The sequence below is a fragment of the Sphingomonas sp. RB1R13 genome (assembly GCF_036663775.1).
Lineage (GTDB): Bacteria > Pseudomonadota > Alphaproteobacteria > Sphingomonadales > Sphingomonadaceae > Sphingomicrobium.
Genome location: NZ_JAXOJM010000003.1, coordinates 170,931 through 628,580, shown reverse-complemented (window position 1 = coordinate 628,580; position 457,650 = coordinate 170,931). Strand labels below are relative to the sequence as shown.

The following is a 457,650-nucleotide window of genomic DNA, read 5'->3' as shown; positions in this document are numbered from 1 at the left end:
GCAGCCGAGCAGGGTCGCTGCCGCCATCGCATTGCCAAGCTGATCAGGCTGTCATGGCTGTCGCCGGACCTCGCCACGGCAATCGTCGAGGGACGCCAGCCTCGCGGGCTGACCGCCCGTCGGCTGTTGGACGGCGAACTGCCGATCCAGTGGAGTGCTCAGGAGGTACTGGCAAAGGTCCGTTAGGCGCCCAATTCCGGTCGTTGCTGCTCCGCACCCGAGGGCCTGAAAGCGGACGTCGAATGAGCTAGCTCAGCCTGAATATCTTCTCGCCAGCTCGGCTGGCACCTCCACTGCGGTATAGCGAACCCCTACATGCTCGAACGCCCAAACAAGATTTCCTTTCGGAAACCCTTCAATTGGGCAAAAGGAGGAATGCAGGTCTTCATCCCCCGCAGGCTTCATTACGCCGTCGATAGCGAGATCCGAGATGTCGGGCACGAACTGCTTCTCGATCTGCCGGGTAATTTCATTCTGCTCGGCGAAGCGGGCGGGGGCAAGACGCGGCTAACCGAATGGCTAGGGGACGCCGAGGCCTTTACGCGCTGTACCGCTCGTCAGCTCATCAATGGTGTTCCGCAGCACTTACTCGGCAACGACGGGGTGCTCGTAATCGATGCGCTCGATGAAGTTGCCGCAAAGGCCGAGGGGGATGCCGTCGATCTCGTCCTGCGCGCACTTCGTGATCTCAACTATCCGCGCTTCATTCTGTCGTGCCGATCGTCCGAATGGCACGCGGCGACGATGCGCGAGGCGATCCGCGAGCAATATGGCGAAGCGCCCGTCGAGACCGAGCTCGCGCCACTGACCGATGACGATGCGCGTGCATTTCTTTCAGCTTATCTCAAAGACGCGAATCGCGCCGCAGAAGTCATCTGGCACTTTCGGCAGCGTGGGCTGGCCGAATGGCTGGGAAACCCGCAGACGCTCGGGATGCTCGGCGACCTCGCGCGTGACGAGTCGATGCCCGAGACGGCGTCGGCGCTCTTCGCGCGCTATGTCGACCTTGCTTGGTTTGAGCACAGCGACCGGCGTCCTGACCTGCCGCTGCAGAAACTTGGCAAGGAGGCGGTACTCGACGCACTCGGCATGGGCTTCGCCGCTCTGATCCTGACAGGCTCGGCGACGCTGTCCAACGCGCCACGCCACAAGGTAAATCCGGGCGATCTGCCCCGAGCCGAGGTTACGATGCTGTCGGGAGGCGAGCATCTCGAGGCCGCGCTCGCGAGTCGCCTGTGCATCGGCCCCGCCGGTCGCCGGACGTTTCAGCACAAGCGCATCGGCGAATATCTCGGCGCACGTTGGCTCGCGAAGCGGGCCGACACACCGCCGAAGCAGGCGCGCTTGCTCGCGATGCTGCGATCGAACGGCATCGTGCCCGCGAACCTGCGCGGCCTTCACGCCTGGCTCGCGACCGACCCCCGCTTGGCGAGTGACGTAATCCGGATCGACCCGGCAGGTGTGATCGAGTATGGCGACGCCGACGATCTGCCGGAAGGGCAGGGACGCGTACTGCTCGAGGCGCTTAGCGCGCTAGTCGAACGCAATCCTATGTTCAACGCCGGATGGAGTCCGCGCGCGGGATCGCTGGTCAAGGGCGCATTGCTCGACGACTCCTGGCGTATCTTAACCCAACGCACCGAAGTTGATGGAGGCTGGCGATACCCGTTCGCACTGCGCGTTGTGATAGCGCGACAGCTTAGCGGTCCGCAGGTCGTGAAGCAGCGTTGTGGCGATCTGCGCGACATGCTCCTCAATGAGGATCAGGAATTTGCGATCCGCGCCGCAGCGGGGAAAGCGCTCGCGGTTCACGGCGGTCTGAACGACTGGGCCGCACTTCTCGAGATATTGCGCCTTCAAGCCACGGAAGATGCCTGCCGCCTAGCGGTCGACCTGCTCGACGACGTCGCGTTCGAGAGGATCAGCGACCGCCAGGTCGTCGAGCTGGTTCTAGCTTATGATGGCATCACCATTAGCGCGCTGCCGAGAGAAACCGACGAACGCCGCACGGTAGGCACGCTCTCTTACATTGAGCATAAGCTCCCCGACGAGCGACTCGATGGGGTGCTCGACGAGTTTGCGGCTTATCTCGAACCCTATGCCGATAATCACTCGATGATGATCGACGCGTTCGACCTTAAAACGCTGGTCGGCGGACTGATCGTTCGTCGGCTTGCGCTCACCGACCAACGCCCGCTCGCCAATCCCGCGGCTCTGTGGCATTGGCTGCGGCCGTTTCAAGGCGATCGCGGCTATTCGCGGTTGAAGCGTGACGAGGTCGCAGAGTGGCTCAAGGGGCATGATGCCGAGCGGCGGGCGATCCAACGTTATGTCCTATTCGAGTTGCAAAGCGACAAGGACTTAGGGCGGCGTCAGTGGCAATTGCTCGAGCCGCTGCCCGGGGCGGCGCTCGACTCGAGTGACTTGGCCACACTCCTCGACGGTCTGGACGCGTCCGACGACCGCTGGCGCGACTTGCTAACGATGATTCACCACGACGGTGCCAAAGGTGCGGAGGCGCGCGCAGCAGCCAAGCGCTTCGTCGCCAACCGCCCAGACATGCTGCGTTGGATTGACGATCTCGCAACGCCGCAGCCGCGAGAGTGGGAACTGCGAGATCGCGAACGACAACTGAAGCGCAAGGCGAAGGATGCTGTTCGAGACGCTGAACACCGCGCCTCCTTTCTTGCCAATCGCGACAAACTTCTGACCGGGGATATCGGCAACCAGCCAGCGCAGGCCTATCTCGGCCAATTCAGCGACTTGTCGAAGGACGGACCGCCGCATGAGCGGATCGGCCTTTGGCTCGGCAACGACTTGCAGGCCGACGCGCTTGCCGGGTTCGAGGCGTTTCTAACTCGCGAGCCGCCTTCGCTGACCGCAGGGCAGATCGCCGACAGCTGGGCGGAAAGCCGATATTGGCCACTTGCTTGGGTGTTGGTCGCCGCACTGATGGAGCGGATGCGGACAGGCAAGGGGTTCGACGACCTCCCCGACGAACGGTTGATCGCGGCGATGCTGCAAATCGAACACGGGCTGGCCCGGTCTGAGGAAGCGAAGGCGCTCGGTGACGCGCTTGAGGCCGAACTCAAGGATCGCGACGCTTACGAGGCCTACGCTAGGCTCCTGATCGAGCCGCATCTGCGCGAGCGGCGCGCGCACATATCAGGGCTGTACGGCTTGATGCGCGAGAAGGCGCACGTCGGCCTCGCGGCAAAACTTGCAGCCGAGTGGCTGGGCAACTTCTCACAGATGACGGCCGACGTTGAGGAAGAGTTGATCGACTGCCTGGTTCGTGCACACGACAAGGACAGGCTTCGCACCGCCGCGGCGGAAAGAATGGGCGACGAAAGTCGTGACGAGCGCAGCCGCCAAAACTGGCAGGCGGTCGCGCTTTGGACCGACTTTGAGCGCGCCAGTGGGTTGCTCGACGGAGTTATAGGGCGCGATCCAAACCTAATCTGGTCCATTCGCAATCGCCTCGGCGGCCAACGGCACCGCGATGAAGCCCCCGTCGCGCTGCCGCCGCAGCTGGCGGCTTGGATCGTCCGCGCTTCCCGTGCGGCATGGCCCAACCGCCATCATCCAAGTGGCGTGCGCAGCGGCGATCAGAATGCTTGGGACGCCAGCGAGTATGTAACGCGCCTCATCGGTCATCTCGGCGACGACCCGAGTGACGAAGCCACGGCTCTCGTCACGGAACTGCGCGATGCGGCAAACGATGGCTATACTGATTGCCTCCGCCGTGTCGCGACCGAACAGGAAGCAAAGCGCGCCGAGCTGGCCTACACGCCGCCGACCATTGCCGACATCGCCAACGCCCTCGCCGGTGCGCCGCCCGCAACCTGCGCCACGCTGCAGGCCGATGTGTTGGCTGCGCTCGAGCGAGTGCAGGCGCGCGTGCGCAGTGACCCGACTGACTGCTGGCGCGGCTTCTACCGCGACGACCGAGTCACGCCTAAGGGTGAGGAGGACTGTTCCGACCACCTCGCGAATTTGCTCGCCCTCGAAGCACCGGGCATCAGGTTCGATCCTGAGGTGCATGTCGGAAGCGATCGCGAGGTCGATATCGCGTGCTCCGTTGGCAATCTGCGCATGCCGATTGAGGCTAAGGGACAGTGGAACGCCGACCTGTGGACCGCCGCCGACTGGCAGCTCCGCGGGCAGCAAGCGGTCGACCATCTGGCCGCAGGCCACGGCATTTACCTCGTTTACTGGTTCGGAGCTCAAAAAGGCCGAAAAAGGCTCCAGAAGCCGCCTGCGGGTGTCGAAAGTCCCGAAACCCCCGAAGCGCTCCGGATCGCGCTTGGCGAGGCCCTAACTGCCCCCGACCAGCAAAACCTCCGCATGTTTGTCCTCGATCTGACCCGCTGATGCTCGATGAGTCCGACCTGCGCTTGATTGAGGCGCATCATGGCATACGGCGGCTCGATGCCATCACGCTGACGGACTTTAACCCGGACCAGACCATGGCGGCCGACCACGCTGCTTCGTTCGACCTCGATATGATGTGGCATAGGGGCCGTTTCGCGCGGAGCCTGCTGGCACCGAGTGGGCCCGCAAGCGATGTTTGGCGTGCTGAAAACACCGACGAACTGCTGCCGCTTCGCCCCGATTTGCCTAAACACTCGCCGCTGGCGAGCGATCCCTGGCAATGGTTCGCGCTCCAGAATGGACGCGAGGAGACAGCGATCTTTCAGCAGAGCCGCCTTCGGCGCGATGCTTTCGATCGCCTCCGTCAGACGGGCGAGCAGCGCGATGTCATCTTCCGCCTCGCGCCTTGGTCGCCGCCGGTGAATCATCGCCTTGGCCAGGCTTTGTCTACCTCACGGATTCAGGGGTCTTGCATCATCTCCTCGGTTTTCCGGAGGCCGAGCTCCGCGACTGGGATCGGCGGTCGCTGCGGTATCGAGACGCGTTGTGGGATCGCCGGCGCGATCTGAGCTGGGAGGGTTTCGCCATCAGTTGTCTCACGCGCGCTGCAGGCGTCCGGGCACGCGCATCGTATTGGACCGCACCCGATGGCGAAATTGATCTGATCCTCGACTGGCCCCAGACTCGCGAAAGCTGGGCCATCGAGATCACGCTGGGCCGAAACAAGAAAATGAAAAGCTATTTCGAGCATGGGTGCGGCGAGGTGCAGGCGACACGCGCGATCCTACTCCACAATGCGAGAGTGGGCGCTCCGAAGATCAAGTGGGATCGGGGCATGGCACGCAACGTCGAGATCATGACGCTCGAGGATGCGATAATCGCTGTCGATGCCGGGCCGTAATTAATTGTCCTCGCACCAGATCGTTTGACGTTGCCTGCTTTGATAGGACACCTCAGCCTGTTCCTTGATTGCGAGACAATGGAAATTGCCCGCGCCCTGACCTAGTTCGTTGGCACCAACGGAATCGCCGAAAGAACTTGAAATGGCGAAGGCGTTGCAGATCAAAAGTGAGTACAAGACTGCCGTCCTTGTCGCGATGTCTCCGGACCTCATTCGCTGGTTGACCAGGTAGGCCTACGACGAGACCACGGACTGGCGCGGCATTCGACCGACTGCACCGCGACCGTTGGTCCGTCCCTTTCTAGTGTTGGACGAGCGCGCCCAACAGCGGCTTGGCGGTCATTGGAAGCAATAGAGGATAGAGACCAGAGCGGCGAATTAGGCGTTAGCCGATGCAATGCTCGAAACTGCAATCCGCTCCGGGTGAACTAGGGCAGCTTATCGCTAGATCTCGCCTGAAAGCTGCCCGTCCGCCTTCGGCCCACGTACAGCCGTTACTGCGGGGGTGTTGGGCTCAGGCGATCGGCGAACGCGGTCGTCCACGCCAATCGCCCTAGCGACGTCCGTATTTTAGCTTCGCTCGCGCACCGCCGCAAACTCGACCGCCGGCCATTCCTTGACCAGCCGGTCGAACTCCCATGCGTTGCGCATCAGCAGCACTGGCGCGCCGTCCTGGTCCGTTGCTGACTGCGCTTGATGCGCATCGATCAGGCGCTTCAACAATCCAGCGTCCGCGGAGCGCACCCAGCGCGCCACCTCGAACGGCGCGGCCTCGAATTCCACCGCCGCGCCATACTCCTGCTCCATTCGCGTCGTCAGCACGTCGAGTTGCAGCTCGCCGATGACGCCCACGATCCACGCGCCGCCAGTAGCGGGCTTGAACAGCCGGATTATCCCTTCCTCGGCAAGGTCAGACAAACCGCGCCGCATCTGCTTGACCTTCATGGGGTCACCCAAGCGAATTCGGCGGAGGATCTCAGGCGCGAAGTCGGGCAGCCCGGTGAACGTTACGTCGCCTTTTTCCGTCAGCGAGTCGCCGACGCGCAACGTCCCGTGGTTCGGAATACCGACGATGTCACCGGCGACCGCACCCTCAGTCAGTTCACGATCGCGTGCGAAGAAAGTGATCGGATTATGGATCGTCATCGTTTTGCCGATCCTGCTGTTCGTGACCTTCATGCCGCGCAGCAGCTTACCCGAGCAGATTCGAACGAAGGCTACGCGATCGCGGTGGTTGGGGTCCATGTTGGCTTGAACCTTGAAAACGAAGCCCGTCAGCCGCGTCTCGTTTGGCTCCACCGGCGCCGGGCGGGCGGGTTGCGGCTGTGGCGGTGGTCCGTGTTCGGAAAGACCGTCGAGTAGCTGCTCGATCCCGAAACTCTTCAGCGCGCTTCCGAAGAAAACGGGAGTGAGGTCGCCGTGGCGAAAGGCCGTCAGGTCGAACGCAGGATAGGCCGCAAGCGCAAGTCCTCCATTCTCGTCGAGGCTTTTCGCCGCATCGCGCGGAATGACATCGGCGATTGCAGGGTCATCCGGGCCGGAGCAACTGATTGTCTGGCCGGTGGCGAGGCCGTCCGACCTGTCAGCAACTAACAGCTCGTTCGTGCCCAAATCGTAGAGGCCGTGGAACAGGCCGCCGATCCCGGTTGGCCAGTTTTGTGGGCTGACATCGAGTTGGAGCTTGTCCGCGATTTCATCAAGCAGGGCAAAGGGGCTCAAACCTTCGCGGTCCACCTTGTTGATGAAGGTGATGATGGGCACGTTGCGCAGTCGGCAAACTTCGAAGAGCTTGCGGGTCTGAGCCTCGATGCCCTTCGCCGCGTCAATTACCATGATCGCGCAATCGACTGCTGTGAGCGTTCTGTAAGTGTCTTCTGAAAAGTCCTGGTGACCCGGTGTGTCGAGCAGGTTGAACAGAATTGGCCCGCGCTGGAAGGTCATGACCGAGCTGGTGACCGAAATGCCTCTCTGCTGCTCGATCTTCATCCAGTCCGAGCGCGCACGGCGACGGTCCCCTCGTGCCCGAACCTCGCCGGCCTCGTGGATGGCGCCGGCGGCCTGGAGCAGGCCTTCGGTTAGCGTGGTCTTGCCAGCGTCCGGATGCGAGATGATCGCGAAGGTGCGCCGCTCAAGCTCGCTATAGTTGAGCGTGGCGCCACGGTCGGTCACTGATCCAGTCAAGCCGCCGGAGCGGCGTCCGTCTGTGCTCGTCTCGGAATCCATCGTAATCCTCGGTGTGGCAAGCGTGAGCTTAGAGCACTCGCCGCATTTTGAGGAAAGAAATCGGGCTAGATTTAAGAGTGCCGAGACGAATGGTCGAAAGTCGTGTTGTGGTCCACACAACCCACTGACCGCTTGAGGCCCATTTCACGTCGTTCAGCGGTTAAACTGCCACGACCGCTTTCGAGCAGCGCACAGAATGTCTTTGAAGTTCGCTCTTGAAGCGGTTTGGGCCGACTGCCTTGGGCACTCGTCACCAGTGAGGTCAACGGCTCGAAATGGTACGAAGGTATCGCCGGACGGCTCCAGTGACGAGCCTGCACAAGCCACTCATTTCAACTAATTCGCTGCTTCCAAAGAAAGCTTGTGTGGTCGGCCATTTTCGCCGTTGAAGGATTGATAGTTGATGAAATATTCGCGTCGCGGCCAAGACTTGATAAAACGCCAGCGAGTGTTGCCTGGGGTTTATCCGCAAGATCTTCATAGAAGATTCGTAGAGGTTCAAAACCACGCTGATCGAAAAACGAAGACCAATTTTCGTCGTCGGTTATAAGCCTGTCCCGCGACCGGTTGATTTGGACCGCATTAAAAAACGGCGCGTGGGGAGGCGTGGTTCGCTCACGCTCCGATCCATCGGTGGCGACATGCCAAAGTCCTGTCTGTTCGGCTCGTACCAGAGAGACAGCCTGAGCGTCCTTGTCTCGCCGAGACAGATGGATGAAAAGTGTCGGCCCAAACGCTAGTTCTAAGAGGGTCGCGACATCAGCTGTTTTACCGAAAGCTGCATTGAGCCGTTTCTCGGTATCGCTGACGGCCTGCCACATAAGCCGGAGGCCGAAAATGCCGGTTCCGGCCAAGCCCGCCCTTTTCATCGCCGCCAAATATGCCAAATTGAACGTCGGATCAAAATCCGTGGTCGGGTCGTCGACACCCCACAAGCCAGCCCAATAACTTATATCTTGAGATCGAAAATATGAGTTCGGTCGCCCCGCGATGCCGCTTGCCGTCAGTAAGTCACACAAGAGCGTGCTGCCAGAACGCGGGGTCGCGCAGATAATGTAGGCCGAAAAGGACATTTACGACCTTCCTCTTTTGGGGGAGGCTGAGTCAACATCGAAAAATCGCAATTGGTTGTCAGTAAACCAGCGCACCACGGCAAAGTTGCCATGTTAATTGAAGCTGCTCAACCTCCACTTACTCTCACGGCCGCCGCAGTATTAGATTCGATGGAACACAATATTTTCGTTCGGCTTCTGTCCCCCACCTCAATGATTGTCACGCGGAATTCCGTGGGTCTGCGCAATGCGCTGATACCGATCCGAGCCTTCAAGAATTGCGCCCCCCTCGCGGACCCGCTCGGCCAGGACAAGGTGGTGGCGGTTGCACGGCGACAGGTCCGAGCCGGTCTGGGCGATTCCAATGATTGGCCGACCCGATTGCAGCTCCTCGAGACTGAGACCAAAATTAAGGTAGCGCTCCAGATAGAGCGCAGTCATGACAATATTGTCCGGATTACCGAACCGGGCGCGGCTGCGCAGCTTGTTGTCGGTAACGTGACTTCTCCTTTGCCTACCTGCGCAAAGCGATCGAACATCTTGTGTACCCGACGGTCACTCGCACTACATCTTCAATCAACAGTGGTCCGCCCTAGGGGCGTCGATGCCGTCAATCCATATCCTCCACCTGGGAAGGCTAACAGAGCCAAAAGTTAGGCGGGACAAAGTGGTAAAGGCATTCATTGAACCAATGTTCATTGAGCCATTTCTGGAACGATCAATTTCGGCGCGCCGGCGATGCGCTTGATTAGCGCGGCTTCAGCCTGACGGTAGGGCGTGCCATCTCTGTGCAGTACGTCGTGAAACCAAAGCATTGGCTCTTCCATGGTGTACGGCCTCTTCCAACTATCCCATGGCAGACGCGTCTGGGTCTTCCCATCGACGAATCCCCAGTTGTAGACCCCGACCCCGGCGCGTTTTGCAATCGGAAGGATCCCATCAAACGTCGATCCCGCGCCGCGTGCCATATACTCGGTGGCAATGATTGGTCGACCATAGCCGCGCAGCTGGACGATGCGCGTTGCGAAACTTTCCGGCCAGCCATACTCGTGAAAAGTGATCAAGTCTGACTGCGATAGTTGAGTTGACTGAATGACGCTAAGCTTGGCCGACGGAGTCCAGTTGTCACCACCTGCGATCCCACTTGTTATTGGCTGCGTTGGATTGGCAGATCTCGCCCAGTCGAACACGCTCGGCAACAGCGCGGCGACGAGAGCTTCCTTGTTGCTTGCTTGGCCCGGATAAGTGTCGGCGAGGCAGTCTGGCTCGTTCCATACGTCCCAGGCCAAGATGCGGTTGTCGCGAGCAAAGCGGTGGACAACGCCCTTGATATAGCCCTCGAGCCGCGAACCCTGAGCCGGGTCGGCGAGCGCTTCTGGTCCGGGGGACTGGACCCAGCCAGAGTTATGCACGCCCGGAATGGGTGGATGCTGCGGCCCAAGCCGCGGGTTAGGATCCCAACAACTGTCAAAAAGTACAAACATTGGCCGGATATGATGGCGCGCCGCAATCACCAAGAAACGGTCGATTCTGTCAGCGAATCCCTCCTGGTCCTGATGCCACAACTGATCGTGCAGGAACACGCGCATGGTATTCATGCCGAGGTCTTCTGCCCAGCCAAGTTCGCGATCAATCGTAGTGGGAGCAAAGCTGTCGGCCTGCCACATCTCGAGCTGATTAATTGCGTTGGCAGGAATATAGTTCGATCCAATCAACCACGGCTGCGCGGCGTACCAGCGGTCGGCCTCGCCCGTGCTCCACTTCGTCCTTGCAGTCGCTGGAGAGGAGCATAATGCCGTCAGCGCGAGCGTAATGATCAGCAGATGGCGGCGTAAAACGTTCACCTTAAGCGCAAGCACTGTCAAATGAACGTCACGCAAGGGTCGTGTGTCATCCCGCAAACCTCATCCGGTATTCTTGACCGCAATTAGATACACTGCAATGGCAAAAAGACAAACGGACATCGCCTTCGGCAATGGTTCGGCCAAAAGAACCCGCTCGCGGTTGCTGCGAGTCTAATTTCTGTATGGGGCGGGTGCAATAATGGTAGCTCGCCGCAACAACCATTTCGCGCCAACATCCTTACCGGCCGGTTGTCGATATTGAGGGTTGTTAACTGAAAACTCATCGGCGTCGCCGGGGAATGCGCTATTCGAGCTGCAGACGAGAGACGTCATGTTTGACGGACGGCAAACTGCTTCATTCCACTTTGTCGAAGTCGGGCCATACAAGTCGCCGTCTCTTCCTTTATATAGCTCGGTTAGCAATTTAAACGGCCGGAGATGCGCGTCCTGTTACAGGTGTAAGGGACGTGCAAGGGCCACCGCGAGTCTGGATTACTGTTGCGTAGGAATAATCTTCCCGCAGTGGCAGACCTTGCAGCGTTCGCGCATGGCGCCGGTTCACGTTGTCGTGGGACAGGCCGACATCGAGCGGCCGTTGGGGCCCGACGCTCGGATGCTGGGTCAGCGCTTGGAGCGGCTCAATAACGAGCCAGCGCGTTTTCACCCGCGAACATGCAACGAGCAAAAGCGGAATTAGCTCATTGCGGCGCCGCCCTGGCCAGATCGAGCGCGACGTCGACAATCATATCTTCCTGTCCCCCGACCATTCGCCTGCGGCCAAGTTCGACCAGGATCGCGCGAGCGTCGACGCCATAGTCGATGCTGGCTTTTTCGGCGTGTCGGAGGAAGCTGGAGTAGACCCCGGCATAGCCCAGCGTGAGCGTCTCGCGGTCGACCCGGACCGGGCGGTCCTGGAGAGGGCGGACGAGGTCTTCGGCGGCGTCCATCAGCGCGTACAGGTCGCAGCCATGCTTCCATCCCTTGCGCTCCGCCGCGGCGATGAACACTTCGAGCGGGGCGTTGCCCGCGCCCGCGCCCATGCCGGCAAGGCTGGCATCGATGCGTATCGCGCCGCACTGCACGCCGACGATCGAGTTGGCGACGCCGAGGCTGAGATTGTGATGGGCGTGAATCCCGCGTTGGGTTTCAGGCTTGAGGACGCGGTCATACGCTTCGCAGCGAGCGCGGTAATCGTCCATGTCCATCGCTCCGCCTGAATCGGTGACGTAGACGCAGTGCGCGCCGTAACCCTCCATCTGCTTGGCCTGCTGGGCCAACGCGTCAGGCTCGGACATATGGCTCATCATCAGGAACCCCGAGACGTCCATGCCGAGGTTCCGCGCCGCTTCGATATGCTGCTTTGCGACATCGGCTTCGGTACAATGCGTCGCGACGCGGACCGAACGGACGCCGAGGTTGAAGGCGTACTTGAGCTCCTCGATCGTGCCGATCCCGGGGATCAGCAACGTCGTCAGAACGCTGTGCTCGAGCACATCGGCAACCGCCTCGAGCCATTCCCAGTCAGTGTGTTTACCGAAGCCATAATTGAACGACGAGCCGTTCAAGCCGTCTCCATGCGCGACCTCGATCGCGTCGACCTTGGCATCATCGAGCGCCTTGGCGATCGCGCGGACATGATCGATGCCATATTGATGGCGGATCGCGTGCATCCCGTCACGCAGCGTGACGTCTTGAATGTAGAGCTTGGTCTTGGTTGGATCAAAGCCCATCACGCGGCCTCCTTCTGCATCAGGCGCGCGGCGATCTTCTCTGCGGTCTTGAGCGCCGCTGAGGTCATAATGTCGAGGTTGCCAGCATAGGCGGGGAGGTAATGCCCCGCGCCCTCAACTTCGAGATATACGCTGGTCTTGATCCCCTCAAAGCTCCCCAGCCCCGGGATCACGACCGGGTTGTTCGACCCAAACCGCTCGAATTGGACCTTCTGCTTCAAGCGATAGCCCGGGACATAGGCGTTGACCTTGGCGACCATCGCCACGATCGCCGCTTCGATCTCTGCCTCGTCGGCGCCTGAGGACAAGGTGAACACCGTGTCCCGCATCAGCATCGGCGGTTCAGCAGGATTAAGAACAATGATCGCCTTGCCCTTGGCCGCGCCGCCGACTTCCTCGATACCACGCGAGGTCGTCTCGGTGAACTCGTCGATATTGGCGCGCGTGCCGGGGCCGGCGCTCTTGGACGCGATCGAAGCGACGATCTCGGCATAATGGACGGTCGCCACCGACGACACGGCGGCAACGATGGGGATGGTCGCCTGGCCGCCACAGGTCACCATATTGACGTTGGTAGCGTTAAGATGATCGTCGCCGTTGACGACGGGAATGACATAGGGTCCGATTGCCGCCGGAGTGAGGTCGATCATGACTTTGCCCGCGCCAGTGACGACCGCGCTGTGATGCTTGTGCGCTCCTGCCGAGGTTGCGTCGAACACGACCCCGATCTGGTGCCAGACGGCTAACTCCTGAAGGCCCTCGATGCCCTCGGCGGTGATCACGACACCAAGCCGCTTGGCTCGCTTCAAGCCGTCACTCTCCGGATCGATACCAACGAACGCGCCCATCTCAAGCAATTCCGAGTGGCGCATGATCTTGATCATCAGGTCGGTGCCGATGTTGCCCGAGCCAATGATGGCTGCCTTGATCTTGCCGCTCATGCTGATTCCCCTTGATAAGTTAAGCAGAGCGAACCGAGCGCGCCGAACTTCGCCTCGATCCAGACGCCGGGATCAGCGACACTACAGGACCGAATGTGCTGGTCAGGATGTTGAAGCCTCCGCGCATGGGCCTGAGCCATTGGCGGCAAGTGGGCGGACGAGCATCCGCGATTTCGAGCGGACAACCGATGAATGCCGCGCTGGCTCCGAAAGACACGATCGCGCCATTGACGGTAAACGCCAACCAGCGCATCTAAAAGTCGAGACCGGCGCGCTTGTACCGTTGGCTCGAGCAACAGAAGGGCAATGGGTCGAGATCGACCGCATTGTTGGCGATGGTGATCTTCCAATCGGCGATGTGGATGTCGATATTCGGGTTGCCCCGCAAATCGGGTACCAGCCGGGCAAACTTCTTGGGCTATAGGGCGTTCGCGACCGCCAGTAAGGTCGCTGTGAGCGAACATCCGTCGTAACGGGCTCCGGCGTGATGGAGCAAATCCCGCGGCGGAGTAACCGGCGCGCTCGAAGAGGGCTTCCCGCAAGCGAAGCGTGAGGTACGTCAACGGATCGTCCGCAGTCATGGCTCGAACCTTCTGCACATGGTGCCACCCTTTGCCGTCAGCAATCCGGCCGCCGCGACATCGTGGCTGGTAGACAAGCGCGCGCCCGACTCAAATCGTAGAGAGCTACTCGCCCGATAGAGAGCGGAGCACAGTTTCGGGTTAGGAATGGGAACCTATTGCCGAGATGGCCCGGCGGATCAATCGACTTCCGGAGCGGATTGTTTCGCAACACCGATTTGATTAATCATGCTTGTATCACCCAACTTCTTTTTCGGTCGGGCTCTTAGACCCAAAATTTACGATTCGGCGGAGGCATAAGATGATTCACAAGTTCGGCAAGAATACGGCGCTGCTGGTGATCGATGCGCAGAAGGGTATCAACGATCTGCAGCATTGGGGCGGCGCCAACGGGCGGCGAAACAATCCAGGCGCGGAGGCGAAAATTCAGGCATTACTGGATGGCTTTCGCAGCAGTGAAGCGACAGTTGCCTTCACTGTGCATGATTCCCGGCAGAAAGTTTCGCCGCTCAAGCTGGGTACCCCTGGAGGCGAATTTCTCGAAGGCATTTCCCCCTGCTCAGGTGAGTTAGTCATCCGCAAAGACGTCAATAGCGGCTTCGTCGGGACGAACCTAGAAATTGAGTTGCGCCGCCGATCGATCAGCCGGGTCGTTACGGTCGGATACTTCACCAACTTCTGTGTCGAAAGTTCGGTCCGCATGGCGGCCAATATGGGCTATGACAGCTATTTGGTACCCGACGCTTGCGCAACTTCGAACCGGATTGGTTTCGACGGGATCGATTATGACCCGGACGTCGTCCACAATTTGGCGGTGGCCAGTCTCAATGGTGAATTTGCAACGGCGCTGTCAGTGGATGATACGCTCCATTTACGGCACCGAGATTCGCAGGAGCTTTCACGCAGGCAGGCGAATGAATAAAACCTGCTCATTCGATCCCGGTCAGATATTGCTCCAACCACATCACGCTTCGGGCAGCAAAGTCGATTGCTGCTGGAATTGCGTGCACCCCATGGCCTTCCTCCGGATACCTGACGACGACCGCATCCACCCTGTTTTCCAGAAGCGCGTTCTGGAACTGGACGGCTTCTTCCGCGGGCGTGCATCGGTCGAGATCGCCACCAACCAGAAGGGTCGGTGTCCTGCTTAGATGGGCTTGAAGAATCGGGCTGCGCGAATAATATTTGCCAGCGAGATTCGTATAATGATCCTGCAAGAATAGGGACTGGAACTGGGGGATGTTGCAGAGCAAGTGCTGGCTGACGTGGTTCGTCGCAGGCCCAACGGCGATAGCCGCTGCGAAGCGAGTGTCCTGCGTCGGCAGCCAGCAGCTCATGAACCCGCCATAACTGAGACCCGTGATCGCGAGACGGGACGGATCGGCGATACCGGCGCCGACGAGATGATCGATCCCTGACAGCAGATCCGCGGTATCCGCACCACCCACGTCGCCGACCACATGCGCCGCGAAGAGCTGGCCACGCCCTGAACTACCCCTGGGATTTGGGAGAAACAGCGCGTATCCCCGCGTTAGGAGCATGAGGTTGAGCGGTGCCCGCCCCAGCCAGTAAGGGCGCCAATGGATGACGGGACCCGCATGGACGCAAAGGAGGGTTGGGTATGGTGGCGGGCTTCGTGGCCGAATCAGCCATCCCTCGATCTGCATGCCGTCGGACGTGTGCCACCGGACCGCTTCCGCAATGCCGCTATCCGCAAACAGTTCCGGTTCCGGCCGGTGGAACGGCGCCATCTCGCACAGGCCGCCTTTCACCGTGGCGATTTGCGGCCTTTGGAAAAAGCTTTCGCTGACGAATGCAAAGTCTTCAGCCCGTTCGAGGCCAAGGACAATGGCATATCTTCCTGATGTCGAGATATAAAGACTTTTCCACAATTCTTCAGCCGTGCCCTTCGCGATCGTGATGCTGAGGACCACGGTTTCAAGTCCGCGATGCCCTGCAACCATGAGGACTTGATCGGATCTCCATTCGACGTGCGTTACGTCGACATTCTGCGTGTCGAGCAGCCGGCAGCTGCCATCGCGCAAGTCATAAAGACGCAGATCTCCAGCGACGAATCCTCGATCGCTCGAGATTGCCTCGAGAAATGCGATCGTCTGTCCGCACGGCGAGGCCCGAGGCAAGCCAAGCTGAGCATCCGGAATGTAGAGGCATTTGCCATCACCCGTGGCAAGGTCGATCAGCACCATTTCGGCCGCGTACCACGCCCCTTCCTGTGGATCGTGAGATGCAATAGCGACAAGCTTGGTTTCGCCGCACCAGCTGGCTTCCCAAATGTTCTGAGATTCGGACGAAACGCATGTCAGTTGGTCGGTGTCGAAGTCGAAGACCCAGATTTTCCTCCACGGCGCCTCTGATGACGAGCCAAGGATACGCGGCATCCAGCTGGGCTGGTCGCTCACGGCTACGGCAATAGAATGCGCGCCCTGGCCACTCGACAGTTCGGCCCCATATCCGGCGACGCCGAGCAAAATCCGTCGCCCCGTGGGTGACCATTCCAGATATTCGACCCACCCCTCGACAACCGGGCCGGGGGTTGTTTCGTGCGTTCGCGGGTCGAGGAAGTAGAGCTGGAAATCGGACGGCCGGGCGCGATCGGAAAGAAAGGCGATCGCGCTGCCATCTGGGGATAATCGCGCAAAGTGGTCTGAGTGCGGGCCTGAGGTGAGTGTCGTGATCAATCCCGACGGCAGATCAAATTCGCAGATTCGGGTTGCGCTGCAACCTTCGAAATCGCTCACCATTGCTCCGGTAAACAGCAGCCGAGATTTTTCGGACGACAGCTGGATATCGGTAACGTCGCTGACAAAATTCGAACCAGGCCGATATATCTGCGCGAACATATCGCTTGCTTCGTGGAACAGCGCCGAGTCTCGAATGTCTTGTTGCATATGACAGTACCCGCAAATTTACAGTGTTGCCGTTGAAACAGGCTGCTCAGCCGCGCCTGAACTTTCGCGCAGCCAGCCGAACCGGCGTCAGGCGGGCGGCAAATCCGCCTGCCTCGGCGAGTGACATAACGAAAACTTGGCCAGCTCTCAGCCTGGCTGTGACCCGTCTGGCCGCACGAGTCGACCCGGCATCGGCATAGCCATCGAGTGTCCAGCCCTGACCGCGCAACATTTCAAGCCGGACGGAAAGAGTACGGGCTGAACCATTAGTAATCGCGCCGAGCCACCATTGGGCGCCCTTGCGCCGAGCGACTACGATATACTGCCCGACGTCGCCGCCGAGCACGCGCGTTTCATCCCAAGTCGATGGCGTCTGCGCCACGAAGCCGAACTCCCGGGCCCCTACATAATTGGCGGGTGTATCAGAAACCATCGAGAGCTCGTTTTCCTCGACGATATAGGTCGCAAGTGCGTGCGCCCGCGTGCCCATGACTTGCGGCGCGCGGTTGCGGTTGCGGAATGCGGCCGGCGAAACGGAGTCGAAGCCGCCAGCGTGGATATCCATCGGTCCGGCCAGCATGCGGGTGAACGGCGTCGTCGCTTCATGATGTGGGGTGCTGCCCGGGTTATCGTCGAACTTGTCATATTCGGTGCCGCGTACCGCCTCGTGCGCAAGGACGTTGGGCCACGTCCGATTGGCCCCGGTCGGCTTGGAGGCGCCATGATAAACGACGGTCAGGTGGTGGCTGGCTGCCTTGGCCGCGACTTCGTCATAAAAGGCAACCATTTCCTGATCGTCGCGGTCCATGAAGTCGACCATCAATCCCTTGATCCCCCAACGCTGCCATTGGCTCAGGGCGACATCGAGCTGGGCTTTCAGCGGCACCCAGTGACACCACAACCGCAGTCCGACGCCTCTCCGCCTGGCTCGGGCAAGGACTTCGTCTAGATCGATCTCGCGCCGCGCACGCGTGATGTCTTGTGGCTTACCTCCGGGTTCGATTGGTCCTTCATACCAGGCCTGGCCCTGAAACCCATCGAGCGTGTGAAATGGAATGCCGTGGTCGGCGTCGAAATCGATATAGGCGTTCATTGTCGCGGTGTTGAGCCCAGGCGTAAATCCTTGGGCTGGCCAGAAATAATCGTTCCACCACGGGAAGCTGGTCTTGCCGGTCTCGACCCATCTCCAGTCGCGGTGGTCGGGCGGCGGATTGAGCAAAGTGACCAGGTTGGACTCGATCAGCCGGCCCGGAGTATCGCCGAGCATGACTACGCGCCACGGCGACCGATGGCGCCCGGCGCCTCCGATCACCGCGACACCGGACCGGTCGACGCGCGGCGACAGGCGCGAAGAAAGGCCGGGCTGCCCATCCCGGCGGACGAGGTAGAGACCGGACCAGTCGTGCAACGCTGCCTCGGTAATTCCCGCCCATGTTCCGGCGCGCTGCATTAGTAGCGGAAGGGTAAGGAGAGATCCGTCGGGCGCCGCCTGGTCGAGCGCACCACTGCGATAATATTCCTCATAAGAAGAAGTGAAACTCGTCACCGGCATGACCCAGACACGGGTGGACGGCGGGACACCAAAGCCGGCGAGCTCGTCGGCTATTGCAAATGTTTCTTTCGCATCAAACTCCCAACGGTAGGCGACACCGTCGTCATAGGCCCGGATCACCAGCCGGAGCGGATGGGCCCGATTAGCCAAGGTCAGCTTGGCCTCGCGATAGCGGTCGCGCGCCGTACTCGCCTTGCCCAGCAGGCCGGTCACCATTCCGTCGTGAGAGCGCCGCTTGATGTCCGCCAACCGCAGCGTCGGATCGGCGTCGCTAGCAAATCGCAAGCCGATTGGCGCAGGATCCAGAACCGTCTTCCCGCGCCACGACACCGACCATTGCGGAACGCCCGTCGGCGACAAGGCGATGGCGACCACCGCCCTACCGTTGGGCGAACGCAGAATGACGTCGGCCCGGGCCTGCGAGCACGCGCACAAAGCGGCGAGGATCATCATCACGGGCCCGCGTGCAGAGAGGCGCATGAGGATGGTCGTCCTTTCGATGCCGAAAGATGTCGCGGTCTTGCCTGGCGAAGCGCCGGAGGCCATTTGTCGAAATGAAGCCGACCGCGTCAAGTCCGGAAGATTATCATATGAGAAAACGCGTCTGTCTACTGATCCTGACCAGCGCGTGGTTCTGCGCCTTCCCCGGGCGGACGCTGGCGAAAGCGGCGGGCAACAGTCCTGCTGCGCGGGCAGCGGCGATCGTGGCCAGAATGACCCACGCCGAAAAATTGAGTTATGTTCATGGCTACTTCCCGCCCTATCAAAAGCCATTGCCGACTTGGATGGCAAATGCCGCGGGGCACGTTCCGGGGATACCGCGGCTCGGCGTTCCGGCGCTGCGCGAGAGCGACGCGAGCCTTGGGGTGGCCAACAACGTCGAACAGCGCCCCGGCGACACCGCGACTGCACTCCCAAGTACGCTTGCCCTCGCTGCGAGCTTCGATCCGGGCCTGGCGCGCGCGGCAGGAGCGATGATCGGCAGCGAAGCGCGAGCCAAAACTTTCAATGTGCTGCTTGGCGGCGGAGTCAATTTGACGCGGGATGCCTGGGGCGGACGCAACTTCGAATATTTCGGCGAGGACCCGCTGCTCAGCGGAGTCATGGCGGGCGCAGCCGTCACTGGGGTGCAATCCAATCACATCATCTCGACCGTCAAACATTTTGCGCTGAACGCTCAGGAAACCGGGCGCGATGTGCTCGATGCGCGGCTCGATCGCGACGCCATGCACGAAAGCGACCTGCTCGCATTCCGTATTGCTATCGAGGAAGGGCGTCCGGGGTCGGTGATGTGTGCCTATAACAAAATCAATGGGACATATGCGTGCGAAAATAGCTGGTTGCTTGAGGATGTGCTGAGAACCGAATGGCGTTACCCGGGTTTCGTGATGTCCGACTGGGGCGCGGTGCATTCGACCAATCAAGCGGTGCTGGCCGGCCTTGAACAAGAATCGGGGCAGGAGCTGGATGCACAAATCTATTTCGGTGAACCACTCGCGGCTGCGGTCGTGGGTGATCGCGCCATTCGGCAGCGGCTTGATGAAATGGTCACTCGAATTGTGACCGCCGTAATTTCGAGCGGGCTGTACGACGACCCTGTTCCACTGATTACCCAGCCGATCGACGTGCCCGCCCATGCCGATGTTGCGCAGCGGGTCGCGGAGGCTGGGATGGTGCTGCTCAAGAATGAACGTGGAGTGCTTCCGCTCGCTGGCGCCGCGAGGCACGTCGTGCTTATCGGCGGACGTGCCGATATCGGGGTGCTGTCAGGTGGCGGGTCGTCGCAGGTCCGCTCCGTTGGCGGTATCCCGGTCGAACTGCCGCTGACCGAGGGCGCGGCGATGTCTTTCGCGCGGGTCAGCTGGCACGCTTCCTCGCCGCTTCGGGCACTGCAAGCGGCGGCACCGAGCGTCAGGTTCACCTTTCTCGATGGACGCGATCCAGCGGCTGCCGCGGCGGCGGCGCGCAAAGCCGATGTTGCGATTGTCTTCGCCACGCAATGGCGGACCGAAGCGCAGGATGTCCCTTCACTGTTGCTTCCCGACAAGCAAGACGCGCTGATTGAGGCAGTTGCTGCGGCGAATCCCAATAGCGTCGTCGTGCTTGAAACGGGCGGAGCGGTGCTGATGCCTTGGCTGCACCGGGTCGCGGGGGTGGTCGAAGCCTGGTATCCGGGCCAGCGTGGCGGCGAGGCGCTTGCCAGACTGTTGCTTGGGCAGATCGACTTCAGCGGCCACCTTCCACTAACCTTTCCAAGTAGTGTCGACCAATTGCCGCGCGCGATGCCGGCCGACCCGAAGCAGCCGATAGTCTATCGCGAAGGGGCTAATGTCGGATATCGTTGGTTTGCGGAGCAGGGTATGACACCGCTGTTCGCCTTTGGTTATGGGCTGAGCTACGGGCGCGTGGCGTATCGCCAGGTCCACTTCACCGGCGGAGCTCGTCCGAGAGTCGGCATGACGGTCCGTAACCTTGGTGAACAGGCGACGATTGCCCTCCCGCAGCTCTATCTCATTGGGCCGGAACGGGCGCCGCCTCGCCTTGTCGGTTGGATGCGCACTAAGCTTAGCCCACATGAAGAACGCAGGATCACCGTCATGGCCGATCGTCGCCTCATCCCGCGACGCCACGGGGGGCGTTGGACGGTAATGCCGGGATCCTATCGTTTGATTGTCGGCAATGATGCTGACGACGCGTTCGCGAGCCTGAATGTACGATTGGCCAATAGCAACAACGCAAAACGCTGATATTGCAGCAAAAATTGAAGCACCGGACAAAAACGAGCATCTATCTGCGCGTTCTTGCAAATTACGCAGTCTCCAGTTACGCTCTCGACTGTCGTCGAAATCGAATCAGGAAGCGGCCCTATGTCTCGTCAAAAGTTGGTGTTGATCGGAGCCGGCAGCACCGTTTTCACCCAGCGATTAGTGGCGGACATCATCTTGGCTGGCGAGGCGGACCGATGGGAGCTGGCACTGGTCGATATTGACCCGGTCACGCTAAACGCGGTCGAGAAGTTGGTCGCGAAAATGATGCAGGCGAAAGGCGCCGACATCCCGGTTACGGCCGCGACCGATCGGCGCACGGTTCTGGCAGGAGCAAACTATGTCGTGACCACGATCGCGGTCGGTGGCCGCATGGGGTGGCAGCGCGATATCGAAATCCCGCGCGCCTATGGTATTTTCCAGCCCGTCGGGGACACGGCGCTGCCGGGCGGCATTTCCCGCGCGATGCGAATGATTCCCCAGATGATCGCCATCGCCCGCGACGTCGCCGAACTTTGCCCGGACGCGGTTTTCTTTAACTATTCCAATCCGATGACTGCGATTTGCCGGGCCATTCGGAAGGAAACGGGAATTCCGGTCATCGGGCTTTGCCACGGCGTGCACCACGTCGAAGGCGTAATCGCGCGCTTCCTTGGAGTCGAAGAAGGATCGATCGCGTCGTTCGGAATCGGCCTCAATCACCTGACGTTCCTCACTCGCTTGTCCCACAATGGCGTCGATGCCCGCGCCATGGTTCACGCCAAGCTCCTCGAGCAGAAGGCCGGCCTTTCGGAAGAAATCGCCGAAAAGGGCGTGTGGACGAACATCGTCGAAGGTCGCGCGCCGCGTTACGCCGATGACCCCTTCTCATGGGAAATGTTCGAGAAGTTTTCGGTTTTTCCATGCGCGATGGATCGCCATGCCGTCGAGTTTTATCCTGAGCGCTTCCCGGGCGGAGACTATTTTGGGCAAAAGCTCGGCCGCCAGGCATTCCCAATCGACGAGCGGATCGCGCTTGGCGACCAATGGTTCGATGAAATGCTGGCAATCGCCCATTCCAACGAGCCCCTGCCGCCGGTTTATTACGAGAATGTACCAGGCGAAAGTGAGCAGTTGCTGGAGATCATCCATTCCCTTCAGCGCGACGAGCGCAAGCTTTTCTCCGTAAACTTACCCAATCAGGGCCAGGCGCCGTATCTTTCGCGGAACGCGATCCTCGAATGCAACGCGGTTGCGGTTGGCGGCGGCTTCGCGGCGGTGATGGCCGACGACCTTCCGTCCGAGCTAATCGCGAAGCTCCAGTTGAAAATCGACTCCATCGAGATCACCGTGGATGCGGCGCTGACGGGCAGTCGGGAATTGATGCTCGAGGCCTTGTTGGCTGATGGGGCGATTAGCGACCCGGACACGGCGCGTTCGCTTCGTGACGACCTGATCGATGCGCATCGCGCGCATTTGCCTCAGTTTGCTTGAAGCAGAAACCATGTTGTTCGTGCACCCGGATTTTGATCACCAGATCGACCTGCCGGGCGCGGGGCTATGCTCCCGGCCCGTGGACATTGATCGCACCCATACCGGCTTCTCTGAATTGGCGTCGTTAAGAATCTATTCGTTCGCCGAGGGCGTCGTGATCGATGGCCAAGCTGAGGAGGATGAAGTTTTTATCGTCCTGCTTCGCGGTCGGGCCGACGTCACCGTGTCGGTCGATGGGCGTCCTTCTGACAGCTTCCAGCTGCAGCGCGGCGGCGGATCGCGTGCGATTTATATGCCACCACACTCCTCTTACCAATTATCCGCGATCAGTGAATGCGACATCGCGTACGCCCGAGCGATGCCGACCGGGGACAAGATGCCGCCGGTCCTCGGCTTCACTCCTGGCGCGGATCGGCTGGACATCATTGGTCATGCACTGGGGATGGAGCTGGTGCTGGCGACGGTCGCGGCGGGTCACCAATCCGTCTCTCTTAATGCCGCACCATCGCCCGAGCGCTTCATTCACGTCCGTTCGGACGGAGCTGTGACTGCAACCATTGCGGGCGAGGCAATGGGCAATTGGGACTCGGTCGCACTCAGCGCGGGCGAAAGCGCCTTGCTAACGGTTCACACCGGAACAGCCGATGTTCTAACTATCTGCGCGACGCAGTGCGATCGCGTTCATCAAAGGCCGCAATAAATACGAAAATAACCGCGGTCCGGAAAGAAAAAGGGGGAATATTATGCCAGCTAAGACCTCACGCGCGCTGCTGCTCGCAAGCGTCGCACTATATTCGACCGGTGCTTTCGCGCAGTCGATCGACCAAGCCGCTCCCGCCGCTCAGGCTGCTACCGTGCCGGCACCCGAAGCTTCTGTTGGCGATACCGCTTTAGCCTCGGACATCGTCGTCACCGGAACGCGCATCAAGCGCCCCGATTTTGAGGCACCTAACCCCATTGTGTCGTTCAACTCTGCGAACATTCAGCAATCGGGCAACACGAATATCACCAATTTCCTACAGCGCGTGCCGGCCCTGACCGCATCTCGCGACAGCACCCAGACCTCGGGTGGGAACGGCACCTATGGCAGCTTCGGCCAGACTGGGCTCAACGAACTGAACCTGCGCAACCTTGGTACCAATCGCACGCTCGTGCTCGTCAACGGGCGGAGGCATGTCGCCGGCGAGGCTAACTCCGCTGCAGTGGATATCAACAGCATCCCGACCGACCTCATCGATAGGGTCGATGTGTTGACGGGAGCAGTTTCGGCAATTTACGGAGCCGACGGCGTGACAGGGGTAGTCAACTTTATTCTGAAGCGCGATTTTCAAGGGATCGTTGCACGATCGCAGTTTGGCATTTCGAAATATGGCGATGCCGACAATCGTTTCGTGTCGCTCGCTGTTGGCCATAATTTCGCCGATGGCCATGGCAACGTCACCCTGGCATATGAATATAACGCCGACAGCGCCGTGGCCAACGATGACAGGCCATATCTAAGGCAAAGCCGCCGCAAATTCCTCATCCCCAACGACGCCTACAATGGTGACCCCAGTGTACCGCAAAATATCCTGGTCGGGGACCTGCGATACGGCGGTGAGTCGCCGCTCGGCGCGGTGTTCGTGGGTAATCAGACCTTCGATGGCTTGGGTCGCCCTTATGATCCGGGCACGCCCGCCGCTTATTATTTCACTGGTGGCGTAGGCACCGAAGTCGCCGGTTTCTATCAGGCGGACATTTTCCCAAAGATCGAACGGCACGCTGTCAACCTGTTGGGTCATTATGACTTCTCCGACGCCTTCAAGTTGTCGATTGAGTCAAAATATGTCCGGGGCCGCACCGCCAGCGCCGGACAGATTACCGGCACCTACGGCTATCCCATCTCGATCGACAACCCGTTCGTGCCGACGTCGATCCGCGACGCCGCCATAGCAGCCGGCGCGACCGCAGATGGAGTCTTCACCCCAGCTCCAATCATCGTCAGTCGCGACAATCTCGACTACGGGCGCCCCGGTGAACGAGATTTGCGGCAAACGTATCGCGGCGTAGTCGACGCTTCCGGTCGCATCTCGGATCACGCGACTTGGGATGCTTATTACGAATATGGCCGCACCGACGTCCGCATCACAAAGAGCGGGGATCGGCTAGCGAAGCAATATTCAGACGCGCTCGACGCGGTGCGCAATCCCGTTACTGGCCAGATCATTTGCAATCCCGCGAATAACCCTGGCGCTGGATGTATTCCGGTCAGTCTGTTCGGACCGGGCCCGATCACTGCCAACCAACTCGCCTATTTCGTGCGCGACAATCGCAGTAGTGCGCGCATCACGCAACAGGTCGCGAGCGCAAGCGTCAGCGGAGATTTCGGGCAGTTCTTCAAATTGCCTGGTGGACCGGTCAAATTCGCCTTCGGTGGCGAGTATCGGAAGGAGGCTAGCCGTTTCGATCCGAGCGACGATCTAGCCAATGCCCGCTTTTTCCAATTTGATGAGCCTAGCCTGGTGCAGGCCTCGAGGGGGAAATTTGATGTCAAAGAAATCTTTGGAGAGATCGATCTTCCGATCCTAAAGGATGTACCGTTCGCGAACGTCCTGTCAGTCGGTGCCGCCGGTCGATATTCTCATTATTCGACGATCGGCAATGCTAAGACCTGGCAATTCAACGGGATCTGGTCGCCGATCCGCGACATCACGTTCCGCGGCAGCTACGGCCGGGCGGTGCGTGCGCCCAATATTGGTGAACTGTTCCAGCCGACTTCTTCGGTATCGAACTTCTTCACCGACCCGTGCACGCCCGATCAGATCATTAACGGTACCCAATATCGCCGGGCAAATTGCACGACGACGCTCGGCGCCGTTGGAGCCGTCAGTTCTCCAGCGTTGCAAACCAGCCAATTCGTTCTGGGGACCGCCGCCGGGAATCGTAACCTTAAGCCGGAGGTGGCGCGCACCTGGACGGTCGGCGTCTTGCTACGCCCGGGTTTCCTCAGCGGCCTCAATGTTTCGATCGATTGGTATGATATCAATCTGAAGAATGCGATTACGACAATTGACGCCGGAACCTTGGCTAATCTGTGCGTTGATCAACCGACCGTCCCCAACCAGTTCTGCAACCAGTTCACGCGCGCGCAGGGCACTGGCATCATTAACGCCTTCTCGGTCGGGCCCCTCAACGTGGCAAAATTTCACACCTCGGGTCTAGATCTCAACATCGATTATTTGATCAGGACTGCGCGCATTGGCACGCTCGATCTGCGCTTGGTTGGCGGTTATCTCCACCGACTGGAACAAGTCGGCATTCCCGGCGCACCGGTCACCAACAATGTCGATCAATCCGGATCGCCGCAATGGACGGCAAATTTCTCGCCCACGTGGTCAGTAGGGCGGTTGTCGGTCAGCTACAATCTGCGGTGGCACGACGCGACCCGCGTTTATGACCGCAATACGACTACGGCGAGCCCGAACATCGCTGCTCCGCAGTATCTTCATTACTCTGCATTGTGGCAACATGACGCGCAAATCAAATATCAGGTTGAAAAACAAGTCGGTGTCTACGTCGGTGTCAATAACATTACCAATCAAAAGCCGGATGTATATTCCTACTTCACCAATGTCCCGATTTCACCGCTCGGCCGTTACTATTATGTCGGCGCGCGTTTCAATTTGAACAAATGACCGAGACACGATGGCTCGCACACTGATCGTAACCGGAGGATCGAGGGGGATTGGTGCGGCGTGCGCCCGACTTGGGGCGCGGGCCGGCTGGTCAGTGTGCCTTAGCTATCGGGCGAACGAAGCGGCCGCCGCAGCCGTCGTGCACGAAATCGAGCAGGCTGGTGGCCGAGCACTAGCAATCGCGAGCGACGTATCGTCCGAGCTGAATGTCACCGACTTGTTCGATCGGGCGGAGAAGGCTTTCGGCGAGGTCACCGGCCTGATCAACAACGCCGGGATTCTGGCAAGCGCATCGACACTAGCGAATATCGAGCTCTCCCGCTGGACTGCCACTCTCGCGACCAATCTGACGGGAACTTTTTTGTGCGCCCGCGAAGCGGTTCGCCGGATGGCTGTGTCAGCAGGTGGCGCAGGTGGATCGATCGTAAATGTCTCGTCGATGGCGGCCGTGCTAGGAGCGCCCAGCGAGTTTATTGATTATGCAGCATCCAAAGGCGCTATCGACGCCCTGACGATCGGACTAGCAAAAGAAGTGGCCGCCGACGGCATCAGGGTGAACGGCGTACGTCCGGGCTTGATAGACACCGGCATTCACGAAAGCAGCGGCGATCCGTCCCGGGCAAAACGGCTGGCACCGACCGTGCCGATGCAGCGGACGGGAACCACGGAAGAGGTCGCGCGGACTATTCTCTGGCTGCTGTCGGATGACGCTTCTTATTGTACTGGCGTAACAATTAATGTCAGCGGTGGGCGCTAGCCGTCTCAACTACTGAGTTCAGAAAATTGCTTGACGCTTTCGTTGGGCCAAAAGGATCGACCAAGCATGTCCGTAGTTTCGTCCCCGTTTTCGATAGAGACGCTGATCGACATCATGGTCGCGGACCCGGATCGCCTCAAGACCAACAAGCACGCGGAAACGGGGGTGCCCATGTTCCTCGTGGGGGAAGATGTGGCGGGTTCGGTCGGCAACGCTGAGGCGGAGAAAAGCAAGCCGAGCTTGCTTGGCGGACATTTGGCGCAGCTTGCCGGTGCGTTCGCCATGCGCAAGCCGGTCCTTGAGTTGGACGATGTCGCCAAGTTGCTGGAAGTGCTCGCCGATCGGTATTTTGTGGCACCAGAGTCGGCTGATCCACTAGAGTCATCGAAGAATATAGCGGAACTTTTGCTGCCTGCGGCCGCTCCGCCAGTCCTCGGGGATCTAGTAGCCGGGATGGCGGACTCGCGCGCGATTCGACTGGTCAATTTTCATGCTACACCGCGCTATCGAGAAGCAGAATTCCGACGCCAGATCGCAGAATATTCGCAGACCTTCGTCCCAATTACGCCGGAAAACTTTAAGGATGCAGTGGATGGTCGTTGGAAGCATGCGCGACCCGGTCTGATGCCGGCACTGTTTGAAGGCTATCGCGACAATTTCGATGTGCTCCTGCCAATCCTCGAGGAGTATGGCTTCACCGGCTGGCTCTTCTTGCCGTCCGGTTTCCTGACCGTGCCGCCGGATGAACAGCGGAGTTACGCCGCGAGTCATGAGCTGCATCTACCCGAAATCGACGAATATCCTGGCGAAAGAATCGCCCTGACTTGGGACGAGGCCCGCGAGATTGCCCGCCGGGGGCACGCCTTCGCCTGCCACACGCGCACTCATAACGCGGTCACGCCGGAGACACCTCGGGCGGTGCTGCATGAAGAAATCGTCGCTTCGAAGGCCGAGATGGAGGCCGAACTTGGGGCTGTCGTTGAGATTTTTTGCTGGTTGGAAGGTGCCGCAATCGGCGTGAATGCGGAAGCCGACGCAATGCTGCGCAATGCCGGATACCAGTATTTGTTTTCGAACTTCAAGATCCAGAAGCTGCAATGAACAGGCCATCGCGACCGGGCGCGAGATAGTTGATGACTGCGGGTGCGGCCGCTATCGGCAAAGGTTTTCGAGTGCCACGCCCCAATCGCGGTCGGAAGGAAGTTGGAACGCAATGATCAAAGCTGAGCGTCACGATTTGATCCTGGTTGAACTTGCGAAGCGGGGAGCGGTCGGCGTCCAGGACCTAGCCGGTTTTCTGGACGTCTCTCCGGCCACGATCCGCCGCGACATTGCGGAGCTCGACGCCAGCAATATGTTGCTGCGCACCCACGGCGGCGCGGCCTTGTGCGATCGTCGCCGTGAGATTCCCTATGATGCAAAGATCATGGCCTATCTGCCCGAAAAGCGGCGAATTGGCACTTATGCGGCGTCGTTGCTCGAGCGGGACATGACGATCGGCTGCGGCGGCGGAACGACGGTCATGCAGATGATCACTTCGATCAAGCGGATGCCGCTGCGCGTTCTCACGACCGCAGTGAACGTCGCCTTCGAACTTGTCGATGCAGAGGATATCACTGTGTTCCTGACGGGCGGCATGATGCGACAACGGACTACGGAAATGGTCGGGCACATCTGCGAGCAGACGATCCGCGACTTCAACCTTGACGTTGTCATCATCGGTGCGGACGGGATCCACCGCGACCATGGGTATACGACCTATGACAGCGACGAGGCCTACACCAACCGGGTCTTGATCGGCCGGGCGCGGGAAGTCTGGGTTTTGGCGGATCATTCAAAACTGGATCAGACTTGTCCGGCAGTCATCGACGGAATCGGAGCGGCTGATTTGTTGATCACGGACGATGCCGCACCGAAGGATTTCGTGGCGGCAATGACCGAACGCGGCGTCCGCGTCATAACCGTCTGATTCTACTCAGAGCTACTCCGCCGAGCAATGAAGGCGCGAACCTGCTCGGCATTCCTGACGCCACTGGTTCCCCCGACCGCCGTGACTGTCAACGCGCCGCACGCGTTGCCAAAAGCGAGCCGGTCCGCGACCGCGTCGCCCTGAAGCATTGCGGCAAGATAGCCAGCGTTGAACGAGTCACCTGCGCCGGTGGTGTCGATGGGATTCGCACGGAAGCCCGCATGATCGTGGCGCGCGGCGGCATCGCCGTGCACGGCGCCCTGCGCACCGCGTTTTAGAACGACCGCGCCGACACCAAGGTCGATCAGGCGCGCGATACCCAGATCGATATCGTCCGTTTCCGTTAGCCGCTCAAATTCCGGCGCATTGGGAAAGAGATAATCCGTGTTGGCAAGCGCGTGGCGAAGATCGTCCGCCAACCACTGCTCCTGCGGGTCCCAACCGGTATCGAGCGAAGTCGAAATGCCGAGCGCCCGCGCTGTCCTGAACAGCGGCCCGATGGCGGACCGAAGCCCGTCCTGAAGAAAAAAGGACCCGACATGCACGTGCCGGGCCTGACGCAAACGATGGGCATCGACCACATCGGCAGGATTCAGGATCATCGTTCCCTTGCAGGTCAGGATCATCCGATCGGCGGGATATGGCAGGCAGACGCTCAGCCCCGTTGCGAGCGTCGCATGCGTTCGGACCAGCGCGACATCGACATCCTCCGCCTTAAGCGCCGCGCGGCAGTATCTCCCATATTCATCGTCGCCAACATAGGCACTCATGGCGGTCGCAAGGCCCAGTCGCTGCATCAGAAGACAGGCGATGGCTGTGGAGCTGCCCAGCGTCAGGACGTAAGCGCGAAACTCCTGCTCCGTACCCAGGCACGGCCCCTCGACTTGAAGGCCTGCAAGGATCAGATCTGGGTTCAGTTCCCCAATGGCGAGGACGTCAACCGTCGGTAGGTTCAAGGATCACGACCCTGTTAAGATTTTGCGGAGCGTCGGGATCTTTGCCCTTCCGCAAGGCAGTCTCGAATGCCACGATTTGTGCCGGCAGCAAGCTGAGCACGCTTGCCTGTCCGTCGTCCAGCCCAGCGCCGGACGCGACGACCAAATCGGCAGTATCGCGATATTCGTCGGCGTTCGGACCGACAACCAGCACAGTCGCCTGCAACGAGCTCGTGTCGCGCGCGAGTGAACGGCCGAGCCTGGTGTTGGTCAGGGAAAACAACGTCAGCAACGTATCGCCGTTTGCGTTCGCCATTGGTCCATGGCGATATTCCAGCGAATGATAAGCCTCGCTCGTTGAGATCGACATCTCCTGAACCTTGAGGCTGGCTTCGAGCGCAATCGGATAGTTCGCGCCCGAGCCCAGGTAGACAAACCGATCGAACGAGTGACGGCGTGCCAATTCCCGAAGCGGCTCCGTTTGGGCAGCAAGCAACGCTCGCCCGGCCGACGGCAGGGTTCGCAGCGCGGCCCGATCGTCGTTCGACCCGAATTCATATTGCAGCGCCAGCAGCATCGAAGTGAATGAGCGCAACATGATTAGGCCATCCTCATGGCCTTCGCCAATAAGGAATGGCCGGTCGGCCATTCGTAACAGTGAAGAATCGGCACAGCAGCTGACCCCAACGATGACCGTATCGGCGCCCTGCAGCGCCTTGATCGCCAGGATTAGCTCACTTGACTCGCCCGAACGCGAGATTGCGATGACCAACCGCCTGCGGCCGGGCCTGCGTTTGACCTGATGCGGGTCAAGCACGACTTCGCACGACGGCACCGCACGGACTGAAATGTCATTCCGACGGCCAACCCAGTCGGCGACGGCCAGCGCCAAATAGTAGGACGTGCCCGATCCGAACAGCAGTAGTTCGTCGAACCCGTCGAGCGCGAATGACGGAACGTCCCGGCGCGAAGCAAGGCGCTTGAGCAATTGCTCCCAGGCATCGGGCTGCGACACAAGTTCGCTCCAGCTAGTCTGGCCGTTCATTGCATGGTTCCCGATGTGAAGGCGGATGGGTTAATGGCGTCTGCGGGGAGACGTCCGTCGAGGACAGCGATTGCATTCCCGACCGCACGGACGGCTGCATTGGATTTGGCCGAGCGCGTAAGACCAGCCTGATGCGGGGTGAGGACGACATTGGGCAAGTCGAAAAAGTGGCTAGAGTGCAACGGTTCGACCGCGAACACATCGAGGCCGGCACCAGCGATGCGCTTGCCGGCAAGGGCTTCGAAAAGGGCATCTTCGTCGATCAATTCGCCCCGCGCGATGTTGATAAGGTAGGCGTGCGGCCGCATCAGTGAGAGTTCACGTTCCCCGATCATGTGACGCGTTTCGTCGGACAACGACGCATAAAGGCTGACGACATCGCCGCGCGCCAACGCCTCGTCCTTGCTGACATATTCAATGTCGAATTCCTCTCCGAACGAGCGATCGGGGGTTCGGGTGTGGACGAGTATTTTCATCCCGAATGCCGCTGCCCGGCGCACGGCGGCCTTGCCGATCATGCCCAATCCGAGAACGGAGAGAGTCGCGCCAAACAAGTCGAGGCTCGATTGCGTATCGGCAGCCCAGCGACCAGCACGGATAGAGCGATCCCCGGTCAGGATCTGGCGCGTGACGGCGAGCATCAAACCGATCGAGAACTCGGCGCATTGCTCGGAATTGACGCCCTTGACGTTGGTGACGGTAATGCCGCGCAGCGTCGCTTCCGCCAGATCAACATTGTCGGAGCCAGACGTATGGAGCGCGATCACCTTGACCCGCGACGCCAGCGAAAGCGCGTTGGCGTCTGTGTTCATTACTCGGCCCATGATAATCGCGTCGGCGCGAGATAGATCGCCGAGGCGTCCTGCGACGATTTCGCGAAAATTAATCAGATCGTCGATATATTCGACGGCGTGCCCGCACTCCGTGAGCGCTGCGACGGCTTCCGGAAGATCGCGCAAGCTGTCGGATATCACGAGAATTCTCTTTTTGAGCACAGTGTGGGACGCCCCCGTCACAAAAGGTAAGAATAGCTAAGCCTGGATCCGCTGCCCGCGATCATCGAAATACAGCTGCTTGTCGAGCATCGGCCTAAGACGAATTGGATCGCCGGGCTTCAGGGCTAGGCGCTCTTTCGTCACAATCGTGATAGTCATGCCGGCAAGCTCCGCCATCGCCAGTGTTTCCGCTCCGGTCGGTTCCAGCGCGACGACGCGCGCGGCGATGCCGTCGCTGCCATCACCAACGACTTCGATATGATCAGGGCGAACACCGACGGTGACTGCGTCGCCTGCCTTCGCGGGCAGTGCGGGGTCGACCGGCAGGGTAGATCCGTTGGCCATTTCAATCGCATGACCGCAATAACTTCCGGTGATAAGGTTCATCGCGGGCGACCCGATGAAGGTCGCCACGAAGGTATTAACCGGTCGATCGTAAAGCTCGAGCGGCGCGCCCACTTGTTCGATGCAACCGTCGCGCAAGACAACAATTTTATCGGCCATCGTCATCGCCTCGACCTGGTCGTGCGTGACATAAATCGAGGTCGCACCAAGCCGCCGATGCAACTGGCGCAGCTCAGCACGGACCTGGACGCGCAGGGTGGCATCAAGGTTAGACAGCGGCTCATCGAACAGAAACACGGCGGGATCACGCACGATAGCGCGGCCGGTGGCGACGCGCTGGCGTTGACCGCCAGAAAGTTGCCTTGGATAGCGATCGAGCAGGGACGTCAGGTTGAGTGAAGTGGCGGCCTCGCCAACCCGTTGTTGTATCTCCGCTTTCTTAAGTCCGCGTAATTTCAAGGCGAAACCGAGATTCTGCGCGACTGTCATGTGCGGGTAGAGTGCGTAGCTCTGGAATACCATCGCGATGTCGCGGTACTTGGGCGGCACGTCGTTAACGATCCGCCCGTCGATTGCGATCTCCCCCGAGGACACGGTCTCAAGCCCGGCAATCATGCGCAACAATGTCGATTTGCCGCTACCCGACGGGCCGACCAACGCGACGAACTCGCCGTGCGCGATTTCGAACGACACATTCTTCAGGATGACCGCGCTGTCGAATGATTTGCCAAGGTCGCGAAGACTAACCGATGCCATCGCCTAGACCCCAACCGCATCGAGCGCATGCAACCCGCAAGCGTCTGCGTATGGCGCCAGGGCTAACTTGACATGCGCACGACATATTGCAGATGCCGTTGCCGCAATGCCTCTTGTCGCAACGGCGCGCGCATGTTGCGGAAGAAACTGGCTAACCAGCGGCATAGGCAGCACGCTTGAGTCAACAAACTCGAACAGGGCAGCAACCGCACTCTCTACCGACGGCACGGTCCAATAATAGCGCACGCGGTCCGATAAACTATATTGGCGCAGATAAGATTGCCGCTCGGCGTCGCCGTCATAATGGCTCGCCCAATGCGCGGGATCGTCCATCATCGCGGCTTCCAGCGCCGAGCTCACACTGTAGCGAGCATCCCAGCCCGGCATCTCGCGCGCGATATGCTCCAACGCAAAGATCGCTTCGCGCAGCGCGAAAGTTGCCGCCGGGCCTACCTTCAAAATAGCGAAATGCATCTGCACCAGCGCGTCATAAGCATCCGGCGTCTGATAATCGGTCGAATGAGCCTCATAAACCATGTTCTCGAAGGCCAAAACGGCCGCCGAAAGGTCGGACGCCTCATTCGGAGCGAAAAGTTTAACTTCCTCGTTGCCGAAATCGAGTCCGGGCTGCACGACGATCGCCACCACGCGGGCCAATGCGTCGGTCAGGCCGTTCTGAATGAATGCCCGTTCGTGCGCACGCCAGGTCTCGAGCACGCTCGCTGACGTGGTCGGAACGATTTCGTGTCCCTCGCCCATCCCGCCTGGTGCCGGAACTTCGGTGCCGACTATATAGATTGGTTTCGAGGCGCCTTCCGCAGTGGTATCCTCGGCTGCTCGGGCAAGCCGTGCCGCGCGCTCGGCAATTACGGAATCGCTGAGTGAAGGTTCATCGTCGGCGCAGGCCATCGAACAATCGAGATGCAGCTTGCCGTACCCGGCGCTGGCATAGGCCTCCACCATCATGACAGCTTTTGCCATTGCGGCTTCGGCCGGGAGCTTGCGCCATGGTTGGGGGCCGAGGTGGTCGCCGCCGAGGACGAGATAATCTTCGGGCAAACCAACCTCGCGGGCAACCGATCGCACCGATTTTGCGAACTCGGCGGGAATCATGCCAGTATAGCCGCCCTCCTGATTGACTTGGTTGCAGGTCGATTCAATGATCGCCACCTGATGCCGGTCGCGGGCAAGCTCAAGCGCGGCGCGAATGACTTGCGGATGGGCGCTACAGACCGAGTAGACTCCTTTACGGCCCCCGGCGCGATTACGCTCGAACACCTTGTGCAGAGGCGAATGGATTGCGAGTGCGCCAATGTCCGACATGGCGACGATTTAGAACGGAATTATCATGCGCGCAAGAACGCGCACTATCATGTTCGAATTTGCAAACTCGATCTGCCCGGCATCGCATGGGCCGGTCAGCCCTTCACACTCCCAGCCGTAAGGCCCCGCACATAATAGCGCTGCAGCAACAGGAACACGAACATGATCGGCAGCACCGACACAAATACCGCCGCCTGTTGCAAGGACAAAGTCGACTGATTGATAAACGACCCGCGCATTAAGTAGATGCCGACAGGGATGGTTTGAAGCTCGGGCGCGCTGCGTGTCACCGTCATCGTCCAGATTGCCTCGTTCCAATGGTAGATGAAGACGAAGATGCCCAGGGTCGCAAGACCCGGCTTCACGAGCGGCAAGACGACGGTCGCAAAAATGCGAAACTCTCCCGCGCCGTCAATGCGCGCCGCGTCGATGATCTCGTCCGGCACCGTCATGAAACACTGCCGCATAAGAAATATGCCGTACCATGTTACCGAAAACGGGATGATCATGGCAGAGTAGGAGTTCAAAAGGCCGGAACCGCCTTGGCCAAACAGATCATTCCCCCCGGCGAGCGGCACAAACCGCAAGAGGAAGAACATTGGGATGATCAGGAGAAAGAAGGGAAACATTTGTGCGCCGAGCACCGCACTCAACATCGTCTTCGAGCCGAAAAAACGATACTTGGCAAGCGCGTAGCCGGCCATCGTACTCGTGACCATCTGGATCGCGGTGATTGTGACCGTCACAATTACGCTGTTGGCGAACCAACTCATCATCGGAATTTCGGTGAAGACGCGCATGAAATTATGCCACTGGGGGTCGTGGGGCCAATAAACCATGGGTAGGGCAAGCCGCTCTGCCGGTGTGCGCAAAGCACCGAGAAACATGTCGAAAAATGGGAAAATCATCACGACCGCGCCAAAGCAAAGCGCAATGTATTTCAACACTGGCAGGACGCCGCTGAAGAGGGGAATTTTTTGTCGGCCCTGGTCAACGTTACGAGGCGATGGCGGCTCGGTCACTCAGTGAGCCTCCACGCCGCCGCGCCGAAGCAGGCGCAGTTGAATCAGGCTGATGACCAGAATGATCCCAAACAATATATAGGCCGCGGCAGAAGCGCGCCCGAGGCGGAGGTCGGTAAATGCCATGTTGTACATGTAGAGCCCCGTCACGGTGGTTGATCGCGCCGGGCCGCCGTCGGCCAGAATCATCATCAGTACAAATGAGCTTAGCGCACTGATGAGACTGGTGATAAGCACGAACAGGATCGTCGGCCGTAACAGCGGAATCGTAACGTGCCAGAAAAGCTGTAGCGGACCCGCCCCATCGAGCTTGGCGGCTTCGTAATAGCTTTCGTCGATCTCGCCCAGACCGGACAGGAATACCAGAATGTTTTGCCCAACCGACATCCACGAAGCGACCATAATCACCGAGAACATTGAGATGGAGGGGTTCGTTAGCCAGTTTGGACCCGGGAGGCCAAAAAGGTCCAGTGTACGGTTTAGCAGACCCGACGTATCGTTGAGAATGTACCACCAAATGTAAGCGACGGCGACAATGTTGGTAATCATCGGCAGCCAGTAAACCGTCCGCCAGAATGATTGGTATCGGCTCTGGCTGATCATCGCGGCCGCGATCAATGCCGCTGGCACGCCAATGATGACCGAACCGGCAGCGAAGTAGAGCGTGTTCCAGATCGAGGTGAAGAAGAACCGGTCACGTCCGATCAGATAAGCATAATTATCAAGACCGACCCAGTTCGGGCTGCTCACGCCATCCCAGTCCGTCAGACTGATATAAGCCGCGAAGGTCAGCGGACCCAGGAACATCAGTACGCCAAACAAAATGACCGGCGCCATGAATAGATAGGGCGCATTGCGCTTGGACGAGAGCACGTCGAACATCCGGAGCCTTCCACCCGACGCTGGCTGGATCACGGCTGTTCACGCAGGATGGCAGTGATGTCGCTATCTGCCGCAGACAGGGCCGCCGCCGGGGTCATCCGCCCGGCCCAGGCGAGTTCGATATAATATTTAAGAAGCCGGTCCACTTCCGATGCATGCCAGATGTTTGGCTGGCTGACAGCCCCGGGCGAACGGAGGGCGGCGATATATTGCTGGCTGAACGGATCGGAGATGGTGCTGCGCATGGCGGCAAGATCGGACCTGTTTCCGGTGAGATCGCCCATCTGGGCAAGCATTGCGCCGGTGCACGACAGGCCACCGTGCCCCCGCGGGCTGTCGAGCCAGCGCAGCAGGTCCCAGGATTGTCGTCTGACCTGGCTCGCCCGATCGACGCCCCAGAAGAATGAGTAGATCATTGTTCCGCCGGGTCCGTCGGTTGGGATCGGCGCCACCCCGACCGTTTGTTCGAAGCGCGAGCCGAGCGAATAGCGCAGCGTATCCTTCATCCAATTGGCCATGATCGTCATACCGACGCCGCCGCCGGGGAAGTCGGCTGCCAAGACCGAACCGCTGCTGATGCCGCGCCGAAACAGTTCCGCTTGCTTGCTCAGGATAGCGACAGCAGCTGCAGAGCGAAGGTTCGAGTGGCGCCCGTCGGCGGTAAATGGTGCGACGCCGGCGGCATACATTTCGGAGTAGAAGGTATGCGTTACACTGGCCCCCACCAATTCGAAGGCGTAGCCTCCGACGAGGCTGTTGCCCTGACGGTTTTTTCGGGTGATCGCGGCACCGATTTTCAACCGGTCGGCAAGGGTCTTGGGTGGGGCCAGGAAGCCGGCGGCGGCCAGCAGCTTCTTGTTGTAAACCAGTTGATAGACACTGACGCTGGTTGGCACGCCCCACAGACGGTGTTTCATGGTTGCCGCGTTGACTGTTGCAGGCGTGTAGTTTGTTCTGACGAAACGATCGATGTCCGCGGGCGGAACGTCAAGTGCGCCGGTCGCAATCAGCTGAGGCGCCCAGATCGAATAAAGATTATAGATGTCGACCGGTGAGCGCCCGGCGCGCGAGATCAGCACTGTCTGCAAAAAATCCTCGTAGGATACCTGCTGATGAACGATGCGGATACCGGGATGCTGCGCTTCATATTGACGAAAGCAGGTAAGCATCGGGGCGATCTGCTGGGAATTATAGTGGGTCGCAATTTTGATGACCGTAACCGGCCGGGACAGTGCTTGGCCGGCAATTAATGATGTTGCGGCAAGACCAGCCAAAAAGCGAAACCCGACCCTCATTTACAGTGCCATCTTCTTTCTCGTCGCAGAATATCGGCTGCTGAAGCAGCTTTATGAGCTAGGGTCCGATCAACATGCATCTTGATCGCGTTGACGCGCCTGTCAACCGCGAAGGAATAGTTGGCATCGCCGAGGTGATTGCGGGCAAGGCCGCCCGCTCACAGGGCGGCGATTGGCAAGGTTTTGTGTCTTTTCATGATAGTTGCAATGCGTCCTTGGCTAATCAATCGCGCAATGCCGGGACGGCAGCAGTCATGACCGGATAGCTTCTGCACGCGTTACCGCAAGGGTATGAGCTTACCTGCCCGATGGCCACTCGCAGGTCGAAAGCCTGACGCCCGCCTCCATTCGTATCGGCAGAGATTTAGATGTCGGAAACCGGCTGATCAGCCGCATTCACAACTCTCGGCGAAGGCGGTTCAACAAAAAAATCGGAGGCCTCGCGCGCAAACCGGTCGCTTCCACGACCGCCGTCGTTCTTCTGTTGTCCCTACTTAATCACTGATCTCGCCCAAAGCGGAAAGCAACAAATCGACTTCTTCGGCGGTGTTGTAGTGGCACAATCCGACGCGAACGAGGCCGCCCTGATCAGCTAATCCGAGGTGGGCAATGGTCTCCACGGCATAGGGGGAGGGTTCGCTTATGTGGTTCCGCCATTTGAAGCGGTCGTCCTGCTAGCGGCCCAATCATTGCCTTTCGTTTTCGATTGACGGTACATCTGCACTTTAAAATCAGGGCGGCTAATGTCGCCAGGGCTTCCGAATTGCAGCCACTTTCGTTTGGCGCACTCAACGATGCATGGCGTTTGTAATGCGCGTTAATTATCAACCATCAGCACGAAGTCTTGCTTGTTGGTTCCCTCGTACCCCGCGCTCGTGAAAGGGAAGCCAGATCGAAGGTAAATCAGTCGCCCGAGCCGGCCGCGTCGCGCGCTAGGCCGCACATTCACGACAGCTCCAATTCCGCTCGCGCTCGCGGTGCATCGTCCCGGCGCTGTAATTAGGCTCAGCTTCGCGGTAGTGCAGGACGTCTAAGTAGAAGTTATCGACCGGGGGTAACTTATGTCGGCCGGGCCGCTGCTGTCCAGTGCGGCAACACTTGGGCGATAGTTGTTGACTGCCTCTACTACGAGTGGGTCTCCTAAAGCGACCGTGCAGCCAAACGAAGAGCGGTGGGGTCGGCCTAGCGCAGTGCCAGTGCGACGATCGTCAGTGTTATATTGCGAGCGGTGCTAGTTACGAACTGACTGCCGTCCGAGATAAAGAGATTGGGCAGTTCGTACGCTTCGCCGAACGGATCGACGACACCGTCGGGCGGATCGCGGCTCACTTTCGCGATGCCTATGTTGTGCGTTGCCGAGGGCGTCGCTTGTTGTCGAAGGTATAGCGCCCACCCAGGAAAGCAGTGAGCTTATCGGTAAAGTGATAATTGAGCTGGCCGTACAGCGCTGCCGACTTGGTCCGCACCTCGATATCCTTGCGAAAATAGAGGACTGAAAATTGAAATCGCCGACGGTTGATCAGCGGCGCCCTGCCAAGCGCGGTCACCGCCACGGGTACGTCCTCAACCGTTCCTTGCGGCGCTGCGCACAACCACCATGTCGCTCTGGTCGGTGGTATCGATCCTTTGGCCGGCACCGCTTGCCGGCAGCCGGGGCTACCGTCTGCGCGAACACCGATGTCGACGACCCCAAGGCCATCAGCACTGCCTAGCCCGGTGCGCTCGTCGTCATCATTATCATCGTCGTCGTTCCCCCGTCGTTAATCTCAGTCGCGCGCGTTTGGGCTGATCAGCGCCAGCATGCGTTTGGTGTCGTTGTACGGCCGCACCTCGGTGACCTTGCCGCCCCGGACGGTGAAGCAGGCCGCGTAGCGATTTGCGTAGGCCTCGCCACCGACGAAGCGTCCCGCGGCATGATGTTCGAGCACCGCAGTCTCGTCGTCGCCGATCATGCTGGTCAGGCCACTTGGAAGTCCGCCTCAAGGTCGAATGCACCGAACAGATTAGCTGTAATCCGCCGCATCGCCTCACGCGGCGACCACACTGCGCCGCCCTCGGCGACATAAAACATCGACGGCTGGAACACCCACTGCGCGTCGTCGGCCGCCCACGCTTCCGCGCCTGCAAGGTCGCCGTCCCAGAACGCCCGCATGAACTGATGCGCAACCTCGGTCGAGTACGGCGTCATGGCCAAAACACGAACTGATCACGGAGCATGTGAAGCTTTGGCAATCCAAATGACATGCTGACCTTCAATGAGCCGACTCGTCTGCCCGAAGGTTGCATAGGTTTCTCTGAAGCGGCCGTTCGTTCAAGTGTGGACGGGAGGCAAACACATGCGCTCAAATATGCCATTCAAATAACTTGGGGCCTAGCCTTGATGTGCTTTCGGGTAACCAGCACGCCCAAAACGGTCGATCTGGTCGTTGATGACCCGTGAAATTTGCGGCCAAGGGAGACGTCGCCCAGCCAGCGGTCGCAACGATCAGATTCAGTACAGATGTTCTGGCGCCCCTCACCGGACGGTGTCATTTACCCTGCAAGCCCATCGAGAATTTGCACGTCGAACCGGCTGACCCCGGTGCGTAAGGGGATCGCTTCTTTTTGGTAGCGCTCGCTGTACCAGAAGTCCTCGGCACGCGCGCGCGACGGCCAGCGCGAAATAGCGAGGACGGCTTCGTCCCACTTGCCCGCCAAGACGCGGGTCGTCCCGCCGAGCGAGAAGAGAACATAATAAGCGCCCCGTTCGCGCAGCATTGGCAGAATGATATCGCGATACTGGTCGAGGCGTTGCTCGTCGTGGCCGGTTCCTTCGATCAGCATATAGGCTCGCGCGACGCCGTCATCGGGTACGTGGACCGTAGCGATGGTAGGGACGTCATGACCCGGCCAGCCTTCCCAGGCGAGGCCGTCGGCGGCTAGCGCAACCAAACCAGCGGGCGGCGTCGGGGCGTCATTCCAGAACTGATCGAGATCGGACGCCACCGCAAACCGGGCGAGGACCAGAGCCTCATGGGCACCCCCCTCCTCCAGCGGCTTTACCGCTTCCGCCGTGCCGGAGGCGAGCACCGTCCCGCGCGCGGTGGCGATCGCCTTGCTCCACGCATCAACCGTGGCGGCATCAGTCGAGGCGGGAAGCTTCAAGATCAAGAAGGCAGGTAAGTCGGACATGGCTTTGCTCCTCTCGAAAAGCGGTCTCACAAGGATACCGGTCCGTCAATAGGTTCACATAAGTGAACGTCAACAACACTCTCGTGTACATTAATTGATGTAATCGAGTGCTGCTGGAGGTCGGTCTGGCATTGAAACCTGGGGCGGTGCGATTAGGTCGCCGGGATCCAGACGACGGTGTGTTTAATACATTTGGCGAGACTCTACGTGCCTGCCATGCCTCAGGAGGCGTCTTGGGCGTCTTCCATTGGCGGTAACAGTGCGCGCATCGTTTCGCGGATTGCTTCCGAAGCCTGGTGAATACGGTAATTCAGACCAGCGACACCGACGATCAGTATTTCTTTGTTCGACGCCGCGCGGATCGGCATTGCGATTGCACCGGTATCCGGCAGGACGATGTCGTACGCGCTGCTGTACCCGTCGGTGCGCGCTGAAGCGATCGCCTTTTGTAGTTCGTCCCACTTGCCACTTTCGCGTGCGTGCCCCTGCTTGACCCAGCGATCGAACAGGCTGCGTGTCACCGTATCAGGCTGCGTGGCAAGAAACATTGTACCGATTGCGGTGCCGATCGTTGGAAAGGAAACTCCTTCCTCGACCTGGAGCGCGATCGGATGCGTGCCGATAAGTGCATATATGCACCGCATGTTGAGATCGACAGGGATCGTTAGAGTGACGGTCTCGCCGGTGCGGTCGCGCAAGGCCAACAGCAGGGGGAGTAAGGTTTCCGAGCCGAGCAACGCGGTCGGCACCCAGTCGCCGAGCCGGGTCAGCTTGAGGGTGGGAAACAGCCCGCCGTCGCCGCGGCTGCTGCTGAGGTAACCTTGAGTGATCAGGCTCTTGAGCAGAACGCTAAGGCTCGACTTGGGATAGCCCAGGGTCGTTGCGATCTGGGTCGCGTTGAGCGGCTCGCGCCGCTCCGCGAAGAGTTCGAGGATCTCCAGGGCACGCGCTGCGGACTTTACCAGATTGTCTGCCATCGCTGCCCTCTACCGCCCGAAAGCTCCGCTGTCAGGTGTGGATTTCTGCAATGGGGGTGCCGACCGGATAATTCTCGCCGATCTGGCCGATCGTGACAATCCGGCCGGCGAACGGGCTCGCGACCTCGGTCGAAGTCTTTTCGGTCTCGACCGCGTAGATCGGCTGGCCGACGGAGACCGTGTCTTCGCTTGCGACGAGCCATTCGACGAGTGTGCCCGATTGCATCGAGACCGCCAGCTTAGGCAGCTTGAGTGTCATCTTGGACATCAGCGGACGTTCAGCAACTGTTCGACCTTGGCGACGAGGCCGGCGGCATTCGGAAAGTGCATCGCTTCAAGGTTCTGCGCGAAGGGTACAGGGGTGTAGCGTGCGCCGAGGCGGAGAACCGGGGCCTTGAGCACGCCCCAGGCTTCCTCCTGGATGCGCGCGGCCAGTTCGGCGCCAAACCCACCAAATTCGACCGCCGACTGGATGATCGCTACTCGGCCAGTGCGGCGGACCGACGCCATCACTGTCACCATGTCGAGCGGGACGATCGAGCGCAGGTCGACGACCTCGGCCTCGATCCCTCGTTCGGCCAGCGTCGCGGCGGCTGCGAGCGCTTCCTGCATCGCCCAGCTCCATGCGATGATCGTGACGTCCTTACCGGACCGGGCAATTGCCGCCTTGCCGATGGGCACGCGATAGTCGCCTTCGGGGACCATGCCGGGGACGAAGAAGCAACGCATCGCCTCGATAAAGATGCATGGGTCAGGGTCGTTGATGCACGACAGCAGCAGTCCCTTGGCGTCGGCGGCGTTGCTTGGCGCGACGACCTTAAGGCCGGGGATGTGCGCGAACCAGGCTTCAAGACTCTGGCTGTGCTGGGCGCCGAAACTGCCGACATTGCTGGCGGTCAGCATTCGCAGCGTGATCGGGACCGAGGTGCGACCGCCCGACATATAGCGTAGCTTGGCAGCGTGGTTAGCGATCTGGTCCATGCAGACCATCGCGAAATCGATGATCATGATCTCGGCGACGGGCTTCAGGCCGACGAGGCTTGCGCCGATCGCCGCGCCGACGATCGCCTGTTCGGAGATGGGGGTGCCGCGGACACGCTCCCGGCCATGCTTGGTCGACAGGCCGTAGGTTGCCTTGACGATTCCCCCGGCGGGGTCCTCGATGTCTTCGCCGAGCAGGATAACGCTGGGGTCGCCAGTGAGCGCGATGTCGAGCGCTTCGGTAATCGCCTGGCCGAAGGTCATCTTGTGGCCGGCGGCGTCGGGGAGGGGTTGCTCGGGAATGGCTGCGGGGCTCGGCGCGTCGGGCAGTTCGGCGGGGTTCGCGAGGACGTCGACGGTGAGTTCGCTCGCGTCGGGCTGCGGCGAACTCCTGGCGAAAGCCTGCGCGTCGTCGACTTCGGCGGTGGCGGCGACGTCGATCTGATCGAGCGCTTCGGCGGCGGCGATTCCCTCGTCGATCAGGTGTTGACGGTAGATTTTGACTGGATTGAGCGCGCGCGCCGCGGCAAGCCCGGCGGCATCCATATGGCCTTCGTCCGAGCCGAACGAGTGGCCCTGCAGGCGGGTCGCGACGCATTCAAGCAGGGTCGGGCCTTCGCCGCTGCGGGCGCGCGCGATAGCCCGCGCAGCGGCTTCGTACACGGCGTAGGGGTCGGTGCCATCGACAGTCTCGCCAACCATGCCATAGGATGCAGCGCGGCCGGCGATGGTCGGACTCGCAGTCGAATTCGCGTAGCTGGTGTATTCGGCGTAGAGATTGTTCTGGCAGACAAACACGACCGGCAGCTTCCACAGCGCGGCGATGTTGAGCGCTTCATGGACCGCACCGATGTTGGCAGCGCCGTCGCCAAAGCTGCAAGTGACGACATTTCCGCTGTCCAGTAGTTGCTCGCCGAGCGCGATACCCGCAGCGATGGGCGCGCCGGCACCGACGATACCGGTCGTTACCATCAAGCCGCTGTCGGGGTCGCACAAGTGCATCGGGCCGCCCTTGCCCTTCGACGTGCCTGTCGAGCGGCCATAGATTTCGGCGACGATCTCGCGGATCGGAGTGCCCTTGGCGACGATGTCGTGGATGCAGCGGTAAGTGATGACCGATTTATCGGTCGGCGTCAGAAGCGGTGCGATCGCGGCAGGGATCGCCTCCTGCCCGCCGCAGGGGTAATATTGGCACTGGAGTTCGCCCGCTGAGAGCCCCTGCTGGATGCACTGATCGGTCGCGGCGATCCGCGCCATCGTCCGGTATATTTCGATGGCAGTGGTGGCGTCCACTTTACTTGGCATGTCGGTCACTCGGCAGGATGAAAATGAAATCAGTGCGCGGCGGCGAAGGTGTCGAGCGCGGCATTGAAGGCGGCTGGGTCTTCCCAGAAGACGCTATGTCCGCCTCCGTCGAGTTCGACCAATACGGAATGCGGGATGCGTTCCGCCATCCAGCGGCCGACTTCGCCCGGCATCACCGGGTTGTTCTTGCGGCCATAGAGCAGGAGCGTCGGGAGGGAGATCGAGGGAAGGTCGGCGCGGAAATCCTGTTTGACCATATCGTCGATAAGGTCTGCGACGATTGCGGTCGGCGACAAGAACATCTGGCCCTTCATTTCGGCCAGTGTCGCGGGATCTAGCGGCTCGGCGAAGGCGGCGTGGAGGAAGCCGTCGAGGACGGAGCGATCGGCGCGGACGCTGTCGCCATAGCCATTGGCTGCTTCTTCCGGAAAATCGCCGAAGGTCGGGTGGGGCCAATCGGGCGCGGACATCAGGCGAGGGGTCATCTCGCACAGGCACAGCGCGCGCAGCCGCGCGCTCCCCGCCGACTTCAGATAGTCGAGCATGACCAGTCCACCGAATGCGACCCCGGCCAGCAGCACGTCGTGGAGATCAAGCGCGGCAAAGAATTCCTCGAGATCGGCCGCGTTCCGCGCGATATTATGGCCGCCGATCGGCTTGCCCGAGAGACCTTGACCGCGCAGGTCGACCATGATCACGCGGTTGTTCGCCGCCAGCGCGTCGATATTGTGCTGCCAAAAATAGCCCGACGGAAATTGCAGTCCTTGGAGTAGCACGAGCGGTCGCCCCTGGCCGCGCTCCTCGTACCACAGCGGGGTACCATCCGAGAGGAAGTGGAACGCCATCAGAAGGAGACCGCCGCGCTCAGGCCGTAGGTGCGCGGCGCGGCGACATATGCCTGGCCGACGAGTTGCGGGTTGAAGGCGCCTGATTCAAGCACTTCGCTAAAATAGGTCTTGTCGAAGACGTTATTGACGAAGCCCGACAGGCTGTAGCGGCCGCCGCCCGAGGTCCACGTCACTCGGCCATTCACCACGGTGTACCCCTTCTGAGAAATCAGCGGGCGGTTAAACTGCGTAAAATAGGTCTTCGACTGATAGCGCGCATCGCCGCGCAGCGTGATGCCGCCATCGCCGACCGGGATGGTATAGGAGGCAGTGCCCGTCAACGACCATTTGGGCGCGCGCGGAAAGGTGTTGCCCTTGAGGTCGATCGGGTTGGCGGCAGTGCAGCCGGGGCTCGTCGGCGCGGTCGGATTGCTCGGATCGCCGGTACAGAACTTGTCATATTTCGCAATCAGATACGCCAGCGTTGCGCCAAGCTCGAGCTCGCGGCTCGGACGGGCGGAGAACTCGACCTCGGCACCCTTCAGCGTCGCCTTTGCGGCGTTGGTTAGGACTGACTGGAGGTTGACGATCTGGCCGACCTGGATGTCCTTGTATTTGGAATAAAAGATGTTGGCGTTGAGGGTCACCTTGCGATCGGCGAACTGGGTCTTCACGCCAGCCTCGTAAGTCCACACCTTTTCGGGCGCGAAGCCTGGCTGGATCGCGAGCAGGTTGAACCCGCCCGACTTGAAGCCACGGGTCGCCGAGGCATAGAGGTGAATGTCCCGCGCGGCGCGATAGTCGACGACCAGCCGCGGAGTGAAGGCATTGAACTTCGCATGCAGATCGGGATTGGCGACGAACGGCGCCCCAAAATTAATCTCGTAACGATATTTCGCCGAGCGCTTCTCGTGGCTGTATCGGGCGCCCACGGTAATTTTGAGAGCATCAGTCGGCTTCCAGCGAAGCTCGCCGAAGCCGGCAATCGCGCTCGTCCGCGCGGTCCCGTCGATGGTGATGTAAAATGGCAGGTTGAACCCGAAAGTGAAAGGTAGGGCAATGAAACTCGTCCCGGTTTCCTTGAAGTAAAAGGCTCCGAGCAGATATTCGAACGCGCCGCCGCCGCCGTTGAGCTGCAGCTCCTCGCTGAACTGGCGGCTTTTGTCCTGCTGAAGATAGTTGACGTAGAACACGTCGGAACCGTCGCCGTCGTCGAGATAATTGAACTTGGTGCGACGGTAGCCGGTGATCGATGATAGCGCCGCGCTTCCGAGATCATAGCTCATGTGCAGGGATGCGCCGAACTGCTGCGTCTTGAATACGTCGTCGTTGGTGCCGACACTGCGCCCTGAGCCGGGGATCTGAAGCTCGATCCCCTGGTTCACGCTGCGCAGAAACTCGGGCGTGAAGGCCGACGCGCCGCCGCCGAAATCGGCAGTTGGCAGGGCGCCTGGGCGGTTGAGATATTTGTAGGCGGGTAGGTTGGACTCATCTTCGATCATCTCGACCATGGCGCGCGCCTTGAACGGGCCGCCATCTTCGAACGCGAGCTGGGCGCGGCCGGCCAGGACATCCTTGCTGTCGAATGACTTGAACCCGCGCGCTCGGGCATCGGCATTCGTATTCTTGGTGAAGCCATCGCGAAAGTTGCCGAGGCCTGCGGCGCGAAACGAGAAGCCGCCGCCGAAGGGAACGTTGATTATGCCCTCGATGCGGCGGCCGCTGTAGTTGCTGACCTCAACCGCCACGCGGCCTTCAATGCGATTGACCGGGGCATTGGGAATAACGTTGATCACGCCGCCGGTGGCGTTGCGGCCATAGAGGGTCCCTTGCGGCCCGCGCAGCACCTCGACCCGGGCAATGTCGAAAAGGTCGAACAGGCCTGCGGCAGCGCGCGCGACATAGACGCCGTCGCTGTGGACCGCGACGCCGGGATCGCCGGCGATGGTGTAATTCTCGTTGCCTACGCCGCGAATGCTGACCTTGCCGACGACCGATCGCTGGACAATCAGCCCGGGGGTTAGCGTCGCCAGCCGCTCGGTGTCCTGAATGCCCGCCTTGACCAGCGTCTGGCCGGTCAGCGCGGTGATCGAGATCGGCACGGTTTGGATCGACTCGCTGCGGCGCTGCGCCGTGACGACGATATCATCGTTGCTCGTGGCGCCCGGAGCGGCGGTCACCGGGGCCTGCGTCGCCGTGGCTGATTCGGCGGGAGGGGCCGTCTGGGCAGATGCTAACGAAGGCATGGCCATGGCGAGAATGGCCACCGACGACGCGAGTGAAACGATGCTTCCCTGTTTCATTGCCAGTTCTTCCCCAAGCAGCACGGCCCTTTTGGATCCGCCACACGCTTGTGATCCTTCGATCCGTAATTGTCAAACGATGTTCGCACTTGTGGATTACAAGTCCAGACTTGTGAACTAAGCTATCAGCTGTTAGGCTGCGATCGAGCGAGTTGGAGCGGCATATGGTCAGGGCGATCGACATTGTAGTGAATCTGTTCGGTCCCGACGAAGTCGTGGCGGGCCAGACTGGCTTCGACGCGGCGTTCATGGACCAGGTACGGCTGCCGCAGGCTATGCGCGGCGGGGTTTGCGCCGATGATTATGTGCGACTGATGGATGACGCCGGGATCGAGCATTCGCTACTCATCGCGGTACGCGCGGGCGATCCCGACTGGAAGGGCTCTTTCGAGATTCCCTATGACACGGTGGCGCGCTGGTGCGACCGCCATCCAACGCGATTTTCGGGGCTGGCGGGGACCGATCCAACCCGCGGCATGGCGCAGCTCGCCGACCTCGAGCGAGCGGCCGCGCTCGGCTTTGTCGGGGCCCACGCCTACCCCCACTGGTATCGCCTGCCGCCCGACGCCCCGCGCTGGTACCCGATCTACGCCAAATGCTGCGAGCTCGACCTGCCGTTCATGCTTCAGGTCGGGCAGAATCTGATCTATCAGAAGGACGTCCGCCTACCGTCGGTGGCAAGGCCTATTCTGCTCGACCAGGTGGCGATCGATTTCCCCGAGCTGACCCTGATCGGCATCCACGTCGGGACGCCGTGGGCCGACGAGATGATCGCCATGGCGTGGAAGCATGCGCGCGTGTTCATCTGCATCGACGCTTATGCGCCCAAGCATCTCCCCGCGAACCTCGTCCATTACATGAACAGCTATGGCAGCGATAAAGTGCTGTTTGGGACCGACTGGCCGGTAATCGACCCGCGCCGCGCGGTCGCGGAAATGGAGCAGCATGCGCTGCGTCCGGCGGCGCACGAGCAGGTCATGCGCGGCAATGCGCTGGCGGCATTCCCGAAGATGGCGGAGCGCATGGGTGTCCGCTGATAGGCCGATGACGATCGGGCGCGGGATCCGCTGCGCCGCCGCCAGGGTCGGCGCCAAGCCGGCGATCGTCGCCGATGGCGAGACGCTCGACTATCGCCGGCTGGTCGAGCGGATGGCGCGGGTGGCAAATCTGGGGATCGGACATCTTGGCCTCGTCCCCGGCGACCGCGTCGCACTGATCGCGCCCAATTGCCTGCCCTATGTCGAGATCGTTGCTGGCCTGTCGGATATAGGCGTCATCGTCGCCACGTTGAGCTCCCGCCTCACGCGCGCCGAGCTCGATGCGATCCTCGCAGATTGCACGCCCCGCGCGATCTTCGTCCACCCGCGTTCGCTAGACGCCTTGGATCCCGCCCGCGATGTGCCAATCATCGTGCTCGACGAGCGGTACGAAGTGCTGCTTGCGCGCGCCAGCGACCGGGCGAGCGATATTGCCGTGGCCGAGACCGACCCGTTCGCGCTCGCCTACACGTCGGGCACGACCGGGCGGCCCAAGGGCGTGCTGCTGCCCCACCGCAGCCGCTCGATCACCTTCATGGCGATGGCCGCTGAATATCGCTGCTTCGGCGCCGACGATCATTTCCTCGCGCTGGCACCGATGTGCCATGGCGCGGGCTTCGTGTTCGCCTGCGCCGCGCTGTTTTTCGGTGGGACGACCTCATTGTTCCCGGCGAATGATCCGATCGCCATGCTCGACCGCATCGGGCAGCGCGACATCAGCGGCGTGTTCATGGTGCCGACGCAATTCGCCCGCCTGTTCGACCTGCCCCAGGCCGAGCTCGACCGCCGCCGCGATCACCACCTGACCTCGATCATCTCCAACGCCGCCGCCCTGCCGTTCGCAATGAAAGAGCGTGCGATCGCCCAGTTTGGCCCGGGGCTTCTTCATGAAACCTATGGCTCGACCGAAGGCGGGATCGTCACCAATATCCGGCCGACCGAACAATTGTCGCACCCGGGCAGTGTTGGACGGCCTTTCCCGGGCGTCGAGATCGACCTGCGCGATGATCATGGGCGAAGCTGCGGGCCTGAAGAAGCGGGCGAACTGTTCAGCCGTTCCCCCGCCTCGTTCAGCGGATATTGGCAGCTACCCGAGGAAACTGCCGAGGCTGTACACGACGGCTGGGTCACCGTTGGCGATATCGCCCGCAGGGATGGTGACGGATTCATCGCGATCATCGACCGCAAGAAAGACATGGTCGTGACCGGCGGGCTAAACGTCTATCCCCGCGAGATCGAGAATGTCATCGCTAGTCTCGCTTCGGTCCAGGATGTCGCGGTAGTCGGGCGGAACGACGCGCAGTGGGGGGAGGCGCTGCACGTGTTCGTCGTGACCCGCGCCGGCACGTCGCTCGATGCTGAGGCGATCACGCGCAAGTGCCGGGCGGAGCTTGCCGGGTTCAAGGTGCCGCGCGGCGTCACCTTCCTCGACGAATTGCCGCGCAATGCTTCGGGCAAGGTGTTGAAGACGAGTCTGCGCTCAATGGCTAATGAACTCGGCCATGCCCCACTTTGATTTCGTGTCGCAGGCAATCGTAGAAATCGTCGAATTCTCAGCACCGCGACGAGCTTCAGAACGAGCGAGAGGTTTTTTTCGACCGCGCAGAAAGATGCGCTGATTCGGGGGATGGTGGAAGCGGGGGCGCGCGGAAGCTGCGACCAGGACGAGCGGGAAGCGCGCTTTGCCGAGCGGTTGGCCGATCCGCTCAAGCAATGAAAACTGTCCCTTCGCGGGACAGGTCATGTCCCATAATCGCATCCTTGGACTTGGGCTCGATGACGGTGTTGGCGAACGGCGTCGCGGTGTAGCCGACGTAGCAGAGGCGATTGAACAGCTGCAGAAACTCGCGAATCTGGCCGTTGATGCGCGAAACTTCGTCCTTACGGTCGCTGATGCGGCGAGCGTTCGCTGTGTCGATGACGCGGTTTTCTTTCCTGCAGCTTTCATATTACGGTCATCAAGCGAGTGCGAGGTGCACCGATCCAACTGATTTGGTCATTTTCCAAGCCGCCGATGCAACGCCGCTTGGGACGCCTTATATGGTTGTCATGACCGAGCTGATTGTCTGGCATGATGGTGGTTGCCCGCTGTGCAGGCGCGAGATTGCGTTGATGCGGCGGCTCGACCGGCGCGGGGCAATCGAGTTCGTCGATGTGACGAGCGCGCCGGCCTCGGCCTGCCCAATCGACCCGGCTGAGTTGCTGGCCCGCTTCCACGCGAGCGAAGACGGGCGCTTGCTGTCGGGCGCGGCGGCGTTTGCGGCCATGTGGCGCGCAATTCCGTTGCTCCGGCCGCTGGGGTTGGCAGCACGGTCGCCGTGGTTGCTGGCAGCGCTCGAGCGTGTTTACCTACGGTTTCTGCAGGTGCGCCCCAGGCTGCAACGCATATTCGCCGAGCGACACGCCGCATGAGGCCAAGACCCGACCCGGTTGCCCCGGGCCAGCGCAGCGTGTGGGACTTTCCGCGACCGGCCATCGCCGAGCGCTGCGTTGCGCATCTCCGCATCGAACATCGCGGATATCCAATCGCCGACACGCGCCTGAGCGTTGCCACGTTCGAGACCAGTCACCCGCCAAGCTATTATATCCCGCCCGACGCCATCACGCCGGGCGTGCTGCGCGCTGCTGGCGGGAGTTCCTTTTGCGAGTGGAAGGGATCGGCAAGCTATTGGGACGTCGTGATCGACGGCATCGTCCTGCCGCACGTCGGCTGGAGCTATCGCGACCCCTCCCCGCCCTTCGCGATGCTGCGCGATCACGTCGCTTTTTACGCCGCGCCGTTCGACCATTGCCTGATCGATGGCGAGACGGTCGTCCCACAGCCCGGCTCGTTTTACGGCGGCTGGATCACCAGTGATCTTGCCGGTCCGTTCAAGGGCATTCCCGGGAGCATGGGTTGGTGAACGACGATAACTCAGAGCCGCGTCAGCGCGCAGTGCCGAGCGGGCGTGCTGCGCGCTTTGGCCAGTTCGGGCGACTGGCGGCCGGTGTCGGCGGCGGCATGATTGCCGAGGGCGCGCGGCGACTGGCTGCAGGCGAACGGCCACGGATGACCGACCTGCTGCTTACCCCGGGGAATGTCGGCCGCCTTGCCGATCGCCTGTCGCACCTGCGCGGCGCGGCGATGAAGCTGGGCCAGATGATCTCGATGGACGCGGGTGACTTTCTGCCGCCCGAGCTCGCCCAAGTCCTGGCGGGGCTTCGCGACAACGCTCACCACATGCCCCCGCAGCAGCTGCAACAGGTGCTTGCGGCGCAATGGGGCAAGGATTGGCGGACGCGGTTTCAGCGGTTCGAGCCACGCCCGATCGCCGCCGCCTCGATCGGCCAGGTCCACCGCGCGACGACCCGCGACGGCCGCCTCCTGGCGATCAAGGTGCAATATCCGGGCGTGCGGGCGAGCATCGACGCCGATGTCGACAATGTCGCAACACTGCTGCGCGTATCGGGACTGCTGCCCAGAGAACTCGATGTCGCGCCGCTGCTCGCCGAGGCCAAGCGACAGCTTGCCGAGGAAGCGGATTACGATCGCGAAGGCGCGCAAATGGCGTTGTTCGGGCGTCTGCTCGCCGATGATCCCGCGCTGCTCGTGCCGCAGCTCGACGAGGAATTCACGACGGCAAACGTGCTCGCAATGAGCTTCGTCGAAGGCCAGCCGATCGAATCGCTCGTGACCGCCCAGCAAGCCACGCGCGACGCGGTCGTGACGACGCTGATCAGGCTGGTGCTTCGCGAATTGTTCGAGTTCGGAGTGATGCAGACCGATCCCAACTTCGCGAATTACCGTTTCCAGCCCGACACCGGGAAACTGGTGTTGCTCGATTTCGGCGCTGCGCGTTCAGTGGCGCGGGAAACCGCGCTGGCGTATCGCCAGTTGCTGCAGGCCGGGATCGATGCGGATCCTGTGGCCGTCCGCTCAGCGGCCGTAACGGCGGGCTTCGTCGGACAGGGCGCGGTCGACGGCTATGGCGACAGGATCAACCGAATAATCGACATGGTCATTACCGAAATGCATCGCCCGGGACCGTTCGACTTCAGCGATCGGCGCTTTGTCGGCACGCTGCGCGACGAGGGAACCGCGATCGCGAGCGACAAGGCTGCGTGGCACATTCCCCCGACCGACCTTCTGTTCGTCCAACGCAAGATCAGCGGCACCGCATTGCTTGCGGCGAGGCTCAAAGCCCGTATCGACGTGCTCGGGCTGATCCGTGACGCCCTTGGCCAGCCGGTAGAGCCGATTGCCGCTTCTATTTAGGCAGTTGAGCGGTGCGACCCGTTCAGCCTAAATTGTACGCAGGGTCGTCATTAGGGACGGGGAGCGGTCATTCGCATTCGACCTTCACTTCCCATAGGGATAGCGTTGGTGTTACAATGCGACATCCAGCGGTGAACGCCAAACTGGGTCTTAGGGAGCGCCAACTTCAGTATGACAGATGCGACGGATAGGACACCCAACTGACATGGTGCCGGGAGTTCATGCCCTGATCGCTCACGATCGTCATATCCGGCTGGTGGCCGATAGCCCGGTTCCGTCGGTGATCAGCGATCCAAGGTTGCCAGACAATCCGATCGTCGCATGCAATTCCGCATTTTGCGACCTGACCGGCTATTCGACCGAAGAAGTAATTGGACGCAATTGCCGCTTCTTGTCAGGGCCGGGCACCGAGCCGTGGCTTACCGAGGAAATTCGTCGAGGCGTTCGCGAGCATCGGCCGGTGCTCGTAGAGATCCTTAACTACAAGCGGAGCGGACAGCCGTTTCGCAATGCTGTTTTGGTCGCGCCGATTTACGACGAGCATGATGCGCTTTTATATTTCCTCGGTTCGCAGGTCGAAATCGACCGCGATGCGGCGTCCCCGTCGAGCATGAGACGAATTCGAGCGGCCGAAATGATCAAATCGCTTTCGCCGCGCCAAGGTCAAATACTCAAACTCGTTGCCAACGGCCTGCTCAACAAGCAGATCGCAGCCGAGCTCGATCTTGCCGAAACGACCGTCAAGATGCACCGCGCCATCCTCATCAATCGGCTGGGGCTGCATACGAGCGCAGACCTTATTCGCCTCGCCGTTGAAGCGGGTCTGTAACCACCGCTACCTGAGCCATCGCGTAGCCGAAACCGAGGGTATTGCTACCCTCGGTCGCAGCGTTGCTTATTCAGGCCTTGGGCAACAGCACCGTGTCGATGACGTGAATGACGCCATTTGAACATTCAATGTCGGCAGTGACCACCTTGGCGGCGTCAACGGTCACGCCGTTGGTGCCATCAACATGCACCGTCGTGCCGCCCGCGGTAGCGGGATCCATGACTTGGCCGGCAACGTCCGCCGCCATAACCTTGCCCGGGAGGACGTGAAGCAGCAGGATCGCGGTAAGCTGCGCCTTGTTCTCGGGCTTGACGAGTTCATCGACCGTGCCCGCCGGAAGCGCAGCAAAAGCGTCGTCAGACGGGGCGAAGACGGTGAACGGGCCCCCGCTCTTCAGCGTGTCGACAAGGCCCGCTGCCGTCACGGCGGCGACCAATGTGGTGAACGAACCTGCGGCAACGGCCGTATCGACGATGTCGTGTGCGGGAGTGGTCATCATTTTTCCTTGCGTGAAGCGGGGTTTTTGAAGCCCAGACCGCCCTCAATCCTAGGAGATTTCCGGAAATTGCAGGAGGTTCAGTGCTTGCATCGCCTAATCTCACTTGCCCGCAAGGCGCTCAATACGAGCTTTAGGCCACCTTGCGCTCGAAGAGCCGAAGCAGCACCGCGCAGCACACGCGCTCAACGTTGGCGCTTACAGGCAGGCCATTACACGATCCGACGCTTTTCAAGCTTTCGAGCAAGCGTTCGGCGGTGCATCCCAAGTCGTCGTGCCGTTTCGGATAGGTTGAAGCCGGTGTCGGCAAGCACCTCGTTGATCCGTTCCCATTCGATCGTCTTGATCGACGTCTGCCGTGCGCCGATCGGTACCTGTGCATCGCCATCAACTTTACCGAAAGCGCGTTCGATGTCGTCGGTATTGGCGGGCTTGGCGAGGTAGGAGGTCGCGCCGAGCTTGATCGCCTGGACCGCTGTGACGATGCTCGCATAACCGGTCAGGACGATAATGATCATGTCTTTGCGGTGGGTATGAAGCGTCTCGACGCAAGAAAGACCCGATGAATGGGCGAGTTTTAGATCGACAACCGCAAAGTCCGGCGTCCGCGTCAGCAACAGAGCCTCGAGGGCGGATGGACCGGAAGCGACGATGACGTCGTAATCGCGGCGCTCGAACGAGCGTTGGAGCGTCCGAGCAAAAGCGTCGTCGTCTTCCACGATTAACAACAAGGGCTTAGCGGTCATCGTCGAAGGTGCTCCTCAATCGAATGGCGACCAGCGGCAGGCAAATCATCACTTCCGCTCCGGCCCCATCGATATTGCGAGCAGTGAGCGATCCTCCAAGCTTGCGCGCGACATTGCTGACCAGGAACAATCCCAATCCTCGGCCCAGCTCGCCTTTGCTGCTGTTATAAGGCTTGCCGACGTTGGCGAGTTGTTCATTGGCAAATCCTGGGCCTTGGTCGCTCACCGTTAGCACGACCATGTCGTCCACGCGCGACAGCATGATGGAGATCGCCGCGGCCGACGCTTCCGCTGCATTGTCGAGCAGGCTGAACACCGCCTGCTGTAGCACGACGTCCGATGCGATCGGTACGTCCTCGCCGAAGCGGTCATCATAGTTGACCGCATGGAAATCGCGCGCCTGCGACCAGTCGGCAACAACTCGATCAAACAGCGCCCGGACCGTTGTCGCCGCCGCCTCCTCGCCGCGCGGATCTCCCGATGACATCAGAATACCGGTCACGATTGCCTTGCAGCGCTGGATCTCGGCCTGCATATCTTCGACATCACGACGGAGGTCGGGGTCTCTTGCGATGGCATCGATATGGCGCCAGTCGCCGAGGATGACCGACAGCGATGACAAGGGCGTGCCCAGCTCATGCGCCGCGCCCGAAGCGAGCATGCCGATCCGCACAATATGTTCCTCCTCGATCGCTTGTCGCTGGATCGCGGCAAGGCGGCGATCTTGGGTGCGCAGATTCACGTTGATCCGGGACACGAACAGAACCAGCAGAACTGCGACCAGTGCAAAACATACCCACATTCCCTGCACATGAAGCGCGAACAGGGTACGTTCGATGGTCGATGGCAGGACAATTGGACGGAAGAACTCGGTCAGCAGTGCAAATGAAAGACTAGTCGCGCCGACCAGCATCCAGCTCGACCAGCGATCAAGTAGAATTGATCCCAGCACGACCTGAAGCAGGAAGAGCGAGACGAACGGGTTGGTTGCCCCACCACTAAGATATAGTTGGGCAGACAGTGCAGCGACGTCGAGCAGCAAGCCGCCGAACAGCGCTCCGTTCGTGATCGGCGCCTTGGATCGTAACCGCACCAGGCTGACAGTGTTGAGCAGCACTAGTGCCGACAGGACCCCCAGCATCGCCATCATCGGCAAACGAATCTGGAGCACTGCCTGGGTCAGCAGAATCGTGGCGAGTTGCCCGGCAACCGCAAGCCAGCGCAGCTGCACCAGCTGGAGCATGTTATCGTGGCCCGCGTTTTCGATGGTCGCGATCGTCGGTCGGACCTGCAGGCTGTTGGTCATTGCCCTGCGTCAGCGCCGCGGCGGCCGACCACAATCCACATGATGAGGCCACCGACTGTCATGGCCGCGAGTATGTACCAAGTGATCGCATAGGCTAGATGATTATTATTGAAGCGCACCACGGTCAGTCCGCCGATTGGTACGCCTGGCGCCTCGGCGCCGGCGTCCGCATCAATGAAATAGGAGGCGGTCTTTCCTAGCCCGCGCCGGGCCGAGATGGCGGCAACGTCGCGCGAGTACCAGCGATCCGCAGCTGGGTCGTTATTCCGCAGAAAGCCGCCGCCGGGTTCGCTCCGCCGCAGCAGGCCAGTAACGCTGATCAATCCCGATGGGGCGGTCGATGCGGCTCGCGTCGCGACATAGCCGCGGTTGATCAGGATCAGGCGTCGATCGTCGATTCTCAAAGGAGTGATAACCCACCACCCAGGACCGCGTATCGTCGATGCCTGGACAAAGGTATCGCGACCGGGCTCGAAGACACCCGTGGCGCGAACCCGGCGGTACGTATCATCAAGACCAGCGGTGACGGGCGCCGGAACGGGCCGCGTGGCGAGCCGAGCATCGACCTGAGCGATCAGGGCACGCTTCCACGCCAGGCGTTGAACCTGCCAAGTACCGAGCGCAAGAAATGCCAGGGTCACAACGATCCCCGCCATCACGATTCCGGCAAGCTTCGCCGGACCACGAGCGTTCATCGCCCCGCCGATCCCATGTTTATTCCCGGCATCCTATTCGCATTCATATGATACATCACCCACATAGAGCCGCTCAGCGCTATTTTCACCGGCACCACCGTGAACAGTAGCGCCATGATTGACCAGCCGCCCTCTGCCCGGCAATTCAAATGCAGGAAATAGATTATGAGGACGACCATCTGGACTGCGGCGGACGCCACGATGCGGGTCGTTCCTATGTTGCTTGCAATGTTGCCAGCGCACGTCGTCGCCGCCTTCGTCGGGGTCAGTCGTGTTGCGGCGAAGAAGCATTACGTCGGCGATGTCCTCGTCGGCGCCGCGATCGGGGAGGCGTCGGGATGGCTCCTCTCGTCACCGCGCGATGCGCGCGTTCGCTGGCTGCCGTGGGGAAGTGTCCACGGGGGCGGCGCAAGCGTTGCGATGCGTTTCTAATTTTCCGAGACCCGGCATGAAGTTCCTTATCCCGATCCTTGGCGACCAGCTGTCGCACCATCTCGCCTCGCTGCGCGACGTCGGTCGCGCCGACGCCGTGTTGCTGTTGATGGAGGTAGCCGACGAGACGCGCTACGTTCGGCATCACAAGCGCAAGATCACATTGATCTTATCCGCCATGCGTCACTTCGCCCGCGAATTGCGCGACGCAGGCTGGACGGTCGATTATATCGCATTGGACGATTCGGCGAACAGCGGCAGCTTCAGCGGAGAAGTCGCCCGAGCCGTTGAACGGCATCGACCCGAGCAGATCCGCATTGTCGAGCCGGGCGAATGGCGGGTGAAGGCGGCGATCGACGGCTGGGCGGCGCAGTGCGCTGTTCCCGTCGACGTCATCGCCGACGATCGATTCGTCTGCGGCATTCTGGAATTCCAGACCTGGGCCCAGTCGCGGGGCGAATTGATGATGGAATATTTCTACCGCGAGATGCGCCGCAAGACCGGGCTGCTGATGACCGCCGACGGCAAGCCCGAGGGAGGGCAGTGGAACCTCGACAAGGAGAATCGCGCACCGCCCAAGCGCGGGCTCAACTATCCCGAGCCACTCCACTTTGTGCCGGACGAGATAACTGCCGAGGTTCTGGCGCTGGTCGCTGAGCGCTTTGCCGGCCATTTTGGGCGGTTGGAGAAATTCGGACTGCCAGTCACCGCGGCAGAGGCGAGGCAGGCGCTATGCCATTTTATCGCGACCGCGCTGCCCGACTTTGGCACTTACCAGGATGCCATGGTTACGGGGCAGGACTGGCTTTACCACAGCTGGCTGAGCCCGGCGCTCAACATTGGCCTGCTGACTCCGCTCGAGGTCGCGCAGGCGGCGGCGGATGCCTATGTGGCGGGTGATGTGCCGCTCAATGCGGCCGAGGGTTTCATCCGCCAAGTGATTGGCTGGCGCGAATATGTGCGGGGCTATTATTGGCTCGAAATGCCCGAGGTTGCCGATGCCAATGCGCTCGGCGCGACTCGGCCGTTGCCCGAATTTTACTGGACCGGCGACACCGACATGCTGTGCATGGCAGAGGCCATCCGCAATACGCGCGACAACGCCTATGCGCATCATATCCAGCGGCTGATGGTCCTCGGCAATTTTGCGATGCTTGCAGGGGTGCGACCGCAGGACGTCGCCGACTGGTTCCTAGTGGTCTATGCCGACGCCTATGAGTGGGTCGAATTGCCCAACGTGATCGGCATGAGCCAGCACGCCGATGGCGGACGGCTCGCGACCAAGCCCTATGCCGGGGGCGGCGCCTACATCAACCGCATGTCCGACCATTGTAAAAGCTGTCGTTACGACGTGAAACAGAAGGTTGGTCCCGATGCTTGCCCGTTCAACGCGCTCTACTGGGATTTCTTGGCGCGGCACGAAAAGCGCTTCCGCCGGAATCGTCGGATGATGCAGATGTACGCCAATTGGGATCGGATGGATCCTGCGGTGCGTGATGGCTATCGCGCAAGCGCTGCGGCATTTCTCGAAACGCTTGAGCCGGCTGCCGAGGGCTGGGCGCGCTGAAGCGAGTTTCACGGTCGCCAGTAACGCCAGCGGCTGCTGCGATGGCTACATCCTAAAGACCGTATGGGAGGCTCGACCCGCGCGGTTCAGAAGGAGGGCGCCGCACGGGGGTGGGGGTCTATCCCTCCTACTCGCTTTCACCAACGTGCGGCAACCGAGCCGATAGAGTTGCCCAGACGCCGAAAACTTCCGGCCGATTGCAGCCAACCGGCCATGATCGCGCGGCGCTTTTGGGCCGCAAGCAAGGAAGCCAAGATGCAGCAACTTACCGCCGACCAGTTCTCACTGGTCTATAATGCCTTCTCTTTCACCCTGGCAGCGATGTCTGCGGCCACGTTATTCCTGTGGATCAGCCGTTCGCAGGTCAGTCACGCCTACAAGACTGCAATCACCATCTCTGGGCTCGTGACGGCTATCGCTGCTTACCATTATTACCGTATTTTCGAGAGTTGGAATGCCGCCTATTCCGTCAAGGATGGTATTGTAACGGCAACCGGGATCGGCTTCGTTGACGCCTATCGCTATGTCGACTGGCTATTGACGGTCCCGCTGCTGCTGATCGAACTCGTGCTGGTCATGCGTCTGACCAAGAGCGAGACGATGTCGCGTGCAACGAAGCTTGGCTTTGCCGCTGCGTTGATGATTATCCTCGGCTACCCGGGTGAGGTCGCGACGAACAATGCAACGCGCGCACTTTGGGGCACGTTGTCGGCGATACCTTTCACTTATATCATGTGGTCGCTGTTCGGCGGGTTGAGTAAGTCGATCGATAGCCAGCCTGACAATGTTCGTGGGCTCGTCAAGCAGGCGCGATTGCTGACTTTCGCCTCGTGGGGCTTTTACCCGATCGTTTACATGATCCCATACACGTCGTTAGCAGGATCGACGACCGAGGTGGCGGTGCAGCTTGGCTACACATTGGCCGACATCATCGCAAAGGCGGGAGTGGGAATCCTCATCTACAATATCGCTGTGCGTAAGTCGGAAGCCGAGGCCGACGGGATGAAGGTATCCTACGCCGCATGATTGCCATTCCGGGCCTTGCCATGCGCCCGGATCGTGGCGCGCCGGTCGGCGGGAGACACCCGCCGGCCGGCGTTGCCGTGCCATCAGGCGAGGATCGGATCGGCATTATTCACATCGGCGTAACGGGAGTGGCATTGGCTGTCGCTGGTGGGGGTGTGAATTTAGGGAGTAACGCGGCCACAACGCTGTGCTGCATCGCAATTTTATTGCTGGGATTACCGCATGGCGCACTCGATTTGGTCGCGTTGCTCAACGCCCGGTCGCCAGCGCGCGCAGTCGCCGTTTACCTCGCATTGGCCGGAGTAATGGCTACGCTGTGGTGGGCGGCGCCTGGCGTGGCGCTGTTAGTATTTTTTGCCATCTCAGTCGGCCATTTCGGCGAAGACTGGCCGGGACCCGGCGTGGTCGCGCATGGCGGTGCCCTCGCCCTGCTTGCCGCGCCGTTGCTGTTCCACCGAAGCGAGATCGACACGCTGTTTGCGATTATCGTCGGACCAAGGGCAATTCTGCCCTTGGCGGACTCGTTGCTACTAATCGCGCCGGTGGCGATTGCTGCGGGCCTGACAGGCTGCGCCCTGTTGTGGAGCGCGGGGCACCGGATACTTGCCGCGTCAAGCGCGGCTTCGCTTGTAGGGATGATTATGCTCCCTCCGCTCGCCGGGTTCGCGCTGAGCTTTGGCTTGCTCCACTCCCCACGCCATTTCGTGCGCGGACTGGCAGAAATTGGAGGGCGGAAATGGCAATTGCCAGTCGCCGCGGCGAGCGCAGCGGCGATATTACCGGGGATAGTTGTCGGTCTGATAGGACCCCCGGACCTGCTGTATGCCGGTGTCATTCGCAGTACCTTTGTCATATTGTCCGTGCTGACCGTACCCCACATGATGATGCCAAAAATGTCTCGCGTAATGCCAATTTTCCGCCGTGTGCAGGGAAATTCCGGTCATTTAATCGGTTAGTGCATTCTCGATCGGAGCAGGAATATCGCCCGCCTACTCAAGTGGCCGGCGAAGGCGAATTACCTTGTCGACGCTGATCGGATGCAGACCCCGATTTCACGCCAGCCCCTCCGGGCGCGACCCTATTTCCGATGCAACTGCTGCCGGAGTTCAGCTATTTCCCACAGATCGTTGCGGCTGAAGGGAAGGAGCTTTTTCACCGTTCGTAACGTCGCGTGATCCAAATCACGCTCGAGCGCCGCCAGTCGGTGGAGCCGCTCGTGATCGGCAGTGGCCTCGCGGTCGAGCCGCGCGCCATTCGTTCGCTCGATCATCCGGCTTTCCGCGCTGAGGATAGTCTGGCCAAGAATGCGCCAGTATTCGAGGATCATTGCGACGAGCGCCGGGTCGTTCGGGCGCGTTTCAACAAATTCACGCAATCGCCGTCCGCTGTCGCTCTCCGGCCAAGTTCCAGCCTCCAGCGCCGGCTGGTCGGCAAGATGCTCCTCGCGCTCGATCTTCAGCAGCGTGCAGGCCTCGCGCGCGCCAAAACTGAAGATGGCGATCATCGCGACTGGCACCAGCACCATCGACAATGCCATCGCAATTAGCGGTTGGCTGGGAAACTGGTTGAACCCCGTGTGCAGCACTCCGGCAAGTAGGTAACCGGGCACAAATGCGAGCGGGTGGAGCCGCCACTCGCCAGCGCGGATCAGCAAGTCATGCTCGCTAAACTGGTGCGACAGCGACGCCATGATCGCGACTGTGCCGCCATGCATAATCGCCGTTCCCGCACCGCGGACGAGCCAGACGCCCGGACTGAGGTAAGGCACGTGCGTCAGGTAGATGATGTTCTCCACGAGCGCGAAGCCGGCACCGATGGCCAGCCCTGATAGCGCGGCGTCGATCTTGAACCCGACGCGATTCGTGACGAACAGGGTAACGACCATGAACCCCTTGAGCCCTTCTTCGATCCACGGCGCGACAAAGCGGCTGTACGTCGAAAAGCCGAGCGGCAGAGCGTCCAGCATCCTGCCGCTGAGCGGATAGGATAATCCCGCCGCAATTCCCCCAAGCAAGATCAAGGCGGCGATCGCACGCGCGCTGAGCAAGTGGAAGATGTCGAGCCATGAAAAGGCGACGAGCAGAATCAGCACCGGCGTAAGCGCCAGCAGATAGTTGATGATCGTTGCCGTCGTCACACTACAAGGCCTTACAGGATTTTAAGTGAGGCGAGCCACTCCGTTTTGCGGAAGTGCCCTTGTGCGAAGCCGTTTGCCGCGCCAACCGACAATGTCATCGGAAGACGCAAGGCGATCGTCATGTTGAAATCGAGCTGTCCGCCGACGGTCCCATATGTCGGCGAGCGACCGTCGCTGCGCTGTGTAGCGAGAACGCCAGCGAACAGGGCCGGTCGAACCGAGCTCAAATAGAAACTCGGCGTGCCCAATCCGGCGAACCGCACCGGCGGCAGGTTCCATTCTCCGATTGCCTTGGCGAAACGGCGTGCTGCGATCTCGTCGATGCCGAAACCGGGGAAGGACTCCAGTTCGCGGTATCGTTTGACCGCGCGATCATCGACATAATTGTTGCGAAACGAGCCGAAATAGAAACTGCCGAGCGGGTCGTTGCGGGGTCCTCCTGCATAGCCGGCATGGGCATAAATCCACAGCGACGAATTGTGCAATAGCAGCGGACGTCCGAACGAGACGCCTGCCTCGACTTTGGGGAAAAGCTCAGAATTGCCATAGTCCGCACTCGCGATCAGCTCCGCGCCGACCCCGCGTTCGTGATCGATCGAACCGAGCGACCGGGTTTCATTCTTGTAGCGCGCACCACCCTGGACCGCGAGCAGCTTGCTCGGCGAGCGGATATTCTGCGCGCCGGGAAGGGCCTCGAGGCCGACATAGCCGGCGACGTCGGCGAACAGGTCGAGCGTGCGCGGCGGATCGTAGATCCGGGTCTTGCGCCAGCCGACTGAGAGTGAATCGCCTTTGCGGCTCCGTTCGATCGGCCCGAACAGGTCGTAGAAGGACGTCAGATTGTGCCAGTAGCGAAGGCGCCAGTTGAGCGTTTGATAGTCGATCTCGGCGTGCAGGCGCTCCGACGCCGATCCTTTGCCGAACGGTGACACGCTGAAGTCGGCATTGAGCTGCTTGAACTGGAGCGGGTCTTCGATCGTGAAGTGATAGCCTATCGCCGGCTTGCCCTTGTAGCCGACCACCATCGGATACATCGCATCGAGCCGGCGCTCCTTCTCAGGGTAATATTTTCCGCGCTGCGTGATGAGTTCGTCGAGCGGCACCTTCGCGGGCGAACCGACCCCATAACTTTTCACTTCCGGGCGTGTCCGCGCGACTTCGGCGCCGAGGAAGGTTATCGTCCCCAGGTCATCGAGCGGCCTCGGCTGAATTCGCGATGGCGTGAAGCCGTCGCCCGCATAGTCGTAGACAATCAGCGAACCGTCGGCCTGAGGGATGGGCCGGAAAAAGCCCGTCGATGCGTTGGACATGGCCGCGAACTTCTGTGTGTCGAGATCGAGGCGATAGATGTTGGAGACGCCGGTGTAGTAGGCGCTGCCGTAAAGCGCCTTGCTATCCGGCGCGAAGACGAAGCTTTCGGGTGTCGACGGCGGCAGTTTGAGTTCCGCGATTGTCTGGGGTTCATTGCCCGACATCAGCTGTTCGATCGACCAGACGCGAACCGACTGATCGCCGTTCGACAGGCCGAGCGACGCCGACAGTTTCGTCCCGTCTGGCGAAATATCGAGATCGAACGGCGTCTGGTTATAGTCGAATGTATGAACCTGATTGAAGCCGGCGTAAGGCGGCGGGATCCTGACAATCGTCGAGAAGCCATTCTGGTGGCGGATCCCCCAGATCGACTTGTCCTTGGGATTGACGGCGATATCGCCGATCCGCGCGTCGTGCAGCAGCACCTTGCGTTTGCCCGTGTCGATCTCGATCGAAAGAATGTCGCGATAGGCGTAGTTGTCCTCGGTGTAGAAGGCCGTGCGACGATCAGCATCGTAAGCGAGCGACGTGACGCTGTAGAGCATCGATCCTTTGATGTTCGCCAGCTTTGAAGTCTTGCCGGTGTCGAGCGACAGGAGCCCGACATACGGCAATACGCCGGGATAACGGAATGCGCCGATCAGGCTGTTGGTCTTTGGATCGTAGAAGGACCGGGAAACCGACCCCAGCCCACGATTGCTGAGATGCTTGACCGGCGTGAAAGGGTAGCGCGCCAGCTCAGCCAGATTGGCGGCCTGGAATTTCCGCTCCCATGCGATCCAGTCGCTCCACACATGATCGAGCGGGGCCTTGAACACGCGCTTGAACTGGGTCGCGTAATAGCCCGCACTGTCGGCATCGCGCCGCAGCCATTGGGTAACCTTGTCCGGCCCATGGACGAGCGCGAGATAGGAGAAGAAGCGCGTCCCGTAGAGATAGTCGTTCACTCCGACCTGGAAATCGTTGGTGATGCCCTTCGATTCCAAGGCCAGCGGCGAGTAGATCGGCGTATTGTCGCGGACCTTCGCGCGGAACGCCATTTCGTCGTAAGCACCTTGGCCGCGCCCGAGACCGCCCGCCATCCATGTCTCCATGAACACGGCGCTGCCTTCCAGATACCAGCGCGGGGTGTTGACGCGCGGGGTCGCGAGATAATTATAGAGGATTGTCTCGGGGTGCGCTTCGACCGGCATCGGTTTGCCGTGAAAGAAGCGGCGCCATCGCGCATCGTGCGCGTTCCACACGTCCATTGTTGCGACGTGGGTGAACTCGTGGTTGCTCAGCGTGAAGAATCGTTCGCCCGGACTGAACGTCTCGTAATCCATCCCGAGCGGCGCGACGTCCAGCAGGACGGCATTGTTCGGCGAGGAACGTGCTGCCGCGTTGCCATAGTCGGAGAAGTCCTTGAGCAGGACGGTCGGCTTGTCCCACGGTTTCCACCCAAACATCTTCTCGTGGAAGCGCAGCGCGTTCACGGTCGCCCGGCCGACATACGGCGTCAGATAGGTTTGTGCGGGATCGAAGTAGAGCAGCGTGAAGTCGTTCGTACGCATCAGCGACAGGTCGATCTGCGGCAGGTCGTTCGCTGATTTAAGCCGAGTGGGGGGCGGATCCGCGACCGTGTCTGGTATCGAGGGTCCGGGCAAAGGTGCAGGGGCGGGCGTTGGCGCGCTTTGCCCCCATGCCGGTCCACTCGTCAGGACCAGTACCGCAAGAAGGGGAGCGAGCGACGACCGCGGGCGTTGCGGCCGGTGCCAACACATCTTTCTTACTGGGCGCTCACGATCGCGTTGGCAAAGGACGGGCTTCGGGCAGCGGCCGCAAACGACGGGTTCGAGATAAGCGACGAGAATGCCGGCATTCGGGCGAGTTGCGAGAAGGCCGCTGCATTCTTCGCGAAGGTGGCCAGGGCCTGCGGTTGCTGCGCCAGTTGCACAAACGCCTGCGGGCTCGATTGCATCATCGCAAAGGCCTGCGCGTTGGCGGAGATCGCATTGGCGACGCGCGCGTCGCTGGCCATCGCGGCCGACGCGCGGAGCTGGCTGGTAAATGCATCGGCGCTTTTTGCCATCGAGGCTAGCGCCTGAACATTCGCCGCAGCGGATCTGAACCCGGCCGCGTTCTGCACCATTGCGTTCATCGCCTGTGCGTTGGTTGCGACACGCATTGCCGATGCATCTTTCGCAAACGCGCTGAACGCCGCGGATTGACGAGCGAAGCTGGCGAACGCCTGTAAATCAGCCGCCATGCTGGCCATCGCAGCGCTGTCCTTTGCCATCGACTGGAAGGATGCGGCGGCGGACTTCATCTGCGGCATGCTGGCCTGCGCCGCCGCCTGCTGGAACGCGGCGCCGCTCTTCGCGAAGACGGCAAAGGCGGCCGAGTCCCGCGCCATTGCATTCATCGCTGCCGGATAGCGCGCCATCGAGGAATAGAAGGCCGCGTGTGACGCCATCTCGGCGAAGGCCTGAGGGTTTGCCGCCAACGCCGCGAACGCCTGCGAGTTTGCCGACATCGCACTTGCGACGCGCGCGTCACTCGCCGTCGCCTGCGCGTTGACGTGGGCAGCGGTGGAGGCCCGAAGCTGACTTGCGAAAGCGCCGGCATTTCTTGCCATCGACGCGAGCGCCTCGGGGTTGGTGGCGGCCACCTTGAACGTTGCAGCGCTACGCAGCATCGCGTCCATCGCCTGCGCACTCATCGCGACATTCATCGCGGCCACATTCTTGGAAAAAGCGCCGAACGCGACTGACTTTGCGGCAAGACCAGTGAAGGCCTGCGAGTCGGCGGTCATTCGCGACATCGCCGCACTATCCTTCGCCAACGCCTGGAACGAGGCGGCCGCCGACTTCATCTGCGGCATGCTGGCCTGTGCGGCTGCTTGCTGGAACGAAGCACTGCTCTTGGCAAACTGGGCGAACGCGGCGGCATTTTGCGCCATCGCGGCCATCGCCTGAGGATAGCGCGACAGCGCGGAATAGAAGGCCGCGTGTGACGCCATCTCGGCAAACACTTGCGAGTTTGCCGCCATGACCGCGAACGATTGCGAATTGGCCGCCATGGACGAGAACATCTGCGCCTGCGCCGCCGACGACGTCCGCGCGTCAGCGGCCGCGGCCTGAGCATGCATCGCAAGCAACTGGAAGGCGTTGGCATTCTTGGCGAGCACCTCGAATGCCTTCGGGTTTGCCGCCATGATTGCCATCGCCTGGCTGTTCTGGGCCAGGGCCGCAAAGCCGGGCTCGGAGGCAAGTGCCCGGAAGCTCGGATTATGCGCCATGACCTCAAACGCGTCGGTTTGCATGAGTTGCGGGATGGACGTGTCGCCCAGCGTCACGTCGGCAGCGCCGACCTGCGGCGCGATATAGCGCTGAGCCGGGGCAACCGTGCCTGCGGTCGGTCCAGTGAGGGGGTAAAGTCGCGCCACACCGAACGCGCCAGTTGCCACGATCAACGCGATCCCGGCGGTCGCCGCAATCTTCCTGCCTGAAATCCGTGCGGAGTCGCTGTCGCTGTCGAAACCCGAACCGGCCAATGTTGCGTCTGTCATGAGATTACCCCCAGGATAGGGCATTGCTCCGCCTACGGAACGATTATGTCAATACTTTGTTAATTTTCGCGTTAATGTAGGACGAAGTTTCGCTCACTTTAAAAGGCGCATGTCCGCACTTCATTCATGCCACAGTCGACGAACTATCGGACGTGAAGCCGGGCGAGCGCAATCCCTGCAAGGTTCTGGCTGCGCTTCACATGGCGGATACGGAACAGGGCAGCCGGGGGGCATAGCGCCGTGAACCGTAGCCGGTGCTCGACAGCCATGCCCCTGCATCTCGCCACGCCGTTCGCCTGCTGAACGACAGCAAGTGAGTCGCCCAGAAATAGTGGATTTGCGATCCCAAGCCGGGCAGCGATTTCCGTTGCGCCGATCAGCGCCAACCATTCTGCGTCCAAACTGGTCCCGGGGCCGAGCTCGCGCTGGATGTAGCTGTGTCCCCTGACGACTACGGCGGTTTCCATGCCTATTGGCCGGGGGCGGCAACCTCCGTCGAAATAGATTTTCACGCGGGGCGGCATTGCCATTCCCCGGGGGCAAGTCCGTCGAGTGCCCACTCCCCGATTTCCCAACGAACCAGCCGCAGCGTCGGGTGACCGACGGCCGCCGTCATCCGGCGCACCTGGCGATTGCGGCCTTCGCGGATCGTCAGCCGGATCCAGCAGTCGAATATGGTCTTGCGCACCCGGATCGGCGGATCACGCGGCCACAACATCGGGTCCGGGATCAGGTCGACGGCGGCGGGAAGTGTCGGGCCATCGTTCAATTGCACGCCGGTCCGCAGCGCATCCAGCGCGGACCCGGTGACGTCGCCTTCGACTTGCACAAGATAGGTCTTGGGCATCTTGTGCATGGGGTCGGCAATCCGTGCCTGAAGCCCTCCGTTGTCGGTCAGCAGCAACAGTCCCTCGCTGTCGAGGTCGAGCCGACCGGCCGGATAGACCTTCGGGACGTCGATGAAATCCGACAGAGTCTTTCGGCTCGAGCCGCCGGTGCCACGATCGGTGAACTGGCTCAGCACGTTGAACGGCTTGTTGAACAGGATAAGTGTCACGCGGCGATGTGCCCGGCAACACTGTAGGCCACCGCCTCGGCGACCTTAATGCCGTCGACCGCAGCCGACAATATACCCCCGGCATAGCCCGCGCCTTCGCCGGCGGGGAACAGGCCGGCAGTGTTGAGACTCTGGAAATCGTCGCCGCGGGTAAAGCGCACCGGAGAGGAAGTCCGTGTTTCCACTCCGGTCATGACGACGTCGGGATGGTCGTAACCGGCGATCTGGCGGCCGAATACCGGTATCGCCTCGCGCATCGCCTCAACGGCATAATTAGGCAGGCACGACGAAAGGTCGGTCGGGGTCACGCCGGGACGATAGGAAGGGACAATGCTGCCGAGTTCAGTGGATGCGCGGGCCGCAAGGAAGTCGCCGACGCGCTGTGCGGGAGCCTTGTAGCTCGAACCGCCAGCGACATAGGCGAGCGATTCCCAGTGGCGCTGGAAGGCGATTCCCGCAAGCGGATGCCCGGGATAGTCGCGCGCCGGATCGATCCCGACGACGAAACCCGAATTGGCGTTGCGCTCGTTGCGCGAATATTGGCTCATGCCGTTGGTGGCGACGCGCCCCTCTTCGGACGTCGCCGCAACCACCGTTCCGCCCGGGCACATGCAGAAGCTGTAGACCGTCCGCCCGTTCCGGCAGTGGTGCGAGATATGATATTCGGCAGCACCGAGGATCGGGTTGCCCGCGTCGATCCCGAAGCGTGAACGGTCGATCCATGATTGCGGATGCTCGATCCGCACCCCGATCGAAAAGGGCTTGGCCTCCACGAAGACCCCTGCCGCGTGGAGCATTTCGAACGTGTCGCGAGCGCTGTGCCCGACCGCCAGCACGACATTCTCGGCTTCCAGGTAACCCCCGTCGTGGAGGTGAAGCCCGCGCATTTGGCGCCCCCCATCGGGCCCGGTCGAAATATCGATCCCGTCGACGCGCGTGCCAAAGCGATATTCCCCGCCCAGTTCCTCGATCGTCGCGCGCAGGCTTTCGACCATCGTCACCAGTCGGAAGGTGCCGATATGCGGATGCGCCTCGGTCAATATCTCGGGCGGCGCTCCGGCCTTGACGAATTCGGTCAGTACCTTGCGATCGAGGTGGCGATTATCCTTGATCCGGCTGTAGAGCTTGCCGTCGGAAAATGTCCCTGCGCCGCCCTCGCCAAACTGGACGTTCGATTCTGGGTCGAGTACGCCGCGCCGCCACAGCCCCCACGTGTCCTTGGTCCGCTCGCGCACCACCTTGCCGCGGTCGAGAATGATCGGGCGATACCCCATCTGCGCCAGGATCAGCCCGGCAAACAGCCCGCAGGGGCCGGCGCCAATCACCACCGGCCGCTTCGCGTCGGCTGGCGCCTGGGCGACGAATTTATAGCTGGTGTTCGGTGTCAACTGGATGTTGCGATCCTTGCGGAAGCGGGCGAGCAAGGCGCCCTCGTCCTTCACGTTCACATCGATCGAATAGACCAGCACGATATTGCGATTGTCACGCGCGTCATGTGCCCGCCGCGCGACGACGTGGCGCACCAGTTTGCGCGGGCTGATGCGCAGCCGCTTGCAGATTGCGGCAGGCAGCGCCTCGGGCGGATGGTGCAGCGGCAGCGTCAATTCGGTCAGGCGAAGCATTCGGCAGCCTCTAGCCCGCGGTCACGGGTTCGCCAATCATGGCAGGTCGAGGAGCTGCCGACGTTGAAATCGCGCTAATTGTCCCCAAACAGGACCGGGTGAGTTCTTCGGCCTTGCGCGGAGCCGAACATGGTATATTTTTGTTAACCGAGATAAGCCCCTGGCGGTGAGTCGCGTTGGGAATGCTTGCGCTCGTCAGCCATGGGAGCTGATGAAAAAAACCTAAATTGTACAATAGTTTGCTCGATTGTACCTGTTTTTGGCGTGATGTATTCGAAACCGGGGGACTGGCTTGTCGGGGCGCGACATCTTTATTTCTTACAGTCGCGAGGATCGAACCGCCGCGCGTCATTTCGCCGAATGCTTCGAATCTGAAGGGTTCAGCGTGTGGTGGGACGCTGCGCTTCACTCGGGCGAGACCTTCGATGAGGTGATCGAGGCAGAACTGCGCGCGGCGCGCGCGGTCGTCGTATTGTGGTCACCGCGCTCGGTCGCCTCGCGCTGGGTCCGGGCCGAGGCGACGATGGCCGATCGCCGCAACAAGCTGGCGCCGGCGATCATCGAGCCATGCGACCGCCCGATCATTTTCGAACTGACCCACACCGCTGACCTGTCGAACTGGACCGGCGATCGCTCCGACGATCCCTGGCCCTCCTTCGTGAAGGACCTTCATCGTATTGTTGATCGCGGCAAACGCGCCGAAGCCGCCTCCCTCGCTGCGGTTGCGACTGGCGAATCAAGTCCGGTTGCCGAGCCCGCACGGATCGGCCGGTTTGTCGCGCCCGTCGTCGAAAAAAAGTCCGACTACCTGTCGAAGGGCAAGGTCGACGACCTGATGCTGGCATTGTCCAGCCTGCGCGAATCAATCGGTCAGCCGGTCGAGCGGCACGAAACGCCCGTCGCCGATGCCGAAAAGACTCAGTTTTACACGGGCGCTAGTGACTTCGATCTGTTCGGAGCCGATGAATTTCACTGTCTTGAAATGACCGTCGACGACAAGCTGGAGCAACGCTACGTCGTTAGCCCGCTCGGTCTGAAGATCGGACGCACTGCCCCGGCCGACATTGTCCTCGCCGATTCGCGCGTGTCGCGCACCCACTGCTTGGTCGAGCTGGCCGACGATCGTTTGCGTGTGTCGGACCTGAATTCGACCAATGGCACCTATGTCGATGGCGAGCGGGTCAATGGCGAGGCATTCCTGGCCATCGGGTCGATCCTCAAGGTCGGCAATATCTCGTTGACCCACGAACTGCGGACACGCGCCGACGTCTGACGCCGAGCAGCGGGTCGATCATCGACTCGCGGCGGTCTGTTTGACGAGATATTGCAGATAGGCGCGGGTTTGCTTGGCTTGCCCGATCATCCGGTCGGCATCGCGATCGGATCGGACCCCGCGCGATGAATCCCGCAGGCTATTGAGATAACGATCATAACCCCGCGCCAGCTGTACATTCTCCGGCGTACCCTTGCGGATGACCTGGGCGGCCATCGCGCGGCCGTCATCGACGATGGACTGCAATTGCCTGATTTTCGCGGCGGACCCAGCTGGGGTCGGCGCGACCGTGGCGACGGGCGCGACCGGCACCACCACGGGCGCGATTGTGGTCACTGCTGTTCGCTGTGCCTTTGCCGCCGCCGCTGCCTTCGCGGCTTTCGCAAGTTCGACGTCGGCGCGATCGTTTACCGCCTGACGATGAGCAGCCGATCCTAGAGCTGCAGCAAACGCTTGCGACTGGACAAGGGCATCGCGTGCTGCGGCAAGCGCTTGGCCCGGATCGGTCGCGGCTGCCGCTGCCTTGGCCGCCAACCGGACGCCGTCCAGCGCCGCCTGGACTTCACTTGCATTGCCGTTGGTGAGGCGCCGTGCCTTGGTCTCGCTGTCGCTGAGCAGGGCATTGGCGAATTCGACGTCGGTCGAAAAGGCAAGTTGCTTCATGCCCTCCGCCGCGCTCTTTGCTTCCGCAGCCTTGGTTGGGTCGCCAGACAGCGCACGGAGCGCCGCAAATTGCTTGCCCAGTTCGTCTCCGGCGGCGGCCAGGCGATCGACTGCGGCGCCCGGTGCACCGGCCGTCCGGGCATCGTTGGCGAGCGAATTCGTGGTCGCGGCGAGAGTTTCGACCGTCGCGGACGTCGAAGGACCGGACGCGCTGGCATTCCCGGCCGAGCTCGCGATTGCGCCACTATCGGGGCCTTTCCCCGACCCGCCACTCATGAATGCCCAGCCACCGGCTGCCGCCACGACCAGCGCAGCAATCCCGCCTCCGATCAGCAACGGCGAGCGGCGCTTGGCCGCCGGTGGACTCGCGGGCACTTTCGGCTTCTCGCGTCCCCGGTAAAGCGGCTCTTGCTCCGCGTCCTTCACAGCGAGGGGGACAACGGGCGCAACGGTTGGTTCGGGCGAAGTGGTGCCCTTGGGCTGCTTCGACGCAGCGATGACCTTGGCCAGCTTGGCCTTGTTCGACGCATTGGTGTCGTGTCCGGCGCGCTTGAATTCGACTTCACTGGGGTGATCGGGGACTTGGGTCTCGATCTTTTCGCCCGGCTCGAAATTCACCTCGGGCGGTGCGACCGGGGTGATCGCCTCGGCCATCTTGTCGTAACTGACGATGCGGGTGGCATCATCGTCAATCTCGACGATCGTCGAAGCCTTGCGTTTCTTGGGATCGCTATCGAACTGCTCGAGCCATGCGGCGATCGACCGCGGCCGATCATCGGGTCGGATGGTCATCGCCGAATCGATCGCGGCAAGAAAGCGCGGACTATAGCCCGGCCAGTGACCCTCGGCGAGCGGCCGTCCCTGCTCACCATGAAGACGCTCGAGAACCTCGGGTGGCTTTTCGCCGGCAACGCACTCGTACAGCACGACGCCCAAGGCATAAATATCGGTCCACGGCCCTTGCGGGTAGGTTTTCACATATTGTTCGATCGCCGCGTAGGGCGGGGTATGGAACGTCACCGAGGTGCTCGTCGCCTCGGCCGCCTCGAAGCGCGCCGATCCAAAGTCGATCAGCACCGGCCGGCCATCGGGATTGATCAGGATGTTGGGCGGCTTGATGTCGCGGTGGAGAACGCCGACGCGGTGGGCCCGGTCGAGCCCCTCGGCAATCGGCCTGATCATGTCGAGCAGGCTGCGCTCGTTGAATCGGGTGCCTTGCTTCAACAGGCGCGAAAGCGAATTGCCGTCCTCGAAATCCATTACCATGTAGGCGGTGCCGTGCACCTCGAACAGGCTGCGCACGTTGACGATGTTGGGATGGCGCGTCGGGGTAGACAGGTTCCACAGCAGCTTGGCTTCTTCGACGAACTTCTTGAGGCCTAGCGCGTGGACTTCCTCGGCATCGGAATCGATCGGGACGACGGTATCCTCGGCGTCGCGTTCGCTGATCGAACTGGGGAAATATTCCTTGATTGCGACCAGCTCGTCGAAATAAATCCCGCGTCCGCGATAGACGATCCCGAATCCGCCGACACCCAGCACATCTTCGAGTCGCCACTCGCGAAGGACGGTTCCTGGCGGTAAAGCCTTGTTACTATAGGCTTTGCTCATCGCCGTTTTCCCCCCAGCGCGATACAAAAAGTAAATCGCGTTTAGCTATACTTATCGCTACGCTGGCTGTCCAACCGGAGGGCCGGGGCCGAACGGGGCGCGCAGGTCAAATGGAGGCGGGGGGTAAAGCCATGGGTTTCGAATGCGTCAGTCGAACCGATGTCGGCCTTCGTCGCAAGATCAACGAGGATGCCGTCCTCGTGCGCACTCCGCGTGGTCTGTGGGTGGTCGCTGACGGGATGGGCGGGCATGAAGCCGGCGAAGTCGCCAGCGCGATGGTCACCGAAGCACTGTCGCTCCTCCACCCCGTCGAGAATCTGGAGAATTTCGTCGAGCAGGCGGTGGTTGCGCTTGGCGAGGTCAATCATCGATTGATCGAATTGGCACGAACCGACACCGGCGGGCGAACGATTGGCAGCACGGTGGTCGGGCTCGCCATTCGCGGCCGCGAGTATCGCTGCTTCTGGGCAGGCGACAGCCGCGCCTATCGCGTGCGCTCGGGTCATATCGTGCAGATCAGCCGCGATCACAGTCTGGTCCAGGACCTCGTCGAAGCGGGAATGCTCAACGCTGACGAAGCCCAGCACCATCCTCAGGCCAATGTCATCACGCGCGCGGTCGGCGTGACCGAGCGGCTTAAGATCGACACAGCCGGCGGTGACGTCCGGCCCGGCGACCTGTTCCTGATCGCCAGCGACGGGCTGACCCGGGTGGTCGAGGACGCCGAGCTGGCGGCCGAACTGTCTAGTGGACCACCCGCCGAGGTGGCCGACCGCCTGATCGCCACGGTTCTTGCTCGCGGCGCCCCCGACAATGTGTCGCTGATCATCATCTTGGTCAGTTGAGCCCGCCCGACGCATGAGCGAAGCCTCCGCCCCCGCGATCGCGCTCGACGCCGATCCGCGTCCGCGCCAGCCGCTTGGCCTGCTCGTCGCCTATGCGCTGGCCTGGGCTGGGGGGTGCATCGCCTACACGCCTTTCCTGACCGTCCTCCTGCCCCAGCGGCTGACGGTGCTCGCCGGTAATGGCGACGTCCGCTGGCTCGGGCTCATCGCCACCGTTGGCGCGATTGCCGCCAGCCTCGGCAATATCTTTTGGGGCTGGCTCAGCGACCGGCTCGGCCACCGCCTGCGGCTTTCGGCAGTGGGGCTCGTCGCCTTCGCCGCCACTACCGTGCTGGTCGCCCGCGCGGAAACGCCGCTCCACCTCGTCGCCGCGGTTGCGCTGTGGCAGGTCGCGCTCAACCTGTTGCTCGCCCCGCTCGCCGCTTATGCCGCCGACCGCGTGCCCAATGCGCAAAAGGGACTGCTTGGCGGGCTGCTCGCGGTCGGTCCGGGGATCGCCGCAACCTCGCTGGTGGGGATCGCGCTCCTCCCTGACCGGCTCGATGCCCAGCTCGCGCTGATCGTCGCCATAACCGCCGCCGCCACCGCGCCGCTATTCCTGATGCGCCGACGCGGCGCCCCCGCCAGGCTCGACGCGCCGCATATCCCCTCGACCCCGAAATCGCGCGCGACGCTGATCCAGCTGTGGCTCGCGCGGCTGGCGGTGCAGGTCGCCGAAGGGCTGCTGTTCCTGTTCCTTTACTATGCGCTTCGCCGCCTGACCGGGGGGCAGCTCAGCCTTGGTCGCTATGCGCTGACCGCCGCCGCCGGGCAGCTGGTCGCCATCCCCGTCGCACTCGCCGTCGGGCGCTGGTCTGACCGCAGCGGGCGACGGCGCGGGCCGCTGCTTGCAATGATCGCGCTGATCGCGCTGGGCCTCGCGACGATGGCCGCGGCGGGTAACTGGACGGTGGCGGTGATTGGCTATGCGCTGTTCCTGATCGGGTCGAACAGCTTCCTCTCGCTCCACTCGACCTTCGCGATGCAGCAACTCGTCAACCCGCGCCACCATGGCCGCGACCTTGGCCTGTTCAACCTCACCAACACGCTGCCCGCGCTGGTCACCCCGCTGCTTGCGGTCAGCGTGATCGGGGCGATCGGCTATTCGGGGCTGCTCGCATGCCTGGCAGCGGTGATGATCGTCCCGGCGCTGCTCGTCGCCCGCCTCGACCTTGCCTGAGCGGGGCTGCTAGGGTCGGAATTGCTAGAGACGGGCACGACGGGGGAGAGACGAGTGGCGCGGACACGGGCGGCAGACTATCCCGAGCGGCGCGAAGCGATTGTCGAGCGCGCCGCCGAGCTGTTCGCCTCGCGCGGCTTCAACGGCGCCAGCATGGCCGACCTCGCGGCTGCGTGTGACACCTCCAAGTCCCTGCTCTACCATTATTATCCATCGAAGGAGGACCTCCTGTACGCGGTCATGCTGGGCCATATCGACCAGCTCGTCGGCGATGTTGCAGCGGTGGGCACGGGTGACGCGAAGACTCGCCTCGGGCGCATCCTCCACGCCTTCATGGGCCATTATGTCGGCGCCGCGAGCCGCCAGAAGGTGCTGCTCAACGACCTCGCTCACCTGCCCGACGAAAAGCGCGCCAGCATCATCGCCAAACAGCGTGAGATCATTGCGGCGGTCCAGTCGCTGCTGGTCGAACTCGACCCTGCGCTTGTCGCCGATCACACCGCAGCGCGTGTGCGCACGATGCTGCTGTTCGGAATGATCAACTGGACGCACACCTGGTATGATCCGGCAGGGCCGGTGTCCGCTGACGAGATCGCTGATCAGGCCTTGGCCCTGATCTCCTCCTAACCGTCGAAATCCAGCTCGACCTCGTCGGTCAGCGGCACGGCCTGGCAGGTCAGGATGAACCCGTCGGCCAGTTCCTCCGCGCTCAACCCGTAATTGGCTTTCATCGTCACCTTGCCGCTGATCAGCCGCGCGCGGCAGGTCGCGCACACCCCGGCCTTGCACGCGAACGGCGCCGGCATTCCCGCCGCGCGGGCATTGTCGAGGATGCTGCCCTTGTCGGCGTCAAAGACAATCGACCGCGTCCGCCCCTCGAGCGTCAATCGCACCCGCCGCCCCTCGGCGGCCTGCTCGACGACGCGATTGGCCGCCGCTTCGGCCCCCGTCACCCGCCCGGCCGTAAAGCGCTCGATCAGGATCCGTGCCCGGGCCACGCCAGCCTCCAGCAACCCCGCCTCGACCGCGTCCATCATCGGCCCCGGCCCACAGATGAACGCAGCGTCGATCGCCGTGGGATCGACCAGCGCGCCAAGCACCTGCGCAATCTTGGCCACATCCAGCCGCCCGTTGAACAGGTCGACATCCTCCTCCTCATCTTCAAGGAAGTGGTAGATCTGCAATCGCCCCATGTAGCGGTTCTTGAGCGCGGCAATCTCTTCCAAAAACATGATCGAGGCTGACGAGCGGTTGCCATAGAGCAGCACGAAATCGCTCAGTGGCTCTGCGACCAGCGCAGCCTTCATCAGCGACAGGATCGGGGTAACTCCGGACCCGCCGGCGAACCCGGCATAAGTCGCCCGCCGCCCCGCATCGAACGTCCAGGTGAAGCTGCCATGCGGGGGCATGACGTCGATCATGTCGCCCGGCTTGAGGCTGGCATTGGCCCAGGTCGAAAAAACACCCCCCGCAATCTGCTTGATCGCGACCCGCACTTCGCCGTCGTGCGGGGCGACGCACAGTGAGTAGTTGCGGCGGATATCCTCGCCGTCGATCTCGGTGCGGAGCGTAAGATGCTGGCCGGGCCTGAAGGCAAAGGCGCCGCGCAACTCGTCGGGCACGTCGAACCGCAGCGAAATCGCATCGTCGATCTCGCGCCGTACCTCGGCGATCCTGAGCTGGTGGAAAGCGGCGGACATCCAGCCTCCTAGTGACACTTGAAGCGGTCAAACGGTTCGAGGCAATCGGTACAGCGCCACAGCGCCTTGCACGGGGTCGACCCGAACCGACTGACCTCCACCGTCGCGATCGATCCGCATTGCGGACAGGTAACGACGTCGCTCCCGCGCGGCGACGGCGGGGCGATGCCGTAAGCGAGCAGCTTCGCGCGGCCGGCCTCGCTGATCCAGTCGGTCGTCCACGGCGGCGACAGCACGGTCTCGACCTGCACCCCGCGAAACCCCGCCTCGTCGAGCGCGGCCCGGACCGATTGCTCGATCACCAGCGTAGCGGGGCAGCCGGTGTAGGTCGGGGTGATCAGCACTGCTGGCGGATCGCGCCGCACCCCTCGGACAATGCCCAGCTCGATCACCGACACCACCGGGATCTCGGGGTCGGGAACGGTCGCGAGCGTGGCCATGATCGCCGCTTCCGCGCGCTCGTCGAGGATCACCACACCGCATCGGGATAGGAGCGCGGCAGGTACTGCATCGTCGCCAGCAAATGCCCGAGATGCTCGCTATGGTGGCCCACTCGCCCGCCGCGGATGGCATAGGGCAGGGGCGGGATCTCCATCCCGGCTTCGGCAAAAGTCTTCGCGAGCGCCGCGTCGAACGCCGGGCGCAATGCCGTCCGATCGACCGCTATCCCTTGCGCCACCAGTCCGCGTTCAATCTCGTCCATCGCGAACAATTCGTCGACGAAGCGCCAGTGCCAGTCGAACCCGGCAATCATCCGGGCGCGGCTCTCCTCGGTCCCGTCGCCCAGCCGAACGACCCAGTCGGCCGACAGCTCGGCATGATAAGTCACTTCCTTGACCGCTTTCGCTGCAATCTCGGCAATCCGCGCATCGCTCGACCGGGTCAGCGCCTCGAACAGCAGCAGGCTGTAGGTCGAGAACAGAAATTGCCGCGCCATCGTCTGCGCAAAATCGCCGTTGGGCTGCTCGACCAATAGACAGTTGCGAAACGCCAGCACGTCGCGGTGGAACGCCAGCCGGTCGCCGTCGCGGCCCTTGCCCTCGACCTCTCCCGCAGTGTTGAGGAACAGCGTCGCCTGCCCGATCAGGTCGAGCCCGATGTTGGCGAGGCTCAGGTCGACCTCGACCGAAGGCGCATGGCCGCACCATTCGGCCAGCCGCTGCGCCAGGACCAGACTGTCGTCGCCTAGCCGCAGCAGATAATCGACATGCGCTTCGTTGCGCGACGCGGCGTGCATGTCCCCGATCGCGCCATCGTGGGAGGCCCGTTCGGCGGCGCGAATATCGTCGGGCTGGATCGTCGGAAGCGACGGCATCACATATGCTTCAATTCGTCGGGCAGGTCATAGAAGGTCGGGTGGCGATAGACTTTGTCCGCCGCGGGCTCGAACAGGGAGGCGCTGTCGCCCGGGTCGGATGCGACAATATCGGTCGACCGCACGACCCACATGCTGATCCCCTCCTCGCGCCGGGTATAGGCGTCGCGCGCATGACGAATCGCAAGCTCGGCGTCGGGGGCGTGGACCGACCCGACGTGGCGATGGCTAAGTCCGCCCCGCGCGCGAAGGAACACCTCCCACAAGGGCCAGTCCTTGCTCATTACGCCGCCTGCTTCTTCGCCACGCGCTTGGCCTCGTGCGCGTCGGCCGCCTCGCGCACCCAGGCGCCGTCGTCCCACGCCTTGCGCCGGGCGAGCAGCCGTTCCTTGGCCACCGCGCCTTCGCCGCGCACCACAGCGTAAAATTCGTCCCACTCGATCGCGCCGAAATCATACCCCGACTTTGCCTCGTTCCACTTGAGGTCCGCGTCGGGCAGCGTCAGCCCGATCAGCTCGGCCTGCGGCACCGTCGCATCGACGAATTTCTGACGCAGCGCGTCATTGGTGTCGCGCTTGATCCGCCAGCGCATCGACCGCTCGGTGTTGGGACTATTGTCATCGGGCGGGCCGAACATCATCAGGCTCGGCCACCACCAGCGGTTGAGCGCGTCCTGTGCCATCGCCCGCTGCTCGGCTGTCCCCGCCATCATCGCCATCATGATCTCGTAACCCTGGCGCTGGTGGAAGCTTTCCTCCTTGCACACCCGCACCATCGCGCGGGCATAGGGGCCATAGCTGGTGCGCTGCAGCGGCACCTGGTTCATGATCGCCGCGCCATCGACCAGCCAGCCGATCGCACCGATATCCGCCCAGGTCAGCGTCGGGTAATTGAAGATGGTCGAATATTTGGCCTTCCCCGAATGAAGCGCCTCGATCATTTCCTGCCGCGACGTGCCAAGCGTCTCGGCCGCGCAATAGAGATAAAGCCCATGCCCGGCCTCGTCCTGGATCTTGGCGAACAGGATGGCCTTGCGCCGAAGCGAGGGTGCCCGGCTCAGCCAATTACCCTCGGGCAGCATGCCGACGATTTCGGAATGAGCATGCTGCGAAATCTGCCGCACCAGCGTCTTGCGATACGCCTCGGGCATCCAGTCCTTGGGCTCGATGAACTCGTCTGCCGCAACCCGCGCCTCGAACGCTTCGACCAGCGCGGGGTCCTCGCGCTCGATCGGGGTGGGAGCAGTCTTGCCAAGCTCGGTCGTGTACATCGTGCCTTCTCCAGCCGCCGCGATACAATTAACCGACCGATCGGTCAATGAATCAGCTAAACACGTTCAATCACCATCGCGATCCCTTGCCCGACCCCGATGCACATCGTGCACAGCGCCAGCCTGCCCCCACTCCGCACCAATTCCTCGGTTGCCGTCAGCACCAGCCGGGCGCCCGACATCCCCAGTGGATGACCAAGTGCAATCGCGCCGCCATTGGGGTTCACATGCGCCGCGTCGTCGGGCAGCCCCAGCGCGCGGAGCACCGCCAGCCCCTGCGCCGCAAACGCCTCGTTGAGCTCCACGACATCGATCTGCCCGATGGTCAGCCCGAGCCGCTCGAGCAGTTTCTGCGACGCCGGCGCCGGCCCGATCCCCATGATCCGCGGCGGCACCCCGGCAACCGCCGTCCCCAATATCCGTGCGCGCGGGGTCAGCTCGTGGCGCGCCGCCGCCGCCTCGCTCGCCACGATCATCGCCGCCGCGCCGTCGTTGACCCCCGACGCATTGCCCGCTGTCACCGTCCCGTCGGGCCGAACGATCGGCTTCAGCTTCGCCAGCGCCTCGACACTCGTCTCGCGCGGATGTTCGTCGCGTGACACCATGATCGCATCGTCCTTGCGCTGCGCCACCGACACCGGGACAATCTCGGCTTCGAACCGCCCGTTCGCCTGCGCCGCACTCGCCCGCCGCTGGCTCTCCGCCGCGAACCGGTCCTGGTCCTCGCGGCTCACCCCAAACTCTTTGGCGACATTTTCGGCCGTCTCGGGCATCGAATCGACGCCATATTGAGCCTTCATCAACTTGTTGACGAACCGCCACCCGATGGTCGTATCAAACACCGCATTGGCCCGGGCAAAGGCGCTCTCGGCCTTGGGCATGACGAACGGCGCGCGGCTCATGCTTTCAACTCCGCCGGCGATGATCAGCGCAGCTTCACCCGCCTTGATCGCCCGCGCGGCGATCCCGACCGCGTCCATTCCCGATCCGCACAGCCGGTTGATCGTCGCCCCCGGCACCTCGACCCCCAGCCCGGCGAGCAGCCCCGCCATCCGCGCGACGTTGCGATTATCCTCCCCCGCCTGGTTGGCGCAGCCGAGGATCAAATCGTCGACCAGGGCCCAGTCGAGCCCCGGGTTGCGCGCCTTCAAAGCCGCCAGCGGCACTGCCGCAAGATCGTCGGGCCGCACCATCGCCAAGGACCCGCCATAGCGCCCGATCGGGGTCCGCACGGCATCGCAGATAAAGGCATCGGTCATCGCGGGATCCTCGTCCGTTTAGGCTTGCCATCGCGTAGCGGCGGCCTTGCTGCTTGCCAATAATTCGCCGACCGGGCAGTCAGATAATGACCGATGGAGTGACAATGGCCTACGAGACGATCCTGTTCGGCATCGATGATGGCGTTGCCCGGCTAACCCTCAACCGCCCCGACCGGCTGAACAGTTTCACCGCCGCGATGCATGGCGAGGTCGCCGAGGCGATGACGGTGGTCGAAAACGACCCGGCAATCCGCGCGCTGCTTCTCACCGGCGCCGGACGCGGCTTTTGCGCCGGGCAGGACCTTGCCGATCGCGCCGTCACCCCGGGCGATGCCCCGGTCGATCTGGGCGAGTCGGTCGATCTTTACTGGTCCCCGCTCATCCGCCGCCTCGCGACCCTGCCCAAGCCAATTGTCTGCGCGGTCAACGGGGTCGCCGCCGGGGCCGGGGCCAATATCGCGCTGGCGTGCGACATCGTCATCGCCGCGCGCTCGGCGAAATTCATCCAGTCGTTCGCCAACATCGGGCTGATCCCGGACTCGGGCGGAACGTGGATCCTCCCCCGCCTCGTCGGGCAGGCTCGGGCACTCGGCCTTGCACTGACCGGCGAGCCGCTCCCCGCCGAGAAGGCCGAAGCCTGGGGCCTGATCTGGAAATGCGTCGATGATGACGCACTGGAGGCCGAAGCCCTCGCCCTTGCGGCCAAATTCGCTGCCGGCCCGACGCGGGGCCTCGTCGCGACCAAGTCGCTGATCCGCGGATCGAGCCTCCACAACCTCGACGACGAGCTCGACCGCGAGCGTGACATGATGCGCGAGCTGGGCTTTTCCGACGATTATCGCGAAGGCGTCGCCGCCTTCCTCGCCAAGCGCGCACCGACCTTCACCGGTCGTTGAAGGACCTGATTTCATGACCCTGATGCTCAAGAATTACGCCGCCGACAGCTGGATCGGATCGACCGGCAATACCGCCGCGATCCGCTCCGCCCTGACTGGCGCCGACATCGCCCGCACCGGCAGCGACGGGCTCGATTTCGCGGCGATGATCGACCATGCCCGGACGGTCGGCGGCCCGGCTCTCCGCGCCATGACCTTCCACCAGCGCGCGCATATGCTCAAAGCCCTCGCCACCGCGATCATGGCGCGCAAGGAGGAATTATACGCTCTCTCGGCCTCGACTGGCGCGACCCGCAAGGACGGCTGGATCGATATTGAGGGCGGCGCGGGGACGCTGTTCACCATGTCGTCGAAGGGCCGCCGCGAGCTGCCCGACGATGTCGTGCTGGTCGACGGCGACGTCGAGGGAATCGGCCGCGCCGGGACCTTCATCGGCCAGCATATCTATACTTCGCTCCAGGGGGTCGCGGTCCACATCAACGCCTTCAACTTCCCCGTGTGGGGAATGCTCGAAAAGCTCGGGCCTACCCTGCTCGCCGGGGTCCCGGCGATCGTCAAGCCGGGCACCGCCACCGCCCATGTGACCGAGGCGGCGGTACGGATCATGGTCGAGAGCGGCGTTCTCCCGCCGGGCGCGCTTCAGCTGATTGTCGGCTCGGTCGGCGACCTGCTCGACCATCTGACCTGCCAGGACGTCGTCTCCTTCACCGGCTCGGCGGCGACCGCGATGAAACTCCAGGCGCATCTCGTCATTGCCCGCGAAAGCGTGCGCTTCATCGCTGAACGCGACAGCCTCAACGCCACCGTGCTTGGCCCCGACGCTGGCCCCGGCACCCCCGAGTTCGACCTGTTCATCGCCGAAGTCGTCCAGGAAATGACCACCAAGGCGGGGCAGAAATGCACCGCTATCCGCCGAGCCTTCGTCCCCGCTGCATGGCTCGACGCCGCCGAGGATGCGCTCAAGGCCCGCCTCGCCAAGGTTGTCGTCGGCGATCCTTCGGTCGACGGCGTGACGATGGGCGCGCTCGCCGGGCAGGGCCAGCTTGCCGACGTCCGCGCCCAGGCCCGCAAGATCGGCAGCCAGGCCCGTCTCGTGTTCGGCGACTATGATCATGTCGAACCGCGCGGAGTCGCCGCAGGGCAGGGGGCATTCATCACCCCACTGCTGTTCCGCGCCGATGACCCGTGGACCTCGGCCCTCGTCCATGACGTGGAGGCGTTCGGCCCGGTCGCCACCCTCATGCCCTATCGCGACCTTGCCGACGCCATTGCGCTCGCCAATCGCGGGCTCGGCAGCCTCGTCGTGTCGATCTTCACCCATGACCCCGCCGTCGCCCGCGACTTCGTTATCGGGGTCGGCGCGTGGCACGGGCGGATCGTCCTGATCGACCGCGACAGTGCCGCTGAATCAACCGGCCACGGCTCGCCGCTGCCGATGCTGATCCACGGCGGCCCCGGCCGCGCCGGTGGCGGCGAGGAAATGGGCGGCGTGCGCGGGGTCAAGCACTACATGCAGCGCACCGCGCTTCAGGGCAGCCCGCGGATCCTCAGCTCGGTCGTCAACCGCTGGCTCCCCGGCGCCCCGCGTCACCACGACGGCCCGCACCCCTTCCGCTTGCGCTTCGACGAGCTCGCCATCGGCCACTGCTTCGACAGCAAGTCGCGCACCGTCACGCTCGAAGATATCGAGCATTTCGCCGACTTTACCGGCGACACTTTCTACGCGCACATGGATGAGGACGCAGCGGCGGCGAACCCCTTTTTCCCCGGACGCGTCGCGCACGGCTATCTCATCCTGTCCTTCGCCGCGGGCCTGTTCGTCGACCCGGCTCCCGGCCCCGTCCTCGCCAACACCGGGCTCGACTCCCTGCGCTTCGTGAAGCCCCTCGTTCCCGGCGAAAGCATGAAGGTGGCACTGACCGTCAAGGCCAAGACCAGGCGTAACGATGACTATGGCGAGGTCCGCTGGGCGGTCGTCGTGACCGATGGCGGAGACGCCACATTGGCCACGTACGAATTGCTCACGATGGTCGCTTTTTGAGACCATCTTCAAGGCGCGCGCGGATCATGCTATGAAACCCCAGCGGGGGCGCGGGGCGACGTGAAGAAAATCATTCCATTCCTGATAGTTGCAACCATTTCCGGGCCAGTTTCTGCGACCGATTTCGGGATCCGCCAGCTCGGCCCGTCAAGGCCTCGCGCGGCACGTTCGATACCGTCTCCGACCGTGTCGCCTTCTCCCTTCCGCCAAGGCCCGGTCGACGTCCATTCGGCGTCGCTCCTCGGCGCGCGTTTCGGTCGCATCACCAGCATCCTGCGCTCGTCGGCGCATAACCGCGCGGTCGGGGGAGTCGCCAACAGCTACCACCTCCACGGCCGCGCGATCGACATCGCCCGCCGCCCCGGGGTGACCCACCGCCAGATCGACGCCGCGCTCCGCGCCGCCGGCTTCCACCTGCTCGAATCGCTCGACGAGGGCGATCACAGCCACTTCGCCTTCGGGTCCGGCGCCGGCTCACGGCTCCGCGCCCCCGTGACCATCGCCCAGGTTCAAGAGCTGACCCGCTGGGGAATAGTCTACGCGCCGCGCTAGGCTGCCTTGCGCGAAGGGAACGCACCCGCCGCCTGCGCATTAACCAATTGACAATCGCTCTGGCCTCATAGCCGGTACAGGCGCGGCATTTGGCAAGGACGGCAGGTTGATTGCTCCCCGGTTTCAGCAACATTTGCATGCCCGCTCGGCGGTGCTGCTCGCCACGCTTGAAAGCCGGTTCGACCGAATCATGGGCTGCTGGCTGCTTCTTGCCGGGCTGGCCTGTGCTCTCCGCCTCAAATCGACTCCGCTGCTGACGCATCCTACCCTCTCGCTGGTTACTCCCTATCTGCTGCTGATTGTCGCCCCGGTCGTCTCGGCGTTGCTCGCGCTGCGCTGGTTCCGCGACGGCGACACCATGGCCCGCCCGATGACCGCGCCCGGCGGCTGGCTTGGCTGGACGCCGCTGTCGATCGGCGATGCGCGCCGCCATCCACTTTATGGGACGACCGGCTTGATGGTCTCGCTGCTCATCGGCATGCTCCTCAACGTCCCCGTCCGCGCTGCCGAATATCTCGCCTCCAGCCCGCCGATCCCCGAGCTTGCGCCCAGCTGGCTGGCGACCCTCCATGTCATGATGAGCTTCGACGTTGTCCTGTTCACCAGCCTCTATGCGATCGCCTTCGTCGCCGGCCTTCGTCGCGCTCCGCTGTTCCCGGTGCTGCTGATGACCATCTGGGCGCTCGACCTGATCATGCAGGTCGCGATCGCCACCGCCGTCGGGACCACCCCCGGGCTGCCGCCCGCCGTGGCCGCCGCGCTCCACGGGCTGCTCGACGGGAATGCCAAGAAGGTGCTGATCAGCATTGCCATCTGGCTCCCCTACCTGATCCTGTCGACGCGGGTGAATGTGACCTTCCGTCACCGAGTCGCCCTCTAACGCCACCGCTGCTGCAGCATAAATGCCCCGAATCGCATGGCATAAAGGCAACGCTTGACGCGCGGAGTCCCGGATCGGAACGCCGCTTCCCATCACAAGTTAAGAAAAATTCGCTGCATTTGCAACGTCTTGCATTGCACTGCGCAACTGACATTGGCCTACGCCGGACAATTGGTTGACAGCGGATTAACTAAAGCAGATCAAATAATAAGCTAAGCGGCTCGGGAGCTTGCTGGGCGAAGACTGCGTAAATGCCGCTGTTCGGCCCTTTGTTTTCGCACTTGAAATCTCGACACCGCGATGCGCGAAAAATCTCGCACCGGGGGCGGCGCGAGCACAACAAAGGGACGATGACATGACGACTTTTTTCAAACTCCTGAAGGATGACTCCGGCGCGGCTGCGGCCGAATATGCGCTGATCCTGGCGATCGTCGGATCGGCGCTCGCCGTCGCGGCCTACACGCTTGGCAATACGATTTCGGCCGCGATGAACAAGGCCGGAAGCCGCATCACGACTTGTCAGTCTGGCTCTTGCTAATGGGAGTGGGCCGCCTTCGGGCGGCCCGCTCGCCAGCGAAGTTACACTGAGTTGGGCTCCTTAATCGCCCATTGCGTGGACTTAAAGCGCAGGCAGTTGGGGCACTACAGAGGGACATCGACATGAAAACTTTTTTCAAACTATTGACGGATGATTCCGGCGCTGCTGCGGCCGAATATGCGTTGATCCTGGCAATCGTCGGCTCGGCGCTTGCCGTTGCTGCCTATACGCTCGGCAACACCATCTCGACCGCCATGAATACGGCGGGAAGCCGCATCACGACCTGCCAGTCGGGCAGCTGCTAATCGGACTGGGTCGCCTTCGGGCGGCCCACTTCGCTTGAACAGGTTACGTTAAAGTCGCGTGGGGGATGGCAATGCTAAAGCGTCAGACGATGATCGCACTCGGCGTCGCAGTCCTGCTTGGCCTGGTCGCGGTATATCTCGCCAACGCTTTCCTGTTGGGGACCGAGCGCCGAGCCGAACTGACGGGCAGCACCCGCGTCGCGGTCGCCGCTGTTCCGCTAACCTATGGCGTCGACGTCACGCCCGACAAGGTCCGCTTTGTCGACTTCCCCAACAGCAGCATTCCGCCGGGAAGCTTCACCACGCTGGCTGCGCTCTTGCCTGATGGCAAGCATCGCGCCGCGCTGGTCCCCATCCAGGTCAACGAACCGATCCTGGCCACGAAAATATCTGGCGAGGGCAAGGGTGCCTCGATCGCCGCGCTGCTGCCCGACGGCAAGCGTGCTGCGGCGGTGCGCATCAACGACGTCTCGGGCGTCGCCGGCTTCATCCAGCCCAATGACTCGGTCGACGTGCTGATCACACGGCGCGCCGTCGGCACTAATGTCGGCGACCAGCGGCTGACCGATGTCCTGCTCCAGAATGCGCGGGTCATCGCGATTGACCAGGACAGCAAGGGCGAAGAGGCCAAGGCGACCGTCGCCAAGACCGCTACGCTCGAAGTCACCCCGCTCGACGCGCAGAAGCTGGCGCTGGGTCAGGACGTCGGCACGCTCAGCCTGGTTTTGCGCAAGCCCGGCGATGACCAGAACAGTGCGACGGTCGAAACCGTCAGCCTGGCCGACCTGCGCTATAATCGTTTCGGCAGCATGGCTGTGGCAAGCGCGGCCACGCCGGGCGCAGTACCCGTGCGGGTCGCGGCGCCGGTGCGGATCGTCCGTCGGACGGTCGTTCGCCAGGTCGCCGCGCGGCCGGCGCCGCAACGCCAGACCGACAATATTGAAATCGTCCGCGGTACCAAGGGCGACAGTTATGAGGTGGGACGCAATGGCTATTGATCGGCTGACCGGCGTATTGCTCGCCGCCCTTGCCAGCGTTGCGCTGCCGCTGCCCGCCGCCGCGCAGGTCGCCTCGGTCAACGTCGCCGACGGGGTCAGCGCAGGCTCGCTCGAAGTGCCCGTCAACAAAAGCCAGGTGCTTCGCGTCGACCGGCCGTTCGCCAAGGCGCTGGTCGGCAATCCCGACATCGCCGACGTGCTGCCGCTGACCAACCGCTCGCTCTATGTGCTGGGCAAGAAGAATGGCACCACCAGCCTTACCCTCTATGACCGTTCGAGCAGCCTCATCGCGGTGATGGACGTCGTCGTCGGGCCCGACGTCACCACGCTCAAGCGCCAGCTGTCGGAGATGATCCCCGGCGACCAGATCGGCGCGCACATCTCCAATGATTCGATTGTCCTCGACGGCATCGTCTCGAGCGGCCCCGCCGCCGATCGCGCGGTCCAGTTGGCCGAAACCTATGCCCCGGGCAAGGTCGTCAACATGATGTCGGTGGGCGCCGCACAGCAGGTCATGCTCGAAGTCCGCTTCTCCGAAGTGAAGCGCTCGGCGCTGGCGCAGATTGGGCTGGGCCTCGGCGTGCAGCGAGGAACGAGCCTGACCGGCGTGAGCGGCGGCGGCGCCAGTCTTTCCCAGAACGCCGACACCGGGCTTAACGAACTGAAACTCGGCGCGATCACCGGTGGCTTCGGGATCATCAGCCGCGCCTTCCGCGCATTCGGCGCCAATTTTAACGCCACCCTCGATGCGATGGAGCGCAAGGGCGCGATCACCACGCTTGCCGAACCCACGCTCGTCGCGCTGTCGGGCGAGACCGCAAGCTTCCTTGCGGGTGGCGAGTTTCCCGTGCCCGTGCTCCAGAATGGCGGCGGAGGAGGCACCGGTGGCAATGGCGGCGCCTTCACTGTTGAGTATAAACCGTTCGGGGTCAGCCTTGCCTTCACCCCCACGGTGCTGGCCGACGGTGTCATCAACATGGTTGTTGCGCCCGAGGTCAGCTCGATCGACCCGACCGCGTCGATTGTCATCAACAACCTCACCATCCCCGGGCTCCAGACCCGCCGCGCCAAGACCACGCTCGAGCTTCGCGATGGGGAAAGCTTCGCGCTGGCCGGGCTCATCCGCAAGGATTTCCAGGACACGGTGCGCCAGATTCCCCTGCTCGGTTCGCTGCCGATCATCGGCGCGTTGTTCCGCTCGACCGGGTTCCAGCATGAAGAGACCGAGCTGGTCATCATCGTCACCCCGCACCTCGTCCGCCCGGTTCGCGCCGGGGCGTTGAAGCTGCCGACCGATCGCGTGACTCCGCCCAACCAGGCCGACCTGCTGCTGCTCGGCCGGACCGACACCGGCGTGCCGGCAGGCGGCGCCTTCTTCGACCGGTCTGCGCCGCCACCACCCCCGCCACCGGGCCGCCCGGTTTCGGCGCTTCCGGGCAAGAACGACCTCGCCGCGACCCCGCCCGCAGCGCCCGCTGGCCCGATCGGCTTTGAAAAGGATTATGGCCATGTCCTGTAAGGTCATCGGAATCGCACTTGCCGCGCTGCTGCTGGCCGGGTGCAATACCACCCACAGCGTAATCGGCAGCGAGGACAAGCGCTTTGGCGAGGCGGTCAAATATGACCTCGCGATCCAGACCATTAATCCCGATCCGGTCTATGCCGCCGACGGTGCCCAGCCCGGTGACAGCGGGGCACAGGCCGCCGCCGCAACCAAGCGCTATCGCACCGACGCGGTGAAGAAGATCGAGGAAATCAAGACCAGCAACAGCACCAACGGCAGTGGCAGTTCTTCAAAGTAAGAATGGGAGTGACATGGGACGCTCGGTCCGCACCTTGTTCAACGACCAACATGGCGCGATTGCGCCGACGGTCGCCCTGGCCCTTGTCGGGCTGATCGCAGTCGGCGGGCTTGCCTTCGATTATGCGCGGCTGGGGACGATGGATACCGAACTTCAGCAGGCCGCCGACCAGGCCGCGCTTGCCGCCGCGACGCAGCTTGATGGCAAGAGTGGGGCCATCACTCGCGCTGACGCAGCCGCAAGAAACCTCGTCGTCAATCGTACTTCATTCGCCAATGATGCAGGGACCGCGACCGTTGGCGGCCTGACGATGACCTATTACGACAGCTATGATCAGTCGGCCGACAGCTTCGGGACGGTCACTACCGACCCGCTCAAGGCCAAGGTCGTCAAGGTCGAGGTCGGCGGGCGCACGGCCAAATATGCAATGACCCCGATTATCGGATTGATCACCGGCCAGACCGTCGTGGCGCAGGCCGTGGCCAGCGTCGGCAACGCAATCTGCAAGACTCCGCCAGTGATGCTGTGCAATCCCGTGGAGCCGAGCAGCAATACGAACAAGGAACTCGCCTTCGCCCCCACGCCGGGCACCGGGCTGCGGCTGATTACTGGCGATGCGACCGTCCCCGGCAATTTCGGCTGGCTTGAGTCGGGGCTTGCCTCGGGCGCGACGGCATTGGCCTCGGCGCTCGGCTACAACAGTCCGCCGGGCGACTGCCTGCCTGAAACCGGAGTCACGACCAAGCCTGGGATGACCTCGTCGGTGCTGAGCGCGTACAACACGCGGTTCGACGTTTACGACAATGGCAACAGCACATGCCCCAGCCAGTATGGCGGCATCTGCTCACCCGCGATCAACACGCGCAAGGACCTGGTGTGCGATCCGAACTCAGGCAAGACCGGATGCAAGAACGACGCCTTCAAATGGCCTGACACCAGCTATTATCACCTGCCGGTTATCGCGGGCACCGTGACGCAGCAGGCGTTACCGATTGATGGCACGCAGGACCCCAAGACGATGGGCTATCCCCACGACTATTGCCATGCTTGGCCAATCAGTCAGCAAAAGTGCACCGGGAACAAGGTCGCGGGTGATGGCAATTGGGATCGCGATGCCTATTTCCGCGTCAATTATAAGCTGACTAACGCCCAATGGACGGCGTTACCGGGGATGCCGGCAACGCCGTCGCGCTTTGACGTTTACAAGTGGGAACTGACACACGGCAGCAACGCCAGCGGCGGCACGAATTACGGCATTACCGTGCCCCAGATCGTCAACGCCAGCACTGCAGCCTTCTCCTACCCCGCCAACGGCCGCCCCGGGGTCGCCGAATCGACCTCGCAGGGTGACCGCCGCAAGATCAGCGTCGCGGTGGTCAATTGCTACGCGCTCAATGTGAAGGGCAGCGCCAGCGGCGTACCGGTGACAACGTGGATGGACGTCTTCCTGACCGAGCCGGCGATCGACCGCACTGAGAAAGGTGGCGGAAAGGCACAGTACACCGACCAGAAGGACATTTATGTCGAGATGATCAAGGCGACCACTGCCTCGAGCGCTGTCGCTGGTGCAGTCGTCCGCCGCGACAAGCCGTTCCTGATCCGATGATCGCTCGCCTCCTCGTCCGCCTGATCCGTGATCGCAGTGCCGCTGCCGCCGCCGAAATGGCGATGGTCATGCCGCTGCTGGTCGTGCTGGCGATGGGGACGTTCGAGCTCGGCAATTATTTTAAGGACGAGCATATCCTCATCAAGGGCGTGCGCGACGGCGCCCGCTATGCCGCGCGCCAGGGCTTTACTTCCTATGTCGGTTGCGGCGCCACTGCGGCCGACGTGCCTACCGCGCTTCGCGACGATACCAAGCTGATTGTCCGCAAGGGCACGCTGAGCAGCACCGACGCCGATCTCCTGCCGAGCTGGGGCAATGCCGCGACGACTTTCACCGTTCAGATGAGCTGCTCGACCGCCGCCGGGGGAACCACGCTCAGCGGCATTTACTCGGGCAATGCAACCGGGTCGACCGGGGTTGCGCCGATGGTCAGGGTGACCGCCAGCCTGCCCTATCGCTCGGTGCTCGGCAGCTATGGCTTCACCGGCAAGGGCTTTTCCCTTGTCGCGACCGAACAGGCCGCGGTGACCGGGGTATGATTTTCGTCCTGCCCATCTTCCGCCGTCTTGCCCGCGATCGTCGCGGGGGCAGCGCTGCCGAATATGCCATGGTCCTACCCCTGCTGCTCGTTTTCATTTTCGCGGTGATCGACGGCGGCCGCTTTATGTGGCGCTACAATCGCGCCGAAAAGGCGACCCAGGCCGGCGCACGAGTGGCGGCGGTGACCCAGATCATTCCTAGCGGGCTGGCGGCAAGTTGGGTTGGAGTAACCGTCAACGGCACGATCCTCACCCAAGGCGACATCATCCCTGCTTCGGCGATCGGGACCATCATATGCAAAAAGCCCGCAGGAACGCTCATTTGTGACTGTCAAAGTGTCGTTGCGGGGGTCACTTGCCTTCCGATCAACACTACGGGCTGGGATGCGATCGTAAGCAGGGTTAAATTGATGGAACCCGCTGCAACCGACGCCAACATCCTGGTCGAATATCGCGACTCGGGGCTCGGCTATGCCGGCGACCCCTCGGGCCTCGACATTGCCCCGCTAGTCACGGTCAAGCTCAAGGATTTGACCTTCCAGCCCGCATCGTTGCTCATCTTCGGAAAGATCAACTACGATATGCCCGTTTTCGCCACCACGCTGACCGCCGAGGACAGCGTGGGGACCCATTCGAATTAGGTGCCCGACATGACCGCGTTCACGCCCGCCCAGTCCCCCGCCTCCAGCTGGCGCCCCGATCGCCGCGAGGCGTCGGTGATGTTGTTCCTGAGCGGCGCAAGCGGGGATGCCGGGGCGCTGATCGGGGCGCAGGCGGCGGGCTATGGCATCGAACTGGTCGTCCGCCCGGCCACCGATCCGATTGCGCGGACCGAGCTTGCCGGGGCCGCCGCTGCCGTCATCCAGGTCGATCCCGACAATCCCGCGTCGCTTGGCCGCTTCACCGCGCTCGCCGGGTCGAGCGAGGTCCCGCTGATCGCGGCCGCTTATGAGCCGCCGCTGGCGCTGGTCCGCGCGCTGCTTCGGGCCGGGGCGCACGATGTATTGCCGCTGCCGCTCGACATTGCCGAGCTCGAGGCGTCGCTCAAGCCCTTGCGCGAAAAGACCGTCGCCGTTCCCGTTGCGGCTCCGCTCCGCCCGACGCGCATCGTCACTGTCATCAAGAGCGTCGGCGGGGTCGGCGCCACTGCGCTCGCCACCCAGATCGCGATCCGCTTCGCCCGGTCCGAAGCCGCCGCCGGGCGCGAAGCCTGCCTGGTCGATTGCGATGTCCAGTTCGGCGACGCCGCGTTCAAGCTCGGGCTTGCCCCGCGGCTGACCCTGTCCGACCTGTTCGACGCCGGCACGCGGCTCGACGGCGCGCTGCTCCGCTCGGTTGCGACCTCGCACGACAGCGGGCTGTTCCTGATTGCCGCCCCCGCCGACCTTCAGCCAATCGAATCGACCGTTGCCGACCCGCTGCTCGACATCGTCGCCGCCGCGGCGCGCGAGTTCGGCACGGTAATCGTCGAGCTGCCGACCAACTGGACCAACTGGACACTCTCGCTCCTCGCCGCATCGGATCTCGTCCTGCTCGTCACCGACCTCAGCGTTGGCAGCCTCCATCGCGCCCGCCGCCAGCTCGACCTGATCGCGGCGCAAAACCTCGACGGGCTCGACCTCCGCATCCTCGTCAACCGCTTCGACAAGGCCGCGCTGCGCACGCTTGGCGCCGACAATGTCCGCGACGTCCTTGGCCGCGACATCGCCTTCACCGTGTCGAGCGACCCCGAACTAATGCGCGCCGCGACCGACCGCGGCGTGCCGATCGACGAGATCAAGCGGCGCAGCACGCTGGGCAAGGAGCTCGACCGGCTCGACCTCGCGCTTGCCGATATCCTCCGGCTGGAGCGCTGACCATGTGGCAAGTCCGCAAGCCCGCCCCGGCGCCCACGCCGGCCGTCGATCCCGAAACCGCGATCCAGCTTTCGGCACGTTCGCTCGAGGAGCAGCGCAAGCTCACCGTCGGTGACGCTGGCGCCTTCGCGTCGCGCGACCATCGCACCGATCTCAAGGTCGCGCTTCACCAGCGGCTGCTCGACCTCATCAACCTGTCTGCGCTCGACCAGATGTCGCGCGAGCAGATTGAGGAGGAAACCGGCGACATCATTCACGAGGAGCTGGCCAAGCAAAGCCACGCGCTCAACACCGTCGAGCGCAAGCAACTCGTCGCCGACGTCCTCGACGAACTGCTCGGCCTCGGCCCGCTCGAACCGTTGCTCAAGGACCCGACGATCACCGACATCCTCGTCAACGGCCCGTTTTCGGTGTTCGTCGAGCGCTACGGCATCCTCGAGCCCAGCGCGGTCCGCTTCAAGGATGAGCGTCACTTGCTGCGGATCATCCAGAAGATCGTCTCGGCGGTCGGCCGCCGGGTCGACGAAAGCTCGCCGATGGTCGATGCGCGCCTGGCCGATGGCAGCCGCATCAATGCCGTCGTCCCGCCGCTGTCGCTCGACGGCTCCTTGCTCTCGATCCGCAAGTTCGCCCGGATCCCCATTTCGATGGAGCGGCTGACCGAAATCGGCAGCGTGCCCGCGCAAATGGCGCAAGTCCTCCGCGCGGTCGTGGCATCGCAACGCAACGTGCTCATTTCAGGCGGCACCGGCTCGGGCAAGACGACCCTGCTCAACGCCATGTCGGCGTTCATCGACCCGCGCGAGCGGATCGTCACGATCGAGGATTCGGCTGAGCTTCAGCTCCAGCAGAAACATGTTGCCCGGCTCGAAACCCGCCCCGCTAATATCGAGGGCAAGGGCGAGATCACCCAGCGTGAGCTGGTCAAGAATGCGCTGCGCATGCGCCCTGACCGGATCATCGTCGGCGAAGTGCGCGCCGGCGAGGCATTCGACATGCTCCAGGCGATGAATACCGGCCACGAAGGGTCGATGACCACGGTCCATGCCAATAATCCGCGCGATGCCATGTCGCGCATCGAACAGATGATCGGGATGAGCGGGATCGACATCCCCGCCCGCTCGGCGCGCGGCCAAATCGCCTCGGCGATCCACGTCGTGGTCCAGGTCAGCCGCCTGTCCGATGGCCGCCGAAAGCTGACCAGCCTGTCCGAAATCACCGGCATGGAGGGCGACGTCATCACCATGCAGGAGATTTTTCGCTTCAAGCAGACCGGGATCGGCGCCAACCATGAAGTGCTCGGCCGGTTCGAGGCGTGCGGCATCCGACCGCGCTTCGCCGACCAGGTCGGCACCCACGGCATCGATCTGCCCCCCGAGCTGTTCCGGCCCGACGCAAGGTTCGACGCATGAATCCGACCTGGGTAAAAGCCGTGTTCCTGGTCTGCGTGTTCGGCGCGGTGTTGCTCGGGGTCGAGGCACTCGTGTCGTACTTCGCCTCCCGCCGGACCGACAGCCGCGCGATCAATGCGCGGCTCAGGATGATCGACAATGGGCGATCGCGCGGCGAGACCCGCACCATCCTGCGCCGCGGCGCGGGAAGTTTCGCCGCTTCCCTGCCGCCGTCGATGGCCGGGATCGGCGGGAGGCTCGAACGGCTGGTGATCGCCACCCAGATGACCATTGCCCCGGCGCGGGTGCTGCTGATCCTGACCCTCGTCCCGGTCGTGCTGTTCCTCGCCCTTTTGCTGCTGATGGTTGGCAAGGGGATCGCGATCAGCCCTGGCCGGCTGCTGCTGGTGGTGACCATGTCGGCACTCATCGGCGGGTTCGTCCCGCTGATGTACCTCCAGACCAAGGCCAACCGCGTCCGCCGCCGGATGCAGGAGCAATTCCCCGTTGCGCTGGACGTGTTCGTCCGCGGACTTCGCGCCGGGCATCCGGTTGCCTCGGCGCTGGACCTGCTGACGGTTGAGATGAGCGACCCGATTGGCAGCGAGTTCGGTCTCGTCGTCGACGAGGTCACTTATGGCGCCGACCTTCGCGACGCGATCGCCTCGATGGCCGATCGCTGGGGGATGGAGGACATGCGGATGTTCGTCGTCAGCCTGGCGGTTCAGGGTGAGACCGGGGGCAACCTTGCCGAAATTCTCGAGAATCTGTCCAAGGTCATCCGCGAGCGCGCGTCGATGATGATGAAGGTCCGCGCGCTGTCGAGCGAGGGGCGGATGTCGGCGATCATGCTGACCGCGCTTCCGATCCTCGTCCTGGTCTCCCTGTTCATCCTCAACCCGTCATTCTACCTCGACGTCGCCGGGGATCCCGCCTTCACGCTCGGCTTTGGCGCGCTGATCATTCTTTACCTCATCGGCTTCTTCACCATCCGCAAGATGGTCGATCTCAAGGTATGACCGCATGACTGAACTCATTGCCCAGAATTTGCTGCTCAAGCTGGTCCTGCTTGCCGGGCTGTTCGCGCTGGTCATGGCGGCTACCTATCTTGTCGCGAGTGCGATCGGCACGCGCCAGGCCATGCGCCAGCGGCTCATCGGTGATGCCGACCCGGTCTCGCTGCGCAGCGACCTTCCCGATGCGTTGCGCACGCGCGATACCGAGGGCGCGTGGATCAAGATGGTCAACGCGGTCGAGCGCGCCGGGCTGTCGCTGGTTGATACCAAGGATCAGATCCTTCGCACAAAGCTGATCGCGGCGGGCTACAAGGCGCCCCATGCGCCGCGGGTCTATACGCTGATCCGCCTGATGCTGGTGATCGGCCTGCCGCTCGCGCTGTTCGCATGGATTTCGCTCAGCGGCTCCTCGCCAAGCATCATCCGCCTTTATTTTACGCTGATCATCGCCGCCGCGGCGGGGCTGTACATTCCCGCGCTGTTCATAAGTGCCAAGGCCGGGCGCCGCCAGGAAACAATGATCAACAGCTTCCCCGATGCGCTCGACCTCATGCTGGTGTGCGTCGAGGCGGGGCTGGGGATCGAGGCTGCCTTTGCCCGCGTCGGCCAGGAAATGACGGCCTCGCACCCGCTGCTCGCCGAACAGCTTGGGCTGGTGGTGCTCGAACTTCGCGCCGGGCGCAGCCGCGAGGACGCGCTTCGGCGAATGGCGGACCGCTCGGGCGCGGACGAGATCCGCGCTTTTGCGACACTGCTCATCCAGTCGACGAAGCTGGGTTCCTCGATCGCCCAGACGTTGCGCGTCTATGCTACCGAAATGCGCGAGCGGCGGCGGATGCGCGCCGAGGAAAAGGCCCACCGCCTGCCGGTCCTCCTGTCGATTCCGCTGGTCGCCTGCATGTTGCCGGTGATGATCGGCGTGCTCATGCTCCCGGCCGCGATCCGGGTCGTGCGCACCATCGTCCCCGCGCTCAGAGGAGGCTGACATGAAGCGTCCCTTTTCCACATTATCACTAGTTGCTTTTGCAACTATATCTTCCTCCTGCGCAACCCGGAATCAGGTCGCGATTCGGCCGCTCGGCACCGTGTCCGTCCGTGTCGCCTCGACCTCGGTTTTCGAGGCTGAGGGCAGGGCTCATCTGGCGCTCGGCGACGCCGGCCTCGCGCTCGAATCCTTCCGCCGCGCAGTCACCCAGCAGCCCGACAATGTCGCGGCGCTCAGGGGCATTGCGGCGGCCTATGAAATGATGGGTCGACCCGACCTGTCGCGCCCGATGTTCGAGCGCGCGCTGTCGCTGGCTCCGCGCGACACCGTCACCTTGACGGCGCTCGCTAGCTCGATGACCGACGACGGCCAGCTTGCCCAGGCCGCCGAGGTCCGCCGCGAAATTGCCAGCGCCGGCGATCGTCCCGCGCCCGCTCCGGTGCTGACGATCGCGCTCCCCGCCGCCACCCCGGTCGAGGCGCCCGCGCCGCCACCTGCAGGCCCACGTCTCGAGCGCCTCTCGCTCGGCGAGGTCGCGCTGGTGACGACCGCCTCGGTCGCCCGCTTCGTCCCCATCCCGTCCGTTGCGCCCCGCACCGCTTCGCTACGTCCCATCCCCCAGCCGAGCATCCGCCTGCTCAACGCCGCCCGTCGCCAGGGCCTTGCAGCGGCGACCCGCGACTGGCTTGCGGAGCGCGGCTGGCGGCGGATCGCGATCGGCGACGCCCCGCGTCCCGTCGCCGTCAGCCACTTGCTCTACCCCGTCGGCAGCGAGCGCCTCGCGCGCCGCCTCGCCGCCCAGTTCGGCATTGCCGCCCGTCCGGGCCCCGTCAGCCAAGCCGCGATCCTCGTTATCCTCGGCCAAAATAGCACGCCCGGCCGGTCCCGGACGCTCCGCAGCTGATGCTGTTGCTGGCTGCGATGCTCGCCATCGCCACTCCTACCCAGCCCAACTCGTCTTCGCCTAACTCGTCCCCTCTCGACGAAGCGGCCCGCGCAATCATTGCCGGTCGTCTCGACCAGGCGCGCTTGATGATCGACGTTGCCCCGTCAGGCCCCCGCACTGACCGCCTGCGGGCCGACCTTGCCTTTGCCGCGCGTGACGACCGGGAGGCGCTTCGCCGCTACGCCAACCTCGCCGCCGCCGCGCCGAGCGACCTGAAGCTCGCCGAGCGGGCCGGGATCGCCGCCCTTCGCGCCAACGACACGGAGCGTGCCGCCGCCTATCTCGCCATCGCCACCGCCGGCCCCGCTGCTTCATGGCAATCGTGGAACGGACTGGCGGTGCTCGCCGATCGCCGCGCCGACTGGTCCGCCGCCGACGCCGCCTACGCGCGCGCTGCGGCGCTTGCGCCCGACGAGCCCGGGATCGCCAATAATCGAGGATGGTCGCTGCTCCTGCGCGGCGACTGGGCCGGGGCCGAGCCACTGCTCGCCGCCGCTGCTGCCCGCTCCCCCACCGACGCGCGCATCGCCAATAATCTCCAGGTCGCGCGCGCCGCCATTGCTGCTGCGCTTCCGGCCCGAAGCCCCGGCGAGGACGACCGGCATTGGGCCGCGCGGCTCAATGACGCCGGGGTCGCCGCGCTCCTCCGCCACGACCGCCCTCGCGCCATTGCCGCTTTCTCGCAGGCGATTGCGGCGCGGGACGACTGGTATCAACGCGCCGCCAACAATCTCACCGCGACCACTATAGCGCCATGAGCCTCGTCCAGATTGCGCCCGTCTGGCTGCTGCTGCTCCTTGCCCTGGTCCTCGCCGCCGCCGCGATCCAGGACGCGGCGATGATGCGCATCGCCAATCTCCTGTCGCTGGCCGTCCTGCTCCTCGGGGTCGCCGCGATGGCCCTCCATGGATTCGCCTGGCCGATGTGGCAAAATGGTGCACTGTTCCTCGGCCTGCTCCTCCTCGGAACCGCTGCCTTTGCTACCGGCAATCTTGGCGGGGGCGACGTCAAGCTGCTCGCCGCGCTCGGCCTGTGGTTTGGACTCCGCGACGCCGTGCTGCTGGTCATCGCCGTGACCATTGCGGGCGGATTGCTTGCGCTCGTCATGATCATCGGGCGACGCCTGATAGCCCGCGTGCGCAAACGCCCCTCCAAGCGCGGGATGATCCCCTACGGCATCGCCATTGTCGCCGGCGCCGCTTTCGTCATGGGCGGGCAATATCGCGCACGGGCCGCGCTGACCGACCCACTCCACAATCTGCCCAGCTTCGGTCGTCCTAGCGCAGCGTCGCCAGCCGATAGCCAACCCCCGGCTCGTTGACGAACAGGCGTGGGTCGGCCGGGTCCTGCTCCAGCTTCTTGCGCAATGAGCGGATCGCGACCCGCAGATATTCGACGTCGGACGAATGCGCCGGCCCCCACACGGTGCGCAGCAAACTCTGGTGCGTGACCACCCGGTCGGCGTTGCGGGCAAGCTCGACCACTAGTGCGAATTCGCGCGGGGTCAGTGGCACCGCCGCGCCGTCAAGCGTCACCTGATGGCGGCCAAGGTCGATCCGCACTGCGCCGGCTTCGACGACTTCGCTCTGCCGCCCGCTGCGATGGCGAAAGGCGACCCGCAATCGAGCAAGCAATTCGGCTGTGTCGAACGGCTTGGTCAGATAATCGTCGGCGCCAAGGTCGAGCGCTATGACCTTTTCCTGCGCATCGTCGCGCGCGGTCAGGACGATCACCGCGCGGTCGGCGGCCTTTAGCAAGGGGATCAGCTCGATCCCGTCACGGTCGGGCAGGCCAAGGTCGAGCAACACCACTTCGCACCCCGCGCGCCGCGCCATCGCCAGCCCGGTCGCGGCATTTTCCGCCTCGTCGACCGCCAGCCCGTCACGCTCGGCGGCACCGCGCACCAGCCGCCGGATTGCGGCTTCGTCGTCGATAATCAGCACCGGCGCGGTCATGACGCCTCGTCGGTGATCATCGCTCCCGGCCAGGCGATGACGAACGATGCGCCGTGCCCCGGCTCATTATGCGCCGAGACGGTAAGCCCCATGACATCGGCAAAGCCCTTGACGTTGGCAAGGCCGAGCCCGCTGCCGCCGGTGCGGTCACTCCCCTCGACCCGGGTGAATCGGTCGAACAGGCGCGCCGGATCGCCCTCGGGCAATCCAGGGCCTTCGTCGACAATCGCCAGTTCGAGCCCCTTTGCGCTGCGCGTGCCGCGGATCGTGATTGTGCGGTCGGCGGGACTGAACTTTGCGGCATTCCCGATCAGGTTGATCAGCATGTGATGGAGCATCCGCGGGTCGGCGCTGACCAGCGGCAGCGACGGCGGCACGTCGATCTCCACCCCGCGCTGGCCGATCTCGATGCGCAAGTCGCGCACCGCCGAGGCAACCGCGTCGGTCAGGTCGGTCGCCTCCATCTGCGGCATCAGTGCGCCATCCTGCATCCGCGTCATTTCGACCAGATTATCAAAGAACCGATTGAGCCGCCGCGCCTCTATCCCCAGCGTCGTCAGGGTGGGGGACGGTGGCGACGACGCCGCCAGCGCATCGGCCGCCGCCACGACCGACGTCAGCGGGGTCTTGAGGTCATGCCCGATCGAGGCGAGCAAATTGGTGCGCAGGTCGTCGCGCTGGCGAAGCGCCGAGATCTCGCGCGTGTCGGCTTCCAGCTTGATCCGCTCATAGGCCAGCGCGGCCTGCCCCTTGATCGTCGCGAACAGCAATTGACGATCTCCCGGCACCGGAGTGCGCCCGTCGCGTCGTGCCACACCGAGCACTGCCAGCACGCCGAGCGAGGTTGCCAGCGGATGAAACTGCCAGTCACTCGCGGTCAGCGTCTTGGTGTCCTTGCCCGCCGACTCGCCGCGCTCGAACGACCAGTCGGCCGAAGCGAGGTCGATCGGGCTCAGCGTGACATGCTCGGGAACCCCCGCGACAGTCGTGATCTGGCCATCCTTGTCGCGTGCCAGCAGCATCGTCGATACGTCGAGCAGCCGGGCGATGTCCTCGGTCACCGCGCCCGCCGTCCCTTCGCGGTCGGACAGGCCGGCGAGCCGCTGGCCGAACGCGGCGATCGCTGCATTCTCGCCCGCCGCGCGCGCGCCGACGACGGCTCGTCGTCGCAACCCTCCGGCGAGCTGGGCGACGACCGTCCCGACCCCGACCAGCACGACGAAGGTCACGACATTCTGCGGATCCTCGATGGTGAAGGTGTAAAGCGGCGGCAGGAAGAAGAAATTATAGGCGAGCGCAGAGGCCACCGCCGCGACCATCGCCGAGCGCATGCCGAGGAAGGCGGCCGCGACGACCACCGGGACGAGATAGATTTGGTCGACCGCGTTGATCCCGACGATCGGCTCGATGATCCACGCGAACCCCGTCGTTGCGGCGACCGCGACCAGCGCGAACAGGATGTTTCGCAGCGGTGGCCCCGCAGTCGCGTTGCGCTTCTCCGCGATCGGCGCAATGCCTTCGACCGGGACGACATGGACCGTTACGCCGTGAAGTTCGCGCACCAGCTGGTCGACGACCGACCGATGGCGCAGCGCGAACCACCAGCTGCGCTGCTGCTTGGCGATGACCAAGAGGGTCGCCCGTGTCTCGGTCAAGTGATCGCGAAGTCCCGACACGACATCCTCGGCGGGAACGGTGACGACGCTTGCGCCGAGCGACCCCGCCAGCCGTAGTGCCTCGCCGATCCGCGCGCGCGCCTTCTCGCCCAGCGTCAGCGTTCGCGGCGTTTCGATGCACACCGCGCTCCAGCTGGTGCGAAGCCCATCGGCCAGACGCTTGGCGGTACGGATCAAATTCTCCGCCCCCGGTTGATCGCCGACCGCCACCACGATCCGCTCGACCGCCGCGAAATTGCCGATCTCGCCCGACGCGCGCAACTGGTCGAGCATCTGCCGGTCGACCGTCTGTGCCGCGCGCCGCAATGCCAGCTCGCGCAGCGCCGACAGGTTCGATCGCGAGAAGAAATTGTTGAGCGCCCGGGTCGCTTCCTGGGGGACATAGACCTTGCCCTGCTTCAGCCGGTCGATCAGCTCGTCGGGAGGAAGGTCGACAATTTCGAGCTCGGCATCGTCGAGCAGGAAATCGGGCACCGTCTCGCGCACCCGCACCTTGGTGAAGCTGGCGACGACGTCATTGAGGCTCTCGACATGCTGGATATTGAGCGTGGTAAACACGTCGATCCCGGCGTCGCGCAGCTCCTCGACATCCTGCCACCTTTTGGGATGGCGCGACCCGGGTGCGTTGGTGTGGGCATATTCATCGATCAGCGCGAGCCTGGGCCGCCGCTCGAGCATCGCGTCGATATCGAACTCGTCGAGGCTGTGCCCGCCATGCTCGACCCCGCGCCGGGGGAGCAGTTCGAACGGCGCGATCAGCGCCTCGGTGTCGGCCCGCCCGTGGGTTTCGACCACGCCGAGCACGACATCGGTCCCGCGTGCGAGCAGGTCCGCCCCCTCGCGCAACATTTCCACTGTCTTGCCGACCCCTGGCGCCGCTCCGAGCAGGATCTTCAACCGCCCGCGCCCCTCGCGCGAGGCCTGCGTCAAAAACGCTTCAGGCGAGGGGCGGCGGTCGTCGTTCACCTGGCCTTGGTAGCGGACATCGCATCAAGCTGTCGATTGAGGGCCAGCACATTCACCCGCGGCTCGCCGATGAAGCCGATCAGCTTGCCCGCCTCGGTCTTGTCGATCAGGTCGTTGACCCTGGCCACCGAGATCCCGCGCGCCCGGGCGATACGCGGTGCCTGCGCGAGCGCATTGTCGGGATTGATGTCGGGATCGAGCCCCGATGCCGATGTCGTCACCATGTCGGCCGGGACGGTGGCGATGCCTGCCTTGTGCGCCGCCGCGACATCCTTGGCGATGCGGTCGTGAAGGTCCTTCGATCCCGGCGACAAGTTGCTGCCGCTGGATGCCGAGGCGTCATAGCCGTCCTTGCCCGCCGCCGACGGGCGACTGTGGAAATAGCCTGGCTTGGCAAAGCTTTGCCCGATCAGCTCGGACCCGATTACCGTGCCCGCGTCGTCGACGATCAGGCTGCCATTGGCCTGGTTCGGCATCACCGCCTGGCCGACGCCGGTGACGGCAAGCGGATAGGCGATCCCGCACAACAGGGTAAAACCAATTGTCATGACGATCGAGGGGCGGATGGCCGAGGCGATGTCGCTCATCTGGTGATCCTTTAGAAGCGGGTCGAAATGCCGGCATAGACCTGCACATCGGGGGTCGCGCGGTTGAGGCCGATGTTGGTCCCGGCGTCGAGCTGGAGCGTCGGGCCGGCGAGATAGGCGAGCGCGAAGTCGGCCGAATATTGGCGAACATGCCCCGCCGGATCTTGGTTCTGCGCGGTCCACAGCTCGGCAGAGGCGGTCAGCTTCGACGACAAGGTCTTGCTGACGTTGAGTGCCCCAACGAACTGGGCATGATGGCCATGCCCGTCGCCATCGAGCAAGGCGTCGATTTCGGGCGTCACCGTCAGCGAGAAGCCGTCGGGCAGGCTGAACACCCCCGTGCCGACGACCCCGCCTTCGACCTTGCGGTTGCCGATGCCGAGCTTGGCCGTGGGGATCTTCACATAGGGAATGACCGCGAACTGCGCCTTGGCGTCGCTCGGGGTCAGGCGCTGCTTCACCCGCAGATAGAGGTCGCCGACGCCGCTGATCCTGCTCTCGCCGGTCGCATCGCGTGTGGTGATTGTCTCATAGGGCGTGATTGCGGCTTCGACGTCGGTCGAGCTGGTCAGGCCATATTTGAGCATCGGGCTGGAATAGAGAGTGACGTCGGTCCGGACGCCGCTGTCGCTGTTGCGGGTCCAGTTGACGATGTCGCTTTCGAACTGGACCATGCCCTTGGGCACGGTGCAGGCCGACGTCGCCTTGGTCGGACGGTCGGTGCACAGCGCAGGTGCGCTCGGTGCGGCGGCGGGCGCCGGCGCGGCATTCTGGGCAAAGGCTGCAGCCGGCACGAACAACGCAGTGGCGGCGAGAAGGGACAACTTGATCATCTTGTCTCTCTGAAAGGGTGGGCTAGGCGAGGTGAAGAGCGGTAACGACGAGATCGATCAGCTTGATCCCGATGAACGGCGCGATGATCCCCCCGACGCCGTAAAAGGCCAGGTTGCGGGTAAGCAGCTTGGCCGCCGCCGCCGGGCGATATTTGACCCCCTTGAGCGCCAGCGGGACGAGTACCGGGATAATCAGGGCGTTGAAAATGATCGCCGACAGGATTGCGCTCTGCGGACTGCCGAGATGCATCAGGTTGAGCGCGCCAAGCGAGGGATAGAGCACAACGAAGATCGCCGGCAGGATCGCGAAATATTTGGCGACGTCGTTGGCGATTGAAAAAGTCGTCAAGGCGCCCCGGGTCATAAGGAGCTGCTTGCCGAGTCCGACGATTTCGATCAACTTGGTCGGGTCGCTGTCGAGGTCGACCATGTTGCCCGCCTCGCGCGCCGCCTGCGTTCCGGTGTTCATCGCCACCCCGACGTCGGACTGGGCAAGGGCGGGGGCGTCATTGGTGCCATCGCCGCACATCGCGACCAGACGGCCGCCCTGCTGTTCCTTGCGGATCAGCTCCAACTTGTCCTCTGGCGTTGCCTCGGCGAGGAAATCATCGACCCCGCTTTCGGCCGCGATGCTGGCGGCGGTCAGCGGATTGTCGCCAGTGATCATGACGGTGCGGATGCCCATCCGGCGCAGCTCGCCGAACCGCTCGCGGATCCCCGCCTTGACGATATCCTTCAGCTGCACGACCCCGAGCAGGCGCGTGTTGTCGGCGACCGCCAGCGGGGTGCCGCCCTGGCGCGCGATCCCGTCGGAAATGATACGCAGCTCGTCGGCGCCGTCGACATCGCCGATCCGCTTGAGGATCGCGTCGACCGCGCCCTTGACCAGTTCGCGCTCGCCGATCTTGAGGCCCGACACGCGGGTTTGCGAGGTAAAGGCGATCGGCTCGGAACCCTCGGGCATTCCCTCACCGTCGCCGGCCAGCACGACGATCGAACGACCCTCGGGGGTTTCATCGGCCAAGCTCGCCAGCCGCGCCGAAGCCGACATTTCCTGAAGGGACACACCTTTTAGCGGATAGAAGGCCGTCGCTTGGCGGTCACCGATGGTGATCGTGCCGGTCTTGTCGAGCAGCAGCACGTCGATATCGCCCGCCGCCTCGACTGCGCGACCCGACTTCGCCAGCACGTTGAAGCGCACGAGCCGGTCCATCCCGGCGATGCCGATCGCCGACAGCAACGCCGAAATCGTCGTCGGGATCAGCGTCACGAACAGCGCCACCAGCACCGGGACCTGGATCCCGCCACCGGCATAGCTGGCGAACGCCGGAAGCGTGCCCACCGCGATCAGGAAAATCAGCGTCAGCCCTGCGAGCAGGATCGTCAGCGCAACTTCGTTGGGGGTCTTCTGGCGGCTCGCGCCTTCGACCAGCGCGATCATCCGGTCGAGGAAGCCTTCGCCGGGCGCCGCGGTGATCTTGACTTCGATCCAGTCGGCAATGACCCGCGTGCCGGCGGTCACGGCCGACCGGTCGCCGCCGCCTTCGCGGATGACGGGCGCACTTTCGCCGGTGATCGCGGCTTCGTTGACGAACGCCACGCCTTTCACGACTTCACCATCGGCCGGAATCAGCTCGTTGGTGTCGACCCGGACCACGTCGCCCAGTTTCAGCGTCGCGGCATCGACGATCCTGCCGTCGAGCAGCTTGGCCTTGAGGTCGGCCTTGGTCGCGCGCAGTGATGCGGCTTGCGCCTTGCCACGGCCCTCGGCGAGCGCCTCGGCAAAATTGCCGAACAGCACCGTGAGCCACAGCCAGAAGACCAGCTGTCCCTGGAAGCCGGCATTGCCGACGCCGCCGATCACCCCCTTGACCCACAACAGGGTCGACAGCGCCGCGACGATGCCCGTCACGAACATCACCGGATTTCTGTAGAGCGTGCGCGGATCTAGCTTGAGGAAACTGTCGCGGATCGCCGGAACGACCAGCTCGCGCGTGAACATCGACGACGGTGCAGCCACGGTACGTGCCTTTTAAAGCAGGGTGCCGGCCGAGACCGCGAACTGATCCGCGATCGGTCCAAGGGCCAGGCTGGGCAGGAAAGTGAGACCGCCGACGATGAGGATGATCGACACGAGCAGGCCGACCCACAGTAGTCCAGTGGTCGGAAACGAGCCCGGACCTTCTGGGATGCGTCTCTTCGCAGCGAGCCCTCCGGAGATCGCAAGTGCTGGAATAATAACGCCAAACCGCCCCACAAACATGGCGAGTGTCATCATCGTATTGTAGAACAACGTATTCCCCGTAAGCCCCCCGAACGCCGAACCATTGTTGGCGACGGTGCTGGAGAAGGCGTAGAGGATCTCGCTGAAGCCGTGCGGTCCCTTGGCCAGCGGGCCGGCCAGCCCGGCGGCGGTGACGCTGGCGATCGCGGTCAGACCGAGGATGAACAGCGGCAGGATCGCAATCGCGATCACGCTCAGCTTCATTTCGCGCGATTCAATCTTCTTGCCGACATATTCAGGCGTGCGGCCGACCATCAATCCGGCGATGAACACCGCCAGGATGCAATAGAGCAGCATGCCATAAAGGCCCGCGCCGACCCCGCCGATAATGATCTCGCCAAGCTGCATGTTGAACATGGTGACGAGCCCGGCGAGCGGCATGAAACTGTCGTGCATCCCGATCACCGCGCCGCACGATGCCGCCGTGGTGATGACCGCGAACAGCGAGGTGGCGGCAATGCCAAAGCGGACTTCCTTGCCCTCCATATTGCCACCGGCGACGCCCAGCGCATGGTGGATCGGATTGCCCGCTGCCTCAGCCCAATAGGTCACAGATACGCCGATCAGGAACAGCGTGACCATTGCGGCGAGGATCGCCCAGCCCTGGCGCTCGCGCCCGACCGCCTTGCCGAAGCACAGCGTCAGCCCGGCGCCGATGACGAAGATCGTCACCATCTGCAGGATATTGGCGAGCGCAGTTGGATTTTCGAACGGGTGCGCCGAATTGGCGTTGAAGAAGCCGCCGCCGTTCGTGCCCAGCATCTTGATCGCCAGCTGCGACGCGACCGGGCCGACGGCGAGCGTCTGCTTGGCCCCTTCCAGCGTGGTCGCATCGATGTAGGCGCCAAGCGTCTGCGGCACCCCCATCGCGATATAGGCGATGGCGAGCAGGAACGAGATCGGAAGCAGGATGTAGATCGTCACCCGGGTGATATCGACCCAGAAATTGCCGATCGTCTTGACCGAAGACCGCGCAAATCCGCGGATCAGTGCAAACGCCACTGCAATCCCGGTCGCTGCCGACAGGAAATTGTGGACCGTCAGCCCCGCCATCTGGGTGAAATAGGACATCGTCGATTCACCGGCATAATTTTGCCAGTTGGTGTTGGTGACGAAGGAGACTGCGGTGTTGAACGCGAGCCAGGTCTCGACCGCAGAAAAGCCTTGGGGGTTCCAGGGCAGCACACCCTGAAGCTTGAGGATCGCGAACAGGCTCACGATTCCGAAGATGTTGAAGATCATTACCGCCCAGGCGTAACCGACCCAGCTTTGCTCAGCCTTGGGGTTGACCCCTGAGAGGCGGTAAAAGCCGTTCTCGATCCGCGCGAGCGGCAGCGGCTTGTCGCCGTACATCGCGAACAGCGCCGCGCCCATCGGCTTGGCGAGCGCGACGAACAGCGCAATGAAAACGAGGATCAGGATCCAGCCGGCGACGGTCATGCCAGCCCCCTCAGAAGCGCTCGGGCCGAGCGAGCACGGCCGTGAGGTAAACGAGGACAGTCAGCGCCACGACGGCGCCGGCGGCAAGGTCGAAATTCATCAAACGGGCTCCCGATAAGCCTGTTCGAATGAACTCATGCGCGTAAAATCGCGACAGCTGTGCCGGGGCGGGGGCGTAAAATAGCCGTAAAACTATCCGCTATCCTGCACCCGCCGCACTAACCTTTTTTTCCGGGGCCCGTACGCCGGTGATCCAGATCAGGTCGAGGGTCATTATCGGGCTCGCATATCCTTGGCAAAGACCTTCGCGAAATGAATATCGTCAATGGGCGCGTATCGATGCGCTGGCGCCCAGCGCGTCGTCAGCGGCTGGCCAACCGCGCCTGCTGGAGCAGCGGGGCAAGGCTCGTCGCCCATTCGACCTGGTGCTCGGCCGTCGCCAATAAATCCTGCCTGATCTCGATTTCGACATAAGCCCGTCCAGCCTCGAACGCGTGTCGCGGCACGGTGTAGTCGATAATGTCCATCGCATAAGGCTCGTTGTCACCGACCGTCAGCCCCGGCTCTCGCTCTAGCAGCCCCAGCAGGGCGATCGAAAACCGCTCGTCACCGCCGCCATGCAATATGCCGATCTCCCATGGCCGGTCGATCCCGCGCATCGACGGGGTGAAGCTGTGCAGCGACACCAGCACCGTTTCCACCCCGGCGGCGTCGCGGCGCGCGATTTCTGCCCCGATCGCGGCCTGGTAGGGCGCGTGGATCGCAGCGACTCGCGCCGCCCGGTCGGCTTCGCCAAGCCCCCTATTGGCCGGAATTACGGTCCCGTCGCTGACTTCGGGCGTGGCATCGGCCTGATCCGGATCGCGATTGCAGTCGATGACCAGCCGCGAATAGGTCTGGCGGATGAATGTTGCGTCGATCGTTTCGGCCAGCCGTTCGCCAAGCCCGGCGACCCCGATATCCCACCCGATATGCCGGGAAAGCTCGTTCGCACTCAACCCGAGCGATCCCATCCGTGAAGGAATCGCATTGCCGGCATGATCCCCGATCAGCAGGAACGGCGAAGGCCCTTGCGGGTTGATGATCTGAACCGGCGACGGATCATCGGCTGTAAGCAGCATTTGGCTGGACTGGCTGTTCATGCGACGGATGCGCGATGCCCTTTCTGACTTTGTCCCACGTGACCCGCTACACCTATCGCCAACCGGTGTCGTTTGGCGAGCATCGCATCATGGTCCGCCCGCGCGAAAGCTATGACCAGCACCTGATTGAGGCCGAGTTGAAGATCGACCCGCCGCCGTCGGAGCTTCGGTGGCTCCAGGACGTGTTCGGCAATTCGGTGGCGATCGCGACCTTCACCAAGCGCGCCAGAACGCTGACGATCGACAGCACGATCATGCTCGCGCACAGCCCGGCGGCGGTCCAGGACGTCGATATCGAGGATTATGCCCGCGACTATCCGTTTACCTACGCCTCTGAGGAAATGCCCGACCTGCTCCGCTCGATCGAGCGCCAGCATCTCGATCCGCTGCGCCAGATCGACAGCTGGGCACAGCGCTTCCTCAACCCCAACGGCAAGACCGATACGCTGGCCCTGCTGTCGGACATGACTGCGACCATCAAGCGCGACTTCACCTATGTCTCGCGCCCCGAAAAGGGCACGCAAACCCCGATCGAGACGCTGACCATGCGCCGCGGGACCTGCCGCGACTATGCCATGCTGATGATCGAGGCGGCGCGGGCGCTCGGCTTCGCGGCGCGGTTCGTGTCGGGCTATGTTTATAGCCCAACCGCGAGCGACGACCATGTCGGTGGTGGCAACACTCACGCCTGGGTGCGGGTTTATCTTCCCGGATCGGGCTGGGTCGAATTCGACCCGACCAACGGCATCATCGGCAATCGCGGGCTGATCCGCGTCGCGATTGCGCGCGATATCTACCAGGCAGTCCCGATATCGGGGACGTGGAGCGGATTTCCGGGAAGTTTCATCGACATGAGCGTTGATGTGAACATCTCGGTCGATGAGCGCGTTTCCCACGCTCATTCGACGCCGCGTGCGGTTGGGGAAAGTAAGTGACGATGCTGATCAAGGCCGGATACGATATCCGCTACGAAACCGAACTGCCGACCCCGATGATGGCCATGCTCAGCATCCATCCGTCGCGCAACCACGACCTCGTGACCCCGCACCGCATCGTGACCACGCCTGAAGTCGCGATGTATGATTATCTCGACGCCTTCGGGAACACCTGCACCCGGCTGACCGTCCCGCCGGGCGGCCTGACGCTGAGCTGTGACTTCACTGTCCACGACAGCGGCCTGCCCGATCCGCAGTCCCCCAGCGCGGTCCAGCACGTCGTCGAGGAGCTTCCCGATGATGTCCTCGTCTACCTGCTCGGCAGCCGCTACTGCGAGACCGATCGCCTGTCGGACACTGCGTGGTCGCGCTTTGGCCATCTCACCGGCGGGTGGCAGCGGGTCCAGGCGATCGTCGACTTCGTCCACGACCATATCGAGTTTGGCTATCATTTCGCGCGGCCGACCAAAACCGCCTGGGACGCGCACCAAGAGCAGGAGGGGGTATGTCGCGATTTCGCCCACCTCGCAGTCACCCTGTGCCGCTGCATGAACATTCCGGCGCGCTATTGCACCGGCTATCTGGGTGACATCGGCATCCCGCCGGTCGACGCGCCGATGGATTTCTCGGCCTGGTTCGACGTCTATCTCGGCGGCGCGTGGCACACGTTTGACGCCCGCCACAACATGCCACGGATTGGCCGTGTCCTGATGGCGCGCGGGCGCGACGCCGCCGATACCGCGCTGACCACCACCTTCGGCCCGGCGGTCCTCACCGGTTTCGCCGTTCACACCGACGAGGTCGAAACGGATGGCTGACGTTCTTAGCCGCGACCTGCTTCTCGATGCCTCGACGCTGCCCTTCGCCGCGCCCGATTTCGCCCGCATCACCCCCGATCAATATCTCCCGGCGTTCGAGACGGGGATAGCCGAGGCCGCCGCCGACATTGCCGCGATCGTCGACAATCATGCCCCCGCGACCTTCGCCAACACCATCGAGGCGCTTGAGCGTGCAGGGGCGCGCCTGTCGCGCGCGCGGCGCATCTTCTGGACGGTCGCCTCGGCCCAGTCGGGCCCCGAAATTCAGGCAATTGAGCCCGCCGTTTCGCAAATGCTTACCCGCCACGGGACCGGCGTCGCCCACGACCCGCGGCTGTTCGCCCGAGTCGGTGCGCTGTGGGCGGCGCGTGACATGCTCGGGCTGGACGAGGCTCAGCGCCGCCTGCTCGACGACAGTTATCGCGGATTCGTTGATGGCGGCGCAGCACTGAACGGAACGGACAAGGCCCGCTTTGCTGCCATTTCCGAGGAGCTTGCTGGCCTTTCGACCGAATTCGGCCAGAACGTCCTCGCCGCGGCCGCCGACTGGGAGCTGCTGCTCGACGCCGCCGATCTCGATGGCCTCCCCGAGACGATGCGCGCTGCCGCTGCTAGACGCGCCGAGGCGCGCGGCCATCCGGCACGCTTCCTCGTCACCCTCGACCGCGGCGATGCCGAAGGGATGCTGACCTTCTCGACCCGCCGCGACCTGCGTGAGTCGATGTGGCGCGCCTTCACCGGCCGCGGCAACGGCGGGGCGCACGACAATCGCCCGTTGGTCGATCGCATCCTCGCGCTGCGCCATGAGAAAGCGGCGCTGCTCGGCTATGCCAGCTATGCCGACTATGCGCTGGTCGACAGCATGGCCAAGACCCCCGACGCGGCGATGGGCCTGCTGATGCGGGTGTGGCACCCGGCGCTGGTTCAGGCTGCCGCCGAACAGGCCGAGCTTGCGGCACTCGCCGCCGCCGACGGCATCACCGACTTTGCCCCGTGGGACTGGCGATATTATGCGGAGCAGGTCCGCGTCGCCCGCTATGCCCTCGATGGCGGCGAAGTCCGCCGCCACCTGACCCTCGACCGGGTGCGCAGCGCCGCTTTCGCCACCGCCGGGCGCCTCTACGGCCTCAAGTTCGATGTTCGCACCGACCTCGCCGGCTGGCACCCCGACGTCCAGTCATGGGCCGTGAGCGAGGCCGACGACTCCCCTCTCGGGCTGCTCTACACCGATTATTTCGCGCGCTCCCAAAAGCATGGCGGGGCGTGGATGGGCTCGCTTCGGGTGCAGGAGAAGCTCGACGGTGCGGTCGCGCCGATCGTCTATCTCGTCGCCAATTTCGCCAAATCGCCCGGCGGCGCAGATGCCGGCCTTTCGATCGACGAGGCGCGCACCCTGTTCCACGAATTCGGCCACGCCCTCCACGCGCTCTGCTCGAACGTTACTTACCCCAGCCAGGCAGGCACTGCCGTCGCTCGCGATTTCGTCGAATTTCCGAGCAAATATATGGAGCATTGGATCGTCGCGCCCGAGACGCTCGGCTCGCTCGGCCTGCCCCAGTCGCTGATCACCGCGATCGGCCACGCCGATGATTTCGGCCAGGGCTTCTCGACGATCGAGTTTCTCGCCTCGGCGATCGTCGACCTGACGCTCCACCGCGATCCCGCCGCCGCGACCGACGCTGCCGGGCACGCCGCCAAGACCCTCGCCGACCTCGGCATGCCCGGCGCCATTGCCCCGCGCCATGGCCTGACCCACTTCACCCATGTCTTCGACGGTGGCTATGCCGGCAGCTATTACAGCTATCTATGGTCCGAAGTGCTCGACGCTGATGCCTTCGCCGCCTTCACCGAGGCTGGCGATATCTTCGATCCCGCGCTGGCTCAGCGCTTCCGCCGCGAAGTCCTCGCGCCGGGCAACAGCCGCGACCCGATGATCTCGTTCGAAGCCTTCCGCGGCCGCGCCCCGCGGGAGGGCGCGCTGCTCCGCGACCGCCGTCTGGCTTAGCTTTTAGGTTCGATTGCCCCCAGCCGGTCAGTGTCGGCGTAGACATCGAACCGGGTCAGCGTCGTCGACCCGAAGGTATTGGTCAGTGCGACATCGGTCGCGTCGCGCCCGCGCGCCATCAGGATACGACCCCGACGCGGATAATTGTGCCGCGCGTCGAAAGTGAACCAGCGCCCGTCGAGATAGGCCTCGAACCACGCCGAGAAATCCATCTCGCCGACCAGATTGGGCAGGTCCATGTCACCCATGTAGCCGGTGCAGTAACGTGCCGGCACGTTCATCGCGCGGCACAAGGTCACCGCCAGATGGGCATAGTCGCGGCATACCCCGACCCGCTCCTCATGCGCGTCCCACGCAGTCTTGTCGGGCCGAGCGGTCATATAATCGAAGGTGATGCGTTCGTGCGCATAGGTGACGATCGCCTGGACCAGCGCCCAGCCCGACAGGCCGCCGAAATTCGCCCACGCCAGATCGGACATCTTGTCGGTCTCGCAATAGCGGCTACCGAGCAGGAATATCAGCGCGTCGTCGGGGAGATCCTCGATCGGCACCTGGCGCGCGTCGGGCACGACCTCGTCGGGGGTAAACGGGTCCTCGATCACGAAGCCGCTCGAAATGACGATCCCGCCCGCGGGGATGATCAGTCGCGTGCACATGTTACCGAAGGAATCGACATAGTCGTACATCGGTACGTCGGGGGTTGTCATGATCCGGTGCGCCGTGCGCAGGTCGCGATTACGCGACGGGTGGACGCTGAGGTTGGCGAGCGTCGGGACCGGGCGATCGGTGGCAAAGCCGATATCGAAGCCAGCGCGAATCAACATGGGAGACGACCTTCATGGAGGGAGGAGTGACTGCTGTCTCCTCCGTGAAGTCCGTACAGACGATCGTTTGAAGCGACGCTGTTTGCTTAGCACAGACGCCCGCGCCTTCATATATGCGCGCCCTGCGCCATAATGCGCCGGTTGCGCGACAGCGCGGTTCGCGTCATCGGTTATTCCGATGTTGCTTCGTCACCTTCGCTATTTCACCGCGCTTGCCCGAGAGCGTCATTTTGCACGCGCGGCGGCGGCCTGCAATATTTCGCAGCCGACGCTGTCCGGGGCCCTCGCCTCGCTCGAGGCCGAACTCGGCACGCGGCTGGTGGTGCGCGGACGGCGCTTCCTCGACCTCACGCCCGAAGGGCGACTGGTGCTCGACGGTGCGCTGCAGCTGCTGCGCGACGAGGATATCCTTCGCCAGGGCCTGCAAGGACTTCGCGGCGGACTGACCGGGGTGCTGCGGCTGGGTGTGATCCCTGCGGCGATGCCCGTCGTCGGGATGCTCGTCGAACCTTTTTGCGCGTCACATCCCGCCGCGAGTGTCGAGATAAGATCGATGTCGTCGAAGGCAATCGAGCATGACCTCAACAATTTCGAGCTCGATGCCGGACTGACCTATCTCGACAATGAGCCGCTCACCGGCGTGCGGCGGATCCCGCTGTTTCTCGAACATTATCTGTTTGCGACCGCAACAACCAACCCGCTGGCCGACCGTAGCCAGATCAGCTGGCGCGAGGCGGCCGGGCAGCGCCTGTGCCTGCTAAGCGACGACATGCAGAACCGGCGGATCCTCAATGGCGTGTTCGCGCTCCAGCAAGCGGATATTCGCCCTGACGTGGTCAGTAACAGCTTCCTTGCTATCCTGTCGCAACTGCGCACCGGTGGCTGGTCGAGCATCGTCCCCCACAGCTTCGCGCATCTTTTTGGCGAGCAGCGCGACGTGGCGCTGATCCCGCTGGTCGAACCGCTGCACCTTCAGTCGATCGGGCTTGTCACCAGCGACCGTGAGCCGGCGCCCCCCATGGCCCGCGCTCTGGAAAGCTGCGCACGGTCGGTCGATTTCTCCGTCATCACGGCCGCCGTTGATCGGATAAACCTATCATGATCGTCGAAACTCTTATTTGATCGCTTCAGGCGCCGGGTGAAGATTGCGCCCCAAGCACGCCCGACCGAGGCGTTATCAGGAGAGTGTCATGGCGAAAGTCGTTTGTGTCCTTTACGACGACCCGATCACCGGGTTCCCGACTAGCTATGCGCGCGACGACTTGCCCGGTCTGACCGAATATCCCGGTGGGCAGACCCATCCCACGCCCAAGGCGATCGACTTCACACCCGGGCATCTGCTTGGCTCGGTGTCGGGCGAGCTTGGGCTTCGCAAATATCTTGAAGACGCCGGGCATACCTTGGTCGTGACTTCTGACAAGGACGGCCCCGACAGCGTGCTGGAGCGCGAACTGGTCGATGCCGACGTCATCATTTCGCAGCCGTTCTGGCCCGCTTATTTGACAGCCGAGCGGATCGCGAAGGCGAAGAATCTAAAGCTCGCGCTGACCGCCGGGATCGGATCGGATCACGTCGACCTGCAGGCTGCGATCGATCGCAACATCACCGTTGCTGAAGTGACTTACTGCAATTCGATCAGCGTCGCCGAGCATGTCGTGATGATGATCCTCGGCCTGGTCCGCAACTATATCCCGTCGCACGATTGGGTCACCAAGGGCGGCTGGAACATCGCCGATTGCGTCGCGCGATCGTATGACGTCGAAGGCATGCACGTCGGCACCGTCGCGGCCGGCCGGATCGGGCTCGCGGTGCTTCGCCGGTTGAAGCCGTTCGACATGCACCTTCATTATAACGACCGCCATCGCCTGCCCGCCGAGGTCGAGCAGGAGCTTGGCCTGACTTGGCATGCGAACCGCGAGGAAATGTATGCAGCATGCGACGTCGTGACGCTCAACTGCCCGCTCCACCCGGAGACCGAGCATATGATCAACGACGATACACTCAAGAGTTTCAAGCGGGGCGCCTATCTGGTCAACACGGCGCGCGGCAAATTGTGCGACCGCGATGCGATCGTTCGCGCGGTCGAAAGCGGCCAATTGGCGGGCTATGCCGGCGACGTCTGGTTCCCGCAGCCGGCGCCCAACGACCATCCGTGGCGGACGATGCCCTATGAGGGCATGACCCCGCATATTTCGGGCACCTCGCTGTCGGCGCAGGCGCGCTATGCGGCGGGGACGCGCGAGATCCTCGAATGCTTTTTCGAAGGGCGACCAATCCGCGACGAATATCTGATCGTTCAGGGCGGCGGCCTCGCTGGCACTGGCGCGCATTCGTATAGTGCGGGTGATTCCACCGGAGGGTCGGAGGAAGCGGCCAACTACCACAAAGCATGAAGCGGTTGCTTGGACCGGGGTTCGGGCTAGCGCCCGTGCCCCGCCCGCTCGCCGTGCTTCTCGCCGGCCTTGCCGCAGCGGCAATGATCTATGCCCTGCTCCTGCTCCAGTCGGCGAGCCATCTGGCGTGGATCATCCCCTCGTTCGGGGCGAGCTGCGCGCTGGTGTTCGGCGTCCCTGACAGTCCGTTCGCGCGTCCCGCGAGCGTGATCGGCGGGCATCTGGTCTCGTCGCTGGTCGGACTCGCAGCGATGGCGACGATTGGTCACGGGCCATTGGCAATGGCGGTCGGGGTCGGCGGCGCGATCGCGGCGATGATGGTGACCCGAACGATGCATCCGCCGGCCGGGGGTGATCCGCTGATCGTCATTGCCACCGCCGCAGCGCCGACCTTTCTGCTGACCCCGGTGCTCGTCGGAACCATCGCCATCTCGCTGGCGGGCTTCGCTTTTCGGCAACTCCGCACCCGGCGCCCCGGCTGACCGATCGCCATTCGGTGTAGGCCGTTATGACCAAAGCGACTGCGGTCATGCCGAAACTGTTTTCGCGATGCTTTTTCTTTCGCGGTAAGCCATGCGGGTGGACATGATCACGCGCACCCCTTCCGCACTTCCCCCAGGCCAGCCGACGCCCGAGCGCGTCGCCATTCTCGAATCGATCGAAGCGCGGCTGCGCTGGTTGTCGTCGTGGACGATCCACAACGCGAACCATCTTCGTGATTCCCGCGATGGACTGAAGGTCGGTGGGCACCAGGCCAGTTGCGCCTCGATCACGGCGATTATGACTGCCCTCTATTTTGGCGCGCTCCGACCCAACGACAAGGTCGCGGTCAAGCCGCATGCCGGGCCGGTGCTTCACGCGATCCATTACATGCTTGGCCAGCAGAGCCTCGACGCGCTCCAACGATATCGCGGGCTGGGCGGGGCGCAAAGTTATCCGTCGCGGACCAAGGATGTGATCCCGGTCGATTTTTCGACGGGGTCGGTCGGATTGGGCGTTGCAGTGACGGCCTTTGCCAGCCTGATCCAGGACTATCTCATCGCACATGGCGAAATGGCAGAGGCCGACGCTGGACGGATGATCGCGTTGATGGGCGATGCCGAGCTCGACGAGGGCAATATCTACGAATGCCTGATCGAATGTTTCAAGCATGACATTCGCAATTGCTGGTGGATCGTCGACTATAACCGCCAAAGCCTCGACAGTACGACCGCCGACCGCATGTTCCGCCGTTTCGACGATATTTTCGAGACGTGCGGATGGCGGGTCGAGACGTTGAAGCAGGGCAAGCTGCAGCGCGCGACCTTTGCCAAGCCGGGCGGGACGGCGATCGGCGAGTGGATCGACAATTGCCCCAATGCCGAGTTTGCCGCGCTGACCTATCAGGGCGGGGCGGCGTGGCGCGAGCGGTTGACGCGCGACCTGGCCGGGGAGCCCAAGTCGCTGAAACTCATCGCCGCGCACGACGACGCCGCGCTGGCGCAACTGATGACCAATCTTGGCGGGCATTGCATCGAGACGTTGCTCGAGGCGTTCGCGCGCTGCGATGACGACACGCCGACGCTGTTCATCGCCTACACGATCAAGGGCTATGGCCTGCCGTTTGCGGGACACAAGGATAATCATTCGGGGCTGATGAACCCCGGCCAGATCGAGAGCCTGCGCGATGCGATGGGGATATCGGCGGGGGACGAGTGGGCGCCCTATGGCGGAATGGGCGACAATGCCGCCGCCGCCGCGCGGGCGGTGGTCGAGGACTGTTCGCTGGCGAAGGCGACACGCTTGGACACGGTCAAGCGAGTGCCGGTTCCGGAGGAGATTCCGGTGCCCGACGGGGCTGAGCAGGCGACCCAGGCGGCGTTCGGTCGAATCCTGCTCGATCTGGCGAAATCGGGCCATCCGCTAGCCGATCGGATCGTCACGACGTCCCCTGATGTGACGGTTTCGACCAATTTGGGTGCGTTCGTGAACCAGCGCGGGCTGTTCCGGCGCCAGGAACTGAAGGACATCTTCGCTGCTGCCAAGATCCCGACCGCGCAGAAGTGGGCCGCGCATGGGGCAGGCCAGCATATCGAACTGGGGATCGCCGAGAACAACCTGTTCCTGATGCTTGCCGCGCTGGGACTTTCGGGGCCGCTGTTCGGGACGCGGCTGATCCCGATCGGCACGGTCTATGACCCGTTCATCGCGCGCGGGTTGGATGCGCTGAACTATGCCTGTTACCAGGATGCGCGCTTCCTGCTCGTCGCGACGCCCTCGGGGCTGACGCTCGGGCCAGAGGGCGGCGCGCACCAGTCGATCAATTCGCCGTTGATCGGGATCGGCCAGCCCGGACTGACCTATTATGAGCCGGCGTTCGTCGACGAGCTGGCGCTGATCATGCACTGGTCGTTCGATCATCTGCAGGCCGACGATGGCGGGTCGGTCTATCTGCGGCTGACGACCCGGTCGATCGCGCAGGTCGAGCGGGCCGACGATGGCTGGAAGGCGCCGGCGCTAAAGGGCGGTTACTGGCTGCGGGCGCCGTCGGGAGCGGCGGACCTGGCGATTGCCTTTACCGGCGCGGTGACGCCCGAGGTGCTCGCCGCCGCTGATCAACTGGCCGAGGATGCGCCCGGATTGGGGCTGCTGATGGTGACCTCGCCCGACCTGCTCCACCGCGACTGGTCGGCCGCCCAGGCGGCGCGCTGGACCGGCAAGCCGCGCGAGAAATGCCATGCCGAGCAGCTGCTCGATGCGCTTGCGCCGGGTGCCAGCCTGGTCACGATCATCGATGGGGCGCCGTCGACCCTGTCGTGGCTCGGCGGGGTAACCGGGATGAGGGTCAGTCCGCTGGGGACCGACCGCTTCGGCCAGACGGGGGACCTGCCCGACCTGTTCGACCTTTACCGGCTCGATGCCAAGGCGATCGTCGACGCGGTCGCGCAAGTCATCCTCGACCGCGCATGAACGACGACATCATCCTTGCGATCGACCAGGGGACGACCTCGACGCGGGCGATGAGCTTTGGCCAAGACGGAGTGCCGCGCCATTCGATCCGTCGTGAATTTGTGCAGCATTATCCTCAGGCCGGCTGGGTCGAGCACGACCCCGAGGATATCTGGCGCGACACGCTGGCAACGCTGACCGAGACGGCGGCGGCCGATGGCGGGCGGGTCGCGGCGATCGGGATTACCAACCAGCGCGAGACGCTGGTGGTGTGGGACCGCGCGACGGGCGAGCCGGTGTACAAGGCGATCGTGTGGCAGGACCGGCGCGGGGCGGCGCTGTGCGCGCGGCTGAAGGCCGAGGGATGCGAGCCGTTGGTGCGCGCGCGGACGGGGCTGCTGCTCGACCCCTATTTCACCGCGACCAAGCTGAAATGGATCCTCGACGAGGTGTCGGGGGTGCGGGCGCGGGCCGAGCGCGGGGAGCTCGCAGCGGGAACGATCGACAGCTTCCTGTTGTGGCGGCTAACGGGCGGCAAGGTCCATGCGACCGATGCCAGCAATGCATCGCGGACGATGCTGTTCGATATCCATCGCGGGGTGTGGGACGAGGAATTGATGCGGCTGTTCATGGTGCCAGCAAACCTTCTCCCCGAGGTGCGCGACAATGCCGCCGAGTTTGGCGAGACGAATGTGCTTGGCCGCCCGACCCTGATCGGCGGGATGGCGGGGGACCAGCAGGCCGCCGCGATCGGCCAGGCCTGTTTTGCGCGCGGGGACGTCAAGTCGACCTATGGCACCGGCTGTTTCCTGCTGCTCAACACCGGCGATCACGCGGTGGCGAGCGAGCATGGGCTGCTGACGACGATCGCCTATCGCTTGAGTGGGCGGACGACCTATGCGCTGGAGGGATCGATCTTCGTTGCGGGGGCGGCGATCAAGTGGCTGCGCGACGGGATCGGAATTATCACCCATGCCGCCGATACGCATGACCTGGCGACGCGGCTCGACGATAATCACGGGGTCTACATGGTCCCGGCGTTCGTCGGGCTGGGGGCGCCGCACTGGGACCCGGCGGCACGGGCGACGATCAGCGGGCTGACCTTCGACGCGACCGGGGCGCACCTCGCGCGGGCGGCACTCGAGTCGGTGGCGTATCAGACCAAGGATCTCATCGCGGCCATGAGTGCGGACGGCGCGCGCGATTTGCGGCAGGTGCGGGTCGATGGCGGGATGGCGGCCAACGACTGGTTCTGCCAGTTCCTGGCCGACATGCTCGACAGCGAAGTGGCGCGGCCGGCCAATATCGAGACGACGGCGGCAGGGGCGGCGTTTCTGGCGGGGATGACGGCCGGCATGTGGCGCGGTCCCGACGACATTGCCGCGACGTGGCGGGCGGACCGGACGTTCGTGCCGCAAATGACGGCGGACAAGCGCGCGGCGCTCAATGCTGGCTGGCAGGATGCTGTGCGGCGAACGCTGTCGGTATGAGCTGGCAACACGACCTGCTCGTCATCGGCGGCGGGATCAACGGGACCGGGATCGCGCGTGACGCCGCCGGGCGCGGGCTCAAGGTGCTGCTGGTCGAGCGTGACGACCTAGCCTCGCATACCTCGTCATCGAGCACCAAGCTGATCCATGGCGGGCTGCGCTACCTCGAGATGTACGAGTTCCGGCTGGTCCGCGAGTCGCTCGCCGAGCGCGAGAAATTGCTCGACATCGCGCCACATCTGATCCGCCCGATGCGCTTTGTCATGCCGCTGGCCAAGGGGATGCGCCCGGCGTGGCTGATCCGGCTGGGGCTGCTGCTTTATGACCGGATCGGCGGGCGGTCGCGACTGCCGCGGTCGTTCGGCGTGCGGCTGGCAGGGACCAAGTGGGGCGCTGGGCTGAAGCCGATCGAGCGCGGGTTCGTCTATTCGGACGGGTGGGTCGACGATGCGCGGCTGGTCGTGCTCAACGCACTCGATGCAAAGGAGCGGGGGGCGACGATCCGTACCCGCACGGCGTTCCTCGGTGCACGGCGCGAGGCCGATCACTGGGCGGTGCGGCTTGGCGATGGATCGGTCGTGACCGCGCGCGCAATCGTCAACACCGCCGGGCCATGGGTCGGGCAAGTGCTGGAGGAGATGCCCGAGGCGCGCGCCGAAAAGCCGCCGCGGCTGGTCAAGGGCAGCCACATCGTCGTGCCGCGAATGTTCGCTGGCGACCACGCCTATATCCTCCAGAATGAGGACAAGCGGATCGTCTTCGCCATCCCCTACGAAGGCGAATTCACGCTGATCGGGACGACCGACAAGCCGTTCACGGGCGATCCGTCATGCCCGGTGATCGACGCGGACGAGACCGAGTATCTGTGCGCTAGCGTCAATCGCTATTTCGCGACACCGATCGCGCCGGGGGACGTCGTGTCGAGCTATTCGGGGGTGCGGCCGCTGTTCGACGATGGTGCCGACGAAGCAGCCGAGGTCACGCGCGACTATGTCCTCAGGCTGGGGACTGATCAGGCGCCGCAACTTCTGTCGAGCTTTGGCGGCAAGATCACCACCTATCGCAAGCTGGCCGAACATGCGCTGGAACAGCTGGCGCCGTTTTTGCCGGCGATGGGGCCGGAATGGACGGCGGGGGTGGCGCTTCCGGGGGGCGATATCGGCGTTGGGATCGAGGAGTTTGTCGCGGGGGTCATGGCGCGGTGGCCGTTCCTGCCGGGCGACACCGCCGAGCGGATGGCGCGCAGCTATGGCACGCGGATCGCGGCGGTGATGGGGCAGGCGAAAGGCCTGGCCGACCTCGGCGAGGCGCTCGGCGCGGGGCTGTTCGGGCGCGAGGTCGATTATCTGGTCGCCGAGGAATGGGCGGTGAGCGCGACGGACATCCTTGCCCGCCGGACCAAGCTGGGGATCCACGGCGGTGACGCGCTTGCCCGGCGGGTCGGGGACTATCTGGCGGCGAAAGCGGCGGGCTAGCGGCGGCGGTCGTCGGACTGGAGCACGCTATGCTTGTCGGCGCGGCGGCGGCCGAGCAGCGCCCCGCCTTCGAGCCGGACGCACAGCGCAACATAATAATCCTCGAGGAAGTCGCGGTCTTGGCCATCGTTGGCGATTGCGGCCTTGTCGCGGATCATGGCGGCGACGGTGCCGACGGCGTCGTCCTTGCCGTTGCGAAGCACTTCCTCCAGCGTCTGGAGCTCAAACTCGCCGTAGAGCAGGAGCGCAGCGTCGCTGAACTGGCGGCGATGGCGCTCGACCGGGCTGGCGACGTCGCGGGCCAGGCGCATGCCGATCGCCTGGACGACCCATGTCCCGGCGACGAGGTCACCGACCCTGAGCCGGTCGCGGTTGAACAAGGGGAACAGCAGAAAGATGCCGCTCCAGCCAAGCGCGAAGATCGTCAGGAAGGCGTCGGCCGCGCCTTCTGCGGCCTGCGCGGCGAGGAAGGAGAGGGGAAGGAACACCTCGATCTCGCGCATCGCGTTGCGGGCGATGACCGCGCCGCCGGTTAGCCGCGCCCCGTCGCGCGCCACCACGCGCAGCCCCATCAGCCGCTTGCCCGGGGTGGCGCCGCGCCCGCCCATCTCGAACAACATGAACCAGCCGTTGCGAAGGACGAAAAAGCCGATCAGCCAGATGATCGCGGCGGCCTGTATCCCGCTCTCCCGGGCGAGCCAGAAGAGGAGGATGGTGACGACGACCAGCGCCACGACGATCAGCATTCCGTCGATCATGAAGGCGGCGGCGCGGGTGCCGGCCGAGCCGAGTTCGAGCTGCAGGTCGACGCCTTCGGGGGTGACGAAGCTGCGGCGCATGCGCGGCGCGGCGCGGGGGCGGGCGGCGGGATCGGACCGGCGGGCGGGGGTGCTCAGCGCCATGTCGAACCGCGGCGGGGCAGGTAAAAATAGGCGAGCCAGCCGACCAGCATGACGCTGCCGATCAGGATGCGGTTGCCGTCGCCGAGCACGGTCTGCCGGCCGATCCCCTCCAGCAGCCCGGCAATGGCGAGCATCAGCACGGTGCCGGCCATGGCGATGGCGGCGGGGCGGCCGACCCGGACCAGCGCGTCGCTGCGGGTGTCGCGGCCAGGGAAGGCGATGGCGGTGCCGATCCGCATTCCGGCCGCTCCGGCCAGGCAGATGGCGAACATCTCGGTCGTGCCGTGGATCATCAGCCAGGCGGCGAAATTGGCGCCTAGGCCCTTGCCCGCGAACACCGCCACCATCGCCCCGAGCATGAGTCCATTGTAGATGATCAGCAGGACCGTCGGGACGGCGAAGGCAAAGCCCAGCGCGAAGGCGAAGATCGCGATCTGGCTGTTGTGGGTGAAGAGATAGGTGGCGAAAAAGGCGAGCATGTCGTGCTGCCGGTCATAGAGGGTCGAGCGGAGGAAACCGGCGGTGGCGGTCGGATCGCGGCCCGAGGAGAGGGCTTCGGGGATGATCCCGAAGAACCAGCTGGGGTCGCTGCGGACAAGGAGATAGGCGACGATCGCGGCGGCGACGGTCAGCGCGACGCAGACGAGGGTCTCGCGCCAGATCGACTGGACGGCTTCGGGCCAGCCCGAGCGGAAGAAGGTGGCGAGCTGGCGGCGGGCCGAGGTGGGGACGCCGTAGATCTGGAAATAGGCGCGGGTCGAGAGTTGCTCGAGATAGGCGATCAGGCCGCGGTCGAGCGAGGTGTCGCGGGCGACCGAGAGCGAAGACAAGGTGGCGCGATAGAGCAGGGGGAGGGCGAGCAGATCGTCGTCGGTCAGCGCCCCGATCGAGCGCTTCTCGATCCGCGTGACGAGCGCGTCGAGGCGGCTCCACTCGGCCTCGTGCGCGGCGCGGAAGCGGGTCGCGTTGACCATCACGGCGGGGGACGAGGCGACACGCGCGGACACGGTCAAAGCAGGTTCCTCCGCTTGAGGTCGACATAGCCGGCAATCAGCCGTTCGCCGATCATTTCCTGTTCTGCCTCAATGACATGGACCCCAAGGTGCTGGAGCCTGGTGATGACCACACGGCGGTCCTTGAGGAGGGCGGCGGCGGTCACCGAACGGACCAGGTCGCCGACCTCCCCCGGCGAGCGGTTGGCGATGGTCTCGAGCTCCTCGTCCTTTAGCACGACGACGACCAGGAGATGGGTCTGGACGACGCGGCGGGCGGCGCGGACGAGGAAGTCGGCCGAGCTTGCGTCGGTGAATTCGGTGAACAGCACGATCATCGAACGGCGGGTGAGGCGGGTCGCGAGCGCGGTCAGGGCGAAAGTATAATTGGTTTCATCGCCGCTATAGTCGATCGCGGCGGCGAGGCGCTGGAGTTCGGGAAAGGCGGCGGCGCCCGAGACCAGCCCGCCGGCGATGCGTGGGCGACTGTCGAAGGCATGGAGCGCGACGCGGTCGCCGACCTTGAGGGCGAGCCAGCCGGTGAGGAGGGCGGCGGCGACCGCGCGATCGAGCCGGGGGAGGCCGCCGACGGGTTCGGACATCTGCCGTCCGCTGTCGACCGCAAACACGATCTGGCTGTTGCGTTCGGCGCGATATTCCTTGGCGTGAAGCTTGTGATGGCGGGCGGACTGTTTCCAGTCGATCGCGCGGCGGTCCATCCCCGAGCGATATTCAACCAGCGCATCGAGGTCCGATCCGTCGCCGCGATTTAGCTGGGCGATGAGGCCCTGCATGCCGTGCCGCTGAAGCAGCTGGGCACCCTTTTCAAGCACCGGGCGGATATCGGGGAGGATCGGGAAATGGCCACCGACGGGCGACGCGCGGCCCTTCCACGCGAGCCGCAGCGGGCCACGCCAGCGCGCCCAGGCGGTATCGACCAGCGCGGTTCCGCGGCGGGCCATGGTCATCGGCACGGCGATCGTGCCACGCCCGTCGACGAGCGGGATCCACGCGCGGCCGTCGTCTTCGAGCGCGAGCAGGGCATTGGTGCCGAGCGCGATTTCGGCCCGGGCCGGGGGGCGGGCAGTGAAGCGGGCGCTGACCAGTGCATCGCGAGTCTCGCCGACGAAGGCGCTGGGGGGGAGTGCGACCGCGACCGTTCCGCCGCTGCCGGCGAGGACCGCGTCGACCACGAACAGCAGCAGCACCGCGACCGGCCAGGCGAGCCCGACGAACCAGTCGTCGCTGCGCATCGCCGAGACGAGCAGCGTGACGGGGACCCCCGCGCCTGCGATCAGCACCGCCAATCGCGTCGGATAGATCAACGCGGCGCCTCGATCGTCTCGATGATGTCGCGCACGACATCCTCGACAGCGCGGCCGTTGATTTCGGCGGCGGGGGCGAGGATCAGGCGGTGGCGGAGGAGCGCGGGGGCGAGCGCCTTGACGTCGTCGGGGATGACGAAGTCGCGGCCTTCGATGGCGGCGCGGGCGCGTACGGCCCCGGCGAGCATGGCGCCGGCGCGGGGCGAGGCGCCGCTTTCGAGGTCGGCAACGTCGCGCGTGCCGCGGACCAGCGCCGCGATATAGTCGATCACTTCGTCGACGAGGCGGACGGTGGCGACGGCGGCAACGGCCTCGCCGATGGTCGCGGCGTCGGTGCAGCGTTCGACGCCCCACGCGACGGGGTCCATCACCGATCGGCCAGCGCCGTGCGAGGCGATGATCCGGCGCTCTTCCTCGGCGCTGGGATAATCGACCATCTGCTTGAACAGGAAACGGTCGAGCTGGGCTTCGGGCAGGGGGAACACGCCTTGCTGCTCGATCGGGTTCTGGGTGGCGATGACCATGAAGCGTTCGCCGAGCGCGAGGCTTTCGCCGTCGATCGTGACGGTGCGTTCCTGCATCGCCTCCAGCAGCGCGGCCTGGGTCTTGGGCGGGGTGCGGTTAATCTCGTCGGCGAGCAGTAATTCGGTGAAGATCGCGCCGCGCGTCAGGGTGAAGCTGGACGTCTGGAAGTTGAACAGGTTGGAGCCAATGATGTCCCCGGGCATCAGGTCGGGGGTGAACTGGATACGACCGAAGTCGAGCCCGACAGCATGAGCGAAGGCCCGCGCGAGGAGGGTCTTGGCGGTGCCCGGCGGCCCTTCGAGCAGGATGTGGCCGCGCGCCAGCAGCGCAACGAGCAACAGGTCGACCGTCGCCTCCTGCCCGACGACGGCCTTGCCGACCTCGGCGCGGATTGCGCGCGCCAGTGTTTGTACGTCGTCGAGCGTCACGCGCCTGTCTCCCTGGGCCAGCTATGCAATGCCCGGGCGGCGGCCAGCAGCGCCTCGGGTCGGTGGGGCTCGCCGGTGGTTGCGGCGAGGGTCGAGAAGGGGTTTTTGGGGTCGATCCGGTCGAGATAGGTATCGATCGCGCCGTCGCGAAGACGTGGCGGCACGCGGAAGGTGGCGATCGCGCGGTCGCGAAGCATGGCGGCATAGCGCGGCCCGAAGGCGGCCTCGCGCCCGGCTTTGCGGGCTAGCGCGGCGGCATTGTCGATCAGCGCCGCCTTGCCGAAGGCGAGGGCGCGCGTCCGGCGGCGGACCGGCCCGAAGCGGTTGAGCGCCTGTACTGAGACGAGGATCAGCGCGGCGAGCATCGCCAGCGTGGTCGCGAGGAACGGCGGATCGAAGGCGAGGCGGAGCGGGCTTGGCGAATGGCCGAAGCCGTTAAGAGTGACGTCGAACAAAATGGCGTCGGCATCGGTCGAGTTGAGATAGTCGAGCAGGGCCAGCGCGGCCTTCGCCTGATTGGGATCGGCCATCGCGCGGTTCGAGAGGAGGTCGGGGTCGGCAAGGATGAACAGCGGGACGGTCGCGTTGAGCCGACCAAGGACGATGTGGCCCTGGGCATCGGTAATCAGCGGGATCATCTGAGGGGCGCTGACCGTCTGGAGGATGACGGGGGCGGCGAACTGGACCCCGGTGGCGGCGGGAGCGAGAGTGGTGAGCGGGCCGCTGGCGCGCTGGCGATCAACCTTCATCGGCCAGTTGGGAGCGAGGATGCCCTGCGGCTCGGCCGGGGGGAGCAGCCCCTTGGCGGTGACCCACCCGCGATGGTCGGGATCGGGACTGGTCTGCCATTTGGGCAGGATGATGAGCGTGGGGCGAGTGGCGCGGGCGGTGAGCGCCTTGTTGAGGTTGACCGCGGCTTTTTCGGGCGCGAGGACGGCGAGATCCTCGCTGTCGAGCTGGCGTTCGTTGCGGATGATCAGCGGATTGCGATCCGTCGCCTCGGCCAGCGCGACCAGCCCGCTATAACCGGTGGCGGCGTTGGACAAAGCGTGGGCACCGCCATTCCTGCCCGAGCGAAGGTCGGGGGCATAGGCGCCCAGCACGAGCATCGCGGCGAAGGAGATCAGCCCGACGACGAGAATGATCAGCATCGAGCGCTGGGTGAAGGGCGAGGCGGCATCATGATCGCGCGGGGTGATGGCGAGGTCGCTCATCCGCGCCACGCCTGGGGCAGGACGAAGTCGGCATAGGCGGCGCGGGCGCTTGCCCATTCGCCGAGTGCTACGGGGCGGCCGCCGAACAGGCTTCGTTCGACCAGCGCGGATATGTCGGCGAACAGGGTGCGCGCCGGGGGCGGGATGACGCTGGCGACGGTCAGTTCGCGCGACGTGATCGCGGGGCGGACGAGTTGGGGCCGTCGGCGAGCGATGTCTTCGACCGAGCGGACGAGCAGGTGATGCGCCGCTTCGGCATAGCGGCCGTCGGCGGCGAGGGCGTCGGCCTGCGCGAGCCATTCGCGTGCCGGGGCGGCGTCGGGGACCCATTCGTCGGGGTCTGCGACCGGCGTGCCGAGGCGCGTGCGGCGGAAATTCGGCCAGCGCCACTGGCCATGGTGGATGCGCTGCCATGCCATCCAGCCAAAGCCCGCGACCACGACCGCCAGCACCGTCCACAACAGGATCTGGGCAAAGGGACCGGTGGGGAACAGGCCGAAGAATTTGGCCAGGGCGCGGCCGATCGGCGCGAAGAATTGGTTGAGGGCGTCGATCAGGTGACGCACCCATTCGGGCGCCTTGGGGTCGGGCGGAGTGGCGGGAAGCGAGAATTGCACCGACGCGTCGCTGCGAAGCGCACGATGCGCCGCCGCGAACCGTTCCGCCTGGCCGACCTTGTCCTGAATAGTGCCCCCGGTACGCAAACGCTGGCGTGCGGTTAAAGTGAACGGAAGCTCGTTCGCACGCAATGGCTTAATTTTTACTGGACAGGATGGTGGGCATGCCTAGGTTTTACTTGGGTAGAAGCGTTGATGGGGGAATATGGAATGGCGAGCATCGCAATGGACGTGCCGGACCGGCAGGTTTCGATCGGGCGGGTATTTGGTCGGGCGTTCGGGACGATCGGCAGCAATCCGGTGACGACGCTGGGCGTCGCCTTCCTGTTCAGCGCGCTACCGTCGACGCTGGTCAACCTGGCGATCCGGCAAGTGCGCGGGACCGACTTGAGCCAGATGAGCGTGGCCACAAACCTGGCGCTGACCATGATCAGTGCGGTGCTCGGCATCGCCTTTTACGCGATTGTGCAGGGGGCTTTGGTGCGGTCGACGGTCGAACATGAGGAAGGGCGGCATCCGGGGCTGGGCGAATCGATCATGGCCGGGCTGGTCGTCGCCATCCCGCTGATCTTGATGGCGATCATCAGCGGCATCGCGATGATGTTCGGGATATTGTTGCTCGTCGTCCCGGGGGTCATCCTGTACCTGATGTGGTCGGTGTCGGCACCGGCGCTGGTCGACGAGCGACTGAGCATCATGGGCGCGCTGGGACGAAGCCGTTACCTGACGCGCGGTTATCGCTGGCGGATCTTCGGGATGGTGCTGGTCCTGGTGGTGCTGAGCTGGCTGGCGATGGCGCTCATGACGACCCTGGTGGTCGCTGGGGGAAGCTTTTCGCTTCAGGCGATGGCCAAGGCGCAGCAGGATCCGTCGATCATGGCGATCGCCGTCCTGCTGATCATGCAGACTTTGATTTCGGTCGTGTCGGGCGTGAGCCATGCGTCGCTGTTCGTCGAACTGCGCAACGCCAAGGACGGCCCGTCGGACGCGGCGCTGGCCGACGTATTCCGCTAGGGACGGCTGGCCGCGTCGAGGAGCCGGGGAAGGCTCAGGCCGCGAAGGCGCGTCGCAAGGCCCGAAGACCATCTTCGTTGGCGCGAACCGCGACGCTTGCCCCGGCCGCCACGGTGAAGCCGTGGAACGCGCCGGGATAGACGATCAGCTCGACCGCTACCCCGGCCCGCGACAGGCGCGCGGTGTAGGCGAGGCATTCGTCGACGAACAGGTCGAGCGCGCCGACCCCGATGAAGGCAGGCGGCAGGCCGGTGAGCGATGTCGCACGCGCCGGATGGGCATAGGGGTCGTCCTGGCCGCCGAGCGCGGCGCGGCACCAGGCGCTGTTGTCGCGAGTCCAGACGAATTCGCCGGTCGAGGGGTTGTCGGGCAGGCGGTCGTCGAGGCGCGGCTGGTCGAGATGCTGGAAGGCGATGGCATATTCGCCGCGATCGCGCGCGAGGAGGGCGAGGCCGGCGGCCATCGATCCTCCAGCGCTGGTCCCGCTGACCGCGACCCGGGCGGGGTCGATGCCAAGCGCGGCGGCCTCTGCATTGAGCCAGGCAAGCGCAGCATAGGCGTCGTCCATCGGGCCGGGCGCGGGGGTTTCGGGGGCGAGGCGATAGTCGACCGAAAGGATGAGGCAGCCCAGTTCGTGTGACCAGCGATGGAGCATGGGGGCGTCCATTTCGGGCACACCCAGGACATGGCCGCCGCCGTGGAAGTGGAGGATCGCGGGGGCGCTGGTGGCGATCTCGACCGGGCGGACTAGCAGGCAACGGACCGTGCGATCGCCGTCGCCCGAGGGGATGTGGATGTCGCTCGAGACGACCGGCAGGTCGGGCAGCGGGACCGCCGCGAGCATCGCCGCAATCGAGGCGCGGATCGCAGGCAGGCTTTCGTCGCTGAGCATCATCGCCGGAAAATTGTCGGCCATCGCAAGCAGTTCGGGATCGACCAGGTGGCGGGTGGTCATGCGCTGCGCTTGCGATCGTCGAGCCCGAGCCCTCGGCCGATGATTTCCTTCATGATTTCCGACGTCCCCGCGAAGATGCGGCTGATCCGCGCGTCCTGGTACATCCGGCAGATGCGATATTCCTCCATATAGCCGGCGCCGCCGTGGAGCTGGACGCAGGCATCCATCACGCGGCCCTCTAGCTCGCTGGTCAGCAGCTTGGCCGCCGACGCATCTTCAGGGGTGAGGTCGCCTGCCATCAGCAGCAGCACCGACTGGTCGACATAGCATTGCAGTGCGTCGAGCTCGGCCTTCATGCCCGCCAGGACGAAGCGGTTGTGCTGGAAGGTCCCGATCGGCTGGCCGAATGCTGTGCGCTCCTTCACATAGTCCAGGGTCAGGTCGAACGCGGTCTGGGCCGAGGTGATGAAGCCGATCGCCGCGACCAGCCGCTCCTGCGCGAGGAAGCGGGCGAGGTAGCGGAAGCCCATTGTCGGTTCGCCCAGCACATTGGCCTTGGGGACCTTCACGTCGTTGAAGAACAGCTCGGCGGTGTCCTGCGATTTCAGCCCCATCTTGTCGAGCTTTCGCCCGCGCTCGAAACCCTCCATCCCGCGCTCGACGAGGAACAGGCCGAGGCCGTGGCGCGAGGCGGGGTCGGTCCGCGCGGCGACGATCACGACGTCGGCGAGAATGCCGTTCGAGATATAGGTCTTGGCGCCGTTGAGCAGCCAGTGGTCGCCATGGTCCTCGGCATGGCTTTTCATGCCGGCGAGGTCGCTGCCGGTGGAGGGTTCGGTCATCGCCACCGCAAGGATTTTCGTCCCCGCGACGATGCCGGGCATCAGCCGGTCCTTCTGCTCGTCATTGCCGAGCGTGGCGATGTAGGGCGCGACCAGGTCAGAGTGGAGGTTGATGTAGAAGCCGACGTCGCCTTCGCGCACATTCTCCTCGATGATGATCTGCTCGAAGCGGAAATCTTCGATTGCGGCGCCGCCATATTTCTCGTCGGCCCAGGTGCACAAAAGGCCCGCCGCGCCGGCCTTGGCATAGGCTTCGCGGTCGACCATCCCGGCTTTGCGCCAGCGCTCGCCATGGGGCGCGATCTCGGTGCGCATGAAGTGGCGCACCGAATCGCGGAACTGCTCGTGCTCGGGCTCGAAGATGACGCGGCGCAAAGGTGATCCTTCAGGCAAAAGAGCGGCCCGATGCCGCCCGCTCGCGCAACCATGGCGAAGGAGTGACGCGTTCGCCATGGATTTTGCGCAACGGCGGCGCTGTCCTATCGGCTATGATAGTGGAGGCAGCTCGCCCGTTGCGGTCTCATGACCTCCACGCAAGGCGCAAAGTCCAGAAGGATCTGACATGACGAGTGTGCCGCGCGGACCCCTGGCGGGGATCAGGATCGTCGAGATTGACGCGATCGGGCCCGTGCCGCTGGCGGCGATGGTCATGGCCGACATGGGGGCCGACATCGTCCGCATCGCTCGCCGGGCACCCACGGGCGCGCAGGTGTGGAACGACGTCGGCGGGGCGGTGCTGTATCGCAGTCGCAGTCATGTCGCGCTCGACCTCAAGCTGCCCGCCGAGCGCGATGCGCTGCTCGACCTGATCGATCGCGCCGACGGGCTGATCGAAGGATTTCGCCCGGGGGTGATGGAACGGCTCGGGCTTGGTCCCGATGTCGTCCTTGCCCGCAATCCGAGGCTGGTGTTCGGGCGGATGACCGGGTGGGGGCAGGCGGGGCCGATGGCGATGCGCGCCGGGCACGACATCAACTATCTCTCGCTGACGGGGGCGCTCCACGCGATCGGCGACCCGGGGGCACCGCCGACGGTGCCGCTCAACCTGGTTGGCGATTATGGCGGGGGGACGATGTTCCTTGTCGCCGGGATGCTCGCGGGTTTCCTGTCGGCGCAGCGCACGGGGGAGGGCCAGGTCGTCGACGCCGCGATCACCGATGGGGTCGGGACAATGCTCAGCCTGTTCTACGCGTGGCTGCCGACGGGCCACTGGGCCGACGAACGCGCGAGCAATTTGCTCGACGGGGGGGCGCCCTTTTACCGCTGCTACACCTGCGCCGATGGCCGCCATGTCGCCGTCGGCTGCCTCGAGCCGCAGTTTTTCGCGGAGATGATCGCCGGGCTGGGACTGGAGGAGCGCGGCCTGGTGCAGGCTGATCGCGCAGGATGGCCCGCGATGGAGGCGGAACTGGCTGCCGTCTTTGCCACGCGCCCGCGCGACGAATGGGCGCAAATGTTTGCCGCGACCGATGCCTGCGTGACTCCGGTCCTGTCGCTCCGTGAAGCGGTCAACCACCGCCAAGCAACCGAGCGATCGAGTTTCACTGTCCGCGATGGAATCGCGCAGGCCGCTCCCGCACCGCGCTTCTCCGCCACGCCCGCGGTGATTGGCAGCGATGGAGAAACCGGGCTTTCCGCCGTTATCGACCGCTGGGCCCGCTGAAGCGGGTCGGGCGGCGGCGGCGGCAATGCCGGGACCAACCTCGCCTTCGCGACCGGTTCGGCGGTGTACAGACCATCGACATGTCGCGCCGCCAGGCCGTGTTCGTCAGCGCGATCGGTACCAGCCCTGCCGCCGCCCGCCGATGATCCGTACCCGGTTCGACAAGAGCGCATGGACCGGCGGGCTGGACCTCGTCATCGGCGATGTTGGCAATGTGTCGGTCGATCTTGGTCATCGCGGCGAGTTCGGCAAGTCGGTGACCAGCCATGACGCCCATTTCACTTTCAAGGCGAAATTCTAGCAGCGGGAAAAGTGTCGATGCCGTGCGGAACCGCCAGATGCGCTCGACCCGCTGGCGGTTCCCCGTTCGCCCGGCGTTTTTGGGTCCGCCCGGCGTTTTAGCCAGCGCCGCAAGCCGCGGCGGGCTATCACGTTGACCTAAATCGCAAACATACCATGCCGGCAGGGAACCGTGCTTGGATTGCGAAGTTAGATCGTCGGGGGATTCTCGATGATTTCCAATCCAGCGCTGTCGGCAGAAACTGTGTTCACACCAAACCGCAAATGCATTTTAGTCGTTGAGGACGAACTGCTTATCCGGTTGGCGCTGAGTGATGGGCTGCGCGAGGCTGGTTATCAGGTGGTTGAAGCTTGCTGTGGAGACGAGGCGATAGAAGCACTGGATTCAGTGGCCCCGGACCTGATTATCAGTGACGTACGAATGCCTGGTGAACTCGATGGCATCGCCCTGCTTGGAATTGTTCGGCGAAGATTTCCGGCGCTGCCCGTCATTATCGTTTCAGGGCATTTACGCCCTGCGGCGGCATTGGCCGACGGCGCCACGCAGTTTCTGGCCAAGCCCTATGCGTTGGACGCGATCCTGCAAGCGGTTGAGACCGAGATTGGAAAGTTGACATGACCCCCGGAGAGAAGACGGAGCCCATTGCATCATCCGTGCTCGTCGTAGACGGGGACATTGTCTCCCGGCATGTCCTTGCCGACTACCTTCGTCATTGTGGATATGCTGTGGTGGAAGCGGCGACGATCGACGAGGCCTTTATCGCGTTGAAAGAGCCCTCGCTCTCGATCGACGTTATCCTGTGTCACATTTCTGCGCTTGGCTCCCAGACCTGCTTTGGGCTGGCGAATTGGGTGCGAGCGAATCGTCCGGAACTGGAAGTGAAGCTCGCTGCGGGCGACGAGACCGCCGCGCAGACGGCTGCCGAACTGTGTGAAAATGGCCCGCACCTTGCCCGTCCGTATGAACCAGCAGCCGTCACTGATTATATCAAGACGCTAAGAGCAAGCCGATTGAAGTAATTGCCAACGAAGGGCAGACGATGGTTTCGCAAAGGGCATCTGCCATCACTTGGTATCAGGAACACCTGCAAGTGGCGATCAAGGCGGCACGCGTTGCCGTCTGGGCGTGGCAGGTCGACTCCGACGCATTCGCGATGGACAAACACGCCTTCGAACTATGGGGAGTCCCTTGGTCGGACAAAGTGACGTTCGAGCAACTGTCTGCGCGCATCCATCCGATCGACCGCGATCGAGTCCGAGCGGCTTTTAACGCGACGCGATCCGTCGACGGCTTGTATGAGATCGATTTTCGCATCTGTCTCGGGGATGAGGTGAGGTGGATTGCGGCCCGTGGGCAGGGTGCCGACGGAGGCATTGTGGGAAGGATGATGTCGGGAATCTTCCTCGACGTCACGAGCCGCAAGCAAGCCGAGGAAGGCAGCGAGCTGCTTGCCGGAGAAATGAGTCATCGAGTCAAAAATCTTTTGGCGATAGCGGCGGGACTAACCCAGATTACCGCGCGTTCGGCGAAGTCTGTTGAGGAAATGGCGTCAGCGCTAACGAAGCGGCTGACCGCCCTCGGCCGTGCCCACGACTTGGTTCGCCCGCTGCCCGGCGAACAGGGGAAAGCTGCCCTGTTAGGCGATCTCCTCTCCATCCTGCTTGCGCCCTATGACGAAACCGCAGCTTTTTCGGGACGTATCCGTGTGTCGGTTGCGCGGATGGGCATCGGCGAGCGAACCGCCACTGCGCTTGCAATGGTAGTCCATGAACTGGCGACCAATTCAGTCAAATATGGCTCGCTGTCCTGCGAAACTGGCTTTCTCGACGTAACGAGCAAGATCGAGGGTAACAACATTTCCGTTATCTGGGCGGAGACGGGCGGACCGGCCATTGCCGGATCACCAGTGTTGAAGGGTTTCGGTAGCCAATTGATCGCACGCAGCGTGTCTGGACAGCTCGGCGGCAAGCTCACCTACGACTGGCAGACGAACGGTCTCGTCGTGACGGCTCGGATGCGTTTGGATCGACTCTCCAAATAGCGCTGGCTCGCCTGACCTGACTGAAGTCCGACCCCATCAGCGCTTTCACATTAACTCGTGTAGCTCGTCAGGCGCTATCGGCAGCAGCCAAGCGACGTCGAGGCCGGTTTCCAAGATAGAGCGCCCGGCGTCCGAGCACTATCGGCGGATCATCTGCACTTCCAATTGCATGTCCGCAGATTAATGCTATATGTTGCGCAACATGTTGGGCATATGATGACTGCGGAGGATTTTAATGCGTTTTATATCACTGCTAGCCTTCCTGTCGGGGTCGCTCATACTGTCTGCCTCGAACGCGCAAGCGGTCGAAAAGCCTGCCTCACATGAACACGTCAAGGTGGTCGTCGGCTCCTTGATAACCACCCTGTCGAAGAACTATGTTTTTCATGACAAGGCGAACGACATCGCCGCGTTCGTTCGGGACAAGGCCGAACTGGGCGGATACGACACACTCGCAACCGACCAAGACTTAGCCCGGGTTCTGACCGACGACCTGATCAAGGCGAGTGGAGATCTCCATTTTTCCGTGGGCTTCGATCCGACCTGGGTGGCCCAATATCGCCGAAAAGATCTGCCCGGACAGGCATCAACCGAACGGCTGCGGCTATATGACGAGGGCACGAAAACCAATTTCGGGTTTGACGGCGTTAGACGGCTGGAAGGAAATGTCGGTTACCTTAACCTCGCCTACTTTGCCGACCCCTCGATCGCTTACGACACTGCTGCGGCCGCGATGCGCATGCTGGAAAACAGCGACGCCCTGATTATTGACCTGCGCTACAACAACGGCGGTTACCTGGAGATGGCGCAGTTTATCGCAAGCTACTTTTTTCCCGCTGATAAGGACAAACTGCTGTTCGATTATTACTATTATGACGACGGCAAGCGCGTGGATCGCGGACAGTGGGTGCTTCCCGGATTGCCCGGGAAAAGGATGGTCGACAAACCGCTCTACATTCTGACGGGATCGACCTCATTCTCGGCTGCGGAATGGTTTACCTATACGATGAAAAAACTGGGAAGAGCCAAGGTCATTGGCGCGCGAACCTCCGGCGGGGCGCATCCGGTCGATCGAAAGCCGATAGACGCCAATTTATACCTTCAAGTCCCTATCGGTCAGATCCGAGACCCGGTTGATCGAGGAGACTTCGAGGGGGTTGGCGTGCTGCCTGATGTCGACGTGCCGTCGATCAATGCTTTGGGCATCGCTCACAGGATAGCGATGGAGGGTCTGGCCGAAAACAACCCCGCCAAGCAGGAAGAACTCAAGTGGAATTTGCCCTCGATCGTGGCGAAGAGCGACCCAATCACTCTCAGTCCGACCATGATAAAGGCCGCCGTCGGAAAGTATGAGGGGCGAATGATAGGGCTCGATCATGGAAACCTCTTTTATATGTGGCGTGAGCGGTTTCGCTTGGCGCTGATGCCAATTTCTCCCGGCCTCTTTGAAATCGAAGGCGTCTCGGATTTTCGCTATCGCCTGGTTTCGAAAGCAGGCAGAACCACCGGCCTGGAACGCGTGAATCGCGATGGGTCCACCCACCTATACAAGCGGCTGTGATGAAACATATTTCGAAAACAATTGTGCTTGACGATCCCGTCTTTCTCGGCCGCTCGGTGGAACGTCTGAGTACGTTGATTGAAGAGCAATCAGCTGTTGTGCTGCGTTCGTACGATGTCACGATCCCGGTGAAGTCTTGCTCCCTGGTTGCCGTACTGGAAGCGCGGGGAGCCGCCACCGCGGCGGAGCTCGCCAAGAACCTGGATGTTTCGCATCAACTTGTGCTGCAGAAAATACCCAAGCTTTTGAAGTTGGGGTTGATCAAAAGCGAGCAGGACCAAGAGGACGGTAGAAAGAGAACATTTTCTTTGACCGCAGAGGGGGTAAGCCAGATCAAGCAGTTTCGACGCAGCCGCACAGCGATCCGTGCGGCCTACGTCGAATTGTTCGCCGAAGTCGGAGACCTGTTCGATTTGACCTCGCGAACGGAGGTCGCCCTGCGGCAACGGTCGATCGGAGAGCGAGCGGGCGTCATCAAAACTAAACAAAACCACCCATGATGTAACTTTTGAAGCCGCACTTCGATCGTCGAAGGTCGGTCTGACGCCTACCTTCGTCGCGCCTCGACCGCTGCGAGTGAGCGGGTAGGCCGCATCTGAACTCGTCCGCCTCGAACCAGACATTCAAGGATTGGGCAAGCGAGACGACCGACGTCCCTAACCAGCTGTCCGAGGCTGCGCTGGCTCATGCGATCGCAAACAAGGCCGAGGCCGCTTAAGGCCCAGGACGGAAGCGACAGCTTCACGCCCGCTCAGCCGGAATTGCGTCCATTAGCAATGCTGTGAAGGGGACGTTTGGTGTCGGGGAAGTCACCGGACGCCCATAACAATACGCCGGGTCGGGCTATGCCTTGCTTTCGCCGACGAAACGCCATCTAGTCATTGCGGGGCGGGTCGCGATCAGGCGAGGAGTAGGCGCGTGCCCGTTGCCGACCACAGTAAAGCATTCCTCGCAGGTGGCGGCGAGATGGGCGCGATGATGCGCGCGCACGATTGGTCGACGTCGTCGGCAGGGCCGCCGGAGGGCTGGCCGCAGTCGCTGCGCTCGGCAGTGGGGCTAATGCTGGCCAACAAGCACATCATGTTCGTCGCCTGGGGGCCGGACCTCGCCTTCCTCTACAACGACGCTTACCGCCCGGTTTTCGGACAGAAGCACCCATGGGCACTGGGACGACCGTTCCGGGAAGTCTGGTCGGAGGTCTGGGACGAAGTCGAGCCACTGGTGAAAGCCGCGCTTGGCGGCGAGGCGACCTGGTCGGAGAATCTGTACCTTGTGCTGGAGCGCAACGGTTACCCCGAGGACTGCTGGTTCACTTTCTCCTATTCGCCCGTGCGCGACGAGGAGGGCGTGATCGTCGGCCTGTTCTGCGCCGCGTCGGAAACGACCGACGTGGTACTGGCCGAGAAGCGCCAGGCGTTTCGCCTTCAGCTTGAGGAGCGCCTGCGCGACCTCGCCGACCCGAAGGAGGTCATGGCCGCGACGGTCGAGACGCTCGGCCGCTATCTAGGCGTCAGCCGCGTCGGCTACGGCGAGATGCAGGCGGACGACCAGACGATCGTCTATGAAACGGACTATGTGGACGGTGTCGAGCATCTGATCGGCGCTTTCCCGATCAACAGTTTCGGCCCCGGCAACATCGTCGACCTGCGGCGCGGGCTCACGACGACCTATCCCGACCTCGAAGCCGACCCGCGCACAGCTGGCGAAGGCTTCCCGGCGATCGAGGCGCGGGCGGCCATGGCGGTGCCGCTGGTGCGCGACGGCACGCTGCGCGCCGTGCTTTACCTAAACCACCGCGAGATTCGCGATTGGCCAGCGGACGAGGTGAGGCTCGTCGAGGAAGTCGCCGCCCGGACATGGTCCGCCGTCGAGCATGCCCGCGCCGAGGCGGCGCTGCATGAAAGCGAAAGCCACTTTCGGGCGCTCGTCAATGCCACAGCCAATGTCGTCTATCGCATGTCCGCGGACTGGCGCGAGATGCGTCACCTCGACGGCCTTGGCTTCATCGCGGACACCGAAGCGCCGACGATCAACTGGGTCGAAACCTACATCCCGGCCGACGAGCGGCCTCGCGTCCGCGAAGCGATCGAGCAAGCGATCGCGGCCAAGGGCGTCTTCGAACTGGAACACCGGGTGCTGCGCGTGGACGGTACGGTCGGCTGGACCTTTTCGCGCGCCATCCCGCTGCTCGACGATGCCGGCGAGATCGTCGAGTGGTTCGGAGCGGCCAGCGACGTGACGGAGCGAGTCGAGGCGGACCAAAGCTTCACGCGCCTGTTCGAGGCGTCACCGGCGCCGTTTCTGGTGGTTGCGCCCGACGCGCCGCTTTTCACCATCACCGAGGTTAACGACGCCTATCTTGCAGCGACCATGCGGACGCGCGAGGGGGTGGTCGGGCGCGGCATCTTCGAGGCCTTCCCCGACAACCCGGACGACTTAGCCGCCTCGGGGGTGAGCCGTTTGCGCGCCTCGCTTGTACATGTGCTCGCCACTCGTAAACCGGACGTATTGCCGGGCTTGAAATACGACGTCGCACAGCCAGACGGCACGTTCGAAGAGCGATGGTGGAGTCCGATCAACTCCCCGGTTCTGGACGAAAACGGCCAGGTAGAAGCCATCATCCACAATGCCAACGACGTAACCGAGAACCGCCGCGCCGAAACGGCGCTCAACGAAAGCGAGTCGCGGCAGGCGTTTCTGCTGCGCTTGAGCGATGCGCTGCGGGCGGAGCCAAGTGCCGACGCCATGGCGAACCGGGCGCTCCGGTTGCTCTTCGAGCAGATGCGGCTCGATCGCTGCTACATTGGGATCTATCGGCTGGCGGAGGACATCGGCGAGTTTACCCAGCAGGTCCACACCGACCGATTGTCCCCGTTGCCCGCGCAGGTGCCCCTGTCCGGGTTTCCCGAGGGGCTTCGGATCGTGTCCGATCGGACATTGGTCATCGACGATGTCATGAAGATGGAGGGCCTTTCGGACGGCGAGCGGGCCAGTTTCGCCGATCTCGGCCTGGGTGCCGTGATCAACGCGACGGTGCGCAAAGGCGAAAACATTCCGCTTTGGGCGATGATAGCCGGCTCTACCTGCGCCCGAGTTTGGACACCAAGCGAAGTCGCCCTTGTTGAAGAGGTTGCCGAACGCACTTGGGCGTCTCTAGAGCGCGCCCGCACCGAAGCGGCGCTGCGCGAGAGCGAGGCGCGGCTTCGCGAGATGAACGAAACGCTCGAAGGGCGCGTCGCCGAAGGCACCGTCGAGCGGAACCGGGTGTGGAACACGTCGCGCGGCCTGCTCATGATCGCAAATCTCGACGGCGTCTTCCGAGCCGTCAATCCGGCCTGGACCCAGACCCTGGGTTACACCGAGGCGGAGACGATCGGTCGCAGCTATCACGATTTCATCGTTCCGGACGACGTCGAACCGACAGTCGAGACGACAGCGGTGGCGGCTTCCGGGATTGACGTTGACGGATTCGAGAACCGCTATCGACACAAGGACGGCTCGATCCGCCGCCTTTCTTGGAACACGTCGGTCGAGGGAAGTCTGATCTACGCATTCGGTCGGGACGTCACCGACGAAAGGGCGCGCGAGGCGGAGATACAGGCGCTGGCGGAGCAATTGCGTCAGTCGCAAAAGATGGAGGCGATGGGCAGCCTCACCGGCGGCGTCGCGCACGATTTCAACAACCTACTGACGCCGATCGTCGGCTCGCTCGACATGTTGCAGCGCAAGGGCCTTGGCAACGAGCGCGAGCAGCGCCTGATTGCGGGTGCGGTCCAATCGGCCGACCGCGCCAAGACTCTGGTCCAGCGCCTGCTTGCGTTCGCCCGGCGGCAGCCCTTGCAAACGACCAGCGTCGACCTCACGCCTCTTGTGAAAGGGATGGCCGATCTCGTCTCAAGCACGACCGGGCCGCAGATCAAGGTCGTCGTCGATGCGCCCGAGGGTTTGCCACCTGCAAAAGCCGATTTGAACCAGCTCGAGATGGCCATCCTCAACCTCGCGGTGAACGCGCGCGACGCCATGCCGGACGGCGGCACGGTGCGCATTTCGGTCCTTGCTGAGACGGTCGGACGCCAGCACCGGGCCAATCTTGTGCCCGGGCGATATCTGCAGCTGTCCGTTGCCGACACGGGCACCGGCATGAACGAAGACACGCTCAGGCGCGCCATCGAGCCCTTCTTCTCGACAAAGGGGATCGGCAAGGGAACGGGGCTTGGGCTGTCGATGGTGCATGGCCTCGCTTCACAACTCGGCGGCGCGGTTACGATCCAGAGTACGCCTGGAGTAGGGACCAATGTCGAGCTCTGGCTCCCGCAAAGTACCGAGCCGCTTGCCGAGATCCGGCCCGTCATCCCCTCGGCTACGGTCGCACGGGGTTTCGGAACGGCGTTGCTCGTCGATGACGAGGATCTCGTGCGCCTCAGCACGGCCGACATGCTGATCGACCTCGGCTACGCCGTCGTCGAGGCGGCATCGGCAGAAGAAGCACTCCAGCTCGTCGATCGCGGGCTGCAGCCGGACGTGCTCATCACCGATCACCTGATGCCGGGCATGACCGGAACGGAGCTCGCCCGGATGCTGCAGGGCAGCCGGCCGGGAACCAAGGTGCTGATCGTGTCCGGCTATGCGGATGCCGACGGCGTTGCACCCGACTTGCCCCGTCTGACAAAGCCATTCCGGAGCGTCGATTTGGCGGAGAGACTTGCGGCTCTAGGCTGAGGCATGCTGGTCTTCTCGAAAACAGCGCTATGGCGAAGAATGCGCCCAAATTGACGACATTCAAGCGGTTCGTCGCCAATTCCGGAAGCAGTCGTTCGTTCAGGTTTGAGATGAGGGCGGGAACGCGCCCAATGTCCGTCGGCTGGCCCATCGGACTGGGCTTAAAACGGTCGTTCATTCTCCTCAATTTCCAGCGAGCCGTGGTGTAGCTCGAGCGCTAAATCCGCCGGCTGGCGATGACCGGACCACCTTTACCGGCTTGCAGGATCAACGCACCTCGAAGTCCGGCCGGTGATCGTGGCAGATTGAAGCGAGCGGCGGACCCGTTCCATTGCCCAAGCGCAATCAACTGGCGGACGATGTTGCGGTGGGGAATCGTGCGGCCGCCATTCTCTCCTGCTCCAATTGGAACGGCGATCGTGCGAGGATCATAGCGGACCAGCCATAATGTACCGCTGCCTCGCATCGCCCTGATCAGGACCACTTTCCCATTACTCAGGATTTCCGGGCCCGTGGTGCCGCGATCGAGCCGGGCGATCGCGGCATCGACTTCCTCCTTGCGGTTACCGACCACGGCTCCGCGCCCATTGATTATTACTTCGGGAGTTGAGATGCTGAATTGCCGGTTCGCGCCGGCGTAATCTGCCTGTCGCTTGGTGAAGGCCGGGTCGCCGAACGTGTCTTTCCAACCGAGGCGATCCCAATAAGTCACGGCAAAACTAAGCGCGAGGACATCGGGCCGGTTCGCGAGCGCATTGACGACGACGTCAGCCGGAGGGCACGAGGAGCAGCCCTGGCTCTGATAAAGCTCGACCACGGTCGGGTGGGCCGGGTCAGCGGCAACGGCCATGGTCGTCCACAGCGCGGCGCCGATCACCAATATCAATTTACGCATCATGCTTCTCCCCAATTGCCACGATCAGTCCGTCCGACAACCATTGTGCGAGGAGGCGGCCAGCAGTGAGTGCAGGATCCTGGCCCCCTGCGTCGACCAGCCAAGCGCAAAGCGATCCAAAATCCAGCCCGTTTGCGACATGATGCAACGCACGCGCCTCGGCGTCGTCGGCCGTCCTGAAATGCGGCGCTTCGCCCTTCCGCCAGACCAGCAGCTCGCTACCATTTGAGAGCATCTCGACAGGTGGCGGAGTCGTGCGAGCAGTGATGGCTGACCAGATTGCCGGGGCGTTCGTAGTCAGGGGCAGTATTTTCAAGAAGGGGCACAAGTATATTTGCGCCCGATCCCAATCGACATTTGCGAGTTCACTTGCCGCGACGGGCACGGCGTCTGCGGCGACGAATGCGGTTCCGAGCGCGAGTTCGAGCCTTGCGATCTCGGCTACCTCGGGATCCCCCGGATAGAGTCGCGCGAGCGTGGGAGGAAATGCGTCAGGGTAATGATCTAGCGACCAACTGCTCGGCGGCTCTTGGGCGACGTGCTCGACGATCGCCGCGCGGAACGCGCCGTCGCCGAGCCAGGCGCGAGTGACCGCAAAGCTCTCGTCGAGGCAGGCAATAATCCGACCCCGGAAATTGTTCTGATAGACGGCAAGTCCAGCGTGCGTTTCCAACGGGAACCGAACCATTGATGGCATGTCGCCGAGATGGAGCCACGCACGAAAATCCTGTTGTAGGGCGAGCAGGGTCATGCCGCCCCGCGCAGCGACTGGGCGGCAAGGCTACGGGCCATGTCCAGCTCGCCGAGTAGATCGGCAATCGGCGGAATGTCATCGTCGCGCTCAATCATCGTCGAGATGGGCCCGAGGCGGCCGATTAGATGCGCGTAAAGGTCCCAGACGGATGCGCAAACCGGCTGGTCATGCGTATCGATCAGCAACGCCTCCCCTTGGCTGTGGCCAGCCAGGTGAACCTGCCGGACGTGGTGGGCCGGCACGCCGTCGAGATAAGCGAGCGCGCAAAATCCGTGATTGCTGGCGCTGACGAAGACATTGTTGACGTCGAGCAGTAGGCCGCAGCCGCTTTTGGCGCAAAGGCGATCGAGAAATTCCCACTCGGTCATCGTCGAATGGCCGAACGCGATGTAACTTGACGGGTTTTCGATCAGCATCATCCGCCCAATTGTATTCTGCGCGCGGCCGACATTGGCGGCGACGATGTCCAGCGTTTCTTCGTCGTAGGGCAATGGCAACAGATCGTGCGAGTTGAACCCGTCGATACCGGTCCAGCACAGATGGTCGGATACGAATAGGGGATCGATCTCGTCGACCAGCGCCCGCAGGCGGAGGAGATAGGCATGATCGACCGGCTTGGCCGAGCCGACCGACATCGAAACGCCGTGAAGGGCTACGGGATAATGCTCGCGGACCTCCCGCAGGATTCGTCGCGGCTGGCCCCCGTCGACCATGAAATTCTCGGAAATCACCTCGACGAAATCGACATCAATCTGGCCCTCGATGAAGTCAGGATAGTGCGGCTTGCGCATGCCGAGGCCGAAACCGCCGAACGCGGGAAGGTGCATGGACGCGATCCTTGCGAGAGGGTGGCCCCGGTCTCGCTGACCGAGGCCGCGCCAGTTACATTTCGGTCAGGCTGCCGCCAGCCGCAGCGCACTGTTGTTTGCTCATCGTCTTGAAGCCGTGGCCCTTGCACTCGTTCATGCCCTTGCAGCTGTTGTGCGCGGTCTTGCAATCAGAGGTGCCCTTGCAGCTGTTGACGCCGAAGCAATGGACCTGCGCGACCTGGCCTTTGGCGAAAGCAGGCGCGGCAGGCGTCATGGCCGCGAGTGCGAACAGGGCGGCGGAGGCGGCGACGCTGATGCCGGATTTGGCAGTGATCATAAAACATACTCCCCAACGGGTTGCCGGAAATGGCACCTCCAGTTCGTGCCGGGGAGGCGACCAGTTACATCACCAGCGCAATAATCTCGGTCCGACCAGCGCTCCGACCGATGCGGCAAGCAAGATACCGAGCGAATACCAGGTTAGGACGAAGATCGCCGACACCTCTGGACAGTGCAGGCAGTAGACGGTCGCGGAAAAGGCACCCGCCGCAAGCCCCGCAGCGGCACCCGCGGCGCGCAGGCGGGTCGGGGCGAGGCGGCGGAATGACCAGAGTAAGCCGATGAAGATCGGCACGGCGAGCATCAGCACCAGCCACGGGCATTTGGTCCAGGTCTGGCCAAGCCACATTGCAAGCCACTCGGAGCGGGGCGTGCGGATCAACTCGCCGATCCCGGCGATTGCAAGCGCGACCACCGGCACAGCAATCAGCCACAGGCGCCGCAAGCTCCCCGGATTGGGCCGGGCGAGCCGGGCGGTCACTGTAATCGCGACCGCGGCGAGCGAAATTGTGTAGCCCCACTTCATCCAGAAGGTCGCACCATGCATTGCCAGCCACAGATCGGGACGAAATCCGAGCGTCGCTATGATGACCAACGTCGAGGCCAAGGCCCCGACAATAACGCCACTCGCAAGACGCCAGCCGACGGCGTCGCGTCCGACCGGCCGGACATCTGCACTAAGCGATGCAATAAGGTCGTCAGTGTTCATTTAGCCTGTCCTGAGATGCGTGCCGCGAGGGTCTTGAGACCGCGGTGGACGGAGACCTTGATATCGGATTCCCCAATTCCCGCAGCGATCGCCGCTTCCGCCACGCTGGCCCCGTCGATCTTCGTGGCGCGGATCGCCTGCGCTTGCTTAGCAGGCAATGTTTGAAGCAGTTCCTCGACGTCGAGCCTGGCATTCGACGAAGCCTCGAATCCCTCGGCAACGAGGATGTCTTCAAGTCCTTCGATCGGGACTGTCCGTCGCAATCGGCGAAACTGGTCGATCATCTTGTAGCGCGCGATTGAGAACAGCCACGCGGTGAAGGCGCGGTCGCGGTCGAAGGTGGCGCGGCGGACGTGAACGGCAATCAAGGTTTCCTGCACAAGGTCTTCGATATCGTCATCTCCGCCCGACATCATTCGGCGACGATAGAAAGCGCGCAGCAGCGGAACGAGGGCGCCAAGCAGGCACGCATGAGCACGAGCATCGCCATCGAGCCCGCCGATCATCCATGTCCGCAACTGGCATTCGTCTGCTCGCATTCGCGCTCCCTGCTACAGGTTCGGCCCGGTCGGCTGGATCGTTACACGAGGCGGCATCAGGCGGCGAAAAACTTTCTGCAGCTCATTTCGTAACCAAGAGACGGTGGGCCCCGAACTGGCTGGCATGACCGGCTATCGCCCTCCGGTCAGCGCGAGGCCCGGTTCACCTCCTGGCTGGGCCTCGCGACCAGGGCATCTGATTTCGAAGGAATTCATCATGCGCACCGTCGCCAGTATCGCCGCTACCCTTGCCCTCGCTTCGCTCGCCACCGCGGCAAGCGCGGCCAGTCCGGCTAAGGCACCCATGGAGAAATGCTATGGCGTGAGCCTGGCAGGCAAGAATGATTGCAAGGCCGGGGCCGGGACCAGCTGCGCGGGGTCTTCGCACGCGAATTATCAAGGGGATTCCTGGAAATACGTCAAGGCAGGCACCTGCACCTCGATCAAGACCCCCAAAGGCTTTGGTTCGGTCAGCCCCCGGGCATGACCGCTACGCCGGGGCGCCGACCTGGGCGTCCCGGCGACCAGCAAGGGATTTCGACATGATCAACCAAGTCTACGGCCGAATTTGCGAAGGCCTCGAACGAGCTATCCCCAACGCCGCCTTGCTGTTGACGGCGCGACTCAGCATCGCCGCCATTTTCTTCCTATCCGGCCGGACCAAGGTGCAAGGTCTCCTGACCATTACCGACGGGACCAACGAATTGTTTCGCACGGACTATGCGCTTCCGGTGATCCCACCCGAGGTCGCCGCGCACGCCGCCACTTATGCGGAGCATTTCTTCCCGATCCTGCTCGTCCTCGGGTTGTTCACTCGCCCGGCCGCTTTGGCACTGCTCGGAATGACCGCAGTGATCCAGATTTTCGTTTATCCGGACGCTTGGCCAACCCATTTGTCGTGGGCCGGCCTGTTGCTGCCACTCATCGCGCGAGGCGGCGGCGTCTGGTCGCTGGACACACTGGTGAGCAGGGATCGCAAGCTCGTTTATTTGTCGCCAGCGAGCGGATCCTAAGAGTGTTCGCGGTCGTAGCGAATGATGGCCGCCGATTGACAGGTTTCCGGGCTGCCCGCAGGTTATCTCGGTGTAGTTTCTTTCGATGCTGTTCGTCTTGATCAGCGTCTTCGTAGGCCTGCCAATGCCTCAGTCGGCTCAGGCGCTCGGCGTCCCCATGGCCCAGACCCATCTTGCCGCGACGTCTGGCAGCGACCGCTCTAAGTGTCGGCAGCGACCGGAAGTGGGTGGGAAGCGGACATTGCCTTTCTTCGCTTTACAGGTCGGGTTATCGTTTGCAGTCAGCAGCACGCGCTTTGAAAAGGATGATCGCCATTAAGGTAGGAGGTCCGTAGATTAGGGATGCCCACGCATCTAGGATCGGGTTCGAAAGCTGAACGAAAGGAAGTCTACTGAAAGGCTCGTCAGCGTTCGCGAACCACAAGAGCAGCGACGGTACGCTTATCATGATCCAAGTCACGCCGAGACAACCAAACGCTGGTTCTTGGAATTTCCCCATCCGTTTTCAGTGGGCCTGAATCTCAGTGGCTGCAACTAGGTCGATGGTCGACGATTCGCTGCTGGCTTCACCGTGTTCTAGCTCGAACGTCTGAAACTGGGGCAAAAGCCGACGGCCTGCTACTGGCGATCGCGCCCGTCACGCCTAGCGGATCATTCTGGCTGGAAACCGGACATTACCCGACTAGCTCCGCCACTCTTTCAGACGGGCCTCCACATAATTGGGGATCTGGTTTGCTAGGCCGAGGTTTTCCTGACGAATGGAGAAGCCAAAGGTCCGCCCATCTCGGTAGACTGTGAGGAGACAATTATACGTCTCACGCCCGTTTATATCCGGGGAACTTTGGCAAGAGGGAACTCGCCAGTCGGGCGGCAAATGCTCCACGCCGGAATGGGGTATGAGATAGAATAGGTCATTGCCCTGACCCGCCGTCCCCTTCTCGCCGACCATCCAGTAGACCCTATCCCAGCTGCGCATCGGGTCGGGCCTCACTTCGCTATTCTTACCGAGTTCCTCCGCTACCTTGGTCATGTCCGTTAGCCGGTCGCCGGGAAACTCTCTCGCTTCCTTTCCGCCAAGCACATTCACGACTATGTCTGCTTCAACCTGGTCCGAATAGCCGTGGAACCACCGACTGTAGCCATGAACGCCTTGAGCGAGTTGATTGGCGGGAAAAAGTAGCCAGATGGACTGGTCAGGCTCCTTGTCGAAGCCCTTCACTCCCGCCAACCATGGCAAGCTAAAGTTCCGCATGAACTCATACTTGTGCGGCACCCCGTAGGAAATGCCGTTTATCTTGTACTGGGTGGATCTGGATCCGAGGTACGACTCAGCGGCGAGTGCCGCGACTATGGCCGCACCGCTTGCTAGGATGATCTGGAGCCGAGTCACAATGCGAGTATCCGCAATTCTGCCAATGTCCGCAATTGGGTCGGTGGTCGGTAGGCCGCTTCTAGCGTCCGCAGTTCCAGAGAGTTAGGGCGCCAAAATCGCTCTCTAAAAGTCTGTACTTGGCCCGGGAAGTGGCGCTTTCCGGGAATCCCTTCCAAGTAACAAATCAAGTCTTTACAATAGGTTGACTGGTGGCGGAGGAACGCGTCAGAGCCGAACGCGTCTTTAAAAAACTTGAAAGCTTGCTCTCCATTCTTGGCAGCACTTTCCCTCAATGTCAGCTACGCGCCCACCATGCGACGTTAGGGCATGCCCGAGCGGCCCCTGAAAGCAGTCGTCGAGTTTTAGTATGTACTCGCGATTTGACCTGAAAGCTTGCCGTAAGGATAAAAAGGACCCCGACTTAATCACTCCCAAACCTTCCGAGCCCGCCGTGCAAGGTAGGCATCATCGCAGAGATAAGCTGACCGCCCAATCCGACGAGTCCCAGAGGGGTGGCCAGTGCTGAAGCCCATTGTGGTATGCTCTGACCTCGGATCACGTCCGCGAGGAGTGCCTCACTGACCATGGTCAGCGTGAACGCTATCGCGGCGATCGACAGCAGTTGCCCAAGGGTGAAAAATCGATCGCTGGTAATACGGCGCGCTACGAACGCGCTGGCAATCACCAAGATCGGAATCTCCAGCAGGACGGCAGCAGTTTCCCCGAGCCGAGGCGCTACCACGAGGGCGCGACCGACCCCCATTGCGAAGGCAAAGGCGAAGATGATCAGGAAGTAGACAAGCCCCGTGAGGATGACGACGATTGGCCTCGGCCGGAAAAGCTGGTCGGTCATTGGGCGCGCGTCATAGCGCACCTTGGGCGCGTTGAGCCGAGAAAGCTAATGGGGTCAAACGGTGGACATCTCCCGCAAACGTCGCTTCGGAGTTTGAAAAAGTCTAGGTGGACGATCGCACGTTCGAGAGTGACGTCTAAGCGCCCAGAGTCCGCTGCTTACGTCGATCCCGAAAGTCGGAATTCAATCATCGTTCGAACGGCATCTTTCATGGTCCTACAATTGACTTGTCCACAACCGATCAGTAGTGACTTGGCATGACCATGGATACCTCATCGCTCAACTCACCGGCCGAGACGATGCTTGAAGGCCTCGGTCGCATAAAAGTTCCTAAGTCGAGCGACGTTCTCGCCGAACGCTTGAAGCAGGAGATCCTCAGTGACGGATATGCATTGGGTGCCGCGCTGCCGACCGAGCGTGAATTGGTTTCGACGACAGGACTGAGCCGTGGATCGGTGCGCGAAGCTCTGCGCATTCTAGAAGCTCAAGGCCTCGTGAACACGCGCGCCGGAAGATACGGCGGTACTACCGTGTCGCAACCGACCACAGTGCAGCTTGCCAGCCACGTCAACCTTTACGCCAAGGGTCGCAGCCTTCCGCTCAACGCGCTCGTAGAGGTAAGGTTGGCACTGGAACCAATGGTAGCCGAACTGGCAGCCGAGCGCCGCACTGAGGAGGATTTGGCGACCCTCCGTGCTATCTCGGACCGGATCGCCTGGGCCTCCGAAAACGACCTGACCGCGTTTCTTGAGGAAAACGTCAACTGGCACGACGCCCTTGCTGCTGCCAGCCATAATGATCTTCTGCACGCGCTTGCAACATCGGTCAGTGGTCTCATGTTCGAGGCATCGCAGATTGAAGAGTTCGCCTCGACCGAAGTGCGCGAACGGGTCCGCCACGCGCATGCGCGCATCCTCGAAGCGATCGAGGCGGGCGATGCCGAACTGGCGCGCAGCCGCGTCGAGCGCGACGTTCAGGCCTATGCCGCGATCTTGGCAGCGACGCTGGCTGCCACGACTGCCGCAACTGCGGCTAAAGACTGAGGTTGCTCTAGTTCGGGGACACGACTGTCGGATGAATAGGGCGTCGCTGAGGACCGAGGTGCATTGGGGCCGCGCGGTAACTTGTTATAGCGAACGAGCGACAACGCTTGCCCAACGCATGGCCGCAATCGTAGCTGAACAACCTGGGGCGATCGCGGTAGTCGAGGGGATCGAGCGCCTAACCTACGCCGAACTTTACTCTCAAGCGGGCTCGCTGGCAGCAATGCTGGCAGTGAGCGGTGTCGGCGCTGGCGACCGGGTTGCGGTGATGCTTGTCAACGGGGTCGATGCCATCAGGGCAGTCGTCGCGATCCTGCGGCTCGGGGCGGTGCTTGTTGCCATCGGCGCCCGCTCGCGCGCGCCGGAACTGGATTATATCTGTGCCGACTGCACGCCGTCGGCGATCATCTATGAGCCCGAGTTTACCGAGGTCATCGGCGGTGCGCCCGCCGTTCCCTCGGCGCGGTTCGACGTGACGGCGGCCGCGTGGCGAACGGCAATCGCGCGGGGCGACGTGCCCCCGACCATAGCGTCTGTCGATGAGGAGGATATGTTTGCGATCCTCTACACCTCGGGCACGACCGGTCAGCCCAAAGGCGCGATGCTGACACATTTGGGCGCAATCCATTCGTGCCTGCACTGGCGTGACGCGTTCGGACTTGGCGACGACGAGCGCACGCTGGTGTGTGTCCCATGGTCGCATGTCAGCGGTCTGTGCGGCGTCGTCATGCCGTTCCTTTACCTCGGCGGTACATTGGTCATGCTGCCCAACTTCAAGCGCCGCGCGGCACTTGAGCTCGCTGCGCGCGAACGGATCACGCACGCGCTGATGGTCCCGGCGATGTACGGGTTGTGCCTGCTCGAGGCCGACCTGGCCAACTTCGATCTCAAATGCTGGCGGATCGCGGCCTATGGCGGCGCGCCGATGCCCGAGCCGACAATCACGCGCTTCGCCGGTGCTTTTCCGTGGCTCGCCATGTGCAATGCCTATGGGGCAACTGAGACGACCTCGCCCGCAACGATCATGCCGCCGGGCGAAGGGACCGAGCGACTGGCCAGCATTGGCCGGGTGGTGAGGTGCGGCGACATCCGCGTCATGGACGATCACGGCCGCGAAGTGCCAGTCGGCACCGATGGCGAGCTGTGGATTGCCGGCCCGATGGTTGTGCCCGGCTATTGGCGCAACCCAGAAGCGACCGCGGCGGCGTTCGTCGGCGGCTATTGGAAGTCGGGGGATATCGGCAGCATCGACGCCGAGGGCTATGTTCGCATCGCCGACCGCAAGAAGGACATGATCATCCGCGGCGGCTTCAAAGTCTATCCGGCCGAGGTTGAAAGCGTGCTCGCGGGCCTCGACGGGGTGATCGAAGCGGCGGTGGTCGGGCGCAATGACGACATGCTGGGCGAGGCCGTCGTCGCGTTCGTGACGGCCGAGGACGGTCGACTGACAGCGGATTGCGTGCACGCGTGGTGCGAGGAGCGGCTGTCCGATTATAAAGTGCCCAGAGATATTGTGATCGAAGCCGACGCGCTGCCGCGCAACGCCAATGGCAAGATCCAGAAAGCCGACCTGCGCGAGCGGGCGACGGCGCTGTTCGGGATCACCGCGTGACCAACGGCGCCATTCTCCCACGCACTCCCGTGCTCGTCGGCGTCGGCGTCGCCTGGCGCCGCGAGGACGACTGGACGCAGGCGCTGGAGCCAATCGACTTGATGCTCGAGGCCGTTCGTTCCGCAGGCGCCGATTCCGGTGCTCCCACGTTGCTGGCCGAAGTTGGGACGATCGCCGTGCCGCGCGGACGGTGGCGCTATCGCAATCCGTCGGGCGAGATCGCGCGCGCGATCGGCGCAACCGGGGCCACGACTATCGTGTCGAGTGTCGGCGTGTTGCAACAGGCGCTGGTTGCCGACGCCTGTCAGGCGATCATGGACGGCCGGGTCGACAGCGCGCTTGTTGCCGGGGCGGACGCTGGCTACCGGCTGCTGCGCGCGAAGATGGGCGGCATGCGCGCCCAGGAGCGGGATCAGGACGACGAGCCGGACGTGCGGCTGGAGCCAAAGGCCGAACTGCGCCACCCGGCCGAAGTCGCTGCCGGCCTGACCATGCCGGTCGGACTTTATGCGCTGATGGACAGCGCTCGGCGGGCGGCAGCCGGGCTTTCGGTCGGTGATCATCGCGATCGGCTGGCGGCGCGCTATGGCCGCTTCTCCGAGATTGCGGCGGCAAATTTTGACAGCTGGACGCGCGCGCCGCTCGATGCAGCGACGATCCGTGACGACGGCCCGCGCAACCCGATGCAGGCATTCCCCTACACACGCGCGCATTGTTCAACGTGGAACGTCGACCAGGCGGCGGCGCTGCTATTCTGTTCGGCCGAGCGCGCGGCGGCGCTTGGCATCGATCGGTCGCGGTGGATATTCCCGGTGGCGAGTGCCGAATCGAACCACATGGTCCCGCTGTCGGCACGGGCCGATCTGGTACGCTCCCCCGGCGCCGATGCGACCGCGCGTACGGTGCTCGACATCGGCGGCGTCGCGGCAGCCGACATCGACCTGATCGAACTTTACAGCTGTTTTCCGGTCGCAGTCGACGCTTTTGCAGATGCGCTCGACCTGCCCCCCGATCGCGACCTGACCATCACCGGGTCGATGGCCTTCGCGGGCGGTCCGTATAATAATTATTTTTTCCAGGCCACGGCACGTGCGGCCGCCTTGCTGCGACAGGGCGCCGGGCGGACGGCGCTGCTTTCGTGCGTGTCCGGCATCCTCACGAAGCAAGCGTTTGCGCTGTGGTCGACCGATCCACCAGACAAGGGCTTCGTCCGGCGCGATGTCACCACCAAAGTCGCCGCGTCCACAGGCGAATTGACGGTCGTCGAAAATTATACCGGCGGTGGCCAGATCGTGGGCTGCACCGTCTTGCACGCACGCGGCGAAACGCCCCGGGCGATCGCGTTGATCGACACCGACGGCGGTGCGCGCGCCCTCGCCGTGTCAGACGCGGCCGAGACCATCGCCGGGATGGAACGAGACGAGTGGGTCGGACGCACGGTGCGCGTGATGGCCGGCGTGCTGGCGGCATGAGCGCGCGCCCGGAACGCGCCGACGACGTTTGCGCGCTGCCCCTGGTGCGGCGGATGGCCGCGCTGTTCGACCGCGACCCCGCCGACTTTGCCGAGGGAGGGCCGCTGCCGCGTGGCTGGCATGTCGCGCTGTTCAATGTGCCGACACGGCAATCGGACCTGCGCGCCGACGGGGCCGCGCACCTGGGATTTACGCTGCCCGACCTCGGCCTGCCGCGCCTGATGATAGGCGGGCGGAAAATCGACTTCATCGGCGACATCCCGATCGGCGCGCGCGTCAACCGGACCAGCCGAGCGGGCTCCGTCACGCACAAGACCGGAAAGTCCGGGCGTTTCGCGTTGGTCGATGTCGAACACCAGATCCGCGTCGACGGTCGCGATCAGCCGGTGGTAATCGAGACCAACAGCTATGTGCTCCGTGAAGCCGTCATCGGTTCGCCGGTGGTCCCGCCACCTTCGGCGGCCGCGGTGATCCCGCCGGCAGAGGTCGTGCGCACCTTCGTCCCCGACGAGACGACGTTGTTTCGCTATTCGGCCATCACCGACAATCCGCATCGGATCCACTACGACCTCGCCTATGCACGGTCGGAGGGTTACCCGGCGCTGGTCGTGAACGGGACCGTACCGACGATGTTCTTGCTCGAGATGCTGCGCACGTATGCCGGGAGCGAACCGACAGGCTGGCGCAGCCGCAACCTGGCGCCGATCCTGTGCGGGGCGCCGCTGACGTTGACGCTGGCGCGCGCGGGCGACGAATGGTCACTGCGCGCGCATGGACCGGCGGGCGAAGTCGCGCTGGACGCGAGGGCGTGGACATGAGCGACGCGACGACATCGCAGACGCCCGCTCTGTGGCCCGGCGCCCTGGAAGAGGCACGGGAACTGATCGGGGTCGAGCTGCGCCGCACCGGCCAGCAGTGGAACCGCGAAGCCTCGCCCGATGCGGTTCGCCACTTCTGCTGGGGGATCGGCGACGACAATCCGCTCTACACCGACCCGGACTATGGGGCGGCGTCTCCCTATGGATCGGCGCTGGCGCCCGGCTGTTTCCTCTACACGATCGACACGACGGTCGTCGCGCCCAAGCTGCGCGGAATCCAGTGGTTGTATGGCGGGACCGACTTCGAATGGTATGAACCGATCCGCCACCGCGACGCCTTCACGGTCAGCGCAAAGCTGCTCAATGCGGTCGAAAAGGCAGGCGGCAAGGCGGCGAAGTTCATCATCCAGACCGGCGAAACACGCTACACCAACCAGCACGGCCAGCTGGTATGCGTAGCGAACGGCCATACCGCCCGGACCGCACGTTCGAAGGCGAGCGGTGGGCTAAGCTATGCGCCACGCGAACCGCACCGCTATTCGCCCGAGGAACTGCAAGCGATCGGTCACGCGATCGAGACCGAAGAATTGCGCGGCGCCACCCCTCGCTGCTGGGAAGAGGTGGAGGTGGGCACCGCGATCCAGCCGATGCTCAAAGGACCGCTCAACATCACCGACATGATCTGTTGGTATTCGGGCGGCGGTCATAGCTATCAGTCGCACCGCCGCGCGGTGATGCACCGCAAACGCCACCCCGCCGATGCCTTCGTCAATCCTGCGACCGGCGCACAGGACAGCGCGGCGCGTGGCCACACCGAAAGCAAGATGGCGCGCGAAGTGGGCATGCCCGGCGGCTACGACGTCGGCCCGCAGCGCATTTCGTGGATGGGGCAGCAAATGACCAACTGGATGGGCGACGAAGGATTCCTGCGCCGCCTGAGTGTCTCGGTGCGGCGGCCCAATATCTTCGGCGACGTGTCATGGTGCCGCGCCGATATCGTCGACAAGCGCGTCGATGACGGGGCGCATGTCGTCGATCTGGCGTTGCGGGTGGAGAACCAGCTTGGCGAGGTCACGGCGAACGGCACGGCGACCGTTGCACTGCCGTCGCGGACACGCTTCGCTTAAGAGCTGCAGCTTATGACGGCATGCTGACGCAGCAGCCTTGCTGACACACGTTTCCGCCATTCAGATAGTAGCGTCGTCCAATCAGATCATCGGTGTCTGCGTGCTGCGAATCGCTGACTTGCAGTAATTCGCAGCACGACAGCTCGACTAATTCTTGACGCTCAACGTGATACCGTACGTCGCAGGTTGTCCGGTGAACCGCACGGTCGTGTCGAGATAATGCGCTGCGTTGGTGACATAATATTTGTTGAACACGTTCTTGCCCCACACCATCACCTTGTAGCGACGGTCATTGAATTCAAACCCCGCGCGGGCATCCACGACCGAATAGGCGGGGATCACAAACGGCAAGTCGATGTACGATGCATGTCGATCATTGGGCAGGTTTCGGAACTGGATGCTGCGCCCATTGAGCGTCGAGACCGACGACGATTGTCCGCGCAGGTCCGCACCGACGAAAAAGTCTCTGCCCTCGCCAACGTCATGACGGTAATCCGCGCTCAGGCTGTACGACCACTTCGGCGTGAAGGGCAGTTCGCTTCCGGTGAAATCGCACTGTGCCGGAACAGCGGTTGTGCCGCAGCTTCTGCCGTAAGCACTCGGACCGATGAAATGCGTCCCGTTCTTGGTGCGCACTTTCGAGTCAAGGTAGGTCACTGACCCACCCAGCGTGAGCCCTCGGGTCGGGCGTACGGTCACTTCGGCCTCGGCGCCCAGCACCTTGGACTTGGGCACGTTCACAAGGATGTCGAGGACGTCGAAGATCGGATCGACGGTCTTTCCGCGAATTTGCTTGTTGTTGTAGTCATAATAGAAAGCCGCGCCGTTGAGTTGCACCTTGCGGTCGGCCAGCGATAGTTTGAACCCTGCCTCGTATGACGTTACCGATTCCTGCGTCACCGGGAAATACGCCTTGTAGTCCGCGCTGGCGAGGGTCGGGAAACTGCCCGCCTTATATCCTCGCGAGATATTCGCGTAGAACAGAGCGGTGTCGCTCGGCTTGTAGTCCAGGCCGGCGCGCCAAGAGAAATTATGTTCCGACAGCGTGCTCTTGATACGTTCACCCGGCACGCCTTGAGCATTGAGCACGTAGCAGCCGTCAACGCCAATTGGCGTAAACGGATTGCCGGAGAAGCCGCCGATGATGTTGAAGAGTACGGACACCAGACCGTCGCCATTGCCCTTTGAGCACAGCTCTGCGCGATTGCGGGACTTGGTGTAGCGCCCGCCTAATTTCAGGGTCAGAGCGCGGGCAATATCATATTCGCCGTTGGCGAAGACAGCGTAGTTGCGAATCTTCTGCAGGACTTCGCTGCCGGTCGTATTGATAAAGAGCGTGCCAGGAGCAGACGAAGATCCGTTGGCAAATGTCAGGGACTGATCTTCAAAGGTTCGGCTATTTTCATAGTTTGCGCCGACGACCCAACGGAATGGACCCTTGCCAGTGTTGGCTAGGCGCAGTTCCTGATTAAACGACTTTATGTTGGCCAGCCCGTCGCCGATATTGGCCACTGCCTGCGCCGTGCCGTCCTTGTCGCTGTAGAGATGCTGATTGAAATGCAGATACGACGTAATCGAGGTGAGCGTCGCCACGTCGCCGACATCGAGGTCTGCGCGCAACGCCCCCTGGATGAACTTACGGTTGCTTCGCGGACGTAGCGACGCAGTGGTCTTCGGGACCACACTGAAGTCACCATTGGCAATGTCGTTGAACACGAAATAATTCGCTGTTGTGGTCCAATCGGCGGCTCGCGGATCCAGCGGTGCAAATGGGGCAGCGCTTACGCCGGGCTGTACGGCAGCGGGGTTCTGCGCGCGGACGGCGATCAATTGCGCCGCCTGCGGTTCGCTCTTGTCCTGCCAGGCGGTCACGGTGCCGCGAAGCCGGAGCGCACTGCTCGGCTGGGCCGTCAGCGTCAGCCGCCCGGCCAGATATTTTTGCTTTCCGTTGCGGTCACCGGGGCGGGTCAGGCTGTACTGCCAACCGTCGCTGTCGGCCGCGCTGACGGCCAGGCGGAACCCGGCGTTCGGGCTTAGCGGGCCACTGACGAAGGCGTTGCCGCTACGATAGTTGAACCGACCGTAGCTTGCGTCCGCTCCATAGCGGAAGGTCTTCGTCGGCTTGGCCGCAATATAGTTGATGGCGCCGCCGGTCGCGTTCTGGCCAAATAGGGTGCCCTGCGGCCCTTTTAGCGCCTCGACCCGGTCGAGATCGAACGCCGCCCGCAACGTAAGCACGGGAAATGGCAAGGGAACTTCATCGGTGTAGACGCTCACCGACGGATAGACCCCGAGGCTCTCCTCGTTGAAGCCGATGCCACGCAGCGTGTAAATCGGAGTGTTGGTGCCGCTTTCGGCATATTTCAGGCCAGGAACCGCTGCGGCGATATCCTGGACCGATGTGATACGCCGGGTGGCCAACATCTCGGCGCCGATCGCGGTCACCGACAGACCCACCTTGTTGAGCGACTCTTCGCGCTTGTTGGCGGTCACGACGATTTCGACGACGTCTGGGTTACTTGAAGAAGGCTTTGCCGCCTGTGCAGCAGACGGAGTCTGCGCCGCGGTTTGCGCCTGCGCTACGGACGCCAGTCCGACGGCCAGCGCCATCATCCCCGTTCCATAAGCTACGCCTCGGACAGCAGTCATGGCCTTATCCCCTCAATTATTCTTATCAGATCCATTCTGCCCAAAAAAACCGCATTGTCAATTGTAGGACCGTAGAACCCAAGCTTATTGCTATCCTACGGTAGGACCATTGACACAAATGGACGTCACACCTTATGCTTTTCGAAAGATTATTTGCTAGGAGAGCTCCTATGGCGCACGCCCGTTCAAGCGAAGTCGATGCGGTGATTATCGGTGCGGGATTTTCTGGACTCTACATGCTGCACCGGCTGCGCGAGCAGGGCTTCACCACCCGCCTGATCGAGGCCGCCGCCGGCGTTGGCGGGACGTGGTTTTGGAATCGCTACCCCGGTGCGCGATGCGACTCCGAAAGCCATTATTATTGTTATTCCTTCTCCGAAGAAATTCGAAAAGGTTGGAAATGGAGCTGCCGCTATCCGGCACAGCCTGAGATTCTCGGCTATCTCAATTTCGTGGCCGACCAGCTCGACCTCAAAAAGGACATTGATTTCAGCACGCGCATGTTGGCCGGCAATTACGACGAAGAGACGCAGAAGTGGCTCGTCGATACCGATAAAGGTGAGACGGTACGGGCCCGCTTTCTGATTACCGGCGTGGGAAATACGTCGACACCGGCCAAACCGGCCATACCGGGGATCGAAAGCTTTGCCGGCAAGGTCTACCACACCGCGCTGTGGCCAGCCGAAAAGATCGATTTCACGGGGCAACGCGTAGGCCTGATCGGCACCGGGTCGAGCGGAATTCAGAGTACGCCGATGATCGCCGAGCAAGCCGATCAACTCACCGTCTTTCAGCGCACCGCAAATTACAGCGTTCCCGCCCGCAACTATAATTTGACTGAAGACATGCGGCGTGAGCGAGAAGAGAATTACGACGAAATGCGACGGATGGTGCTCGCGTCGCCGATCGGCATGCCGTTCGAGATACCTCAAAAATCGGCGCTCGAAGTCTCAGATGAGGAGCGAAAGGCCACGCTCGACAAGCTGTGGGAGCTTGGCAGCTTCCGGTTCATGTTCGCCAGCTACAAGGACATCGTCCTCGACCTCAAAGCGAACGCAACCGTAGCGGGTTATATCGAGGCGAAGATTCGCGCCACCGTCAACGATCCGGCGAAGGCTGATATCCTGTGCGAGTTCAACCATCCGGTCGGAACCAAGCGACCGCCGATCGACACTAATTATTACGAGACCTTCAACCGCAATAATGTTTCCATTGTGAGCGTCCGGACGAACCCGATCAAGGAGGCGCGGGCCGATGGCCTGGTGATGACGAACGGCGATCATCACCGGCTCGACGCCATTGTGTTCGCAACCGGCTTCGACACCGTTACGGGTACGCTGATCAAGCTCAACCTGCGCGGCAAGGGTGGCCTGTCGCTGGCGGAAAAATGGACCGATGGGCCGCGTGCCTATCTCGGCCTCTGCTCGGCGGGTTTCCCCAACTTGTTCATGATCACGGGACCAGGAACTCCCGGGATTCTGACCAACTTTCCAGGCTGCATCGAGCAGAATGTAGATTGGATCACAGACGTGATGGTTCGCATGCGCGACACCGGCGCGGTGGAGATCGAGGCTTTGGTGGATGCCGAATCGCAATGGGTGGAAGACATCGTCAAGGTCGCGGATACGACGCTGCTGACCAAGGTCGATTCATGGTATATGAACTCGAACCTTCCCGGAAAGCCACGCGTCTTCACCGCTTATTTCAGCGGAATGCAGACCTATGCCGGGGTCTGCGCGGATGTCGCCCGAAGCGGGTATGCGGGGTTCGATATTCGCAGCCATGAAATGGCGGAAGCCGCTGCGTGAGTTGATTGAGGCGTGCTCGGCGTTAACCGATCACGCCTTCAGCGGTCAGACGGTCGAAGACTTCCGCAGATAGGCCCAGCATGCCGCGCAAGACGCGCTCGTTATGCTCCCCGACGACCGGGCCACGGCTGCCCGTCGCGATCGGATGCCCGCCGATATTCCAGGGCGCCCTAAACAGTATCTCGGAGCCCAGGCCGGGCAGGGTGACCGTATCGGACAAGCCCCGCGCCCCGAATTGACGACTGTTCCACAGCCCGTCGATATCGTTGACGGGTGAAGCGGGCACCCCCGCTGTGCGGAGCCGAGTGACGAGCGCATCGCGGTCCTGAGTCGAGGTCCATGCCGCCAGTCCCGCATCCAGCGCTTCGCGCCCGGCGATGCGGCCATCGAGGCTGGAATTTTGAGCATCGCCTGCCCATGGCTGATCGCCGACAACACGCGAGAGCGCAAACCAGTCGTCATCGTCGCGCACGGCGATCGACAACCAGTTATCGTCGCCTGCCGTCGGATAAATTCCGTGCGGGGCCATCGCCGGATGCGCGTTGCCCAAGGCTGCAGGCTGCTGCCCTTCGACCTGTGCTTCCAGAGCATAAGGTGCGAGTGTGGCAAACAGCGCTTCGGTCTGCGACAGGTCGATGTAGCACCCCCGCCCGCAAGTTTCGCGGCGCGCAAGGGCAGCAAACAAGGCGACCAGTCCGTGCGCGGCGGCGTTGGGATCGCCGATTGCGAAGTTGAGCGCGCCGGTCGGCAATTCGCCGCGATATCCGACCAACGATTCAAGACCCGCGAAACTTGACATGGTCGGCGCATAGGTTCGCATGTCGGCGAGCGGCCCGAATTGCCCAGCACCCGACATCGCCAGCATGACCAGACCCGGGTTGATGGCACTCAGCGCATCATAGCCGATGCCCGACCGCTCGACCGAACCTGCTGACATGTTTTCGAGCACGACGTCGCAGGATTTTGCCAGCTGTTTCAACAAATCGACGCCCGCCGGCTCCTTGAGGTTGAGCGTGATCCCGAGCTTGCCCTTGTTAATCTGATGGAACATCGGCGACATGTCGATCGTGTCGCCCTCGACCCGCTGGCCGTTGCGGATGATGACGCCCGACAGTCGCGAATTGTCGGGCCGAGCGCGATGCTCGACCTTGATGACTTCGGCCCCCAACTGGGCAAGGATGCTGCCCACTTGCGGCGCGGCCCACACCCATCCCAGATCGAGGACGCGCAGGCCGGCAAGCGGGCTAGTGCCCGTCGCGCGCGGCCCGCCTGCCTGAGAGAGAAGCGTCCCCGCCATATTCGGGGTCTGCTTCTCGCCGCGCATTTCCGCGACCCGAAACGGCAATCCCGGGCCGACCAGTTCGCCAGACGTCCACGGTCGCAAGAACCCGCGTTCGGCGAATTGCGGCGTCGCGATCACGTCTCCCAAGTCACGGAGGGGCGCGATCGTCAGCCGGAAACGATCGGCGATGTCTTCGATCTCGGCCTTCGTCCGCGCGGCGAGCCATGGCATGATGAGCGCATCGACTTCTTCGGGATATTGCTGCCCCATTGCGCGCAGCTTCTGGTAGCGTGGCTCCTGCGACCATTCGGGCGAACCCATCGCTTCGATGAAGCGCTGCCATTCGGGGCGTGTCCGACCCGACAGGCAGACCGCGCCATCGGCGCAGGGCAGGATGACGAAAGGGTAGGCCCCGCCCGAATCGGCAGCACGGCGCCCCGCGCGTTTCCAGCTCATCCCATGATGGATATAAAAGCGGCAGTTGACCCCGACGTAATGCGCCAGCACGTCCGCCAACGCGATATCGACGACACGACCACTGGCCGGCGCTGCCCCGGCCAGCCGCGCCGCGAGGCAAGCCGCGGCCAGATGCGCGCCAGCCTGACATTCGAGGACGCCGGGCGGGATGGTGAGTGGAGCCCGACCTTGCTCGCCCAGCGCCCAGGCGACACCCGCCTCGGCCTGTGCATCGATCGCGGCGGCCGGTACGTCGGCCAGCGGGCCAATCAGGCCAAATACCGTCGTCGCGCCAAACACTGTGTCGGGCTGAGCGGACGCTAGGTCACCAATTGACCGGCCGGTCAGCGTCGCCAGACGAGCGGGATCGTCGGTGATCACAAGGTCGGCGGACGCGATTGCGTCGGACGCCGCCGCGATCGGCGTCGCACCTTTCTCGGCCGCATAATAGGCCATCGCCAGCGCGATCGGCTCGGCTGTGTCGTTTCTTGCCGTTGGCGCGGTTCCGATTCGGGTCACTTCGGCGCCCATCTGCTGAAGCAGCCAGCCGCAATAGGCTCCCGCGATCGTCCCGCTGACCTCCACCACCCGCAGCGGCGTTCCTGTCGTGCCACTCATTGGGCAGGCTCCACTGCATGTTCGGCAATTGCGGCGCCTTCGCGCAACATTGTCGTGATCGTGGCTCGATCGAAGCCGCATTCCTGCAATATGTCGGTCGTATGCTCACCCAAGCGCGGCGCGGGCCGCGTAAGGTTGACGGGCTGACCGTCGGCAATCCACGGAAGCCGGACGTGCGGCACTCCGTCGAGATCGGCGAACGTCCCACGTTCAGTGGTCGCATCGGCCACAACCGCTTCTTCCAGCCCGGCGACCGGGGTGACTGGCACTCCCGCGGCGCGTAGTCGACCAACCCACACGGCAACGTCTTCACGCGCCAGCGCAGCGGTCATGCAGACCGTCAGTGCGCTGTTGTTTCGGCTGCGATCGGCAACGGTCAGGAAGCGCGAATCGTCGACCAGTTCGGAGAGGCCGAGCACCCCGGCGACGCGCTCCCACAATCGCTGGTTAGGCGCGGCGATCATCAGGTCGCCATCACCCGCAGGATAGACTTCGTAGGGCGCAGCGATAGGGTTGCCCGAACCGGCGCGCTTGGGCCGCTGCCCGGTCATCCGCGCCGTTGTTGCCTGATAGGCAACCAAGCTGAACGCAGTGTCGATAAGCGCGGTCTCCATCGCGCGGACGGGTTGGCCGCGGTGCTTGGCCAGCATCGCCGCAACCACGCCCATTGCCACCCACTGGCCGCTGCCCAGATCGACAACCGAGGGCGCACAGCGCACCGGTGGCGCGCCATCATGGCCGTTCATCCGCATAATACCGGTAAATGCCTGCACCAGCGGATCGTAACCGGGCAGATCGCGCCCGACGGGCCCCGCCCCGAACGCGTTAAGCGCGTAATAAAGAATGTCGGGGTTCACTGCGCGCACTGCATCCTCGCCGATGCCGATTCGCTCGGCGACGCCCGGACGCATGCTCTGAAGCAGGACGTCGGAACGAGCCGCGATCGCCAACGCTGCCTTGCGTCCGGCATCGGTCCGAAGGTCGAGACCGATACCGCGCTTGCCCGCATTCATATGACGGTGAACGACGCTCGCGCCATCGATGTCGGGCGCCCAGGCGCGCGCATCGTCACCCGTAGGCGCCTCGACCTTGATGACATCGGCACCAAGTTGAGCAAGGATCATGGTGGCATATGGGCCTGCCATGTTCGTCGAGAAATCGACGATGCGGATTCCGGCCAGGGGGGCGAAGGGAGCGCTAAGGGCAACGTCGGAAGCGCTTGGTTTTGTCACGTTCGCCCCCTAGTAACTGTGGAAGTCCTAATGTAGGACCATAGAAACTGGTGGTCAAGCACGACCGCAGGAAAGGCGATGCCAGTGCCAGCGAGCGAAGTCGAAATTGCCGCCACGTCGCGGGCATCCCTCTGGACGTTCGCAGACGTTTGGGAAGCGATCGCTGCTGCTGTTCCCGACCGGACCGCGCTGCGCCACGGCGACCGGCACGTCAACTGGGGCGATTTCGACCGTCGGGCAAACGGGATCGCAGCCGCGCTGCTTGCAGCCGGGCTGACGACGCAGGACAAGGTTGCGCTGTATCTCCACAATGCCCCCGCCTACCTCGAAAGCACGTTTGCGGCGCTCAAGGCGCGGTTGGTCCCGGTCAACACCAATTATCGCTACACCGGCGACGAACTCGTCCAACTGTGGACCAACGCCGACACCGCCGCCGTCGTTTTCCATGGGACGTTCGCAAGCCAGGCAGAAGCGGTGCGTGAGCGATGCCCCCGGGTGAAACTGTGGCTGTTCGTCGATGACGGTGAAGCTCCCTGCCCCGCTTGGGCTGCTCCTTATGAACTGGCGGCGCAAGGACCAGCCGCGACAGGCATCCCTCCTGCGGCGCGCAGTGGAGACGACCAGATCCTGATCTATACCGGCGGCACCACGGGCCTGCCGCGCGGGGTGATGTGGCGTCAGCACGATCTGTTCCTGGCGTCGAACACGACCGGCGATCCCGAGGCCGCCGATTATGACCACGTCCGCGGCCGACTTCGCGATACGACGGCGCCGGTCGGCCTTCCTGCCGCGCCGTTGATGCACGGCACTGGATTTGTCTTCGCCGCGACAATTCTCAATCGTGGCGGGACCGTCGTGACACTGCCCGGCATGTCGTTCGATGTCGCGCAGTTGCTCGACACCGTAACGCGCGATGCGGTGACCGACGTATGCATCGTCGGCGACGCATTCGGTCGCCCGATGGTCGATGCACTCGACGCGGAGCCGGCACGCTGGGACCTCTCGAAACTTCGCGTTATATCCTCATCGGGCATGGCCTGGAGCGCGTCGATCAAGGAGCGACTGCTGCTTCATGCCCCTGATGCCTTACTGATCGATTTCCTCAATTCGAGCGAAGCGAGTGGCATGGGTCGAGCGCTGACCTCTGCAAAAAAAGCCGCGGGGGGCGCACGCTTCCAGCTTGGCAAGAACGCCTGTGTCATCGACGAGTCGGGCCGGCGGATCGCCAAGGGCAGCGGCGAGGCTGGCAGGGTGGCGGTGCGCGGCCATCTTCCGCTTGGATATTACAAGGATCCCGAAAAAACGGCGGCAACCTTTCCGGTAATCGATGGCATACGCTATTCGGTGCCCGGCGACCTGGCGACAATCGGTGACGATGGTACGATCACGCTGCTCGGTCGCGGATCGACCTGCATCAACACCGGCGGCGAGAAGGTTTTTCCCGAGGAAGTCGAGGAGGCGATCAAGTCGCACGATGGCATCACCGATGCACTGGTAATCGGCCTTCCGCACGTCCGCTTTGGCCAGATGGTTGCGGCCGCCGTCGAGTGGGCAGACGGCGCGACTGTAGATGAAGGCAGGCTGCTCGATCACCTGCGCGCGCGGCTGGCCGGACACAAGATCCCGCGCGTCGTCATGGCGGTCGACTCGCTGGGCCGTGGTCCCAACGGCAAGGCCGATCGCCCGGGCATGACGGCGCGGCTCATCGCATGGCATGATGCGCGCGCAACGGAGAAGACCACATGACCGACGCCGAGCCGCATGTCCTTTACGAAAAGCGCGACGGCATCGCTTACGTGACACTCAACCGACCCGACAAGCGCAATGCCTTTTCGCCCGAAATGCTCGTTCGATTGTGCGACATCTGGAAGGACGCAGCCGAGGATCGCGAGGTCCGGGTCGCACTCGTGACGGGCGCGGGCGATCAGGCATTCTCGTCCGGCGGTGACTTGGGCACCACCATCCCGTTGATGATGCGGACGCGCGAGCCCGTGGGAGAATGGGAAGTGCGGTTCGCCGCCGATCGCAAACAGCTCTATCGTGCGATCCTGCGTGGCGCGGACTTCTTCAAGCCGGTCGTGGTGGCGATCAACGGACACGCGCTGGCGGGGGGCGCCGAGTTCGTCCTTGCGACCGACATCCGCGTCATGTCGAGCGACGCAACCATCGGCGTGACCGAAGTCAGGCGCGGGCTGATCGCGGGGGGCGGATCGCTGGTCCGGCTGGCGCGGCAAGTACCTTGGGCGATGGCGATGGAACTGGCCCTGGTCGGCGAGCCCGTCAGCGCACAGGCGGCGCTGGCGATGGGCTTGGTCAACCGCGTCGTGGCATCCGACCAGGTGATGGCCGCCGCCGAAGAACTCGCCCGCAAGATCAGCCTGGGCGCGCCGGTCGCGCTCGCCAAGTCGAAGGAGGCGATGGTCCGCTCCAATGGCCTGTCCTTCGATGAAGCCTTCGCCATCGAGGCGCAATGCACCAAGGACAATGCCGCGACAGACGACGCCAAAGAAGGCCCGCGCGCCTTCATGCAAAAGCGCCCGCCGGTGTTCACCGGACGCTGACCCAAGAAGACCAGAGAGAGGGAACGAACAATGCGAGGCGTAGTCTTCACCGGCGACAGCAAACTGGAACTGATCGAGTTCCCCGATCCTACCCCCGGACCGCGCGATGTTGTGCTGGAGATCAAGGCATCGGGCATGTGCGGAAGCGACCTGAAGCTTTACCGCCCCCCCGCAGGCGCGGCATTCAAGGCGCTTGGACTGGTCGACAGCGGCGAGCCGGTGATCGCGGGGCATGAGCCGTGCGGCGTAGTCGCGGCGGTCGGCAAGGATGTCGACCCGCGCACCGTGCGCGTCGGCGATCGCGTCACGCTGCACCATTATCAAGGTTGCTGGACGTGCCCGCAGTGTCGCACCGGCTGGACGCAGATGTGCGATCGGACCGCGATGGTCTATGGCGTCACCGGCCATGGCGGCCACGCACCCTATATGCGCGCGGCAGTCGAAACAGTTGTCGCCTTGCCGGAAGAATTATCGTTTTCGACCGGTGCGGCGATCTCCTGTGGTACCGGCACTGCCTATGGCGCGCTGCTGCGCCTGAACGTGTCAGCTCGCGATACGGTAGCGATCTTCGGCCAGGGACCGGTGGGATTGTCGGCGACGCAGCTTGCCGCCGCGATGGGGGCGCGGGTGATCGCGGTCGACGTCAGCGCCGAACGCGCAGCTGCCGCGAAGGACTTTGGGGCCGCTCATGTCATCGACGCCAGTACCGGAGACCCGGTCGAGGCAATCATGGCGCTGACCAACGGCAAGGGTGCACCCAAGGCGCTCGATACCTCGGGTGCTTCGGCGGGCCGCTCGGCGGCGGTGCGCTGCGCTTCGGCATGGGGAAAGGTCTGTTTCGTCGGCGAGGGCGGCGACGTCACCCTCAACGTCAGTCCCGAAATCATCCGCAAGCAGCTGACCATCTTCGGGTCCTGGACAATCAACGGTGCCGCCCAGGCCGACTGCGTCCGCTTCATCGCCGACCACGGACTCGAGGTCGACAAGCTCTTCACCGATCGCTGGACGCTCGATCAGGCGGAGGAGGCGTACAAGGCGTTTGACAAGCAGGCGGCGGGGAAAGGGGTCTTTCTAAACTGACGATGTGACGCGCGGCGGCAGTGCAGTTTCACCACGCCGCGCCCATCTCACGCCAGATTCATCCAGACCGTCTTGCTGTAGAGATACTCCTCGACATGCCGCTGGCCGCCTTTGACGCCGTATCCGCTCATTCCCAGTCCCTCGGATTGCACCGTGGACTCGGTCGTGCCGTAGCAATTGACCCACATCATGCCTGCGCGGACGTCACGGGCAACGCGGTGGGCGGTGCCGACGTCGCGGGTCCAGACTGCGCCACCCAAGCCATATTGCGTATCATTGCCTAGCCGAATGGCTTCTTCCTCGGTGTCAAACGCGATGACCGAGGCGACGGGGCCGAAAATCTCCTCGCGCGCGGTGCGCATGTCGTTGGTCATCCCCGACAAGACGGTCGGCGGCACGAAAAAGCCCTCGGCCAGATCGCCGCCGAGCCGTTCGCCACCCGACGCGACCGTTGCCCCTTCGGCGCGGGCGATGTCAAAATAGTTGGTGACGGTGCTTAACTGTCTGCTCGAGACCAGCGGACCGAGTTGGGTTGCCGGGTCGAGGCTGTCGCCGACCTTGATCGTCTTGCTGAACGCCGCGAGGCGCTCGACGAATTCGTCGTAGATCGGCCGCTGGACGAAGACTCGCGTACCCGCATAGCAAATCTGGCCGCTATTGTTGAAACAGCCCATCCCCGCGCCGGGCACCGCGCGCTCTAGATCGGCATCGGCAAAGATGATGTCGGGTGACTTGCCGCCAAGTTCGACCGCGACCCGCTTCATATTGCCCGCCGACGCTTCGATGATCCGGCGGCCCGTTGCGGTGGATCCGGTGAAGGCGATCTTGTCGACATCGGGGTGCGCCGCGAGCCGCGCGCCAGCGGTCGATCCCCTGCCGGTCACGATGTTGACGACGCCGTCGGGCAGGCCCGCCTCCTGCATGATCTCGGCAAAGCGCAGCACGCCCAACGAGGCGTCCTCGGCAGGCTTGAGCACCAGCGTGCAGCCCGTCGCAAGCGTCGGGCAGACGCTCCACAATTGCGAGATCAGCGGCCCGTTCCACGGGATGATACCGCCAACGACCCCAAGCGGTGCCCGCAGCGTGTAGCTGAACATGTCACCGGGGAAGCTGTTGTGCGGTGTCGTGCCCGCCAGCGCCACGGCTTGCCCGGCGTAGAAGCGCAGGGCCTGGACGATCCAGCGCTTGTAGGTGCTCGTCCGTGCAATCGGTGCGCCCATGTCGAGCGTTTCGAGGACGCACAGATCGTCGAAGCGGCGCTCGAGCGTATCCGCGATGTTCAGCATCAGTGCCTGCCGGTCGAACGGCTTGAACCTTCCCCATGGCCCCTCGAACGCGGTGCGTGCGGCAGCAACCGCACGGTCAACATCCTCCGCCTCGCCCTCGGCCAGTTGTGCGATGACCTTGCCGGTCGCCGGGTTCACGCTGTCGAATGTCTCGCCCGACAAGGCGTCGACCCAATGGCCGCCGATCAGCATCCGTTTTGGCTTGCCGTCGAGGAAAGGGTGCGCGCGTTCGATCATGCGAAGACCATCTCCGCCTTGACCGGTTCGTTCGCCTTGGTGATTTCTGCTCCCACCTGCACGTGGCAAGACGGACAGGCGAAACGGCGAAGTACAATCGGCTCATCGACAAAATGGGCTGGATCGACATTGGACGGAATCGTCGTCGCCGGCGACTCGTTCATTAGCGCGGCTGTCTTGTAATCGCCGCCATAGCCGCAATAGCGATGCCCGCACTTGTCGCAGGCGAGAACGCGTTCCCCGTCCTGATCGACCGCCGCGATATAGGCGTGAATGCGTCGTGATGGCTCGCCCGTTGCCGGGATTGCCGGCGAGTCGTCGTTGACGCCCGACGCGTGCCACGATGCACGTTCACCATGCAGCTTGTTACGCAGTGCTTCGGTTGCGGGCTCATCGACGGTTCCGTCGGAGGCCAGCGCCACGCCGTAGATCGATGTCGCGGCATCGACTGACGTGTAGCCAAGGTCGACATCCCGCGCGACGCGAACCGGCTCGCGCAACAGTGGGTCGCCATAGCCACCGCCACCGCCGGTCCGAATCTCCATCACGTCGCCCGCATCGAGCGCGGCTCCGTTCGATTTCGCGCGCAGCGGCTCGGTCCGCTCGGCCTTCAGATCGTAGATACTGCCCGGGACGATCCGGTTGCGCGCCTTCTCGGGCAAATCGGTGTCATAGCTCACCAGATAATGCCCGGCGGGCGCGGGCAGGCCGCCGAACAGGCCGCCGCAGTTCTGCGCCGAGATGCACTGACCGCCGGAGTTTGTAACGACGGTCATCGATGCCGACCGGTAGGGCGTGATCGCCGAGCGCATGCCGTTGCCGCCGCGCCACTCGCCCGGGCCGCCGCCATCAGCGTCTTCCTTGCGATAGAGGAACAGCAGCGGATACCATTGCTCGATCAGTTCGACGTTGAGCACCATCGACAGCGGGCTGAACGTCGGGCCGCTGGAATCGACGCCATCGCCGAACGACCGCGCGCCCGATCCGCAGCCGAACGAATCCAGAATCGCCTGGCCGAAATACTTGCCGCGATCGTCATAGCCGATCAGGACGGGCAGCATGAAATCGCCGCACGGCGCGACCAAGTCAGGGCGAAGCGTGTCGTCGCAGGCCATCATCCGTGACAGGATCGACTGCACCGCGTTCATCATCGGAATGGTCTGGAGGATACCGCCGCTGACCGCTGTTGGATAATCGCAGCACATCAGCAGACCGGGCGTCAGGTCGTAATCGATCTGCCGCTCGCATCCGCCATAGGCGAACAATTGCGAATAGAGCATCGAGACCGAGATGATGCCGGTGATCGAACCAGAGAAGGATGTGAACGGAATGCCGTTGGTACCCGGCGTCTGCGCGTCGGTTCCGGCATTGTTGATCGTGATGCGGTCACCCTTTTTGGTGACGGTGAGTTGCGTGCGCTGCGTCGTGCGCTGGCCTGGCAGCGCTTCGTCGAGGTAGCGGATTTCGGTCCACGTCCCGTCGGGCACCTTGAGCAGAGTCTGGCGGAAACTCTCCTGCGCTTGATCGAGCATTCGGCGCATGGCCGCCTTCACGGTGTCAGCCCCGTAACGCTTGGCAAGTCCGATGATCTGGTCGCGCGCAAGCACGACGCCCGCGATCTGCGCGCGCAGGTCAAGTGCCACAAGATCGGGCATCCGCGACTGGCGCAGGTACAAAGCCTCCATCTCAGGCTTGATCTCGTCCTTCTCGACCATCTTGAACGGCGTCAGCACGACCGGATCGGAATAAACATCCTCGGCATTCTGCGGCCAGCCGCCGGGGACGATCCCACCAAGATCATACTGGTGTCCGGCATTCGCGACCCAACCGAACAGCTGCCCGTCGACGAAGATGGGTGCCGCGAACATCACATCCATCTGGTGGCAAGCGGCGATCCACGGGTCGTTGCAACACCAGATGTCGCCCTCGGCAATCCCAGGCTTGGCGCTGTGTGTTTCGAGAATGTAGCGAATGCCCAACGGCGCGCCCGCATTGAGGAACTGCACATAGGGCGCGTTGACCACAACTTCCGCGTCCTCGGTCAGGATCGACATGTTGAAGTCGAGCGATGCCAGCAGCGGCGATCCTGAAATGCGCGTGATCGTGTCACCATGCGCGAGGTTGATCGTCCACAGCTTCTGTCGCAGCACCTCGAACGTGACGGGATCGAGATCATCGCTGTAGGTCTTGTGGAGCCGCAGGTCAGGCGAGATCCGGTCCGTCCAGTCGGGCTTGGGCCGGTAGCTGTGCGTCCGCCCGTTCCAGTCGATCTGCGCTGCTTGTTCGCTAGGCATGTTCTGTCCTCTCAGGCGCTGGCACGGAGATCAATGACAACACTGCCGGTCGGGTCGATACCCGCCTCGCAGCCGTGTGGTACGACAACCGTCGTGTCCGGATATTCGATAATGGCCGGGCCCGCTGTCTTGAACCCGACGCGAAGCTGCGCACCATCATACACGGCTGTCGACTCGGCCTTGCCCCCACGCCCGTACCAGATAACGTCACGGGGTTTCTTTGCGGCGTCGCTTGCGACGTCACCGCCCTGCGGCCCGAGTTCGCCAACGCGCAGGTCGGACAGCTTGGCCGTCCCATGAACTTGCAGACTGGTGAGGCCGAACCCGACTCCGGCAAACCCGCTGCCTTTGCCGTACAGCCGTTCATATTCGGCTTCAAACGTCGCGACCAATCGCTCGACTGACGCCGCATCATAAACGCCACCTTCGGCTGACACCGCGACCTGGTTGATCTGTAGCTGGTAGCGCAGTTCGCCAAATCGGTGGAACTCGATCGCGTCGGCAGGGACACCCTGCTTCGCGAGCTTTTCGGCCACGCGCGCCTCGAGCACCGGCCAGCGCTTGTTGATCTCGTCCGGGTCAAACGGGCTGGACAGGCTCATCGCCGTCTGTTCGGTGACCAGCGCTTCGGAGGCCGAAATACCGAAGGCGGACCATCCTGCGGCCAGATCGCCCATCGGGATCACGACCGAGCGTGCACCGAGCTCGCGGGCAATCGATGCCCCATGCAGTCCTCCGCCACCGCCAAAGCCGTAGAGCGCAAAATCGCGCGGATCATGGCCCTGTTGCGTCAGCGTCAGCCAGATCGCATCGGCCATCTGGCTGTCGATGATCTGGAGCGCCGCAGCTGCGGTCTGTTTGCCATCGAGCCCCAACGGCGCACCGACGCGGGCCAGCGCAGCCTCGGCGGCGGCGGTGTCGAGCGTGATCTTGCCACCGAAGAAATAGGTCGGATCGAAAAAGCCAAGCACGACTGCCGCGTCGGTGATCGTGGGCTCCGACCCTCCGCGACCAAAGCAGACCGGGCCGGGCCGGGCGCCGGCGCTGTGTGGGCCGACCTTAAGCACCGCGCCTTCGGAGCGGATAATGCTGCCACCACCCGCGCCGACCGAACGGACGTCAAGCGTGGGCACGAAATATTCGTACTGGCCGTAGCTTGCGGTCGGACGACGCACCGGCGTGCCGTCATAAATCGTCCCGATATCCAGCGTCGTGCCACCAACGTCGGCGGTGATGACGTTGCGCCCGCCGCCGACTTCGGCTGCCTTGGCAAGGCTGGCGGCGCCGATCAATCCAGCAACCGGTCCCGAGCCGACGGTGAGCACCGGCACTTCGCGCGCATGATCGGCATCGATCAAACCCCCGGTGCACGACATGATTTGCAACGACTGCGTATAGCCATGCTTCTTGAGGTCGATCTCGAGGGCATCGAGGTAGAACCGCATCGGCGGCCCGATCAACGCATTGACGATCGTCGCGATCGTGCGCTCATATTCGCCGACGCGCGGGCTGACTTCGGACGAAATCGACACGAACATGTCGGGCGCGATTTCGCGCACCAGCTCGCGCAATCGCTTTTCATGAGTGTCGTTGACCGACGACCACAGCAGCGAAATAGCGACCGCCTCAACACCCTGATCGATGATCCGCCGGATCGACTCGCGCGCAGTGTCCTCATTCAGCGCGGTGAAGACCCTGCCGTCGAAAGTGATGCGCTCGTCTATCCCTTCGCACAGCAACTTGGGCACCAGCGGCACGGGCTTTTTCTGCTTGGCAACATGCGCAATCTCGATCGCCGGCTGATACTTCAACCGGTTGCCGGCCTTCATGATGAAGATGGTATCGGTGTGGCCGCGGCTAGCGAGCAGGCCAACGCGCGCGGTCTTGTGTTCGACGAGCGCGTTCGTGCCGACGGTGCAGCCGTGATAGACCTGCGCACTGGCCAGCATGTCTTCGACTGCGACCCCATGCATCTCGGCCGCGGCGCGGAGCGATCCGATGAACCCGGTCTGGAAGTCAGGCGGCGTCGATGATGATTTGCCGATCTTTACAACCGGTGCGCCGCCGTCGCCGGGGACCTTGAGCGCGACGCAATCGGTGAAAGTACCCCCTATGTCGACGCCTACGATGAATCGCACGGTGCATCCTCTCCAAATAAGCGTCGTGGACGTATGGTCCTACAATTGAACTTTGACTTCGTGGGCTATAGCTGTTTAGCTGTCAAGCCAGACCAGCCGAAATTAGAATAGGACTTCGGCGGATGCCCGACGACTGCTTCACTCGGCAATGCGCCATGCCATTTGGGCGAATACGGCATGCGCAGCAAAGGACTTATTTCCGATCCAAATCAACCCAAGTGCGCTTGCCTCGGTGCTTCCGCCGCACGGACTGACCCTCGTCTCGGGCTGCTCTGCGGAAAGCATTGCGCTTGCTGACGCAGTAGCGGGAGCCGGTGCGGCGTTGGGCCCGATGACCTTCTGCCAGATTGTCGTCGGCGGCCTCAATCGGCGTCGCTGGTCGGCTGGTCCGGATAGCCGGTTATTGACGTTGTTCCTGACCCCCGAATTGTGTGCCGAACCTGATGGGGTCGAGTTTTTGCCGGTCTGCTATCAGGACGCACTGGCTGAGCTGAGTCGTCGGCGGCCCGCCGCTGCCTTGTTCATGTGTGCCCCGCCGGACGCTACCGGCCACTGTAGCTTTGGAACCGAGGTCTCGTTCATCGCAGATTTGTGGAAGCAGATTCCGGTTCGCATTGCGCACATCAATCCAGCGATGCCGCGCACGCGGGGTGATGCCGGAATCCCATTTGGTCAAATCACCGCGTGGTTCGAGTTGGCGCAGCCGCTTCTTACACGTCCGGCGCCTTTGCCAAATCCGACGGCCAAGGCGATCGCTACCCATGTCGCGCCGTTTATTCGCGACGGTGACACGCTGCAAACGGGATTAGGGAAGATACCCGACGCGATTTGCGGTGCGCTGGCTACTCGCAAGCAACTGAAGGTCCACACTGGACTGCTCGGCGATGCCCTGATGACACTGATTGCGAGTGGGGCAGTCTGTAAAGCCGTCGCGGGGACCGCGATCGGAACGCAAGCGCTTTACGACCAACTGGATCATCCGGCGCTCGAATTCTGGCCGGTATCGGTTACGCATAATCCACGCAGACTTGCGGCCCTTGATCGTCTTGTAACGATCAATTCGGCGATTGAGGTGGATCTGTTCGGCCAAGCTTATGCAGAAATGACTGAGGAAGGATTCATGTCTGGCCCTGGCGGAGCGTCGGATTTTGCGCGCGGCGCGCGCGGGGGCGGCGGTATCCGTATAGTCGCCCTTCCAGCGACTTCCCACGGGAGAAGTCGCGTTGTTCCGGTTGGTCAGGGCCGCGGACCAGTTTCCTTATCGCGGTTCGACATCGATGTGGTCGTCACCGAATATGGAGCGGCTGACCTGCGCGGTTTGGATTACGCCACGCGCGCTGCGAGACTCATTGCAATTGCGTGCCCGTCAAACCGCGATTGGCTCACCAACGCATGGGCAAAATACACGGCAACCGCACGATGAGCATTCCCCGATTAGGCGATTAAAGCGATCGGTGCGCCGTCGGGTACAACGACCGATCCGCAGATGAACGATCCCGCATCCTTCGCCAGCGTGATGACCGGGCCAATCAGTTCGTAGATCCGGCCACGACGGCGCTCCGGAATCTTCGCAATTATCTCCTGTGCTGCGGGAATGTCGAAAATGTGTCGTTCACTTCCGTCTTGACCCATTCGCGTGCCAGCATCGAACCGGATGCCATGCTACACACGCCGTCTGCGAATAAATTCGGCACTGAAGCAAGCTACTTTTCGTGCAGCGGAACGCTCCTCGATAACCTTCGCATAACTTCCCAAAACCGTCATTGTCGTAACTTCTTCGGTCACGCGTTCACGCCAATGAATGTCTTTTTCTGAGCGAGAAGTCTTTCTCCATTCCACCGTCAACCCAGTCCCGCAGGACGTCCATATATTCGAACGGGCCGCCGCCATAATTGCTTAGCCAGATCGAATCGCGCTCATCCTTTCCCTCGTTATTGTAATAGCCCGGGGTGCATTCGTTCAGAAACGTGGTGTCCTTCATCGTTTTGTCTTTAAGCACCGCCATCCAACGCAGTTCGGCGTCGGGGGTGACGTCAAACGCTTCGACGCCCTTGTCGAGGCATTGCCTGACGACAGTCGCGAAATGCTCCGCCTGCCGCCGGTTCATGAAGGTGATGCTCCACGTGATGCCGGCCTGCTTGAGCCCGCTGATAACGCCCATGTTCGGGAAATTGTGGGTGAAGATGCCATGCAGCGTCTTGCGTCCGCCCTTCCAGTAATCGCCGAGCGAAATCCCGCCGACCCCGTGCATGTCGAACCCCGCCGTGCGGTCGGGCGGGGAGGCGACCTCGAAGCCCGATCCATAGATGATGCAGTCAACCTCATACTCCTGGCCATCGAAGACGATTCCCGTTTCGGTGATCCGGTCGAGGCCACGGCCGCGCGTGTCGATCAACTTCACGTTGGGCCGGTTGTACGTCTCGAAATAATTGTCGACGAACAACGGGCGTTTGCACATCCAGTTGAAGTAAGGCTTGAGCGACTCGGCGGTCTCCGGATCCTTCACGATGCGTGCGATACGCTCCCGCATCTCTTCCATTTTCTCATAGTCGGCGGTCTGGCGGCGCTCCATCATGTCTTCAAGGGTCTCAACGCCCGGCGCATTCATGGCCGCAGTCATCTTGCCCCAGTTGCGGGTCCAGCCGTCCTTGATCAGATCCTCTGTCTGCGGAATGGAATTGACGAAGCCCTCGAAATTGAGCGCTCGCTTTTCCCACCAGCCGGGCTGGAGCTTGTTCCACCAGTCCGGATCGGTCGGCTCATTCTCGCGATCGTCGACGGCAGCGGGGGTGCGCTGGACGACGTAGAGTTGCTTGCACGCTTCGCCGAGATAAGGGATCGCCTGCACCGCGCTCGCGCCCGTGCCGATGATCGCGACACGCTTGTCGGCAAGCCCCGTAAGGCCACCGGTACTGCCGCCCTTGGTATAGTCATAGTCCCAGCGCGAGGTGTGGAAGCTGTGACCCTTGAAGGAGGCGGCGCCGGGAATCCCGGGAAGCTTCGGCCGGCTGAGAATGCCACTTGCCATGCACAGGAAGCGAGCTCGGATTTCATCGCCGCGGTCAGTTTTGACGATCCAACGGCTGGTTTTTTCGTCCCAGTCAGCTCCGCTGACGCCAGTCTGGAGGTACGTTTTGTCGATGATCCCGGTCCGCTGCGCAATCCGCCGCGCGTGGTCGAGGATTTCGGGCGCACGAGCATAGCGTTCAGTCGGCATCTCGCCATGATCTTCGATCAGCGGCAGGTAGGTGAAGGCGTCGACATCGCAGCGACACCCGGGATATCGATTCCAGTACCAGGTGCCGCCGACGTCGCTGCCCTTTTCGATAATCCGGATGTCGCTGATTCCTTCCTTCAGCAGGCTTGCCGCCGCCAGCAGTCCGGAAAAGCCGCCGCCGACAATGGCGACATCGATGTCTTCGCTGACCGGGTCGCGCTCAAGCCTTTCCCCGGCGTACGGATCTTCGACATTGCCGATGAAGGGGTGATCGACCTCAACATATTGCGCGATGCCTTCAGGCCGCAATCGCTTGTCGCGTTCGGCCAGATATTTCGCGTGCAGCGCATCGCTGTCGATCTTTATCTGCTGGGTGTCACTCATGTCACTCTCCGCCATGATGGTGTTGAACGGTATCGGGGGAAGGTTCGGAGATCACGCCCTCGGCAAAAAGCCGCTCGATTTCATCGGCCGACATTCCCAGTTCGTTGGCTATTTCGCGGCTGTGCTGTCCAAGTCGGGGTGGTCTGCGGTGGAGTTCGAGCCGCTCGCCCGCAGCGCGCAAGGGCGTTGCGACGGTCTGGAAATCGCCATCGTGAAGAACCATGCCCGACGCCTCAGTGTGGGGATGCGCGGAAAGCTCGCCGAGCGAGTGGACCGGCGACGCCGGGATGTTGCGTTCGCCAAGGTCGGCAAGCCATTGTGAGCGTGTTCGCTCGCGGAGCAAATCGGCAACCAGCGCAACCACTGTCTCGCGGTTAGTCACGCGCTTCGCTCCCGTTGCAAAGCGCGGATCGGACGCGAGCTCTGGTCGTCTTACGAGGTCGCAAAAGCTGCGCCAGAAACCGTCATTGGCGATGCCCAGGATGATCGGGCGATCGGCGGTATCGAACGCCTGGTAGGGACAAAGGGATTCGTGGCCCGATCCGGGGCGAACGGGTTCGACGCCGCGCTGCCAGTAGCTCTGGAGAAAATAGCCGAGGAAGCCGACCGCCGAGTCGAACAGCGAAGCCTCGATCTTGACCCCGACCCCGGTTTGGTCGCGTTGTATCAGCCCTGCCAGAATGCCGATTACGGCGTGATATCCGGTAGCTTGATCGATCGGCGAAAACGGACTGCGCGCGGGCGGGCCGCCCGGTTCCCCGGTAAGGGACAACATGCCCGTGAACGCCTGAGCAATTAGGTCATAGCCCTTTTCGCCTTCCATCGGGCCCTTAGTCCCGTAGCCGGAAATGCTGGCGTAGACGAGCCGCGGGTTGACCGCGCGCATCACTTCCCAGCCGATCCCAAGGCGGTCGGCGACGCCGGGGCCGAAGCTTTCGACGACTACGTCACTTTTGCTGGCGAGGCGCCGGCACAATGCCAGCCCCTCTGGGCGTTTGAGGTCCACGACAAGGGCGCGCTTGTTGCGGTTGACGGCGACGAAAATAGTTCCCACGCCGTTTTCGTGCGGTGGCCATTCTCGTGTGTCGTCACCAGCCGGCGGTTCAACCTTGATAACGTCAGCGCCAAGATCAGCGAGGTATTGGGTGCAAAGCGGACCGGCGAGAATCTTCGAAAAGTCAAGCACCCGAACATTCGCGAGTGGCTTGAACGCTCCGCTGTCTGCTTGATGCCCGACCAATTTACTCTCTCCATTCACAGTGGATCTCTATGGTCCAACAATTGGCGTTGGTGACAATAGCGATTGGAAGAGATATGGCAACCGGTGATTGACAAATTTAGAGCCGGATTTCGTTGACGCAATCCGTAAATCTAGGGGGTAAGCATACCTGCCGGGCGCCGGGGAAGTCGCAATTTGGGTTATGTGACAATCGCAGCAGCCCCTCAGGCGTTGGTGCCGCGACAAAGCCTTTAATCCGCTACCTTACCCCTAGAGATAGTAATTTGGAGAACTGCTCGTATCGGTCCGTACGATTCATCAATATTCACCTCGACCTCGGCTCAGTCTTTATTTGGGGCTAACACTCGGACTTGCAGAACTTCGTGTGGTCCGCGCCAATGCGCGACCTCGCCGCGTAAGTCGGACTTTCGGACGTGGGGCTGAAGAAGATCTTCAATTCGCACGGAATGGCGGCCCCGCCGTAAGTTTACGGGAACAAGGTCCTTGTCGGGAAGCCGATGCCGAGTTGTCCAAGGGTCGCGGCACGCGGATCCGGCGAGCGAGGACGCGTCGGCCTCGGCCGCCGCTTCGCCGGTGTCCTAGCCGCTGCCGACTCGCTGCCCTCATCGGGCCCGTTCGCATCGGCCGCGGTACCCGAAGACCTCGGAGAGCTGCACAACCGCGAGCACAGGGCGATCGGCAAGGTCACAGTCCCTCGGACACTCTATCGCGTCTACCACGAGCTATCCCGCTTGCTCGCGCACTTGCTCCGGCAGGCCGAGGATTTGCGCGCTGCTGGACGGGGTCTGCGGCGCGGTCAAGGACGGCGCGCTGGCGGTCCATCGGGCCGATTTCGCGGCGTGGGAGGCCTGGGCGTCGGCTGAGGGTGACCGGTTCAACCCGGTGCTGTCGGGCCAGATCATGGCGCACTTGCTGCAACCTTCCGTCGAATGAAAGTTAGCTTCAAACCGGGTTTCATAACACCCCTCTTCCGACGGGATCCGTCCGCTTGGTCGACGTGACGTGGCCGCTAACTGCCGGTCGGCTGTGTAACGCCTAATCTGCTAGACACCGTGTCGATTGCCATTGCCTACGAAACAGGGAGCGGCATTAGTACTAGTCCTTGCTGCTTGCCTGAGTCAGCCGATCCCGGCTGTGGTCGTTAAAAGGGTGCGTATCACGCGATCAGCGCCCCTGCCTTTTCACGGAAGGCAAAGAAGCCACGTCTTGCTTCGGGCCATGCCGCGCTGTCCCATGCCCGGCGCACCTGCACGAGCGAGATGCCGTCACCAGCCAACTCTTCAGCCAACTTCTCAAATGCCGTGCGCCCCGGACCAACTGGAGCGTGGGCAGTGACGATGGTGCGGACTTTATGGCGCTGTGCCCACTGGCGAATGGCAGGGGCAGTCAGACCCGGAACTTCTTCGCTTGGTGCCGCGAAATGGAAGGCGGCGCGAGCGCGTGCATCGGCCATTGCTCCGCGCATGAATGCTTGCACGGCACTGGCGCGGTCATTCACTACCGTGGCGCTCACTATCGCAGTCACCGTCGCCGCGCCCAGTGGCAGACTTTCAGGATGGAGGTCATCTTCTCCAAGCATAAGTCCAACCGAGCCGACAGGCGTCGGAGTTGCCGCCGGCAAGTCCTGCGGCGGGTTGGCCGGCTCGATCAGCGCCTTTGCCGTCGTTGCAAGGCCAGCAGCGACAAACCGCCCCTCCGTGAACCGGACGATATTATGAGCCGTGGCGAGGTAGGTCTTGCCCGTCGTTTGCAGTCCAGCCACCCAGCGCCAGGACAGCGTATTTGATGCCGAATCACCGTCGTAGAGCTGACGGTAGAAGAGCTCGGCTCCTAGCTGCCAAGGCAACCTAAGGGTAAAAATCCAGATGCTGGCAAACCACATCCGCGCGTGATTGTGCAGATAGCCATAATCAGCGAGCTCATGAACCCACGCATCGAAGCAGTCGATCCCGGTGCTGCCCGAGAGCGCTTGGGCATAGGCCACGCGCCATCCGCCAGTCTGAACGTGCAAGGCTGCAACTTCGTCCACATAGCGGTCCCAGATCACCGGGCGAAGTTCGAGCCAGCCCTTCCAATAAGTACGCCAAAGCACTTCCTGCAAAAATTTCTCGGCAGCCTTGGCCGAATGCTCGCTCAGAACCGCTTCGACAACCTCGGCTTCCGTGATCAACCGATATCTCAGGTAAGGCGACAGCAACGAGACATTGCTTCGATCCAGCGGGCCGTGATCGAAGTTTCGCGTTTCGGCGTAGCGCAATCCCGCGTTGGGCACGAAAGCAGTCAGAGCGGCAAGGCCAGCGGCGCGAGAGGGAATGAAGGTCATTGCCGATCTCGTACCGGCGAGTCGTCCGGAGCGGAAGGATCCTGATTGTTCCGGATATCCGTCTGACTAGTTTCTCGCACGTCGTGCGGGTTGGCATCACCCCGATTGAACCGACCACAAATTTGCCGTGGCGGTTTTCAGCGCCACTCGGCAATTTGTTACGGACTCGGTCTTTCGTGCGAGCAACGGCGCGTGTATTCGGCGACCATGAGAATCGTCCTCGGATTGATTGCGGTCGCAAGCCTTGTCATTGCAACACCGGCTTCCGCTCTATCCCATCATGGCTGGGACCAGTCTGGATCAATTGCGCGCGATGGGCTGGTCGCCGTCGCTTTCGGGTTACCTCTTTTGCATGGCGATTGGCGTGGAGTGGAGCAGACCAGTTTCTCAGTTGGGGGCGCATTTATTGTAACCGAAGGCCTCAAGCATCTGGTTCCCGAGAGGCGCCCCGACGGCAGCGACGATCGTAGTTTTCCCTCTGGTCACACTTCGGTAAGCTTCGCGGCAGCTGCGACGCTGGAGAAGCGATACGGTTGGCAGGTTGGATTGCCGGCGCATGTCGTCGCCGCCTTCGTCGGGGTCAGTCGTGTGGCGGCCAGGAAGCATTTCGTCGGCGATGTCCTTGTCGGCGCCGCGATCGGGGAGGCGTCGGGATGGCTTCTCTCGTCACCGCGCGACGCGCGCGTTCGCTGGCTGCCGTGGGGAAGTGCCCATGGTGGTGGCGCGAGCCTTGCAATGCGTTTCTAATCTCTTTCGCGAGCGTTCGAGGGTGAATTCAAAAACGTCGGTTAAGATTGCCGAAGAGCTTTGGCTCAACGAAGGACCGGGTTCAAAAAATTGATGATCTGCATTAACGGCTGAGATTGAGTTGGTAGCCGTTCGGCAGCTTTCGCGTTGCCTGGCTCTCAAGCGGACAATCGGTTCCCGACCCAATTCCTGACCAGCACCTTAGCGTTTCCACCTTGGCTACTCATGGCCGAGGAGAAAGAACATGGGCTCCTCGGAATTTGATCCCGCAATTCAGGGCCGACCAGCATGGAATGCCGGCAAGGCGGTCGGCACGAAGCGGCCTGTAACGCAGAAGCAAATTTGGGCGATCCGGTTTTTCCTGGACCGCGAAGGTCGCTTGCGTGACCGCGCGCTGTTCGATCTGGCGATCGACAGCAAGCTTCGCGGCTGCGATCTGGTAAAGATTCTTACAGGTGATCTCGTCTCGGGTTCAGACATAAGGACACGGGCCATTGTCGTGCAACAGAAGACAGGTCGACCGGTTCAGTTTGAGCTAACGGCTGAAGTCCGCGCAAGCTTGCTGTCGTGGTTGAATCGGCGTGGCGGGACAACGAGCGACTTTGTATTTTCAAGCCGGATCGATCATGCGAACCACCTGAGCACCCGGCAGTACGCGCGGCTGCTAGACGAATGGGTGACCTCAATCGGATTGCGTCGTGCCGAGTACGGAACGCACTCACTCCGGCGAACGAAGGCAGCCATGATCTACCGGGCGACAGGCAATATCAGGGCGATACAGATTTTGCTTGGCCATACCAAGATCGAGAACACCGTCCGATACCTTGGCGTCAATATCGAGGACGCTTTGCTCCTCGCCGAACGAACTGAAATCTAACCTTGGAGCGGTCGCCTCCAAAGGGCAACCGCTTTCAAAATGATTTCGCCACCCTCGAGCGTCCGAGATTGGTGGGAAGCGGACATTCGGCCGCGAACAATGATTGGCCACATTTGATGCTTTGCAGACAGGCCGGAACACGGCGACTATCGCCAGCTCCCGGCCTTCGCCGCGGCTTCCTGCACGGCATCGAACGGCTCGCCGACACGCTCCTTTTCAATGAGATCGACCAGGCGCTGGTCAGGTCCAGCGGCCATGCGATAGTCGCCCTCGCCCGACGTATCGGCGAAGGCGCCCCTCACGTGCCAGGCGCCGTCTTCGCGGCACGCGAGCCCTGACGAGGCCTTGAGGCTGTAACTGCGGCAGATCGTGCCGCCTTTGTTGCGGAAGGTCAGGCCGATGCGGACGTTGCCCGCTGGCGCGCTGGCAAGCTGCGTGTCGAGCGCCGCGGCGACCGTCCCGCTAGCAAGCGTCGGGTCGGGCCGCGCCACGTCGCCGCGCTCGACAAAGACGCCCGCCGTTACCAGCCCGACCACAAGGGTCGCGGCCAACGCCGACCAATTGCGGCGAGCTGGCACCACGCTGCGCCGCTTCGCCTTGGCGGCGCCGAAGTCGATCACCGTCGCGCTCGGCCGCGGTGCCTCGGCGATCGGGTCGAACGCCGTCTTTAGCCTGGCGCCGAACGCGCGATGCTGCTCGGCCCTGGCGCTGAGCGCGGGGTCATCCGCGACGATCGCCGCGACGCGCGCCGCCTCTGGCTCGCCAAGTTCGCCGTCGATCCAGGCGAAAAAAATGTCGTCGTCGATCATCGCCCTATCCTTCCCCAAGCATTGCCATCAACGCGGTCCGCCCGCGCACCAGTCGGCTCGACACGGTACCGATCGGCAGGTCGAGCAATTCGGCCGCCTCGCGATAGCCGAAGCCTTCGATCAGGATCAGCGCGACCGCTTCGCGCTGCTCGTCGGGCAGCTGCTCCATCGCGCGCATGATCCGGGCAAGGTCGATCGCGGCGTCTGCTGCGTCGCGCGGGTCGTGGCCGATGCGCTCGCCCTCCTCGCTGGGCGCCTCGACCTTGGCTGCGCGTTGTCGCTGCCGGGCCAAGTCGATCCACAGGTTGCGCATGATCCGGTACAGCCAGGAGTCGAGCTTCGTCCCCGGCTGCCATTGGGCACGGGCCTTCAATGCGCGCTCCATCGTCAACTGGGTGAGGTCGTCGGCATCGGCCGCGTTGCGCGCCAGGCCATGCGCAAAGCGCCGCAATCGCGGCAGGCATTGCGTCAGGCCCTGGTCGAAGTCGAAGCTGGCTTGAAGATTCATTGCACCTCATGCGGGATGAAACGACAGGCGGCGCTCGTTTCATCCGTGGTTCGCTTATATTCGTTTAAGAGAAGGTCCAATCATGTCCAAGCCCCGCCTCCTCTTTACCGCTACCCTGTTTGCTGCGCTGTCGGCGGGCAGCGCGATGGCGCAATTACTTCCCTCGGTCGGCCAGACGCTTGGCGGGATTGGCGGTCGCCTGCCCGTGCTCGGCCCCGTCCTCGGCGGTCCTCAAGGGCAGCCACCGGTGACAAGCGCCACGCCGGGCGTCATCCGCACGCTCGATACGCTCTCCATTCCAAATGTCGCTTCGCTCGATCCGATGACGCTGCTCGATATCCGCCGACTGCGCCTGAGCGAATTGGTCCGGCACAACCGGCAAACGCTCGACCGCGACGGCGAAGGCAATCCAGTCCGCCGTGGCGAGCTCGTCGCGGTCGACGCCGACGATGGTGCGATCGCCGCCGCCCGCGCCGCCGGCTTCGCCGTGCTGCGCGATGCCCGCTCGGGCGAACTGGGCCTGCGCATGACGATCTTCTCCACTCCGCGCGGCGGCAGTGCGCGCGACGCGCTCAAAGGCCTGCGTCGCGCAGCGCCGGGGATCGAGGCCGACTATAATCATCTGTTCGAACCCGCTGGCGGGGCGCTTGCCCCTGCCGCCGGCGTTGCGCTGGCGGGGGGCAGCGCCGACGGTGCGCGGATCGCGATGATCGACGGCGCGGTTGCCAGCCATCCTTCGCTCGCGGCGGCCCAGATCGAGCAGAAGGGATTTGCCGGTATCCCCGCTCCGACGGGCCACGGCACCGCGGTCGCCTCGCTGCTTGTCGGGAACCAGGGCGCCTTTCGTGGCGCAGCGCGGGGCGCCTCCTTGCTCGTCGCCGATGTCTACGGCGGCGACCGCGCCGCCGGGTCGGCCGACGCCGTGGTGCGCGCCTTGTCGTGGGTCGTCTCGAAACGCCCTCAAGTGATCAACATCAGTCTTGTCGGTCCCGACAACCGTCTGCTCGCCGCTGCCATCGCTGCGGTCCGTCGGCGCGGCATTGCGGTGGTCGCCGCAGTCGGCAATGACGGCCCCGCCGCCCCGCCCCAGTATCCCGCTTCTTATCCCGGCGTCATCGCCGTTACCGGGGTCGATGCCGGCGACCGCGCGCTGGTCGAGGCGGGCAAGGCCATGCATCTCGATTTCGCCGCCCCCGGCGCCGATCTCGCCGCCGCCCTCCCGGGGCACGGCTATGCCAAAGTGCGCGGGACAAGCTTCGCCGCCCCGCTAGTCGCGGCCCGCTTGGCGATGGCCGGGTCGCTCGACCGACTCGCGTCCGAAGCGCTGCCCGGAAAGGGCCGGATCGGCCGCGGCATCGTCTGCCGCACCTGCCGCATCGATCCCCGCCTCGTCGGCGCGAAATAGAAAATTGCGCGCGCCGGGATGAACCCCGGGTCGGCCGTCGTTCTCAAAGCACGGAGGCTAGATCGGCCTCAACACACGAGGGAGTTTTCTATGACATATTCTCGCCTTATCCTCGCCGCGCTGCTCGCCGGCACTGTTGCCGTCCCTGCCCAGGCGCAGCTGCTCGGCGGCGGCGGCAATCTGGCCGGCGGCCTCACGGGTGGCCTGTCGGGCACCGTCGGCGGTGTCATCAGCGGCGCCGGCTCGCTCGCTGGGTCGGGCAACGGCAACCTTGGCGGCAGCCTCGGCGGCGCGCTCGGCAATGGCGGCGGCCTTGGCGCGATCAGCAACAGCGTGTCGGGCAGCGTGACCAAGTCGGTCAGCGCCACCGCCAGCCGCTCGTTCGACACGGGCAATGGCTCGACCAGCGGCGATGTCGGTCTTGCCGGCACCGTCTCGGGTGCGGCCAGCGCGGTCAGCTCGGCGAGCGGGCTCGGCCAGTCGGCCGGCCTCGCGGGGACGGGCTCGGGCAGCGCCTCGGCTAGCAAGAATGCGACCTTCGGAGTCCAGGCCCTTGGCACCAACGAGCTCGGCGCGATCGCCGGCGAGGCGGCGGGTAGCGCGCGCGGCGCGGTTTCCGGTGCGGCCCAGCAAACCGCCGGCGCGGCCGGACAAGCCAACGGCGCTGCCTCGGGCCTAACCTCGGGCTCGCTCAACCCCGGCGGCATGAGCAACGCTAGCGGTTCGGGCAGAGCCCAGGGGTCGGGTAGCGCCAGCGCTTCGGCCAGCGCCAATGGCTCGGGTGGCGCTGACGCCTCGACCAGCTTCTGATTGCACGCATCGAAGTCCAGTGACCTGTCGCGACCGTTCCCACGGCGCGGCAGGTGATTGTGGTTGGCGGGGTTGCTCAAAAACGCGCAAGCTTTTGGAATTGCACAAGCGATCCGGGAACGTTGGCAGTTGGGCGCGGAGCTGAAGTAGTGCCCTGTCCGCTATTGGGGCGACAGCCGACTGGCAGTTAATGGCGTCCGCCCTCGTCACCGAGAGCGGCACAAACCGAAAAATTTGCTGTCATTTGCAGCTGACAGACTTTCGCGCAGAACAGTCGGATCTTCTAGCGAACGCCAATTGGGTCCGGGTTCCCGTCTGGGTCTCCTGCCACGCTGCCATTCTGATGAATTGTTACTTGGGCAGGTGCCGGGGGCGGCGGCCCGAGTAGTAGCAGAATACCAGCTAAATGAGGGGCTGCCATCGAAGTGCCTGACAGCGTGGCGTAGGTGCCGCCCCTGTATGTAGAGCGAATGTTTACGCCGGGCTCGCCGTAGCCCACGACCGTGCCATAATTCGAAAAGCTTGCCCATGCATCGCCTGAGGCGAAGGCGGAAACAGTGTAGACATTTCCTCCACTGGCGCGCCCTGGGCTGTAGTTAGCGGCGTTGGCGAAATTATTGCCAGCAGCAATTGTTACGTAGACGCCCTTCGCGCCGAGGTTCTTAACGGCCGCATCCATCGTGGGACTGACAGCGTCGGCAATCAGACTGAGATTGGCAACATCTCCGGCGATAGCGTGATTGAATACATAGTCGATGGCAGCAATGACCCCCGAGTCAGGTCCCGTTCCGGTTCCGTCGAGAACCCGGACCGGAACGACCCGCGCGCCTGCCGCAACCCCTACAACACCAATAGTGTTGTTTCTGGCACCAATGATTCCGGCAACATGTGTCCCGTGGCCGTATGTGTCGTTCAGGCTTGTGACCCCGGACAGGAAGCTAGCGCCATCGGCCGCGTCGACATTGAGGTCTGGATGGGTGAGGTCAATCCCGCTGTCGATGATCCAGGCTCTGGCGGTAGATGCGCTCGCGTTCCCCGCGCCGCCAACACGAGTAACACCCCATGGAATGGTCTGCGTCGAACCGCCCCCTCCGCCTCCGGGGCGCCCGAAGAACAACGCCGCCCGAGTGATCCCGTCGTGCTCGCAGGCGCTAACATTCGGGTTATGCGACTTTAGGCGAGCAGTTGCGCTCCTCCCGCCGGGCGACGCAGGAAGCCGGACGGCGAAACCTTTAACGGCCCATTTGTAGGTGTGAAGGACTTGCCCGAGCTCAGGACCTACTGCCTTGGCCGTTTCCTGCTCAACGCTGCTGCGTGAGACCTTCGAGCTGAAACTGCAGATGTAGTCATTTGCATTCGCAATCGGCGCTGCTCGGGATTCAGCGGTTGCGCCCGCGCTGTCTTGCGCCATTGCAGGCCCAGCTAGGCACAGCCCCACTAATCCGAGTGACAGCTTGTGAAGCTCTCTCATCTCAGCCCCCTGAAATTGCCGAGTCGTTAATATATCATAAAAGAAGCCGCTTCACTACATTGAGGTACAAGAAGCTGCGTCTGCTAACGGGTCGGTACTGGACCGACCGCTTCCGGCGCTCGTCAATCAGCAACGGACGGCTGGAACTGGGTGGTAAACGGACGTTAGCTATTGAGCGACACGCGAAACTCCGGAACGTCGAACTGATAGTGGTTGGCCGTGCGAAGTGGCGCTGGGCCTGTCGCTCGCCCGTTGCGTAGCGTTCGACGTTTGTAGCGGGGGAGGGAAATGGTGAAGCGGGTGAAGTTCGCGCACGTCGTCTACATGACGCGGCGCTTCGATGAAATGATTGCCTGGTACCGCAGTGCTTGCTTGAACTCCAACTTACGTATCGAGCACTCGAAGACGACTACGCCGTTGCAGGCAGCGCCGTAGCTATGTTCGCGAAACCAATAGTCCAGCGCCAACCGATTGCCATCAAGAAGCTGCGGTCGGCCGACGCCAATTATCTCCCCGTGGCGATTGCGCCAGCTTACCACGTCGCGACCGCCCCACCTGCTTTCGGGCTTCGCGCACATTGAGGCGCGGGTAGGCTTCGATGTGCGACATCACCGGTTGGCTTGCCGTCGTGATCATCAAATCGCCTGCCGCCGCCCCAAGGATCGAAAGGCCGATAAGGCCTCTTTTTGGAAGTCGAGCATGAATTTAGCACGAAAATGCTGAAAAGCCAGTCAGGCCAAATAGACTCTGTCTGATGTGAAACGAAGCCGGGACAGGCTAACGAGGCGTCTATAGAGGCACCCAGGCATTTCCGAAGTAAGTGAAATCCCTAGCTATTCTGAGATGAACCAGGCGGTCAATCTTGGACGTGGTGGCGGAGGAAGTAGTCATCAGTGAATTAGTCTCCAAGCGCCGTTCCGTGTACTAGTCTGGAAAACTCGCGCAGTGCCGTCGTGGGGCCCTTGAGCATTACGCTTTCCAGGCTGCTGCGATGATCTAGCGGAAACGATGTGGCCGACGCGATGAGATCATGGTGGCATGCTGCATTTCAAACAGGCGGCTCGCCAACCGGCGAACACGGCGGTCATAAATGTAGGACAGGTTAGCGACGCTGTGCTTATGCGCAACGAAGTCGTTGTTGTGTCTGCCCATCGCGTTGCGGACGATGTCCCGCACGCCTTCGGAGCGACTGCGGTAGCCCGTCGCCTCAAGAAACCAATCAGGTGCCCCGGCTAAGTATGCCTCCAGTATAAATGCGCCTGAAAGCCGCCAGCCTCCAACCGGCCCAATGCCCGCCATGCTGGATCGAGATCAACACAGTCACGATCGAGGCAGGAATATCGAGGAGACTATGTCCAGTCTCGCTAGAATCTTGAGCGGGTGACGCTAGACGGTGCTCTCCGGAGCCCGTCTCGACTGCCGTCTCGACTGCACCCCGGCGCATCATTATCGCGAGATGCGACCGAACGATGCGCTAGCCCTGACCCGCTGCAACGGGATGCGCGTCCACGACGCAGCGCTCGCCGCCGGATTTTCGTCACAGCCGGTCTTTTCGCGCTCCTGCAAGCAGCATTTCGGACTGTCCCCGCGCGGCCTTTTGCAGCGCGGGCCGCTAGCCTGATTTGGACGCCGCCTTGACTGGCCAGGCGATCTGCTCCTCCAGCCAGGGATACGTCGCGACAAGCGGCGGGAAGGTAATCGTCGCGAGGTGCCGGGTCGAAAGCTCGGCAATCCGCTGCGGGATATCGCCAAGCTCGCCGGACCGCGCAACCACTTGCACATTGCGCGCAAAACGCCCGCGCGGCATCGGCTCGAGCCGTAGTCCGCCGAGCAATTCGGGTTCAGCGGCAAGGCACACCGGCGACGTGATCGTCCAGCCGAACCCCGAGGCCACCATCGCGATCTGCTGATGCGCCGAATCGACTTCGACACAGTGCGGCAGTCGAAGCTTCATGCGGACGATCTGCCGCTCGATCTGCTGCCCCATTCCCGACAGACGGGTGAAACGAATGAAGGGCAGGGCGGGCGGCACATCGGTCAGGTCAACCGGCCCGTCATAATTGCCGGGAAGAGCAAGCACGAAGCTTTCCTCGAATACCGGGTGCAACTCGACATTGTCGCGATGCTCGAGGTTGAAGCTTCCCGTCACGAGCATGTCGATATCGCGCGCCAGAAACTCGCCATGATGTTCCTGCGAAATGCCCGAGCGGATGCTCCAGCGATCGGCGCGCGTGCCCAGGACATTGAGGATCGGCGAGCTGAGCTGATTGGCAAGGCTGAACGACATTGCGACGGTAATGCTCGCAATCGGCATGTTAGCGCCTTCGCGGACTTCGTCATAGACCGACCGGGCCATCGCGGTCAGGCGCCGCCCGCGCTCGAACAGCGACTTGCCACTTGCCGTCAGGCCGAGCGGACGCATCGTTCGGTCGAACAGCGGGGTGCCGATGCCGGCCTCGAGCTTGGCGATCGTCTGGGACACCGCCGACTGGGTGATCTGCATATGGGCCGCGCATTGCGACATGCCGCCAAGCTCGACCGTCATGATGAACGCGTCGAGCGCATGGAGGTCGAATTCGGGCGGCAGGTTCAAGATATCACGTCATCCCAGAGCAGGGGCGAGGCTAATGGCATTACGCGATGCCTTCAATGGCAACGTGCCGCCACGCCGGGCTCAGCGTTGCGACGTTTCCCAGTCCGGCGCCACAAAATAGGGTGCGTTCGACGGCGGTAGCAGTGGCCGGTCGAGGATATGATCGGCGCCCTTCTCGCCGATCATGATCGTCGGCGCGTTCAAGTTGCCGGTCGTCACTGACGGCATCACCGAAGAATCGACGACCCGCAGCCGCTCGACCCCGATCACCCTCAGCTCGGGATCAACCACCGCGAAGGGGTCGTCGCGCGCGCCCATCTTGCAGCTGCACGAGGGGTGATAGGCACTTTCGACCTTGGCCGCGATGAAGGCGTCGATGTCCTCGTCACTCACGACGTCGGCCCCCGGCGCAAGCTCGCGCCCGCGAAATGGCGCGAAGGGGGCCTGCGCGAAAATCTCGCGGGTCAGCCGAACGCAAGAGCGCATTTCGGTCCAGTCGTCGGGATGGCTCATGTAGTTGAAGCGGATCACCGGCTTGTCATGCGGGTCAGCCGAACGAAGCGTCACGCTGCCGCGGCTTTTCGAGCGCATCGGCCCGACATGCGCCTGGAAGCCATGTTCCTTCGCCATGCTGTTGCCGTCGTAGCTGACCGCGAGCGGGAAGAAATGATACTGGATGTTGGGATAGCGGATGCCCGCGCGGCTTCGGATAAAACCGCAGCTTTCGAAATGGTTGGTCGCGCCAAGCCCATCGCGCCGGAGCAGCCACCGCGCACCGATCATGCCCTTGGCGAGCAGGTTCATCGCCGGATAGAGCGAGACAGGCTGGGTACAGGCCATCTGGAAATAAAATTCGAGATGATCCTGCAGGTTGGCACCAACCCCCGGCCGATCGCTCACGACCGCAATGCCATGCGCCTTAAGCTCGGCCGCAGGACCGATACCCGACAGTTTGAGCAGCTGGGGCGAGTTGATCGGTCCCCCGGAGAGGATCACTTCACGGTTCGCGCGGACGCGGTGGAGCGTTCCTCCGCGCTCATACTCGACTCCCACCGCGACCCCGCCTTCGATCACTATCCGAGTTGCAAGGGCGTGGGTCAGGACTGTCACTTTCGACCGCTTCATCGCCGGGCGCAGATAGGCCTTGGCCGCGCTGCACCGCGCGCCATCGCGGACGGTCATGTCCATCCGCCCGAAGCCTTCCTGCTGCGCGCCGTTGACGTCGCCGGTGACCGGATAGCCGGCCTGCTCGGCCGCATCGATCCACGTCTGGTAGAGCGGGTTGGTCAGCGGGCCGTAGGTCGTGTCAAGCGGCCCGTCGTCGCCGCGATATTCATTGCCGCCTTCGGCGCGCCGCTCTGCCCGCTTGAAATAAGGCAGCACGCTGGCATAGCTCCAGCCCCGCGCGCCCTCGTCCTGCCAGCGTTCGAAATCGAGCGGGTTGCCGCGGATATAGACCAGGCCGTTGATCGACGAGGAGCCGCCAAGCCCCTTGCCGCGCGGCGTGTGCAGCCGCCGTCCGCCAAGATGCGGCTCGGGCTCGCTTTCATAATGCCAATTATACTTCTTGGTGTTCATCGGGATCGCCAGCGCGCTAGGCATCTGTATAAACACCGAGCGGTCCGATCCGCCAAATTCGAGCACCAGCACGCTGTTCGTGCCGTCGGCGCTCAGCCGGTCTGCCAGCACGCATCCCGCCGAACCGGCGCCGACGATGACATAATCGAATTGGGCCTCGTCTGACCGGGCGGCGTCAGTAGGGTGCATCGATCGGCCCCGTCGCGACATAGACGCTCTTCAGGCTGGTATAATGTTCGATCGCTGCCTGGCCGTTTTCCCGCCCGAGACCCGACTGCTTGTTGCCCCCGAACGGCAACTCGATCGGGGTGATGTTATAGGTGTTGATCCAGCAAGTTCCGGCGGCAAGCGCGGCAATCACCCGGTGCGCGCGGGTCAGGTCGTTGGTGAAGATCCCCGCCGCCAGCCCGAACACCGTATCGTTGGCGCGCGCCACCACCTCGTCCTCCTCGTCGAAATCGAGCACCGCCATGACCGGCCCGAAAATTTCCTCGCGGACGATGCGCATGTCGTCGCGGCAGGCGGTGAAGATTGTCGGTTCGACGAAGTTGCCGCCCGCCATCGCGCCTTCGCTGCGCTGCTTGCCCCCGGTCAGCAGGGTCGCGCCCTCGGCCTCGCCAAGTGCGATATAGCCCATGACCTTGGCCGTGTGCGCCGCCGAGATCAGCGCCCCGACATGCGTCGCCGGATCGAGCGGATCGCCGACGATCATCGCGTCAGTCCTGGTCTTCAGTCGGCGAAGGAAATCGTCGCGCACCGAGCGATGGACGAACACCCGCGTGCCATTTGTGCAAACCTCGCCCGCCGAATAGAAATTAGCGAGCAATGCGCCCGATACCGCCTCGTCGAGATCGGCGTCGGCAAAGACGATTAGCGCCGACTTGCCGCCAAGCTCGAGGGTCACCTGCTTGAGCGTTCCGGCGGCGTCCACCATCACCTTCTTGCCCGTCCCCACCTCGCCGGTGAGCGAGATTTTGGCGATACCCGCATGAAGGCTTAGCAGCCGACCCGTGTCGGCGCGTCCCTGCACGACCTGGAACAACCCCGCGGGAAGCCCCGCCTCAAGGTAGATATTCTCAAGCTCGATCGCGGTCAGCGGGGTCAATTCTGCGGGCTTGAAGATCATCGCATTGCCGCAGGCCAGCGCCGGAGCCGATTTCCAGCAGGCGATCTGCAGCGGGTAGTTCCAGGCGCCGATGCCGGCGACGACCCCCAGCGGCTCACGCCGCGTGTAACCGAAGGCCCCCGGCCCGAAATCGATATGCTCGCCCGCGATCGTCCGCGCCAGGCCGGCATAATATTCGATGCAGTCGGCACCCGACACGACATCGACCGCGCTCGTCTCTTGAATGGGCTTGCCGGTGTCCTTGGTCTCGAGCCGCGCCAGTTCATCGTTGCGCTCGATCAGCAGCGCCGCCGCCTTGTGCAGGATACGCCCGCGTTCGACCCCGGGGCGGGCCGCCCAGTCGCGCTGGGCCGCCTTCGCCCGCTCGACCGCCGCATCGATTTGCTCAGGTCCGTCGATGGGCAGGGTGGCAAGCACGTCCCCGCTTGCGGGATTGATCGTGTCAAAGCTCGTTTCGATCATCATGCTCGTCGTTATCGGGAGAATGCGACGGGTGTGGACGCGCCGCAGCCTTAGGGTCAAGCAGGTGTGCAATGCCAACCCTTCAGTTAAGCATTAGCGGACTATATCATTATTTTATTTAATAATGAGAATGTCGGCGATGACAGGAAATTTAGCCTGCCTTACGATCCGGTGACGAGACGAATTTCGCGTCGGGTCAAGGGTCAGCCACGGCTTGTCGCTGAACCCCGATTGCTGCATATTTTTTGCGGATCTGTTGCAACAACGGTCTTCTGGGGGGTCAATCATGATGTCATCGGCTGGATTCAGCAATTTGCCTGGGCGTCATTCCCGTCTCGCCGTTCTTGTCGGCCTCATGACCAGCGTCATGCCCGCCGGCGCCAGCGCCCAGACGGCGGCAACAAAGGGCACCAGCGCCGACCCCACCGACATCGTCGTGACCGCCCAGCGCCGCGAACAACGCCTTCAAGACGTCGGGATCGCGGTAACGGTGGTCAGCGGCAAGCAACTTCAAAACCTCAACATCACCAACGCGACCGATATCGTCCGTGCCATCCCCAACCTCAAGTTCAACGCCTATTCCTCATCGCAGGTCGTGTTCAACATCCGCGGCGTTTCGCAGAACGATTATGGCGATCAGCAGGAGCCCCCGGTCGCGGTCTATCAGGACGATAGTTACGCAAGCTCGATCAACACCGCGAGCTTCCCGATCTTCGACCTTGCCCGAACCGAAGCCTTGCGCGGGCCGCAGGGCACGCTGTTTGGGCGCAACGCCACTGGCGGCGCCGTCCAGTTCATCTCGAACCAGCCCACCGACAGCTTCGGCGGCTATGTCTCCGGAACCTATGGCCGCTATAACCAGACCATCCTCGAGGGCGCGCTGTCGGGCCCGGTGTCCGACCAGCTCAGAGTTCGGGTCTCGGGAATCTACGATCATGACGACGGCTACATCAAGAACATCACTCCGGGTCAGCCCGATCGTGGCGCGAACAACCATTGGGCGTTGCGCGGCATTGCCCAATGGAACCCGTCGAGCGACTTCAAGGCGCGGCTGACGGTCCGCTATGCCAAGGCTAACAAGGAGCGGCAGGCGGGCATCTACACGCTTGCACCGGCCTGCCCCAATGCGCAGTTCCAAGGCGAATTCCTGCCCGCGAACCAGGTCTGCGACTATTGGTCGGGCTACAACAACGGCACGCCCGGATCGGTCGCGAATGGCTACACCAACCCCTCGATCACCCCGTCACAGGGCGGCGATCCGTGGAAGACCGCGGGGACGAACCCGGCCTATGTGAATCGTTCGCAATTCGCAGCGACGCTCCGGCTGGAGGCGAAGCTCGGGGCGGTCGATCTCGTCTCGATCAGCGATTATCAGCACCTCTCGAAATATTACATCGAAGGCGGCGATGGCGATCCCGAACTTCCCTATCAGCCGGGAGTCGCGCTTGCGCCCTACACCACTGGTCCATGCGCAGCGCCCGCCCAGTCGATCACCTGCTACGCGTCGGGCACAATCTTTTCGCAAACCGCTCACACCAATCAATATACGCAGGAGCTTCGCGGCTCGACCACGTTCGGCAGGAATTATCTCGTCGTCGGGGCGTTCGGGCTGATCATCGACGGCAAGTATAAGGCGAAATACGCCACCCCGTTTGACCAGTATGACCCCGACGTCGCCTTCACCCAGCGCACCAAAAGCTTCGCCTTTTTCGCGCAGGACGAATTTAAGATCAGCGACCAGCTGAAACTGATTGGAGGCCTGCGCTACTGGCATGATCACAAGATTGGGGACTATCACGCGGTCGAGTCGATCTCGGGCCTGACGGTCAACTTCGGTCGCCGCGGGATCAACTTCATCGATCCGTCGGGCACCGCCGATCCGGCGCTGATCACCGTGACTTCGGCGGCGGCCACGCCAAGCTATCGCGGGCTCACCGCGCGCGCCGAAATCGACTGGAAACCGTCGCCCGGCACCCTGCTCTACGCAAGCTACAACCGCGGCAGCAAGTCGGGCGGATTCACCTTCTCGACCGGAACGCCCTATCCGACGCAGATCACCGACACGCTCAACAATATCCCCTACCGCCCCGAAACGCTCAACGATTATGAGGTCGGGCTAAAGACGAAGATCGGCAGTGTCACCCAGTTGAATATGGCAGCCTTTTATTACGACTATAAAAATTATCAGGCCTATGTGCAGGTGTTCGCGACGCAGGTTGTCCGCAATCTTCCGGCAACGATCAAGGGGATTGAGGCCGACTTGACGACTCGTCCGCTGCGCGGCCTGATGGTCCAGCTCAGCGGCGCGCTGCAGGACAGCAAGGTCCACAATGTCCTGCTGCCCGACGGAGCGACGATCCAGACCCACAACCTGCCCCAGGCGCCGAAATTCTCGGGCAGTGCCTTGGCGCGCTACGAATTCGATCTCGGCGGCGGGCGCGCCTCGCTTCAGGCCGATGCACTGTACCAAGGCAAGAGTTGCTTCACCGTCCTGTGCGCACTGGTCGAGCGCGAGGCCGCCTATCATGTCGAGAACGCCCGCATCGGTTTCACCCCGGCGGGCGGAAAGATCGACCTCGCGGCGTTCGTCAACAATGTCTTCGAGCGCGCCTATCGCAGCTATGCCTTCGACGGGTCGCTGTTCTGGGGGGATTCGCTTGGCGTCTATGCCAAGCCGCGCACCTGGGGCGTGTCGGCCAAAGTCCGCTTCGGCGGCGAATGAGCAAGCCCGCGCCGCACGCCCTTCAGCGACAGCTGACCTGGGTCGATGCGTTCTGGGCGTCGAGCGGGGTTCCTGCTGGCGTCCTGCTGACGATGGGCGGGATCGCCACCGTCATCGGCCAGCCGTCGTGGGTGATCTGGATCGTCTCGATCCTGATGGGGTTCGTCCAGTCGTTCGTCTACGCCGAGATCGCTGGCCTCTACCCGCATAAGTCGGGCGGCGCGTCGGTCTATGGCGCCGCCGCCTGGCTGCCATACAGCAAGTTCATCGCGCCGGTGTCGGTGTGGTGCAACTGGCTGGCCTGGTCCCCGGTGCTTGCGCTCGGCACCAGCCTGGGTGCGGGTTATGTGATGACCAGCCTGTTCGCGCCCGGCGCCGCGATCAATCTGTGGACCGTCAACCTGCTTGACCTCGGCTTCATCCGCGACGGGCTCCACCTGCGAGTCAACATGGTGTCGATCATTGCCGCCGGCTTCCTGCTGCTGACCTTCGCGCTTCAACATCATGGCGCGGCGCGCGCGGCGGCAGCACAGAAAATCATCGGCATCGTCTGCCTGGCGCCGTTGATCCTGGTCGGGCTGGTGCCGCTGATCACTGGCGACCTGCCGTCGAACCATCTCTTTCCCTTGCTCCCGATGGTGCGCGACGCGGCCGGCCATATCGCCTTCGGCAGCTGGAACGCGGCCGGGCTGACGCTTCTAGCCGGCGCAATGTTCGGAGCGGGCTGGTCAACCTACGGGTTCGAGACCGCGGTCTGTTACACCCGCGAATTCAAGGATCCTAAGCGTGACACGTTCAAGGCGATTCTCGCCGCCGGGTTGCTGTGCATCGTCATCTTCACGCTGGTCCCGCTCGCCTTTCAGGCATCGCTCGGGCTCGATGCCTTGCTCGATCCCAAAATCTACGATGGCTCGGGGGTAGCGCTGGCGCTGGCGCGGATCGTCAATGGCGGGGTGGTGGTCACCAATATCTTCGTCGCGACTTTGATTCTGTCGCTGCTGCTGATCGTGATGACCTCGATGATGGGGTCTTCGCGAACGCTCTACCAGGCCTCGGTCGATGGCTGGTTCCCGCGCTATCTGTCGCGCGTAAATCGCCACGGCGCGCCGACCGCTGCGATGTGGACCGACCTCGTCTTCAATCTGGTGCTGCTGCTGGCATCGGACTATTTCGCGGTACTGATGATATCCAACGTCTGCTACTTCATCTTCAACTTCCTCAACCTCCAGTCGGGCTGGATTCACCGCATCGATCGCGGTGACTGGGATCGACCTTATCGCTGCCCAACCTGGCTGCTGGCCCTTGCCGCAGGGTTCGGTTTTCTCAACATCGTCTTCATGGGCGCGGGCGCGGATGTGTGGGGCGAGGGCACTTTGCGTAACGGCCTAATGGCCGCCGCGCTGATCGTCCCGGTGTTCGTGTTTCGTCACTATGTACAAGATGGCGGGCGCTTTCCGACCACTCAAGGCGAGAGCGGGTATGAAGGCTATGAACGCGTGGTCGAGCCGCGCGCGGGAATAAAACCGTATCTGGCGCTGGCGCTGTTCACGGGGATGATCATCGTAACGTCATTCTACGCGGTCCTCCCGCACGTTACGTGACATTTTTCAGACTTATTGAACTCTAGAATTAGAGATTACGATACTGGCCGATTAAATTGCTCCGTTTCCCGCCGATCAATAGAGCGTCTTCAAGGTTACTGGGACGAATGACATGAGGCAGTCGGCACGAGCGGTAGTCATTGGTGGCGGCGTCGTCGGCATCAGTACGCTCTATCACCTTGCCCGGATGGGCTGGACCGACGTCGTCCTGATCGAGCGCAAGGAACTGACGTCAGGGTCGACGTGGCATGCGGCGGGCCTGCTGCCGCTGTTCAACCTGAGCTATGCGGTCGGCCAGCTTCATAAATATTCGGTCGATTTCTACCCCACACTCGAGGCCGAGACCGAGCTCAAGGTCGGGTTCTCGAACGTGTCGAACATCCGCCTGGCGCGAACCCCTGACCGGATGGACGAATTCCATTATTATGCCGGGGTCGCAAAGACGATCGGGGTCGAGGTCAATTTCCTCACTCCCGACCAGCTCGGCGAGATCTGGCCGCTGTGCAACACCGACGGGATCCTCGGCGCGATCCAGCACCCGGCCGACGGCTATATCCAGCCCGCTGACCTCAGCCAGGCGCTGGCCCGCGGCGCCCGCCAGCGCGGCGCCGAGATTTGCCGCAACACTGCGGTGACCGGGATCAGCCGCAAGCCCAACGGCGAGTGGCTCGTGAGCACCGACCAGGGCGAGATCAGCTGCGAGCATGTCATCTCGGCGACCGGCAACTTCGCCCGCCAGACCGGAGCGATGGTCGGGCTCGACATCCCCGTGATCCCGGTTGAGCATCAATATATCGTCACCGAACAGCATCCCGCGATCATGGAGCGGCGCGCCAAGGGCTTGCCCGAGATGGGTGTGCTGCGCGAGTCGGACTCAAGCTGGTACATGCGTGAGGAAGCCGGCGGGCTGCTGCTCGGGCCGTACGAGATCGGCGCGCCCGCCTGCTATGTCGACGGACCCTCGGCCAACAGCGAATATGAACTATTCCCCGACGCGCTGGAGCGACTCGAGCCCTATATCATGACCGCAATCGACCGCGTCCCGGCGTTCGGCGAAGTCGGCATCAAGCGCGTCTATAATGGCGCGATCGCCTACACTCCCGACGGCAGCCCGATCGTCGGTCCGGCGTGGGGCCACAAGAATTTCTGGCTCAACGAAGGCCATAGTTTCGGAGTTACCGCCGCCGGCGGTGCAGGCTGGCAGCTGGCCCACTGGATCGTCGAGGGCGAGCCGACGATCGACATGATGGGCGTCGATCCGCGCCGCTTTGGCGACTATGCCGGGCGCGGCTATCTCATCGAGAAGAATGAGGAGGCCTATGCCAAGGTCTTCACGGTCCATTATCCCGATGAGGAGCGCGAGGCCGCACGCGGGCTCAAGCGCTCGCCCTGCTATGACCGGATGAAGGCCAAGGGCGCAGTGTTCGGGACGGTGTATGGCTGGGAGCGCCCGAACTGGTTCGCGCCCGAGGACTATGCGCTGGGCGAGGCCGATTTGGCGCGGCCCGACGTTCTGCTCAATCACAACCACCCTGATGTCACAGGCGAGCCGGTGCGCGAAAAATGGTCGTTCCGCCGATCCAATTATTTCGAACATGTCGGCAACGAGTGCCGCAACGTGACCGACAATGCTGGGCTGCTCGACATGACGGCCTTTGCAAAGTGCCGCATTTCAGGATCCGGGGCCGAAGCGTGGCTCGACGGGCTGTTGACAAATGCAGTGCCCAAGAAGGTCGGGCGGGTCACACTGTCCTACCTGCTCACTAGCCGCGGCGGCGTGCGCAGCGAATTCACCGTCTACAAGGAAGCACCCGAAAGCTATTATCTGGTTTCGGCGGGGGCTTATGAACGGCACGACCATGACTATCTCCGCAAGGCGATGCCGCGCGACGGATCGGTCGAATTCGAGCGGCTGACGACCTCGATGGGGGTGCTGGTTCTTGCCGGGCCGAAATCGCGCAAGATATTGGCCAAGCTTACCGACGCCGACTTGGCTTCGGCCGCCTTCCCATGGCTGACGGGCAAGTCGATCAGCCTGGGGATTGCCAAGGTCGAGGCGCTGCGGGTCAATTTCGTCGGCGAGCTGGGGTGGGAGATCCATCACCCGATCGAGACGCAGAATTACATTTTCGACAAATTGTTCGAAGCGGGCGCCGAGCATGGGCTGAAGCCGTTCGGGATCAAGGCGATGGATTCGATGCGGCTGGAGAAGGGCTACAAGCTCATCCCGCGCGAACTTTCGATCGAATATTCGGCTTATGAAAGCGGGCTCGACCGGTTCATTGGTGCGAAGAAGGAGGATTTCTACGGCCGCGATGCGCTGATCGCGGCGCATGCGGACGGCGACCGGTGGAAACTCGTCACGATGGAAGTCGATGGCGTGACCGACGCCGATGCGCGCGGTTCAGAAGCCATCTACCAAGGCAGCCAGCTGGTCGGGCGGGCAACGTCCGGGGGCTATGGCTGGCGGACGGGCAAGTCGCTGGTGATCGCGATGGTCCCGCCGGCGCTGGCCGACCTCGGCGCCCGGTTCGAAATTTCGATCCTCGGCACTAATCATTCGGCGACAATCATCGCCGACTCGCCGTTCGACCCGGCCAATGATCGGTTGCGCGGATGAGCGGGGAATATGGCGAGATCGGCGCGCTGCTTGGGCAGGACCGCAAGGGGTATAGCCTGCCGCAGAAGCTCTACGTCGGCGAGCAGGCGTTTGCGTTCGACACGCAGGTCATGCTCCCGAGCGTCTGGCTCTATGCCTGCACCGTTGCGCATATTAAGAAGCCGGGCGACTGGTTTTTGTTCGAGATGGCCGACAATTCGGTGATCGTTCTTCGCGGCCGCGACGGCGCGGTGCGGGCCTTCTTCAACAGCTGCCAGCATCGCGGCGCGCGCATCTGCGAGGCGCAGCGCGGCTCGTCGCCGAAACTGATCTGCCCCTATCACCAATGGACCTACAACCTCGACGGGTCGCTGCTCGGAGCGCGCAACATGGGGCCCGAGTTCGACAAGTCGACGATCAACCTGACGCCGGTCGCGGTCGAAAATATCGGCGGACTGATCTTTATCTGCCTGACCGACACGCCCCCGCCGATCGACCGGGTCAAGGCCGATATCGCCGCGCAGATCGCGGTGTACGACCTTGAGCATTGCAAGATCGCGGTTCAGGACGACCTGATCGAAGATGCTAACTGGAAGCTGGTGATGGAGAATAATCGCGAATGCTATCATTGCGATGCGAACCATCCCGAACTCATCTCGTGCCTCGGTAACAGCGGCTTCGGCAAGGGGTTGCCGGAGGATGGCAATGCCGAGGCTTCAGCCGAGGCGCACCTCCTGGCCAAGCGCGGGGAATGGGCGGCGCTTGGCATCGATCATGACCTTGTCGAATTCCCCGATGGCTGGTGGCACCGCATTGCTCGCCTGCCGCTGGTCGACGGCGCGGTGTCGCAGACGATGGATGGCAAGGTCGCCTCAACGAAGCTGATCGGACCGTTCGAGACGCCCGAAACATCAAGCCTGTCGATTTGGACCCAGCCCAACAGCTGGCACCATTTCTGCTGCGACCATGTCGTGACCTTCTCGCTGACCCCGCTGGCGGCGGACAAGACGCTGCTGCGGACAAGCTGGCTGGTCCATGAGGATGCCATCGAGGGGGTCGATTATGATCCCGCCAACCTGTCGGCGGTGTGGCGCGCGACCAATGGCCAGGACGGCTATCTGGCGGCGCTCAACCACCGCGGGATCCGGACTGACGGATATCGCCAGGGACCATATGCGCCCGAAGAGAAGCTGGTCGAGAATTTCAAGGAATTCTATGTGGCGCAAAGCCGGGCTGCACTCGACGGGGTGGCGACGTGACGGAGCTGCCCGACGAGGGCACATTGGTTGTCCGGGCGCGTGCCGAATGGACGCCTGACCAGCTACCGGGCGTTTCGACGCAATCGTTGATTGACGATCCGCGGGGCTATCGGACGGTGTTGATGAAGATCGAACCCTCCCCCTTTGGGGTGCTTCACGCGCATGACGAGATCGAACAGATTTACGTCATTAAGGGAGATTTTTTCGACGACGAAAAGAGCTACGGTCCCGGCGACTTCATTGTTCGCGCACCTGGCGCACTTCACCGTACGGGTAGCAAGAACGGAGCGATCACGCTGCTGATTTACGCGCCACCGGCAGCGCCGCGCACATGACCCGCTTCAATTTCGTCAACCTATTCGCCAAGTCGCTCAACGCGCACAAGGACTGGCCCGAGCAGTGGCCCGATGCAGCGCCCAAACCGGCCTATGACGCGATCATCGTCGGCGGTGGCGGCCATGGCCTCGCGGCGGCCTATTACCTCGCGAAGAAATACGGCATCCGCAATGTGGCGGTGCTCGAGAAAGGCTGGATCGGGGGCGGCAACACCGGCCGCAACACGACAATCATCCGCTCCAACTATCTCTATGATGAGAGCGCCTTTCTTTACGATCATGCGGTCAAGCTGTGGGACGGGCTGAGCAAGGAACTCAATTACAACGTCATGTATTCCAAGCGCGGCGTGATGATGCTCGCGCACAATGTCCATGACGTGCAGAGCTTCAAGCGGCACATTCATGCCAATCGGCTCAACGGGGTCGATAATGAGTGGCTGAGCGCCGAGGAAGCCAAGGCCTATTGTCCGCCGCTGAGCATCGATCCGGGTGCGCGCCATCCGGTGCTCGGCGCGGCGCTGCAACGGCGCGGCGGGACGGCGCGCCATGACAGCGTGGCGTGGGGCTATGCCCGCGCGGCGGCGGCGCTGGGCGTCGACATCATCCAGAATTGCGCGGTGACCGCGATACATCGCGGTGCCGACGGTGCAGTGACCGGGGTAGACACGACTCGCGGGCCGATCAGGTCCAAGCGGATCGGCGTGTCGGCGGCGGGCAATTCGTCGGTGCTGATGGCGATGGCGGGGCTCAGCTTCCCGCTCGAAAGCTATCCGTTGCAGGCGCTGGTGTCCGAACCGGTCAAGCCGATCTTTCCGTGCGTCGTGATGTCGAACACGGTCCACGCCTATATGAGTCAGTCGGACAAGGGCGAGTTGGTGATCGGGGCAGGAACCGACCAATATGTAAGCTACTCGCAGCGCGGCGCGCTCCACATCATCGAGCATACGCTGGCTGCGATCAACGAGATTTTCCCGATCTTCAGCCGGATGCGGATGCTGCGGACGTGGGGCGGGATTGTCGACGTCACCCCCGATCGCTCGCCGATCATCGGCAAGACGCCGGTGCCGGGACTATACGTTAATTGCGGCTGGGGGACCGGCGGGTTCAAGGCCACACCGGGCGCGGGCGACCTCCTCGCGCACACCATGGCCAAGGACGAGCCGCACTCGATCAACGCGGCCTATCATCTCGATCGCTTCCGCAACGGGCGTCTGATCGACGAAGCGGCGGCAGCAGCGGTGGCGCATTGAGATGATCCTGATCCATTGCCCTTATTGTGACGAAGCGCGTCCCGAGATCGAATTCGCCAGCGGCGGCGAAGCGCATATCGCGCGGCCCGAGGATCCCTCGGGGCATGACGACGCGCAGTGGGAGACTTTCCTGTTCGTCCGCTCCAACCCGCGCGGGCGGCATCATGAGCGGTGGCGCCATGTCCACGGCTGTGGGCGCTTCTTCAACGCGATCCGCGACACGGTGACCGACAAGTTCGAGTGCAGCTACAAGGCCGGGGAGCCGCGGCGATGAGTGGCTATCGGATTGAAGGATCAGGCCGCATCGATCGCGCCCGCGCGGTCAGCTTCACTTTTGACAACAAGAGTTACACCGGCGTTGCGGGCGACACGCTGGCGTCGGCATTGCTTGCCAACGGAGTCATGCTGTTCGGGCGCTCGTTCAAATATCACCGGCCGCGCGGACTGGTCGGGGCGGGGTCGGAGGAGCCCAACGCGCTGGTTTCGGTCGATCGCGGTCCCGGGCGGCGCACGCCGAACCTGCTTGCGACCCAGGTCGAGATCTATGATGGGCTGACTGCGACCAGCCAGAATCGCTGGCCGAGCTTGGCGTTTGACGTGGGGTCGCTGACCAACCGGCTGGGTTTTCTGTTCCCGGCGGGCTTCTACAACAAGACCTTCATGTGGCCGCGCAGCTTCTGGGAGACTCTCTACGAGCCGGCGATCCGGCGAATGGCGGGACTTGGCGAGCCGCCGCGCGAGGTCGATCCCGACCATTATGCCGCGACCTACGGGCATTGCGAGCTGTTGGTTGTCGGTGCAGGCCCGGCCGGGATTGACGCAGCGCTCGGTGCAGCGAACAGCGACCAGCGCGTGATTTTGATCGACGAGCAGGCGGAGATAGGCGGCGGCGCCCTCTCCGATCCGGCCCAGTGGAATTGGCTCCAGCAGAGCGTCGCGACGCTTCGTGCGGCGCCCAATGTGCGGATCTTGAGCCGCACTACCGCCTTTGGCTATTATCACGACAATTTCATCGGCGCGGTCGAGCGGCTGACTGATCATGCGGCGAACGATGGCACTGGCCCGCGCGAGCAATTGTGGCGAATCCGCGCGGGCCGGGTGGTGCTTGCCCAAGGCGCGATCGAGCGGCCGCTGGTGTTTGCCGGAAATGATACGCCCGGAGTCATGCTGGCGAGCGCGGCGCAGACATGGCTTCATCGCTACGGGGTTGGGGTCGGCCGTACGCTGCTGGTGATGGCCAGTCACGACAGCGGCTGGCAGGTCGCGTTCGACCATGCCGAAGCCGGGGTAAAGGTCGCAGCAGTGGTCGATATCCGGGCGAGTGTCGCCGACGCGTTGCTGGCCAAGGCGGCAACGCTCGGCATCCCGGTGATGCTGTCGTCGGCGGTTACCGAGGTTGCCGGCGGCAAGGCGGTCAGCGGTGCGCAAGTCACGGTATTCGACTCGTCGGGAACAGCAGAGGCGAGCCGGGCGATCACGTGCGATGCACTGCTGATGGCGGGCGGCTGGACCCCCAGCATTCACTTATGGTCACACAGCAAGGGCACGATCAAATGGCGCGATGACCTTGGCGCCTATGTGCCCGACGTCGCCAACGAACAGTGCATCAGTGTCGGCGCCTGCGCGGGCGAGATGACCAATGGCAGCGGAGTCAACGTTGCCGCGCTGCCGACGCGCAAGGACCCAGCGCGGATCAAGGCGTTCGTCGATTACCAGAACGACGTTTGCGCGCGCGACATCAGGTTGGCGGTGCGCGAGGGCTTCCGCTCGATCGAACATGTCAAGCGCTACACCACCACCGGAATGGCGACCGACCAGGGAAAGACGTCGAACATCAACGGCATGGGCATCGCGTCGCAGATGATGGCGAAGCCGGCCAATGCGATGGGCCTGACGACCTTCCGCCCGCCTTATACGCCGCAAACCTTCGGGGCGATCGCCGGGCATCACAGGGGCGCGCTGTTCCAGCCGACCCGCAAGACCAGCATCGATTCCTGGGCGACCGAGCAGGGCGCGGTGTTCGAGAATGTTGCGCAGTGGCGCCGCGCGCGCTATTTCCCGCTCGGCGGCGAGGACATGGCGCAAGCCACCCGCCGCGAATGCCGCGCGACGCGCGCCTCGGTCGGGATCTTCGACGCCTCGACGCTTGGAAAGATCGAGGTCGTTGGGCCCGACGCCGCCGAATTCCTCAACCGGATGTACACCAACCCGTGGAAGGCGCTCGAGCCGGGGCGGTGCCGCTATGGCCTGCTGCTGAAGGAAGACGGATTCATCATGGACGACGGGGTCAGCGCGCGGCTGGCGTCCGATCGTTTTCACCTGACGACGACCACCGGCGGCGCGGCACGGGTACTCAACATGATGGAGGATTATCTTCAAACCGAATGGCCCGACCTAAAAGTGTGGCTGACGAGCACGAGCGAGCAATGGGCGGTGATCGCGCTCAACGGTCCCCAGGCGCGGGCGGTGCTCAAGGGGCTGACTGAGGATGTCGACCTGTCGGCCGCGGCCTTCCCGCACATGGCCTATCGCGAGGGGCGGATCTGCGGCGTTCCGGCGCGCATGTTCCGGGTCAGCTTCACCGGCGAGCTGGGCTATGAAGTCAACGTACCCTCGGCCTATGGGCGCGGGGTTTGGGAAGCGATCATGGCGGCGGGGGCAGCGTACGGCATCACTCCCTATGGCACCGAGACAATGCACATCCTGCGCGCCGAGAAGGGCTATATCATCGTCGGGCAGGACACCGACGGGACGGTCACTCCGTTCGATGCCGGGCTCGACTGGGCGGTGGGCAAGAAGAAGCCCGATTTCGTCGGCAAGCGCTCGCTTGCCCGACCCGACCTGATGGCCAAAGGGCGCAAGCAGCTCGTCGGGCTGCTGACCGAAGATCCCAACGAAGTCCTCGAGGAAGGCGCGCAGATCGTGCTCGATCCGAACCAGTCGATCCCGATGAAAATGGTCGGTCATGTCACCTCAAGCTACTGGAGCGAGGCGCTAGGCCGCTCGATCGCGATGGCGGTCATCGCCGGAGGCAAAGAGCGGATGGGCGAGACGATCCATGTCCCGATGCCCGGCAAGACCATTCGCGCGGTAATCGGCGGCACCACATTCTACGATCCCGAAGGAGCGCGGCTCAATGTCTGAGGCGATCGGGCGGATCGAGCCGGTGACGGACAAGGCATTTGCCGGCGACGGCGTGACTATGGCGCTGGCACCGGCGGCAGCGCGCTTCAGCTTGCGCGGGGCGGCGAGCGATCTTGCCGGCGTGACTCCAGTTCCGCTGCCGACGCGGATCGGCGATGTCGGCGAGCAGGGCGGGGCGCTTGCGGTGATGCTTGGCCCCGACGAATGGTTGCTGATCGGCGCGGTCAGCGGCGATAGCGCCGGGCCGCCGGTCGGAATCGTCGATGTCAGTGATCGCCAGGTCGGGTTCGACGTCGGCGGGCCCCATGCGGCCGAGTTGCTGATGTCGGGCTGTCCGCTCGACCTTGAGCGGCTGGCGGTCGGGCGGGGCACCCGGACGATCTATGAGGCGGTCGAAATCATCGTCATCAAGCGCACCCCGAACGCGTTCCGGGTTGAGGTGTGGCGCAGCTTTGCGCCGTGGCTGTGGGAGGCACTCGTTCAGGCTGCCCGCAACCAAAATCCAACAACGACATAGGGGCGACGAATGAGTGGCAGGGGCAAGTTCGTACTGCTGATTGCATGTGAGGATTTGAGGGGCATTGTCGCTGCGGTCGCCAATTCGATCGCCAGTCAGGACTGCAATATCATCGAAAATTCGCAGTTCGGCGACGGCACTACTGGACGCTTCTTTATGCGCGTGGCGATCGACGGGCCCGAGGGGCTGACTGCCGAACGATTCACCGCTGCCTTCATCCCCGTCGCGACGGCCTTCCGGCTCGACTGGCAGATTCACGACTTGCGCAAGAAGCTGCGCGCGATGATCCTGGTCAGCCAGGGCGGGCATTGCCTCAACGACCTGCTCTACCGCGCCTCGACGGGCCACTTGCCGATGGACATCACCAGCATCGTCTCGAACCATACGACCTGGCAACGACGAGCCGAACATGAGGGGCTCGCCTTTCATCACCTGCCCATCACCGCCGAAACGAAGCTCGCGCAGGAAGCGAAACTGATGGCGTTGGTCGTCGAGCAGCGGGTCGATGTCATCATCCTCGCCCGCTACATGCAGGTGCTTAGCGATGAACTGTGCCGCAAGCTCGACGGGCGCGTGATCAATATCCACCACAGCTTCTTGCCCGGCTTCAAGGGCGCCAAGCCCTATCATCGCGCTTATGAGCGGGGTGTGAAGATGGTCGGGGCAACCGCGCATTACGTCACCCCTGACCTCGACGAGGGCCCGATTATCACGCAGGACGTGTCGATCGTCGATCATGCCGACACGGTCGACGACCTGATCGCGCAGGGCCAGGATACCGAGAGCCGGGTGCTGGCGCGTGCGGTCAAGCTCCACCTCGAGCACCGGGTCATGCTGAGCGGCAGCCGCACGGTGGTGTTTAAGTAGGTGCGCGTCGAACAACCCCTGCTCGACGCGCTCGATGCGCTCGCGCTCGAATGGACGCTGGTCGACCATGAGGCGGTGATGACGGTCGCCGAAAGTGCGCAACTGCACGCCACGATCCCCGGCGCGCACGCCAAGAATCTGTTCCTGAAGGATGCCGGGGGGCAGTTCTGGCTGGTTACAGCGCCGCATGATGCGCGGATCGACCTGAAGGCACTGCCGGCGCTAATCGGCGCGCGCAAACTTAGCTTTGCCAAGGCCGACGACATGGAGCGGCTGCTTGGGGTCACCCCCGGATCGGTCACGCCGCTGGCCGCGATGAACGATGGCGGCGGGCAGGTGACGGTGGTCATCGATGGTGCGCTTGCCGCCGCCGCGCGGGTCAATGTTCACCCTCTGCGCAACAGCGCCACACTGGGTCTGTCGGGGCGCGATCTGATAGCATTCCTCGAACAGCATGGACACCCGCCGCGCATCGTCGACGTCGAAGCCGGCTCATGAGCATTAGCGTCTTCGAGCTGTTCAAGATCGGCATCGGACCATCAAGTTCGCATACCGTTGGAACAATGGTCGCCGCGCGCCGCTTTGGCGAATGGTTCGACGCTCGGGGGCGCTGCTCCAGACGCGGCGGGTCGCGGTGGATTTATACGGCTCGCTCGCCCTCACCGGTAAGGGGCACGCCACCGATACCGCGATCATCCTTGGCCTGTCGGGGTCAAGGTGCGCTTCGGTCGACATCGATGCGGTGTCGATGGTTGGCGCATATCAGAGCAAGCTTGCCTGCTTGTCAGCGTCTCCCAGCGCTGCCGCCGCCTTCACTGCGTCCACCCGCCCCATTGGTAGGTCGAGCCGATCGTCATCACGGTTAAGGAGGGGAGACGAGCGCAAGTGACATTCAGGCATGACCGACCGCCCGCTCTTGGTCGGCGATGATCGTCTTGGCTGCCGCGAAGTAATGGAAAGCCGCCCAGAAGCCGGTCGGCGCGAGGATCAGTAGCGCAGTGCGCAGCGATGCCGCGTCGGCGCCGCCTGGTCCGGCAAAATAATCGCTCATCCACCCCACCACCTGAGGCGCGACAATCAGGTTGAAGACGTTGGCGACGAGCAGCGCGATCGCGGTGAACATCGCCCGCATCCGTGGCGGCGCCAAATTCTGGCCAAGCGCAAATGCCGGCCCGATGTAGAAATAAATTGCCGGAATGAATATCCACCACATCGCCGTCGCGACGGGGAGAGAGTGGGTATAATATGCGATAATCGACGGGATCGTCGCCAACCCCGTCACCGCGCCAAGCAGATAGACGATCCGCCGCGGATCGACGAATGCGGGTCGCGCAAGCAGCCACGCCGTCAACAACGAAGCTGAAATCCCCATTACAAGGTGGATTGGGCCGACGACTGCCCCCGCCGCTCCAACGTCCAGGTGATATGTCCGCTGAATGAAGGTCGGGGTGAACCACATCAGGCCCCAGCCCCACAGCGCCGACACGCCACTGCCCATGATCACGTGAAATGCCGCTTTCTGAGAACGGATGAACCTGAGGCTCTCCATCAATGTTGGGGCAGCGGCGTCCGATTCCGCGTCGAGCTGGCCGCGCTTCGGCTCCTTGACGGTGAAATAGACGACTAGCGCGAGGACCACGCCGGGCACGCCAAGAACGAGGAATGCCGCTCGCCAGCCATAGGCATGCGCCACCGCACCTGCCATGTCAGCCCCAAGCCACGCCCCGATCGGCGCGCCGAGTGCGAAGATGGTCATCGCCATCGGCCGCCGGTCCGCCGGAAAATAGTCGCCGATGATGGCATTGCACGCCGGCGTCCCGCCAGCCTCGCCAATGCCCACCCCCATCCGTGCCAGCAGCAGTTGCGAATAGCCGCGCGACAGGCCGCACATCGTCGTCATGATCGACCAAGCAGCGATCGATGCGGCGAGTAAATTCTTGCGATTGTAGCGGTCTGCGACCCACGACAGCGGAATACCCATCGTCACATAGAACAGTGCCAGCGACACACCCGTCAAAAAGGCGATCCCGCCGTCGGTCAGCTTTAGCTCGAGCCGGATCGGCTCCAGCACCGTCGACATGACGTAGCGATCGGCGATGTTGATCGTGTAAACCAGCATCGTGATGATCAGAATGTACCAGCGCAGTTTGAACGTCGGGTCACGTTTAGTCTCAGCCATAATTACACTGGCCATATCTTCGTCCTTCACAGCTGCATATTGACGGGTTCAGGAACGTGCTCGTTGTCACGAAAGTCAAGGCAGCCCTGATCGGACGGCACGCCGATGGTGTCGAGTAGGCGTCTCACCTGCGGCTCAAAGTTGGTGACAACATCCCGGTAATCGACGCGCAACACCTGGCCCGGCAACACAGCGTTCCAATGATCCATCAGCCGGACATGGTCGCCGCGATCCTTGAGCGCCTTGCCAACCTTCTTGAGCGCATGGCCAAGGGTGAGGTTGACCCCTAGCCTGTGGGAGGCTTTGGCCAGCAGACTCTTGTACAGGCCCAGCGCCGCGATGCGCCCGTTCTGTAGCATTCCTTTGGCGCGGCGGAGCCGATCTTCGCTGTCCGTCGAGAACCGCGCCGTCAGCGTCATCAATCATTCCTCAATTGCATTCCCCGCCCCTCCACGCGGGAGGGGATACCACGACGCACGATCTAGATTTTCGTTGATACAAGCAAGCCAATCGTGCGCGGCCGCAATCGGCACGGCCGCCGCTACCTCTATCATGTGTCGTCACCACTGCAGGCAGGCTGTAAGTCCAGATGCGGTACTGGCAGCCGCATTGCTGCCAAGGTCATCGAAAACGCCGTGTTTGGACGCCTTCGAGGCTGGTCCGGTAAGCCATTGGCATCCATTTCTGAGCTGACAACGATCCTGAGGAAAGTGACCGTTCACCGCGGCTCGCTGGTCGTCCAGGTCCAACTTGCGCCGTACGAAGACTGGACGAACAACATATTGGCTCCGGATCGCGTAGACCCCAGTGCCGATGGACTGTTACAGATCTGCTCGCTGCTGACGCTTTTTAACCGTGGCGGGCGGACCTGGCTCGATCAGGCGGCCGGACACCGCAAGGCGCAGCCCGACCGGGCATTCATTGCCGGACTCAGGCACGCACACTCGGAACTGCAGCGATGCGGCATCGACATGACCGATCAGCGGGGTCGGGTCTGTGAGCCCAAGGGCATCGACGATCCCTATCTGCGCAAGCTCACCTCGCTGGGCTTCCTTGCGCCGGATCTGCAGCGAGCGATCCTCGAGGGTAAACAGCCGGCCGGCCTGACACTGAGTGCACTGCTGGCTACGCCGCTCCCCCTCGACTAGCAGGACTAGCGCCAGATGCTCGGATTCGGGAATTAAACAGGTCCTGAGACCCTCCTGAGGATCACCATAACAGGACCTCAGATCTACCTGCTTATACTCAGGAGCGCAGGCAGACGCGCACGGCGAAGCGCCTGAGGCAGAGCGAAAGTCCTCGAATCACGGCACTTTTCGCGTCGCGCTACAACCGGGAGGTTGCAGCCATTGGGCGCAAAACGCCCCGATCAGGTTGAACAGGCTTAGAGGTGAAAACGTGTGTGTGCGTTACGCGACAGAGACTCGGTCCCGAAAGGCCAGAAAAACTCGCCTGAGATCTGGCTTGGAACGGGCGCGTAACGCCCTTTGCACCCGCAGTACGGCGCGGCTCCGCGCCATTTTTGGGGGGCACAACTCAGTCAGAGCCGAGTTCGACGGGTGCATGGCGGAGCGGGAGGGAGCCAATTGGCCCCGCTAAGACGTTGAAACTAAACTCAAACTAGCAGCGCCAAAAATATATTTCTGACGCCTTTTCTGACAATCGTTCGGAGCCTGACTAGGAATTAGAGCCGGATTGGGAGCCAGCAAAGCTCGGTCTTTTCGCAAATGTTTAGACCGCCGCTAGCGGGTTCGACTTCTCCCCTGTTCCCCAACCTTGTGGGAGCGATGCTGAGAGAAAATATCGGTGTCTAGCCGGTGCGCAACACGGCTTGCCACGTCAAGCTAATCCAGATCATTGCCCATGTGAGGCGCAGCAATTAGGCTGTGGCATGTCTTACACGCTCCAATACGGCGGGTCGCTCGGAGCTAGCTTCCCTGCCCAGTTCCCCAAAGCGAGCATTAGCTTTATCTCAATGACGGTGGTGCTCATCGAGCAGTTGGCGAAGGATGGCAGTGGGCGGACGGTATCGCACGGGACGGGGTTTATGTGGCGGGCATCGGACGGGCTTTGGCTGATCACGGCAAGACACGTGCTGACCGGACTAAACCCCTTCGATGATTCGCCCTTATCTCCTAATTTGTTTGAACCGTCGGAGATTAAGGTCAACTTCGGTGTTGGGTCAGCAAACCATTTTGGAAGAGATGCCCGAATTCTTCCGCTTCGCGACGGCAAGGGTTCGCCCCGCTGGGCCGACGACCCTGAGTTCGCCAAGCTAAGAACGGACATCGCTGCGCTGCCCATCGATATCGGACGGTCGGATGTGTTTTGCATCAACGATGATCCAGCCTTCGGCCAATTCGATGATATGTTTACCCAGGTCGGATTCCAGTGTTTTGTGATAGGCTATCCGACGACTATGGTGACTGGCCTCATGCTGCCAATCTGGCGATCAGGGGCATTGGCATCGGACCCCGTGGTGCCCATAGACAACAAGCCCATCTTTCTTGTGGATGCGGCTACTGGACCGGGCTTTTCTGGATCGCCGGTCTGGCGCATGCAAATTGGGCCAACAGCTTTCCACGACGCCTCGCAACCTACCGATATACGGATCGAGGGCGACGCTGTTGTGCGGGCTAGCTTCGTTGGTGTTTATGCAGGCAGGCTCTCCCATCCGCACATAGGGGCCCAGACGCCCTATGTGTTTTACGCCAATCGAATTCCACTCATACTTGCCGCAAATATCGGCTTGGCTCGAGTCCGACCGCGCTAGTACTCAACCAAGTCGGCTTAATGCTGCTATCTGGTACTCTCGGCATTTGACGGCTTTGTTCTAACGATGTTGAACAGCTTTGCCAGCTGCTCCACCTTTCGGAAAAACTCATCAAAGGTGACGATTTCAATACCTGAAAGCGAGGTTCTGAAAAGTTCGAAAGCTGCCCGCATCTTTGGCGTGGTAAGTTCCGCATCATAATTGCCGATGAGCACAATTCGCCGGGGATTAAATGTGTTTAGCTCAACTTTTCTCTCGCGGGTTATCTGATCCACATTTTTGCGTAGCGTGTCGCAGTAGTCATTTACCTGAACAACCGCGCCCCCCAGTTCCCGACTTGGCGGATAGACATTGCCCCGATAGCGACCGGCTAGGAGCCTTGTCGTAGGAGACTTTATCTCTACTAGTATGGCATGGTTGGCATTGCCGCCCGACAGCATGAAATCAAGATAACGTGCATCCTTGCCGTCGAGTTGCGTGCCCCCAACGTAAGCCTTTCCTTGGATAAACGTGACAGGAGCGGCAAAAAGCTGCGAAAACGCATAGGAATGATCACCGAGAATTATCTGCCAAAATCCTTCATCGCTATTTGTCTTGTTAGCGTCCCATTCGTTTATTAACTTGATTAGTCTCCCCGCAGAGTGGCCCATAAATACAACTTCATGAAAATGCTCTTTAAATACGGCCAGTGCCCTAAAGCGCTCGGCTGTAGCCATATACCAAGCCGCCTCCGCTGCATTTCCTGCTTTGATGCTATCTGCTGCGCCTGCGCAGGACACCGCTGCCATCAAGCCCCACCATTCAACCGAGTGAGGGTCAGCTTTTAAGCGCTCAACCGCGTCCGCACCGATCTCATGTGCAATGTCTATCCCGGCGAGCTTGTCGCTCTCGTTGAAAAATTCTTCGTTTGCCTCCTGAATTTTTTCTAAAACCGGCAAAAAATCCTTTGCTGCTTCTACGTTGGCAATTTCCACCCCAAAGACTAGCTCGGCGAACATGTCCAAACCGGACGGTGTCAACTGACCGGATGCCTTCAATGGATTGGCCGCGAGCTTAATGAAGTCCGCCGGCATTACGAACCTGTCGCCGGCTTTTATCTCAATGCCTATGCCGTGGGCTCCGAGCTCAAGAACGGGATAATCGGCGCCGCACTTTATGCATGCTCTAATGACATGCGGAGCCTTAAGGTTCGTTGCCTGCGCTAATGGCTCACAGATTTTGCACGCCACAAAATTCACCCTCAATATTTGATAACAGAGCTATGCTCAGTCCAAAGCCAGTTGTTCAACAAAATTGTCCTCCCCACCCCACAAACATCTATTGGGAAATGATTTCAAAAAGGCGGCTGCGAAAATACGCATTCACCGTTTCGACCTCTTCCCAAACTGGCATCCCGAAATGATCATCAAGCTCTGCCCCGATGATGCCTAAGGGAGCCGGAATAGAGCGTAGACCGTAATAGAAGATGATGTGTGACCGGCTTCCGACAGCAGCATGGCCGCGTCCCGTGCAATGGTCTTGTAAAAGCACTTTCGCAATCAAAGCATCACGTTTCATTGAACGCTGTTTGCCAGCATCGAAATGACCATTGCCGCGTTTGATTTCGTAGGCCGACACGATGTTAGTTTCATGGTCGAACACCACCGCATCGATTTGAAGTTGGGTGTCGCCAGCGTGGTCGCCAACATAGGGCAAATGCGTATTAGCCAAGGTAGCTGGATTATTCCCCGCCGCTGCCACCGTTGTGGACGCTTGCTGTTGGACGCCAAATCTGTCGACGCCCCAAACTGTGTAGCGGTCGCTTTCCCTCAAGCGCTCAACGATTGCTCTCTCGATGATAGGGCCGTGTCGCTTGTACGCCGAGCTTAGAACGCTGGTCATACGAGAGAAAAGCGTCCCGGCAATCGGGTCCGGCCTAAATTCGACTGCGGCCAGCGCGTCAACTGTGGTGTCAACCAGCGGCTTTAAGATATCCAGTATCGGCATAAGCGTCGAATAACTCCCGCTGGACAACGGAAGTATTCCGCCGTGTGGCAGGCATATCATAATCTTCGGCTCTTTCGAGGGACTTCCGGCACGGCGGAATCCAAGCCAATTCTGTCGAAGTCACTGGCTCATCGAGCCAAATAAACCAAGCATAGCCCGTCGCGGTCGAAGCCTTCTTGTCCAACCGGCCTTTGACCATCGGCACCCGTTCAACGAATTGAGCAAAAACCGCGGGCGGGTCGGGCTGAAACAAGCGCTCATAACGCCCAACGCTTTCGATGAAAACGGTCCTAGCTAGGATGGCCACGCCACGGCGGGCAATCTTTCTGGCTCGATTGATGAAGTCTTCGCCAAGGTTGAAAGGCGGATTTGTTATTACCCAGTCGAAAGATGAAACTTCATACGGGGCCGTCTGGAAATCCAACACCTTGCCATACCCGTAGTCGAAAATGTCAGATGCAGATGTGGTCGTGAAATATTCCCGCAAAACCTTGTCCATATGCCCAGCACCGCAAGCTGGCTCTAGGCATGTTTGGTTTCGCAAGTCTGGAGAGCGAGGTAGCAAAACATGTTCGATTAGCGCTCTGGTAGCCCACGGAGGCGTGGGAAAATCGTCCCGGCTGTCCTTGGCTTCAGTCCTTTGGGCCATCACCGCGTGGGATCGATTTTGCATTCGAATATGCCTTCAGTCTGATTGGCCGCATTGTATGGCACAACGCGACTCAAGAACAAAGGCGGAACATAAATTTTTTTGTGGATGAAACTGCTGGGCAACAGACGGTGGCAAAGTGGCGATGCTGCATTCACGCCAAAGTTCCAATCAACGATAGCCAGTAAGAAAGGCAGTAAGAAATTTACTAGCTCTTTCACCGAAGGCGTTGACTTTTCAGTGGCTTAAGCGTGCCGGATGGCGGACGGCAAATCCGCCGCACGCTCAAATCAACCGTTCGGGCGGCGCGCGAACCGCGCCCATTGCCAGCAATTCTTCAGCCGTTGCTTCGCGCCCAATGCCAGCAAGGGCGAAGGGGTCCGCGCGCTCGGCTCGCATGGGCGGGTCGGAAACGGGCGCGGCAACGGCGGCGCTAGGCCGGTTTTCCGGCCGATACAGCGACTCTAGGATAAATGCGCTTCCCAAGGCCCATGCGCGGGCCTCTAGCGCGTCTAGCGGCTCCCCCGGCGTTCGCATCGCGACAACGCCACGGTTCCGATAACCGATGACGCTTTCGACGGGTTGCCCGTAAATCGCCAGAATGAGACGCGGGAACGGACGCCGTGTTTTGCGCCGCTCCAAGCGTTCAATTCGAGTGCGAAGGGCCGCTCGTTTAGCCATCAATCATGCTCGCTTTCGAGTTGCGAGATACGTTCCTCTAACTCTTTGTCCGCAATGAGATTGGCTAGCCGATCGAGCATCCATATGTAGCGGCTGGCTTCTGCGGTGGCTAATTCCCCATTGCGAGCTTCAATGAAGATCAGGCGCATCTGCCTTTTCACGTCGGCAACGGTCGAAAGGCGCAGCCTTGACGAAGCTTTAGGGATAGGGTCATCCGATGTTTCGCTGTTTACCGCCATCGGGTGCGTTCCCGCGTTGGCAAGCGCTGTAGATTGAGGCGGGGTTAGCCAGCCGGTGCTAGTCATTATCAAATCTCCACGCCTTGCGTTGAGCCGCCGCCGCTAGCGCGCGTTGCCGTTCCTCATTTTGGCTAAGCCAATCGGTTACGGTTTCATCGCCGCGCCGCTGAAGATGCCAGACTATCAAGTCTTTCATCGGTTGGTTGGCGTTCAACTCAACAATAAGCCGGTTCCAAACTTTACCATAGGCGCAACTTTTAGACGCTCGGTTATATGCAGTCGGGAGTAGCTGGACTACTTCATTATCGCGTTCGTTAAGCTCAATGAGCCATGCCCACAATTCAGCATCGCTGTATCTATGTCGTTGGCTTTCGACGCTGTAGCGTTCTATCCGCTCGATTTCTTCACTGTTCAACACGGCTCATTCCTTTTGAAAATGAGCCGTCGCAAAGCTTACCCCAACGCGACGGCTTGTGGAGTTAGTGCTTCGTTGTGCGGAGTGCTGAAGCGCGGGCTATTTGTTCGGCGAATTCTTCAATCCCCGAACCGGCCTTGTCATAGGTCGCTTCGACAAGAGGCCTGGCAGTTTCAAGCCGGGACTTCGCACTGGCCAAGGTGTCGCGAAGCGCCAAATAGTCAGGCACAACCTTTTGCAGATAGCGGTTGCGTTGCGCCGCCATAAATTCAGCCGACACGCCAAGGGTGAGCGGGTGACTGCCCATGACGCAAGCGAGCAACCCTTCGTCTAGGCTTTCAACCGCATTGCCAATCAAAGCTTCGCGCTCTTGCAGGTCCAAGTTGCGAATGACGCTGCGAATTTCGGCCGCTTGCGGATTGACGGTAAAGCCGCCCATCGCCGCGATATGGGCCTCATTAGAGCTAATCTCATCGGCCAACGTCTTCATGGCGCTGTCATGGGCTTGGAGAAAGCCAGCCTTTCCCTTGCCAGCTTCCTTGGCCAATTCGTCGCGTTGAGCCGCAATGGGCTGGCGAGGGTCCGGGTTTTCCCGCAACTCATTTAGCCGCTTAACGTCGCGCTCTTGCGCCGACTGAAGCAACTGGCGAGCCGAGTTGAGCGCCCGGTTTTTGCTTTCGGGAATATAGCCAAAGTGCGCTTGCTCGGGATAGCTGACAGGGGGTTGCGAGGTGGCGGCAAAGCTTGAAGCCGGAACAAGAACTTGGTCCTTGTCGCTAGGAATGATTATATCAGACATTGAACAATTCCTTTAGTGTAGCTGCCCACATTAGGGCGGTTGTCATGGATTAGGTTGCGACGTTCTAATGAATAAATGGCTGTTTTCTCCTTTTTTTTGCATTATTAGAAGATTAGAATGATTAGAAGACAGTCTATAGGAAGAGTTCAATTTTTGGGTCGAAATTAAATGGAGGTTTGATGTATTTCCAAACTAATCTCCTAATCCTTCTAATCGCCCGAAAACTGCGGTTTTTGTCTTCTAACATCGTCCTAAATGCATCCTAAGTGCGGTTGAGAATTTGCAGAATTGCTTGACTTTCGGCCATAATGAAGCCGCGACCTTTGCCGCCAAACATCGTTCCCATTTGTGCGGCCGGAACCTCACAAATAAAGGCGTTTTCCTTTAGCAGTTCATTGATTGTGTTCTTTAGGGCGTTTCTTGCGCCGAGCCGGTCATTTTTAAAGGCGGCATAGCCAGCAATTCTTTGACTAATGTGGGCATACGGAACGACGCCTTGCGAGGCGTATTCATAGCCACGATTGCCGGGAAAGAATTTCTCTAGGTCATTATAGTTTTGCAGGAATTCACTTATTGCCCACAAAACGAGCCGTTGTTGCTCGGACTGATTGCCAGCTTTCTCGCCGACTTCGCCGTTGCTAAATTTAGTGATGAGGTTGTTGGTTTGCGCGACAATGAGGTTTGTTGCCCAATCTGTGTGGGCAAGCGTAATGACGGGCTTCACGTAGTTTTGCCCGATTGCCCGCACGCTCGCCAGCTTTAGAGCCTTCAGATTGGCCCGGTTCCAAAGCTCGCGTGTGACTTGGCTTTTCTCGGCATTGATTGCGTCGGTCGCCCATTTGTCGAATTCGTCAAAGCGAGCTTCAGCTTCAGGCGTCCAATCGACCCGCTGGCACTCGCGGCGGTGCATCAAGCCAAGGCAATGGGCAGTTACGTCGCTAAGATGTTGGACTAGGGGAGCCGGGGGTTGATAATTCGCCGCCGACTTTTGCCGGTATTGCCGCCGCCCTACCGCCTCAAAAACCATGAAGCGAGGCAACAAGCCGTCGCCAATCATTCCTTCGTCCAAAGCCTCATAAAAGGCGGCTGGCACACTCTCGCCAAAGACAGTCAGTGAGGGGCTGGCAATGACGCCGGTATTCTTATCGCGGTCGCTGTATGCGATTGGGTCGAACGTCTCGCCATACCCCGATTTAGAATACAATTGGAGCAACGCGCGGTATAAGCTCTTTAGATGTTGCGGCGCGTTGGGGGCCAGCATCATCTTCAGCATTTTACCAATCTCGCCAACCACGCTTAGAACACAAGGCTTATGGTCTAACCACTTGATTAAGCCGGGGGCGCTAACAAGCTCGCCCGGTCCTTTAAAGTCGATTACGCTTGGACAGTTGATAGCTATAGCCGCATCTATCTTGGATATTCCGCTAGCAACGGCATCCTTACCCATGCCTGTTAAAGCCAAGAGCAGAATATACTGATTTAGACCAGCATTAGTTGGCGTATTATAAGCACGGCCAACCCTGCCAGATAGGTAAGCAATCGCGCCAGCTAAACCTATGTCTTCGTCGGGATAGTGTGCGCCATCATATAGAGATTGCGCTATGTCTAACACAAGGTCGGGCGATGCTTGCGATGCTCGCGCGATTTTGCTATGCGGGCCGGGTTGTTCAGTCACGATGAACAGCTTTCTTGAATGGCGGCTCTCTCACCCGGTTGAGAGGGCCGCTTTCGTTTATGGGGCTATGAGGTTCTAAGCTGGCGAGCTTCAGCGGCTTTGCGCTCAATGAATTCGCGCAATCCGATTATCAAGGACTTGCCGAGAACCTTGATAATGATAATGTCGCCTTGCGCGACTAGTTTATAGATGCTGCTAGGCCCACAATTAAGCAAAGTCTTAGCTTGGATAATTGTAAATGTTTCGGGCATTGGATTAGCAACTATAGACGGCGCGAAGCAGTCTCTAGGTAGCGGAATGTCGCTGTCGATTTGCACGGTAGGGCCTTTCTCTTGCGAAGAAACCCTTGCATCTGCTCGTATTTGTCTGCCGTCAACCCCAAAAATGACGGCGCAGGTCGAAAAAGGGTAGTAAAGACGATACTCTGTCTTAGTATTCCGCCTGACTAGCCAGACTAGTAAGCCGACTTACTATTCACGATACTACTAATGTTGGCTTTGCCAGCAATATAATTGCCCCATGCCGCCATTAAGGTTACGCGCTTGTCGAACAAGTCTGACCTCTGATATGCTTTAACAACCTTATCAGTTTGAATGTGGGCAAGCGCCCATTCTGCTACTTCAGGGGAATAGTTGGTTTCGTTCGCAACCCAATCGCGGAAGCTCGACCTCGCCGTGCCGTGTGGCGTGAAGGGTCGCTCGCCTTCAGGGGCCGGATAGGCGAGCCGCAACGCCTTCGCCACGGCAACATCGCTTAGCGGAACGCCTTTGGGTTTGGCCGGACCAACGCCGCTGGCAAAGACTAGCTCTTGTCCCTCAACGCGTCGCGTCGCCATCGCATCTAGGATTTCAACCGCTTCGTCATTGAGCGGGATGCGATGCGCCACCTTTTTGTTTTTCATTCGCGAAGCCGGAATAACCACCGTCCGCTTGGCCATATTCACTTCGGCCCATTTCAGCCCGCGAGCTTCGCCGGAACGGGCCACTGTTAGGATGGAATAACGTAGCAGCATGGCGCTTGTGCTATCTTTGGCGCGAAGCGTTGCCATCAAGCCGGGAATGTCGCGGTAGGGCACAGCCTTATGATGTTGGACGTTCTTTTCAGCGTCGCCGCCAAGTCGGATTTTTAGCCTCTCGCTCCACTTAGCCGGGTTGTTGCTGTCACTGTCCTCAACCGCCAACGCATAGTCGATTATCGTTTCCATTCTTTGGCGAAGCCGGGTGGCAGTTTCGACCTTCGTTTCCCACAATGGCGCTAGGACGGTGGCAATATCGCCAACCGTGATTTCGCCGGGTCGTTTATGCCCGATTGTGGGGAAGACATACCGGGTTAGAGTTTGCGTCCATTGGCCAAGGGCCTTTTTGGAACGGTATTTCGGGCTAGCCGTCTTTTGCTTAATCACAAGCTCGGCGTAGAATTTGAAGGTCCGCTCGTCCGGTTGTTCGGGCTTGGGCCTAATGAGTTGCTTCAAAGCTTCCTTTGACGCGCCAAGGGCAACCGCTTCGCGAAGTTCGCCAGCCTTTTCCCGCGCCGCCGCTAAGCCAAGCTTGGCAAATGGGCCGACGCCCAGCTCGGCTGGCTTGCCTTCATAATGCCAGCGAAACACCCATGATTTGGAGCCGGACGCACCGACGCGAAGGTAGAGATTTCGACCATCGGCGTAAGAACCGGCCTTAGAGTTGTCGCTTGCCGCAAATTTAGCCGACAAAAGATTAAACTTTTCCGCCATTTTTTAGCCCCTGAAGCCAACAAATCGTTTCTGACGCCTTTTCTTACTACGGGTAGGGGAAAGCAGCAAACTCACAGAGACAACGGCGGAGGGCCAACTTTGAGCGAGCCAGCTTGCTAGTTTATTGTTTTTATTGGGTTTTAGCGGATTTTAGCGGTTTTTCGCTAAGGCCGGTGGCGGAGCGGGAGGGATTCGAACCCTCGATACGCTTTTGGCGTATACTCACTTTCCAGGCGAGCGCCTTCGACCACTCGGCCACCGCTCCGCATTGCACTGGAAGATGCGCGCTGTAGAGAGCCCCCGCGCCTGCCGCAACCCGCTCGACGCTTGCCCGCTCCCGGCCAATCCCCCTATGACGCCACGCGTGACCCATCCCCGCCATCCCCCCACCGCCGCCCAGATCGAGGCGATTGCCCGCGCGACCCTCGCCGCGCTCCCCCCGCCGTTCGACCAGCATCTCCACGACGTCGTCCTGCGCATCGAGGAACTCGCCGACGCCGAGACGCTGTCGGCGCTCCAGATCGACCATCCGCTCGATCTTACCGGACTCTACGAAGGCATCCCCATCGGCGAGAAATCGGCCGCGGTGGGCTCGGGCGCCATGCCCGACCGCATCACGCTCTACCGCCGCGCGATCCTCGACGAATGGGTTGAGGAGGGCGAGGACTTCGCCACCCTCATTCACCACATCGTCATCCATGAGGTCGGTCATCACTTCGGGCTCGACGACGACGCCATCCATGCGCTCGAGGGCACCGCTTCTTGAGCCTCATCGCCTTCGACCGGGTGGCCTGCATGCGCGGCGGCCGCCTGCTGTTCGAAGCGCTGTCATTCGCGCTCTTGCCCGGTGAAGCGCTCCGCCTCGCCGGCCCCAACGGCAGCGGCAAGTCGAGCCTGATCCGCCTTGCCGCCGGCCTTCTCGCCCCCGCCGCCGGGACGATCACCCGCAGCGCTCCCGCTGCGCTCGCCGACGAGGGCATCGCCCTCGATCGCGACCGAACGCTCGGCGGCGCGCTCGCCTGGTGGTGTCAAGGCAAGCCCCTTCTCACCGCCATCGACGCCTTCGCCCTGACCGATCTCGCGCAAGTCCCCGTCCGCTTGCTCTCGACCGGCCAGCTGCGCCGCGCCCGCCTCGCCCGGGTCATGGCCAGCGCCGCGCCCTTGTGGCTGCTCGACGAGCCCCTCAACGGCCTAGACGACGACGGCATCGCGCGCCTGACCCACGCCATCGCCAGCCACCGCGCCTCGGGCGGCGCGGTCCTCGCCGCAAGCCACGTCGCACTCGGCGGCGAGTGGCGCACCCTCGACATGACGCCATGATCGCCGCCATCGCTGTGCGAGAAGTACGCCGCGGCCTCACCGCCAGCGCGTGGCTCCCGCTCGCCTTCTTCCTGATCGTTGCCGCGCTGATCCCGTTCGCGGTCGGCCCGGACGCCGCCCTCCTCGCCCGCATCGGCCCCGGCGGGCTGTGGATCGCCGCGCTGACCGCCGCGCTGCTCCCCATCGAGCGGCTGATCGAGCCCGACCGCGCCGACGGCATCCTCGATCAGCTCGCGCTCCGCGGCGTCACAGAAGAATCGATCGGCGCGGCCAAGCTCGTCGGCCACTGGCTCGCCTTCGGGCCGTTGCTGCTGATCGCCACGCTCCCCGCGGCGCTGCTCCTCGGGCTCGATGCGCCCGCGCTCACCCGCTCGCTGATCGCGCTCGCCATCGGCACCCCCGGCCTCGCCGCGCTCGCCGTCGCGGTCGCCGCGCTCACTGCCGGGCTGTCGCGGGCAGGGGCGCTTGCCGGGCTCCTGCTGCTCCCCCTGTCGGTCCCCCTGCTGATCTTCGGCGCAGCGGCAAGCGGGCAGGGCGGTTCGGCCTTTGCGCTCGAAGGCGCAGTGTCGCTGTTGCTGGTGGCCGGAGCCCCGTTCGTCACCGGCGCCGCGATCAGGGCAGCGAGGACTTGATGCGAAGTACAGGCCAAGCAAAGCGCAGCGGAGCGCCCACAAACAACACGCGGCTCGGACTTAGTCCTTACTCCAACGCGCAAAAATTGCCGTCGGAAGCAGCAACCCGCGAGCCTCTTCGCGAACCGCCATCTCGCCCACCTCGACCGTCCCGCCAAGCTCGCTCGTCAACTGCCGCAACAGCTCGCCGATCGCCAGCGCTGACATCCGCACCGCGTAAACCGTCAGCACCAGGAACTGGCTCTCGCCATCGAGCAGCTTCACACAATGGCCCAGCAGCAGCGCCAGATGCTCCTCCAGCCGCCACATCTCGCCCTCGGGCCCGCGCCCGAACTTGGGCGGGTCGAGCAATATCCCGTCATAGCGCCGCCCGCGCCGCACCTCGCGCGCCGTGAATTTCGCCGCATCGTCGACGATCCAGCGGATCGGCCGGTCGGTCATTCCCGACAGCGCCGTATTGGCCCGTCCGCCCTCGACCGACTTCTTCGACGCATCGACATGGACCATCTTCGCCCCGGCCTCGCTCAACAGCAGCGTGCCAACCCCGGTGTAACCGAACAGGTTGAGCACCTCGGCGTCCGAAGAGCCCCGTTCGGCGACCTTGGCCCGCATCCAGTCCCATTGCGGCGCCATGTCGGGAAAGAACCCCAGATGCCGGAACGGCGTCAGCGCGGCATGGAAGCGCACCGCGCCCCGCGCCAGTGGCCAGCTCGCCGCCACTGGCCGATGCTGGACCCAGCGCCCGCCGCCGTCCTCGTCCGATCCGGGTACAAAGGTCGCATCCGGGTCCCAGTCGTTGCTCGCCGGGGCCCACATCGCCTGCGGTTCGGGCCGCACTACGCGGACGTCGCCATAACGCTCATATTTGCGTCCATGGCCGCAGTCGATCAGTCCGAAATCGGGCCACGGCTCGGTCACGATGGTCGTCAGGTCCACGAACCGATCCTACGCCGCGAGCGCCAGCTTGCTGCCGATCGAGGCGACCGCAACGGGACCGACATGCAGTGCTGCCCCGGCTGCCCGCGCCGCCGCCACGTCCACGGCGCGAAGCTCGGCGACGGCTTCCTCCTGAGAAACAATCCGCCCGAACACCTCGATCGACCGCGCGAGGTGATCGGCGCGCCCCGGCACCGTCTCCATGCTCATCAACAGCCCCGCCTCGATCTGCGCCCGTGCGCGGTCGAGCTCGGACTGGCTCAGATCCTCGGCGGCGCGGGCGACGATATCGCGCGCCAGCGCCATCGCCTCGCCCGCCTTCTTCGCGTCGGTCGCGCAATTGACCGCGAACAGGCCGGTGTCGCTATATCCTTGATTCCACGCATAAACCGAATAGGCGAGCCCGCGCTCCTCGCGCAGTTGCTGGAACAGGCGCGACGACATTCCGCCGCCGACCGCCTGGGTAAACAGTCCCAGCGCGGGCACGCGCGGATCGGTCGCCACTAGTCCTTCCATCGCAAAGCCCCAATGCGCTTGCTCGAACGCCCGCCGGTCGTGGCGCGCCCCGCCGACGAACTGGCCTGGCGCGACCACCGGCACCTGGCCCGGCTCCAGGTCGCCGAACAATCGCTCGGCCATCGCCACTATGTCGTCGGGATCGATCGCCCCGCTCGCCGCGATGACCAGCCGCTCAGGGCGATACTCGTCGGTCAGCCACGCAGTGCAGTCCGCCGCCGTCGCCGCGCGGATCGTCGGCTCGCGCCCCAGCACCGGCCGCGCGATCGGCTGGCGCCCGTACATGGCTTCGAACAGATGATCGTGAATCAAATCGTCGGGCTGGTCCATCGCCTCGCCCAGTTCGGACAGGATGACCAGCTTCTCGCGCTCCAACTCACCCTCGTCCATCTTCGGCGACCGCACCAGGTCGGCGATCAGCCCCAGCGCCAGCCCGACGTCCGCGCCCAGCACCCGCGCATGGAACGCTGTCTGGTCGCGCGCCGTCCACGCATTGAGTGATCCACCAACATCTTCAATACATTCGGCAATTGCCTTGGCATCGCGCCCGCCCGCTCCCTTGAACACCATATGCTCGACGAGGTGCGCCAGACCGCCAAGCCCCTCGATCTCGGACCGCGACCCGACGCTGGCATACAGCCCGACCGCCGCCGACTGCGCCCCCGCCATGGGGTCGGTCGCGACCGTCAGGCCGTTACCAAGCCGATGCAGCGAGGCGCTCATTTGCCGTTTGTTTCCGGCGGCTTGGCATCGGCCGATACCGTGTCCGATCGTGTCGCCTTGACCGGCAACCGCCGCAACGCGATCAGGTAGATGATCAGCGCCACGCCTGCGAACAGGAACCACTGCACCGCATAGCTTCGATGATTATTGGGGATCGACTCGACGCTCGGCGGGGAGGCGGGCTCGAGCCCCGGGGCGGCGCCGTCGGCAACCAAATGCATCCGCGTCACCGCGTCGGGCCCGATGATGCCGCTGACCGGCCCGCCCTTCCAGTTCGTCCCCGCCTTCGGATCCTTCGACCAGCCGATCACCACCGCAATCCCCGGCCCCTCCGCCCCGGTGCGGCAGTCGGCGACCACCGCGAACCCGGGCTCGCCCGATCGATTGCTACCCGCCACCGTCCGCCGCCCGACAACCTCCAGGCAATTGCCCGTGGCGTAGCGGTAGAGCGGCAGATCCTTGGTCGCGATCGGCAGGGTTGGGTAGGAGATGGGCGGCATCTTCGACGCCTGCGCATATTGCGCGATGATGCCGTCTTTCCACTGGGCCCGCTGCAGCTGCCAAAAGCCCAGCGCAACCATCGTCAGCACTGCGGCGCCAACAACCAGGCTGGCGATCAGAGGCAGGGGACGCTTGGCCATCATTCGACGATCTTTCCCTCGCGCGCGACTTGACGATATTCCTGGAAGATGAGCAGTGCCTTGCCGATGCGCAACCCGCCCACGGTCAGGCCAAGCCCGATCGGGACCCAGATCAGGTGCACCCAATAGGGCGGGCTCGCCGCCAGCTCGAGCCAGATTGCGCCCACCGTCAGGATCGCGCCGACGATCAGGATAAGGAACGCCGCGGCGCCGTCGCCGACGTTGAACGCTTCAAAATCGAGCCCGCACTTGGCGCATGTCTTGGCGAAAGCAATCGGTCCCGAAAACAGCGACGCTGCCCCGCATCGGGGACAAAGTCCCTTCAGCGCTGCGGCGGCCCTGCTCGGTGCTTCAAAGGTCAACCGTGAACCGGCGCGCCCCAGCCGCCCCAGACGTAGATGGTGACGAACAGGAACAGCCATACCACGTCGACGAAATGCCAGTACCAGGCTGCGGCTTCGAATCCGAAGTGCTGCTTCGGCGTAAAGTCACCCTTGTTGGCGCGGACCAGGCAGACGATCAGGAAGATCGTCCCGACGATGACGTGGAAGCCGTGAAAGCCCGTCGCCATGAAGAAGGTCGACCCATAGATGGATCCCTTGAAGGCGAACGGCGCATGGGCATATTCCCACGCCTGGATGCAGGTGAACAACAGGCCCAGTGCGATCGTGGCGGCCAGCCCAACCTTCAGCCCCTTGCGGTTGCCGTGGATCAGCGCGTGGTGGGCATAGGTCACCGTTGTTCCCGAACACAGCAGGATCAGCGTGTTGAGCAACGGGAAAGCGAACGGGTTGAGAACCTCGATCCCCTTGGGCGGCCAGTGCCCGCCGATCGCCGCGCTGGGGAACAGCGAGGCATCGAAGAAAGCCCAGAACCAGGCGACGAAGAACATCACTTCCGACGCGATGAACAGGATCATCCCATAGCGCAGGTGGAGCGACACAACCGGGGTGTGGAAACCCTGATGCGCTTCCTTGATGGTGTTCGACCACCAACTGTAGAAAGTCACCAGCACCATCGCCAGCCCGGCGAGGCAGACGAACTTGCCATAGGGATTGGCATGGAGCCACATGACCCCGCCGCCGGTCAGCGCGAGCGCTGAAAAGGCTCCGATGATCGGCCAGGGGTCTGGCGCCAGAATGTGATAGTCGTGGTTCTTGGAGCCGGCCATTCTCGTGTCCCTACAGTCTTATCGAACCGCCTCTAGCGATTGCTTGAAGCGGTTTCCACCGGGTAAAATGTGTAGCTGAGCGTGATTTCGTCGATGTCGCGAGTGTCGGGGTCGGTCTTGAGCTTGGGATCGACGAAGAAGATCACCGGCATGCGGACATGCTCGCCCGGCTTCAGCGTCTGTTCGGAGAAGCAGAAACAGGCGATCTTGTTGAAATATTTTCCGACCTGGGTCGGCGACACATTATACACCGCCTGGCCGGTGATTGTGCGCGCGGTAAGGTTGGTCGCGTCATAATAGATCTGGGTCTTGGCCCCCGGGCGGACGACGACTCGCTCCTGTTCGGGTTCGAATCGCCATGCCAGCTTGGGATCGACATTGGCGTCGAAGCGGACCGAAATTTGTCCCGCGACCGCGCCTGGAGCCTTGAGCGCGCGCCCGGTAGTCCCGTCGAACCCGGTCGCTTCGCAGAACACGCGGTACAGCGGCGACGCTGCAAAGGCGAGCCCGACCATCGCCGCCACGAACAGGGCGGCGAACAGCGCGACCCGCTTGTTGCGGGCGTCGAGCGAGACGGCGGGGGAGTTCACCAGTTGAGCTTGATCTTGGCCACGGAGATGGCAAACACCAGCGCGACAAATCCGAACAGTAGGGCCGCAGTGATCAGCGAGCGGTCGCGCTGCCGTTTGCGCAGCGCGGCGTTGGGGTCGATCGAGGGCAGGTCACTCATCAAATTACATCCCGATGGGCATCAGCCGGTCGGCGACGAGAGCCCCGAACAGCGCAAACAGATATACGATGGAATAGGCAAAAAGCTGCTTTTCGGGCTGCATTGCCGCAGTGTCGCGCGTACGATTTCGCAGCACGCGGAGCGCCATCGCGGCGAACACCAGGTTGAGCAGGATCGCCGCCATCCCGTAGACCAGCCCCGTCAGGCGGAGCACCCACGGTGCCATCGCCGCAGCGATCATCGGAATGGTGTAGAGCGCGATATGGCGGCGGGTTGAGGTGAACCCCGACACCACTGGCAGCATCGGCACCCCGGCGGCGGCATAATCACTCTTGATGAACAGCGACAGCGCCCAGAAATGTGGCGGGGTCCACAGGAAGATGATCGCGAACAGCAGGATCGGCAGCAGGGTCACGTCACCCGTCGCCGCAGCCCAACCGATCAGTGGCGGAAAAGCGCCTGCCGCCCCACCAATAACGATGTTCTGCGCGGTCCGGCGCTTCAGCCACACCGTATAGATCAACACATAGAAGAGGATCGACACCGCCAATATCCCAGCGGCGAGCACATTGGTCGCCAGCCCCATCAGCAGCACGGAGAAGGCGCCAAGCCCCACCCCGAAGTGGAGCGCCGCCTGCTTGTCCATCCGTTTGCCTGGCAGCGGTCGCCCCGCGGTGCGCTTCATCAGCGCGTCGAGATCGGCCTCATACCATTGGTTGAGCGCCGCCGCCGCGCCTGCGCCAAGCGCGATGCACAGCACGGCGGTGAAGGCCAGCACCAGCGGCAGGCGAACCGGCGCGACGATCAGTCCGCACAGCCCGGTAAAGACGACCAGCGTCATGACCCGCGGCTTGGTCAGCGCGAGCAGGTCGCGCCAATCTGCGGTCAAGGGCTCGGCTGCGGTCAGCGGCTGGCTGGGCGGGTCGACAAGATCGGGACTGATCACGGAGGCGCTCATAGGCAGTTGGCGGCGAAGAGGAAAGTCCCGCGATGGGCTATTGCACTCGGCTTGGCCCGCCCATGTCGGGTTTCTCTTGAAGCGGACCCCGATATTCCCGATATATGGCTCATACGGAGGCATGTCGTTGAGGCCCCTCCGGAAGAGGAGATGAAATGGAGAACCAGTTCGACCCGCGCATGACTGGCGCGAATACCGCTTCGGTGGGTGTTCCGACCGTCGCTCGTGATGCGGGCCTTCGGTCCTACATGCTGTCGGTTTACAACTACATGGCGTCGGGGGTGCTGCTCACCGGCGTCGTCGCGATGCTGTTCTTCACCTCGGGCATGGCCGAGCAGGTGCTGCGCACGCCGCTGCGCTACGTCATCATCTTTGCCCCACTGGTGATCGTGATGATCATGAGCTTTGGCCAGAATCGGATGTCGACCGCCAAGTTGCAGGCGTTGTTCTGGGGTTTTGCGTTCCTCATGGGCCTGTCGATGTCGTCGATCTTCCTTGTCTACACCGGCACCTCGATCGCGCAGACCTTCTTCGCGGTCGCGGCGGGTTTCATGGCGCTGAGCCTTTACGGCTACACCACCAAGAAGGATTTGTCGGGCTTCGGCACTTTCCTGATCATGGGCGTGGTCGGGATCCTGGTCGCGATGATCGCCAACATGTTCATCAAGTCGAGCGCGCTCGGCCTGGCGATCTCGGCGATCGGCGTGCTGCTGTTCGCGGGCCTCACCGCCTACGATACGCAGAAGATCAAGAGCATGTACGCCTATGTTGCGGGCACAGACATGATGGGCAAGACGGCGATAATGGGCGCACTGACGCTCTATCTCGACTTCATCAACATGTTCCAGTTCCTGCTGAGCTTCATGGGCAACCGCCGTTAAGGCGTCAGCCTGAGACAAGAGAAAGGGGCCCGGCGGAGTGATCCGTCGGGCCTTTTTCGTTACCGGGTGCAAAGCGAGTTGAACCCATCCATGAGGTTGGGAAGTTTGTTCTTCGATCCGAGCGCAAGGAGACGGCCAGATGTGTGACCAGCATGACGACGAGCCTTTCATCGTCGACACCTCGCTGACCCGGCGCTCGGCGCTGCTCGCTCTGTCAGCGGTCGCCGCGACGACCGCGCTGCCCGACGCTGCGTTCGCCGCCCAGGTCGTCGAGACCGACGTGTTGGTCAAGACTGCCGACGGCTCGGCCGACGCGGCGCTGTTCCGCCCGGCGGGGCGTGGTACCTGGCCAGCGGTGCTGCTGTGGCCCGACATTTTGGGCTTGCGGCCGGTGTTTCGCGAGATGGGCCGCCGGCTTGCGGCGCGCGGCTATGTCGTGCTGGTGCCCAATCCCTTCTATCGCACGCGCCGGGCGCCGATCGTCACCGGGCCGTTCGATTTTGGAGACAAGGTCGCGATGGGCAAGCTCATGGTGCTCAAAGCCACGCTGACCGACGCCCGGATCGATGCCGACACCGGCGCCTTCCTCCACTTCCTTGATGCACAGCGGCAGGTCGATCGTCGCAAGGGCGCCGGCGTCCAGGGCTATTGTTTCAGCGGTCCGTTCGCCTTTCGCGCCGCGGCGCTTCGGCCTGACCGGATCCGGGCCGTCGCGACCTTCCATGGCGGTGGGCTGGTGAGCAAGGAGCCGGGCAGCCCGCACCTTCTTATTCCCAAATCGCGCGCCGCCTTCCTCGTCGCGATCGCCCAGAACGACGATCGCAACCAGCCCGATGCCAAGGACATCCTCAAGGCGAGCTTCGCCGCGGCCCGGCGACCCGCCACGGTCGAAGTCTATCCCGCCGACCATGGTTGGACCGTCGCCGGGAGCCAGGCCTATAACGAGCCTGCGGCAGAGCGCGCCTGGGCCGAACTGTTGCGACTTTATCGCGCCAATCTTCGCTGATCAGCCGGGCGATGTCGCCTGCATTGCGGCTGCGGCTTCTTCGTCTATCTGCTTGCCCCGGCGGTACGCGTCGCGGTCGGTCACGCTGGCAACATAGGCCGCGAAGGCAGGCCGTGGTTCCAGCAGCCCGAACATCATCATGAAGCCGATCTGCGACCCTACCACGACGTCCGCCGCGCTGAACCTGTCCCCGGCGATGAAGCGCTTGCCCGTCACCGCTATTTCCAGCGTGTCGACCGCGCGATCGAACGTTCCATAGCCGAACATCGCCTGCTTGCCCGCCTCGGGCTCCCACCCGGCCGACTTGTTGGTGAACGCCGCCTCGATCGGCCCCGCGGCGAACATCGTCCAGCGATAATAATCGGCCCGATCCCCCATCGCCGGCGCTAGCCCCGCATCGGGGAAAGCGTCCGCCAGATACAGGCAGATCGCGGCGACTTCGGTCACGACCTTGCCGTCATGGACGATCGCCGGGATCTTCTGCATCGGGTTGATCGCCTTGTAGGCATCCCCCTGCAACGTACCGCCATAGGTCAGGATCTCGGTCTCGTACGGCTGCCCGACCTCTTCCAGCATCCACCGCACGATCTGTCCGCGCGACTGGGGATTGGTGTAGAATGTGAGCTCGCTCATGATTTTCCTCCTGCTGCCTTGGTCTTGGCCGCATCGGTAAAGTCCCGGAAGCGGTCCATCTCGTCCGACTGGCGAAGCAGCTTGCCTTGCGGATCGATCGTCACGTGCGCCCTTGGCGACGGCAGCGTCAACTCACCCTTGCCCCCCGTCATCGCCACCGTCTGCACCGTGCCGTCGATCGCCACTTCGACCGGCAACGGAAAGGGCAAGCCGCGCGGGGTACGCCACTGCAGGGTCAGCCGATTGCCGTCGCGCCGGTCGACCAGCAGCGGCAGCTTCGCCTGCCTCAGATAGACGTCGAAAAACCAGCCAAGGTCGCGCCCGCTCTCCTGGTTCACGATCCCGACAAACTCGTTGGTTGATCCGAACCGCGGCTTGAAATTGCGCGGCGCCGGGTCGACCCGGCCATAGACTTCACGCTTTACCGAGCGGAAGAATGCCGCATCGCCGATCACCCCGCGAAGCGTGTGGAGCACCCAGGCCCCCTTGTTATAGATGTCCAGCCCCGGCCCGGTCGCCGGGTTATAGACCTGCGCTTCGGTGCGGTGCGCCCCCGATACGATCGGATGGCGGTTCATGATCGTGCCCCGGATCTTCCACAGCCACGCGTCGTACGGAATCCGCCCACCGCGCCATTCCGAATAAAGCGGCTGCATATAGGTGCCGAACCCCTCGTGCAGCCACATGTCGTCCCAGTCGGCGTTGGTCAGCTGATTGCCGAACCACTCATGGCTGAACTCATGCTGGAACAGCCAGTCAAAGCCCTCGGGCGCCTGTTTATAGGCGTTGCCATAGGCGTTGATCGTCTGATGCTCCATGCCGAGGTGGGGGGTCTCGACCACTCCGAGCTTTTCGGTACCAAACGGGTAAGGCCCGATCATCTCCTCGAAGAAATCGAGCGTCGGGGCGAATTCGGAAAACAGCGTTTTGGCCTGCTTCTCCTCGCCCGGCAAATACCAGTAATCCATCGCGATGCGGTTGCCGAAGCGGCTGGCATAGCTGCCGCTGACCACGCGATAGGGCGCGACATTGAGCGCGATTGCGTAATTATTGGGATGCTCGGTGTGCCAGTTATAGGTCGGCCGCCCGTCGCCACCCTGGGTCACGCTGACCAGCCGCCCGTTCGACGGCGCCACCAGCCCGTGGGGCACGGTGATGTGCAGATCGACCGTCCCGACTTCGACCATGCTGTTGTCGAAGCACGGCCAGAACAGGTCGCAGCCCTCGCCCTCGACCGCGGTCGCCACCCACGGCGCCCCCGCCGGGGTCCGGCTCCACACAAAGCCCCCGTCCCACGGCGCCTTCTTCGCGACATGCGGCCGCCCGGCATAAGTGATCGCGAGGGTCAGCGTCTCACCCGGTTGCGCCGTCCGGCCCAGGTCGACCGTCACGCGCCCGTCGGGATTGCGCCAGCGATCGCTACCCAGCGCCTGCCCGTTTAGCGACAGGCTCGATATCGGCAGCTCGCGGTCGAGGTCGAACTGGATGCGGGCAATCGGCTTGCCGACGACTAGCGTGAGCACCGCCTTGCCCGCGATCGCCCGCCGGTCGGGAAACACTTCGAACGACAGGTTAGCGTGGCGAAACTCGACCGACCTCTGCTCGACGGTCAGCGGCAGGCCCGAGGCCAGCGTGTCCTTCGACGCTCCCCCGATATCGCGCGGCGTCCGCACCGCCATCACTCCCACCAGCGCCAACGCCGCCACCAGCAGTGCCGCGAGCAACATCACCCACGGAGATGTGCGATGCGACGGGGATACGTCATCGTTCATCGACAAAGCGCCACCACCAACGCCAACTTTGCCTCACGCATGACCATCCCCTTCGAACGGGACGATCATGCGCAGGACGACGCGCGGCGCAAGGGGGGGGCTCACGTCGCGACCGATTAGCCTACTCTGCCCCTTCATCCCCACTCGCCACCGGCTCGCTCTCCGTCAACGCCTCCGGCTTGGCCTTCCCGGCACCCTTCAACTTCCCCTTCGTCCCCTTCGGCTTGACCGCCTTGGGCGGCGCCGAGACGATCTCGAACACCGGCTGATTGTCCTTGATGCGGACCTTGACTTCGCCGCCGTGGACCAGCTTGCCGAACAATAATTCCTCGGCGAGCGGCTGCTTGATCTTCTCCTGCACCAATCGCCCCATCGGCCGCGCGCCGTACAATTTGTCATACCCGCGGGTCGTCAGCCACTCGCGGGCCTCGTCGTCCAATTCGATGTGGACGTTGCGGTCGGCGAGCTGGAGTTCGAGCTGGAGGATGAACTTGTCGACCACCCGCGCCACCACCGCCGGCGGCAGATAGGCAAACGGCACCACCGCATCCAGCCGGTTGCGGAATTCGGGCGTGAACATCTTCTTGATCGCGTCCTCCTGGACGTCCTCGCGGCTGCTCGCGCCAAACCCGATCCCCTCGCGCGCCATGTCGGATGCCCCGGCATTGGTCGTCATGATCAGGATGGTGTTGCGGAAATCGACCGTCTTGCCGTGATGATCGGTCAGCTTGCCGTTATCCATCACCTGCAACAGGATGTTGAACAGATCAGGGTGCGCCTTCTCGATCTCGTCGAGCAGCAGCACCGAATGCGGCTGCTGGTCGACCGCGTCGGTGAGCAGCCCGCCCTGGTCATAGCCGACATAGCCCGGGGGCGCGCCGATCAGCCGGCTGACCGAGTGGCGCTCCATATATTCGGACATGTCGAACCGCTGCAGCGGGATGCCGAGCACCATTGCGAGCTGGCGCGCGACCTCGGTCTTGCCGACCCCGGTGGGGCCCGAGAAGAGGTAGTTGCCGATCGGCTTGTCGGGTTCGCGCAGGCCCGCCCGGCTGAGCTTGATCGCCGAGGCCAATTTCTCGATCGCCATGTCCTGCCCGAACACGACCCGCTTGAGGTCAGTCTCCAGGTTCTGGAGCGTGGCCTTGTCGTCGCTCGACACGGATTTCGGCGGGATCCGCGCCATCGTCGCCACGACCTGTTCGATTTCCTTTGCCGTGATCACTTTCTTGCGTCGCGACGGCGGGACCAGCATTTGCATCGCGCCGACCTCGTCGATCACGTCGATCGCCTTGTCGGGCAGCTTGCGGTCATGGATGTAGCGCGCCGAAAGCTCGACCGCCGACTTGATCGCGTCGGGGGTGTAGCGGACGCTGTGATGAGCCTCGAACGCCGATCGAAGCCCGGCGATAATCTTGATCGTGTCCTCGATCGTCGGCTCGTTGACGTCTATCTTCTGGAACCGGCGAAGCAGCGCGCGGTCCTTTTCGAAGTGGTTGCGGAACTCCTTGTAAGTGGTCGACCCGATGCAGCGGATCGCCCCCGACGACAGCGCCGGCTTGAGCAGGTTCGACGCGTCCATCGCCCCGCCGCTGGTCGCGCCGGCGCCGATCACCGTGTGGATCTCGTCGATGAACAGGATCGCGTCGGGCATTTTCTCCAACTCGGTCACAACCGACTTCAGCCGCTCCTCGAAGTCCCCGCGATAGCGGGTGCCGGCCAGCAGCGCGCCCATGTCGAGCGAGTAGATGACGGCGGGCAGCAGCACGTCGGGCACATCGCCCTCAACGATCTTGCGCGCCAGCCCCTCGGCGATGGCGGTCTTGCCGACGCCCGGATCACCGACATAGAGCGGGTTGTTCTTCGACCGGCGGCACAGGATCTGGACCGTCCGGTCGACTTCGGCGTTGCGTCCGATCAGCGGGTCGATCTTGCCCGTCTTCGCCTTGTCGTTGAGGTTGACCGTGAACTGGGCAAGCGCACTTTCCTTCTTGCCGTCGCTCTTGCCCTCGTTCTTCTCCTCGGGCACCGCGCCCGTCGGCGGGGTCGCCTCGCCCGGAGCATCGCCCTTGCCGACGCCGTGGCTGATGTAGGTTACGGCATCCAGTCGGCTCATGTCCTGCTGCTGCAAAAAGTAAACCGCATAGCTTTCCCGCTCGGAAAACAGTGCGACCAGCACATTGCCCCCGGTCACTTCGTCGCGTCCCGACGACTGGACATGCAGGATCGCGCGCTGGATCACCCGCTGGAACCCGCTCGTCGGGGTCGGGTCGGTCGCCGAATCGGCCACCAGCGCGCCCAGCTCATTGTCGAGGTAATTCTTCACAGTCCCGCGCAAATCGTCGCGGCTGACCCCGCACGCGGTCATCACCTTCGACGCATGCTCGTCGTCGATCAGCGCCATCAGCAGATGTTCCAGCGTCGCATATTCGTGGCGCCGCTTGGACGCTTCGCCAAGCGCGTTGTGCAGGGTCTTTTCAAGATCGCGGGCGAAACTGGGCATGGGGGCTCCTATGCCGCGCCGGGGATAGCTGCGGCGCTTGATGGGTATGTCGTAAGGTTGGACGCGCCAATCAAGGGCGCGGCGGCGTCAAACTGGGGCGGCCTATCGTTTCGCGAACAGCGCATCGGCGCTTGCCTTGTGGCGGGCGGTCTCGTCCATGTGCGCCCTGGTTCTCCCAATCTCGGCCTCGAGCGCCTCGATCCGCGCCTCCAGCTCGGCCACCGACAAGGGGCCGAGCTCCTGCCGGCCAAGCTCGGTCAGCGGATCGGCGGGCTTTCCCGAGAAGAGATCGTCGAGGTCCATCGCATCACCAGCGTTGACCCGGCGAGGCGCGCTGTCAATAAGCCGCACGACTTCAAAAAGGACCGTAACCGCGTGAGCGACATTCCCGCAACAATGACCGCGATCGAGATCAGCGAGCCCGGCGGCCCGCAAGTCCTCAAGCCCGTGACTCGTCCCGTGCCGACACCTGGCCCCGGCGAAGTTCTGATCAAGGTCGCCGCCGCGGGTATCAACCGCCCCGACGTGCTCCAGCGGATGGGCAATTACGCCCCCCCGCCCGGCGCCACCGACATCCCCGGGCTCGAGATTGCCGGTATCGTCGTCGCAGTCGGTGATTTTGCCGGTCCCCCGATCGGCAGCCGCGTGTGCGCCCTCGTCACGGGCGGCGGCTATGCCGAATATTGCCTGGCACCCAGTGGCACCTGCCTCTCTGTCCCCGAAGTCCTGCGCATGACCGAGGCTGCGGCCATGCCCGAGACCCTCTTCACCGTTTGGATCAACCTGTTCGAGCGGGGCTTTGCTGCCGACGGCGATACCGTCCTCGTCCATGGCGGGACCAGCGGCATCGGCACGATGGCGATCCTCCTCGGTAATCTCTTCGGGCTCGAGGTGATCGTCACCTGCGGCTCGGACGACAAATGCGCCGCCGCGGTCGAGCTCGGTGCGGCCCACGCCATCAATTACAAGGAAACCGATTTCGTCGATGCGGTCGATCGCTGGACCGAGGGCAGGGGGGTCGCGGTCGTTCTCGACATGGTCGGCGGCGACTATGTCCCGCGCAACCTCAAATGCCTCGCCGAAGAGGGCCGTCACGTCTCGATCGCGGTCCAGCGCGGTGCCAGCGCCGAAATCCCGCTGTTCGACCTGATGCGCCGCCGCCTGACCATGACCGGCTCGACGCTCCGCCCGCGCAACGTCGAATTCAAGACGATGGTCGCCGATGAACTCGCCAAGACCGTGTGGCCCTACGTCGAGGGCAACCGCCTGAAGCCGATCATCGACGCGACCTTCCCGCTGGCCGAAGCCGCCGCCGCGCACGAGCGCCTCGAAGCGGGAGACCATGTTGGCAAGATCGTGCTGACGATGGAGTAGCTAATGCTTGCCCTTGAAGACAGGCCGCACTAGACCGTTCCCACAACCAGGCCGCTCCGCAAGGGGCGGCCGTTTTCGTCTTTGGAGAAGATCGTGGCCCAGCCCCTCATGCCCCATGCGACCGCCGCCTGGCTGGTCGACAACAGCGCGCTGTCGTTTGAGCAGATCGCGGAATTCTGCGGCCTCCACATCCTCGAGATCCAGGCCATCGCAGACGACACCGCCGCGACCAAGCTGACCGGGCGCGATCCGATCCGCGCCGGCGAGCTCAACCGTGACGAAATCGAGCGCGGCCAAGCCGACCCCGAATACCGCCTCAAGATGATCAAGGAGCCCGATCCCGTCCGCCGGACCAAGGGCCCACGCTACACCCCGGTGTCGAAGCGCCAGGACAAGCCCGACGGCATCGCCTGGATCCTGCGCAACCATCCTGAAGTTACCGACGGTGCGATCGGCAAGCTGATCGGCACGACCCGCACGACCATTGCCGCGCTGCGCGACCGGACCCACTGGAACATGACCAATATCCAGCCCAAGGATCCGGTCACGCTCGGCCTGACCACCCAGCGCGAGCTTGACGCTGCCGTCGCCAAGGCTGCCAAGGCCGCCGGCCTCGCCGCGCCAACCGACACCCGCCTCGAAGGCGACCGCGCCGCGCTGATCGAGGAGCTTCGTGCCGAGCGCGAGCAGCACCACCGCGATGCCGAGGCTGCGCTGGCCTATGCCGAAGCTGGCGAGCCCGATACCTCGGACGAAATCGTGCCGGGGATCAAAGATCCCTTCAAGAAGCCTACCGCGGCGGCTTGAAACTCGCTCCGCGCCGGGACAGTGTAGCTTATGGCCGATGATTCAACCCCGCTTGATGGACATAGTTTCGAGGCGGCGCTGGCCGAACTCGAGACAATCGTCCGAACGCTCGAACGCGGCGAGGCACCGCTCGACCAGTCGATCGAGCTGTACCAGCGCGGCGATGCGCTGAAACGCCATTGCGAGGCACGGCTGAAATCGGCGCAGGCGCGGATCGAGCAGATCAGCATCGGCCCCGACGGCAAGCCTGACGGCACCAAGCCCTTCGATGGCGACTGACGTCATGATGCCCTTGGCGGTCGATCTCGATGCCGAGGCCGCCTCGGTTTCGGGCGAGGTCGACACGCTTTTCGCGGGACTTCTCCGCCTACCGGGGGACGGCCGCGACCGGCTCTACTCGGCTATGGCCCATGCCGCGATCGGCGGGGGCAAGCGCCTTCGCCCGCTGCTCACCGTCGCTGCCGCCCGCCTGTTCGGGATCGACCGCGACCGCGCGCTGCGGGTCGGCGCCGCGATCGAGGCGATCCACGTCTATTCGCTGATCCACGACGACTTGCCGTGCATGGACGACGATGACCTGCGCCGCGGCAAGCCGACCGTCCACAAAGCCTATGACGAAGCCACCGCAGTCCTCGCCGGTGACAGCCTCCACGCCTTGGCGTTCGAAATCCTCGCCGACCCGCGCACCTCGGAAAACCCCGTGGTTCGCGCCGAACTGACAATCGACCTTGCCCGGGCCTCGGGCCGCGACGGCATGGCCGGGGGACAGATGATGGACCTCGCCGCCGAGGGCGCGTCGCTCGACATCGGCGGCATCACGCGCCTCCAGCAACTCAAGACCGGCGCGCTGATCGAACATGCGGTCGAGGCGGCGTGCATCATGGCGGGCGTCGATCCCCACGCCCGCACTCCCTATCGTGGCTATGCCCGCAACGTCGGCCTCGCCTTCCAGATCGCCGACGATCTGATCGACCATGGCGGCGACGAAGCCACTGCCGGCAAGCGCGTCGGCAAGGATGCCGCGGCGGGCAAGGCGACCTTCGTCTCGTTGATGGGCGAGGAGCGCGCCCGCGCCCAGGCGTCGATGCTGGTCGATCAGGCGATCGAGCATCTTGGCCATCACGGCGCCGAGGCCGACCTGCTCCGCGCCATCGCCCGTTTTGCCGTCGAAAGGGATCACTGATGCGTATCGGCGTTTATCCGGGCACCTTCGACCCGATCACTTTGGGGCATATCGACATCATCAAGCGCGGCGCGCAGATCGTCGACAAGCTCGTCATCGGGGTCACGACCAACCCGTCGAAATCTCCGATGTTCTCGGTCGAAGAACGGCTCTCCATGGTCCGGCGCGAAGTCGCCGCGCTCGGCAGTGACATCGGCGTCGTCGACTTCGATTCCCTGCTGATGGACTTTGCCGAGCGCGAGGGCGCCAAGATCATCATCCGCGGGCTGCGCGCCGTCGCCGACTTCGAATATGAATATCAGATGGCGGGCATGAACCAGCAGCTCAACGACCGTATCGAAACGGTCTTCCTGATGGCCGACGTTTGCCTTCAACCGATCGCGTCACGGCTGGTTAAGGAAATCGCGCGCTATGGCGGCGCGATCGACAAATTCGTGACGCCGGCGGTTGCTGCCGACGTCAAATCGCATCTGGCGGCGGCGCATTAAGCCATTGCCTCAGGAGGAAATATGAACCGCTTCACGATGATTCTGCCGCTCACGGCGCTGGCTGTCCTCGCCGCTTCGCCGGTTGATGCCAGGCGCAAGCCGGCCACCGCCAAGCCCACGACGTCCAAGCCGGCGCCGACGAAGGCGACCAAGGTCAAGAAAGTTTCGTCGAAGGCCATCGCCAAGGCTGCCCGCTTTGCCGCCGATCCGGTCGTGCCGATCATCGCCCCCGCCGCGGTCGTCGCCGATCCCGCCAACCGGCTGGTCCTCGATCTGTCGAACGGCGGTCATGTCGTGATCCAGCTGCGCCCCGACGTCGCCCCGCTCGCCGTCCACCGCATCCAGGCGCTTGCCCAGCAGCATTTCTACGACGGGCTGAGATTCCACCGCGTGATCCCCGGCTTCATGGCCCAGGGTGGCGATCCCAAGGGTGACGGCACCGGCGGCTCGCCACTTCCCGACCTCAAGGCCGAGTTCAACGAACTGCCCCACCTGCGCGGCTCGGTCGCCATGGCCCGTGCCGAAAGCAACGACAGCGCCAACAGCCAATTTTACATCATGTTCATGCCCAAGGCCACGCTCGACCATAAATATACCGTGGTCGGCCGGGTCATCGAAGGCATGGGCGCAGTCGACTCGATCGCCCCCGGTGAGCCGCCCGAAGCGCCGACGACGATCGTCCGTGCGACGCTCGCCGGACCGGCCGACGTCGCCGAGGTGCTCGGCGCCCGCTGATGCGGGTCGACCTGTTCGATTTCGACCTGCCGCCCGAACGGATCGCGCTTCGCCCCGCAAGGCCGCGGGATTCGGCGCGGATGCTGTGTGTCAGCGGCACGACCATCGAGGACGCCACCGTCCGCGACCTGCCCTCGCGTCTCCGCCGCGGCGACGTGCTGGTCTTCAACGACACCCGCGTCATCCCCGCTCAGCTGGAGGGTCGGCGAGGGGCGGCGAAGATCGGCGCCACTCTCCACAAGCGCGCCGGCCCGCGCGACTGGTGGGCGTTCGTTCGCAACGCCAGGCGCGCCCGCCTCGGCGACACGATCGACTTCGGCCATGACGTCGCCGCCCGCGTTGCCGAAAAGGGCGATGACGGCGCGCTGCTGCTGTCGTTCTTTGGGGATGAGCCGGTCGAAACCTTGCTCCACCGCGCGGGCTCGATGCCGCTCCCGCCCTATATCGCCTCCAAGCGCGGCACCGACGCTGCCGACGCCGATGATTACCAGACGATGTTCGCTCGCGAACCGGGCGCCGTCGCCGCCCCGACCGCCTCGCTCCACTTCACCCCCGCGTTGCTCGCCGCGCTCGACGAGGCCGGGATCGGCCGCGAAACGCTCACCCTCCACGTCGGTGCGGGCACTTTCCTGCCGGTCAAGGTCGACGATACCGCCGACCACAAAATGCACGCCGAATGGGGCCGCATCGACGCCGCCACCGCCGACCGCCTCAACGCCGCGCGCGCCGCCGGGGGCCGCATCATCGCGGCGGGCACCACCTCGCTCCGCCTGCTCGAAAGCGCGTGCGGGGACGACGGCATCATCCGCGCCTTTGAAGGCGACACCGCCATTTTCATCACCCCGGGCGTGGCGTTCCGCGCGGTCGACGGGCTGATGACCAATTTTCACCTGCCCAAATCGACCCTGTTCATGCTGGTCTCGGCGCTGATGGGGCTCGATACGATGCAGGCAGCGTACAAGACCGCACTTGCACTCCAATACCGCTTCTACAGCTACGGCGACGCGAGCCTGCTCATTCCTCACCCCGAAAAATAGCTCCACAGCACGCGCGCCGTCAGCGCCAGGCTCAGCACGACCAGCAGCGGCCTGATTAGTTTTGCGCCATATTTCATCGCCGTATGGCTGCCCAGCCACCCCCCGCTCATCGATCCCAGCGCCATGCACAGCCCCAGCCCCCACCAGATCTTCCCACCAATCGCGAAGAAAACCACGCTCGCGACATTGCTCGTCAAGTTGAACAATTTGGTCTGAGCGGTCGCCCGTGTCAGCCCGACGCCGCGCAACGCTACCAGCGTCGTCGCGAAGAAGCTGCCCGTGCCCGGCCCGAAAAAGCCGTCGTAGAAACCGATAGACCCGGCGACGGGAACATAGTTTTTCGCGGTTAGTCGCTCGTGCGCGTCCTCGTCGCTCATTCGCGGTGACAGCACCGTGTAGCCCGCCATCACCAGCAGCAGCACCGGGATGAGCAGCCGCAGCGCATCGCCGGGCACCGCCTGAACCAGCAACACGCCCGCCGTCGCGCCGACGAACACTGCCGCCACCGTGCCCTTGTGCGCCCGCCAATCCACCAGTCCCTTTGCCGAATAGTTGCGAAAGGCCATCGCCGTGCCGAACATCGACTGAAGCTTGTTGGTCCCCAGCGTATTGAGCGGCGGCACCCCGGCGAACAGCAAGGCCGGCACCATGATCAGCCCGCCCCCGCCGGCAATCGCATCGATGAACCCCGCCAGCACGGCAACGGCGGTCAGCACGGGGTAAAGCCAGTGTTCGATCATCGTGCCGCCTGTAGCGAGGCCGCGCGCGAGCCGCTAGGAGCCGCGACCATGACCAGCGCCGCCGCACCCCGTTTCGACTTCACCATCGCCGCCACCGACGGCGCCGCGCGCACCGGCTCGATCAAAATGCAGCGCGGCGAAATCCGCACGCCCGCCTTCATGCCGGTTGGAACGGCGGCCACGGTCAAGGCGATGAAGCCTGCAGATGTGCGCGGTTCGGGCGCCGATATCTTGCTCGGTAACACCTACCACCTCATGCTTCGCCCCGGCGCCGAGCGAGTTGCCCGGCTCGGTGGCCTCCATCACTTCATGGGCTGGAACCGCCCGATCCTGACCGACAGCGGCGGCTATCAGGTGATGAGCCTGTCCGACCTCACGAAGATCACCGAAGAGGGGGTCAGCTTCAAGTCGCACCTCGACGGGTCGCGGCACATGCTCAGCCCCGAGCGGTCGATCGAGATCCAGCGGTTGCTGGGCTCGGACATCGTCATGCAGTTCGACCAGCTGGTCCCGTCCGATGCCGCGCCCGCGGTGCAGGTCGAGGCGATGGAGCGGTCGCTGCGCTGGGCCAGGCGGAGCCGCGATGAGTTCGACCGGGGAGGCGAACATGCCAAGGGGGCCGCGCTGTTCGGCATCCAGCAGGGAGTGCTCGACCGCGACCTCCGCGCGCGGTCAGCGGAAGGCCTGATCGACATCGGCTTCGATGGCTACGCCGTCGGCGGGCTTGCGGTGGGGGAGGGGCACGACGCAATGCTCGCCTGCCTCGATTTTGCGCCGGGCCAGCTTCCGGTCGACAAACCACGCTACCTGATGGGCGTCGGCAAGCCCGACGACATCGTCGAGGCAGTGCGGCGCGGGATCGACATGTTCGACTGCGTTCTCCCCACACGATCAGGGCGCACGGGGCAGGCGTTCACCCTCGACGGCCCGATCAACATCCGCAACGCAAAGTTCGCCGAGGACCGCGAACCGCTGGAACCCGGCTGCCCGTGCCCGACCTGCACCACCTATGAGCGCGCCTACGTCCACCACCTCGTCCGCTCGGCCGAGATTTTAGGGGCGATGCTGATGACCGAGCATAATCTGTGGTTTTACCAGCGGCTGATGCAGGGCATGCGGGACGCGATCGGGGAGGGGCAATTTGCGGGGTGGGGCAGCACCTTCCTCAACCGCTACCGCACCACCTAACCGTCGCCCCGGGCTCGACCCGGGGTCCCGCTTCTCGTTCAGCTCGCCCCGAACGATAGGAAGCTCGGCATGGGGCCGTTCCACTCGGGGTCGGCGTCGGCAACCAATTTCGGCTCCTCGACCAGTTTTTCCTCGCGTTCGTAGCGCGGTTCCTCGCGGCGGGGGCGGTCCTGGCGGGGGGCGCGGTCGCGGCGGGGTTCTTCGGCGCGGGAGGCGCGTTCTGGCGCGGGTTCGGGCTTGGGGGCCGGGGCCGCTTTCGGGGCTGCCTTGGCGCGGGGGGTGCGTTCGCGCTTTTCGCGGGGGGCTTCTTCGCTTGCCGCTGGAGCAGCAGCAGGCGCGCCCTCACTCGCCCCATCGCCCGAGAACCGCGCGATCTTCGTCGCCGTCAGCTTTTCGATCGCCGCCACCGCTTCGGCGTCTTCCTTGGTCGCCAGCGTGATGGCGATGCCCTTCAGCCCCGCGCGCCCCGTCCGCCCGATGCGGTGAACATAGTCGTCGGGCTGCCACGGCACGTCGAAGTTGACGACATGACTCACACCCTTGACGTCCAGCCCGCGCGCGGCGACGTCGGACGCGACCAGGATCGTGATCGTGCCGTCCTTGAAGCGGTCGAACTCGGCGATGCGCTCGGCCTGTTCCATGTCGCCGTGGATCTGGCCGACCTTGAACCCCGATTTCTTCAGGCTAGTGGCAAGGTCGCGCACCGTAGTCTTGCGGTTCGAGAAGACGATCGCATTCTTGACCTCTTCATGACGCAGTACGTCGCGCAGCACGTCGCGCTTCTTGGCCGAGGTCGTGATGATCACGCGCTGTTCGATGTTGAGGTTGGCGCTGGCCGGGCGCGACACTTCGAGCATCTTGGGGTCGGTCAGGAACTTGTCGGCAAGCTTCTTGATCGGCGGCGGCATGGTCGCCGAGAACAGCAGGGTCTGGCGGCTCTTGGGCAGGCGCGAGCAGATTTCCTCGATGTCGGGAATGAACCCCATGTCGAGCATGCGGTCGGCCTCGTCGATCACCAGCAAATTGCAGCCGGTGAGCAATATCTTGCCGCGCCCGTAGAGGTCCATCAGGCGACCCGGAGTGGCGATCAGCACATCGACGCCCTTTTCGAGCGCTTTCACCTGGTCGCCCATCTGCACGCCGCCGATCAGCAGCGCCATCGAGAGCTTGTGATATTTGCCGTATTTCACGAAATTCTCGGCTACCTGAGCGGCGAGTTCGCGCGTCGGCTCGAGGATCAGGCTGCGTGGCATGCGCGCGCGGCTGCGGCCTTCGCCCAATATATCGATCATCGGCAGCACGAAAGCGGCGGTTTTGCCAGTGCCGGTCTGGGCGATGCCGATGATGTCCTTGCCCATCAGGACCGGGGGAATCGTGCCCTTCTGGATCGGCGTCGGCTCGTCATAGCCAGCTTCGGCGACGGCACGCAGCAAGGGGTCGGAAAGGCCGAGATCGGCAAAAGGCATACAGGGGTCCGGTCGGAAAGGCCGCAGCGGCGCCGCGACGAAGGCTCAGCCTAGAGCCGAAAAAGCGTAAAAAGTCAACGTGGGCGGCCCCGGGCAGGCAGGGGCCGGATCAGCGCTTGAACTGCGGCACCAGGCTACGGAATTTCTCGATCTTGCAGCTTCCGCCCATGCGCGAACTAATCTCGTCGCGCCGGGCGCACAGCCGCTCGTCCTCGGGCTGGACATAGAAGCCGTCATAGAAATCGAGCGCCGAGCAATCCTCGTCGATCCGCGCCCGCACCCGGCTGCGGTCGCGCAGCACGAAGTCGACGCTGTTCGGGCTCGACAGCAGCGCCGCGACAATCTCGGTCGCCGGGACGCATTTGGGGCCCTTCTGCTCGGTCCATTCGACCAGCGGCGATGCGGCGTGGGGGCGCACCGGGATTCGGAAGATCGTCGTCTGCTGGACGACGGTCACCCGGCTCACCACGCGCTGCGGCTCGGCTGACGACAGGCCAAGCAGCAGGGGAAGCGCACTGAGGAAGTGAAAAATATTCACGCGGACTTTTGGCTCATGACGTCCCCAAGAGCGGCAAGGGTTTGAACCTTGGCTGAATTTCACACGCCCGCAAGCCTTGGTTGCCGCTTTTGCGCCCGCGCCAATATGCCGCTAGACGGGATCCCATGCTCGACACGCTCAATCGTGCGCAGGCCCACGGCCTTGCTGCCCTCCCTCCGGTCGCCGCCGATTCGTTGCTGGCGCTGATCGCCATGTGCAATGCCGACACAAGGCCAGAAAAGATCGACGTCGGGGTCGGCGTCTATCGCGACGCTGCGGGTGGCACCCCGATCCCCAGGGCGGTCAAGGCGGCGGAGAAATTGCTGTGGGAGCGGCAGGAGACCAAGGCCTATCTCGGCGGCCGCGGCGATGCCCGCTTTGCCACGCTGCTCCGCCCGTTCGTGCTCGGTCGCCACGCCGATGATGGTCGCATCGACCAGCTCCAGACCCCCGGCGGCTGCGGCGCGCTTCGCCTCGGTTTCCAACTGGCCAAGCTGGCCAATCCGCAAGCGCAGGTGCTGCTCGGTGATCCGACCTGGCCCAATCATCCACCGATGGCAGGGGGCGTCGGCCTGGCCCTGTCCAACTACCCCTATTACGACCGCGACAACCGTCGCATCCGCTTCGATGAGATGATCGCCGCCTTGCGGGCCGGCCGACCCGGCGATGTCGCGCTGCTGCACGGCTGCTGCCACAATCCGACCGGCGCCGACCTCAGCGACGACCAGTGGGCCCAGGTGACGCAAGTGGTCGTCGAGCACGGGCTTCTGCCCTTCGTCGACCTCGCCTACCAGGGGCTGGGACGCGGACTGGAGCAGGATGCCGCCGGGCTCCACGGATTGCTCGACGTGTGCGATGAAGTGCTGGTCGCGCAAAGCTGCGACAAGAATTTCGGATCCTACCGCGACCGCGTCGGCGCGCTGTTCATCAAGACCGGAAGTCGCGAGACGACCGCTACCGCAATGGCGCACTTCCTTCAGATGTCTCGCGAAATGTGGTCGATGCCGCCCGACCATGGCGGCGCCGTCGTGCGAATCGTGCTCGATGACCCTGCCTTGCGCGCCGACTGGCTGGTCGAGCTTGACGCGATGCGCGCGCGGATCAACCAGGTCCGCGCGACGATCGCCGCTGCCGACCCGCGGCTCGCCTTCATCGGCGAACAATTTGGCATGTTCTCGATGCTGCCGCTGTCCAGGGCGCAGGTCGTCGCGCTTCGGGACGATCACGCCATCTACATGGCCGACAGCGGGCGCTTCAATGTCGTCGGCATGTCGGACGAGGCGCTTCCCCGCTTTATTGCTGCAGTGGTGGCGACGCTCGACGCCTGATTCCACGACTGTCACAATCATGTAACCGTCCCGTCATAACCGAGTCCCCAAACCGTCCTAATGGCGGCTTCAGCAGGCCGCACAGGGCGGCTTTCATGGGGACTCACATGACCAAGTTTTCACTCGGCCTCGCCACTGCGGCGCTGGCCCTGATTTCGAGCAACGCCGACGCCCGCACCAACATGCGCGCCGTCGGTTCGTCGACCGTCTATCCGTTCGCGCGCATCGTCAGCGAGAAGATCGGCCGCGCCAACCCGCGCCTCGGCACCCCGATCATCGAATCGACCGGCACCGGCGCCGGCATGAAGCTGTTTTGCGCCGGCGTCGGCGAGCGCTTCCCCGATGTCGAGAATGCCTCGCGCCGGATGAAGGCGTCCGAAGCCAAGCTGTGCGTGTCGAACGGCGTCACCCAGGTAACCGAGATTCAGGTCGGCCTCGACGGTGTCACGCTCGCCACCGCCAAGTCCACCGGAATGACCGGCGTTTCGCTCCGCGCCATCTACCTCGCGCTCGCCAAGACCCCGTTCGGCAAGACCAACACGTCGAAAACGTGGAAGGACGTCGACTCGCGCCTGCCGGCGCTTCCGATCCGCGTCTATGGTCCGCCCACCACCTCGGGCACGCGTGATGCGCTTGGCGAATTGCTGATGACCCCGGCGTGCGAAGAAAATGCCGGCATGGCCGCGATGAAGAAGAGCGATCCCGACAAGTTCAAGGCGATCTGCACCGGCGTCCGCACCGATGGCGCCTACATCGAAGCGGGCGAGAACGACAATCTCATCGTCCAGAAGCTTGAAGCCAACCCCGGCACGATCGGGATCTTCGGCTTCTCCTACCTCGAAGAAAATGCGGGCAAGCTCAAGGGCCTGAACGTCAACGCCGTAACGCCGACCTATGCGTCGATCTCGGGCTTCCAATATCCCGGCGCGCGTCCGCTCTACATCTACCTCAAGAACGCGCATGTGAACGCCATCCCGGCGATGCGCGCCTATGCTGCCGAATTCACCAAGGAAAGTGCCTTCGGTCCGAACGGCTATCTTCGCTCGCAGGGCGGGATGATCGCGGCGCCGAACAATGTCCGTGCCCGCAGCCAGAATGCCGCGCGCACGCTCTCGCCGCTCGACTTCAAGTCGCTCAAGTAATCGCGTGAAACAGTCGGGGCGCGTCGATCGCGGCGCGCCTCACGGGCCTCCTTATGGGAGGCGGGGAATTAGGGGAATTATTCGATCATGATCGCCACGACCATCCTGCGCTCGCTGCTTGCCGGCACTGCGCTTCTCGCCACGACCGGTGCACTCGCCCAGACCGCGACTCCGCCCGCCAGCCAGCCGGCCCAGGCCGACGCCAACGCCACCCCGGATCAGTCCGATGCCGCTGCCGATGCCGCCATCGCTGCCGCCGGCGCGGGAGACGAGGGCCAGGCCAGGATCGAACTGCTCACCCAGCAGGTCGAAGCGCTTCAGGCTCAGCTCGAGAATATCAAGACCGCGATGGTCAAGGTGACCCCTTCGTGGAAGGGCGCGACCCTGTTCGAGGACAAGGACGCTGGCTGGAGCTTCAAGCCCAAGGGCACGCTGCAGTTTGACGCCGGTTATGTCGGCTTCCCCAACGGCCAGCAGCTTGGCGGCGCGGGCGGTCAGAACTTCAACAACCTCGGCTTCAACACCCGTCTGCGCCGGGCGATCATCGGCGCCGAGGGCTCGCTTCCCGGCGGCTTTGGCTACAACGTCGAATTCAACTTCGCCCAGGGCACGGTTGACTATGAGGACATCCTGCTGAGCTATCAGCGCAAGGGCAGCCCGATCAAGATCCAGATCGGCAACTTTTACCCGATGTCGAGCCTCGAGACCGTTACCAGTTCGAAGTTCACCAGCTTCATGGAGCGCCCGGCGTTCACCGACGCGTTCAACTATAACCGCCGCCTCGGCGTGTCGGTCGCGCTGCTCGATCCCAAGACGGATCGGTTCACGCTGACCGCCGGCATGTTCAGCCAGGAGATCAACAACACCAGCTTCGCCCGTACCGGCTGGGAAGCCGGCGCTCGCGGCACCTTCTCGCCCAAGCTCGGCACGACCCAGCTTCACTTCGGCGTCAGCGGCCATCACCGCGTCAACCAGCGTGACCTGCAAGGCCAGACCTATCGCGCTCGTCCCGAACTTCAGACGACCGACATTCGCTTCGTCGATGCCGGTTCGGTGGCGTCGGACGGCGACGACAGCGTCGGGCTGGAATTCGCCGCCATCCACAAGGGCTTCCACTTCGCCGCCGAGGCGCAGAAGCTGTGGGTCCGTGGCTACCAGCCGTCGGACATCGTCAACTCGCCCAACAACTTCACCACCGGCACGCGCTATGTCGGCGATCCCTCGTTCGAGGGTGGCTATGCCGAGCTCGGCTATTATCTGACCGGCGAAACCCGCGCTTACAAGGGCGGCAAGTTCGACCGTACCAAGGTCCTCCACCCGTTCGACCAGGGCGGCTGGGGCGCGCTCCAGGTCAATGCGCGGGTTGACTACATCAACCTTAACCAGCGCGTCGGCACTGGCCCGGTAGGGACTTCGGTGGCGGCCAATCTCGCGGCGCCATACTACGTTAACGGCGGCCGCCAGATCGCGTATATGGCGGACCTGGTGTGGAGCCCGATGGATTATGTCCGCTTCACTGCGCAATATGCCCATCTCAACGTCACGGGCGGGCCGCGCGCCACGATCAACAGCGTCGCGTCGCCGGGGCTGCCCAACGGCATCTTCCCGATCGGCACGACCACGCCCGCCAACGAGCGCAAGTTCGGCGTCGATACTGCCGCCGTTCGCGCCCAGCTCGATTTCTAGTATCGCGTAACCGGCGCCGTGCCCTCCATCGGAAGGGCGCGGCGCCGCCATTTTTAAGTTCTACCGCGCGCCTTTCGGAAGGCCCGCAAAGCCGTTATCAGCCCCATGCGTATCGGGGCGCTGCTGAGAGGAAAGACCAATGACGAAACTGCCCTTGTTGATTCCCGCCATCGTGATGCTCGCCGCCTGCGGGTCGGGCAATTCGGGCAGCGGTGGCTCCTCGTCGAGCCAGATCAAGATCGTCGGTTCGTCGACCGTCTATCCCTTCACCACTGCAGTCGCCGAAGGCTTTCAGCGCGATAATCCGGGCACCCAGGTGATTGTCGAATCGACCGGCACCGGCGCCGGTATGAAACTCTTCTGCAAGGGTGTTGGCGGCGATACCCCCGACATGACCGACGCCTCGCGCGCCATCAAGAAGTCGGAATATGACGATTGCGCCAAGAATGGCGTGAAGCAGATCATCGAAGTCCCGATCGGCATCGACGGGCTGACCTTCATCCAGAACAAGGGCGCGCCGGCGCTCAGCCTGACCGTGCGCGACATCTACATGGCGCTCGCCGCCAACCCGTTCGGCAAGGGCCCCAACACCGCCAAGACCTGGAAAGACGTCAACCCGGCCTTGCCAGCGCAGAAGATCCACGTCATGGGCCCGCCGCCGACCAGCGGCACGCGTGACAGCCTCGCCGACCTCATCCTCACCAAGGGCTGCGAGACCGACCCCGCGTCCAAGGCGCTCAAGGACGACGCCAAGAAGGCGACCTGCACCAAGATCCGCGAAGACGGCGCCTATGTCGAAGCCGGCGAGAATGACAACCTCCTCGTCCAGAAGGTCGCGGTCGACAATGACACGATCGGCGTGCTCGGTTTCTCCTACCTCGACGAGAATGCCGACAAGGTGAAGGCCGTGACTCTCGGCGGCGTTTCGCCGACCGAAGCGACAATCGCCGACTTGTCCTACCCGGGCTCGCGCAAGCTGTTCATCTACGTCAAGGGCGACCACCTCGCGGTGAAACCCAAGATGAAGGAGTTCATCGCGGCCTATTCCAAGCTGTGGAGCAAGGGCGGTCTGCTCGAGAAGCGCGGTCTCGTGCCGTTCGCCGCGGCCGACGCCGCGACGTCGACCGCACAGGCCGCTGCACTCAAGCCGCTCGACGGCACCAACCTCAAGTAAACGACGGACGGCGAGCAGCACCTCATGACCCTGGGCCTTGCCCTACTCGGCGTGCTGCTCGTCGCCGCAATCGCAGCGGTGATCGCCTTTCGCCGCGCCTCGGCGCTTCGCGTCGCTCGGGCGAAAGGGGCGCGGCTCAACAGCCTGCCTATCTACCACGCTTTCTATGCGATCCTGTGGGCGACGCTCCCCGCGCTGCTCCTGCTTGCCGCCTGGTCCCCGGTCCAGACCCGGCTCGTCCAGCAGTCGGTTCTCTCCTCGCCCGAGGGCAAGGCGCTTCCGGACAGCGACATCCAGCGCGACAGCATATTGGGCGAAGCGCAGGACATCGCCAGCGGCAAGATCGAGGCCGGGTTCAACCCTCAGTCGACCACGCTCGCGCCCATGTTCAAGGCCGCCAGCAGCAAATATGCCAGCATCGGCGGGGCCTTCGCGCTCCTCGCCGCCATCGCCGGCGGGGCCTTTGCCGTTTCCCGCGTGAGATTCGAATTCCGCGCTCGCTCAGGGGTCGAGCGGTGGGTGATGCTGCTCCTCATGGCCGCCTCGACCGTCGCCATCCTGACGACCCTCGGCATCGTCCTGTCGCTGCTGTTCGAAAGCATTCGCTTCTTCAAGATGGTCCCCATCACCGACTTCCTGTTCGGCACCAGCTGGTCGCCGCAAATGGCGTTGCGCGCCGACCAGGCCGGATCGTCGGGCGAGTTCGGCTCGATCCCCCTCTTCTGGGGCACCGCCTTCATCGGTGCGATCATCGCCATGATCGTCGCCATTCCGCTTGGCCTGATGAGCGCCATCTTCCTCACCCAATATGCCGCGCCGTCGGTGCGCGCGTGGCTGAAACCGATCCTCGAGATTCTCGCCGGCGTTCCGACCGTCGTCTATGGCTATTTCGCCGCGCTGACCGTCGCCCCGATGGTCCGTGATTTCGGCGTGTCGATCGGCGTCACCTCGGCCAGCAGCGAAAGCGCGCTCGCCGCCGGGCTCGTCATGGGCATCATGATCATCCCGTTCGTCAGTTCGATGGCCGACGACAGCATCGCCGCCGTCCCCCAGGCGATGCGCGACGGCAGCCTCGCCCTTGGCGCCACCAAGTCCGAGACGATCAAGAAGGTCGTTCTTCCCGCCGCACTCCCCGGGGTCGTGGGCGGCGTCCTTCTCGCCGTCAGCCGCGCGATCGGTGAGACGATGATCGTCGTCATGGCCGCCGGCCTGTCCGCCAGCATGACCGCCAACCCGTTCCACGCGGTCACCACCGTCACCGTCCAGATCGTGCAATTGCTGACCGGCGACCAGGAATTCGACAGCGCGAAAACGCTCGCCGCCTTCGCGCTCGGCCTTGCGCTGTTCATCATCACGCTCATCCTGAACCTCATCGCGCTGACCGTGGTGCGCCGCTATCGGGAAGCATATGAGTAAGAGTCACGCTTCGCGCTGGGCCGACGGATCGATGCAGAAGCGCGTCGCGCGGCGCTATGCCGCCGAGCGCCGCTTCCGTGCCTTGGGCTTCATCGCCGTCGCCACTTCGGTCGCCTTCCTCGCTTTCCTGCTGTTCACCATGGCCTCGAAGGGCATCGGCGGCTTCACTCACACCGAGGCCAGGCTCCAGCTCGACCTGCCCAGGTCCGACGTCCTGATCGACCCCGCTACACTCAAGGGCCCCGACGCTGCGCAGATTGTCGCCCAGGCCAATCTCGAAGGCGCACTGACCCAGGCGGCAACCGCCACCTATGGCCCCGCCGCGGCCGAGATGTTCGGCGAAAGCGGCGTGCGCGAACTCGGCCGCAAGCTCGTCGCCGACCCCACTCTGCTGTCGCACCCGGCAGAAGTCTGGCTTCCCGTTTCGGGCAAGGTCGATGTCGCCGCCAAGGGCGATGCCGCCCCCGAACAGGAAGCGATCGTCGCCGCGATTAAGGCCAAGGACGGGCTTCGCCGCAGCTTCAACCTCGATTTCCTGACCGCGTCGGATGCTACCGATCCCTCTGCGGTTGGCGTATGGGGCGCGCTCAAAGGCAGCTTCCTGACGATCATCGTGACGATGGGCCTCGCCTTTCCGATCGGCGTGCTGACCGCGCTTTATCTCGAGGAATTTGCCCGCCGCAATCGCTGGACCGACCTCGTCGAAGTGTCGATCAACAACCTTGCCGCCGTGCCCTCGATCATCTTCGGGCTGCTCGGCCTCGCAGTGTTCCTCAACATCATGAACCTGCCGCGCTCGGCGCCGCTGGTCGGCGGCCTCACCCTCGCCCTGATGACCATGCCGGTCATCGTCATTGCCGGGCGCAACGCGATCAAGTCGGTCCCGCCCTCGATCCGCGATGCCGCGCTCGGCGTCGGCGCGTCGAAGATGCAGGTCGTCTTCCACCATGTCTTGCCCCTCGCGCTGCCCGGGATCCTGACCGGCACGATCATCGGCATGGCCCGCGCGCTGGGTGAGACGGCGCCGCTCCTCATGATCGGGATGCGCGCCTTCATCGCCACCCCGCCCGGCGGGATCGCCGACCCCGCGACGGTGCTTCCGGTGCAGATCTTCCTGTGGTCCGACGAGGTCGACCGCTCGTTCGTCGAAAAGACCAGTGCCGCGATCATCGTCCTGCTCGTCTTCATGCTGATGATGAACGGGCTCGCCATCTATCTCCGCAACCGCTTCGAGCGTCGCTGGTAGGCCCCGACATGGAAAACGAAAAAATGCCCCTCAATGCCACCACCCCGGTGCCGATGCCGTCGACCGCGATCGCCGCCGACGCGGCGCGTGACCAGCGGGACGAGATGGGCGGCCCCGACGGCGCGCCCGAGCCCTCGACACTGGACCAGCGTCCGCCCGCCAACCCCTCGGCCCCGGTCGTCGAAGTCGGCCCCGACGCGACCCTCGACACGGGTCCCGACTCTGGCCCCGACTCTGCCGCCGCCAAGCCCGCCAAGATGCACGCCGAGGACATCCACGTCTTCTATGGCGAGAAAGAAGCCCTCAAGGGCGTCTCGATCGACATCCACGACGACCGCGTAACCGCCTTCATCGGCCCGTCGGGCTGCGGCAAGTCGACCTTCCTGCGCTGCCTCAACCGCATGAACGACACTATTCCCGGTGCCCGTGTCACCGGCGAGATCACCCTCGACGGCAATGACATCAACGGCCCCGACATGGACGTCGTTCAGCTTCGCGCCCGCGTCGGCATGGTCTTCCAGAAGCCCAATCCCTTCCCGAAATCCATCTTCGAAAATGTCGCCTACGGCCCGCGCATCCACGGCCTCGCCCAGGGCAAAAGCGAACTCGACGCCATCGTCGAGAAAAGCCTCAAGCGCGCCGGCCTGTGGGACGAGGTCAAGGACCGCCTCCAGGAAAGTGGCACCGCTTTGTCCGGCGGGCAGCAGCAGCGCCTGTGCATCGCCCGCGCCATCGCCGTCGATCCCGAGGTCATCCTGATGGACGAGCCCTGCTCGGCACTGGACCCGATCGCGACCGCCAAGATCGAGGAGCTGATCCACGAGCTGCGCGGCCGTTACGCCATCGCCATCGTCACCCACAATATGCAGCAGGCCGCACGCGTGTCGCAACGCACCGCCTTCTTCCACCTTGGCGAAATGGTCGAATATGGCCGCACCAAGGACATTTTCACCAACCCGCGCGAAACCCGCACCCAGGATTATATCACCGGCCGCTACGGCTGAGTGGGAAGGACAAGGCCATGGCCACGACGACAAATGCGCCCGGCGGACACACGCTCAAGGCATTCGACGAGGATCTCGACCGGCTCCGCGCGCTCATTTCGCAGATGGGTGGGCTGGCCGAACACGCCATTCGCGAATCGATGCGGTGCCTGACGCAGCGCGATCTCGAAGGGGCGCTGCGGATCGTCGAGAATGACAAGAAGCTCGATGCGCTCGAGGTCGAGACCGAGCGTCGCGCAATCCAGATCCTCGCGCTTCGTGCCCCGATGGCGGGCGACCTTCGCGATATCGTCGCGGCGATGAAGATCTCCAGCGTTGTCGAACGCATCGGCGACTATGCCAAAAACATCGCCAAGCGCGTTCCGCTGATCGAAAATTCGGGCGCGATCGGGCCCTTGTCGCTGCTCCCCGAAATGGCGCGGATCGCGACCGAGATGGTCCATGACGTGCTCACCGCCTTCGTCGAGCGCGATGCCGAGGCTGCGCTCAGGGTCTCCGCCCGCGACCAGGCGGTCGACGATTTCTACAATTCGATCTTCCGCACGCTGCTGACCTTCATGATGGAAAATCCGCAGAACATCAGCCAGTCGGCGCACCTCCTGTTCGTCGCCAAGAACATCGAGCGCGTCGGCGATCATGCCACCAACATTGCCGAGATGGTCTATTATGCCGCCACTGGACAACATATGGCCGAACGCGCGCGCGGCGGCAGCGTCACCGACTGACATGACCCCCAAGCGCCTGCTGCTGGTCGAGGATGACAAGGCGATCGCCGAACTCGTCCAGTTTCACTTCGAACGCGAAGGCTATGTCGTCACCTCGACCGCCAATGGCGAGGAAGCGCTGATCCTGGTCGAGGAAGTTCGTCCCGACCTGATGGTCCTCGACTGGATGATCGAGGGGATAAGCGGGATCGAGCTGTGCCGCCGCCTGCGCCGCAAGCCCTCGACCGCCAACCTGCCTATCATCATGCTGACCGCGCGAGGCGAGGAGGATGATCGCCTGCGCGGGCTGGAAACCGGCGCCGACGATTATGTCACCAAGCCGTTCAGTCCCAAGGAACTCGTCGTCCGCGCGGCCGCGGTCCTGCGCCGGGTACGCCCCGCGCTGGCCGCCGAGACATTGGACTATGCCGGGCTCGAAATGGACATGGGCGCCCACCGCGTCCGCCGCGACGGCAAGGCGATCAATTTGGGCCCGACCGAATATCGCCTGCTGCGCCATTTCCTCGAACATCCCGGGCGGGTCTTCTCGCGCCAGCAACTGCTCGAAACCGTCTGGCCGCACAGCGAGGAAATCGAGCTGCGCACCGTCGACGTCCACATCCGCCGCCTGCGGATGGCGCTAGGCGAACATGGCGGCGGGGACTTGGTGCGAACGGTGAGAAGTGCCGGCTACGCCCTGGACTCCGAAGGCGTCGCTTAGCCGAACCAAGCTACGCAACGCGTAGCGCCAACAAACTAAGCCGAAGGCGTACTATAAGGCGGCATCGGGATCGCCGCCGTTGCGTCGGCGATCGCCGTGTCCCACTGCTTCGACAAATGCGAGAAATAGGGATCGTCCCACCCGATCCTCTTATCGACGATCGGTTTGATGCTCCCCTGGCGCACCGCGATGATGTCGATCGGCAGCCCCACCGCCAAATTCGACCGCATCGTCGAATCGAAGCTGATCAGCGCGACCTTCATCGTCTCGTCCATGCTGGCATCGAACCGCACTCCGCGGTCGAGGATCGGCTTGCCATACTTCGCCTCGCCGATCTGGAGATAGGGCGTATCTGGCCCGCACTCGATCGAATTGCCTGCCGGATAGACCAGGAATAATCGGTACGGCTCGCCCCCGACCGACCCGCCGATCAGCAGCGTCGCATCGAAGTTGATGTCACCTTGCTCCAGGCTCTCCATCCCGTCGCGCGCCGCGCGCAACGCCCGCCCGACCGCCAGCGCCGCCTGGTAGATGCTCTTCACGCTATCCCAATGATCGACCTCCTCGGTCTCGGGATTGGGGCTTCCCTCCAGCATCCGGTGAAGCGCCCCCTGGGTCGTCGACAGGCTCCCCGCCGATGCCACCACGATCAGCCGGTCGGGGCCGTTGGCGACGACCCTCAGCTTGCGATAGCGCGAGATATTGTCGACCCCGGCATTGGTCCTGGTGTCGCCCATCATGATCAGCCCCTCGGCGACGAGGATCCCCACGCAATAGGTCATTGGCCGTTCTGTTCCTGGCTCTGCACTATTGTCCCCCCCGGCAGTGGCGAGGCCGCAGCATGAACCTCGACCACCATATGTTCGGCGCCCCCGCCGCGCCGCGCCCCGCGTACCGGCGCGGCATCGAGATAGTCCAGCCCAATCGCCACTCGCAAATAAGCGTCGGTCGCGCAAATCCCGTTGGCGGGATCGAACGCGACCCAGCCAAGGTCGGGCACATAGGCTTCGGCCCAGGCATGCGCCGCTTCCTGCTGGTCCGCGCCCGGTCGCGCCAGGTGACCCGACACATAGCGCGCCGGGATCTCGATCTCGCGCGCTGCAGTACAAAAGATCTGGGCGAAATCCTGGCATACGCCACTCGCCGCCGCGAGCGCCTCGGCCGCCGGAGTCGCGGTCCCTGTCGTTCCCGGCTGAAACTCCATCGCTCCGCGGATCGCTGTCATCAGCGCATGGCACGACGCCAGCACATCGTCATGCCGTGCCGCCTTGGCCAGCGCACCGATCGCCGCATCGCTGGTCGTCAGCACTGTAGGCCGCAGATAGACCATCGGCGGCAGCAATTCCTGCGCGCGGATCACCCCGGCACTGTCGCTGACATCGACCTCGCCATGAACGCTCAGCGTCAGCGCCGAAATCGATCCCTCGGCGTAGAACATCATCACCCGGTTGCCGAACGCATCCTGCGTCTCGCGCATCGTCCCGTCGACATCGGCATCGACCCGCCACGACCGCACATGCTGCGCATCATGGTCGCGCGGGCTCAGCCGCAGCGCCTGGACCACCGCGCTCGCTGGCATGGCGTAGGTATAGCTCGTGCGATGATCGACCCGGATGCGCATCAGAACAGATATTGCTCCATGATTGCGTGATCGAGCCGCAAATTATCGGCCAGGAAGGCCGTCGTATACTCGTGCAGTCCCGAGGCGAAGATCTGGTCCATCCGCCCCTTGTCGAACCGGTTGGCCAGCGCCACCGCCTGCCGATGCGCCGCCCCGCGCCGACCGCTGCGCATCGCCAGCTGATCGAGGTAGCGCGCGGCATCGTTCATGCACGCCGCCAGGCTGCGCGGCATCCTTTTGTTGAGAATCAGCAGGTCCGCCACCAGCCACGGCTTCACGCTCTCGCTATAGACATGGCGATAGGCGGTCAGCGCCGACACCGTCCGCAGGATCGTCGTCCACTGGAAATAATCCAGGCTTCCCCCGACCGGCTCGTCGCTCGGCAACAGCAAATTATACTTCACCTCGAGCAATCGCGCCGTATTGTCGGCCCGTTCGAGCACCGCGCCCAGCCGCAGGAACCAGTATGCCTGGTCGCGAAGCATCGTCCGGTGGGTCGCTCCGTCGAACGCCAGCGCCGATCCCTTGACCTGCTCGACCAGCCGCGAAATCGTCGTCGCCGCGCCGAGCTTGGGCCCGAATTTCTGCATCTCGAACCACGCCGAGTTGATCGCTTCCCACACTTCGACCGTCAGCGCGGTCCGCACCGCGCGGGCATTGGTCCTGGCTCGCTCGATGCAATTATACATCGACGACGGATTGTCGGGGTCGAGCGCGAGGAAATGCAGCGCGGTCTTCTCGCTCAGCTTGGGATATTTCTCGGCATAAAGGTTGCTCACCCCCGCCGCGACCAGTGCGCTCGTCCACGCGCTGACATCGCCGCCATAGTAAGAGGGCAGGGCGGCCAGCCTCAATGTCGCATCGGTCAGCCGCGCGATGAAATCGGCGCGCTCGACATAGCGCCCGGTCCAGAACAGATCGCCGGCGGTCCGGGAAAGCATCAGCCGTGCTCCCCCTCATCATCGACCACCCACGTATCCTTGGTGCCCCCGCCCTGGCTCGAATTGACCACCAGGGATCCCTCGCTCAGCGCCACGCGCGTTAGCCCCCCGGGCACGATCCGCGTGCCCTTCGCCCCGGTCAGCACGAATGGCCGCAAGTCGACATGGCGCGGCGCAACCCCGCTGTCGCAAAAGGTCGGGCAGGTCGACAGCGACAGCGTCGGCTGGGCGATGAACCCCTCGGGGTGCGCCTTGAGCTTGTCCGCAAACTCGGCCCGCTCGGCCGAGCTGGCATGCGGCCCGACCAGCATGCCATATCCGCCCGACCCGTCGACCTCCTTCACCACCAGCTCGGCGAGGTGATCGAGCGTGTAGGCCAGCGCCTCGGGCTCGCGGCACCGCCACGTCGGCACATTCTGCAGCAACGCCTCCTCGCCCATGTAAAAGCGAATGATCTCCGGCATATAGCTGTATATCGCCTTGTCGTCGGCAATCCCCGTGCCGACCGCATTGGCCAGCGTGAGGTTCCCCGCGGTCGACGCACTCATCAGCCCCGGCACGCCCAGCACCGACGTCGGCCGGAATGTCAGCGGATCGATATAGGCGTCGTCGACCCGCCGATAAAGCACGTCGATCCGCTGCGGGCCGTCCGTCGTCCGCATGAACAATTCATCGTCGCGAACCAGCAGGTCGCTCCCCTCGACCAGCTCGACGCCCAGCTTGTCGGCCAGGAAACTATGCTCGTAATAGGCTGAATTGTGGAACCCCGGGGTCAGCACCGCGACCACCGGCTCACGGTCGCAATTGGGCGGCGCGACCGACTGCAGCGTGTTGAGCAATATCTCGGGGTACGTCTCGACCGGCGCCACGCCATGTTTCGCGAACAGGTCGGGCAGCAACCGCATCATCACTTCGCGATTCTCGATCATGTACGACACCCCCGACGGGGTGCGGACATTATCCTCCAGCACGAAAAAATCGTCGGGCCCGGTGCGGACGATATCGATCCCGGCGATGTGGGTATAAATGCCGTGCGCCGGCTTGTGCCCCATCGCGGCGAGGCAAAATCCGGGATTGCGGAGCACCAGGTCCGCCGGGATGATCCCCGCCCGCAAAATCTCGCGCGGCCCGTAGATATCGTTCAAAAACGCATTGAGCGCCGTCACCCGCTGGACCAGTCCGCGCTCCAGTTTCGACCATTCGGCGCGCGACAATATGCGCGGCACGATGTCGAACGGGATCAGTCGCTCGTCGGCCTGCGCATCGCCATAGACGGCAAAGGTGATCCCGATGCGGCGAAAGAACAGCTCAGCCTGCTTGCACCGCGTCTCGAGATATTCGGGCGAACTCGTGGCCAGCCACTCGCGCACCGCAGCATAGGGATCCTGTCCCCCGTCCACGCCACCCGCAGGCCCCATTTCGTCATAAGCTATGGCGTCCATTCCCTGCAGCTTGCGAGGGCAAGCCACCAAGGGCAAGCGCTTTTCTGCCACGCGGCGCGAGATTATGGCGTCGCCATGACAGCCGGCTCTATAAAGTCGGATCCCCGCCCAGCGCGCGATACAGCGCGACCACACTTCGCGCGCGCACCAGCCGCGCCTGCGCCAGCGATCGCCGCGCCGCGTAAAGCGATCGCTGGGCGTCGAGGCTTTCGAGGAACGACGCCACCCCGCCGCGATAGCGGGCATCGGTCAGCATCGCCGCATCCCGCGCGGCGGCTTCCAGCGTCAGTTGCGCCCGAAGCTGGTCATCAATCGTCGATCGCCGCGCCAGCGCGTTGGCAACGTCGCGAAACGCCCCCTGCAACGTCTTCTGATAGGTTGCCAGCGTGCCCTCGCGGGTGGCGCGGACATAATCCAGATTGCCGCGATTGGTCCCGCCGAAGATCGGGATCGACACGCTCGGCGTAATCGCCGCGCTGAACGCCTTTGACGAAAACAGCCCGGCCAGCGACCCGCTCGCCAGCCCGGCAAGCCCGGTCAGCGAGATACGCGGGAAAAAGGCCGCGCGCGCCGCGCCGATCTGGGCATTGGCCGATCGCAGCCGATACTCCGCCTCGACCACGTCGGGCCGGCGAAGCAAGATCGAGCTGTCGAGCCCGGGTGAGGCGGCGCGTGCACTCGTCTCGACCGCCTCGATCGACGGCGGCAGGTCGGCGTCGACCACGGTCGATCCGGCCAGCAGGTCCAGCGCGTTGCGATCCTGCTGGACGATCGCTCCTAGATTGGCACGGTCGCTCTCAGCGGTCGCGCGCACTGTTTGCGCCTGCCGAAGGTCGGTTCGTGGCGCGATCCCGCCGTCGAGGCGCAACTTGGTCAGCGCCTCGCTCTTGCGCGCACTGACCACCGTGTCCTCCGCGATGGCCAGAAGCGATCGGTCGGTCGCCAGCGTGAACCACGCATCGGCAACATCGGCGACCATCGTCAGCTTCGTTGCCCGCGCCGCCGCCTCGGTCGCGAAATACGTATCGAGCGCGGCATTGGACAGGCTGCGCACCCGCCCGAACAGGTCGATCTCGAACGCCGATGCGCCAATGTCGACGCTGTAGTTGGTGTTCAGATCCTTCCCGCTCGAAGCGCCGGAAGTCGTGCCGGCCCCGCTGCCACCGCCCGAACTCGATCCCGAGTTTGATCCATACGGTGAATAGCGAACCGCGACATCGCCCCCGCCGGTCACCGTCGGCAGCTGTGCCGACCGCTGCACTCGATACAAGCCGCGCGCCGCAGCAATATTGGCCAGCGCCAGCCGCACGTCCTGGCTGTTCGCCAGCGCCTGCGCGATCACCCGTTCCAGGCGAGGATCGACGAACATGTCACGATGATCGAGGCTCGCCAGGCTACGCTCGCTTGCCAGCAGTGCCGGATCATGGACCGGCCAGCCTGCCGAAATTGCCGGCACGGGCGCGACATATTTGGGCTCCAGGCTGCACGCGGCCAACGTCAATATCAGCACCAGGCTCGTCACTCGCCGCATCACGGCCGCCCCTCCACCACGCCGGCATCGCGCTTGTGCCGCGGCCTCAGCCACGTCCGCACCAGCACGAAGAACAAGGGCACCAGGAAAATCGCGATCGCGGTCGCGGTCAGCATCCCCCCGACCACCGCCGTCCCGATCTCGACCCGGCTCTTGGCCCCCGCGCCAGTCGAGATCGCCAGCGGCACGACCCCGACGATGAACGCCAGGCTGGTCATGATGATCGGCCGCAGCCGCAGCCGCGCCGCCTCGATCGCCGCGTCGGCCGCGCTCTTGCCCTTGATCTCGGCCTGTTCGGCAAATTCGATGATCAGGATCGCATTCTTGGCCGACAGCCCCATCGTGGTCAGCAGGCCAACCTGGAAGAAGACGTCGTTCTGCAGTCCGCGCAGCCACACCGCCAGCGCCGCCCCGACCAGTCCGATCGGGATCACCAGCATCACCGCGAACGGGATCGACCAGCTTTCGTACAGCGCCGCCAGGCACAGAAACACGACGAGCAGCGACACCGAGTAAAGGAACGGCGCCTGGCTTCCGCTCAGCCGCTCCTGGTACGACAGGTCCGACCAGGCGATCGACGTCCCCGATATCTCCCCCGCCAGCGCGGCAATCCGCGCCATCGCGTCGCCCGAACTCTTGCCCTCGGCCGCCGATCCCTGGATCTGGTAGGACGGCGTTCCGTTAAATCGCGACAGCGACGACGGTGCCTGGCTCCACCCGGTCGTCGCGAACGCGGTGTAAGGCGCCATCGCCCCGCTCGTCCCGCGGACATACCATTGGCTCAGGTCCTCGGGGCGACTGCGGAACGGCGCATCACCCTGGACATAGACTCGCTTGACCCGCCCGCGATCAATGAAATCATTGACATAGGTCCCGCCCCACGCGGTCGCCAGCAGCTGGTCGGCGGCTTGCGACGTGATTCCCAGCGCTCCCAGTTTCTGGTCGTCGACCTTGACCGTCAGCGTCGGATTATCCTCCAGCGTGCCAAGCCTGACCGCGGTCAGCACCGGGTCGCCCTGCGCCGACCCGATCAGCCGGTCGCGTGCCGCCTTAAAGTCGGCCCGGCTCAGCCCGCCGGTATTGAGCAATTGCATCGTGAAGCCGTTGGACTGGCCCAGCCCGCGGATCGACGGCGGCGACAGGGCAAAGAATTCGGCGTCGCGCAACTGGCGGCCAAGCTCCATCGTCGCCTGCTTGGTGATCGCATCGGCGCTGGCCGTGCTCGCCGTGCGGTCGTCCCACGGCTTCAGCAGCAGGAAGCCGCGTCCGGCGTTCTGCCCCGACCCGCCGCCGCCACCCTGGCCCGAAACGGTGTAGACCGCGTCGACCGTGTCACCCATCTTGTCCCGAAAATACTTCTGTACCGTCGAAGCGACCGCTTCGGTGCGCGAAATTGTCGCTCCGGGGGGCAAGGTATACTGGATCTGCGCCCGCCCCTGATCCTCGACCGGCAGGAAGCTCGACGGCAGCGTCCACATCACCAGCCCCAGCACAAGGATGATCAGTCCATAGCCAACCAGCGCCCACCGCGGCTCCTCGATCGTCCGCCGCACCCGCTCGCGATACCGGTCCGACGTCCGCCCGAACCAGGCATTGAACCTGTTGCCATGATGGTGAAATCTGGCCGCCCATACCGTGTCCGAGCGTGTCGCCTCGCGCTTCAGCAAGGTCGCCGTCAGCGCCGGGGTCAGCACCAGCGCGACCACCACCGACAGCACCATCGACGACACGATGGTGACCGAGAACTGCCTGTAGATCACGCCCACCGACCCGCCGAAGAATGCCATCGGCAGGAACACCGCCGACAGCACCAGCGCAATCGCGATCAGCGCGGTGGTGATCTCGCCCATCGACTGAACCGTCGCGTCTCGCGGAGAGATGTCGGGGTTCTCCGCCATCACCCGCTCGACATTCTCGACCACTACGATCGCGTCGTCGACCAGCAGCCCGATCGACAGCACCATCCCGAACAGCGTCAGCGTGTTGATCGAAAAGCCGAAGGCGGCGAGGATCCCGAAGGTACCGAGCAGCACCACCGGTACCGCGATCGCTGGGATCAGCGTCGCCCGCCAGCTTTGCAGGAAGACGAACATCACGATCACGACCAGGATGATCGCCTCGAACAATGTCTTCTCGACCTCGTGGACCGACAGCTGGATGAACGTCGTCGAATCGATCGGAAAGCCGAAAGCATAGCCGTCGGGGAAGTCTTGGCTGCGGCGCTCGACCTCGGCCTTGACCAGCTCGGCGGTCTTGAGTGCGTCGGCGCCGGGCGCCAGCTGGACCGCGATTCCTGCGGCGGGATGGCCGTTGAAGCGGCTGACGATGGAGTAATTCTCCGCTCCCAGCTCGACCCGGGCGACATCGCCCAACAACACGCGCGCGCCATCGGCCTGGCTCTTGAGCACAATCTGGCGAAACTGGTCGGCTGTCGTCAGCCGCGACCGCGCCGTCACCGTCGCGGTCAGCATCTGGTCGGGGCCCGACGGCTGCGCCCCGATCTGCCCCGCCGCAACCTGGGCATTTTGCGCCTGGACCGCACTAACGACGTCGGACGGCATCAGCCCGACTCCGGCAAGCTTGGCCGGGTCGAGCCAGATCCGCATGGCATATTGCGATCCGAACACGCTGACGTCGCCGACCCCGGGGATTCGCCCGATCGGATCCTGAAGAGTCGACACCAGATAGTCGGACACATCGTTGTTGGTCGCCCGGTCGGTCTTGTCATAGACGGACACGATCAGCAGGAAGTCGCTGCTCGCCTTGGTCACCGTCACGCCCTGCTGCTGGACTGCTTGGGGAAGGCGAGCGAGCGCCTGCTGGACCTTGTTCTGGACCTGGACCTGGGCGATGTCGGGGTCGGTCCCCTTGGCAAAGGTCGCGGTCAGCGACGCCGATCCTGCCGAGCTGCTACTGCCGCTGAAATAGATTAGTCCGTCGATTCCGGTTAGCTGCTGCTCGATGATCTGGGTGACCGAACTTTCGACCGTGTCGGCCGAGGCGCCCGGGTAAGTTGCGCGCACGTTGATCGACGTCGGGGCGATGTCGGGATATTGTTCGACCGGCAGGCTGTACAGCGCGCCCGCCCCGGCCAGCATGATGACGATCGCGATGACCCAGGCGAAGATCGGCCGGTCGATGAAAACCCGGGAAATCATCCGCCGGCCGGGCCACTTCCACCCTTGCCGGCAGGCCTTGCGCGCGGCTTCGATCCCGCCGGGACCGGGACAATTGCCGTGTCGGGCCTGATCTTGCCGAGCCCCTCCACGATCACCCTGTCACCCGGGTTGAGACCAGCAGTCACCAGCCACTGGTCGCCCACCGTGCGGTCAGCGACGATCGTGCGCCGCACCGCCTTGTTGCCTGGCCCGACGACCAGCACCGTCGCCCGCCCCTGCGGATCGCGCGCCACCCCCGCCTGGGGTATCAGCATGGCGTCCGGGATCGACTGCTGGATGATCTTGGCGCGGACATACATGCCGGGCAGCAGCAGCCCCTGTGGATTGGGAAACTTCGCGCGAAGCGTCACCGATCCTGTTGCCGGATCGACCATCGCCTCGGCAAACTGCAGCGTCCCCGAAAAGCCGTAGGGCGTTCCGTCCTCCAGCGTCAGCTGGACCGAGGTTGCGGTGGGCACACTCCCGCCATGGCCGATCGACTGGCGCAGCTTGAGCAACTCGGCGCTCGATTGCTGGATATCGACAAACATCGGGTCGAGCCGCTGGATGGTGGTCAGCGCATCGGCCTGGTTGGCGGTTACCAAGCCCCCCGTCGTCACCAGCGATCGCCCGATCCGCCCGCTGATCGGGGCGGGTACGCGAGTGAAGCGCAGGTTGATCCGCGCTGCCTCCAATGTCGCTCGATTCTGCTGGACCGACGCCGCGCCCTGGCGAGCAGTGGCCGCCGCATCGGTATAATCCTGCTGGCTGATCGCCTGCATCTGCGCCAGCGGGCGATAGCGCGCAGCCTTGGCCGAAGCCGCTTGCCGCGCCGCCTCGGCACTGTTCAAATTGGCCTGTGCCTGCGCCGCCGTCGCCTGATAGACGCTCGGGTCGATCTGATAGAGTGTCTGCCCGGCACGGACGAGCGAGCCTTCGGTGAACATCCGCGCGCGGATTACGCCCGATACCTGCGGCCTGACCTCGGACGATTCAAAGGCCGACGTCCGACCCGACAGCAGGGTCGGAATCTCGACCGACTGGCGCTGGACGACGATGTAACCCGCCTCGGGGGTCGGCTTCTTGGGCGCATCCTTCTTGGTACACCCGCAAACGGCAAGCAGCAGGGCAAGCCCGATTGCAACCGGAATGCGCGGCCGGGAAGATGATGCTGCGGTGTGGCTGCTCAAATCGCGCTTACCCATGTCTCGCGATAAAGCCTACCCACCCCGGCCGCTTCGCATCCCGCCCCCAACCGGTGGCCCCGGGGGTAGGTTCCGCACGAGATTTGTGAAATCTTCATGACAGCTTACCCCCGTTACTCGGCTGGGGTCAGTGCCTGCGCCGCTTCAAGCCACGCCATCAGCGAACAGCGCAGAAGGTCGACTCCCGTAGAGCTGCCCGTCGCGGTCTTGTCGCCCAGCTGAAGCTCGACCTGGATGCGGATCTGGAGCGCGCTTTCTTCGGGCGAAAAGGTCGACACGACATTATAGGCAAGCAGCCGCGGCTCGATGCCGAGGATATGCCCCGCGGCAATGAACGCGGCGTCGAATGCGCCCGGCGCCTTGCCGATATCGGTCACTCTCCCGCGTACCGGGTGAAGCAGCTCGAGCCGCGCCACCGGCCAGACATTGTCCATCACCGGCGATCGAAGGTCGACCTTGCTCAGCGTCCAGCCGCCCTGGTTGCTCGTCATGGTCTTGTCCCCGTTGGCAGGAAGTGGCGCACCCAAGAGGATTCGAACCTCTGGCCTCTGCCTTCGGAGGGCAGCGCTCTATCCAGCTGAGCTATGGGTGCGTGCTGCCGATCGCTTAGCGTGAGGCAGGGCGGCGGGCAAGGCGAGTTGTCGCTCCCGGGGCGGTCGCCTAAGCCCGGGCGATGATCGACCGACCCAATTCCCCTGAACCGCTCGATGTCGTCATTGTCGGCGCCGGCCTTTCGGGGATCGGGGCTGCGGTTCACCTTCGGCGCAACCTGCCCGGCAAGCGTTTCGCCATCATCGAGGCGCGCGAGGCGATCGGCGGGACGTGGGACCTGTTCCGCTATCCCGGGGTGCGATCGGATTCGGACATGTCGACCCTGGGTTACAGCTTCAAGCCGTGGACCGACGCCCGCGCGATTGCCGACGGGCCGGCGATCCGCGACTATATCGAAGAGGCTGCACGCGAGCACAGTATCGTCCCCTATATCCGGTTCGGCCAGCGCCTCGTCGCGGCGCGCTGGTCAAGCGGGGAGGGGCGTTGGACACTCGAGATCGACCGCGGGGGTGAGCGGATTGAACTTGGCTGCTCCTTCCTCATGCTGTGCAGCGGCTATTACCGCTACGACCGTGGACACCGCCCGACCTGGCCGGGGGAAGAGCAGTTCGCGGGATCGATCGTCCATCCCCAGTTCTGGCCCGCCGACCTCGACGTTAGCGGCAAGCAAGTAATCGTCATCGGCAGCGGGGCGACGGCGGTGACCCTGGTCCCGGCCTTGGCCTCAATTGCGGCGCACGTAACGATGCTCCAGCGCTCGCCGAGCTATATCGTTGCGCGCCCCTCGGTCGACCGCATCGCCGCCCGGGCGCAGCGGTGGTTGCCGAAAGCCTTCGCTCACCGGTTCGTGCGGGCCAAGAATATCATCGCCGGGCAGCTTTTCTTCAGGCTCGCGCGGGCACGGCCGCAATGGATCGCGCGCAAGCTGATCGGCTTGGTCAAGCGCGAACTGGCCGACCGGTTCGTTCCCGCCGACTTCACTCCGCGCTATCGGCCGTGGGACCAGCGACTGTGCCTCGTCCCCGATGGCGATCTGTTCGCCGCCCTTCGCGCTGGGACGGCGAGTGTCACGACTGGCGAGGTGAACCGCTTCGGCGATCACTGCATCATATTGGCCGACGGCCGCCGTATGGATGCCGACGTGGTGGTGACCGCAACCGGGCTGGAGCTTCAGATCGGCGGCGGGGCGCGTTTCTTCGTCGATGGCGCTGTAATCGATCCCGCCCGCTGCCTCTCTTACAAGGGCGTGATGCTGAGCGGAGTGCCGAACCTTGGGCTGACTTTCGGCTACACTAATGCGTCGTGGACGTTGAAGGCCGACCTTACCAGCCAATGGATTTGCCGTTTGATCGCAACGATGGACCGGCGCGGCGCGACCATCGCTACGCCGCGTGTGGTGGGGGATGCTGGCGACGCGCCCTTGCTCGACTTCAGTTCAGGCTATGTCGCACGAGCGGCATCGACCTTGCCGCGGCAGGGCACTCGCCACCCGTGGCGGCTGCGCCAGAATTACCTGCGCGACCTGTTGATGTTGCGCCTCGGCCCGGTCGCCGACCGCGAGTTGTTGTTACGCTAGGAAATTGAGCAGGGGCCGGTGGAGGCTTTCCCGGGCGCGGCTGCCGACGATCATCCCGACATGACCTGCCGACACGGCGTGCCGCTCACCGGGCGGCGCACTGGCGGCGGGGACGATATGGTCGGCCTTGGCGGTGAAGTGGAGCGCGGGCACGGTGTCGGGCCGAATGATCGCGCCGCCGACCCGCCATTTTCCGTTGCCCGGCTGATTGTCGATGAATAGCGCTTCGATCAACTCGCGCGCCGCCGGGAGGGGCAGGGGCTCGCCGTCATTGGCCCAGTCTTCAAGCGTGACGAAGCGGGCAAGCGCGACGCTGCCCTCGGGCTCGTCAGCAAGGCGGGCGTATTTGGCGACGATACCGCGCGGATCGAGCGACCAGAAGGCCGCCTGGAGAACTTCGGTCGGAAGCACCCCGAGCGCCCGGGCGGTCGGTTCCGACTGTTGCCACAGCGCGCCCAGCGCCGTGCGCCCCTCGCGCGGATACTGATCGAAATCCCATGGTGCGGCGAGCGTCGCGACTCGCGTCACCGGGGCAAGGTTGGACGCAGCCAGCGCCATCGTCCCGCCAAGACAGTAACCCGCCAGCGCGACCGGCTCGCCAAGCGCCATTAGCAGCGGCATGAGCAACTGCTCGACATGGCCACCAAGATCGATTTCGGCGCGCGGTCCGGCGAAGCCCCAGTCGACCAGCAGGACTCGATGCTGACCAACCAGTGCCTCGGCCAACGACGCACCGGGAAGGTTGAGCACCAGCGGCGGATTGATCAGCGAGGGAATCAACACCACGGTCGAGCCATTGCCGCCAAGATCGCGCAGTGACGCGCCCCTGACGCTGGCGACCGCGGAGTGCCCCGGGGGCAGCGGGTCGCGCTTCGCTTCACCATAGCGCGCCAGCCCGGCCAGTGCTCGCCGCGCCAGCGCCGGATCGTCACGCGCCACATCCCCGACCAGCGACAAGAACAGCGGCAGCGGGCGCGGGGCATGTTTATGCTGCAAACCGTTCTGCAGCGGCGAAGCGATTTGTTGCAGCGCAACGTTCGGCGGTGCTAGTCTGTCGGTCATCTCACGGCGGAGCGTAGAACATGGGCAAGACTGGCGGCAAGGTGACGATCAAGAAGTACGCCAATCGGCGCCTCTACGACACCGAGAGTTCGAGCTATATCACCCTCGATCGGCTGGCGGCGATGATCCGCGAGGGACGCGAATTCGAAGTGCTCGATGCAAAATCGGGCGAGGACATCACGCACACTGTGCTGACGCAGATTATCGTCGACGAGGAATCGCGCGGATCGACCATGTTGCCGGTCAATTTCCTGCGCCAGCTGATCGGGTTGTACGGTGGCTCGATGCAGGGCGCGGTGCCATCCTATCTCGATGCCGCGATGGACGCCTTCAAGAGCAACCAGAATGCGATGCGCGACGCGATCACCGCCAATCCGCTCGCCGACCTTGCCAAGCGCAACATGGCGATGTTCGAGCAGGCGACTGCGGCGCTTCGCCCGGGAGCCGTCGGTGGTGCTGCGAGGGCTGCCGATCCGGCCGAAGGGGATCCGTCTGAAGTGGCGAAACTGCGCGCCGAACTGGCCGCGCTTCAGGCCAAGGTCGACAAGCTGGCGAGCTAAGGCTGGCACTTTTTCAACGCTCGTAAAAAAAGCGAATATCTGGTGCAAATTCCACTTGCACTATTGCCCGATCCGACTCATCTTCGTGGTGCCACTCAACACAGCGAAAGGAGGTGATCCGATGTCTCATGGTTCAGTTAAGAGGTCGGGTTCGTTCGTTCGGGGGACGCTGGCCTAACCGCCAGCTAGGGTCTCCCGGGCTGGAACACTCCGGCCGCTGACCATGTCGGGGGAGCTGCTACCATCGGGTGGCAGCTCCCTTTACTTATGTGGTCAGCGCTCCCGCGTGCTGCTGCGCGCTTGACGGAACCGTTTCGCACGTGAACCGTCTTGTCAGCGACACATTCAAGCGGAGGGCAGACATGGCCAAATCGACCACCAAATCGGGCAGCAGCAAAGGCAGCGGAGAAACCACGATCGACCGGCTGGCAAAAGCCGCGGTCAGTCGCGAGATGCTGGCCGCCGGATTGACTGCCGCCGCGGCCGCAATCGCCGCCAGCCCGACCGCCCGGCGTAAGATCCGGGACGCCGGAATGGACGCTGCCGACAGCGCCTCAAGCGCCGCGACCGCGGTGATGTCGAGCGCATCGAAGCTCGGCACGTTGATTGCGGAAGCGGTTGCTGACGCCGCCCAGCGCGTGCTGTCGGGCAAGTGGAGCGACGAGATTGGCGCAAGTGCATCGAGTGCCGCCCATTCGGTGATGAGTGCTGCCGCCAAGGCGACCGGCACTGCGGGCAAAAAGGCGCCCGCCAAGACATCGGCGAAGAAGGCCAGCACGGCCAAGCGCGCGACAGCGGCGAAGGCGCCCGCCAAGCCGCGCGCAAAGCCCGGCCCCAAGCCGAAGGTCGCGACCGCCGCTGCTGCGGCTCCGGCGTCAGCTAGGACGGCCAAGAACACCGCCAAGCCCGCGCCCAAGCCGCGCTCGGCGCCCAAGCGCGCTACCTCGACGGCTCGACGCGGGGCGGCTGCGCGCAAGCGGGCCTCGCCCAAGCCGCCCACGCCGAAGGGCGGCGGTGACGCGCCCAAGTCCTGATCTTGCAAGTGGCGCGGGGGATGCGGGCGTGGCATGAGCCGCGGCCATGACATCGCCTGACACCCCCGCCGCCCTACTTGCCGCGCCACTCGCCGTCATCATCCTCGCCGCCGGGCAGGGGACGCGGATGAAGTCGGCCACCCACAAGGTGCTTCACCCGATCGCGGGCAAGCCGATGCTGCTTCACCTGCTCGACACCGTCGCCGCGCTGTCCCCGGCGCGCGAGATCGTCGTCGTTGGCAAGGGTCGCGAGCAGGTCGAGGCCGCCGTCTTGCCGCGCGGAGTCAGGACCGCGTTTCAGGCCGACCAGCTCGGCACCGCGCACGCCGTCGCACAGGCGCTCCCCGCGCTCGACGGCTTCGACGGCAATGTGCTGATCCTCTACGGCGATACGCCCTTCGTCGGCGCCGATACGCTGCGTTCGATGATCGCCCGTCTCGGTGCCCCCGACGCGCCGGGGATCGTCGTCCTGACCCACACCCCACCCGACGCCGGCGCCTATGGACGGGTTATCCTGGGCGCCGGCGACCGCGTCGCGAAAATGGTCGAATATAAGGACGCCAGCCCCGCTGAACGTTCGGCCACTCTCTGCAACAGCGGCATGATGGCGCTGTCGGCCGCGAACTTGCGGCGCTGGATGCCGCTCGTCGGCAACGACAATGCGGCCAAGGAGTATTACCTTCCCGACCTCGTCACCGTGGCGGCCGGCGAAGGCATTGCGGCGGTCGCGGTCGAGGGCGCACCGATCGAGGCGATCGGGATCAACAGCCGCGCCGAACTCGCCGCCGCCGAAGCCGAGTGGCAGCAACGCCGCCGCGCCGAGATGATGGCGGCCGGCGTGACCCTCATCGACGCACCAAGCGTCTGGCTCGCCGCCGACACCGTCATCGCCGCCGATGTCACGATCGAGCCCAACGTCTTCTTCGGCCCCGGCGTCACCATCGCCAGCGGCGCCACGATCCGCGGCTTCAGCCATATCGAGGGCGCTACCATCGGCGCAAATTGCGAAGTCGGCCCCTTCGCCCGCCTCCGCCCCGGTGCCGTCATGGACGAGGGCGCCAAGGTCGGCAATTTCGTCGAGATGAAGAAAGCGCGGCTCGGCCCGGGCGCCAAGGCCAATCACCTGACCTATCTCGGCGACGCGGACGTCGGGGCAAAGGCCAACATCGGCGCGGGCACGATCACCTGCAATTATGACGGCTATTTCAAATACCGAACCGTGATCGGCGAAGGTGCGTTCATCGGCTCGAACAGCGCACTGGTCGCTCCGGTGACGATCGGTGCCGGCGCGATCGTCGGCGCGGGCAGCGTGGTGACGAAAGACGTCGAGCCCGACGCACTGGGCATTGCGCGGCCTGAGCAGAAGGGCCTTGCGGGCTGGGCCAAGCGTTTTCGTGGTCGCCAGACCGCCAAGAAGGAAATATCGTAAATGTGTGGAATCGTTGCGATCGTCGGCAAGTTATCCGTCGCCGAACGCCTGTTCGCCGGGCTCAAGCGGCTTGAATATCGCGGCTATGATTCGGCCGGTATCTGCACCGTCGTCGACGGCCAGTTCGAGCGCCGCCGCGCCGAGGGCAAGCTGGAGCACCTCCGCGGTGCGCTCGATGCAGAACCGCTCGCCGGCAATGTCGGCATCGCCCACACCCGCTGGGCAACCCATGGCAAGCCGACCGTCAGCAACGCGCACCCGCACATTGTCGGCCCGGTCGCGCTGGTCCACAACGGCATCATCGAGAATTTCAAACTGCTCCGCGACGAGCTGCTCGCCGAGGGGCGCGAGTTCACGTCGGAGACCGACAGCGAGGTCGTCGCGCACCTCGTCGCGCGCGAAGTCGAAGGTGGCGCCGACCCCGCAACCGCCGTCGCCACTGTCCTCCCGCGTCTGATCGGGGCGTTCGCGATCAGCTTCCTGTTCCGCGATTATCCCGACCTGATCATCGGCGCACGGATGGGGGCGCCGCTGACGGTTGGCTATGGTGATGGCGAAAACTACCTCGGTTCGGACGCGCTCGCGCTGGCGCCCCTGACCCAGCGCATCGCCTATCTCGACGAGGGCGACTGGGTCGTCGCGACGCGGGACAATGTGCAAATTTATGATCGCGACAACCAGCCAGTGACTCGCGAAATCGTTCAGTCGGGCGCCACTGCCGAGGAGATCAGCAAGGGCAATTACCCGCATTTCATGCTGAAGGAGATTTTCGAGCAGCCCCTCGTCGTCGCCCAGACCCTCCAATCCTATGTCCGCGCGTTCGACGGCGAAGTCACCATGCCCGACACCAGCCTCGACCTGGCGGGCATCAAGCGCGTCACGATCGTCGCCTGCGGAACGAGCTATTACGCCGGAATGGTCGCCAAATACTGGTTCGAGCAGTTCGCCCGCGTCCCCGTCGACCTCGATTTCGCGAGCGAGTTCCGCTATCGCGAACCCGTCCTCGAAGCCGGCGGCCTGGCGCTGTTCATCAGCCAATCGGGCGAGACCGCCGACACGCTGGCCGCACTCCGCTACGCCCGCGAGCACGGACAGGTCATCGCCGTCGTCGTCAACGTGCCCACCAGTTCGATGGCGCGCGAGGCCGACCTGCTCCTGCCCACCCGCGCCGGGCCAGAAATCGGCGTCGCCTCGACCAAGGCCTTCTCGTGCCAGCTGGCGGTGCTCGCCGCTTTCAGTGCCAACCTCGCCCGCGCCCGCGGCCACCTTACCCGCGAGGAAGAACGCGAGCTCGTCACCCACCTCAACGAAGCCCCCGCCGCGATCAACGAGGCGCTTGGCCATGACGAGGAAATCGCCGCCATGGCGCACCTCGTCGCCCCGGCACGCGACGTGCTCTACCTCGGGCGTGGGCCCGACTATCCGATGGCGCTCGAGGGCGCGCTTAAATTGAAGGAAATCAGCTACATCCACGCCGAAGGCTATGCTGCCGGCGAGATGAAGCATGGCCCGATCGCGCTGATCGACGAGCATGTCCCGGTGATCGTCCTCGCGCCGTCAGGGCCGCTGTTCGAAAAGACCGTCAGCAACATGCAGGAGGTCCGCGCGCGCGGCGGCCAGATCATCCTAATCTCCGACGCCGAGGGGATCGCCGAGGCCGGGGAGGGCACGATCGCGACGATCACCATGCCCAAGGTCCACCCCCTCATCGCGCCGCTGGTCTACGCCGTCCCGGTTCAACTGCTCGCCTATCATGTCGCTGTCGCCAAAGGCACCGACGTCGACCAGCCGCGCAACCTGGCGAAGTCGGTCACGGTGGAATGAGCCTTGCCGGCGCCTGCCATTGCGGCCGTGTCACGATCGAGCTTGATCGCCCGCCCGAATATCTGAACGACTGCAACTGCACATTGTGCGTCACGCGCGGCGGGCTGTGGGGCTACTTTCGACCCGACGAAGTGCGGATCGACGGGGATACCACCGCTTACCGGCGCAGAGACCTGGCCGAAACCGCGCTCGCCCTTCATTTCTGCGGAAAGTGTGGATCGCCGACCCACTGGGTTGCATTGCCCGAATATGTCGCCCGCCATGGCGGCGGCGACCGGATGGGCGTCAACATGAAACTGTTTGCACGCGACGCGCTGTCGGGCATCGAATGCCGTTTTCCCGACGGCTTGCGGTGGGACGAATCTAGCGAGTGCGGCGTTGTTCGACCGTCGGAGATCATGCCATGACCCACGCCCTTCCCGATGCCAACGCCCCCGCCGCACCTGTCATCAGCTTCGACGACTTTCTCAAGGTCGACATCCGCGTCGGCACGATTGTGGCGGCCCACCCTTTCCCCGAGGCGCGCAACCCGGCGTGGAAGCTCGAGATCGACTTCGGCCCCGCCATCGGCATCAAGAAATCGAGTGCCCAGATCGTCGAGCACTACAGCCCCGACACGCTCATCGGCCGCCAGGTCGCGGCAGTCGTCAATTTCCCCCCGCGCCAGATCGGCAAGGCCATGTCCGAAGTCCTCACCGTCGGCTTTCCCGATGCCGCCGGGGCAGTGGTGCTGTTCGCTCCCGACCAGCCCGTGGCCAACGGCGCGCGGCTATTCTGACTGGACGGCGGGCGACGAGGCGCTAATCCCCTCGCATGCACCGCCCGCTCCGCCTTCGCATCGATACTGCAGCGCTTGCCGCCAATTGGCGCTGGCTGGCGGACCGCTCGGGCACGGCCTGCGGAGCGGCGGTCAAGGCCGATGGCTATGGCATTGGCTCACGGCTGGCGGTCGACACGTTGGTCACCGCCGGCTGCCGCGATTTCTTCGTCGCAACATGGGACGAGGCCGATCGGCTCGGTCCGCTGCCGGAGGACGCATCGGTCAGCATTCTTCACGGCGTTGGCCCCGACGACATCTCCGCTGCCCTGGCGAGCACGGCGCGCCCGGTGCTATCATCGATCGAGCAGGTCGCCCGGTGGAAGCAGGTCGCACCCGGCCGGACCTGCGACCTGATGGTCGATACCGGCATGAACCGTCTCGGCCTCCGCCCCGAACAATTGGCCGCCGCCGATGGCCTCCACATCGACACGCTGATGAGCCACCTCGCCTGCGCCGATCAGGATCACCCCCTCAACGACACCCAGCTGGCCCGCTTCCAGGGCATCGCAGCGGCAATCCCGGCACGCCGCGCAAGCCTCGCCAATTCGGCCGGCATCTGTCTCGGTCGCGACTATAGCTTCGACCTCGTTCGCCCAGGGCTAGCACTGTACGGCGGCAGTCCGCGCGCCGAGGCTGTCGGCCACATCGCACAGGTTGCCTTCCCCCAGGCGCAAATTGTCCAGCGGCGGATCGTGCCAGCGGGCGAAAGCATCGGCTATGGCGCGACCTTCGTGGCCGCCGCCGAGACTCAGGTCGCGATCCTCAACCTGGGCTATGCCGATGGCTATTGGCGCGGCTTTTCAGGGACCGGGTCGGCAACCCATGACGGTGCAACCCTGCCAATTGTCGGGCGCGTGTCGATGGACCTCATCGCGATCGATTGCGGCGCTGCCCCGGCCTTGCGCGAAGGCGACTGGGTCGACATCGCCTACGACCTCCCGACTGCCTCGGCTGCCAGCGGCATGTCGCAGTATGAGCTGCTGACCGGGCTAGGCGGCCGCTTCGACCGCGACTGAGGCGCTCGCTTTCGGAGCAGGCGTCTTCGGCTTGTACGGACAAAGATCCTCAACCGGGCAGCGCCAACACTCGGGTTTGCGCGCCTTGCAGATATAACGCCCGTGGAGGATCAGCCACATATGGGCATGTCGCAGAAACGGTCCGGGCGTCGCTTTCATCAGCTTTAATTCAACCGCTAGCGGCGTCTTTCCCGGCGCGAGCTTCGTCCGGTTGGCAACCCTGAACAAATGCGTGTCGACCGCGATCGTCGGCTCGCCAAAGGCCGTGTTAAGCACGACATTGGCAGTCTTTCGCCCGACCCCGGGCAGCGTTTCCAGACTCGCCCGGTCGCGCGGTACTTCGCCTTCGAACCGCTCGATCAAAATCTCCGACAGGGCGATGACATGCTTCGCCTTGGTGTTGAACAACCCGATCGTCCTGATGAAGCCGCGCACCCCTTCCTCGCCCAGCTCGAGCATCGCCTGCGGCGTATTTGCCACCGCGAACAATTGCCGGGTCGCAATATTTACACTGACGTCGGTTGCCTGTGCCGACAGCGCCACAGCGATCAGCAGCGTGTAAGGCGTCGTCCACTCCAGCTCGCCCTCGGGCTCGGGGTTGAGCTCGGCCAGCCGCCGGTAAAATTCGAACACGTCCGCCTTGTTCATGATGCGGCGACGACGTCCGCCATCGAATAAAGTCCGGCCGGCTTGCCATGCAGGAACCGCGCCGCCGCAATCGCACCGCGCGCAAAGATCGCCCGGCTCTCGGCCCGGTGCGACAGGATCAGTCTCTCCTGCGGCCCGGCGAAAATCACGTCATGGTCCCCCGCCACCGTCCCGCCGCGAAGGCTCGCAAAGCCGATATTGCCTGCGACTCGCACCAGCCCGGTCCCGTCCCGCCCGCGCTCGCTATGCTCGGCCAGGCTCACCCCGCGCCCCGCCGCTGCCGCCTCGCCCAGCGCCAGCGCAGTCCCCGACGGCGCATCGGCTTTGCGCGCATGGTGCATTTCGACGATCTCGATATCCCACGCCGTGCCCAGCACCCGCGCCGCGCGCTCGGTAAGATCGCTCATCAGCGCCACCCCGAGCGAGGTATTGGCCGCGCGCAACACCGCCACTTGTCGCGCCGCCTCAGCGATATCGGCATCGCCGCCCGCGTCGAGTCCGGTGGTTCCGATCAGCAACGGGGTCCCGGACGCCACCGCCCGCGCCAAGCTTCCGCGCAGCGCTTCGGGGGCCGAAAAATCGACCAGCACGTCGCCATCGTCGGCAATCCGCACCGCGCCATCCTCGGCCGCGGCGTCGGTGATCGCCCGGCCCATCCGGCCGTTCGGGGCGGTAAGGGCGATGGTCAGCGGCAAATTGCTCATCGCCGCTTCATGGGGCGAAGTGGGGAGCGGTGCAACGCCGCCCCCCATCGATCACGCCATTCTATTTGCGCCAGACCTGCTCCTGCAACAGGATGGATCCGACGCGATGGCGATATTTCGCGCGCTCGCCGCTGCCTGCTTCCATCGCCCGGTCGGTCGTCGCCAGATAGGCGTTGAGCGCCGCGTTACGCGCCTCGCCCTCGGCGTTGGTCGGCATATGGTCGAACATCGTCACCAGCACGACATCGGCCTCGTCGACGCGGGGGTTGACGTTGTCGAGGATCTTGTAGCCCTTGATATAGCCCTTGGAGACTTGCCAATCCATCTGCTTGCGCCACGCCCCGGCGAGGTAATCGGCATAGTCGCCGGCGTGGCCGTCATCGATCTTGATCCGGCTCATCACCCAGTAATCGCCATTCTTTAGCGGCATTTCCTGTGCCGCTACCGGCATCGCAAGACTGAACGCCACCGCACCAAGCGCGGCCAATGCAAACTTGTTCATTGCACCATCTCCCCCTGTCGTGGGCGGGATGCCCACATCAGCTCTTCCAGGGGAACGGCGTCGGCACCGGCCGAACGCCGATACAGGGCGTCGTTCCGGGGCCGGATTAACCATGACGCCCCGAGTCGCTCCTAACACAAATTAACATCGTCCGCTGCCGATGCGGCCTCTGCCGCGCCTTGCTCCTGCCTGACCATTGCGTTTGGAACCGGTTCATCGGCCATCGCTTATACCCGGCAACAGGGTGGGAAACGGACGAGATGAAGCAGCCTCGCCCCACATTTGGAGTATGAACCATGCGTAAGATGATCTTGACCGCGATGCTGGCCGCGACTGCCGCACTTCCGACCATGGCGAGCGCGCAAGACGCGCAGCGCATGGATCGGCGCCACGAAATCCGCGAGGATCGCCGCGATCTTCGCCATGACCGTCGTGAGCTTCAGCGTGACCGCCGTGATTATCAGCGCAATCGCGTCGCCTACGTCTCGCCTTATCGCGGCTGGCGCTATCAGCCGGTGACGTCGGGTTATCAACTGCGCCCGGCCTTTTACGGCCAGCGTTACTGGGTCAACGACTATGGCCGCTACAACGTCGCCGCGCCGCGCCCGAACCTTCGCTGGGTGCGCTATGGCAACGACTTGCTGCTGGTCAACGTCCGCAGCGGCCGCGTCTTCCAGGTGCGCCACAACGTCGCTGGTAACCGCTGAGCAACACGGAAAAACGGCCCGGCGCGAGTCCTCCTCGCGCCGGGCTTTTCTATGCGCCCAGCCGTTCCTGCAGCGCCATCGCCGCCGACGGTGCTCTCACCTTCGCGCCGTTGATCAGGAACAGATAGCCATCGCGCCCGGCCTCGCCCCACGCCCGCGCCATGCTTGCGAACCGGTCGAGATCGCCCTCGTCATACCCCGTCGCAATCGTCTCGCGCATCCGCTGCAGCCTCGCGTAGCGGAAGCTCGCGGTGTCGGCATCGATGCACGGAAACTCGTCGTCATCACCAAACACCACCGCCACATCATGGTCGCGGCACAGCTCGAAAAACGCCGGATCGCGGAAACTCTCGTGGCGCGGCTCGATCACATGGCGAAGCGTCACTCCGTCATGCCGCGCGGGCAGCAGCCTTAGGAACGCCGCCATATCCTCGCGCTCGAACCTGCGCCGCGCCGCCAGCATCCACAGCAACGGCCCAAGCTTGTCGCCAAGCAGACTCATCCCTTGTGCGAGAAACTGCCCGATCCCCTCACCGGCATCGGCCAGCCTCGGCCGGGTCACGCAATAGCGCGAGCCCTTGATCGCAAACTGGAAGCCGTCGGGCACGGCCCCCGCCCATTTGGCCCAGCTCGCCCGAGACTGGCGACCATAGAAGGTCGCGTTGATCTCGATCGCTCCGAACGTCGCCGCGGCAAATTCAAGCTCGCGGCGATGGGGCAACCCCACAGGATAAAACACCCCGCGCCACGGCTCGTAAGTCCAGCCGCCGATACCGATGCGGACGATGCCCTTGGTCATGGCGCAAACCTAACGCCGCGCCGCGCCTCAAGCCAGCGGCATGAACCGCGCGATGATGTCCCGCGCCAGTCGGGCCGGGCGCTTCGATACCGCGTCGAGGCAGCACCAGCTGCTCTTCACTTCGGCGATCACGTCCTCGCCGCGCATGATCAGCGTCGTGAACGCGGCGCGCGCGCCTTCGACCTTTTCGGCGATGACGTCGGCCACCACCAGGTCGTCGAGGAAGGCCGGGCGGCGATATTTAATCTCGTGGCTCAGCGCGACCCACAAATGGCGGGCGACCGCCTCGGGAGGCGCGATCGTCTCCCAATAACGGACGACGGCTTCCTGCACCCACTTCAGATACACGCTGTTGTTGACGTGCCCCATATGGTCGATGTCGGCCGGCAAGATGCCGATTTTGTGATGATAGGGGACGCTGGTCATGCCCGCGACTCTCGGCGCTACTGACAGGAATGTCAATGATTTATGGCCGGATTGTGGCACAGAAACCGTTACTTATGCCAGCTTGCGGCGGCGCTCGCCGATCCCCTGGTTGAACAGCGGCGGGAAGGCCGACAGCTGCCCGATCGCCGGCCGCCCGATCAGATAGCCCTGCGCCAGCCGCACCCCCAGCCCGCGCAGCATGGTCAGCTCCCCGTCGGTCTCGACCCCCTCGGCGATCAATCCCATCCGCAGCCGCCGAGCAAGCCCGACCAGCGCCTCCACGATCGCCTGCTTCGCCGGGCTATTATCAATCTCGCGGATGATCTTCATGTCGACCTTGATCAGGTCGGTCTGGACTTCCGCCAGCAAACCGAGCCCCGAATGGCCGACCCCGAAATCGTCGATCGCGGTGGTGAAGCCAAGCTCGTGATAGGTGCGGATGATGCCGCGTAGATGCTCGACGCTCGACAGGTCCGCCGCCCCGAATTCGAACATCAGCCGCTCGCTCGGAAAGCCCACTTCGCGCGCCGTGCGCAGCGTCAGCTGGATATCCTCGTGCGGGCTTTGAATCGCGGTCGGCATGAAGTTGATCGACAGTTTGGCGCGCGTGTTGAGGATCCCCGCTTCCACCGCGCCGCGGATTGCATTGACCCGGCACGCTTGGTCGAACTCGCGGCGGTTGTCGTCACCGATCCACGAGAGGACTTCGCCCGCCGACTGCCCGCCCGCGCCGCGCACCAGCGCTTCATAGGCGAACACTTCGCCCGACACGATGTCGACGATCGGCTGGAAAGCAGCGCAAATCCGCGCCTCGAGCGGGTGGCGATCGCGCGAGCGCAGCGGATTTTTCAAGGGCGGCAGGCCGAGCATCGGCGCAGGCTAGGGACGAAGGCCTTAACGACCTGTTATGTTGCCCGCGAACCCGGAGCAAATTTGATGTGCAAACCCGACAATATCGTCATCCTCACCGGCGCCGGCATCTCGGCCGAAAGCGGAGTCGCCACCTTCCGCGCCGCCGACGGGCTGTGGGAAGGGCACAAGGTCGAAGCCGTCGCCACTCCAGAAGGCTTTGCCGCCGACCCCGCGCTGGTCCACGCTTTCTACGACGCGCGGCGAGCACGGCTAGACGAGGTAGTTCCAAATGCCGCCCACGAGGCGCTGGCGCTGCTCGATGCCGAATGGCCGGGCGAGCTGCTGATCGTGACCCAGAATGTCGATGACTTGCACGAGCGCGCCGGGGCGCAAAGGCTGGTGCACATGCACGGCGAATTGCTCAAGGCGTGGTGCCTTGCCTGCGACTCGCGCGTCCCATGGACCGGCTCGATGAGCGAGGCCGCAATCTGCCCCGCCTGCGCCGCCCCCGGCCGGCTGCGCCCCGACATCGTCTGGTTCGGCGAAATGCCCTACGACATGGACCGTATCGAAGCCGCGCTTCGCAACGCCGACCTGTTCGTTTCGATCGGCACCTCGGGCGCGGTTTATCCCGCCGCGGGCTATGTCCAGACCGCGAAATATTGCGGCGCCCACACCGTCGAGATCAACCTCGAACCTAGCCAAGGCAGCATCTTTTTCGACGAGGTTCGCCTTGGCAAGGCGGGGGTCGAAGTACCGAAGTGGGTGGAGGAGATGCTGGCCTGACCCTCCCCATGGAGCATGGCGAAAAGAGCCTCAGTCCGCCCATTCCAGCCCGATATCCTTGTACAATCCCCGGTCCTCGTCCCATTTGGGATTGACCTTCACGTGCAGGAACAGATGGACCTTGCGGCCCAGCTGGTCGGCAATCGCCTCCCTTGCCGCCTGGCCGATCTTCTTCAACTGCGCGCCGCCCTTGCCCAGCACGATCGCCTTCTGGCTGTCGCGTTCGACCAATATCTGCTGGTGAATGACGGTCGACCCGTCCTTGCGATCCTCCCATTTCTCGGTCTCGACGGCGCTGGCATAGGGCAGCTCGGCATGAAGCTGCAGGTACAACTGCTCGCGAGTAATCTCCGCCGCGACCATCCGGTCGGTCGCGTCGCTCAGCTGGTCCGCCGGATAATGCCACGGTCCCTCGGGCATTGCGGCGGCCAGATAGGCCTTCAAGTCGGCCACTCCGTCGCCGTTCGACGCCGCGATCATGAACACCGCTTCGGGCTTCAGCCGTGATGACAAATCCTGCGCCAGCGTCAGCAGCGCGTCCTTCTTGGCGATATCGACCTTGTTGAGCACCAGCACGAGCGGCTCGGTCCGCCCCTCGACCCCTGACAGCGCTGCCTCGACCCGCGCGCCGACCTTGGCCGCGGCATCGATCACCAGCAATGTCCGGTCGGCATCCTCGGCGCCTTCCCACGCGGCGGCGACCATTGCCCGGTCCAATCGCCGGTGGGGCTCGAAAATGCCGGGCGTGTCCACCAATATGAGCTGCGCTTCACCCTCGATCGCAATTCCCATCAGCCGCGCGCGCGTGGTCTGCGCCTTGGGACTGACGATCGCGACCTTCTCGCCGACCAGTGCATTGACCAGCGTCGACTTGCCCGCATTGGGCGCGCCCAGGATGGCGATCAGCCCGCATTTCTGGGTCATTTTTTCATCTTTTCCAATAGGATCGCAGCTGCCGCGGTTTCGGCTTCCTGCTTGCTTGTGCCTTCGGCCTCGGCCTCGCCGCCGCGCGCTACGCTGACCTTGACGCGAAAGGTCGGGGCATGATGCGCGCCGACCCGGGCGATCAGTTCATAGGTCGGGGTGCCCAGGTTACGCGCCGCAGCCACTTCCTGGAGGCCCGACTTGGGATGGACCGGGGCACCGCGCTGTTCGTCGAGGTAGGGCGCCCAATGCGCGCGGACAAAGGCGTCGGCGGCGGGCTGCCCCTGATCGAGGTAGAGCGCCCCCAGCAGCGCCTCGACGACGTCGCCGATGACATTGTCGCTCATGTTGGCGCGGTCGTCGCGGGCCTGCTTGCCAAGCCTGATGTGCGCCGGAAGCCCGATCGTCCGACCGATCTCGCCGCACGTCTCGCGCGCCACCAGCACATTGTAACGGCGTGACAATTTGCCTTCGGGTTCGCTCGGGAAGCGTTCGTACAGCCATGCCGCGATGGCCAGCCCAAGCACCCGGTCGCCGAGGAACTCGAGCCGCTCATAAGTCTCGCCCGCCGAACTGCTGCCATGGGTCATCGCCCGCGCAAACAGGGCGGGGTCCCTGGGCTGAGTCCCGATCAGCGTGGCGACAAAGGTATCGATCGCGCTCAATAGCCATGGCCCATGCGGTCGGTCCTGAGCGCGCTGAACCAGGTCCAGGGCTTGACCCATGACGCGCTGCCGTCGGTCGACCAGAAGATGAAGCCGACTTTCCCGACCAGGTGATCGACGGGCACAAAACCCGCTCCCCCGATGCTCGGCGAAAAGCGGCTGTCCTCGCTGTCGTCGCGATTGTCGCCCATCATGAACACCGTATCGGCGGGCACCGTTACGGGTCCGAAATGATCCGCGGACGTGTCGCTTTGATCCAGAGTCACGAACTTTTTGCCCGACGGCAATTTTTCCATGTAGGCTGGGTAGTTGCAAGCCTCGACACCGTGTCCAAGCGTCTGCACTTGCGGTGCCATTCCGATCGTCCGGCACGGGCTGTTGGCGCTCACCCTGATCGCCGCATCGGCCACCCTGACCCGCTCGACCGGCTTGCCGTTGAGGATCACCACCCCATTGTCCACCGCGACCGTATCTCCCGGCAGTCCGATCACTCGCTTGACCCAGCTCTCCTGCTCGCGCCCTGGCGGCTTGAACACCACCACGTCGCCCCGCTCGGGAAGCGACCCTAGGACCCGCCCCCCGATCGGCGGGAACTGCCACAGGAAACTATAGCGCGAATAGCCGTACGACCATTTCTCGACGAACAGATAATCGCCGATCGCCATTGTCGGCTGCATCGATCCAGAGGGAATAAAGAAGGGCTCGAGCAGCAGGCAGCGCAGCACCCAGGCGATGATCGCAAAGCGCAGCAGGCTGCCCAGGAAGCTTGGCTTTTTACTCTTGGTCTGGGGGACGGGAAGCGAAGCAGTGGCCATGCCCGGTCCTTGCTGGCGAGACCGCCAAGGTCAAGGCACGAAGGTTTGAAATCGCGTTCAGGGGCATGGCAATATCGCCCGGCCGCGCCTAGACGCGAGCGCATGGACAATGGTGATTGGGGCCCGATCGACGGGCATGAGGTCGAGCCACTCGACGTGCTGTTCGCGAAGGATCCGGGGCGGACCGAGCGTCTTTCGCTGGGGCTCGGCGGGATCTGGTTCGACTGGTCGAAACTCCCTCTCGACGAAATTCTGGTCGGCAAGTTCGAGGCGCTGGCCGAAGCGCGCGGATTCGCTGCCACTCGCGAGGCGCTGTTCACCGGCGGGATCGTCAACCCCAGCGAAGGCCGTCCTGCCGGCCACGTCGCCGAACGCGGATCGGGATCTGCCGAGGCCAATGCTGCCGCGGCGGCGACCCACGTCCGGATGCGCGCGCTTGTCGACGCGATCGAGGCGGGGGCATTCGGCGATGTCACCGGAGTGCTCCACATCGGCATCGGCGGGTCAGCGCTCGGGCCCGACCTGGTAATCGATGCGCTCGGCCGCGAAGGCTCGCGCTACGACGTCCGCATCCTGTCGAACATCGACGGCCAGGCGTTCGAGGATGCCGTCGCCGGGCTCGACCCTCACACCACATTGGTTGCCGCTGTCTCCAAGACCTTTACCACGATCGAGACGCTGACCAATGTCTCGGCGGCGCTCGGCTGGCTATCGGACGCCGGTGTCGAGGACCCGTTCGGGCGCTTGATCGCGATCACCGCGGCGCCAGAAGCAGCGGTCGAATTTGGCGTGGATTCGACACGTGTGCTGCCCTTCGCGGAGGCCGTCGGGGGACGTTATTCGTTATGGTCGACAGTCGGCTTCTCGATCGCGCTGGCGCTCGGATGGCCGGCATTCGAAGAACTGCTCGAAGGGGCATCCGAGGTCGACCGCCATTTTCGTTTTGCCGATGGCCGCGCGAATGTGCCGCTGATGGCGGCGTTCGGCGACCTCACCATCACGCAATTGCTGGGATGCGAAACACGGGCTGTATTCGCGTATGACGAGCGGCTCCGGTTGCTCCCGTCCTATCTCCAGCAACTCGAAATGGAATCGAACGGAAAATTGGTCACGACCGATGGTGAGCCGGTCGGCCGTCGCACCGCTCCGGTTACCTGGGGCGGGGTTGGCACCGATGCCCAGCACGCAGTTTTCCAGTTGCTTCATCAGGGCAGCGTCGTCTCGCCCGTTGAGTTTGTGGCGGTGATCGAACATGAGGATGGGCAGGACGATACGCACCACCGCCAGCTGCTGCTAAATGCCTTTGCGCAAGGCGCGGCGCTGATGACCGGGCGAACGAGTGACGACGGTGCGCGGGCCTATCCAGGAAATCGACCCTCGGCAACGATCCTGCTCGATCGGCTCGATCCACGCACGCTTGGAGCGTTGCTGGCTTTTTACGAACACCGTGTCCTTGCCAATGCAGTTCTTTTGGGGATCAACCCGTTCGACCAATTTGGCGTCGAATTAGGCAAGGAAATGGCGCGGGCGATCGATGACCCGGCCGAGCGTGATCGGTTCGATCCTTCGACCCGGGCGCTGATCGAAAGGGCCGGGCTGTGAGCAGATATGATTATGACCTGTTCGTCATCGGAGCCGGGTCGGGCGGGGTGCGGGCATCGCGCGTGTCGGCAGCGCATGGTGCTCGGGTGGCAGTGGCCGAGGAGTATCGGGTCGGGGGGACGTGCGTTATCCGCGGCTGCGTTCCCAAGAAATTGCTCGTCTATGGCGCCCATTTTGCCGAGGATCTGAACGATGCGGCAATGTTCGGTTGGGACGTTCCGACCAAACGCTTCGACTGGCCGATCCTTCGCGATCACGTCCAGGCCGAAGTAAAGCGGCTCGAAGGGCTTTATAACGAGACTCTCAAGAGCAACAAGGTCGAGACGTTCCTGGAGCGTGCCACCATCACTGGCCCCAATGAGGTCCGGCTTGCGTCGGGAAGCACGCTCAGCGCCGGGAAGATACTGATCGCTACAGGCGCGCGGCCGTTCTTGCCCGAGATCCCCGGGATCGAGCACGCCATTACGTCGAACGAAGTCTTCCACTTAAAGAAGATGCCCAAGCGGATCGTGATCGTCGGTGGCGGCTATATCGCCAATGAATTCGCCGGGGTCTTTCACCAATTCGGTGCTCATGTGACACTCGTCAACCGCTCCGACACGATCCTTCGTGGGTACGACGAGTCGATGCGTGACCGTTTGCTCCAAATTTCGATCGCCAAGGGGATCGACTTCAAATTCATTTCGAGCATCGAAGCGATCGCGCGGGCCGAGCATGGCGGGTTACAACTGACGATGGCAGGATGCGACGATATCGTAGTCGACGAAGTGCTTTATGCCGTGGGGCGCAAGCCGAATATTGAAGGACTTGGGCTTGAGTCACTCGGCATTACCATCGGCGAACGGGGCGAAATCAAGGTTGATAGTGCCGCGCGGACCAATGTGCCGAGCGTCTTTGCCATCGGGGACGTAACCGACCGAATCCAGTTGACCCCAGTCGCAATCAGGGAGGGGCAGGCCTTTGCCGACACACAGTTTGGCGACAAGCCGCCATTCGAGGTGGATTATGACTGCGTGCCAAACGCCGTCTTCAGCCATCCGCCGATCGCCGGAGTGGGGATGACCGAGGGCGAAGCACGGAACCGGCTGGGTTCGATCAAGGTCTTTACCTCGGACTTTCGTGCAATGAAGAATGTCATGGCCGGCCGCAACGAGCGGTCCCTTTACAAGATGGTGGTCGAAGAAGCGTCGGACCGGATTGTGGGGATCCACATGATCGGACCCGATGCCCCAGAGATCCTCCAGGCGGCCGCGATTGCGGTCAAGGCGCGGCTGACCAAGGCAGACTTTGATGCGACAGTGGCACTCCATCCGACGATGGCCGAAGAACTGGTGTTGATGCGATGAGCGGTGAGGTCGTCATTATCGGCGCGGGCCATAACGGCTTGGTGTGCGGAACCTATCTGGCGAAGAAGGGGCTGAAAGTCACTATCCTCGAGGCGGCCGGAACCGTTGGCGGGGCAGCGGTAACCGACGAGTTCCATCCGGGCTTTAGAAACTCGGCGGCGAGCTATACCGTCAGCCTGCTCAATCCGACGGTGATCAAGGATCTGGAGCTCGAGCGACACGGGCTGAAGGTGGTCCTTCGCAAGATCGACAATTTTCTACCCGGGGTGGATGGCAAGTATCTGCTGGGTGGGCGAGAAGGACTGACCCGAGCCGAACTGGTTCGCCATCACCCGGAGGACGGGCCGGCCTATGACCGGTATCTGGCTGAGCTCGACACTGTCGTGCCGCTCATCAAGAAGTGGTTGCTGCGGGCGCCTCCGGGGCCTGGGGGCGGGGCAGGGGGGTTGCCGTCGCTGCTCAGCCTGGGACGCGACGTGGTCGGCATGTCGACCGACGAGATTCGCATCCTCCACGACTATGCGACCAAGTCCGAAGGCGACATCCTCGACCGGCATTTCACGGGCGACCTCGCCAAGGCGCTGTTCGGGTTCGACGGGATCGTCGGCAACTTCGCCTCGCCCTATTCGGCAGGGACAGCCTATGTTTTGCTCCATCACCTCTTTGGTGAGGCGGCCGGGGTCGCCGGGGCGTGGGGTCACGCGATCGGCGGGATGGGCGCGATCAGCCAGGCGATGGCCAAGGCGGCGCGCGAGGCGGGGGTCGATATCGTCCTCAATTCCCCGGTCGACGAGGTCATCGTCGAAAAGGGCCGCGCGGCGGGGGTGATATCGGGGGGCAAGGCGTGGCGCTCGGACACGGTCATTGCCAACGTCAACCCACGGCTATTGTTCGAAAAACTGGTCCCGTCGGGAGCGGTCAGTGTACAGGCCGAAGGACACTTCAAGCGGTGGGCGTGCGAGAGCGCGACGTTCCGGATGAACGTGGCGCTCGACCGGCTGCCAAGCTTCACCGTGCTCCCGGGGCGGGGAGATCATCTGACCGCGGGGATCATCATGGCGCCGAGCCTGGCCTATATGGACACCGCCTATCTGCAGGCGCGGACCGATGGATGGGCGCATGACCCGATCATTGAAATGCTGATCCCGTCGACGCTGGATGACAGCCTTGCGCCGAAGGGCAAGCATGTCGCATCGTTGTTTTGCCAGCATTTTCGCTACGATCTGGGCGTTGGGCGGAGCTGGGACGACGAACGCGAGGCGGCCGCCGACGCCGTCATCGCGACGGTCGAACGCCATGCGCCGGGGTTCGCGAAATCGATTCTCGGGCGGCAGATCCACTCGCCGCTGGACCTCGAGCGGCGGTTCGGGCTGATCGGGGGCGACATCTTCCACGGCAAGATGGGGCTCGACCAATTGTTCAGCGCGCGGCCGATGATCGGATCGGCGGATTACCGCATGCCGTTGAAAGGACTGTATTTATGCGGTTCGGGCGCGCATCCGGGCGGCGGGGTGACCGGGGCGCCGGGACATAATGCGGCCCAGGCGGTACTCGCCGATCGACGCTGGTGGCGGCGCAAGGCTAGCTGACGCCATTTTGGTACGCGAACCGATCTGGTACGATTTATCTTGACATTGTCACGCTAGTCGACTAGCTTTCAGGAACAGTGACGGATTGCCGGGCAAGCCCAGAAGGAGGTGACGCATAATGAGGCACTGGCCTTGATCGATGCGCTGGCGGGGGCCTGTGTCGAGCAGCGCGCGCTGGGTGTGCCCCCGGGGAGCCCGACGCCGGGACGTTGCTATATTGTGGCATCGGGCGCGAGCGGGGCTTGGGCGGGCAAGGTCGACCAGATTGCCGTTGCAACCGAGGGCGGTTGGCGCTTTGTCGCACCGCGAGAGGGACTGAAGGCAGTTGTCGCGAGCGAGGGGATCGACGCAGTCTATCGCGGATCAAGCTGGATTTACGGCGATCTGCGCGGGTCGCTCGTGACCATCGGCGGCAATCAGGTCGTTGGCAGTCGCGGCGCGGCAATCCCCGATCCAGCCGGTGGAACGACAGTCGACAGCCAATCGCGGGCGACATTGGCAAGCCTGCTCGCAACCTTGCGGACTCATGGCCTGATCGGCAATTAACGTATCCAACGATACTTTCTTGCGGGAAATCAACGTTATTGAGGCTTTTGCGCAACAGACGCGGCCCCAAGCTGGCTTGCGCGCCCGATTGCCTCCCCATAATGTGCGCCGGCAGTTCACTATCCGAACGCATGTGAAAGGGGATATCCTATGCGCAAGCTAGCCATTACGCTGGCGCTCGCTTCGTCGGCGATCGCGAGTCCCGCGCTCGCTCTTGACCACGCCTGGTATGTTGGCGTCGAAGGCGGCGCGATGATCGTTGAAGACACGAGCTTCAACTACACTCTCGTCCGCAACGGCGCTACAGTCGTCAATGCACCGAAGGGCATCACCGTCGACCACAAGACCGGCATCGATGCCGACCTTATAGGCGGTTATGATTTCGGCATGTTCCGCGCCGAAGCCGAAATCGGCTACAAGCGTGCGGGCATCAAGGATGTCGTCACCCGTGGCGTTCCCAACGTTCCTGCCGGGACCTATAATGCCGATGGCCATGCCTCGGTGGTTTCGTCGATGGGCAATCTGATGCTCGACTTCGGCGACGACAGTGGCTGGAACGGCTACGTCGGCGGTGGTCTTGGTATTGCGCGCGTCAAATATGACGTTTCCGTGCCGGCTATTGGTGCAAGCGTGTTCGATCGCGACAGCCGCCTTGCGTGGCAGGCGATTGCCGGCGTTCGCAAGTCGATCAGCCCCAACATCGACATTGGCGTGAAGTATCGCTACTTCAACGTGAGCAAGCTTCGCTTTAACGATGCAGCTGGGGGCACTTACCGCACCCGCTTCCGGTCGCACTCGCTTCTGGCGAGCCTGATCTTCAACTTCGCGCCGCCGCCACCCCCGCCGCCGCCTCCGCCCCCGCCGCCTCCCCCGCCGCCGCCCGCCACGATCACGTGCGCTGACGGTTCGGTGATCCCGGCGACGTCGGCTTGCCCGGCTCCGGCTCCGGTTCCGGTTGGTCCGTTCATCGTGTTCTTCGACTGGGACAAGTCGGACATCACGCCGGAAGCCGCCGCGATCCTCGACAATGCCGCTGCTGCCTATCAGCAGACCGGCAAGGCTTCGGTCATGCTTGCCGGCCACGCCGACAAGTCGGGCGGAGACGCCTACAACGTTGCGCTGTCGCAGCGTCGCGCGGATGCCGTGAAGGCCTATCTTGCTGGCAAGGGTGTTGCCGACGGTGCAATCACGACCCAGGCGTTCGGCGAGAGCCGTCCGCTGGTCGAGACCGCCGACGGTGTGCGCGAGCCGCAGAACCGCCGCGTGGAAATCACCTTCGGCCCGGGTTCGGGTCAGTAAGGGTGGGGCGGTCGCTTCGGCGGCCGCCATTCACAAGGCACAGAAAAATAGCCCCGGGGAGCAATCCTCGGGGCTTTTTTTTGCGTGCAGCGATGATTGTGGTTGCCGCTTAGCGACCGGTCCAGTTGCCGGGGCGCTTCTCGACAAAGGCCGCCATGCCTTCCTTTTGATCAGCGGAACCGAACAGGCCGTGAAACAAGCGCCGTTCGAAGTTGATGCCCTGCGCGAGGGTCATTTCGAACGTCGCATTAACCATTTCCTTGGTCGCGATCGCGGCGAGCGGCGCCATGGCCGCAATTGCCTCAGCGGTCTTGATCGCTTCGGCCAGCAAGTCTGCAGCAGGGACGACTTTTGCGACGAGTCCGGCGCGTTCGGCTTCCTCGGCGCCCATCATGCGGCCGGTCAGGCACATCTCCATCGACTTGGCTTTGCCAATCGCCAGCGTCAGCCGCTGCGACCCGCCCATCCCGGGGGAGACGCCCAGCTTGATCTCGGGCTGACCGAATTTGACGCTGTCGGACGCGATGATGAAGTCGGCCATCATGGCGAGTTCGCAACCCCCGCCGAGCGCAAACCCTGACACGGCGGCGAGCCATGGCTTGCGCGTGCGAGTGACCTGTTCCCAGCCGGCGAAGAAGTTCGCGCCATACATGTCGGCGAAGCCCTGGCTCTGCATTTCCTTGATGTCCGCGCCGGCGGCGAACGCTTTTTCCGACCCGGTCAGCACGAGGCAGCGCTGGCTGTCGTCGGCATCATAGGCGGCAAAGGCGGCTATCAGGTCGCGAAGCACCCCTGAATTAAGCGCATTCAGCGCCTGCGGGCGGTTGAGCGTGACCAGCGTCACCGCGCCGCGCTGTTCGACCAGGATTGTTTCGTAGCTCATGCCGGCACCTTGGCTTGCGGGAAGGGAGTCCATGCCGTTGCCGCAGGGGCGAACAAGGCATCGAGCATGGCGTCGTCGACGGTTTCGGGCGAGGCCGGTTGCCAATCTGGTGCGCCACTTTTGTCGATCAGCAGTGCGCGCACCCCTTCGTGGAAATCATGAGCCCGCGCGACATGGCTGGCGAGCGCATACTCCGCCGCCATTTCATCGGCGAAGTCAGTGCGCAGCTTGCCCTCGGCCATCAGCCGCAATGAAACTTTGCACGACAGCGGGCTCTTGGTGCGGATCGTCCCTGCCTCGGTCTTCGCCCAGTCGCTGCCGTCGGCATCGAGCGCGGCGAGAATGTCCTCAAGCCTGTCCGAAGCGAAATGCTTGTGGATGGCGAACTCATTGGCGGCGATGCGCGGATCGGGCGGGGTCGTCGCGGCGGTACCGAGCGCGCCGGCCAATCGTGCGGGAGCGGTGACGATCCGCTTGATCAGATCGGCCACCTCGTCCGACCGGACATAATGGGTCGCAAGTCCCAGATAATGACATTCGGCGCCGTCGAGCCGGGCCCCGGTCAACGCCATGAACTCGCCAACACGGCCCGGCAAGCGCGGCAGGTACCAACCCCCACCCACATCCGGGAACAACCCAATCCCGGTCTCGGGCATGGCGAACTTGGTGTTGTCGGTGGCGACCCGATAGTCGCATGGCAGCGCGATGCCGACCCCGCCCCCCATCGTGATCCCGTCCATGATCGCGAGGCAAGGCTTGGGGTAGCTGAACAATAGGTGGTTGAGGCGATATTCGGCGTGGAAGAAGGCGTCCGCCGCCTCGCCGCCGGAAGCGCCCGATTTTGCCAGCATGACGACGTCGCCCCCGGCGCAGAAGCCGCGTGTGCCCGGCGCATGGTCGATGATGATTGCCTCGATCGACGGGTCGTCGCGCCACTCGATCAGCGCCGCGCTCATCGCTTCGCACATCGCGAGATTGAGCGCGTGAATCGCCTTTGGGCGGTTCAGCGTGATCCGCCCGACCGCGCCGTCGCGGCGGGTGACGACCTCTGCATCAAGATTCACGGCGGTCATCCCTGCCGCAGCATGTCGCGGCTGACGATCATGCGCATGACCTGGTTGGTGCCTTCAAGGATCGAATGGACTCGCAAATCGCGCCAGAAGCGCTCGATCGGATAGTCCTGCAGATAGCCATAGCCGCCGAATAATTGCAGCGCACGATCGACGATCGAGGAGCCATTGTCGGTCGCCAATCGCTTCGCCATTGCCGCGAAACGGGTCTTGTCGGGGGCGTTGTCGCTGACCTTGGCGGCGGCGAGATATAACAGGGCCCGCGCCGCCTCAAGATCGGTTGCCATGTCGGCGAGCGTAAACTGGGTCGCCTGAAAGTCGGCGATGGCGTGGCCGAACTGCTTGCGTTCCTTGGTGTAGCTGACCGCCTCGTCGAGGCATCGCTGGGCGCCACCCAAGGAGCAGGCACCGATGTTGAGGCGGCCCCCGTCGAGTCCCATCATCGCGATCCGGAAGCCTTCGCCCTCACCGCCGACGCGGTTGGCGACGGGCACCCGGACCTCGTCGAAATTGACTTGGGCGGTGGGCTGGGAATGCCAGCCCAATTTCTTCTCGGGCGCGCCGAACGAAACGCCGGCCATGTCTTTCTCGATGACCAGGCAGGAAATGCCTTTCGGCCCGTCTTCCCCGGTGCGCACCATCGTCACGTACAGTTCGTTCTCACCGCCGCCCGAAATGAACGCCTTCGATCCCGAGACGACATAATGGTCGCCGTCGCGTACGGCGCGTGTCTTGAGCGCCGCGGCGTCCGATCCCGATCCGGGCTCGGTTAGGCAATAGCTTCCAAGCTGTTCCATTGTCAGCATCGCGGGGAGGTACTTCGCCTTCACCACATCGTCGCCGAAGCGGTCGATCATCCACGCGGCCATGTTGTGGATCGAGATGAATGCGCTGGTCGAGGGACAGCCATAGGCCATCGCTTCCATGATCAGCGCTGCCTCCAATCGTCCAAGCCCGATTCCGCCGCTTTGTTCCGACACGTAAATCGACCCAAAGCCTAATTCGGCTGCAGCGCGGATCGTCGCGCGCGGGAAAATATGTTTCTCGTCCCACTCGGCGGCGTGGGGCGTGATTTCGTCAGCGGTGAACTTGCGCGCCATGTCCTGGATCGCGCGCTGGTCCTCGGTGAGGTCGAACTGGCTCATGTCGCCTGCCCTAGCGCCGGGGTATGGCTCGTCAACCGGGGCAGCGCGTATAGGTCAGATTGACCGGCGGCTCCTGGCCCGGCTCGGCATCGGTCGTGCGGTGAAGCTCGGCCTTGACCAGGGCGAACCGTTCGGTCCGCATCCAACTCTGGCCCTCGCCCGAAAAGCTGTAGCGGGCGGCGAAGCTGGTGTCAGTCGCGCCGATCACCTTTTCGAGCGTGCCCCTGGCTTCGTAGAAAGTCAGCCGCACGTCGCTGATTGTCAGCAATCCCTTAGCATCGCTCCTGGTCGACGTGCAGTCGGCTTTGTTCAATCCCCATCGCCCCTGAAAATGGTCGGGGATGCGCGTCCGTGGCGGAAGCGTAACTCGATCAAGGGCGACCCTTGGCGGGGGCGGGGAGGCAACCCCATTGCCCGCGTTCGCCGCGGCATGATCGGTGGGCGGAAGCGCGGCATTGATCGGGGTCGCAGGGTCATTGTTCGCGACATTGGCAGGGGCCTGCTGCTGGCAAGCGGCGAGAGCGAGCGCCGCGAGCACCGCAGTGTGGCTATGCTTCTTCATGGCCGACCAACGCTTCGGCCTCGATTTCGAGCCGCCATTCGGGGCGGAGCAGACCCGCGACAATGATCATCGACGACGCCGGGCGGATCTCGCCGAACACCGCGCCATGCGCCGCACCGATCAGCCCGGCCTCGGCGGCATCAAGCAGGAATACCCGTGTCCGCACAATGTCGTCGACCGTCCCGCCAAGCTCTTCGACCGCCGCCACGATTACCTGAAGGCAGCGCGTCGTCTGCACCCCCGCGTCGCCGACAGTCGACGACCCGTCGGCCTCGATCGGCGCAGTCCCCGATACCAGAATCCGGTTGCCGACGCGGACCGCGCGCGAGAAGCCGATCGACGCTTCGAACGGCGATCCGCTGGAGGCCCGGCGGCGCTCCGCTACCCCGCTCAAGCGAGCTTTGCCATAACGTCGCCGAACAGCTCTTCGTCGCTCGGCAGGGTTTTCGGCACCGCGAGCGGCTTCGACACCCACGTCTCGTTGATCAGGTCGCGCCAAGTGATGTTGTTGTTGGTGCCATTGCCGCCCCAGCTGCCACAGCCAAGCGAAAAGGTCTGGCGCATGCCGTTCCACAAATTGCCGCTGTTGGATGCCGACTGAGGCTGGTTGACCATCACCCGGCTGGTCCGCGTTCCCTCGGCCAGCTTGAGGATATTGGCATCCGACCGCGAATAAATGCCACAGCTGTGGCCCTGGCCCTGATAGGCCTGGATTCGGTTGGTCAGCGCAATCGCGTCGTCGATATCCCTAGCCCGATAGACGGCCATCGTCACCGTCATCTTCTCGCCCGAGAAGGGATAAGCGGCGCCCGCACCGGTCTCGTGGACGATGAAGAATTGCGTGTCTTGCGGAACGTCGAACCCGGCATAGCTGCCGATGAATTGCGGGGTCTGCGCGACCACCTTGGCGTTGATGTGGCCGTCGACCCAGATTGCACCCTGCAATTTTGCCTTCTGATCATCGTCGAGCACCAGCCCGCCCTTGGCGACCAGCTTGCCAAGCATTTCATCGTAAATGGCGTCGACCAGGATAACGGCATTGTCGCTGCTGCACGAGGCGGCGAGGTCGAGCGTCTTGGACAGGCGAATCTTCTCCGCGGCGGCGTCGAGGTCGGCGGTCTCGTCGACCGTGATGACCGCATTGCCAACGCCCACGCCAAGCGCGGGCGTGCCGCTCGAATAGGCCGCCGTGACCATCGCGCTGCCGCCCGTCGCCAGCACCCGGTCACACTGGCGCATCAGCTCGTTGGTCTTCTCGACCGAGGGAACGTCGATGCTCAGCACGATGTCGGCCGGGGCGCCCATCTTGACGATCGCCGCGCGCATCAGGTCGCAGATCAGCTTGTTGGTCAGCTTCGCGCGCGGATGGGGCGCAACGATGATCGAATTGCGTCCCTTGACCGCCGAGATCGCCTTGATCACCGGAGTCGCTTCGGGGTTGGTCGAGGGCGACAGCGCACCGATCACCCCGACCGGCTTGGCGATCTTGACGATGTTGCGGACCGGATCCTCCTCAATCACGCCGACTGACTTGTCGTCGATAATGTCCATCAGCGTGGCGCGGGTCTTGCGGAATATCTTGAGATATTTGCCGTCGTAATTGCCCAGTTGAGTTTCATCGACGGTCTTTTGCGCGATCATCTCGGCAACGCCGGGCCGCGCGACCGACCAGACCATCGCGCGGATCAGGGCATCGACCTGCTCCTGTGTATAATGGGCGATCTGCTCCTGCGCCGCGCGCGAGCGAGCCACCAGCTCGGCGATTTCCTCGGCTTCGGACGACTGGACGATCTGTAGGGCGGTGGCCACGGTAGGAGCTCCTGTGATGGTCGATCGAGGCACAGCAATGCCAAACGAAATGATCGGATCGGCGAATGCGGATTTCGCAGTCGCTTTGTCACTGGCCATTTTGCCAGTCTACGCCTGCAAAGGCAAAAGGATTTGCTGGCGATGCTCGACCGGCTAGGTGAAGGCCATGTCCTTGTTCCTGCTCGCGGCGCTTGCCGCCACTGCCACGCCATCCCCCGACGCGCGTCTGCGCGCGATCATCGCACCGGTAAGCGCCGAGAGGCTACGCGCCGATGTCGCCGCGCTGGTCGGGTTCGGAACGCGGCACACGCTGTCGTCGCAGACCGATCCGAAGCGCGGTATCGGAGCGGCACTGAACTGGGGCGCGGGCGAGTTCGCGCATTATTCTGCAGCGTGCGGCGGGTGCCTGGTCATCGCGCGGCCGTCGACGATGGTGCAGGGCGAGCGCGTGCCGCAGCCGACGAGGCTGACCGACGTGATTGCCATCCAGCGCGGCACCGAGCGGCCGAACGATGTCGTTATCATCACCGGCCATATCGACAGCCGCGTGACCGATCCGATGAACGCGACCGCCGACGCGCCGGGGGCAAATGACGACGGGTCGGGCAGTGCCGCGGTACTCGAGACGACGCGCGTGCTGTCGAAGCACAAGTTCCCGGGCACGATCGTCTATGCCCTGCTCTCGGGCGAAGAGCAGGGGCTCTATGGCGGCAAGCTCCTCGCCGATTACGCAAAGGCGCAGGGCTGGAACATCATCGCCAACCTCAACAACGACATCATCGGCAACAGCTGTGGGTCGGACGGGGTGTGCGATTCGACCCATGTCCGGGTGTTCTCCGAAGGCCCGCGCTGGCAGGGGCGCGAGGAATTATCGGAGGCGCAGCGCAGCCTGGGTGGCGAGAATGACAGTCCGTCACGCAACATTTCGCGCTATCTCGATGGGCTGGCGGACCGGCTGAACATCGGTCTCGACGTGCGCCAAATCTGGCGCAACGACCGCTTCGGGCGGGGAGGGGACCACACCGAATTCCTCAACGCCGGCTACCCCGCCGTGCGCCTGTCGGTCGCGGTCGAGAATTACAATCAGCAGCATCAGGATGTCCGTACTAAGAAGGGCGTCGTCTACGGCGACACTATCGGCGTGATGGACTTTCCGTACCTCGCGAAAATTGTGAAACTGAACACAGCGGCTTTGGCCGCGATCGCGAGCGCCCCGCCGCCGCCCGAGCCGATGGTGGAGGGGGCGGTATCGAAGGACACTACCGTGAGGTGGCGTGCCGTTGGGTCTGCCGGATATCGCATAACATGGCGCCGCACCGACGCAGCCACTTGGGGATCGTACCGAACGGTGTCGTTCCGAACGGTGTGCAAGCAGGTAAGTTCGATGAACGCTCCTGCGGATGGAACCTTGCAGAAGACTGAATCTTTCGAATTCCCTTGCGAAACCGTCCTCCCCCACATCCGCGTCGACGATTGGGTGTTCGGCGTCTCCTCGGTCAGCGCCGCCGGCTTCGAAAGCCCCGTTGCCAGCGCCGTCCCGGGCGGCGCGTTCAAGCCCTATGTGGCGCCCCCGGCGAAGTGAATCGTCATTGCGAGCGTGGCGAAGCAACCCAGCGACCTAATACTGGATTGCTTCGCTACGCTCGCAAAGACGGCTAGGGGGCGGCAATGCCTGTCAATAAATCGCGCCCCGCCAAGGGCCTCCCCACCGCCAAGCAGATCCTTGAGTTCATCGAGCAGTCGGGCCAGCCCGCCGGCAAGCGCGAGATCGCCCGCGCCTTCAGCCTGTCGGGGCATGAGAAGATTATGCTCAAGGCGCTGCTCAAGGACATGGCCGACGAGGGGCTGATTGATTCGGCGCCTGGCCGCGCCTTCCACAAGACCGGCGGAGTGCCGCGCGTGACCGTGCTGCGGGTCGTGTCGGTCGAGGATGGGCAGGTGCTCGCTATTCCCGAGCAATGGCACGCCGAGACCCCGCCGCCACGGCTGCGCGTGATCGAAAAGGGCCGCAAGTCTAGCCTTGCACTCAACGACCGCATTCTTGCGCGGACCGAGGAAGCGGGCAGGGGCCTCGTCGCTCACCCGATGAAGCTGTTGGCGAAGTCGGCCGAACTCCTCCTCGGCGTCATCAAGCAGGAGGGCAGCCGTCACTATCTGTCCCCGGTCGACAAGCGCGAGCGGCGCGAGATCATGATCTCGGACCTGAACAATGCCCAGCCCGGCGACCTCGTCCTCGCCGAACCGTCGGGGCGCCCGCCGCGTGTGACGGCGCGCGTCGACGCGATTCTCGGCGACCCCTTTGCCCCGCGCAGCTTCAGCCTGATCGCGATCCACAAGCACGGTCTTCGCGACACGTTCGGCGAGGACGTGATCGCCGAGGCCGAGCAGGTCGCGAAACTCGACCTCGGCCAGCGCGAAGACCTGACGCACTTGCCGATCGTCGCGATCGACCCCGCCGATGCCCGCGACCATGACGACGCCATCTGGGCGAGCCCGCGCGACGACGGCGGGTGGGACGCAATCGTCGCCATCGCTGACGTCAGCTTCTACGTCCGCGAAGGATCGGCGCTCGACAAGGAGGCCAAGGCTCGCGGCAACAGCGTCTATTTTCCTGATCGCGTCGTGCCGATGCTGCCCGAGGAATTGTCGGCCGATATCTGCTCGCTGAAGGCCGGCAAGGATCGCGCGGCACTCGCCTGCCACATGGTTGTCGGCAAGGATGGTGCCTTGCTGTCTTGGCGCTTCACCCGCGCCAAAATCCGTGTCGTCGCCAACATCGCTTACGAGGACGCGCAGGGTGCGATCGACGGGACGGCGGGACTTGTCGACGCCGAGATCGTCGAGGGCGCGCTGAAGCCCCTGTGGGCCTGCTGGGCTGCTCTCTTTGCGGCGCGCGAGAAGCGCCAGCCGCTCGATCTCGACCTGCCCGAACGGCGCGTCATGCTCGACGAAAAGGGCCGCATTCTCTCGGTCGCCCCGCGCGAACGGCTCGACGCGCATCGGCTGGTCGAGGATTATATGATCGCCGCCAATGTCGCCGCCGCGAAAGCGCTGGAGGCGAAGAAGGCCCCGGTGATGTACCGCATCCACGAAGGCCCGGGGCGCGAGAAACTGGTCGCGCTCAAGGATTATCTCGCCACCTTCGAGATCGAGTTCGCGCTTGGCCAGGTCGTCCGCCCGCAGACCTTCAATCATATCCTGGAGCGGGTTGGCGACCATGACGCCCGGCCCGAGATCATGGAGCAGGTGCTCCGGACCCAGATGCAGGCGCGCTATGGTCCGCAGAATCTGGGCCATTTCGGGCTCGCGCTGGGCAGCTACGCCCACTTCACCTCGCCGATTCGCCGCTATGCCGATCTGGTCGTTCACCGCAGCCTGGTGCGCAGCTATCGCCTCGGCGAGGGCGCGATGTCCGACGGTGCGGCCGCGGGGATGGAAACGCTGGGAGAGCATATCTCGATGCTCGAGAGACGCGCGATGGAGGCAGAGCGCGAAACCATCGACCGTTACGTCGCGGCCTTCCTCAGCGACCGGGTCGGGCAACTGCTTGCCTGCCGTATCAGCGGGGTGCAGCCGTTCGGCTTCTTCGCTACGGTTGAGGGCTTAGGCGGAGACGGGCTCGTTCCCGCCGCGATTCTCGGTAATGAATATTTTCGTTATGACGAAGCGGCGAAGGCGCTGGTTGGGGACGACACGGGTGAAACCTTCCGCCAGGGCCAGAAGCTCGAGCTCAAGCTGGTCGAGGCCAATCCCGTCTCGGGCGCGCTCCGGTTCGAACTTCCCCAGGGCAAATTCGGTGGCGGCGGGACCGGACCGCGCAAGGATCGCACTGCGCCGCGCGGCCCTCGTCGCGGGCGGCCCGCCAACATCCGTCACCAAGGCGGACGCAAGGGCGGTCGATGATGCTTCGCGAAAAATTGGTTTTGGCGGATCAAAAAAAAATTGATGGTTAAGACCCGCTAACCTGCCGCTTTAAGTCTTTCTCAACGGTCGCACCCTAATTCTGCATTCAACCGGGGCCAACAGGACAGGCTCTGGTGGGGGATCAAACATCCCCACGTGGAACATTTAGGAGACCAGACATGTCGAAGTTTCTCAAGCTGATCAAGAATAACAAGGGCGCCACCGCGATTGAGTACGGCCTGATCGCCGCTCTGATCGCCGTCGCCGCCATCGGCGCGATGACTGCCGTTGGCAGCAAGCTGTCGACCACGTTCGGTAACGTGTCGGCCAAGCTCTAAGGCTTAACCGCTCAAGAGTTGACAGTCTAACGGAACGGCGGCGTCGCGAGACGCCGCCGTTTTCGCATGTGCGCTCGGTCGATCCGGCAGATACAAAAAAGCCCGCGAATACCGCGGGCTTTTCAGAATAGTGGTGGAGCCGTGGGGGATCGAACCCCAGACCTTCGCAATGCCATCGCGACGCTCTCCCAGCTGAGCTACGGCCCCAATATGTGCGCCTTTAGGCGATCAACCCTTCGCTGCAAACCCAAAAAACATCGGGCCGCAAATGGATCGCCGGCCATCGCTGGGTGCGACGGCCGGCCGATCAATTAATGTTCTTCTTCCTCGGTGCTGGTCTCGACTCCGAGCCCGTCCTCGCTGGTTTGAAGATCGACCTCGTCGTCGGCCGAGATTTCCTCGTCCTCGTCAGGGACCAAGTCCTCGGCAGCGAGATCCTCATTTTCCTTCTGCTTATCGGGCTGCGCTGCCTCGAACGCCTGCGGCTGCTTCGACTTCAGCACAGATTCTGGCACGAACGTCGCACCGCACGCAATGCACGTGACGGGCTCGTCCTTGCCAAGATCGTAAAAGCGGGTCGAACATTTGGGGCAAGTGCGCTTGTGACCCCATTCGGGCTTGACCATCTGGCCACGTCTCCAGTGTTTTCGGGTAGGCCGGAGGGTCCCGGCCAGTCGGCGGGCGCCTTGCCATAGCCCTGGCCCGGTGTCAAAGCGCGGGCCATCGTGAAATCATCTTTCGTCATCGCCGTCGACGGTCCCGCGGCCAGCGGCAAGGGCACGATCGCCCGCGCGCTTGCCGCACATTATGAGCTGCCACACCTCGATACCGGTATGCTTTACCGTATGGTCGCGCTGGCCTTGCTGCGCTGGGGCGGGGATCCAGGCAGCGAGTTCGAAGCGGTCCGCGCATGCAAAAGCGGGTTGGTCCCGGTCGATGATCCCGAACTTCGCTCCGAAATTGTCGGCGAAGTCGCCTCGCGTATCTCCGCATTTCCGGCGGTGCGTGCCGCCTTGCTCGAACGGCAGCGCGAATTTGCCGACCAGCCGGCGGGCGCCGTGCTCGACGGGCGCGACACGGGAACCGTTATCGCCCCCGATGCGACCGCCAAGCTGTTTGTCACCGCCGCCCCCGAAATCCGCGCCCGGCGCCGGTTCGACGAACTCGTCAGGCGCGGCAAGTCCGTCCACTTCAACGAAGTGCTGACCGACATCCGGGCCCGCGATGCCCGCGACTCGGGGCGAACAGCGGCCCCCTTGCTCCAGGCCGCCGATGCCGCGCTGCTCGATACCGGGGCAATGACCGTCGATCAGGCGATCGCCGCCGCCATCGCGCTGGTCGACGACCGCCTCGCCTAGCCCTCGTCGGGCAGGGGCTCGATCGAGATGACCTCTAGCGTCGAATCACTCCCCGGCGCGTCAACCTCGTCACCGACCCTGGCCCCGATCAGCGCGCGCGCCAGCGGCGCCGAATAGGCAAGGCGGCTGGTGGCGGGGTCGCTTTCGTCATGCCCGACAATGTCGATCGTCCGCGGTATCCCGTCGCGATGAAACGTCACGCGGGTCCCGATCGCGACGATTTCGCCTGTTGCCGGCGGCGCGACATGCGCCGTCGCCAGCCGATTGCGCCAGTAGCGCAGGTCGCGAAGCACCGGCTTGCGCGCTTCCTCGCCCTCGGCCAGGACGAGCAGCGCCTCCAGATCGGCATTGCGCGCCACGATCAGCGCATGGCCTCGCCGGGTTACCAAATTGGGGCCGACCGGGATCGGCAGCTCGAACCGCGGCTCGAGATGCTCCTCGTCGCTCTCCCGGCGAAAGGCGACGCTCATGGCAAGGACGGGGCTGAAGTCATGGCGGTGAACCTAGCACCACGCGCAACGGTGGCACAGGGAGCAAAACCTTGCCCTTGCACCCCCACTTGCGCTAAGAGCGCACGCGTCCGGCGGGTGCGTCCCGCGGGCGGCCCGTCATCTGGCGAGCGCGATGGTCCCGGTGCCGCCTCGGCGCCGCCGGGTCTCTCGCGCTGTTGCCATGGCCAGTCGCCTGCAGCGCAGCCACCAGATGCCCTCCCGGCATGGGGTCTGGAGGGCGTTCAGGGTTTCACCAAAGTCCGCTCGACGGAAGCCGACCACGTTGGTCCGGCCAGCGGCCGAAACGCTTTTTGAAAGACCAATTTTTTATGGCCACTACGGCATTTCCCACCCGCGACGATTTCGCCGCACTCCTCAATGAATCGCTTGGCGGCGAGAATGAGTCCTTCGAGGGCAAGGTCGTCAAGGGCATCGTCACCGGGATCGAGAATGATCTCGCGGTGATCGACGTCGGCCTTAAGTCCGAAGGGCGCGTCCCGCTGCGTGAATTCGCCCTGCCCGGCCAGAAGGCCGAGCTGAAGGTCGGCGATGAAGTCGAAGTGTTCGTCGACCGGGTCGAGAATGCGATGGGCGAAGCGATGCTGTCGCGCGACCGCGCCCGCCGCGAAGCCGCGTGGGACAAGCTGGAAAAGGAATTCGAAAAGGGCGAGCGCGTCGAAGGCACGATCTTCGGCCGGGTCAAGGGCGGCTTCACGGTCGACCTCGGCGGCGCCGTGGCCTTCCTTCCTGGTTCGCAGGTCGACATCCGCCCGGTGCGCGACGTCGGCCCGCTGATGGACCTGCCGCAGCCGTTCCAGATTCTCAAGATGGATCGCCGTCGCGGCAACATCGTCGTATCGCGTCGCGCCATCCTGGAAGAGACCCGCGCCGAGCAGCGTTCGGGCCTGATCCTCAGCCTGGCCGAAGGTCAGGTGATCGAGGGCATCGTCAAGAACATCACCGATTACGGTGCGTTCGTTGACCTCGGCGGCATCGACGGCCTGCTTCACGTCACCGACATCAGCTACAAGCGCGTCGGCCATCCGAGCGAAGTCATCGCCATCGGCGACACGGTCAAGGTGCAGATCATTCGCATCAACCGCGAGACCCAGCGCATCAGCCTAGGCATGAAGCAGCTCGAAAGCGATCCGTGGGAGGGCGCGCAGGCGAAGTACCCGATCGAGGGCAACTTTACCGGCCGCGTTACCAACATCACCGAATATGGCGCTTTCGTCGAGCTCGAGCCGGGCATCGAAGGCCTGGTCCATGTCTCGGAAATGAGCTGGACCAAGAAGAACGTCCATCCGGGCAAGATTGTCAGCACTTCGCAGGAAGTCGAAGTCAAGATCCTCGAGGTCGACGAAGAAAAGCGCCGCATTTCGCTCGGTCTCAAGCAGGCCCAGTCGAACCCGTGGGGCGATTTCGCGGACAAGCATCCGGTCGGCTCGACGGTCGAGGGCGAAGTCAAGAACGCCACCGAATTCGGTCTGTTCATCGGCCTTGATGGCGACGTCGACGGCATGGTCCACATGTCGGACATCGCCTGGGGCGTCACCGGCGAAGAGGCGCTTGCGCTTCATCACAAGGGTGAAAGCGTCAAGGCGATCGTCCTCGACGTCGATGTCGAAAAGGAGCGCATCAGCCTCGGCATGAAGCAGCTTGAGCGTGGCGGCGTTGCTGCCGGCGGCGCGGGCACTTCGGGCGGCACTGGCGTCAACAAGAACGAGACGGTCACCGTGACCGTGCTCGAAGTTCGCGACGGGGGCCTTGAGGTCCAGGTCGGCGACGATGGCGTCACCGGCTTCATCAAGCGCACCGACCTTGGCCGTGACCGTGACGAGCAGCGGCCCGAGCGCTTCCAGGTCGGTCAGAAGTTCGATGCTCAGGTCACCGGCTTCGACCGCTCGAAGAAGCCGACCTTCTCGATCAAGGCGCTGCAGATCTCGGAAGAGAAGCAGGCGGTTGCCCAATATGGTTCGTCGGATTCGGGTGCCAGCCTCGGCGACATCCTCGGCGAAGCGCTGAAGGCTGCCAAGAAGTAGAAGTAACGGGTCGAAGTTGTGGGATAACCTGCGGCTGACCAAAGGAAACGGCGGAGCAAGCGTGGAAACGCTTGCGCCGCCGTCTTTTTTTTGACAGTTTCCTTGCGTGCGCGCAGGGGGTGTGCAGCAATTAAGCGAGCGGGCGGGGCAATGATAAGATCTGAACTGGTGCAAAAGTTGTGCGGCGACTTCCCGGATCTCACCCAGCGTGAGGTCGAGGGTGTCGTTGCCGCCCTGTTCGACTCGATCACGACCCAACTCGCCGAAGGCGGACGGGTCGAGCTGCGCGGCTTCGGCGCCTTTTCGACTCGGCAGCGCGACGCCCGCGTCGGCCGCAACCCGCGGACCGGCGAAGCGGTTGACGTGTCGGCCAAGCGCGTGCCTTATTTCAAGCCGGGCAAGGAAATGCGCGAGCGCCTAAACCTGAGCGAAGTCACCGCCGAATAGCTTGACGCGACGCCTGCGGCGGGCGAACCCGTCGCCCGTGTGGACGTGGCGGAATCGGTAGACGCTGGAGACTTAAAATCTTCTGCCCTTGAGGCGTGCGGGTTCGAGTCCCGCCGTCCGCACCAGCTTTAGACAAACGAAGACCGCCGCGCCTGGTCAGGACGCGGCGGCCAATTTGATCGATCGCCAGCCCGCTTACGCCGCAGCGAACTGGTTCATCGTATTGTGTGCGCCGCCCGCCTTGAGCGCGGCTTCCCCGGCGAAATATTCCTTGTGATCGTCGCCCACGTCGCTGCCCGACATGTTCTGGTGCTTGACGCAGGCGATGCCTTGGCGAATTTCCTCGCGCTGGACGCCCTTGACGTAGCCTAGCATCGCCGCCTCGCCGAAATATTCCTTGGCCAGGCTGTCGGTCGACAGTGCCGCGGTGTGGTAAGTCGGCAGGGTGATGAGGTGGTGGAAGATCCCCGCCCGGGCCGCGCTCGCCCGCTGGAAGTCGCGGATCTTCTCGTCGGCCTCGGCGCCAAGCTCGGTTTGGTCATAAGCAATGCCCATCAGCTTGGCACGGTCATAGGCCGAGACGTCACGACCCGCTTCGGCCCAGGCGTCATAGACCTGCTGGCGGAAGTTCAGCGTCCAGTTGAACGACGGTGAGTTGTTATAGGCCAGCTTGGCGTTAGGCACGACCTCGCGGATGCGGTCGACCATCGATGCGATCTGCTCGATGTGGGGCTTCTCGGTTTCGATCCACAGCAGGTCGGCACCATTCTGCAACGAGGTGATGCAGTCGAGCACGCAGCGGTCGGCCCCGGTCCCGGCGCGGAACTGGAACAGATTCGAAGGCAGGCGCTTGGGCCGCATCATCTTGCCGTCGCGGTTAAGGATGACGTCGCCGTTGCGCGCGGTGGCGGGATCTATCTCCTCGCAGTCAAGGAAGCTGTTATACTGGTCGCCGATGTCACCCGGCTCCTTCGACACCGCGATCTGCTTGGTCAGGCCGGCGCCCAGACTGTCGGTCCGCGCGACGATGATTCCGTCGTCGATTCCCAGCTCCATGAAGGCATAGCGGCAGGCGCGGATCTTGGCGTTGAAATCCTCGTGGGGCACGGTGACCTTGCCATCCTGGTGGCCGCACTGCTTCTCGTCCGACACCTGATTCTCGATCTGCAGCGCACAGGCGCCCGCCTCGATCATCTTCTTGGCGAGCAGGTACGTCGCTTCGGCATTCCCGAAACCGGCATCGATGTCGGCAATGATCGGCACGACATGAGTCTCGTAATTGTCGATTACCGACTGGATCTGGTGCGCCTTCATTTCGTCACCGGCATCGCGCGCGGCATCGAGTTCGCGGAACATCATCCCCAGTTCGCGCGCGTCGGCCTGCTTGAGGAAGGTGTAAATCTCCTCGATCAGCGCCGGAACGCTGGTCTTCTCGTGCATCGACTGGTCAGGTAGGGGGCCGAAATCGCTGCGCAGCGCGGCGATCATCCAGCCTGACAGATAGAGGTAGCGCCCCTTGGTCGTCCCGAAATGCTTCTTGATCGAGATGAGCTTCTGTTGGGCAATGAAGCCGTGCCAGCAGCCCAGCGACTGGGTGTAGTGCGCTGGATCGGCATCGTAGGCGGCCATGTCGTCGCGCATGATCCTCGCAGTGTAGCGCGCGATGTCGAGCCCGGTGCGGAACCGGTTCTGGCTCCGCATCCGCGCGACGCTTTCGGCGCTGATTCCGTCCCAGGTGCCATTGAAGCGGCGGATCGTCTGGTCGGCGTCGGCAATCTGGCTGGAGTAGGTCATGGCAGTTCCCGTTGGTTGAAGCATGAACGGCTACTACGTTCGCAAGCGCAACATGGCCGTCGGAAAAGAGCAAAGCTGTAAACTCTTGACAAGAAAGTCTGTGGACCACGCGACTCTCTGAGCGCCTCAATCCGTGTACGACACGTACCGAACGTCTCCTCTAGGGTCCCTCCATTATGGAGGGAGTTTGTTAACATGCGTTTGCTAAAGGCAAGCGGTGTCGTATAAAATCCCTTCTAGCCGATGGGTCCAGTCCAATTCGGTTGCCAGTGCTCGGCGCGACCTGGTCGTGCTCGGCATCCTGATCGGCGCCATCATATTGTTGATCTGGAACGGCAGCCTCTTCTTCCGCGAACTGCAGTTTACCGGGGCGGACGCCGCGGGCGGGGTCAAGGTCGCCACGACCGCGCTATGCCTCAATGTTGCGTTGATCCTGTTCGGCTGGCGGCGGTACGTCGACCTTCATCATGAAAGCGAGAAGCGCGCCGAGAGCGACGCCCGGGCGCTGGCGATGGCGACGACCGATGCCATGACCGGGTTGCTCAACCGCAAGGGTTTCGCCGACCAAGGCGCGCGGCTGGCCGAACGTGCCGATGCCGAAGGGCTGTCGCTGGCGATGATTTCGATCCAGCTGGACCGCTTCAAGCTGATCAACGATCGCCATGGGTTCGACGTCGGCGATGAACTGCTTCGTCGGCTGGCGACGGCGATATTGTCGCTGGTCGATCGCGAGGTAGCTGTCGCACGCCTGTCAGGCGATGAGCTGGCGGTGTCGCTGATTCGTCCCGCGACCGAGACCGCTTCGGTTCACTCGCTTAGCGAGATCCTGCTGCGGACGATCACCCAGCCCTATCAGATCGACGGCAAGCATATTCAGGTTGGCGCCTATATCGGCATTGCCACCGCCGACGGTCGCTCGGTCGCTGTCGCCGACTTGCTCCGCCGCGCCGACATCGCGCTCGATCAGGCGCGCAGCAGCCGAAGCGCGCGACCGCTGTTGTTCGATGCTGGTATGGAAAGCGCCCTGATCGCACATAGCGAGATCGAGCAAGGCATCCGCTTCGCCCTCGAGCATGAGCAGTTCGAGCCCTATTTCGAGCCCCAGATCGATCTCGCGACAGGGACGCTGGTCGGCTTTGAAGCGCTTGCTCGCTGGAACCACCGCCTTTCAGGGCTCATTATGCCTGACCAGTTCATCCCCGTCGCCGAGGAGATTGGGCTCATCGGGCGCTTGTCCGAACAGGTCATGCGCGCTGCATTCCGCGCCGCAGTCGAGTGGCACCCCTCGGTCAAGCTGTCGGTCAATGTGTCGCCAAAGATGCTCAGCGATGCTTGGCTTGCGCAAAAGATCGTCCGGATGCTGAATGAAACCGGGCTTCCCGCCAACCGTCTAGTGATCGAGATTACTGAAAGTTCGCTGTTCGCCGACATCGACCAGGCGCGGACAATCGTTGACAGCCTGAAAAACCAGGGCATCCAGATCGCGCTGGATGACTTCGGCACGGGCTTCTCGTCGCTGTCTTACCTGCGAACCCTGCCATTTGACGTGATCAAGATCGACCGAAGCTTCATCGCCACCATTCACCGTGATCGCCAAAGCGCGGCGATCGTCCGCGCTGTCACCACATTGGCGACCGCGCTCGACGTGCCCGTGACGGTCGAGGGCATCGAGGACGCGGCAACCCTCGAATCGGTCGTCGCAATGGGCTGTGCGGTCGGGCAGGGCTGGTATTTCGGCAAGCCGATGACCGCCGACCAGGCCGGCACAATGGTCCGGGCAAGCCTTGTCGGCGGCACCGTCTCCGCCGCCTGCGACGTAATCCAGCCGATCACGCGGGCGCTCTAGCCCTCCACTTCTACCGACGATTATCCCTTTCCGTCCCACCCCGGGACGCCGGAACCGCGCGTCCGATTTCGAGCGTTGCACACATGGTAAAAGCATCGTTAAGATATGGAATGCGTCTGATGCGAGCTGTCATTGCCCTTGACCCCCGCCTGTTCGGGCGCGGTCGCATTTTCCTCACCGAACTTGTTGAAATCGTGCAACCGTCGGCGCGAACGACTGACGATTTGCGACTGTTCGCAACGACCTTCCTAAGCGGATTCGTCGCGGTGATGATCTACTTCGCCTAAGGCTTGATCGCACGCCTCTTAGTCGCATGCCTCCTAATCGCAGGCTTTGTGAAGCAGCCAGCCCAGCCACGCGGCGATGACGCTGGCGATCGCGACGATCAGCAGGCTGTCGGCAACGGTTACCCCCAACAGCACCGCCCCGGTCAGGATCGACGTCGCCAGCACCATGAAGCCCGAATTGACGATATTGTTCGCTGCCACGGTGCGCGCGGTCTCGGACTTGGCGACGGTCGTGGTCAAGAAGGCGTAAAGCGGGACGACGAACATGCCCCCCGCGATCGCCACGCCGAGCAGGTCGAGCACCACCATCCAGCTGTTGGGCAGGTCGAGGAAGCCCTGCAATCCACGCAAGCGGGCGCCCGGCTCGAGCGGCGGCCAAAACTTCACTCGCCGATAAAGGTCGAGCACGAACAGCCCCATGCCAAGCGCCGAGGCCGGCGAATAGCGTGCCGAGACATGGCCACCGAGCAGTCGATTGACCGCCACCGAACCGAGCGCCACCCCGATCGAGAAGACTGCCAGAAACATCGTAGCGACATGCTGGTCCGACCCCAGCGTATTCTTGACCAGCGGCGGGAATTGCGCGGCCAGCACCGCGCCCATCGCCCAGAAAAAGCTAATCGCGAGGATGGCGAGGAACAATCGCCGGATATGCAGCGTCGCACTGACCAGCGCGATCGAGGCGCGCACTATGTGCCAGTCCATCGTGAATGTCGGCGCATCCGGATCGGGCGGGGCAGGGGGGACCATACCACCGACCCAGCGCCCGATCAGCGCGACTACAACTACGGCAACGGCCGCGCGTGCGACGTGAAAGCCGTCGGCGTGCTGATAAACCAGCACGCCGCCAAGTAACGTCCCGCCAAGGATTGCGACATAGGTTCCGGCTTCGACCAGTCCGGTCCCGCCCAGCACTTCGCTATCGTCGAGATGTTGCGGGAGCACGGCATATTTGATCGGTCCGAAAAAGGTCGAGTGAACCCCCATCGCGGTCAGCGCGATCAGCAGCAGCAGCACGTTGTGGAGCAAAAGCCCGGCGGCGCCGAAGACCATGATCGCGATCTCCGCGGTCTTGACGATGCGAATGATGCGCGCCTTGTCGTTCGAATCGGCCAACTGCCCGGCCAGTGCCGACAGCAGGAAAAAGGGCAGGATGAACAACCCGCCAGCAACCGCGCTGAACATCGCCTCCTGCTTGGGATCACCGAAAATCCCATAGATGACGAGCAGCACCATCGACGTGCGAAACAGGTTGTCGTTGAACGCGCCGAGGAACTGGGTCGCGAACAGGGGCAGGAACCGACGGGATTTCAGCAGGTGTAGACTGTCCTGCATTCGCTTGGTCGATCCTCCTTCGCCCCTGAAAAGCCGGGCGTGGCGAGGGACATAGCGGGTATCTCGGCCATCGCAACAGGTGGTGTTTGAACGGGGCGCCGGGTGCGCCTATCAGGGCTCTTCCATGTTGACCCTTCCCAATCTCCTTACCCTGTCACGCATTTTCGCGGTGCCAATCCTGGTGTTCCTGCTGTGGCGGCCGATGCCGATCGATTATGCAATCACCTTCGGGCTCTACTGCGTCGTCGGCCTGACCGATTATTTCGACGGTTATGTCGCCCGCGCGCAGGGGCAGATCTCGCGGCTTGGCCAGTTTCTCGATCCGATTGCCGACAAGATCATGGTCGCCGCCGTGCTGATGATGTTGATTTCCAGCCGCAAGGCCAATCCCGATCCCGAAATTCACGGACTCCACATTATCGCCGCGCTGGTCATCCTGCTGCGCGAAATCATTGTCTCGGGGCTTCGCGAGTATCTCGCAACCCTTCAGGTCTCGGTCCCGGTCAGTCAGCTCGCCAAGTGGAAGACCACCTTCCAGATCGTTGCGCTGGGTGCCCTCATCCTGGGCGGTGCCGTCCCGCAAATGCCGTGGGTCCACGATGTTGGCCTCGTCAGCCTGTGGGCGGCGGCGCTGCTGACCCTCGTCACCGGCTGGGATTATTTGCGCATCGGCATGCGGCATTTTGACGACTGATCGCTTTTGTCGCTTGCAGCGCGGAAGTTTAATCGTTTTTACAAGCGAACATGAACGCCTAGCCTGAGCGTCAAATCTCAGGAGCTGAAGCGTCATGGACATGAAAACCAGCAATCCCGAAGGCGGCTGCCCGGTCAGCAAGGCGACGGCCCGATCGCTTCTCGGCCGAACGAACACCGATTGGTGGCCCGATTCGCTTCCGCTCGACATCCTCCATCAGGGCGGCACCTCACCCGACCCGATGGGCGCTGACTTCGATTATGCCGCTGCGTTCAAGGCGCTCGACTATGGCGCACTGAAAGCTGATCTCGTTGCACTGCTGACCGACAGCAAGCCATGGTGGCCGGCTGACTATGGCAATTACGGCCCCTTCTTCATCCGCATGGCGTGGCACGCCGCGGGTACATACCGCACCGCCGACGGGCGTGGCGGCGCATCGAGCGGGCAACAGCGCTTCGCTCCGCTCAACAGCTGGCCCGACAACGGCAATCTCGACAAGGCCCGCCGCCTGCTGTGGCCGGTCAAGCAGAAGTACGGCAAGCACATCAGCTGGGCCGACCTGTTCATCCTTGCCGGCAATGTCGCGATCGAATCGATGGGCGGTCCGGTGTTCGGCTTCGGCGGCGGTCGCAAGGACGTGTTCGAGGTCGAAAAGGACGTCTATTGGGGCGCCGAGGAAAATTGGGTCGAGGGCAGTGAAACCCGCATCCAGCCCGACCGCGAGATGGAGCTCGAAAACCCGCTCGCCGCCATCCAGATGGGCCTCATCTACGTCAATCCCGAAGGCCCGGGCGGCAACCCTGACCCGCTTCAGTCGGCGCGCGATATCAAGATCACGTTTGAACGCATGGCGATGAACCATGAGGAAACCGTCGCGCTTGCCGCTGGCGGTCACACCTTCGGCAAGGCCCATGGCGCGGGCGACGCCAGCCTTGTCGGCCACGCTCCCGAAGGCTCCGACATTTCGCTCCAGGGTCTCGGCTGGGCCAGCAGCCACGAGAGTGGCATCGGCGAGCATACCATCACCAGCGGGATCGAGGGCGCGTGGGTCAACACGCCGACCGAGTGGTCCGAAAACTATTTCCGCCTGCTGATGGACTATGACTATGAAATCGTCCGCTCGCCCGCCGGCGCGCAGCAGTGGCAGCCGATCAACCAGCGCGAGGAGGACATGGCCCCTGCGGCGCATGATCCCTCCAAGCGCGTGCCGACGATGATGACCACGGCCGACATGGCGCTCAAGATGGACCCTGAATTCCGGGTGATCTCGGACAAATTCCGTGCCGATCACGAGGCGTTCAAGGACGCCTTCGCCCGCGCCTGGTTCAAGCTGACCCATCGCGACATGGGTCCCAAGGGACGCTACCTCGGGCCCGAAGTGCCGAGCGAAGACCTCATCTGGCAGGACCCGGTCCCGACCGGAAACGACCCCTCTTCCGGCGATATTTCGGCGTTCAAAAGCAAGATCCTCGACGCTGGCTTCTCGGTCGGCCAGCTGGTCAAGACGGCATGGGCCTCGGCCTCGACCTACCGCAAGTCGGATCATCGCGGCGGCGCGAATGGCGCGCGGATCCGGCTTGCTCCGCAGAAGGACTGGGCAATCAACGAGCCCGCCGAACTCGGGCCGATCCTCGCGAGGATCGACGAACTTCGCGGCTCGCTGTCGATGGCCGACGCAATCGTTCTTGCTGGCACCGCTGCGGTCGAGAAAGCCGCCAAGGACGCCGGCTTCGCGATCGACGTTCCCTTCACGGGCGGCCGCGGCGATGCGACCGCTGAATGGACCGACGCCGAAAGCTTCGAAGTAATGGAGCCCCGCGCCGATGGCTTCCGCAACTATCTGGCGACCAAGCACAGCGTTAAGACCGAGGAACTGCTCCTCGATCGTGCCTCGCTGCTTGGCCTTTCGGTTCCCGAAATGACCGTCCTCATTGGCGGGCTTCGGGTCCTTGGTGCCAATCATGGCGGCAGCAGGAACGGGGCCTTCACCACGCGGCCCGGTACGCTCACCAACGACTTCTTCGTCAACCTGCTCGATAATGACACCTTCTGGGAAGTGATCGACACGAGCAGCGACGAGGAATTCATCGGTCGCGATCGGGGTGGGCGGCAGGAGAGATGGCACGGCACCCGCACCGACCTCATCTTCGGGTCGAACAGCCAGCTTCGCGCCACCGCCGAAGTTTATGCCGAGCGCGGCAATGAGGAGAAGTTTGCCCGCGATTTTGTCGCCGCCTGGACCAAGGTGATGAACGCCGACCGCTTCGATCTGGCCAAGGCCGACCCGGCTCGACCCGTTGAGGTGGCCAACTGAGCGTGGCGACGGCGGTGCCCCCAGTGAAGTTCCTCGATTCGAGGAAGGTCTACTGGGTTGCCGCCGTCGTCGCCCCGGCGCGCGGCTGGGCCGGGATGGCAGGCTGTCACAGGGGTTCACGCTATTTGCTCGATTCCGCGAGCTTCCGCCCGTCGCGTGGGAACTATGCCAGCTTTGATAGCCGCGCCGATTGCCTCGCCTGGCTGATGGCCCACCGCGCTGAAATCGCGATGAACGCGCCGGGCGCAACCATCCGCCCGGTTAGCCTGTCACGCTGGCTGCTTGGCCTCGATTAGCGCTTCACCTAGCATCCTGAATTCCTCGGCGCGCGGGCTACCCTTGCGCCATGCCAGTGCGATCCGCCGCGACGACTGGTCAGCATCCAGATGCCGCGTGACGACCCCGGTCCCGTCGAGGATCCCCCCCGAAACCGCCATTTGCGGGAGCAGCGTGAGCCCCAGGCCGTTGGCGACCATCTGCACCAGCGTATGCAGCGACGTCCCCAGCATCCGTGCCTCGGCCCGCAATTGCGGCCGGTTGCACGCCGCCAGCGCATGGTCCTTGAGGCAATGGCCATCCTCGAGCAGCAGGAGCCGGTGCTCGTCGATCGCATGCGCTGCGATGCTCGGCGGTGGATTTTCGCCCGGCGGGAAGGCGAGCAGCAGCTCGTCTTCGAACAGCTCCATCATTTCGACATCGCCGCATGCGTAGGGCGCCGCCAGGAGCACGCAGTCGAGCTGCCCGCGGTGAAGCGCGTCGCACACCGCCTGGCTCGTTTCTTCGCGCAGGAACAGCTTCAGCTCGGGCCAGCGTCCCCGCAGCCTCGGCAGGATCGCGGGAAGCAAGAAGGGCGCAATCGTCGGGATTACCCCCATCCTGAGCTCGCCCGTCAGCGGCAGACCCTCGGCGCGCGCCATGTCGGCCAGTTCCTCGGCCTCGCGCAGCACCCGCCGCGCTTTCTCGGCGATTTTGATCCCCAATGGCGTAAAGCGCACGACTCGGCGGGTCCGCTCGACCAGCGTCACGCCGATCAGCGTTTCTAGCTCGCGCAAACTCGCCGACAAGGTCGACTGAGTCACGAAGCAGCTTTCGGCTGCCTTCCCGAAATGGCCGTAATCCCGCAACGCAACAAGATATTGCAGCTGCTTGATGGTCGGCAGATAGACAATCATAGGTGTTTCCGATCAGTGTGATCGATCTAAACGCCTTGAACGATGATTGCCAGCGCCTTAGATGCTGCAACGCACCATTATCTACCGCAACGCAACAAAGGAGCCACCCGATGCTGACCGTCGGCGACACAATCCCCAACCTCATCCTCCCCGTCCAGCAGGGCATTGCCGCGCTCCCCAATGGCGAGACGATCGACACCACCCCGACCAGCGGTCGCTGGAAGATCCTGTTCTACTGGCCCAAGGACTTCACCTTTGTCTGCCCGACCGAGATCGTCGGCTATGGCGACCTCAGGGGTGATTTTGCCGACCGTGACGCCGACCTGATCGGCGCCTCGACCGACACCGCACACGTCCACTTCGCCTGGCGCAAGTCGGACGAGCAGCTCGCCAGCGCCGACTTCCCGTGGATCGCCGACAATTCTAAGACCCTTGCCACCGCGCTCGGCATTCTTCACCCGACCGAGGGCGTCGCCTACCGCGCGACCTTCATCATCGATCCCGACAACGTCATCCAGCACGTGACCGTCAACGGCCTGAACGTCGGCCGCAACCCCGCCGAGACGCTGCGTATTCTCGATGCGCTACAGACCGACGAGCTGTGCCCGTGCAACTGGAAAGACGGCGAAGAGGTGCTCAAGCCCGTCGCCGCCTGACCGTCAAAAACGTCTCCCGGTGGACACACGCTGGGAGACGGTATCAGAGTATAACCATGTCATTGAAATCGTTTGCAGAAACCTTGCCTGATTATGCCAAGGATTTGCGCCTTAATCTATCGTCGATGCTGGCCGACCAAGTGGCGCGTGAAGGCCTGAAATACGGCCTGCTGCTCGCTTGCGCGCACGGGTCGGGGTATAAGCCGCTGGTTGAGGCAACCGAGGCCGAGGTCGCGGGCAAGCTGGACGAACCGACCGCCAATGCAGCGCGCGGGGCGGCGGCGATCATGGCAATGAACAACGTCTATTACCGCTTCGTCCACCTCGCTTCGAACGCGGAATATGGCACGCTACCGGCGAAGTTGCGGATGAATTTCCTGGGGCAGCACGGCACGGACAAGGATGATTTCGAGCTGTACAGCCTGGCAGTCAGTGCAATGAACGGGTGCGGCATGTGCATCGACAGCCATGAGAAGTTGCTGGTCCAGCATGGGGTGAAGGCCGAGACGATCCAGCTTGCGGCGCGCACGGCGGCGGTGATGAAGGCGATCGCCACGGTCCACGCCACGCTGTAGCTTTAATTTGCGACAGCTTTGATTCCGGGTGCGCGTTGCTTATATTGCTCGCGAAACGACAATGAGATGCGACCCTTGGCCTCGTCACTGATTGACTATCTGGATTCGGTAAAGGCCCGCGACCCCGCGGCGCGTTCGCGCTGGGAAGTGCTGCTTTATCCGGGGGTGTGGGCGCTTGCCTTCCACCGCGTCGCGCACTGGCTTTACGGCGGGAAGCTCTATTTTCTGGCCCGGTTCGTCAATCATGTCGGGCGCGGGCTGACGGCGATCGACATTCATCCGGGTGCCAAGATCGGGCGTAACTTCTTCATCGACCATGGCTTTACCGTGATCGGCGAGACGGCCGAGATCGGTGACGACGTCACCATTTACCAGTGCGTGACACTGGGCGGCACGAACCCGACCACGGGCATTGGGGGAAAGCGCCATCCCACGCTTCATGACCGGGTCGTGATCGGGTCGGGCGCGCAAGTGCTGGGACCGATCGAGGTCGGCGAGGGCGCGCGGGTCGGCGCCAACTCGGTCGTCACCCGCGATGTCATCGCCAACACGACGATGGTCGGAATCCCGGCGAAACCGGTCCCGGTCGATGCGATTCATTACAGCCCCGGTTTCGTCCCCTATGGCACGCCCTGCGGCGAGGACGTCGACCCCCAACGCGCCAAGCTGTGCGAGCTGGAGGCCGAGATTGCCGCCCTGCGCAAGGATATCGCCGAGCTTCGCGTGATCACCCAACCGGCCCAGCAGGCGAAAAGCGCTTGAGCGTCATAACTCCGTTCCCTGGCCCCAGGGACCGGACCGCCGTGACGGCCTTCGACCGCATCGAACTCCAGCGGATCCTGGACCTTTATGGCCGGATGGTCGCGGCCGGCCACTGGCGCGACTATGCGATGTCGTTCGAACGCGACGTGGCGAGCTTCTCGGCCTTCCGCCGCGCGACTGAACGCCCCGAGGTGCGGATCGAGAAGCGACCCCAGCTTCGGCTAAAGCAGGGCGCCTATGCGCTGGTCAGCGAACAGGGCGCGGTACTCAGGCGCGGACATGAACTGGCCGGCGTGCTAGCTCCGCTCGAGCGCCGCCTGATGAGGGTAGTCAGCGCCTAGAGCGGCCAAGAAAAAACCGGCGCAACCCGTGGGTTACGCCGGCCTTTCTTACCGGGCAGGGGCGAACCCCGTCGGTCTAAGCATATGCTTAAAGCCTGATTCACGTCATCGGCGGAAGCGCAAAGTCCTTCCGCCTCAAACGATCAAGCTCTAGCGATAATAGCGATGGCACTTGGGGCCAAGGCTGCCCTTTTCGATCGCGCGGCCGCCGAGCGCACCGGCACCGGCGCCGATCAGCGTGCCGGCAGTTCCGCCGACGATCGCGTGGCCAAGCAGGCCGCCACCGACGGCGCCGACGATCGTGCCGGTTGTGCCACTGCGGCGATGACAATAGGTATTGCTGTAGGCGGTGCTGCGATAGCGATGGCGGGCATCGGCTGCCGTCGGGGCGGCCACGAGGGCCGGAATGGCCATTGAAGCGGCGGTAAGCGCCATGATGGTCTTGCGCATGAGAATGTCTCCCTATTTCTCTTTTCTAGTCAACGCGACAGTCTTGCACTGGGTTGCGTGAACCTCAAACAACGAGCCGTTCACCTAATCGGGATCGACACGCCTTAGCGATGAACCGTTCTGTTACGGAGACGTTCCGGGATTATGTGCAATCTTTATTCGATGACCGCCACGGTCGATGAGCTTCGTCGGATGTTCGGACCGTTCGATGGCGATACGGCCAACCTGCCTCCGTTCGACGAAATTTATCCCGGGAAGGCCGCGCCGGTGCTTCGCCGGGGGGAAGGCGGTGTGCTTCGGCTCGATGCAATGACGTGGGGTTTTCCGGGGCCGGCGGCGGCCCGGGGCAGACCGGTCACGAATGTCCGCAACCTCGACAGTCCCTTCTGGCGATCGGCGCTGGGCAATGTCGACCGGCGCTGCATCGTGCCGGTCACCCGCTTTTGCGAATGGAGCGCCGAGCCGCACCCGGTAACGAAGCGCAAGATCAAGCACTGGTTCGCGATGCACGAAGGCCAAGAGCCACTGTTCGCCTTTGCCGGCCTGTGGCGACCGGGCGCGACAGACGGCAGCGATGGGCCATATATGGCGTTTCTGACGTGCGCGCCCAATGTGACGGTTGGCGCGGTCCACCCCAAGGCGATGCCGGTGATGCTTCGCGCTGCCGATGCGCTCGGCTGGCTGTCACATGACCGCGAAACAGCGTGCGCCCTTGCGATTCCCTTCCCCGACGCCGACATGCGGTTGCTGGACATTTAGCAGGGAGAGCGGCGTGGCCAAAGCGGACGGCAAGAAATCGAAAAAAGCGGACAGCAAGCCCAAGGGCGAGAAAAAGGCCAAGAAGGCGAAAATCGACGTGACAGGCTCGGTCGACGCGCTTGCCAAGTTGGCCGATCATCCGCTGGTCACCGACCTGCTCGCGGTCGGCGCGATGGCAGCCGTGGCGGCGATCGCAGAACATGGCGTCGCGCAGAAAAATGGAAGTGCCGAAGGCTCGCGCAAGGCGGTCAAGGCGGCAGGCAAGGCGGCCGCCGCGGCGATCGGGGCGCGGCTGATGAAGGAAGTCAGCGGGTTCACGGCCAAGGCGCCAGTCTCGAAGAAGGCTTAGTTTTTTTACGAAGTGCTGTTCCAGCCCGCACCCCCACCCGGCCAACCCATAGAATACACTGACTGGGTTGGCCGGGTGGGGGTGCGGGCTGGAACAGACCCGGCGTAGCCGATAACGACGCTAACTTCGAAACAGCGTCAGTCGGGCGGGGCCGGTGTCCCGCTCGGCGTCGAGCGTCATATAATCGGGCGCTTCGACCAGCTGCTTGCGCTGGGTTTCGATTGCCAGCCAGCCGCCGGGCGCCAGCCAGTTCGCGCGCGCGACCGACGCCAGCGTCGCGATCGCGGCCTTGGGCGAATAGGGCGGATCGGCGAGGATCACATCGAACGGCGCTGCGGTCGGGGGCAGCTTGAGCGCCGAGGCGAGCTTGATTTCCGCCCGCGCGGTAGCGCCGAGCTTGGCGACATTGGCTTGGATCGCGCGGACAGCCTCATTGTCATTCTCGATGAAGGTGACGTGCGCCGCGCCGCGCGAGAGGGCCTCGAGCCCCAGCGCACCGCTGCCCGCGAACAGGTCGGCAACGCGAAGGTCTTCGAACGAACCCAGGCGGCTGACAAGCATCGAGAACAGGGTTTCACGAGTGCGGTCGGCGGTCGGACGGGTGGCCTCCCCCGGGGGGGCGACGATCGGCCGACCGCGCCATTCACCCGCGATAATTCTCATGGCCGGGGCCTCATATTGCCTTGCGCCCTCCGCGCAGGCTCGCGCGGAAGTTGAACAGGGCTTCACGCTGGACCTCGACGATGTCGCCGGCATCGAGCCCCTCCAGGTCGAGCGGACCATAGCTGGTGCGGATCAGCCGGCTGACCTGGAGCCCGAGATGGGCGAGGACGCGGCGGACTTCGCGGTTCTTGCCTTCGGTCAGGCTCATCTCGATCCAGCAGTTGCGCCCGGTGCGGCGTTCAAGATTGGCGTTGATCGAGCCATAGCGAATGCCCTCGATTTCGACGCCCTCGGCCAGGTCCTCGAGTTGTTCCTGGGTGATCTCGCCGAACGCGCGGGCACGATAGCTGCGCACCACCCCGGTCGAGGGCAGCTCAAGCTGGCGCTTCAACTCGCCGTCGTTGGTCAGCAGGAGCAGCCCCTCGGTCATGAAATCGAGCCGGCCGACGGGGATGAGGCGGGGCAGGCCGGGGGGCAATTTGTCGTAGATCGTCGGGCGGCCCTTGGGGTCAAACTCGGCGGTCAGGCACGACGGCGGCTTGTAGAAGCGGAACAGGCGCGCCGCCTCGGGCTTGGCGACCTGCTTGCCGTCGACGGTCACCCCGGCAAGATTTTCGAGCACCGTCGCGGGGGTCTTGAGCACTTCGCCATTGATCGCGACTCGGCCGTCGGCAATCATCCGCTCTATCTCGCGGCGCGACGCGATGCCGACGCGGGCAAGCAGTTTCGCGATCCGCTGCGGCCCGTCATCGCGCGCCGGACCGGGCTTTGGGCCGCGGGTTACGGGGCCTCGTGGCACTTTATTTTCCCCCGGTCGCGAACTACGCGGACCGCGTGGCACCGGAGTGCGCGTCGTTCGTTGCGGGCCTGTCATCTTCACTCCTGGGCGGGAAACCATCACCGATGCTGTTCAGCAAGCGCAAACAGGTCGTCAAGCGGATCCTTGTCGTCGAGGACGAACCATTGACCGCATTCGACAATGAAACGCTTATCGAAAGCGCGGGTTACGAGGTCGTCGCCACGTGCGACAATTACACCGATGCCGTCGCGATCCTCGACCAGGGCTCCGTCGACCTCATCCTGAGCGACGTCAAGCTTAGTGGTGACCGAGGCGGTGTCGATCTGGCCCGCGAGGCGAGTGCGCGCGGCGTGCCCGTCCTGTTCGCCACCGGCCACTGCCCGCCCGAAGCCGCAGACGTTTCGGTTGGCTGCCTCATCAAGCCCTTCAGCCCGACCGTACTCAAGGAAGCGATCCGCGCCGTCGAGGACCACCTTGAAGGCAAGACCCCCAAGCTGCCCAAGGGGCTGGAGCTGTTCCCGATCACCGGGCCGTGACGCAGCCCTAAAGCTCCGCGTCGAGCTTGGCGTGGAATTCGGCGACACCATTTTCCAGCGTGCCGAGCATGATGTTGTCGATCAGCCCCGATTCGAGCCCGCGCTGGCCAAGCGCCGCCGCGCCGAAATCCTCAGTTCCGAAGGTGCCCCCGTCGAGCAGGTCCCAGCTTCGCGCCCAATGCGCCGCCGCCTCGTTGGTCTGGGGCTCCTCGGGGATCAGCATGATGTCCTCGACCAGCGTGTGGCCGACCGATTGCGGCATGGCGATCAGCAGGTTGATGTAATCGGGGCTGACGATCACCACCGAATTGGGGAACAGCTGATAGGTATAGGTCACCGCGCGGCGAAGCGCAGGCCAGTCGCTACGGTCGATTTCATTGAGATAGTCGGCGCGACCGACGGCGGCGCGCTGATGGCGGCCGATCTGGTCGGCGACGGTGATCCCGTCGGCGAAGAAGGAGGCGATGGTCGAGGCGTGGAGCCGCTGGACATGATAGCTCTCGAGGAAGGCGTCGATCACCAGCTTCCAGTTGGCGGCGACCTCGTGGACCTTGCGCTTGTAGAGGTGGAGATCGGCGATCCCGAACGCATCGAGGTCGGGCGCAAGCAGCGCCTCATTGGCGAAGTCTGAAGCGGGATCGCGCGAAAACCAGATCAGCCCGCCCGCCTCGATCGACGTGAATTCCACCAGGCCGTAGGCCGCCTTGTCCAGCCCCGGGAAACATTCTGCACGAGGCAGGGACGCGAGCCGCCCGTCGGCGCGATAGGCCCAGGCATGATAGGGGCACACGATCCGCGTTGCCGGCACCGGCCCATCCGCATCGAGCAATCGTGTCCCGCGGTGGCGACAGACATTGGCCAGCACATGGACATGGCCGTCCCCGTCGCGCGTGATGATCAGCGGCACGCCATAGCCGTCATGGACAACTGCCTGGTTGACATGGGGCAGCATCGCCGAGGGACCAAGCAGCAGCGGAAAGCGCTCGAACAACCGCTTCGTCTCATGATCGAACCGCGCCGGATCGGTATAGATGTGCGCCGGCAGGCTGGTCATCCGGCTGCCCATCGCCGCTTCGCCGCGCGCCAATGCGTCGGCCAGCGCGACTTGCCCATGGGTCGGGCGCAAAGTGCGGGGAATGGCGTCCATGATGCGACGCTGCGCCTTCAAAACGTTTAACGCAAGTTGCGTTTCCACAGTATTGGCGCGGGTTTGTCCGTCCACCCTTCCACCGCTCGCTCGTCCTGCTAGCATGGCGCCAATCGACAGTGGGTGGAGCAGCGTATGGCGATCGCGATGGACGAGAATGTGGCGACGGGCTGGCGCGCGAGCCTACCCGAGGGCATTCGTCCCTATACCGAAGCCGCCCCGCTGGCGGCCTTCTTCCTCGGCGTGTCGTCGGGCTTTCCCTATGCGATGATCGGCGCGACGCTGACCACGCGGCTGGCGCAGGACGGGCTCGACAAGAAAAGCATCACCGCCTTCAGCCTCGCCTTCCTCGTCTACAATCTGAAATTCCTGTGGGCGTGGGTCGTCGACGGGGTCCGCCTGCCGATCCTGGGCGCGCTTGGCCAGCGCGTGTCGTGGCTGATCCTGGCGGGCCTGCTGGTGATCGCCGCCGTTGCCAACCTCGCCTTCGTCGATCCCTCGTCGAGCCTGCTCGCGACCGCCTATGCCGCCATTTTGGTTGGGGTTGCGGGGGCGACCTTCGACATCGTCATCGACGCGTATCGCATCGAGATATTGTCGCCGCGCCAGCTCGGGGTCGGGTCGGGTATGGTTCAATATGGCTGGCGCATCGGGTCGGTCGCGGCGGGGGCGCTGGCGCTGGTGCTCGCCGCGCGGGTCGGCTGGCACATCGCCTATCTGGCCTGCGCCGGCTTTGCGCTTCCGGCGATGATTACCGGGCTGGTCCATGGCGAACCCGAGCGCCACCGCGAGCCCAAGCAGCGGCGCGGCTTCGGCGAAGCGGTCGGCGCAGTCTATCGCCCGTTCACCGAATTCTTCCAGCGGCAGGGCGCATTCCTCGTCCTGCTGTTCATCCTGCTCCACAAGATCGGTGACACGCTCGGCCAACTGACGCTCCGCCTGCTCCTCGACGACCTCGGCTTCACCAATGACGAAATCGCGATCTTCGACATTGGCGTCGGCTTCTGGGCCTACCTCATCGGCATTTTCGTCGGCGGGGTGCTCTATTCCAAGCTCGGCATGAAGCGCTCGGTCCTGCTCAGCCTGATCCTGATGGGCGTGTCGAACTTCAGTTTCGCCCTGCTCGCCCAGGCCGGGCACAGCAATGAAGTGCTGGCGGGCGCGATCGGGTTCGAAAATTTCGCCAGCGGGATCGGCGGGGTGACGGTCGTCGCCTACTTCTCGGCGCTGTGCGACTTGCGCTTTACCGCTTCGCAATATGCGCTGATCTCGGCCGCGGCGAGCATTGTCGGGCGGTTCCTCACCGGCACAACGGCTGGCGCGATGGTCGAGGGCATGGGCTATGTGAACTTCTATTTGCTGACGACGGTCGCCGCCGTGCCCGGCATCCTTCTGTTCTGGTGGATGATGCGTGCCGGGTTGGTCGACTCGTCGATCGGGACGGCGGGGGTCGTCGGCGAAGGCGATGCTCGCGCCGAAGCTGGAGCTGCGGAGGAGCCCGCCCCCCGATGATCGCCTTCGTTGCCATGCTTGCGGTGCAGGTGCTGCTGGTGGTCGATGTCATCCGCAACGGTCGCAACCAGCTGTGGATCATGGCGCTTGTCTTCCTGCCGATGGCCAGCACGATTGCCTATCTGGTAATCGAGGTATTGCCGCGCTTCCGCCATCACCGCCACGTCCGCACCGCCCGCGCCCAGATCGGCGCGCGGATCGATCCGGGGCGCGACCTGCGCGCCGCCCGTGAGCAGTTCGACATCGCCAGGACTCCGGCCAATATGATCCGGCTGGCCGACGCTCTGACCGATCTTGGCCGTCACAAGGAAGCACTCCCTTTCTATCGTGACTCGATCGGGCGGATCCGCCCCGACCTGCGCACCGGCGAGAAGCTTGCCCGCTCACTGTTCCAGAATGACCAGCCCGCCGATGCGCTCGACATGCTCGAGACGATGCAGCAGCCAAGCTCGTCAGGCGACCGCGACCGCATCGCGATGCTCCGCGCGCGGCTGTTCGAGGAGCTTGGCCGCAAGCCCGAGGCCGAGGTCATCTATGCCGATATCGTCACGCGCATGGCTGGCGACGAAGCCCGCTGCCGCTATGCCGCGCTGCTGCTGGGGGACGGCCGCGTGGCTCCGGCGCGATCGCTGCTGGAAGAGGTCGATCAGCGCCGCAAGCGGCTTACCCGCCAGCAAATCGACCCCGACGCCGTCATGTATGACTGGGCGTCGCGCGAACTGGGAAAGCTTCGCCAAGGCTAGTCGGGCAGCTCGCCGTTCGCCGCCAGCGCGTCTCCCGCCAGATAGAGCGACCCCGCAATAAGGATCGGCGAAGGGAGGGGAGCGAGCGCGTCGGCCAAGCTCGCCCCCGCGCGCCCGCCAAAGCGCGCCGCGAGCTTGACCGGGTCGTGGCTGGCATGGTCGGGGACCGCGACGAAGGTCAGGCTGAGCGCGTGGGGCGCGAGCAGCGCGACGATTTCGTCGGCGTCCTTGTTGGCGAGCATGCCCAGCACGAGGTGGCGCGGATCGCTCGCCAGGTGGAGGGCGAGCGCGGCGGCAGCGTCGACATTGTGCGCGCCGTCGACGATCACGTCGCGCCCTGCGGCAAGCGGCCCGGGGGCAAGCTGCTGGAGCCGCGCCGGCCATCTCGCGGAGGCGAGGCCGCTGCGAAACTGGTCGATTGATACCGGCAACCCCGACGCAAGGATCATCTGCCAAGCGAGGTTGGCGTTGCGCCGCTGGTGCGCCCCCGGCAGCGTCGGGCGAAGGCTCGCGTCGGGCAGCCAGTCGCGCCACTCGAGCAACACAGGCGCGCCGCGCTCGGCCGCCATTGCCTCGATTGCCGCCAGCGCCTCGGAGACTTGCGCCAGCACGATCAGCGGCACCCCGGCCTTGGCGATCCCGGCCTTCTCGCGCGCGATCTCCGCGAGGCTGTGGCCGAGGTAATGCTGGTGATCGATGCCGATGCTGGCAATGCCGCACGCCGCCGGGCGATCGACGACATTGCTTGCGTCGAGCCGTCCGCCGAGTCCGACTTCGAGGATGCAGGCGTCAGCGCGCACGCGCGCAAAGGCGAGCAGCGCGGCGGCCGTCGTCACTTCGAAAAAACTTCCGCCGATCCCGTCATTGGCGTCGATCACTTCGGCCAGCAGCGCGGCCAGCGCGTCATCGTCGATCAGTTGCCCGCCGATGCGGATCCGCTCGTTATAGCGCACCAGATGCGGGCTGATGAACACATGCGCGCTGAGGCCCGCCGCCTCGATCCCAGCGCGCAAGAACGCGCAGGTCGATCCCTTGCCATTGGTCCCGGCGACATGGAGCACCGGCGGCAAGCGGTCCTGCGGCCGCCCGAGCCGGTCGAGCAACGCCGCGATCCGTTCGAGCCCAAGCGTGTCGTCACCGCTGCTGATCCCGCCCATCCGCTCGAGCTGGGCCTGCACCTCCGCGCAGCTCGATCGGGCAAAGTCGGCCATCAGGCGGCCGCCTCCTCCGGGGTGAGATAGGCCAGCAACGTCGCCAGCCGGGAGGTGAGCTCGGCGCGGGGAACGACCATGTCGATCATCCCGTGCGCCAGCAGATATTCGGCGCGCTGAAAGCCTTCAGGCAATTTCTCGCGGATCGTCTGCTCGATCACCCGCTGCCCGGCGAACCCGATCAGCGCCCCCGGCTCGGCCATCTGGACATCGCCCAGCATCGCATAGGAAGCGGTCACGCCGCCCGTCGTCGGATCGGTCAGCACGACGATATAAGGCAGCCCCGCCTCGCGTAGCTGAGCCAGCGCCACCGTCGTTCGCGGCATCTGCATCAGGCTCAATATGCCCTCCTGCATCCGCGCGCCGCCGGCCGCGGTGAACAGCACATAGGGCAAATTGGCGTCGATCGCGGCCTTGATCCCGGCGACGATGGCAGCGCCCACGGCAATCCCCATCGACCCGCCCATGAAGGCGAAATCCTGGACCCCGACGATCGCTTCATGCCCGCCGATCACCCCGCGCGCGGTGATCAGCGCATCGCGCTCGCTGGTCGCGGCGCGTGCCGCCTTCAGCCGGTCGGGATAGCGCTTAGTATCCTTGAACTTGAGCGGGTCCTCGCGAACCTCGGGCGCGGGCAACACCCGATAGCGCTCGTCATCGAACAGCATCGTAAAGCGCGCCTTGGGCCCGATCCGGTCATGATGATCGCAACGCGGGCAGACGAACAGATTATCTTCCCATTCCTTGGTGAACACCATCGCCTGGCACTTGCCGCACTTGTGCCACAGCGTGTCGGCGACCTGACGCTTGGGCAGGAAGGGGATGCCGTTGCGCACCTTGCTGAGCCAGCTCATTGGGAAGTCCTCTGCATCGGAGCGCGGTTATTCGCCTGGGGTTGAAATGTCCACGACGCCGTCATCCCGGACTTGATCCGGGACCTGCCTTCCTCACCTGAACGAGCGCGGGCCGGAGGCAGGCGGGTCCCGGGTCAAGCCCGGGATGACGTCTTTGATCAGAGCGAACCCTCGATCGCGCGCAGGGCACCCAGCGGATCCTCGGCGGCGGTGACCGGGCGGCCGATGACCAGGATCGAGGCCCCGGCGTCGAGTGCGGCGCGCGGGGTCATCACTCGTTTCTGGTCGGCGACGGCGGCAGCGGCCGGGCGGATACCGGGAACAACGAAGAAACCATGCGGCCAGTTCTTGCGCACGGCGGCCACTTCCTGCCCCGAGCAGACGATGCCGTCGAGCCCGGCCTCCTGCGCCAGCGCGGCAAGCCGTTCGACTTGCGCCTGCGGCTGGCCCGCGATCCCGATCGATCTCAGGTCGCTGCCGTCGAGGCTGGTCAACACGGTCACCGCCACGACCTTGGTCGAAGCAGATGCGGCGGCCTTGGCATCTTCCATCATCGCCCGCCCGCCGGCGGCATGGACCGTCAGAATCGCGGGCTCGAACGGGCGCAGCGCCATAATCGCCTTCGCCACCGTGTTGGGAATGTCGTGCAGCTTGAGGTCGAGGAAGATCGGCAGCCCGAGGTGGGCGATGTCCATCACCCCGGCGCGACCGTTGCGGAGGAAGAATTCCAGCCCTAGCTTGATCCCCCCGGCATGGCTGCCCACCGCCTGGACGATGCTTCGCGCCTGATCGATGTCGGGGGTGTCGATCGCGACATAGATCGGCCGGCTCATGCGTCGGGCCCGATGGTCGGAGCCGGGGCTGGGGCAGGACTCGGCGCATAGCTCACCGTGCGTCCTCTTTCGGCCTCACGGCGCAGCTGCCAGTGGCGCAGCCGCCAGCGGATCATCGTCGGTAGCCAGCCGATCAGGAACGCGATCAGCAACAGCAGCGGCAGCTTGATGTCGGCCTGGACATTGCCCCACAAATCGACCGTCACGTCGGTCCAGTTGCGGCCCATGAACAGCGCGGCAAGCAGCGCGAGAAGCAGCCAGAAAAGGAGGCGGAGGAAGCGCATTGCCATCCCGCTTAAGCGAGCCGGGCGGCGAACGCCAGTAACCGACTCGTTCCACCGCTCGTCCTGCTCGCTTGGCCGCAGCGAACCCGATCCCCCGTTGAGCCCCGCCCGCGCCAGCCGCACAGGGGCCAAGCGCGGGAGAGTGGATTGGAACGACAGCATATCATCGGGCTCGGCGCTTTCGTCGTGCTGGTCGGCGCAGTGGCGCTGGCGTCGCCACATGCGGCGAGAGATTCAGCCCAAGCGGCGCCGGTCACCTCGACGGCGCACCTCAAGCTTGCCAGCCTCTCGATCTCGGCGCGCCATGACGTCGACTATTCGGCGCTCGACGAGCGGCTGAAGGCGATGGTCGCCAGGCCGTCGATGGTCGGGCTGGCGGTTGGCGTGATCGAAAATGGCCGGATCACCTTCCTCGCCGGCTATGGCGAAACCGCGCGCGGTTCAGGTGAGGCAGTCACCCCGGCAACGGTGTTCCGCTGGGCGAGTTGCTCCAAGGGTGTCGCCGCCACGATGGTCGCCAAGCTTGCCGAGCAAGGCAAGATCGACCTTAATGCGCCGGTTGTGAATTACGCCCCGACGCTGAAGCTGCCCAATGCCGGCGAATATCGCGCAACGGTGACTGACCTGCTCAGCCACCGCCTCGGCCTCTATCGCAACGCCTATGACAATAAGCTGGAGGAAGGGCAGAGCCCGGCTGTGTTGCGCAGCCAACTCGGCGCGTTGAGTGCGGTGTGCCAGCCCGGCACCTGCTGGGATTATCAGAACGTCGCCTTTGACGCGTCGAGCGAGATGGTCGCGCGGTCGATGGGCATGTCCTACCCGCAGGCGGTCCAGCGCACGCTGTTCGACCCGATTGGGATGCGGTCTGCCAGCGTGACGCGCGAGGGGCTCGAAGGCGCCGCCAGCTGGGCGCGTCCGCATAGCGTCGGCAGACGGCTGCTCCCGGTCACAGACGCTTATTACAAAGTCCCCGCAGCGGGCGGGATCAACAGCAATATCAAGGATTTCGCGCTGTGGATGATCGCCCAGGCGGGCGGCATGGCCGACGTTCTGTCGCCCCGGCTGCTGGCAACGATCCACGCGCCGCTGGTCAAGACCCCGACCGAGCAGGGCCGTATGCGCAAGTTCGCCGAGCGGGTTCATTCACCCTATTATGGCCTCGGCTGGCGCAGCTATGATTATGTCGGGCACCGCATCATCGGCCATCGTGGCGGGGTTGCCGGCTATCGCTCGCTGATTCTGTTCGACCCCGAGAAAAAGAGCGGCGTGGTGGCGCTGTGGAACAGCAATACCAGCCAGCCGGGGGGCCTGGAATTCGAAGTGATGGACATGATCTATCACTTGCCCTTCCGCGACTGGATGGAGCTCAACAAGGGCCCGTCCGCCGCAGTGGTAGCCGAGGGCGACGACCCGCAGGCCGCCGCCCAGGGGAGCGCTGGCTAAGCCTGCGAGAGCGGAATTGCGCTGCGGCTGTCGGCTTCGGTCGGGTGTGCGCCAATCTCGCTCGTCAGGAAGCCGACGAGATCCTCGATCAGCCGCTCCTTTTCAATCGCGAACAGGCCGTGCGCCGATCCCTCATATTCGATCAGCCTGGCGCCCGGCACCTTGGCCGCGACCACGCGACCGGTGGCGTCGATCGGAACGGTCTTGTCTTCCGTCCCGTGGATGACCAGCGTCGGCACGGTGAAGGACGCCAGGTCGGGACGGAAATCGGTCGTGGCGAACGCCTTGGCGGCGGCGAGCGTCGGTCGAAGCCCGGCCATCATTGTCTGGCGCTTGGCATCGTCGAGCACTTCGTCGCTGACCGGGGAGCTCAGCACGCCGACCCCGAAAAAGTCCTTGAAGAAACCGGTGAAGAAATGCGCGCGGTCCTTCTTCATTCCTGCGGTCATCTCGTCGAAGGTCGCTTGCGGAACGCCATTGGGGTTGTCGTCGGTCTGCAGCATGTAGGGCACCACTGCCGAGATCAGCACCGCCTTAGACACGCGCTGTGCGCCCTGTCGCGACAGGAAGCGCGCAACCTCGCCGCCGCCCATCGAGAAGCCGACCAGAGCGGCGGGCTCGGTGATCTCGGCATGGTTGAGGACCGCCGCGACATCGTCGGCGAACGTGTCATAATCATAGCCGTCCCAGGGCTGGTCCGACCGGCCAAAGCCGCGACGATCGGGGATGATCGCCCGGCACCCGCGCTCGGCGAGTTCGAGTGCGACATCGTCGAACGAGTCCCCGGTCAGCGGCCAGCCATGAAGCAGGACCACCGGAGCGCCCTTGCCCCAGTCCTTGTAATAGAGGTGCGTTCCGTCGCGGGCTTTGGCGTAGGGCATCAGACTCTCCTGAAGCGGACGCCGACCAGACCGGGGCATCCTTCGCGGAGTATAACCCATGGGGCAGGGGACATGTTGCACGGCTCGTCGTGCGCCAGCGTGCGACCAGCCGCGGAACGGCGCGGCAGGCGAAAGGTTTTTCCATCAAACCCTTATTAACGGAGCGCCCCATGACCCCCGCCGATCAGGACACGCTTGCCCGCAACATCGCTGAGGCTGTCCAGCCGATGATCCAGGAAGATGCGCTGCCTGGCCATGAAAGCCAGCTCGAACCAAAGCCTGACTGGGCCCCGCGCTACCCCGGCTCGGGCCGCCTCGCCGGCAAGGTCGCGATCATTACCGGCGCCGACAGCGGCATCGGCCGCGCCGTCGCCGCCCTGTTCGCGCGCGAAGGTGCCGACATTGCCGTCGCCTATCTGTGCGAACATGATGACGCCGCCGAGACAAAGCGCATCGTCGAGGCCGAGGGCCGCCGCGCGATCGCGATTTCCGGCGACCTTGGCGAGAAAGCCCATTGCAACGCGGTCGTCGCACAGACGGTGAACGAGCTCGGCCGGCTCGACATCCTCATCAATAATGCCGGCGAGCAGCACCCCGACCAGGACATTCGCGACATCAGCGAGGAGCAGCTGAAACGCACCTTCCAGTCGAACATCTACTCGATGTTCTTCATGGTCCAGGCCGCGCTGCCCCACCTCACGGCGGGCTCGACGATCGTCAACTGCACCTCGATCACCATGTACGCCGGCGAGCCAGAACTGCTCGACTACAGCTCAACCAAGGGCGCGATCACCGCCTTCACTCGCTCCCTGTCGCAAAATCTGGTCGACAAGGGAATTCGCGTCAACGGCGTCGCCCCGGGGCCGATCTGGACCCCGCTCAACCCGTCGGGCGGATCGAGTCCCGAGAAGCTCGCAACCTTTGGCCAGAAGACCCCGATGAAGCGCCCCGGCCAGCCCAATGAAGTCGCCCCCGCCTTCCTGTTCCTGGAGTGCGAGGATTCATCCTATATGGCGGGGCAAGTCCTGCATCCCAACGGCGGCCAGGTCGTCAACGGCTAGGGCCGTGACCCGAGCGTGAAATAGGCTGGCAGCCTGTTGGCGCGAAGCAAGCTGCTGTTTCGGCGATTAAAAAAGTCGCATCCTATTGGCGGCACACTCGTTGAATCCACGCAAATAGTCCCCAATCGAAAGGGTTTGGACCATGGCTGAATTTATGGATGCGGTCGCCTTGCTCAAGGCCGATCATGACAAGGTCGACGAGCTGTTCGCCAAGTTTGAAAAGGCCAGCGGCGACGGCACCAAGCAGAAGATCGCACTGCAGATCTGCAAGGAGCTGACTATTCACGCCATGATCGAGGAAGAGATCTTCTATCCCGCGTGCGAAGGCAAGGTCGACGAGGACGACCTCAAGGAAGCCTATGTCGAACATGACGGCGCCAAGGTATTGATCGCCGAAATCGAGAAGGGTTCGCCGTCGGACGAGTTTTACGACGCCAAGGTCAAGGTGCTCCAGGAACAGATTGAGCATCATGTCGAGGAAGAGGAACAGCGCCTCGTCGGGATTTTCAGTCAGGCCAAGAAGGCCGGTCTCGACATGGATGATCTTGGCGCCCGGCTCGCCGCCCGCAAGGCCGAACTGATGGCGCAGATCGGCAACGGCCCCCTGCCAACTCCAGAACTCAGGACGATGGAAACGACGACCATCTGACGAACGGCGCGAGGCCGGCGCTCATCGCCGGCCTCGCGCCATTTCTGTCCGGGTTCAGCGTGACGCCAGTCGACCGGCGCCCGTGTCGAGGTTGTAGACGTCGTTCGAAAAGGCGATCTGCCCATTTTGTGCGGTTGCGGTCACATAGGAAACATAGACCGGCATTCCCTGCGGAAGGCGCACATTCTGCTCCGGGTTGGCATTGGGCGCGATCATGTCGCCACCCATCCAGCGACCAAGCCGCTTGGCGTCTTCCAGGCGAATGCAACCGTTAGACGATGTCCGCCGCGCATTGTTAAACAGCACGCGGTTGTTGGTGTCGTGCAGGTATATCCCCTGTGGATTGCCAAAACCGAACTTGACGACCCCCATCGAATTGGCGGCACCGGGAAGCTCGCGCATTTTCACTTCGGTGGTGCCGGCAATCACGCTTTTCCAGTTGACCGACGTCGACGGAAGGACGGTCGGCTTCTCCCACTCCGAAATCACTTCATAGCCGTTCTTGGACAGCCAGCCGACCCCGTCCTTGATGACATGTGGCGCAATCAGCTTGCGGCCAAGGTCACTTGGCACGTTCCAATAAGGATTGAAGGTTGCGAACCAGATCGTGCTTGCGACCATCGGCGTCTGGGCGTCGGCGCGCCCGACAACGACCTTCATCGTGTCGACCACCCGCCCATTCTCGACCATCGACAATTGTTGGGTCGCGGAATTGACCAGGATGAAACGCCCCGTCGCCGGAAGCGCCCGCACCCGGTCGAGATTGGCCATGATGCGGGGGTCGGCCAACGACGATCCGCTGGCCTGCGCCTGGCTCCACGCGGCATCGCGCAGCGGCGCGTACATCGGGCTGACCGACGCAACGGCGGCGACATGATCGGACAGCGAGGTAGCGCGCGCCGCCTGCTCCAGGACATAGCCTGCTGCGGGCGCGCGCGGGGCGAGGCGCGTTTCGACATACATCATCCCCGGCGCGGGGGCATGGAGTGCGGCGACATAGCGCAGCCACGCGATCGACATCAGCCGATCGGCACGAACGGCACCGGCCTGGTCGCCGGCAGCAGCCAGCGCGGCCTGGATCTCGTCGGCCATCCGCGGGCCCGAGATCAGCCCGTCGAGCGGCGCCCGGCGAAGCGTCTGCACCAGCGCTATTGCGCCACCACTCGTCGGGCCCTGCTTGAGCCAGATCGGAGCAGTGCCTCGCGCGGCATAATAAGCGTCGACCGACGCGGTGATGCCATCGGCGCGGGCAATATCGGTCGGCTGGCTGGCAAGCTCGGGGCTCGCCGCCGTCGTTGCCGATAACGGCGCCAGGAAGATCGTGGCGCCCATGAGGCTCTTGAGCAGGCTTGGCTTCACAGCCGTCTCCTTCGAGTCTGAAGTGCATATTGGCTTGTCGTAACGAGAAACACGACGACGGGTTCAATATTACGATAGCCCGGGTGCAAGTATCTGGCCTGTTGTGGCTTTTGAGCCAACTCTGCGTCGGCGCCGGGCGTCGACCAGCGCAGGTCGATAATCGGTTGCGGGCAAGGAAGGCATATCGCGTCCATCACGCCCTGATGTGGGGTTCCGCGTGAATGGGGGCTGAAAATGGTTTTGCCTCAGGACTTTGCCAGCGAACCACACACCGCAGCGGGATTGGGCTCACCGCAGAAATCGGGGCGGTGGATCTTCCAATAGTCGATCAGCCCCATGCGCTGGGCAAGCGCCGCGAACTTCGCGGTCTTGCGCGCTTCGGTGAACACCGGGCGGAACATCAGCGTCAGCCGATCGTCGCCGCGTTCGAGCGCCGTCGTCAATGCGTCGACCGCCTCGTCGAGGTTGCCGCTCATTGCCAGCGCAGTAATCGCCGATCCGCTGTTGGCCGGGTCGGCAGACAGCGCCATGAACGGCGCCCCGGCGGCATGGATGCGCGCTGCGTCCCCGCCCTGCAGCGCATCGAGCAGCGCCGGCCATGCGGCCTTCACCGGGCTTTCGGGCTGGTCGGCAAGCGCGGTTCGCGCCGCCGCCCAGTCGCGCCGCCACAGTGCCTGGCCAAAGCGCGCCAATTTGATCGACTTGTTCCCGGGCCATTTGACGGCGAGCTCGTCGAGCATCCTGAGCCCGCCAGCGGCATTGCCGGTCGCGGCGGTGGCATTGGCAAGCGAGATGGCATGCTCGGCGATATTCGGATCATTGCCGACGGCTTGCTGGAGCAGCGGCAATCCCGCCGACGGCCGGCCAAGTGCGTTGAGCGTATAGTTATAATTGGGCAGCTCGCAGCCGCAATCGCTCGGCCGCACGCTAATCGACTTTTCGGCCAGCGTCTCCCACTCGGCGAAATTGTGGAAGTGCGGCAGCGATGATGCCGACTTGCCATCGCCCCCCAGCCCGACTGCCAGCCACGCCTGGACCTGATAAGCCTTGGCGGTGGTCGGGTCGATCGCTAGCGCGCGCTCGGCCGCCTTGGCTGTATCGGCCAGGATCGCGGCCTTGTTCGCGCCCGGCGTGAACGAGCTAATAATCAAATTCTCGGACAGGTTCGACCAGCCATTGGCAAAGTCGGGCGCCGCCGCCACGACGTTGCGCAGCGTCGCGACGAGCGATTCCGCTGAGGTCTGGTCGGTGCCGCTGTTGATCTGCTGGCAAAAGCGCGCCCACGGCGCGATCGCTTCGGGCGGCAGGACGACCAGCTTCGATCCGGTGCTGTCGCTGGCGGTAGCGACACAGCGGGTGAATTCGGCCAGTTCCAGACCGAACTGGCGCGCCGCGATCGGGTTGCTCTTGGGCTGGGAGAACTTGATCGTGCTGATCGGGGCCTCGGTATCGGGTGCGAACAGCTTGGCGATGACCAATAGCTGGTCGCCCTCGGTCGAGACGTCGCCGGTCAACTGATAGGCGTGGGGCCGCCTCTTGCCGTCGCCATTGACCGGGTTGATCCGCGACGAGGTCGAAAAGCCGTTGAACATCTCGTTCGACAGCGACTCGGCAAACCCTGCCGGCAGCCCCGCGCCATGCGTCGTGAACTGGTCGACTACCACATCCGGCTGGACCGGCTTGGCAAGACCCAGGTCGGCGCGGAACAGGAACAGTGCGCCCAGCAGCGCAACCGCCAGCGCGGCGAACCCCATCGCGAACATCGGCCGCCTGGCCGGGCGCAACCAGCCTTCGCCCGACTGCGCTTTTATCGGCACCGCAGCCACCGCCGCGGCATCGGGCGCAAGCGTTGCGTCGCCCGGCGCAACCTCGGGATGTTCGCCTTCGAGCCAGCTGAGCAGCTTGTCCCACTGCGGATTGCTGTCGTCGAACACCCCGCTCGAAAGGTCGACCGACTGGCGCAGCATGAACGCCAGCGGCAGCGAACAATGCTCGATCGTGACCGGCACCAACTTGTGATGATCCTGCGCATAATGCGCCTCGGACCTCACCCAATCCGACGTCACCGACCGCGGGGTCCACAGCACGACGACGTAAGCGGCGGCCGCAATCTCGCGCTCGATCATCGCGTCCCAAGCCTGCTGCGGGTTGAGCGCATCGTCCCACCAAACCGATTTTCCGGCCTTGCGCAGCGCCGCGACCAACCGCTCGGCGATTGCGCGGTCTTCTTTCTTGTAGCTCAGGAATATGTCGGCCATCTGCGCCTCTTCCCCCGGGATGAGGCTAGGCTAGCGCAACTCGGGACAAGCGGAAATGCCTTTGTCGTGTCGCCGACATTTCACCCCGAAGCGATCACCCCAGCGAGATGAAACTGTCGAGCACCCGCTTGCGCCCGGCATGCTCAAAGTCGATTTCCAGCTTGTTGCCCTCGATCACCGCGATCGTGCCGTAACCGAACTTGGCGTGGAACACGCGCATGCCCAGCGCGACGTCGCTCCGTCCCTTGTTGCCAAGGCTGACCGCGCTGCCCTTCGATTCCTGCGGCGACGACGACGACGACCGCCCCGACCCCTGCACGCCATAAGCCGGCGTCAGCGCGCGTTGCATCCCCGGCCCGCGTCGTTCGGGCCGAGCGACATGCGCGAACGGGTCGCTCTGCTCGCTCCACTGCGCCCGCCACAGGCTTTCGCCGCCGGTCATGGTCGTTTCAGTTTCGATATGATCGGCCGGGAGTTCGGCCACGAACCGGCTCGGGATCGAGCTCGTCCACTGGCCGTAAATCCGCCGGTTCGCGGCATGAAGGATCGTCGCCCGCGTCCGTGCCCGCGTGATCGCCACATAAGCCAGCCGCCGTTCCTCCTCCAGGCTCGCCAGCCCGCCCTCGTCAAGCGCGCGCTGCGACGGAAACACGCCTTCCTCCCACCCGGCCAGGAACAGGATCGGAAACTCCAGCCCCTTGGCGGCATGGATCGTCATGATCGTCACCTTGGGCTCGCCCCGCGCCGCGTCATTGTCCATCACGAGCGAGACGTGTTCCAGGAAGGCGCCGAGCGTCTCATAATCCTCCATCGCCCGGGTCAGTTCGGTCAAATTCTCCAGTCGGCCTGCCGACTCCGCGCTCCGCTCGGCCTGCAACGCAGCGGTATAACCGCTCTCGTCGAGCATCAGCCGGGCTAGCTCGGGGTGGGGCAGGGTGGAAGCCATCGTTCGCCAGCGCGATACGTCGCCCACGAACCGGCCGAGGGAGCGCCGCGCCTGCGGGGTCAGCTCGTCACTGTCGAGCATCTCCGCCGCGGCAAAGATCAGCGGTTGCGACGATACCCGCGCGAAACTGTGGATCCGCTGGACCGCCTTGTCGCCCAGCCCGCGCTTGGGCACGTTGATAATCCGCTCGAACGCCAGATCGTCGGCAGGCTGGGCGATCAGTCGCAGATAGGCCAGCGCATCGCGGATCTCGGCGCGCTCGTAAAAGCGGAACCCGCCAACGATTTGATACGCCAGCCCAATCGCGATGAACCGCTCTTCAAGCTCGCGCGTCTGAAATTGCGCCCGCACCAGGATCGCGGTGTCGTCGAGGCTGCCGCCGCCACGGCCATGGCCCTCAATCTCCTCGCCGATCCGCCGCGCTTCCTCGGGGCCGTCCCACACGCCGATGACGCGGACCTTGTCCCCGCCATTGGCCGCGGTCCACAAAGTCTTGCCGAGCCGCCCCGCGTTGTTCGAGATCAGCGCCGTCGCCGCCGCCAATATGTGCGGAGTCGAGCGATAATTCTGCTCGAGCCGGATCACTGCCGCGCCCGGAAAATCCTTCTCGAAGCGCAGGATATTGGCGACTTCCGCTCCGCGCCACGAGTAAATCGACTGGTCGTCGTCGCCAACGCAGCACAGATTGCGGCGCGGCTCGGCCAGCAGCTTGAGCCAGTCATACTGCGACGCATTGGTGTCCTGATATTCGTCGACCAGGATATATTTGAACCGCTCCCGATACCCTTCGAGCACGTCGGGATGCTTGCGGAAGATCGTCAGCATGTGGAGCAGCAAGTCGCCGAAATCGCACGCGTTGAGTGTCCGCAATCGCTCTTGATAGGCCGCGTACAGTTCAGCCCCGCGACCACTTGCGAAGGCCTCGGCTTCGGCCGCATCGATATGCGCCGGGGTCCAGCCGCGGTTCTTCCAGCGGTCGATCACTCCCGACAGCTGCCGCGCCGGCCAGCGTTTCTCGTCGAGGTTCGCCGCCACGATCAGCTGTTTGAGCAAGCGCAGCTGGTCGTCGGTATCGAGGATGGTGAAATTGGACTGCAGCCCGACCAGTTCGGCGTGACTGCGCAACATCCGCGCCGCGACCGAATGGAAGGTCCCCAGCCACGGCATCCCCTCAATTGCCCCGCCCGAAATGCGCGCAATCCGCTCCTTCATCTCGCGCGCCGCCTTGTTGGTGAAGGTCACCGCCAGGATCTGGCTCGGCCACGCCCTCCGCGTCGCCACCAGATGCGCTAGCCGGGCAGTCAGCGCCGACGTCTTGCCCGTCCCCGCGCCCGCCAGCACCAGCACCGGTCCGTCGGTCGTCAGCACCGCTTCGCGTTGTGGCGCGTTGAGACCGGTCAGATAGGCGGGTTCGGGTTCGGCGCTTGAGCCGGTAAGGGCAGGGGATTCGGGCACCCCTGCGAAGTAGGGACGCGGGAACGAAACGGCAACCGCGGCTCAGACAGAGTTATGCGCGATATCCCCGTTATCCACAGGCTCGGATTTGCAGTTTCCGCTTGGAGCGACTCGTGGCCAGGCGCATATTGCAATGGTGATCGGGGCAGCGGCCTCGGGCCACCGGAGGGAAGGGAAACCGGACCAAGGGCGACCAGGGACCAAAGATCCGATCTCCGCCGGCAGGCGATGGTGATGCGAAAGAGACGTTGAAATCCCTCGGGACGTAAGCAGATCGGAAGTATCGCTGGACCAGCTGGCAAGAGGCGCCGGAAGAGTTGATCTTTCTGTCGCAGCGACTTGCTTCTCTCGGGAAGCGGGAGCGCGCGAAAAGAGGGTCGATCCAAGAAGGGCCGCGGAACGTCAAGGATCTGTCTTCGGACTGAACCATGGCCGGAAGCGACGCCTGAGCTGGTGAGCCAGGATCGAAGGACGGGGGAGCGCAAGCGATCCAGGTCACGAACACCGGCAGATCCTTCGCTCGGCGCAGTGGGGGCTGGCAGCAATGCCGGCCCCCATTTCTGTATGCGGGCCCGCCGAGCCTTCCGCCGCTACTCAATCCCCGCTACGCCTCATCCATGGCCAAAGCCGACCGCCTCGAACGAATGGATGCCCGCCGCGCCGAGCTCGAAGCCGAATATCACGAGCTGCTCCACGCCGCGCTGACCACTGCCGCCGCCGGGACCTGGGGCCTGTTCGATCACAAGCCCGACCGCGCCGCGCGTGCCCGCACCGCCCCGGTCATCGCCGAACTGACCGACCTCGCTGCCGAGATTGACGAGCGCCGCGAGGCCCTGATGATGGACCCCTTCACCCTCCACCACGACTTCATCGCCGCTCGCGGACCGGTCGCGTCGAACGCGGTCGGAGAGCCGAAGCAGGCGCAGGCGTGGCTCGATCGGCTGGCCGCCGACGCCTGACCTCGCCGCGCGCACGTCACTGCTTTTCTTGCCGACAATATCGGTTACAGCGGCACTCGCCGAGTGACGGGGGGCGCATATGATTTTAGCGATGGCAGCAATGATGGTCTCGCGCGCGCCGCCGCCGGCACATCATGCCTCGCGAGCGAGTTCGACCCGTGCCATCAAGCGCGCCAAAGGGTCACTCGTCGGGCTGTTCAGCGCCGAAGACTATCCCAACGACGCACTTCGCCGTGGCGATGAGGGCACTGTCGGCGTCCGGCTGACCATCGGCACCGACGGGCGCACGTCGCGCTGCGCCGTTACCGCTTCGTCGCACTCGCCAAGCCTCGACGCTGCGACATGCCGTATCCTGACCGAGCGGGCAGGCTTCGCGCCGGCCCGCGATCGCCGCGGGAAACCGACAATCGATCATTATGCGCAGCGGATCACGTGGCAAATCCCGGAGTCCTCGCCCTCGTCCTCGTCCTCGCCGCCGCCTTCGCCGCCCATGACCTCGGCCGAACGCGCAATTGGCGAGAAAGTGATCCAGCGCGCGCTAGCTGCGATGTCGGCCCTGAACGCACGTGGCGGGACCGCGGTCACGCGCGCGAAGGGGTCGCTTGTCGGGCTGTTCAGTGCCGAAGACTATCCAACAGACGCGCTTCGCCGTGGCGATGAGGGCACCGTCGCCGTGCAGATGTTGATCGGCGCCGACGGGCGCGTGTCTCGCTGTGTCGTCACCACTTCATCGCACTCGCCCAGCCTCGACGCTGCGACATGCCGTATCCTGACCGAGCGGGCAGGCTTCACACCCGCCCGCAATCGCGACGGGAAGCCGACGACCGATCATTATTCGCAGCGGATCACGTGGCGGATCCCGGCGGCCCCGCCCATCTTGTTCGCGGACACGACGCAGGCGCTGGTGATGATGGTCCCGGTTTCAGGAGAACCCGCTTGCACCCTAAACTTTACTGGAGCGCAAGCGCCGACCATCAGCAAGGCGGACTGCGCTCGAATGCTCCCCAACTGGAAGTCGTTCCTGTCGATCCTGGCGATCGATTTCGTCGCGCCGTACCGAATATTCTCCCTTGACGAGATGCGGCTCGGCGATCTGCTCCCGGCAACCCCCGATCCGCAGCGGACGATCCGCGGCGGCGCGGCGCTGACGATCGACCCGGAAGGAAAGATCAGCGACTGCCGCCCGATCGCGGCGCTTTCGCTCAACGGTGACGACGGCGCATCACTCTGCGATGGCAAGAGCGAGATGCGATTTCCCGCGCTCCCCGCAACCGACAAGCTGCGCGCGCCACGGACGCTGACCATGATCCGCTCGCTGCGCTACGAAGCGCTGCCGCCGACTGCATCGGGGACTACACCGCCGAAATAAACGTCACGGACTTGGCTCGTTGTCGATTTTCCTGTCCTACAGGCCACCGTTGCGCATAGCTTTATCCGGCGCGCGCGATTCGACCAAGTCCGCACCGTGAACTTGATCATCGAGCGGAAAACCCGGAACTGAAAAACATCGTCACGACCGCGAACATGTGTGAACATTCGCGAGCAGCGAGCGAGCGGCAGCGACAGGCGAGCCAGTAAAATACTGCGGAAGCGACAGGCGAGCCAACAAAGACTCCAGCGGCTCCACCAAAAGAAACGGGGCGGCAGTCCTGCGACCGCCGCCCCGTCTCTTCGCGTCACGATCAGCGCAGCGTTATGCCAGCATGTTCGCCGGCACGCGCCCGCCGTTGTCGGCGAGCTGCTGCATCGTGGCGCGGTGAAGCCACAGGTTCATTTCGGCCGAACCGTTCTTCTCGCCGGTATAGCCAAGCTCGGTCGCCAGTTCCTCGCGGTTCGACAGGCTCGAATCGATCCCGAGCAGCTTCATCAAGTCGACGATCGAGGTCTGGTAATTGAGGTCGGGATTGCCCTTGTCGGCCGAGATCTGGCTGAGCACGGCGCCTACATCGACCGGCGCCGCTTGCTCCTGGGTTGGCGCCGTGGTCGCCTCGGCCGACTCCGGTGCAGCTTGTGCGGCCGCCGGATGCCCGAAGATCGCGTTCTTGATTGCAGAGAAAATGCTCATGGTGTCAGGCCTCCATGCCGTGCTTTAGATCGCTCATCTGGTCATGGCCTTGGCGCACCGAGGTGAACGCCTGCTCGACCGCGCTGCGCGACTGGGCCGACAGGTCGACGTCCTTGAGCGCGGTTTCGAATTTCTCCTTGAGGTAATCCTCGCCGCGCTCGACCTCGTTGATAATCGCCTTGTCGTCGCGCCCGGTGATGGCAGACTTCAGATCCATGAACCGCTGATGGGTCTTGCCCATGAAACTTCCGTCGCCCTCGGCTTCCCCGCCCAGCGAAGTGACCTGCTGGCGAAGCATTTCGACCGCGCTGCTGCGCTCGTCGGCAAACTTGCGGAACAGCTGCTGGAAACGCGGCGATTCGGCATGCTCGGCGGCATCGCGGTACCCGGTGACGCTGTCGATCAGCGTCGCGGTCAGCGTGTTCAGCGTGGCGATTTCTTTGACGGTGTCAGCCATTACAAAGGCTCCCTTGATATTGATGTCGAACGCACAACGCACTTCGTCCCCAGTCGATGCGAAGCCGTGGCGAATAGTTTTCAAAAGCGGCCAAAGCGGCAACCGCGTGCGGCGAAGCGAAGGCTTGCCAGCGCCGGGCGTCCTTGGCACGCTGCGACAATGAACTCGTCTCTGTTCGCGCTGCTCGGTTCAGCGCTCCTCCTTGCCCCGTCCGCTGTCCTTGCGGACAGCTCACCGGCCCCTGCCGACGCGCTGGCGCCGACCAGGCCGTGGGTTGTCGAATGGGCCGAAAGCAGCTGTGTCGCCAGTCGCCAGTATGAAGCGCAGGGTAAGCCAATCACCCTTGCGCTCAGGCCGTCGCCGATGGGCGGGACGATGCAGCTCATCCTCCTTGCCCAGCGCCGTTCGGTCGATGCCTATCAGGGCGACACGACGATCCGCGGCGGCACTGGCGAGCCGATCAAGAGCAGCATGCTTTTCTATCCAATCGAAAACAAGACTAACAAGACTAAGGTGACTGCGTTGGTCGCGACCCTGTCCGCTGCGCAATTTCATGCCTTGGACGGGGCACAATGGATCGGCTTTCAGGGACATGATCTGGTGCAGCAGAATTTCCGCCTGACCCAGTTCAGCGCGGTTCAGGCGAAGCTCGCCGAATGCCTCGTCAACCTGAAGCGCTATTGGCTGATGAGCGACGATCAGATCCGCCGGATCAAGGTTCCGCCTATCACAAGCAATATTATGGGTCTGTTCTCGAGCAACGATTATCCCACCCAAGCGCTTCGCGAGAACAATAGCGGCACTGTCGGCGTCCGCCTGATGATCGACGACAAAGGGGTTGTTCAGGATTGCATGGCCAATGAGACGAGCGGCAGCGCGGTGCTCGACGCGATGACCTGCATCGTCCTGCGTCAGCGTGCGAAGTTCAAGCCCGCCCGGGACGTCGATGGCAAGTCCGTCCATAGCTATTTCGACCAGCGGGTCACCTGGCAGATCCCCGGCTAGGAGCCGCCCGCAAGCGATTGACTTGAAGCGCTGGCGCGGAGAATGCAGCGGGGCTAGCGTTAATCCGCACAGGGGATTTGAAATGCGACATCGATTTGTTGGGCAGTTGGTCGCGGCGTTGATGGTGGCCGGACTGGGCGCGAGCTACTCGGAAGCGCGACCAGTTTCGGTTCCGACCATCACTGCGGCCGTCGCCGCGCCGACCCGCAGCCCCGACAATGTCAAGCTCGACGTCTCGCGCAAGCCCGCCGAACTGCTCGCCTTCCTTGGCCTCAAACCCGGGATGCGAGTCGCCGACATGTTCGGGGTCAATCATTATTGGGCCGAGATTTTCGCTGCGGCGGTCGGCCCCCGTGGCCAGGTCGTCGTGTGGGAACCGACCCAGTTCTACGGCGACAAGGCGCGCGCCGATTTCGCCGCTTTTGCTGCTACCCGGCCCAACGTCGCGATCGTCGCCAGCCCGTTCGCCACCCCCGCGCTGGCGCCACGCTCGTTCGACCTGATGCTGCTCAACCTCGACTATCACGACGTCTATTGGCAGTCGGCCAAATACAAGATTGCCGCGATGGAGCCCGATGCCTGGCTCAAGGTCATCTATGCGGCGATGAAGCCCGGCGGGATCGTCGGGGTGGTCGACCATGTCGGGCCGGCGGGCGACACCCGCGCCATCGTCGAGGAGCTTCACCGAATCGATCCCGCCGTCGTCCGCGCTGATTTTGAACGCGCAGGCTTTGTCCTAGACGGCGAGAGCCCGCTGCTTCGCAACCCGGCCGACGATCATAAGCTGCTGGTGTTCGACCCGGCCATCCGCGGCAAGACCGACCGCTTCGCCCTGCGCTTCAGAAAACCGCGCTGATCACCGGCGGCCGGGAACAGATCGTATGAAAATCGGACCGACGTGGCGAGTGCTGCTCGCGTTGCTCATTGGCTTGCTGCTCGGCGCGGTCGCGGCGGGGACGGGGGACGGCTGGCGCGATCCGGCGGTGCGCATCGCCAGCGCGATCGGCGGATTGTGGCTCGACACCCTCAAGATGACCGTCATCCCGCTGATCGTCGCGCTGCTCGTCACCGGGATCGTCGGCGGGGCCGATGCCGCGCGCCAAGGCGGAGTCGCGGCACGATCGATGCTGTGGTTCGCGCTGCTGCTGACCGCCTCGGCGATCTTCGGCGCAATCGTCATGCCCGCACTGATCAATATCTTCCCCTTGCCCGAGGCCGCCGCCGCCGCGCTCCGCACCGGGCTTGCCGGGGTCGATAAGGAAGCCGCCGCTTCGTCGGTGCCCGGGCTCGCAGACTTCGTCCGCTCGATCGTCCCGCCCAATATTTTCAAGGCTGCGGCCGATGGCGCAATCCTGCAGATCGTCGTGTTCACCGCACTTTTCGCCTTCGCGCTGACCCGCCTGCCGGAGGAGAAGCGCCGCCCGCTGGCGTCCTTCTTCGAATCGCTCGGTGAAGCGATGCTGGTGATTATCGGCTGGATCCTGTGGCTCGCCCCGGTCGGTGTGCTCGCGCTCGCCTTCGCGGTCGGGGCGGGGGCAGGCGGCGCGGCATTTGGCGCAGTGCTTCATTATGTCCTGCTGGTATCGAGCCTGGGCATCGCCATCCTGCTCGCCGCCTATGTCGTCGCCGCGCTTGGCGCGCGCTGGCCGATCGGCCGTTTCGCCCGCGCGATGATCGCACCACAAGCCGTCGCCATTTCGACCCAGTCGAGCCTTGCTTCGCTTCCGGCCATGCTTGGCGCCGCGCGTGAGCTCGATGTCGCGCCGGCCAATGCCGACGTTACCTTGCCGCTGTCGGTCGCATTGTTCCGCGCTACCGGGCCGGCGATGAACATGGGGGTCGCCATCTACGTCGCCCACTGGCTCAATATCCCGCTCAGCCCACTGGCGCTGATCGCCGGAATCGCGGTCGCGGCGATCACGACCTATAGCGCGGTCAGCCTGCCGGGCCAGCTCAGCTTCGTCAGCAACATTGCGCCCATCTCGCTCGCGATGGGGGTACCGATCGAACCGCTCGCCATCCTCATCGCGGTCGAAACCATTCCCGACATTTTCCGCACGCTGGGGAACGTCACGATGGACGTCGCGGTGACTGGCGCGGTGGCGCGGCGGTCGGACACGCCAACCGCCGTTGGTCGACTGGCCGACTGACCAACGCCTTTCGTAGCGGATCCGTACCGATCGACGATCGGCGCCGCAGCTTGGTCGAGGCGGGCGCGAACTGGGCGGATTGAGCTCCTATCGGAAAGAGGCGGCCACGCGTCGCACCTTGAACCGAAAGGAAGACGACATGCTTACCATCCTCACCGCCGCGCTGCTTGGCATCGCCAACCCGGCGTCGCAGCCCGAAGACATCACTCGCGTCGAGGTCGAAACCGCCGACCTCAACCTGTCCACCGCCAGTGGTCGCCAGCTTCTCGACCAGCGCATCATCGCCGCCGCTGGCGTCATATGCGATGTCGACCATCGCCTGGCGGACACCAATGAACTGGCGACGAAGAACTGCATGATCAACGCTCGCAACAACGCCCGCAAGCAGGTCCGCGCCAAGATTGCGCGCGCCACGGCCCGCTCGGCCGACGCCGCGCTCGCCAGCCGTTGATCAATTCCGATATCCTGGTGCCCGCGCCGCGTTGCGCGGGCACTTTCTTGTAAGAAACCCTAGCGTCCCGCCATTTCGCGCACCGCGTCCGAATAGAGCCGTCCGACCGGCTGGTCGCTGCCATCGGCCAGCCGCGCGATCCACCGTCCAGATGCATTGCGCCCGAACCCCGCGATAAAGTCCCGCCGCACGATCGCTGATCGGTGGAGCCGGATGAACTGCGCCGGGTCCAGCCCGTCCTCCAACGCGTTCATCGAATGATGGATCAGCCAGCTGCGCGTCGCCACATGAAGTCGCATATAGTCGCGCTCGGCCGACACGCGGTCGATGTCGCGCGCCGCAATCCGCACCAGCCCCGACAGGTCAGACGCCCAGAATTCGTCGAGAAAACGCGATCCCGACGCCGCCGGCGCATCCCTGACCCGCGCCGCAAGATAACTCCGCGCCCGTGCCAGTGCCCGATCAAGCCGCTCGGGCTCGACCGGCTTCATCACATAATCGACCGCTGCCACTTCGAACGCTGCCACGGCAAACTGGTCGAACGCAGTGACGAATACCACCGCCGGGCTTGGCCGACGCTGCGACAAGGCGCGCGCCACCTCGATCCCGTCAAGCCCTGGCATGGCAATATCGAGCAGCAGCAGGTCGGGATGAAGTGCTTCGGCCATCCGCACCGCAGCGTCACCGTCGCTGGCGGTCCCGACCAGATCGACCCCCTCGCAATTGGCGAGCAATAATTGCAATCGCTCGGCGGCGAGCGGCTCGTCGTCGGCGATCAGCAGCCGGAGTGAAGTCATGGCGTCTGTCATGCGGGTCCCCCAACCTGTTCGAACGGCATTGTCATGGTCACTTCGTAACCGCCCTCGCCGCCCCCGTTTCCTTCGCCCAGCGGCCCAAAACGGCACGAGGCGGCATCGCCAAAGCGCGCCTTCAACCGCGCACAGACGTTCGCCAGTCCAACCCCTGTACCTTGCCCGGCCGGGGCCGCCCGTGCGAGCCGGGCAGTGCCTTCGCCGCGATTGGTAACGGTGATCGTCAACCGATCCTCGCCCTCGCGCAGCGCGGCGATCGTCAGCAGCACCTTTTCGCGCGTTGCCGACACGCCATATTTGATTGCATTCTCGACCACGGGCTGGAGAAGCAGCGCGGGCAGCTGGGCATGTTCCAGCCCAGGCGCGATGTCGATCTCGACCCGCAGCCGCTTCGGGAAGCGGACCGTTTCAATATCGAGATAATGTTGCTGGAGCGCGATCTCGTCGGCCAGGCTGACGTCCGCGGTCGGATTGAGCGTCAGCGACGATCGGAAGAAGGCCGACAATTTGAGGATCATCGCCTCGGCCTCTGCGTTGCGGCTGGCCAGCACCAGCGACGACAGGCTGTTCAGCGTGTTGAACAGGAAATGGGGATTGACCTGGTAGCGTAGCGCGCGGACCTGCGCGGTGCGTGCCGCGCTTTCAGCCTCGGCGATCCGCTGGCGCGCGGCGGCGGCTTCGTTCTGCGCCTGTGCGGCAAGGTAGAAGGCGCTCCATGCGGCAAAGAAGAACAGCCACACGACCGAGGCATCGGCGGCGACGCGGACGATGTCGCGGCGCGGCAATTGCGCGATCTTGGGCAAAGTGAAGATCAGCGGCTCGGCGGCGTGACGCTCGATCCGCACCTGGTCGCCCTTCGTGATGATCACGACGCCCTCGCGGGCCTGCAATCGAAACTCGTCCTGCGGCTGGTGCGCTCGCGAATCGGACAGCATCAGCACCGCCGACTGGGCGAGCGCCGCCAGGATCGACGCGGCAATCGCGATCCCGACCTTGGTGCGGATCGCGCGGCGCCGCCCGATTAGGGCAATCGCCAGATAGATGCCGAATGTCAGCAGCAGCCCGCTGAGGATTGTCACGGAGCGATTCTGGATGACCCCGACAGCATCCCCGCTGAGCAGCGCGCGGGCGACGACGGTGGCGCCATAGACCAGCCAGAAAGCGAGGATCGACTTGGTCGCCAATGGCCAGTCGGCCAGCGCGCGCGTCGATCGACCATGGTCGGCAGGCTGGGAAAGGCGCGCGGACCGGGTCAGGCGCGTGGGGCGGGAGGTGATGGCATCCATCGCTACAATCTGCGCGCTGCGGGGCCTGCTGTCGAGCGACCGGCCGCCGCTTTGCCGAGCCGGGGCGCACGTCGGTCGAACGATAAGGGGGTGTGTCACGGAACGGTGGGGCGGGGCGGGTCGTTTCGGTCGAATAAAGGAGAGTTGGGATCATGAACGATCATCAGGACCATATCGACGACGATGAGCATGAGGTCCGCGCGCCGACCCTTTCAGGGGATCCCGAACGCGAACTCGAATTAAAGCTGAAGAAGGATCCGGGGAATAAATCGGCGCAGATTGATGTCGGATCGGACCAATCGATGGACGCGTCGGATCCGCCCTCGGCAACCCAGCCGGGAGGCAATGATCCCGTTCCGTCATCGGGTTTCCCCGAGAAAAAATAACTTCCTGTCGTTGTGCGTGGCGTGTCCCAAATACCACGCGAGCGAAGCGATGTACCGCAAATGAAATATTCGTGTTGCCCCGGGTCCCCCCCTCTGATTCATTGTGAATGGGGGGTGGACTTGTGGTTAAGCAAATCGAAACTGTCGCGACCGCATGATCCACCGGTAGATTTAGGAGCCGGGGTGATGACGACCAGGACCAGTCAGCCGAGCGGGGGCGTGTTGCTCCTTTCCGAGATGAAGGAGTTTGCCGGCTTTCCCAAGTCGACCCAGCGCTACATTCGCCGCTCGCTCGACGTTGCTTATGGTCGCGCCAATCCGATCGAGACCTGGTCGCGCGATGAAGTCGAGACTGCCTCGATCCGTGCCCAGTCGCGCTTCTACAGGCAGCTAGATCACCTGCGCGCCAATGTCCCCGACGACAGCAGCCTGGACATGATCGAACCTTTTCTCGGTACGCTCGTCACCCTTGTCGCGTTCGACCTCAGCCAGGACCGACTGCCCAGTTTCGCCGCCTATCGCTTTCTCTACGAGCGGCTTCTCGGTGCGGGCGCGCGGCCCTGGCTCCCGGCTGCTTTCTGTGCCGCCTCGGCCTTGCCCCACCTTCACCCCGATCGCCGGCGCCTGCTGCTGCAGTCGATCAGCGAAAGCGCCGCGACCGCCCCGGGCTGGTCCAACCGTGAGCCGGTATTCTGGCCCGAGTGGGTCGAAAAGGTCGATCTCGCGGCTGCGGCCTAGCGTTTTCGGCCCTCTCTGCACGATCGGCTAGCGACATTCCTCCTGGGGACTGCTAGCGGCAATGGGATCCCATTTGGGAATTTCACTGCCGGGACTCTGCTATGCCGCCGAAAATTGATGACCTTCGAATCTCCGGGATCAAGGAGCTATCGCCGCCGTCGCATTTGCTTCGCGACCATGCGCTGAGCGACGCTGCGCGCACGACCGTCAGCGCGGCGCGCTCGGCGATCCATAATATCCTCGCTGGCCAGGATGACCGGCTGCTGGTCGTCGTCGGGCCGTGTTCGATCCATGATCCTGCGGCCGCTATGGAATATGCCGCGCTGCTCGCCGCTCAGCGCAAGCGACTGTCGGGCACGCTCGAAATCGTCATGCGGGTCTATTTCGAAAAGCCGCGCACGACCGTGGGCTGGAAGGGGCTGATCAACGACCCCGGGCTCGATGGCACGTTCGATATCAATCGCGGGCTTCGCACGGCGCGCGAGCTATTGCTGTCGATCAATGAGGCCGGCCTTCCCGCTGGCACCGAATATCTTGACATGATCACCCCGCAATATCTCGCCGACCTGGTGTCGTGGGGGGCTATCGGTGCGCGCACGACCGAATCGCAGGTTCATCGCGAGCTTGCCTCGGGACTGTCGTGCGCGGTCGGTTTCAAAAATGGCACCGACGGCAATCTCAAGATCGCGCTCGATGCAGTTGCCGCCGCGTCGCAGCCGCACCACTTCCTTTCGGTCACCAAGGGTGGCCATTCGGCGATCGTCTCGACCACCGGCAACGAGGATTGCCATGTCATCCTGCGCGGGGGCAAGACTCCCAACTATGATGCACCAAGCATCGCGGCGGCCTGCGCAGAAGCCGACAAGGCCGGCTCGCAATGCCGCATCATGGTTGACGCTAGCCACGGCAACAGCAGCAAGAACCACGCCAACCAGGCCGTCGTGGTCAACGATATCGCCGCCCAGGTCGTCAGCGGCGAGCGGCGGATCTTCGGACTGATGATCGAAAGCAACCTGATCGAGGGCAAGCAGTCGCTTGTCCCCGGCGAGCCGCTGACGTACGGCCAGAGCATCACCGACGCCTGCATCAGCTGGGATGTTACCGTCGCCCTGTTGGAGCGATTGGCGAAAGCGGTCGACGCCCGCCGATCGCTCAACGAGAGCGTTGCGGCTTAATCTTCCGGCGCGATCGTGGCGCGCAGGCCTTCCAGGTCGGGTCCGATCGGGATCTGGCATGACAGGCGGCTGTTGGGCTGGCGCGCGTCGCTGCTGTCGAGCAGGTCATTCTCGTCCTCGCTCACGGCCGGCATGCGGTCGAGATAGGCCTCGTCAACGAAAATGTGGCACGTCGCGCAGCTCATGCAGCCACCGCACAGGGCAAGCAGCTCGTCAAAGCCGTTGTCGCGGATCGCCTCCATCAGGCTGACGCCGTCCTGGGCCGAAATGCTGCGTTCGCCGCCCGAGCGGTCGATGATCGTGATGCTGGTCATGGCGACGCGCCTTGCCTGATGGCGCACGAGCCTGCAATGCCCGATGAAAGGATCGGCGGGTCGGGGACAATATTTCAAGTGCGGATCGGCTTCCTCTATAATCACGACCAGCTCCACCAGGTGGCGCACAGCCTGCCGATCGCGCTGGCGCTGGCGGCGATGGGGACGGGCGCCGAGATAGTGCTGATCACCACCAGCGAGCGGATCCGCGGTGAGGTCGAGCGGCTTGCAGGCGACACGCTCGGACACGGTGCCGCGGTCGTTTCTCTGGGGCTCAAGGGATGGTTCACGCGGCTTGCCGAGCGGGTGGCCGGACGGCTGATTCCGGTCCGGAAACTGGCGATACTCTCTGATAATGTTGACTTTTTCCGGACTCTCGACGTGCTGGTCGTGGCCGAGAAGACCAGTCTTGCCTTGAAACGGCGCTTCGGGCTCGACCGGCTCAAGATCGTGCACACGCGGCACGGTGCGGGGGACCGCGCGATCGGGTTCGACAAGGCCAGCGCGGGGTTCGACGCGGTGCTGGTGTCGGGCCCCAAGATCGGCGAGCGGCTTGTCCGTGAGGCCGGGGTCTCGCCCGACCGGCTGTATCAGGTCGGCTACCCCAAGTTTGACCTCCACCGCGATACAAGGATCGAGCTGCCGCTGGCGAAGGACGGGCGCCCGGTCGTGCTGTACAATCCGCACCCGTCGCCGCATCTGTCGTCGTGGTTCAGCATGGGCCCGGCGATCCTCGACTGGTTTGTCGCCAACCCTGATTACCAGCTGATTTTCGCGCCGCATGTGATGCTGTTCGAGCGACCCGTGGCGATCTCGATCGACAAGCTGCGCGTGGCGCGTCCCGGCCGGATCGAGCAACGCTGGCGCGAAGCGCCCAACATCGTCATCGACACCGGCAGCCGGGCGTCGACGACGATGGCCTATACCAATGCCGCCGACATTTATGTGGGCGATGCCAGCAGCCAGCTTTACGAATTCCTCCTCCGCCCGCGCCCGTGCCTGTTCGTCGATGCGCACCACACAAAATGGCAGGGCAACCCCAATTACGCCCATTGGCAGGCGGGGCCGGTGATCAGCGATGTTGCCAACCTCGGCGAGGGGTTGGCCGAATCGAGGCTCGATTTCGAGACTGTCTATCGCCCGATCCAGCAGCGGCTGTTTGCACATAGTTTCGACCTGACCGACGAGCCCTCTGCTATCAGGGCTGCCTGGGCGATCGCGACCATCGCCGGGCTCACGCCATGACGCTCATTCCGCCGCAGGGCATCGTCCGGCGGATCTACGCCAATTTGGCGCGGCTGATGGGCGGCAAGGCAGGGGCGGGGATTATCAGCCTGGCCTATATGGTCATCGCCGCCCGCGAGCTCGGGCCCGCCGACTATGGCGTGCTGATGCTGGTCCACACCTTTGCCATGACGATCGGCGGGATCATCGAATTTCCAGGCTGGCATGCAATCGTCCGCTACGGTGCCGAAGCGCTCGAGACGAAGGATCACGACCGGCTCGGGCGGCTGCTCCGCTTTGCCGGGGCGGTCGAGCTGACCGGGGGCGTCGCGGCCGTGCTGACCGCTGCCGTGCTTGGCCCCATGATTGGCGCGCGGCTCGGCTGGTCGCCCGCCGCGCTGGCCTTTGCGCTGCCCTATAGTTTCGCGGTGCTTGCCTCGATCCGCGCAACGCCGGCTGGCTATCTGCAGCTGCTCGGCCGGTTCGATCTGCTCGGGCTTCACACCATGGCCGCGCCGCTGGTGCGACTGATCGGGGCCGTGATCGCCGCCGCGCTCGGGCTTGGCCTGCACAATTATCTCGTCGCCTGGCTGATCGCAGCGCTGGTCGAATGGGCGGCATTATGGGCGATCGGACTGTGGGTTGCGCGGCGCCAGCTTGGATTTTTGCCGTTGGTCGGTTCGATGACCGGCGTGACCGCCGAGAATGAGGGCATCTGGCGGTTCATGATCGGGGCCAATGCCGATGTTACCGTGGGCGAGTTGGCCGCCCGCGTGCCGCCACTGCTGATCGGCGCGACTCTCGGCGCGGCCCCGGTCGGACTCTATTCGCTCGCCCAGCGCGCGACGAGCGTGCTGGCCGTGCCGGCGCAGGTGCTCGGCACGGCGGCCTATGCCGAGCTTGCCCGCCTGGTCGCGGCGGGGGGGCATGGCGCTCCCTTGCGAAGCGCCCTTCGCCAGTCGCTGCGGATCGCGATCCTGGCCTCGGCGCCGGTCGTGCTGATCTTGCTGCTGTTCGGGCGGCAGGTTGCGGTGGCGCTTGGGGGGGCCGCCTTTGCCGGTGCGGCCGGGCTGCTGGCGTGGCTGACGATCGCGCGGGTAATCCTGCTCGCCGGTCCGCCGGCCAGCGCCGCGCTGGTGGCGCTGGGTCGCCCGCTGCTCTCGGTCGCCGCCAATGTCATCAGTGCGGCGGCGACGCTTCCCTTGCTGTTCCTGCTGCTGCGTCGGCTGGGGGTGACGGGGGCGGGGTGGCACGCGCTGATCCAGGCGGCAGTTGCCGCGGGGCTACTGCTGTTCTTCGTCAGGCGCGAGAGTTTTCGCCGCGAGCAGGCGACGGAAGGGCCATGATCCGTCTGGCCTATGTCATTAATTCGGTCGAGGGCGGGGGTGCCGCGCTGCCCGCCCCGCACGTGATCGATTTTCTTCGCCGCCAAGGTTTCGACGTTACCGTCCTGGCCCTCACTCGCCGCGATGGCCGTGCGCTGGCGGCATTTGAAGCGGCCGGGATCGAGGTGCGGGTTCGCGATGGCGGCGAGCGCGATCATGTGGCGGCGCTCGGCTGGCTCCGGCGCAAGTTGCGCGACCTGAAGCCCGACATGATCTGGTCCTCGCTCTCACGCGCGACGATCCTGTGCCAGCTTGGCAAAGGCCGCACTCCGCTCGTCAGCTGGCAGCACGCGGCGTATCTGCGCACCGGCAACCGCCTGGTCATGCGCGCGCTGGCTGGTCGCACCGCGCTGTGGGTTGCCGACAGTGACCAGGTGGCAGCGCTGACCTGCCAGCGGATGGGGGCAACGAAGGACTCGGTCCTTGTCTGGCCATTGTTCGCCGCCGACCCCGATGCGCGCCAGGCGATGCCGTGGCGGACTGGCGATCCGGTGCGGATCGGCAGCCTTGGGCGGCTTCATCCGGTCAAGGGCTATGATGTGCTGGTCGCGGCGCTCGGGAAGGTCGAGGGGCGCTTTGTGGCGAGCATCGCCGGGGAGGGCGCTGAGCGGGGTGCACTCGAAGAGCAGGCTGCGGCGGGGGGCGTGACGCTAGCCTTGCCGGGGTTTGTCGAGGCGGTTGGCTACCTTGCCGGGCTCCATCTTTATGTGCAGCCGTCGCAGTCCGAGGGGCTGTGCGTCGCGGCGCATGAAGCGATGGCGGCGGGGCTGCCGGTGATCGCCTCGGCGGTCGGCGAATTGCCCAATACGATTGTTGCGGGGACCGGCTTGGTGGTGCCGCCGAGCGATCCCGGTGCGCTGGCAGCGGCGATCGAGGCAATGATTTCGGATCCCGAGAAACTGGCTGTCATTGGCGCTGCAGCGCGGGCCAGAGTGCTCGATCGATTTGGACCCGAGCGTTACGAATCGGCTGGTCTCGCGGTCGTCTCGCGGCTGAAGGCGCTCCTCTAAAGCCTCAGTTTTCGGCGGACGTCGATCAGCATCCCGGCGAGGCTCTGCACCACTCGCTTGACGTCGATCAGCGTGACGTCGCCGCAACTGGTCAGCGTGTGGAGGCCGTCGCGATAGGCGCCTGCACTGGCGGGGGCGGTGAGGCGGGCGAGGGGGGCTATCGCCACGCGGTCGGAGGTCAATTCGTCGAATGCCAGCAAGCGGATCGCGGCGCCGTAGGTCGTGGCGCAATCCTGCACCGGAATCACCAGCCGACCGTCGAGCAGGAACGGCGTTCCGCCCGGACGCGCGCCACCGCGATCGACCCGTACGGGGTTGGCGGGGTGGGGGGTGTAGGGACCGGCGAGGTGGTCGGCACAAGCGAGGTGGAGGGTCGATTGCGCGGTGTCGCTGGTCGCGCCCGAGGCGTAGGCGAGCCACCAGCGGCCGTCGTGGCGGAACGGGGTGGCGTCGACCGGGACGGTGTCGAGCGCGATGCTGGCGAGGCGCTCCCACTGGTCGGGGAAGCGGGCGGCGCGATAGAGGTTAAGCCCGCCGCCCTTCGAGGCTTCGGGGAGCATGTAGGTCTCGCCTTCGTCCTCGATCAGCGCGGGATAGGACAGGTGCCACGGCTCCTCGAGGACGAGGTTGGGCGGAGACGCGCCGCCGTCGGGGGCGATGACGCGATGGACGATGCGGCCGTGGCGGGTGCGATAGTCAAAGGCTTCGGCGAACAGGTGGATCGCACCGTCGCGCCGGATGGCGAAAGGGTCGGCCTCGAACGCGAAATCGGCGGGTTTGTCGAGCCAGTCGATCGTGAAGTCGTCGAGCGATCCTGCGCGGGCGATCTCGGCGATGGCCGCGCGGACGACCCCGATCCGCCAATGGTCGGCGCGGCGCGGCATCAGCGGGCCTTCGCCACGAGCTGGTCGAGCATGTCGAGCCAGCCCGATGCGCTCGAAGTCGCATCGTGCCGTGCCGCCAGCGCCCGCCGCGCCGTCTCGTCGACCTCGCCTGCCAGCCATTGTGCCTCCAGCGCGGCCGCGATCCCCTGGGGGTTGCCGGCGACGATCCGGCCGAAGCTTTCGTGGGCGATGATTTCGGGCAGCGCGACCGACGAGGGCGTGGCGACGACCGGCAGTCCGGCGACGATCGCCTCGACCAGCGTCGCGGGAAAGCCTTCGAAGGTCGACGTCGAGAAAAGCAGGTCGTGGCGCGCGAAACAACCGGCAAGCCCGTCCTGAAGGCCGACAAACGCAACCCGGTCGCTCACTTTGAGCTTGCGCGCGAGCAGCTCGAGCTTGCCGCGTTCCTCGCCGTCCCCGGCGATGGTCAGCCGAGCGTCGGGCCGGTCCCATGCGGCGAACGCCGCGATCGCCAGCGCGACCCGCTTTTGCGCGACCAGCCGTCCGGCAACGAGCAGGCGCGGGGCGCTGGTCCGCCGGGGGGCGATGCGCTCGGCATGCTCGATGATCGGCTCGGGCTGAATCGTGATCGCGGAGTCGCCAAGTGTCCGCGCAGCCTCGGCGGCAAGCGCGCCCGACATCGCGACGAGCAGGTCGATCCGCTTCACCAGCGACCGCTTGCGCCACCCGAACAAGGCGCGCTGCAGCGGGTTGAGATCGCTTCGTTCGAGCGGGTTGCTGAGCTTGGCGACGATCGGCGTGGCGATCCCGCGCTTGGCCAGCGCCGCCAGCACGGGGAGATGATAGTTGCCCGGCCCGACAATGACGTCGGGCCTGAAATCGGCGAGCAGCGGCACCATTCGCCGGGCAAGGCGGGCGCGCGCGCGGGATGATTGCGGGGTCGGGCGAAGGAGCGCGCGGACTGCGACCGCAGGGGAGACTAGCGATCGCGCCGGACCGGCCTCGGACCCGCACAGGATCGCCACACTACGCCCCGCCGCCGCCCAGTGATTGGCCAGCCGCACGATGATCCGCTCGGTCCCGCCGGGGGCGAAGTCGTGGAGGATGATCGCGATCCGCGCCGCCTCGCCTGCTCCGTTGCTGCCGTCGCTGACCATGGCCGAACCCCGCCCCCTCGACCTTCTCCTCTGGACGACCTAGGGGCCGTCGCCAAGGGAGGGGCGACGCCAATGACGACGAAATTGCCCCGGTGGTGGCCGTTCGCCGCGCTTGCCGTGATCGTCGCGCTTGCCGCCAGCCGGCTATGGCTGCTTCCGCTCCACTACAGCAGCGACCACAATGAAGGGTGGAACGCGTTCCAGGCGTTGCGCGCGATGGGGCAGGGGCCGCTCTATCCGCCGTCGGATGCGTTGACCGGGAATAATTACCCGCCGCTGTCGTTCCTCATCGTTGGCGCCCTGGGCCGCCTGCTCGGGGACGAGATTATTGCCGGGCGGCTGATCGCGCTCGCGGCGGTGATGGGCGTGGCGGCGCTGATCGTCGTGACGTTGCGCCGCCTGGGTAGCGGCCGCGAGGCGGCGTGGGGCGGTGCGCTCGTCTTCCTCCTGTTGAACGCGACGCTGTTGCGCAAATATCTTGCGGTCGATGATCCCCAGTGGCTCGGTCATTTGCTGATGACCGTTGCGCTGCCGCTGCTGCTGCCCGCGCATCCAGGCGAGGAGCCCGCTCGGGGACGAGTCATCCTTGCCGCGTTGCTGATGCTCGCGGGCGGGTTGGTAAAGCAGAACCTCGTCGCCTGGCCGATCGCGGCAACGGCGTGGCTTGCGCTCCATCACCGGCGCGCGCTGATCCTTTGGCTGGCGACCGCTGTGATTGGCGGGGGCGCGGCGCTGCTCGCATGCTGGTGGGCCTATGGTCCTGACCTATTTCGCGACATGATGGGCGCGGCACGTGATTATTCGCTTGGGCGTATGGCCTACAGGTCATTGCCTGCGGTGGCCGCGATGCTCCCGCTGATGTGGTGGGCGTGGCCGCTGGTGAAGCTGCGGCACGACGACCGGCGGATCGACCTCATCCTCATCGCGATCGGGGTCGCGGTGCCGCTGGGGATCATCCAGCGGAGCGGAGCGGGGGTGGACATCAATGCTCATTTCGAAGCCTTTATTGCGCTGTCGATGGGCGCCGCGTTGGCTCTTTCGCCGAATGTCCAGCGGGGCCGTGCAGCGACGGCGACCATGGCGGCCTGCCTAGCGATCCTCGTCATTGTCGGCGTGATTGCCGAGGCTCGCGAAATGTCCCAACTGCCCCGTCGCCGGGCCGCCTCGGACGCAATGATCGGACACATTGCCGCCACTCCAGGCCCGGTGGCGTGCGAGATCCAGGCGCTTTGCTATTGGGCGGGCAAGTCGTTCGAGCTCGACTATTTCCTCTACGGCCAGCGTGTTCAGCAAGCGGGTGCGTCCCCGGCGCTCGATCGCATCATTCGGCAGCGTCGCTGGGCCGGTGCGATGATCGCGCCCAATGGCGCCGACAATGCCGCTGAACGCGCGCGGGGACGGGTCGTTTCGCGCATTACGCAGGAGATGCGTCCGCTGTTCGTTGACAGCGACGGCCGCAGGCTGATGGTGCCGCGGTGATGACCATGCTCCTCCCCAGCCCGCAGTCGCCGCTCCAGCTAGCGGTGATCATTCCGGTGCTCAACGAGTCGGCCAATATCGCGCCGCTGCTGGCGCGGCTGGAGGCCGCGCTCGCCGGGATCGTGTGGGAAGCGCTGATCGTCGACGATGATTCGCCCGACGGCACCGGCGATGTCACGCGTCGCCTTGCCCGGGCCGATCCGCGCGTCCGCATCGTCCAGCGGATCGGGCGGCGCGGGCTATCGTCGGCGGTGATCGAGGGAATGATGGCGAGCGCTGCGCCGCTGCTGGCGGTGATCGACGGCGACATGCAGCATGACGAGGCGGTATTGCCGCAGATGCTCGCCGCGCTCGTCGACGACGGGCATGATCTGGCGGTTGGCACGCGCTATTCGGACGGCGGGTCGACTGGAGACTGGGACGCCTCGCGCGAGAAGATGAGCCGCTTTGCGACCGCTTTGTCGCGGCGACTGCTCAAGGCCGAGATGAGCGATCCGATGAGCGGCTTTTTCATGGTCCGGCGCGAGGCGATGATGGCCGCGCTGCCCAACCTGTCGTCGATCGGCTTCAAGATATTGATGGATCTCGTCGCCTCGTCACCGACCAGGCTGAAGATTGCCGAAATCCCCTACACCTTCCGCAACCGCATCCACGGTGAGTCCAAGTTCGACGCCCGCGTTGCGCAGGAATTTGCGATCCTGCTGCTCGAAAAGACTTTCGGGCGGTTCCTGCCGGTGCGCTTCCTGATGTTCGCGATGGTCGGGTCATTGGGGCTGCTCGTCCATCTGGCGATCCTCGGCGGGGGGATTTCCGCCGGGCTGGCGTTCAAGCTGGCGCAGACTCTGGCAGTGATCGTCGCGATGACCGGGAATTTCTTCCTCAACAATGTGCTGACCTTCCGCGACATGCGACTTCGCGGGGGTCGGCTGTGGCGCGGCTTGCTGAGCTTTTATGCGGTCGGGGCGATCGGCGCGGTCGGCAACGTCGGGGTCGGCAACCTGGTGTTCAAGATGCAGCATGTGTGGTGGCTCGCCGGGCTTGCCGGTGTCGCGGTCGGGGTCGTGTGGAATTACGCCGCCTCGTCGCTGTTTACGTGGCGAGTGAGGAAATAGGGCGCGTCAGCTGGTCAGCCTGGCGAGGGTCAGCGAAGCACCAGCGCAAGCCACAGCGTGCGCGGGGTGCCGAGATCGATCGACCCCGCCTGGTTGCGCGTGATGACCCGTGCGTCGGCCAGATTCTCGCCGCGCAGTTCGACCGCGATACGGGGCAGGACGGTCCAGCGGACGGCGGCGTCGATCGTGGTTGCGGGCGGCAGGCGGTCGATGTTGAGATCGTCTTCAAATGCGGCACCGGTGCGGCGAAGCGTGCCCGACAGGGCGACCGTCGCGGTCGGGTCGAGAGTCAGGGTCACGCTTCCGGCCATGGCGGGGGTTTGCGCCGGTCGCTTGCCGTCGAGCGCGCCCGAGGTGCGAAGCCGGGCATGGGTCGCCGTCCAGCTGGCGGCAAGGCTGCCGTGCGGGAAGCGCCAGCGGGCATCGAGCTCGATCCCCCGCGAGGCCAGGGCGTCGACGTTGCGGCGCTGGCGCTGGTTGGGGCCGATGGTGACATTGGCGATCGCGCCCGCCAGGCGATTGGTGAACATCGTCGCCGACAGGGTCAGGGCGCGGGCCGGGGTCAGCTCGATCCCCGCCTCGGCGCCGCGCAGCCGTTCCGGGGCTAGGTCGGCATTGGCCAGTGTCGTGACCGGAAATACGGTGAAGGTGCGATAGAGTTCGTTGAGCGTCGGCAACCGCGCCGAGCTGTAGGCGGCAAGGCGAAACGCGATCGGGCGCGCCGCTTGCCAGCGAAGGCCTGCGCGGCCCGTGGGGAGCCAGCCCGAGCGTTCGGCAGGCCGCGACATGCTGATCGGCGCGAAGGTCGGGGAGACGATGGCGATGTGCCCTGCATATTCACGCCAGCGGTCGATGCGGCCGCCGAGGGTAGCCGTCAGCGGACCGCGCAACAGGTCGAGTTCGGCATAGGCGCCAAGGTCGATCTGGCGTCCCCCGGCCTGGCGTTCGCTGGTCACTGCGCCTGACGCAGCGAGGCTGTCTTCATAGGTCGTCCCGGTCGATCGGCGGGCGTCGGCGCCGAGGCGGAGCGAGAGGCCGTGCCATGCCGGGGACTTGGCCTCAGCCCGGGCGCCAAGGCCGGTGGACGGCGTGGCGCGCTGGTTGAGGACGCGGCGAAAGCTGCTGCTCGATACGACCACGGTCGAGAAATCGCGGCGCTGGACATAGCCGAGGAGGTCGATCGTCCAGCGGCCGCGGCGGACCCAGCGGAGGCTCGAATCGAGACCGTTGCTGCTATTCGTGGCGCCCGCAAAACGAAGCTCGCGGCGGTCGTCGAACCAGCGGGTGCTGGCCTGCACTTCGCCCCCGGCGAGTGCGGTGACGAGCCGGGCGCGGATACTGCCATTCGCATAGGAGGCGGGGACGGTCGCGGCGACCCGCTGGCTTGCGGGCGTGGTGAAGAAACCTGCGCCCGAATCAGTTCGGGCGGAAATGGTCGCGAAGCCGCCGTTCCAGCGCGGGGCGAGGATGGCGTGGGCCGCGATCGACTCGCGGCTGCCGATGGCGATATCGGCCGACGCCACGCGAAGTATGTCGGGCCCGGCGCTGTCGAGTTCGACTGCACCGGCGACCCCGCCAAGCCCGAACGCGCCGCCCGCCGCGCCGCGCGTGACGCGGACCGCACCAACCTCGCCGGGGCCGATGGCGTTGAACGGCACGCTTCCGAAAAACGGATCGAGCTGGGGCACGCCGTCGAGCAGCATGAGCACTCGCGATGTGGCATTGCCGCCGAGCCCGCGAAGCGCGGTGCCCTGCGCGGTTGGATTGGTCGAGCGGCTGTCCGATCGGCGAAAGGACTGGAAGCCGGCAACGTCCCCGAGGATCGTCTCGATTCGCCCGCTGGCATTGAGGGTCAGTCGATCGCGATCAATCACCACTGGGGCAAATGCTGCACCCCCGCCAACCACCGGCGCGCGTCCGGTAACGATGATCGGCGCATTTGGAGCCGGATCAGGAAGTGCCAAAGAAACGCCCAACATCAACGGCTTGTCCTTGTCAGACGGCAATGCGTCAACATTTCACGCGCCGATATGGGTCAGTACCGATTGACGTCAGCCGCCGCTAGCCTTCTGCTGCATTGCACAATTTCCAGGGGGAATCGATGACGCCCGTACGTAGGACAGCAATGACGTCGGGGCTTGCTGCCCTGTTGAGCGTATTTTCCGCCGCACCGCTTTATGCGCAAGCCGCCATGGTCAAGGCCCCCGATGCCGTCGCGCAAGCGACAATGTCGAACAAGGGCGACACGGCATGGATGCTGGTGTCGTCGGCCCTGGTGCTGATGATGTCGGTCCCCGCGCTGGCGCTGTTCTACGGCGGGCTGGTCCGTACCAAGAACATGCTCAGTGTGCTGATGCAGGTGTTCATGATCGTCTCGGTCGCTGCGCTGCTGTGGTGCATGTGGGGCTATACGATGGCGTTCACGTCGGCGGGCAGCGTCGCACCGCTGTTCGTCGGCGGGTTCAGCAAGGCGATGCTGATGGGGGTTTCGGCCACGACCTATGCCGCGACCTTCTCGAACAATGTCTACATCCCCGAATATGCCTTCGTGATCTTCCAGATGACCTTTGCCTGCATCACCCCGGCGCTGATCGTCGGAGCCTTTGCCGAGCGGATGAAATTCTCGGCGATCATGGTGTTCGTCGTCGCCTGGTCGACGCTGGTCTATTACCCGATCGCGCACATGGTATGGTATTGGGCGGGCCCGGACTTCCTGCCCGACACGCCGACCGACTATGGCTATCTGTGGGGCAAGGGTGCGCTTGATTTCGCGGGCGGCACGGTGGTTCACATCAACGCCGGGATCGCCGGGCTGGTCGGCTGCATCATGGTCGGCAAGCGCGTCGGCTATGGCCGAGACGCCACCCCGCCGCACTCGCTGACCATGACGATGATCGGCGCCTCGCTGCTGTGGGTCGGCTGGTTCGGGTTCAACGCCGGTTCCAACCTGGAGGCCAATGGCGTGACCGCGGTCGCGTTCATCAACACCTTCGTCGCGACTGCCGCCGCTGCTGTGTCATGGGCGCTGGTCGAACGCTTCACCCATGGCAAGCCGTCGATGCTCGGTGCCGCTTCAGGGGCCGTCGCCGGCCTCGTCGCGATCACGCCGGCGAGCGGTTATGCCGCGCCGATGACGTCGATCGCGCTCGGCTTCATCGTTTCGCCGATCTGCTGGTATTTTGTCACCACGGTGAAGAACAAGTTCAAATATGACGACACGCTCGACGTGTTCGGGGTCCACTGCATCGGCGGCATCGTCGGTGCGCTGGGCACCGCCATCGTTGCCGCACCGGCGCTCGGCGGGCAGGGCTATTTCGACTACACCGTCTTCCCGGCGGTCGCCGTCACGCCCGAAGCCTATTCGATCTCCAAGCAGCTGTGGATCCAGTTCCAGGCAGTTGCCGTGACCCTGATCTGGTCGGGCGTCGGTTCGGCGATCCTTTACTTCATCATCGACAAGACCATCGGCCTGCGCCTGTCGGAAGACGAAGAGCGCGAGGGGTTGGACCTGTCGGATCACGGAGAACGCGCCTACAACTACTGATATGGATCCCCTGTTCGATTTCTTCGCTTTGCTTTCGGCCATCGCCAGAAGCACCATCGACGAAGCCATTGGACGGGGGCTCGCTACCGAAAACAAGGGTGAGGGCTCGCTCTACGATCCGGTCACGCAGGTGGACCGGGCAGTAGAGCGGGCCCTTCGCTCGTCGATCGAGAAGCGTTTCCCCCGCGACGGTATCGTCGGCGAGGAATATGGTGCGCTTCGAGACGGTGCGCGGCGGGTGTGGAGCCTCGACCCGATCGACGGGACGCGCCAGCTGGTGTGCGGATTGCCGACGTGGACGGTGCTGGTCGGGCTGGTCGAGGACGGCGTCCCCATCGCCGGAATGATCGACACGCCGCGACTTGGTGAGCTGATCATCGGCCAGGCGTCGGGCACCCTGCTGATTGATGCCGACGGGACGAGCGAGCTTGCCACCAGCCAGGTCACGACACTGGCCGACGCGCGACTGTCGACCACCGATCCCTACCTGTTCGATGCCGATGCCGCGCCGCGTTTCGACCGGCTGCGGCAGGCGGCGATGCTGACCCGCTTCGGGCTCGACGGCTACGCCTATGGCCGGCTGGCGGCGGGGACAATCGATCTTGTCGCCGAGACCGGACTCAAGCCGCATGACTGGCAGGCGCTAGTCCCGGTGGTGCGTGGCGCCGGCGGCGTGATCGGCAATTGGCGGGGCGGCGACGACATGAACGGGGGCGACGTTCTGGCCGCCGCGACCCGCCCGCTGTTCGACCAGGCCGTCAGACTATTGGCTGGCTGACCTTCTCGTCGCGCGCCTTAGCGACCACCCCCGCGACATAAAGCGCCAGCGCGATCCAGATGGCGGCAAAGGCAATTGCGTGGGTGGGGGGGAAGGGTTCGCCATAGAGGAACACTGCGATGACAAGCTGGAGCGTCGGCGCAAGGAACTGGAGCATCCCCATCATCGAATAGGGCAGGCGTCTCGCAGCAGCGGTGAACAGCAGCAGCGGCAGGGTCGAGATGACACCGCTCGCGACCAGCAAAAGGTCGAGGTGCGATGTCCCGCCGAACCACGGCGCGCCGTGCGCGTGGAGGAAGACAAGGTAGGCGGCGGCCGCGGGCGCCAGGAAACTAGTCTCGATCGCCAGCCCAGTCAGCGCGTCGGCCGCGACAATCTTGCGGACCAGGCCATAGCTGGCGAAGCTCGCGCACAGGACGAGGCTGATCCATATCTGCCCAATCGCCTGGGCGGCGAGCAGCGCGATCCCGCACGCCGCAATGCCGACTGCCGCCCACTGCAACCGCGACAATCGCTCGTGCAGGAAGAACCGTCCGAGCAGGATGTTGGCGAGCGGGTTGAGATAATAGCCCAGGCTTCCCGCCAAAATATGGCCGCTGTTGACCGAATAGACATAGAGCAGCCAGTTGACCGCAATCAGCACCGCACTGAGCGCCAGCATCAGCATGGTGCGGCGGTTCGACAGCGCGGTGCGGATCGCCGGCCAGCCGCGCGTCACGCTGATCAGCACGACCAGCAGCACCAGCGACCAGATGATCCGGTGCGCGACGATCGCGAACGGCGGGACGGCCTTCAGCGCCTTGAAATAGATCGGCAGCAGCCCCCACGCGGCATAGGCGGTGACCCCCAGCAAAAGGCCGGTGCGATCGATTGATGAGGCGGGGGAAGTGCGGGACATGTTCACTGCGCGCTGCGCTAGGCGAGGCCAAGGCGAAGTCAACCGTCCAGCTTAACGCGACGTTGGTTGAAAGCTGCGGCGACGAGTGGCACGGGGTAAGCTGTTCCCGAGTGAAGGAATCGACCCGTGCCGTCCGTCCTCGTCCGAACCTGTATGTCTGCCGTGCTTGTGGTGTCGCTTGGCGGCTGTGTAACCAAGCCGCCGCCGCGCCCGCGCGCCGAGGTGAGCGTCGCCGCGCCGACAAAGGCCGATGTCTGGCAGCATGTCGCAAGTGCGCCCGATGCGGACCGTATTGCGCGAATTGGAACAGCGTGGAGTGAGGCGCTCGCCGATGCCCGGGCTCATGGACTGGGCGACGAGGTCCGCCACGAAGGGCGGCTACTGGTTGCCAGTGCGGCGCTGGCGCGTCCGGCACCGACTCCGGGAAGTTATTCGTGCCGATTGGTCGAAGTCGGATCGACCAGCCGCAAGAAGGCCGCGTTCGAGCGATTCAAGCCTTTCTTCTGCTACGTCGAGGTCGAAGGCGACCTGCTGACGATCGTCAAGCAGACCGGCAGCCAGCGCCCCGCCGGCCGGCTGTGGGAAGATGATGCTTCCACGCGGCTGGTCTATCTGGGCAGTCTTGCGCTGGGCAATGAGGAACAGCCCAAGGCCTATGGCGAGGACCCGACGCGCGACATGGCGGGAGTCGTCGAACGCGTCGCACCGTTCGTGTGGCGGCTGGTGATCCCCTATCCGCGCAGCGGCGCCCGGCTTGCGGTGTTCGAACTGACCCCGGTAGCCGAACAGCCCAAATAATGCCGATCCCGCTGGCCGTCGGTGATGCGACCGAAGTGCGCGCCTACTTGATCGGCGCGGCGGCGGCGGGGCATTCGCTGACCTATTCCGAACTGCTTGAACGGCTCGGCTACAGTTTCTCGCGACCCAAGATGCGCGCGCTGTGTGTCACGCTCGGCGTCGTCGATCGCGACGGTGCGACGCGGGACGAGCCCGAGCTCGCCGTGCTGGTCGTCCGCCAGTCCGACGGGCTGCCGGGACAGGGTTGGTGGGTCGCCGGCGGCGCGCGCGACCATGGCTACGAAGGCCCGTGGGAAGGACCCGCCGCCGCCGCCTTTATCGCCCGGCTGCAGCAGGTCGCGTTCGACTATTGGGCGACGCACTCGCCTTGAGGCCCCGCGTCGGCTAAGCGCGCGCCATGTCCGCAAACCGCACCTTCACCGTCGCCGAGGATGACGACGGCATCCGCCTTGATCGCTGGTTCAAGCGCCACTTGCCCGAGACGAGCTTCAATATGGTGTCGCGCTGGGCGCGGACCGGGGGGCTTCGCGTCGATGGCGCCAAGGCAACCCCGGGCGACCGGGTCGCGACGGGGCAAGTGCTGACCATGCCCCCTGCCGAGGCCGCTCCTGCCGAAGGCGCGCGCGCGGCGCGGGTGGTCGAGCCGCTGACCCCCGAGGAAGAACGCTATGTCCAGGAAATGGTCATCGAGCGGACTCGCGACGCGCTGGTGCTCAACAAGCCTCCGGGGCTCGCGACGCAGGGGGGGACCAAGACCTACCAGCATCTCGACCGTTTGCTCGACGGGCTGGCGGACGATGACGGAAATCGCCCCAAGCTGGTCCACCGGCTCGACAAGGACACGTCGGGGGTGCTGCTCGTGGCACGGTCGGCGCGCGCCGCCGGCCATTTCGCCAAGACCTTTTCCAGCCGTACCGCGCGCAAGGTGTATTGGGCGCTGGTCATTGGCGTGCCGTCGCCCGAGGAGGGCCAGATCGACGCCCCGCTCGCCAAGCAGCCCGGCAGCGGCGGCGAGAAAATGCATGTCGACGAGGAGAATGGCCTTCCCTCGCGCACCCGCTTCCGCACCATCGATATCGCCGGCAATCGCGCGGCGTGGGTCGAGCTCCAGCCGCTCACCGGGCGCACCCACCAGCTGCGTGCGCACATGGCGGCAATCGGCCACCCGATTGTCGGCGATGCCAAATATGGCGGGGCCGACGCCTTCCTGACCGGCGGGGTCAGCCGCAAGATGCACTTGCACGCGCGTCGCCTCAGGGTCGACGGGCCCGACGGCAAGCCGCTTGACGTCACCGCCGAACTGCCAGCCCACTTTGCCGAAACGCTCGACATGATGGGGTTCGACCGGATGATCGGCGACATGATGCCGATGGACACCCCCGACCCGGCCAAGTCGACCGAGGTCAAGGCCAAGCGCGTCGCCGCCGCCGCCAAGACCGCGCGCAAGGCTCGCAAGGGCGAGCGGCGGTCTCGCGGCGCGCCGACCGATGCTCCGCGTGGCAAACCGGTCGGGAAGCCGGGCGCCAAGCCCGCGCGCAAGCCTGCCCCGCGCAAGCCGGCGAATCGCTAGCATGCACCCCGACGGCTGTTTCGACTGGAACGATCAGGCGGCGATGCGCGCCTGTGTCGAGCAGGTCGGTTTCGCGCATATTTTCGTGCCCACACTCGACGCGCCGATGGTAATCCACGCCCCGCTGGTGATCGCGGGCGATGCCTTTCGCTTCCACGTCGCGCGCCGCAATCGGGCGCGCCCGTTCCTTGACGGTGCGCGCGTGTTGGCCAGCGTCGTCGCGGGGGACGCCTATGTCAGTCCCGACTGGTATGATCGCCGGACCGACCAGGTGCCGACCTGGAACTATGTCGCGGTCGAGATCGAGGGCACCGCGCGGCTGCTCGACCAGGCGGCATTGCTGGCGCAGATCGACCGGCTCTCGGACGTCCATGAAGCGACCCTCGATCCCAAGCCGCGCTGGACCCGCGACAAGGTGTCGACAGCGTTGATGAAGGGGATGCTGGCGGCGATCGAGGCTTATGAGATCGGCGATATATCGATGCGCGGGACACGCAAGCTCAACCAGAACAAGTCCGCCGCCGACCGTGCCGGAGTAGCCGGGCAAATCGCCTCGCCTTTGCTTGCCCAGATGATCCGCGCATTATGACGAAACTCGCTATCTTCGATTGCGATGGAACATTGGTCGACAGCGGCGCGACCATCTTTGCGGCGCTTCGGCTCGCCCTCGAAGCGCATGGCCGCCCCGTCCCGCCTGCGCGGGAAGCCCGCCGCGTCGTCGGCCTGAGCCTGTTCGAAGCATTCGAGATGATCGTGCCGGGGGCCAGTGTCGACGAGGTCGACGCCTTGTCCGCCACCTATCGCCGCGCCTTCCAGGACATGCGCGCGCGCGGCGAGGTCGAGGAGCCCCTGTTCGAAGGCATCGCCGAACTGATCGAGGCGATGGTGGCCGACGGGTGGGCGCTGGCGGTGGCAACGGGCAAGTCCGATCGCGGGCTTCGTCACTGCCTTGCCGCGCATGGCCTAAGCGACCGATTCGTCTCGCTCCAGACTGCCGACCGCCATCCGTCAAAGCCACATCCGGCGATGGCGCTGGCGGCGATGGCCGACGCTGGAGCCGCCCCCGCACAAACCGTCATGATCGGCGATACCGGTTGGGACATGGGCTGCGCGCGCGGGGCCGGGATCGGCGCGATCGGGGTCGGCTGGGGCTATCATGACGAGGCCGAATTGCTGGCCTCGGGGGCGCAGTTCGTCGCTGCTGCTCCCGCCGATGTGCTGGCAATGGCGACTGAATTGATCGGGGGTACGCGATGAGCGACGAGGTCAGCGAACAGGAATGGAAGCGACGCTTCTTCATGCTGGCGCTGCTTCGGGTCAGCGGATTGCTGATGATGCTGGCGGGGGTTTTCATTGGCATGACCGGGCTGGTCAAGCCGGGCGGGATGCCGGTGGCCGGGATCGTCCTCGTCATCATCGGGGCGATCGACGGGATCGTCGTGCCTATCTTCCTGCGCAAGGCGTGGAAGCGCCCCGAGTGAGACGGTTCTGGACTGAAGCGCGCGCGGTCGAGGCGGACGGCGGCTGGTCGATCATGCTCGACGGGCGACCGCTCAAGACCCCGGCACGGGCATTGCTGGTGCTGCCCAAGGCGACACTGTCGGACACGGTGGTGGCCGAGTGGAATGCAGCGCCCGAGACGGTCGATCCGCGCGCCATGCCGATGACCGGGCTTGCCAATGCCGCGGTCGATCGGGTGGCGCCCGACAAGGCCGGGTTCGCCGCCGGGCTGGCGCGCTATGCCGAAGCCGACCTCCTCTGTTATCGTGCTGATAATCCAGCGAAACTGGTCGACCGTCAGGCGGTGAGGTGGGATCCATTGCTGGCGTGGGCGCGGCGTCGGTTCGATGTGGATTTCGAGGTGACGAGCGCGATCACCCACGTCGATCAGCCGGCGACAACGGTGGCGCGGCTGGCACATCAACTGTTGGTTCTCGACTCCTTCAGGCTGGCCGCTTTGTCCCCGATCATCACCATCGGCGGGTCGCTCGTCACCGCGCTGGCATTGGTCGAAGGCGCAGTCGGCTTCGACGAAGCATGGGCCGCGCTCAGCCTGGACGAGGAATGGCAGATCGAACAATGGGGCGACGATGCCGAAGCCGTCGCTGCCCTCGCCAACAAGCGCCGCGATGTGGCGGCTGCGGTACGCTTTATCGAGTTATTGAACTAGCGCGGCGAGACAAGGTCGCGGACGAAGGCGACCAGTCCGCCCTGCCGCCAGCGTTTCAATCGCTCCGCCGCAAGGATCGCGTGAACCTGGGCAAGGCAGGTCGCCGAGTCCTCGTTGATCAGCACATAATCATATTCGGCCCAGTGGCTTATCTCGCCCGCCGCGCGTGCCATGCGCCCGTCGATGGTCTCGGCGCTGTCGGTCCCGCGGGTCTTCAGTCGGCGCTCGAGCTCGGCCATTGACGGCGGCAGGATGAACACCCGCACAAGGTCCTCGCCCATCGCCGCGTGAAGCTGTTGCGTGCCCTGCCAGTCGATGTCGAACAATACGTCGCGCCCGGCCTTGAGCGCGGCCTTGATCGGCGCCTGGGGTGACCCATAATGATGGTCGAACACCGGCGCCCATTCCGCGAAATCGCCGGCCGTGACCATCGCCTGGAAATCGGCATCGCTGACGAAATGATAGTCGCGCCCTTCCTCTTCGCCCGGTCGCTGCGGCCGAGTCGTGGCCGAGATCGACATCGTCACGTCCGGGTCGGCGTCGAGCAGCATTCGGCTGATCGTCGATTTGCCCGCACCCGAAGGGGAAGAAAGGACCACGAGCAGCCCGCGCCGCTTGCGCCCGATGAGCTGGCCTTGATCGATGTCCATGGACGGTTCGTGGCGAAAGCGGGCAGGGCCGTCAAGAATCCTTATGCTGCACTGCACAAAAAATAACTTGAATTCGCAATTGCGATAGCTTATTGTGCACTGCAACATAGGAGTTACTAATGAACGATCTGCCCAACACCGTCGAACCCAAGATCGAAGCCGAGGCGGCTCCGACGTCGGGCGAGACTGGCGCTCCGGTCAAGTCGGCGGCGCCCGTTGTGAAAGCCCCGGCTCCGGTCGAAGCCAAGTCGGCTCCGGTCGCCGCCAAGGCCGTTCCGGCGAAGACTGCAGCCGTCAAGTCGGTTGCGAAGCCGGTGGCTAAGCGCACCAAGAAGAAGCTGGTTGCCAAGGCCGCTGCGAAGCCCGCGTCCAAGCCGGTCGCCACGACCCCGGTCGTAAAGGCCGTCGCGAAGGCGGTCAGCAAGGCCACGTCCAAGACCGCAACGGCGCCGACGAAGCGCAAATATGTTCGCAAATCCGTCGCCGCGGTCGTCGCGCCGGTTCTCAATCAAGCCAAATTCCCCCTCTTCAAAGGATCCAACATCATGGACACCACCAACGCGTTTGCCGGTTTCACCCAGGTCCCCGGTGCCGAAAAGTTCCAGACCATGTTCGCCGACGTCGGCGCCAAGGGCCAGGACGCCGTCCGCAAGACCCAGCTGCTCGCCGAGCAGATGAGCGAAGCGGCCAAGGCCAACATGGAAGCCGTCGTCGAGTCGGGCCGTATCGCCGCCGCCGGCGCGCGTGACCTCGGCACCGAGATCGTCGCCACCACCAAGTCGGGCGTCGAGCACGCCACTGCCGCCGTCAAGACGCTGGCCGAAGCCAAGTCGCCGACCGAGTTCTTCCAGCTGCAGTCGGACATGTTCCGCGCTTCGTTCGACCGCATGGTCGCCGACGGTTCGAAGATCACTGAGCATATGGTGAAGCTTGCCGGTGAAGCCGTTCAGCCGCTTTCGAGCCGCGCGAGCGTCAACGCCGAGAAGTTTAGCGAGCTTACCGCCGCTTAATTTCTGGCTTCTACAAGACAGGCTGGCGGACCCCCTCCTCGGTCCCCAGCCCAGCGGCCCGCGCGACCCCGATGTATGGGGCTGCGCGGGCCGCTTCCGTTTCGGGCGCCCGCTTTCCTGCCGTCGGCGACGTTTCGCGCCTTGCCTGAACGGCCCGCAGTGCCATATTCAGGGGGATGATGAGCATAGACAGCATGAGCGGCGACGAACCCGGGCGCGGCGGCGACGGTTCCGATGATGACGGGCGCGGCGCCGGCGGCGGCGGACGGGAGGATGGCGACACCGGCGTCGTCACCCGCACTCGCCCGCGCACCAAGAAGCCGAGCGACTATAAAGTCCTCATGCTCAACGACGATTACACGCCGATGGAGTTCGTCGTGCTGTGTCTCCAGCGCTTCTTCTCGATGGGGATCGAGGACGCCACGCGGGTGATGCTCCAGGTCCACCAGCACGGTCTCGCGGTGTGCGGGGTATTCACCTACGAAGTCGCCGAAACCAAGGTCGCGCAAGTGGTCGACTTCGCGCGCGAGAATCAACACCCGCTGCAATGCACGCTGGAAAAGGCTTAGCGCCCGGGCCTCTTGTGACTGGCGCGTGACCGTCTAAAGCCTAGCCATGGATTCCATTCACATCGTCGGCGGAAAGCGCCTTGAGGGCGCCATTCCTATTTCGGGGGCGAAGAATGCGGCGCTCACCCTGCTACCGTGCGCGCTGCTCACTGAAGACGCTCTGACCCTCGGCAATTTGCCGCGCCTCGCCGACGTCGACAATTTCTCCCACCTCCTCAACGGGCTCGGCGCCTCGACCAAGGTCGAGGGGGTGCGCAAGGGCGAGTTCGGGCGGCGGATGACGCTCCATGCACGCGATATCGCCTCGACCGTCGCGCCCTATGACATGGTCCGCAAGATGCGCGCCTCGATCCTCGTGCTCGGACCGATGCTGGCGCGCGCCGGCGAGGCGACCGTGTCGCTGCCCGGCGGCTGCGCGATCGGCGACCGCCCGATCGACCTCCATCTGCGCGCTTTGGAGGCAATGGGCGCCGAGATTGAACTGGCCGCAGGCTATGTGAAGGCGGTCGCGCCCAGGGGTCGGCTGCCGGGCGGCGACTACAGCTTCCCCGTGGTCTCGGTCGGGGCGACCGAGAATGCGCTGATGGCGGCGAGCCTCGCCACCGGCCGGACCCAGTTGTTCAACGCTGCGCGCGAGCCCGAGATTGTCGATCTGTGCAATCTGCTCGTCGCGATGGGCGGCAAGGTCGACGGCATCGGCTCGTCGCACCTGATCGTCGACGGCGTCGAGGGGCTTCACGGCTGCGACTATGACGTCATGCCCGATCGGATCGAGGCGGGCAGCTATGCCTGCGCGGCGGGGATCACCGGCGGGTCGATCGACCTGATCGGCGCGCGCCCGCACGACATGCTGGCGATCACCAACGCGCTCGCGGCGACCGGGCTGGTGGTCGAATTCCATGATCGTGGGATGAAGGTCACCGCCGACAAGCCCTTGCGACCGCTGTCCATCTCGACCGCGCCCTATCCCGGTTTCCCGACCGACATGCAGGCGCAATTCATGGCCATGCTGTGTCTGGCGCAGGGCGAAAGCTTCCTTGAGGAGACGATCTTCGAAAATCGCTACATGCACGTTCCCGAACTTCGCCGGATGGGCGCCAGCATCGACGTGCGCGGGCGATCGGCGATCGTCCATGGCGTCGCCGGGCTGACCGGAGCGCAGGTCATGGCGACCGATTTGCGCGCGTCGATGAGCCTGGTTCTCGCCGGGCTGATGGCCGAGGGCGAGACCGAAGTGCTGCGCGTCTATCACCTCGATCGCGGGTACGAGCGGCTCGAGGAGAAACTGTCGGCCGTCGGCGCGACGATCGAACGGCGGAGCGCTGGCTGATGAGTGGCGTAACCATCCGGCCGGTCGTCACCAAGGCCGACCGCAAGCAGTTCGTGAACCTCGCCTGGGACGTCTACCGTGACGACCCCGCCTGGGTCCCGCCGCTCAAGGACGAAGTCCACGGGCTGATCGATCCGAAAAAGAACCCATGGTTCGAACACGCCAGGGCGATGCTGTGGCTGGCGGAGCGTGATGGCAGGGTCGTCGGCCGGATCAGCGCGCAGGTCGACCAGCTAGTGCTCGAGCATATGGGGGCCGGGACCGGCCAGTGGGGCATGTTCGAGGCGCTCGATGGCGAGGCGGCCAACGCGCTGATCGCGACCGCCGAGGAGTGGCTGCGCGCGCAGGGCATGACCCGCGCGATGGGCCCGATCAGCCTGTCGATCTGGGACGAGCCGGGCCTGCTGATCTCGGGCTTCGACCAGTCGCCGATGATCATGATGGGGCATCATCGGCCCGCTTATCAGGGCTGGATCGAGGGCACGGGCTACGCCAAGGCCAAGGATTTGTTGACCTATGAAGTCGACATAAGGCCCGAGGCACAGGGGGTCATGGCGCGGCTGGTGGCGGCCGGGGAGAAGAACCCGCGAATTCGCATTCGTGCCGTCGACAAGTCGAACTTTGAACGCGATTCGGCGATCATCCTCAACCTGCTCAACGACGCCTGGTCGGACAATTGGGGTTATGTCCCGCTGACCCCTGCGGAAATCGCCTATGCCGGCAAGAAACTGAAGCCGATCATCTATCCCGAGCTGGTGCGCATCGCCGAGCTGGCCACCGGGTCGGAGCCCGGCGCAGGCTTCGAGCCGGCGGCGTTCATGCTGACCATCCCCGACGTCAATGAACTGACCAGGGATCTGAATGGCGAGTTGTTCCCGTTCGGCTTCGTGAAACTGCTGTGGCGGCTGCGCAAACCGCGCACGAAGCGCATTCGCGTGCCGCTGATGGGGGTCGCCAAGAAGCTCCACGGCACCCGGCTTGCGGGCCAGCTTGCCCTCATGCTGATCGAGCATATCCGCCGCGATGCAGTCGGCAAATATGAGGCAACCCACGGCGAGTTCGGCTGGATCCTGGAGGATAATCAGGGAATGATGTCGATCGCCGAACTTCCCGGCGCGACGGTCAATCACACGTACCGGGTTTACGAAAAAGCGCTCTAGGCGAGCTCCACCCACACCGGGGTATGGTCGCTCGCCTTTTCCTCGCCGCGCGGCCAGCGGTCGACTCCGGCGGCGCGCAGCCGGTCGACCGCTTGCGGACTGAGCAGCAAGTGATCGATGCGAAAGCCGAGGTCGCGTTGCCAGGCGCCCATCGTGTAATCCCAAAAGGTCCACAGCTTGGCATCGGTGGGATGAAGCGCACGCAGCGAATCAGTCCACCCCTGGTTGACGATCGTCCGCCACGCGGCCCTCGTCTGCGGCTGGATCAGCGCATCCTTGGCAACGGCCTTTGCCGAGAACACGTCGCGATCCTCGGGAATGACATTCCAGTCCCCCGCCAGCACCACCGGCCGCTCCTCGGCCAGAAGCCCGGCAGCGTGGCTGCGAAGCCGTTCCATCCAGGCGAGCTTGTAGGCGAACTTCTCGGTTCCCACCGGATTGCCGTTGGGCAAGTAGAGCGAGGCGATGATCACGCCCCCGACCTCGGCCTCGATATAGCGCGAATGGCTGTCGTCGGGATCGCCGGGCAGGCCGACATGACGAAGCGCGGGCGCGTCGCCCTTGGCCAGGATCGCGACCCCGTTGAAGCCTTTCTGCCCGTGCCACACCGCACCATAGCCCGCTGCCTCGATATCGCCGATTGGCAGCGACTCGTCGGCGCATTTCAATTCCTGCAGGCACACGACATCGGGCGCCTCGCGCTCCAGCCACTCGAGCAGGCGGGGCAAGCGGGCGCGGATGCCGTTGACGTTATAGGTCGCGATTTTCATGGACACCGCCGTAGCGGGAGCACCCTAGATCGAAAAGCTCGATCCACAGCCGCAGCCGCTGGCGGCGTTGGGATTGGTCACCTTGAACGCCGATCCGCCCATATCCTCGACGAAATCGACCGCCGATCCGCGCACCAGGTCGAGGCTGACCTCGTCGACGACCAGCTTCACGCCATCGGTTTCGGCCTCGGCGTCTCCTGCCTCGGGCTCGCCCAATGCGAACTTGTAGCTGAACCCGGCACAGCCCCCGCCCTCGACCGCAAGGCGAAGCACGGCGGGTTTCGACAGCTTGGCGGCGATCGCGGCCACGCGCCTGGCGGCGCTGGCGGTCAGCTGGATATCGGCGGTCATAGAGAGAAGATAGGGCTCGCTTGCCCTATCAGCAAGCTCAGCGCGCCTTTGTTGGCACGGTAAGCAAGCTTACCGCTTGGGCCCACCCATCGCGACCTGGTCGAGCGCGGCGCCCGAACCGGCGCGCATCGCGAGCAGGTAATCGGTCGACCGCATGAACGGGATCGGATTGACCGGGCGGCCGTCGATGCGGACTTCATAATGAAGGTGGCTGCCGGTCGAACGCCCGGTCGAGCCCATAAGGCCGATCTGCTGGCCGCGCGTGATGTGCTGGCCGGCCGAGACGAGAATTGCAGACATATGGCCGTAACGGGTCGCGATGCCCTTGCCATGATCGATCTCGACGAGGTTGCCATAGCCGCCTGCGTTCCATCCGGCGCGAAGCACGGTGCCGTCGGCGGTGGCGTAGATCGGGGTGCCCATCGGGCCGGCAAGGTCAATTCCGGGGTGCATCGCAGCCCGGGCAGCAAACGGATCGGTACGAACCCCGAACCCCGAGGTGAAGGCGGCGGTGCGGACGGGCTTTTCCGAAGGCACGGCGATCACGCCATCCTGAAGGCTGTCGAGTTTCTTCCAGCTCGAAAACAGCGCCTTGAAAGTGGGATCGGCCTTCACGCTTTCGAACGGTCCGCCTTCGCCCGTCTGGCCAAGTCGCGCCGGGGTCAGGCCAAGGCGCTGAAGCTCGGACGCGGTGACCTGATAGCGAACGTCGAGTGCGCGGGCGACGAGGGCGGCCTGCTGGAGCTGGGCGGTCTCGACGCGGGCGAGCGGGCCAATGCCGACCGACCCATCGGCGGCGGCAAGCGCGCTGGCGTCGAGCTTGCGGCCCGATAGTGCGGCTTCGATCAGGGCCTGGCGCTGCTCGATCTGGCGGGCGCGGGCTTCGGTTGCGGCAGGAAGGGCGGGGGCAACGGCCACGGGATGGCCGGTCAGCAGCTTCGCCATCGAAAAACCCGAAAAAGCGACGAGCACGGCCAGCGCGGCGAGAAACATCATCTGGAATGGCACCGACAGGCGCAGGCGACGAAGCGTCGACCCGTCGTGAACGAAGACGTCCCGATTGCGAATTAGCTTCTGCGAAATGGCCAGCACAGCGGTCATCGTTGCTCCAAACTCGTCCGACGCGGCGAATCACTTCGCCGCCTCATCCCTATTGCAAGGAGCTCCCCAGCCCCGTTGCCAGACCGATCGAATTGCCCATCGATTGGTAGCCCGCACTTCAAACCCTGATTGGTTAATCAATTCAACCGAACGTTCCGGCCTACGGGACGAAGCGCGGGGAGCTTGCGGTGAACCGTTTGAAGGCCTTGCGATTTGTTTGATTCGATTGCAGCCGACGGTGCAGCAAATTCACTATCTCGCGCTTGCACAAATGGGATCCAACGCTATGAGCGGCCCCGGGCCACGCCGTCCCAACGCGGCGCGTGCTCTCTGTGAGGAGAGACTAAGTGAACGTACCTGCCACGCGCCCTGCGCGTCCGTTTTTCTCGTCCGGCCCGTGCGCCAAGCCGCCCGGTTGGGATCCCGCCAAGCTCGCCACCGAATGTCTTGGGCGCTCGCACCGCTCGAAGATCGGCAAGGCGCGGCTGCAATATTCGATCGACCTGATGCGCGAGCTGTTGAAGCTCCCCGCCACGCATCGCTTGGGGATCGTGCCCGGATCGGACACTGGCGCCTATGAGATGGCGATGTGGACGATGCTTGGGCAGCGTCCCGTCACCACGCTGGCGTGGGAAAGTTTCGGCGAGGGTTGGGTGACCGACGCGGTCAAGCAATTGAAGCTCGATCCGACCGTGATCCGCGCCGATTATGGCCAGATCGCTGACCTCGATTCGGTCGACTGGTCGAACGATGTCCTGTTCACCTGGAACGGCACGACATCGGGCGTCCGCGTGCCCAATGCCGACTGGATCCCGGATGACCGCCAGGGCCTGTCGTTCGCCGACGCGACCAGCGCGGTGTTCGCTTATGACATTGACTGGGCGAAGGTCGATGTCGCGACCTTTTCGTGGCAGAAAGTGCTTGGCGGGGAGGGCGCGCATGGCGTGCTGATCCTCGGCCCCCGCGCGGTCGAACGGCTGGAGAATCACACCCCCGCCTGGCCCCTGCCGAAAGTCTTCCGCCTGACCTCGAAGGGCAAGCTGACCGAGGGCGTGTTCAAGGGCGAGACGATCAACACCCCGTCGATGCTGGCGGTCGAGGACGCGATTTTCGCGCTCGAATGGGCAAAATCTGTCGGCGGGGCGGACGGCCTGATCGCGCGCAGCGACGCCAATGCCGCGGCGCTCGACAAGATTGTCAGCGAGCGCCCATGGCTCGGCCATCTCGCGGCCGATCCGGCGATCCGGTCGAAGACCAGCGTTTGCCTGACGGTCGAGGGGGCCGACGAGGATTTCATCAAGAAATTCGCCGGCCTGCTCGAAGGCGAGCAAGCGGCGTACGATATCGCCGGCTACCGCGATGCCCCGCCCGGGCTGCGCATCTGGTGCGGCGCGACGGTCGATACGGCCGATATCGTGGCGCTCGGCCCGTGGCTCGACTGGGCGTGGGCCAGCCTCAAATCCTGATCGTCGCCCCGGACTTGATCCGGGGTCCCGCTTAAATCCCTCGCCCCCGCTAAGAAGCGGGACCCCGGATCAAGTCCGGGGCGACGGCGAATAAAACAGGACATCATCATGACCGTCAAAGTGCTCATTTCCGACCAGATGGATCCCCGCGCCGCCGCCATCTTCCGCGAGCGCGGAATTCATGTCGACGAAATCACCGGCAAGACCCCCGACGAACTCGCCGCGATCGTCGGCGACTATGACGGGCTCGCAATCCGCTCGTCGACCAAGGTGACCGCCAGGATCCTCGACGCCGCCACCAACCTCAAAGTCGTCGGTCGCGCCGGCATCGGGGTCGACAATATCGATATTCCGGCAGCAACGGCGCGCGGCGTCGTCGTCATGAACACCCCGTTCGGCAATTCGATTACGACTGCCGAACATGCCATTGCGCTGATGTTCGCGCTGGCCCGCCAGCTTCCCGAGGCCGACGCTTCGACCCAGGCTGGCAAGTGGGAAAAGAACCGCTTCATGGGGGTCGAGGTCACCGGCAAGACGCTGGGCCTGATCGGCGCGGGCAATATCGGCTCGATCGTCGCGTCGCGCGCGCTCGGGCTCAAGATGAAAGTGGTCGCGTTCGACCCGTTCCTGACCCCGGAGCGCGCGGTCGAAATGGGCGTCGAGAAAGTCGAGCTCGACCAGCTGCTTGCCCGCGCCGACTTCATCACGCTGCACACGCCGCTGACCGATCAGACTCGCAACATTTTGTCGGCGGCAAATATTGCCAAGACCAAGAAGGGCGTCCGCATCATCAACTGCGCCCGCGGCGGGCTGATCGACGAGGCCGCGCTCAAGGACGCGCTCGATAGTGGCCAGGTCGGCGGCGCCGCGCTCGATGTGTTCGAGAGCGAGCCCGCCAAGGCCTCGCCCTTGTTCAACACTCCCAACTTCGTTTCCACCCCCCACCTCGGTGCGTCGACCAGCGAGGCGCAGGTCAACGTTGCAATCCAGGTCGCCGAACAGATGAGCGACTACCTCCTGCTCGGCGGCGTCACCAATGCGATGAACATGCCGAGCCTGTCGGCCGAAGAAGCGCCGCGCCTCAAGCCCTACATGGCGCTCGCCGAAAAGCTTGGCAGCCTGGTCGGCCAGCTGGCCCATGGCTCGATCGCCTGCCTATCGATCGAGACCGAGGGCGCCGCCGCCGCGCTCAATGCCAAGCCGATCACGGGCGCGGTGCTGGCCGGCTTCATGCGCGTCCATTCGGATACGGTGAACATGGTCAATGCGCCGGTGCTGGCGAAGGAACGCGGTCTCGACGTGCGCGAGGTTCGCCACGATCGCGAGGGCGACTACCATACGCTGCTGCGCGTCTCGGCACGTACCCAGGCGGGCGAGCGGACCGTCGCGGGGACGTTGTTCGGCAATTCGGCGCCGCGGCTGGTCGAATTGTTCGGGGTCAAGGTCGAGGCCGATCTGGTTGGCGACATGCTTTACATCGTCAACGAGGATCGTCCGGGTTTCATCGGCCGTCTCGGCACCCTGCTCGGCGAGGCGAACATCAACATCGGGACCTTCCATCTCGGGCGGATTGCCGGCGGCGATGCGATCCTGCTGCTGTCGGTCGACGAGCCGGTCGGCCCCGACGTGGTCGCCAAGGTCGAGGCGCTGGCGGGGGTCAAGCTAGTGCGTCCGCTGAAGTTTTAGCCGCGCCCGCCACGCCCCGTGAAATCCGCATTTTCCGTTCCCTTTGCTGGACCAATTGCCCCGCAATCAATAGGAGCGCGGCTGAACCGCGGGTGACCGCCTCAGTACACGGGAACAACATGGGCAACGTCACCGTCATCGGCGCGCAGTGGGGCGACGAGGGGAAGGGCAAGATCGTCGACTGGCTCGCCAGCCGGGCCGACGTCGTCGTCCGCTTCCAGGGCGGGCATAACGCCGGCCATACGCTGGTCGTCGGCGACGCCGTCTACAAGCTCTCGCTGCTTCCCTCGGGAATTGTTCGCGGGACGCCGTCGGTGATCGGCAATGGCGTAGTGCTCGATCCGTGGGCATTGAAGGCCGAGGTTGATCGGATCGTCGCGCAGGGGGTTTCGGTCACCCCCGAAGTGCTGCGTATCGCCGAAACTTGCGCGTTGATCCTCCCCATCCACCGCGACCTCGATGCGTTGCGCGAGGATGCGTCGGGCGCGGGCAAGATCGGCACGACCCGGCGCGGGATTGGCCCGGCCTATGAGGATAAGGTCGGCCGCCGTGCGATCCGGGTGTGCGACCTGGCGCATCTCGACCAGCTCGACCCGATGCTCGACCGATTATGCGCGCATCACGACGCCCTGCGCGCCGGATTCAACGAGCCCCCGGTCGACCGCCAGCGGCTCAAGAATGACCTCGCCGAGATTGCCGACTTCGTCCTTCAGTTCGCCCGCCCGGTGTGGCGCGACCTCGACGAGGCATCACGCGCCGGCAAGCGCATCCTGTTCGAAGGCGCGCAGGGCGTGCTGCTCGACGTCGACCATGGCACCTACCCGTTCGTGACCTCGTCGAACACCGTCGCCGGAACCACCGGATCGGGCAGTGGCATGGGTCCGGGCGCGGCGGGGTTCGTGCTCGGCATCGTCAAGGCGTACACTACGCGGGTCGGCAGCGGGCCGTTCCCGACCGAGCTCGAGGACGAGACTGGCCAGCGCCTCGGCGAACGCGGGCATGAATTCGGCACCGTCACCGGGCGCAAGCGCCGCTGCGGCTGGTTCGACGCGGTGCTGGTGCGGCAGGCGGCGGCGGTCAGCGGCATCACCGGCATTGCCCTCACCAAGATCGACGTGCTCGACGGGTTCGACCGGATCAAGATCTGCACCGGCTATCGCATCGGCGACACCACTTACGACTATTTCCCCGCCCATGCCGCCGACCAGGCCCGGGTAGAGCCGGTCTATGAGGAAATCGACGGCTGGGAAGGCACAACGGCGGGCGCGCGGTCGTGGGCCGACTTGCCGGCGCAGGCGATCAAATATGTGCGGCGGATCGAGGAATTGATCAGGTGCCCGGTGGCGCTGGTCTCGACCAGCCCCCAGCGCGACGACACGATTTTGGTGAAAGACCCGTTCAGCAACTGACCCTCACCCCGGGCTTGACCCGGGACCCCGCTTCTTCCCAATCAGGATCTGGAGAGCGACGGCTTCCGACCAACGGCAGACTTCAGCAACCGTAGGCCACGTCCGACAGGAGTACATAGGCGGTGTCGCCTTCCCGACATTGGCGATGACTCCGTTCCCCCACCGTGCTATCGTTTCACGCGCGAAAGCAGGGGAGCACGACAATGCCATATCCACGCGCGCATCTTTACATGCTCGGCGTAATCGCGGTGATCATCACCGGCTTCTGGCCAAGTTATTTTGCGGTGGCGGGCAATGTCCCGTGGCAATTCCATGCCCACGGCATCGCCGCCAGCTGCTGGGTGCTGCTGGTGACTGCGCAAAGCTGGACCGGACACCGCAAGCCGCAGCTGCCGATCCACCGTGTCGTCGGCATGGCGAGCTTATTCCTGTTCCCCTTCCTTACCGGCGGGCTCGCCGCGATCATAAGTATTCAGGCCAAGAATTGGGTTGAGAGAGAGCCGCTGCACCTACTCTACGGCCCCAGCTTCATGATCGGCACGATGGTTGCGATGGCAGCTTATGTAACGGTGTACTACCGGGCGCTCAAATTCCGGCGGAAGGTATGGGTCCACGCCGGCTACATGCTGTCAACGCCGCTGATATTGTTCGAGTCGCCATTCAGCCGGGCGGCATCGTTCGTAGTGCCGGCGTTCAAGGTCAACGGGCCGGCAGACTTCCCGCGCGTCATGTCCTCGATCGAATGGTCAATGGCGATTGAACTGGCGATTATCGCTGTCATCTGGTTGCGGGTCGGCGAGCGCGCCAGACCGTTCCTGCTCACTGCGGGCTTCATTATCGTCGAGATGCTGGCGATGGGCTTTGCGATCAATTTCGACGTGTTGAGGCGGTTCGACACCTTCATTGGCAACGTGCCGGCGGCGACGATCGTGCTGACGGGCTTCGTCATTGGCGCAGCTACAAGCTGGCTCGGATGGCAGGTGGGCAAGCGGGCGACGGTGCCGGTCGGGACGTCAGCAGTTCCAGCTTAGGCGCTCATGAAGCGTTCAAGAACGCATGTTGGCCATTCCCGTGGATTTTCCTGTCCTACAGGCCGTCGCTCATGCTTGGCTTATGCCATGAGCTTCGCGCACACTTTCCGACTCCGCTCCACGCCCCTCGCGGCGAGGAAGTGCGTCAAGGAAAACATCGTCACGACCGCGAACATCTGTGAACATTCGTAGTTGTGAACCCGGTTCAAGCACGGTCGCGATGCCGCATCCGCGCGAGCTCTCGCCCCATGTGCGCGCGCTTCAACCGCCGCGTCGTGATCATCCGCCGGAAGTCGGCGGCATGGTCGAATATCTGCAGCTGCCAGTGATAATAATTGATATATTCCAGTGCCGACAAGACCACCAGCGCGGCAGAGGCGATGATCGACGCCGACCAGCCATTTGTCCACGAGCCCCAGCAGGTGACCAAGGCCGCGATCACCGACAGCATCAAAGCAGGGAATTCGATGCGACCGGCGAAGCGCAGCGCGTGATCCAGCGCTGCCAAATCACCGAGTCGGGCCCGACGCTCCACCCCGCGCCAGTAGAACGTGCCGACCAGCAGAAAAGCAGCCGTGCTCACAGACGCCACACCAAGTGCCAGCAACTCCAGCCGGTTGTGCGGAAAGCCAAAGAACAGCGCGAGCCCCGGAACGAGCGCGATGTTCATCGCTTCCATTCGCCAATACCCCGCCAGATCGCGGGGCAGCTTTCGCGCGACGTGGTCGGTCATGTCAGACCGTCGAAATATCCGGCGCGTCCTCGGCTTTCATGCCGATGACGTTATAGCCCGCGTCGACGTGGTGGATCTCGCCCGTCACGCCCGACGCCAGGTCGCTAAGCAGGTACAGCGCGGCGCCGCCGACATCCTCGATCGTCACGTTGCGGCGGAGCGGGGAATTATACTCGTTCCACTTCATGATGTAGCGGAAGTCGCCGATCCCGCTCGCCGCCAGTGTCTTGATCGGGCCGGCGGAAATGGCGTTCACGCGAAGCCCGTCGGGTCCGAGATCGGCGGCGAGATATTTCACCGACGTCTCGAGCGCGGCCTTGGCCACGCCCATGACGTTATAGTGCGGGATGACCTTCTCGGCGCCGTAATAGGACAAGGTCAGCATCGCGCCCCCCGGGCTCATCATCGCCCGCGCCCGCTCGGCGACCGCGACGAACGAATAAACCGAGATATTCATCGTCATCAGGAAATTGTCGAGGCTGGTCTCGACATATTTGCCACGAAGCTCGTTCTTGTCGGAGAAGCCGATCGCGTGGACGACGAAATCGAGGCTGTCCCAGTGGCTCTTGAGGCTGGCGAAGGCCGCATCGAGCGCGCCCATGTCGCTGACATCGCAGTCGATCAGCAGGTCCGAACCCAATTCGGCGGCGAGCGGACGAACCCGCTTCTCGAGCGCATCGCCTTGATAGGTAAAGGCCAGCTTGGCCCCCGCGCCGCCCAGCGCCTTGGCAATCCCCCAAGCCAGCGATCGCTCGTTGGCCAGGCCCATGATCAGCCCGCGTTTCCCCGCCATCAGTCCGCTCATACTTCACTCCCCTTCGTAGCCGGCGCGACGGTTCGGCTGCCGATCAGCTCAGGCGACGAATCCTCGTCTTCCTGCGGTTCGACCACCTCCAGCTCGTCGCTGAACGGCCCGCTATAGACTTCGCCCCTTAGCGCCTTGCCGCCAGCATCCGCCAGTGCCGCGTTGAGCTCGGCCCCGATCGTCACGCCCAACCCGGCGAAGAAAAAGAAGATCAGCGCGACCATGATCCCGGCCAGGCTGCCATAAGTCTTCTGATAGCCGCCGAACCAGGCGATGATGCGCGGCAGCAGCTCGACCACCGCCAGCCACCAGGCGGTGACGAACAGCGCGCCGGGCCATTTGCGGCAGGTCATGGTGCGATAGCGCGACGGAGTGAGCGCGAGGAACAGGATGTAGAAAGTGACATAGAGAGTGAGGGCAGGGGCGATGCGATAGAAGCCAAGCTTGGTGCCGAGCCCGCTGGCGAAGGGGAACCAGGTGGTGACCGCTTCATGGACCGAGGCGAGCAGGACCGAGGCGCCGAGCGCGACCATCATCAGCACGACCGCGCCAAGGATGAGCGCGATCGAGCTTAGCCGATAGGTCCAGAAGGGAGCGCTATATTCGACGCCATAGGAACGGCGCAGGATGTCGCGGATCGTCTCGATGAAGCTGGCCGCAGTCCACAGCCCGACGGCGCCGCCGAACCACAAAAGGGTTCCGGTCCGCTGGGTCAGCACTTCGCGGATCGGGTCGCGCATCAGCTCGGCGACGTTGGGGGGAAGCCGCTGGAGGATGTTGTTGACCGTCAGGATCGCGTCCTGGCTCTGCCCGAACAGATGCGCGACGGCGGCGGCCAGGATGAAGAAGGGGAACAGCGCGAGGACCGCGAGATAGGCGAGGTTGCCGGCATGGATGAAGCCATCCGAATAGACCCCGATCGCGACCCGTTTGGTGACGGTCCACGGCGTGTTGGTCGGACGGAATTTCTCGGCGACGTCGCTGCCGAACTTGGCCTTGAGATCGGCCAGCCGCTTGCGCCGTTGCTCGGGCGACTGGGGAGAATAGCTTTTCATGGACGACTCAAACCCCGAGAGCCGCCCGTGGGTTGCCGCCCCCGGTCCAGCCGGATGCGAATTGTTCGAGATCGGCGTCGCCAGCGGGAATGTCGATTGCGATGCTGACCAGCACGTCGCCGCGCTTGCCCGCCTTGTCGGTGAAGCCGCGTTCCTTCAGCCGCATGACCTTGCCCGAGCTGGCGCCTTTGGGGATCGACAGCATGACGGCGCCGTCGGGAGTGGGCACCTTGACCTTGCCGCCGAGCACCGCCTCCGAAAGGCTGATTGGCAGCGTCAGGCGGATATTGTGGCCGTCGCGGGTGTAGAAGGGATGGGGGACAATCTCGATCTGGACGATCGCGTCGCCCTTGCCCCCGGTGCCGTCTTGTCCCTGGCCGGCGAGGCGAATCTTGGTTCCGTCTTCGACCCCGCCCGGCAGTTTCAGGTCGATCGTCTTGCCGCCCGACAGCGTGGCGCGCTGGGGTTTGAGGATCGCTGCATCGACGAACGGGACTTTCAGCCGATAGGCGAGGTCGGCGCCTTTCTGCGGCGGGGGCGGACTTCGCCGGCCGAAGCCCGAGAAGCCGCCGCCGGGGCGAGCACCGCCAGCGCCTTGCGCTCCGAACAGGCCTTCGAACAGGTCGGACAGGTCGGGGCCCTGGCCTTGGTCGAAGCCCTCGGGCGCGGCACCGCCGAACGGACTTCCCCCCTGACGCGCCGATCCGCCGCCGCTGTAACCGGCGAACTTGGGATTGCCGTCCTCGTCAATCTCGCCGCGGTCATAGCGGCCGCGCTTGTCCTTGTCGGCAAGGATGTCATAGGCCTGCGTCACCTGGCTGAAGCGCTCGTTGGCCTTGGGATTATCCTTGTTGCGGTCGGGGTGAAGCTGTTTCGCCAGGCTGCGATAAGCCTTCTTGATCTCGACGTCGGTCGCGCCGCGCTTGATCCCGAGGCGTTGATATAAGTCCATGAGGTCCCTTAGGCGGATAATATAGCGACTGCAAAATGGGTTTGCTGCCGGGCACCGACAAGCATGTTGCGGCGCAGTATCGCGTCGGCGTAAGGCAAGACCATGGCCGACGATCCCTTTGCGCTGTTCGACACCTGGTTTACCGAGGCGAAGGCGTCCGAACCCAACGACCCCGACGCGATGGCGCTAGCGACTGCCGACGCCGATGGTCATCCGTCGGTACGAATGGTCCTGCTCAAGGGTCATGACGAGCGCGGGTTCGTCTTCTACACCAACCTCGACAGTCGCAAGGGCGGCGAGCTGGCCGCCAATCCGAGCGCCGCGCTGCTGTTCCACTGGAAATCACTTCGCCGCCAGGTGCGGATCGAGGGACCGGTGAGCGCGGTGTCGGAGGTCGAGGCGAATGCCTATTTCGCCAGCCGTGGCCGCACCTCGCGGATCGGAGCATGGGCGAGCGACCAGTCGCGTCCCCTCGACCGGCGCGAGACGTTCGTCGAGCGGGTCGCCGACGTCGGGCGGCGGTTCGAGGGCGAAGAGGTGCCGCGCCCGCCGCGTTGGTCGGGCTTCCGCGTGACCCCGAAGGCGATCGAGTTTTGGGAGGATGGAGAGCACCGCCTTCACCATCGCCGACTGTTCACCCGTGACGGCGACGGCTGGAGCGAAGGCCTGCTCTACCCATGAGCGAAACCCACCACCATCACCAGGGCACGCACGCCGAGCGATCAACGCTGTCGACCCGTGCGGCGATGGCGAGCGTGGCGTCGGCACTGGTCTTGCTTGGGCTGAAGGGCTGGGCGGCGGCAGCGACGGGATCGGTGGCGATGCTCGGCAGCCTCGCCGACACGGCGTTAGACCTGCTCGCCAGCCTAGTCACCCTGTTCGGGGTGCGGATCGCGGCCCAGCCCGCCGATCATGACCACCGCTTCGGGCACGGCAAGGCCGAAGCACTGGTCGCGATGGTCCAGGTCGTCATCATCTCGGCGTCGGCGGTTGCAATTGCAGTGCGCTCGATCCAGCGGCTGGCGCATGGTGCCGAGACTTCGCATGCCGAGCTTGGCATCGGCGTGTCGCTGGTCGCGATCCTGCTGACCTTCGCGCTGACCAGCTATCAGAAGCATGTCGTTCGGCGGACCGGATCGGTCGCAATTTCGACCGACCATCTCCATTACCAGTCGGACATGCTGCTCAACGGCGCGGTGATCGTCGCGCTGGTGCTCGACCAGTATCTTCACCTGCAGGGCAGTGACGCACTGTTCGGGCTGGTGCTCGCGGCGTGGCTGTTGTGGGGCGCGTGGAAAGGTTCACGGCAAGTGCTTGCGCAGCTGATGGACCAGGAATGGCCTTCGGAAGATCGCGCCTCGTTCTTGGCCGAAGCTGCGACCTATCCCGAGCTGGCCGGCCTTCACGACCTGCGCACGCGGTCGAGTGGTACGCATCGCTTCGTCCAGTTCCATGTGTGGGTGCCGGGCGAATGGACCGTCCGCGAGGCGCACGACCGGATGGACATGATCGAGGAGAAGCTACAGCAGCGCTTTCCGAACACCGAGATATTGATCCATCTCGACCCTGAGGGGCATACCGACCGCGAGACGATGCTGTCGTCCGAACTAACCGAGTCTCGCTAGGCGAGGATCGTCGACCCGGTGGCGATGCTCACAGTGCGGCCGCCGACCCAGATGCGGTCGCCGTCGCGGTCGATCGATACTCGGCCGTGGCGCCCAAGCGCGGTTCCCTGGGTTGCCAGATAGGGAGCAACGAAGCGGCCGCTGCCGACGAGCCACTGGGCGAGGCTGGCGTTGAGGCTTCCAGTGATCGGATCCTCGATGATCTCGCGCTTGGCGCCGCTGAAGAAGGAGCGGACCTCGTAAGCGGCGGCGTGGCCGGGCGGGTGGGCACCGACGACGCCGAGCTCGATCCGCTCGGGCCAGCTAGGCGGCGGGGTCAGGGCAAGTACCTCGTCAGCCGAGCCGAGCATGATCGCCACCCAGCCCGGACCATTGTCGACCCATTGTGCATCGACGATTGCGGAAGGGTCGATCGACAGGAAGGTCGCAATGCGGTCGACATCTGCCGGTTCAACTGGCCCCGAACGCAGAAGGGGTGGGGCGGCAAAGGCAAGCTCGTCGCCGGAGCGGCGGATATTGATCAACCCGGCGCCGCATTGCTGGACGATCGCCTGATCGTGACGCGGGGCCCCGCCCGACGCGAGCCAGGCGTGGCAGGCGCCCAGTGTCGGATGCCCGGCAAAGGGAAGCTCGCGATCGAGCGTGAAGATGCGCACTCGATAATCGGCAGCAGGATCGGTCGGTGAGAGGAGAAAGGCTGTTTCGGAATAGCCGAACCAGCGGGTGATGCGCTGCATCTCCTCAGCAGACAATGCGTCGGCGGCGACGATCATCGGCAGCGGATTGCCCGAACATGGCGATTGGCCGAATACGTCGACCAGATGGAATTCAGTCATGATGGTCCCCCCAGTTAGCGGGGGCCTAGTCGATCAGCCGAGCAAGTTCGACACATATAGATATTTGCCGTTGATCGCCGATCCGAGGTTGGAGAAAGCGGCGACCGCAGCAGTCGCTATGAGCCCGGCGATGAGCGCATATTCGATGGCATTGGCCCCGCGTTGGTCGCGCAGCAGACGAAGCAGGTTTGTCATCATGCCCTCCCAAGGTCTGCCAGCGACGCTGTGCCCGCAGGGTTAAGGAAAGCTTGCGATCAGGCGGCCTTGGCAACCCCAATCCGCGTCTCGGCGATCGTCCCACCGCCGACCAGCCTCGGCCCATCGTAAAACACGGCCGACTGGCCAGGCGCCACGCCGTATTCGTTAACCGCAAAGCTTAGCCACTCGCCGTCCCAAGTTGCCGGAACGGGGAGGGCGAGCGAGCGGACCTTGGCCATAATATTGCACTGATCTTCACCAAGCCAGTTGAGCCCCTCGACCCGCGCCGAGGCGACTGCGAGCGCGGCGCGCGGTCCGACCACAAGGCGGCGGGACTCGGGCTCGATTCGCACGACGTACAAGGGCTCGGCCTGTCCGCCGATCTCAATCCCTCGACGCTGGCCGATGGTGAAGTGGACCACGCCCTGATGCTGACCAAGCGTGTCGCCCGCCAAGTTGACGATATCGCCCGGTGCGGCAGTCTCGGGTCGGAGTCGCTTCACGAGCCCGGCATAATCGCCGTCGGGAACGAAGCAGATGTCCTGGCTGTCGGGCTTCCCGGCAACGTCGAGCCCGGCCTGCCGGGCAAGCAGGCGAACCTCGCTCTTGGGCAGGCCGCCAAGCGGGAAACGGAGAAAGTCGAGCTGGTCGGGGGTGGTGCCGTAGAGAAAATAGCTCTGGTCGCGCGCCGGGTCGTGGCCCTTCCACAGTTGCGCGCGACCATCGTCGCCAATCACGCGGCGGACATAATGACCGGTCGCCAGGCAATCGGCACCAAGTTCGCGGGCGAAGGCGATCAGGTCGACGAACTTCACCCCCTGGTTGCACAGCGAGCAGGGCACGGGAGTGCGACCGCGGGCGTATTCATCGGCGAAGCGGTCGATCACCCCGGTGCGGAAACGGCTTTCGTAATCGAGCACATAATGGGCAATGCCGAGCCGGTCGCACACGGTCTTTGCATCGTAGATATCCTGCCCGGCGCAACAGCTGCCACTGCGCTTTACTGCCTCGCCATGATCGTAGAGCTGGAGCGTGACTCCGATCACTTCGGCGCCGGTGTTGGCGGCGAGTGCCGCGACGACCGAACTGTCGACCCCGCCCGACATGGCGACGACGATGCGCGCGTCGGCGGCCGACCGGGGCAGGTCGAAATCGATCGGGGGCGGCGGGGGCATGAGGAGCCTTTACCCGATGTTCACCCTGTTGGTCTAGCTAAGGGGAATGAAGGCCGCTTTGCCGGTCGTCGGGAGAAAAATATTGTCGCGACCGGAGGGTAAGTTGGAAGCAGCGCAGAGCAGGGCGATCGACGATTGTGACCTGCGGGCATTGCTTGGCAATGTCGCTCCGCAAGGCTCCGCCCGGGCCGAAACCATCGCGCATTATCTGTCTGCCGCCAATGGCTGGCGCGACGCGGGCGCGTTGCTCGGCGGCGCGTTCGCAAGCGGCAAAACGACGGGCAAAAGAGGGTTAAGCGGAGGTAAGGAAGAGTGACACGTGCATTTACCACCACCCTTACGATTATCTTCAAGCGGGTCCGTTAATTCGGTCTCAGGTCAACAAGGACATAAGGTCTAGAACGGCATGCTTGAGAATCAGAAATTCCGGCCAGCACAGGTCATCGGTCCGCTCGGCGAGCCTTTGACGCTCGATAGCCTTCCGCCAGCGCAGACCACGCGCTGGGTGGTCCGGCGCAAGGCCGAAGTCGTCGCCGCGGTGGCCGGTGGGCTGCTGAGCGTAGACGAAGTGTGCCAGCGCTACACGCTCAGCCTGGAAGAGTTCACCAGCTGGCAACGCGCGGTCGATCGCAGTGGTATGCCCGGTCTGCGCGTGACCCGGATCAAGCATTATCGCGACCAGTATGAGCGCCAGCAGCGCTACTAGGCGCAATCGCTCAAGCCTATCGTTTCGCAAGCGACACTAGACAGAGCGTTCCTGATGCGGAACAAGATGCGGGCATCACGCGTCTTGATGCCGGAAGGTCGCCTCCGGGCGGCCGCGAACAGGAGGGAACGTACATGGGTATCATTATCTGGCTGATCATCGGCGGCATCTGTGGTTGGCTCGCAAGCATGATCATGCGCACCGATGGACAGCAAGGCATCGTCCTTAATGTAATCGTCGGCATCGTGGGTTCAGTGATTGCCAATTTCATCTTCAACAAGGAGGGCCTCAACGGCGCTCCGCTGAACATCAACGCCTTCCTGTGGTCGCTGCTTGGTGCAGTCATCCTGCTGGCGGTGGTGAACCTGGTTCGTCGCGGTTCAGTCCGCTAAACGACCGGTCATTATCGGACTAGGACAGGGCCGCGCAGCATAGCTGCGCGGCCCTTTTCTTTCGCTATTGAAGTTCAAACGTCATCGCGACGTTGATCTGCAACTGCTGCTCCCCGGGATCAACCGTGGTCTTGGCCTCCGCCATCTGGGCGCGCGCCACCATGTATGGCATCGGCTGTGGCGGCGAATAACCGCCGCTTTCGCTAACCGAGATAACGCGAACGACGCGCATGCCGAGCGCGCGCGCGTAAAGGTCGGCGCGGGCGCGAGCGGAGGCGACCGCTTTGCCGCGGGCTTCGTCGAGCGCGGTTTCGGGGTGCTCGATCGACAGGTTTGGCCCGCTTATCTGGTTCGATCCCTCGGCAACGAGCGCGTCGAGGATCTTGCCCGAGGCGCGAATGTCGCGAAAGCGGACCGACAGCTGGTTCGACGCCTGGTAGCCGGTCAGCAACGGCGGCTGATTATCGCCGTACTTATATTGTGGTGACAGGTTGATCGACGCCGTCTGGATATCGCGATCGGCAATGCCGGCGCGCTTCAGCGCGGCGCGAACCCGCTCCATCCGCGCGGCATTCTGGCCAATTGCATCGACCGCAGTTGTCGCCTGGGTCGTGACACCCGCCGAAATGGTGGCGATGTCGGGAACGCGGGTGACTTCACCGGTCGCGCTGATATCCAGCCGAGTGCCGCTGATCGGCTGAGTCAGATTGGTGGTGACCTGCGCGGCGGCGGCGGCAGGCACGAGCAGCGACATCGCCGACATCGCCAATAAATACTTCTTCATGCGCTTCTCCTGACATGTAAAAACCATCCCGCCCCGATGACCGTGGCGGGATGGCTGGGTAGTGAACGGCCGTTGCGCGGCCAGAACGACGTCGTCAGAGCCGACGACGCCCCGCGATCATTCGATAGATGAACAGGATGACGAAGGCGCCGACGATCGCGCCGATGAAGCCGACCGCATCTCCCGGACGATAGAAGTGGAGCATCTGGCCCAGATAGCCGGCGACCACCGCGCCGGCGATGCCGAGCAGGATGGTGATGATGCAGCCACCCGGATCGCGCCCCGGCATCAAGGCCTTGGCGATCAACCCAGCGAGCCCGCCAATCACGATCCAACCGATAATGCCATGTGATCCAAGCATGAGTATCCCCTCGTTCAATCGTTCGGAAAGCGCGGTTAACGAGCCTCCAACGCCGGTTCGTATCACGAGTGCCGCCGTTGGTCGAAAAAAGCTTTTGGGCACGCGCGCACCGGGCCAGTTGCCGTTACTGACCTATTGGGATAATACAGTTCGAGACGGCTCGGTTCGAGACCACCGTTACGGGCGCTTGAGAGAATGATCGATATGAACCGCGAATCCCGCTTCGAAGGCTCAGACACGCTGGTGGTCGTCGACCGTTCCAACCGGCGCCGGAACATCATAATTGCCGTGGCGGTGATCACCCTTGTCGCGCTTGCCATCGCACTGGCGATGATGATGAATCGCGGAAAGCGGGCCGATGCGGCGGCGACGGCTGCTGCGGCAGGTGCGACGGGCGGCGGGCAGATTCCGACAGTCAGCGTCATCATTCCGGGCCAGAGCGCGGTCGGCCGCGTGATCAGCACGTCAGGCGCGCTCGCGGCTCAGCGCGACCAGCCGGTCGGCATCGCCGGTAGCGGCGGGCGCGTGACACGCGTGCTGGTCGACGCCGGCAGCTGGGTGAAGGCGGGGCAAGTGCTCGCGACGGTCGATAGCTCGGTCCAGGCGCAGCAGGCAGCACAGCTTTCGGCATCGATCGCGGCGGCGCGGGCCAATGCCTCGCTGGCGCAGTCCAACCTCGATCGCGCCCAAGGTCTCGTTGCTGGCGGGTTTGTCTCCAAGGCCGATCTCGACGCTAAGCGCGCCGCACGCGATTCGGCGAATGCGCAAGTTCGCGTCACGCAGGCCCAGCTTGGCGCCGCGCAGGCCCAAATCGGCCAGCTCGCGGTGCGTGCGCCGACGGCCGGGCTGATCCTGTCGCGAAGCGTCGAGGTCGGCCAGATCATCAGCCCGGGCAATGGCGGTTTGTTCCGCCTGGCGCTTGGCGGCGCGATGGAGATGCGCGCGTCGATGTCGCAGCAGGACCTGGCATCGATCCATGTCGGGATGCCGGCGACGGTCACGCCACTGGGAAGCAGCGAAACGCTGAGCGGATCGGTCCGGCTCGTCTCGCCGATCATCGATCCGCAATCACGCCAGGGTGAGGTACGGATCGCCATCCCCTATTCGTCTTCGATCCGTCCGGGCGGTTTCGCCGAGGCGAAGATCGCAGCCGGTGCGACGACGGCGACCGTCCTACCGCAAAGCGCGGTGCTGAGCGACGGGAAGGGCAACTACGTCTACGTCGTCAATACGAATAACATCATCGAGCGGCGGGTCATCACAATCGGTCAGGTCGGCGACTCCGGGGTAACGATCGCTTCGGGGCTTTCGGGGCTGGAGCGGGTCGTGTTGTCGGCCGGGCCGTTCCTCAACCCGGGGCAGAAAATTGCTCCGGTTCGCAGCGCCGCGCGCTAGTCAATCGACCTTCGAAGGCACTCGTCCCATGAGCTTCCGCAATATCTCGTCGTGGTGCATCAAAAATCCGGTGCCGCCGATCGTGCTGTTCATCGGGCTCATGCTGGCGGGGTTGCTCGCTTTCCATTCGATGACCGTTACCGACAATCCCGATATCGACTTTCCCGGCGCAGTGGTGATCATTTCGCAGCCCGGTGCGGCACCATCGGAGATGGAAACGCAGGTCACGCAAAAGGTCGAGGCTGCGGTACGCGGCGTGACCGGAGTCGACGAGATCGACAGCTCGATTCGCGAAGGCAATAGCCAGACCTTCATCCAGTTCCAGATCGGAACTCCCACCGACCGCGCGGTCAACGATATTCGTGATGCCGTTGCCCAGGTTCGCGGCGACCTGCCCGATGGCATTCTTGAGCCTCAGGTCCAACGGGTCGATATTTCGGGCGACGCAATCGTCTATGTCGCCGCCGAAACCAGCAGCATGAGCCTGGAGGAGCTGAGCTGGTACATCGACAATGATGTATCGCGCCAACTGCGCGGTGTCGCCGGCGTTGCCGCCGTGTCGCGCGAGGGCGGGGTCGACCGCCAGATTCGCGTGACGCTCGACCCGACCGCGCTCCAGGCGCAGGGGATTACGGCATCGGCCGTCAATAGCCAGCTTCGTTCTGTCAACACCAATGCCACCGGCGGTCGCGCCGAAATCGCCGGATCCGAGCAATCGGTGCGCGTGATCGGCAACGCCAAGTCGGCTTATGACTTGTCGCAGACCGACATTGCCGTTGGCGGCGGGCGGTTCGTCAAGCTGGCCAATATCGCCCGCGTCGAGGACAGCTATTCCGAACAGCGCACACTTGCCAAACTTCACGGCAAGCAGGTCATCAGCTTCAACGTGCAGCGGTCAAAGGGGGTGTCCGACCTCGACGTCTACAACGGCGTGTGGACCGAAATGCGCAAGCTCCAGAAGGAGGACCCGAGGGTTCACTTCAGCGAGATTTCGAACAGTGTCGATCACACCCGCTCGCAATATACTTCGTCGATGGAAGCGCTGGTCGAAGGCGCGATCCTTGCCGTTATCGTCGTCTACCTGTTTCTTCGCGATGCGCGCGCGACCGCAATTTCCGCGCTCGCCATCCCGCTGTCGGCGATCCCGGCGTTCTGGTTCATGAGCCTGATGGGGCTCAACCTGAACGGCCTGTCGCTTCTGGCGATGAGCCTGGTCGCGGGGGTGCTGGTCGACGATGCGATCGTCGAGATCGAGAATATCGTCAGGCATATGCGAATGGGCAAGAGTGCCTATCAAGCGTCGATTGATGCCGCCGACGAGATTGGCCTCGCCGTGCTGGCGACGACGATGTCGATCATCGCGGTGTTCCTCCCGGTGGCGCTGATGCCCGGAATTTCGGGCCAGTTCTTCCGCAGTTTCGGTTACACTGTCGTGCTTTCGGTGTTGATGAGCTTGCTTGTCGCCCGGATGATCACGCCGCTAATCGCCGCATATTTCCTCAAGTCGCACGGCCAGCAAGAACATGCCTCCGGGCGGTGGATGGTGCGGTATCTTGACCTGTTGCGGTGGACGCTGTCGACCCGTCGCGCCGATGCTTATCGGGATGCTCATCCCGGATTTGGCGGACGAATGATGGCCCGAATGCGCGATCATCGCATCTGGATGGTGGGGGTAAGCTTCTTGGCGCTGGCGCTGACCGGGGTCCTGATCGCCACGCTGCCGATGACCTTCCAGCCGGAAACCAATGATAATTTTGCCAATGTCAGCGTGAAGATGGCGCCGGGCTCGACCCTGGCGCAGACCGAGGCCGTCGCCGATAGGGCCGCTGCCATCGTGCAGGCTGATCCGGACGTCGACCGGGTGTTCGAGCGGATTTTCGTCAGCTCGGCTTATCTGAACATCGTGCTCAAGGAAAAGCGCGCCACGAAATCGACTGACTTCACGCGCCGGATGGGGCCCAAACTGGCCGCAATACCCGATGCGCAAGTGACGTTCTTATCGCAAAACGGTGGTGGGCCGGGTGGTGGATCGCGCGACTTGATGCTGTTCCTTGGCTCGGAAGATCCGGTTGCGCTATCCGCTGCTGCCGACAAGATCGCCGAGCAGATGCAGGGGATCAAGGAGTTGCGCGCGCCGCGTGTCGCGGGCGAACAGGTCCGTCCCGAAATCTCGATCAAGCCTCATTTCGATCTGGCGGCGCAGCTTGGCGTCACCACGGCCGCGCTCAGCCAGACGATCCGCATCGCGACGATCGGCGACATTGATCAGAATAGCGCGAAATTCTCGCTGTCCGATCGTCAGGTGCCGATCAAAGTTTCGCTCGCGCAGTCCGATCGTCGTGACATCGCGAGCCTTGAGAATTTGCCGGTGCCGACTGCGTCAGGCGGGTCGGTGCCGCTTAAATCGGTTGCCGAGATCAGCTTTGGATCGGGCCCGGCGAGTATCAACCGCACCAATCAGGTGCGCCGCCTCGCGGTCGGAGCCGATCTTGCACCCAAGGTCGTGTCGGGTGACGCTTGGAAGAAAGTGAACGCACTGTCCGCGGTCAAGAATCTTCCGCATGGGGTAAGCGTGCTCAGCCTTGGCCAGCAGAAGTGGCAGGCGGAGCTGGTCTATTACTTCGTGCTCGCCTTGCTGTCGGGCGTGCTGCTGGTGTTCGCGGTACTGGTGTTGCTTTACCGCCGTTTCCTGTCGCCACTGGTCAACATGGGATCGCTGCTGCTGGCCCCGCTTGGGGCAGCCATAGCGTTGCACATCGCCGGCCAACCGCTTTCGCTGCCGGTGTTCATCGGTGTGCTGATGCTGTTCGGAATCGTCGCTAAGAATTCAATCCTGCTGATCGATTTCGCGGTCGAGATGATCGATCACGGCGTCGACAATGTCGAGGCGATCATCGAGGCCGGGCACAAGCGTGCCCAGCCGATCGTCATGACGACCGTGGCAATGGTTGCGGGCATGGTTCCGGTTTCGCTGTCGTTGACGGGTGACGGCAGCTGGCGATCGCCGATGGGCATTACGGTGATGGGCGGATTGCTGTTTTCGACCGCGCTTACGCTGCTGCTGGTGCCGTCGCTGTTCAGCCTCGCGCTCGATGTCGAAGCTTGGGTTGGACGCAAGTTTGGCAAGCTGATCGATAATGGCGAGGAGCATCGGCCGATGAGTACGCCGATCCCCGAGCCCGCACCTCAGGCAGCCGAATAGGTGACAATCTGCGCCCGGGCTGCCTAAGAGGGCGGCGATGACCCGGCGCTCGCTGTCCCGTGTGACCCTTGCCCAGCCCGGCGCGGCGGGGATGAAGGCGGCTGCCACCGGCCTGCTGGTCGTGATGGCGTTTCTGTTCGTCGCGGCGCGACTTGCTGAACCGACTTATCCCGCCGCAAGTTGGCTCAAGGCCTTTGCCGAAGCGGCGATGGTCGGTGGCTTGGCCGACTGGTTCGCGGTGACTGCGCTGTTCCGCCACCCGCTCGGCCTGCCGATCCCGCACACTGCCATCATTCCGCGCAACAAGGATCGGATCGGCGAGGCGCTCGCGACCTTCCTGAAGGAAAATTTCCTGATTGCGCCGGTCGTGGCGCGGCGGATGCGAAATATAGACCTCGCCGGCGCAGCAGGGCGCTTCCTACAGGCGCCGCAGGGGCAGGAGACGCGGATCCGGCGCGGTGCGTCGCGCCTAATCGGCGACTTGGCCGAAAGCCTTGATGACGAGCGGCTGGGCGGGTTGGTCAAAGGCGCAATCTCGTCTCGGTTGAAGGCAATGGAAGTGTCCCCGCTGCTAGGCCATGCGCTAGCCAGCGCGATCAATGAGGAACGCCATATCCCGCTGCTCGAAGCCGCTATCCGCTTCATGGCGCGCGCCCTCGACGCCAATGAGCCGTTGATCCGCGACATCGTCCACAAACGCGCTAACTGGGTCCTCAAGCTGGCCGGGATCGACAGCCGCATTGCCGATTCGGTAGTCGATGGACTGCGCAAGCTGACGGCCGAGATGGGCACCGATCCCGACCACCCGGTGCGGATCAAGGTCGAGGCTGCACTCGTCCAGCTGGCCAACGACCTGCAAACCAATGCCGATACTCGCGCCCGGGTCGAAGCCATGAAGGATGAGCTGCTTGCCAATCGCTCGGTTGGGCTGTGGATCGACGCCATGTGGCAAAAGGGCCGCTCGGCGATCATCTCGGCCGCGCGCAACCCCGATGCGGCGATGGCCGGCAAGATGGGCGAAGTGCTCAAGGCCATGGGCCAAAGCCTCGAGAGCGATCCGCAGATGCGCCGCTCGATCAACCAGTTTGCGCGGCGCGCAGTGGCGGGAATGGCGGCAAGTTATGGCGGGTCGATCGTCAAGCTGGTCAGCGAGACGGTGCGCGGCTGGGATGCGCGCACGGTCACCGACCGGCTCGAGTCGGCGGTCGGACGGGACCTGCAATATATCCGCATCAACGGGACGCTTGTCGGCGGGAGTGTCGGCGTGCTGCTCCACCTGATCGACCGGATCTGACAGAATGGCTGCCCCACGGCGTTCATTGCAAGGCCATGATGGTGCCACTATCTATTGCGATACCGGACCATCGCTTTGACCATGAACCAGTTCACCGCCCTTGACCGCCCGCGCGCGGAGCAGGCGTCCCCAGCGGCGCGGAGCGCGGTTGCGCGTGTCGCCGATGACAAGGCGATGTTGCGTACTGCCGGCGAACTGACGCGCGACCTCAACATCGCCAACCCACGGATTTACTGGAGCGACATGCTGGCGTCGGCGCTAGTCGGCTATGCCGCGCTGGCGACGGCCATTTTGGCACTGACCCCGCTTGTCGCGCTGCTCGCGGCCCTGCTGTCGATCCTTGCGCTGTATCGGGCGGGCAGCTTCATTCACGAGCTGACCCATGTGAAGTCGACCGCGCTTCCCTGGTTTCGCCTCGGCTGGAATGCGCTCGTCGGCGTTCCGCTGCTGATCCCGTCGTTCCTATATGAAGGCGTCCACACGCTTCATCATGCCAAGACCCGCTATGGTACGGTTGAAGATCCCGAATATCTGCCGCTCGCCTTGATGAAGCCGTGGACGCTGCCGCTGTTCCTGGTCGCGTCGCTACTTGCGCCGGTTGCATTGCTGTTCCGCTTTGCCGTGCTGACCCCGTTATCGATGGTGGTCCCGAAGCTTCGCACGACCGTCGTCGAGCGATTTTCGGGGCTGCAAATCAACCCCGAGTTCCGCCGTCGACCCGCCGAGGGCGAGCTTCGGCGCAACTGGGCATGGCAGGAGGGCGCCGCAAGCCTTTGGTCGATCGCCTTGCTGGCGATGGTATTCACCGGGGTGATCCCGTGGCGCAGCTTCGCCATCTTCCTGGCCGTAGCGTCGGGGACGATGCTGCTGAATCAGGTGCGCACGCTGGTCGCGCACCTGTGGGAAAATGACGGCGATGCGATGAGTGTCACCGCGCAATATCTCGACAGCGTCAACGTTCCGCCTCCGGGCAGCCTGCCCGAGCTGTGGGCGCCGGTGGGGCTGCGCTATCATGCGCTCCATCATTTGGTGCCGAGCCTGCCTTATCACTCGCTCGGTGAGGCGCATCGCCGGCTGGCTGGCGTGCTTGAAGCGGGCTCGACCTTTCATGGTGCCAATCATCGTGGGCTTGGGCGGCTCGTCGCCCGGCTCGCTCGGAGCAGCTGGCGCGGCGGGGCTTAGCGACTTTCCGGCGCCGCTTGCTGGATCATACTAACCCGGCCCTATTCCTCGGTGCGGATGAGGACGGTTTCGCCGATCAGGAAGAACAGGAATACCGGCGCCCAGGCCGCCAGGAATGGTGGGTAAATGCCGACATTGCCCATCGACAGGCTGAAATTGTCGACCACGAAATAGGTGAAGCCAAGCGCCATGCCGATGCAGGCGCGGAGCAGCACCTGGCCCGACCGCGCCAGACCGAAGGCGGCAACGGCTGCGAGCAAGGGCATCAGCACGGTCGAGAAAGGCGCCGCAAGCTTGTGCCATAGCCCGGCGCGGGCCTCGTCGCTCTGGCGCCCTGCAGTCTCGAGCTCCCCCACCGATCGGCGCAATTGCCAGAAATCCTGCTCGGTCGGTTCGACCTTGGCCAAAGTGAAGCGCATCGGGTCGGCGCCCTTGAGGCCGGCCGCGCGCGCATAATGGCTGACGACGCCCTGGCGCGCATCATAGCTCGTCACGCCCTGCAGCATCCAGCCGGCCTTGGCTCCGCCGCCAGGAAGTTGGTCAGCACGCACGACGTCGAGGACCCGCTCGAGTGTCCCCCGGTCCCGTTCGTAAATCGTCACATGCTCAAGCCGCAGGCTCGCCCCGCTGCCGATCACCTGGCGCGCGCGAACAAGGTCGCTCCCGTCGAGAATCCACACGTTGGTCAGCACGTCGCTTTCGGCCGGCACCGGGCCATAGTCGGCGTCACTCCATGCATTCACCGCGCGCGCCGAGTGAACCACGATCGTCTCGTTGAAGGCAAAGGTTACGACCCCGAGGATGGCGCTGGCGAGGATTAGCGGCGCAAGGATCTGGTGCGCCGAAATGCCCGCCGCCTTCATCGCGATCACTTCGCTGTTCTGGTTGAGCCCGGCAAAGGCGATTAGCGTGCCAAGCAGCGCCGAGAAGGGGAGAAAGCGCGAGACCAGCAACGGCAGCCTGAGCACGACATAATGCCACAATTGGGCCTGCCCGTTGCCCGGCGCCGAGAGGATCTTGCCGCTTTCGCCCAGCAGGTCGAGGGTCATAAGGATCAACACCAGACTTGCCAGCACGGCCAGCGTCCGGGTCACGAACAGCCGCATCGTGTAACGCGCGATCGGCTTGGACGGCATGAAGTCGAGGTTGATCATTTGGGGTCAGCGCCCTTGTCGCGGCGCTTGAGCAGTCCCTTCACCATCTTGCCTGCCTTGGCGAAGAAATATTCGAGCGCGCCGATCGGCTGACCCCCTGGGCGATGCGCAACGACATGATACATCCAGCCAATCAGCACCATCAGCAGAATGAACGGGCCCCACAGCGCGAGCAAGGGGTCGAGCCGACCCTGCGCGCCCATCTGCTCGCCATATTGATTGATCTTGTGATAGGTGACGACCATTACGATCGCGACGAAGATGCCAAGCGACGACGTGCTTCGCTTTGGCGGCACTGCCAGCGCCACTGCCAGCAGCGGCAGCATGAGCATCATCAGCGCCTCGACCAGCCGGTAATTGGTGTTGGCCTGGGCGCGGTTGCGATCTTCCTCGGAATGGCGCTGGGCATAGCCGCGCTTGAACACCTCGATCAGCGTCAGTTCGTCCTCGTCTTTGCCGCGGCCGCGAAACTTGTCGATCGCGGGCAGGCTGATCGGCAAGTCATAGCTGTCGAACGCCAGGCTGCGCGGCGCAGCAAACTTGTCCATTTGCTGGATCAGGCGTCCCTTTTTCAGGCGGAAAAGGATGGTGTTGGGATCATCGGTCGACAGGAAGCGCCCTTCCTCTGCAGTGGCGGCAACGGTCGATCCGGGCTTCTCGTCGACCTGCAGGAAAATGCCGCGCAGCCGAGTGCCGTCCTTCTCGCTGCCGTCGATGCGAAGCGTCATGCGCTTGCCCAGGTGATTGAATTCGCCGACCTTAATCGCCGCGCCAAGCGCACCCGACGTCAAGTCGAAGCGCAGCCGCTCATAGCGATAGCGTGCCCACGGCTCGATATAACCGACGATCGCCAAGTTGAGCAGCGTCAGCGCGACGGCATAAAAATAAGGCACGCGAAGCATTCGTCCGAAGCCGACCCCGATTCCGCGAAGCGCGTCCAGTTCGGACGAGGTTGCAAGCTTGCGGAAGGCGAGGAGGATGCCAAGCAGAAGTCCGATGGGGATGCCCAGCGCGAAATACTCTGGCAGCATGTTGGCCAGCATCTGGAACACGATGCTCACCGGACCCCCAGCATCGATGACAAAACTGAACAGTTTCAACATCTTGTCCAAGACAAACAGCATCGACGCGAGGACCAGCGTACCGATCAACGGAACCGCGATGGTGCGGGCGAGGTAGCGGTCGATCATCGCCGGCAAGATTGTGTCGTCCTCACACCATGATTTGGCCGCAAAGCCGGGCCATAGCGTCAATGGGCCAGCCTGTCCCCGCAATGGGGCCAAGCTTAGTTTGTCCATAGCGAACCCGTTCGGAAAATCATGCGGAAATTCGTCGCCATCATTGCCAACCAGTTACGCCAAGCGGCGCTGGGCATGGTCGTGCCGGCGTTTTCCCTTAAGGTTGACGCCTGATGGCCCGCGTTCGCGTTGCCCTGCTGTCAAATCCCAAATCGACCGGGAACGTTGCCCAATTGCCTCGCGTGCGTGCCTATTGCGCCGAGCATCCCGACATTTTCCACTATGAAGTCGAAGCCGTCGACCAGATCGGCGAGGCGCTGCGCACCATCGCCCGGGTGAAGCCGGCCGTGCTGGTTATCAATGGCGGCGACGGGACCGTGCAGGCGGCGCTCACCGAACTCTACAATGGCGGCCATTTCGGTGACAATCCGCCTCCCGTGGCGGTGCTCCCGAATGGCAAGACCAACCTTATCGCGCTCGACCTTGGTGCGCATGGCAATGTCCTCCAGTCGCTCGAGCGGCTCGTCGAGCTTGCCCGCGGTGACCTCACCCCGCACCTGGTTGCGCGCGAACTGATCGCGCTTCGCCATGGTGCAATGGGCGGCAAGCCCGTGATCGGCATGTTCCTCGGCGGTGCCGGTCTTGCCGACACGATGCTGTACTGCCGCCACAAGATCTACCCGCTTGGCCTCCCCAATGGCGTCAGCCATGTGCTTGCCGCCCTCGCCCTGATGGTGCGCCAGCTGTTCCGCCTGAAGCTCAGCTTCCTGCCGCCCGCGCCGAGCAATTTGAGCGTTTCGGTTCGGCGCGATGGCAAACTGTCGGGCAAGTTCGCCCTCCTCCTCGTCACCACGCTCGAAAAATTGCTTCTGACCGACGACATTGGCGGCAAGTCGAGCGGTCGGCTGAAGCTGATCGCGGTCGAGCAGCGCCCCTTCCTGCTCCTCCGCGCGGTCACGGCCAGCCTGCTTGGCAAGCTTGGCCGGACGCAGATGGCCGGCGTCCACCTTGAGGGTGCCGACGAAATCTCGATCGAGGGCCATGCTTCCGACGTCATCCTCGACGGCGAGACCTTCCGCGCGGAGATTGGCCAGCCGATCCGGCTGAGCACCGCCGCGCCCCTGTCGTTTGTCCGCCTCGCCGCCTGATCTCATGAGCTTGGCTGATCTGGTTCGCGCCGAGCTGGCGGTGCCGGTTGACCCGCGCGTGAAGAGGCTTGCAGAAGCGATTGCAGCGAAGCACGGCGCAGCCAGCCGCGCTGTCCTGTTTTACGGCTCATGCCTGCGCGAAAGCCAGATCGATGGGCTGATGCTCGACTTCTACCTGATCGTGTCGGATTATCGCGCCGCTTATGCCAAGCGCTGGCTCGCGATCGCCAACCGGCTCGTCCCGCCGAATGTATTTCCGTTCGAGGCCGACGGGTTGGCGGCGAAATATGCGGTGTTGAGTGAAGCCGACTTTCTCCGTCTGAACGGGCCCGAGACTCGCAGCGTGTCGGTGTGGGCGCGCTTTGCCCAGCCGTCGCGACTGGTATGGTCGAGCGACGCGGCGGCGTCAGACAAGGCCGTTGCCGCGATCTCCCAGGCCGCACCGACCCTGCTTGGCGCGGCCATGCCGTTTGTCACTGCCACTGGTGACGAGCTCGACCTTTGGCGCCAGGCCTTTGCGCTGACCTACTCGGCCGAGCTTCGTGCCGAGCGCAAGGCGCGCAGCGCCTCGGTGGTGGATGCCGATCCTGAGCGATACCACGCCTTCACTGCCCCCGCATTGGCCGCGGCCGAGCCCGGGACCAGCGGCTGGGGTCGGCGGCGGATCGAGGGAAAAGCGCTATCGGTGCTGCGGCTCGCCAAGGCCAGCGCGACCTATGCCGGCGGAGTCGAATATATCGTGTGGAAGATTAACCGCCACGCCGGAACCAAGATCGAGCTCAAGCCGTGGCAGCGCAATCACCCGCTTCTCGCCGCGATCAGCCTGTTGCCGCGGCTCCTCCGCTCGGGCGCTGTTCGCTGAAGCGTTGCGACAGCGCCGATGCGACTGCACTCGCCAACGCGCTGACCGTGAAGGGTTTGCGAAGCAACTCATAGCCGGCAAGGTCGTCGCTCTCGCCCTCGCCGACATAGCCGGTAACGAACAGGATCGAGATGTCGTCGCGCTTGCCCTTCAGAATGCGGACCAGCTCTGGCCCCGTCATTTCGGGCATGATCACGTCGGAAATGACGAGGTCGAAAACCTGTCCGTCGAACAGCTCGATCGCCTCGGCCCCGCCCGAGCAGGCGACGGGTTCATAATCGAGATCCTCGAGCGCGCCCATTGTTGCGGCGCGGACCCGGGGGTCATCCTCGACGAGCAAGATGCGGGCGCCGGGGACGGTCGCCTCGATCTCGCCGCGCTGGGCGATCACGGGGTGGAGCCGGACGGGGGCGCTTGCGTTGGTGCGGGGCAGGTAGATCGACACCGTCGTCCCCTTGCCGACCTCGCTCTCGATCCCGACCTCGCCGCCCGACTGGTGGGCAAAACCGAAGATCTGACTGAGCCCGAGCCCGGTGCCTTTGCCGACCGGTTTGGTCGTGAAAAACGGCTCGAACGCGCGCTCGATCGTTTCCGGGGTCATGCCCGATCCGGTATCGGTGACGGAAAAACGGACATAATCCCCCGCTTGGATGTCACCGACGGCGTTGGCGAGAAGCGTGACGTTGCTTGTTTCGATCACCAGCGTGCCGACACCGTCCATCGCGTCGCGGGCATTGACCGCGAGGTTGACGATGGCGTTTTCCAGCTGGTGCGGATCGACAAAAGTCGGCCACGCGTCTGCGGCAAGTTTGCTGCGTACCGTCACGCGCTCGCCGAGCGTGCGGTCGAGCAGGTCTGACATCCCTTCGACCAGTGCCGAACTGTCGATCCGCTCGGGCAGCAGTGGCTCCGAGCGTGCAAATGACAGCAGCCGGCGGGTCAGCGCTGCGGCGCGGGTTGCGCCCTCCATCGCATTGACGAGGTGGACCATGACTTCACGCCGGGGGCCGTTGAGGCGCCGCCGGGCAAGGTCGATCCCGCCGACCACAACCGCCAGCATATTGTTGAAATCATGCGCGATCCCGCCGGTCAGCTGACCAACGGCTTCCATCTTCTGGACCTGGCGCAACTGGGCCTCGGCAGACTGGCGCTCGATCGCTTCGGCCTTGAGGGCTTCGTTGGCGGTCCACAGCTCACGCGTTCGGTCGGCGACGGCATGTTCGAGCGCGAGGCTGCGCTCATACTCGCTCTCGGCCTCTCGCCGGGCGGCGGCATTCTGGCGGAGCGCCTGGATTGCGACCGCGCCAAGCACGATCCCGCCAATTCCGGCCATGACCCCCAGCCAGCTGAGATAATCGGTCAGGCGATCGGCGCGGGCAGAGAAGAATTGCGTCTGGGCAATGTGCTGCTGGAGCGCGGCGCGTTCGCTGTCGGCAATTTCCATCAGCTTGGCGGCGAGCGCAGGTCCCGTCGGTGACTGGGTCGCGGCATAATAGAAGTTGATCGCGGTCGTGCCATTCTTGCCCGACACGGCGCGCGCCGCAGTAGCGAATTCGGTCCCGCGCTGGGAATATAGCTCCTCCAGCTGGTCGACGCGGTGGCTTTGCGCCGGGTCGCGTGCGACGAGCCGGTCGAGCTGGTAGATCTGCTCACCGGCGAGGCGCCACTGGCTGTAGTAGATGTTGCCGCTGGTCCGTGCCTGCTCATCCAACACGAAGGTGCCCAACGCCGACTGCGAGCGGAGCAAAGTGGCGTCGACGTTGCGGGTCAGCAGGTTGACGTCATAGGCGTGGCGCTCGGTATCAAGCGCGGCGTCGCGCGCCTGGTTGGACACCGCGACCAGCACGACCATCGTGATCAGGATCAGCGCGGCGACAAGGGCCCCCGCCGCTGCCCAGCCACGGCCCCAGTCAAACCTGGTGTCGTCCCCTGAAGTCATGCCAACAGCCTAGCCGCTCCAACAGCGGAACGAAAGAGTCAGCTCGCCGCTGCTTCGATGCAGCCCGTCGCGCGCCCCGCGGCGGCAAACATGCCGAGGATCTGCTCGACCTGCTCTTCGCTATGTTCGGCGCATAGCGAGCAGCGCAGTAGGGTCATGTTGGCGGGAGTGGCAGGGGGACGGGCTAAATTGACATAAAGCCCTTCGTTTAGAAGCGCTTCCCACATCATCGCGCCCTTCGCCAGATCGGGCATGATCACCGCGATGATCGCCGACTGGGGCTCATCGGTGCCCAGTGTGAAGCCGAGTGCCTTGAGCCCGCCATGCAACCGCTTTGAATTTTCGAGCAAATGCGTGCGCTTGGCAGTCCCGCTCATCAGCTTGCGGATGGAGGTCGCGGCGGTCGCGACAACGCTTGGCGGAAGCGAGGCGGTGAACACATACGGCCGGCACACGAGTCGCAAAATCTCGAACTTGGGATGGTTCGAGACGCAAAAGCCGCCGACGGTCCCGACCGACTTGGAGAAGGTACCGATGATGAAGTCGACGTCATCGATCACACCCTGCGCCTCGGCAACGCCGCGTCCATGCTCGCCGATAAAGCCCATCGAGTGTGCCTCGTCGACCAGCACCATCGCGCCATGCGCTTTGGCGATCGCGACCATTTCCTTGAGCGGCGCGATGTCGCCGAGCATCGAATAGACGCCTTCCAGGATGACCAGCGACTTGGCGCCTTCGGGCAGTCGCTTGAGGCGCTTTTCCATCGCGTCGATGTCGTTGTGGCGGAACGGCACGATATTGGCGTTGCCGAGCGCGCAGCCGTCGTAGATCGACGCGTGGCTGTCGATGTCGAGGATGATGTAGTCATCCTTGCCCGCGATGGTCGAAATGATCCCCAGATTGGCCTGATAGCCCGTCGAAAAGACCATCGCATGGTCCATCGCGTAGAATTCTTTCAGCGCATCCTCGCACTCGCGATGCCCGCGATATGTCCCGTTGAGCACCCGGCTGCCGGTCGTGCCCGAACCATATTCGTCGAGCGCCTGCTTGCCCGCCGCGATGACGTCGGGATCAAAGGTCATGCCCATGTAATTGTAGGTACCCAGCAGGATCGTCCGCTTGCCGTTGCAGATCGCCACGGTTGGGCTTTCGACGCGCTCCATGACCAGATTGAACGGATCGGTGATCCCGGTCGACAGCAATGCCTCGCGCTGCTGGATCAGCGGGTCGAACTTGGAAAAGAGATCGTCCATGTCAGTCGCCCTTGAGCGTGGCCACGGCATCGACCAGCTGGCCGACGGTCTCGATCTCTGCCTGCTGGTTCATCGTGATGAGGATGTCGAACTCGTCCTCCACATTCGCGACGAAATCGAGCACGGTCAGGCTGTCCCACTCGAGGTCCTGCGCGAAGCGGGTCGATTCCTCGACCGCCAGCTCTGTCTTGTTGAATGGCGCGATGAGGCGCTTGACGGTGTCGAGGGTGGTGTCGCGATCGGTCATGGGGTCGCCTTAGGGTGGAGGCGGTGCTTTCGCAACGATATGGGGCCGAACCGCGGCGGGATCGCGTCGTTTCTGAAGCCAACCCGCGGTGCGATACCAGTTGGCGGTGTCGGCCAGCCCCTCGTACGTGTCGATCTGCGGCGCCCACTCGTCGGGCACAGGATGGGCCGACGAGACGACCCAGTCGGGGTGGCAGAAATAGGCGACGCGGTCGGCGGTGAGCTTGGCATTGGCCCCGCGTACCAACTTGTCGACCGCCGCCGCCATGCCAAGGATTGCCTTGGGGGTGGATAATGAAACGACGCGGCGCCCGACCGCCGCGCCAAGCATCGTGCCGAACTCGCGGTGGGAATAGCCGTGGGGCTGGCCGTCGTCGGGCTCGATCGTGAGGCCGGTGGATATGGCCGGGTCGGTCAGCGTGACCAGAAGTCGGGACAAATCGTCGACATGGATCAGCGACAAGCGCCCGGCCGGGGGCATCAGCACGACGCCCCTCTTCGCCATCCGGAACAGGTCGAGTGTCTCGCGGTCGCCGGGGCCATAGACGGCGGGCGGGCGGACGATGGCAAAGGGCAGGGGACTGGCCGTGACCAGCGCCTCGGACCTGGCCTTCGACTCGCCGTAGAGCGACAGGTTGGGCTCGCGCGCCGCGAGTGACGAGACATGGACGAAGCGATGGACACCGGCGGTCGTCGCTGCCTCGATCATCGCCGCCGTACCCGCAACATTGCCTGCTCCAAACCCCGCGCGATCAGGCGCGTTGAGCACGCCGGCGACATGGACCACGGCATCGCAATGCTCGACCAGCCGGGCGAGTGCGCCATGGTCCGCAAGGTCGCCCGCAACCCACTCGACCCGGGCTTCGGGTTCGCGTGGGCGGCGGGTAAGGGCGCGGACCTCATGCCCGGCTTCGATCAGTCGGCGAAGCAGGTGCCCCCCGACGAACCCCGTTGCGCCGGTCAGCGCAATCCTCATGCCAGCGGCGACCATGGGATCTCAGGGTCGGGCTCGGCCTCGGCAGCGGCCACTGCGGCATCGCCGATGAGGTCGAACAAGGCCTCGATCAGCGGCTCGACGCCTTCGCCGGTTGCGGCCGAGACGATATAGGGGGTCGCGCCCGACGCCTTGGCCAGCTTCTTGGCGAGCTTCGCCAACTCCTTGGGATCGACCAGGTCGGTGCGGCTCAGTGCGATCAGCTCGGGCTTGTCCTCAAGTCCCGCGCCATAGGCATCGAGCTCGCCGCGCACCACGCGCCACGCCTCGACCGGATCCTCGCCTTCGGCATCGACCAGGTGGAGCAGGGCGCGGCAACGCTCGACATGGCCAAGGAAGCGATCACCAATTCCGGCCCCTTCAGCGGCGCCTTCGATCAACCCCGGAATGTCTGCGAGAACAAATTCTCGCTGTTTGTGGCTGACCACGCCGAGCTGCGGGCGTAGCGTCGTGAAGGGATAATCGCCGACCTTGGCGACGGCGTTGGTGGTACGGTTGAGGAAGGTCGACTTGCCGGCGTTGGGCAGGCCGACGATGCCGACATCGGCCATCAGTTTCAGCCGGAGCCAGACGTACATTTCTTCCGACGGCCAGCCCTGGCCATGCTGGCGCGGGGCGCGGTTGGTCGATGTCTTGTAGCTGGCGTTGCCGCGCCCGCCATCGCCGCCGCGCAGCAGGACCACCCGTTGGCCAACCTCGGTCATGTCGATCAAGACCGATCGCTCCTCGTCATCGGCCAGCACCTGAGTGCCGACGGGGACCTTGATGATCAGGTCTTCGCCACCCGCGCCAGTGCGATTCTGCCCGGCGCCTCCCTTGCCGCGGGGCGCGCGGAAATGCTGGGTGTAGCGAAAGTCGATCAGTGTGTTTAGCCCGGCGACGGCTTCGAAGATGATGTCGGCGCCCTTGCCGCCGTGGCCGCCGTTGGGCCCGCCATATTCGGCAAACTTCTCGCGACGAAAGCTGACGGCACCGGGGCCTCCGGCGCCCGAACGGACGAAGATTTTGGCCTGGTCTAGAAAATGCATCGCCGCCCCTTAGTCGAAGGGGGCGCCAAACCCAAGGTCAGCCGATGATCGCGGCGATCTGGCTGACGGCGATGGCGCGAATGTCCGATGGCGTGTCGCCGGTCGCCGCCGCAACTTCCTCGCCGACCAGGCTGTCGCCGATCGCCAGCAGGACCAGCCCGAGAATGACCTTGTCCATCGGTCGCGTGTCGCCCGCAGCGCGGAAATCTGCGAGGATCGCGGCAACGGTCTCGGTCACCGGGGCGAGTGCCTCGCGTTGGCGGGTAAGCGCAATCCAGCCGACCATTTCGCCGACCCGCTCGCGGCGGAAGGCGTCGAACATGGCGTCGACCACGTCGAGTGCGGTTGCTTCGCCGCGGCGGCGGCTCGCGATGGCAGCGGTGATCGAGGTCGAAACCCGGCGCGCAATCTCGACTGCCAGCGCACGGTGAAGCTCGGCGACCGAGCCGAAATGGTGAAGGAGATTGGCGTGGGTCCGGCCGATGCTCGCGGCGACCGACTTGAGCGTGACTGCAGCCACGCCCTGTTCGATCAGCAGGCGGTGCGCGGCATCGACCGCGGCGGCGCGGGCATCATCGGGGGACTGGCGACGGCGGATCATCACCATTTCCTAGTCCGAATATTCGTAGAAAGTTAGGGGGAGATGGACACCACTATTGACATTTTTGTCAGTTAAGTGCATGTGGTCACCATGAACGCGCACACTCGAATCGACGGATCGACTCCGTCCGACCTGACCATCACTCCGCGCGACCGCCGCTTTGGCCGCGACGAACAGACCCCGCGCTGGTGGCATGGCGGCAACCCTTATGCCAGTGCGCTTTATAACGCCTTGTCGGCGACCTTCCCGCTCGGCGAGGCATTTTTCGTGGAAAGCGTGCGCAAGTTCCGTAACGACGCGCCCGAGCCGCTGGCGAGCGAGATCCGGGCTTTCACCACCCAGGAAGTGATCCACAGCCGCGAGCATCTGGCGTTCAATCGCCGCGCTGCCGACGCCGGTTATGACCTTAAGCCGCTCGAGACGCGGGTGGCTGACCGGCTGGCGCTGACCCGCGACCGGCCTGATATCGTCAGCCTTGCGGCGACGATGGCGCTCGAGCATTTCACTGCCATTCTCGCGCACGAACTTCTCGCCGACCCGCGTCACCTGGCCGGCGCCGATGCCGCGACTGCCGACCTTTGGCGGTGGCACGCGACCGAGGAGATTGAGCATAAGGGCGTCGCCTACGACACCTGGCTCCACGCGACCAAGGCCTGGCCGAAGCGCAAGCGGTGGGAGGTCAAGGCCAAGGTCATGCTGCTGGTCACCCGCAACTTCATCGTCGACCGGACGGCGGGAGCGCTCGAGCTGCTGCGGCAGGACGGGATCACCGGCTTCGAGGCGTGGTCCAACCTCATCTGGTACATGTGGATCCGGCCGGGGATGATGCGCAAGATCTTCTCGGCGTGGGCCAGCTTCTTCCGGCCGGGCTTCCACCCGTGGAACGAGGACGACCGCGACCTAATCGCCCGATATGAGGCTGATGCTCCCCTAGCTCGCTAGGGAAGCGTCAGGCGGCCAGTGGCGCTGCCTCTCGCGCCGACCCGAGCATGATCCGCATCAGCCGGGCATTGGCGTCGGCGCCGGCTCCACAATTGTAGCGCGGCGCGGTCAGGCCGGTGGTGGTGAAGCCGAGCTTTTCGAGCAACCGTCCCGACGCCGGATGATCGACGAAGTGCGAGGCTTCGAGCTGGACCAGCCCGAGCGTCGCGGCGATGTCGAGCAGCGCCCGGCCGGCTTCGGTGGCAAAGCCGCGGCCCCGGTGCGCTTCGTCAGTCCAGCAACCATATTCGACCCGGCCCGACGCGCGGCGGGTGAGCCCGGTGGTGCCGACGACGAGCGGCGCGGCGCCGGTGCGCAACGTGACGAGGAAGCGCGGGAGGACGAGGTCGCTCGGCGCGGCGAGGAACGCCTCGGCATCGGCCAGCGCATCGGCGAGCGCATTGGGACTGCGCGCTTCGCCACGGATCGACCGGGCAAGGGCGGGGGCGTCCTCGGCCCAGCCGGGCCGCAGCAACAATCTTGGTGTTCTCGCGAACATGGTATCTTCTCCCTGGCCGGGCCCTAGCGGCCCAGCGTTACAGTTTCGGGAGAAGAAAAAAGGGAGAGGAGGGGGGTGCCCTCTTCTCCCTTTCGAATAACGGAAAAATCCGGTCATCGTCTGGGCCACCCCCTCATGGGAGCAGCCTTTTCGTGACTGGTCCCTATTCTGCTGCCTGCGCCTCTGCCGGCATATTAATTGCGTCTACGCACGCGAACTTGCGGCCTTGGCGCCCGTCCTTGAACGAGACGCGGCCGTCGGTAAGCGCGAACAGCGTGTGATCCTTGCCAATGCCGACGCCGGCGCCAGGATAGACGCGGGTGCCACGCTGGCGCACGATGATGTTGCCGGCGCGAACAGCTTCGCTGCCGAACTTCTTGACGCCAAGCCGCTTCGACTCGGAGTCGCGACCGTTGCGGCTGGAGCCGCCTGCTTTCTTATGTGCCATGCTGAATTACTTCGCTTTCGGGGTCTTCTTGGGCGCAGCCTTAGCAGGCGCCGCGTCTTTTGTCGAGGTTTCCGCAGCCGGCTTGGCCGACTTGGCGGCCTTTTCAACCTTGGCAGGCGCCTTGGCTTCAGTAGCCGGAGCGGCCTCTACCTTGGGCGCCTTGGCGGGTGCCTTGGCAGCCGGGGCGTCTTCGGTCACGACCGGAGCCGGAGCGGCAGCCTTGGCAGCGGGAGCCTTTTTCTCGGCCTTGGCGTCACCGATCGACAGGATCTTGAGGATCGTGTGCTGTTGGCGATGGCCGGCCTTGCGGCGATAATTGTGGCGGCGACGCTTCTTGAAGACGGTGACCTTGTCGGCCTTCGCCTGAGCGATGATCTCGGCGCCGACGGTCAGCCCCTCGAGCGACTTCAGCTCAGAGCCTTCGCCAGCGAGCAGAATGTCGGTCAGCGAGATGTGATCGCCGGCAACGCCGTCAAGTTTTTCGACGACGATCTTGTCTCCCGGGGCAACGCGATATTGCTTGCCGCCCGTGCGCAGGACTGCGAACATTGGCTTCTTCTTTCTTCAACGAAACTGGGCCGCGGCGGGAGACCCGCGCGGGAAAGGCTGCCGACTAGGCAGGAGGGCCTCGCCTGTCAACCGGGGGGAGGCGTTTTGCGAGGGAATCGACGCGATCGTGCGCGGCTGGCAATGACCCGGTTTTGGACAAGTAGACAGTGTAACGCGGTTTTGTGTCATGCATGTCGGCAATGTCGTGCGTGTCGGCGGTGTCGCGTGTGTCACGCGTGTCACGCGTGTCGTTTGGAGGGCGCGCATGTAATTTTGGTGATCAACGGGTGACCATTGGTCGGGGAGGCGCACAGGATCATCGGATGAGCCAAGCATATCGGGTGTGCTGTAGGACAGGAAAATCGTCAATGTCGAAGTTTGGTGAGGAGCGGTCGGCCAGCGATCAGGCTTGAATATCCGGCGTTTCAGGCGTTCAAAATGCCGATCGCATCATATATTCAATCGGAGTGCTTCGTAACAATCGCCGTCGATGGCCGTGCCAATATTGGCTTCGATAATGGCTAGCGCTTCGGCGCGTGACATGGCGCTTCGGTACGGGCGATCCGAACTCAGGGCGTCGAAATAGTCGCACACCGTGATGATACGAGTTTCGCGGCGAATTTGATCGTCCTTGAGACCAAGCGGATAGCCGGATCCATCCATTCTTTCGTGATGAGCGGCAGCGATCGGCGCCATATCCGCCAGCACTCCGACCCTCCCAAGAATTTCCTGCGTATGAGCGGCATGATCGCGCATGATGATCCATTCACGCTCATCAAGGGGCCCAGGCTTGTCGAGAACTGAATTTGACACGCCAAGCTTGCCGATGTCGTGGAGCAGGGCGGCCCGGTGCAACCAGCGGCGACGTGACGGCAAGATGCCCATAGCGGCGCCGGTTCGTCCCGCCAGATCGGCGACGCGGGCGGAATGCCCGGCAGTAAAGTGGCTCTTTGCGTCGATCACCTTGCCAAAGGCAGCGGCAATGTCGTCGAGATAATCATCGTCGACTTCACGCGCATTTTCGGTTGGCGCGAAAGCGAGCACCTGCTGCTCGAGGAACGGCGACTTCAGGCCAATCCAGAATTGCTCCCTGGCGGCGACGGATTCGAACGCCTTGACGAGAACCGGGTCCAGCCAGTTCGCTGACCTGCGCCTAAGTTCGTCGATGGCCGCATTGCGTCCGGCATGGGAATGAAAGACATCGGCGACCTGGGCCAGCAGCGCGATGCGTGAAGCAAGCGGGATGGCATCGCCGCGCAGATGATCGGGCCGACCCGAGCCATCCCAATGCTCGTCAAGGTGATAGATGCCGTCCGACACTGCCGCCGAGAAGCGGAGCGATCGGGCGATATCTGCGCCGCGCGTGCAGCGAGCGACAATCAGCTCCTGGGCGATCTTGTCGCCGTTTTTCAGGATGTGGCCGATGGCCATGGCGCGGCGCGGCAACGAGGCGGCCTTGGCGGTGCGCGAAGCGATGAAGTGAATGGTCGCAGCGAGCCCTGTCCCGACGGTCTTATAACCTTGCTTGAAGGCGCGGTCATCGGCTTCGTAAAGTTCGCAGATGCGCGCGGCGTTGCTGCTGCATCCAAGGTCCTTGAGCAGGAGCGTGTAATAAAGGTCGTCAAGGTCCTGCAGCGACAGGCCAAGCGCGCGGCCAATGTGGCTGCCTATCCAGCAGGCGCGAAGACAGTGCCCGGCGGGTTGCCCTTCGGTAATGTCCAGCGCGTAACTGAACGCACCGATCAACTCGGCCAGCGTGACGGTGTTTGTCGTTGCTTCCGGCAAGATCGGTACGAACTTCACGATTTCAGACCTCTCGACTGGCCGTCTCGTGACATCGTAGAATTAAATTTCGATTAAAGCGGCTTTCATCCGCCCATCCCAGCGCCGGCTCTGCGATCAATCCGCCAAAGGGAAAGGCCAAGTCTGCCAGACGTTCGTGGCGCCTAATGGCGGTGCTGTGGCCGCAACCGATACCGCGCGCCGTCAAACCCTTCGAACAGGCCGGCAATCGCGGGGTGGTCGACTTCGATGCCTTCCTCGTCGGGGAGGAGGTTCTGCTGGCTGACGTAGGCGACGTAACTCGACTCGGCGTTTTCGGCGAGCAGGTGGTAAAAAGGCTGATCCTTGCGCGGCCGCATATGTTCGGGGATCGCCTCATACCATTCGTCGCTGTTGGCGAATTCGGGGTCGACGTCGAAGATCACCCCGCGGAAATCGAGCAGGCGGTGTTTCACGACTTCGCCGATGGTGAAGCGGGCCTCGCGCATGGGCAGCTGCATGGTCATGCTTCCTATGTAGGCCCACCGTCCATCCACGCAAGCGCGTTAGGGTGAGATCGGTTCCCCCGCCCAGTCGATCAGCCGGCCGCTGTCGGCGGGGCTCAGCGCGGCGATGACGGCGAGGAGGTGGGCGGCGCTGATCGCGGGGGTGAACAATTGCCCTGAGGGGACATTGCGCTGGAAGGGGGCGGACAGGGCGGTGTCGACGGTGCCGGGGTGAAGCGCGACGGCGGTCATCTGCGGCCTGGTGCGGGCAAGCTCAATGGCGAGGGTGCGGACGAACTGGTTGAGTGCGGCCTTCGACGCGCGATAGCCGTACCATCCCCCGAGCCGATTGTCGGAGATGCTGCCGACGCGGGCCGAGAGGAAGGCCAGGGTTGCGGTGGGGGCCATCAGGGGGAGGAAATGGCGCGCGATGAGCATCGGGCCGATGGCGTTGACGGCAAAGCTGTCGGTGAGGGTGGCGGCGTCGAGCTGGCGCCAGCTTTTCTCTGGGCCGGCGGCGGCGGTGTGGAGCGTTCCGGTGGCGAGGATGAGGAGGTCGAAGCATTGGTCGGCGAGCGCGGTTGCGGCGGCGGATATGCTGGGCTCGTCGGTCAGGTTGACGGGCGGATCGCTTCGGCGGGAGAGGCGGGTGACGGCGGTGCCGGTTGCGTCGAGGGCGTCGGCAAGGGCTGCCCCGATGCCGCCCGTGGCGCCGATAATGAGGGCTTTCATCAAGTCACTCTAGGCAAGCGAAACAAGCGCTGCTAGAGGCCGCGACCGACCGACCGGCACTTTGTGGCGGCCCATGCGATCACCCCTGCGGAGAGGTGGCTGAGTGGTCGAAAGCACCGCACTCGAAATGCGACGTACCCGCAAGGGTACCGTGGGTTCGAATCCCACCCTCTCCGCCACTTCTCTGTTTCTGATCAATCCCGACCGGCCCAAACCACGCAACTTTCCCTCACAGATAAGGCGGGTTAGCGTGCCTCGCCATCCCTTGCCGTTCCTGACTAGCCCGCATATGATGTGGGAAACGATGTGGGAAATCAATCGTGGGAAAGCTTACAGCGGCGGCGGTAAAGGCGGCTCGAACGGCAGGACGCTATGGCGATGGCGACGGCCTCTTTCTCATTGTTGGCGCAAGCGGCTCGCGGTCTTGGATGGTGCGGGTTCAGAAGGACGGCAAGCGGCGGGACATCGGGCTAGGTAGCGCATCCAAGGTTCCGCTAGCGTTGGCGAGGGAACGGTCGGCCCAAGTCCGGTCGCAAGTCGAGGCGGGACTCGATCCCGTTGCTGAGCGCCGCAAGTCGGCTGGCGTTCCCTCGTTTCGCGAAGCTGCCGCGCTGGTCCATGCCGAGGCGCAGAAAGGTTGGCGCAACGGCAAGCATAACAAGCAATGGATGTCATCGCTGGAGACGCACTGCTTCCCTGCTATCGGGGATGTGTCGGTTGCCAATTTGGACGGTCCAGCCGTTCGCGACGTGCTTGCGGCAATCTGGCTGACTAAGAGCGAGACGGCGCGGCGGGTGCGCCAGCGCATCATCGCGATAGCCGACTGGTCCGTTGCAAAGGGCTATCGCGTGACGCCGCTTGCAATGGCCGCAATCGACAAGTCGCTCCCCCGGCAGAAGCGCGGGGCCAAGCATCATACGGCGATGCCCTACACCGACGTTCCGGCCTTTCTGGCAGGACTACGCGCACGCCCATCTCTAGGGCGGCTGGCGCTGCAATTCCTTATCCTGACCGCTGCCCGGTCTGGCGAAGTCCGAGGCGCGACCTGGAGTGAAATTGACTCCGACGCTGCGCTGTGGACGATACCGGGCGAACGGATGAAGGCGGGGCGCGAACATGTCGTGCCGCTGTCCGAGGGAGCGCTTGCAGTATTGGAGCAGATGAAGGCGTGGCGGGCGCGTCCAGCCGAGCCGACCGATCTGGTCTTTCCGGGCACAAAGCGCGGCAAGCCAATCTCCGACATGACACTGACGAAGGTTCTTCGTGACATGGTACTGGACGCAGTGCCGCACGGCTTTCGGTCCAGCTTCAAAGATTGGGCAAGCGAGACGACCAACTTCCCTAACGAGCTGTCCGAGGCGGCGCTGGCTCATGCCATCCCGAACAAGGCCGAAGCGGCTTACCGGCGCGGCAACATGCTGGAAAAACGACGCGGCATGATGGCCGCTTGGTGTCGGTTCAACCTCCAATAATGCCACGTTTGAAGTTAATTCGGGCTGGCAAATCCGATCTATTTGCAGAAGTCAGGGCCGCACTAGGCCATGAACCTGAGAACCTCGAATCGGATCTCGCGAAACTCCTGCTGAGTACAGCCAAAATCAGTCCCGGCGTAATTCGGGCCGTTGCTCATGCTCTGCTTCACAAAGACGAGCTATACTCGCTGAACTTGAAGAGGCTTGATGCCGGGCGTCCCGCTGCGAAGGCGAAGGGAACACCTGTCCCGTTGGAGGTCAAAAGATTCATCGACGAAAAAATGAAAGAGGGCCAACTTCGCAAAAACGTGTTGGCTGACGCTCAATCCGAGTTCGGCGTTGGGCGCTCGACGATTTACCGATTGCTTGAGGAGGCAAAAGCAGCGGAAGTTCAGCGTCACATTCAGATTGCCCTTCAAAGTACGATTTCCGACCAACCGGCTAAAAACGTTTCCAGTAAGCGAAAGAAGGCCAAGCGTGCATCAGACCGAAAGAAAACAAAGATTCTGGTTGGGCGCTACCGATTTGTACGAGCCGACCGCCACGAACTTCGAACCTCCTTCCGCTTTAAGAGAGCGTCCCAAAAACGCGAAGATAATTGGGACTAGTTCACGCTTTCCCATTGCTCGGTCCCCTGCCATTTCGTCGAATGCCCAACCATTCGGAGGGGTCGATACGGCAATTGGAGTCCGATAAAATGTGGAACTGTGAGCTGCTAACCGTGGGCGACTTCCTGTCGCGCTATTCAATTTCGAGATCCGGTTTTTACCGAGAAGTGAAACGGGGAGCTATTCCTCTAGTGAAGCTTGGGACTGGAACACGTATCACGCGTGCCGACGCCGAGGCGTGGCTGGCGTCACTGCCGGTAAAGCAGGGGGGCGAGGCTCATGGATAATTGGGGAAGTGCCCCCAAGGCCGTTACAGCGGCCTCAGGGGCGAATATCGCGCAAGTGGAAACAAGCTCGACACCTGGCATCTACGCCAAGCCCAGCCGTCCATTCAAGCTTATTATCGTCGAGGCTATCGGCCCGGCTGGGCGGTTTGAGGTCATCGGCCAAGTCGCCAAGACGCTAGTCGCATCGGTCGAGCATAGTGCGGCTGGCTTAACCGCGATTGAGGTTAACAGCTGGGCATCTCGTTTGGGTGCTTACGTCCACACGCTCCGCCACGATTACGGGCTGGCTATCGAGACGGTTCACGAAGATCATGAGGGGGGCTGGCACGCGCGATATCGCTTTGTCTCGCCGGTCACGATCGAATGGCGGCTGGCATGACGGCTATTCTGTTCGAGCAGCCGTATCGTGGTGACTTGTGGCGACTAGAGGTCGCGACCCATGAAGGGCGCACGTTCGGCAACTGGCGCAAGTGGTATCGTGACGGTGACACGCTCAAGCCGACAAGGCAGGGCGTAACCTTCCCGGTAGAGCGGCTAGACGAGCTGCAAGCGGCGCTGACCGACTATCTGGCAGATCCGCTAGCGACCTAAGCAAGATGGGCGGGAAGGCACCGGAAACGGTCCTTTCCGTCCGTTTTTCACGCAAACTTGAAATATGGGAAAGGGGATCGGAAATGCTCGCCCTTGGCTCAGCCAGCCGTGACGGGCTTGGCGCAAATCCGCCACCGGCGGAATCTGGCACGGCTCCTGCAAATATAGATAGTTCTAAAGTGCACGGCCATTTGGGAAAGAACGCTGGCAAGAGGCGTCACGGCGGCGCGAGAAACAGGGCTGACCGGGTGAGCTATCAACTGACCGAGAAGCAGGGGCGAGGTATCTTCGCGGCGGTCGCTAGGGCAAACACCATTGGCCTGCCGCTGAACCGACATTGGACCGTGCACTGGGATCTGGCAGGCGTCACAAATGACAATGCAGGCGCGGCGACGCGAGCGCTTCTCACACTTGTTCGCGACTGGCTCAGGAAGCAGGGCCATCGCTTTGCTTGCGTCTGGGTTCGCGAGAATGACGAAGGCGATGGTTCGAAGGGCAGCCATGTCCATATTTTGCTCCACGTGCCTGCCGGGGTTCGTTGGTGCGGCTGGCGCAATCGGCGTTGGCTGGAGCGGGTAACTAGCAACGTATATGTGAAACGGACCAGTCGGACCCGCATCGTGGGGCGTTCTGCAAGGGCCGCTAAGACATCACCAGGCTCGTTCCTGGCCAATTTGGCCGTGGTGTGCGGGTACATCTCGAAATCAGCGCCAGCACGCGTTCTAGAGCGCTTATCTGTCTTGCACCGCGCTGAGATGGGCGCAATCGTCGGCAAGCGATGGGGACGCAGCCAATCCCTTGCCACGAGCGATTAGCGCGCCTTGACGCGCCCCACCAAGTAAGTCCGCTTTTGGGTGGAAGGCGGACATTTCTCGCGTATAGCATTGACCATGCGACGAACCTTGCTCGTGCTCAGTATCGTTATGCTTGTGCTCCTTGGAATGGTAGCGAGCGCATCGTGGAAATATTCTCAGGCATTTCCGAAACCGTCTAACGAGATGGTGCAACTCAACTCCGAAAAGCGCGTGATCCTGTCCCGGCTTAGATCAGAAGAGAAGTTTGAGCCTCACGATTATCCACCCCTTGGTTACGCTGGGGTGGCCACCCCAGAGGAGGGGGTGGTTGCACGGGCTGCTGTAAACGGTGTGCTGGATACGATCCTGTTCCGAGAGAATGGCCCCCTTCCAGCCAGCGATGTCTTAACATTAATCCGTCGGGCCATGAAGCGCGTCAACCTGCTTGAGACAGAAGATCGGGATCGCACCTCTGGTTACATGATCGAGGTTTGGTATATTCTTGGGTTTAAGGGCGCGACTGGCCAGTTCGCTTACGGCTCAATGTTCTCAGCCCCTGCCGGATATGGAGAACCTCTTCCACCGGGATGGAAATCGCCGAGAGAGCCGCGACCAATCGGTAGGCCGTAATTTCCACAACTGGGTAGGTAGCCGACCGTCCGCGCTAGGCTAGCGAAGCTCGTTCTAGACAGGTGGAAGTGGGTGGAAAGAGGATAATGCAAGCACACGCTGTAGTTCAACGGTCCTTGAAGGTCTGTGCGGCCCTTTCGGCTGTGCTCGTAATCATCCTGTCACTCGGAGCGGTTTTAATCCCACAATCGATGCTCGCGAACCCATCCAGCCGTCTGCACTGGGCCATCGCTCTAACGGTTGTCCCAATGGTTGCAGTCGGGTTGTTTATTCGCGGCGCCCTTCTCGAACGACGCTCCTCTAAGTTATCCAGCACCTATTATCTGCTCGCTATCTCCATGACGTTCGTGTGGGCCTTGCTCACGCGCGGGTAGGTTTGCGCACGGCACGTCTGCTTTTGGGTCGGTTGCCGATCGACCGATTCCTTACCGTCGCTCCACCGGTGGGTTACGGCCGGACGTTGGTCGAAAAGCGCCATGCACATTTTGGGCTTTTCGGGACCGGCTCGCAGCCCGTAGGCTACCAATCACTCCGTGCAATGCGTCGGTCCATGCGACGAAGCACGAACCTCCTCGTCAACACCGCGCACCCGAATCCGCCCAATCCGACTACAATGATAATCAACAGAGCGTAGGTTCGGCCTGGCTGACACTGATTGTCACCAATGCAATCGCCCAACGACCAGATCAAGAGGGCGAGCAGTGCGACGACGAGCCAGCCCGCGCATAAAAAGAAGCTGCCAATCGACACTACGGATTGCGCGACACGATAACGACGCAACGAGTAATTACCTCTCATAGCTATGGAGCTAGGCATCTGCGCGAATGTTCACAATGAGGCGGACTAGATGTGGCTTGAACGTCCAAGTCTGGGTAGTTACCAGACCGATCGCCTTTGGCAATCGTCACCGCCGAGGCAAACGGCTGTAAGTGGGTGGCAAGCCGACTTTAGCCATCCTCCTTCCGAAGTCGTTTTGTCACGTCCGGCTCCGTCCACCCCAAGTCATCACGAAGACCGAAAGCGTCGCACTGGATCTTGAGCGTATCGAGGGCGAACCCAAGGCCCATGCGATAGCCACGGTCGAAATCCGTATCGACTTCGACTTCGGCGAGGTGTTCCCTCAACCAAACGATGGTGTCTCGCAGCATTAGGGCGTGAGGTGTGGCTTCATCACTCATGTCCGTATGGTTGCAGCCTTCGCCATTGTCCGCAATTGGGTCGAGAACCGACCTTCTGCTTTTTGCGAGATTACGCAATTAGCGGACAGATTTCTCGACGGTCGATTCCCACCGGTACAAATCTGTGTTATACTCGACTAACACAGCGAGGGTCTGGCAATGAGTGCGAGCAAGGCAGCGAAGTCGAACGGCAAGATGGAGCTTCGCATCCCCGATGAGCCAAAGAAATCTCGCGAGAAGACGTTAGCGGAGCTGGCCATCTGTCCTGCCGTCAATGCCGCCGCCACCGTCGTCTTGTTTGGCAAAGGGACGATGGGCAACTTGGAAATTACCGAGACGCTGGAGGCGGTCTCGGAGAACGCCGCCAAGGTCTGCAAGGGTGACATGACCGGACCGGAGCAGATCCTCGTTAACCAAGCCACCGCACTCAACTCGATCTTCACCGAACTCGCTCGCCGGTCGGGCTTGAACATGGGCGAATATATCGAGGCCAGCGAACGTTACATGCGGCTGGCGCTCAAAGCCCAGGCACAATGCCGAGCCACCATCGAGACGCTCGCAGGAATGAAGAATCCCCCCGTCGTTATTGCTCGCCAAGCCAACATATCGAATGGGCCGCAACAGGTGAACAACGGCGGCGCACCTTCCCGCGCGGAGAATTTTGACAATCGGCCAAACGAACTATTGGAGCATCACGTTGAGCAACGGCTGGACTTTGGAACGGCGGGAACGCCAGGCGGAAGCAATCCGGCGCTGGTCTCCGTGGAAGCAAGCCACCGGGCCGAGGACGGCACCGGGCAAGGTGACTGCCAGCCGCAACGCGTTCAAGGGCGGGCATAGGGCGGCGCTACGGGCCGAACTGGCGCATTTCCGTGAACTGATAGCGGAGATGGAAACCGAGGCCTTCTGCTAACCGGACGTAGGCTAGGTCCGCTTGGGTCTCATGCTCGCCAAAAGCTGCCATTCGGTTTCCGACCCAATTGCGGACAAACTCGGAATCGACGAAAAGGCGGAATGAACGCCGAACTTCGAGCACTGGTAACGGTGGAGCACGAACCGATTATCACAGCGCAGCCAGAGGCCGATGCCTTCTGTGTGGCTCTCAGGGCGCTTGTCGGTCCGTCAGGATCACCCGGCGAAGAGTCGTTCGATTTCAGTGTATGTTCGCCAGCGTGGCTGGAGGCGGAGTTAAAAAGTAGCAACATGATAGGGGGAAGGTTTTTGCTTATCACCCGAACCTTCGATGTCAGGCGCATCGAAGATTATGTGAGAAGGAGAATTGGCGAAGCAACCGGCGAGGATTGGCCGGAGGTGGCTGGCAAGATCGCTCGCTGGTCGCACTGGGAGTTGGAAGACTATGGCTCCCTGAGCGGCAGCTGACCACCCATTTCTTGCCATGCGCGGTGACAACGGCTGACGCTGAAAGCTGCCAGTCGGCAGCCGACCCACTTGCGGACATTTGCACTCAGCGAATCCGCACCTATTGTGAGCTTATGATGGTTCCCTACTGGATCAAGGGTGATGACTCTCCGGGTGTCGGCATCACGGCGCGCGATAAAGATGATGCATTAAGCTTGTTCGAAGCAGCCTTTGGAGATGAACGAAAGGCGTCGGAGGTAACCCGCATTCACGACGTGAGTGAATTGGATCAAGGTCATGTTGTTCCGAACATGGGCAACTGGCTGAAGCGAGGCGTCTGGTATCCGCTTGGCCATGAGACAGTCGCCGAATTTTAATGGCAGCTATCCACCCAATTGCGGACATCCGATCAGTCGCTCAGCGTTCAAGACACCGCGTTGCCGTGCGTTTGGCGAAACGGTAAACCGCCCCTGCGACAAGCGAGCAGACGAGGGTCACTCCCAGCAGTGTGAGCGGAACGATGAGGCCTGAGCATGGTTCGGGGTCAGGCTGGACGCGATGATAGGGAGAACAGCCCCAAAAGAGGTTGAACATCACCCAGGCCCCGACCGTAAGGAACAGTAATGCAGCGGCTATGAGTGCGGAGATAAGTCCGACTACGGTTGAAATGATGGCGTTACGGCGAGACGTCATGAAGTGGTGCCCATACCATACTCGCGTGGCCTTCTACTCATATGATGCAAAGTCCGCTTTCGACCCTTTGCGGACATTCCGTCACTTTTGCTCGAGGCCGATTCTGCGTTAGTTAACGGCTGTTCGAGAAAGACTTGGAAGAGATAGTTTTATCGTATTCGTCGCAAGCCGCAGCGTGACGATCACGCTGCCACTGCCGATAATGTCTCCCATCCTCTGGCGGAGAACTAGTGCAAAGAGCGTCTGGCTCACGGGCGCACGCTGAAATTATCAAGGCAGCGAGGATGAGGCAGGACCGTTTCACGTCCACCTCCTAGCACAGACGATGATAAGCAAAAGGAGCCGATCGGCTATCGACCCATTTGCAGACATTAGCAGACGGACTATCAACAATGAGATGGAGCACGCATCCCTCGTCGCCTTTTTGAATGGCCACCTGTCGCCGGAGGATTTCAATAGCGAGATTGCGGCGGAAGTTGACGCCTGCGAACATGGCTTCCGGTCCGGTGGCGTGGGCCACATAATCGTCACCGATGGGCCAGAGATAGTCATCACTCGGGACCACGCAAGACGGCTCCTTAAAGCACTCGCGGACAACCGGCTGCCTTTCCTGTCAGCGAACTACACGGCTGATTGTCTCGTAATGAGTGACGATTTTGACTTCGCGGATGACGCAGTGCCCGACGCCGTCCACTTTGTTGGTGACGATAGCCGCGCCCCGACTGCGGGCGAGACGGAAGCGGCCCTCGTCAAATTGGTCTGACGACAGCTTTCCACCCAGTTCCAGCTGTTCCCGGTGACGATGGCAGGCGCCGCAAGCCGCCAGTCGCCTTTCGACCCATTGCCGACATTAGTTCTGGTAGCGCTTTCATCCTTGCCATGCGAACCTGCGATCTGCGAGGTAGGCAAGCGCCACCATTAAGAGCCAACTCGCCATACAATCGAGAACGAGCAGTCCCTGCACGATCCCTTTCGCGGGCAAGTCACGCTGTGCGAGGTCGTCGCGCTTCAAATACATCAGCGTCAGATTGATGCCGGTAATGAGCGCGACGCTTGGCCAATACCAAGTAGAGCCACGACGACGCCAAAACGGGGCCACCGCAATTGCGATGGCGAGGATAGATGCGGAGAACCAGAAATATTGGCTGGGATAGCCCCAGCCGCCAGCTAGAATGAGGCCCGAAAACCACGACACGAAGGCGGCGATAAGGAGAAGAGGCTTTTTCCACCCGGCCATTGACGAACCCCACTACCGCCTTTGCCTTCGGACTTAACCTTATCACTGATGAGTCCGCTTCCACCCACCTCGGGACGTTCCCGGCGACGATAGCGGGCGCTGCAAGCGGCCCCTCGGTTACTGACCCAGCTTTCGCCGTTACGATGGTTTCGCCTCGCCGCCAATTACAGACCTTTGTGGCCGCTTACTCAGGCGAGCCATTTCACGCCCTTGCTGGACATCTCAATCATAGGGATGACTGAACACTGACGCCACGGGGTGCAGCTTTGATCGTATTCCACCACTGAGTAATTACGGCCACACGTTTCCCAACTCATGCATGGGGCTCGGTTCGGCGGCTCGTCCCACGGCAAGGTAGCGAGGCGTTGCAGTTCAGCCATCGCCTCGTCTCGGGTGGCAAACTCTGCACCCGGCTCGCCATGCAACTCATCCTCGATAGCGAACATGGCGCTGTCCTTTCCCCAACGGCCTAGTCCGGCTCAAGTCTTATTTCCAGTGTGTTCGCTCAATAGCTGGCGGTCCGGTAACCACCCATTTCTAGCCGCTCAGCACCGTCGGATCTGATGCCAAAGGCAGACGGTTGGCTACCGACCCACCTGCGGGCGTTTCTTTTTACTCAGCCTGTCTTGGCCCACAATAAGTGGCGCAGCCTTCCCCGAAGCTCTGGGTGCCGTGCTTCGAGCGTCGATAAATCCGAAACGCTCCACTCGGGCTGCTCTATTACTTCCGTCGCCAGCGCCCGCTCGCGGGTGAGCTGTGTGAGCAAAAACAAATTGCCTCCAACGATGATGAAGCGAGGCACCACGTCTGGAACAGGAAAGTGCCGAACAATCTGACTTCGGGCGTCCCACCTGCCCGGCGAACGAGCATCTTGGTAAATCGCTGTTGCGTCTGACTGAACAGGGTTACAACTCGCGAGGCTCGCCACGATGACCAGACATTTGAACGGATGCGTCATCATCCCTTCTCTTCGTTGCGAACGGCGGCGATAGCAATGTCTACTATCCACCGACTTGCCGCCGTCCGTAGCTGATTGAGGAGCCCCTGAAACGGTCTGACCGCTACCGACCCATTGCGGACATTAGGAGTAGGCTGCAGATTGGCCTCATGCCCTACTATAGATTCCTCATACACGGACGCGACCCGAGCCTTCCACCTGATACAAAGGGCTTCTTTACGACACGTCATGCTTTTGCAGCAAATCAGGAGAAGGCCGCGCAAAAGGTATTCGCGCTTCTATCCCGGGAGTTCACCATCGGCGCGTCCGCTCACATCTGGCGCGCCGGTCCTCCATCCCTCTCCATTGAACAGGGACATCGTATCGGTCTCCATCAGCTTAGGTCGGCACCCAACAAGGGCAGCACGTTCTACGACGAGCGTGAGCAGTAGCCACGAATGTCCGCTTTCCACGAATGTCCGCTTTCCACCCACTTCCTGCCGTCGGCCTCTTTATGATCAATTCCGGAAGCGGACGAACAGATTGAACGAATAAAATAGGCAAAAATAGGGTGACGCGTCTCAGGCGTGGGTAGATATGTGGGTAAGACGATAAGTCAGCTGGATTAAGTCTAGTTTAATCAATATCATGAGCTAAGTAGTCCGGCGGACACCCTCTCCGCCACGGGTTTTCCGTTCAATTACAAGATTTTGCGCATGCGGATCAGGGGGACGGTGATGCCGTCGACCGGGGCCGATATAATATGCTCGACGGGGAGGTAGCCGCACGTCCGGTACAGCGGTTCGCCCGACAGGGTGGCCATCATTTCGGTTGCCGCAAAGCCGGCCACGCGGGCGGCGTCTTCGCACAGCGTGATGATGAAGCGGCCGACGCCCTGGCGGGCGAAGGCGGGGTCGGTGTACATGGCGCGGACGCGGGCGGCGTCGGTCGCGGGGTCGAGCGGGCGGGCTTCGCGCGCGACTGCGCTGTCGTCGCCGCCGTACAGCGTTGCGCGCCAGCTCCACCCGCCGCAGCCGGCCAGCGCGCCCCCCTGCTCGACGATGAAATAGGTGCGATCGGCGACGAGCTGGGTGTCGAGGCCCATCACCGTGTGGCTGGCGGCGATCTGGGCGGGGGTGAGGAAGCCGCGCTGGAGATCGGCGATAGCGCGGGCCATCAACGCACGAAGCTGGGGGAGGTCGTCCTCGGTGGCGAGGCGATGGGTGAGACTGGTCATGCTGGCCCCCTGGTGTGATCCACAAGAAAACGGCGGGGCGGAGCGGTCAACCCGCCACGCCCCGCCGCTGTCATTCGCCTAGTCCGTCACACGACGGACTACATGCTGATCTTCACCTTGGCATACCAGAAGCCGCCGTTGATCCCGAACGGACCACCGCTGCGCGGGTAGATCTGGCCGTCGGCGGTGCTGCCGGTGATCGGGTAGAGCCGGCTCGCATTCGAATAGTGAAGGCGGTCGGGATGCGCGTCGAAGGCGTTGTTCGCGCCAAGCGCCAGCCCGATGTTGCGGGTCAGCTGATAGGCCGCCTCGATATCGGTCGTGAACTTCGATCCGAACTTCTGGCCAAGCGTGCCACCATCGCCCGGATAGTCATTCTGGTTGCGCCACCAGCTGTAGAAATTCTCGCGCAGGGTGAGCGTGACCGGCCCGGTGGTGAACACACTGGAAAGCGTTGCGCGATGATTGGGCGCGAGGTGCGAGACGAGGTCCAGCTGGGCGAAGCTGATCACGCCCGGGTCATAACGGTCGACCTTGCTCTTGTTGTAGTTGTAGGCGAGCGTCAGGTTGAGATCGCCCGGGCTGTAGACGCCCATGCGATAGGTGCCGACGAAATCGATGCCCTTGGTCGTCGTGTCATAGCCATTGGTGAAATAGTTGACGTCGCCACCCACACCGACCGCGCTCAGCAGCGGCTGGGCGATAATGTCGGCAGCGGTAACGCGGAACGTCTGCGAAATACCGATGCGGTTCTTCACCTTGATGATGTAGCCATCGACGGTCACCGTCAGGTTGCGCATGGGCTTGGCGATGAAGCCGACGCCGTAGTTCTTCGCCTTCTCCGGCCCCAGCGTGGTCGAGCCATAATAGCGCGAGATCGGGCTATCGACGGGATAGGTGCCGGTCTGCACTTGGTCGCCGTTGACGAAGTTGGTGGTCAGGATGGCAACATGAGCCTGGCCCGGCGATGGGGCGTGGAAGCCTGTGCCGATCGTTCCGCGAACCGAGAAGCCGGGGACGACCTTGTAAAGTGCATTGGCCTTGTAGACGAAGGCGCCGCCAAAGGTGTTATAATGCTCGTACCGGCCGGCGAGTCCAACGCTGAGCGCGTCGGTGATGTCGGTCTCTAGGCCGCCATAAACGCCATAGTTCGACTGGCTCCAGCTACCGGCATAGGTCGGGCTGGTGCCGCCGTAGCCGCTGGCACCGGGCGACGCGGCGGACGCCGTGCCACCAAGGGTGCAAGCGGTGCCGACGCAGTTGTAAAAGGTCTGCGGAACGGCGAACGGGCCCGCCGAATAGGATTGCAGATCGCCCGGCGTGGCGCCGTAGGTTTCCTTGCGATATTCGGCGCCGGCCGAAACGGTCAGTGGAGACGCGAACCCGATGTTGACCGGATAGGTCAGGTCGAGGTTGGCGTTGGTTTCCTTCTGGCTCAGCGTGCCGAACTGGAAGCTGGTCTGCGAGGCTGGGCCGTACGAGGCGTTGAGCGAATTATACATCGACAGGGCCAGCGTGTTCTTGGCCTTCGACGCGCTGATGTCATAGGTGAACCCAGAGTCCATCTTGCCCTTGTAGCCGACGACGCCGTACATCTGCTTGGTGACGCCGACGAAGCGCGGCGTGAAGCCGGCCGGGTAAATCGACTTGAAGCTGAAGGCATTGGCGTCGTTGACGAATGCGCCCGCCGGGCAGGTCGGATTGCCGGTCGGGCACGGCGTCACGTAGAACAAGCGGGTGAAGGAGCCATTGGCACCGAGCGAGCGCGGTACCCCCATCGAGTCGACGACCGTGGCGCCGATCGGCGAGCGATAGTTGAAGCTGGTATCGGCCTTAGAGCGCGCGATGTTGCCGAAGAAGTAGAGCTGGCTGTTGGGAGTAACGTCGATCCCCGAATTGATGACTGCCTTGTAGCCATGGCTGGGCGGTGATCCCCAGATCTGGACCGGTCCGGGATAGTTGGGAAGCTGCGACGCGAGCGAAGGATTTTGTGCGGCGAAGATCGCGGCGAGGGGCCGAGTGGCACCGCGGCTGGTCTGGCCTTCCTTGTTATATTCGCCCGATACGTCGATAAAGCCGATGCTGCCGAGGCCGACGCCGATCGTAGCAGCAAGCTGGCGGCTCTTGCCGTCGCCGTCATAGGTCGCGCCATAGCGCGCGGAGGCTTCGCCGCCGTGACGCGCGTCGCGCAGCCCGAAGTTGAGCACGCCGCCGATGGCATCCGAGCCATATTGCGCGGTGGCGCCTTCGCGCAGGATCTGCAGGCTCTTGATCGCGATCGACGGGATCGACGAGATGTCCGAACCCTGCGACCCGAAGGCGAGGCCGGTGTCACCACCCGAATAGACCTGGACCAGTGCCGAACGGTTGAAACGCTTGCCGTTGATCATGACGAGGATTTCGTCGCTCGGCAGACCGCGCAACGAGGGCGCGCGAACGAAGGTCGAGGCGTCCGAAATCGTGTTCTGGCCGACGAAGAACGAAGGCACGATATTCTTGATCGAGTCCATGATGTTCGCGGCGGGCTGGGTCGCCAACTCGGTCGCGCTGATGACGTCGACCGGCGAGGCCGAGTTGGTCAGCGTACGATCGGTGCGGCGGGTGCCGAGCACGACGATCTCGCTGCCCTGGTCGGGCGTCGGCGCGACCGTGGTGATCGGGGCGCTGACATTTTGAGCCTGCGCGCCTGAGGCTAACGACAGGAGTGCGATGAGCGCAGTCGAGCTCACGAGAGCTCCCCGCGAGAGCTTGCTCGATACCATCATAGTCGTAGTTCCCCTTTTGGCCGGCACTTACGCACCAGCCCCTTTTTGCATACCCGAAGGTGACCAATTTGGGATACCAAGTCAAACGCGCCAGCGCGGCATCGCAAACGGAATTTGAAAAGCGTGGCATTTTCGCCACGTGAATGGATCCCGTGTCCCTAGGGATTCAGCGGGTCACGCCAGTGTCAAGCGATCCGCGCTCCAATCGATTGTACAGCGGCGTTGACCATTGGCGAGGCAGTCGGTGGGTCGAGTGATGTTGCCCATCAGCCACGGTCTGGCAGTGCGGCGCACCGCAGGCTTCGGCAAGATTGGCGCGAGGCCGGAAGGGTTGATGCGGCGGATGGAGCATCATTCACGCGCTCTATCGCTTGATCTTCAGGAAGTAGTTGGCGGTCAGCCGGCCCTTGAGCGGATCGGGGTCGAGCGGCATGTCCGGCGGAATAATGCCCGAGTGGAGCAAGCTTCCGCGATAGATAAGCAGGCGATCGAGACGAGCGTCGGCGCGGAAGAGCATTTCGTAAAAGCGGTCCGATTTCTGGACGTAGCCGATGGTGGTCATGCCTTCGAGCCGGGCGAGGTCGACGTAGGCATCGACATTGGCGTCGGTCAGCTGATCGATCCCGGTGGCGCGATGGCGGAAGAAGGCGGTGCCGGTGCCAGGGACATCGGCGAGGTAATGGACCATCGCGACGAGGTCGGGATCGGTGCCGTCGAAGTGCGGCGCACGCTGGGGCGGGGTAAGAGCGCCCGGCAGGGTGGTGACGATCGAGAAGCTGGCCTCGATCAGGTCGAACGCATCGCAATCGAAGGCGCCGCCGATGTAGGGGCCGACGGTTTCGACAAGGGCGTGGACATAGTCCCACGCGGCCCCGTCGCGCTCATCGATGACGCGGCGCACGCCGGGGTAGTGGTACTGCGCGGGCGGGAAGGGGGCGAGTGCGGCGGCGAGTGCGCGGACGGCGTCGGGCTGGCCGGACGCATCGTCGACGATGACCACCGGATGGCCCGCGCCGACGCGCTGAAGCCGGGGTTTTGGACTCGGCAAAAAAGGCGGGCGATGGACCATGTCGGTCGTCATCGCCCGCTTGTCCGTCAAAAGCTGTAGCGGGCGCCAGCCTTGAAGCTGCGGCCCTGGCTGGCGACGCCGGTCGGGTCCTTCTGCAGACTGGGACCCGTGCCGCCGACGGTCTGGAAACCACCGCCCCACATCGAATAATTGCGATTGACGAAGTCGAACGCGTTCAACACCTGAAGATAGACGTTCAGCTCATGACCCTGGCTCCACGGCAGCTTGAACGTCTTGGCGATGTTGAAATCAACATTCTTGTAGCCGATGCCCTTGGGCCGATAGACGCCGAAGTTGGTCAGATAGCATCCACCGTTGCCCGGCGCGGTGTTGGGGACATCGCACAATACGCCGCCATAGGAGGGGCCCGACGAAATCGTGGCAAAACCGGTCACGCGAATGTCGAACGGAATTTTGACCGTGCCGGTGGCGACGAAGCGCCAGCGCTCGAGCCCGCGGATCGGACCCGTCCCTTGCTGGCCAATCGTCGGCGCATCGAAGTTGAACGGATCGCCAATCGAGTTGGTGCTGGCAGTATCGTTGGAACGCGCGGTCGACAGGGTCAGCGTCGTGCTGAAGCCCCAGCCACTCTGTTCAGTGTAGGGCTTGTCGGCCTGGAGGTAGAGCGCGGCGTAGCTTGCCTTGCCGTCGCTGTTGCCGATGAAGATATTACCGTGGCCGGGAAGCGGTGCCGCAAAGATTGCCGAGTTAGGATAGTCGAAGAAGATGCCGTTCGAATATGGGATGCCATTGTAGGTATAGATGGCGTCTCCGTCGGGATGGTAGAGCCCGCTCGGCAGGCGGTTGCCGACCACATATTGGAAGATGTTGTGCGAGCGGATGTACGACACGGTGACCGACGTGTTGATCTTGCCGAAGCGCTTGCGCAGGGCCGCGTCGAATTCGTCTGAATAGGGCACTTTGGTATTGTTATTGAGCAGGAAGACCTCGCCTCCCGAGCGTGCGCCCAAGGCGCGCAACGCGTTGGGATCGGTCGGCAGGACAGCGACGCAGTTTGGGTCGGCGGGCGCGACTGCGCAGGTCCGAATAGTCGCCACCGATTCGTTATAATCCTTGATCGTCTCAAGCGCCGAGTTGATGAACAGCGAACGGTCGTAATAACGCCCCGCGCCGGCCGTAAGGACCAAGCTACGGTCGCCACGGAAGTCGTAGGAAACGCCAAGCCGCGGCTGGAAGGCACCGAAAAAACCCTTCCGATTATGCCCGTTCGAGATGTAATCCTCGGCGTCGATTCCGGCCGCCTGCCAGCCGGGGTAGGCGCGCAGGGCAGCCGCAACATCGGCCGGAGTCACGAACTTTTCGTTGCGCGAGTTCGATTCATAGTCCCAGCGGAGTCCGGCGTTCACCTGCCAATGGTCGTCGGGCCTCCAATCGTCCTGGATGAACAGGCCGACTTCGTTATTCTTTGCCGTGATCGGAGCAACCGCGGCGGTGTTGATCCGTGCCGCGTAGGGAGCAATCGATCCGACGCCAGTGAATTTGGTAGCGTCGTAATAATAGGCGCCCTGGCCGAGATTATCCTCAAGCCGCTGGAGCTTGGTGAAGTTGACCTTCACGCCGGCCTTGATGGTGTGCTGGCTGCCCGTGAAGGTCACATTGTCCTTGAACAGCGTCTGATACTGGTGATCGTCCTGCGCGAAACTATTGCCGCCGAGAATGATCACGGGTTGATCACCGATATTCGGCTGATTAGCCGTCCCGTTGTAGGTTACGATGGCAGCGGACCCCGGGGCATTAGGGATCGAGCCATTGGCAGCAACGTTACGGGCAATGGTGAGTTCATTGAGCCAATGGTCGCCGCGATGCGCCCAACTGAGCTGATAGCGATGCTCGTCGTTGCGGTTGAGGCGCGAGGCATCGTTTGTCGTTATGCCACCCCCAGCATCTAGATTGGCTTCGCGGCGCATGAAGGCCGACACATTGACCGTGTCGACCGGACTGGCGAACAGGGTGAGCTTGCCGAAGTAAAGCTTCTCGTTGAAGGTCAACGGAACATTGCCGTTATATTGGGTGCGCGCGGACTGTGCATAGGCCTGCGCCGCGGGCGTCAGGCCGACCAAGTTCCCTTGATAGACATTGACGTCGGTCGATCCGAAGGTCTTGTTGGTTCCTTCAAAATCGACGAAGAAATGGAGCAGGCCGGGAATAATCGGTCCGCCCAAATTCCCGCCATAATATTTCGTCTTGTAATTTGGTTTGGGCCTGTAGGGCGCAGTTGAATTGAAGGCGTGACCCGGCCGGTCGTCGTAATTTTCGCTGATGAATGATTTCGGCTGATATTCGCCGAAGATTTCGCCGTGAAATTTCTTGCCGCCGGTCTTGGTGACCGAGGAGATGACCGCCGATCCGGCTTGTTCGAATTCGGCCTTGAAATTCTGGGTCTGGACATCGAACTGGTCGACGGCGGAGGCCGGGAAGGGATTGCCCGACGAGTAGTTCTGACCGTTGGTGCCGCCGTGATTGACCAGATTCTTGATGCTGATGCCGTCGATGAAGGTGTTGGTGTTGTCCGAATTGATTCCGCCCGCCTGGACCTGTCGCGCCTTGTTGTTGAGGGTCGGCGGCGACACGGTGACGCCTGGTGCGAGCGCCGCGAAGTTCAGGAAGTTGCGATCGCCATTGGGGAGGTTCTCGAGCTGGAAGCGCGAGACGTTGGTCGTCACCGCCGCATTCTTCACATCCTTGGTGCGCGCGCCAACGACGACGATTTCGCCGCCGCTGCCTGGGCCCGTACCAGTCGAGGGCGCCACCAGGTCGACGGTGACCGCCTGCCCCAGCGGGACGACCACGGTCTGCGAGCGCCCGGCCGACTCAACCTTGTACGTGCTCGGGCGCAGGCCGACGATGAGGTAGTGGCCGTTGGCGTCGACCTTGGCGGTGTCGCGCTGGCCAGTGTTGGTATCGGTGAGGGTGACAATCGATCCCGCAGCAGCGCCATCGACGCGGCCTTCGACCGTTGAAGTCGTCTGCGCCTGTGCCGGGCTGGCCAGGACGACCGCCAATGCGATGGTTGAACTGCCGAGCAAGACGCCGATGCGCCGGGTTGCGAAAGCCTTCATGGGGGAGCCCTCCAGTAATCTGTAACCGGTTACAAAGCGTTCCGGTACTATTTATCAATCTGCCCGCCATCTGCGCCCCCTTCATAAACTGCGTCAAGGGTCCGCGGTTAGCTGCGGCTATGGAGCTTGATTGGCGTCTCTTTTATGTCACGCCGGGATGGACGGCGCCGCGCAATGCTGGGCGATGAAGGCGGCGTGGTCAGGCATGGTGTCGGCCACCTCGTCGATGACCTCGGCAATGTCCGCCATGAACTCCGCGAGCGCTTCTTCGGGAACAAGGTCGGCGACCGGGTCATGCCGTGCCGCAAGCCCCTGCCCGATCAGCACCTGCACCCAGCTTTCCTCGCGAAACAGTTCGGCCTTGCCATGAACGAAGAAGCGCGCCGATGAGCGGAACAGGTCGAGCCGCTCGGCCAGGCTATCGGGCACCGGCATGTCCCGAACATAGTCCCAGAAGGGTTCGCCGACGCGATCGGTGACCTTATAATGGGCGATGATGAAGTCGCGGACATCTTCAAATTCGAAGCGCGACTGGCGGTTGTATTCGGCGATGTCGGCGGAGTTGAAGCCACGCCCCGGAAACAGCGATATCAGGCGCAAAATGCCGGTCTGGATCAGATGGATGCTGGTTGATTCGAGGGGTTCGAGGAAGCCCGATGACAAGCCGATCGCGACGACATTGGCGGACCATGCCTGCATCCGGCGACCCGGCGCGAAGCGGACTTGGCGCGGATCGGCCAGCGGCGTGCCGTCGAGATTGGCGAGCAGGGTGCGGGCGGCGTCGTCGTCGCTCGCGAACTTGCTGGAATAGACATAGCCATTGCCGATCCGGTGCTGGAGCGGGATCCGCCATTGCCAGCCAGCGGCGCGCGCGGTCGAACGAGTATAAGGGGTCAGCGGCGACACGCCGGTGCACGGCACGGCGTAAGCGCGGTCGCACGGCAGCCATTGGCTCCAGTCCTCATAGCCGACGCCCAGTGCCCCGCCGATCAGCAGCGCGCGCATTCCCGAACAGTCGATGAACAGCTCCCCGCCAATGGTCATTCCGCTGGCGAGGACGACGTGAGCGACCTTACCGCCGGCGCCATCGCGGACGACGTCGACGATCCGGCCCTCGACTCGCTTGACCCCGCGCTCCTCGCACTGCTTGCGGAGGAAGGCGGCGAACAGCGACGCATCGAAGTGATAGGCATAGTCGATGTCCGCCATCGGCGATCCGGGATTGTCCCCGGAGGGAAAGCAGAATTTGTTGCGCCGTGCAGCAACGCAATTGAGGGCGTAGCGATCGAGGGGGCCGGGATCGCCGCTTGCTGCCATTCGCAGCCACAGCTGGTGCGTGTGGAGCCACGCCATGTCGCGGCCGATCTTGCCGAAACCATGGATGTAACTTGATCCAGGTGCGCGCCAGCCGACGAACTCGATGCCAAGCTTGAAGCTGGCTTGTGTCGCGCGGACCATGTCCAGCTCATCGATGCCGGCCAGCGTGAGGTAAGTGCGCAGCGCCGGAATGGTCGCTTCGCCGACGCCGATGATGCCGATCTCTTCGCTCTCCACGAGGGTAATCGCGACGCTTGGCAGAAGCTGTGACAACAGCGCCGCCGTCATCCAGCCGGCCGTTCCCCCGCCGACAATCGTGACGCTGCGAACCGGTCCTTCAATCATCCGCCATGCTCCAGCCAGCCACCGGTAAAGCCTGCCCGCTGCAGCCCGCGACGAAGGATCGACGAGCGGCGCATCACGCGCCAGATGGCATCGCCGCGATAATTGGCGATCATCGCCAAGATGGGGCCCTGGTCAATGCCAAGATGATCTTTCGCGATCCAGCCGAAGCGCGGGTCGACGGTGCCGGTGGGCAGACGCAGCGAGCCGTCGCGCACGCTGGGGTTGAAGGCATCGACGAAGCCGAAACGGCGATAGAGCAGGCCGCCGCCATAGCGCCGGAGCGCGACCGTCGCAGGGACGCATATCTCTGGCGCGAAGGGGAGCGACGAGATGGCCGCGGTGGGGGCAAGGGTACCGTCGTCGAGTCCGTCGGGCTGGCCGAGCGGACCGCGCGCGGAATAGCCGTGGACAGGACCCTGAGAGAGTTTGAACTCCCCCGGGCCGTCGCACGCGCTCAGCCCCCAGATGTTGCGCGAATAGCCGTGCCAGCGCATCGGGTTGGCGATGCAGTAAGCGCGGTTGGCGAAGGTCGCGCGGCGGCTGTTTTCGAAATAATCGAAGCCGGCGGCGCGCATCGGAGCATCGCGGATCCCGCGAAAATCGATCCACACATGGCTATACTGGTGGCCGAACAACGGGGCGAAGGCGAGGTGGCGAGTGTCGCCGGTGCCACGCCAGAAATCGGCGTAGCGCGCGATCCATGCCGGCCATGCCCCGTCGCCGACGGGATAGGTGCGCGAGCCCAGCGCGAGCAGGACGACGAGCAAGCCCTCGTTATAGCCGACCCAGTCACGATCGAGAAAGCCGCGCCCGGGATGCCAGCCCATCGAAATCGATTGGCGCCCGCGCTGGAACCACGGCCAGTCGGCGCGCTCGACGATGGCAGTGGCGAGGCGGCGGATCTCGGCTTCGACGGGGTGAGCGCTGTCATACCAGCCGGCGGCGAACAGCATCCCCATGAAAAGGAGGCCGGAATCGATGCTCGACAACTCGCTGTCGCGGAATCGGTGGCCGGTCTCCATGTCGAGGAAGTGGTAGAAGAAACCGTGGTGGCCGCTGGTCCCAGTAGTGGCATCGCCCATGGTTGCGCCATCGAAGAAGCGCAGCGTGGCGAGGGTGCGCTGACGTGCGGCGGCGCGCCTGATCCAGCCACGCTCGACCCCGATCGGGTACGCGGTCAGCGCGAAGCCGACCGCCGCGATGCTGCAGAAAGAAGGACTTGGCCAGCGGTCGGGGACGAGGCCATTGTCAGCGCGGCCATGCTGCCAGAACCAGTCGAAGGTGCGTCGCTCGATGTCGGCGAATAGCGGCGGGAGGGGCGCCGGGGCGGGACCCGGACGATGGGCCATTGCCGGAAGGGCAAGCAACGGCGTCGCGGCAGCGCCCTGGATGCCCGCCGCGAGCAATGAGCGACGATCGATCATCGCCGCACCCCCGTGGACGAACGGACGACCAACCTGGGTTCGATCAGCATAACGTCGCGTCGACGCTCGTCGCCGCCAAGCTCGGCAACCAGTCGCGTGACAGCCTGCGCGCCGATTTCGTCCATCGCTACGCTGATCGTCGTCAGGTCGAGGAACCGGGCAAGCGGGATGTCGTCGAAGCCGGCGACGGCGATGTCCCCGGGGACATCCATCCCTCGCTCGCGAAGCGCCATCATCGCGCCGAGCGCCATCATGTCGTTGGCGGCGAAGACGGCATCGAACGGGATGCGCTGTTCGACCAGGCGGGTGATCGCGTCGCGCCCTGCTTCTTCGGAAAAGTCGCCGGGCAGGATGACCAGCTGGCTTCCCGGGAGCAGGCGTTCGCTGGCCGAATGATAGGCTGCGGCGCGCTCGATCGCGTCGAGATTTCCTTGCGGGCCGGCGATGTGCACGATGGTGCGGCGCCCATTCTCGGCAAGATGCGCGACGAGCCGGTCGACCCCCTTGCGATTGTCGACCCGCAGCGAATGGCGGCCGGCGCCGTCGGCACTGTTGATCAGGATTGCCGGGAGCGCGGGCGGGACGATCTGGGCGATTTGCGCCGGGGACAATTGGGGCGCCATCGCGATCAGCCCGTCGACCCGCCCGCGCATTGCGCGCAAAGCCTGCGCAGCGAGATCGGCATCGGCGTGCATCGTCGACAGCAGCAACTGATAGCCCAGCGCGCCAGCAGCGCGATCCATCCCGCGCACCAGTTCTGAGAAGAATTCGCCGTGGAGGTCGGGCAGGACGACCCCGATTGCGTGGCTCGACCGGATGCTCAGGCTGCGCGCGCCGGCGTGGGGGACATAGTGGAGATCCGTGACCGCCTGGAGCACGCGGTCGCGGGTTTCGGCGCGGACCGTGGCGGGGGCGTTGAGCGCGCGCGAGACCGATGCAACCGACACCGCGGCGCGCCGAGCGACATCGCGGATTGTTGCTTCGGCCATCCTCCTTTTCCTTTCGTTCGCCGAAACGTGTGGCGCCATAACGTATGGCGCCGTAGCGTCTGGCATGGCGCGGAGAAATGCCATAGAGGCTCGGTAACCGGTTACAAGAATGATTTGCCCGGATGATGCAAGAGGATGCGATGATGATCGACGGGCGCGTATCGCGACGCAGTGTGCTGATGGGCGGAGCCGCCATCGCGGCGTGGAGCGCAAGCCCGGTGAGCGCGATGCTGCGGCGGATCGATCCCGGCAAGGATGCTGGCACGATCGACAAGCTGATTGCGCAAATGACATTGGAGGAAAAGGCCGGGCAGCTTAACCTGCTTGCCTCGGCATGGGGCGGCGGAATTGCCACTGCGCTCAACCCGCCGGGCGGGAACAGCGATTTTCCGAAACAGGTGGCCGACGCGGTCGCGGGCAAGCTGACGGGCGTGTTCAACGGCAATGGCGCGGCGATGGCGATGCAGATGCAGCGCGCGGTGATGAGCGGGTCGCGGCTGAAAATCCCGCTGATGTTCGCTGCCGATATCATCCACGGCCACCGCACGATCTTCCCTGTACCCGTCGCCGAGGCCGCCAGTTTCGAACCCGAGCTAGCCGAGCGGACAGCCCGCGTTGCCGCCTATGAAGCCGCAGGGTCGGGGGTCGACTGGACCTTCGCACCGATGGTCGACATTGCCCGCGACCAGCGCTGGGGCCGGACGATGGAGGGCGCCGGCGAGGATGTCGTTCTGGGCTGCCTGTTCGCCGCCGCGCGGGTCCGTGGTTTTCAGGGAAGTTCGCTCGACGCCGACGACGCGATGCTGTCCTGCGCCAAGCATTTCGCGGCCTATGGCGCCGCCGAGGCCGGGCTTGATTACAGCACGGTCGATGTGTCCGAGCGGACCCTGCGCGACGTCTATCTGCGCCCGTTCAAGGCTGCCTTCGATAGTGGGGCCCTGTCGACGATGGCCTCGTTCAACGAGATCTCTGGCGTGCCCTCGACCGGCAATCACTGGCTGATGACCGACCTGTTGCGCGGGGAGTGGGGGTTCAAGGGGTTCGTGGTGTCGGATTATACCGGCGACGAGGAAATGATCGCCCACGGCTTTGCCAAGGATCGCCGCGACGCTGCGCGGATCGCGTTCCTGGCGGGGGTCGACATGAGCATGCAGAGCGGGGTCTATACCGAGCATCTGCCGAGCCTGGTTCGCGACGGCGCGGTGCCGCAGGCGCTGCTCGACGGATCGGTCCGGCGGGTATTGGCGATGAAGGCGAAACTCGGGCTGTTCGACAATCCGTTCCGGCGGATCGACCTCAAGCGCGAGAAATCTCGGTCGCGGTTGCCGGCGAGCCTGGCACTGGCGCGCGAGGCGGCGGTCAAGTCGTGTGTGCTGCTGAAGAATGACGGCAATCTGCTGCCGCTGTCGCCATCCGCCACCATCGCGCTGATCGGACCGTTCGGAAGCGTCGGGCAGGATTTGAACGGACCGTGGGTGGTCTATGGCGACAACAAGCAGGCGATCGACCTGCCCGCCGGTATTCGCACGGCAATGAAGGGTCGCGGGCGGTTGACCGTGGTTGCCGGATCGGGTGTCGAAAGCGCCATCCCGGGCGGTATCGAGGCGGCGGTCGCGGCAGCGCGCGGGGCCGATGTCGTGCTGCTCGCGATCGGCGAAAGCGAGGCGATGTCGGGCGAGGCGAAATCGCGCACCGAGATCGTCATGCCCGCTCCGCAGCAGGCGCTGGCCGAGGCGATTGCCGCGACCGGCAAGCCGGTAGTCGTGCTGCTTCGCAACGGGCGAGCACTGGCGCTCGAGGGGGCGGTCAAGGCGGCGCCGGCCATTCTCGTTACCTGGTTCCTCGGATCCGAAATGGGCAATGGCGTTGCCGACCTGCTGTTCGGGGCAGCGAGCCCCAGCGGGCGCCTGCCGATGAGCTTCCCGATTGCGTCGGGGCAGGAGCCCTATCATTATGACCACAAGCCCACCGGGAGGCCCAATGGTCCGGGCAAGCTTCAGGAATATAAGGCGCATTATCAAGGTGTGCCGAACGAGGCGCTGTACGCCTTCGGGCATGGTCTGACCTATGGCGACATGCGCTATTCGAACCTGGTGATCGACGCGCCAACGATGGCCTGGGGCGGTTCGCTGGGCGTCACCGCGACAGTGACCAATGCCGGACGCGTCGCCGCCGAGGAAGTTGTCCAGCTCTACATCCGTGACCGGGTGGCGAGCGTCACAAGGCCGGTCCGCGAGCTTAAGGCGTTCCGCAAGATCAGGCTTGCAGCGGGGGCCAGCGCGCAAGTGATGTTCAAGCTGAGCCGCGCCGAGTTGGAGTTCATCGGCATGGGGCTGAAACCGACCGTCGAGCCAGGGACGTTCGATGTGTGGATCGCACCGTCGGCGCAGGCTGACGGGGTGCATTCGACCTTTGAGTTGGGCGCTGCCTAAGGCGAAATCAAAGCTAGCTGGGCAAGCGCGATCGCGCCCATCGGGCCGGCATTTTCGCCAAGTCCGGGGGGCATGATCATCGCCGTCAGCGCAGCAAGATCGACGTCGGGATAATAGCCGCCGAGCATGGCCGGAAGCAGCGCGATCGCCCGGCCGAGCAGGTGGGGGGCGCCGAGTCCTACGCCGCCGCCGACCAGGATCCGCTGGGGCGCGAGGCTGTGGATCAGGGCGACGAGCAAGTGCGCGAGGTCGTGGGCGACAGGCGCCCAGCGCGGATCGTCCGCAGGGACATCGGCCGGGCGCGCGCCGAAGCGGCGTTCCAGGGCAGGGCCGCTGATCAGCCCTTCGATGCAGTCGGCGTGGAACGGGCAATTGCCGGCAAAGGCATCGCCCGGTGCGCGGCGCGTCGGAATATGGCCGATTTCGGGATGGAGCCGGCCGTGGACGGGGCGACCATCGACGAGCACCCCGCCGCCGAGCCCGGTGCCGATGGTGAGGTAGACCAGGCTCGAGCAGCCTTGGCCTGCGCCCCAGCGATATTCGGAAAGCGCGGCGGCGTTGACGTCGGTGTCGATTGCGACCGGGCAGGGGAGACCGTCGTGCAGCGTGGCGAGGACGGGGGCCCCGGCCCAGCCGGGCTTGGGCGTGGCGAGGATCGCGCCGTAATCGGGCGCGGCGGGGTCGAGCCGGACGGGACCGAAGGTCGCGATGCCGAGGCCCATGAACGGGTGCTCGGCATGCCATTGGTCGAGGAGGGCTCGGAGCTGGCCGAGTGTTTCGGCCGGGTCGGTCGTCGGCACCGTCAGCCGATCGAGCACCTCGCCGTCGAGCCACAGCAGCGCGATCGCCTTGGTCCCGCCGAGTTCGACCCCTGCAACTCGTGTCATGGTCATAGTTGGAGCTCCATGGGCGGAGGGATCTGAATGTCGAAGGCGATGGTCAGTCTTTCGCCGGACGCGAAGGGGACGGTTTGATGCCACTGGGTCGAGGCAAACAGGTGAAGCTGCCCGGCGACCGGCGTGACCTGTGCGGTAGCGACGAGCGGGAGGCCGAGTTCGGGGGGCGGCGCGCCAAACTCGAGGGCGCCGCCATTATCTGAGGCGAGATCGAGGTGAAGCGCCGAGCTCAACCAGCCGCGACTGTGGGTATGCGGCGAATGATTCCCGCTGGGCGCAAGGAGGACCGCCCAGCTGCCCTCGAAGCGGATCGGCGCGCCGCGAGGGGGGCCGAGCAGAGGATGGCCGCCAATCGGGGCAGGAAGGGCGGCGATGGTGGCGGCGACGGCGTTTATGGCGAGCGCCCGGACTTTCTGGATCAACGGATCGGGGTGGAAGAAGAGCATGCCGTCGGTCTGGACCCCGCCCCGCACCGATTGTTCGGGCAGCGGCGCGCGAGCGGTGAGCAGGGTGCGGAGGGTCTTGGAAAGGCGCGCAAGTTCTGCCGTGGTGAGGCCGAGATGATGGCTGGCGAGAAGCGGGCCCGGGGCATCGAGCCAGGCCGCGCGGGGATCACCGAGCAGCCGCCAGCCAAGCGCGAGATAGGGCCAGAAGATGCGTTCGGCCGGGCCGCCGATATGGGGGAGGGCGACCGCAACGGCGCGCTCGGGCTGGCCGATCCTTAGCCAAAAGCGCGTGCGGCACAGGTCGAGCCCGGGATCGCGGACGGCGTTGAGGCGATCGAACAGGGTCGGGTCGCGCGAGGCTTCGTCGGACTCGCTGGCGAGGAAGGCGTGCGCCACGGCGAGGGCAGGCCTGGGGCCAAAACGGGCTTCACCGTCGATGACAACCCGCCGCGCCTGTTCCCAGTCGCGCGCCGAGGCGAGGAAGTGGAACCAGCCGAGGCGAAGTGCGAGATTGTCGGGTTCGGCGGCGCAGGCGACGGCAAAGCTGTGGTCGTGAGCGACCCGCTCGCCCGCAGTCAGCCGCAGCGTCGACAGCAGCTTGTGACCCTCGATCCACCCCGGATGGCGGGTCAGAGTCTTGTCGAGCAGCGCTCGTCCCGCTGCCGAACCGCCACTTCGGTCGAGCGCGCCGGCGAGGCCCTTGATCGCGGACAGGTCGCCCGGGGCAAGCGCGACGGCACGATCATACTTTTCCACCGCCGGTCGCCAACCGTCATGATGTAGATGGGCATCGGCGAGCGCGATCGCCGGATCGTCGGGCGCGAGCCGTGTGGCGTGACCGATTGTTTCGAGCGCGGACTTGATGTCTTGGCGTTCGCGCGCCTGGCAGGCCGCACGCAAAAGGTCGCGCGGCGACTCCGATCCGGCCGGGATATGAGGGCGGGTATGGTCCATGGTTGGAGCGTAGCCAGATTGAGGTAATTGCGGAACGGCATGGCGGGCCGGAAGCTTTCGCTCCCGACCCGCCAATCGGCCTGGTGCGGCTAGCCGACGCGTCAGAACTTGTAGCGGATCGACGCCGTCATCGTCCGACCGAGGACCGCACTGTTCTGGAAAATGCCGGTCGTCGCTCCGGTCGTCACAAGCGACCCGCTGCCACGATAGCCCAGCGTGTTGAACAGGTTGTTGACGTTGAAGCCGAGTTCGACCCGTTCGATCGGGCGGATTTTGACGAAGCCGTTGACGTAGGTCTGACCGGGGATGCGGACGGTATTGGTGTCGTCGGCATAGGTCGAGTTCTGGCCGTTGGCTGACGCACCGATCGCGAAGATCCCCGCGTCATAGCTGGGGGAGAGGACCCAGTAGAAGCTTGGCGTCGAGTGCGGGATCTTGCCGACGATGGCCGAGGTTGCGCTCGCCGTGATCCGCGAGTGGCTGTACGTCGCGTCCCCGACAAGGCTGAATTTGCCCAGGTGAAGCCCGAGCGTGGCTTCCAGGCCGTAGGATTTGTAGCCGTTCGAGATGATCGGATTATTGTTGGGCGCGGGGTTGTTGATCCGCGTGAAGTCATAGTTGTTGTCGATCAGCTGCGCCCGGAAGCCGGTGACTTCAAGGCTGTAGCGGCCGCCACCAATTGGGCCGCGGGTCTTGATGCCCACTTCCTGCTGGGTGACGAAGTTGACCGCGGTCACCTGCCCCTGGGTGTTGAGCGAGCCATCGGCATTGAAGTTGCCACCCAGCGTCCGGCGATCGGCATTGAAGCGGCCACCCTTGCTGACACGACCGAAGATGCTCGACGAGTTGGTCACCGCATAGAGCGCGCCGAGCGACCAGCTGGTGTACTTCTTGTTGTAATGGAGCATCTCGGTCTGGGGCCCGACGATCAACGACGGGAGGACAGCGGTGCCGAGCGCGTCGGTGACGGTGAAGTTGGGGCCGGGTACGCCCTTGGCCGCAGTGCCGCGTGCGGCAAGGTCGTCGAAGCGGACGCTGGCATCGAGATCAAGCCCGCCGCCGTTGACGTTGAGCGAGAAATAGGGCGCTGTATCGGTGTACTTCAGGTCGACGCTGCGAGCGCAGCAATCGCCCCAATTATTGTTGAAGCCCGACTGGCCGAACGCCGACAGCTGGGTGCCGGTGGTCGAGAACAGATCGAGCTGCGCGGGGTTGGTGCCGGTAAGCTCGTTGGTCTGCGGATTGACGTGCCATTCCTGCGAGATGTTCTGGCGCATCACGAACAGGCCGGCCTTGGCGGTAACCTTGGCAAAGCCCGCATCGAATTTGCCGGTCAACGCGAGGTCATTGGCGAAGCTGCCCATGTCGCGCATGATCGTGTCGATGTTGGGGTTGTTGTTGAGAAAGGCGCCGGTGAACAGCTGGCCCTGCTTGGGCCCATTGGCATAGCGGATCGAGCCAACGGTCTGGCCGTTGACGGTCGACCCAATGACGCCCGAGGTCGGCTGGACATTGAGGAATTGCGTGGCGAATTCCCTCTTCATCTTGGTGTAGCGAATATCGTCGTGGACGGTGAAATGGTCACCGAAATTATAGTGAAGCGCGCCGCCGATGGCGGTCGCTTTCGGGTGGATCCCTTCCATTCGCGCGCGTCCCAGCTGGCCCGAGGTCGAGACGGTCTGGAAGCTCTCGTTATAGATTGACTGGTTCGAGCCCTTGCGCGCGTCGAAGCCGGGGAAGGGCGAGAAGCCTTCGATGTCGCGCACCCCGCCAGAGTTGGTGAAGGTCACCAGCGTCGGCGAGTTGGTGAAGGTCGGCTCGCGATCGTCGAGACGCTTGAAGTTGACGCGGATATAGCCGTTGGTGCCCAAGTCCTGGGTGATGTTGCCCTTGATCTGATAACCCTTGACCGCGCGATAACCGATGTGGGTCGGGCCATGGCCCTGCTTGACGAAGCCGCCAACGTGGAAGCGAAGCGAAGGGCTGAGCCGGGCGCCATAATCACCGTCAAAGCGGGTTTCGTTATAGTTGATCGCGGTTGAGATCCCGACTTCGCCGCCGGGCTTGTCGCCGGTCTTGCTGATATAGTTGATGACCGCGCCTGGAGCCTGCGACGAGAAGGTCGATGACGAGCCGCCACGGACGGCTTCGATGCGATCGACGTTATTGTCGAAGCGGATCCAATAGTCGTTATTGCCGAATTGGATGTCGCCGAACAAGGTGACGGGCAGGCCGTCTTCCTGAAGGCCGACGAATTCCGAACCGCCGGTGATCACCGGGATACCGCGCACGCCGATGTTGGCGTTGCCGCCGGGACCAGCGGTGTCTTCGGCATGAATGCCGGGAATGAGGCGGAAGATTTCGGTTTCCGAACGCGGCGTGAAGTTGGCGATCGCTTCCTGCGATACCTGGCTGACGGAAATTGAGCTTTTTAGGCGGGTCTTGTCGCCGCTCGAGGCGGTGACGACGATCTCGTCAGCCTGGGCCGGCGCCGTGGCGGTCGACGCGGCGGGGGCGGGGGTCGGCGTTTGTGCCGAAGCCGAGGTCGCGAACGAAGTCGCAGCGGCGATGGCCACCAGTGACACGCAGGTACGCAAGGCTGATCTGGACATATATTCCTCCCCATGCGGGCCCGTCTTGTCGTGCGCGTCAATCGCGCTCGGGTCCCGTTCGAACCTTATGTCTACGCATTTTTCAATCGATTGCAACAATCGATTGTAATTTTCAGTAGCGCGATGGCTTTGTTCGGGATTCCGGAGCATCTTGCATCGGTCAGGGTTAGCAGTGCGGCAATGTCGCCACGGTCATTCGGTTAGCCTCATGGGCTTGAAAAGCGCACTCAGCCGTTGATCCGACTAGCAAATGCTGCACCGAAATCCAGCGCGTGCCATTGCCGGGGTCAATCTCGAGCGTTGTGCCATCGAGCCACAGGCGGATGGTCGAGCCTGATCCGATGTCGGCGTCGATCGCGGTGTCGAAGGCAGGGCTGATCCCGCCGTGGCGATTGATGGTCAGGCGATTCGCGGCGCGTTCGATCCGCAGCCCATGCCCTTGCTGCGAGTCGTCGATCGACAGCGACCATGTGTCGCCGGTCACGTCGATCCGCGCGGCAAGCGGGATCGCATGCCGCCCCGTGCCCATGTCGCTGACTTGCGAGAATAGTGCGACAACCGCAGGTTCCACTTCCTGCCGCAGCTGAAGCGCGTCGGCGTCGTCGCGGACCAGCGACAGCCGCCGCGGAAGGCTCATTGCCCCGCGCCAGCCGCGGGTCGGCAATGCTGCCTGATAGCCATGATTGCCCATCCAGCCGATCCACGCCGGGCGACCCGCCGAGTCGCGCGGTTCGTGCCAGGCGATCGCGGCATAGAAATCGCGGCCGTGATCGAGCAGGCGCCATTCGCCTTGTGCGGCGAAGGTCACGCCGTCGAATGAACCGATCACGCCGATCACGCCCGACCCGGGGCCGTCGTCGAGCAGGTCGACCTTGAACAGCCAGCGGCTGGCGGTTTCGCCCTCGACCGGGAGTTCGATCAGCAAAGGGCACTCCCACAGGCGTCCTTGCCCGTGATGAGGCCCGATCGTCGACAGGCGCGTCCAGTGCCTGAGGTCGGCCGAGCCATAGACCGCCGCGAGATTCTCGGCCGACAGGGCAACGACCATGATCCATTGCGCGCTAGGCGGATGCCAGAAGATATTGGGATCGCGAAAGTCGGCGAGCCCTTCGTCGAGCACCGGATTGCCAACATATTTGGTCCACGTTCGCCCGTCGTCGTTGCTGTACGCAAGGCACTGGACCTGCCGCGATCCGTCATGCGCCGCACCGGTGTAAGCGGCGAGTAGTGCGCCCTTGCCGAACCCGGCCACGTCGGCCCGATCGACTACGGCCGAGCCCGAAAAGATGAAATGCTCGTCATCCTCGAGCAGGGCGGGGGGCAGTTCGTCCCAGGTCGCGAGATCGCGGCTGACGGCATGGCCCCATGACATGTGCCCCCACTGCTCGCCATGCGGATTATACTGGTAGAACAGATGCCATTCACCTTTGGTGAAGACCAACCCGTTGGGGTCGCTCAGCCAGTTGGCGGCGGGCGCATAATGATAGAGCGGGCGCATACGAACCTCATGCGGCGCAATGATGCGCGATATAGTCGGCGTGGGTCGGCATCGTCTCCGCAGCGCGCGCCACGGCAGCGGCGAGTTGCTCGACAAAGGTGCGGCTTTTCGCCGCCCCGTCGCCATAATCGAGCAGCGGATCAAGCCGTTCGGGAAGGTTGAACTGGCCGACGTGGACCGCGAGCCAGCTCGGGCTTCCGAACAGGTCCATGTCGCGGCTCAGCAATTTGCCGTCGCGGCGGAAATGGCCGATCTTCCACGCCAGCGTATCGGGAATGTCCATTGCCGCGCAGTCCCGCCACAGCGCCGAATCATCGCGTTGGGTGAGCTTGTAGTGAAGGATGACGAAGTCGCGGATTCGCTCGACCTCGGTGATCGCGACGCGATTATATTCGTCGCGGACGGCGGGGTCGAAATCGAGCGTCGGGAAGAACGCGAGCAGCTTTGAAATGCCCGCCTGGATGAGGTGGAGGCTGGTCGATTCGAGCGGCTCGATGAAGCCCGACGACAGGCCGATGGCGATGACATTGGCGTTCCAGAACAGCTTCCGTCGCCCAGTCACGAAGCGCAGCCCGCGCGGGTCCGCGAGGGGCTTGCCGTCGAGGTTGGCGAGCAGCGTGTCGGCGGCTTCCTGGTCGCCGAGGTGCGCGCTGGAATAGACATAGCCGTTGCCGACGCGGTGCTGGAGCGGGATACGCCATTGCCACCCGGCTTCGCGTGCGGTCGACCGCGTATAGGGCGTAAACCCCGCGCCATGTTCGCACGGCACTGCGACCGCGCGATCGCACGGCAGCCAGCGGGTCCATTCGTCATAGCCGGTCTTGAGCGCGCCTTCGATCAGCAGCCCGCGAAAGCCCGAGCAGTCGATGAACAGGTCGCCTTCGAGAACGCGACCGTCGTCGAGCGTGACCGAGGTAACATGCCCGCTCGCGCCGTCGATCGCGGTCGATGCGACCTTGCCTTCGTGGCGGACAACACCGCGCGCTTCGGCATAGGAACGCAGGAATTTGGCATAGAGGCCAGCGTCGAAATGATAGGCATAGCTGAATGTCGAGCCGATGCTGCGCGGGTCGGCCAGCGGTTTCGCGAAGCGGTCCCGGCTTGCTGCCCCCCATGCCATGGCGAGGTCGTCGAGCGGAACGGAGCAGCCTGCGGCGCGGGCGGCGAGCCAATGCTGGTGGACGGGGACAAGGTCGAACGGTTTGCCATACTCGCCGAACGGGTGGAAATAGCGATGGCCGATTTTCGCCCAGTCAACGAACTCTATACCCAGCTTGAAGCTGCCCTTGGTCGCCTTCATGAACTCGTCTTCGGCGATCCCCAGCGTGTCGTTGAACAGTTTGATCGGCGGGATCGTCGCTTCGCCAACGCCGACGGTGCCAATCTCCTCGGACTCGATCAGGCTGATCGCGCAGCCGCGCGGCAAGGCGTGGGCGAGCGCCGCCGCGGTCATCCATCCGGCCGACCCGCCGCCGACGATCAGGACCCGCCGAATGCTCCGGTCGCCCGCTTTTTCGCTGCCCGCCATGACGCCGGGATATGATCCGATGAAAACGATTGCAAGAAGCTTCGGCATGCCCCGTTGCGATCCCCGGTAAGGCCCCCTAGGACGGCGCGTGACAGGGAGCGAAACGGGCATGCGGCCAGGCGACACGGCAACGACCGGACCACGGAAGATCCGTAATATCGGCGAACTCGCAAAGATTGCGGGCGTATCGGCGGGCACCGTCTCGCGCGCTTTAGCGAATAAGTCGCTGGTTAATGCCGAAACCCGCGAGCGGATCCAGGCGATCGCGCGTGAACATGGCTTTCGCCCCAACCAGATGGCGAGCAAGCTGCGCACCCAGCGAAGCAATGTCATCGGCGTGGTCGTGCCGCTGGGCCACGAGCGCAGCCAGCATATTTCGGACCCATTCTTCATGACCCTGCTCGGCTATTTGGCCGACGGGCTGACCGAGAATGGCTTTGACCTGATGCTGTCGCGGGTCGTGCCCGACAGCGACGACTGGCTCGACCGCATTGTCGACTCGGGCATGCTCGAAGGCGTGTTGCTGATCGGCCAATCGAACGTGTTCGACACCATCGAGCGGGTGGCCGCCGATTATCTGCCGCTGGTCGTGTGGGGCGAACACCGACCGGGTCAGGTCCACTGCGCGGTCGGATCGGACAATCGCACCGGCGGGCGGCTGGCGGCGCAGCAGCTGATCGATCGCGGATGCCGACGCCTTGCTTATCTCGGCGACGTCCAGCCGCCCGAGATCTCCGAACGATACGCCGGCGCGCAGGAAGCGGCGAGGACGGCCGGGCTCGACGAAATCGAAATTCTCTCCACACCGCTTGCTGCCGACGCGATGCAGTCGACGATTGCCGAGCATATCGCCCGGCTCGGCGACGGGATTGACGGGATTATCGCCGCGTCGGACGTGGTGGCGATGACGGTCATTCGCGCACTGGCCGACCATGACATCTCGGTGCCCGACGCTGTCGCGGTCGTCGGTTTCGACGACCTTGCGATCGCGACCCAGACAGTCCCGCGGCTGACGACGGTGCGCCAGGATATCGAACGCGGCGCGCGCGAAATGGTCGATGCCCTGTTCAAGCGGATCGCCGGCAATGCGACCCAGTCGGTGGTGATGAAGCCCGAACTGATCGTGCGCGATTCCGCCTAGGGTCGGGTCAGTCGAGCTGCTGGCACAATTCGACTGAAACAACCATTAGCGACGAATCGTCACGCGCTCCCCGTTGAAGTCGAGCGCGAACAGGGGTGCGGGGGTGCCGCCGAACTGGTTGCGGACGAGTTCGGGATTCGTGTCGAATCCGCGTGCTTGCAGCCCCCAATGATCGATGAAGGCGATTACCTCGCCGTCGCCGTCGACCCACCAGCTATAGGCCTGGATCGGTTCGTCGGCGGGGTTGGCGGCGACCAGCCCAGACCCGTTGACGGCGCGCCACGGCCCGTCGAGTCGATCGGCGACCATAGCGTAAAGGCCATTCGGTCCGGCCACCGCGGCAGGTGAAAAGGTTCGCGCCTGGGTCGAGAAGAATAAATAATAATGCCCGCCGAAGAAGCGGATGTGGGGCCGTTCGAGCTCATTGTTGATGCCCACTGCCTCGACCAGCGGATCGTCGAGCCGCCAGCCGTCATCGACGCGCGTGACAAGGCCAACGACGCCATTGTGGGGATCGGCGTTCCAGCCGGCACTGCCTGCGAACAGGATATGGTCATGGCCGGTCGCGGGGTCGCGGAAAAAGGCCGGGTCGCGGAATGCCTTGATCGCCCCGGGCACGCCCTCGAGCTCGCGCGCCGCGACATAGCGCTCGCCGTCGCTGGCGACGATCTCACGAGGCGCTCCCCAGCCCGAAATGCCGGTGTCGTCGAGCCGCGCGTCGACCTCGAACAGTCGCTGTTCGAAGCTGGGGACATCGCCCGCGCGGCCCGCCGCAGTGAAGTAAAGCGTCACGCGATCATCGTCCCACAGCACCGCCGATCCGGCCCACTCGCGGCTGCCCGGGTTGGCGCCGTCGGGCAACGCTTCGCCTAGGTCGATCCAGTCGCCGCCGTCACGCGCGATCAGCCGGATCCGCGCATGGTCGTGACGCTGGCCCGGATCAGGCAGGCGCGGCGCAGACAGGAAGAACCAATATTCGCGGCCGTTGCGACGGGCGACACGGCCATCGACCGTTTCGAGCGGCCAGCAGTCCCACAGGTCGAGATCGACCAGGATCGGCTTGGCATCGGTGATGAGCGGCAGCGACGCGGCGGCCCGGTCAAAGCTTGCCGGCGCCCAGCGGCTGATCCGTGCCGGGTCGAACGGCGCGCAAAATTGGTCGGGATCGGCCATGGTCAGGCAGCTTTCAATATGAACATGGCAATGCTGTGGGCGGCCATATGGGGGAGGGGGAGGCCGGTGCCGGCAAGCCAGCTGGCTGAATATGTTGCGCTTGTAGCGTCCGCTGCGCTGATCGGGCGGACGCTGATGTCGCCGTCGCCGGTGAGCATGGGCAAACGCACGGGCGCGAGCCGGTCGGTCGGGGGATCAATGACCGTCACGAACAGGATGAGGTGCGCTGGATCGCCGACCGCCTGCCACATCAGGCCGGGTTCCTCGCCAAGCCAGGTCTGGCCCGAGTGGAGCCGGTCGCGGTGCGTCTTGTAGGTCGCGATCCAGCCCGCCAGCAGATTGCGGTCGACATCGTTCAAGCGGGCCGGGTCGAGCTCGACCCCGAAGTGGCCACACAGCGCAACGCCCGCGCGAAACTCGATCGGCTGGACGCGGCCGGTGGCGTGCGACGGGCTCGCCCCGACATGCGCGCCCATCATTTCAGGCGGCATGAAGGCAAGGAAACCACGCTGGATGGCCGTGCGGCTGACAGCGTCGAGGTTGTCGCTCGCCCAGAAACGCTCGACCCGGGTGGCAATGCCGGCATCGATCCGTCCACCACCGCCGGCGCAGGACTCGATCTCGACCCCGGGGTGCGCCGCTCGGACGCGGTCGATCAGTGCGTAGGTTCCCATGACCTGGGCGTGATAGCTTGCCCCGCCATCGGCATTGCCCGCGGTCGCAAGGTGGCGATTATGATCCCATTTGAGGTAGGCGATCGGCAGCTCGCCAAGCAGGGCATCGAGCGCGTCGAACAGGTAATCGCGAACGTCCGCGCGGCTCATGTCGAGGACGAGCTGGTTGCGCGCGGTGACCATCGCCCGACCGGCAATGTGCAGCGCCCAATCAGGATGCGCGCGGTAAAGGTCGCTGTCGGGATTGACCATTTCGGGTTCGACCCACAGCCCGAATTCCATGCCCAGCTTGCGGACATGATCGGCCAGGGGTTTGAGCCCATCGGGATATTTCGCACGATCGACCTGCCAGTCACCCAGCCCCGACCGGTCGTCGGGCCGCCCCCTGAACCAGCCATCGTCGAGTACGAATCGCTCGACCCCGATGGCCGCGGCACGATCGGCCAGCGCCATTAGCCGCGCCTCATCCTGGTCGAAGTAAAGCCCTTCCCAGCTGTTGAGATGAACGGGACGGGGCGTCATTCCTCTGCCTGCCCATGGCGCGCGTGAGCGGATTGCCTGATGGAAATTGGCGCTCGCGCCGTTGAGCCCGTCGGGAGAATAGGTTGCGAGCAACTCTGGCGTGGCGAACGCCTCACCCGCCGCCAGCCGGACTTCGCCCGGCGCCAGCCACTCGCCCGCGGCCAGCGTCCAGCCCGGTCCGTCGCACTCGATCGACAGCCGTGAATTGCCCGACCAGGCGAGCTGGACCGCATGGACCGGCCCCCGGTGCCACCCAGCGCCGTCGCCGAGCACGAACAGGCCTGCTGGCCCGCCGTGCCCAGTCAGCCCGCGCCGCTCCTCGCGAAACCAGCCATGCGCGGGCATTGCTTCGCGAAGCTCCTGAAACTCGGCATTGTGGCGGCCGGTGAACGAGCGGATCGTCTTGCTCGATGGCGGGAGCGGCAGGATTGCGGGCGCCAGCGAGCAGAGCGCGAGCGGCAATTCGCCACGGTTGGTGAGCGTCGCCGAAATCGTCAGCACGTCGCTGACCGGATCGAGAAGGAAGCGCTGCTCCAGTCCGATCCGCGCGATGCTGTCGATCAGGTGGACGACAAGCTGCGTCTCGTTCGCTTCGACCTCGATACTGTCCCAGCCACAGGAAAAGTCGCGGCCGTCACGATGCGCGGAAAACAGGGGCTGGCCGAACCCGCCGAGCCCGAATCCGGGCGCGGTCGACAGCGGGACGACGACATCGGGCGAAAAACTCAGCGGCTGCTCGTCGCGCGGCGGCAGGTCGCCGGGCGTGACTCGCTCGCCCCAGTGCCGCCACAAGGGCGCACCGTTGGCGATCCGCTCGAGGACAAGGCTCGAGCGTCGCCCGGTCAGGACGATGTGATCCTTCACGCCGTGAGAGGAGCCATCGCCGGCGCCTTCTTGGCCCAGCCCTCACGGACCCACAGCACGGCAACCGCGGCACAGATCATCATTCCCCCGGCGAGACGAAGCACGTTGCGCGGATCGCCGTGAAGCACATCGACCACCGTCGGGATGGTCGCCAGCCCCCACAAGCTGGCGGGCGCCCCGCCATAGATCAGCGGCAGGGTCATCGCGATGAGGATCATCGGAATGACGATCATCATGTTGAAAATACCCATATAAACACCGGTCCGCTCAGGCGGGATCGATCCGGCGAGGATGACATAGGGGTTGCCCATGATGCTTCCCCAGGCAAGCCCGACGCCGATCGCGGGGACGAACAACAATGCCTTGTTGGCGATTTCGGGAATGACCAGCATCCCGATCCCGCCGAGCGCGAGGCAGATGGCGTGAACGACGCCCGGCCCGATCCGCTTCGACAGCGGGACCATCGCAAAGGCCGAGACGAAGGCGATGCCGTTGTAGAAAGCGGCCATCTCGCCATTGGTCAGCACCGCGCTGTGGAAGCCCGAGCTTTGCGCGTCGGCGGTGCCATAGACCGATCGGCCGATCGAATAGACCACATAGCCCCAGTAGGCAGCCATGGCATACCATTGGAACAGGCTCATCACGCCCAGCTTGCGCATCGCCGGGGGCATGTCGCGGATCGCCGAACCAATCTCCGCGAAGGTCGCACCGATTCCGCGCGGACGGGCCAGCAACTCGGTCCGTTCGGCTTCGCTGAGCGGAAGTTCGGGGACGCGCTTGACCGAATAGAGGATGGTGGCGAGCGACAGCACCGCGCCGATCATGAACACCACGCGGGCGGTGTAGGGAATATGGTGCGCGTCGACCGCGTCCTGGTTCATGCCCAGCCAGACGAGGATGGACGGGGTCAGGAAGGCGAGCATTTGGGCAAGCCCGGTGAAGGCGCTCTGGGTGAGGAAGCCGATCTCGTGCTGGCTGGTATCGAGCCGGTCGGAGACATAAGCGCGATAGGGCTCCATCGTGATATTATTGCCCGCATCGAGCAGCCACAGCAGCGAAACCGCCATCAGCAGCGAGCTCGATAGCGGCATGAAGAACAGGCCTAGGGAGCAGAGCATTGCGCCGATCAGGAAATAGGGCGTGCGGCGGCCCCATTTGCCCGCAGTCCGGTCTGACATCGCGCCGATCACAGGTTGGACAAGCAACCCCGTCAGGGGACCGGCCAGCAGCAACAGCGGAAGCTCGGCTTCATGCGCGCCGAGATAGGAATAGATTGGCCCCATGTTGCCTTGCTGCAGACCAAAGCTGAACTGCAGCCCGAGGAACCCCAGATTCATCTCCAGGATGCGCGTCAGCGACAGGCGAGGCTTGATATTGGTCATCGCGGCGGTCCCTCCCCCGGGCCCGTGAGGCCCGAACCGGTCTGGCGCCGGATCACTGCCACCATATCCGCTTTGCAAATCTTTGCAACAATCGATTGCAATCAAGAACCAGCCTAGCAAAGTTGGCCGTCGACTTTGGTACGACAATGCGCAATTGCTCGCGCTTGCTCCATCCCATTGCAAGGAACCCCGCATGGCCCAGGCCTATATTGTCGAAGCCCTGAGAACCGCTGGCGGTCGCCGCAACGGCGCACTTCGCGACTGGCATCCGGTCGACATGGGCGCGGCGGTAATCGATGCGATCGTCGGGAAAAGCGGGATTGACCCGGCGGCGGTCGACGACGTGATCGTCGGCTGTGTCAGCCAGGTCGGCGAGCAAAGCTTCCACGTCGGGCGCAACATGGTGCTGGCGTCATCATTGCCGCAAACGGTTCCGGCGGTGACCATCGACCGCCAATGCGGCAGCTCGCAGCAGGCGCTCCACTTCGCGGCGCAAGCGGTAATGTCGGGGACTCAGGACATCGTCCTTGCTGCCGGGGTCGAACATATGACCCGCGTGCCCATGGGTACGCCGACGATCCTGGCGATGCAGGCCGGGGTAGGGAAGGGGCCGTGGAGCGAGGCGCTGCTCGAAAAATATGGCGTGACCGAGTTCAGCCAGTTCACCGGCGCGCAGATGATCGCCGATCACTATGGCTTCACCCGCGAGATGCTCGACACGTTTGCGCTGGAGTCGCATCGGCGGGCATCGGCTGCGACCGCAGCGGGGTCGTTCGACGATGAAATCGTCTCGCTTAAAATCGTCGATGCCGACGGCAATGAGTCCCTCCACACCCGCGACGAGGGGGTGCGCGGAGATGCGTCGATGGAAGGGCTGGCCGCGCTCAAGACGATCAAGCCGGGCGGGGTGGTCACCGCGGGCAATGCCAGCCAGATCTGCGACGGTGCATCGGGCGTGCTGATCGTCAACGAGCGCGCGCTGAAGCAGCATGGATTGACCCCGATCGCGCGGATCGACCATCTGACGGTCACCGGGGGCGACCCCGTGATCATGCTGATGGAGCCGATCCCGGCCACTAGGCGTGCGCTCGAACGGTCGGGGCGGTCGATCGGCGACATCGACCTTTACGAGGTGAATGAGGCGTTCGCGCCGGTCCCGCTGGCGTGGCTCAAGGAGCTCGGCGGCGATCCTGATCGGCTCAACGTGAATGGCGGCGCGATCGCACTCGGCCATCCGCTTGGCGCCAGCGGGACCAAGTTGATGACGACCCTGGTCCACGCGCTTCGGGCTCGGGGCAAGCGCTTCGGGCTTCAGACGATGTGCGAAGGCGGCGGCATCGCCAACGTCACGATTATTGAAGCCCTTTAAGCCGCCGACGGATCGGTCACCCGCAGCGTCGCCAGCGCGGCGAGACCCATGACCAGCGCGGCGGCGAGCATCGTCCAGATCGGCTGGCCGGGGAAAAACGCCTTCATGATCGACCCCATCACCGTCGCCACGAGCAACTGCGGGATGACGATGAAGATATTGAACAGCCCCATGTAAATGCCGAGCTTGCCCTGCGGCAGCGCGCTCGCCAGGATTGCGTAGGGCATGGCGAGGATCGACGCCCAGGCAATTCCGACCCCGACTTCGGACAGCAATAGCCAGTTGGCGTCGGGCATGACGAAGAAGCTGGCATAGCCCGCGGCCCCGGCGGCGAGACACAGCGCGTGGGTGCGCACCTTGCCGACCTTTTCGGCGAGCCACGGCAGCAGGGTCAGCGCGGCGATCGCGGCGACACCGTTGTAGACGGCGAACAGCACGCCCACCCAGTTGCCGCCGTCCTGAAACGCCGGGCTGGCGGCATCGCTCGACCCGAAATAGCGCATCGCGACAACCGGCGTGGTGTTGATCCACATGATGAACAGCGCCGACCAGCTGAAGAATTGAGCAACGGCGAGGCGCTTCATCACGGGCGGCATGCCGGCGAAATCGCCGACGATCGATGACAGCATGGTCGACTTGCCCGACCGGGCGAGGAAAATCGCGATCAGGCTGGCGAAGCCATAGGCGGCCAGCAGCCCACCGAGTAGGTAAACTTCCTTCTCGAGCCCGAACCGCGCGACCGCGGTGATCACCATCGCGCCGGCGCCAAGCCAGACCATGCTCGGGGCGAAGCCGCGCGCAGCGAGCAGTCGCTGCACTTCGACTGCACCATCGTCGACCCCGGCGCTGCCGAAGGCGCGCTGCTCGTCGGGGCTATATTCGCGGGTCGTGACCACCGTCCACAGGACCGACAGGAACAGCGCCGCCCCGCCAAACCAGAAGCTGTAGCGGACGGTGTCGGGAATCCCGCCGCCGGGCGCGTCGTTCGAAATGCCGAGATGGTCGAGCAAATAGGGGAAGATCGACCCGACCACCGCGCCGACGCCGATGAAGGCGGTCTGGATGGCATAGCCGGCGGTGTGCTGGTCCTTGCGCAACATGTCGCCGACGAACGCGCGGAACGGCTCCATCGAAATGTTGAGGCTGGCGTCGAGCATCCACAGCAGGGTCGCCGCGAACAGCAGGGCATGCGCCATCGGCATCAGCAGCAACGCCAGCGCGGCGAGGATTGCGCCTGCCAGGAAGTAAGGTCGCCGACGACCGAGCCGACCAAGCCAGGTGCGATCGGACAAATGCCCGACGATCGGCTGGACCAGCAATCCGGTGAGCGGCGCTGCAATCCACAGCGCGGGCAAATCGTCGAGGCTGGATCCGAGCGACTGGAAGATCCGGCTCATGTTCGCGTTCTGCAACGCAAAGCCGATCTGGATCCCGAAAAAGCCGAACGAGATATTCCACAGGCCGGCAAGGCTTTGGCGCGGCCTTTGCGCTACATCATCAAGCGACTGGCGCGGCTCTTCCGCGCGCGTTTGTTCGATCACCACTTGTCTCCCCTGTACTTACGCTGGCAGAAGAAGCGCGCGCTGCCAACGCGGCACGACCAATGCTGCAATGCAGCGCATACGAATACCTGCGTGACGCCCCAGTCTTCGGTGGCTAGCGACAGGGACGTTCAGAGGGGAATAGATTATGGCGCTTGCACCGGCCTTCAGCGAAGCGGAGGTAAGCCCGTTGAACGGCTCGTCTGCCGGCGATCCCCCCGCCAATGCGCGCTCGCTGCAATGGTATGTGTTTGGCCTGTTCTTCATCTTCGGCGGGATCACCAGTCTCAACGACGTGCTGATCCCCAAGCTGAAGGAGCTCTACAGCCTCAACTATTTCCAGGCGATGCTGATCCAGTTCGCCTTCTTTGCTGCTTATGCGATCATCTCGATGCCCGGCGCCGCGCTGGTCAAGAAGCTGGGCTATATGCGCACCGCGGTGGTCGGCCTGCTGACCATGGCGGCAGGGTGCCTGCTGTTCATCCCGGCGGCCAGCTCGTCGCTCTACATCGCGTTTCTGGGCGCGTTGTTCGTCCTCGCCAGCGGGGTCGTCATCGTCCAGGTCGTCGCCAATCCGTTGATTTCGATGCTGGGCCCCAAGAAGACCACCAGCAGCCGGCTGACCTTTGCACAGGCATTCAACTCGCTCGGCACGACGGTTTTTCCGCTGGTCGGGGCAACGATCATCCTCGGCAGTCTCGCGACAATCGATCCGGCAACGCTCAGCGGAATGGCGCTCGATGCCTATCGCGCGGCCGAAAGCCAGGCGATCGTGCGCACCTATCTCGCGCTCGCCGCCGCGCTTGGGCTGCTTGCATTGCTGGTGTTCCTCGGTCGCAACCGGCTGGTCGAACAGGCTGCGCCGACGACCAACTTGCTCGCCAGCTTCGACCTCCTCAAGCAGACCCGCTTTGCGTTCGGGGCGGCGTGCATCTTCCTCTACGTCGGCGCCGAAGTGTCGATCGGCAGCGTGCTGGTCAACTATCTCAAGCAGGCCGACACGCTGGGCGGAAGCACGCTCAGCGCCGGTCGGCTGGTCGCTTTCTACTGGGGCGGCGCGATGGTCGGGCGGTTTATCGGCTCGGCCCTGCTGCGCGTGATCCGGCCCGGGCTGGTGCTGCTCGGGGTTGCAACCGGGGCGATCCTGCTGGTCGCCATCTCGGCGCTGACGCTGGGCGTGCCGTCGGGCTATGCACTGCTCGCGGTCGGGCTGATGAATTCGATCATGTTCCCGACGATCTTCAGCCTGGCGAGTGAGGAGCTTGGCCCCCGAGCAGCCGACGGGAGCGGCATCATCTGCGTCGCGATCGTTGGCGGGGCGATTGTCCCGGCGATCACTGGCCTCGTCGCCGACGCCACCACGCTGCGTAGCGCCATGATCGTGCCTGTGCTGTGCTACGCGGTGATCGCCGCCTTCGGGCTGTGGTGTGCCAACCGGGCGCGCGCCGCTGCATGACGTCGTCAGTCCATGCGACCGAGAGCCTCGTCTTCTCGGTCCTGCTCCAGTTGATCGTGATGATCGCCGCGGCGCGGTTGCTCCACGTCGCGGCGCGCAAGCTGGGGCAGCCGGGCGCCGTTGGCGAGATTGTTGCCGGGCTGCTGCTTGGGCCGTCGCTGCTCGGCTGGGCCGCGCCGGGCGTGTCGCTCGCGCTGTTCGGGGCGAAGCCCGCGCAGGCGGTAACGATCCTGAGCCAGCTTGGCCTGACCCTGCTGATGTTCCAGATCGGCGCCGAGTTTGAATTCGCGCATCTGAAGGAACGCCAGCCACGCCGTGCCGCGCTGTTGATCGCGGCGGTGTCGCTGGCGGTGCCGTTCGGGCTTGGCGTGATGGTCGGTCATTACAGCCACGACCGGCTCGCCCCGGCGATCGACACCAACATCTACTCGCTGTTCATCGGGGTCGCGATGGCGATTACCGCGCTGCCGATCCTCGGACGAATCCTTGTCCAGTTCGACCTCCAGCGGCACAAGCTGGGCGTCGTCGCGATCGCGGCGGCGGCGATCAATGATGTCGTTGGCTGGATATTGCTGGCGATGGTTTCGGCGCTAGCTGCCGCGCAGCTCAGCTGGGGAGCAAGCCTGATCCAGCTTGGAGGCCTCGCCGCGCTGATCGTCTTCGCGCGCTTCGCGCTGGCGCCGCTCGCGACATGGCTGGTGCAGCGCTATCCGGTCGAGGAGGGCGTGCTGTCGCCAAGCCTGATGGCCATCATCCTGTGTCTCATTTTCGGTCTGGCCATCTGCACCTTTGCGCTCGGTGTCTTCGCAATCTTCGGCGGCTTCCTCGCTGGGCTGTTGTTCCATCGCCACCTCGATTTCGTCGCGGCATGGCGGCGGCAGGTCGGGGGTTTTGTGCTGGTGTTCTTCCTGCCGATCTTCTTCACCTTCACCGGTCTGCGCACCAATTTGCTCGGCCTGTCGGGTGATCTCGACTGGCTGGCGGTCGTGCTGGCGGCGGCGATCCTCGGCAAGATCGTGCCGGTCTATCTTGCAGCGCGCGCCAGTGGTTTCTCAAGCGACGAGAGTTGGACGCTGGGATCGCTGATGAACACCCGCGCGCTGATGGAGCTGATCGTGCTCAACGTCGGGTTCGAGCTGGGCTTCCTGCCGCCGTCGATTTTCGCGATGCTGGTGCTGATGGCAGTGCTGACGACGCTGATGACGGGGCCACTGTTGCAGCTGCTGCTGCCGCGACTGGGGCACAGGGTCGCGGCCGGGATCGAAGCCTGAGCGTGGCCGCTAGTCGGTCGAACCGCGCAATTTAAGCTCGACCGGCAGCAGCCGGCTGGTCGATGGCCTGCGCTCGACCGCTTCGATCAATGCCTCGACCAGCGCCTCGCCGGCCAGCCGCGGGTCCTGGGCGACCGTGGTCAGGGCCGGGCGGGCAAAGCGCGCCGCCGCGAGGTCATCGAAGCCAATGATCGCCACGTCGCCGGGCACGTGCCGCCCCGATTCCTGAAGCACCCGCATCGCCCCGATGGCGACGAGGTCGCTTGAGGCGAACACGGCATCGAACGGCGTGCGCGATTCCACCAGCCGCCGGGCCGCGTCGGCGCCATCCTCTTCGCTGGGCAATGCGTCGATGCGCAACGCCTCGTCGACCGCAACCCCCGCGGCGTCGTGCGCCCGGCAATAGCCCAGCCAGCGGTCGAGCAGTTCGGGGTACGCCTTGGTAGCCGATCCGAGAAACGCGATCCGCCGCCGTCCTGTGCCAAGCAGGTGCGCCGTCGCGGCAAAGCCCCCGCCCTCATTGTCCGACCCGATCGTCGTCCCGATCTCGCCGTCGCGCGGACTTCCCCAACGGACGAAATGCGTCCCCTGTTCGATCAGCTTCTCGAGCCGGGGGCGGGTGAGCAGATAGTCGCCATAGCCGAGCAGGATGATCCCGTCGGCCTTGCGACTGTCCTCATAATCGACGTGCCAGTCCGACGACAGCTGCTGGAACGAGATCAACAGGTCGTAGCTGCGCGCGGCACAGCTTCGCACCATGCTGCCGAGCATCGACAGATAGAAGGGATTGATCAGCGACTCCTCGGGGCTCATGTCCTCGAAGAATAGCAGCGCCAGGGTCCGCGAATGCTGCCGGCGGAGCCCCGAGGCATTCTTGTCGACCTTGTATTGGAGCTGCTCGGCGGCAGCCAGGACACGCGCCCGTGTTTCGGCGCTGACCGAGTTGTTGCCCGAAAGCGCACGCGAAACCGTCGGCTGCGAAACGCCGGCCAGCTCGGCAATATCGAACGAGGTAGGGCGGCGCTGTGACATGAGTCGGGCGGCACGTTTCGTTGCATGCGGGCCACAATGGTCTCCGCAAGACACAGCCTAGCGAGGCTGCATACGTATGTATAGCGACGCGGTCGATCGACTGCGTCACATGACCTTTAACCGTAATGGCGGAAGCAGCGCTGGGAAGCGCGCTTAAGAGGGGATTTTTCGATGACCAAATTCACGCGTGCGCTTTATTCGACCACGTCGCTGGGCGTGGCGCTGGCCCTCGCCAGCCCGGCCTTGGCGCAAACCGCAGCGCCTGCTGGTCCGCCGGCCGCCGCGCCCACCCCCGACGACAGCAGCACGATCGTCGTCACCGGCTTCCGCGCCGCGCTGCGCAGCGCCACCGCGCGCAAGAAGAAGGCCGAGACGGTCGTCGAATCGGTTAGCGCCGAAGACATTGGCAAGCTGCCCGACAACAGCATCGGCGAATCGATCGCGCGTCTTCCGGGTCTTGCCGCGCAGCGCAACGGTGGCCGCGCCAACATCATCTCCATCCGCGGCTTCGGCCCCGACTTCTCGACGACCACGCTTAACGGTCGCCAGCAGACCACTTCGAACGACAGCCGCGCAGTCGAGTTTGACCAATTCCCGTCAGAAGTGCTCGCCGGCGTCGACGTCTACAAGACCGCCGAGGCCGATCACACCGCCGGCGGCCTGGTCGGAAGCATCGACCTCCGCACCATTCGTCCGCTCGATGTCGGGCATCGCGTGCTCGCCATCGGCGGCCGCGCCGCCTATGTCGACCAGAAGCTCCAGCCCAAGAGCAAGGACAAGGGCTTCCGCGTTTTCGGCACCTATGTCGACCAGTTCGCCGACGGCAAGGTCGGTGTCGCTTTGTCGGCGTCCTACATGGACGATCCCTACCAGACCAAGGACTGGAATGCCTGGGGTTATGGCAATAATTATGCTGGCGGCGGCCCCAAGGATTATGGGATGAACGGCGTCAAGAGCTGGTTTGAATCGAGCCAGCTCAAGCGCCTCGGCACCAACGCCACGGTCCAGGCCAAGCTCAGCGACAACCTCACGATGAGCGTCGATGGCTTCTATTCCACCTTCAAGGAAAACGTCGACAAGCGCGGCTGGGAAATGCCGTTCAACTGCGGCGGCGGTTGCGGTCATGACCAGTTCGTCACGACGACCTTTACCCAGTCAGGCGACAATCGCATCGCCACCTCGGGCACCGTCCGCGGTACTCCGGTGATCGAGAATTATGCGATCGACCGGAAGACCAAGCAGCTTTCACTCGGCACCAACCTGGCATGGGACGGCCATAATGGCTGGAAGGCGCTTGGCGACATCAGCTATTCGCGCACCACGCGCACCGATCACAATCTGGAAACCACCGCCGGTCTTGGCCGCGCACTTCCCAATGCAACCGCGACGGTGTCCTACACCTTCACCGATCATGGTCCCGAATTCGTCAGCAACTACAATGGTGCGAGCTCCGCGCTGGTGCTGACCGACGTCGAAGGCTGGAGCGGGTCGCCGGTCCAGGCCGGTTATGACAAGGTCCGCAAGAGCCACGACGATCTCACCGAACTCCGCGGCGAAATCGAGCGCGAAATCGGCGGCGGCTTCATCAAGGCAATCAAGCTTGGTGCCGACTACACCGACCGCAAGAAGAGCGTCAGCCAGGACGAAGCCTTCCTCTCGCCCCCCAACGGCGCTTTGACGGCGGCAATTCCCGCCAGCCAGATCATCGGCACCGTCAATCTCGATCGCGGGCTCGGGCCGATCATTGCCTATGACCCGCGCGCGATCGTTGCCGCTGGTGTTCTTCAATTCATCCCAAATCCGTACGGGGCGAGCCAGGGCTACAACGTCAGTGAAAAGGTGTGGACGCCCTATGCGATGGCGCCGATCGACGCCGCGCTCGGTTCCGTCCAGCTGACCGGCAACATCGGCGTCCAGGGCGTGCATACTTCGGTCAAGTCGACCGGCTTCTCCAAGCCGACGATCACCGACGACTACTGGATGGTGCTGCCCAGCCTCAACCTCAACTTCCGCTTCCCCAATGACGTCGTCATTCGCTTTGCTGCGGCCAAGCAGATGATGCGTCCGCGGCTTGACCAGCTCAACAACAATGTCGGCTTTGGGGTCGACAACACGAAAAGCCCGCCAATCTACAACGGCGGCGGTGGCAACGCGCTGCTTCGTCCCTATCAGGCGAAGGCGATCGATCTGAATATTGAGAAGTATTTCGGGACCAAGGGCTACATCGCGGTCCAGACATTCTACAAGCATCTCGACACGTACATCGACGCGCAGGCGCAATCGAACACGTTCGATTATTCGGGCTTTCCCAAGCCCGCCGGCAATCCGCCCGCATCGCCGATCGGCATCTTCAACGGCCCGGTAAATACCCATGGCGGGAAAATGTACGGGGTCGAGGTCGCCGGCACGCTGCCGTTCGATACTTTCTCCAGCGCCTTGTCGGGCTTCGGGCTGACCGGCGGCTTCGGCTACACCAAGACCAGCGTTGCCCGCTATGACGGGCGGGTCACGCAGATCCCGGGCTATTCGAAGTTCGTCGCCAACCTGACCGCTTTCTATGAGAATAACGGTTTCAGCGCGCGCGGCAGCCTTCGTCATCGGTCCGGGTTCATCGGCGACTTCGTCCAGTTCAACGGCAACTTCGATCAGCAATATGTGCTCGCCGAAAATATCTACGATGCCCAGATTGGCTATGACTTCGCCGCAGGCTCGTCGCTCCACGGTCTTTCGCTCTACCTTCAGGGCCAGAATCTGACCAACGAGCGCCAGGCCACGATCGGCATCATCGGCAGCCCGGACTCGTGGCTGAAATATCAGACGTACGGCCGTCGCTTCCTTGCCGGCGCCACCTACAAGTTCTGATCCTAAATGGCCCCCGGCGCGCGATTGCGGCGGGGGCCAATTCCATGCAGGGCGGCTCGATGACCAATTTAGCGCCCCTCGATATCGTGATAGCCGGGGGGGGTACCGCAGGCTGGATGGCGGCGGCGACCTTCGCCCGCTTTCTCGGCAATCGCGCCTCGATCACGCTGGTCGAATCCGACGAGATCGGCACCGTCGGCGTCGGCGAGGCGACGATCCCGCAAATCCATAATCTCCTCGTCGGACTCGGCATCGACCAGGCCGAATTCCTCCGCGCCACCAACGGCAGTTTCAAGCTGGGGATCGAGTTCGTCGACTGGCTCCGCGTCGGCCACCGCTACATCCACAGCTTCGGCAGCGTCGGGCGCGGGGTCGGACTGATCCCGTTCCGGCAATTGTGGCTTCGCGGGCGGGCGATGGGCGTCGCCGGGGACTATGACGATTACAGCATCAACATCGCCGCCGCGCGCGCCGGTCGCATGGCAAAGGGTGACGGCGCCGCCAAGGCCATTCCCGACCTGTCCTACGCCTATCATTTTGACGCAACCGCCTTCGCCGCCATGCTGCGCGGCTATTCCGAGGAGCGCGGCGTCAAGCGCATCGAAGGCAAGATCGGCGAGGTCGAACGCGATGGCGAGTCCGGCGACATCGTCGCGCTCACCCTCAACGGCGAACGCCGCATTAAAGGCAGCCTGTTCATCGATTGCACCGGCTTTCGCTCGCTGCTGCTCGGCGATGCACTCGGCGTCCCGTTCGTCGACTGGAGCCAGTGGTTGCCATGCGACCGCGCGCTGGCGGTGCCGTGCGAATCGTCAGACGCCTTCCGCCCCTACACCCAGTCGATGGCGCGCCCCGCGGGCTGGCAATGGCGCATCCCGCTGCAGCATCGCACCGGCAACGGCCATGTCTTCTGCTCGTCGTTCATGGAAGCCGACGCGGCGAGCGACCTGCTGCTTGCCAATCTCGACGGAAAGCCCAGCGCCGATCCGCGCCTGATCCGCTTTACAACCGGTCACCGCGCCCAATACTGGTCGCACAACTGCGTCGCGCTGGGGCTTGCGGCTGGGTTCATGGAGCCGCTTGAATCGACCAGCATCCACCTCGTCCAGTCGGCCCTTGGGCGGCTGCTCAACCTGCTTCCCGGGGACGGCCAGCGGCTCGCCACCGCGCGCGACACGTTCAACCGCCTGTCTGATATCGAATGGGTCAGGATCCGCGATTTCCTCCAGCTTCACTATGCCGCCAATGATCGCGTCGGCGAGCCGTTCTGGGACCATGTCCGCAACACGCCCTTGCCCGACACGCTGGCGCAAAAGATCGACCTGTTCCGCGACGCCGGCCTGTTCATCCGCGAGGAGGACGAGCTGTTCCTCGACGACAGCTGGGGGCAGGTCATGCTGGGGCAGGGGATCACTCCGCAAGGCTGGTCGCCGCTGGCCGACAATGTGCCGGGCGAAGACGTCGGGCCATTCCTCGGCAGCATCGCCAATGGCTATCGCGCCAAGGCTGCGACATTCGCCACTCATCGTGATTTCGTTGCGACCATGGTCGCCGCGTGAAGGACATTCATTTGGAAAAAAAATTCTCTTTCGCGCGGCTGAAACTGGCGCTCGGTGCGGCCCTGTTGGTGGCATCCACCGGTGCTTCGGCCGCGGTCCCGCTGGCCGACGTCCGAGCACGACTGCCACAGGATGAGGTCATCTATTTCCTCCTCCCCGACCGCTTCGGCAATGGCGACCCGCGCAACGATCGCGGTGGGCTGAAGGGCGACCGGCTCCACACTGGCTTCGATCCCACCGCGAAGGGCTTTTACCACGGCGGCGACCTCAAGGGCGTCACGCGCCGGCTCGATTATATCCAGGGGCTTGGCGCCACCGCCATCTGGGTCTCGCCGATCTTCGTCAACAAGGCGGTGCAGGGCACGCCGGGGACCGAAAGCGCGGGCTATCACGGCTATTGGGTAACCGACTTCACCCGCGTCGATCCGCACCTTGGCACTGACGCTGATTTCAAGGCGCTGGTCGATGCGGCGCACGCGCGAGGGATGAAGGTCTATATGGACATCATCGCCAACCACACCGCCGACGTCATCCAGCTCGCCGAGTGCGCCGGGCATAACGACTGTCCTTACCGCAGCATCGCCGACTATCCTTACCAGCGTCGCGGCGGGATCGGCGGCGCCGCGATCAACCCCGGCTTCACCGGGGAGCAGGACGGCAGCGCGGCCAATTTCGCGCGTCTGACCGACCCGAATTACGCCTACACCGTCCGCGTCCCCGCGGCTGAGCGGAAGGTCAAAGCTCCCGCCTGGCTCAACGATCCAATCTATTACCACAATCGCGGCGACTCGACCTTCAAGGGCGAGAGCTCGCAACAGGGCGATTTCGTCGGCCTCGACGATTTGTTCACCGAAAACCCGGCGGTCATCGCGGGGATGATCGACATCTACGGCGCGTGGATCGACCGCTTCGGCATCGACGGGTACCGGATCGACACGGCGCAGCACGTCGATGCGGCGTTCTGGCGCGGCTTCGTCCCGGCGATGCGAGCGCGGGCGGCAGCGCGGGGCATCCCCAACTTCCACATCTTCGGCGAAGTGGCGACGACCGATATGGACCCGGCGCATACCGCCGTGAACACGCGCGTCGACGGGCTTCCTGCAGTGCTCGATTTCTCGTTCATGCGTGCGGTCGGCGATGTCGTCGGGGGCAACGCCGGGACCAGTGAGCTGGCCAAGCTGTTTCGCGCCGATCCGCTCTACGAAGGCGGGGCAGAAGCGGCGCTCCAGCTGCCGACCTTCCTTGGCAATCACGACTTCGGGCGCATCGCCATGTTCATCGCCAAGGGCTCGCCCAAGGCTGACCGCGACGAAGCCCTGAAGCGCGACCTGCTCGCCCACGCGATGCTGCTGACGCTGCGCGGGGTGCCGACCATCTATTCGGGCGACGAACAGGGTTTCGTCGGCAAGGGCGGCGACCAGGATGCGCGCCAGGACATGTTCGCCAGCAAGGTCGCAAGCTATAATGCCGAGGCCCTGGTCGGCACCACCGCGACCACCGCGACCGGCAATTTCAACACCAGTCACCCGCTCTACCGCGCTATCGCCGAACTCGCCCGGATCCGCACCGCCTCGCCTGCACTGACCCGCGGGCTTCAGCGGATTCGCTTCTCCTCGGACACGCCCGGCCTGTTCGCCGTTTCGCGCTTCGCCCCGGGCAGCGGCGACGAGACATTGCTGTTGTTCAATACCAGCACCGCGGCCATCGACCAGAATGTCGTCGTCGAGACAAGCTCGGCCCGTTTCACCGCCGCGGTCGGCGCCTGTCCCGCGGTCGCCACTGCGCCCGGCAGCGTCCATGTCGTGCTTGCCCCGTTGAGTTATGCGGTCTGCCATGTCGCACGTTGAAAAACTAATCGCCG

General features: G+C 63.6%; 426 protein-coding genes, 5 tRNA genes and 2 pseudogenes (2 of these 433 running past the window's edge). 220 read left to right on the top strand and 213 right to left on the bottom strand.

Going from position 1 to position 457,650, the window contains the following annotated elements:
• The 4 genes from U1700_RS12480 to U1700_RS12465 all read left to right on the top strand — a co-directional run.
• Positions 1-186 carry the 3' end of a recombinase family protein gene (locus tag U1700_RS12480; protein WP_332752979.1) on the top strand. It extends 1,482 nt beyond the left edge of the window, so the window shows 186 of its 1,668 coding nt (coding positions 1,483-1,668); its start codon lies off the left edge, out of view; its stop codon occupies positions 184-186.
• Positions 187-375: 189 nt separating this feature from the next.
• On the top strand, positions 376-4,374 hold the full coding sequence (locus tag U1700_RS12475; protein ID WP_332752978.1) for a hypothetical protein: 3,999 nt from the start codon (positions 376-378) through the stop codon (positions 4,372-4,374).
• Positions 4,374-4,943, top strand: a complete 570-nt coding sequence (locus tag U1700_RS12470) for a hypothetical protein (RefSeq protein WP_332752977.1) — start codon at positions 4,374-4,376, stop codon at positions 4,941-4,943. The genes U1700_RS12475 and U1700_RS12470 overlap by 1 nt, the downstream gene beginning before the upstream one ends.
• Positions 4,944-5,104: 161 nt before the next feature.
• Positions 5,105-5,275, top strand: a complete 171-nt coding sequence (locus tag U1700_RS12465; protein WP_332752976.1) for a hypothetical protein — start codon at positions 5,105-5,107, stop codon at positions 5,273-5,275.
• 570 nt (positions 5,276-5,845) lie between these two features.
• On the opposite strand, the gene U1700_RS12460 is transcribed toward U1700_RS12465, so the two are convergent.
• The 7 genes and pseudogenes from U1700_RS12460 to U1700_RS12430 all read right to left on the bottom strand — a co-directional run bounded on the left by U1700_RS12460 (position 5,846) and on the right by U1700_RS12430 (position 13,453).
• Positions 5,846-7,444 (bottom strand): peptide chain release factor 3, encoded by a 1,599-nt coding sequence (locus U1700_RS12460; RefSeq protein ID WP_332752975.1) that lies wholly within the window; start codon positions 7,442-7,444, stop codon positions 5,846-5,848.
• A gap of 386 nt (positions 7,445-7,830) precedes the next feature.
• Positions 7,831-8,571 carry a Stf0 family sulfotransferase gene (locus U1700_RS12455; RefSeq protein ID WP_332752974.1) on the bottom strand — a complete coding sequence of 247 codons (741 nt, stop codon included), beginning with the start codon at positions 8,569-8,571 and terminating at the stop codon, positions 7,831-7,833.
• Positions 8,572-8,835: 264 nt separating this feature from the next.
• Positions 8,836-9,033 (bottom strand): annotated as a pseudogene (locus U1700_RS12450) (dihydroxy-acid dehydratase); the annotation flags it as partial.
• A 212-nt stretch (positions 9,034-9,245) separates the two neighbouring features.
• Complete coding sequence (locus tag U1700_RS12445) at positions 9,246-10,394, bottom strand: cellulase family glycosylhydrolase (RefSeq protein WP_332752973.1); 1,149 nt, start codon at positions 10,392-10,394, stop codon at positions 9,246-9,248.
• Between the two features lie 698 nt (positions 10,395-11,092).
• Positions 11,093-12,124, bottom strand: a complete 1,032-nt coding sequence (gene dmpG / locus U1700_RS12440; protein ID WP_332752972.1) for a 4-hydroxy-2-oxovalerate aldolase — start codon at positions 12,122-12,124, stop codon at positions 11,093-11,095.
• Positions 12,124-13,065: an acetaldehyde dehydrogenase (acetylating) gene (locus tag U1700_RS12435; RefSeq protein ID WP_332752971.1), complete on the bottom strand. Its 942-nt coding sequence runs from the start codon at positions 13,063-13,065 to the stop codon at positions 12,124-12,126. The genes dmpG and U1700_RS12435 overlap by 1 nt, the downstream gene beginning before the upstream one ends.
• Positions 13,066-13,318: 253 nt before the next feature.
• Positions 13,319-13,453, bottom strand: a complete 135-nt coding sequence (locus tag U1700_RS12430) for a hypothetical protein (protein WP_332752970.1) — start codon at positions 13,451-13,453, stop codon at positions 13,319-13,321.
• A 494-nt stretch (positions 13,454-13,947) separates the two neighbouring features.
• Here U1700_RS12430 and U1700_RS12425 point away from each other — a divergent pair, with 494 nt between their 5' ends.
• A complete protein-coding gene (locus U1700_RS12425; protein WP_332752969.1) occupies positions 13,948-14,568 on the top strand; it encodes an isochorismatase family protein in 621 nt (206 codons plus the stop codon).
• 7 nt (positions 14,569-14,575) lie between these two features.
• Here U1700_RS12425 and U1700_RS12420 read toward each other — a convergent pair whose 3' ends face one another.
• The gene (locus tag U1700_RS12420; RefSeq protein WP_332752968.1) at positions 14,576-16,555 is read right to left on the bottom strand and encodes a prolyl oligopeptidase family serine peptidase; all 1,980 of its coding nucleotides are present in this window, start codon (positions 16,553-16,555) and stop codon (positions 14,576-14,578) included.
• Between the two features lie 46 nt (positions 16,556-16,601).
• Positions 16,602-18,587: a glycoside hydrolase family 97 protein gene (locus U1700_RS12415; RefSeq protein ID WP_332752967.1), complete on the bottom strand. Its 1,986-nt coding sequence runs from the start codon at positions 18,585-18,587 to the stop codon at positions 16,602-16,604.
• A 110-nt stretch (positions 18,588-18,697) separates the two neighbouring features.
• Here U1700_RS12415 and U1700_RS12410 point away from each other — a divergent pair, with 110 nt between their 5' ends.
• The 7 genes from U1700_RS12410 (at position 18,698) to U1700_RS12380 (ending at position 28,745) form a co-directional block, all read left to right on the top strand.
• Complete coding sequence (locus U1700_RS12410; protein WP_332752966.1) at positions 18,698-20,854, top strand: glycoside hydrolase family 3 C-terminal domain-containing protein; 2,157 nt, start codon at positions 18,698-18,700, stop codon at positions 20,852-20,854.
• Between the two features lie 141 nt (positions 20,855-20,995).
• Positions 20,996-22,345: a family 4 glycosyl hydrolase gene (locus U1700_RS12405; RefSeq protein WP_332752965.1), complete on the top strand. Its 1,350-nt coding sequence runs from the start codon at positions 20,996-20,998 to the stop codon at positions 22,343-22,345.
• Positions 22,311-23,045, top strand: a complete 735-nt coding sequence (locus U1700_RS12400; RefSeq protein WP_332752964.1) for a 5-deoxy-glucuronate isomerase — start codon at positions 22,311-22,313, stop codon at positions 23,043-23,045. Before U1700_RS12405 ends, U1700_RS12400 begins: the two co-directional genes overlap by 35 nt.
• Positions 23,046-23,088: 43 nt before the next feature.
• Positions 23,089-26,019 carry a TonB-dependent receptor plug domain-containing protein gene (locus U1700_RS12395; protein WP_332752963.1) on the top strand — a complete coding sequence of 977 codons (2,931 nt, stop codon included), beginning with the start codon at positions 23,089-23,091 and terminating at the stop codon, positions 26,017-26,019.
• Positions 26,020-26,029: 10 nt separating this feature from the next.
• Positions 26,030-26,776, top strand: a complete 747-nt coding sequence (locus U1700_RS12390) for an SDR family oxidoreductase (protein WP_332752962.1) — start codon at positions 26,030-26,032, stop codon at positions 26,774-26,776.
• Between the two features lie 66 nt (positions 26,777-26,842).
• Positions 26,843-27,877: a polysaccharide deacetylase family protein gene (locus U1700_RS12385; RefSeq protein WP_332752961.1), complete on the top strand. Its 1,035-nt coding sequence runs from the start codon at positions 26,843-26,845 to the stop codon at positions 27,875-27,877.
• 112 nt (positions 27,878-27,989) lie between these two features.
• Positions 27,990-28,745: a DeoR/GlpR family DNA-binding transcription regulator gene (locus U1700_RS12380; RefSeq protein ID WP_332752960.1), complete on the top strand. Its 756-nt coding sequence runs from the start codon at positions 27,990-27,992 to the stop codon at positions 28,743-28,745.
• A gap of 2 nt (positions 28,746-28,747) precedes the next feature.
• On the opposite strand, the gene U1700_RS12375 is transcribed toward U1700_RS12380, so the two are convergent.
• From U1700_RS12375 to U1700_RS12340, 8 genes are all read right to left on the bottom strand, one after another.
• Positions 28,748-29,701, bottom strand: coding sequence for a carbohydrate kinase family protein (locus U1700_RS12375; protein ID WP_332752959.1), 954 nt, complete (start codon positions 29,699-29,701; stop codon positions 28,748-28,750).
• The gene (locus tag U1700_RS12370; protein WP_332752958.1) at positions 29,682-30,725 is read right to left on the bottom strand and encodes an SIS domain-containing protein; all 1,044 of its coding nucleotides are present in this window, start codon (positions 30,723-30,725) and stop codon (positions 29,682-29,684) included. The genes U1700_RS12375 and U1700_RS12370 overlap by 20 nt, the downstream gene beginning before the upstream one ends.
• Positions 30,722-31,741 (bottom strand): 2-hydroxyacid dehydrogenase, encoded by a 1,020-nt coding sequence (locus U1700_RS12365; RefSeq protein WP_332752957.1) that lies wholly within the window; start codon positions 31,739-31,741, stop codon positions 30,722-30,724. Before U1700_RS12365 ends, U1700_RS12370 begins: the two co-directional genes overlap by 4 nt.
• Positions 31,742-31,756: 15 nt before the next feature.
• On the bottom strand, positions 31,757-32,821 hold the full coding sequence (locus U1700_RS12360) for an ABC transporter ATP-binding protein (RefSeq protein WP_332752956.1): 1,065 nt from the start codon (positions 32,819-32,821) through the stop codon (positions 31,757-31,759).
• A 3-nt stretch (positions 32,822-32,824) separates the two neighbouring features.
• Positions 32,825-34,144 (bottom strand): class II D-tagatose-bisphosphate aldolase non-catalytic subunit, encoded by a 1,320-nt coding sequence (locus tag U1700_RS12355; protein ID WP_332752955.1) that lies wholly within the window; start codon positions 34,142-34,144, stop codon positions 32,825-32,827.
• Positions 34,145-34,239: 95 nt separating this feature from the next.
• Positions 34,240-35,166 carry a carbohydrate ABC transporter permease gene (locus U1700_RS12350; RefSeq protein ID WP_332752954.1) on the bottom strand — a complete coding sequence of 309 codons (927 nt, stop codon included), beginning with the start codon at positions 35,164-35,166 and terminating at the stop codon, positions 34,240-34,242.
• On the bottom strand, positions 35,167-36,048 hold the full coding sequence (locus tag U1700_RS12345) for a carbohydrate ABC transporter permease (protein WP_332752953.1): 882 nt from the start codon (positions 36,046-36,048) through the stop codon (positions 35,167-35,169).
• Between the two features lie 29 nt (positions 36,049-36,077).
• Positions 36,078-37,343 carry an ABC transporter substrate-binding protein gene (locus U1700_RS12340; RefSeq protein ID WP_332752952.1) on the bottom strand — a complete coding sequence of 422 codons (1,266 nt, stop codon included), beginning with the start codon at positions 37,341-37,343 and terminating at the stop codon, positions 36,078-36,080.
• A gap of 74 nt (positions 37,344-37,417) precedes the next feature.
• Here U1700_RS12340 and U1700_RS12335 point away from each other — a divergent pair, with 74 nt between their 5' ends.
• Positions 37,418-37,609 (top strand): hypothetical protein, encoded by a 192-nt coding sequence (locus U1700_RS12335; RefSeq protein ID WP_332752951.1) that lies wholly within the window; start codon positions 37,418-37,420, stop codon positions 37,607-37,609.
• A 228-nt stretch (positions 37,610-37,837) separates the two neighbouring features.
• Here U1700_RS12335 and U1700_RS12330 read toward each other — a convergent pair whose 3' ends face one another.
• The 11 genes from U1700_RS12330 to U1700_RS12280 all read right to left on the bottom strand — a co-directional run bounded on the left by U1700_RS12330 (position 37,838) and on the right by U1700_RS12280 (position 46,784).
• A complete protein-coding gene (locus U1700_RS12330) occupies positions 37,838-37,963 on the bottom strand; it encodes a hypothetical protein (RefSeq protein ID WP_332752950.1) in 126 nt (41 codons plus the stop codon).
• Between the two features lie 562 nt (positions 37,964-38,525).
• On the bottom strand, positions 38,526-38,672 hold the full coding sequence (locus U1700_RS12325; protein WP_332752949.1) for a GMC oxidoreductase: 147 nt from the start codon (positions 38,670-38,672) through the stop codon (positions 38,526-38,528).
• An 11-nt stretch (positions 38,673-38,683) separates the two neighbouring features.
• Positions 38,684-38,896 (bottom strand): hypothetical protein, encoded by a 213-nt coding sequence (locus U1700_RS12320; protein ID WP_332752948.1) that lies wholly within the window; start codon positions 38,894-38,896, stop codon positions 38,684-38,686.
• A 213-nt stretch (positions 38,897-39,109) separates the two neighbouring features.
• Complete coding sequence (locus tag U1700_RS12315; protein WP_332752947.1) at positions 39,110-39,295, bottom strand: nuclear transport factor 2 family protein; 186 nt, start codon at positions 39,293-39,295, stop codon at positions 39,110-39,112.
• A gap of 5 nt (positions 39,296-39,300) precedes the next feature.
• Positions 39,301-39,531: a hypothetical protein gene (locus U1700_RS12310; RefSeq protein WP_332752946.1), complete on the bottom strand. Its 231-nt coding sequence runs from the start codon at positions 39,529-39,531 to the stop codon at positions 39,301-39,303.
• A gap of 344 nt (positions 39,532-39,875) precedes the next feature.
• Positions 39,876-40,514: a DUF1330 domain-containing protein gene (locus tag U1700_RS12305; RefSeq protein ID WP_332752945.1), complete on the bottom strand. Its 639-nt coding sequence runs from the start codon at positions 40,512-40,514 to the stop codon at positions 39,876-39,878.
• A 221-nt stretch (positions 40,515-40,735) separates the two neighbouring features.
• Positions 40,736-41,491: an IclR family transcriptional regulator gene (locus tag U1700_RS12300; protein WP_332752944.1), complete on the bottom strand. Its 756-nt coding sequence runs from the start codon at positions 41,489-41,491 to the stop codon at positions 40,736-40,738.
• 31 nt (positions 41,492-41,522) lie between these two features.
• A complete protein-coding gene (locus U1700_RS12295; protein WP_332752943.1) occupies positions 41,523-41,759 on the bottom strand; it encodes a biotin/lipoyl-containing protein in 237 nt (78 codons plus the stop codon).
• Positions 41,759-43,777, bottom strand: a complete 2,019-nt coding sequence (locus U1700_RS12290) for an alpha-ketoacid dehydrogenase subunit alpha/beta (RefSeq protein ID WP_332752942.1) — start codon at positions 43,775-43,777, stop codon at positions 41,759-41,761. Before U1700_RS12290 ends, U1700_RS12295 begins: the two co-directional genes overlap by 1 nt.
• 29 nt (positions 43,778-43,806) lie before the next feature.
• Positions 43,807-44,622 carry an alpha/beta fold hydrolase gene (locus tag U1700_RS12285; protein ID WP_332752941.1) on the bottom strand — a complete coding sequence of 272 codons (816 nt, stop codon included), beginning with the start codon at positions 44,620-44,622 and terminating at the stop codon, positions 43,807-43,809.
• Positions 44,622-46,784: a TonB-dependent receptor gene (locus U1700_RS12280; protein WP_332752940.1), complete on the bottom strand. Its 2,163-nt coding sequence runs from the start codon at positions 46,782-46,784 to the stop codon at positions 44,622-44,624. The genes U1700_RS12285 and U1700_RS12280 overlap by 1 nt, the downstream gene beginning before the upstream one ends.
• Positions 46,785-47,071: 287 nt before the next feature.
• Between U1700_RS12280 and U1700_RS12275 the strand changes: the two genes are divergently transcribed.
• The 6 genes from U1700_RS12275 (at position 47,072) to U1700_RS12250 (ending at position 53,028) form a co-directional block, all read left to right on the top strand.
• Positions 47,072-47,944, top strand: a complete 873-nt coding sequence (locus tag U1700_RS12275; protein ID WP_332752939.1) for an amidohydrolase family protein — start codon at positions 47,072-47,074, stop codon at positions 47,942-47,944.
• Positions 47,934-49,460: a class I adenylate-forming enzyme family protein gene (locus U1700_RS12270; RefSeq protein WP_332752938.1), complete on the top strand. Its 1,527-nt coding sequence runs from the start codon at positions 47,934-47,936 to the stop codon at positions 49,458-49,460. Before U1700_RS12275 ends, U1700_RS12270 begins: the two co-directional genes overlap by 11 nt.
• 533 nt (positions 49,461-49,993) lie before the next feature.
• Complete coding sequence (locus U1700_RS12265; RefSeq protein WP_332752937.1) at positions 49,994-50,356, top strand: thiol-disulfide oxidoreductase DCC family protein; 363 nt, start codon at positions 49,994-49,996, stop codon at positions 50,354-50,356.
• On the top strand, positions 50,353-50,847 hold the full coding sequence (locus tag U1700_RS12260) for a DUF427 domain-containing protein (RefSeq protein ID WP_332752936.1): 495 nt from the start codon (positions 50,353-50,355) through the stop codon (positions 50,845-50,847). Before U1700_RS12265 ends, U1700_RS12260 begins: the two co-directional genes overlap by 4 nt.
• The gene (locus tag U1700_RS12255; RefSeq protein WP_332752935.1) at positions 50,844-52,199 is read left to right on the top strand and encodes an ABC1 kinase family protein; all 1,356 of its coding nucleotides are present in this window, start codon (positions 50,844-50,846) and stop codon (positions 52,197-52,199) included. The genes U1700_RS12260 and U1700_RS12255 overlap by 4 nt, the downstream gene beginning before the upstream one ends.
• Before the next feature lie 205 nt (positions 52,200-52,404).
• A complete protein-coding gene (locus U1700_RS12250) occupies positions 52,405-53,028 on the top strand; it encodes a LuxR C-terminal-related transcriptional regulator (protein ID WP_332752934.1) in 624 nt (207 codons plus the stop codon).
• A gap of 70 nt (positions 53,029-53,098) precedes the next feature.
• On the opposite strand, the gene U1700_RS12245 is transcribed toward U1700_RS12250, so the two are convergent.
• From U1700_RS12245 to U1700_RS12230, 4 genes are all read right to left on the bottom strand, one after another.
• Positions 53,099-53,524, bottom strand: a complete 426-nt coding sequence (locus U1700_RS12245) for a fasciclin domain-containing protein (RefSeq protein ID WP_332752933.1) — start codon at positions 53,522-53,524, stop codon at positions 53,099-53,101.
• A gap of 212 nt (positions 53,525-53,736) precedes the next feature.
• Positions 53,737-54,270 carry a response regulator transcription factor gene (locus tag U1700_RS12240; protein WP_332752932.1) on the bottom strand — a complete coding sequence of 178 codons (534 nt, stop codon included), beginning with the start codon at positions 54,268-54,270 and terminating at the stop codon, positions 53,737-53,739.
• A complete protein-coding gene (locus U1700_RS12235; RefSeq protein ID WP_332752931.1) occupies positions 54,260-55,576 on the bottom strand; it encodes an ATP-binding protein in 1,317 nt (438 codons plus the stop codon). Before U1700_RS12235 ends, U1700_RS12240 begins: the two co-directional genes overlap by 11 nt.
• Positions 55,573-56,232 carry an SURF1 family protein gene (locus tag U1700_RS12230; RefSeq protein WP_332753016.1) on the bottom strand — a complete coding sequence of 220 codons (660 nt, stop codon included), beginning with the start codon at positions 56,230-56,232 and terminating at the stop codon, positions 55,573-55,575. Before U1700_RS12230 ends, U1700_RS12235 begins: the two co-directional genes overlap by 4 nt.
• A gap of 204 nt (positions 56,233-56,436) precedes the next feature.
• Here U1700_RS12230 and U1700_RS12220 point away from each other — a divergent pair, with 204 nt between their 5' ends.
• The 4 genes from U1700_RS12220 (at position 56,437) to U1700_RS12205 (ending at position 60,252) form a co-directional block, all read left to right on the top strand.
• Entirely contained in the window at positions 56,437-56,703 is a 267-nt protein-coding gene (locus U1700_RS12220; protein ID WP_332752930.1) for a phosphatase PAP2 family protein, read from the top strand.
• Positions 56,704-56,719: 16 nt separating this feature from the next.
• A complete protein-coding gene (locus U1700_RS12215) occupies positions 56,720-58,270 on the top strand; it encodes a cryptochrome/photolyase family protein (protein ID WP_332752929.1) in 1,551 nt (516 codons plus the stop codon).
• 213 nt (positions 58,271-58,483) lie between these two features.
• Positions 58,484-59,296, top strand: coding sequence for a bacteriorhodopsin-like (locus U1700_RS12210; protein ID WP_332752928.1), 813 nt, complete (start codon positions 58,484-58,486; stop codon positions 59,294-59,296).
• Positions 59,293-60,252 (top strand): Brp/Blh family beta-carotene 15,15'-dioxygenase, encoded by a 960-nt coding sequence (locus U1700_RS12205; protein ID WP_332752927.1) that lies wholly within the window; start codon positions 59,293-59,295, stop codon positions 60,250-60,252. Before U1700_RS12210 ends, U1700_RS12205 begins: the two co-directional genes overlap by 4 nt.
• Before the next feature lie 122 nt (positions 60,253-60,374).
• Here U1700_RS12205 and U1700_RS12200 read toward each other — a convergent pair whose 3' ends face one another.
• The 6 genes from U1700_RS12200 to U1700_RS12175 all read right to left on the bottom strand — a co-directional run bounded on the left by U1700_RS12200 (position 60,375) and on the right by U1700_RS12175 (position 68,973).
• Positions 60,375-61,433 (bottom strand): PrsW family glutamic-type intramembrane protease, encoded by a 1,059-nt coding sequence (locus tag U1700_RS12200; RefSeq protein WP_332752926.1) that lies wholly within the window; start codon positions 61,431-61,433, stop codon positions 60,375-60,377.
• An 11-nt stretch (positions 61,434-61,444) separates the two neighbouring features.
• The gene (locus U1700_RS12195; RefSeq protein ID WP_332752925.1) at positions 61,445-64,297 is read right to left on the bottom strand and encodes a TolB family protein; all 2,853 of its coding nucleotides are present in this window, start codon (positions 64,295-64,297) and stop codon (positions 61,445-61,447) included.
• 215 nt (positions 64,298-64,512) lie between these two features.
• Positions 64,513-66,081 (bottom strand): hypothetical protein, encoded by a 1,569-nt coding sequence (locus U1700_RS12190; RefSeq protein ID WP_332752924.1) that lies wholly within the window; start codon positions 66,079-66,081, stop codon positions 64,513-64,515.
• A 356-nt stretch (positions 66,082-66,437) separates the two neighbouring features.
• Positions 66,438-66,761: a reverse transcriptase-like protein gene (locus tag U1700_RS12185; RefSeq protein ID WP_332752923.1), complete on the bottom strand. Its 324-nt coding sequence runs from the start codon at positions 66,759-66,761 to the stop codon at positions 66,438-66,440.
• Positions 66,762-66,802: 41 nt separating this feature from the next.
• Positions 66,803-67,351: a pseudouridine synthase gene (locus U1700_RS12180; protein WP_332752922.1), complete on the bottom strand. Its 549-nt coding sequence runs from the start codon at positions 67,349-67,351 to the stop codon at positions 66,803-66,805.
• A complete protein-coding gene (locus tag U1700_RS12175; RefSeq protein ID WP_332752921.1) occupies positions 67,348-68,973 on the bottom strand; it encodes an NAD(P)/FAD-dependent oxidoreductase in 1,626 nt (541 codons plus the stop codon). The genes U1700_RS12180 and U1700_RS12175 overlap by 4 nt, the downstream gene beginning before the upstream one ends.
• Positions 68,974-69,265: 292 nt before the next feature.
• Between U1700_RS12175 and U1700_RS12170 the strand changes: the two genes are divergently transcribed.
• Positions 69,266-70,246 carry a TIR domain-containing protein gene (locus U1700_RS12170; protein WP_332752920.1) on the top strand — a complete coding sequence of 327 codons (981 nt, stop codon included), beginning with the start codon at positions 69,266-69,268 and terminating at the stop codon, positions 70,244-70,246.
• 18 nt (positions 70,247-70,264) lie between these two features.
• On the opposite strand, the gene U1700_RS12165 is transcribed toward U1700_RS12170, so the two are convergent.
• Positions 70,265-72,520, bottom strand: coding sequence for a serine/threonine protein kinase (locus U1700_RS12165; protein ID WP_332752919.1), 2,256 nt, complete (start codon positions 72,518-72,520; stop codon positions 70,265-70,267).
• Positions 72,521-72,651: 131 nt separating this feature from the next.
• Here U1700_RS12165 and U1700_RS12160 point away from each other — a divergent pair, with 131 nt between their 5' ends.
• From U1700_RS12160 to U1700_RS12150, 3 genes are read left to right on the top strand one after another with little or no spacing between them, the layout of a single operon-like run.
• Positions 72,652-73,365: a PP2C family protein-serine/threonine phosphatase gene (locus U1700_RS12160; protein WP_332752918.1), complete on the top strand. Its 714-nt coding sequence runs from the start codon at positions 72,652-72,654 to the stop codon at positions 73,363-73,365.
• A 13-nt stretch (positions 73,366-73,378) separates the two neighbouring features.
• Positions 73,379-74,584 (top strand): MFS transporter, encoded by a 1,206-nt coding sequence (locus tag U1700_RS12155; RefSeq protein ID WP_332752917.1) that lies wholly within the window; start codon positions 73,379-73,381, stop codon positions 74,582-74,584.
• Positions 74,585-74,638: 54 nt separating this feature from the next.
• Entirely contained in the window at positions 74,639-75,211 is a 573-nt protein-coding gene (locus tag U1700_RS12150; RefSeq protein ID WP_332752916.1) for a TetR/AcrR family transcriptional regulator, read from the top strand.
• On the opposite strand, the gene paaE is transcribed toward U1700_RS12150, so the two are convergent.
• Genes paaE through pcaF form a run of 6 tightly spaced genes read right to left on the bottom strand, consistent with a single transcriptional unit; the run spans position 75,208 to position 80,128 of the window.
• Positions 75,208-76,284, bottom strand: coding sequence for a 1,2-phenylacetyl-CoA epoxidase subunit PaaE (gene paaE, locus U1700_RS12145; RefSeq protein ID WP_332752915.1), 1,077 nt, complete (start codon positions 76,282-76,284; stop codon positions 75,208-75,210). The two genes, U1700_RS12150 and paaE, sit on opposite strands and share 4 nt — an antisense overlap.
• A gap of 8 nt (positions 76,285-76,292) precedes the next feature.
• Positions 76,293-76,757, bottom strand: coding sequence for a 1,2-phenylacetyl-CoA epoxidase subunit PaaD (gene paaD / locus U1700_RS12140; protein WP_443025942.1), 465 nt, complete (start codon positions 76,755-76,757; stop codon positions 76,293-76,295).
• Positions 76,754-77,599 (bottom strand): 1,2-phenylacetyl-CoA epoxidase subunit PaaC, encoded by an 846-nt coding sequence (paaC, locus tag U1700_RS12135; RefSeq protein WP_332752914.1) that lies wholly within the window; start codon positions 77,597-77,599, stop codon positions 76,754-76,756. The genes paaD and paaC overlap by 4 nt, the downstream gene beginning before the upstream one ends.
• A complete protein-coding gene (gene paaB / locus U1700_RS12130; RefSeq protein WP_332752913.1) occupies positions 77,599-77,883 on the bottom strand; it encodes a 1,2-phenylacetyl-CoA epoxidase subunit PaaB in 285 nt (94 codons plus the stop codon). Before paaB ends, paaC begins: the two co-directional genes overlap by 1 nt.
• Positions 77,883-78,869: a 1,2-phenylacetyl-CoA epoxidase subunit PaaA gene (gene paaA, locus U1700_RS12125; protein ID WP_332752912.1), complete on the bottom strand. Its 987-nt coding sequence runs from the start codon at positions 78,867-78,869 to the stop codon at positions 77,883-77,885. Before paaA ends, paaB begins: the two co-directional genes overlap by 1 nt.
• A 56-nt stretch (positions 78,870-78,925) precedes the next feature.
• Positions 78,926-80,128 (bottom strand): 3-oxoadipyl-CoA thiolase, encoded by a 1,203-nt coding sequence (gene pcaF, locus U1700_RS12120; protein ID WP_332752911.1) that lies wholly within the window; start codon positions 80,126-80,128, stop codon positions 78,926-78,928.
• A gap of 104 nt (positions 80,129-80,232) precedes the next feature.
• Between pcaF and paaG the strand changes: the two genes are divergently transcribed.
• From paaG to U1700_RS12025, 19 genes are all read left to right on the top strand, one after another.
• Positions 80,233-81,024, top strand: a complete 792-nt coding sequence (gene paaG, locus U1700_RS12115) for a 2-(1,2-epoxy-1,2-dihydrophenyl)acetyl-CoA isomerase PaaG (protein WP_332753014.1) — start codon at positions 80,233-80,235, stop codon at positions 81,022-81,024.
• Between the two features lie 13 nt (positions 81,025-81,037).
• On the top strand, positions 81,038-83,065 hold the full coding sequence (gene paaZ / locus U1700_RS12110) for a phenylacetic acid degradation bifunctional protein PaaZ (protein WP_332752910.1): 2,028 nt from the start codon (positions 81,038-81,040) through the stop codon (positions 83,063-83,065).
• 186 nt (positions 83,066-83,251) lie between these two features.
• Entirely contained in the window at positions 83,252-83,617 is a 366-nt protein-coding gene (locus U1700_RS12105; RefSeq protein WP_332752909.1) for a D-Ala-D-Ala carboxypeptidase family metallohydrolase, read from the top strand.
• A gap of 106 nt (positions 83,618-83,723) precedes the next feature.
• A complete protein-coding gene (locus tag U1700_RS12100; protein ID WP_332752908.1) occupies positions 83,724-84,497 on the top strand; it encodes a DUF2569 domain-containing protein in 774 nt (257 codons plus the stop codon).
• 355 nt (positions 84,498-84,852) lie between these two features.
• Positions 84,853-85,035 (top strand): Flp family type IVb pilin, encoded by a 183-nt coding sequence (locus U1700_RS12095; protein WP_332752907.1) that lies wholly within the window; start codon positions 84,853-84,855, stop codon positions 85,033-85,035.
• Between the two features lie 122 nt (positions 85,036-85,157).
• Entirely contained in the window at positions 85,158-85,340 is a 183-nt protein-coding gene (locus U1700_RS12090) for a Flp family type IVb pilin (RefSeq protein ID WP_332752906.1), read from the top strand.
• 71 nt (positions 85,341-85,411) lie between these two features.
• Positions 85,412-86,338, top strand: a complete 927-nt coding sequence (cpaB, locus tag U1700_RS12085; protein WP_332752905.1) for a Flp pilus assembly protein CpaB — start codon at positions 85,412-85,414, stop codon at positions 86,336-86,338.
• Positions 86,328-87,857, top strand: a complete 1,530-nt coding sequence (locus U1700_RS12080; RefSeq protein WP_332752904.1) for a type II and III secretion system protein family protein — start codon at positions 86,328-86,330, stop codon at positions 87,855-87,857. Before cpaB ends, U1700_RS12080 begins: the two co-directional genes overlap by 11 nt.
• Positions 87,847-88,140, top strand: coding sequence for a hypothetical protein (locus U1700_RS12075; protein ID WP_332752903.1), 294 nt, complete (start codon positions 87,847-87,849; stop codon positions 88,138-88,140). The genes U1700_RS12080 and U1700_RS12075 overlap by 11 nt, the downstream gene beginning before the upstream one ends.
• A gap of 13 nt (positions 88,141-88,153) precedes the next feature.
• Positions 88,154-89,746, top strand: a complete 1,593-nt coding sequence (locus tag U1700_RS12070; protein ID WP_332752902.1) for a pilus assembly protein TadG-related protein — start codon at positions 88,154-88,156, stop codon at positions 89,744-89,746.
• Positions 89,743-90,285: a TadE/TadG family type IV pilus assembly protein gene (locus U1700_RS12065; RefSeq protein WP_332752901.1), complete on the top strand. Its 543-nt coding sequence runs from the start codon at positions 89,743-89,745 to the stop codon at positions 90,283-90,285. Before U1700_RS12070 ends, U1700_RS12065 begins: the two co-directional genes overlap by 4 nt.
• Positions 90,282-90,926 carry a TadE/TadG family type IV pilus assembly protein gene (locus tag U1700_RS12060; RefSeq protein WP_332752900.1) on the top strand — a complete coding sequence of 215 codons (645 nt, stop codon included), beginning with the start codon at positions 90,282-90,284 and terminating at the stop codon, positions 90,924-90,926. The genes U1700_RS12065 and U1700_RS12060 overlap by 4 nt, the downstream gene beginning before the upstream one ends.
• Positions 90,927-90,935: 9 nt before the next feature.
• The gene (locus U1700_RS12055) at positions 90,936-92,141 is read left to right on the top strand and encodes an AAA family ATPase (protein WP_332752899.1); all 1,206 of its coding nucleotides are present in this window, start codon (positions 90,936-90,938) and stop codon (positions 92,139-92,141) included.
• 2 nt (positions 92,142-92,143) lie between these two features.
• The gene (locus tag U1700_RS12050) at positions 92,144-93,553 is read left to right on the top strand and encodes a CpaF family protein (RefSeq protein WP_332752898.1); all 1,410 of its coding nucleotides are present in this window, start codon (positions 92,144-92,146) and stop codon (positions 93,551-93,553) included.
• A complete protein-coding gene (locus U1700_RS12045) occupies positions 93,550-94,551 on the top strand; it encodes a type II secretion system F family protein (protein WP_332752897.1) in 1,002 nt (333 codons plus the stop codon). Before U1700_RS12050 ends, U1700_RS12045 begins: the two co-directional genes overlap by 4 nt.
• Positions 94,552-94,555: 4 nt before the next feature.
• Positions 94,556-95,533 (top strand): type II secretion system F family protein, encoded by a 978-nt coding sequence (locus tag U1700_RS12040; RefSeq protein ID WP_332752896.1) that lies wholly within the window; start codon positions 94,556-94,558, stop codon positions 95,531-95,533.
• A gap of 100 nt (positions 95,534-95,633) precedes the next feature.
• A complete protein-coding gene (locus tag U1700_RS12035; protein WP_332752895.1) occupies positions 95,634-96,437 on the top strand; it encodes a LytR C-terminal domain-containing protein in 804 nt (267 codons plus the stop codon).
• A complete protein-coding gene (locus U1700_RS12030; RefSeq protein WP_332752894.1) occupies positions 96,437-97,237 on the top strand; it encodes a hypothetical protein in 801 nt (266 codons plus the stop codon). The genes U1700_RS12035 and U1700_RS12030 overlap by 1 nt, the downstream gene beginning before the upstream one ends.
• Positions 97,234-97,800, top strand: a complete 567-nt coding sequence (locus tag U1700_RS12025) for an A24 family peptidase (protein ID WP_332752893.1) — start codon at positions 97,234-97,236, stop codon at positions 97,798-97,800. Before U1700_RS12030 ends, U1700_RS12025 begins: the two co-directional genes overlap by 4 nt.
• Here U1700_RS12025 and U1700_RS12020 read toward each other — a convergent pair.
• The 8 genes from U1700_RS12020 to U1700_RS11985 form a co-directional block, all read right to left on the bottom strand.
• The gene (locus tag U1700_RS12020; protein WP_332752892.1) at positions 97,757-98,434 is read right to left on the bottom strand and encodes a response regulator transcription factor; all 678 of its coding nucleotides are present in this window, start codon (positions 98,432-98,434) and stop codon (positions 97,757-97,759) included. The two genes, U1700_RS12025 and U1700_RS12020, sit on opposite strands and share 44 nt — an antisense overlap.
• On the bottom strand, positions 98,431-101,076 hold the full coding sequence (locus U1700_RS12015; RefSeq protein ID WP_332752891.1) for a sensor histidine kinase KdpD: 2,646 nt from the start codon (positions 101,074-101,076) through the stop codon (positions 98,431-98,433). The genes U1700_RS12020 and U1700_RS12015 overlap by 4 nt, the downstream gene beginning before the upstream one ends.
• Entirely contained in the window at positions 101,073-101,663 is a 591-nt protein-coding gene (gene kdpC / locus U1700_RS12010; RefSeq protein WP_332752890.1) for a potassium-transporting ATPase subunit KdpC, read from the bottom strand. Before kdpC ends, U1700_RS12015 begins: the two co-directional genes overlap by 4 nt.
• Before the next feature lie 11 nt (positions 101,664-101,674).
• On the bottom strand, positions 101,675-102,496 hold the full coding sequence (locus U1700_RS12005; protein WP_332752889.1) for a transporter: 822 nt from the start codon (positions 102,494-102,496) through the stop codon (positions 101,675-101,677).
• Positions 102,497-102,518: 22 nt separating this feature from the next.
• The gene (gene kdpB / locus U1700_RS12000) at positions 102,519-104,498 is read right to left on the bottom strand and encodes a potassium-transporting ATPase subunit KdpB (protein ID WP_332753013.1); all 1,980 of its coding nucleotides are present in this window, start codon (positions 104,496-104,498) and stop codon (positions 102,519-102,521) included.
• A 30-nt stretch (positions 104,499-104,528) separates the two neighbouring features.
• The gene (gene kdpA / locus U1700_RS11995) at positions 104,529-106,220 is read right to left on the bottom strand and encodes a potassium-transporting ATPase subunit KdpA (RefSeq protein WP_332752888.1); all 1,692 of its coding nucleotides are present in this window, start codon (positions 106,218-106,220) and stop codon (positions 104,529-104,531) included.
• A gap of 10 nt (positions 106,221-106,230) precedes the next feature.
• Complete coding sequence (locus U1700_RS11990; RefSeq protein ID WP_332752887.1) at positions 106,231-106,320, bottom strand: potassium-transporting ATPase subunit F; 90 nt, start codon at positions 106,318-106,320, stop codon at positions 106,231-106,233.
• 262 nt (positions 106,321-106,582) lie between these two features.
• Positions 106,583-107,341, bottom strand: coding sequence for an N-formylglutamate amidohydrolase (locus U1700_RS11985; RefSeq protein ID WP_332752886.1), 759 nt, complete (start codon positions 107,339-107,341; stop codon positions 106,583-106,585).
• Between the two features lie 35 nt (positions 107,342-107,376).
• Here U1700_RS11985 and U1700_RS11980 point away from each other — a divergent pair, with 35 nt between their 5' ends.
• From U1700_RS11980 to U1700_RS11970, 3 genes are read left to right on the top strand one after another with little or no spacing between them, the layout of a single operon-like run.
• Complete coding sequence (locus U1700_RS11980; protein WP_332752885.1) at positions 107,377-108,297, top strand: transglutaminase family protein; 921 nt, start codon at positions 107,377-107,379, stop codon at positions 108,295-108,297.
• A 2-nt stretch (positions 108,298-108,299) separates the two neighbouring features.
• Complete coding sequence (locus U1700_RS11975; protein WP_332753012.1) at positions 108,300-109,115, top strand: transglutaminase-like domain-containing protein; 816 nt, start codon at positions 108,300-108,302, stop codon at positions 109,113-109,115.
• Complete coding sequence (locus U1700_RS11970) at positions 109,108-111,120, top strand: M3 family metallopeptidase (RefSeq protein WP_332752884.1); 2,013 nt, start codon at positions 109,108-109,110, stop codon at positions 111,118-111,120. The genes U1700_RS11975 and U1700_RS11970 overlap by 8 nt, the downstream gene beginning before the upstream one ends.
• On the opposite strand, the gene U1700_RS11965 is transcribed toward U1700_RS11970, so the two are convergent.
• Complete coding sequence (locus tag U1700_RS11965) at positions 111,117-111,944, bottom strand: transglutaminase-like domain-containing protein (protein WP_332752883.1); 828 nt, start codon at positions 111,942-111,944, stop codon at positions 111,117-111,119. The two genes, U1700_RS11970 and U1700_RS11965, sit on opposite strands and share 4 nt — an antisense overlap.
• A 178-nt stretch (positions 111,945-112,122) precedes the next feature.
• On the opposite strand from U1700_RS11965, the gene U1700_RS11960 reads away from it, so the two are divergent.
• The 6 genes from U1700_RS11960 (at position 112,123) to glpD (ending at position 120,230) form a co-directional block, all read left to right on the top strand.
• Positions 112,123-113,046, top strand: a complete 924-nt coding sequence (locus tag U1700_RS11960) for a LysR family transcriptional regulator (RefSeq protein WP_332752882.1) — start codon at positions 112,123-112,125, stop codon at positions 113,044-113,046.
• Between the two features lie 88 nt (positions 113,047-113,134).
• Positions 113,135-114,337 (top strand): NAD-dependent formate dehydrogenase, encoded by a 1,203-nt coding sequence (locus U1700_RS11955; protein WP_332752881.1) that lies wholly within the window; start codon positions 113,135-113,137, stop codon positions 114,335-114,337.
• Positions 114,334-114,819: an HPP family protein gene (locus U1700_RS11950; RefSeq protein ID WP_332752880.1), complete on the top strand. Its 486-nt coding sequence runs from the start codon at positions 114,334-114,336 to the stop codon at positions 114,817-114,819. The genes U1700_RS11955 and U1700_RS11950 overlap by 4 nt, the downstream gene beginning before the upstream one ends.
• Before the next feature lie 103 nt (positions 114,820-114,922).
• Entirely contained in the window at positions 114,923-117,286 is a 2,364-nt protein-coding gene (locus U1700_RS11945) for a transketolase (RefSeq protein WP_332752879.1), read from the top strand.
• Complete coding sequence (gene glpK / locus U1700_RS11940; protein ID WP_332752878.1) at positions 117,283-118,755, top strand: glycerol kinase GlpK; 1,473 nt, start codon at positions 117,283-117,285, stop codon at positions 118,753-118,755. The genes U1700_RS11945 and glpK overlap by 4 nt, the downstream gene beginning before the upstream one ends.
• Positions 118,752-120,230, top strand: coding sequence for a glycerol-3-phosphate dehydrogenase (glpD, locus tag U1700_RS11935; protein WP_332752877.1), 1,479 nt, complete (start codon positions 118,752-118,754; stop codon positions 120,228-120,230). Before glpK ends, glpD begins: the two co-directional genes overlap by 4 nt.
• On the opposite strand, the gene U1700_RS11930 is transcribed toward glpD, so the two are convergent.
• Genes U1700_RS11930 through U1700_RS11905 form a run of 6 tightly spaced genes read right to left on the bottom strand, consistent with a single transcriptional unit; the run spans position 120,227 to position 126,365 of the window.
• Entirely contained in the window at positions 120,227-121,132 is a 906-nt protein-coding gene (locus tag U1700_RS11930) for an RDD family protein (protein ID WP_443025941.1), read from the bottom strand. The two genes, glpD and U1700_RS11930, sit on opposite strands and share 4 nt — an antisense overlap.
• The gene (locus U1700_RS11925) at positions 121,123-122,139 is read right to left on the bottom strand and encodes a stage II sporulation protein M (protein ID WP_332753010.1); all 1,017 of its coding nucleotides are present in this window, start codon (positions 122,137-122,139) and stop codon (positions 121,123-121,125) included. Before U1700_RS11925 ends, U1700_RS11930 begins: the two co-directional genes overlap by 10 nt.
• Positions 122,140-122,141: 2 nt before the next feature.
• Complete coding sequence (locus U1700_RS11920; protein ID WP_332752876.1) at positions 122,142-123,449, bottom strand: DUF58 domain-containing protein; 1,308 nt, start codon at positions 123,447-123,449, stop codon at positions 122,142-122,144.
• Positions 123,446-124,402, bottom strand: a complete 957-nt coding sequence (locus U1700_RS11915) for an AAA family ATPase (RefSeq protein WP_332752875.1) — start codon at positions 124,400-124,402, stop codon at positions 123,446-123,448. Before U1700_RS11915 ends, U1700_RS11920 begins: the two co-directional genes overlap by 4 nt.
• A complete protein-coding gene (locus tag U1700_RS11910; protein WP_332752874.1) occupies positions 124,399-125,616 on the bottom strand; it encodes a hypothetical protein in 1,218 nt (405 codons plus the stop codon). The genes U1700_RS11915 and U1700_RS11910 overlap by 4 nt, the downstream gene beginning before the upstream one ends.
• Positions 125,613-126,365 carry a DUF4129 domain-containing protein gene (locus tag U1700_RS11905; protein ID WP_332752873.1) on the bottom strand — a complete coding sequence of 251 codons (753 nt, stop codon included), beginning with the start codon at positions 126,363-126,365 and terminating at the stop codon, positions 125,613-125,615. Before U1700_RS11905 ends, U1700_RS11910 begins: the two co-directional genes overlap by 4 nt.
• Before the next feature lie 78 nt (positions 126,366-126,443).
• On the opposite strand from U1700_RS11905, the gene U1700_RS11900 reads away from it, so the two are divergent.
• Entirely contained in the window at positions 126,444-127,247 is an 804-nt protein-coding gene (locus U1700_RS11900; protein WP_332752872.1) for a hypothetical protein, read from the top strand.
• Between the two features lie 34 nt (positions 127,248-127,281).
• Here U1700_RS11900 and U1700_RS11895 read toward each other — a convergent pair whose 3' ends face one another.
• Positions 127,282-128,202 carry an alpha/beta hydrolase gene (locus tag U1700_RS11895; protein WP_332752871.1) on the bottom strand — a complete coding sequence of 307 codons (921 nt, stop codon included), beginning with the start codon at positions 128,200-128,202 and terminating at the stop codon, positions 127,282-127,284.
• Positions 128,199-129,359 carry an acyl-CoA dehydrogenase family protein gene (locus U1700_RS11890; RefSeq protein WP_332752870.1) on the bottom strand — a complete coding sequence of 387 codons (1,161 nt, stop codon included), beginning with the start codon at positions 129,357-129,359 and terminating at the stop codon, positions 128,199-128,201. The genes U1700_RS11895 and U1700_RS11890 overlap by 4 nt, the downstream gene beginning before the upstream one ends.
• A 187-nt stretch (positions 129,360-129,546) precedes the next feature.
• On the opposite strand from U1700_RS11890, the gene U1700_RS11885 reads away from it, so the two are divergent.
• The 8 genes from U1700_RS11885 to U1700_RS11850 all read left to right on the top strand — a co-directional run bounded on the left by U1700_RS11885 (position 129,547) and on the right by U1700_RS11850 (position 139,269).
• Positions 129,547-130,647 carry a CaiB/BaiF CoA transferase family protein gene (locus tag U1700_RS11885; protein ID WP_332752869.1) on the top strand — a complete coding sequence of 367 codons (1,101 nt, stop codon included), beginning with the start codon at positions 129,547-129,549 and terminating at the stop codon, positions 130,645-130,647.
• A 142-nt stretch (positions 130,648-130,789) separates the two neighbouring features.
• Complete coding sequence (locus tag U1700_RS11880; RefSeq protein WP_332752868.1) at positions 130,790-130,948, top strand: hypothetical protein; 159 nt, start codon at positions 130,790-130,792, stop codon at positions 130,946-130,948.
• A 210-nt stretch (positions 130,949-131,158) separates the two neighbouring features.
• Positions 131,159-131,566: a response regulator gene (locus U1700_RS11875; protein ID WP_332752867.1), complete on the top strand. Its 408-nt coding sequence runs from the start codon at positions 131,159-131,161 to the stop codon at positions 131,564-131,566.
• On the top strand, positions 131,563-131,967 hold the full coding sequence (locus U1700_RS11870; RefSeq protein WP_332752866.1) for a response regulator: 405 nt from the start codon (positions 131,563-131,565) through the stop codon (positions 131,965-131,967). The genes U1700_RS11875 and U1700_RS11870 overlap by 4 nt, the downstream gene beginning before the upstream one ends.
• A 20-nt stretch (positions 131,968-131,987) precedes the next feature.
• Positions 131,988-132,989, top strand: coding sequence for a sensor histidine kinase (locus U1700_RS11865; protein ID WP_332752865.1), 1,002 nt, complete (start codon positions 131,988-131,990; stop codon positions 132,987-132,989).
• Positions 132,990-133,224: 235 nt separating this feature from the next.
• Entirely contained in the window at positions 133,225-134,550 is a 1,326-nt protein-coding gene (locus U1700_RS11860; RefSeq protein ID WP_332752864.1) for a S41 family peptidase, read from the top strand.
• The gene (locus tag U1700_RS11855) at positions 134,550-135,050 is read left to right on the top strand and encodes a MarR family winged helix-turn-helix transcriptional regulator (RefSeq protein WP_332752863.1); all 501 of its coding nucleotides are present in this window, start codon (positions 134,550-134,552) and stop codon (positions 135,048-135,050) included. The genes U1700_RS11860 and U1700_RS11855 overlap by 1 nt, the downstream gene beginning before the upstream one ends.
• A 418-nt stretch (positions 135,051-135,468) precedes the next feature.
• On the top strand, positions 135,469-139,269 hold the full coding sequence (locus tag U1700_RS11850) for a PAS domain-containing protein (protein WP_332752862.1): 3,801 nt from the start codon (positions 135,469-135,471) through the stop codon (positions 139,267-139,269).
• A 217-nt stretch (positions 139,270-139,486) separates the two neighbouring features.
• Here U1700_RS11850 and U1700_RS11845 read toward each other — a convergent pair whose 3' ends face one another.
• The 6 genes from U1700_RS11845 to U1700_RS11820 all read right to left on the bottom strand — a co-directional run bounded on the left by U1700_RS11845 (position 139,487) and on the right by U1700_RS11820 (position 143,314).
• Positions 139,487-140,146: a DUF1223 domain-containing protein gene (locus U1700_RS11845; protein WP_332752861.1), complete on the bottom strand. Its 660-nt coding sequence runs from the start codon at positions 140,144-140,146 to the stop codon at positions 139,487-139,489.
• 10 nt (positions 140,147-140,156) lie between these two features.
• Positions 140,157-140,915, bottom strand: coding sequence for a DNA-binding domain-containing protein (locus U1700_RS11840; protein WP_332752860.1), 759 nt, complete (start codon positions 140,913-140,915; stop codon positions 140,157-140,159).
• Complete coding sequence (gene bufB, locus U1700_RS11835; RefSeq protein WP_332752859.1) at positions 140,912-141,745, bottom strand: MNIO family bufferin maturase; 834 nt, start codon at positions 141,743-141,745, stop codon at positions 140,912-140,914. The genes U1700_RS11840 and bufB overlap by 4 nt, the downstream gene beginning before the upstream one ends.
• Positions 141,746-141,800: 55 nt before the next feature.
• Positions 141,801-142,064, bottom strand: a complete 264-nt coding sequence (gene bufA2 / locus U1700_RS11830) for a BufA2 family periplasmic bufferin-type metallophore (RefSeq protein WP_332752858.1) — start codon at positions 142,062-142,064, stop codon at positions 141,801-141,803.
• Between the two features lie 69 nt (positions 142,065-142,133).
• Positions 142,134-142,775: a DUF1109 domain-containing protein gene (locus U1700_RS11825; protein ID WP_332752857.1), complete on the bottom strand. Its 642-nt coding sequence runs from the start codon at positions 142,773-142,775 to the stop codon at positions 142,134-142,136.
• On the bottom strand, positions 142,772-143,314 hold the full coding sequence (locus U1700_RS11820) for a sigma-70 family RNA polymerase sigma factor (protein ID WP_332752856.1): 543 nt from the start codon (positions 143,312-143,314) through the stop codon (positions 142,772-142,774). The genes U1700_RS11825 and U1700_RS11820 overlap by 4 nt, the downstream gene beginning before the upstream one ends.
• 217 nt (positions 143,315-143,531) lie before the next feature.
• On the opposite strand from U1700_RS11820, the gene U1700_RS11815 reads away from it, so the two are divergent.
• Positions 143,532-143,801, top strand: coding sequence for a BufA1 family periplasmic bufferin-type metallophore (locus U1700_RS11815; RefSeq protein ID WP_332752855.1), 270 nt, complete (start codon positions 143,532-143,534; stop codon positions 143,799-143,801).
• Between the two features lie 55 nt (positions 143,802-143,856).
• Positions 143,857-144,327 carry a DoxX family protein gene (locus tag U1700_RS11810; RefSeq protein WP_332752854.1) on the top strand — a complete coding sequence of 157 codons (471 nt, stop codon included), beginning with the start codon at positions 143,857-143,859 and terminating at the stop codon, positions 144,325-144,327.
• Positions 144,328-145,009: 682 nt separating this feature from the next.
• On the opposite strand, the gene U1700_RS11805 is transcribed toward U1700_RS11810, so the two are convergent.
• A complete protein-coding gene (locus tag U1700_RS11805) occupies positions 145,010-145,717 on the bottom strand; it encodes a hypothetical protein (protein ID WP_332752853.1) in 708 nt (235 codons plus the stop codon).
• Positions 145,718-146,120: 403 nt separating this feature from the next.
• Positions 146,121-146,552, bottom strand: a complete 432-nt coding sequence (locus tag U1700_RS11800) for a hypothetical protein (RefSeq protein WP_332752852.1) — start codon at positions 146,550-146,552, stop codon at positions 146,121-146,123.
• Between the two features lie 257 nt (positions 146,553-146,809).
• Between U1700_RS11800 and U1700_RS11795 the strand changes: the two genes are divergently transcribed.
• From U1700_RS11795 to U1700_RS11775, 5 genes are all read left to right on the top strand, one after another.
• Positions 146,810-147,595 (top strand): FadR/GntR family transcriptional regulator, encoded by a 786-nt coding sequence (locus tag U1700_RS11795; protein ID WP_332752851.1) that lies wholly within the window; start codon positions 146,810-146,812, stop codon positions 147,593-147,595.
• Positions 147,596-147,713: 118 nt separating this feature from the next.
• Positions 147,714-149,207 (top strand): class I adenylate-forming enzyme family protein, encoded by a 1,494-nt coding sequence (locus U1700_RS11790; protein WP_332752850.1) that lies wholly within the window; start codon positions 147,714-147,716, stop codon positions 149,205-149,207.
• Positions 149,204-150,679 carry a hypothetical protein gene (locus U1700_RS11785; RefSeq protein WP_332752849.1) on the top strand — a complete coding sequence of 492 codons (1,476 nt, stop codon included), beginning with the start codon at positions 149,204-149,206 and terminating at the stop codon, positions 150,677-150,679. Before U1700_RS11790 ends, U1700_RS11785 begins: the two co-directional genes overlap by 4 nt.
• Positions 150,676-151,497, top strand: a complete 822-nt coding sequence (locus tag U1700_RS11780; protein WP_332752848.1) for a hypothetical protein — start codon at positions 150,676-150,678, stop codon at positions 151,495-151,497. Before U1700_RS11785 ends, U1700_RS11780 begins: the two co-directional genes overlap by 4 nt.
• Entirely contained in the window at positions 151,494-152,624 is a 1,131-nt protein-coding gene (locus U1700_RS11775; RefSeq protein ID WP_332752847.1) for an FAS1-like dehydratase domain-containing protein, read from the top strand. The genes U1700_RS11780 and U1700_RS11775 overlap by 4 nt, the downstream gene beginning before the upstream one ends.
• Before the next feature lie 147 nt (positions 152,625-152,771).
• Here the strand turns inward: U1700_RS11775 and U1700_RS11770 are convergent, their stop codons facing one another.
• Positions 152,772-155,237, bottom strand: a complete 2,466-nt coding sequence (locus U1700_RS11770) for a TonB-dependent receptor (RefSeq protein WP_332752846.1) — start codon at positions 155,235-155,237, stop codon at positions 152,772-152,774.
• 170 nt (positions 155,238-155,407) lie between these two features.
• On the opposite strand from U1700_RS11770, the gene U1700_RS11765 reads away from it, so the two are divergent.
• Positions 155,408-157,081 carry a flavin-containing monooxygenase gene (locus tag U1700_RS11765; protein ID WP_332752845.1) on the top strand — a complete coding sequence of 558 codons (1,674 nt, stop codon included), beginning with the start codon at positions 155,408-155,410 and terminating at the stop codon, positions 157,079-157,081.
• A gap of 22 nt (positions 157,082-157,103) precedes the next feature.
• On the opposite strand, the gene U1700_RS11760 is transcribed toward U1700_RS11765, so the two are convergent.
• Both U1700_RS11760 and U1700_RS11755 read right to left on the bottom strand, forming a co-directional pair.
• Positions 157,104-159,437: a CaiB/BaiF CoA-transferase family protein gene (locus tag U1700_RS11760; RefSeq protein ID WP_332752844.1), complete on the bottom strand. Its 2,334-nt coding sequence runs from the start codon at positions 159,435-159,437 to the stop codon at positions 157,104-157,106.
• The gene (locus U1700_RS11755; protein WP_332752843.1) at positions 159,434-160,669 is read right to left on the bottom strand and encodes a CaiB/BaiF CoA transferase family protein; all 1,236 of its coding nucleotides are present in this window, start codon (positions 160,667-160,669) and stop codon (positions 159,434-159,436) included. Before U1700_RS11755 ends, U1700_RS11760 begins: the two co-directional genes overlap by 4 nt.
• Before the next feature lie 78 nt (positions 160,670-160,747).
• On the opposite strand from U1700_RS11755, the gene U1700_RS11750 reads away from it, so the two are divergent.
• The 3 genes from U1700_RS11750 to U1700_RS11740 are packed head-to-tail and all read left to right on the top strand — an operon-like array spanning position 160,748 to position 164,310.
• Positions 160,748-162,415: an AMP-binding protein gene (locus U1700_RS11750; RefSeq protein WP_332752842.1), complete on the top strand. Its 1,668-nt coding sequence runs from the start codon at positions 160,748-160,750 to the stop codon at positions 162,413-162,415.
• A complete protein-coding gene (locus tag U1700_RS11745; RefSeq protein WP_332752841.1) occupies positions 162,412-163,230 on the top strand; it encodes an enoyl-CoA hydratase/isomerase family protein in 819 nt (272 codons plus the stop codon). The genes U1700_RS11750 and U1700_RS11745 overlap by 4 nt, the downstream gene beginning before the upstream one ends.
• A 30-nt stretch (positions 163,231-163,260) precedes the next feature.
• The gene (locus U1700_RS11740) at positions 163,261-164,310 is read left to right on the top strand and encodes a zinc-dependent alcohol dehydrogenase family protein (RefSeq protein WP_332752840.1); all 1,050 of its coding nucleotides are present in this window, start codon (positions 163,261-163,263) and stop codon (positions 164,308-164,310) included.
• A 47-nt stretch (positions 164,311-164,357) separates the two neighbouring features.
• Here U1700_RS11740 and U1700_RS11735 read toward each other — a convergent pair whose 3' ends face one another.
• The 3 genes from U1700_RS11735 to U1700_RS11725 are packed head-to-tail and all read right to left on the bottom strand — an operon-like array spanning position 164,358 to position 170,265.
• Positions 164,358-165,833: an aldehyde dehydrogenase family protein gene (locus U1700_RS11735; RefSeq protein WP_332752839.1), complete on the bottom strand. Its 1,476-nt coding sequence runs from the start codon at positions 165,831-165,833 to the stop codon at positions 164,358-164,360.
• Positions 165,830-168,127, bottom strand: a complete 2,298-nt coding sequence (locus U1700_RS11730; RefSeq protein ID WP_332752838.1) for a hydantoinase B/oxoprolinase family protein — start codon at positions 168,125-168,127, stop codon at positions 165,830-165,832. Before U1700_RS11730 ends, U1700_RS11735 begins: the two co-directional genes overlap by 4 nt.
• An 11-nt stretch (positions 168,128-168,138) precedes the next feature.
• On the bottom strand, positions 168,139-170,265 hold the full coding sequence (locus U1700_RS11725) for a hydantoinase/oxoprolinase family protein (protein WP_332752837.1): 2,127 nt from the start codon (positions 170,263-170,265) through the stop codon (positions 168,139-168,141).
• 148 nt (positions 170,266-170,413) lie between these two features.
• Between U1700_RS11725 and U1700_RS11720 the strand changes: the two genes are divergently transcribed.
• A complete protein-coding gene (locus U1700_RS11720) occupies positions 170,414-171,688 on the top strand; it encodes an acetyl-CoA hydrolase/transferase C-terminal domain-containing protein (RefSeq protein WP_332752836.1) in 1,275 nt (424 codons plus the stop codon).
• Between the two features lie 11 nt (positions 171,689-171,699).
• Here the strand turns inward: U1700_RS11720 and U1700_RS11715 are convergent, their stop codons facing one another.
• The 4 genes from U1700_RS11715 to U1700_RS11700 all read right to left on the bottom strand — a co-directional run bounded on the left by U1700_RS11715 (position 171,700) and on the right by U1700_RS11700 (position 177,429).
• Complete coding sequence (locus tag U1700_RS11715; protein WP_332752835.1) at positions 171,700-171,897, bottom strand: hypothetical protein; 198 nt, start codon at positions 171,895-171,897, stop codon at positions 171,700-171,702.
• Positions 171,898-172,054: 157 nt separating this feature from the next.
• Positions 172,055-173,866 (bottom strand): flavin-containing monooxygenase, encoded by a 1,812-nt coding sequence (locus U1700_RS11710; RefSeq protein ID WP_332752834.1) that lies wholly within the window; start codon positions 173,864-173,866, stop codon positions 172,055-172,057.
• Between the two features lies 1 nt (position 173,867).
• On the bottom strand, positions 173,868-175,124 hold the full coding sequence (locus U1700_RS11705; protein WP_332752833.1) for a CaiB/BaiF CoA transferase family protein: 1,257 nt from the start codon (positions 175,122-175,124) through the stop codon (positions 173,868-173,870).
• A 1,138-nt stretch (positions 175,125-176,262) separates the two neighbouring features.
• Positions 176,263-177,429: an FAD-binding domain-containing protein gene (locus U1700_RS11700; RefSeq protein ID WP_332752832.1), complete on the bottom strand. Its 1,167-nt coding sequence runs from the start codon at positions 177,427-177,429 to the stop codon at positions 176,263-176,265.
• Positions 177,430-177,636: 207 nt separating this feature from the next.
• Here U1700_RS11700 and U1700_RS11695 point away from each other — a divergent pair, with 207 nt between their 5' ends.
• Positions 177,637-178,176, top strand: coding sequence for a phosphatase PAP2 family protein (locus U1700_RS11695; protein WP_332752831.1), 540 nt, complete (start codon positions 177,637-177,639; stop codon positions 178,174-178,176).
• A 244-nt stretch (positions 178,177-178,420) separates the two neighbouring features.
• Positions 178,421-179,053: a tyrosine-type recombinase/integrase gene (locus U1700_RS11690; RefSeq protein WP_332752830.1), complete on the top strand. Its 633-nt coding sequence runs from the start codon at positions 178,421-178,423 to the stop codon at positions 179,051-179,053.
• 146 nt (positions 179,054-179,199) lie between these two features.
• On the opposite strand, the gene U1700_RS11685 is transcribed toward U1700_RS11690, so the two are convergent.
• On the bottom strand, positions 179,200-179,862 hold the full coding sequence (locus tag U1700_RS11685; protein WP_332752829.1) for an anti-sigma factor family protein: 663 nt from the start codon (positions 179,860-179,862) through the stop codon (positions 179,200-179,202).
• 4 nt (positions 179,863-179,866) lie between these two features.
• A complete protein-coding gene (locus U1700_RS11680) occupies positions 179,867-180,370 on the bottom strand; it encodes an RNA polymerase sigma factor (protein WP_332752828.1) in 504 nt (167 codons plus the stop codon).
• Between the two features lie 82 nt (positions 180,371-180,452).
• Here U1700_RS11680 and U1700_RS11675 point away from each other — a divergent pair, with 82 nt between their 5' ends.
• Positions 180,453-181,775: a S8 family serine peptidase gene (locus U1700_RS11675; RefSeq protein ID WP_332752827.1), complete on the top strand. Its 1,323-nt coding sequence runs from the start codon at positions 180,453-180,455 to the stop codon at positions 181,773-181,775.
• Positions 181,776-181,865: 90 nt separating this feature from the next.
• Entirely contained in the window at positions 181,866-182,585 is a 720-nt protein-coding gene (locus tag U1700_RS11670) for a hypothetical protein (protein WP_332752826.1), read from the top strand.
• A gap of 283 nt (positions 182,586-182,868) precedes the next feature.
• Here the strand turns inward: U1700_RS11670 and U1700_RS11665 are convergent, their stop codons facing one another.
• From U1700_RS11665 to U1700_RS11660, 3 genes are all read right to left on the bottom strand, one after another.
• Positions 182,869-183,996 (bottom strand): S8 family serine peptidase, encoded by a 1,128-nt coding sequence (locus U1700_RS11665; RefSeq protein ID WP_332752825.1) that lies wholly within the window; start codon positions 183,994-183,996, stop codon positions 182,869-182,871.
• A gap of 958 nt (positions 183,997-184,954) precedes the next feature.
• On the bottom strand, positions 184,955-185,080 hold the full coding sequence (locus tag U1700_RS15620) for a hypothetical protein (protein WP_443025949.1): 126 nt from the start codon (positions 185,078-185,080) through the stop codon (positions 184,955-184,957).
• Complete coding sequence (locus tag U1700_RS11660) at positions 185,053-185,232, bottom strand: hypothetical protein (RefSeq protein ID WP_332752824.1); 180 nt, start codon at positions 185,230-185,232, stop codon at positions 185,053-185,055. The genes U1700_RS15620 and U1700_RS11660 overlap by 28 nt, the downstream gene beginning before the upstream one ends.
• A gap of 217 nt (positions 185,233-185,449) precedes the next feature.
• Between U1700_RS11660 and U1700_RS15615 the strand changes: the two genes are divergently transcribed.
• The gene (locus U1700_RS15615; RefSeq protein ID WP_443025940.1) at positions 185,450-185,677 is read left to right on the top strand and encodes a helix-turn-helix domain-containing protein; all 228 of its coding nucleotides are present in this window, start codon (positions 185,450-185,452) and stop codon (positions 185,675-185,677) included.
• On the opposite strand, the gene U1700_RS11655 is transcribed toward U1700_RS15615, so the two are convergent.
• The 3 genes from U1700_RS11655 to betB form a co-directional block, all read right to left on the bottom strand.
• On the bottom strand, positions 185,669-186,649 hold the full coding sequence (locus U1700_RS11655) for a LysR family transcriptional regulator (protein ID WP_332752823.1): 981 nt from the start codon (positions 186,647-186,649) through the stop codon (positions 185,669-185,671). The genes U1700_RS15615 and U1700_RS11655 overlap by 9 nt on opposite strands.
• Positions 186,650-186,730: 81 nt before the next feature.
• Positions 186,731-188,416: a choline dehydrogenase gene (betA, locus tag U1700_RS11650; protein WP_332752822.1), complete on the bottom strand. Its 1,686-nt coding sequence runs from the start codon at positions 188,414-188,416 to the stop codon at positions 186,731-186,733.
• Complete coding sequence (gene betB / locus U1700_RS11645; protein ID WP_332752821.1) at positions 188,403-189,818, bottom strand: betaine-aldehyde dehydrogenase; 1,416 nt, start codon at positions 189,816-189,818, stop codon at positions 188,403-188,405. The genes betA and betB overlap by 14 nt, the downstream gene beginning before the upstream one ends.
• 352 nt (positions 189,819-190,170) lie before the next feature.
• Between betB and U1700_RS11640 the strand changes: the two genes are divergently transcribed.
• The 12 genes and pseudogenes from U1700_RS11640 to U1700_RS11585 all read left to right on the top strand — a co-directional run bounded on the left by U1700_RS11640 (position 190,171) and on the right by U1700_RS11585 (position 204,998).
• Positions 190,171-192,537, top strand: a complete 2,367-nt coding sequence (locus U1700_RS11640) for a TonB-dependent receptor (protein ID WP_332752820.1) — start codon at positions 190,171-190,173, stop codon at positions 192,535-192,537.
• Positions 192,534-194,138, top strand: coding sequence for an APC family permease (locus tag U1700_RS11635; protein WP_332752819.1), 1,605 nt, complete (start codon positions 192,534-192,536; stop codon positions 194,136-194,138). The genes U1700_RS11640 and U1700_RS11635 overlap by 4 nt, the downstream gene beginning before the upstream one ends.
• Positions 194,139-194,250: 112 nt before the next feature.
• Positions 194,251-196,758, top strand: coding sequence for a GcvT family protein (locus U1700_RS11630; RefSeq protein ID WP_332752818.1), 2,508 nt, complete (start codon positions 194,251-194,253; stop codon positions 196,756-196,758).
• Positions 196,755-197,996: an aromatic ring-hydroxylating oxygenase subunit alpha gene (locus U1700_RS11625; protein WP_332752817.1), complete on the top strand. Its 1,242-nt coding sequence runs from the start codon at positions 196,755-196,757 to the stop codon at positions 197,994-197,996. The genes U1700_RS11630 and U1700_RS11625 overlap by 4 nt, the downstream gene beginning before the upstream one ends.
• Positions 197,993-198,331 (top strand): cupin domain-containing protein, encoded by a 339-nt coding sequence (locus U1700_RS11620; protein WP_332752816.1) that lies wholly within the window; start codon positions 197,993-197,995, stop codon positions 198,329-198,331. Before U1700_RS11625 ends, U1700_RS11620 begins: the two co-directional genes overlap by 4 nt.
• Positions 198,328-199,581 (top strand): sarcosine oxidase subunit beta family protein, encoded by a 1,254-nt coding sequence (locus U1700_RS11615; RefSeq protein ID WP_332752815.1) that lies wholly within the window; start codon positions 198,328-198,330, stop codon positions 199,579-199,581. Before U1700_RS11620 ends, U1700_RS11615 begins: the two co-directional genes overlap by 4 nt.
• Before the next feature lies 1 nt (position 199,582).
• A complete protein-coding gene (locus tag U1700_RS11610; RefSeq protein WP_332752814.1) occupies positions 199,583-199,855 on the top strand; it encodes a sarcosine oxidase subunit delta in 273 nt (90 codons plus the stop codon).
• On the top strand, positions 199,852-202,725 hold the full coding sequence (locus tag U1700_RS11605; RefSeq protein WP_332752813.1) for a 2Fe-2S iron-sulfur cluster-binding protein: 2,874 nt from the start codon (positions 199,852-199,854) through the stop codon (positions 202,723-202,725). The genes U1700_RS11610 and U1700_RS11605 overlap by 4 nt, the downstream gene beginning before the upstream one ends.
• Positions 202,718-203,242, top strand: a complete 525-nt coding sequence (locus tag U1700_RS11600; protein WP_332752812.1) for a sarcosine oxidase subunit gamma — start codon at positions 202,718-202,720, stop codon at positions 203,240-203,242. The genes U1700_RS11605 and U1700_RS11600 overlap by 8 nt, the downstream gene beginning before the upstream one ends.
• Positions 203,243-203,251: 9 nt before the next feature.
• Positions 203,252-204,109 (top strand): formyltetrahydrofolate deformylase, encoded by an 858-nt coding sequence (purU, locus tag U1700_RS11595; RefSeq protein WP_332752811.1) that lies wholly within the window; start codon positions 203,252-203,254, stop codon positions 204,107-204,109.
• Entirely contained in the window at positions 204,110-204,607 is a 498-nt protein-coding gene (locus U1700_RS11590) for a prolyl-tRNA synthetase associated domain-containing protein (protein WP_332752810.1), read from the top strand. It abuts the gene before it with no gap.
• Positions 204,604-204,998 (top strand): annotated as a pseudogene (locus U1700_RS11585) (serine dehydratase beta chain). The gene U1700_RS11590 and the pseudogene U1700_RS11585 overlap by 4 nt, the downstream one beginning before the upstream one ends.
• Before the next feature lie 3 nt (positions 204,999-205,001).
• On the opposite strand, the gene U1700_RS11580 reads toward U1700_RS11585, so the two are convergent.
• Both U1700_RS11580 and U1700_RS11575 read right to left on the bottom strand, forming a co-directional pair.
• On the bottom strand, positions 205,002-206,303 hold the full coding sequence (locus U1700_RS11580) for a spinster family MFS transporter (protein ID WP_332752809.1): 1,302 nt from the start codon (positions 206,301-206,303) through the stop codon (positions 205,002-205,004).
• Between the two features lie 11 nt (positions 206,304-206,314).
• On the bottom strand, positions 206,315-206,707 hold the full coding sequence (locus U1700_RS11575) for a sulfotransferase (RefSeq protein ID WP_332752808.1): 393 nt from the start codon (positions 206,705-206,707) through the stop codon (positions 206,315-206,317).
• A 93-nt stretch (positions 206,708-206,800) separates the two neighbouring features.
• Between U1700_RS11575 and U1700_RS11570 the strand changes: the two genes are divergently transcribed.
• Positions 206,801-207,436, top strand: coding sequence for a hypothetical protein (locus tag U1700_RS11570; protein WP_332752807.1), 636 nt, complete (start codon positions 206,801-206,803; stop codon positions 207,434-207,436).
• A 743-nt stretch (positions 207,437-208,179) separates the two neighbouring features.
• Positions 208,180-209,061, top strand: a complete 882-nt coding sequence (locus U1700_RS11565; protein ID WP_332752806.1) for a S1 family peptidase — start codon at positions 208,180-208,182, stop codon at positions 209,059-209,061.
• Between the two features lie 26 nt (positions 209,062-209,087).
• Here U1700_RS11565 and U1700_RS11560 read toward each other — a convergent pair whose 3' ends face one another.
• From U1700_RS11560 to U1700_RS11520, 9 genes are all read right to left on the bottom strand, one after another.
• The gene (locus U1700_RS11560) at positions 209,088-210,299 is read right to left on the bottom strand and encodes a Shedu immune nuclease family protein (protein WP_332752805.1); all 1,212 of its coding nucleotides are present in this window, start codon (positions 210,297-210,299) and stop codon (positions 209,088-209,090) included.
• 79 nt (positions 210,300-210,378) lie between these two features.
• Positions 210,379-211,047 (bottom strand): hypothetical protein, encoded by a 669-nt coding sequence (locus U1700_RS11555; RefSeq protein WP_332752804.1) that lies wholly within the window; start codon positions 211,045-211,047, stop codon positions 210,379-210,381.
• Positions 211,013-211,546, bottom strand: coding sequence for a hypothetical protein (locus U1700_RS11550; protein ID WP_332752803.1), 534 nt, complete (start codon positions 211,544-211,546; stop codon positions 211,013-211,015). Before U1700_RS11550 ends, U1700_RS11555 begins: the two co-directional genes overlap by 35 nt.
• Before the next feature lie 830 nt (positions 211,547-212,376).
• Positions 212,377-212,682 (bottom strand): hypothetical protein, encoded by a 306-nt coding sequence (locus U1700_RS11545; protein WP_332752802.1) that lies wholly within the window; start codon positions 212,680-212,682, stop codon positions 212,377-212,379.
• Positions 212,675-213,031: a hypothetical protein gene (locus U1700_RS11540; RefSeq protein WP_332752801.1), complete on the bottom strand. Its 357-nt coding sequence runs from the start codon at positions 213,029-213,031 to the stop codon at positions 212,675-212,677. Before U1700_RS11540 ends, U1700_RS11545 begins: the two co-directional genes overlap by 8 nt.
• Positions 213,032-213,095: 64 nt before the next feature.
• Positions 213,096-213,830, bottom strand: a complete 735-nt coding sequence (locus U1700_RS11535; protein ID WP_332752800.1) for a hypothetical protein — start codon at positions 213,828-213,830, stop codon at positions 213,096-213,098.
• A 262-nt stretch (positions 213,831-214,092) separates the two neighbouring features.
• A complete protein-coding gene (locus U1700_RS11530; protein ID WP_332752799.1) occupies positions 214,093-215,505 on the bottom strand; it encodes a hypothetical protein in 1,413 nt (470 codons plus the stop codon).
• 454 nt (positions 215,506-215,959) lie between these two features.
• The gene (locus U1700_RS11525; RefSeq protein ID WP_332752798.1) at positions 215,960-217,234 is read right to left on the bottom strand and encodes a tyrosine-type recombinase/integrase; all 1,275 of its coding nucleotides are present in this window, start codon (positions 217,232-217,234) and stop codon (positions 215,960-215,962) included.
• A 174-nt stretch (positions 217,235-217,408) separates the two neighbouring features.
• A tRNA-Ser gene (locus U1700_RS11520) sits at positions 217,409-217,499 on the bottom strand.
• Positions 217,500-217,586: 87 nt separating this feature from the next.
• On the opposite strand from U1700_RS11520, the gene U1700_RS11515 reads away from it, so the two are divergent.
• From U1700_RS11515 to U1700_RS11505, 3 genes are read left to right on the top strand one after another with little or no spacing between them, the layout of a single operon-like run.
• Positions 217,587-218,000, top strand: coding sequence for a metallopeptidase family protein (locus U1700_RS11515; protein ID WP_443025939.1), 414 nt, complete (start codon positions 217,587-217,589; stop codon positions 217,998-218,000).
• Positions 217,997-218,554, top strand: a complete 558-nt coding sequence (ccmA, locus tag U1700_RS11510; protein WP_332752796.1) for a heme ABC exporter ATP-binding protein CcmA — start codon at positions 217,997-217,999, stop codon at positions 218,552-218,554. The genes U1700_RS11515 and ccmA overlap by 4 nt, the downstream gene beginning before the upstream one ends.
• Positions 218,551-219,186: a heme exporter protein CcmB gene (locus U1700_RS11505; RefSeq protein WP_332752795.1), complete on the top strand. Its 636-nt coding sequence runs from the start codon at positions 218,551-218,553 to the stop codon at positions 219,184-219,186. Before ccmA ends, U1700_RS11505 begins: the two co-directional genes overlap by 4 nt.
• Before the next feature lie 60 nt (positions 219,187-219,246).
• Here the strand turns inward: U1700_RS11505 and U1700_RS11500 are convergent, their stop codons facing one another.
• Genes U1700_RS11500 through U1700_RS11465 form a run of 8 tightly spaced genes read right to left on the bottom strand, consistent with a single transcriptional unit; the run spans position 219,247 to position 224,810 of the window.
• The gene (locus U1700_RS11500; protein ID WP_332752794.1) at positions 219,247-220,122 is read right to left on the bottom strand and encodes a class I SAM-dependent methyltransferase; all 876 of its coding nucleotides are present in this window, start codon (positions 220,120-220,122) and stop codon (positions 219,247-219,249) included.
• Positions 220,123-220,131: 9 nt separating this feature from the next.
• The gene (locus tag U1700_RS11495; protein ID WP_332752793.1) at positions 220,132-221,361 is read right to left on the bottom strand and encodes a M16 family metallopeptidase; all 1,230 of its coding nucleotides are present in this window, start codon (positions 221,359-221,361) and stop codon (positions 220,132-220,134) included.
• Positions 221,358-222,002 carry an SURF1 family protein gene (locus U1700_RS11490; protein WP_332752792.1) on the bottom strand — a complete coding sequence of 215 codons (645 nt, stop codon included), beginning with the start codon at positions 222,000-222,002 and terminating at the stop codon, positions 221,358-221,360. The genes U1700_RS11495 and U1700_RS11490 overlap by 4 nt, the downstream gene beginning before the upstream one ends.
• Complete coding sequence (locus tag U1700_RS11485; RefSeq protein WP_332752791.1) at positions 222,002-222,364, bottom strand: DUF983 domain-containing protein; 363 nt, start codon at positions 222,362-222,364, stop codon at positions 222,002-222,004. The genes U1700_RS11490 and U1700_RS11485 overlap by 1 nt, the downstream gene beginning before the upstream one ends.
• Entirely contained in the window at positions 222,361-223,173 is an 813-nt protein-coding gene (locus U1700_RS11480) for a cytochrome c oxidase subunit 3 (protein ID WP_332752790.1), read from the bottom strand. The genes U1700_RS11485 and U1700_RS11480 overlap by 4 nt, the downstream gene beginning before the upstream one ends.
• A 32-nt stretch (positions 223,174-223,205) precedes the next feature.
• Positions 223,206-223,763 carry a cytochrome c oxidase assembly protein gene (locus tag U1700_RS11475; protein WP_332752789.1) on the bottom strand — a complete coding sequence of 186 codons (558 nt, stop codon included), beginning with the start codon at positions 223,761-223,763 and terminating at the stop codon, positions 223,206-223,208.
• On the bottom strand, positions 223,760-223,903 hold the full coding sequence (locus U1700_RS11470) for a hypothetical protein (RefSeq protein ID WP_332752788.1): 144 nt from the start codon (positions 223,901-223,903) through the stop codon (positions 223,760-223,762). Before U1700_RS11470 ends, U1700_RS11475 begins: the two co-directional genes overlap by 4 nt.
• A gap of 4 nt (positions 223,904-223,907) precedes the next feature.
• The gene (locus U1700_RS11465; protein WP_332753009.1) at positions 223,908-224,810 is read right to left on the bottom strand and encodes a heme o synthase; all 903 of its coding nucleotides are present in this window, start codon (positions 224,808-224,810) and stop codon (positions 223,908-223,910) included.
• Between the two features lie 206 nt (positions 224,811-225,016).
• On the opposite strand from U1700_RS11465, the gene U1700_RS11460 reads away from it, so the two are divergent.
• Together U1700_RS11460 and U1700_RS11455 are read left to right on the top strand one after the other, a co-directional pair.
• Positions 225,017-225,742, top strand: coding sequence for a Bax inhibitor-1/YccA family protein (locus tag U1700_RS11460; protein ID WP_443025938.1), 726 nt, complete (start codon positions 225,017-225,019; stop codon positions 225,740-225,742).
• Between the two features lie 139 nt (positions 225,743-225,881).
• Positions 225,882-226,748 (top strand): dienelactone hydrolase family protein, encoded by an 867-nt coding sequence (locus U1700_RS11455; RefSeq protein WP_332752787.1) that lies wholly within the window; start codon positions 225,882-225,884, stop codon positions 226,746-226,748.
• Here the strand turns inward: U1700_RS11455 and U1700_RS11450 are convergent, their stop codons facing one another.
• The 4 genes from U1700_RS11450 to U1700_RS11435 all read right to left on the bottom strand — a co-directional run bounded on the left by U1700_RS11450 (position 226,749) and on the right by U1700_RS11435 (position 232,007).
• A complete protein-coding gene (locus U1700_RS11450; protein ID WP_332753007.1) occupies positions 226,749-227,384 on the bottom strand; it encodes a glutathione S-transferase family protein in 636 nt (211 codons plus the stop codon).
• Positions 227,378-229,153, bottom strand: a complete 1,776-nt coding sequence (locus tag U1700_RS11445; protein WP_332752786.1) for a M1 family metallopeptidase — start codon at positions 229,151-229,153, stop codon at positions 227,378-227,380. The genes U1700_RS11450 and U1700_RS11445 overlap by 7 nt, the downstream gene beginning before the upstream one ends.
• 121 nt (positions 229,154-229,274) lie before the next feature.
• Positions 229,275-231,656 carry an ATP-dependent Clp protease ATP-binding subunit ClpA gene (gene clpA / locus U1700_RS11440; protein ID WP_332752785.1) on the bottom strand — a complete coding sequence of 794 codons (2,382 nt, stop codon included), beginning with the start codon at positions 231,654-231,656 and terminating at the stop codon, positions 229,275-229,277.
• A gap of 102 nt (positions 231,657-231,758) precedes the next feature.
• A complete protein-coding gene (locus tag U1700_RS11435) occupies positions 231,759-232,007 on the bottom strand; it encodes a DUF1192 domain-containing protein (RefSeq protein ID WP_443025937.1) in 249 nt (82 codons plus the stop codon).
• Between the two features lie 24 nt (positions 232,008-232,031).
• On the opposite strand from U1700_RS11435, the gene U1700_RS11430 reads away from it, so the two are divergent.
• From U1700_RS11430 to queA, 7 genes are all read left to right on the top strand, one after another.
• A complete protein-coding gene (locus U1700_RS11430) occupies positions 232,032-233,030 on the top strand; it encodes an NAD(P)H-quinone oxidoreductase (RefSeq protein ID WP_332752784.1) in 999 nt (332 codons plus the stop codon).
• A gap of 93 nt (positions 233,031-233,123) precedes the next feature.
• Positions 233,124-233,837, top strand: coding sequence for a cell cycle transcriptional regulator TrcR (locus U1700_RS11425; RefSeq protein ID WP_332752783.1), 714 nt, complete (start codon positions 233,124-233,126; stop codon positions 233,835-233,837).
• A gap of 30 nt (positions 233,838-233,867) precedes the next feature.
• A complete protein-coding gene (locus U1700_RS11420; RefSeq protein WP_332752782.1) occupies positions 233,868-234,116 on the top strand; it encodes an exodeoxyribonuclease VII small subunit in 249 nt (82 codons plus the stop codon).
• Positions 234,106-235,020, top strand: a complete 915-nt coding sequence (locus U1700_RS11415) for a polyprenyl synthetase family protein (protein ID WP_332752781.1) — start codon at positions 234,106-234,108, stop codon at positions 235,018-235,020. The genes U1700_RS11420 and U1700_RS11415 overlap by 11 nt, the downstream gene beginning before the upstream one ends.
• The gene (gene coaD / locus U1700_RS11410) at positions 235,020-235,508 is read left to right on the top strand and encodes a pantetheine-phosphate adenylyltransferase (RefSeq protein ID WP_332752780.1); all 489 of its coding nucleotides are present in this window, start codon (positions 235,020-235,022) and stop codon (positions 235,506-235,508) included. The genes U1700_RS11415 and coaD overlap by 1 nt, the downstream gene beginning before the upstream one ends.
• A 21-nt stretch (positions 235,509-235,529) precedes the next feature.
• On the top strand, positions 235,530-236,243 hold the full coding sequence (locus U1700_RS11405) for a peptidylprolyl isomerase (protein ID WP_332752779.1): 714 nt from the start codon (positions 235,530-235,532) through the stop codon (positions 236,241-236,243).
• Positions 236,243-237,280, top strand: coding sequence for a tRNA preQ1(34) S-adenosylmethionine ribosyltransferase-isomerase QueA (gene queA / locus U1700_RS11400; protein ID WP_332752778.1), 1,038 nt, complete (start codon positions 236,243-236,245; stop codon positions 237,278-237,280). Before U1700_RS11405 ends, queA begins: the two co-directional genes overlap by 1 nt.
• Here queA and U1700_RS11395 read toward each other — a convergent pair.
• Positions 237,265-238,020: a TSUP family transporter gene (locus U1700_RS11395; protein WP_332752777.1), complete on the bottom strand. Its 756-nt coding sequence runs from the start codon at positions 238,018-238,020 to the stop codon at positions 237,265-237,267. The genes queA and U1700_RS11395 overlap by 16 nt on opposite strands.
• Before the next feature lie 48 nt (positions 238,021-238,068).
• On the opposite strand from U1700_RS11395, the gene tgt reads away from it, so the two are divergent.
• Positions 238,069-239,208, top strand: coding sequence for a tRNA guanosine(34) transglycosylase Tgt (gene tgt, locus U1700_RS11390; RefSeq protein ID WP_332752776.1), 1,140 nt, complete (start codon positions 238,069-238,071; stop codon positions 239,206-239,208).
• A gap of 38 nt (positions 239,209-239,246) precedes the next feature.
• On the opposite strand, the gene U1700_RS11385 is transcribed toward tgt, so the two are convergent.
• Together U1700_RS11385 and U1700_RS11380 are read right to left on the bottom strand one after the other, a co-directional pair.
• Positions 239,247-240,674 carry a DEAD/DEAH box helicase gene (locus U1700_RS11385; protein WP_332752775.1) on the bottom strand — a complete coding sequence of 476 codons (1,428 nt, stop codon included), beginning with the start codon at positions 240,672-240,674 and terminating at the stop codon, positions 239,247-239,249.
• 109 nt (positions 240,675-240,783) lie between these two features.
• Positions 240,784-241,212 (bottom strand): hypothetical protein, encoded by a 429-nt coding sequence (locus U1700_RS11380; RefSeq protein ID WP_332752774.1) that lies wholly within the window; start codon positions 241,210-241,212, stop codon positions 240,784-240,786.
• Between the two features lie 125 nt (positions 241,213-241,337).
• On the opposite strand from U1700_RS11380, the gene U1700_RS11375 reads away from it, so the two are divergent.
• The 9 genes from U1700_RS11375 (at position 241,338) to phoB (ending at position 251,633) form a co-directional block, all read left to right on the top strand.
• Positions 241,338-242,540: an amino acid aminotransferase gene (locus U1700_RS11375; RefSeq protein WP_332752773.1), complete on the top strand. Its 1,203-nt coding sequence runs from the start codon at positions 241,338-241,340 to the stop codon at positions 242,538-242,540.
• Positions 242,541-242,647: 107 nt separating this feature from the next.
• Positions 242,648-243,682 (top strand): substrate-binding domain-containing protein, encoded by a 1,035-nt coding sequence (locus U1700_RS11370; protein WP_332752772.1) that lies wholly within the window; start codon positions 242,648-242,650, stop codon positions 243,680-243,682.
• An 87-nt stretch (positions 243,683-243,769) separates the two neighbouring features.
• Positions 243,770-245,368: an OprO/OprP family phosphate-selective porin gene (locus U1700_RS11365; RefSeq protein ID WP_332752771.1), complete on the top strand. Its 1,599-nt coding sequence runs from the start codon at positions 243,770-243,772 to the stop codon at positions 245,366-245,368.
• Positions 245,369-245,507: 139 nt separating this feature from the next.
• Positions 245,508-246,542 carry a substrate-binding domain-containing protein gene (locus U1700_RS11360; protein ID WP_332752770.1) on the top strand — a complete coding sequence of 345 codons (1,035 nt, stop codon included), beginning with the start codon at positions 245,508-245,510 and terminating at the stop codon, positions 246,540-246,542.
• A 24-nt stretch (positions 246,543-246,566) separates the two neighbouring features.
• A complete protein-coding gene (gene pstC, locus U1700_RS11355; RefSeq protein ID WP_332752769.1) occupies positions 246,567-247,958 on the top strand; it encodes a phosphate ABC transporter permease subunit PstC in 1,392 nt (463 codons plus the stop codon).
• Positions 247,951-249,204 (top strand): phosphate ABC transporter permease PstA, encoded by a 1,254-nt coding sequence (gene pstA / locus U1700_RS11350; protein ID WP_332752768.1) that lies wholly within the window; start codon positions 247,951-247,953, stop codon positions 249,202-249,204. Before pstC ends, pstA begins: the two co-directional genes overlap by 8 nt.
• Before the next feature lie 257 nt (positions 249,205-249,461).
• Entirely contained in the window at positions 249,462-250,208 is a 747-nt protein-coding gene (pstB, locus tag U1700_RS11345) for a phosphate ABC transporter ATP-binding protein PstB (protein ID WP_332753005.1), read from the top strand.
• A gap of 17 nt (positions 250,209-250,225) precedes the next feature.
• On the top strand, positions 250,226-250,933 hold the full coding sequence (phoU, locus tag U1700_RS11340; protein WP_332752767.1) for a phosphate signaling complex protein PhoU: 708 nt from the start codon (positions 250,226-250,228) through the stop codon (positions 250,931-250,933).
• Between the two features lies 1 nt (position 250,934).
• The gene (gene phoB / locus U1700_RS11335) at positions 250,935-251,633 is read left to right on the top strand and encodes a phosphate regulon transcriptional regulator PhoB (RefSeq protein ID WP_332752766.1); all 699 of its coding nucleotides are present in this window, start codon (positions 250,935-250,937) and stop codon (positions 251,631-251,633) included.
• Between the two features lie 35 nt (positions 251,634-251,668).
• Here phoB and U1700_RS11330 read toward each other — a convergent pair whose 3' ends face one another.
• From U1700_RS11330 to U1700_RS11290, 9 genes are all read right to left on the bottom strand, one after another.
• Positions 251,669-252,415, bottom strand: a complete 747-nt coding sequence (locus tag U1700_RS11330) for a peptidase (RefSeq protein ID WP_332752765.1) — start codon at positions 252,413-252,415, stop codon at positions 251,669-251,671.
• Positions 252,412-253,254 (bottom strand): transglutaminase family protein, encoded by an 843-nt coding sequence (locus U1700_RS11325; protein ID WP_332752764.1) that lies wholly within the window; start codon positions 253,252-253,254, stop codon positions 252,412-252,414. The genes U1700_RS11330 and U1700_RS11325 overlap by 4 nt, the downstream gene beginning before the upstream one ends.
• The gene (locus tag U1700_RS11320; protein WP_332752763.1) at positions 253,254-254,195 is read right to left on the bottom strand and encodes an alpha-E domain-containing protein; all 942 of its coding nucleotides are present in this window, start codon (positions 254,193-254,195) and stop codon (positions 253,254-253,256) included. Before U1700_RS11320 ends, U1700_RS11325 begins: the two co-directional genes overlap by 1 nt.
• On the bottom strand, positions 254,195-255,637 hold the full coding sequence (locus U1700_RS11315; RefSeq protein ID WP_332752762.1) for a circularly permuted type 2 ATP-grasp protein: 1,443 nt from the start codon (positions 255,635-255,637) through the stop codon (positions 254,195-254,197). Before U1700_RS11315 ends, U1700_RS11320 begins: the two co-directional genes overlap by 1 nt.
• A gap of 88 nt (positions 255,638-255,725) precedes the next feature.
• Positions 255,726-257,168 carry an efflux transporter outer membrane subunit gene (locus U1700_RS11310; protein ID WP_332752761.1) on the bottom strand — a complete coding sequence of 481 codons (1,443 nt, stop codon included), beginning with the start codon at positions 257,166-257,168 and terminating at the stop codon, positions 255,726-255,728.
• Positions 257,168-260,326: an efflux RND transporter permease subunit gene (locus U1700_RS11305; protein ID WP_332752760.1), complete on the bottom strand. Its 3,159-nt coding sequence runs from the start codon at positions 260,324-260,326 to the stop codon at positions 257,168-257,170. Before U1700_RS11305 ends, U1700_RS11310 begins: the two co-directional genes overlap by 1 nt.
• The gene (locus U1700_RS11300; RefSeq protein ID WP_332752759.1) at positions 260,323-261,531 is read right to left on the bottom strand and encodes an efflux RND transporter periplasmic adaptor subunit; all 1,209 of its coding nucleotides are present in this window, start codon (positions 261,529-261,531) and stop codon (positions 260,323-260,325) included. Before U1700_RS11300 ends, U1700_RS11305 begins: the two co-directional genes overlap by 4 nt.
• Before the next feature lie 113 nt (positions 261,532-261,644).
• Positions 261,645-262,022, bottom strand: coding sequence for a hypothetical protein (locus tag U1700_RS11295; protein WP_332752758.1), 378 nt, complete (start codon positions 262,020-262,022; stop codon positions 261,645-261,647).
• A gap of 24 nt (positions 262,023-262,046) precedes the next feature.
• Positions 262,047-262,123 (bottom strand) — tRNA-Arg (locus U1700_RS11290).
• An 81-nt stretch (positions 262,124-262,204) separates the two neighbouring features.
• On the opposite strand from U1700_RS11290, the gene U1700_RS11285 reads away from it, so the two are divergent.
• Positions 262,205-263,659 carry a flavin-containing monooxygenase gene (locus U1700_RS11285; RefSeq protein WP_332752757.1) on the top strand — a complete coding sequence of 485 codons (1,455 nt, stop codon included), beginning with the start codon at positions 262,205-262,207 and terminating at the stop codon, positions 263,657-263,659.
• Here U1700_RS11285 and U1700_RS11280 read toward each other — a convergent pair.
• Positions 263,651-264,655, bottom strand: a complete 1,005-nt coding sequence (locus U1700_RS11280; protein WP_332752756.1) for an alpha/beta hydrolase — start codon at positions 264,653-264,655, stop codon at positions 263,651-263,653. The genes U1700_RS11285 and U1700_RS11280 overlap by 9 nt on opposite strands.
• Positions 264,656-264,741: 86 nt before the next feature.
• Between U1700_RS11280 and phaR the strand changes: the two genes are divergently transcribed.
• The 7 genes from phaR to alr all read left to right on the top strand — a co-directional run bounded on the left by phaR (position 264,742) and on the right by alr (position 271,404).
• On the top strand, positions 264,742-265,281 hold the full coding sequence (gene phaR / locus U1700_RS11275; RefSeq protein WP_332752755.1) for a polyhydroxyalkanoate synthesis repressor PhaR: 540 nt from the start codon (positions 264,742-264,744) through the stop codon (positions 265,279-265,281).
• 362 nt (positions 265,282-265,643) lie between these two features.
• Positions 265,644-266,315 (top strand): hypothetical protein, encoded by a 672-nt coding sequence (locus tag U1700_RS11270; protein ID WP_332752754.1) that lies wholly within the window; start codon positions 265,644-265,646, stop codon positions 266,313-266,315.
• A 46-nt stretch (positions 266,316-266,361) separates the two neighbouring features.
• Positions 266,362-267,744 (top strand): bifunctional UDP-N-acetylglucosamine diphosphorylase/glucosamine-1-phosphate N-acetyltransferase GlmU, encoded by a 1,383-nt coding sequence (gene glmU / locus U1700_RS11265; RefSeq protein WP_332752753.1) that lies wholly within the window; start codon positions 266,362-266,364, stop codon positions 267,742-267,744.
• A complete protein-coding gene (gene glmS, locus U1700_RS11260) occupies positions 267,745-269,568 on the top strand; it encodes a glutamine--fructose-6-phosphate transaminase (isomerizing) (RefSeq protein WP_332752752.1) in 1,824 nt (607 codons plus the stop codon).
• The gene (locus U1700_RS11255) at positions 269,565-269,975 is read left to right on the top strand and encodes a GFA family protein (RefSeq protein WP_332752751.1); all 411 of its coding nucleotides are present in this window, start codon (positions 269,565-269,567) and stop codon (positions 269,973-269,975) included. Before glmS ends, U1700_RS11255 begins: the two co-directional genes overlap by 4 nt.
• A complete protein-coding gene (locus tag U1700_RS11250; protein ID WP_332752750.1) occupies positions 269,972-270,346 on the top strand; it encodes a tRNA-binding protein in 375 nt (124 codons plus the stop codon). Before U1700_RS11255 ends, U1700_RS11250 begins: the two co-directional genes overlap by 4 nt.
• Positions 270,347-270,381: 35 nt before the next feature.
• Positions 270,382-271,404, top strand: coding sequence for an alanine racemase (gene alr, locus U1700_RS11245; RefSeq protein ID WP_332752749.1), 1,023 nt, complete (start codon positions 270,382-270,384; stop codon positions 271,402-271,404).
• Here alr and nth read toward each other — a convergent pair.
• From nth to U1700_RS11230, 3 genes are all read right to left on the bottom strand, one after another.
• The gene (gene nth / locus U1700_RS11240) at positions 271,378-272,052 is read right to left on the bottom strand and encodes an endonuclease III (protein WP_332752748.1); all 675 of its coding nucleotides are present in this window, start codon (positions 272,050-272,052) and stop codon (positions 271,378-271,380) included. The genes alr and nth overlap by 27 nt on opposite strands.
• A complete protein-coding gene (dapB, locus tag U1700_RS11235; protein WP_332752747.1) occupies positions 272,049-272,756 on the bottom strand; it encodes a 4-hydroxy-tetrahydrodipicolinate reductase in 708 nt (235 codons plus the stop codon). The genes nth and dapB overlap by 4 nt, the downstream gene beginning before the upstream one ends.
• A gap of 61 nt (positions 272,757-272,817) precedes the next feature.
• The gene (locus tag U1700_RS11230; RefSeq protein WP_332752746.1) at positions 272,818-273,258 is read right to left on the bottom strand and encodes a hypothetical protein; all 441 of its coding nucleotides are present in this window, start codon (positions 273,256-273,258) and stop codon (positions 272,818-272,820) included.
• A 296-nt stretch (positions 273,259-273,554) separates the two neighbouring features.
• On the opposite strand from U1700_RS11230, the gene U1700_RS11225 reads away from it, so the two are divergent.
• On the top strand, positions 273,555-273,965 hold the full coding sequence (locus U1700_RS11225; RefSeq protein ID WP_332752745.1) for an RcnB family protein: 411 nt from the start codon (positions 273,555-273,557) through the stop codon (positions 273,963-273,965).
• 49 nt (positions 273,966-274,014) lie between these two features.
• Here the strand turns inward: U1700_RS11225 and U1700_RS11220 are convergent, their stop codons facing one another.
• The 3 genes from U1700_RS11220 to U1700_RS11210 form a co-directional block, all read right to left on the bottom strand.
• Positions 274,015-274,764: a DUF72 domain-containing protein gene (locus U1700_RS11220; RefSeq protein WP_332752744.1), complete on the bottom strand. Its 750-nt coding sequence runs from the start codon at positions 274,762-274,764 to the stop codon at positions 274,015-274,017.
• Positions 274,765-274,791: 27 nt separating this feature from the next.
• Entirely contained in the window at positions 274,792-275,190 is a 399-nt protein-coding gene (locus U1700_RS11215; RefSeq protein WP_332752743.1) for an acyl-CoA thioesterase, read from the bottom strand.
• A gap of 72 nt (positions 275,191-275,262) precedes the next feature.
• Positions 275,263-276,042: an EAL domain-containing protein gene (locus tag U1700_RS11210; protein ID WP_332752742.1), complete on the bottom strand. Its 780-nt coding sequence runs from the start codon at positions 276,040-276,042 to the stop codon at positions 275,263-275,265.
• Between the two features lie 84 nt (positions 276,043-276,126).
• Between U1700_RS11210 and U1700_RS11205 the strand changes: the two genes are divergently transcribed.
• Complete coding sequence (locus U1700_RS11205) at positions 276,127-276,828, top strand: NAD-dependent deacylase (protein WP_332752741.1); 702 nt, start codon at positions 276,127-276,129, stop codon at positions 276,826-276,828.
• A 30-nt stretch (positions 276,829-276,858) separates the two neighbouring features.
• On the opposite strand, the gene era is transcribed toward U1700_RS11205, so the two are convergent.
• Genes era through lepB form a run of 3 tightly spaced genes read right to left on the bottom strand, consistent with a single transcriptional unit; the run spans position 276,859 to position 279,232 of the window.
• A complete protein-coding gene (gene era / locus U1700_RS11200; protein WP_332752740.1) occupies positions 276,859-277,752 on the bottom strand; it encodes a GTPase Era in 894 nt (297 codons plus the stop codon).
• Positions 277,749-278,417 carry a ribonuclease III gene (rnc, locus tag U1700_RS11195; RefSeq protein ID WP_332752739.1) on the bottom strand — a complete coding sequence of 223 codons (669 nt, stop codon included), beginning with the start codon at positions 278,415-278,417 and terminating at the stop codon, positions 277,749-277,751. The genes era and rnc overlap by 4 nt, the downstream gene beginning before the upstream one ends.
• A complete protein-coding gene (lepB, locus tag U1700_RS11190; protein WP_332752738.1) occupies positions 278,414-279,232 on the bottom strand; it encodes a signal peptidase I in 819 nt (272 codons plus the stop codon). The genes rnc and lepB overlap by 4 nt, the downstream gene beginning before the upstream one ends.
• Before the next feature lie 102 nt (positions 279,233-279,334).
• On the opposite strand from lepB, the gene pgi reads away from it, so the two are divergent.
• From pgi to U1700_RS11165, 5 genes are all read left to right on the top strand, one after another.
• Positions 279,335-280,834, top strand: coding sequence for a glucose-6-phosphate isomerase (gene pgi / locus U1700_RS11185; protein ID WP_332752737.1), 1,500 nt, complete (start codon positions 279,335-279,337; stop codon positions 280,832-280,834).
• Positions 280,831-282,180 carry a glutathione-disulfide reductase gene (gene gorA, locus U1700_RS11180; RefSeq protein WP_332752736.1) on the top strand — a complete coding sequence of 450 codons (1,350 nt, stop codon included), beginning with the start codon at positions 280,831-280,833 and terminating at the stop codon, positions 282,178-282,180. Before pgi ends, gorA begins: the two co-directional genes overlap by 4 nt.
• Positions 282,177-283,769 (top strand): phytoene desaturase family protein, encoded by a 1,593-nt coding sequence (locus U1700_RS11175; RefSeq protein ID WP_332752735.1) that lies wholly within the window; start codon positions 282,177-282,179, stop codon positions 283,767-283,769. Before gorA ends, U1700_RS11175 begins: the two co-directional genes overlap by 4 nt.
• A gap of 108 nt (positions 283,770-283,877) precedes the next feature.
• Positions 283,878-284,315, top strand: coding sequence for a DUF2793 domain-containing protein (locus tag U1700_RS11170; protein ID WP_332752734.1), 438 nt, complete (start codon positions 283,878-283,880; stop codon positions 284,313-284,315).
• Between the two features lie 150 nt (positions 284,316-284,465).
• Positions 284,466-285,614 (top strand): OmpA family protein, encoded by a 1,149-nt coding sequence (locus U1700_RS11165; protein ID WP_332752733.1) that lies wholly within the window; start codon positions 284,466-284,468, stop codon positions 285,612-285,614.
• Between the two features lie 109 nt (positions 285,615-285,723).
• Here U1700_RS11165 and U1700_RS11160 read toward each other — a convergent pair whose 3' ends face one another.
• Genes U1700_RS11160 through U1700_RS11135 form a run of 6 tightly spaced genes read right to left on the bottom strand, consistent with a single transcriptional unit; the run spans position 285,724 to position 291,083 of the window.
• Positions 285,724-286,497, bottom strand: a complete 774-nt coding sequence (locus U1700_RS11160) for an enoyl-CoA hydratase-related protein (protein WP_332752732.1) — start codon at positions 286,495-286,497, stop codon at positions 285,724-285,726.
• A complete protein-coding gene (locus U1700_RS11155) occupies positions 286,494-287,561 on the bottom strand; it encodes an enoyl-CoA hydratase/isomerase family protein (RefSeq protein WP_332752731.1) in 1,068 nt (355 codons plus the stop codon). The genes U1700_RS11160 and U1700_RS11155 overlap by 4 nt, the downstream gene beginning before the upstream one ends.
• 5 nt (positions 287,562-287,566) lie before the next feature.
• Complete coding sequence (locus tag U1700_RS11150; RefSeq protein WP_332752730.1) at positions 287,567-288,712, bottom strand: acyl-CoA dehydrogenase family protein; 1,146 nt, start codon at positions 288,710-288,712, stop codon at positions 287,567-287,569.
• A 31-nt stretch (positions 288,713-288,743) separates the two neighbouring features.
• Positions 288,744-289,274: a hypothetical protein gene (locus U1700_RS11145; RefSeq protein ID WP_332752729.1), complete on the bottom strand. Its 531-nt coding sequence runs from the start codon at positions 289,272-289,274 to the stop codon at positions 288,744-288,746.
• Positions 289,261-289,668 (bottom strand): RidA family protein, encoded by a 408-nt coding sequence (locus U1700_RS11140; protein ID WP_332752728.1) that lies wholly within the window; start codon positions 289,666-289,668, stop codon positions 289,261-289,263. The genes U1700_RS11145 and U1700_RS11140 overlap by 14 nt, the downstream gene beginning before the upstream one ends.
• On the bottom strand, positions 289,665-291,083 hold the full coding sequence (locus tag U1700_RS11135; protein ID WP_332752727.1) for an aldehyde dehydrogenase family protein: 1,419 nt from the start codon (positions 291,081-291,083) through the stop codon (positions 289,665-289,667). Before U1700_RS11135 ends, U1700_RS11140 begins: the two co-directional genes overlap by 4 nt.
• Positions 291,084-291,249: 166 nt before the next feature.
• Between U1700_RS11135 and U1700_RS11130 the strand changes: the two genes are divergently transcribed.
• The 3 genes from U1700_RS11130 to U1700_RS11120 all read left to right on the top strand — a co-directional run bounded on the left by U1700_RS11130 (position 291,250) and on the right by U1700_RS11120 (position 295,324).
• On the top strand, positions 291,250-292,665 hold the full coding sequence (locus tag U1700_RS11130) for a M28 family peptidase (RefSeq protein ID WP_332752726.1): 1,416 nt from the start codon (positions 291,250-291,252) through the stop codon (positions 292,663-292,665).
• Between the two features lie 86 nt (positions 292,666-292,751).
• On the top strand, positions 292,752-294,986 hold the full coding sequence (gene rnr, locus U1700_RS11125; protein ID WP_332752725.1) for a ribonuclease R: 2,235 nt from the start codon (positions 292,752-292,754) through the stop codon (positions 294,984-294,986).
• Positions 294,987-295,165: 179 nt separating this feature from the next.
• Positions 295,166-295,324: a Flp family type IVb pilin gene (locus U1700_RS11120; protein ID WP_332752724.1), complete on the top strand. Its 159-nt coding sequence runs from the start codon at positions 295,166-295,168 to the stop codon at positions 295,322-295,324.
• A 131-nt stretch (positions 295,325-295,455) separates the two neighbouring features.
• Here U1700_RS11120 and U1700_RS11115 read toward each other — a convergent pair.
• Positions 295,456-295,531 (bottom strand) — tRNA-Ala (locus U1700_RS11115).
• Positions 295,532-295,635: 104 nt separating this feature from the next.
• Entirely contained in the window at positions 295,636-295,950 is a 315-nt protein-coding gene (locus U1700_RS11110) for a TIGR02300 family protein (protein WP_332752723.1), read from the bottom strand.
• Between the two features lie 99 nt (positions 295,951-296,049).
• Between U1700_RS11110 and U1700_RS11105 the strand changes: the two genes are divergently transcribed.
• A complete protein-coding gene (locus U1700_RS11105; RefSeq protein WP_332752722.1) occupies positions 296,050-296,682 on the top strand; it encodes a (d)CMP kinase in 633 nt (210 codons plus the stop codon).
• Here the strand turns inward: U1700_RS11105 and U1700_RS11100 are convergent.
• On the bottom strand, positions 296,679-297,152 hold the full coding sequence (locus tag U1700_RS11100; RefSeq protein ID WP_332752721.1) for a GreA/GreB family elongation factor: 474 nt from the start codon (positions 297,150-297,152) through the stop codon (positions 296,679-296,681). The two genes, U1700_RS11105 and U1700_RS11100, sit on opposite strands and share 4 nt — an antisense overlap.
• A 350-nt stretch (positions 297,153-297,502) precedes the next feature.
• On the opposite strand from U1700_RS11100, the gene rpsA reads away from it, so the two are divergent.
• From rpsA to U1700_RS11085, 3 genes are all read left to right on the top strand, one after another.
• Positions 297,503-299,215 carry a 30S ribosomal protein S1 gene (gene rpsA / locus U1700_RS11095; RefSeq protein WP_332752720.1) on the top strand — a complete coding sequence of 571 codons (1,713 nt, stop codon included), beginning with the start codon at positions 297,503-297,505 and terminating at the stop codon, positions 299,213-299,215.
• Positions 299,216-299,365: 150 nt separating this feature from the next.
• Positions 299,366-299,662, top strand: a complete 297-nt coding sequence (locus U1700_RS11090) for an integration host factor subunit beta (protein ID WP_332752719.1) — start codon at positions 299,366-299,368, stop codon at positions 299,660-299,662.
• 39 nt (positions 299,663-299,701) lie between these two features.
• Positions 299,702-299,787, top strand: a tRNA-Leu gene (locus U1700_RS11085).
• Between the two features lie 70 nt (positions 299,788-299,857).
• Here U1700_RS11085 and U1700_RS11080 read toward each other — a convergent pair.
• Entirely contained in the window at positions 299,858-301,456 is a 1,599-nt protein-coding gene (locus tag U1700_RS11080; RefSeq protein ID WP_332752718.1) for an isocitrate lyase, read from the bottom strand.
• Positions 301,457-301,673: 217 nt separating this feature from the next.
• Between U1700_RS11080 and U1700_RS11075 the strand changes: the two genes are divergently transcribed.
• Positions 301,674-303,302, top strand: coding sequence for a putative bifunctional diguanylate cyclase/phosphodiesterase (locus U1700_RS11075; RefSeq protein ID WP_332752717.1), 1,629 nt, complete (start codon positions 301,674-301,676; stop codon positions 303,300-303,302).
• A gap of 119 nt (positions 303,303-303,421) precedes the next feature.
• A complete protein-coding gene (locus tag U1700_RS11070; RefSeq protein WP_332752716.1) occupies positions 303,422-303,589 on the top strand; it encodes a hypothetical protein in 168 nt (55 codons plus the stop codon).
• Positions 303,590-303,622: 33 nt separating this feature from the next.
• On the opposite strand, the gene U1700_RS11065 is transcribed toward U1700_RS11070, so the two are convergent.
• Positions 303,623-304,924, bottom strand: coding sequence for an MFS transporter (locus U1700_RS11065; protein ID WP_332752715.1), 1,302 nt, complete (start codon positions 304,922-304,924; stop codon positions 303,623-303,625).
• 124 nt (positions 304,925-305,048) lie between these two features.
• Here U1700_RS11065 and pgsA point away from each other — a divergent pair, with 124 nt between their 5' ends.
• From pgsA to U1700_RS11050, 3 genes are all read left to right on the top strand, one after another.
• Positions 305,049-305,618, top strand: coding sequence for a CDP-diacylglycerol--glycerol-3-phosphate 3-phosphatidyltransferase (pgsA, locus tag U1700_RS11060; protein WP_332752714.1), 570 nt, complete (start codon positions 305,049-305,051; stop codon positions 305,616-305,618).
• 94 nt (positions 305,619-305,712) lie between these two features.
• Positions 305,713-307,932, top strand: coding sequence for a catalase/peroxidase HPI (katG, locus tag U1700_RS11055; RefSeq protein ID WP_332752713.1), 2,220 nt, complete (start codon positions 305,713-305,715; stop codon positions 307,930-307,932).
• A gap of 23 nt (positions 307,933-307,955) precedes the next feature.
• On the top strand, positions 307,956-308,228 hold the full coding sequence (locus U1700_RS11050) for a hypothetical protein (protein WP_332752712.1): 273 nt from the start codon (positions 307,956-307,958) through the stop codon (positions 308,226-308,228).
• On the opposite strand, the gene U1700_RS11045 is transcribed toward U1700_RS11050, so the two are convergent.
• Positions 308,202-309,104 carry a LysR substrate-binding domain-containing protein gene (locus U1700_RS11045; protein ID WP_332752711.1) on the bottom strand — a complete coding sequence of 301 codons (903 nt, stop codon included), beginning with the start codon at positions 309,102-309,104 and terminating at the stop codon, positions 308,202-308,204. The two genes, U1700_RS11050 and U1700_RS11045, sit on opposite strands and share 27 nt — an antisense overlap.
• 110 nt (positions 309,105-309,214) lie before the next feature.
• On the opposite strand from U1700_RS11045, the gene U1700_RS11040 reads away from it, so the two are divergent.
• The 4 genes from U1700_RS11040 (at position 309,215) to U1700_RS11025 (ending at position 311,438) form a co-directional block, all read left to right on the top strand.
• Entirely contained in the window at positions 309,215-309,760 is a 546-nt protein-coding gene (locus U1700_RS11040) for a peroxiredoxin (RefSeq protein ID WP_332752710.1), read from the top strand.
• 56 nt (positions 309,761-309,816) lie between these two features.
• Entirely contained in the window at positions 309,817-310,335 is a 519-nt protein-coding gene (locus U1700_RS11035) for a carboxymuconolactone decarboxylase family protein (protein ID WP_332752709.1), read from the top strand.
• 75 nt (positions 310,336-310,410) lie between these two features.
• Positions 310,411-311,097: a serine O-acetyltransferase EpsC gene (gene epsC / locus U1700_RS11030; protein WP_332753004.1), complete on the top strand. Its 687-nt coding sequence runs from the start codon at positions 310,411-310,413 to the stop codon at positions 311,095-311,097.
• Complete coding sequence (locus U1700_RS11025) at positions 311,094-311,438, top strand: DUF2794 domain-containing protein (RefSeq protein ID WP_332752708.1); 345 nt, start codon at positions 311,094-311,096, stop codon at positions 311,436-311,438. Before epsC ends, U1700_RS11025 begins: the two co-directional genes overlap by 4 nt.
• A 150-nt stretch (positions 311,439-311,588) precedes the next feature.
• On the opposite strand, the gene U1700_RS11020 is transcribed toward U1700_RS11025, so the two are convergent.
• Positions 311,589-311,888, bottom strand: coding sequence for a glycine zipper 2TM domain-containing protein (locus tag U1700_RS11020; RefSeq protein ID WP_332752707.1), 300 nt, complete (start codon positions 311,886-311,888; stop codon positions 311,589-311,591).
• A 144-nt stretch (positions 311,889-312,032) separates the two neighbouring features.
• Here U1700_RS11020 and U1700_RS11015 point away from each other — a divergent pair, with 144 nt between their 5' ends.
• Together U1700_RS11015 and U1700_RS11010 are read left to right on the top strand one after the other, a co-directional pair.
• Positions 312,033-312,647, top strand: coding sequence for an SOS response-associated peptidase (locus U1700_RS11015; protein ID WP_332752706.1), 615 nt, complete (start codon positions 312,033-312,035; stop codon positions 312,645-312,647).
• Between the two features lie 13 nt (positions 312,648-312,660).
• Complete coding sequence (locus U1700_RS11010) at positions 312,661-312,996, top strand: hypothetical protein (protein WP_332752705.1); 336 nt, start codon at positions 312,661-312,663, stop codon at positions 312,994-312,996.
• Positions 312,997-313,116: 120 nt separating this feature from the next.
• Here the strand turns inward: U1700_RS11010 and rsmD are convergent, their stop codons facing one another.
• Positions 313,117-313,659: a 16S rRNA (guanine(966)-N(2))-methyltransferase RsmD gene (gene rsmD / locus U1700_RS11005; RefSeq protein ID WP_332752704.1), complete on the bottom strand. Its 543-nt coding sequence runs from the start codon at positions 313,657-313,659 to the stop codon at positions 313,117-313,119.
• Between the two features lie 10 nt (positions 313,660-313,669).
• Complete coding sequence (locus U1700_RS11000; RefSeq protein WP_443025935.1) at positions 313,670-314,557, bottom strand: pseudouridine synthase; 888 nt, start codon at positions 314,555-314,557, stop codon at positions 313,670-313,672.
• 5 nt (positions 314,558-314,562) lie between these two features.
• Here U1700_RS11000 and U1700_RS10995 point away from each other — a divergent pair, with 5 nt between their 5' ends.
• Positions 314,563-314,994 (top strand): response regulator, encoded by a 432-nt coding sequence (locus U1700_RS10995; RefSeq protein WP_293941115.1) that lies wholly within the window; start codon positions 314,563-314,565, stop codon positions 314,992-314,994.
• A gap of 7 nt (positions 314,995-315,001) precedes the next feature.
• Here the strand turns inward: U1700_RS10995 and U1700_RS10990 are convergent, their stop codons facing one another.
• Positions 315,002-316,141, bottom strand: a complete 1,140-nt coding sequence (locus U1700_RS10990) for an aromatic ring-hydroxylating oxygenase subunit alpha (protein ID WP_332752702.1) — start codon at positions 316,139-316,141, stop codon at positions 315,002-315,004.
• A gap of 147 nt (positions 316,142-316,288) precedes the next feature.
• Here U1700_RS10990 and U1700_RS10985 point away from each other — a divergent pair, with 147 nt between their 5' ends.
• Both U1700_RS10985 and U1700_RS10980 read left to right on the top strand, forming a co-directional pair.
• Positions 316,289-317,653 (top strand): AmpG family muropeptide MFS transporter, encoded by a 1,365-nt coding sequence (locus U1700_RS10985; RefSeq protein ID WP_443025948.1) that lies wholly within the window; start codon positions 316,289-316,291, stop codon positions 317,651-317,653.
• Positions 317,650-318,396: a hypothetical protein gene (locus U1700_RS10980; RefSeq protein ID WP_332752700.1), complete on the top strand. Its 747-nt coding sequence runs from the start codon at positions 317,650-317,652 to the stop codon at positions 318,394-318,396. The genes U1700_RS10985 and U1700_RS10980 overlap by 4 nt, the downstream gene beginning before the upstream one ends.
• On the opposite strand, the gene U1700_RS10975 is transcribed toward U1700_RS10980, so the two are convergent.
• The 4 genes from U1700_RS10975 to U1700_RS10960 all read right to left on the bottom strand — a co-directional run bounded on the left by U1700_RS10975 (position 318,393) and on the right by U1700_RS10960 (position 321,710).
• Entirely contained in the window at positions 318,393-319,607 is a 1,215-nt protein-coding gene (locus tag U1700_RS10975) for a bifunctional folylpolyglutamate synthase/dihydrofolate synthase (protein WP_332752699.1), read from the bottom strand. The genes U1700_RS10980 and U1700_RS10975 overlap by 4 nt on opposite strands.
• Positions 319,607-320,461, bottom strand: coding sequence for an acetyl-CoA carboxylase, carboxyltransferase subunit beta (accD, locus tag U1700_RS10970; RefSeq protein WP_332752698.1), 855 nt, complete (start codon positions 320,459-320,461; stop codon positions 319,607-319,609). The genes U1700_RS10975 and accD overlap by 1 nt, the downstream gene beginning before the upstream one ends.
• A gap of 158 nt (positions 320,462-320,619) precedes the next feature.
• On the bottom strand, positions 320,620-321,294 hold the full coding sequence (gene pyrF, locus U1700_RS10965; RefSeq protein ID WP_332752697.1) for an orotidine-5'-phosphate decarboxylase: 675 nt from the start codon (positions 321,292-321,294) through the stop codon (positions 320,620-320,622).
• A complete protein-coding gene (locus tag U1700_RS10960) occupies positions 321,291-321,710 on the bottom strand; it encodes a hypothetical protein (RefSeq protein WP_332752696.1) in 420 nt (139 codons plus the stop codon). Before U1700_RS10960 ends, pyrF begins: the two co-directional genes overlap by 4 nt.
• Positions 321,711-321,725: 15 nt before the next feature.
• On the opposite strand from U1700_RS10960, the gene U1700_RS10955 reads away from it, so the two are divergent.
• Positions 321,726-323,021, top strand: a complete 1,296-nt coding sequence (locus U1700_RS10955) for a serine hydrolase domain-containing protein (RefSeq protein ID WP_332752695.1) — start codon at positions 321,726-321,728, stop codon at positions 323,019-323,021.
• Here U1700_RS10955 and U1700_RS10950 read toward each other — a convergent pair.
• The gene (locus U1700_RS10950) at positions 323,018-323,902 is read right to left on the bottom strand and encodes an alpha/beta fold hydrolase (protein WP_332752694.1); all 885 of its coding nucleotides are present in this window, start codon (positions 323,900-323,902) and stop codon (positions 323,018-323,020) included. The genes U1700_RS10955 and U1700_RS10950 overlap by 4 nt on opposite strands.
• Positions 323,903-324,072: 170 nt before the next feature.
• On the opposite strand from U1700_RS10950, the gene U1700_RS10945 reads away from it, so the two are divergent.
• Entirely contained in the window at positions 324,073-324,963 is an 891-nt protein-coding gene (locus U1700_RS10945) for an SDR family oxidoreductase (protein ID WP_443025933.1), read from the top strand.
• A gap of 142 nt (positions 324,964-325,105) precedes the next feature.
• Positions 325,106-325,612, top strand: coding sequence for a hemerythrin domain-containing protein (locus tag U1700_RS10940; RefSeq protein ID WP_332752693.1), 507 nt, complete (start codon positions 325,106-325,108; stop codon positions 325,610-325,612).
• 54 nt (positions 325,613-325,666) lie between these two features.
• Here U1700_RS10940 and U1700_RS10935 read toward each other — a convergent pair whose 3' ends face one another.
• The 3 genes from U1700_RS10935 to U1700_RS10925 form a co-directional block, all read right to left on the bottom strand.
• Positions 325,667-326,971, bottom strand: a complete 1,305-nt coding sequence (locus U1700_RS10935; protein ID WP_332752692.1) for a L,D-transpeptidase family protein — start codon at positions 326,969-326,971, stop codon at positions 325,667-325,669.
• Between the two features lie 245 nt (positions 326,972-327,216).
• Positions 327,217-329,229, bottom strand: a complete 2,013-nt coding sequence (locus U1700_RS10930) for a toll/interleukin-1 receptor domain-containing protein (protein WP_332752691.1) — start codon at positions 329,227-329,229, stop codon at positions 327,217-327,219.
• Positions 329,230-329,323: 94 nt separating this feature from the next.
• Entirely contained in the window at positions 329,324-331,630 is a 2,307-nt protein-coding gene (locus U1700_RS10925) for an ATP-dependent helicase (protein WP_332752690.1), read from the bottom strand.
• A gap of 617 nt (positions 331,631-332,247) precedes the next feature.
• Between U1700_RS10925 and U1700_RS10920 the strand changes: the two genes are divergently transcribed.
• Both U1700_RS10920 and U1700_RS10915 read left to right on the top strand, forming a co-directional pair.
• Positions 332,248-332,589 carry a hypothetical protein gene (locus tag U1700_RS10920; protein ID WP_332752689.1) on the top strand — a complete coding sequence of 114 codons (342 nt, stop codon included), beginning with the start codon at positions 332,248-332,250 and terminating at the stop codon, positions 332,587-332,589.
• Positions 332,590-332,680: 91 nt separating this feature from the next.
• A complete protein-coding gene (locus U1700_RS10915; protein WP_332752688.1) occupies positions 332,681-333,958 on the top strand; it encodes an energy transducer TonB in 1,278 nt (425 codons plus the stop codon).
• A 324-nt stretch (positions 333,959-334,282) separates the two neighbouring features.
• Here the strand turns inward: U1700_RS10915 and U1700_RS10910 are convergent, their stop codons facing one another.
• Both U1700_RS10910 and U1700_RS10905 read right to left on the bottom strand, forming a co-directional pair.
• The gene (locus tag U1700_RS10910; protein WP_332752687.1) at positions 334,283-334,654 is read right to left on the bottom strand and encodes a DUF3597 domain-containing protein; all 372 of its coding nucleotides are present in this window, start codon (positions 334,652-334,654) and stop codon (positions 334,283-334,285) included.
• A gap of 4 nt (positions 334,655-334,658) precedes the next feature.
• Entirely contained in the window at positions 334,659-335,111 is a 453-nt protein-coding gene (locus U1700_RS10905) for a ferritin-like domain-containing protein (protein WP_332752686.1), read from the bottom strand.
• A 159-nt stretch (positions 335,112-335,270) separates the two neighbouring features.
• Between U1700_RS10905 and U1700_RS10900 the strand changes: the two genes are divergently transcribed.
• The 4 genes from U1700_RS10900 (at position 335,271) to U1700_RS10885 (ending at position 338,717) form a co-directional block, all read left to right on the top strand.
• Positions 335,271-336,116, top strand: coding sequence for an energy transducer TonB (locus tag U1700_RS10900; RefSeq protein ID WP_332752685.1), 846 nt, complete (start codon positions 335,271-335,273; stop codon positions 336,114-336,116).
• Positions 336,117-336,198: 82 nt separating this feature from the next.
• Positions 336,199-336,972, top strand: a complete 774-nt coding sequence (locus U1700_RS10895) for a class I SAM-dependent methyltransferase (RefSeq protein WP_332752684.1) — start codon at positions 336,199-336,201, stop codon at positions 336,970-336,972.
• Between the two features lie 25 nt (positions 336,973-336,997).
• The gene (locus U1700_RS10890) at positions 336,998-338,266 is read left to right on the top strand and encodes a dicarboxylate/amino acid:cation symporter (protein ID WP_332752683.1); all 1,269 of its coding nucleotides are present in this window, start codon (positions 336,998-337,000) and stop codon (positions 338,264-338,266) included.
• 139 nt (positions 338,267-338,405) lie between these two features.
• Complete coding sequence (locus tag U1700_RS10885; RefSeq protein ID WP_332752682.1) at positions 338,406-338,717, top strand: UrcA family protein; 312 nt, start codon at positions 338,406-338,408, stop codon at positions 338,715-338,717.
• A gap of 59 nt (positions 338,718-338,776) precedes the next feature.
• Here U1700_RS10885 and U1700_RS10880 read toward each other — a convergent pair whose 3' ends face one another.
• Positions 338,777-339,526 carry a LytR/AlgR family response regulator transcription factor gene (locus U1700_RS10880; protein WP_332752681.1) on the bottom strand — a complete coding sequence of 250 codons (750 nt, stop codon included), beginning with the start codon at positions 339,524-339,526 and terminating at the stop codon, positions 338,777-338,779.
• Positions 339,523-340,815 carry a sensor histidine kinase gene (locus U1700_RS10875; protein ID WP_332752680.1) on the bottom strand — a complete coding sequence of 431 codons (1,293 nt, stop codon included), beginning with the start codon at positions 340,813-340,815 and terminating at the stop codon, positions 339,523-339,525. Before U1700_RS10875 ends, U1700_RS10880 begins: the two co-directional genes overlap by 4 nt.
• Positions 340,816-340,967: 152 nt before the next feature.
• Between U1700_RS10875 and U1700_RS10870 the strand changes: the two genes are divergently transcribed.
• The 3 genes from U1700_RS10870 (at position 340,968) to U1700_RS10860 (ending at position 343,114) form a co-directional block, all read left to right on the top strand.
• On the top strand, positions 340,968-341,201 hold the full coding sequence (locus U1700_RS10870) for a hypothetical protein (protein WP_332752679.1): 234 nt from the start codon (positions 340,968-340,970) through the stop codon (positions 341,199-341,201).
• Positions 341,202-341,387: 186 nt separating this feature from the next.
• A complete protein-coding gene (locus U1700_RS10865) occupies positions 341,388-341,939 on the top strand; it encodes a hypothetical protein (protein WP_332752678.1) in 552 nt (183 codons plus the stop codon).
• A gap of 101 nt (positions 341,940-342,040) precedes the next feature.
• Positions 342,041-343,114 carry a 3-deoxy-7-phosphoheptulonate synthase gene (locus tag U1700_RS10860; RefSeq protein ID WP_332752677.1) on the top strand — a complete coding sequence of 358 codons (1,074 nt, stop codon included), beginning with the start codon at positions 342,041-342,043 and terminating at the stop codon, positions 343,112-343,114.
• On the opposite strand, the gene U1700_RS10855 is transcribed toward U1700_RS10860, so the two are convergent.
• Positions 343,111-343,428, bottom strand: coding sequence for a 2Fe-2S iron-sulfur cluster-binding protein (locus U1700_RS10855; protein ID WP_332752676.1), 318 nt, complete (start codon positions 343,426-343,428; stop codon positions 343,111-343,113). The genes U1700_RS10860 and U1700_RS10855 overlap by 4 nt on opposite strands.
• Positions 343,429-343,464: 36 nt before the next feature.
• On the opposite strand from U1700_RS10855, the gene U1700_RS10850 reads away from it, so the two are divergent.
• The 3 genes from U1700_RS10850 to U1700_RS10840 are packed head-to-tail and all read left to right on the top strand — an operon-like array spanning position 343,465 to position 347,047.
• Positions 343,465-344,673 carry a hypothetical protein gene (locus U1700_RS10850; RefSeq protein ID WP_332752675.1) on the top strand — a complete coding sequence of 403 codons (1,209 nt, stop codon included), beginning with the start codon at positions 343,465-343,467 and terminating at the stop codon, positions 344,671-344,673.
• On the top strand, positions 344,670-345,998 hold the full coding sequence (locus U1700_RS10845) for a lipopolysaccharide biosynthesis protein (RefSeq protein ID WP_332752674.1): 1,329 nt from the start codon (positions 344,670-344,672) through the stop codon (positions 345,996-345,998). Before U1700_RS10850 ends, U1700_RS10845 begins: the two co-directional genes overlap by 4 nt.
• Positions 345,995-347,047, top strand: a complete 1,053-nt coding sequence (locus tag U1700_RS10840; RefSeq protein ID WP_332752673.1) for a glycosyltransferase — start codon at positions 345,995-345,997, stop codon at positions 347,045-347,047. Before U1700_RS10845 ends, U1700_RS10840 begins: the two co-directional genes overlap by 4 nt.
• On the opposite strand, the gene U1700_RS10835 is transcribed toward U1700_RS10840, so the two are convergent.
• Positions 347,044-347,931 carry a glucosamine inositolphosphorylceramide transferase family protein gene (locus tag U1700_RS10835; RefSeq protein WP_332752672.1) on the bottom strand — a complete coding sequence of 296 codons (888 nt, stop codon included), beginning with the start codon at positions 347,929-347,931 and terminating at the stop codon, positions 347,044-347,046. The genes U1700_RS10840 and U1700_RS10835 overlap by 4 nt on opposite strands.
• Complete coding sequence (locus U1700_RS10830; RefSeq protein WP_332752671.1) at positions 347,931-349,049, bottom strand: glycosyltransferase; 1,119 nt, start codon at positions 349,047-349,049, stop codon at positions 347,931-347,933. Before U1700_RS10830 ends, U1700_RS10835 begins: the two co-directional genes overlap by 1 nt.
• Before the next feature lie 72 nt (positions 349,050-349,121).
• Between U1700_RS10830 and U1700_RS10825 the strand changes: the two genes are divergently transcribed.
• Together U1700_RS10825 and U1700_RS10820 are read left to right on the top strand one after the other, a co-directional pair.
• Positions 349,122-350,528, top strand: a complete 1,407-nt coding sequence (locus U1700_RS10825) for an ArnT family glycosyltransferase (RefSeq protein WP_332752670.1) — start codon at positions 349,122-349,124, stop codon at positions 350,526-350,528.
• Complete coding sequence (locus U1700_RS10820; RefSeq protein WP_332752669.1) at positions 350,528-351,640, top strand: glycosyltransferase family 2 protein; 1,113 nt, start codon at positions 350,528-350,530, stop codon at positions 351,638-351,640. The genes U1700_RS10825 and U1700_RS10820 overlap by 1 nt, the downstream gene beginning before the upstream one ends.
• A gap of 29 nt (positions 351,641-351,669) precedes the next feature.
• Here the strand turns inward: U1700_RS10820 and U1700_RS10815 are convergent, their stop codons facing one another.
• Positions 351,670-353,619, bottom strand: a complete 1,950-nt coding sequence (locus U1700_RS10815; RefSeq protein ID WP_332752668.1) for a TonB-dependent receptor — start codon at positions 353,617-353,619, stop codon at positions 351,670-351,672.
• Positions 353,620-353,765: 146 nt separating this feature from the next.
• Here U1700_RS10815 and U1700_RS10810 point away from each other — a divergent pair, with 146 nt between their 5' ends.
• Positions 353,766-355,184 carry an ammonium transporter gene (locus tag U1700_RS10810; RefSeq protein WP_332753002.1) on the top strand — a complete coding sequence of 473 codons (1,419 nt, stop codon included), beginning with the start codon at positions 353,766-353,768 and terminating at the stop codon, positions 355,182-355,184.
• A gap of 1 nt (position 355,185) precedes the next feature.
• Positions 355,186-355,962 (top strand): inositol monophosphatase family protein, encoded by a 777-nt coding sequence (locus tag U1700_RS10805; RefSeq protein WP_332752667.1) that lies wholly within the window; start codon positions 355,186-355,188, stop codon positions 355,960-355,962.
• Here the strand turns inward: U1700_RS10805 and rarD are convergent.
• Positions 355,943-356,860, bottom strand: a complete 918-nt coding sequence (rarD, locus tag U1700_RS10800; protein WP_332752666.1) for an EamA family transporter RarD — start codon at positions 356,858-356,860, stop codon at positions 355,943-355,945. The two genes, U1700_RS10805 and rarD, sit on opposite strands and share 20 nt — an antisense overlap.
• A 153-nt stretch (positions 356,861-357,013) precedes the next feature.
• Here rarD and U1700_RS10795 point away from each other — a divergent pair, with 153 nt between their 5' ends.
• The 7 genes from U1700_RS10795 to U1700_RS10765 are packed head-to-tail and all read left to right on the top strand — an operon-like array spanning position 357,014 to position 361,398.
• Complete coding sequence (locus U1700_RS10795; protein WP_332752665.1) at positions 357,014-357,658, top strand: DUF4893 domain-containing protein; 645 nt, start codon at positions 357,014-357,016, stop codon at positions 357,656-357,658.
• Positions 357,658-358,029 carry a ribose-phosphate pyrophosphokinase gene (locus U1700_RS10790; protein WP_332752664.1) on the top strand — a complete coding sequence of 124 codons (372 nt, stop codon included), beginning with the start codon at positions 357,658-357,660 and terminating at the stop codon, positions 358,027-358,029. The genes U1700_RS10795 and U1700_RS10790 overlap by 1 nt, the downstream gene beginning before the upstream one ends.
• Before the next feature lie 26 nt (positions 358,030-358,055).
• Positions 358,056-359,228 carry an RluA family pseudouridine synthase gene (locus U1700_RS10785; protein ID WP_332752663.1) on the top strand — a complete coding sequence of 391 codons (1,173 nt, stop codon included), beginning with the start codon at positions 358,056-358,058 and terminating at the stop codon, positions 359,226-359,228.
• A 1-nt stretch (position 359,229) separates the two neighbouring features.
• Positions 359,230-359,817, top strand: a complete 588-nt coding sequence (locus tag U1700_RS10780; protein WP_332752662.1) for an FMN-binding negative transcriptional regulator — start codon at positions 359,230-359,232, stop codon at positions 359,815-359,817.
• Complete coding sequence (locus U1700_RS10775) at positions 359,814-360,485, top strand: HAD-IA family hydrolase (protein WP_332752661.1); 672 nt, start codon at positions 359,814-359,816, stop codon at positions 360,483-360,485. The genes U1700_RS10780 and U1700_RS10775 overlap by 4 nt, the downstream gene beginning before the upstream one ends.
• On the top strand, positions 360,482-360,709 hold the full coding sequence (locus tag U1700_RS10770; protein ID WP_332752660.1) for a hypothetical protein: 228 nt from the start codon (positions 360,482-360,484) through the stop codon (positions 360,707-360,709). Before U1700_RS10775 ends, U1700_RS10770 begins: the two co-directional genes overlap by 4 nt.
• Positions 360,706-361,398: an ATP12 family chaperone protein gene (locus U1700_RS10765; protein WP_332752659.1), complete on the top strand. Its 693-nt coding sequence runs from the start codon at positions 360,706-360,708 to the stop codon at positions 361,396-361,398. Before U1700_RS10770 ends, U1700_RS10765 begins: the two co-directional genes overlap by 4 nt.
• Here the strand turns inward: U1700_RS10765 and gmk are convergent.
• Positions 361,395-362,048 carry a guanylate kinase gene (gmk, locus tag U1700_RS10760; protein ID WP_332752658.1) on the bottom strand — a complete coding sequence of 218 codons (654 nt, stop codon included), beginning with the start codon at positions 362,046-362,048 and terminating at the stop codon, positions 361,395-361,397. The two genes, U1700_RS10765 and gmk, sit on opposite strands and share 4 nt — an antisense overlap.
• A gap of 119 nt (positions 362,049-362,167) precedes the next feature.
• On the opposite strand from gmk, the gene phaP reads away from it, so the two are divergent.
• From phaP to U1700_RS10740, 4 genes are all read left to right on the top strand, one after another.
• A complete protein-coding gene (gene phaP / locus U1700_RS10755; protein WP_332752657.1) occupies positions 362,168-363,058 on the top strand; it encodes a phasin family protein in 891 nt (296 codons plus the stop codon).
• Between the two features lie 176 nt (positions 363,059-363,234).
• On the top strand, positions 363,235-363,627 hold the full coding sequence (clpS, locus tag U1700_RS10750) for an ATP-dependent Clp protease adapter ClpS (RefSeq protein WP_332752656.1): 393 nt from the start codon (positions 363,235-363,237) through the stop codon (positions 363,625-363,627).
• A 46-nt stretch (positions 363,628-363,673) separates the two neighbouring features.
• Positions 363,674-364,957 carry a UDP-N-acetylglucosamine 1-carboxyvinyltransferase gene (gene murA / locus U1700_RS10745; RefSeq protein WP_332752655.1) on the top strand — a complete coding sequence of 428 codons (1,284 nt, stop codon included), beginning with the start codon at positions 363,674-363,676 and terminating at the stop codon, positions 364,955-364,957.
• On the top strand, positions 364,957-366,117 hold the full coding sequence (locus U1700_RS10740; RefSeq protein ID WP_332752654.1) for an N-acetyltransferase: 1,161 nt from the start codon (positions 364,957-364,959) through the stop codon (positions 366,115-366,117). The genes murA and U1700_RS10740 overlap by 1 nt, the downstream gene beginning before the upstream one ends.
• On the opposite strand, the gene xth is transcribed toward U1700_RS10740, so the two are convergent.
• The 3 genes from xth to U1700_RS10725 all read right to left on the bottom strand — a co-directional run bounded on the left by xth (position 366,114) and on the right by U1700_RS10725 (position 368,339).
• Complete coding sequence (gene xth, locus U1700_RS10735) at positions 366,114-366,887, bottom strand: exodeoxyribonuclease III (RefSeq protein ID WP_332752653.1); 774 nt, start codon at positions 366,885-366,887, stop codon at positions 366,114-366,116. The two genes, U1700_RS10740 and xth, sit on opposite strands and share 4 nt — an antisense overlap.
• A 24-nt stretch (positions 366,888-366,911) precedes the next feature.
• Positions 366,912-367,238 carry a HesB/IscA family protein gene (locus U1700_RS10730; protein WP_332752652.1) on the bottom strand — a complete coding sequence of 109 codons (327 nt, stop codon included), beginning with the start codon at positions 367,236-367,238 and terminating at the stop codon, positions 366,912-366,914.
• A gap of 69 nt (positions 367,239-367,307) precedes the next feature.
• Positions 367,308-368,339 carry a M23 family metallopeptidase gene (locus tag U1700_RS10725; RefSeq protein WP_332752651.1) on the bottom strand — a complete coding sequence of 344 codons (1,032 nt, stop codon included), beginning with the start codon at positions 368,337-368,339 and terminating at the stop codon, positions 367,308-367,310.
• Between the two features lie 347 nt (positions 368,340-368,686).
• On the opposite strand from U1700_RS10725, the gene U1700_RS10720 reads away from it, so the two are divergent.
• The 4 genes from U1700_RS10720 to U1700_RS10705 all read left to right on the top strand — a co-directional run bounded on the left by U1700_RS10720 (position 368,687) and on the right by U1700_RS10705 (position 373,931).
• Positions 368,687-369,805, top strand: coding sequence for a phosphoserine transaminase (locus U1700_RS10720; RefSeq protein WP_332752650.1), 1,119 nt, complete (start codon positions 368,687-368,689; stop codon positions 369,803-369,805).
• 108 nt (positions 369,806-369,913) lie between these two features.
• Positions 369,914-371,491: a phosphoglycerate dehydrogenase gene (gene serA, locus U1700_RS10715; RefSeq protein ID WP_332752649.1), complete on the top strand. Its 1,578-nt coding sequence runs from the start codon at positions 369,914-369,916 to the stop codon at positions 371,489-371,491.
• Between the two features lie 119 nt (positions 371,492-371,610).
• Positions 371,611-372,900 (top strand): adenylosuccinate synthase, encoded by a 1,290-nt coding sequence (locus U1700_RS10710; protein WP_332753001.1) that lies wholly within the window; start codon positions 371,611-371,613, stop codon positions 372,898-372,900.
• Positions 372,901-373,103: 203 nt separating this feature from the next.
• The gene (locus tag U1700_RS10705; protein WP_332752648.1) at positions 373,104-373,931 is read left to right on the top strand and encodes a hypothetical protein; all 828 of its coding nucleotides are present in this window, start codon (positions 373,104-373,106) and stop codon (positions 373,929-373,931) included.
• 205 nt (positions 373,932-374,136) lie between these two features.
• Here U1700_RS10705 and U1700_RS10700 read toward each other — a convergent pair whose 3' ends face one another.
• The 4 genes from U1700_RS10700 to U1700_RS10685 are packed head-to-tail and all read right to left on the bottom strand — an operon-like array spanning position 374,137 to position 377,476.
• A complete protein-coding gene (locus U1700_RS10700; protein ID WP_332752647.1) occupies positions 374,137-374,664 on the bottom strand; it encodes a hypothetical protein in 528 nt (175 codons plus the stop codon).
• 1 nt (position 374,665) lies between these two features.
• On the bottom strand, positions 374,666-375,469 hold the full coding sequence (gene fabI / locus U1700_RS10695) for an enoyl-ACP reductase FabI (protein WP_332752646.1): 804 nt from the start codon (positions 375,467-375,469) through the stop codon (positions 374,666-374,668).
• Positions 375,466-376,524 (bottom strand): YihY/virulence factor BrkB family protein, encoded by a 1,059-nt coding sequence (locus U1700_RS10690; RefSeq protein ID WP_332752645.1) that lies wholly within the window; start codon positions 376,522-376,524, stop codon positions 375,466-375,468. The genes fabI and U1700_RS10690 overlap by 4 nt, the downstream gene beginning before the upstream one ends.
• A gap of 7 nt (positions 376,525-376,531) precedes the next feature.
• Positions 376,532-377,476: a DnaJ C-terminal domain-containing protein gene (locus U1700_RS10685; protein ID WP_332752644.1), complete on the bottom strand. Its 945-nt coding sequence runs from the start codon at positions 377,474-377,476 to the stop codon at positions 376,532-376,534.
• 102 nt (positions 377,477-377,578) lie between these two features.
• Here U1700_RS10685 and pdxH point away from each other — a divergent pair, with 102 nt between their 5' ends.
• Together pdxH and U1700_RS10675 are read left to right on the top strand one after the other, a co-directional pair.
• Positions 377,579-378,157, top strand: coding sequence for a pyridoxamine 5'-phosphate oxidase (gene pdxH, locus U1700_RS10680; protein ID WP_332752643.1), 579 nt, complete (start codon positions 377,579-377,581; stop codon positions 378,155-378,157).
• Positions 378,154-379,101 (top strand): cation diffusion facilitator family transporter, encoded by a 948-nt coding sequence (locus U1700_RS10675; RefSeq protein ID WP_332752642.1) that lies wholly within the window; start codon positions 378,154-378,156, stop codon positions 379,099-379,101. Before pdxH ends, U1700_RS10675 begins: the two co-directional genes overlap by 4 nt.
• On the opposite strand, the gene U1700_RS10670 is transcribed toward U1700_RS10675, so the two are convergent.
• The 3 genes from U1700_RS10670 to mnmA are packed head-to-tail and all read right to left on the bottom strand — an operon-like array spanning position 379,098 to position 381,310.
• Positions 379,098-379,937 (bottom strand): PhzF family phenazine biosynthesis protein, encoded by an 840-nt coding sequence (locus U1700_RS10670; protein WP_332752641.1) that lies wholly within the window; start codon positions 379,935-379,937, stop codon positions 379,098-379,100. The two genes, U1700_RS10675 and U1700_RS10670, sit on opposite strands and share 4 nt — an antisense overlap.
• 33 nt (positions 379,938-379,970) lie before the next feature.
• Complete coding sequence (locus U1700_RS10665) at positions 379,971-380,132, bottom strand: Flp family type IVb pilin (RefSeq protein WP_332752640.1); 162 nt, start codon at positions 380,130-380,132, stop codon at positions 379,971-379,973.
• A gap of 59 nt (positions 380,133-380,191) precedes the next feature.
• Positions 380,192-381,310 (bottom strand): tRNA 2-thiouridine(34) synthase MnmA, encoded by a 1,119-nt coding sequence (gene mnmA / locus U1700_RS10660; RefSeq protein ID WP_332752639.1) that lies wholly within the window; start codon positions 381,308-381,310, stop codon positions 380,192-380,194.
• A 103-nt stretch (positions 381,311-381,413) separates the two neighbouring features.
• On the opposite strand from mnmA, the gene U1700_RS10655 reads away from it, so the two are divergent.
• The 3 genes from U1700_RS10655 (at position 381,414) to U1700_RS10645 (ending at position 382,408) form a co-directional block, all read left to right on the top strand.
• On the top strand, positions 381,414-381,626 hold the full coding sequence (locus U1700_RS10655; protein WP_332752638.1) for a hypothetical protein: 213 nt from the start codon (positions 381,414-381,416) through the stop codon (positions 381,624-381,626).
• Positions 381,627-381,716: 90 nt separating this feature from the next.
• Positions 381,717-382,016, top strand: coding sequence for a CtrA inhibitor SciP (gene sciP / locus U1700_RS10650; protein ID WP_332752637.1), 300 nt, complete (start codon positions 381,717-381,719; stop codon positions 382,014-382,016).
• Between the two features lie 134 nt (positions 382,017-382,150).
• Positions 382,151-382,408: a GlsB/YeaQ/YmgE family stress response membrane protein gene (locus U1700_RS10645; protein WP_332752636.1), complete on the top strand. Its 258-nt coding sequence runs from the start codon at positions 382,151-382,153 to the stop codon at positions 382,406-382,408.
• Positions 382,409-382,472: 64 nt separating this feature from the next.
• Here U1700_RS10645 and U1700_RS10640 read toward each other — a convergent pair whose 3' ends face one another.
• Positions 382,473-383,192: an SIMPL domain-containing protein gene (locus U1700_RS10640; protein WP_332752635.1), complete on the bottom strand. Its 720-nt coding sequence runs from the start codon at positions 383,190-383,192 to the stop codon at positions 382,473-382,475.
• A 94-nt stretch (positions 383,193-383,286) separates the two neighbouring features.
• A complete protein-coding gene (locus U1700_RS10635; protein ID WP_332752634.1) occupies positions 383,287-383,553 on the bottom strand; it encodes a GlsB/YeaQ/YmgE family stress response membrane protein in 267 nt (88 codons plus the stop codon).
• A 204-nt stretch (positions 383,554-383,757) separates the two neighbouring features.
• Between U1700_RS10635 and U1700_RS10630 the strand changes: the two genes are divergently transcribed.
• From U1700_RS10630 to U1700_RS10615, 4 genes are all read left to right on the top strand, one after another.
• Complete coding sequence (locus U1700_RS10630) at positions 383,758-384,948, top strand: efflux RND transporter periplasmic adaptor subunit (RefSeq protein ID WP_332752633.1); 1,191 nt, start codon at positions 383,758-383,760, stop codon at positions 384,946-384,948.
• Between the two features lie 28 nt (positions 384,949-384,976).
• Positions 384,977-388,150, top strand: a complete 3,174-nt coding sequence (locus U1700_RS10625) for an efflux RND transporter permease subunit (RefSeq protein ID WP_332752632.1) — start codon at positions 384,977-384,979, stop codon at positions 388,148-388,150.
• A gap of 37 nt (positions 388,151-388,187) precedes the next feature.
• Complete coding sequence (locus U1700_RS10620) at positions 388,188-389,444, top strand: DUF445 domain-containing protein (protein ID WP_332752631.1); 1,257 nt, start codon at positions 388,188-388,190, stop codon at positions 389,442-389,444.
• Positions 389,445-389,525: 81 nt separating this feature from the next.
• Complete coding sequence (locus U1700_RS10615; protein ID WP_332752630.1) at positions 389,526-390,626, top strand: fatty acid desaturase family protein; 1,101 nt, start codon at positions 389,526-389,528, stop codon at positions 390,624-390,626.
• 41 nt (positions 390,627-390,667) lie between these two features.
• Here U1700_RS10615 and lptG read toward each other — a convergent pair whose 3' ends face one another.
• Both lptG and lptF read right to left on the bottom strand, forming a co-directional pair.
• Positions 390,668-391,780, bottom strand: coding sequence for an LPS export ABC transporter permease LptG (gene lptG, locus U1700_RS10610; protein ID WP_332752629.1), 1,113 nt, complete (start codon positions 391,778-391,780; stop codon positions 390,668-390,670).
• Entirely contained in the window at positions 391,777-392,970 is a 1,194-nt protein-coding gene (gene lptF / locus U1700_RS10605; RefSeq protein WP_332753000.1) for an LPS export ABC transporter permease LptF, read from the bottom strand. The genes lptG and lptF overlap by 4 nt, the downstream gene beginning before the upstream one ends.
• Positions 392,971-393,191: 221 nt before the next feature.
• Here lptF and U1700_RS10600 point away from each other — a divergent pair, with 221 nt between their 5' ends.
• Entirely contained in the window at positions 393,192-394,166 is a 975-nt protein-coding gene (locus U1700_RS10600; RefSeq protein ID WP_332752628.1) for a diacylglycerol/lipid kinase family protein, read from the top strand.
• Between the two features lie 4 nt (positions 394,167-394,170).
• Positions 394,171-395,028: a hypothetical protein gene (locus U1700_RS10595; RefSeq protein ID WP_332752627.1), complete on the top strand. Its 858-nt coding sequence runs from the start codon at positions 394,171-394,173 to the stop codon at positions 395,026-395,028.
• Here U1700_RS10595 and U1700_RS10590 read toward each other — a convergent pair.
• Genes U1700_RS10590 through U1700_RS10565 form a run of 6 tightly spaced genes read right to left on the bottom strand, consistent with a single transcriptional unit; the run spans position 394,985 to position 401,089 of the window.
• Positions 394,985-396,967, bottom strand: a complete 1,983-nt coding sequence (locus U1700_RS10590) for an ATP-binding protein (RefSeq protein ID WP_332752626.1) — start codon at positions 396,965-396,967, stop codon at positions 394,985-394,987. The genes U1700_RS10595 and U1700_RS10590 overlap by 44 nt on opposite strands.
• A gap of 38 nt (positions 396,968-397,005) precedes the next feature.
• The gene (gene spt, locus U1700_RS10585) at positions 397,006-398,220 is read right to left on the bottom strand and encodes a serine palmitoyltransferase (protein WP_332752625.1); all 1,215 of its coding nucleotides are present in this window, start codon (positions 398,218-398,220) and stop codon (positions 397,006-397,008) included.
• 1 nt (position 398,221) lies between these two features.
• Positions 398,222-398,467, bottom strand: coding sequence for an acyl carrier protein (locus tag U1700_RS10580; RefSeq protein ID WP_332752624.1), 246 nt, complete (start codon positions 398,465-398,467; stop codon positions 398,222-398,224).
• Positions 398,468-398,476: 9 nt separating this feature from the next.
• Positions 398,477-399,442, bottom strand: coding sequence for an NAD-dependent epimerase/dehydratase family protein (locus U1700_RS10575; protein WP_332752623.1), 966 nt, complete (start codon positions 399,440-399,442; stop codon positions 398,477-398,479).
• Positions 399,439-400,488, bottom strand: coding sequence for a GTPase ObgE (gene obgE, locus U1700_RS10570; protein ID WP_332752622.1), 1,050 nt, complete (start codon positions 400,486-400,488; stop codon positions 399,439-399,441). Before obgE ends, U1700_RS10575 begins: the two co-directional genes overlap by 4 nt.
• 37 nt (positions 400,489-400,525) lie before the next feature.
• Positions 400,526-401,089, bottom strand: coding sequence for a TetR family transcriptional regulator (locus U1700_RS10565; protein ID WP_332752621.1), 564 nt, complete (start codon positions 401,087-401,089; stop codon positions 400,526-400,528).
• 90 nt (positions 401,090-401,179) lie between these two features.
• On the opposite strand from U1700_RS10565, the gene U1700_RS10560 reads away from it, so the two are divergent.
• Entirely contained in the window at positions 401,180-402,031 is an 852-nt protein-coding gene (locus tag U1700_RS10560; RefSeq protein WP_332752620.1) for a metal-dependent hydrolase, read from the top strand.
• A gap of 7 nt (positions 402,032-402,038) precedes the next feature.
• On the opposite strand, the gene U1700_RS10555 is transcribed toward U1700_RS10560, so the two are convergent.
• The 4 genes from U1700_RS10555 to U1700_RS10540 all read right to left on the bottom strand — a co-directional run bounded on the left by U1700_RS10555 (position 402,039) and on the right by U1700_RS10540 (position 404,916).
• On the bottom strand, positions 402,039-402,569 hold the full coding sequence (locus tag U1700_RS10555) for a GNAT family N-acetyltransferase (RefSeq protein WP_332752619.1): 531 nt from the start codon (positions 402,567-402,569) through the stop codon (positions 402,039-402,041).
• 163 nt (positions 402,570-402,732) lie between these two features.
• Positions 402,733-403,017: a 50S ribosomal protein L27 gene (rpmA, locus tag U1700_RS10550; protein ID WP_332752618.1), complete on the bottom strand. Its 285-nt coding sequence runs from the start codon at positions 403,015-403,017 to the stop codon at positions 402,733-402,735.
• Between the two features lie 6 nt (positions 403,018-403,023).
• A complete protein-coding gene (gene rplU / locus U1700_RS10545) occupies positions 403,024-403,566 on the bottom strand; it encodes a 50S ribosomal protein L21 (RefSeq protein ID WP_332752617.1) in 543 nt (180 codons plus the stop codon).
• Between the two features lie 450 nt (positions 403,567-404,016).
• On the bottom strand, positions 404,017-404,916 hold the full coding sequence (locus U1700_RS10540; protein ID WP_332752999.1) for an HD-GYP domain-containing protein: 900 nt from the start codon (positions 404,914-404,916) through the stop codon (positions 404,017-404,019).
• On the opposite strand from U1700_RS10540, the gene U1700_RS10535 reads away from it, so the two are divergent.
• Entirely contained in the window at positions 404,854-405,426 is a 573-nt protein-coding gene (locus tag U1700_RS10535) for a hypothetical protein (RefSeq protein ID WP_332753017.1), read from the top strand. The two genes, U1700_RS10540 and U1700_RS10535, sit on opposite strands and share 63 nt — an antisense overlap.
• An 86-nt stretch (positions 405,427-405,512) precedes the next feature.
• Here U1700_RS10535 and hspQ read toward each other — a convergent pair whose 3' ends face one another.
• Both hspQ and U1700_RS10525 read right to left on the bottom strand, forming a co-directional pair.
• Positions 405,513-405,854 (bottom strand): heat shock protein HspQ, encoded by a 342-nt coding sequence (gene hspQ, locus U1700_RS10530; protein ID WP_443025930.1) that lies wholly within the window; start codon positions 405,852-405,854, stop codon positions 405,513-405,515.
• 39 nt (positions 405,855-405,893) lie between these two features.
• Positions 405,894-406,565 carry an SDR family NAD(P)-dependent oxidoreductase gene (locus U1700_RS10525; protein ID WP_332752616.1) on the bottom strand — a complete coding sequence of 224 codons (672 nt, stop codon included), beginning with the start codon at positions 406,563-406,565 and terminating at the stop codon, positions 405,894-405,896.
• Between the two features lie 89 nt (positions 406,566-406,654).
• Here U1700_RS10525 and U1700_RS10520 point away from each other — a divergent pair.
• The 7 genes from U1700_RS10520 (at position 406,655) to U1700_RS15610 (ending at position 410,947) form a co-directional block, all read left to right on the top strand.
• Positions 406,655-406,744 (top strand) — tRNA-Ser (locus tag U1700_RS10520).
• A 141-nt stretch (positions 406,745-406,885) separates the two neighbouring features.
• Positions 406,886-408,037, top strand: a complete 1,152-nt coding sequence (locus U1700_RS10515; protein WP_332752615.1) for a tyrosine-type recombinase/integrase — start codon at positions 406,886-406,888, stop codon at positions 408,035-408,037.
• Positions 408,037-408,645 carry a hypothetical protein gene (locus U1700_RS10510; protein WP_332752614.1) on the top strand — a complete coding sequence of 203 codons (609 nt, stop codon included), beginning with the start codon at positions 408,037-408,039 and terminating at the stop codon, positions 408,643-408,645. The genes U1700_RS10515 and U1700_RS10510 overlap by 1 nt, the downstream gene beginning before the upstream one ends.
• Before the next feature lie 279 nt (positions 408,646-408,924).
• Positions 408,925-409,311, top strand: a complete 387-nt coding sequence (locus tag U1700_RS10505; RefSeq protein WP_332752613.1) for a winged helix domain-containing protein — start codon at positions 408,925-408,927, stop codon at positions 409,309-409,311.
• A complete protein-coding gene (locus U1700_RS10500) occupies positions 409,308-409,523 on the top strand; it encodes a transcriptional coactivator p15/PC4 family protein (RefSeq protein WP_332752612.1) in 216 nt (71 codons plus the stop codon). Before U1700_RS10505 ends, U1700_RS10500 begins: the two co-directional genes overlap by 4 nt.
• Before the next feature lie 248 nt (positions 409,524-409,771).
• Positions 409,772-410,338, top strand: a complete 567-nt coding sequence (locus U1700_RS10495) for a hypothetical protein (RefSeq protein WP_332752611.1) — start codon at positions 409,772-409,774, stop codon at positions 410,336-410,338.
• Positions 410,339-410,413: 75 nt separating this feature from the next.
• Positions 410,414-410,947, top strand: a complete 534-nt coding sequence (locus U1700_RS15610; RefSeq protein ID WP_443025929.1) for a DUF4844 domain-containing protein — start codon at positions 410,414-410,416, stop codon at positions 410,945-410,947.
• A 947-nt stretch (positions 410,948-411,894) separates the two neighbouring features.
• Here U1700_RS15610 and U1700_RS10490 read toward each other — a convergent pair.
• Positions 411,895-412,125 (bottom strand): hypothetical protein, encoded by a 231-nt coding sequence (locus tag U1700_RS10490; RefSeq protein ID WP_332752610.1) that lies wholly within the window; start codon positions 412,123-412,125, stop codon positions 411,895-411,897.
• Between the two features lie 159 nt (positions 412,126-412,284).
• Between U1700_RS10490 and U1700_RS10485 the strand changes: the two genes are divergently transcribed.
• From U1700_RS10485 to U1700_RS10470, 4 genes are all read left to right on the top strand, one after another.
• On the top strand, positions 412,285-412,965 hold the full coding sequence (locus U1700_RS10485; protein ID WP_332752609.1) for a hypothetical protein: 681 nt from the start codon (positions 412,285-412,287) through the stop codon (positions 412,963-412,965).
• Between the two features lie 174 nt (positions 412,966-413,139).
• The gene (locus tag U1700_RS10480) at positions 413,140-413,505 is read left to right on the top strand and encodes an Imm8 family immunity protein (RefSeq protein ID WP_332752608.1); all 366 of its coding nucleotides are present in this window, start codon (positions 413,140-413,142) and stop codon (positions 413,503-413,505) included.
• A gap of 113 nt (positions 413,506-413,618) precedes the next feature.
• The gene (locus U1700_RS10475) at positions 413,619-413,861 is read left to right on the top strand and encodes a hypothetical protein (protein ID WP_332752607.1); all 243 of its coding nucleotides are present in this window, start codon (positions 413,619-413,621) and stop codon (positions 413,859-413,861) included.
• Positions 413,862-414,574: 713 nt separating this feature from the next.
• Complete coding sequence (locus U1700_RS10470) at positions 414,575-414,940, top strand: hypothetical protein (protein ID WP_332752606.1); 366 nt, start codon at positions 414,575-414,577, stop codon at positions 414,938-414,940.
• A 105-nt stretch (positions 414,941-415,045) separates the two neighbouring features.
• Here U1700_RS10470 and U1700_RS10465 read toward each other — a convergent pair whose 3' ends face one another.
• From U1700_RS10465 to U1700_RS10425, 9 genes are all read right to left on the bottom strand, one after another.
• Positions 415,046-415,414: a hypothetical protein gene (locus tag U1700_RS10465; RefSeq protein WP_332752605.1), complete on the bottom strand. Its 369-nt coding sequence runs from the start codon at positions 415,412-415,414 to the stop codon at positions 415,046-415,048.
• A gap of 188 nt (positions 415,415-415,602) precedes the next feature.
• Positions 415,603-415,860: a hypothetical protein gene (locus U1700_RS10460; RefSeq protein WP_332752604.1), complete on the bottom strand. Its 258-nt coding sequence runs from the start codon at positions 415,858-415,860 to the stop codon at positions 415,603-415,605.
• A 1,191-nt stretch (positions 415,861-417,051) separates the two neighbouring features.
• Positions 417,052-417,588 carry a GNAT family N-acetyltransferase gene (locus tag U1700_RS10455; protein ID WP_332752603.1) on the bottom strand — a complete coding sequence of 179 codons (537 nt, stop codon included), beginning with the start codon at positions 417,586-417,588 and terminating at the stop codon, positions 417,052-417,054.
• 98 nt (positions 417,589-417,686) lie between these two features.
• Complete coding sequence (locus U1700_RS10450) at positions 417,687-420,317, bottom strand: TonB-dependent receptor plug domain-containing protein (protein WP_332752602.1); 2,631 nt, start codon at positions 420,315-420,317, stop codon at positions 417,687-417,689.
• A gap of 400 nt (positions 420,318-420,717) precedes the next feature.
• Complete coding sequence (locus U1700_RS10445) at positions 420,718-421,434, bottom strand: DUF6445 family protein (protein ID WP_332752601.1); 717 nt, start codon at positions 421,432-421,434, stop codon at positions 420,718-420,720.
• 14 nt (positions 421,435-421,448) lie between these two features.
• A complete protein-coding gene (locus tag U1700_RS10440; RefSeq protein WP_332752600.1) occupies positions 421,449-424,502 on the bottom strand; it encodes a TonB-dependent receptor in 3,054 nt (1,017 codons plus the stop codon).
• A gap of 147 nt (positions 424,503-424,649) precedes the next feature.
• Entirely contained in the window at positions 424,650-426,164 is a 1,515-nt protein-coding gene (locus U1700_RS10435; protein ID WP_332752599.1) for a tryptophan halogenase family protein, read from the bottom strand.
• Positions 426,161-427,588: a glucoamylase family protein gene (locus U1700_RS10430; protein ID WP_332752598.1), complete on the bottom strand. Its 1,428-nt coding sequence runs from the start codon at positions 427,586-427,588 to the stop codon at positions 426,161-426,163. The genes U1700_RS10435 and U1700_RS10430 overlap by 4 nt, the downstream gene beginning before the upstream one ends.
• Positions 427,585-428,577 carry a LacI family DNA-binding transcriptional regulator gene (locus U1700_RS10425; protein ID WP_332752597.1) on the bottom strand — a complete coding sequence of 331 codons (993 nt, stop codon included), beginning with the start codon at positions 428,575-428,577 and terminating at the stop codon, positions 427,585-427,587. Before U1700_RS10425 ends, U1700_RS10430 begins: the two co-directional genes overlap by 4 nt.
• Before the next feature lie 143 nt (positions 428,578-428,720).
• Between U1700_RS10425 and U1700_RS10420 the strand changes: the two genes are divergently transcribed.
• Entirely contained in the window at positions 428,721-431,009 is a 2,289-nt protein-coding gene (locus U1700_RS10420) for a glycoside hydrolase family 3 N-terminal domain-containing protein (RefSeq protein ID WP_443025947.1), read from the top strand.
• On the opposite strand, the gene U1700_RS10415 is transcribed toward U1700_RS10420, so the two are convergent.
• The 5 genes from U1700_RS10415 to U1700_RS10395 all read right to left on the bottom strand — a co-directional run bounded on the left by U1700_RS10415 (position 431,006) and on the right by U1700_RS10395 (position 438,943).
• Positions 431,006-431,902 (bottom strand): ROK family protein, encoded by an 897-nt coding sequence (locus U1700_RS10415; RefSeq protein WP_332752595.1) that lies wholly within the window; start codon positions 431,900-431,902, stop codon positions 431,006-431,008. The genes U1700_RS10420 and U1700_RS10415 overlap by 4 nt on opposite strands.
• Positions 431,899-433,305: a putative 2OG-Fe(II) oxygenase gene (locus U1700_RS10410; protein WP_332752594.1), complete on the bottom strand. Its 1,407-nt coding sequence runs from the start codon at positions 433,303-433,305 to the stop codon at positions 431,899-431,901. The genes U1700_RS10415 and U1700_RS10410 overlap by 4 nt, the downstream gene beginning before the upstream one ends.
• 101 nt (positions 433,306-433,406) lie before the next feature.
• A complete protein-coding gene (locus U1700_RS10405) occupies positions 433,407-435,917 on the bottom strand; it encodes a TonB-dependent receptor domain-containing protein (protein ID WP_332752593.1) in 2,511 nt (836 codons plus the stop codon).
• A gap of 166 nt (positions 435,918-436,083) precedes the next feature.
• On the bottom strand, positions 436,084-437,415 hold the full coding sequence (locus U1700_RS10400) for a glycoside hydrolase family 32 protein (protein WP_332752592.1): 1,332 nt from the start codon (positions 437,413-437,415) through the stop codon (positions 436,084-436,086).
• A 7-nt stretch (positions 437,416-437,422) separates the two neighbouring features.
• Positions 437,423-438,943, bottom strand: coding sequence for a tryptophan halogenase family protein (locus U1700_RS10395; protein ID WP_332752591.1), 1,521 nt, complete (start codon positions 438,941-438,943; stop codon positions 437,423-437,425).
• 109 nt (positions 438,944-439,052) lie between these two features.
• Between U1700_RS10395 and U1700_RS10390 the strand changes: the two genes are divergently transcribed.
• Positions 439,053-440,084 (top strand): LacI family DNA-binding transcriptional regulator, encoded by a 1,032-nt coding sequence (locus tag U1700_RS10390; RefSeq protein WP_332752590.1) that lies wholly within the window; start codon positions 439,053-439,055, stop codon positions 440,082-440,084.
• 45 nt (positions 440,085-440,129) lie between these two features.
• Here U1700_RS10390 and U1700_RS10385 read toward each other — a convergent pair whose 3' ends face one another.
• The 3 genes from U1700_RS10385 to U1700_RS10375 are packed head-to-tail and all read right to left on the bottom strand — an operon-like array spanning position 440,130 to position 444,699.
• Positions 440,130-441,257, bottom strand: coding sequence for a glycoside hydrolase family 68 protein (locus U1700_RS10385; protein WP_332752589.1), 1,128 nt, complete (start codon positions 441,255-441,257; stop codon positions 440,130-440,132).
• Positions 441,258-441,259: 2 nt separating this feature from the next.
• Complete coding sequence (locus U1700_RS10380) at positions 441,260-443,317, bottom strand: alpha-galactosidase (RefSeq protein WP_332752588.1); 2,058 nt, start codon at positions 443,315-443,317, stop codon at positions 441,260-441,262.
• Positions 443,314-444,699: an MFS transporter gene (locus tag U1700_RS10375; protein ID WP_332752587.1), complete on the bottom strand. Its 1,386-nt coding sequence runs from the start codon at positions 444,697-444,699 to the stop codon at positions 443,314-443,316. The genes U1700_RS10380 and U1700_RS10375 overlap by 4 nt, the downstream gene beginning before the upstream one ends.
• A 193-nt stretch (positions 444,700-444,892) precedes the next feature.
• Here U1700_RS10375 and U1700_RS10370 point away from each other — a divergent pair, with 193 nt between their 5' ends.
• Positions 444,893-446,068 (top strand): acetyl-CoA C-acetyltransferase, encoded by a 1,176-nt coding sequence (locus tag U1700_RS10370; protein ID WP_332752586.1) that lies wholly within the window; start codon positions 444,893-444,895, stop codon positions 446,066-446,068.
• Here U1700_RS10370 and U1700_RS10365 read toward each other — a convergent pair.
• On the bottom strand, positions 446,065-447,609 hold the full coding sequence (locus tag U1700_RS10365) for an MFS transporter (protein ID WP_332752585.1): 1,545 nt from the start codon (positions 447,607-447,609) through the stop codon (positions 446,065-446,067). The genes U1700_RS10370 and U1700_RS10365 overlap by 4 nt on opposite strands.
• 148 nt (positions 447,610-447,757) lie before the next feature.
• Between U1700_RS10365 and U1700_RS10360 the strand changes: the two genes are divergently transcribed.
• Both U1700_RS10360 and U1700_RS10355 read left to right on the top strand, forming a co-directional pair.
• Positions 447,758-449,065, top strand: coding sequence for a sugar MFS transporter (locus U1700_RS10360; RefSeq protein WP_332752584.1), 1,308 nt, complete (start codon positions 447,758-447,760; stop codon positions 449,063-449,065).
• Positions 449,062-450,336: a cation:proton antiporter gene (locus U1700_RS10355; protein ID WP_332752583.1), complete on the top strand. Its 1,275-nt coding sequence runs from the start codon at positions 449,062-449,064 to the stop codon at positions 450,334-450,336. The genes U1700_RS10360 and U1700_RS10355 overlap by 4 nt, the downstream gene beginning before the upstream one ends.
• A 9-nt stretch (positions 450,337-450,345) precedes the next feature.
• Here the strand turns inward: U1700_RS10355 and U1700_RS10350 are convergent, their stop codons facing one another.
• A complete protein-coding gene (locus U1700_RS10350; protein ID WP_332752582.1) occupies positions 450,346-451,368 on the bottom strand; it encodes a LacI family DNA-binding transcriptional regulator in 1,023 nt (340 codons plus the stop codon).
• Between the two features lie 171 nt (positions 451,369-451,539).
• Between U1700_RS10350 and U1700_RS10345 the strand changes: the two genes are divergently transcribed.
• The 4 genes in view from U1700_RS10345 to U1700_RS10330 are tightly spaced (at most 59 nt apart) and all read left to right on the top strand, a layout consistent with a single transcriptional unit that may run on beyond the window.
• Positions 451,540-454,230, top strand: a complete 2,691-nt coding sequence (locus tag U1700_RS10345; RefSeq protein WP_332752581.1) for a TonB-dependent receptor — start codon at positions 451,540-451,542, stop codon at positions 454,228-454,230.
• Between the two features lie 59 nt (positions 454,231-454,289).
• The gene (locus tag U1700_RS10340) at positions 454,290-455,789 is read left to right on the top strand and encodes a tryptophan halogenase family protein (RefSeq protein ID WP_332752580.1); all 1,500 of its coding nucleotides are present in this window, start codon (positions 454,290-454,292) and stop codon (positions 455,787-455,789) included.
• Positions 455,790-455,800: 11 nt separating this feature from the next.
• On the top strand, positions 455,801-457,636 hold the full coding sequence (locus U1700_RS10335) for an alpha-amylase family glycosyl hydrolase (protein WP_443025928.1): 1,836 nt from the start codon (positions 455,801-455,803) through the stop codon (positions 457,634-457,636).
• On the top strand, positions 457,623-457,650 hold the 5' end (the start) of the coding sequence (locus U1700_RS10330; RefSeq protein ID WP_332752579.1) for an alpha-amylase family glycosyl hydrolase. It continues 1,595 nt past the right edge of the window; the window shows 28 of its 1,623 coding nt (coding positions 1-28); the start codon lies at positions 457,623-457,625; its stop codon lies beyond the right edge, outside the window. The genes U1700_RS10335 and U1700_RS10330 overlap by 14 nt, the downstream gene beginning before the upstream one ends.

Bases quoted from the DNA above. Each gene is read 5' to 3' on its own strand.
- U1700_RS11710 (WP_332752834.1), bottom strand. From the start codon at position 173,866: ATGAGTGACACCCAGCAGATAAAGATCGACAGCGATGCGCTGCACGCG.
- glpK (WP_332752878.1), top strand. From the start codon at position 117,283: ATGAACGACGACATCATCCTTGCGATCGACCAGGGGACGACCTCGACG.
- kdpA (WP_332752888.1), bottom strand. From the start codon at position 106,220: ATGACCGTCGCCGGCTGGATCCTGATCCTCGTTTTCATTGCGCTGTTC.
- U1700_RS11640 (WP_332752820.1), top strand. From the start codon at position 190,171: ATGACCAGCGTCATGCCCGCCGGCGCCAGCGCCCAGACGGCGGCAACA.
- U1700_RS10915 (WP_332752688.1), top strand. From the start codon at position 332,681: ATGGCAGCAATGATGGTCTCGCGCGCGCCGCCGCCGGCACATCATGCC.
- U1700_RS11415 (WP_332752781.1), top strand. From the start codon at position 234,106: ATGGCGACTGACGTCATGATGCCCTTGGCGGTCGATCTCGATGCCGAG.
- murA (WP_332752655.1), top strand. From the start codon at position 363,674: ATGGATTCCATTCACATCGTCGGCGGAAAGCGCCTTGAGGGCGCCATT.
- U1700_RS12040 (WP_332752896.1), top strand. From the start codon at position 94,556: ATGACTGAACTCATTGCCCAGAATTTGCTGCTCAAGCTGGTCCTGCTT.
- U1700_RS10645 (WP_332752636.1), top strand. From the start codon at position 382,151: ATGGGTATCATTATCTGGCTGATCATCGGCGGCATCTGTGGTTGGCTC.
- U1700_RS11895 (WP_332752871.1), bottom strand. From the start codon at position 128,202: ATGACCACCCGCCACCTGGTCGATCCCGAACTGCTTGCGATGGCCGAC.
- U1700_RS11490 (WP_332752792.1), bottom strand. From the start codon at position 222,002: ATGGCCAAGCGTCCCCTGCCTCTGATCGCCAGCCTGGTTGTTGGCGCC.
- U1700_RS10900 (WP_332752685.1), top strand. From the start codon at position 335,271: ATGAACTCGTCTCTGTTCGCGCTGCTCGGTTCAGCGCTCCTCCTTGCC.
- U1700_RS11760 (WP_332752844.1), bottom strand. From the start codon at position 159,437: ATGAGTGGCACGACAGGAACGCCGCTGCGGGTGGTGGAGGTCAGCGGG.
- U1700_RS12400 (WP_332752964.1), top strand. From the start codon at position 22,311: ATGCGCATCGCGCGCATTTGCCTCAGTTTGCTTGAAGCAGAAACCATG.
- U1700_RS10740 (WP_332752654.1), top strand. From the start codon at position 364,957: ATGAGTGGCGTAACCATCCGGCCGGTCGTCACCAAGGCCGACCGCAAG.
- U1700_RS10490 (WP_332752610.1), bottom strand. From the start codon at position 412,125: ATGAGTGATGAAGCCACACCTCACGCCCTAATGCTGCGAGACACCATC.
- U1700_RS11740 (WP_332752840.1), top strand. From the start codon at position 163,261: ATGCGAGGCGTAGTCTTCACCGGCGACAGCAAACTGGAACTGATCGAG.
- phoB (WP_332752766.1), top strand. From the start codon at position 250,935: ATGACCCCCAAGCGCCTGCTGCTGGTCGAGGATGACAAGGCGATCGCC.
- U1700_RS11455 (WP_332752787.1), top strand. From the start codon at position 225,882: ATGTGTGACCAGCATGACGACGAGCCTTTCATCGTCGACACCTCGCTG.
- U1700_RS11250 (WP_332752750.1), top strand. From the start codon at position 269,972: ATGACCCACGCCCTTCCCGATGCCAACGCCCCCGCCGCACCTGTCATC.
- U1700_RS10430 (WP_332752598.1), bottom strand. From the start codon at position 427,588: ATGATCGATCGTCGCTCATTGCTCGCGGCGGGCATCCAGGGCGCTGCC.
- U1700_RS11580 (WP_332752809.1), bottom strand. From the start codon at position 206,303: ATGGCCAGTGTAATTATGGCTGAGACTAAACGTGACCCGACGTTCAAA.
- U1700_RS10575 (WP_332752623.1), bottom strand. From the start codon at position 399,442: ATGAGGATTGCGCTGACCGGCGCAACGGGGTTCGTCGGGGGGCACCTG.
- U1700_RS11325 (WP_332752764.1), bottom strand. From the start codon at position 253,254: ATGCGCATCCGGGTCGATCATCGCACGAGCTATACCTACGCCATGCCA.
- U1700_RS10690 (WP_332752645.1), bottom strand. From the start codon at position 376,524: ATGAAAAGCTATTCTCCCCAGTCGCCCGAGCAACGGCGCAAGCGGCTG.
- U1700_RS11720 (WP_332752836.1), top strand. From the start codon at position 170,414: ATGCGCCATGCCATTTGGGCGAATACGGCATGCGCAGCAAAGGACTTA.
- U1700_RS12030 (WP_332752894.1), top strand. From the start codon at position 96,437: ATGCTGTTGCTGGCTGCGATGCTCGCCATCGCCACTCCTACCCAGCCC.
- U1700_RS10525 (WP_332752616.1), bottom strand. From the start codon at position 406,565: ATGAAAGCCCTCATTATCGGCGCCACGGGCGGCATCGGGGCAGCCCTT.
- U1700_RS10885 (WP_332752682.1), top strand. From the start codon at position 338,406: ATGCTTACCATCCTCACCGCCGCGCTGCTTGGCATCGCCAACCCGGCG.
- U1700_RS12050 (WP_332752898.1), top strand. From the start codon at position 92,144: ATGTGGCAAGTCCGCAAGCCCGCCCCGGCGCCCACGCCGGCCGTCGAT.
- rpmA (WP_332752618.1), bottom strand. From the start codon at position 403,017: ATGGCACATAAGAAAGCAGGCGGCTCCAGCCGCAACGGTCGCGACTCC.
- U1700_RS12335 (WP_332752951.1), top strand. From the start codon at position 37,418: ATGCATCTTGATCGCGTTGACGCGCCTGTCAACCGCGAAGGAATAGTT.
- U1700_RS10835 (WP_332752672.1), bottom strand. From the start codon at position 347,931: ATGCCGCGCCGCGCCGACCATTGGCGGATCGGGGTCGTCCGCGCGGCC.
- U1700_RS10635 (WP_332752634.1), bottom strand. From the start codon at position 383,553: ATGCTTGGATCACATGGCATTATCGGTTGGATCGTGATTGGCGGGCTC.
- U1700_RS10415 (WP_332752595.1), bottom strand. From the start codon at position 431,902: ATGACCATGACACGAGTTGCAGGGGTCGAACTCGGCGGGACCAAGGCG.
- U1700_RS12230 (WP_332753016.1), bottom strand. From the start codon at position 56,232: ATGGCGGGGATCGTTGTGACCCTGGCATTTCTTGCGCTCGGTACTTGG.
- U1700_RS11515 (WP_443025939.1), top strand. From the start codon at position 217,587: ATGACGCCACGCGTGACCCATCCCCGCCATCCCCCCACCGCCGCCCAG.
- betA (WP_332752822.1), bottom strand. From the start codon at position 188,416: ATGCACCCTACTGACGCCGCCCGGTCAGACGAGGCCCAATTCGATTAT.
- U1700_RS11375 (WP_332752773.1), top strand. From the start codon at position 241,338: ATGCTCGACACGCTCAATCGTGCGCAGGCCCACGGCCTTGCTGCCCTC.
- U1700_RS12380 (WP_332752960.1), top strand. From the start codon at position 27,990: ATGATCAAAGCTGAGCGTCACGATTTGATCCTGGTTGAACTTGCGAAG.
- U1700_RS12410 (WP_332752966.1), top strand. From the start codon at position 18,698: ATGAGAAAACGCGTCTGTCTACTGATCCTGACCAGCGCGTGGTTCTGC.
- rplU (WP_332752617.1), bottom strand. From the start codon at position 403,566: ATGTTCGCAGTCCTGCGCACGGGCGGCAAGCAATATCGCGTTGCCCCG.
- U1700_RS10345 (WP_332752581.1), top strand. From the start codon at position 451,540: ATGACCAAATTCACGCGTGCGCTTTATTCGACCACGTCGCTGGGCGTG.
- U1700_RS10945 (WP_443025933.1), top strand. From the start codon at position 324,073: ATGACCCCCGCCGATCAGGACACGCTTGCCCGCAACATCGCTGAGGCT.
- U1700_RS11480 (WP_332752790.1), bottom strand. From the start codon at position 223,173: ATGGCCGGCTCCAAGAACCACGACTATCACATTCTGGCGCCAGACCCC.
- U1700_RS10880 (WP_332752681.1), bottom strand. From the start codon at position 339,526: ATGACAGACGCCATGACTTCACTCCGGCTGCTGATCGCCGACGACGAG.
- serA (WP_332752649.1), top strand. From the start codon at position 369,914: ATGACCGTCAAAGTGCTCATTTCCGACCAGATGGATCCCCGCGCCGCC.
- U1700_RS10875 (WP_332752680.1), bottom strand. From the start codon at position 340,815: ATGGATGCCATCACCTCCCGCCCCACGCGCCTGACCCGGTCCGCGCGC.
- U1700_RS10395 (WP_332752591.1), bottom strand. From the start codon at position 438,943: ATGGCGGGCAGCGAAAAAGCGGGCGACCGGAGCATTCGGCGGGTCCTG.
- U1700_RS11175 (WP_332752735.1), top strand. From the start codon at position 282,177: ATGAGCGGTGAGGTCGTCATTATCGGCGCGGGCCATAACGGCTTGGTG.
- U1700_RS10670 (WP_332752641.1), bottom strand. From the start codon at position 379,937: ATGACTGAATTCCATCTGGTCGACGTATTCGGCCAATCGCCATGTTCG.
- U1700_RS10825 (WP_332752670.1), top strand. From the start codon at position 349,122: ATGACGACGAAATTGCCCCGGTGGTGGCCGTTCGCCGCGCTTGCCGTG.
- U1700_RS11675 (WP_332752827.1), top strand. From the start codon at position 180,453: ATGTCCAAGCCCCGCCTCCTCTTTACCGCTACCCTGTTTGCTGCGCTG.
- U1700_RS10850 (WP_332752675.1), top strand. From the start codon at position 343,465: ATGCCCGATGAAAGGATCGGCGGGTCGGGGACAATATTTCAAGTGCGG.
- U1700_RS11715 (WP_332752835.1), bottom strand. From the start codon at position 171,897: ATGGGTCAAGACGGAAGTGAACGACACATTTTCGACATTCCCGCAGCA.
- kdpB (WP_332753013.1), bottom strand. From the start codon at position 104,498: ATGTTCACGCGCGAGCTGGTCGTTCCGGCGATCCGCGACAGTTTCCTC.
- U1700_RS15610 (WP_443025929.1), top strand. From the start codon at position 410,414: ATGCGACGAACCTTGCTCGTGCTCAGTATCGTTATGCTTGTGCTCCTT.
- U1700_RS11855 (WP_332752863.1), top strand. From the start codon at position 134,550: ATGAAACATATTTCGAAAACAATTGTGCTTGACGATCCCGTCTTTCTC.
- U1700_RS11825 (WP_332752857.1), bottom strand. From the start codon at position 142,775: ATGAACACTGACGACCTTATTGCATCGCTTAGTGCAGATGTCCGGCCG.
- U1700_RS11080 (WP_332752718.1), bottom strand. From the start codon at position 301,456: ATGACCTACTCCAGCCAGATTGCCGACGCCGACCAGACGATCCGCCGC.
- U1700_RS12025 (WP_332752893.1), top strand. From the start codon at position 97,234: ATGAGCCTCGTCCAGATTGCGCCCGTCTGGCTGCTGCTGCTCCTTGCC.
- U1700_RS11470 (WP_332752788.1), bottom strand. From the start codon at position 223,903: ATGAGTGACCTGCCCTCGATCGACCCCAACGCCGCGCTGCGCAAACGG.
- pcaF (WP_332752911.1), bottom strand. From the start codon at position 80,128: ATGACCGATGCCTTTATCTGCGATGCCGTGCGGACCCCGATCGGGCGC.
- U1700_RS11215 (WP_332752743.1), bottom strand. From the start codon at position 275,190: ATGACCAGCGTCCCCTATCATCACAAAATCGGCATCTTGCCGGCCGAC.
- U1700_RS11670 (WP_332752826.1), top strand. From the start codon at position 181,866: ATGACATATTCTCGCCTTATCCTCGCCGCGCTGCTCGCCGGCACTGTT.
- U1700_RS12165 (WP_332752919.1), bottom strand. From the start codon at position 72,520: ATGAGCAAAGCCTATAGTAACAAGGCTTTACCGCCAGGAACCGTCCTT.
- U1700_RS11970 (WP_332752884.1), top strand. From the start codon at position 109,108: ATGGCTGACGTTCTTAGCCGCGACCTGCTTCTCGATGCCTCGACGCTG.
- cpaB (WP_332752905.1), top strand. From the start codon at position 85,412: ATGCTAAAGCGTCAGACGATGATCGCACTCGGCGTCGCAGTCCTGCTT.
- paaE (WP_332752915.1), bottom strand. From the start codon at position 76,284: ATGTCCGCCGCTTTCCACCAGCTCAGGATCGCCGAGGTACGGCGCGAG.
- U1700_RS11555 (WP_332752804.1), bottom strand. From the start codon at position 211,047: ATGCCGATACTGGATATCTTAAAGCCGCTGGTTGACACCACAGTTGAC.
- paaA (WP_332752912.1), bottom strand. From the start codon at position 78,869: ATGTACACGACCGAGCTTGGCAAGACTGCTCCCACCCCGATCGAGCGC.
- U1700_RS10830 (WP_332752671.1), bottom strand. From the start codon at position 349,049: ATGGTCAGCGACGGCAGCAACGGAGCAGGCGAGGCGGCGCGGATCGCG.
- U1700_RS11420 (WP_332752782.1), top strand. From the start codon at position 233,868: ATGGCCGATGATTCAACCCCGCTTGATGGACATAGTTTCGAGGCGGCG.
- U1700_RS11875 (WP_332752867.1), top strand. From the start codon at position 131,159: ATGATTTCCAATCCAGCGCTGTCGGCAGAAACTGTGTTCACACCAAAC.
- U1700_RS11565 (WP_332752806.1), top strand. From the start codon at position 208,180: ATGTCTTACACGCTCCAATACGGCGGGTCGCTCGGAGCTAGCTTCCCT.
- sciP (WP_332752637.1), top strand. From the start codon at position 381,717: ATGCTTGAGAATCAGAAATTCCGGCCAGCACAGGTCATCGGTCCGCTC.
- U1700_RS10340 (WP_332752580.1), top strand. From the start codon at position 454,290: ATGACCAATTTAGCGCCCCTCGATATCGTGATAGCCGGGGGGGGTACC.
- U1700_RS11800 (WP_332752852.1), bottom strand. From the start codon at position 146,552: ATGACCGACCAGCTTTTCCGGCCGAGGCCAATCGTCGTCATCCTCACG.
- U1700_RS12020 (WP_332752892.1), bottom strand. From the start codon at position 98,434: ATGACCGCGCCGGTGCTGATTATCGACGACGAAGCCGCAATCCGGCGG.
- U1700_RS11685 (WP_332752829.1), bottom strand. From the start codon at position 179,862: ATGATCGACGACGACATTTTTTTCGCCTGGATCGACGGCGAACTTGGC.
- spt (WP_332752625.1), bottom strand. From the start codon at position 398,220: ATGGACGATCTCTTTTCCAAGTTCGACCCGCTGATCCAGCAGCGCGAG.
- xth (WP_332752653.1), bottom strand. From the start codon at position 366,887: ATGAAAATCGCGACCTATAACGTCAACGGCATCCGCGCCCGCTTGCCC.
- U1700_RS11730 (WP_332752838.1), bottom strand. From the start codon at position 168,127: ATGCCTAGCGAACAAGCAGCGCAGATCGACTGGAACGGGCGGACGCAC.
- U1700_RS12175 (WP_332752921.1), bottom strand. From the start codon at position 68,973: ATGCTTCGCCTGACCGAATTGACGCTGCCGCTGCACCATCCGCCCGAG.
- U1700_RS11015 (WP_332752706.1), top strand. From the start codon at position 312,033: ATGTGCAATCTTTATTCGATGACCGCCACGGTCGATGAGCTTCGTCGG.
- U1700_RS11965 (WP_332752883.1), bottom strand. From the start codon at position 111,944: ATGTTGATTCGCGCTGGCTTCGATATCGGCTTTGCCACCGATCGCCCG.
- hspQ (WP_443025930.1), bottom strand. From the start codon at position 405,854: ATGACCATGCAGCTGCCCATGCGCGAGGCCCGCTTCACCATCGGCGAA.
- U1700_RS11610 (WP_332752814.1), top strand. From the start codon at position 199,583: ATGATCCTGATCCATTGCCCTTATTGTGACGAAGCGCGTCCCGAGATC.
- rsmD (WP_332752704.1), bottom strand. From the start codon at position 313,659: ATGAGAATTATCGCGGGTGAATGGCGCGGTCGGCCGATCGTCGCCCCC.
- U1700_RS12260 (WP_332752936.1), top strand. From the start codon at position 50,353: ATGAGGCCAAGACCCGACCCGGTTGCCCCGGGCCAGCGCAGCGTGTGG.
- U1700_RS11065 (WP_332752715.1), bottom strand. From the start codon at position 304,924: ATGCAGGACAGTCTACACCTGCTGAAATCCCGTCGGTTCCTGCCCCTG.
- U1700_RS10790 (WP_332752664.1), top strand. From the start codon at position 357,658: ATGCCGATCCCGCTGGCCGTCGGTGATGCGACCGAAGTGCGCGCCTAC.
- lptF (WP_332753000.1), bottom strand. From the start codon at position 392,970: ATGATCGACCGCTACCTCGCCCGCACCATCGCGGTTCCGTTGATCGGT.
- U1700_RS10625 (WP_332752632.1), top strand. From the start codon at position 384,977: ATGAGCTTCCGCAATATCTCGTCGTGGTGCATCAAAAATCCGGTGCCG.
- U1700_RS11780 (WP_332752848.1), top strand. From the start codon at position 150,676: ATGAGCGCGCGCCCGGAACGCGCCGACGACGTTTGCGCGCTGCCCCTG.
- U1700_RS10700 (WP_332752647.1), bottom strand. From the start codon at position 374,664: ATGACCGACCACGTCGCGCGAAAGCTGCCCCGCGATCTGGCGGGGTAT.
- glmU (WP_332752753.1), top strand. From the start codon at position 266,362: ATGACATCGCCTGACACCCCCGCCGCCCTACTTGCCGCGCCACTCGCC.
- pstA (WP_332752768.1), top strand. From the start codon at position 247,951: ATGAGTAAGAGTCACGCTTCGCGCTGGGCCGACGGATCGATGCAGAAG.
- U1700_RS10555 (WP_332752619.1), bottom strand. From the start codon at position 402,569: ATGTTCGCGAGAACACCAAGATTGTTGCTGCGGCCCGGCTGGGCCGAG.
- kdpC (WP_332752890.1), bottom strand. From the start codon at position 101,663: ATGAGCGACATCGCCTCGGCCATCCGCCCCTCGATCGTCATGACAATT.
- U1700_RS11285 (WP_332752757.1), top strand. From the start codon at position 262,205: ATGATCGACCGACCCAATTCCCCTGAACCGCTCGATGTCGTCATTGTC.
- mnmA (WP_332752639.1), bottom strand. From the start codon at position 381,310: ATGCCCCCGCCGCCCCCGATCGATTTCGACCTGCCCCGGTCGGCCGCC.
- phaR (WP_332752755.1), top strand. From the start codon at position 264,742: ATGGGCAAGACTGGCGGCAAGGTGACGATCAAGAAGTACGCCAATCGG.
- U1700_RS11615 (WP_332752815.1), top strand. From the start codon at position 198,328: ATGACCCGCTTCAATTTCGTCAACCTATTCGCCAAGTCGCTCAACGCG.
- U1700_RS11330 (WP_332752765.1), bottom strand. From the start codon at position 252,415: ATGACCTATTGCGTGGGGATCCTCGTCGCCGAGGGGCTGATCATGATG.
- U1700_RS11165 (WP_332752733.1), top strand. From the start codon at position 284,466: ATGCGCAAGCTAGCCATTACGCTGGCGCTCGCTTCGTCGGCGATCGCG.
- U1700_RS10440 (WP_332752600.1), bottom strand. From the start codon at position 424,502: ATGAAGGCTTTCGCAACCCGGCGCATCGGCGTCTTGCTCGGCAGTTCA.
- U1700_RS10710 (WP_332753001.1), top strand. From the start codon at position 371,611: ATGGGCAACGTCACCGTCATCGGCGCGCAGTGGGGCGACGAGGGGAAG.
- U1700_RS11680 (WP_332752828.1), bottom strand. From the start codon at position 180,370: ATGAATCTTCAAGCCAGCTTCGACTTCGACCAGGGCCTGACGCAATGC.
- U1700_RS11320 (WP_332752763.1), bottom strand. From the start codon at position 254,195: ATGCTTTCCCGGACCGCCGGCGATCTGTTCTGGACCGGGCGCTATGTC.
- U1700_RS11575 (WP_332752808.1), bottom strand. From the start codon at position 206,707: ATGACGCTGACGGCGCGGTTCTCGACGGACAGCGAAGATCGGCTCCGC.
- U1700_RS10460 (WP_332752604.1), bottom strand. From the start codon at position 415,860: ATGTTCGCTATCGAGGATGAGTTGCATGGCGAGCCGGGTGCAGAGTTT.
- U1700_RS11985 (WP_332752886.1), bottom strand. From the start codon at position 107,341: ATGCTGCTTACAGCCGATGATCCGTCGCCGGTTCAGATCATCAACCCG.
- U1700_RS11000 (WP_443025935.1), bottom strand. From the start codon at position 314,557: ATGGTTTCCCGCCCAGGAGTGAAGATGACAGGCCCGCAACGAACGACG.
- U1700_RS12265 (WP_332752937.1), top strand. From the start codon at position 49,994: ATGACCGAGCTGATTGTCTGGCATGATGGTGGTTGCCCGCTGTGCAGG.
- U1700_RS10895 (WP_332752684.1), top strand. From the start codon at position 336,199: ATGCGACATCGATTTGTTGGGCAGTTGGTCGCGGCGTTGATGGTGGCC.
- U1700_RS11360 (WP_332752770.1), top strand. From the start codon at position 245,508: ATGACGAAACTGCCCTTGTTGATTCCCGCCATCGTGATGCTCGCCGCC.
- clpS (WP_332752656.1), top strand. From the start codon at position 363,235: ATGATGAGCATAGACAGCATGAGCGGCGACGAACCCGGGCGCGGCGGC.
- U1700_RS10705 (WP_332752648.1), top strand. From the start codon at position 373,104: ATGCCATATCCACGCGCGCATCTTTACATGCTCGGCGTAATCGCGGTG.
- U1700_RS11950 (WP_332752880.1), top strand. From the start codon at position 114,334: ATGAAGCGGTTGCTTGGACCGGGGTTCGGGCTAGCGCCCGTGCCCCGC.
- U1700_RS11090 (WP_332752719.1), top strand. From the start codon at position 299,366: ATGATAAGATCTGAACTGGTGCAAAAGTTGTGCGGCGACTTCCCGGAT.
- U1700_RS11270 (WP_332752754.1), top strand. From the start codon at position 265,644: ATGGCCAAATCGACCACCAAATCGGGCAGCAGCAAAGGCAGCGGAGAA.
- U1700_RS10665 (WP_332752640.1), bottom strand. From the start codon at position 380,132: ATGACAAACCTGCTTCGTCTGCTGCGCGACCAACGCGGGGCCAATGCC.
- phoU (WP_332752767.1), top strand. From the start codon at position 250,226: ATGGCCACGACGACAAATGCGCCCGGCGGACACACGCTCAAGGCATTC.
- dapB (WP_332752747.1), bottom strand. From the start codon at position 272,756: ATGAGCAATTTGCCGCTGACCATCGCCCTTACCGCCCCGAACGGCCGG.
- alr (WP_332752749.1), top strand. From the start codon at position 270,382: ATGCACCGCCCGCTCCGCCTTCGCATCGATACTGCAGCGCTTGCCGCC.
- pgi (WP_332752737.1), top strand. From the start codon at position 279,335: ATGGACAATGGTGATTGGGGCCCGATCGACGGGCATGAGGTCGAGCCA.
- U1700_RS11505 (WP_332752795.1), top strand. From the start codon at position 218,551: ATGATCGCCGCCATCGCTGTGCGAGAAGTACGCCGCGGCCTCACCGCC.
- U1700_RS10865 (WP_332752678.1), top strand. From the start codon at position 341,388: ATGACGACCAGGACCAGTCAGCCGAGCGGGGGCGTGTTGCTCCTTTCC.
- U1700_RS12420 (WP_332752968.1), bottom strand. From the start codon at position 16,555: ATGCAACAAGACATTCGAGACTCGGCGCTGTTCCACGAAGCAAGCGAT.
- U1700_RS12205 (WP_332752927.1), top strand. From the start codon at position 59,293: ATGATTGCCATTCCGGGCCTTGCCATGCGCCCGGATCGTGGCGCGCCG.
- U1700_RS10860 (WP_332752677.1), top strand. From the start codon at position 342,041: ATGCCGCCGAAAATTGATGACCTTCGAATCTCCGGGATCAAGGAGCTA.
- U1700_RS10405 (WP_332752593.1), bottom strand. From the start codon at position 435,917: ATGTCCAGATCAGCCTTGCGTACCTGCGTGTCACTGGTGGCCATCGCC.
- U1700_RS11885 (WP_332752869.1), top strand. From the start codon at position 129,547: ATGACGAGTGTGCCGCGCGGACCCCTGGCGGGGATCAGGATCGTCGAG.
- U1700_RS10455 (WP_332752603.1), bottom strand. From the start codon at position 417,588: ATGACCAGTCTCACCCATCGCCTCGCCACCGAGGACGACCTCCCCCAG.
- U1700_RS10930 (WP_332752691.1), bottom strand. From the start codon at position 329,229: ATGGCCGACATATTCCTGAGCTACAAGAAAGAAGACCGCGCAATCGCC.
- U1700_RS12240 (WP_332752932.1), bottom strand. From the start codon at position 54,270: ATGACCGCTAAGCCCTTGTTGTTAATCGTGGAAGACGACGACGCTTTT.
- U1700_RS12360 (WP_332752956.1), bottom strand. From the start codon at position 32,821: ATGGCATCGGTTAGTCTTCGCGACCTTGGCAAATCATTCGACAGCGCG.
- rpsA (WP_332752720.1), top strand. From the start codon at position 297,503: ATGGCCACTACGGCATTTCCCACCCGCGACGATTTCGCCGCACTCCTC.
- U1700_RS12465 (WP_332752976.1), top strand. From the start codon at position 5,105: ATGAAAAGCTATTTCGAGCATGGGTGCGGCGAGGTGCAGGCGACACGC.
- clpA (WP_332752785.1), bottom strand. From the start codon at position 231,656: ATGCCCAGTTTCGCCCGCGATCTTGAAAAGACCCTGCACAACGCGCTT.
- U1700_RS12340 (WP_332752952.1), bottom strand. From the start codon at position 37,343: ATGAGGGTCGGGTTTCGCTTTTTGGCTGGTCTTGCCGCAACATCATTA.
- U1700_RS10905 (WP_332752686.1), bottom strand. From the start codon at position 335,111: ATGGCTGACACCGTCAAAGAAATCGCCACGCTGAACACGCTGACCGCG.
- U1700_RS12090 (WP_332752906.1), top strand. From the start codon at position 85,158: ATGAAAACTTTTTTCAAACTATTGACGGATGATTCCGGCGCTGCTGCG.
- U1700_RS12385 (WP_332752961.1), top strand. From the start codon at position 26,843: ATGTCCGTAGTTTCGTCCCCGTTTTCGATAGAGACGCTGATCGACATC.
- betB (WP_332752821.1), bottom strand. From the start codon at position 189,818: ATGATGATCGAAACGAGCTTTGACACGATCAATCCCGCAAGCGGGGAC.
- U1700_RS11840 (WP_332752860.1), bottom strand. From the start codon at position 140,915: ATGACCCTGCTCGCCCTACAACAGGATTTTCGTGCGTGGCTCCATCTC.
- U1700_RS12355 (WP_332752955.1), bottom strand. From the start codon at position 34,144: ATGTCGGACATTGGCGCACTCGCAATCCATTCGCCTCTGCACAAGGTG.
- U1700_RS11365 (WP_332752771.1), top strand. From the start codon at position 243,770: ATGATCGCCACGACCATCCTGCGCTCGCTGCTTGCCGGCACTGCGCTT.
- rarD (WP_332752666.1), bottom strand. From the start codon at position 356,860: ATGTCCCGCACTTCCCCCGCCTCATCAATCGATCGCACCGGCCTTTTG.
- U1700_RS10485 (WP_332752609.1), top strand. From the start codon at position 412,285: ATGAGTGCGAGCAAGGCAGCGAAGTCGAACGGCAAGATGGAGCTTCGC.
- U1700_RS11315 (WP_332752762.1), bottom strand. From the start codon at position 255,637: ATGGACGCCATAGCTTATGACGAAATGGGGCCTGCGGGTGGCGTGGAC.
- U1700_RS10990 (WP_332752702.1), bottom strand. From the start codon at position 316,141: ATGGACGCCATTCCCCGCACTTTGCGCCCGACCCATGGGCAAGTCGCG.
- U1700_RS10725 (WP_332752651.1), bottom strand. From the start codon at position 368,339: ATGACCGCTGTGCTGGCCATTTCGCAGAAGCTAATTCGCAATCGGGAC.
- U1700_RS11870 (WP_332752866.1), top strand. From the start codon at position 131,563: ATGACCCCCGGAGAGAAGACGGAGCCCATTGCATCATCCGTGCTCGTC.
- bufA2 (WP_332752858.1), bottom strand. From the start codon at position 142,064: ATGATCACTGCCAAATCCGGCATCAGCGTCGCCGCCTCCGCCGCCCTG.
- U1700_RS11695 (WP_332752831.1), top strand. From the start codon at position 177,637: ATGAGAATCGTCCTCGGATTGATTGCGGTCGCAAGCCTTGTCATTGCA.
- U1700_RS12070 (WP_332752902.1), top strand. From the start codon at position 88,154: ATGGGACGCTCGGTCCGCACCTTGTTCAACGACCAACATGGCGCGATT.
- U1700_RS12195 (WP_332752925.1), bottom strand. From the start codon at position 64,297: ATGCGTACGAACGACTTCACGCTGCTCTACTTCGATCCCGCACAAACC.
- U1700_RS10565 (WP_332752621.1), bottom strand. From the start codon at position 401,089: ATGATCCGCCGTCGCCAGTCCCCCGATGATGCCCGCGCCGCCGCGGTC.
- U1700_RS10590 (WP_332752626.1), bottom strand. From the start codon at position 396,967: ATGACTTCAGGGGACGACACCAGGTTTGACTGGGGCCGTGGCTGGGCA.
- U1700_RS12060 (WP_332752900.1), top strand. From the start codon at position 90,282: ATGATTTTCGTCCTGCCCATCTTCCGCCGTCTTGCCCGCGATCGTCGC.
- U1700_RS10420 (WP_443025947.1), top strand. From the start codon at position 428,721: ATGATCGACGGGCGCGTATCGCGACGCAGTGTGCTGATGGGCGGAGCC.
- U1700_RS10445 (WP_332752601.1), bottom strand. From the start codon at position 421,434: ATGACGACCGACATGGTCCATCGCCCGCCTTTTTTGCCGAGTCCAAAA.
- U1700_RS11220 (WP_332752744.1), bottom strand. From the start codon at position 274,764: ATGACCAAGGGCATCGTCCGCATCGGTATCGGCGGCTGGACTTACGAG.
- U1700_RS11045 (WP_332752711.1), bottom strand. From the start codon at position 309,104: ATGATTGTCTATCTGCCGACCATCAAGCAGCTGCAATATCTTGTTGCG.
- U1700_RS10975 (WP_332752699.1), bottom strand. From the start codon at position 319,607: ATGGCCGACTTTGCCCGATCGAGCTGCGCGGAGGTGCAGGCCCAGCTC.
- U1700_RS10890 (WP_332752683.1), top strand. From the start codon at position 336,998: ATGAAAATCGGACCGACGTGGCGAGTGCTGCTCGCGTTGCTCATTGGC.
- bufB (WP_332752859.1), bottom strand. From the start codon at position 141,745: ATGCACCTTCCCGCGTTCGGCGGTTTCGGCCTCGGCATGCGCAAGCCG.
- fabI (WP_332752646.1), bottom strand. From the start codon at position 375,469: ATGAGCGGACTGATGGCGGGGAAACGCGGGCTGATCATGGGCCTGGCC.
- U1700_RS10995 (WP_293941115.1), top strand. From the start codon at position 314,563: ATGCTGTTCAGCAAGCGCAAACAGGTCGTCAAGCGGATCCTTGTCGTC.
- U1700_RS11750 (WP_332752842.1), top strand. From the start codon at position 160,748: ATGCCAGTGCCAGCGAGCGAAGTCGAAATTGCCGCCACGTCGCGGGCA.
- tgt (WP_332752776.1), top strand. From the start codon at position 238,069: ATGACCAGCGCCGCCGCACCCCGTTTCGACTTCACCATCGCCGCCACC.
- U1700_RS12155 (WP_332752917.1), top strand. From the start codon at position 73,379: ATGAGCGAAGCCTCCGCCCCCGCGATCGCGCTCGACGCCGATCCGCGT.
- lptG (WP_332752629.1), bottom strand. From the start codon at position 391,780: ATGATCAACCTCGACTTCATGCCGTCCAAGCCGATCGCGCGTTACACG.
- U1700_RS10810 (WP_332753002.1), top strand. From the start codon at position 353,766: ATGACGTCGGGGCTTGCTGCCCTGTTGAGCGTATTTTCCGCCGCACCG.
- U1700_RS11370 (WP_332752772.1), top strand. From the start codon at position 242,648: ATGACCAAGTTTTCACTCGGCCTCGCCACTGCGGCGCTGGCCCTGATT.
- U1700_RS12275 (WP_332752939.1), top strand. From the start codon at position 47,072: ATGGTCAGGGCGATCGACATTGTAGTGAATCTGTTCGGTCCCGACGAA.
- U1700_RS11405 (WP_332752779.1), top strand. From the start codon at position 235,530: ATGAACCGCTTCACGATGATTCTGCCGCTCACGGCGCTGGCTGTCCTC.
- U1700_RS12245 (WP_332752933.1), bottom strand. From the start codon at position 53,524: ATGACCACTCCCGCACACGACATCGTCGATACGGCCGTTGCCGCAGGT.
- paaC (WP_332752914.1), bottom strand. From the start codon at position 77,599: ATGCCGTCGCTTCCGACGATCCAGCCCGACGATATTCGCGCCGCCGAA.
- U1700_RS10845 (WP_332752674.1), top strand. From the start codon at position 344,670: ATGACGCTCATTCCGCCGCAGGGCATCGTCCGGCGGATCTACGCCAAT.
- U1700_RS10805 (WP_332752667.1), top strand. From the start codon at position 355,186: ATGGATCCCCTGTTCGATTTCTTCGCTTTGCTTTCGGCCATCGCCAGA.
- U1700_RS10615 (WP_332752630.1), top strand. From the start codon at position 389,526: ATGAACCAGTTCACCGCCCTTGACCGCCCGCGCGCGGAGCAGGCGTCC.
- pgsA (WP_332752714.1), top strand. From the start codon at position 305,049: ATGTTGACCCTTCCCAATCTCCTTACCCTGTCACGCATTTTCGCGGTG.
- U1700_RS10940 (WP_332752693.1), top strand. From the start codon at position 325,106: ATGGCTGAATTTATGGATGCGGTCGCCTTGCTCAAGGCCGATCATGAC.
- U1700_RS12210 (WP_332752928.1), top strand. From the start codon at position 58,484: ATGATCGCGCGGCGCTTTTGGGCCGCAAGCAAGGAAGCCAAGATGCAG.
- U1700_RS11795 (WP_332752851.1), top strand. From the start codon at position 146,810: ATGACCATGGATACCTCATCGCTCAACTCACCGGCCGAGACGATGCTT.
- queA (WP_332752778.1), top strand. From the start codon at position 236,243: ATGCGGGTCGACCTGTTCGATTTCGACCTGCCGCCCGAACGGATCGCG.
- U1700_RS10780 (WP_332752662.1), top strand. From the start codon at position 359,230: ATGCACCCCGACGGCTGTTTCGACTGGAACGATCAGGCGGCGATGCGC.
- paaB (WP_332752913.1), bottom strand. From the start codon at position 77,883: ATGAGCAAGGACTGGCCCTTGTGGGAGGTGTTCCTTCGCGCGCGGGGC.
- pstC (WP_332752769.1), top strand. From the start codon at position 246,567: ATGACCCTGGGCCTTGCCCTACTCGGCGTGCTGCTCGTCGCCGCAATC.
- U1700_RS11205 (WP_332752741.1), top strand. From the start codon at position 276,127: ATGTGCAAACCCGACAATATCGTCATCCTCACCGGCGCCGGCATCTCG.
- paaG (WP_332753014.1), top strand. From the start codon at position 80,233: ATGGCCTACGAGACGATCCTGTTCGGCATCGATGATGGCGTTGCCCGG.
- U1700_RS11880 (WP_332752868.1), top strand. From the start codon at position 130,790: ATGATCCGTACCCGGTTCGACAAGAGCGCATGGACCGGCGGGCTGGAC.
- U1700_RS11070 (WP_332752716.1), top strand. From the start codon at position 303,422: ATGCGAGCTGTCATTGCCCTTGACCCCCGCCTGTTCGGGCGCGGTCGC.
- U1700_RS10385 (WP_332752589.1), bottom strand. From the start codon at position 441,257: ATGGCCGATCCCGACCAATTTTGCGCGCCGTTCGACCCGGCACGGATC.
- U1700_RS11225 (WP_332752745.1), top strand. From the start codon at position 273,555: ATGCGTAAGATGATCTTGACCGCGATGCTGGCCGCGACTGCCGCACTT.
- U1700_RS11625 (WP_332752817.1), top strand. From the start codon at position 196,755: ATGAGCGGGGAATATGGCGAGATCGGCGCGCTGCTTGGGCAGGACCGC.
- U1700_RS10355 (WP_332752583.1), top strand. From the start codon at position 449,062: ATGACGTCGTCAGTCCATGCGACCGAGAGCCTCGTCTTCTCGGTCCTG.
- U1700_RS12080 (WP_332752904.1), top strand. From the start codon at position 86,328: ATGGCTATTGATCGGCTGACCGGCGTATTGCTCGCCGCCCTTGCCAGC.
- U1700_RS11910 (WP_332752874.1), bottom strand. From the start codon at position 125,616: ATGAGCGACCTCGCCATCACCCCGCGCGATCATGATGCCGCCTCGCCC.
- U1700_RS11865 (WP_332752865.1), top strand. From the start codon at position 131,988: ATGGTTTCGCAAAGGGCATCTGCCATCACTTGGTATCAGGAACACCTG.
- U1700_RS10985 (WP_443025948.1), top strand. From the start codon at position 316,289: ATGGACGAGAATGTGGCGACGGGCTGGCGCGCGAGCCTACCCGAGGGC.
- nth (WP_332752748.1), bottom strand. From the start codon at position 272,052: ATGAACAAGGCGGACGTGTTCGAATTTTACCGGCGGCTGGCCGAGCTC.
- U1700_RS12455 (WP_332752974.1), bottom strand. From the start codon at position 8,571: ATGTCCTTTTCGGCCTACATTATCTGCGCGACCCCGCGTTCTGGCAGC.
- U1700_RS12185 (WP_332752923.1), bottom strand. From the start codon at position 66,761: ATGGAAACCGCCGTAGTCGTCAGGGGACACAGCTACATCCAGCGCGAG.
- U1700_RS10505 (WP_332752613.1), top strand. From the start codon at position 408,925: ATGGATAATTGGGGAAGTGCCCCCAAGGCCGTTACAGCGGCCTCAGGG.
- phaP (WP_332752657.1), top strand. From the start codon at position 362,168: ATGAACGATCTGCCCAACACCGTCGAACCCAAGATCGAAGCCGAGGCG.
- coaD (WP_332752780.1), top strand. From the start codon at position 235,020: ATGCGTATCGGCGTTTATCCGGGCACCTTCGACCCGATCACTTTGGGG.
- U1700_RS12065 (WP_332752901.1), top strand. From the start codon at position 89,743: ATGATCGCTCGCCTCCTCGTCCGCCTGATCCGTGATCGCAGTGCCGCT.
- U1700_RS11775 (WP_332752847.1), top strand. From the start codon at position 151,494: ATGAGCGACGCGACGACATCGCAGACGCCCGCTCTGTGGCCCGGCGCC.
- U1700_RS10375 (WP_332752587.1), bottom strand. From the start codon at position 444,699: ATGACCAATATCAAGCCTCGCCTGTCGCTGACGCGCATCCTGGAGATG.
- U1700_RS11600 (WP_332752812.1), top strand. From the start codon at position 202,718: ATGTCTGAGGCGATCGGGCGGATCGAGCCGGTGACGGACAAGGCATTT.
- U1700_RS11765 (WP_332752845.1), top strand. From the start codon at position 155,408: ATGCTTTTCGAAAGATTATTTGCTAGGAGAGCTCCTATGGCGCACGCC.
- pdxH (WP_332752643.1), top strand. From the start codon at position 377,579: ATGGCCGACGATCCCTTTGCGCTGTTCGACACCTGGTTTACCGAGGCG.
- U1700_RS11745 (WP_332752841.1), top strand. From the start codon at position 162,412: ATGACCGACGCCGAGCCGCATGTCCTTTACGAAAAGCGCGACGGCATC.
- U1700_RS10920 (WP_332752689.1), top strand. From the start codon at position 332,248: ATGGCCAAAGCCGACCGCCTCGAACGAATGGATGCCCGCCGCGCCGAG.
- U1700_RS12220 (WP_332752930.1), top strand. From the start codon at position 56,437: ATGAGGACGACCATCTGGACTGCGGCGGACGCCACGATGCGGGTCGTT.
- U1700_RS11385 (WP_332752775.1), bottom strand. From the start codon at position 240,674: ATGCCTTTTGCCGATCTCGGCCTTTCCGACCCCTTGCTGCGTGCCGTC.
- U1700_RS10675 (WP_332752642.1), top strand. From the start codon at position 378,154: ATGAGCGAAACCCACCACCATCACCAGGGCACGCACGCCGAGCGATCA.
- U1700_RS11020 (WP_332752707.1), bottom strand. From the start codon at position 311,888: ATGCGCAAGACCATCATGGCGCTTACCGCCGCTTCAATGGCCATTCCG.
- U1700_RS11255 (WP_332752751.1), top strand. From the start codon at position 269,565: ATGAGCCTTGCCGGCGCCTGCCATTGCGGCCGTGTCACGATCGAGCTT.
- U1700_RS10560 (WP_332752620.1), top strand. From the start codon at position 401,180: ATGAACGCGCACACTCGAATCGACGGATCGACTCCGTCCGACCTGACC.
- U1700_RS10685 (WP_332752644.1), bottom strand. From the start codon at position 377,476: ATGGACTTATATCAACGCCTCGGGATCAAGCGCGGCGCGACCGACGTC.
- U1700_RS10470 (WP_332752606.1), top strand. From the start codon at position 414,575: ATGGAGCACGCATCCCTCGTCGCCTTTTTGAATGGCCACCTGTCGCCG.
- U1700_RS10870 (WP_332752679.1), top strand. From the start codon at position 340,968: ATGAACGATCATCAGGACCATATCGACGACGATGAGCATGAGGTCCGC.
- U1700_RS12095 (WP_332752907.1), top strand. From the start codon at position 84,853: ATGACGACTTTTTTCAAACTCCTGAAGGATGACTCCGGCGCGGCTGCG.
- U1700_RS12370 (WP_332752958.1), bottom strand. From the start codon at position 30,725: ATGAACGGCCAGACTAGCTGGAGCGAACTTGTGTCGCAGCCCGATGCC.
- gmk (WP_332752658.1), bottom strand. From the start codon at position 362,048: ATGGACATCGATCAAGGCCAGCTCATCGGGCGCAAGCGGCGCGGGCTG.
- U1700_RS11145 (WP_332752729.1), bottom strand. From the start codon at position 289,274: ATGAAGAAGCATAGCCACACTGCGGTGCTCGCGGCGCTCGCTCTCGCC.
- U1700_RS10855 (WP_332752676.1), bottom strand. From the start codon at position 343,428: ATGACCAGCATCACGATCATCGACCGCTCGGGCGGCGAACGCAGCATT.
- U1700_RS12315 (WP_332752947.1), bottom strand. From the start codon at position 39,295: ATGATCGGCGACGACGAGACTGCGGTGCTCGAACATCATGCCGCGGGA.
- U1700_RS11955 (WP_332752881.1), top strand. From the start codon at position 113,135: ATGGCGAAAGTCGTTTGTGTCCTTTACGACGACCCGATCACCGGGTTC.
- U1700_RS11150 (WP_332752730.1), bottom strand. From the start codon at position 288,712: ATGAGCCAGTTCGACCTCACCGAGGACCAGCGCGCGATCCAGGACATG.
- U1700_RS11700 (WP_332752832.1), bottom strand. From the start codon at position 177,429: ATGACCTTCATTCCCTCTCGCGCCGCTGGCCTTGCCGCTCTGACTGCT.
- U1700_RS11810 (WP_332752854.1), top strand. From the start codon at position 143,857: ATGATCAACCAAGTCTACGGCCGAATTTGCGAAGGCCTCGAACGAGCT.
- U1700_RS11545 (WP_332752802.1), bottom strand. From the start codon at position 212,682: ATGACTAGCACCGGCTGGCTAACCCCGCCTCAATCTACAGCGCTTGCC.
- U1700_RS10600 (WP_332752628.1), top strand. From the start codon at position 393,192: ATGGCCCGCGTTCGCGTTGCCCTGCTGTCAAATCCCAAATCGACCGGG.
- U1700_RS10390 (WP_332752590.1), top strand. From the start codon at position 439,053: ATGCGGCCAGGCGACACGGCAACGACCGGACCACGGAAGATCCGTAAT.
- katG (WP_332752713.1), top strand. From the start codon at position 305,713: ATGGACATGAAAACCAGCAATCCCGAAGGCGGCTGCCCGGTCAGCAAG.
- U1700_RS11310 (WP_332752761.1), bottom strand. From the start codon at position 257,168: ATGCGGCGAGTGACGAGCCTGGTGCTGATATTGACGTTGGCCGCGTGC.
- U1700_RS12250 (WP_332752934.1), top strand. From the start codon at position 52,405: ATGGTGCCGGGAGTTCATGCCCTGATCGCTCACGATCGTCATATCCGG.
- U1700_RS10595 (WP_332752627.1), top strand. From the start codon at position 394,171: ATGAGCTTGGCTGATCTGGTTCGCGCCGAGCTGGCGGTGCCGGTTGAC.
- U1700_RS11820 (WP_332752856.1), bottom strand. From the start codon at position 143,314: ATGCGAGCAGACGAATGCCAGTTGCGGACATGGATGATCGGCGGGCTC.
- U1700_RS10775 (WP_332752661.1), top strand. From the start codon at position 359,814: ATGACGAAACTCGCTATCTTCGATTGCGATGGAACATTGGTCGACAGC.
- U1700_RS10640 (WP_332752635.1), bottom strand. From the start codon at position 383,192: ATGAAGAAGTATTTATTGGCGATGTCGGCGATGTCGCTGCTCGTGCCT.
- U1700_RS10400 (WP_332752592.1), bottom strand. From the start codon at position 437,415: ATGCGCCCGCTCTATCATTATGCGCCCGCCGCCAACTGGCTGAGCGAC.
- U1700_RS12475 (WP_332752978.1), top strand. From the start codon at position 376: ATGCAGGTCTTCATCCCCCGCAGGCTTCATTACGCCGTCGATAGCGAG.
- lepB (WP_332752738.1), bottom strand. From the start codon at position 279,232: ATGGCCACTGCTTCGCTTCCCGTCCCCCAGACCAAGAGTAAAAAGCCA.
- U1700_RS10360 (WP_332752584.1), top strand. From the start codon at position 447,758: ATGGCGCTTGCACCGGCCTTCAGCGAAGCGGAGGTAAGCCCGTTGAAC.
- U1700_RS12005 (WP_332752889.1), bottom strand. From the start codon at position 102,496: ATGATCAAGTTGTCCCTTCTCGCCGCCACTGCGTTGTTCGTGCCGGCT.
- U1700_RS12285 (WP_332752941.1), bottom strand. From the start codon at position 44,622: ATGGCGTTCCACTTCCTCTCGGATGGTACCCCGCTGTGGTACGAGGAG.
- U1700_RS11110 (WP_332752723.1), bottom strand. From the start codon at position 295,950: ATGGTCAAGCCCGAATGGGGTCACAAGCGCACTTGCCCCAAATGTTCG.
- U1700_RS11690 (WP_332752830.1), top strand. From the start codon at position 178,421: ATGGGCTCCTCGGAATTTGATCCCGCAATTCAGGGCCGACCAGCATGG.
- U1700_RS11120 (WP_332752724.1), top strand. From the start codon at position 295,166: ATGTCGAAGTTTCTCAAGCTGATCAAGAATAACAAGGGCGCCACCGCG.
- U1700_RS11535 (WP_332752800.1), bottom strand. From the start codon at position 213,830: ATGTCTGATATAATCATTCCTAGCGACAAGGACCAAGTTCTTGTTCCG.
- U1700_RS11525 (WP_332752798.1), bottom strand. From the start codon at position 217,234: ATGGCGGAAAAGTTTAATCTTTTGTCGGCTAAATTTGCGGCAAGCGAC.
- U1700_RS10480 (WP_332752608.1), top strand. From the start codon at position 413,140: ATGAACGCCGAACTTCGAGCACTGGTAACGGTGGAGCACGAACCGATT.
- U1700_RS10730 (WP_332752652.1), bottom strand. From the start codon at position 367,238: ATGACCGCCGATATCCAGCTGACCGCCAGCGCCGCCAGGCGCGTGGCC.
- U1700_RS11605 (WP_332752813.1), top strand. From the start codon at position 199,852: ATGAGTGGCTATCGGATTGAAGGATCAGGCCGCATCGATCGCGCCCGC.
- accD (WP_332752698.1), bottom strand. From the start codon at position 320,461: ATGAGCTGGCTCAGCAAGGTGCGCAACGGCATCCCCTTCCTGCCCAAG.
- U1700_RS10980 (WP_332752700.1), top strand. From the start codon at position 317,650: ATGATCGCCTTCGTTGCCATGCTTGCGGTGCAGGTGCTGCTGGTGGTC.
- U1700_RS11665 (WP_332752825.1), bottom strand. From the start codon at position 183,996: ATGGCGCAAGACAGCGCGGGCGCAACCGCTGAATCCCGAGCAGCGCCG.
- U1700_RS12435 (WP_332752971.1), bottom strand. From the start codon at position 13,065: ATGAGCGGCAAGATCAAGGCAGCCATCATTGGCTCGGGCAACATCGGC.
- U1700_RS11960 (WP_332752882.1), top strand. From the start codon at position 112,123: ATGTTGCTTCGTCACCTTCGCTATTTCACCGCGCTTGCCCGAGAGCGT.
- U1700_RS11945 (WP_332752879.1), top strand. From the start codon at position 114,923: ATGATCACGCGCACCCCTTCCGCACTTCCCCCAGGCCAGCCGACGCCC.
- U1700_RS11305 (WP_332752760.1), bottom strand. From the start codon at position 260,326: ATGATTTCCCGGGTTTTCATCGACCGGCCGATCTTCGCCTGGGTCATC.
- glmS (WP_332752752.1), top strand. From the start codon at position 267,745: ATGTGTGGAATCGTTGCGATCGTCGGCAAGTTATCCGTCGCCGAACGC.
- U1700_RS10425 (WP_332752597.1), bottom strand. From the start codon at position 428,577: ATGGCCGAAGCAACAATCCGCGATGTCGCTCGGCGCGCCGCGGTGTCG.
- U1700_RS11815 (WP_332752855.1), top strand. From the start codon at position 143,532: ATGCGCACCGTCGCCAGTATCGCCGCTACCCTTGCCCTCGCTTCGCTC.
- U1700_RS11550 (WP_332752803.1), bottom strand. From the start codon at position 211,546: ATGGACAAGGTTTTGCGGGAATATTTCACGACCACATCTGCATCTGAC.
- U1700_RS11990 (WP_332752887.1), bottom strand. From the start codon at position 106,320: ATGAATTTCGACCTTGCCGCCGGCGCCGTCGTGGCGCTGACTGTCCTC.
- U1700_RS10410 (WP_332752594.1), bottom strand. From the start codon at position 433,305: ATGGACCATACCCGCCCTCATATCCCGGCCGGATCGGAGTCGCCGCGC.
- U1700_RS12290 (WP_332752942.1), bottom strand. From the start codon at position 43,777: ATGCCAAGTAAAGTGGACGCCACCACTGCCATCGAAATATACCGGACG.
- U1700_RS11635 (WP_332752819.1), top strand. From the start codon at position 192,534: ATGAGCAAGCCCGCGCCGCACGCCCTTCAGCGACAGCTGACCTGGGTC.
- U1700_RS10535 (WP_332753017.1), top strand. From the start codon at position 404,854: ATGCTCGTCAAGGTGATAGATGCCGTCCGACACTGCCGCCGAGAAGCG.
- U1700_RS11445 (WP_332752786.1), bottom strand. From the start codon at position 229,153: ATGAACGATGACGTATCCCCGTCGCATCGCACATCTCCGTGGGTGATG.
- U1700_RS11040 (WP_332752710.1), top strand. From the start codon at position 309,215: ATGCTGACCGTCGGCGACACAATCCCCAACCTCATCCTCCCCGTCCAG.
- U1700_RS11035 (WP_332752709.1), top strand. From the start codon at position 309,817: ATGTCATTGAAATCGTTTGCAGAAACCTTGCCTGATTATGCCAAGGAT.
- U1700_RS10630 (WP_332752633.1), top strand. From the start codon at position 383,758: ATGAACCGCGAATCCCGCTTCGAAGGCTCAGACACGCTGGTGGTCGTC.
- era (WP_332752740.1), bottom strand. From the start codon at position 277,752: ATGACCCAGAAATGCGGGCTGATCGCCATCCTGGGCGCGCCCAATGCG.
- U1700_RS12395 (WP_332752963.1), top strand. From the start codon at position 23,089: ATGCCAGCTAAGACCTCACGCGCGCTGCTGCTCGCAAGCGTCGCACTA.
- U1700_RS12045 (WP_332752897.1), top strand. From the start codon at position 93,550: ATGAATCCGACCTGGGTAAAAGCCGTGTTCCTGGTCTGCGTGTTCGGC.
- U1700_RS11160 (WP_332752732.1), bottom strand. From the start codon at position 286,497: ATGAGCTACGAAACAATCCTGGTCGAACAGCGCGGCGCGGTGACGCTG.
- pyrF (WP_332752697.1), bottom strand. From the start codon at position 321,294: ATGAGCCGGCCGATCTATGTCGCGATCGACACCCCCGACATCGATCAG.
- U1700_RS12215 (WP_332752929.1), top strand. From the start codon at position 56,720: ATGAAGTTCCTTATCCCGATCCTTGGCGACCAGCTGTCGCACCATCTC.
- U1700_RS12235 (WP_332752931.1), bottom strand. From the start codon at position 55,576: ATGACCAACAGCCTGCAGGTCCGACCGACGATCGCGACCATCGAAAAC.
- U1700_RS10910 (WP_332752687.1), bottom strand. From the start codon at position 334,654: ATGAGCATTTTCTCTGCAATCAAGAACGCGATCTTCGGGCATCCGGCG.
- U1700_RS12305 (WP_332752945.1), bottom strand. From the start codon at position 40,514: ATGTCCGACTTACCTGCCTTCTTGATCTTGAAGCTTCCCGCCTCGACT.
- U1700_RS12470 (WP_332752977.1), top strand. From the start codon at position 4,374: ATGCTCGATGAGTCCGACCTGCGCTTGATTGAGGCGCATCATGGCATA.
- U1700_RS12345 (WP_332752953.1), bottom strand. From the start codon at position 36,048: ATGTTCGACGTGCTCTCGTCCAAGCGCAATGCGCCCTATCTATTCATG.
- U1700_RS12055 (WP_332752899.1), top strand. From the start codon at position 90,936: ATGACCGCGTTCACGCCCGCCCAGTCCCCCGCCTCCAGCTGGCGCCCC.
- U1700_RS10950 (WP_332752694.1), bottom strand. From the start codon at position 323,902: ATGCCCTACGCCAAAGCCCGCGACGGAACGCACCTCTATTACAAGGAC.
- U1700_RS11930 (WP_443025941.1), bottom strand. From the start codon at position 121,132: ATGGCGCTGAGCACCCCCGCCCGCCGGTCCGATCCCGCCGCCCGCCCC.
- U1700_RS11295 (WP_332752758.1), bottom strand. From the start codon at position 262,022: ATGACGAGCAACCAGGGCGGCTGGACGCTGAGCAAGGTCGACCTTCGA.
- U1700_RS10465 (WP_332752605.1), bottom strand. From the start codon at position 415,414: ATGGCCGGGTGGAAAAAGCCTCTTCTCCTTATCGCCGCCTTCGTGTCG.
- U1700_RS10475 (WP_332752607.1), top strand. From the start codon at position 413,619: ATGATGGTTCCCTACTGGATCAAGGGTGATGACTCTCCGGGTGTCGGC.
- U1700_RS10510 (WP_332752614.1), top strand. From the start codon at position 408,037: ATGCCACGTTTGAAGTTAATTCGGGCTGGCAAATCCGATCTATTTGCA.
- U1700_RS10785 (WP_332752663.1), top strand. From the start codon at position 358,056: ATGTCCGCAAACCGCACCTTCACCGTCGCCGAGGATGACGACGGCATC.
- U1700_RS12390 (WP_332752962.1), top strand. From the start codon at position 26,030: ATGGCTCGCACACTGATCGTAACCGGAGGATCGAGGGGGATTGGTGCG.
- dmpG (WP_332752972.1), bottom strand. From the start codon at position 12,124: ATGGGCTTTGATCCAACCAAGACCAAGCTCTACATTCAAGACGTCACG.
- U1700_RS12160 (WP_332752918.1), top strand. From the start codon at position 72,652: ATGGGTTTCGAATGCGTCAGTCGAACCGATGTCGGCCTTCGTCGCAAG.
- pstB (WP_332753005.1), top strand. From the start codon at position 249,462: ATGCACGCCGAGGACATCCACGTCTTCTATGGCGAGAAAGAAGCCCTC.
- U1700_RS10620 (WP_332752631.1), top strand. From the start codon at position 388,188: ATGACCCGGCGCTCGCTGTCCCGTGTGACCCTTGCCCAGCCCGGCGCG.
- U1700_RS11395 (WP_332752777.1), bottom strand. From the start codon at position 238,020: ATGATCGAACACTGGCTTTACCCCGTGCTGACCGCCGTTGCCGTGCTG.
- purU (WP_332752811.1), top strand. From the start codon at position 203,252: ATGAGTGGCAGGGGCAAGTTCGTACTGCTGATTGCATGTGAGGATTTG.
- rnr (WP_332752725.1), top strand. From the start codon at position 292,752: ATGCCTGTCAATAAATCGCGCCCCGCCAAGGGCCTCCCCACCGCCAAG.
- U1700_RS12310 (WP_332752946.1), bottom strand. From the start codon at position 39,531: ATGACGCCGTACTCGACCGAGGTTGCGCATCAGTTCATGCGGGCGTTC.
- obgE (WP_332752622.1), bottom strand. From the start codon at position 400,488: ATGCATTTTCTAGACCAGGCCAAAATCTTCGTCCGTTCGGGCGCCGGA.
- U1700_RS10815 (WP_332752668.1), bottom strand. From the start codon at position 353,619: ATGTTGGGCGTTTCTTTGGCACTTCCTGATCCGGCTCCAAATGCGCCG.
- U1700_RS10370 (WP_332752586.1), top strand. From the start codon at position 444,893: ATGGCCCAGGCCTATATTGTCGAAGCCCTGAGAACCGCTGGCGGTCGC.
- U1700_RS11460 (WP_443025938.1), top strand. From the start codon at position 225,017: ATGGAGAACCAGTTCGACCCGCGCATGACTGGCGCGAATACCGCTTCG.
- U1700_RS11975 (WP_332753012.1), top strand. From the start codon at position 108,300: ATGCTGATCAAGGCCGGATACGATATCCGCTACGAAACCGAACTGCCG.
- U1700_RS11130 (WP_332752726.1), top strand. From the start codon at position 291,250: ATGTCCTTGTTCCTGCTCGCGGCGCTTGCCGCCACTGCCACGCCATCC.
- U1700_RS10820 (WP_332752669.1), top strand. From the start codon at position 350,528: ATGACCATGCTCCTCCCCAGCCCGCAGTCGCCGCTCCAGCTAGCGGTG.
- glpD (WP_332752877.1), top strand. From the start codon at position 118,752: ATGAGCTGGCAACACGACCTGCTCGTCATCGGCGGCGGGATCAACGGG.
- U1700_RS11300 (WP_332752759.1), bottom strand. From the start codon at position 261,531: ATGGGTAAGCGCGATTTGAGCAGCCACACCGCAGCATCATCTTCCCGG.
- U1700_RS11100 (WP_332752721.1), bottom strand. From the start codon at position 297,152: ATGAGCGTCGCCTTTCGCCGGGAGAGCGACGAGGAGCATCTCGAGCCG.
- U1700_RS12300 (WP_332752944.1), bottom strand. From the start codon at position 41,491: ATGGCAGACAATCTGGTAAAGTCCGCAGCGCGTGCCCTGGAGATCCTC.
- U1700_RS11495 (WP_332752793.1), bottom strand. From the start codon at position 221,361: ATGAGCGCCTCGCTGCATCGGCTTGGTAACGGCCTGACGGTCGCGACC.
- U1700_RS11980 (WP_332752885.1), top strand. From the start codon at position 107,377: ATGCCCTTTCTGACTTTGTCCCACGTGACCCGCTACACCTATCGCCAA.
- U1700_RS12295 (WP_332752943.1), bottom strand. From the start codon at position 41,759: ATGTCCAAGATGACACTCAAGCTGCCTAAGCTGGCGGTCTCGATGCAA.
- U1700_RS11735 (WP_332752839.1), bottom strand. From the start codon at position 165,833: ATGATCGAACGCGCGCACCCTTTCCTCGACGGCAAGCCAAAACGGATG.
- U1700_RS11860 (WP_332752864.1), top strand. From the start codon at position 133,225: ATGCGTTTTATATCACTGCTAGCCTTCCTGTCGGGGTCGCTCATACTG.
- U1700_RS10770 (WP_332752660.1), top strand. From the start codon at position 360,482: ATGAGCGACGAGGTCAGCGAACAGGAATGGAAGCGACGCTTCTTCATG.
- U1700_RS10840 (WP_332752673.1), top strand. From the start codon at position 345,995: ATGATCCGTCTGGCCTATGTCATTAATTCGGTCGAGGGCGGGGGTGCC.
- U1700_RS11900 (WP_332752872.1), top strand. From the start codon at position 126,444: ATGGCGAGCATCGCAATGGACGTGCCGGACCGGCAGGTTTCGATCGGG.
- U1700_RS11790 (WP_332752850.1), top strand. From the start codon at position 147,714: ATGGCCGCAATCGTAGCTGAACAACCTGGGGCGATCGCGGTAGTCGAG.
- U1700_RS10500 (WP_332752612.1), top strand. From the start codon at position 409,308: ATGACGGCTATTCTGTTCGAGCAGCCGTATCGTGGTGACTTGTGGCGA.
- U1700_RS10435 (WP_332752599.1), bottom strand. From the start codon at position 426,164: ATGATTGAAGGACCGGTTCGCAGCGTCACGATTGTCGGCGGGGGAACG.
- U1700_RS12075 (WP_332752903.1), top strand. From the start codon at position 87,847: ATGTCCTGTAAGGTCATCGGAATCGCACTTGCCGCGCTGCTGCTGGCC.
- U1700_RS11230 (WP_332752746.1), bottom strand. From the start codon at position 273,258: ATGAACAAGTTTGCATTGGCCGCGCTTGGTGCGGTGGCGTTCAGTCTT.
- U1700_RS10350 (WP_332752582.1), bottom strand. From the start codon at position 451,368: ATGTCACAGCGCCGCCCTACCTCGTTCGATATTGCCGAGCTGGCCGGC.
- U1700_RS10580 (WP_332752624.1), bottom strand. From the start codon at position 398,467: ATGACCGATCGCGACACCACCCTCGACACCGTCAAGCGCCTCATCGCG.
- paaZ (WP_332752910.1), top strand. From the start codon at position 81,038: ATGACCCTGATGCTCAAGAATTACGCCGCCGACAGCTGGATCGGATCG.
- U1700_RS12415 (WP_332752967.1), bottom strand. From the start codon at position 18,587: ATGCGCCTCTCTGCACGCGGGCCCGTGATGATGATCCTCGCCGCTTTG.
- U1700_RS10795 (WP_332752665.1), top strand. From the start codon at position 357,014: ATGTCTGCCGTGCTTGTGGTGTCGCTTGGCGGCTGTGTAACCAAGCCG.
- U1700_RS11630 (WP_332752818.1), top strand. From the start codon at position 194,251: ATGAGGCAGTCGGCACGAGCGGTAGTCATTGGTGGCGGCGTCGTCGGC.
- U1700_RS12425 (WP_332752969.1), top strand. From the start codon at position 13,948: ATGATTCACAAGTTCGGCAAGAATACGGCGCTGCTGGTGATCGATGCG.
- U1700_RS11770 (WP_332752846.1), bottom strand. From the start codon at position 155,237: ATGATGGCGCTGGCCGTCGGACTGGCGTCCGTAGCGCAGGCGCAAACC.